At 51.3% G+C, this 461,373-nt stretch carries 439 protein-coding genes, 2 tRNA genes, 8 pseudogenes and 1 other annotated feature (1 of these 450 running past the window's edge); of the genes and pseudogenes, 201 read left to right on the top strand and 248 right to left on the bottom strand.

The annotated features are described in order from the left end of the window. Positions 1–91 precede the first annotated feature (91 nt). Complete coding sequence (locus FOB24_RS12250) at positions 92–979, top strand: LysR family transcriptional regulator (protein ID WP_150344978.1); 888 nt, start codon at positions 92–94, stop codon at positions 977–979. 237 nt (positions 980–1,216) lie between these two features. Here the strand turns inward: FOB24_RS12250 and FOB24_RS12255 are convergent, their stop codons facing one another. Together FOB24_RS12255 and FOB24_RS12260 are read right to left on the bottom strand one after the other, a co-directional pair. After that, positions 1,217–1,813 (bottom strand): hypothetical protein, encoded by a 597-nt coding sequence (locus FOB24_RS12255; protein ID WP_085049441.1) that lies wholly within the window; start codon positions 1,811–1,813, stop codon positions 1,217–1,219. Positions 1,814–1,818: 5 nt separating this feature from the next. Continuing rightward, positions 1,819–2,439 carry a helix-turn-helix domain-containing protein gene (locus FOB24_RS12260; protein WP_161668284.1) on the bottom strand — a complete coding sequence of 207 codons (621 nt, stop codon included), beginning with the start codon at positions 2,437–2,439 and terminating at the stop codon, positions 1,819–1,821. Between the two features lie 955 nt (positions 2,440–3,394). Here FOB24_RS12260 and FOB24_RS12265 point away from each other — a divergent pair. The 8 genes from FOB24_RS12265 (at position 3,395) to ldtE (ending at position 13,962) form a co-directional block, all read left to right on the top strand. Next, a complete protein-coding gene (locus FOB24_RS12265; protein ID WP_150344979.1) occupies positions 3,395–6,913 on the top strand; it encodes an autotransporter outer membrane beta-barrel domain-containing protein in 3,519 nt (1,172 codons plus the stop codon). 401 nt (positions 6,914–7,314) lie between these two features. Beyond that, the gene (gene sufA, locus FOB24_RS12270) at positions 7,315–7,683 is read left to right on the top strand and encodes a Fe-S cluster assembly scaffold SufA (RefSeq protein ID WP_150344980.1); all 369 of its coding nucleotides are present in this window, start codon (positions 7,315–7,317) and stop codon (positions 7,681–7,683) included. Between the two features lie 8 nt (positions 7,684–7,691). Beyond that, the gene (gene sufB, locus FOB24_RS12275) at positions 7,692–9,179 is read left to right on the top strand and encodes a Fe-S cluster assembly protein SufB (protein WP_087856313.1); all 1,488 of its coding nucleotides are present in this window, start codon (positions 7,692–7,694) and stop codon (positions 9,177–9,179) included. 16 nt (positions 9,180–9,195) lie between these two features. Further along, positions 9,196–9,942, top strand: a complete 747-nt coding sequence (gene sufC / locus FOB24_RS12280) for a Fe-S cluster assembly ATPase SufC (protein ID WP_038640264.1) — start codon at positions 9,196–9,198, stop codon at positions 9,940–9,942. Next, positions 9,917–11,188 carry a Fe-S cluster assembly protein SufD gene (sufD, locus tag FOB24_RS12285; RefSeq protein ID WP_150344981.1) on the top strand — a complete coding sequence of 424 codons (1,272 nt, stop codon included), beginning with the start codon at positions 9,917–9,919 and terminating at the stop codon, positions 11,186–11,188. The genes sufC and sufD overlap by 26 nt, the downstream gene beginning before the upstream one ends. After that, positions 11,185–12,405 (top strand): cysteine desulfurase SufS, encoded by a 1,221-nt coding sequence (gene sufS / locus FOB24_RS12290; RefSeq protein WP_150344982.1) that lies wholly within the window; start codon positions 11,185–11,187, stop codon positions 12,403–12,405. The genes sufD and sufS overlap by 4 nt, the downstream gene beginning before the upstream one ends. A gap of 12 nt (positions 12,406–12,417) precedes the next feature. Continuing rightward, complete coding sequence (gene sufE / locus FOB24_RS12295) at positions 12,418–12,834, top strand: cysteine desulfuration protein SufE (protein ID WP_038640268.1); 417 nt, start codon at positions 12,418–12,420, stop codon at positions 12,832–12,834. Between the two features lie 123 nt (positions 12,835–12,957). After that, on the top strand, positions 12,958–13,962 hold the full coding sequence (ldtE, locus tag FOB24_RS12300; protein WP_150345573.1) for a L,D-transpeptidase LdtE: 1,005 nt from the start codon (positions 12,958–12,960) through the stop codon (positions 13,960–13,962). Positions 13,963–14,031: 69 nt separating this feature from the next. Here ldtE and lpp read toward each other — a convergent pair whose 3' ends face one another. The 3 genes from lpp to ynhH all read right to left on the bottom strand — a co-directional run bounded on the left by lpp (position 14,032) and on the right by ynhH (position 16,192). After that, complete coding sequence (gene lpp / locus FOB24_RS12305; RefSeq protein WP_003029373.1) at positions 14,032–14,268, bottom strand: murein lipoprotein Lpp; 237 nt, start codon at positions 14,266–14,268, stop codon at positions 14,032–14,034. A gap of 309 nt (positions 14,269–14,577) precedes the next feature. Next, the gene (pykF, locus tag FOB24_RS12310; RefSeq protein WP_006684766.1) at positions 14,578–15,990 is read right to left on the bottom strand and encodes a pyruvate kinase PykF; all 1,413 of its coding nucleotides are present in this window, start codon (positions 15,988–15,990) and stop codon (positions 14,578–14,580) included. A gap of 7 nt (positions 15,991–15,997) precedes the next feature. Continuing rightward, positions 15,998–16,192: a protein YnhH gene (ynhH, locus tag FOB24_RS24530; protein WP_247672768.1), complete on the bottom strand. Its 195-nt coding sequence runs from the start codon at positions 16,190–16,192 to the stop codon at positions 15,998–16,000. A gap of 375 nt (positions 16,193–16,567) precedes the next feature. Between ynhH and FOB24_RS12315 the strand changes: the two genes are divergently transcribed. The 3 genes from FOB24_RS12315 to FOB24_RS12325 are packed head-to-tail and all read left to right on the top strand — an operon-like array spanning position 16,568 to position 19,085. Next, positions 16,568–17,590, top strand: a complete 1,023-nt coding sequence (locus FOB24_RS12315; protein ID WP_121528984.1) for a methionine ABC transporter ATP-binding protein — start codon at positions 16,568–16,570, stop codon at positions 17,588–17,590. Continuing rightward, positions 17,583–18,251: a methionine ABC transporter permease gene (locus FOB24_RS12320; protein ID WP_069324235.1), complete on the top strand. Its 669-nt coding sequence runs from the start codon at positions 17,583–17,585 to the stop codon at positions 18,249–18,251. Before FOB24_RS12315 ends, FOB24_RS12320 begins: the two co-directional genes overlap by 8 nt. 21 nt (positions 18,252–18,272) lie before the next feature. After that, positions 18,273–19,085, top strand: a complete 813-nt coding sequence (locus tag FOB24_RS12325; protein ID WP_003029358.1) for a MetQ/NlpA family ABC transporter substrate-binding protein — start codon at positions 18,273–18,275, stop codon at positions 19,083–19,085. A 78-nt stretch (positions 19,086–19,163) separates the two neighbouring features. Here the strand turns inward: FOB24_RS12325 and ttrA are convergent, their stop codons facing one another. From ttrA to ttrB, 3 genes are read right to left on the bottom strand one after another with little or no spacing between them, the layout of a single operon-like run. Then, a complete protein-coding gene (gene ttrA, locus FOB24_RS12330; RefSeq protein ID WP_150344983.1) occupies positions 19,164–22,229 on the bottom strand; it encodes a tetrathionate reductase subunit TtrA in 3,066 nt (1,021 codons plus the stop codon). Next, a complete protein-coding gene (gene ttrC / locus FOB24_RS12335; RefSeq protein ID WP_121528986.1) occupies positions 22,222–23,244 on the bottom strand; it encodes a tetrathionate reductase subunit TtrC in 1,023 nt (340 codons plus the stop codon). Before ttrC ends, ttrA begins: the two co-directional genes overlap by 8 nt. Beyond that, positions 23,245–23,979 (bottom strand): tetrathionate reductase subunit TtrB, encoded by a 735-nt coding sequence (gene ttrB / locus FOB24_RS12340; RefSeq protein ID WP_038640285.1) that lies wholly within the window; start codon positions 23,977–23,979, stop codon positions 23,245–23,247. 227 nt (positions 23,980–24,206) lie between these two features. On the opposite strand from ttrB, the gene ttrS reads away from it, so the two are divergent. The 9 genes from ttrS to ydhT all read left to right on the top strand — a co-directional run bounded on the left by ttrS (position 24,207) and on the right by ydhT (position 33,129). Then, positions 24,207–25,940, top strand: coding sequence for a tetrathionate respiration histidine kinase TtrS (gene ttrS, locus FOB24_RS12345; RefSeq protein WP_121528987.1), 1,734 nt, complete (start codon positions 24,207–24,209; stop codon positions 25,938–25,940). Beyond that, a complete protein-coding gene (ttrR, locus tag FOB24_RS12350) occupies positions 25,915–26,499 on the top strand; it encodes a tetrathionate respiration response regulator TtrR (RefSeq protein ID WP_038640289.1) in 585 nt (194 codons plus the stop codon). Before ttrS ends, ttrR begins: the two co-directional genes overlap by 26 nt. A gap of 92 nt (positions 26,500–26,591) precedes the next feature. After that, entirely contained in the window at positions 26,592–26,801 is a 210-nt protein-coding gene (gene fumD, locus FOB24_RS12355; protein ID WP_038640291.1) for a fumarate hydratase FumD, read from the top strand. A 478-nt stretch (positions 26,802–27,279) separates the two neighbouring features. Continuing rightward, positions 27,280–27,906 (top strand): ferredoxin-like protein, encoded by a 627-nt coding sequence (locus tag FOB24_RS12360; protein ID WP_038640293.1) that lies wholly within the window; start codon positions 27,280–27,282, stop codon positions 27,904–27,906. Positions 27,907–28,019: 113 nt separating this feature from the next. After that, a complete protein-coding gene (locus tag FOB24_RS12365; RefSeq protein ID WP_038640295.1) occupies positions 28,020–30,122 on the top strand; it encodes an aldehyde ferredoxin oxidoreductase in 2,103 nt (700 codons plus the stop codon). 10 nt (positions 30,123–30,132) lie between these two features. After that, positions 30,133–30,798, top strand: coding sequence for a YdhW family putative oxidoreductase system protein (locus FOB24_RS12370; RefSeq protein WP_085049429.1), 666 nt, complete (start codon positions 30,133–30,135; stop codon positions 30,796–30,798). 64 nt (positions 30,799–30,862) lie between these two features. After that, a complete protein-coding gene (locus FOB24_RS12375) occupies positions 30,863–31,531 on the top strand; it encodes a 4Fe-4S dicluster domain-containing protein (RefSeq protein WP_042308731.1) in 669 nt (222 codons plus the stop codon). Further along, entirely contained in the window at positions 31,528–32,313 is a 786-nt protein-coding gene (gene phsC, locus FOB24_RS12380) for a thiosulfate reductase cytochrome B subunit (protein ID WP_121528988.1), read from the top strand. The genes FOB24_RS12375 and phsC overlap by 4 nt, the downstream gene beginning before the upstream one ends. A gap of 3 nt (positions 32,314–32,316) precedes the next feature. Continuing rightward, entirely contained in the window at positions 32,317–33,129 is an 813-nt protein-coding gene (ydhT, locus tag FOB24_RS12385) for a protein YdhT (RefSeq protein ID WP_121528989.1), read from the top strand. A gap of 9 nt (positions 33,130–33,138) precedes the next feature. On the opposite strand, the gene FOB24_RS12390 is transcribed toward ydhT, so the two are convergent. Genes FOB24_RS12390 through FOB24_RS12405 form a run of 4 tightly spaced genes read right to left on the bottom strand, consistent with a single transcriptional unit; the run spans position 33,139 to position 36,244 of the window. Beyond that, a complete protein-coding gene (locus FOB24_RS12390; RefSeq protein WP_038640304.1) occupies positions 33,139–33,816 on the bottom strand; it encodes an amino acid ABC transporter permease in 678 nt (225 codons plus the stop codon). After that, a complete protein-coding gene (locus FOB24_RS12395; protein WP_121528990.1) occupies positions 33,806–34,591 on the bottom strand; it encodes an amino acid ABC transporter permease in 786 nt (261 codons plus the stop codon). The genes FOB24_RS12390 and FOB24_RS12395 overlap by 11 nt, the downstream gene beginning before the upstream one ends. Next, complete coding sequence (locus FOB24_RS12400; protein WP_069324225.1) at positions 34,591–35,409, bottom strand: amino acid ABC transporter ATP-binding protein; 819 nt, start codon at positions 35,407–35,409, stop codon at positions 34,591–34,593. The genes FOB24_RS12395 and FOB24_RS12400 overlap by 1 nt, the downstream gene beginning before the upstream one ends. 1 nt (position 35,410) lies before the next feature. Beyond that, positions 35,411–36,244, bottom strand: coding sequence for an ABC transporter substrate-binding protein (locus FOB24_RS12405; RefSeq protein WP_085049427.1), 834 nt, complete (start codon positions 36,242–36,244; stop codon positions 35,411–35,413). Positions 36,245–36,456: 212 nt separating this feature from the next. Here FOB24_RS12405 and FOB24_RS12410 point away from each other — a divergent pair, with 212 nt between their 5' ends. After that, positions 36,457–37,350, top strand: a complete 894-nt coding sequence (locus FOB24_RS12410) for a LysR family transcriptional regulator (RefSeq protein WP_087856327.1) — start codon at positions 36,457–36,459, stop codon at positions 37,348–37,350. Positions 37,351–37,403: 53 nt separating this feature from the next. Here FOB24_RS12410 and FOB24_RS12415 read toward each other — a convergent pair whose 3' ends face one another. Further along, positions 37,404–37,544 carry a hypothetical protein gene (locus FOB24_RS12415; protein ID WP_003832695.1) on the bottom strand — a complete coding sequence of 47 codons (141 nt, stop codon included), beginning with the start codon at positions 37,542–37,544 and terminating at the stop codon, positions 37,404–37,406. A 332-nt stretch (positions 37,545–37,876) separates the two neighbouring features. On the opposite strand from FOB24_RS12415, the gene FOB24_RS12420 reads away from it, so the two are divergent. Next, positions 37,877–39,358 (top strand): APC family permease, encoded by a 1,482-nt coding sequence (locus FOB24_RS12420; RefSeq protein WP_042308718.1) that lies wholly within the window; start codon positions 37,877–37,879, stop codon positions 39,356–39,358. A 19-nt stretch (positions 39,359–39,377) separates the two neighbouring features. On the opposite strand, the gene FOB24_RS12425 is transcribed toward FOB24_RS12420, so the two are convergent. Both FOB24_RS12425 and FOB24_RS12430 read right to left on the bottom strand, forming a co-directional pair. After that, positions 39,378–40,076 (bottom strand): cache domain-containing protein, encoded by a 699-nt coding sequence (locus FOB24_RS12425; RefSeq protein ID WP_038640317.1) that lies wholly within the window; start codon positions 40,074–40,076, stop codon positions 39,378–39,380. A gap of 24 nt (positions 40,077–40,100) precedes the next feature. Continuing rightward, positions 40,101–40,826, bottom strand: coding sequence for a FadR/GntR family transcriptional regulator (locus FOB24_RS12430; RefSeq protein ID WP_038640319.1), 726 nt, complete (start codon positions 40,824–40,826; stop codon positions 40,101–40,103). Between the two features lie 313 nt (positions 40,827–41,139). Between FOB24_RS12430 and FOB24_RS12435 the strand changes: the two genes are divergently transcribed. From FOB24_RS12435 to FOB24_RS12450, 4 genes are all read left to right on the top strand, one after another. Beyond that, positions 41,140–42,567, top strand: a complete 1,428-nt coding sequence (locus tag FOB24_RS12435; protein WP_085049426.1) for a gamma-aminobutyraldehyde dehydrogenase — start codon at positions 41,140–41,142, stop codon at positions 42,565–42,567. An 11-nt stretch (positions 42,568–42,578) separates the two neighbouring features. Beyond that, positions 42,579–43,052 (top strand): ester cyclase, encoded by a 474-nt coding sequence (locus FOB24_RS12440; protein WP_038640326.1) that lies wholly within the window; start codon positions 42,579–42,581, stop codon positions 43,050–43,052. A gap of 82 nt (positions 43,053–43,134) precedes the next feature. Continuing rightward, entirely contained in the window at positions 43,135–45,027 is a 1,893-nt protein-coding gene (locus FOB24_RS12445) for a flavin monoamine oxidase family protein (protein ID WP_121528991.1), read from the top strand. Positions 45,028–45,030: 3 nt separating this feature from the next. Continuing rightward, entirely contained in the window at positions 45,031–46,239 is a 1,209-nt protein-coding gene (locus FOB24_RS12450; RefSeq protein ID WP_121528992.1) for a c-type cytochrome, read from the top strand. A gap of 42 nt (positions 46,240–46,281) precedes the next feature. Here FOB24_RS12450 and pdxR read toward each other — a convergent pair whose 3' ends face one another. Then, positions 46,282–47,757: a MocR-like pyridoxine biosynthesis transcription factor PdxR gene (pdxR, locus tag FOB24_RS12455; protein ID WP_121528993.1), complete on the bottom strand. Its 1,476-nt coding sequence runs from the start codon at positions 47,755–47,757 to the stop codon at positions 46,282–46,284. A 106-nt stretch (positions 47,758–47,863) separates the two neighbouring features. Here pdxR and puuE point away from each other — a divergent pair, with 106 nt between their 5' ends. From puuE to FOB24_RS12475, 4 genes are all read left to right on the top strand, one after another. Beyond that, on the top strand, positions 47,864–49,126 hold the full coding sequence (gene puuE / locus FOB24_RS12460; protein ID WP_121528994.1) for a 4-aminobutyrate transaminase: 1,263 nt from the start codon (positions 47,864–47,866) through the stop codon (positions 49,124–49,126). Between the two features lie 176 nt (positions 49,127–49,302). Continuing rightward, entirely contained in the window at positions 49,303–50,358 is a 1,056-nt protein-coding gene (locus FOB24_RS12465) for an ABC transporter substrate-binding protein (RefSeq protein WP_121528995.1), read from the top strand. Further along, positions 50,345–51,349 carry a FecCD family ABC transporter permease gene (locus tag FOB24_RS12470; protein ID WP_121528996.1) on the top strand — a complete coding sequence of 335 codons (1,005 nt, stop codon included), beginning with the start codon at positions 50,345–50,347 and terminating at the stop codon, positions 51,347–51,349. The genes FOB24_RS12465 and FOB24_RS12470 overlap by 14 nt, the downstream gene beginning before the upstream one ends. Then, complete coding sequence (locus FOB24_RS12475) at positions 51,346–52,098, top strand: ABC transporter ATP-binding protein (RefSeq protein ID WP_079224361.1); 753 nt, start codon at positions 51,346–51,348, stop codon at positions 52,096–52,098. Before FOB24_RS12470 ends, FOB24_RS12475 begins: the two co-directional genes overlap by 4 nt. On the opposite strand, the gene FOB24_RS12480 is transcribed toward FOB24_RS12475, so the two are convergent. The 14 genes from FOB24_RS12480 to FOB24_RS12545 all read right to left on the bottom strand — a co-directional run bounded on the left by FOB24_RS12480 (position 52,085) and on the right by FOB24_RS12545 (position 66,028). Continuing rightward, on the bottom strand, positions 52,085–52,807 hold the full coding sequence (locus FOB24_RS12480) for a substrate-binding domain-containing protein (protein WP_121528997.1): 723 nt from the start codon (positions 52,805–52,807) through the stop codon (positions 52,085–52,087). The two genes, FOB24_RS12475 and FOB24_RS12480, sit on opposite strands and share 14 nt — an antisense overlap. Before the next feature lie 4 nt (positions 52,808–52,811). After that, a complete protein-coding gene (locus FOB24_RS12485) occupies positions 52,812–54,419 on the bottom strand; it encodes an FAD-NAD(P)-binding protein (RefSeq protein ID WP_121528998.1) in 1,608 nt (535 codons plus the stop codon). Positions 54,420–54,634: 215 nt separating this feature from the next. Continuing rightward, a tRNA-Val gene (locus FOB24_RS12490) sits at positions 54,635–54,711 on the bottom strand. 4 nt (positions 54,712–54,715) lie between these two features. After that, positions 54,716–54,792 (bottom strand) — tRNA-Val (locus FOB24_RS12495). A 401-nt stretch (positions 54,793–55,193) separates the two neighbouring features. Then, positions 55,194–56,198 (bottom strand): tryptophan--tRNA ligase, encoded by a 1,005-nt coding sequence (trpS, locus tag FOB24_RS12500; protein ID WP_137347227.1) that lies wholly within the window; start codon positions 56,196–56,198, stop codon positions 55,194–55,196. A 218-nt stretch (positions 56,199–56,416) separates the two neighbouring features. Next, complete coding sequence (locus FOB24_RS12505) at positions 56,417–58,201, bottom strand: diguanylate cyclase (RefSeq protein WP_150344984.1); 1,785 nt, start codon at positions 58,199–58,201, stop codon at positions 56,417–56,419. 118 nt (positions 58,202–58,319) lie between these two features. Continuing rightward, positions 58,320–59,429 carry an AI-2E family transporter gene (locus FOB24_RS12510; protein WP_150344985.1) on the bottom strand — a complete coding sequence of 370 codons (1,110 nt, stop codon included), beginning with the start codon at positions 59,427–59,429 and terminating at the stop codon, positions 58,320–58,322. A 236-nt stretch (positions 59,430–59,665) separates the two neighbouring features. Then, positions 59,666–61,594 (bottom strand): putative bifunctional diguanylate cyclase/phosphodiesterase, encoded by a 1,929-nt coding sequence (locus FOB24_RS12515; RefSeq protein ID WP_150344986.1) that lies wholly within the window; start codon positions 61,592–61,594, stop codon positions 59,666–59,668. A gap of 17 nt (positions 61,595–61,611) precedes the next feature. Beyond that, on the bottom strand, positions 61,612–62,106 hold the full coding sequence (locus FOB24_RS12520) for a molybdopterin-dependent oxidoreductase (protein ID WP_150344987.1): 495 nt from the start codon (positions 62,104–62,106) through the stop codon (positions 61,612–61,614). A 399-nt stretch (positions 62,107–62,505) separates the two neighbouring features. Further along, positions 62,506–63,147 carry a helix-turn-helix transcriptional regulator gene (locus tag FOB24_RS12525; protein WP_069324208.1) on the bottom strand — a complete coding sequence of 214 codons (642 nt, stop codon included), beginning with the start codon at positions 63,145–63,147 and terminating at the stop codon, positions 62,506–62,508. Between the two features lie 124 nt (positions 63,148–63,271). Next, positions 63,272–64,240 (bottom strand): threo-3-hydroxy-L-aspartate ammonia-lyase, encoded by a 969-nt coding sequence (locus FOB24_RS12530; protein ID WP_087856341.1) that lies wholly within the window; start codon positions 64,238–64,240, stop codon positions 63,272–63,274. A 27-nt stretch (positions 64,241–64,267) separates the two neighbouring features. Continuing rightward, entirely contained in the window at positions 64,268–64,663 is a 396-nt protein-coding gene (locus FOB24_RS12535) for a RidA family protein (RefSeq protein WP_069324206.1), read from the bottom strand. 225 nt (positions 64,664–64,888) lie between these two features. Further along, positions 64,889–65,197, bottom strand: coding sequence for a monooxygenase (locus tag FOB24_RS12540; protein WP_038640354.1), 309 nt, complete (start codon positions 65,195–65,197; stop codon positions 64,889–64,891). A gap of 39 nt (positions 65,198–65,236) precedes the next feature. After that, a complete protein-coding gene (locus FOB24_RS12545) occupies positions 65,237–66,028 on the bottom strand; it encodes a PhzF family phenazine biosynthesis protein (protein ID WP_087856342.1) in 792 nt (263 codons plus the stop codon). Between the two features lie 134 nt (positions 66,029–66,162). On the opposite strand from FOB24_RS12545, the gene FOB24_RS12550 reads away from it, so the two are divergent. Further along, positions 66,163–66,861 (top strand): RluA family pseudouridine synthase, encoded by a 699-nt coding sequence (locus FOB24_RS12550; RefSeq protein ID WP_150344988.1) that lies wholly within the window; start codon positions 66,163–66,165, stop codon positions 66,859–66,861. An 845-nt stretch (positions 66,862–67,706) separates the two neighbouring features. On the opposite strand, the gene mdtK is transcribed toward FOB24_RS12550, so the two are convergent. Continuing rightward, positions 67,707–69,080 carry a multidrug efflux MATE transporter MdtK gene (mdtK, locus tag FOB24_RS12560; protein ID WP_038640359.1) on the bottom strand — a complete coding sequence of 458 codons (1,374 nt, stop codon included), beginning with the start codon at positions 69,078–69,080 and terminating at the stop codon, positions 67,707–67,709. 217 nt (positions 69,081–69,297) lie between these two features. Between mdtK and FOB24_RS12565 the strand changes: the two genes are divergently transcribed. Further along, the gene (locus FOB24_RS12565; protein ID WP_038640361.1) at positions 69,298–69,939 is read left to right on the top strand and encodes a riboflavin synthase; all 642 of its coding nucleotides are present in this window, start codon (positions 69,298–69,300) and stop codon (positions 69,937–69,939) included. Positions 69,940–69,986: 47 nt separating this feature from the next. Here FOB24_RS12565 and cfa read toward each other — a convergent pair whose 3' ends face one another. Both cfa and punC read right to left on the bottom strand, forming a co-directional pair. Then, complete coding sequence (cfa, locus tag FOB24_RS12570) at positions 69,987–71,135, bottom strand: cyclopropane fatty acyl phospholipid synthase (RefSeq protein ID WP_085049407.1); 1,149 nt, start codon at positions 71,133–71,135, stop codon at positions 69,987–69,989. Between the two features lie 290 nt (positions 71,136–71,425). After that, on the bottom strand, positions 71,426–72,631 hold the full coding sequence (gene punC, locus FOB24_RS12575; protein WP_087856345.1) for a purine nucleoside transporter PunC: 1,206 nt from the start codon (positions 72,629–72,631) through the stop codon (positions 71,426–71,428). Positions 72,632–72,744: 113 nt separating this feature from the next. Between punC and punR the strand changes: the two genes are divergently transcribed. Further along, on the top strand, positions 72,745–73,677 hold the full coding sequence (gene punR, locus FOB24_RS12580) for a DNA-binding transcriptional activator PunR (RefSeq protein WP_038640367.1): 933 nt from the start codon (positions 72,745–72,747) through the stop codon (positions 73,675–73,677). Here the strand turns inward: punR and purR are convergent. Further along, positions 73,674–74,699 (bottom strand): HTH-type transcriptional repressor PurR, encoded by a 1,026-nt coding sequence (purR, locus tag FOB24_RS12585; RefSeq protein WP_038640368.1) that lies wholly within the window; start codon positions 74,697–74,699, stop codon positions 73,674–73,676. The two genes, punR and purR, sit on opposite strands and share 4 nt — an antisense overlap. Before the next feature lie 297 nt (positions 74,700–74,996). Between purR and cydH the strand changes: the two genes are divergently transcribed. Together cydH and FOB24_RS12595 are read left to right on the top strand one after the other, a co-directional pair. Continuing rightward, positions 74,997–75,086: a cytochrome bd-I accessory subunit CydH gene (gene cydH / locus FOB24_RS12590; protein WP_003029209.1), complete on the top strand. Its 90-nt coding sequence runs from the start codon at positions 74,997–74,999 to the stop codon at positions 75,084–75,086. 175 nt (positions 75,087–75,261) lie between these two features. Continuing rightward, positions 75,262–76,431: an MFS transporter gene (locus FOB24_RS12595; protein ID WP_150344990.1), complete on the top strand. Its 1,170-nt coding sequence runs from the start codon at positions 75,262–75,264 to the stop codon at positions 76,429–76,431. A 39-nt stretch (positions 76,432–76,470) separates the two neighbouring features. Here the strand turns inward: FOB24_RS12595 and sodB are convergent, their stop codons facing one another. Together sodB and FOB24_RS12605 are read right to left on the bottom strand one after the other, a co-directional pair. Next, positions 76,471–77,052 carry a superoxide dismutase [Fe] gene (sodB, locus tag FOB24_RS12600; RefSeq protein ID WP_137351554.1) on the bottom strand — a complete coding sequence of 194 codons (582 nt, stop codon included), beginning with the start codon at positions 77,050–77,052 and terminating at the stop codon, positions 76,471–76,473. A 127-nt stretch (positions 77,053–77,179) separates the two neighbouring features. After that, the gene (locus FOB24_RS12605) at positions 77,180–78,010 is read right to left on the bottom strand and encodes a C40 family peptidase (RefSeq protein WP_150344991.1); all 831 of its coding nucleotides are present in this window, start codon (positions 78,008–78,010) and stop codon (positions 77,180–77,182) included. Between the two features lie 334 nt (positions 78,011–78,344). Here FOB24_RS12605 and grxD point away from each other — a divergent pair, with 334 nt between their 5' ends. Then, positions 78,345–78,692, top strand: coding sequence for a monothiol glutaredoxin 4 (gene grxD, locus FOB24_RS12610; RefSeq protein WP_003832760.1), 348 nt, complete (start codon positions 78,345–78,347; stop codon positions 78,690–78,692). Positions 78,693–78,745: 53 nt separating this feature from the next. Here the strand turns inward: grxD and rnt are convergent, their stop codons facing one another. The 4 genes from rnt to FOB24_RS12630 form a co-directional block, all read right to left on the bottom strand. Continuing rightward, entirely contained in the window at positions 78,746–79,393 is a 648-nt protein-coding gene (rnt, locus tag FOB24_RS12615; protein WP_038640374.1) for a ribonuclease T, read from the bottom strand. 95 nt (positions 79,394–79,488) lie between these two features. Next, on the bottom strand, positions 79,489–79,896 hold the full coding sequence (gloA, locus tag FOB24_RS12620) for a lactoylglutathione lyase (protein ID WP_038640376.1): 408 nt from the start codon (positions 79,894–79,896) through the stop codon (positions 79,489–79,491). A 97-nt stretch (positions 79,897–79,993) separates the two neighbouring features. Beyond that, the gene (gene nemA / locus FOB24_RS12625; protein ID WP_038640378.1) at positions 79,994–81,091 is read right to left on the bottom strand and encodes an alkene reductase; all 1,098 of its coding nucleotides are present in this window, start codon (positions 81,089–81,091) and stop codon (positions 79,994–79,996) included. A gap of 54 nt (positions 81,092–81,145) precedes the next feature. Beyond that, on the bottom strand, positions 81,146–81,745 hold the full coding sequence (locus FOB24_RS12630; protein WP_038640379.1) for a TetR/AcrR family transcriptional regulator: 600 nt from the start codon (positions 81,743–81,745) through the stop codon (positions 81,146–81,148). Between the two features lie 100 nt (positions 81,746–81,845). Here FOB24_RS12630 and FOB24_RS12635 point away from each other — a divergent pair, with 100 nt between their 5' ends. From FOB24_RS12635 to sodC, 3 genes are all read left to right on the top strand, one after another. Further along, the gene (locus tag FOB24_RS12635) at positions 81,846–82,085 is read left to right on the top strand and encodes a DUF1289 domain-containing protein (RefSeq protein ID WP_038640381.1); all 240 of its coding nucleotides are present in this window, start codon (positions 81,846–81,848) and stop codon (positions 82,083–82,085) included. 49 nt (positions 82,086–82,134) lie between these two features. After that, positions 82,135–83,031, top strand: a complete 897-nt coding sequence (locus tag FOB24_RS12640; protein WP_069324199.1) for an aldo/keto reductase — start codon at positions 82,135–82,137, stop codon at positions 83,029–83,031. A gap of 81 nt (positions 83,032–83,112) precedes the next feature. Next, positions 83,113–83,637, top strand: coding sequence for a superoxide dismutase [Cu-Zn] SodC (gene sodC, locus FOB24_RS12645; protein ID WP_038640384.1), 525 nt, complete (start codon positions 83,113–83,115; stop codon positions 83,635–83,637). Here the strand turns inward: sodC and FOB24_RS12650 are convergent. The 3 genes and pseudogenes from FOB24_RS12650 to FOB24_RS12660 form a co-directional block, all read right to left on the bottom strand. Beyond that, positions 83,613–85,653, bottom strand: a pseudogene (locus FOB24_RS12650) (FUSC family protein). The gene sodC and the pseudogene FOB24_RS12650 overlap by 25 nt on opposite strands. Next, positions 85,650–86,513 carry an efflux RND transporter periplasmic adaptor subunit gene (locus FOB24_RS12655; protein ID WP_038640386.1) on the bottom strand — a complete coding sequence of 288 codons (864 nt, stop codon included), beginning with the start codon at positions 86,511–86,513 and terminating at the stop codon, positions 85,650–85,652. The pseudogene FOB24_RS12650 and the gene FOB24_RS12655 overlap by 4 nt, the downstream one beginning before the upstream one ends. 2 nt (positions 86,514–86,515) lie before the next feature. Further along, positions 86,516–86,752: a DUF1656 domain-containing protein gene (locus tag FOB24_RS12660; protein WP_038640388.1), complete on the bottom strand. Its 237-nt coding sequence runs from the start codon at positions 86,750–86,752 to the stop codon at positions 86,516–86,518. 192 nt (positions 86,753–86,944) lie between these two features. Here FOB24_RS12660 and slyA point away from each other — a divergent pair, with 192 nt between their 5' ends. Beyond that, positions 86,945–87,385, top strand: coding sequence for a transcriptional regulator SlyA (slyA, locus tag FOB24_RS12665; protein ID WP_019076732.1), 441 nt, complete (start codon positions 86,945–86,947; stop codon positions 87,383–87,385). A gap of 46 nt (positions 87,386–87,431) precedes the next feature. On the opposite strand, the gene slyB is transcribed toward slyA, so the two are convergent. Beyond that, the gene (gene slyB, locus FOB24_RS12670) at positions 87,432–87,899 is read right to left on the bottom strand and encodes an outer membrane lipoprotein SlyB (RefSeq protein WP_003029175.1); all 468 of its coding nucleotides are present in this window, start codon (positions 87,897–87,899) and stop codon (positions 87,432–87,434) included. Between the two features lie 273 nt (positions 87,900–88,172). Here slyB and anmK point away from each other — a divergent pair, with 273 nt between their 5' ends. The 5 genes from anmK (at position 88,173) to pdxY (ending at position 92,753) form a co-directional block, all read left to right on the top strand. Beyond that, positions 88,173–89,294 (top strand): anhydro-N-acetylmuramic acid kinase, encoded by a 1,122-nt coding sequence (gene anmK / locus FOB24_RS12675; RefSeq protein ID WP_121529009.1) that lies wholly within the window; start codon positions 88,173–88,175, stop codon positions 89,292–89,294. A gap of 93 nt (positions 89,295–89,387) precedes the next feature. Further along, positions 89,388–89,711: a C-type lysozyme inhibitor gene (gene mliC, locus FOB24_RS12680; RefSeq protein ID WP_038640393.1), complete on the top strand. Its 324-nt coding sequence runs from the start codon at positions 89,388–89,390 to the stop codon at positions 89,709–89,711. Between the two features lie 59 nt (positions 89,712–89,770). Continuing rightward, positions 89,771–90,427 (top strand): pyridoxamine 5'-phosphate oxidase, encoded by a 657-nt coding sequence (gene pdxH, locus FOB24_RS12685; protein ID WP_038640396.1) that lies wholly within the window; start codon positions 89,771–89,773, stop codon positions 90,425–90,427. A gap of 126 nt (positions 90,428–90,553) precedes the next feature. After that, positions 90,554–91,828 (top strand): tyrosine--tRNA ligase, encoded by a 1,275-nt coding sequence (gene tyrS, locus FOB24_RS12690; RefSeq protein ID WP_038640399.1) that lies wholly within the window; start codon positions 90,554–90,556, stop codon positions 91,826–91,828. Between the two features lie 64 nt (positions 91,829–91,892). Then, the gene (pdxY, locus tag FOB24_RS12695) at positions 91,893–92,753 is read left to right on the top strand and encodes a pyridoxal kinase PdxY (protein WP_038640402.1); all 861 of its coding nucleotides are present in this window, start codon (positions 91,893–91,895) and stop codon (positions 92,751–92,753) included. A 107-nt stretch (positions 92,754–92,860) separates the two neighbouring features. Here pdxY and gstA read toward each other — a convergent pair whose 3' ends face one another. The 12 genes from gstA to blr all read right to left on the bottom strand — a co-directional run bounded on the left by gstA (position 92,861) and on the right by blr (position 103,131). Then, complete coding sequence (gene gstA, locus FOB24_RS12700) at positions 92,861–93,466, bottom strand: glutathione transferase GstA (RefSeq protein ID WP_150344993.1); 606 nt, start codon at positions 93,464–93,466, stop codon at positions 92,861–92,863. Between the two features lie 104 nt (positions 93,467–93,570). After that, positions 93,571–95,076 carry a dipeptide/tripeptide permease DtpA gene (gene dtpA, locus FOB24_RS12705; RefSeq protein ID WP_038640405.1) on the bottom strand — a complete coding sequence of 502 codons (1,506 nt, stop codon included), beginning with the start codon at positions 95,074–95,076 and terminating at the stop codon, positions 93,571–93,573. 613 nt (positions 95,077–95,689) lie between these two features. Further along, on the bottom strand, positions 95,690–96,325 hold the full coding sequence (nth, locus tag FOB24_RS12710) for an endonuclease III (protein WP_150344994.1): 636 nt from the start codon (positions 96,323–96,325) through the stop codon (positions 95,690–95,692). Beyond that, on the bottom strand, positions 96,325–97,017 hold the full coding sequence (locus FOB24_RS12715; RefSeq protein ID WP_038640410.1) for an electron transport complex subunit E: 693 nt from the start codon (positions 97,015–97,017) through the stop codon (positions 96,325–96,327). Before FOB24_RS12715 ends, nth begins: the two co-directional genes overlap by 1 nt. Positions 97,018–97,020: 3 nt before the next feature. Then, a complete protein-coding gene (gene rsxG / locus FOB24_RS12720) occupies positions 97,021–97,641 on the bottom strand; it encodes an electron transport complex subunit RsxG (protein ID WP_150344995.1) in 621 nt (206 codons plus the stop codon). A gap of 9 nt (positions 97,642–97,650) precedes the next feature. Further along, positions 97,651–98,703 (bottom strand): electron transport complex subunit RsxD, encoded by a 1,053-nt coding sequence (gene rsxD / locus FOB24_RS12725; RefSeq protein ID WP_079224331.1) that lies wholly within the window; start codon positions 98,701–98,703, stop codon positions 97,651–97,653. Continuing rightward, positions 98,704–100,728, bottom strand: a complete 2,025-nt coding sequence (rsxC, locus tag FOB24_RS12730; RefSeq protein WP_085049397.1) for an electron transport complex subunit RsxC — start codon at positions 100,726–100,728, stop codon at positions 98,704–98,706. Continuing rightward, positions 100,721–101,299, bottom strand: a complete 579-nt coding sequence (gene rsxB / locus FOB24_RS12735) for an electron transport complex subunit RsxB (protein WP_032943340.1) — start codon at positions 101,297–101,299, stop codon at positions 100,721–100,723. The genes rsxC and rsxB overlap by 8 nt, the downstream gene beginning before the upstream one ends. Beyond that, a complete protein-coding gene (gene rsxA, locus FOB24_RS12740; protein ID WP_003029144.1) occupies positions 101,299–101,880 on the bottom strand; it encodes an electron transport complex subunit RsxA in 582 nt (193 codons plus the stop codon). Before rsxA ends, rsxB begins: the two co-directional genes overlap by 1 nt. Positions 101,881–101,956: 76 nt before the next feature. After that, entirely contained in the window at positions 101,957–102,397 is a 441-nt protein-coding gene (locus FOB24_RS12745; protein ID WP_038640418.1) for a DUF2569 domain-containing protein, read from the bottom strand. A gap of 102 nt (positions 102,398–102,499) precedes the next feature. Then, entirely contained in the window at positions 102,500–102,715 is a 216-nt protein-coding gene (ydgT, locus tag FOB24_RS12750) for a transcription modulator YdgT (RefSeq protein WP_008784684.1), read from the bottom strand. 290 nt (positions 102,716–103,005) lie between these two features. Then, complete coding sequence (gene blr, locus FOB24_RS12755) at positions 103,006–103,131, bottom strand: division septum protein Blr (protein WP_038643149.1); 126 nt, start codon at positions 103,129–103,131, stop codon at positions 103,006–103,008. A gap of 240 nt (positions 103,132–103,371) precedes the next feature. Here blr and FOB24_RS12760 point away from each other — a divergent pair, with 240 nt between their 5' ends. Continuing rightward, positions 103,372–104,412 (top strand): oxidoreductase, encoded by a 1,041-nt coding sequence (locus tag FOB24_RS12760; RefSeq protein ID WP_038640423.1) that lies wholly within the window; start codon positions 103,372–103,374, stop codon positions 104,410–104,412. A 77-nt stretch (positions 104,413–104,489) separates the two neighbouring features. Here FOB24_RS12760 and add read toward each other — a convergent pair whose 3' ends face one another. From add to FOB24_RS12790, 6 genes are all read right to left on the bottom strand, one after another. Then, positions 104,490–105,491: an adenosine deaminase gene (gene add / locus FOB24_RS12765; protein WP_038640426.1), complete on the bottom strand. Its 1,002-nt coding sequence runs from the start codon at positions 105,489–105,491 to the stop codon at positions 104,490–104,492. A gap of 161 nt (positions 105,492–105,652) precedes the next feature. After that, the gene (gene cydB / locus FOB24_RS12770; protein ID WP_150344996.1) at positions 105,653–106,663 is read right to left on the bottom strand and encodes a cytochrome d ubiquinol oxidase subunit II; all 1,011 of its coding nucleotides are present in this window, start codon (positions 106,661–106,663) and stop codon (positions 105,653–105,655) included. After that, a complete protein-coding gene (locus FOB24_RS12775) occupies positions 106,663–108,069 on the bottom strand; it encodes a cytochrome ubiquinol oxidase subunit I (protein ID WP_150344997.1) in 1,407 nt (468 codons plus the stop codon). Before FOB24_RS12775 ends, cydB (FOB24_RS12770) begins: the two co-directional genes overlap by 1 nt. Positions 108,070–108,119: 50 nt before the next feature. Continuing rightward, positions 108,120–108,626 (bottom strand): ferritin-like domain-containing protein, encoded by a 507-nt coding sequence (locus FOB24_RS12780; protein WP_038640433.1) that lies wholly within the window; start codon positions 108,624–108,626, stop codon positions 108,120–108,122. Between the two features lie 24 nt (positions 108,627–108,650). Beyond that, the gene (locus FOB24_RS12785) at positions 108,651–109,148 is read right to left on the bottom strand and encodes a YciE/YciF ferroxidase family protein (protein WP_038640435.1); all 498 of its coding nucleotides are present in this window, start codon (positions 109,146–109,148) and stop codon (positions 108,651–108,653) included. A 92-nt stretch (positions 109,149–109,240) separates the two neighbouring features. Next, positions 109,241–109,426, bottom strand: a complete 186-nt coding sequence (locus FOB24_RS12790; RefSeq protein ID WP_006684659.1) for a con-10 family general stress protein — start codon at positions 109,424–109,426, stop codon at positions 109,241–109,243. Between the two features lie 485 nt (positions 109,427–109,911). On the opposite strand from FOB24_RS12790, the gene FOB24_RS12795 reads away from it, so the two are divergent. Then, positions 109,912–111,111 (top strand): zinc-dependent alcohol dehydrogenase, encoded by a 1,200-nt coding sequence (locus tag FOB24_RS12795; protein WP_150345574.1) that lies wholly within the window; start codon positions 109,912–109,914, stop codon positions 111,109–111,111. A gap of 68 nt (positions 111,112–111,179) precedes the next feature. Here the strand turns inward: FOB24_RS12795 and FOB24_RS12800 are convergent, their stop codons facing one another. After that, positions 111,180–112,352 carry a MalY/PatB family protein gene (locus FOB24_RS12800; protein WP_150344998.1) on the bottom strand — a complete coding sequence of 391 codons (1,173 nt, stop codon included), beginning with the start codon at positions 112,350–112,352 and terminating at the stop codon, positions 111,180–111,182. A 10-nt stretch (positions 112,353–112,362) separates the two neighbouring features. Beyond that, entirely contained in the window at positions 112,363–113,955 is a 1,593-nt protein-coding gene (malX, locus tag FOB24_RS12805; RefSeq protein ID WP_038640441.1) for a maltose/glucose-specific PTS transporter subunit IIBC, read from the bottom strand. 169 nt (positions 113,956–114,124) lie between these two features. Here malX and FOB24_RS12810 point away from each other — a divergent pair, with 169 nt between their 5' ends. Further along, entirely contained in the window at positions 114,125–115,153 is a 1,029-nt protein-coding gene (locus FOB24_RS12810; RefSeq protein WP_038640443.1) for a Mal regulon transcriptional regulator MalI, read from the top strand. A 45-nt stretch (positions 115,154–115,198) separates the two neighbouring features. Here FOB24_RS12810 and FOB24_RS12815 read toward each other — a convergent pair whose 3' ends face one another. Then, positions 115,199–116,707, bottom strand: coding sequence for a YdgA family protein (locus tag FOB24_RS12815; RefSeq protein WP_150344999.1), 1,509 nt, complete (start codon positions 116,705–116,707; stop codon positions 115,199–115,201). Between the two features lie 106 nt (positions 116,708–116,813). Continuing rightward, entirely contained in the window at positions 116,814–117,989 is a 1,176-nt protein-coding gene (manA, locus tag FOB24_RS12820) for a mannose-6-phosphate isomerase (RefSeq protein WP_137347243.1), read from the bottom strand. Between the two features lie 262 nt (positions 117,990–118,251). Between manA and fumB the strand changes: the two genes are divergently transcribed. Both fumB and fumC read left to right on the top strand, forming a co-directional pair. Next, on the top strand, positions 118,252–119,898 hold the full coding sequence (gene fumB, locus FOB24_RS12825) for a class I fumarate hydratase (RefSeq protein ID WP_150345000.1): 1,647 nt from the start codon (positions 118,252–118,254) through the stop codon (positions 119,896–119,898). Between the two features lie 140 nt (positions 119,899–120,038). After that, positions 120,039–121,442 carry a class II fumarate hydratase gene (gene fumC, locus FOB24_RS12830; RefSeq protein WP_150345001.1) on the top strand — a complete coding sequence of 468 codons (1,404 nt, stop codon included), beginning with the start codon at positions 120,039–120,041 and terminating at the stop codon, positions 121,440–121,442. Here fumC and tus read toward each other — a convergent pair. Together tus and rstB are read right to left on the bottom strand one after the other, a co-directional pair. Continuing rightward, positions 121,439–122,368, bottom strand: a complete 930-nt coding sequence (tus, locus tag FOB24_RS12835) for a DNA replication terminus site-binding protein (RefSeq protein ID WP_150345002.1) — start codon at positions 122,366–122,368, stop codon at positions 121,439–121,441. The genes fumC and tus overlap by 4 nt on opposite strands. Before the next feature lie 74 nt (positions 122,369–122,442). Beyond that, positions 122,443–123,744, bottom strand: coding sequence for a two-component system sensor histidine kinase RstB (gene rstB, locus FOB24_RS12840; RefSeq protein WP_137347245.1), 1,302 nt, complete (start codon positions 123,742–123,744; stop codon positions 122,443–122,445). Between the two features lie 65 nt (positions 123,745–123,809). On the opposite strand from rstB, the gene FOB24_RS12845 reads away from it, so the two are divergent. Continuing rightward, a complete protein-coding gene (locus tag FOB24_RS12845; protein ID WP_085049349.1) occupies positions 123,810–124,154 on the top strand; it encodes a DUF1294 domain-containing protein in 345 nt (114 codons plus the stop codon). 25 nt (positions 124,155–124,179) lie between these two features. Here FOB24_RS12845 and FOB24_RS12850 read toward each other — a convergent pair whose 3' ends face one another. Beyond that, complete coding sequence (locus FOB24_RS12850) at positions 124,180–124,971, bottom strand: MBL fold metallo-hydrolase (protein ID WP_085049348.1); 792 nt, start codon at positions 124,969–124,971, stop codon at positions 124,180–124,182. Positions 124,972–125,314: 343 nt separating this feature from the next. On the opposite strand from FOB24_RS12850, the gene FOB24_RS12855 reads away from it, so the two are divergent. Next, positions 125,315–126,343, top strand: coding sequence for a HoxN/HupN/NixA family nickel/cobalt transporter (locus tag FOB24_RS12855; RefSeq protein ID WP_085049347.1), 1,029 nt, complete (start codon positions 125,315–125,317; stop codon positions 126,341–126,343). Positions 126,344–126,397: 54 nt separating this feature from the next. Here FOB24_RS12855 and FOB24_RS12860 read toward each other — a convergent pair whose 3' ends face one another. Together FOB24_RS12860 and rstA are read right to left on the bottom strand one after the other, a co-directional pair. Beyond that, a complete protein-coding gene (locus tag FOB24_RS12860; RefSeq protein WP_069324184.1) occupies positions 126,398–127,738 on the bottom strand; it encodes an L-cystine transporter in 1,341 nt (446 codons plus the stop codon). A gap of 243 nt (positions 127,739–127,981) precedes the next feature. Beyond that, a complete protein-coding gene (rstA, locus tag FOB24_RS12865) occupies positions 127,982–128,716 on the bottom strand; it encodes a two-component system response regulator RstA (protein WP_170973237.1) in 735 nt (244 codons plus the stop codon). 126 nt (positions 128,717–128,842) lie between these two features. Here rstA and FOB24_RS12870 point away from each other — a divergent pair, with 126 nt between their 5' ends. After that, positions 128,843–129,178 (top strand): GlpM family protein, encoded by a 336-nt coding sequence (locus tag FOB24_RS12870; protein WP_032939759.1) that lies wholly within the window; start codon positions 128,843–128,845, stop codon positions 129,176–129,178. On the opposite strand, the gene folM is transcribed toward FOB24_RS12870, so the two are convergent. The 3 genes from folM to ydgH all read right to left on the bottom strand — a co-directional run bounded on the left by folM (position 129,175) and on the right by ydgH (position 132,507). Then, complete coding sequence (folM, locus tag FOB24_RS12875; protein ID WP_150345003.1) at positions 129,175–129,897, bottom strand: dihydromonapterin reductase; 723 nt, start codon at positions 129,895–129,897, stop codon at positions 129,175–129,177. The genes FOB24_RS12870 and folM overlap by 4 nt on opposite strands. A 36-nt stretch (positions 129,898–129,933) precedes the next feature. Further along, positions 129,934–131,316 (bottom strand): amino acid permease, encoded by a 1,383-nt coding sequence (locus FOB24_RS12880; RefSeq protein WP_069324180.1) that lies wholly within the window; start codon positions 131,314–131,316, stop codon positions 129,934–129,936. Positions 131,317–131,562: 246 nt separating this feature from the next. Continuing rightward, positions 131,563–132,507, bottom strand: a complete 945-nt coding sequence (ydgH, locus tag FOB24_RS12885; RefSeq protein ID WP_069324179.1) for a DUF1471 family protein YdgH — start codon at positions 132,505–132,507, stop codon at positions 131,563–131,565. Between the two features lie 525 nt (positions 132,508–133,032). Here ydgH and pntA point away from each other — a divergent pair. After that, on the top strand, positions 133,033–134,562 hold the full coding sequence (gene pntA, locus FOB24_RS12890; protein WP_085049552.1) for a Re/Si-specific NAD(P)(+) transhydrogenase subunit alpha: 1,530 nt from the start codon (positions 133,033–133,035) through the stop codon (positions 134,560–134,562). Positions 134,563–134,572: 10 nt separating this feature from the next. Further along, a complete protein-coding gene (pntB, locus tag FOB24_RS12895; protein ID WP_038640472.1) occupies positions 134,573–135,961 on the top strand; it encodes a Re/Si-specific NAD(P)(+) transhydrogenase subunit beta in 1,389 nt (462 codons plus the stop codon). 42 nt (positions 135,962–136,003) lie between these two features. Here the strand turns inward: pntB and FOB24_RS12900 are convergent, their stop codons facing one another. Then, entirely contained in the window at positions 136,004–136,855 is an 852-nt protein-coding gene (locus tag FOB24_RS12900) for an aldo/keto reductase (protein WP_087856370.1), read from the bottom strand. Between the two features lie 261 nt (positions 136,856–137,116). Between FOB24_RS12900 and FOB24_RS12905 the strand changes: the two genes are divergently transcribed. After that, complete coding sequence (locus FOB24_RS12905) at positions 137,117–138,313, top strand: multidrug effflux MFS transporter (RefSeq protein WP_150345004.1); 1,197 nt, start codon at positions 137,117–137,119, stop codon at positions 138,311–138,313. 31 nt (positions 138,314–138,344) lie between these two features. Here FOB24_RS12905 and FOB24_RS12910 read toward each other — a convergent pair whose 3' ends face one another. After that, the gene (locus FOB24_RS12910; protein WP_087856372.1) at positions 138,345–139,379 is read right to left on the bottom strand and encodes an AI-2E family transporter; all 1,035 of its coding nucleotides are present in this window, start codon (positions 139,377–139,379) and stop codon (positions 138,345–138,347) included. 138 nt (positions 139,380–139,517) lie between these two features. Here FOB24_RS12910 and FOB24_RS24705 point away from each other — a divergent pair, with 138 nt between their 5' ends. The 3 genes from FOB24_RS24705 to mdtI all read left to right on the top strand — a co-directional run bounded on the left by FOB24_RS24705 (position 139,518) and on the right by mdtI (position 140,477). Further along, positions 139,518–139,688, top strand: coding sequence for a protein YdgV (locus FOB24_RS24705; protein ID WP_006684635.1), 171 nt, complete (start codon positions 139,518–139,520; stop codon positions 139,686–139,688). Between the two features lie 107 nt (positions 139,689–139,795). Next, positions 139,796–140,161 (top strand): multidrug/spermidine efflux SMR transporter subunit MdtJ, encoded by a 366-nt coding sequence (mdtJ, locus tag FOB24_RS12920; RefSeq protein ID WP_160956389.1) that lies wholly within the window; start codon positions 139,796–139,798, stop codon positions 140,159–140,161. Beyond that, complete coding sequence (gene mdtI, locus FOB24_RS12925; RefSeq protein WP_038640477.1) at positions 140,148–140,477, top strand: multidrug/spermidine efflux SMR transporter subunit MdtI; 330 nt, start codon at positions 140,148–140,150, stop codon at positions 140,475–140,477. Before mdtJ ends, mdtI begins: the two co-directional genes overlap by 14 nt. A 34-nt stretch (positions 140,478–140,511) precedes the next feature. Here the strand turns inward: mdtI and FOB24_RS12930 are convergent, their stop codons facing one another. The 5 genes from FOB24_RS12930 to msrP all read right to left on the bottom strand — a co-directional run bounded on the left by FOB24_RS12930 (position 140,512) and on the right by msrP (position 145,300). Next, positions 140,512–141,333, bottom strand: coding sequence for a trypsin-like serine peptidase (locus FOB24_RS12930; protein ID WP_038640479.1), 822 nt, complete (start codon positions 141,331–141,333; stop codon positions 140,512–140,514). A 270-nt stretch (positions 141,334–141,603) separates the two neighbouring features. Further along, complete coding sequence (asr, locus tag FOB24_RS12935) at positions 141,604–141,996, bottom strand: acid resistance repetitive basic protein Asr (protein WP_085049341.1); 393 nt, start codon at positions 141,994–141,996, stop codon at positions 141,604–141,606. Between the two features lie 137 nt (positions 141,997–142,133). Beyond that, on the bottom strand, positions 142,134–143,621 hold the full coding sequence (locus FOB24_RS12940; RefSeq protein ID WP_150345005.1) for a carboxypeptidase M32: 1,488 nt from the start codon (positions 143,619–143,621) through the stop codon (positions 142,134–142,136). Positions 143,622–143,668: 47 nt separating this feature from the next. Beyond that, entirely contained in the window at positions 143,669–144,295 is a 627-nt protein-coding gene (gene msrQ / locus FOB24_RS12945; RefSeq protein WP_150345006.1) for a protein-methionine-sulfoxide reductase heme-binding subunit MsrQ, read from the bottom strand. Then, complete coding sequence (gene msrP / locus FOB24_RS12950) at positions 144,296–145,300, bottom strand: protein-methionine-sulfoxide reductase catalytic subunit MsrP (RefSeq protein WP_150345007.1); 1,005 nt, start codon at positions 145,298–145,300, stop codon at positions 144,296–144,298. A 187-nt stretch (positions 145,301–145,487) separates the two neighbouring features. Here msrP and FOB24_RS12955 point away from each other — a divergent pair, with 187 nt between their 5' ends. From FOB24_RS12955 to FOB24_RS12965, 3 genes are all read left to right on the top strand, one after another. After that, positions 145,488–146,210 carry a response regulator transcription factor gene (locus tag FOB24_RS12955; protein WP_069324171.1) on the top strand — a complete coding sequence of 241 codons (723 nt, stop codon included), beginning with the start codon at positions 145,488–145,490 and terminating at the stop codon, positions 146,208–146,210. Then, on the top strand, positions 146,207–147,688 hold the full coding sequence (locus FOB24_RS12960; protein ID WP_150345008.1) for a sensor histidine kinase: 1,482 nt from the start codon (positions 146,207–146,209) through the stop codon (positions 147,686–147,688). The genes FOB24_RS12955 and FOB24_RS12960 overlap by 4 nt, the downstream gene beginning before the upstream one ends. Before the next feature lie 87 nt (positions 147,689–147,775). Then, complete coding sequence (locus FOB24_RS12965; protein ID WP_150345009.1) at positions 147,776–148,450, top strand: CPBP family intramembrane glutamic endopeptidase; 675 nt, start codon at positions 147,776–147,778, stop codon at positions 148,448–148,450. A gap of 30 nt (positions 148,451–148,480) precedes the next feature. Here the strand turns inward: FOB24_RS12965 and FOB24_RS12970 are convergent, their stop codons facing one another. Then, complete coding sequence (locus FOB24_RS12970) at positions 148,481–149,731, bottom strand: MFS transporter (protein WP_038640493.1); 1,251 nt, start codon at positions 149,729–149,731, stop codon at positions 148,481–148,483. A gap of 107 nt (positions 149,732–149,838) precedes the next feature. Between FOB24_RS12970 and FOB24_RS12975 the strand changes: the two genes are divergently transcribed. The 3 genes from FOB24_RS12975 to bioD all read left to right on the top strand — a co-directional run bounded on the left by FOB24_RS12975 (position 149,839) and on the right by bioD (position 152,907). Then, positions 149,839–150,747, top strand: a complete 909-nt coding sequence (locus FOB24_RS12975; protein ID WP_038640495.1) for a LysR family transcriptional regulator — start codon at positions 149,839–149,841, stop codon at positions 150,745–150,747. A 118-nt stretch (positions 150,748–150,865) separates the two neighbouring features. After that, positions 150,866–152,086 carry a sugar metabolism global transcriptional regulator Mlc gene (gene mlc, locus FOB24_RS12980; RefSeq protein WP_085049336.1) on the top strand — a complete coding sequence of 407 codons (1,221 nt, stop codon included), beginning with the start codon at positions 150,866–150,868 and terminating at the stop codon, positions 152,084–152,086. Positions 152,087–152,211: 125 nt separating this feature from the next. After that, the gene (gene bioD, locus FOB24_RS12985) at positions 152,212–152,907 is read left to right on the top strand and encodes a dethiobiotin synthase (RefSeq protein WP_121529033.1); all 696 of its coding nucleotides are present in this window, start codon (positions 152,212–152,214) and stop codon (positions 152,905–152,907) included. Here bioD and clcB read toward each other — a convergent pair. The 6 genes from clcB to FOB24_RS13015 form a co-directional block, all read right to left on the bottom strand. Beyond that, the gene (clcB, locus tag FOB24_RS12990) at positions 152,863–154,152 is read right to left on the bottom strand and encodes a voltage-gated ClC-type chloride channel ClcB (protein ID WP_150345010.1); all 1,290 of its coding nucleotides are present in this window, start codon (positions 154,150–154,152) and stop codon (positions 152,863–152,865) included. The genes bioD and clcB overlap by 45 nt on opposite strands. A gap of 117 nt (positions 154,153–154,269) precedes the next feature. Continuing rightward, positions 154,270–154,884 carry a Tat proofreading chaperone DmsD gene (gene dmsD, locus FOB24_RS12995; RefSeq protein WP_085049335.1) on the bottom strand — a complete coding sequence of 205 codons (615 nt, stop codon included), beginning with the start codon at positions 154,882–154,884 and terminating at the stop codon, positions 154,270–154,272. 42 nt (positions 154,885–154,926) lie between these two features. Beyond that, positions 154,927–155,781, bottom strand: a complete 855-nt coding sequence (locus FOB24_RS13000) for a dimethyl sulfoxide reductase anchor subunit family protein (protein ID WP_085049334.1) — start codon at positions 155,779–155,781, stop codon at positions 154,927–154,929. A gap of 1 nt (position 155,782) precedes the next feature. Then, complete coding sequence (gene dmsB / locus FOB24_RS13005) at positions 155,783–156,400, bottom strand: dimethylsulfoxide reductase iron-sulfur subunit DmsB (protein WP_150345011.1); 618 nt, start codon at positions 156,398–156,400, stop codon at positions 155,783–155,785. 10 nt (positions 156,401–156,410) lie between these two features. Then, positions 156,411–158,849: a selenate/tellurate reductase subunit YnfE gene (gene ynfE / locus FOB24_RS13010; RefSeq protein WP_110498089.1), complete on the bottom strand. Its 2,439-nt coding sequence runs from the start codon at positions 158,847–158,849 to the stop codon at positions 156,411–156,413. A gap of 153 nt (positions 158,850–159,002) precedes the next feature. Further along, a complete protein-coding gene (locus FOB24_RS13015; protein WP_087856380.1) occupies positions 159,003–159,311 on the bottom strand; it encodes a DUF1161 domain-containing protein in 309 nt (102 codons plus the stop codon). A 103-nt stretch (positions 159,312–159,414) separates the two neighbouring features. Here FOB24_RS13015 and FOB24_RS13020 point away from each other — a divergent pair, with 103 nt between their 5' ends. Beyond that, positions 159,415–160,125 carry a YnfC family lipoprotein gene (locus FOB24_RS13020; RefSeq protein WP_038643159.1) on the top strand — a complete coding sequence of 237 codons (711 nt, stop codon included), beginning with the start codon at positions 159,415–159,417 and terminating at the stop codon, positions 160,123–160,125. A gap of 6 nt (positions 160,126–160,131) precedes the next feature. Here the strand turns inward: FOB24_RS13020 and speG are convergent, their stop codons facing one another. After that, positions 160,132–160,692 (bottom strand): spermidine N1-acetyltransferase, encoded by a 561-nt coding sequence (gene speG / locus FOB24_RS13025; protein ID WP_038640513.1) that lies wholly within the window; start codon positions 160,690–160,692, stop codon positions 160,132–160,134. Positions 160,693–160,729: 37 nt separating this feature from the next. Further along, positions 160,730–161,071 (bottom strand): DUF1283 family protein, encoded by a 342-nt coding sequence (locus tag FOB24_RS13030; protein ID WP_038640515.1) that lies wholly within the window; start codon positions 161,069–161,071, stop codon positions 160,730–160,732. A gap of 152 nt (positions 161,072–161,223) precedes the next feature. On the opposite strand from FOB24_RS13030, the gene FOB24_RS13035 reads away from it, so the two are divergent. From FOB24_RS13035 to FOB24_RS13050, 4 genes are all read left to right on the top strand, one after another. Further along, a complete protein-coding gene (locus FOB24_RS13035) occupies positions 161,224–161,550 on the top strand; it encodes a YnfA family protein (RefSeq protein WP_038640517.1) in 327 nt (108 codons plus the stop codon). A gap of 107 nt (positions 161,551–161,657) precedes the next feature. Continuing rightward, on the top strand, positions 161,658–162,872 hold the full coding sequence (gene rspA, locus FOB24_RS13040; RefSeq protein ID WP_003832907.1) for a starvation-sensing protein RspA: 1,215 nt from the start codon (positions 161,658–161,660) through the stop codon (positions 162,870–162,872). A 60-nt stretch (positions 162,873–162,932) separates the two neighbouring features. Next, positions 162,933–164,267, top strand: a complete 1,335-nt coding sequence (locus FOB24_RS13045) for an MFS transporter (RefSeq protein ID WP_150345012.1) — start codon at positions 162,933–162,935, stop codon at positions 164,265–164,267. A gap of 161 nt (positions 164,268–164,428) precedes the next feature. After that, positions 164,429–165,895, top strand: coding sequence for a mannitol dehydrogenase family protein (locus tag FOB24_RS13050; protein WP_150345013.1), 1,467 nt, complete (start codon positions 164,429–164,431; stop codon positions 165,893–165,895). A gap of 75 nt (positions 165,896–165,970) precedes the next feature. On the opposite strand, the gene ydfZ is transcribed toward FOB24_RS13050, so the two are convergent. From ydfZ to ydfG, 3 genes are all read right to left on the bottom strand, one after another. Continuing rightward, positions 165,971–166,174: a putative selenium delivery protein YdfZ gene (gene ydfZ / locus FOB24_RS13055; RefSeq protein ID WP_038640526.1), complete on the bottom strand. Its 204-nt coding sequence runs from the start codon at positions 166,172–166,174 to the stop codon at positions 165,971–165,973. Positions 166,175–166,364: 190 nt separating this feature from the next. Then, positions 166,365–167,051, bottom strand: coding sequence for a GntR family transcriptional regulator (locus FOB24_RS13060; RefSeq protein ID WP_085048244.1), 687 nt, complete (start codon positions 167,049–167,051; stop codon positions 166,365–166,367). Between the two features lie 86 nt (positions 167,052–167,137). Next, the gene (ydfG, locus tag FOB24_RS13065; RefSeq protein ID WP_038640530.1) at positions 167,138–167,884 is read right to left on the bottom strand and encodes a bifunctional NADP-dependent 3-hydroxy acid dehydrogenase/3-hydroxypropionate dehydrogenase YdfG; all 747 of its coding nucleotides are present in this window, start codon (positions 167,882–167,884) and stop codon (positions 167,138–167,140) included. 137 nt (positions 167,885–168,021) lie between these two features. On the opposite strand from ydfG, the gene dcp reads away from it, so the two are divergent. Further along, complete coding sequence (dcp, locus tag FOB24_RS13070; RefSeq protein ID WP_150345014.1) at positions 168,022–170,067, top strand: peptidyl-dipeptidase Dcp; 2,046 nt, start codon at positions 168,022–168,024, stop codon at positions 170,065–170,067. A gap of 167 nt (positions 170,068–170,234) precedes the next feature. Next, on the top strand, positions 170,235–171,161 hold the full coding sequence (locus FOB24_RS13075; protein WP_087856385.1) for a diguanylate cyclase: 927 nt from the start codon (positions 170,235–170,237) through the stop codon (positions 171,159–171,161). 146 nt (positions 171,162–171,307) lie between these two features. Here FOB24_RS13075 and FOB24_RS24710 read toward each other — a convergent pair whose 3' ends face one another. Next, positions 171,308–171,445 carry a hypothetical protein gene (locus FOB24_RS24710; RefSeq protein WP_422679458.1) on the bottom strand — a complete coding sequence of 46 codons (138 nt, stop codon included), beginning with the start codon at positions 171,443–171,445 and terminating at the stop codon, positions 171,308–171,310. Beyond that, positions 171,445–171,540: a protein MgtS gene (gene mgtS / locus FOB24_RS13085; protein WP_003032406.1), complete on the bottom strand. Its 96-nt coding sequence runs from the start codon at positions 171,538–171,540 to the stop codon at positions 171,445–171,447. Before mgtS ends, FOB24_RS24710 begins: the two co-directional genes overlap by 1 nt. Positions 171,541–172,026: 486 nt before the next feature. On the opposite strand from mgtS, the gene urtA reads away from it, so the two are divergent. The 5 genes from urtA to urtE are packed head-to-tail and all read left to right on the top strand — an operon-like array spanning position 172,027 to position 177,494. Further along, on the top strand, positions 172,027–173,298 hold the full coding sequence (urtA, locus tag FOB24_RS13090) for an urea ABC transporter substrate-binding protein (protein WP_038640537.1): 1,272 nt from the start codon (positions 172,027–172,029) through the stop codon (positions 173,296–173,298). Between the two features lie 43 nt (positions 173,299–173,341). Further along, entirely contained in the window at positions 173,342–174,916 is a 1,575-nt protein-coding gene (gene urtB / locus FOB24_RS13095; RefSeq protein ID WP_150345015.1) for an urea ABC transporter permease subunit UrtB, read from the top strand. Then, positions 174,916–175,989, top strand: coding sequence for an urea ABC transporter permease subunit UrtC (gene urtC / locus FOB24_RS13100; protein ID WP_006684597.1), 1,074 nt, complete (start codon positions 174,916–174,918; stop codon positions 175,987–175,989). Before urtB ends, urtC begins: the two co-directional genes overlap by 1 nt. After that, positions 175,989–176,786, top strand: a complete 798-nt coding sequence (urtD, locus tag FOB24_RS13105; RefSeq protein ID WP_150345016.1) for an urea ABC transporter ATP-binding protein UrtD — start codon at positions 175,989–175,991, stop codon at positions 176,784–176,786. The genes urtC and urtD overlap by 1 nt, the downstream gene beginning before the upstream one ends. Positions 176,787–176,795: 9 nt before the next feature. Next, positions 176,796–177,494 (top strand): urea ABC transporter ATP-binding subunit UrtE, encoded by a 699-nt coding sequence (urtE, locus tag FOB24_RS13110; RefSeq protein WP_121529040.1) that lies wholly within the window; start codon positions 176,796–176,798, stop codon positions 177,492–177,494. Positions 177,495–177,534: 40 nt separating this feature from the next. Here urtE and ydeE read toward each other — a convergent pair whose 3' ends face one another. Beyond that, positions 177,535–178,722 (bottom strand): efflux MFS transporter YdeE, encoded by a 1,188-nt coding sequence (gene ydeE, locus FOB24_RS13115; protein WP_137347267.1) that lies wholly within the window; start codon positions 178,720–178,722, stop codon positions 177,535–177,537. A gap of 198 nt (positions 178,723–178,920) precedes the next feature. Between ydeE and eamA the strand changes: the two genes are divergently transcribed. Then, complete coding sequence (gene eamA / locus FOB24_RS13120; RefSeq protein WP_150345017.1) at positions 178,921–179,820, top strand: O-acetylserine/cysteine exporter; 900 nt, start codon at positions 178,921–178,923, stop codon at positions 179,818–179,820. A 739-nt stretch (positions 179,821–180,559) separates the two neighbouring features. Here the strand turns inward: eamA and marB are convergent. From marB to marR, 3 genes are read right to left on the bottom strand one after another with little or no spacing between them, the layout of a single operon-like run. Continuing rightward, entirely contained in the window at positions 180,560–180,778 is a 219-nt protein-coding gene (gene marB / locus FOB24_RS13130; protein ID WP_069325030.1) for a multiple antibiotic resistance protein MarB, read from the bottom strand. A gap of 27 nt (positions 180,779–180,805) precedes the next feature. Beyond that, entirely contained in the window at positions 180,806–181,189 is a 384-nt protein-coding gene (gene marA, locus FOB24_RS13135) for an MDR efflux pump AcrAB transcriptional activator MarA (RefSeq protein ID WP_003032424.1), read from the bottom strand. Between the two features lie 19 nt (positions 181,190–181,208). Then, a complete protein-coding gene (marR, locus tag FOB24_RS13140) occupies positions 181,209–181,643 on the bottom strand; it encodes a multiple antibiotic resistance transcriptional regulator MarR (protein ID WP_042308445.1) in 435 nt (144 codons plus the stop codon). Between the two features lie 257 nt (positions 181,644–181,900). Between marR and FOB24_RS13145 the strand changes: the two genes are divergently transcribed. After that, entirely contained in the window at positions 181,901–182,566 is a 666-nt protein-coding gene (locus tag FOB24_RS13145; RefSeq protein WP_061381352.1) for a MarC family NAAT transporter, read from the top strand. Between the two features lie 37 nt (positions 182,567–182,603). Here FOB24_RS13145 and FOB24_RS13150 read toward each other — a convergent pair whose 3' ends face one another. Both FOB24_RS13150 and ptrR read right to left on the bottom strand, forming a co-directional pair. Then, entirely contained in the window at positions 182,604–183,800 is a 1,197-nt protein-coding gene (locus tag FOB24_RS13150; RefSeq protein WP_150345019.1) for a sugar transporter, read from the bottom strand. Positions 183,801–183,894: 94 nt separating this feature from the next. Next, on the bottom strand, positions 183,895–184,755 hold the full coding sequence (gene ptrR, locus FOB24_RS13155) for a putrescine utilization regulator PtrR (protein ID WP_038640556.1): 861 nt from the start codon (positions 184,753–184,755) through the stop codon (positions 183,895–183,897). Positions 184,756–184,857: 102 nt separating this feature from the next. Here ptrR and sad point away from each other — a divergent pair, with 102 nt between their 5' ends. The 6 genes from sad (at position 184,858) to FOB24_RS13185 (ending at position 190,971) form a co-directional block, all read left to right on the top strand. After that, positions 184,858–186,246: a succinate-semialdehyde dehydrogenase gene (gene sad / locus FOB24_RS13160; protein ID WP_150345020.1), complete on the top strand. Its 1,389-nt coding sequence runs from the start codon at positions 184,858–184,860 to the stop codon at positions 186,244–186,246. A gap of 150 nt (positions 186,247–186,396) precedes the next feature. Beyond that, positions 186,397–187,323, top strand: coding sequence for a glutaminase B (gene glsB / locus FOB24_RS13165; RefSeq protein ID WP_038640560.1), 927 nt, complete (start codon positions 186,397–186,399; stop codon positions 187,321–187,323). After that, positions 187,323–187,682: a DUF4186 domain-containing protein gene (locus FOB24_RS13170; protein WP_038640562.1), complete on the top strand. Its 360-nt coding sequence runs from the start codon at positions 187,323–187,325 to the stop codon at positions 187,680–187,682. Before glsB ends, FOB24_RS13170 begins: the two co-directional genes overlap by 1 nt. 79 nt (positions 187,683–187,761) lie before the next feature. Beyond that, positions 187,762–188,289, top strand: coding sequence for a GNAT family N-acetyltransferase (locus FOB24_RS13175; RefSeq protein WP_150345021.1), 528 nt, complete (start codon positions 187,762–187,764; stop codon positions 188,287–188,289). Between the two features lie 106 nt (positions 188,290–188,395). Then, on the top strand, positions 188,396–189,847 hold the full coding sequence (locus FOB24_RS13180; protein ID WP_069325035.1) for a tagaturonate reductase: 1,452 nt from the start codon (positions 188,396–188,398) through the stop codon (positions 189,845–189,847). Positions 189,848–190,056: 209 nt separating this feature from the next. Next, the gene (locus FOB24_RS13185) at positions 190,057–190,971 is read left to right on the top strand and encodes a bestrophin family protein (RefSeq protein ID WP_150345022.1); all 915 of its coding nucleotides are present in this window, start codon (positions 190,057–190,059) and stop codon (positions 190,969–190,971) included. Here FOB24_RS13185 and FOB24_RS13190 read toward each other — a convergent pair. Then, entirely contained in the window at positions 190,964–191,344 is a 381-nt protein-coding gene (locus FOB24_RS13190; RefSeq protein ID WP_085048228.1) for a GFA family protein, read from the bottom strand. The two genes, FOB24_RS13185 and FOB24_RS13190, sit on opposite strands and share 8 nt — an antisense overlap. Before the next feature lie 130 nt (positions 191,345–191,474). Continuing rightward, on the bottom strand, positions 191,475–192,233 hold the full coding sequence (tam, locus tag FOB24_RS13195; RefSeq protein WP_085048227.1) for a trans-aconitate 2-methyltransferase: 759 nt from the start codon (positions 192,231–192,233) through the stop codon (positions 191,475–191,477). Positions 192,234–192,342: 109 nt separating this feature from the next. On the opposite strand from tam, the gene FOB24_RS13200 reads away from it, so the two are divergent. After that, entirely contained in the window at positions 192,343–192,867 is a 525-nt protein-coding gene (locus tag FOB24_RS13200; RefSeq protein WP_150345023.1) for a GNAT family N-acetyltransferase, read from the top strand. A gap of 59 nt (positions 192,868–192,926) precedes the next feature. On the opposite strand, the pseudogene FOB24_RS13205 reads toward FOB24_RS13200, so the two are convergent. The 3 genes and pseudogenes from FOB24_RS13205 to FOB24_RS13215 all read right to left on the bottom strand — a co-directional run. Continuing rightward, positions 192,927–193,256 (bottom strand): annotated as a pseudogene (locus tag FOB24_RS13205) (helix-turn-helix domain-containing protein); the annotation flags it as partial. 323 nt (positions 193,257–193,579) lie between these two features. Next, positions 193,580–194,086 carry an SRPBCC family protein gene (locus tag FOB24_RS13210; RefSeq protein ID WP_004110859.1) on the bottom strand — a complete coding sequence of 169 codons (507 nt, stop codon included), beginning with the start codon at positions 194,084–194,086 and terminating at the stop codon, positions 193,580–193,582. 133 nt (positions 194,087–194,219) lie between these two features. Next, complete coding sequence (locus FOB24_RS13215) at positions 194,220–195,128, bottom strand: LysR family transcriptional regulator (RefSeq protein WP_023464152.1); 909 nt, start codon at positions 195,126–195,128, stop codon at positions 194,220–194,222. Between the two features lie 955 nt (positions 195,129–196,083). Here FOB24_RS13215 and FOB24_RS13225 point away from each other — a divergent pair. After that, positions 196,084–196,395 (top strand): annotated as a pseudogene (locus FOB24_RS13225) (helix-turn-helix transcriptional regulator); the annotation flags it as partial. A gap of 22 nt (positions 196,396–196,417) precedes the next feature. Here FOB24_RS13225 and FOB24_RS13230 read toward each other — a convergent pair. Then, positions 196,418–196,900 carry a GNAT family N-acetyltransferase gene (locus tag FOB24_RS13230; protein ID WP_085048216.1) on the bottom strand — a complete coding sequence of 161 codons (483 nt, stop codon included), beginning with the start codon at positions 196,898–196,900 and terminating at the stop codon, positions 196,418–196,420. Further along, positions 196,891–197,175, bottom strand: a complete 285-nt coding sequence (locus tag FOB24_RS13235) for a type II toxin-antitoxin system TacA family antitoxin (RefSeq protein WP_150345024.1) — start codon at positions 197,173–197,175, stop codon at positions 196,891–196,893. The genes FOB24_RS13230 and FOB24_RS13235 overlap by 10 nt, the downstream gene beginning before the upstream one ends. Positions 197,176–197,429: 254 nt before the next feature. On the opposite strand from FOB24_RS13235, the gene FOB24_RS13240 reads away from it, so the two are divergent. Both FOB24_RS13240 and FOB24_RS13245 read left to right on the top strand, forming a co-directional pair. Continuing rightward, positions 197,430–197,717 (top strand): VF530 family protein, encoded by a 288-nt coding sequence (locus FOB24_RS13240; RefSeq protein WP_150345025.1) that lies wholly within the window; start codon positions 197,430–197,432, stop codon positions 197,715–197,717. Positions 197,718–197,729: 12 nt separating this feature from the next. After that, the gene (locus tag FOB24_RS13245) at positions 197,730–199,097 is read left to right on the top strand and encodes a glycoside hydrolase family 10 protein (protein ID WP_150345026.1); all 1,368 of its coding nucleotides are present in this window, start codon (positions 197,730–197,732) and stop codon (positions 199,095–199,097) included. Positions 199,098–199,134: 37 nt separating this feature from the next. Here the strand turns inward: FOB24_RS13245 and FOB24_RS13250 are convergent, their stop codons facing one another. From FOB24_RS13250 to FOB24_RS13260, 3 genes are all read right to left on the bottom strand, one after another. After that, a complete protein-coding gene (locus FOB24_RS13250; protein ID WP_150345027.1) occupies positions 199,135–200,406 on the bottom strand; it encodes a type II toxin-antitoxin system HipA family toxin in 1,272 nt (423 codons plus the stop codon). After that, the gene (locus FOB24_RS13255; protein WP_150345028.1) at positions 200,399–200,713 is read right to left on the bottom strand and encodes a helix-turn-helix domain-containing protein; all 315 of its coding nucleotides are present in this window, start codon (positions 200,711–200,713) and stop codon (positions 200,399–200,401) included. Before FOB24_RS13255 ends, FOB24_RS13250 begins: the two co-directional genes overlap by 8 nt. Before the next feature lie 161 nt (positions 200,714–200,874). Further along, positions 200,875–201,513 (bottom strand): helix-turn-helix domain-containing protein, encoded by a 639-nt coding sequence (locus FOB24_RS13260; protein WP_110498069.1) that lies wholly within the window; start codon positions 201,511–201,513, stop codon positions 200,875–200,877. A 211-nt stretch (positions 201,514–201,724) separates the two neighbouring features. On the opposite strand from FOB24_RS13260, the gene FOB24_RS13265 reads away from it, so the two are divergent. Genes FOB24_RS13265 through FOB24_RS13275 form a run of 3 tightly spaced genes read left to right on the top strand, consistent with a single transcriptional unit; the run spans position 201,725 to position 203,648 of the window. Then, the gene (locus FOB24_RS13265; protein WP_085048211.1) at positions 201,725–202,123 is read left to right on the top strand and encodes an ion channel; all 399 of its coding nucleotides are present in this window, start codon (positions 201,725–201,727) and stop codon (positions 202,121–202,123) included. Positions 202,124–202,164: 41 nt separating this feature from the next. Further along, complete coding sequence (locus FOB24_RS13270; protein ID WP_042308402.1) at positions 202,165–202,506, top strand: DUF3302 domain-containing protein; 342 nt, start codon at positions 202,165–202,167, stop codon at positions 202,504–202,506. Positions 202,507–202,508: 2 nt separating this feature from the next. Next, entirely contained in the window at positions 202,509–203,648 is a 1,140-nt protein-coding gene (locus tag FOB24_RS13275) for an HlyD family secretion protein (protein ID WP_085048210.1), read from the top strand. Between the two features lie 45 nt (positions 203,649–203,693). On the opposite strand, the gene FOB24_RS13280 is transcribed toward FOB24_RS13275, so the two are convergent. Together FOB24_RS13280 and hdeB are read right to left on the bottom strand one after the other, a co-directional pair. Continuing rightward, positions 203,694–205,637, bottom strand: coding sequence for a methyl-accepting chemotaxis protein (locus FOB24_RS13280; protein ID WP_150345029.1), 1,944 nt, complete (start codon positions 205,635–205,637; stop codon positions 203,694–203,696). A gap of 155 nt (positions 205,638–205,792) precedes the next feature. After that, on the bottom strand, positions 205,793–206,122 hold the full coding sequence (gene hdeB, locus FOB24_RS13285; RefSeq protein WP_032939734.1) for an acid-activated periplasmic chaperone HdeB: 330 nt from the start codon (positions 206,120–206,122) through the stop codon (positions 205,793–205,795). 398 nt (positions 206,123–206,520) lie between these two features. On the opposite strand from hdeB, the gene FOB24_RS13290 reads away from it, so the two are divergent. Genes FOB24_RS13290 through FOB24_RS13320 form a run of 7 tightly spaced genes read left to right on the top strand, consistent with a single transcriptional unit; the run spans position 206,521 to position 213,444 of the window. Then, positions 206,521–207,387 carry a MurR/RpiR family transcriptional regulator gene (locus FOB24_RS13290; RefSeq protein WP_038640598.1) on the top strand — a complete coding sequence of 289 codons (867 nt, stop codon included), beginning with the start codon at positions 206,521–206,523 and terminating at the stop codon, positions 207,385–207,387. A 14-nt stretch (positions 207,388–207,401) separates the two neighbouring features. Next, a complete protein-coding gene (gene ddpX / locus FOB24_RS13295; RefSeq protein WP_085048207.1) occupies positions 207,402–207,989 on the top strand; it encodes a D-alanyl-D-alanine dipeptidase in 588 nt (195 codons plus the stop codon). Positions 207,990–208,004: 15 nt separating this feature from the next. Continuing rightward, positions 208,005–209,567 carry an ABC transporter substrate-binding protein gene (locus FOB24_RS13300; protein ID WP_085048206.1) on the top strand — a complete coding sequence of 521 codons (1,563 nt, stop codon included), beginning with the start codon at positions 208,005–208,007 and terminating at the stop codon, positions 209,565–209,567. A 44-nt stretch (positions 209,568–209,611) separates the two neighbouring features. Further along, a complete protein-coding gene (locus tag FOB24_RS13305) occupies positions 209,612–210,634 on the top strand; it encodes an ABC transporter permease (protein ID WP_038640603.1) in 1,023 nt (340 codons plus the stop codon). After that, positions 210,631–211,527, top strand: a complete 897-nt coding sequence (gene ddpC / locus FOB24_RS13310; RefSeq protein WP_087856610.1) for a D,D-dipeptide ABC transporter permease — start codon at positions 210,631–210,633, stop codon at positions 211,525–211,527. The genes FOB24_RS13305 and ddpC overlap by 4 nt, the downstream gene beginning before the upstream one ends. Then, positions 211,524–212,510 (top strand): ABC transporter ATP-binding protein, encoded by a 987-nt coding sequence (locus FOB24_RS13315; RefSeq protein ID WP_150345030.1) that lies wholly within the window; start codon positions 211,524–211,526, stop codon positions 212,508–212,510. The genes ddpC and FOB24_RS13315 overlap by 4 nt, the downstream gene beginning before the upstream one ends. Continuing rightward, positions 212,503–213,444: an ABC transporter ATP-binding protein gene (locus FOB24_RS13320; RefSeq protein ID WP_038640609.1), complete on the top strand. Its 942-nt coding sequence runs from the start codon at positions 212,503–212,505 to the stop codon at positions 213,442–213,444. Before FOB24_RS13315 ends, FOB24_RS13320 begins: the two co-directional genes overlap by 8 nt. 13 nt (positions 213,445–213,457) lie before the next feature. Here the strand turns inward: FOB24_RS13320 and FOB24_RS13325 are convergent, their stop codons facing one another. Beyond that, positions 213,458–214,348, bottom strand: a complete 891-nt coding sequence (locus tag FOB24_RS13325; RefSeq protein ID WP_038640611.1) for a LysR family transcriptional regulator — start codon at positions 214,346–214,348, stop codon at positions 213,458–213,460. Positions 214,349–214,490: 142 nt separating this feature from the next. Here FOB24_RS13325 and FOB24_RS13330 point away from each other — a divergent pair, with 142 nt between their 5' ends. The 6 genes from FOB24_RS13330 to FOB24_RS13355 are packed head-to-tail and all read left to right on the top strand — an operon-like array spanning position 214,491 to position 220,203. Then, a complete protein-coding gene (locus FOB24_RS13330) occupies positions 214,491–215,198 on the top strand; it encodes a CoA transferase subunit A (RefSeq protein ID WP_032939731.1) in 708 nt (235 codons plus the stop codon). A gap of 2 nt (positions 215,199–215,200) precedes the next feature. After that, positions 215,201–215,857, top strand: coding sequence for a CoA transferase subunit B (locus tag FOB24_RS13335; protein ID WP_038640615.1), 657 nt, complete (start codon positions 215,201–215,203; stop codon positions 215,855–215,857). Positions 215,858–215,867: 10 nt separating this feature from the next. Further along, positions 215,868–217,070, top strand: coding sequence for an acetyl-CoA C-acetyltransferase (locus FOB24_RS13340; protein WP_150345031.1), 1,203 nt, complete (start codon positions 215,868–215,870; stop codon positions 217,068–217,070). Then, positions 217,060–217,983, top strand: coding sequence for a 3-hydroxyacyl-CoA dehydrogenase family protein (locus FOB24_RS13345; RefSeq protein WP_150345032.1), 924 nt, complete (start codon positions 217,060–217,062; stop codon positions 217,981–217,983). The genes FOB24_RS13340 and FOB24_RS13345 overlap by 11 nt, the downstream gene beginning before the upstream one ends. 43 nt (positions 217,984–218,026) lie before the next feature. Continuing rightward, complete coding sequence (locus FOB24_RS13350; RefSeq protein WP_199951110.1) at positions 218,027–219,421, top strand: GntP family permease; 1,395 nt, start codon at positions 218,027–218,029, stop codon at positions 219,419–219,421. Between the two features lie 11 nt (positions 219,422–219,432). Beyond that, complete coding sequence (locus tag FOB24_RS13355) at positions 219,433–220,203, top strand: 3-hydroxybutyrate dehydrogenase (protein WP_085048200.1); 771 nt, start codon at positions 219,433–219,435, stop codon at positions 220,201–220,203. A gap of 47 nt (positions 220,204–220,250) precedes the next feature. Here the strand turns inward: FOB24_RS13355 and FOB24_RS13360 are convergent, their stop codons facing one another. After that, positions 220,251–220,682, bottom strand: coding sequence for an OsmC family protein (locus FOB24_RS13360; RefSeq protein WP_085048199.1), 432 nt, complete (start codon positions 220,680–220,682; stop codon positions 220,251–220,253). 228 nt (positions 220,683–220,910) lie between these two features. On the opposite strand from FOB24_RS13360, the gene sra reads away from it, so the two are divergent. Both sra and maeA read left to right on the top strand, forming a co-directional pair. Further along, positions 220,911–221,051 carry a stationary-phase-induced ribosome-associated protein gene (gene sra, locus FOB24_RS13365; RefSeq protein WP_038640628.1) on the top strand — a complete coding sequence of 47 codons (141 nt, stop codon included), beginning with the start codon at positions 220,911–220,913 and terminating at the stop codon, positions 221,049–221,051. Positions 221,052–221,230: 179 nt separating this feature from the next. Next, entirely contained in the window at positions 221,231–222,928 is a 1,698-nt protein-coding gene (gene maeA, locus FOB24_RS13370) for a malate dehydrogenase (protein WP_038640630.1), read from the top strand. A 69-nt stretch (positions 222,929–222,997) separates the two neighbouring features. Here the strand turns inward: maeA and FOB24_RS13375 are convergent, their stop codons facing one another. Further along, positions 222,998–223,900, bottom strand: coding sequence for an endonuclease/exonuclease/phosphatase family protein (locus FOB24_RS13375; RefSeq protein ID WP_121529055.1), 903 nt, complete (start codon positions 223,898–223,900; stop codon positions 222,998–223,000). A gap of 418 nt (positions 223,901–224,318) precedes the next feature. On the opposite strand from FOB24_RS13375, the gene FOB24_RS13380 reads away from it, so the two are divergent. Beyond that, a complete protein-coding gene (locus FOB24_RS13380) occupies positions 224,319–226,034 on the top strand; it encodes an ABC-F family ATP-binding cassette domain-containing protein (protein ID WP_150345033.1) in 1,716 nt (571 codons plus the stop codon). A gap of 81 nt (positions 226,035–226,115) precedes the next feature. Here FOB24_RS13380 and FOB24_RS13385 read toward each other — a convergent pair. The 4 genes and pseudogenes from FOB24_RS13385 to fdnG all read right to left on the bottom strand — a co-directional run. Beyond that, positions 226,116–226,716, bottom strand: a pseudogene (locus FOB24_RS13385) (inorganic diphosphatase); the annotation flags it as partial. 129 nt (positions 226,717–226,845) lie between these two features. Beyond that, on the bottom strand, positions 226,846–227,502 hold the full coding sequence (gene fdnI / locus FOB24_RS13390; RefSeq protein WP_038640638.1) for a formate dehydrogenase-N subunit gamma: 657 nt from the start codon (positions 227,500–227,502) through the stop codon (positions 226,846–226,848). Beyond that, positions 227,495–228,379, bottom strand: a complete 885-nt coding sequence (gene fdnH, locus FOB24_RS13395; protein WP_150345034.1) for a formate dehydrogenase N subunit beta — start codon at positions 228,377–228,379, stop codon at positions 227,495–227,497. Before fdnH ends, fdnI begins: the two co-directional genes overlap by 8 nt. A gap of 12 nt (positions 228,380–228,391) precedes the next feature. After that, positions 228,392–231,439 carry a formate dehydrogenase-N subunit alpha gene (gene fdnG, locus FOB24_RS13400; protein WP_121529057.1) on the bottom strand — a complete coding sequence of 1,016 codons (3,048 nt, stop codon included), beginning with the start codon at positions 231,437–231,439 and terminating at the stop codon, positions 228,392–228,394. Positions 231,440–231,725: 286 nt separating this feature from the next. Between fdnG and yddG the strand changes: the two genes are divergently transcribed. The 3 genes from yddG to FOB24_RS13415 all read left to right on the top strand — a co-directional run bounded on the left by yddG (position 231,726) and on the right by FOB24_RS13415 (position 234,671). Continuing rightward, a complete protein-coding gene (gene yddG, locus FOB24_RS13405) occupies positions 231,726–232,607 on the top strand; it encodes an aromatic amino acid efflux DMT transporter YddG (RefSeq protein ID WP_121529058.1) in 882 nt (293 codons plus the stop codon). Between the two features lie 460 nt (positions 232,608–233,067). After that, positions 233,068–234,147 carry a porin OmpD gene (gene ompD / locus FOB24_RS13410; protein ID WP_038640648.1) on the top strand — a complete coding sequence of 360 codons (1,080 nt, stop codon included), beginning with the start codon at positions 233,068–233,070 and terminating at the stop codon, positions 234,145–234,147. A 143-nt stretch (positions 234,148–234,290) separates the two neighbouring features. Then, complete coding sequence (locus FOB24_RS13415) at positions 234,291–234,671, top strand: GFA family protein (RefSeq protein WP_087856632.1); 381 nt, start codon at positions 234,291–234,293, stop codon at positions 234,669–234,671. On the opposite strand, the gene FOB24_RS13420 is transcribed toward FOB24_RS13415, so the two are convergent. Then, entirely contained in the window at positions 234,672–236,141 is a 1,470-nt protein-coding gene (locus FOB24_RS13420; RefSeq protein WP_150345035.1) for an MFS transporter, read from the bottom strand. A 117-nt stretch (positions 236,142–236,258) separates the two neighbouring features. On the opposite strand from FOB24_RS13420, the gene FOB24_RS13425 reads away from it, so the two are divergent. The 7 genes from FOB24_RS13425 (at position 236,259) to FOB24_RS13455 (ending at position 246,165) form a co-directional block, all read left to right on the top strand. After that, a complete protein-coding gene (locus FOB24_RS13425) occupies positions 236,259–236,837 on the top strand; it encodes a TetR family transcriptional regulator (RefSeq protein ID WP_085048192.1) in 579 nt (192 codons plus the stop codon). Between the two features lie 211 nt (positions 236,838–237,048). After that, on the top strand, positions 237,049–238,434 hold the full coding sequence (locus FOB24_RS13430) for a NarK family nitrate/nitrite MFS transporter (RefSeq protein ID WP_085048191.1): 1,386 nt from the start codon (positions 237,049–237,051) through the stop codon (positions 238,432–238,434). Between the two features lie 86 nt (positions 238,435–238,520). Then, positions 238,521–242,261, top strand: coding sequence for a nitrate reductase subunit alpha (locus FOB24_RS13435; protein WP_150345036.1), 3,741 nt, complete (start codon positions 238,521–238,523; stop codon positions 242,259–242,261). Continuing rightward, positions 242,258–243,802, top strand: coding sequence for a nitrate reductase subunit beta (gene narH, locus FOB24_RS13440; protein ID WP_085048189.1), 1,545 nt, complete (start codon positions 242,258–242,260; stop codon positions 243,800–243,802). The genes FOB24_RS13435 and narH overlap by 4 nt, the downstream gene beginning before the upstream one ends. Then, the gene (gene narW, locus FOB24_RS13445) at positions 243,802–244,497 is read left to right on the top strand and encodes a nitrate reductase molybdenum cofactor assembly chaperone (RefSeq protein WP_150345037.1); all 696 of its coding nucleotides are present in this window, start codon (positions 243,802–243,804) and stop codon (positions 244,495–244,497) included. Before narH ends, narW begins: the two co-directional genes overlap by 1 nt. Beyond that, positions 244,494–245,174: a respiratory nitrate reductase subunit gamma gene (narI, locus tag FOB24_RS13450; RefSeq protein ID WP_087856595.1), complete on the top strand. Its 681-nt coding sequence runs from the start codon at positions 244,494–244,496 to the stop codon at positions 245,172–245,174. The genes narW and narI overlap by 4 nt, the downstream gene beginning before the upstream one ends. Before the next feature lie 97 nt (positions 245,175–245,271). Next, entirely contained in the window at positions 245,272–246,165 is an 894-nt protein-coding gene (locus FOB24_RS13455; protein ID WP_150345038.1) for a PhzF family isomerase, read from the top strand. A gap of 59 nt (positions 246,166–246,224) precedes the next feature. Here the strand turns inward: FOB24_RS13455 and nhoA are convergent, their stop codons facing one another. Then, positions 246,225–247,070, bottom strand: coding sequence for an N-hydroxyarylamine O-acetyltransferase (gene nhoA / locus FOB24_RS13460; protein WP_150345039.1), 846 nt, complete (start codon positions 247,068–247,070; stop codon positions 246,225–246,227). Positions 247,071–247,227: 157 nt separating this feature from the next. Here nhoA and FOB24_RS13465 point away from each other — a divergent pair, with 157 nt between their 5' ends. Then, on the top strand, positions 247,228–247,800 hold the full coding sequence (locus FOB24_RS13465) for a flavin reductase family protein (protein WP_038640667.1): 573 nt from the start codon (positions 247,228–247,230) through the stop codon (positions 247,798–247,800). A 213-nt stretch (positions 247,801–248,013) separates the two neighbouring features. Beyond that, positions 248,014–249,990 (top strand): alkyl/aryl-sulfatase, encoded by a 1,977-nt coding sequence (locus tag FOB24_RS13470; RefSeq protein ID WP_150345040.1) that lies wholly within the window; start codon positions 248,014–248,016, stop codon positions 249,988–249,990. Positions 249,991–250,028: 38 nt separating this feature from the next. Here FOB24_RS13470 and pptA read toward each other — a convergent pair whose 3' ends face one another. Continuing rightward, on the bottom strand, positions 250,029–250,256 hold the full coding sequence (pptA, locus tag FOB24_RS13475; protein WP_069324916.1) for a tautomerase PptA: 228 nt from the start codon (positions 250,254–250,256) through the stop codon (positions 250,029–250,031). A 39-nt stretch (positions 250,257–250,295) separates the two neighbouring features. Continuing rightward, a complete protein-coding gene (locus FOB24_RS13480; protein ID WP_150345041.1) occupies positions 250,296–250,913 on the bottom strand; it encodes a glutathione S-transferase family protein in 618 nt (205 codons plus the stop codon). A 111-nt stretch (positions 250,914–251,024) separates the two neighbouring features. Here FOB24_RS13480 and FOB24_RS13485 point away from each other — a divergent pair, with 111 nt between their 5' ends. Further along, entirely contained in the window at positions 251,025–251,954 is a 930-nt protein-coding gene (locus tag FOB24_RS13485; protein ID WP_069324918.1) for a LysR family transcriptional regulator, read from the top strand. An 89-nt stretch (positions 251,955–252,043) separates the two neighbouring features. Beyond that, the gene (locus FOB24_RS13490) at positions 252,044–253,033 is read left to right on the top strand and encodes a zinc-dependent alcohol dehydrogenase family protein (RefSeq protein ID WP_150345042.1); all 990 of its coding nucleotides are present in this window, start codon (positions 252,044–252,046) and stop codon (positions 253,031–253,033) included. Between the two features lie 202 nt (positions 253,034–253,235). Here FOB24_RS13490 and FOB24_RS13495 read toward each other — a convergent pair whose 3' ends face one another. From FOB24_RS13495 to FOB24_RS13540, 9 genes and pseudogenes are all read right to left on the bottom strand, one after another. Beyond that, positions 253,236–253,631, bottom strand: coding sequence for a hypothetical protein (locus FOB24_RS13495; protein ID WP_110498044.1), 396 nt, complete (start codon positions 253,629–253,631; stop codon positions 253,236–253,238). A 1-nt stretch (position 253,632) separates the two neighbouring features. After that, positions 253,633–254,811: a hypothetical protein gene (locus FOB24_RS13500; protein ID WP_150345043.1), complete on the bottom strand. Its 1,179-nt coding sequence runs from the start codon at positions 254,809–254,811 to the stop codon at positions 253,633–253,635. A 2-nt stretch (positions 254,812–254,813) separates the two neighbouring features. Next, positions 254,814–255,335 carry a PAAR domain-containing protein gene (locus tag FOB24_RS13505; RefSeq protein ID WP_137351471.1) on the bottom strand — a complete coding sequence of 174 codons (522 nt, stop codon included), beginning with the start codon at positions 255,333–255,335 and terminating at the stop codon, positions 254,814–254,816. 251 nt (positions 255,336–255,586) lie between these two features. Continuing rightward, the gene (locus FOB24_RS13510) at positions 255,587–256,360 is read right to left on the bottom strand and encodes an amino acid ABC transporter ATP-binding protein (RefSeq protein ID WP_038640679.1); all 774 of its coding nucleotides are present in this window, start codon (positions 256,358–256,360) and stop codon (positions 255,587–255,589) included. After that, positions 256,344–257,270 carry an amino acid ABC transporter permease gene (locus FOB24_RS13515; RefSeq protein ID WP_038640681.1) on the bottom strand — a complete coding sequence of 309 codons (927 nt, stop codon included), beginning with the start codon at positions 257,268–257,270 and terminating at the stop codon, positions 256,344–256,346. The genes FOB24_RS13510 and FOB24_RS13515 overlap by 17 nt, the downstream gene beginning before the upstream one ends. A gap of 9 nt (positions 257,271–257,279) precedes the next feature. Continuing rightward, positions 257,280–257,789 carry a GNAT family N-acetyltransferase gene (locus FOB24_RS13520; RefSeq protein WP_006684497.1) on the bottom strand — a complete coding sequence of 170 codons (510 nt, stop codon included), beginning with the start codon at positions 257,787–257,789 and terminating at the stop codon, positions 257,280–257,282. Positions 257,790–257,799: 10 nt separating this feature from the next. Beyond that, positions 257,800–260,058 (bottom strand): annotated as a pseudogene (locus FOB24_RS24290) (NtaA/DmoA family FMN-dependent monooxygenase). A 25-nt stretch (positions 260,059–260,083) separates the two neighbouring features. Then, the gene (locus tag FOB24_RS13535; RefSeq protein ID WP_150345044.1) at positions 260,084–261,205 is read right to left on the bottom strand and encodes an amidohydrolase; all 1,122 of its coding nucleotides are present in this window, start codon (positions 261,203–261,205) and stop codon (positions 260,084–260,086) included. Then, entirely contained in the window at positions 261,205–262,203 is a 999-nt protein-coding gene (locus tag FOB24_RS13540; RefSeq protein WP_150345045.1) for an MsnO8 family LLM class oxidoreductase, read from the bottom strand. Before FOB24_RS13540 ends, FOB24_RS13535 begins: the two co-directional genes overlap by 1 nt. Before the next feature lie 507 nt (positions 262,204–262,710). Between FOB24_RS13540 and FOB24_RS13545 the strand changes: the two genes are divergently transcribed. Both FOB24_RS13545 and ansP read left to right on the top strand, forming a co-directional pair. Continuing rightward, positions 262,711–264,252 carry a methyl-accepting chemotaxis protein gene (locus FOB24_RS13545; RefSeq protein WP_150345046.1) on the top strand — a complete coding sequence of 514 codons (1,542 nt, stop codon included), beginning with the start codon at positions 262,711–262,713 and terminating at the stop codon, positions 264,250–264,252. Between the two features lie 281 nt (positions 264,253–264,533). After that, a complete protein-coding gene (gene ansP / locus FOB24_RS13550; RefSeq protein ID WP_038640693.1) occupies positions 264,534–265,976 on the top strand; it encodes an L-asparagine permease in 1,443 nt (480 codons plus the stop codon). Between the two features lie 43 nt (positions 265,977–266,019). On the opposite strand, the gene FOB24_RS13555 is transcribed toward ansP, so the two are convergent. Both FOB24_RS13555 and yncE read right to left on the bottom strand, forming a co-directional pair. Further along, positions 266,020–266,241, bottom strand: coding sequence for a YgdI/YgdR family lipoprotein (locus FOB24_RS13555; RefSeq protein ID WP_038640695.1), 222 nt, complete (start codon positions 266,239–266,241; stop codon positions 266,020–266,022). 136 nt (positions 266,242–266,377) lie between these two features. Next, positions 266,378–267,439: a 7-bladed beta-propeller protein YncE gene (yncE, locus tag FOB24_RS13560; RefSeq protein ID WP_038640696.1), complete on the bottom strand. Its 1,062-nt coding sequence runs from the start codon at positions 267,437–267,439 to the stop codon at positions 266,378–266,380. 261 nt (positions 267,440–267,700) lie between these two features. On the opposite strand from yncE, the gene pqqU reads away from it, so the two are divergent. Then, entirely contained in the window at positions 267,701–269,821 is a 2,121-nt protein-coding gene (gene pqqU / locus FOB24_RS13565; RefSeq protein ID WP_150345047.1) for a TonB-dependent receptor PqqU, read from the top strand. Between the two features lie 31 nt (positions 269,822–269,852). Here the strand turns inward: pqqU and FOB24_RS13570 are convergent, their stop codons facing one another. Then, positions 269,853–270,890: an NADP-dependent oxidoreductase gene (locus FOB24_RS13570; RefSeq protein WP_150345048.1), complete on the bottom strand. Its 1,038-nt coding sequence runs from the start codon at positions 270,888–270,890 to the stop codon at positions 269,853–269,855. A gap of 57 nt (positions 270,891–270,947) precedes the next feature. Further along, entirely contained in the window at positions 270,948–271,523 is a 576-nt protein-coding gene (locus FOB24_RS13580; RefSeq protein WP_038640700.1) for a helix-turn-helix domain-containing protein, read from the bottom strand. A gap of 37 nt (positions 271,524–271,560) precedes the next feature. Between FOB24_RS13580 and FOB24_RS13585 the strand changes: the two genes are divergently transcribed. Both FOB24_RS13585 and FOB24_RS13590 read left to right on the top strand, forming a co-directional pair. Further along, on the top strand, positions 271,561–272,079 hold the full coding sequence (locus FOB24_RS13585; protein ID WP_038640702.1) for a GNAT family N-acetyltransferase: 519 nt from the start codon (positions 271,561–271,563) through the stop codon (positions 272,077–272,079). Further along, the gene (locus FOB24_RS13590; RefSeq protein WP_150345049.1) at positions 272,076–272,525 is read left to right on the top strand and encodes a DMT family transporter; all 450 of its coding nucleotides are present in this window, start codon (positions 272,076–272,078) and stop codon (positions 272,523–272,525) included. The genes FOB24_RS13585 and FOB24_RS13590 overlap by 4 nt, the downstream gene beginning before the upstream one ends. Before the next feature lie 80 nt (positions 272,526–272,605). On the opposite strand, the gene FOB24_RS13595 is transcribed toward FOB24_RS13590, so the two are convergent. Both FOB24_RS13595 and FOB24_RS13600 read right to left on the bottom strand, forming a co-directional pair. Beyond that, a complete protein-coding gene (locus FOB24_RS13595) occupies positions 272,606–272,839 on the bottom strand; it encodes a YdcY family protein (RefSeq protein WP_038640708.1) in 234 nt (77 codons plus the stop codon). Between the two features lie 17 nt (positions 272,840–272,856). Further along, positions 272,857–274,455 carry an ABC transporter substrate-binding protein gene (locus tag FOB24_RS13600; protein WP_038640710.1) on the bottom strand — a complete coding sequence of 533 codons (1,599 nt, stop codon included), beginning with the start codon at positions 274,453–274,455 and terminating at the stop codon, positions 272,857–272,859. 282 nt (positions 274,456–274,737) lie between these two features. Between FOB24_RS13600 and FOB24_RS13605 the strand changes: the two genes are divergently transcribed. The 3 genes from FOB24_RS13605 to FOB24_RS13615 are packed head-to-tail and all read left to right on the top strand — an operon-like array spanning position 274,738 to position 281,187. Continuing rightward, complete coding sequence (locus tag FOB24_RS13605; RefSeq protein WP_150345050.1) at positions 274,738–276,045, top strand: SrfA family protein; 1,308 nt, start codon at positions 274,738–274,740, stop codon at positions 276,043–276,045. Between the two features lie 4 nt (positions 276,046–276,049). Beyond that, the gene (locus tag FOB24_RS13610; protein ID WP_150345051.1) at positions 276,050–279,031 is read left to right on the top strand and encodes a virulence factor SrfB; all 2,982 of its coding nucleotides are present in this window, start codon (positions 276,050–276,052) and stop codon (positions 279,029–279,031) included. Then, complete coding sequence (locus tag FOB24_RS13615; protein ID WP_150345052.1) at positions 279,028–281,187, top strand: virulence factor SrfC family protein; 2,160 nt, start codon at positions 279,028–279,030, stop codon at positions 281,185–281,187. Before FOB24_RS13610 ends, FOB24_RS13615 begins: the two co-directional genes overlap by 4 nt. Positions 281,188–281,197: 10 nt before the next feature. Here FOB24_RS13615 and FOB24_RS13620 read toward each other — a convergent pair whose 3' ends face one another. Beyond that, the gene (locus tag FOB24_RS13620; RefSeq protein ID WP_069324931.1) at positions 281,198–281,371 is read right to left on the bottom strand and encodes a GhoT/OrtT family toxin; all 174 of its coding nucleotides are present in this window, start codon (positions 281,369–281,371) and stop codon (positions 281,198–281,200) included. Between the two features lie 192 nt (positions 281,372–281,563). Here FOB24_RS13620 and yncL point away from each other — a divergent pair, with 192 nt between their 5' ends. Next, the gene (yncL, locus tag FOB24_RS13625) at positions 281,564–281,659 is read left to right on the top strand and encodes a stress response membrane protein YncL (RefSeq protein WP_071524268.1); all 96 of its coding nucleotides are present in this window, start codon (positions 281,564–281,566) and stop codon (positions 281,657–281,659) included. Positions 281,660–281,795: 136 nt separating this feature from the next. Here the strand turns inward: yncL and FOB24_RS13630 are convergent, their stop codons facing one another. Next, positions 281,796–282,557 carry an AraC family transcriptional regulator gene (locus tag FOB24_RS13630; protein WP_150345053.1) on the bottom strand — a complete coding sequence of 254 codons (762 nt, stop codon included), beginning with the start codon at positions 282,555–282,557 and terminating at the stop codon, positions 281,796–281,798. Positions 282,558–282,658: 101 nt separating this feature from the next. Here FOB24_RS13630 and FOB24_RS13635 point away from each other — a divergent pair, with 101 nt between their 5' ends. Further along, positions 282,659–283,783, top strand: a complete 1,125-nt coding sequence (locus FOB24_RS13635) for a multidrug effflux MFS transporter (protein ID WP_150345054.1) — start codon at positions 282,659–282,661, stop codon at positions 283,781–283,783. A gap of 195 nt (positions 283,784–283,978) precedes the next feature. Here the strand turns inward: FOB24_RS13635 and patD are convergent, their stop codons facing one another. From patD to FOB24_RS13675, 8 genes are all read right to left on the bottom strand, one after another. Beyond that, the gene (patD, locus tag FOB24_RS13640) at positions 283,979–285,406 is read right to left on the bottom strand and encodes an aminobutyraldehyde dehydrogenase (RefSeq protein ID WP_038640724.1); all 1,428 of its coding nucleotides are present in this window, start codon (positions 285,404–285,406) and stop codon (positions 283,979–283,981) included. 21 nt (positions 285,407–285,427) lie between these two features. Beyond that, positions 285,428–286,234 carry an ABC transporter permease gene (locus FOB24_RS13645; RefSeq protein ID WP_003020204.1) on the bottom strand — a complete coding sequence of 269 codons (807 nt, stop codon included), beginning with the start codon at positions 286,232–286,234 and terminating at the stop codon, positions 285,428–285,430. Next, entirely contained in the window at positions 286,224–287,168 is a 945-nt protein-coding gene (locus tag FOB24_RS13650) for an ABC transporter permease (RefSeq protein ID WP_069324933.1), read from the bottom strand. Before FOB24_RS13650 ends, FOB24_RS13645 begins: the two co-directional genes overlap by 11 nt. Next, positions 287,169–288,185: an ABC transporter ATP-binding protein gene (locus tag FOB24_RS13655; protein WP_150345055.1), complete on the bottom strand. Its 1,017-nt coding sequence runs from the start codon at positions 288,183–288,185 to the stop codon at positions 287,169–287,171. A gap of 16 nt (positions 288,186–288,201) precedes the next feature. After that, on the bottom strand, positions 288,202–289,347 hold the full coding sequence (gene ydcS, locus FOB24_RS13660; protein ID WP_150345056.1) for a putative ABC transporter substrate-binding protein YdcS: 1,146 nt from the start codon (positions 289,345–289,347) through the stop codon (positions 288,202–288,204). 329 nt (positions 289,348–289,676) lie between these two features. After that, a complete protein-coding gene (locus tag FOB24_RS13665; protein WP_069324935.1) occupies positions 289,677–291,086 on the bottom strand; it encodes an aminotransferase-like domain-containing protein in 1,410 nt (469 codons plus the stop codon). Positions 291,087–291,178: 92 nt separating this feature from the next. After that, positions 291,179–291,595, bottom strand: a complete 417-nt coding sequence (locus FOB24_RS13670) for a type II toxin-antitoxin system HicB family antitoxin (protein ID WP_087856629.1) — start codon at positions 291,593–291,595, stop codon at positions 291,179–291,181. A gap of 46 nt (positions 291,596–291,641) precedes the next feature. Further along, positions 291,642–291,818 (bottom strand): type II toxin-antitoxin system HicA family toxin, encoded by a 177-nt coding sequence (locus FOB24_RS13675; RefSeq protein ID WP_150345057.1) that lies wholly within the window; start codon positions 291,816–291,818, stop codon positions 291,642–291,644. A gap of 264 nt (positions 291,819–292,082) precedes the next feature. Here FOB24_RS13675 and FOB24_RS13680 point away from each other — a divergent pair, with 264 nt between their 5' ends. The 4 genes from FOB24_RS13680 (at position 292,083) to FOB24_RS13695 (ending at position 295,041) form a co-directional block, all read left to right on the top strand. Beyond that, positions 292,083–293,486, top strand: a complete 1,404-nt coding sequence (locus tag FOB24_RS13680) for a cytochrome ubiquinol oxidase subunit I (RefSeq protein ID WP_085048164.1) — start codon at positions 292,083–292,085, stop codon at positions 293,484–293,486. Next, positions 293,486–294,496: a cytochrome d ubiquinol oxidase subunit II gene (cydB, locus tag FOB24_RS13685; RefSeq protein ID WP_087856574.1), complete on the top strand. Its 1,011-nt coding sequence runs from the start codon at positions 293,486–293,488 to the stop codon at positions 294,494–294,496. The genes FOB24_RS13680 and cydB (FOB24_RS13685) overlap by 1 nt, the downstream gene beginning before the upstream one ends. Further along, positions 294,496–294,621: a DUF2474 domain-containing protein gene (locus tag FOB24_RS13690; RefSeq protein ID WP_064507023.1), complete on the top strand. Its 126-nt coding sequence runs from the start codon at positions 294,496–294,498 to the stop codon at positions 294,619–294,621. Before cydB (FOB24_RS13685) ends, FOB24_RS13690 begins: the two co-directional genes overlap by 1 nt. 189 nt (positions 294,622–294,810) lie before the next feature. Further along, positions 294,811–295,041 (top strand): DUF2554 family protein, encoded by a 231-nt coding sequence (locus tag FOB24_RS13695; protein ID WP_038640744.1) that lies wholly within the window; start codon positions 294,811–294,813, stop codon positions 295,039–295,041. On the opposite strand, the gene FOB24_RS13700 is transcribed toward FOB24_RS13695, so the two are convergent. Both FOB24_RS13700 and FOB24_RS13705 read right to left on the bottom strand, forming a co-directional pair. Further along, positions 295,038–296,999: a peptidase U32 family protein gene (locus FOB24_RS13700; protein WP_110498016.1), complete on the bottom strand. Its 1,962-nt coding sequence runs from the start codon at positions 296,997–296,999 to the stop codon at positions 295,038–295,040. The two genes, FOB24_RS13695 and FOB24_RS13700, sit on opposite strands and share 4 nt — an antisense overlap. 79 nt (positions 297,000–297,078) lie before the next feature. Next, the gene (locus FOB24_RS13705; protein WP_042308263.1) at positions 297,079–297,615 is read right to left on the bottom strand and encodes a helix-turn-helix domain-containing protein; all 537 of its coding nucleotides are present in this window, start codon (positions 297,613–297,615) and stop codon (positions 297,079–297,081) included. A gap of 105 nt (positions 297,616–297,720) precedes the next feature. Here FOB24_RS13705 and FOB24_RS13710 point away from each other — a divergent pair, with 105 nt between their 5' ends. Beyond that, on the top strand, positions 297,721–298,887 hold the full coding sequence (locus tag FOB24_RS13710) for a benzoate/H(+) symporter BenE family transporter (RefSeq protein ID WP_150345058.1): 1,167 nt from the start codon (positions 297,721–297,723) through the stop codon (positions 298,885–298,887). Here the strand turns inward: FOB24_RS13710 and FOB24_RS13715 are convergent. Next, positions 298,870–299,739 carry an AraC family transcriptional regulator gene (locus FOB24_RS13715; RefSeq protein WP_085048160.1) on the bottom strand — a complete coding sequence of 290 codons (870 nt, stop codon included), beginning with the start codon at positions 299,737–299,739 and terminating at the stop codon, positions 298,870–298,872. The two genes, FOB24_RS13710 and FOB24_RS13715, sit on opposite strands and share 18 nt — an antisense overlap. Before the next feature lie 185 nt (positions 299,740–299,924). Here FOB24_RS13715 and FOB24_RS13720 point away from each other — a divergent pair, with 185 nt between their 5' ends. Next, positions 299,925–300,833, top strand: a complete 909-nt coding sequence (locus tag FOB24_RS13720; RefSeq protein ID WP_085048159.1) for a DMT family transporter — start codon at positions 299,925–299,927, stop codon at positions 300,831–300,833. 38 nt (positions 300,834–300,871) lie between these two features. Here the strand turns inward: FOB24_RS13720 and FOB24_RS13725 are convergent, their stop codons facing one another. The 3 genes from FOB24_RS13725 to tehA form a co-directional block, all read right to left on the bottom strand. After that, on the bottom strand, positions 300,872–301,546 hold the full coding sequence (locus FOB24_RS13725; protein ID WP_085048158.1) for a DUF3313 domain-containing protein: 675 nt from the start codon (positions 301,544–301,546) through the stop codon (positions 300,872–300,874). Positions 301,547–301,701: 155 nt separating this feature from the next. Then, positions 301,702–302,298 (bottom strand): tellurite resistance methyltransferase TehB, encoded by a 597-nt coding sequence (gene tehB, locus FOB24_RS13730; protein ID WP_085048157.1) that lies wholly within the window; start codon positions 302,296–302,298, stop codon positions 301,702–301,704. Then, the gene (gene tehA / locus FOB24_RS13735; RefSeq protein ID WP_085048156.1) at positions 302,298–303,299 is read right to left on the bottom strand and encodes a dicarboxylate transporter/tellurite-resistance protein TehA; all 1,002 of its coding nucleotides are present in this window, start codon (positions 303,297–303,299) and stop codon (positions 302,298–302,300) included. Before tehA ends, tehB begins: the two co-directional genes overlap by 1 nt. A gap of 113 nt (positions 303,300–303,412) precedes the next feature. On the opposite strand from tehA, the gene ydcK reads away from it, so the two are divergent. Further along, a complete protein-coding gene (gene ydcK / locus FOB24_RS13740; protein ID WP_150345059.1) occupies positions 303,413–304,393 on the top strand; it encodes a YdcK family protein in 981 nt (326 codons plus the stop codon). On the opposite strand, the gene rimL is transcribed toward ydcK, so the two are convergent. The 5 genes from rimL to FOB24_RS13765 all read right to left on the bottom strand — a co-directional run bounded on the left by rimL (position 304,385) and on the right by FOB24_RS13765 (position 309,638). Next, positions 304,385–304,930, bottom strand: a complete 546-nt coding sequence (gene rimL / locus FOB24_RS13745) for a 50S ribosomal protein L7/L12-serine acetyltransferase (RefSeq protein ID WP_085048155.1) — start codon at positions 304,928–304,930, stop codon at positions 304,385–304,387. The two genes, ydcK and rimL, sit on opposite strands and share 9 nt — an antisense overlap. Before the next feature lie 100 nt (positions 304,931–305,030). Continuing rightward, positions 305,031–305,255 (bottom strand): YdcH family protein, encoded by a 225-nt coding sequence (locus FOB24_RS13750; RefSeq protein ID WP_038640766.1) that lies wholly within the window; start codon positions 305,253–305,255, stop codon positions 305,031–305,033. Between the two features lie 166 nt (positions 305,256–305,421). Next, complete coding sequence (locus FOB24_RS13755; RefSeq protein ID WP_038640767.1) at positions 305,422–307,077, bottom strand: glucan biosynthesis protein D; 1,656 nt, start codon at positions 307,075–307,077, stop codon at positions 305,422–305,424. Positions 307,078–307,270: 193 nt separating this feature from the next. Continuing rightward, entirely contained in the window at positions 307,271–308,614 is a 1,344-nt protein-coding gene (gene hglS, locus FOB24_RS13760; RefSeq protein WP_069324946.1) for a 2-oxoadipate dioxygenase/decarboxylase HglS, read from the bottom strand. Positions 308,615–308,735: 121 nt separating this feature from the next. Beyond that, a complete protein-coding gene (locus FOB24_RS13765; protein WP_150345060.1) occupies positions 308,736–309,638 on the bottom strand; it encodes a manganese-dependent inorganic pyrophosphatase in 903 nt (300 codons plus the stop codon). A 230-nt stretch (positions 309,639–309,868) separates the two neighbouring features. Here FOB24_RS13765 and FOB24_RS13770 point away from each other — a divergent pair, with 230 nt between their 5' ends. After that, positions 309,869–310,792, top strand: a complete 924-nt coding sequence (locus FOB24_RS13770) for a LysR substrate-binding domain-containing protein (RefSeq protein WP_150345061.1) — start codon at positions 309,869–309,871, stop codon at positions 310,790–310,792. 39 nt (positions 310,793–310,831) lie between these two features. On the opposite strand, the gene FOB24_RS13775 is transcribed toward FOB24_RS13770, so the two are convergent. The 5 genes from FOB24_RS13775 to FOB24_RS13795 form a co-directional block, all read right to left on the bottom strand. Beyond that, positions 310,832–312,520 carry a methyl-accepting chemotaxis protein gene (locus FOB24_RS13775; protein ID WP_150345062.1) on the bottom strand — a complete coding sequence of 563 codons (1,689 nt, stop codon included), beginning with the start codon at positions 312,518–312,520 and terminating at the stop codon, positions 310,832–310,834. Positions 312,521–312,689: 169 nt separating this feature from the next. Beyond that, the gene (locus tag FOB24_RS13780; protein ID WP_038640779.1) at positions 312,690–313,808 is read right to left on the bottom strand and encodes an S-(hydroxymethyl)glutathione dehydrogenase/class III alcohol dehydrogenase; all 1,119 of its coding nucleotides are present in this window, start codon (positions 313,806–313,808) and stop codon (positions 312,690–312,692) included. A 32-nt stretch (positions 313,809–313,840) separates the two neighbouring features. Beyond that, positions 313,841–314,116, bottom strand: coding sequence for a metal/formaldehyde-sensitive transcriptional repressor (locus FOB24_RS13785; RefSeq protein WP_003833178.1), 276 nt, complete (start codon positions 314,114–314,116; stop codon positions 313,841–313,843). A 112-nt stretch (positions 314,117–314,228) separates the two neighbouring features. Next, positions 314,229–315,422 (bottom strand): MFS transporter, encoded by a 1,194-nt coding sequence (locus FOB24_RS13790; protein WP_085048149.1) that lies wholly within the window; start codon positions 315,420–315,422, stop codon positions 314,229–314,231. An 88-nt stretch (positions 315,423–315,510) separates the two neighbouring features. Then, positions 315,511–316,647 (bottom strand): alpha/beta hydrolase, encoded by a 1,137-nt coding sequence (locus tag FOB24_RS13795; RefSeq protein WP_121529088.1) that lies wholly within the window; start codon positions 316,645–316,647, stop codon positions 315,511–315,513. A gap of 175 nt (positions 316,648–316,822) precedes the next feature. Between FOB24_RS13795 and FOB24_RS13800 the strand changes: the two genes are divergently transcribed. Next, the gene (locus FOB24_RS13800) at positions 316,823–317,707 is read left to right on the top strand and encodes a LysR family transcriptional regulator (protein ID WP_087856560.1); all 885 of its coding nucleotides are present in this window, start codon (positions 316,823–316,825) and stop codon (positions 317,705–317,707) included. Between the two features lie 18 nt (positions 317,708–317,725). Here FOB24_RS13800 and FOB24_RS13805 read toward each other — a convergent pair whose 3' ends face one another. The 3 genes from FOB24_RS13805 to cybB form a co-directional block, all read right to left on the bottom strand. After that, positions 317,726–318,991 carry a Y-family DNA polymerase gene (locus tag FOB24_RS13805; RefSeq protein ID WP_150345063.1) on the bottom strand — a complete coding sequence of 422 codons (1,266 nt, stop codon included), beginning with the start codon at positions 318,989–318,991 and terminating at the stop codon, positions 317,726–317,728. 2 nt (positions 318,992–318,993) lie between these two features. After that, positions 318,994–319,413: a translesion error-prone DNA polymerase V autoproteolytic subunit gene (locus tag FOB24_RS13810; protein WP_137351488.1), complete on the bottom strand. Its 420-nt coding sequence runs from the start codon at positions 319,411–319,413 to the stop codon at positions 318,994–318,996. Between the two features lie 880 nt (positions 319,414–320,293). Then, complete coding sequence (gene cybB, locus FOB24_RS13820; RefSeq protein ID WP_137351444.1) at positions 320,294–320,824, bottom strand: cytochrome b561; 531 nt, start codon at positions 320,822–320,824, stop codon at positions 320,294–320,296. A 189-nt stretch (positions 320,825–321,013) separates the two neighbouring features. On the opposite strand from cybB, the gene gap reads away from it, so the two are divergent. Further along, entirely contained in the window at positions 321,014–322,015 is a 1,002-nt protein-coding gene (gene gap, locus FOB24_RS13825; protein WP_150345064.1) for a type I glyceraldehyde-3-phosphate dehydrogenase, read from the top strand. Positions 322,016–322,101: 86 nt separating this feature from the next. Here gap and aldA read toward each other — a convergent pair whose 3' ends face one another. From aldA to hrpA, 3 genes are all read right to left on the bottom strand, one after another. After that, on the bottom strand, positions 322,102–323,541 hold the full coding sequence (aldA, locus tag FOB24_RS13830) for an aldehyde dehydrogenase (RefSeq protein ID WP_137347880.1): 1,440 nt from the start codon (positions 323,539–323,541) through the stop codon (positions 322,102–322,104). Between the two features lie 199 nt (positions 323,542–323,740). After that, positions 323,741–324,538 carry a YdcF family protein gene (locus tag FOB24_RS13835; protein WP_190971835.1) on the bottom strand — a complete coding sequence of 266 codons (798 nt, stop codon included), beginning with the start codon at positions 324,536–324,538 and terminating at the stop codon, positions 323,741–323,743. An 80-nt stretch (positions 324,539–324,618) separates the two neighbouring features. After that, a complete protein-coding gene (hrpA, locus tag FOB24_RS13840) occupies positions 324,619–328,521 on the bottom strand; it encodes an ATP-dependent RNA helicase HrpA (RefSeq protein ID WP_085048141.1) in 3,903 nt (1,300 codons plus the stop codon). A gap of 201 nt (positions 328,522–328,722) precedes the next feature. Between hrpA and azoR the strand changes: the two genes are divergently transcribed. Then, on the top strand, positions 328,723–329,328 hold the full coding sequence (gene azoR, locus FOB24_RS13845) for an FMN-dependent NADH-azoreductase (protein ID WP_006684422.1): 606 nt from the start codon (positions 328,723–328,725) through the stop codon (positions 329,326–329,328). A gap of 42 nt (positions 329,329–329,370) precedes the next feature. Here the strand turns inward: azoR and FOB24_RS13850 are convergent, their stop codons facing one another. Beyond that, positions 329,371–329,562 carry a hypothetical protein gene (locus FOB24_RS13850; protein ID WP_042308220.1) on the bottom strand — a complete coding sequence of 64 codons (192 nt, stop codon included), beginning with the start codon at positions 329,560–329,562 and terminating at the stop codon, positions 329,371–329,373. 64 nt (positions 329,563–329,626) lie between these two features. After that, positions 329,627–329,935, bottom strand: a complete 309-nt coding sequence (locus FOB24_RS24595) for a Tn3 family transposase (RefSeq protein WP_121529094.1) — start codon at positions 329,933–329,935, stop codon at positions 329,627–329,629. A gap of 146 nt (positions 329,936–330,081) precedes the next feature. Between FOB24_RS24595 and FOB24_RS13860 the strand changes: the two are divergent. From FOB24_RS13860 to FOB24_RS13875, 4 genes and pseudogenes are all read left to right on the top strand, one after another. Further along, positions 330,082–330,231 (top strand): annotated as a pseudogene (locus tag FOB24_RS13860) (recombinase family protein); the annotation flags it as partial. A 97-nt stretch (positions 330,232–330,328) separates the two neighbouring features. Beyond that, positions 330,329–331,021, top strand: a complete 693-nt coding sequence (locus FOB24_RS13865) for a hypothetical protein (protein ID WP_150345066.1) — start codon at positions 330,329–330,331, stop codon at positions 331,019–331,021. Positions 331,022–331,023: 2 nt separating this feature from the next. Further along, the gene (locus FOB24_RS24450) at positions 331,024–331,212 is read left to right on the top strand and encodes a hypothetical protein (RefSeq protein WP_121529096.1); all 189 of its coding nucleotides are present in this window, start codon (positions 331,024–331,026) and stop codon (positions 331,210–331,212) included. Positions 331,213–331,258: 46 nt separating this feature from the next. Then, positions 331,259–331,738: an Hcp family type VI secretion system effector gene (locus FOB24_RS13875; protein ID WP_121529097.1), complete on the top strand. Its 480-nt coding sequence runs from the start codon at positions 331,259–331,261 to the stop codon at positions 331,736–331,738. 129 nt (positions 331,739–331,867) lie between these two features. On the opposite strand, the gene FOB24_RS13880 is transcribed toward FOB24_RS13875, so the two are convergent. From FOB24_RS13880 to FOB24_RS13895, 4 genes are all read right to left on the bottom strand, one after another. After that, on the bottom strand, positions 331,868–332,194 hold the full coding sequence (locus tag FOB24_RS13880; protein ID WP_038640808.1) for a YdbL family protein: 327 nt from the start codon (positions 332,192–332,194) through the stop codon (positions 331,868–331,870). A gap of 7 nt (positions 332,195–332,201) precedes the next feature. After that, positions 332,202–332,393 carry a YnbE family lipoprotein gene (locus FOB24_RS13885; protein WP_038640810.1) on the bottom strand — a complete coding sequence of 64 codons (192 nt, stop codon included), beginning with the start codon at positions 332,391–332,393 and terminating at the stop codon, positions 332,202–332,204. Then, the gene (locus FOB24_RS13890; protein WP_150345067.1) at positions 332,390–335,029 is read right to left on the bottom strand and encodes a YdbH family protein; all 2,640 of its coding nucleotides are present in this window, start codon (positions 335,027–335,029) and stop codon (positions 332,390–332,392) included. The genes FOB24_RS13885 and FOB24_RS13890 overlap by 4 nt, the downstream gene beginning before the upstream one ends. A gap of 165 nt (positions 335,030–335,194) precedes the next feature. After that, positions 335,195–335,407: a hypothetical protein gene (locus FOB24_RS13895; protein ID WP_074458538.1), complete on the bottom strand. Its 213-nt coding sequence runs from the start codon at positions 335,405–335,407 to the stop codon at positions 335,195–335,197. A 246-nt stretch (positions 335,408–335,653) separates the two neighbouring features. Between FOB24_RS13895 and FOB24_RS13900 the strand changes: the two genes are divergently transcribed. Then, positions 335,654–336,643 (top strand): 2-hydroxyacid dehydrogenase, encoded by a 990-nt coding sequence (locus FOB24_RS13900; protein WP_038640813.1) that lies wholly within the window; start codon positions 335,654–335,656, stop codon positions 336,641–336,643. Between the two features lie 112 nt (positions 336,644–336,755). Then, positions 336,756–337,175, top strand: coding sequence for a heat shock protein HslJ (gene hslJ, locus FOB24_RS13905; protein ID WP_150345068.1), 420 nt, complete (start codon positions 336,756–336,758; stop codon positions 337,173–337,175). 13 nt (positions 337,176–337,188) lie between these two features. On the opposite strand, the gene FOB24_RS13910 is transcribed toward hslJ, so the two are convergent. Next, the gene (locus FOB24_RS13910; RefSeq protein ID WP_003833199.1) at positions 337,189–337,455 is read right to left on the bottom strand and encodes a putative hemolysin; all 267 of its coding nucleotides are present in this window, start codon (positions 337,453–337,455) and stop codon (positions 337,189–337,191) included. Between the two features lie 274 nt (positions 337,456–337,729). On the opposite strand from FOB24_RS13910, the gene nifJ reads away from it, so the two are divergent. The 5 genes from nifJ to ttcA all read left to right on the top strand — a co-directional run bounded on the left by nifJ (position 337,730) and on the right by ttcA (position 344,782). Then, positions 337,730–341,254, top strand: coding sequence for a pyruvate:ferredoxin (flavodoxin) oxidoreductase (gene nifJ, locus FOB24_RS13920; protein WP_087856161.1), 3,525 nt, complete (start codon positions 337,730–337,732; stop codon positions 341,252–341,254). A 366-nt stretch (positions 341,255–341,620) separates the two neighbouring features. Then, positions 341,621–342,775 (top strand): porin OmpC, encoded by a 1,155-nt coding sequence (gene ompC / locus FOB24_RS13925; protein ID WP_150345069.1) that lies wholly within the window; start codon positions 341,621–341,623, stop codon positions 342,773–342,775. Between the two features lie 146 nt (positions 342,776–342,921). Beyond that, positions 342,922–343,134: a KTSC domain-containing protein gene (locus FOB24_RS13930; protein WP_069324961.1), complete on the top strand. Its 213-nt coding sequence runs from the start codon at positions 342,922–342,924 to the stop codon at positions 343,132–343,134. 81 nt (positions 343,135–343,215) lie between these two features. Further along, the gene (gene uspF / locus FOB24_RS13935) at positions 343,216–343,650 is read left to right on the top strand and encodes a universal stress protein UspF (protein ID WP_085048138.1); all 435 of its coding nucleotides are present in this window, start codon (positions 343,216–343,218) and stop codon (positions 343,648–343,650) included. Positions 343,651–343,846: 196 nt separating this feature from the next. After that, entirely contained in the window at positions 343,847–344,782 is a 936-nt protein-coding gene (gene ttcA, locus FOB24_RS13940; RefSeq protein ID WP_087856159.1) for a tRNA 2-thiocytidine(32) synthetase TtcA, read from the top strand. Between the two features lie 48 nt (positions 344,783–344,830). Here the strand turns inward: ttcA and dbpA are convergent, their stop codons facing one another. From dbpA to FOB24_RS13960, 4 genes are all read right to left on the bottom strand, one after another. After that, positions 344,831–346,204: an ATP-dependent RNA helicase DbpA gene (gene dbpA, locus FOB24_RS13945; RefSeq protein ID WP_150345070.1), complete on the bottom strand. Its 1,374-nt coding sequence runs from the start codon at positions 346,202–346,204 to the stop codon at positions 344,831–344,833. A gap of 28 nt (positions 346,205–346,232) precedes the next feature. Beyond that, complete coding sequence (gene ynaL, locus FOB24_RS13950; protein ID WP_394851895.1) at positions 346,233–346,397, bottom strand: proline-rich small protein YnaL; 165 nt, start codon at positions 346,395–346,397, stop codon at positions 346,233–346,235. A 292-nt stretch (positions 346,398–346,689) separates the two neighbouring features. Then, the gene (gene zntB, locus FOB24_RS13955; RefSeq protein ID WP_038640826.1) at positions 346,690–347,673 is read right to left on the bottom strand and encodes a zinc transporter ZntB; all 984 of its coding nucleotides are present in this window, start codon (positions 347,671–347,673) and stop codon (positions 346,690–346,692) included. A 156-nt stretch (positions 347,674–347,829) separates the two neighbouring features. Further along, positions 347,830–348,939: a methyl-accepting chemotaxis protein gene (locus FOB24_RS13960; RefSeq protein WP_150345576.1), complete on the bottom strand. Its 1,110-nt coding sequence runs from the start codon at positions 348,937–348,939 to the stop codon at positions 347,830–347,832. A gap of 713 nt (positions 348,940–349,652) precedes the next feature. Between FOB24_RS13960 and FOB24_RS13965 the strand changes: the two genes are divergently transcribed. Continuing rightward, positions 349,653–350,885: a sensor domain-containing diguanylate cyclase gene (locus tag FOB24_RS13965; RefSeq protein WP_069324964.1), complete on the top strand. Its 1,233-nt coding sequence runs from the start codon at positions 349,653–349,655 to the stop codon at positions 350,883–350,885. A gap of 12 nt (positions 350,886–350,897) precedes the next feature. Here FOB24_RS13965 and smrA read toward each other — a convergent pair whose 3' ends face one another. Continuing rightward, a complete protein-coding gene (smrA, locus tag FOB24_RS13970) occupies positions 350,898–351,461 on the bottom strand; it encodes a DNA endonuclease SmrA (RefSeq protein WP_038640833.1) in 564 nt (187 codons plus the stop codon). A 213-nt stretch (positions 351,462–351,674) separates the two neighbouring features. Between smrA and ogt the strand changes: the two genes are divergently transcribed. The 3 genes from ogt to uspE all read left to right on the top strand — a co-directional run bounded on the left by ogt (position 351,675) and on the right by uspE (position 354,239). Further along, positions 351,675–352,190 (top strand): methylated-DNA--[protein]-cysteine S-methyltransferase, encoded by a 516-nt coding sequence (ogt, locus tag FOB24_RS13975; RefSeq protein ID WP_137347874.1) that lies wholly within the window; start codon positions 351,675–351,677, stop codon positions 352,188–352,190. A 194-nt stretch (positions 352,191–352,384) separates the two neighbouring features. Continuing rightward, positions 352,385–353,137, top strand: a complete 753-nt coding sequence (fnr, locus tag FOB24_RS13980; protein WP_003020397.1) for a fumarate/nitrate reduction transcriptional regulator Fnr — start codon at positions 352,385–352,387, stop codon at positions 353,135–353,137. Positions 353,138–353,288: 151 nt separating this feature from the next. Further along, positions 353,289–354,239 carry a universal stress protein UspE gene (gene uspE, locus FOB24_RS13985; RefSeq protein ID WP_038640838.1) on the top strand — a complete coding sequence of 317 codons (951 nt, stop codon included), beginning with the start codon at positions 353,289–353,291 and terminating at the stop codon, positions 354,237–354,239. A gap of 47 nt (positions 354,240–354,286) precedes the next feature. Here uspE and FOB24_RS13990 read toward each other — a convergent pair whose 3' ends face one another. Continuing rightward, positions 354,287–354,547 (bottom strand): DUF2534 family protein, encoded by a 261-nt coding sequence (locus tag FOB24_RS13990; protein ID WP_038640840.1) that lies wholly within the window; start codon positions 354,545–354,547, stop codon positions 354,287–354,289. Positions 354,548–354,791: 244 nt separating this feature from the next. On the opposite strand from FOB24_RS13990, the gene FOB24_RS13995 reads away from it, so the two are divergent. Further along, positions 354,792–355,823, top strand: a complete 1,032-nt coding sequence (locus tag FOB24_RS13995) for a mechanosensitive ion channel family protein (protein WP_087856154.1) — start codon at positions 354,792–354,794, stop codon at positions 355,821–355,823. Positions 355,824–355,861: 38 nt separating this feature from the next. Here FOB24_RS13995 and FOB24_RS14000 read toward each other — a convergent pair whose 3' ends face one another. The 3 genes from FOB24_RS14000 to FOB24_RS14010 form a co-directional block, all read right to left on the bottom strand. Further along, positions 355,862–356,914: an NAD(P)-dependent alcohol dehydrogenase gene (locus FOB24_RS14000; protein ID WP_150345071.1), complete on the bottom strand. Its 1,053-nt coding sequence runs from the start codon at positions 356,912–356,914 to the stop codon at positions 355,862–355,864. 29 nt (positions 356,915–356,943) lie between these two features. Beyond that, positions 356,944–357,573 carry a carboxymuconolactone decarboxylase family protein gene (locus FOB24_RS14005; protein ID WP_150345072.1) on the bottom strand — a complete coding sequence of 210 codons (630 nt, stop codon included), beginning with the start codon at positions 357,571–357,573 and terminating at the stop codon, positions 356,944–356,946. 171 nt (positions 357,574–357,744) lie between these two features. Then, a complete protein-coding gene (locus FOB24_RS14010) occupies positions 357,745–358,128 on the bottom strand; it encodes a VOC family protein (protein ID WP_150345073.1) in 384 nt (127 codons plus the stop codon). Between the two features lie 117 nt (positions 358,129–358,245). On the opposite strand from FOB24_RS14010, the gene FOB24_RS14015 reads away from it, so the two are divergent. Continuing rightward, the gene (locus FOB24_RS14015) at positions 358,246–359,016 is read left to right on the top strand and encodes a DeoR/GlpR family DNA-binding transcription regulator (RefSeq protein WP_121529105.1); all 771 of its coding nucleotides are present in this window, start codon (positions 358,246–358,248) and stop codon (positions 359,014–359,016) included. 26 nt (positions 359,017–359,042) lie between these two features. Here FOB24_RS14015 and FOB24_RS14020 read toward each other — a convergent pair whose 3' ends face one another. Together FOB24_RS14020 and FOB24_RS14025 are read right to left on the bottom strand one after the other, a co-directional pair. Further along, a complete protein-coding gene (locus tag FOB24_RS14020) occupies positions 359,043–359,312 on the bottom strand; it encodes a Rho-binding antiterminator (RefSeq protein WP_137347870.1) in 270 nt (89 codons plus the stop codon). Positions 359,313–359,378: 66 nt separating this feature from the next. After that, positions 359,379–359,609, bottom strand: coding sequence for a glutaredoxin family protein (locus tag FOB24_RS14025; protein WP_087856150.1), 231 nt, complete (start codon positions 359,607–359,609; stop codon positions 359,379–359,381). Between the two features lie 116 nt (positions 359,610–359,725). Between FOB24_RS14025 and FOB24_RS14030 the strand changes: the two genes are divergently transcribed. Then, complete coding sequence (locus tag FOB24_RS14030; protein WP_038640857.1) at positions 359,726–360,289, top strand: MarR family winged helix-turn-helix transcriptional regulator; 564 nt, start codon at positions 359,726–359,728, stop codon at positions 360,287–360,289. 85 nt (positions 360,290–360,374) lie between these two features. Here the strand turns inward: FOB24_RS14030 and FOB24_RS14035 are convergent, their stop codons facing one another. From FOB24_RS14035 to FOB24_RS14045, 3 genes are all read right to left on the bottom strand, one after another. Then, on the bottom strand, positions 360,375–361,244 hold the full coding sequence (locus tag FOB24_RS14035; RefSeq protein ID WP_150345074.1) for an aldo/keto reductase: 870 nt from the start codon (positions 361,242–361,244) through the stop codon (positions 360,375–360,377). A 403-nt stretch (positions 361,245–361,647) separates the two neighbouring features. After that, a complete protein-coding gene (locus FOB24_RS14040; protein WP_150345075.1) occupies positions 361,648–363,057 on the bottom strand; it encodes a hypothetical protein in 1,410 nt (469 codons plus the stop codon). A gap of 612 nt (positions 363,058–363,669) precedes the next feature. Next, on the bottom strand, positions 363,670–364,272 hold the full coding sequence (locus tag FOB24_RS14045; protein WP_038640863.1) for a helix-turn-helix domain-containing protein: 603 nt from the start codon (positions 364,270–364,272) through the stop codon (positions 363,670–363,672). 43 nt (positions 364,273–364,315) lie between these two features. Here FOB24_RS14045 and FOB24_RS14050 point away from each other — a divergent pair, with 43 nt between their 5' ends. Beyond that, positions 364,316–365,011, top strand: a complete 696-nt coding sequence (locus FOB24_RS14050) for a B3/B4 domain-containing protein (RefSeq protein ID WP_150345076.1) — start codon at positions 364,316–364,318, stop codon at positions 365,009–365,011. Positions 365,012–365,032: 21 nt separating this feature from the next. Next, entirely contained in the window at positions 365,033–365,926 is an 894-nt protein-coding gene (locus FOB24_RS14055) for a dihydrodipicolinate synthase family protein (RefSeq protein ID WP_150345077.1), read from the top strand. 51 nt (positions 365,927–365,977) lie between these two features. On the opposite strand, the pseudogene FOB24_RS14060 reads toward FOB24_RS14055, so the two are convergent. The 4 genes and pseudogenes from FOB24_RS14060 to dpaL all read right to left on the bottom strand — a co-directional run bounded on the left by FOB24_RS14060 (position 365,978) and on the right by dpaL (position 371,038). Further along, positions 365,978–367,140: pseudogene (locus tag FOB24_RS14060) on the bottom strand (M20 aminoacylase family protein). A gap of 19 nt (positions 367,141–367,159) precedes the next feature. Then, entirely contained in the window at positions 367,160–368,398 is a 1,239-nt protein-coding gene (locus FOB24_RS14065) for a Zn-dependent hydrolase (RefSeq protein WP_087856144.1), read from the bottom strand. 25 nt (positions 368,399–368,423) lie between these two features. Continuing rightward, on the bottom strand, positions 368,424–369,716 hold the full coding sequence (locus FOB24_RS14070; RefSeq protein ID WP_137347863.1) for an aromatic amino acid transport family protein: 1,293 nt from the start codon (positions 369,714–369,716) through the stop codon (positions 368,424–368,426). Between the two features lie 119 nt (positions 369,717–369,835). Next, complete coding sequence (dpaL, locus tag FOB24_RS14075) at positions 369,836–371,038, bottom strand: diaminopropionate ammonia-lyase (protein WP_087856185.1); 1,203 nt, start codon at positions 371,036–371,038, stop codon at positions 369,836–369,838. Positions 371,039–371,372: 334 nt separating this feature from the next. On the opposite strand from dpaL, the gene FOB24_RS14080 reads away from it, so the two are divergent. Further along, on the top strand, positions 371,373–371,834 hold the full coding sequence (locus FOB24_RS14080; RefSeq protein ID WP_038640872.1) for an Lrp/AsnC family transcriptional regulator: 462 nt from the start codon (positions 371,373–371,375) through the stop codon (positions 371,832–371,834). Positions 371,835–372,181: 347 nt separating this feature from the next. On the opposite strand, the gene mppA is transcribed toward FOB24_RS14080, so the two are convergent. Continuing rightward, the gene (gene mppA / locus FOB24_RS14090; RefSeq protein WP_087856142.1) at positions 372,182–373,795 is read right to left on the bottom strand and encodes a murein tripeptide ABC transporter substrate-binding protein MppA; all 1,614 of its coding nucleotides are present in this window, start codon (positions 373,793–373,795) and stop codon (positions 372,182–372,184) included. Between the two features lie 184 nt (positions 373,796–373,979). On the opposite strand from mppA, the gene mpaA reads away from it, so the two are divergent. Beyond that, positions 373,980–374,708 (top strand): murein tripeptide amidase MpaA, encoded by a 729-nt coding sequence (gene mpaA, locus FOB24_RS14095; RefSeq protein ID WP_087856184.1) that lies wholly within the window; start codon positions 373,980–373,982, stop codon positions 374,706–374,708. On the opposite strand, the gene ycjG is transcribed toward mpaA, so the two are convergent. Continuing rightward, positions 374,683–375,648, bottom strand: a complete 966-nt coding sequence (gene ycjG / locus FOB24_RS14100; RefSeq protein ID WP_087856141.1) for an L-Ala-D/L-Glu epimerase — start codon at positions 375,646–375,648, stop codon at positions 374,683–374,685. The genes mpaA and ycjG overlap by 26 nt on opposite strands. A gap of 115 nt (positions 375,649–375,763) precedes the next feature. Here ycjG and tpx point away from each other — a divergent pair, with 115 nt between their 5' ends. Beyond that, positions 375,764–376,270 (top strand): thiol peroxidase, encoded by a 507-nt coding sequence (tpx, locus tag FOB24_RS14105; protein ID WP_085048121.1) that lies wholly within the window; start codon positions 375,764–375,766, stop codon positions 376,268–376,270. 155 nt (positions 376,271–376,425) lie between these two features. Here tpx and FOB24_RS14110 read toward each other — a convergent pair whose 3' ends face one another. The 5 genes from FOB24_RS14110 to pspE all read right to left on the bottom strand — a co-directional run bounded on the left by FOB24_RS14110 (position 376,426) and on the right by pspE (position 383,739). Next, positions 376,426–378,918 carry a lysozyme gene (locus tag FOB24_RS14110; protein ID WP_150345078.1) on the bottom strand — a complete coding sequence of 831 codons (2,493 nt, stop codon included), beginning with the start codon at positions 378,916–378,918 and terminating at the stop codon, positions 376,426–376,428. Between the two features lie 217 nt (positions 378,919–379,135). Beyond that, positions 379,136–380,677, bottom strand: coding sequence for a transcriptional regulator TyrR (tyrR, locus tag FOB24_RS14115; protein ID WP_038640886.1), 1,542 nt, complete (start codon positions 380,675–380,677; stop codon positions 379,136–379,138). 146 nt (positions 380,678–380,823) lie between these two features. Next, positions 380,824–381,885: a YcjF family protein gene (locus tag FOB24_RS14120; protein ID WP_150345079.1), complete on the bottom strand. Its 1,062-nt coding sequence runs from the start codon at positions 381,883–381,885 to the stop codon at positions 380,824–380,826. Further along, positions 381,882–383,279 (bottom strand): YcjX family GTP-binding protein, encoded by a 1,398-nt coding sequence (locus FOB24_RS14125; RefSeq protein ID WP_069324996.1) that lies wholly within the window; start codon positions 383,277–383,279, stop codon positions 381,882–381,884. Before FOB24_RS14125 ends, FOB24_RS14120 begins: the two co-directional genes overlap by 4 nt. Before the next feature lie 142 nt (positions 383,280–383,421). After that, positions 383,422–383,739: a thiosulfate sulfurtransferase PspE gene (gene pspE / locus FOB24_RS14130; protein ID WP_038640891.1), complete on the bottom strand. Its 318-nt coding sequence runs from the start codon at positions 383,737–383,739 to the stop codon at positions 383,422–383,424. Between the two features lie 230 nt (positions 383,740–383,969). On the opposite strand from pspE, the gene FOB24_RS14135 reads away from it, so the two are divergent. Continuing rightward, on the top strand, positions 383,970–384,980 hold the full coding sequence (locus FOB24_RS14135; protein WP_038640893.1) for a LacI family DNA-binding transcriptional regulator: 1,011 nt from the start codon (positions 383,970–383,972) through the stop codon (positions 384,978–384,980). 31 nt (positions 384,981–385,011) lie between these two features. Here the strand turns inward: FOB24_RS14135 and FOB24_RS14140 are convergent, their stop codons facing one another. From FOB24_RS14140 to pspA, 15 genes are all read right to left on the bottom strand, one after another. Beyond that, positions 385,012–385,917, bottom strand: coding sequence for an OmpG family monomeric porin (locus FOB24_RS14140; RefSeq protein WP_121529110.1), 906 nt, complete (start codon positions 385,915–385,917; stop codon positions 385,012–385,014). Positions 385,918–385,982: 65 nt separating this feature from the next. After that, positions 385,983–387,065 carry an ABC transporter ATP-binding protein gene (locus FOB24_RS14145; RefSeq protein ID WP_038640897.1) on the bottom strand — a complete coding sequence of 361 codons (1,083 nt, stop codon included), beginning with the start codon at positions 387,063–387,065 and terminating at the stop codon, positions 385,983–385,985. A gap of 10 nt (positions 387,066–387,075) precedes the next feature. Further along, on the bottom strand, positions 387,076–387,744 hold the full coding sequence (gene pgmB / locus FOB24_RS14150; protein WP_150345080.1) for a beta-phosphoglucomutase: 669 nt from the start codon (positions 387,742–387,744) through the stop codon (positions 387,076–387,078). Further along, positions 387,741–390,017, bottom strand: a complete 2,277-nt coding sequence (locus tag FOB24_RS14155; RefSeq protein WP_150345081.1) for a glycoside hydrolase family 65 protein — start codon at positions 390,015–390,017, stop codon at positions 387,741–387,743. Before FOB24_RS14155 ends, pgmB begins: the two co-directional genes overlap by 4 nt. Continuing rightward, a complete protein-coding gene (locus FOB24_RS14160; protein WP_038640903.1) occupies positions 390,014–391,069 on the bottom strand; it encodes a Gfo/Idh/MocA family protein in 1,056 nt (351 codons plus the stop codon). Before FOB24_RS14160 ends, FOB24_RS14155 begins: the two co-directional genes overlap by 4 nt. Positions 391,070–391,079: 10 nt before the next feature. After that, the gene (locus tag FOB24_RS14165; protein WP_038640905.1) at positions 391,080–391,868 is read right to left on the bottom strand and encodes a sugar phosphate isomerase/epimerase family protein; all 789 of its coding nucleotides are present in this window, start codon (positions 391,866–391,868) and stop codon (positions 391,080–391,082) included. A 16-nt stretch (positions 391,869–391,884) separates the two neighbouring features. Continuing rightward, complete coding sequence (locus tag FOB24_RS14170; RefSeq protein ID WP_069324992.1) at positions 391,885–392,937, bottom strand: zinc-dependent alcohol dehydrogenase; 1,053 nt, start codon at positions 392,935–392,937, stop codon at positions 391,885–391,887. A 27-nt stretch (positions 392,938–392,964) separates the two neighbouring features. Beyond that, positions 392,965–393,807: a carbohydrate ABC transporter permease gene (locus FOB24_RS14175; protein ID WP_038640909.1), complete on the bottom strand. Its 843-nt coding sequence runs from the start codon at positions 393,805–393,807 to the stop codon at positions 392,965–392,967. After that, a complete protein-coding gene (locus tag FOB24_RS14180) occupies positions 393,794–394,675 on the bottom strand; it encodes a carbohydrate ABC transporter permease (RefSeq protein WP_038643191.1) in 882 nt (293 codons plus the stop codon). Before FOB24_RS14180 ends, FOB24_RS14175 begins: the two co-directional genes overlap by 14 nt. A gap of 20 nt (positions 394,676–394,695) precedes the next feature. After that, positions 394,696–395,988 (bottom strand): ABC transporter substrate-binding protein, encoded by a 1,293-nt coding sequence (locus FOB24_RS14185; RefSeq protein ID WP_085048114.1) that lies wholly within the window; start codon positions 395,986–395,988, stop codon positions 394,696–394,698. Between the two features lie 13 nt (positions 395,989–396,001). Beyond that, complete coding sequence (locus tag FOB24_RS14190) at positions 396,002–397,684, bottom strand: sugar phosphorylase (RefSeq protein ID WP_190971836.1); 1,683 nt, start codon at positions 397,682–397,684, stop codon at positions 396,002–396,004. Between the two features lie 191 nt (positions 397,685–397,875). Continuing rightward, positions 397,876–398,106, bottom strand: coding sequence for a phage shock protein PspD (gene pspD, locus FOB24_RS14195; RefSeq protein WP_038640914.1), 231 nt, complete (start codon positions 398,104–398,106; stop codon positions 397,876–397,878). A gap of 8 nt (positions 398,107–398,114) precedes the next feature. Beyond that, positions 398,115–398,474: an envelope stress response membrane protein PspC gene (pspC, locus tag FOB24_RS14200; protein ID WP_004193243.1), complete on the bottom strand. Its 360-nt coding sequence runs from the start codon at positions 398,472–398,474 to the stop codon at positions 398,115–398,117. Next, the gene (gene pspB / locus FOB24_RS14205; RefSeq protein WP_038640917.1) at positions 398,474–398,698 is read right to left on the bottom strand and encodes an envelope stress response membrane protein PspB; all 225 of its coding nucleotides are present in this window, start codon (positions 398,696–398,698) and stop codon (positions 398,474–398,476) included. Before pspB ends, pspC begins: the two co-directional genes overlap by 1 nt. A 54-nt stretch (positions 398,699–398,752) precedes the next feature. Further along, positions 398,753–399,421: a phage shock protein PspA gene (gene pspA, locus FOB24_RS14210; protein WP_137347855.1), complete on the bottom strand. Its 669-nt coding sequence runs from the start codon at positions 399,419–399,421 to the stop codon at positions 398,753–398,755. 155 nt (positions 399,422–399,576) lie between these two features. On the opposite strand from pspA, the gene pspF reads away from it, so the two are divergent. Both pspF and FOB24_RS14220 read left to right on the top strand, forming a co-directional pair. Next, entirely contained in the window at positions 399,577–400,566 is a 990-nt protein-coding gene (gene pspF / locus FOB24_RS14215; protein WP_165353568.1) for a phage shock protein operon transcriptional activator, read from the top strand. Positions 400,567–400,648: 82 nt separating this feature from the next. Further along, positions 400,649–401,293 (top strand): quinolone resistance pentapeptide repeat protein QnrB12, encoded by a 645-nt coding sequence (locus FOB24_RS14220; protein WP_038640920.1) that lies wholly within the window; start codon positions 400,649–400,651, stop codon positions 401,291–401,293. Between the two features lie 95 nt (positions 401,294–401,388). On the opposite strand, the gene FOB24_RS14225 is transcribed toward FOB24_RS14220, so the two are convergent. The 4 genes from FOB24_RS14225 to FOB24_RS14240 form a co-directional block, all read right to left on the bottom strand. Then, positions 401,389–402,297 (bottom strand): SDR family oxidoreductase, encoded by a 909-nt coding sequence (locus tag FOB24_RS14225; RefSeq protein WP_087856133.1) that lies wholly within the window; start codon positions 402,295–402,297, stop codon positions 401,389–401,391. 176 nt (positions 402,298–402,473) lie between these two features. Further along, entirely contained in the window at positions 402,474–402,989 is a 516-nt protein-coding gene (locus tag FOB24_RS14230) for a 2-oxo-tetronate isomerase (protein ID WP_233593107.1), read from the bottom strand. Between the two features lie 10 nt (positions 402,990–402,999). After that, positions 403,000–403,446, bottom strand: coding sequence for a DUF421 domain-containing protein (locus FOB24_RS14235; RefSeq protein ID WP_150345083.1), 447 nt, complete (start codon positions 403,444–403,446; stop codon positions 403,000–403,002). A 9-nt stretch (positions 403,447–403,455) separates the two neighbouring features. Further along, entirely contained in the window at positions 403,456–403,959 is a 504-nt protein-coding gene (locus tag FOB24_RS14240) for a hypothetical protein (RefSeq protein WP_150345084.1), read from the bottom strand. Between the two features lie 131 nt (positions 403,960–404,090). On the opposite strand from FOB24_RS14240, the gene FOB24_RS14245 reads away from it, so the two are divergent. The 6 genes from FOB24_RS14245 to sapF all read left to right on the top strand — a co-directional run bounded on the left by FOB24_RS14245 (position 404,091) and on the right by sapF (position 410,095). After that, positions 404,091–404,483, top strand: coding sequence for a YdeI family stress tolerance OB fold protein (locus FOB24_RS14245; RefSeq protein ID WP_087856130.1), 393 nt, complete (start codon positions 404,091–404,093; stop codon positions 404,481–404,483). A 329-nt stretch (positions 404,484–404,812) separates the two neighbouring features. Further along, positions 404,813–406,456: an ABC transporter substrate-binding protein SapA gene (gene sapA / locus FOB24_RS14250; RefSeq protein WP_038640931.1), complete on the top strand. Its 1,644-nt coding sequence runs from the start codon at positions 404,813–404,815 to the stop codon at positions 406,454–406,456. Beyond that, the gene (sapB, locus tag FOB24_RS14255) at positions 406,453–407,418 is read left to right on the top strand and encodes a peptide ABC transporter permease SapB (protein WP_038640933.1); all 966 of its coding nucleotides are present in this window, start codon (positions 406,453–406,455) and stop codon (positions 407,416–407,418) included. The genes sapA and sapB overlap by 4 nt, the downstream gene beginning before the upstream one ends. After that, the gene (sapC, locus tag FOB24_RS14260) at positions 407,405–408,295 is read left to right on the top strand and encodes a peptide ABC transporter permease SapC (protein ID WP_016156640.1); all 891 of its coding nucleotides are present in this window, start codon (positions 407,405–407,407) and stop codon (positions 408,293–408,295) included. The genes sapB and sapC overlap by 14 nt, the downstream gene beginning before the upstream one ends. Further along, positions 408,295–409,287, top strand: a complete 993-nt coding sequence (gene sapD, locus FOB24_RS14265; RefSeq protein ID WP_003020556.1) for a peptide ABC transporter ATP-binding protein SapD — start codon at positions 408,295–408,297, stop codon at positions 409,285–409,287. The genes sapC and sapD overlap by 1 nt, the downstream gene beginning before the upstream one ends. A gap of 1 nt (position 409,288) precedes the next feature. Further along, positions 409,289–410,095 (top strand): peptide ABC transporter ATP-binding protein SapF, encoded by an 807-nt coding sequence (gene sapF, locus FOB24_RS14270; RefSeq protein WP_038640937.1) that lies wholly within the window; start codon positions 409,289–409,291, stop codon positions 410,093–410,095. Positions 410,096–410,135: 40 nt separating this feature from the next. Here the strand turns inward: sapF and FOB24_RS14275 are convergent, their stop codons facing one another. Beyond that, positions 410,136–410,825, bottom strand: coding sequence for an EAL domain-containing protein (locus FOB24_RS14275; protein WP_150345577.1), 690 nt, complete (start codon positions 410,823–410,825; stop codon positions 410,136–410,138). Positions 410,826–411,268: 443 nt separating this feature from the next. Here FOB24_RS14275 and fabI point away from each other — a divergent pair, with 443 nt between their 5' ends. The 7 genes from fabI (at position 411,269) to osmB (ending at position 419,376) form a co-directional block, all read left to right on the top strand. Then, a complete protein-coding gene (gene fabI, locus FOB24_RS14280) occupies positions 411,269–412,057 on the top strand; it encodes an enoyl-ACP reductase FabI (protein ID WP_038640941.1) in 789 nt (262 codons plus the stop codon). Positions 412,058–412,268: 211 nt separating this feature from the next. Next, positions 412,269–413,411, top strand: coding sequence for a carboxymuconolactone decarboxylase family protein (locus FOB24_RS14285; protein ID WP_150345085.1), 1,143 nt, complete (start codon positions 412,269–412,271; stop codon positions 413,409–413,411). A gap of 89 nt (positions 413,412–413,500) precedes the next feature. After that, entirely contained in the window at positions 413,501–415,435 is a 1,935-nt protein-coding gene (locus FOB24_RS14290) for an exoribonuclease II (protein ID WP_150345086.1), read from the top strand. Positions 415,436–415,698: 263 nt separating this feature from the next. Beyond that, positions 415,699–417,690: a cyclic di-GMP phosphodiesterase gene (pdeR, locus tag FOB24_RS14295; RefSeq protein WP_038640944.1), complete on the top strand. Its 1,992-nt coding sequence runs from the start codon at positions 415,699–415,701 to the stop codon at positions 417,688–417,690. A 182-nt stretch (positions 417,691–417,872) separates the two neighbouring features. Then, positions 417,873–418,055, top strand: a complete 183-nt coding sequence (locus FOB24_RS14305) for a YciZ family protein (RefSeq protein ID WP_042308514.1) — start codon at positions 417,873–417,875, stop codon at positions 418,053–418,055. 81 nt (positions 418,056–418,136) lie between these two features. Further along, entirely contained in the window at positions 418,137–418,889 is a 753-nt protein-coding gene (gene yciT / locus FOB24_RS14310; RefSeq protein ID WP_085048103.1) for a DNA-binding transcriptional regulator YciT, read from the top strand. A 268-nt stretch (positions 418,890–419,157) separates the two neighbouring features. Next, a complete protein-coding gene (osmB, locus tag FOB24_RS14315; protein WP_038640946.1) occupies positions 419,158–419,376 on the top strand; it encodes an osmotically-inducible lipoprotein OsmB in 219 nt (72 codons plus the stop codon). An 89-nt stretch (positions 419,377–419,465) separates the two neighbouring features. Here osmB and yciH read toward each other — a convergent pair whose 3' ends face one another. From yciH to pgpB, 5 genes are all read right to left on the bottom strand, one after another. Next, complete coding sequence (gene yciH, locus FOB24_RS14320) at positions 419,466–419,792, bottom strand: stress response translation initiation inhibitor YciH (protein ID WP_137351422.1); 327 nt, start codon at positions 419,790–419,792, stop codon at positions 419,466–419,468. Next, positions 419,793–420,530: an orotidine-5'-phosphate decarboxylase gene (gene pyrF, locus FOB24_RS14325; protein WP_110497944.1), complete on the bottom strand. Its 738-nt coding sequence runs from the start codon at positions 420,528–420,530 to the stop codon at positions 419,793–419,795. It lies immediately after the preceding gene. Between the two features lie 189 nt (positions 420,531–420,719). After that, a complete protein-coding gene (gene lapB, locus FOB24_RS14330; RefSeq protein WP_150345087.1) occupies positions 420,720–421,889 on the bottom strand; it encodes a lipopolysaccharide assembly protein LapB in 1,170 nt (389 codons plus the stop codon). 6 nt (positions 421,890–421,895) lie between these two features. Beyond that, on the bottom strand, positions 421,896–422,204 hold the full coding sequence (locus FOB24_RS14335) for a LapA family protein (protein ID WP_038640953.1): 309 nt from the start codon (positions 422,202–422,204) through the stop codon (positions 421,896–421,898). 149 nt (positions 422,205–422,353) lie between these two features. Next, a complete protein-coding gene (gene pgpB / locus FOB24_RS14340) occupies positions 422,354–423,118 on the bottom strand; it encodes a phosphatidylglycerophosphatase B (protein WP_038640956.1) in 765 nt (254 codons plus the stop codon). A 201-nt stretch (positions 423,119–423,319) separates the two neighbouring features. On the opposite strand from pgpB, the gene ribA reads away from it, so the two are divergent. Continuing rightward, the gene (ribA, locus tag FOB24_RS14345; RefSeq protein ID WP_038640958.1) at positions 423,320–423,910 is read left to right on the top strand and encodes a GTP cyclohydrolase II; all 591 of its coding nucleotides are present in this window, start codon (positions 423,320–423,322) and stop codon (positions 423,908–423,910) included. Positions 423,911–423,962: 52 nt separating this feature from the next. Here the strand turns inward: ribA and acnA are convergent, their stop codons facing one another. The 5 genes from acnA to topA form a co-directional block, all read right to left on the bottom strand. Further along, positions 423,963–426,638, bottom strand: coding sequence for an aconitate hydratase AcnA (gene acnA / locus FOB24_RS14350; RefSeq protein ID WP_038640960.1), 2,676 nt, complete (start codon positions 426,636–426,638; stop codon positions 423,963–423,965). 307 nt (positions 426,639–426,945) lie between these two features. Next, positions 426,946–427,113: a hypothetical protein gene (locus tag FOB24_RS24295; protein WP_165407704.1), complete on the bottom strand. Its 168-nt coding sequence runs from the start codon at positions 427,111–427,113 to the stop codon at positions 426,946–426,948. Between the two features lie 3 nt (positions 427,114–427,116). Then, entirely contained in the window at positions 427,117–427,257 is a 141-nt protein-coding gene (locus tag FOB24_RS14355; RefSeq protein ID WP_216422382.1) for a YmiA family putative membrane protein, read from the bottom strand. A gap of 314 nt (positions 427,258–427,571) precedes the next feature. After that, on the bottom strand, positions 427,572–428,546 hold the full coding sequence (gene cysB, locus FOB24_RS14360; RefSeq protein ID WP_042308079.1) for an HTH-type transcriptional regulator CysB: 975 nt from the start codon (positions 428,544–428,546) through the stop codon (positions 427,572–427,574). A 208-nt stretch (positions 428,547–428,754) separates the two neighbouring features. Then, the gene (topA, locus tag FOB24_RS14365) at positions 428,755–431,352 is read right to left on the bottom strand and encodes a type I DNA topoisomerase (protein ID WP_038640964.1); all 2,598 of its coding nucleotides are present in this window, start codon (positions 431,350–431,352) and stop codon (positions 428,755–428,757) included. A gap of 398 nt (positions 431,353–431,750) precedes the next feature. On the opposite strand from topA, the gene FOB24_RS14370 reads away from it, so the two are divergent. Further along, complete coding sequence (locus tag FOB24_RS14370; RefSeq protein WP_003020616.1) at positions 431,751–432,002, top strand: YciN family protein; 252 nt, start codon at positions 431,751–431,753, stop codon at positions 432,000–432,002. A 108-nt stretch (positions 432,003–432,110) separates the two neighbouring features. Here FOB24_RS14370 and sohB read toward each other — a convergent pair whose 3' ends face one another. Further along, positions 432,111–433,157, bottom strand: coding sequence for a protease SohB (gene sohB, locus FOB24_RS14375; RefSeq protein WP_069324978.1), 1,047 nt, complete (start codon positions 433,155–433,157; stop codon positions 432,111–432,113). A 222-nt stretch (positions 433,158–433,379) separates the two neighbouring features. Between sohB and FOB24_RS14380 the strand changes: the two genes are divergently transcribed. Together FOB24_RS14380 and cobO are read left to right on the top strand one after the other, a co-directional pair. Then, complete coding sequence (locus FOB24_RS14380; protein ID WP_150345088.1) at positions 433,380–434,141, top strand: YciK family oxidoreductase; 762 nt, start codon at positions 433,380–433,382, stop codon at positions 434,139–434,141. Further along, positions 434,138–434,728 (top strand): cob(I)yrinic acid a,c-diamide adenosyltransferase, encoded by a 591-nt coding sequence (cobO, locus tag FOB24_RS14385; protein ID WP_069324977.1) that lies wholly within the window; start codon positions 434,138–434,140, stop codon positions 434,726–434,728. Before FOB24_RS14380 ends, cobO begins: the two co-directional genes overlap by 4 nt. A gap of 83 nt (positions 434,729–434,811) precedes the next feature. Here cobO and rluB read toward each other — a convergent pair whose 3' ends face one another. The 3 genes from rluB to rnm all read right to left on the bottom strand — a co-directional run bounded on the left by rluB (position 434,812) and on the right by rnm (position 437,283). Beyond that, a complete protein-coding gene (rluB, locus tag FOB24_RS14390) occupies positions 434,812–435,687 on the bottom strand; it encodes a 23S rRNA pseudouridine(2605) synthase RluB (RefSeq protein WP_038640972.1) in 876 nt (291 codons plus the stop codon). A 100-nt stretch (positions 435,688–435,787) separates the two neighbouring features. Then, a complete protein-coding gene (locus FOB24_RS14395) occupies positions 435,788–436,408 on the bottom strand; it encodes an L-threonylcarbamoyladenylate synthase (RefSeq protein ID WP_042308069.1) in 621 nt (206 codons plus the stop codon). Continuing rightward, on the bottom strand, positions 436,405–437,283 hold the full coding sequence (gene rnm, locus FOB24_RS14400; RefSeq protein WP_069324976.1) for an RNase RNM: 879 nt from the start codon (positions 437,281–437,283) through the stop codon (positions 436,405–436,407). The genes FOB24_RS14395 and rnm overlap by 4 nt, the downstream gene beginning before the upstream one ends. Positions 437,284–437,418: 135 nt before the next feature. Between rnm and trpL the strand changes: the two genes are divergently transcribed. The 6 genes from trpL (at position 437,419) to trpA (ending at position 444,087) form a co-directional block, all read left to right on the top strand. Continuing rightward, a complete protein-coding gene (gene trpL / locus FOB24_RS14405; protein WP_012905981.1) occupies positions 437,419–437,463 on the top strand; it encodes a trp operon leader peptide in 45 nt (14 codons plus the stop codon). Next, positions 437,440–437,534 (top strand) — a sequence feature (Trp leader region). (Overlaps the previous gene by 24 nt.) 23 nt (positions 437,535–437,557) lie before the next feature. Continuing rightward, positions 437,558–439,120: an anthranilate synthase component 1 gene (locus FOB24_RS14410; RefSeq protein ID WP_085048097.1), complete on the top strand. Its 1,563-nt coding sequence runs from the start codon at positions 437,558–437,560 to the stop codon at positions 439,118–439,120. After that, positions 439,120–440,715, top strand: a complete 1,596-nt coding sequence (trpD, locus tag FOB24_RS14415) for a bifunctional anthranilate synthase glutamate amidotransferase component TrpG/anthranilate phosphoribosyltransferase TrpD (protein WP_150345089.1) — start codon at positions 439,120–439,122, stop codon at positions 440,713–440,715. Before FOB24_RS14410 ends, trpD begins: the two co-directional genes overlap by 1 nt. 3 nt (positions 440,716–440,718) lie before the next feature. Then, a complete protein-coding gene (gene trpCF, locus FOB24_RS14420; RefSeq protein WP_085048264.1) occupies positions 440,719–442,077 on the top strand; it encodes a bifunctional indole-3-glycerol-phosphate synthase TrpC/phosphoribosylanthranilate isomerase TrpF in 1,359 nt (452 codons plus the stop codon). Between the two features lie 10 nt (positions 442,078–442,087). Further along, positions 442,088–443,281, top strand: coding sequence for a tryptophan synthase subunit beta (trpB, locus tag FOB24_RS14425; protein ID WP_085048096.1), 1,194 nt, complete (start codon positions 442,088–442,090; stop codon positions 443,279–443,281). Further along, on the top strand, positions 443,281–444,087 hold the full coding sequence (gene trpA, locus FOB24_RS14430; protein WP_085048095.1) for a tryptophan synthase subunit alpha: 807 nt from the start codon (positions 443,281–443,283) through the stop codon (positions 444,085–444,087). Before trpB ends, trpA begins: the two co-directional genes overlap by 1 nt. 32 nt (positions 444,088–444,119) lie before the next feature. Here trpA and FOB24_RS14435 read toward each other — a convergent pair whose 3' ends face one another. Both FOB24_RS14435 and FOB24_RS14440 read right to left on the bottom strand, forming a co-directional pair. After that, positions 444,120–445,592 (bottom strand): GGDEF domain-containing protein, encoded by a 1,473-nt coding sequence (locus FOB24_RS14435; RefSeq protein ID WP_137351420.1) that lies wholly within the window; start codon positions 445,590–445,592, stop codon positions 444,120–444,122. A 185-nt stretch (positions 445,593–445,777) separates the two neighbouring features. Further along, positions 445,778–446,050, bottom strand: coding sequence for a hypothetical protein (locus FOB24_RS14440; RefSeq protein ID WP_137351419.1), 273 nt, complete (start codon positions 446,048–446,050; stop codon positions 445,778–445,780). Positions 446,051–446,699: 649 nt separating this feature from the next. On the opposite strand from FOB24_RS14440, the gene FOB24_RS14445 reads away from it, so the two are divergent. Continuing rightward, a complete protein-coding gene (locus FOB24_RS14445; protein ID WP_317889572.1) occupies positions 446,700–448,334 on the top strand; it encodes a phosphoethanolamine transferase in 1,635 nt (544 codons plus the stop codon). 65 nt (positions 448,335–448,399) lie between these two features. On the opposite strand, the gene ompW is transcribed toward FOB24_RS14445, so the two are convergent. Further along, positions 448,400–449,053: an outer membrane protein OmpW gene (gene ompW / locus FOB24_RS14450; RefSeq protein WP_087856121.1), complete on the bottom strand. Its 654-nt coding sequence runs from the start codon at positions 449,051–449,053 to the stop codon at positions 448,400–448,402. Positions 449,054–449,336: 283 nt separating this feature from the next. On the opposite strand from ompW, the pseudogene FOB24_RS24455 reads away from it, so the two are divergent. From FOB24_RS24455 to yciA, 4 genes and pseudogenes are all read left to right on the top strand, one after another. Next, a pseudogene (locus FOB24_RS24455) lies at positions 449,337–449,423 on the top strand (YkgJ family cysteine cluster protein); the annotation flags it as partial. A 28-nt stretch (positions 449,424–449,451) separates the two neighbouring features. Next, positions 449,452–450,195, top strand: coding sequence for a YciC family protein (locus FOB24_RS14455; RefSeq protein ID WP_038640992.1), 744 nt, complete (start codon positions 449,452–449,454; stop codon positions 450,193–450,195). 53 nt (positions 450,196–450,248) lie between these two features. Then, complete coding sequence (locus FOB24_RS14460) at positions 450,249–450,788, top strand: septation protein A (protein ID WP_069324644.1); 540 nt, start codon at positions 450,249–450,251, stop codon at positions 450,786–450,788. Positions 450,789–450,952: 164 nt separating this feature from the next. After that, positions 450,953–451,354 carry an acyl-CoA thioester hydrolase YciA gene (gene yciA / locus FOB24_RS14465; protein ID WP_038640996.1) on the top strand — a complete coding sequence of 134 codons (402 nt, stop codon included), beginning with the start codon at positions 450,953–450,955 and terminating at the stop codon, positions 451,352–451,354. 87 nt (positions 451,355–451,441) lie between these two features. Here the strand turns inward: yciA and tonB are convergent, their stop codons facing one another. Further along, entirely contained in the window at positions 451,442–452,158 is a 717-nt protein-coding gene (gene tonB / locus FOB24_RS14470) for a TonB system transport protein TonB (RefSeq protein ID WP_150345579.1), read from the bottom strand. 224 nt (positions 452,159–452,382) lie between these two features. Here tonB and FOB24_RS14475 point away from each other — a divergent pair, with 224 nt between their 5' ends. Beyond that, the gene (locus tag FOB24_RS14475; protein WP_006684292.1) at positions 452,383–452,679 is read left to right on the top strand and encodes a YciI family protein; all 297 of its coding nucleotides are present in this window, start codon (positions 452,383–452,385) and stop codon (positions 452,677–452,679) included. Positions 452,680–452,729: 50 nt separating this feature from the next. Here FOB24_RS14475 and FOB24_RS14480 read toward each other — a convergent pair whose 3' ends face one another. Then, positions 452,730–452,903 (bottom strand): YciY family protein, encoded by a 174-nt coding sequence (locus FOB24_RS14480; RefSeq protein ID WP_087856120.1) that lies wholly within the window; start codon positions 452,901–452,903, stop codon positions 452,730–452,732. Positions 452,904–453,045: 142 nt separating this feature from the next. Between FOB24_RS14480 and cls the strand changes: the two genes are divergently transcribed. Together cls and FOB24_RS14490 are read left to right on the top strand one after the other, a co-directional pair. Then, positions 453,046–454,506 carry a cardiolipin synthase gene (gene cls / locus FOB24_RS14485; protein WP_038641094.1) on the top strand — a complete coding sequence of 487 codons (1,461 nt, stop codon included), beginning with the start codon at positions 453,046–453,048 and terminating at the stop codon, positions 454,504–454,506. Between the two features lie 34 nt (positions 454,507–454,540). After that, complete coding sequence (locus FOB24_RS14490; RefSeq protein WP_003020691.1) at positions 454,541–454,870, top strand: HI1450 family dsDNA-mimic protein; 330 nt, start codon at positions 454,541–454,543, stop codon at positions 454,868–454,870. A 33-nt stretch (positions 454,871–454,903) separates the two neighbouring features. Here FOB24_RS14490 and FOB24_RS14495 read toward each other — a convergent pair whose 3' ends face one another. From FOB24_RS14495 to oppA, 6 genes are all read right to left on the bottom strand, one after another. Then, the gene (locus tag FOB24_RS14495; RefSeq protein WP_038641095.1) at positions 454,904–455,740 is read right to left on the bottom strand and encodes an ion transporter; all 837 of its coding nucleotides are present in this window, start codon (positions 455,738–455,740) and stop codon (positions 454,904–454,906) included. Between the two features lie 46 nt (positions 455,741–455,786). Beyond that, the gene (gene oppF, locus FOB24_RS14500) at positions 455,787–456,791 is read right to left on the bottom strand and encodes a murein tripeptide/oligopeptide ABC transporter ATP-binding protein OppF (protein WP_150345090.1); all 1,005 of its coding nucleotides are present in this window, start codon (positions 456,789–456,791) and stop codon (positions 455,787–455,789) included. Next, complete coding sequence (gene oppD, locus FOB24_RS14505; protein ID WP_038641097.1) at positions 456,788–457,801, bottom strand: murein tripeptide/oligopeptide ABC transporter ATP-binding protein OppD; 1,014 nt, start codon at positions 457,799–457,801, stop codon at positions 456,788–456,790. The genes oppF and oppD overlap by 4 nt, the downstream gene beginning before the upstream one ends. A gap of 11 nt (positions 457,802–457,812) precedes the next feature. Next, positions 457,813–458,721 (bottom strand): oligopeptide ABC transporter permease OppC, encoded by a 909-nt coding sequence (oppC, locus tag FOB24_RS14510; RefSeq protein WP_008784950.1) that lies wholly within the window; start codon positions 458,719–458,721, stop codon positions 457,813–457,815. 14 nt (positions 458,722–458,735) lie between these two features. Then, positions 458,736–459,656, bottom strand: a complete 921-nt coding sequence (gene oppB, locus FOB24_RS14515; protein ID WP_003020708.1) for an oligopeptide ABC transporter permease OppB — start codon at positions 459,654–459,656, stop codon at positions 458,736–458,738. 234 nt (positions 459,657–459,890) lie between these two features. Then, on the bottom strand, positions 459,891–461,373 hold the 3' portion of the coding sequence (gene oppA, locus FOB24_RS14520) for an oligopeptide ABC transporter substrate-binding protein OppA (RefSeq protein ID WP_150345091.1). Its footprint extends 149 nt past the window's final position; the window shows 1,483 of its 1,632 coding nt (coding positions 150–1,632); the start codon falls outside the window, past its right edge; its stop codon occupies positions 459,891–459,893.

A 461,373-nucleotide genomic window follows, 5' to 3' on the forward strand; every position in this document is an offset into this window, starting at 1 on the left:
TGATAGTTCGCGTATTTTAAGGATATTTGCATCTGTTAGAATTCCTGTATCAGGGTATGCTGAGTTTCTTAAAACGATCGGATGGGATGCAATGGACAGAGTAATGGCGGCAACGGTATTCAACCATATCTGTGATTTGGGCAGCTTAAGTGCCGCCGCGCGAGCGCTGGGGCTTTCCAGACCGATGGTTAGTCGTTACCTCGACGAAATGGAAAAATGGGCGGGGGCAAGGCTTATCCATCGGTCGTCGCGTCGCCTGACGATCACGCCAGCCGGAGAAGAAGCGTTAGTGAAAACGCGTTCTCTGGCGCAACTTTCGCTGGATATTGCTGCCGCCAGTGCCGCGCAAATACCTTCCGGTACGCTACGTGTCGCTTGCGCGCACTATACCGCGATGCATATTCTTGCTCCGGTGCTGCCCACTTTTCTGGTGCGGTATCCGCAACTGCGCATTGAGGTTGAGATTAATAATCAACCGGTAAGTCTGGTCGGGGAACGCATCGATGTGGCGATCCGCATTACGGATACCCCCGAGCCTGGGACCATCGCCCGTCGATTGGGGGACTGTGAATCCGTGCTGTGTGCGTCTGTCGATTATCTGCATCAACATGGCACTCCTGAAACGCTCGACGATCTTACGCAGCATAACTGCCTCTATTACAGCGGCTTTGCCGGAAAATCCTGGCACTTTCTCGATGTACAAGGGCAGACGGTTTCTGTTGCGATCAAAGGGAATTTGAGCGCCGGGATCTCTTCGCTGCTCTGTGAGTCGGCGCTGGCGGGTATGGGCATTGCGCTGGTACCGGAGCCGGAAGCGCGAGAAGGGTTGGCGCAGGGAAAGTTAGTTCGGTTACTGCCAGAGCTACAGCCTAAACGCCTGCCAATATACGGGTTGTATCTTTCTCGTGAGCATCAGCCTGCGGGGTTACGCTTGTTGTTAGACGAAATTAGTGAAACAACGCGCGAATTATGTCATTGACTGCGCTCAAAAAACAATCAAACCGCAATTTGTGTTAAACAAAACTTATCCGGGAGTGAGATTATTCTTATGCCCCTTCAAGAGCTAAGCCATTACGAGTGCCGGAGATAAGCGCCGGATGGGGCCGGAACCCTTAAGCCTGCCAGCAAGCAGACTTAAGGGTTTTTTGTTATTTGCACTGTTCCGCATAATAATGCATTGCTGCTGAGACTGTAAGCGCTTAATTTCTATGTGCCTTTAACGATGATAATTGGACTGTCTGCCACAATGAAAATAGTTTGTTCTTGACTCTAAAATAAAAGTGTAAGCGAGATGGATGTTATTCCTTTCTAAGTTAAATTCACATTTAATTTTACTGAGTCTGGCATAAACTATCTTTGCATTCAAACCACTTAGTTCAGATATTTCAGAAAATGAATAACCCTGACACAAATGCTCAAGAATAAAAAAATCCTTATTTGTCAGAGGCTTTGAAGCGTAATGATGCTCCAGTTCTGGAATGCTGGCTACAGACCACTTAGTATACGCCTTTGCTTTTTTTAGAATATCCACCCAGTTTAATATTGATTCTGTCGGTGTAATGCATAGTATGCTGAATTTACGCAGAAAATCTGCTGTCTGTTTATTGCATATAGCTATTATTTTCTGCGGTTCATCTAATGTAATCCGCATGTAATTTTTTATTTTATTTAATAGTAAGATTGGATGTGGGTTTTCGATGAGATCGAAAATATGAATGACCTCATCGGGTTGTGAAGTTTCAAATATTTCATCAATGAGGCCCAAAACCCCCTGCCGGGTATAGGCACAGTAAGTATGTATATGAAATCCCATAGTGTTTATCCTTTTTCTTTAGGAATCCATTCAATAAGTATTCCATTTTTAATATCTAGTTGGCCATTATCTCTGTAATGGTTTACGACACGCATTATTGTACTTTTTGAATACTTTGTTCTTTCCTGAAGAAATTTATAAACAGAGATTGATTTTCTAAACTCTGGTGGGAGCATACTAAGAACGGTAATCAGCTCTCCGATTGCCACTTTAACTGATGCGCCATTGAGGTTGGCATCTCTGCGCCATATGGCTTGAGATTTATACTTTTCAACTATCCACAATTCTTTGAATAAATTGAACTTTTCCACTAAATTCAATGCGGTTTCTTTTTTAATCCGATATGCTACTGAATGAGCCCGTATCTCACCATAAAAGTACGCTTCACTTTCAGGATGGTCGGTCCCGCTCATAATATAGGGCGCAAGCGCAGTACAGAATACCAGGTCGTCCCTTGTTCTCCTGATATCCATCGCTCCTTCAGTCAGAAAGACGAAGTCAGTATTATTCGGCTTAACGCCTAAAGTACGCTCAATTCCAATTTCGCTTTTTATTATGATACGCGCGGCACCGGATGATAACCATTTGGAGATAATTAACTTCATTTCATCATTTGGCTTCATCATACGCAGGATTCTCATCATAAAAGTGGAATTTTAGTATCAATGTTCAATGAGTACTCACGATGTAAGTATATTCACATGGGGAATACTTTCCTTGCAATATGGGAAAATAATTAATTCCATATTGAAATGGTAACTTAATGAAATTAAATGAAATTATTATGTAATATAAGGTCGTTTTGTGGTTCAAGCATTTGTACTGGCCCGTTTTTTTGATATTTTAATCTTGGTTTTGCGTTTATGTCTGGTCTAATGTTCTGTCCTCTCTCTATTTTGTGAATTATATATCCACAAGGTTCTTATGTGTTCTATTCCTGATTGTGTCATTTGAATCTTCTCTTTACATAAATTTACATAACGAGAGGGGCGAGAGGCAATTCGTTAAGCGAGAAATAATTTATTCCGTTATTAAATCGGGAGTTACGTTGCAATGCGCCGTAATGCCTGCAGAATTTCAAACGTATTACTTATTGACGACGATCCTGTTCGCGACTGCATCGTTATAAACAGGAATATGCGGTTAGCGGTGGGCTGGGGAATTTCATATATATCAAATGGTTAATATATACCTGGTCTGCCGGTCAAAGAAATGTTAGTTACGGTGTCTGTTATGTATGTCAGGACAAGATAAAAACGAAAACAGGACGACAAGGATAAGGATGTAAAGGAAAGTAATAGATATAAAACAACAGGATATTAAATCTGAACCTATTTGCCGCATTAAAAAGTTTAGGATTTTTCATGCTGGTTGGAAATTGATAGCTTTAATAACCAGGGTATACTCGTGGCGTAAAACTGTGTAACTTGATGTTTCTAAATCATGGGGCTATACATAACTTAGTTATGCCATGAGCTATTACTATTCTCCAGGATCGTTCAAGTAATTACACCTCTTAAGAAAATGAACTTCACTGCAAACGTAGTGGGGTTTTAGAGATATGGGAATTAAGGAGCGTCGATGTCTTGCTTAAACACCAGGTTATCAAAAGTATCAATAATGATTGGTCTTCTATTCTCAACATCAACTGAGATCGCTAAGGCGCAAACGATAGCCGATAACACATCAACTAATGTGCCTGCAGGCTATTCATCGTCAAGCAGTACTTCTGATACTCCAGAGTTATTTGCTTTGAATGCAGGAACAATTACTTCGCCTGGGGCATTAAATATTGTCACGACCGGAGGTAACTCTGAGGGCGTTCTTGCTCAATCTGGCGGGACGGTTAATCTCAACGGCGTTTCAACTATTACGACTTCTGGCGGCGATTCATCCGGAATTAAAGTGGATGGTACAGGTTCTTCGGTAACAAGCCAGGGGGACCTTAACATCACAGCAAATGGAAGTTCGTATGGAATATATGCCTTAAACGGCGGCAAAGTTGATGTTTCCGCCGGGACGTTAAACGTAACGGCTAACAACGATGCATCTGCCAATGGCCCATATAGCGCAATAGAAGCTAGCGGAAACGGAACCAGTGTAATTGTTAATGCCGGAGGCTTGATTCAGACATCCTCTCTTTTACCTTCTGGTGGAGGAGTCAATTCGTCTGCAGTGAATGCATCAAATGGGGCCAGTATCGAGCTTAATGGCACCTCATCCTCTAAATTAAATATTAAAACCGTTGGCGATACTGCGCATGGTATCTCAATGGATGCTAACGGAGTGGGGACTTCCGTCCATGGAAGCAACTTAGCTATCTCCACATCGGGTGCAAATGCAAATGGGGTATTTGTTGGGGATGATTTTTTACTTAGTGACTCGACCGTAACGACCTCCGGGACAGATGCCGATGGTATTAAGTTCCTCGGCAGCAATAGTGCAGGTGTGATACAAAATTCATCCATTACGACCAGTGGGGCGACTGCAAACGGTATTTCAGTTATCGCTGGCGGTGATTCACAGCTCAATGGAGTTTCAATCAACACGACAGGCGACGAATCTTTTGGCATCTATGCCACGAGTTCAGGCAACGTTAGCTCACAGGGGCTGTTAAGTGTTAATTCCACCGGAAGTGGTTCTTCAGCGATAGTTGCTCAAGATAATAGTAACGTTGACGTTCGCGATCGGTTCAATATTGTGAGTACTGGCGATGATGCTTCTGCTATATCTGCTACAGACAGCAGTACAATCACATTGTCAGGTACTGGCACCATCGAAAAGAATTCATCATCATCCATCTTCACAACATCTGCGATTTATGCTGCATCCGCAAGCAGTGTCTCAATCCAGGGTACAGATGCCATAAATATCAACACGACAGGTGCAAACATTCATGGCGCCTATGTAGATGGCAGCGGTGATTTGAATAATCCGACAAGCATCTCGCTCACCAATACTAACATTTCAACTGCTGGAGTGGGTGCGCTTGGTGCATACGCGATAAAAGAAGGGGCTACCCTGAACGTTGTTGATAGCAATATAAACACAAAAAATTCATCCGCTGCAGGCGTTATGACGAGGGATGGTGCCATCGCCAATATTAGTAACTCAAATATACTTACCGAGAATCATATTTCAGCGGCGGTACGGGCGGTATCTGGTGGCAAGATTAACGTCACGGATAGTGCGTTAGAGACGAAAGGTAACTATTCGCCAGGTGTTTCTCTTGAGGGTGGGGATGTCGTTCTTACTAATACAACAGTAAATACGACTAATAGCATCCAAAGCCCGGCAATTTTGCAGAATCGCGGCGTGTCGACGCTTTCAATGACTGGCGGTGAATTATCATCTCTTGCCGGTGAGTCTATCTACGCTATAGAAGGCAATGGGACCATCCAGTTAAATGAGGTTAATTCCACCGTTAATAACGGCGTGTTTATTCAAAACACGGGGGCAGCGGCGTTAGAAGTCAATGCCGATGCTAACTCTGTTGTGTCGGGGGATGCAATTAACACCTCATCATCGACGGCTTCGCTTTCGCTTAACAATGGCTCTGTCTGGACAGGTAAAGCTGTTGATATGACAAATCTAAACATTGCCAATGGAAGCCAGTGGAATGTGACGGGCGATTCAAATTCTGCGGCTATTACCTTAAATAGTGCTTTGATTAACTTTCAAAGCAGTGGCGTTAATGATGTTAAGACCATCACGACGAATTCATTCTCCGGAAATAATGGAACGATAACTTTTAATACGGTTCTTAATGAAGGCGACGCTAATACAGTTTCTGACAGAATTGTAGTTAATGGTGATGCTGCCGGTAGCCATACGATTAATATCAATCAGATTGGTGGAGCGGGGGCGCTCACGGTAAACGATGGTATTAAACTTGCTTCTATCAGTGGTCAGGATACGAGCTCGGTAACGCTATCAAAACCTGTTGTCGCAGGCGCTTATGAATATCTGGCGTATAACGGCGGCCAATCCGGAAATGGATGGTATTTGCGCTCGACTTTAGAGCCTACCCCAGAACCGACCGAGGAGCCGACGCCGAATCCAACCCCTGAGCCGACGCCAAATCCGACGCCAAACCCAACCCCGGAGCCGACGCCAAATCCGACTCCGGCCCCGGCCCCAACATCGGAACCATCATATAACCCATCAGTACCTGGTTACGTTATCGCCCCATACTTAAACCGTATGTATGGCTATCAGACCGTTGGTACTTTGCATGAAAGGGTCGGTGAACAGGAAAATATTAAGAAAGAAAGTAATATGCCTCAGGGGGCCTGGGGACGTATTGGCGGCGGTGAAACAAAATCTAATGCAGATCGTTTTAACTATGACGCCGACACCTGGTTTGCTCAGCTTGGCGGCGATCTTTATAACAACTTTGAAGAAGATGGCACCAGAGTACATAGTGGCGTATTTGCTACTTTCGGACAAGTTAGCACGTCTGCTAAAGATTCTGTTCGTGGAATGTATCAAGGCAGATCGACAACGACAGGTAAGATCAATTCCAAAGGTTACGGTGTAGGGGCATATTACACCTCATATTTTTCAAATGACGTATATGTAGATACTGTGGCTCAGTATACTCACTATCGTAATGAATATAATAGTATTTACGGTAATGATGCCACTCAGGATGGTGATGGCATAACTCTATCCGTAGAGGCAGGTAAGCCATTCAAATATGCTAATGGGTTATATCTGGAACCTCAAGTTCAACTTATGTATCAATACCTTCACTTAGATGCGACAAACGATGGCGTTGCCTACGTTAAATCAACGTCTGATAACTCGGGCCTTGCTCGTATCGGAGGACGTCTGGGTTATGATAGTGTTAAAACATCTAAAGCTCATCCATATTTAACTGCAAATGTCCTGACTAATATTGGTCGTTCGCCAGATGTAACGGTGAGCTCGGTGAAATTTAATCAAGATTATTCAGACCAATGGTATGAAGTGGGCGGTGGTTTTACCGGTGATATTACTAAAAATGCTTCACTATATGCAGATATGAAATATCAGCATGATTTTGAAGGTAATATGCATGGTTTTGCTGGCAACCTGGGAATTCGGGTTAACTGGTAATAGTTAAAGGGCGGTAAGGTTATGCTTACCGCTTTTTTATTAACGTAAGTAATATGCCTGTAAATCAATACGTTTTGTAATATGCAAGTATTAAGTCCCTGATTATACAATAATTGCATGATTTTATTCAGATTTTAAAACCAATCCCTTAAATAGGTATTACCTATACATCTTTTGGCGTTTGACCTGCCTGAACGATTGGATTTTCATAATCCATTATTAATCAATGTATTGAAGAAAATAATCCATCTCTGATAACCCGCGCTGCAGGGTCTATGCTTATTAAAAGTAGCCAAAAATGGCGATTAACCCGAATGCCCCTGCTGTTGAGGGGTTGAAGTGATAATCATTATCACTAACATGGTGTTATAGCTTGAAAGCTAATGACTCGAGGTAACCCTATGGAATTGCATTCAGGAACATTTAACCCGGACGATTTCGCATGGCGTGGTTTGACGTTAACGCCAGCAGCTGTGGCGCACATCCGCGAACTGGTGGCAAAACAACCCGGTATGTTGGGCGTGCGTTTAGGTGTGAAACAAACCGGATGCGCGGGATTCGGCTACGTGCTGGACACCGTCCGTGAGCCGGAAAAAGACGATCTGCTGTATGAATCGGATGGCGCCAGACTTTATGTGCCGTTACAGGCGATGCCGTTTATCGACGGGACGGAAGTCGATTTCGTTCGCGAAGGATTAAATCAGTTATTTAAATTTCATAACCCGAAAGCCCAGAACGAATGCGGCTGTGGCGAAAGTTTTGGGGTATAGGCGGTACTATGTCTCGTAATACTGAAGCAACTGATGATGTCAACACCTGGGCTGGCGGGCACCTCAATTATAAAGAGGGCTTCTTCACCCAACTGCAAACCGATGAGCTGGCAAAAGGGATCAATGAAGACGTTGTGCGCGCGATTTCGGCAAAACGTAATGAACCCGACTGGATGCTGGAGTTTCGCCTGAATGCCTTTAACGCATGGCTCACCATGGAAGAGCCGCACTGGCTCAAAGCGCACTACGACAAGCTGAATTATCAGGATTACAGCTATTACTCTGCGCCGTCCTGCGGCAATTGTGATGAAACCTGTGCTTCTGAACCGGGGGCTGTTCAGCAAACAGGGGCGAATGCCTTTTTAAGCAAAGAGGTAGAAGACGCCTTTGCACAGCTAGGGGTGCCGGTCCGTGAAGGAAAAGAGGTGGCGGTCGACGCCATTTTTGACTCGGTGTCGGTAGCCACCACCTACCGTGACAAGCTGGCAGAGCAGGGCATTATTTTCTGTTCGTTCGGTGAGGCGATTCATGACCATCCCGAGCTGGTGAAACAGTATCTGGGAACCGTCGTTCCGGGTAATGATAATTTCTTCGCCGCGCTGAATGCCGCAGTGGCATCTGATGGCACTTTTATTTATGTGCCGAAAGGCGTGCGTTGTCCCATGGAACTCTCGACCTACTTCCGGATTAATGCCGAAAAGACCGGGCAGTTTGAACGCACTATTCTGATTGCGGATGAGGGCAGCTACGTCAGTTATATCGAAGGTTGTTCAGCTCCGGTACGCGACAGCTACCAGCTACATGCGGCGGTGGTGGAAGTTATCATCCATAAAGATGCTGAAGTGAAATACTCGACGGTGCAAAACTGGTTCCCCGGTGATGGTAATACCGGCGGCATTTTGAACTTCGTCACCAAGCGCGCGCTGTGCGAAGGCGAAAACAGCAAAATGTCGTGGACGCAGTCGGAAACCGGCTCGGCCATTACCTGGAAATACCCAAGCTGCATTCTGCGTGGCGATAACTCTATCGGTGAATTCTACTCCGTCGCGCTGACCAGCGGTCACCAGCAGGCCGATACCGGCACCAAGATGATCCACATTGGCAAGAACACCAAATCGACCATCATCTCGAAAGGGATCTCCGCCGGTCAGAGTCAGAACAGCTATCGCGGCCTGGTAAAAATCATGCCGACCGCCACCAACGCGCGTAACTATACCCAATGCGACTCCATGTTGATCGGGGCGGACTGCGGGGCGCATACCTTCCCGTATGTCGAGTGTCGAAACAACAGCGCCCAGCTTGAGCACGAAGCCACGACGTCACGCATCGGTGAAGAGCAGCTGTTTTACTGTCTGCAACGCGGCATCAGCGAAGAGGATGCCATTTCGATGATCGTCAACGGTTTCTGTAAAGACGTGTTCTCTGAACTGCCGCTGGAATTTGCGGTGGAAGCGCAAAAACTTCTCGCCATAAGTCTTGAACACAGCGTCGGTTAAAATTTAAGGAAAGCACATGTTAAGCATTAAAGATTTACAGGTCAGTGTCGAAGATAAGGCGATTCTGCGTGGGCTCAGCCTTGAGATTCGTCCCGGAGAAGTCCATGCCATTATGGGGCCGAACGGTTCCGGGAAAAGTACGCTGTCCGCCACGCTCGCCGGACGTGAAGATTACGAAGTCACTGGCGGGACGGTTGAATTTAACGGTAAGGATTTACTGGAACTGTCGCCGGAAGACCGGGCCGGTGAAGGGATCTTTATGGCATTTCAGTATCCGGTAGAAATTCCCGGCGTCAGTAATCAGTTTTTCCTGCAAACGGCGCTGAATGCGGTGCGCAGTTATCGTGGGGAGGAGTCGCTGGACAGGTTCGACTTCCAGGATCTGATGGAAGAAAAAATCGCGCTGCTGAAGATGCCGGAAGACTTACTGACGCGTTCGGTAAACGTCGGTTTCTCTGGCGGTGAGAAAAAGCGGAATGACATTCTGCAAATGGCGGTGCTGGAGCCTCAGTTGTGCATTCTCGATGAGTCAGACTCCGGGCTGGATATCGATGCGCTGAAAATCGTCGCCGATGGCGTGAACTCGCTGCGCGACGGGAAACGCTCATTCATTATCGTCACTCACTATCAGCGCATCCTGGACTATATCAAACCCGATTATGTTCACGTTCTCTACCAGGGGCGAATTGTGAAGTCCGGCGATTTCACGCTGGTCAAACAACTGGAGGAGCAAGGATATGGCTGGCTTAGCGAACAGCAGTAACGTGCTGCAACAGTGGCACCATCTGTTTGAGACCCAAGGGGAGACCCGTTCGCACTATGCGCAACAGCATCTGCAACAGCTGCTGCGTCTGGGGCTGCCAACGCGTAAGCATGAGGACTGGAAATACACGCCTCTGGAGGGATTAACCAACAGCCGGTTCGTCAGCAATATCTCCGCGCTAACGCCAGCCCAGTTTGAAGCGCTGGCACCAGCGATTGATGCGGTACGGTTGGTGTTTGTCGACGGGAAATTTTGTCCAACGCTCAGCGACAGCGTGGAAGGTAGCGGATTTGATATTACCGTTAATGATGAGCGTCAGATGCTGCCTGCGGCTATCCAGCCGGAAGTATTTCTGCATCTGACCGAAAGCCTGTCCCGGAGCGTAACGCACATTTTGGTCAAGCGTAACCAGCGACCAGCGAAACCGCTGCTGCTGCTACACATTACCCAGGGAGCGACGGGCGATGCGGTGAATACGGCGCATTATCGTCACCATCTGGATCTGGCGGAAGGCGCAGAAGCCACCGTTATTGAGCATTATGTCAGTCTCAGCGAGCTTCGCCATTTTACCGGGGCGCGCTTAACGATGAACGTCGCGGCCAATGCACATTTGCACCACATTAAACTGGCGTTTGAGAATTCGCTCAGCCACCACTTTGCCCATAATGATATTCAGTTGAGTGCAGATGCCTCGGCAGTCAGCCAAAGTTTCTTGCTGGGTGATGCCGTGTTACGCCATAACACCAGTACCCAGCTCAACGGCGAAAATACCACGCTGCGCCTTAACAGCCTGGCGATGCCGGTGAAAAACGAAGTTTGTGACACTCGGACCTGGCTTGCGCACAACAAGGGCTATTGCAACAGCCGCCAGTTGCATAAAACGATTGTCAGCGATAAGGGGCGGGCGGTGTTCAATGGCCTGATCAACGTCGCTCAACACGCCATTAAAACCGACGGTCAGATGACCAATAACAATTTACTGCTCGGAAAACTGGCGGAAGTGGACACCAAGCCTCAGCTCGAAATTTATGCCGACGACGTGAAATGCAGTCACGGGGCGACGGTAGGGCGGATTGACGACGAGCAGATGTTCTATCTGCGTTCGCGCGGGATCGGTCAGCAGGATGCTCAACAGATGATTCTCTATGCGTTTGCCGCTGAGCTGACGGAAGCCCTGCGCGATGAAACGCTTAAACAACTGGTACTGGCGCGGATCGCTCACCGCCTGCCGGGAGGCGTAGCATGACATTTCCCATTGAAAAAGTGCGGGCTGATTTTCCGGTCCTGACGCGTGAAGTGAACGGTTTACCGCTGGCGTATCTGGACAGCGCCGCCAGCGCGCAAAAGCCTAATCAGGTGATCGATGCCGAAGCCGAGTTTTACCGTCACGGCTATGCGGCGGTTCACCGTGGTATCCATACGCTGAGCGCGCAGGCCACGGAAAAAATGGAGAATGTGCGCAAGCTCGCCTCGTTGTTTATTAACGCTCGTTCCGCTGAAGAGCTGGTGTTCGTTCGCGGTACCACGGAAGGCATTAACCTGGTGGCGAACAGTTGGGGCAACAGCAATGTCAGGACTGGCGATAACATCATCATCAGCGAAATGGAGCATCATGCCAACATTGTTCCCTGGCAAATGCTATGCGCCCGCGTGGGCGCAGAACTGCGGGTCATTCCGCTCAATGCCGACGGCACATTGCAACTGGAAGCGTTGCCAGCGCTGTTCGATGAGCGTACGCAACTGCTGGCAATTACCCATGTTTCAAACGTACTGGGCACCGAAAACCCGCTAAGTGAGATGATTGCGCTGGCGCATCAATACGGCGCAAAAGTACTGGTGGATGGCGCACAGGCGGTTATGCATCATCAAGTGGATGTGCAGGCGTTAGATTGCGATTTTTATGTTTTCTCCGGACACAAGCTCTACGGGCCAACCGGTATTGGCGTGCTGTATGCCAGAGAGTCGCTGCTGCAGGAAATGCCGCCATGGGAAGGCGGCGGTTCGATGATTGCGACCGTGAGCCTGAGCCAGGGGACGACGTGGGCCAAAGCGCCGTGGCGTTTTGAAGCCGGTACGCCTAACACAGGAGGAATTATCGGGCTTGGCGCGGCTATTGAGTATGTTTCAGCGCTGGGGCTGACTGAAATTAGCGAATATGAACAGTTCATGATGCGCTATGCGTTGGAACAGCTGGCGGACGTGCCGGATTTGACGCTTTACGGACCGGATAACCGCCTGGGGGTGATTGCCTTTAACCTCGGCAAACATCACGCCTATGACGTCGGGAGTTTTCTCGATAACTATGGGATCGCCGTGCGGACGGGGCATCACTGCGCAATGCCGCTGATGGCCTACTATCACGTTCCCGCCATGTGTCGGGCGTCGATTGCCATGTACAACACCCATGAAGAAGTGGATCGCCTGGTGACAGGTCTCAAGCGTATTCATCACTTACTGGGATAACAGGGAGGCGTTATGGCTGCGCTACCGGATAAAGAAAAATTGTTGCGTAATTTTCTGCGTTGCGCTAATTGGGAAGAGAAATACCTGTACATCATTGAACTGGGTCAGCGTTTGCCGGAATTAAACGCCGACGATCGCTGCCCCGAAAATAGCATTCAGGGATGTCAAAGTCAGGTATGGATTGTTATGCGTCAGAATGCTGAAGGGATTATTGAATTTCAGGGCGACAGCGATGCGGCAATTGTGAAAGGGCTTATCGCCGTGGTCTTCATTCTGTACGACCGCATGACGGCCCAGGATATTGTGAATTTTGATGTGCGTCCGTGGTTTGAAAAAATGGCGCTCGCACAGCATCTCACACCGTCTCGTTCACAGGGGCTGGAGGCAATGATTCGGGCTATCCGCGCCAAAGCCGCAACTCTTAGCTAAACTGATAAAACACGTCAACTTTCAGACCGACTTGAAATCGATCGTGTAAGGCAACGCAGTGACTCGTAAGCCGGATCTGGCGCTCGCCGTCGTCCGGCAGGAACGCCAGGGGGGTGAGTGAGTATGAAACGCGCGTCTGTTATTACCTTAATGCTAATCGGCGCTTACAGCGCTATTCAGGCCGCATGGGCGGTCGATTATCCGTTGCCCCAGGCAAACAGTCGTCTTGTTGGGCAAAATCAAACTTATACCGTGCAGGAAGGGGATAAAAACCTACAGGCGATTGCCCGTAAGTTTGATACCGCCGCAATGTTGATCCTCGAAGCCAATAATACTATTGCCCCTGTTCCCAAACCCGGAACCCTGATTACTATTCCCTCGCAATTACTGCTGCCTGATGCGCCACGCGAAGGCATTATTGTGAATCTGGCGGAGCTACGTCTGTATTACTACCCGCCGGGAGAGAATATCGTTCAGGTATTCCCGATTGGTATCGGTTTGCAGGGGCTGGAAACTCCGGTGATGGAAACCCGGGTAGGGCAGAAAATACCGAATCCTACCTGGACCCCTACAGCAGGCATCCGTAAACGCTCACTGGAACGTGGCATAACATTGCCTCCGGTAGTGCCCGCCGGGCCAAATAACCCGTTAGGACGCTTTGCACTGCGTCTGGCGCATGGAAACGGTGAATACCTGATCCATGGCACCAGCGCGCCGGACAGTGTCGGTCTGCGCGTGAGCTCCGGGTGTATTCGCATGAACGCGCCGGACATCAAGGCATTGTTTGCTCAAGTCCGAACAGGAACGCCGGTCAGGGTGATTAATGAGCCGATCAAATATTCGATTGAGCCGAACGGCATGCGGTATGTCGAGGTGCATCGCCCACTGTCGCCTGAAGAGGAACAAAACGTTCAGACCATGCCGTATGTGCTCCCAGCCGGTTTTACTCAGTTCAAAGACAATAAAGCCGTTGATAACAGCCTGGTGGAGCGCGCGTTGTATCGCCGTGCGGGTTATCCGGTCACAGTGACGGCCAGCCAGGCCTCGGTCGTTAACAATGGTGCGGAAGTGAAGTCTGCGCGAAATGGGGGGCCGGGAGAGAATGCAGAGGTGCGCGCTACGCAATAACAGGGAACGAGAAATTCAGGGCAAAAAAAATGGCGCACAATGTGCGCCATTTTTATTACACAGATACTATTACTTGCGGTATTTAGTAGCTGCGTTGTCCAGACGCTGGTTAGCGCGAGCTGCGTCGTCTTTAGCAGCCTGAACGTCGGAACGCATTGCGTTCACGTCGTTGCTCAGCTGGTCAACTTTAGCGTTCAGAGTCTGAACGTCAGAAGACAGCTGATCGATTTTAGCGTTGCTGGAGCAACCTGCCAGCAGAGTAGAACCCAGGATTACCGCGCCCAGTACCAGTTTAGTACGATTCATTATTAATACCCTCTAGATTGAGTTAATCTCCATGTAGCGTTACAAGTATTACACAAAGTTTTTTATGTTGAGAATATTTTTTTGATGGGAATGCACTTATTTTTGATCGTTCGCTCAAAGAAGCATCGAATTGTGCAAAAACGGCTAAAAAACCGAGTGAAAACAGAAAGCTTCCATCGGATTCATCTTAGATAATCACGGATTAGATAGTGAAATCCGATTTGATTTTTTATTAATTGTGGCTATCGATAAAATAAAAAAAGCGCCACGAGGGCGCTTTTATAAGCAAATTAATTCGCGGCGGAATTATTACAGTACGTGAACGGATGCGGTGTTGGTCGTGCCGCTTGGAACCAGCGCGCCAGAAACCATAACCACAACGTCACCTTTCTGCGCCAGACCGCTCTCCAGAGCAACTTCTTTGCCCAGACGGTAGAAATCATCGGTGGAGCTGATTTCTTTAACAACCTGTGCCACAACGCCTTTGCTCAGTACCAGCTGACGCGCGGTAGTTTCGTTAGTCGTCAGCGCCAGGATGGTGGCATCCGGGAAGTATTTACGCACTGCGCGAGCAGATTTACCGCCCTGGGTTGCAACGACGATCAGCGGAGCGTCCAGTTTTTCCGCAGTTTCAACCGCGCCACGGCAAACGGCTTCGGTGATGCGCAGTTTGCGGCTGTCGTTGTTGAAGTCCAGACGGCTGGTCATCACGCGGTCGGTACGTTCGCAAATGGTCGCCATGATGGTCACGGCTTCCAGCGGGTATTTACCTTTCGCGGATTCGCCAGACAGCATGACTGCGTCGGTGCCGTCGAGGATGGCGTTCGCGACGTCGCCGGCTTCAGCGCGGGTCGGACGCGGGTTTTTGATCATGGAGTCCAGCATCTGGGTCGCAGTGATAACGACTTTGCGCGCGCGGATACATTTCTCGATGATCATCTTCTGCGCGAAGATAACTTCTTCAACCGGGATCTCAACGCCCATGTCGCCACGAGCAACCATGATACCGTCAGACGCTTCGAGGATTTCGTCGAAGTTGTTCAGGCCTTCCTGGTTTTCGATTTTGGAGATGATCTGGATGTTTTCGCCGCCGTGCGCCTTCAGGTGCTCGCGGATTTCAACCACGTCAGAACGTTTACGGATAAAGGATGCCGCAACGAAGTCAACGCCCTGTTCGCAACCGAAGATCAGGTCCTGTTTGTCTTTCTCAGCCAGTGCTGGCAGCGCGATAGAAACGCCTGGCAGGTTAACGCCTTTGTTTTCGCCCAGGTCGCCGTTGTTCAGCACTTTACAGATAACTTTGTTACCTTCGATCGCGGTAACTTCCATGCCGATCAGGCCATCGTCAACCAGTACGGTGTTGCCGACAGACAGATCTTTAGTGAAGCCTTCGTAAGTCACAGCAACGATTTCGCTGTTGCCGACAACAGATTTGTCGGTGGTGAAGGTGAAGGTCTGGCCTGCTTTCAGAGAAACGTCGTTACCGCCTTCCAGCTTAATGGTACGGATTTCCGGACCTTTGGTATCCAGCAGGATAGCGGCTTTCTTACCGGTTTTGCTCATCACGTTGCGCAAATTTTTGATGCGCTGACCGTGTTCTGCGTAATCGCCATGAGAGAAGTTCAGACGCATGACGTTCATGCCCGCGTCCAGCATTTTGGTTAACATCTCTTCGGATTCGGTTTTCGGACCGATGGTGCAAACAATTTTCGTCTTTTTCATGACAGTCTTAGTCTTTAAGTTGAGAAGGATTGGGAAATCTGGCTCCCATCGCGCACGGATGGGAAGCTAAACCTGAGTTACGAAAGTGGTGATGTCTCGCTCTAAGGATAGGTGACATCGAAAGAGCGTGCAGAGGAATGTGTGCTTGCGTTTCAGCCCAACGGGAAGGTGAGTTTTGTAGTCGTTGAGTTTTACAGGTCAATGTGCTGAAACCATTCAAGAGACAATTGGCGCGCATTATACGCTGAATTTTATCTAAAAGGAAAATGGAAACGCTGTTTCAAAACAGTTCTGTGCGGTTTTACAAAAAATATTCATTAATTTGTTCATCGGTATGGATAAAGGCGTTGGGCTCAGCGACAGTTTGTTGCGCAACAACCTGCCCTGGCTATCCAAATAAACAGATTTACGCGAGGGTTTTCAATGTACAGATCATATTCCTAAAAATTATATCAAATTCGTTTTAATTCATTCTAAAAGCCAATTTCACTCATTACACTCGTTTGGACATCCATACTGCTAAACAGCTAAAAGCGCTAGCAGGATTACAAAAAGCAGCAGCGGATACCCAAACGACATGATTGTCCTGAAAAATATTTCAAAAGTGTTTACGCCAGGCAGGCTATCCATTACCGCTGTCGATAACGTCAACCTGACGGTTGAGCAGGGACAGATTTACGGAATTATTGGTTACAGCGGGGCGGGTAAGAGCACCTTAATTCGCTTGCTTAATGGTCTGGAAAAACCGACCTCCGGCAGCGTGACGATTAACGGCCACGATATCTCTGCCGCCCGCGGAGAATCTCTGCGTCAGGCGCGACTGAAAATCAGCATGGTGTTCCAGCACTTCAACTTACTGTGGTCGCGCACGGTTAGCGAAAATATTGCTTTCTCTATGCAAATCGCGGGTGCGCCAAAGGCGTCCATCAAAGCGCGGGTTGCCGAACTGATTACGCTGGTTGGGTTGAGTGGTCGCGAGAATGCTTATCCGTCTCAGCTCAGCGGCGGGCAAAAACAGCGGGTGGGAATTGCCCGCGCGCTGGCGAACAATCCTGACGTACTGCTATGCGACGAAGCCACCTCGGCGTTAGATCCGCAAACTACCGATCAGATCCTTGATTTACTGCTCGATATTAACCGTCGCTTCAAATTAACCATTGTGTTGATCACCCATGAAATGCACGTGGTGCGCAAAATCTGCGACCGCGTGGCGGTGATGGAAAACGGTAAAGTCGTTGAAGAAGGCGATGTGCTCAGCGTCTTTACCCATCCGCAGCAGCCGATCACCCGACAATTCGTGCGTCAGGTGAGCCAGTACGCCGAAGAAGATGAGTTCAACCCACAGCTGGCGAGCGAACTGGGCGGCGTGGTGATCAAGCTAACGTTTACCGGGCAACGCACCCACCGTCCCGTCGTTGGAGAATTGACCCTGCGCTACGGCCTGCCGTTTAACATTTTGCACGGCAAGATGACGCAAACCGCGCACGGAGTGTTTGGTCAGCTATGGGTGCACGTTGTGGCTACCGAGGAGCAACTGAGCAATATTCTGGCCGACCTGCGCGATAGCGACATTGAAGGTGAGGTGATTCAACATGGCTGAAGGACTGTTCCCCCATCTGAAATGGGATCAATTATTAGCAGCAACGCAGGAAACGCTCTATATGACCGCGCTTTCTGGCGTGGCGACCTTTGTCCTTGGGATCGCCCTTGGCCTGGCGTTGTTTCTGACGGCGCGTGGCGGACTGTTCCACAATCGCGCCGTGTATAGCGCGATTTCGCTGGTGGTGAATATCTTCCGTTCGATCCCTTTCATCATTTTGATCGTGCTGCTGATCCCATTTACCAAAGCGATGGTTGGCACCATTCTCGGCGCCAATGCCGCGCTGCCTGCGTTAATTGTGGGAGCCGCGCCGTTTTATGCGCGTCTGGTCGAAATTGCCCTGCGTGAAGTGGATAAAGGCGTTATTGAAGCGACACGTTCGATGGGCGCGCGTCTGAGTACGCTTATTTTTCGGGTTTTACTGCCGGAATCTTCTCCCGCTCTGGTGTCCGGGATCACCGTGACGCTGATTGCGCTGGTCAGCTACAGCGCGATGGCGGGAGTCATTGGTGCCGGGGGTTTAGGGAATCTGGCCTATCTGGAAGGATTCCAGCGCAACCACAGCGACGTCACGCTGGTGGCGACGGTGACGATTCTGCTCATCGTCTTCATCATCCAGCTTTGCGGCGATGTGATCACCTCTCTGTTAGATAAACGCTAATAAAATACGGAAACCATTATCATGAAAAAATCACTGACATTACTCGCCGCAGCAACCTTAAGCGCCCTGAGCTTCGCCTCCTGGGCTGATACGCTGACCGTTGGCGCATCAAACGTACCGCACGCGGAGATCCTTGAGCAGGCCAAACCGATTCTGGCAAAGCAGGGGATCGACCTGGAAATTAAGCCGTTCCAGGATTACATCCTGCCGAATACCGCGCTGGCTGGCCGTGAAATTGACGCTAACTACTTCCAACATATTCCGTATCTGAACAGCGTGATTAAAGATCATGCTGGCGATAAAACCTATGACTTCGTCAGCGCCGGAGCAATTCACATTGAGCCGATCGGCATCTATTCGAAGAAGGTGAAATCGCTTAAAGATCTGCCGGAAGGCGGCAAGGTCATCATGCGCGATGCGGTATCTGAGGAAGGCCGTATTCTGTCGATTTTCGAAAAAGAGGGTGTGATCAAGCTGAAGCCGGGGGTGGACAAAGTCACCGCGCGCATTAGCGACATCGTGGAAAACCCGAAAAAACTGAAGTTCCTGCCTAACGTGGAAGCGGCGCTGTTACCGCAGATGTACAACAACGACGAAGGCGATGCGGTGGTGATTAACGCGAACTACGCTATCGACGCGGGGCTGGATCCGGTGAAAGATCCGATTGCCGTCGAAAGCGGTGAAAACAACCCGTATGCCAACATCATTACCGTACATCGCGGCGATGAGAAGAAAAAGGATATTGTGGCGCTGGTAGACGTGCTGCATTCAAAAGAGATTCAGGACTGGATCCGCACTAAATACAAAGGCGCGGTGATCCCGGTAAATAACTGATCCGCTTTTTGCCTTATCCGGCCTACAGGACGTTGTAGGCCGGATAAAATGCGTTAGCGTTGCCACCGGACGCGCGAGTTACACGCGCTCAATTCTCGCTGGCAGCCCCTGGCGTACCGCCGCACCCGACACCCAGTCAAGCCAGGTATTGGTTACCTGCCGGGTAGGATCCGCAAAGCCCAAATCATTGAGATTAATTCCCGACCTTATCTGCGCGTCAAATGGCATCGGCTCGCCGTCGAGCGTATGCTGCGCCGCGCCCATTTCTTTATGTCCATAGCCATGTTCAATGGCGATAACTCCCGGCATAACACCATGAAGCAGGCTTATTTGCGCCTGTACCTGACCGCCAGGCGTAGTGATACGTACCGTATCGCCATGTGCTAAGCCGTACCGCTTACCATCCTGCGGGTTGAGCGCCACCAGATTAACCGGCTTCAGATGATGCAGGCGCGGGATGACCGCCGTGGCGCTGGACATGGTATTGGATTTAAAGGAGATCAATTTCAGCGGCCATTCTTGTTCCGGGAACAACTCCTCGACCGCCCGTCCATCTGACAGGCGCGAAGGATACCAGGCCGGGCAGCCGCTGTAGCGCTCGCCGGTAATCGCATGGCGGTGCGCGGCGACATTCGCATTCCAGATTTGCAGCGGTTTTTCCCACGCATTGCCGACGCGATCCTCCACCCGGCCACTGCTGGCTGGGGCGAAACGCCCGCCGCGTGAATACACAAATGCCACCCGGCTGGCTTCATCGGCTTTCAGCGTTTGCGTTATCACCGGCATGATCCGTTGCACCCCGGTCAAGGCAATGTCTTCCGGCTGAGCCTCCGGGACCGGTGATTTACCCATAAACGCAATATTGGCGGCGAGGCGCAGATAATAATCTTCCGCACGATTTAACGGATACTGATTGCCCTGTGGGTCGGTAATCGCATTATCACCAAAACCAGGCAAACCAATGCATTTTGCTACCGCAATACAGAAAGATTCCATTGAGGCCGGTTGACCGTCAGCGGTACTGCTGGTTGCGGCTCTGACCACGGGCCAGCGAGCGGTGGTAGCTTTGCTGGCGACGCCCGCCCACGGGGCGCTGAATCCCCAGCTTTCGAAGTTATGAGTATCCGGCACGATGTAATCTGCCAGCGCCGTGGTTTCGTTCATAAAGGCATCAATGGCGATAAATAGCGGCAAACGCGCAGGATCTTTAAGCTTTTCTTCCGCCACGCCGCGCAACCCTGCGATGCCGTAAAACGGGTTGGTCATGTTAGAGATCCAGGCTTTTAGCGGATAAGGGTAGCCTTCGAGTGCCGAGACAAGAAGTTCAGTAAGTTGACCTGCCACAAACGGATACCAGGGGGCTTTTGCCGGGAAGGGCGATTGTCCGGCGGCTACTTTATTGCGGTACTCTTCGGAAGACTCATACGCGGTTTTACTGCGTGCGATGCTTAATCCCTTTGGTTTAATCTTCCCGGTGAAACTGTCCATGTTGTAGCGTGGTCCATCGGTGGCGCCATTGAACTTGCCGCCGCCGACAAACACGCCGCCTTCAAGACTCAGGTTGCCAATCAGCGCATTGAGCATCATTACCGACCAGGCGTTATAAAATCCATTACCTGCCATCATTCCGCCGTGGGCGATCACTGCCGCTTTACGTCCGTGGCGGGTAAACGCGTCGGCCAGTGCGCTAATGTCTGCTTCAGCCACGCCGCACTGCTGGCTGTATTGCGCCAGCGTGAGTTTTTCGGCGGATTCTTTCAGGCACTGGAGGCTGCTTTTTACCGTCACCGTCTGGCCGTCTGCCAGCGTCACCACGCGGGTGACAAACAACTGCGCGCATGGGCAACCGCTGGCGGCGACGATTTCTCCGGCTTCGTTAACGACCACCGGCTCCTGGGCGGCGTTTGCGTTCAGATGCGCGAGGGTTAAATGCTGCCCGGCAAGATTTGGGATCTCATCGGTGATCACCAGATGCGTGGCGTTGCTCCAGCTTTTTTCACCGGCTTGCTGCATGGCCTGTACGCCGGGAATCGCAAGGTAATCGGTGTTATAGCGCTGTTTTTCGATTATCCAGCGGATCATACCCATCGCCAGCGCGGAGTCGCTTCCCGGACGCACGGGCTGCCAGTGGCCGCGATCGTCAGCCAGTACCGTGGTTAATGGCAGGGCTGGCGCCACCACCACATAGCGGAAGTCGTCGCGTAAACGAGCGCTGGCGAGCTGGCGAGCCTGGCGTTTAAACGGGTTGCCGGATTGCGCCGGAGAGGTTCCCATAAACAACGCGAACTCGACATTATCCCAATCGGGCTTCACGTGGGTATTTTTATCCAGATCGCCCATTAGCGCACCAGAACCGGCCCGGTAGGCCAGACCGCAGTAAGCGCCATGCGCGCCGAAGTTTTTACTGCCGAAACTGTTCAGCGCGAAGCGACGTAAAAACGTATCACGTCCTTCATCGCTGGTATTGGTGACCAGCAACTGATTGGATTTTGGCCCAAAGCCGGGATGTCTGGCATCAAGCGGCGTATGGGGATCGTGAATTGCCCGCAGGCCATCAACATGGCCCTCACCAAACAGGTCACCGCCTTCCACCACCTCTGTGATTAATTGTTCGAAGCTGATGCGCTGCCATTTTCCCTCGCCGCGTTTGCCGACGCGTTTCATGGGCTGCAGAATGCGCTGTGGGCTGTACAGACCTTCAAGTAAGGTTGCGCCACGAGCGCAGGCGGTGGAGCGCGCGTCCAGACCCGACTCGCCCGCCAGTTGCGCCATTGCCGTGGCAAAGGGAACCGAGGCGTCAATATGGTGCTCGTGAGATAATGGATGATAAGGGTTACCGGCAATGCGCAGCACTTTGCCTTGCTCACTATCAACGCGTACCCGCACACCGCACTGCGTCCAGCAGCCAAAGCACTGCGTCATTGAGATCACCTGCTGCGGATTTTGCTGCCATTGCGGCCGGGCATTGGCTTCAGGGATGAGCGCATTACCAAAGATGCGGTCGCGGGTAATTTTACCAGAGGTACCGTCCAGCAAACCGTCCAGAGCGCGCTTTGCTACATCCCGATAACTCAGACCAAACGTCACCATGCCACCTACTGCAAGACCGACTTTAAGCCACTGACGACGGGTTAAATTAGCCATGTTGCATTCTCCTTGCGATCGCGTTCAGGGCTTCACGAACAATAATAATCAGTGCTATCCACAGACCGAAGGTGCCCACAATGGCCAGCCAGCCATCGGTGCCGCCGGGCAGGGTGTAAGGATTAAATTGGGCGTTAAATTTCGGTACGGTCTGTACCTGGATGAGTAACGTCCAGCGCATCAGCCAGCACAGCGCCATGGCGCTAAACGCCAGTAATATGCGCAGCAGCCGCGATAATGGAAAACGCAGCACCAGCCCGCAAAGGCCAAGCGAGACAAGCCATAACACAACCCAACCGATGGCGTAGTGTCGTGCCGAAGAGGCGACATCCAGCCACTGGCGAATTGCTGAACCGGAGAGCGTATTGCCGCTCACCCAAATTGCCACCACGATAACCAGCGCGCTCAAGGCGACAATTTGTCCCCATGCCAGTTTGCGCAGCAAAGATCCTTCACTGTTTGTTGCAGCGATGAGCAGGGCGAGGAATGTTTGTAGCGCGCTGAGGAACATTGCAACCGGAAAGGCGTAGCTGAACCAAATGGGACGCGCCTGCACCACCGACACTTCGCGACCGGTGTAAACCAGTAATCCGATGGCGGATAAGGCGCTACCGACGGCCAACCATTTAGTTACACTGTAACTTTTAAGCGTTATCCGCTTAACGTGCTGCGCCAAAAACCACAGGCCCAGGAAGCCGGTGAACAGCGGTAGAAACAGCGCGCCCCATGGCATCCAGGACCATGGCGTTGGATAAGCATAAAAATGCCAGACGCGGGCGGTTTGGTGTAAATCGGCGGTTAGCGCCAACGGGGCGGTTATTGCACAGGTCAGGGCAATTAACAGCGTCAGGTTTTCCAGGTCCGGCGTCTCTTGTTTGCGCCAGTGCAGCACGCAGGCGAACAGCGCGGCGCAGGCGGCAATACCGATGAAAAAGAAATACTGTACGGCCCAGGGTAACCAGCTTACATGTTGCGGATGGGCCAGAACCTCTTCGATAATCAGTGAATGGTTCATTTAAACCTCCTGCCAGAGCGCGGGTTGAGCGCGTCCCATTAACGGGGTGACAAACGCTTCATCCAGACCAAGATAAAACACGTGCGGTGATGTTCCGCTTTCGGGTTTTAGCACTTTGATGGCCTCATGGTGTTCATGCAGCATTTGAGAAATCCGGCTGTGCGGATCTTTGATATCGCCAATGATGCGTGCGCCGCCGACGCAGGATTCCACGCAGGCCGGGAGCAGCCCCGCTTCCAGACGGTGTACGCAAAATGTGCATTTATCGGCGGTTTGCGTTTCATGGTTGATGAACCGCGCATCGTAAGGGCAGGCCTGCACGCAGTAAGCGCAACCCACGCAACGGGTGTTGTCGACGACCACAATACCGTCTTCACGTTGGAAAGTGGCCTGCACCGGACAAACGGGTACGCAAGGGGGATTATCGCAATGGTTGCACAGGCGAGGCAGCAGGACGTTGGTGACGCTTTGCTGGCCTGTAAGCTGCACCTGATACTGGTTAACGAGGGTTCTGAATTCTCCCTGCGGCGTCTGGTTTTCAATAGCGCAACTGACGGTACAGGCCTGGCAGCCGATGCAGCGTCGCAGGTCAATCAACATGGCGTAGCGATGCGCGAGTGAGCCTTCATGGCGTTCAGGCGAGAAGGGGAATTGCGCCTGCGCCAGGGGGACCAGTGAAGCGCCAGCGGTCAGGACGCCCAGTTGCTGGAGAAACTGCCGTTTACTGCTGTCCATATTTTCTCCCGTCACGGTACAACAACGAAACATTGGTCACGCCGTTGATTTGTGTGTGATGAATAAAGAATCTCAATGATTTACAGTGTAAAAATCGTGACGGGGGGTACTCTATTGTGGTTAACCACATACCCGGCTTGTTGTTGATCTAAAACAACATAATTGACAGGGATAATTGAGTGGGACGCAACGTAGTAAGATGCCTGACGGTACTGGCGTCGCTGTGGATGCTAAGCGGCACGGTCGCGGCGCAGACATGGAACATTGGCGTGTTGGCAATGCGTGGGGAGATCTCCACACGTCAGCACTGGCAGCCGTTGGAAACCCTGTTGAATCAGCAAATTCCCGGTGAGCAGTTTCATATACAACCGCTGGACCTGCACCAGATGCAGGAGGCGGTGAATCGTGGCACGGTACAATTTGTGGTCACTAATCCGGCGCAGTTTGTACAGCTAAACAACCGCTCTGCGTTACGCTGGCTGGCGTCGTTACGTTCTACCCGGGGAGGCAAAGCCGCCAGTAACGTGATCGGTAGCGCGATTCTCGTCAGGCGCGATAGTGGAATCACTTCCGCGCATGATCTGATCGGTAAAACGGTTGGCGCCATTGATGCTCAGGCTTTTGGCGGCTATTTGTTGGGGTATAAAGCACTTAGCGATGCCGGTCTGCGACCTGAGCGCGATTTACGCCTGAGGTTTACCGGTTTTCCTGCCGATGCCTTACTCTATTTACTACGCGAAAAAGCTGTGCAGGCGGTGATTGTGCCGGTGTGTCTGCTGGAAAACATGGATGAGGAAGGGCTCATTCATAAAACGGACTTTAGGGCTGTACTCAACCATCCGACCTCGATTCCCTGTTTAACCAGTACGCCGCTCTATCCTGACTGGTCATTTGCGGCACTGCCTGCAGTGAGCGACGAGCTCGCCGATCGGGTTACACGGGTGCTGTTCAATTCTCCGCAGAATGCAACGTTTCGCTGGGGAGCGCCTGCCTCGACACGCGAAGTAGAAGCGTTGCTACGCGATGTCCGCCAGCATCCGCAGCAGCGCCAGCTCTGGCTGGACGTCAAAAGTTGGTTTATCCAGCACCAGCTCGCTATGGGGGCTGTGGCCGTTGTGCTGTTGCTGCTGACGCTCAATTATATCTGGGTGATGCTGCTGGTTCGTCGTCGCGGCAGGCAACTGGAGCGGAACAGCATTCTGCTGCGCAAACAAGAACAGGCGCTGGAAACCGCTCGCCAAATGAGTGTGCTTGGCGAGATGACCTCCGGGTTTGCCCACGAACTTAATCAGCCGCTGTCGGCTATCCGCCATTATGCGCAGGGCTGTTTGATCCGCCTGCGCGGTCAGGATAAGCAGCATCCGTTGTTGCCTGCGCTGGAGAACATTGATGCTCAGGCGCAGCGGGGCGCTGATACGTTGCACAATCTGCGCCAGTGGGTCAGCCAGGCGCAGGGTAATCCGGTGATGACCGATGACTGGCGGGCCGTCAACGTTCATGATGCAATTCATCACGTCTGGCAATTATTGCGCATGCCCCAGCAATTCCCGGCGGTGGCGCTGCAAACGCGTGTCGGCAAGACGTTAACGCTGACTCTGCCAAGCGTTCTGCTTGAGCAGGTGCTGGCCAATCTGGTGCTCAATGCGGCCCAGGCCGGGGCAACCACGGTATGGTTTAGCGCTCAGCGTGAGGAAGGGGATGTGCGTATTCAGGTGCAGGATAACGCTGGCGGTATTGATGAGGCGCAGTTGTATCAGGCTTTTCAGCCGTTTATGACCACCCGTAAAGAAGGCATGGGGCTGGGATTAGCCATTTGTCAGCGGCTGGTGCGTTACGCAAATGGCGACATTGAGATCAAAAATCATCAGGCTCCTGATGAAAAAGCGGGGGCGGTAGTGACATTACATTTTAAGCAAAACCAGGAGGGAGGCCGTAGTGGCATTAATTCATCTGCTGGATGACGACATTGCCGTCACCCAGGCCTGTGCGTTTTTACTGGAAAGTCTGGGATATGAGGTATGTTGCTGGGAGCAGGGTGAAACATTCCTCGCAGGGGCAAATCTGCACCAGGTGGGCGTGCTTTTGCTGGACATGCGTATGCCGGTACTGGATGGGCACGCTGTACATGAAGCGATGCGCCAGCGAGAAAGTACGCTGGCGGTGGTGTTCCTCACCGGGCATGGCGATGTGCCGATGGCGGTTGAGCAAATGAAACGTGGAGCAGTCGATTTTTTGCAAAAGCCGGTGTCCGCCGGGCCTTTGCAGACGGCGTTAGAGCACGCTTTGCAGGTTTCTCGCGCCGCTTTCTCGCGACAAGAGATCGTGGCCTGCTATCAGATGCTCACGCCAAAGGAGCGAGAGTTGGCGCAACTGGTTGCAAAAGGGTTAATGAATCGGGAAATTGCGGACGCTATGAATATTGCCGTGCGCACGGTTGAAGTTCATCGCGCGCGGGTGATGGAAAAAATGCAGGCGCGGAGCCTTGCGGAACTGGTAAATCGACTGCAGCGGATCCGATAGATTTATGACATTTGTTTGATTTTCATTGAATTTTGTCTAATTAGCCAGAGTGATATATGCTGTTGGTTTGAGTTAATGACGAGCGGGCAAATATGGGAAATCAGACCAAAGACGATGAGTTGTACCGGGAAATGTGCAGAATAGTCGGTAAAGTAGTACTGGAAATGCGCGATCTGGGACAAGAGCCAAAGCATATCGTCATTGCGGGTGTGCTGAGAACCACCCTCGCCAACCAGCGTGTAAAGCGCAGTGAGCTAGAAAAACAGGCCATTGAGACCGTTATTAAAGCATTGGCCGGATAATCCATAAAAAGAGGAGGGCAGTCATTTGCGCCATCCTCTTATTCTCGTCACGTTATTCTATCAATATATATAATTTAGGACTGCAATTAGAGAAATATACTCCGCTGTATATTTCGTTGTATATCGATTGATATATAAAAATATATTTGAGAGTGGAGTCACAAATATTTGCAAGCCATATGAAATATTATTTCAACTTATCTTAATGATAATAAATCTCACTCCGCATTAATTACTTTTCTTCCGTTTTTTAATTGATGACGATCAAAACGACGGGCGCTGAATAACCACATTATCATTGTGCCTAACCCTAAAGGATTAGATTCATTTAGTTTAACCACCGTCATTTATACGATCAGGTTAGGGCAAATATTCACGTGTTGTTGGCAACATTAATGGCCGAATTGGCCCGATCTGTGCGTAAAAATTAGCCTTGATGTGTTGCCGCTACTGCGTTTGCGAAGAGGATGCGAAATAAATGAACCAGGTTGATCGTCCATTTTTAGATTGTGGTTTAACGCGGCTTGAATTCCTACGTATATCCGGAAAGGGTCTGGCAGGACTGACCATTGCACCCGCGTTGTTATCACTTTTTGGTTGTAAGCAGGAAGATATCGACAGCGGTACCGTTGGACTTATCAATACGCCGAAAGGGGTGCTGGTAACGCAGCGAGCACGCTGCACTGGTTGTCATCGCTGCGAGATTTCCTGTACCAATTATAACGATGGGGCCGTTGGCACCTTCTTTTCCCGCATCAAAATTCATCGTAATTACTTCTTTGGCGATGATGGCGTCGGGTCCGGTGGCGGACTGTATGGTGATTTAAACTATACCGCGGATACCTGCCGCCAATGCAAAGATCCGCAATGCATGAAGGTCTGCCCGATTGGCGCCATTACCTGGAAGCAGGAAGACGGTTGTATTGCCGTGGACCATAAACGTTGCATTGGCTGTAGCGCTTGTACCACAGCCTGCCCGTGGATGATGGCGACCGTCAACACGGAAACGAAAAAATCCTCAAAATGTGTGTTATGCGGGGAATGCGCCAATGCTTGCCCGACTGGGGCATTAAAAATTATCGAGTGGAAAGATATTACCGTTTGATAGAGGGCAGGCATGCCTGATACGCGTCATTAATTGCCAATAATAGCGCAGTTTTGAATAAAAAAGCTGCCTGACGGGTATATCTATTAAACCTTCTTGCAAAGGAAAACATGATGGCTAACGGTTGGACAGGTAATATTTTACGGATCAATCTCACCACGGGTAATATCACCCATGAAGATTCCAGTAAATTTAAGAAATTTATCGGTGGGATGGGCTTTGGGTATAAAATTATGTACGACGAAGTCCCGCCAGGCACCATGCCGTTTGATGAAGGGAATAAACTGGTTTTCGCCACCGGGCCATTAACGGGCTCGGGCGCACCCTGTAGCTCCCGCGTCAATATCACCTCCTTGTCAACATTTACCAAAGGTAATTTAGTCGTAGATGCCCACATGGGCGGTTTCTTCGCCGCACAGATGAAATTTGCCGGTTACGACGCCATTATTATCGAAGGTAAGTCCGCGTCGCCTGTCTGGATCAACATCAAAGACGATAAAGTCAGCATCGAAAAAGCCGATTTCCTGTGGGGCAAGGGGACGCGCGCCACAACCGAAGAGATTTGCCGCATTACCAGCCCTGAGACTTGCGTCGCCGCGATTGGCCAGGCGGGGGAAAATCTGGTACCGCTCTCTTGCATGATCAACAGCCGCAACCACAGCGGCGGCGCCGGTACTGGCGCGGTGATGGGCTCGAAAAATCTGAAGGCCATTGCGGTAGAAGGGACCAAAGGTGTCAACATTGCCGACCGCAAAGAGATGAAGCGGCTCAATGACTACATGATGACCGAGCTTATCGGCGCCAACAACAACCACGTTGTGCCGAGCACCCCGCAGGCCTGGGCAGAATACTCTTCGCCAAACTCGCGTTGGACGGCCCGCAAGGGACTGTTCTGGGGAGCGGCGGAAGGCGGGCCAATTGAAACGGGTGAAATCCCGCCGGGCAACCAGAATACCGTCGGTTTCCGTACCTATAAATCCGTGTTCGATCTCGGACCTGCCGCTGAGAAATACACGGTAAAAATGAGCGGCTGCCATTCGTGCCCGATTCGTTGTATGTCACAGCTCAATGTCCCGCGGGTGAAAGATTTTGGCGTACCGAGTACCGGTGGCAACACCTGCGTGGCGAACTTTGTGCACACCACCATTTTCCCCAATGGCCCGAAAGATTTTGACGATAAAGACGATGGGCGCGTGGTGGGAAACCTGATTGGTCTGAACCTGTTCGACGATTATGGCATCTGGTGTAACTACGGGCAGTTGCACCGCGATTTTACTTATTGCTACTCGAAAGGCGTTTTTAAGCGCGTACTGCCGGCGGAAGAGTATGCGGAGATCCGCTGGGATCAGCTTGAAGCGGGCGATCCTAATTTTATTAAGGATTTTTACTATCGGCTGGCGCATCGCGTGGGGGAACTCAGCCACCTTGCGGACGGTTCATATGCCATTGCTGAACGCTGGGATTTGGGCGAAGAGTATTGGGGTTATGCCAAGAACAAACTGTGGTCGCCGTTTGGTTTTCCTGTCCACCATGCTAACGAGGCTTCAGCGCAGGTTGGGGCGATCACCAACTGTATGTTTAACCGTGACTGTATGACGCATACCCATATTAACTTCATCGGTTCCGGTTTGCCGCTGAAATTACAGCGCGAAGTGGCGGGCGAATTGTTTGGTTCGCAGGATGCCTACGACGAAACCAAAAACTACACCCCGATCAATGCCGCGAAGATCAAATATGCCAAATGGACGTTGCTGAAAGTCTGTTTGCATAACGCGGTCACGCTATGCAACTGGGTCTGGCCGATGACAGTCTCGCCGCTCAAGAGCCGTAATTATCGCGGAGATTTGGATCTGGAAGCGAAATTTTTCCAGGCGGTTACCGGCGATGAAACCACGCAGGCGAGTCTGGATCTGGCCGCTGAACGTATCTTTACCCTGCATCGTGCCTATACGGTCAAACTGATGCAAACCAAAGATATGCGCAATGAGCACGATCTCATTTGCTCCTGGGTGTTTGATAAAGATCCGAAGATCCCGGTCTTCACCGAGGGGACCGACAAGATGGACCGGGAGGACATGCGCCTGTCACTGACGATGTTCTATCAGGAAATGGGTTGGGATCCGGAGCTGGGCTGCCCTACGCGCGAAACGCTGAATCGACTCGGACTTGAGGATGTGGCAGCCGATCTGGCGGCACAAGATCTGTTGCCAGCGTAAGGAACGCGAGATGACTAACGTGAGCAACGTTCAGGCACCCATTGAGGCGTTTCCTGATGAGGTAGATAGCCAAAAGAGACACTGGCTGCAGGCGCTACAGCCGCCTGCCGAACAGGTGAACGCGCCGCAGGTTCAGGAACCTGCCAGCCCGGAGTCGATAGTGGCGGAATTTATCCGCCAACATTCAGCATCGGGTCAGTTGGTGGCTCGCAGTGTCTTCCTGCAGCCACCGTATTCGGTTCCTGAGACTGACTTAACCGTGCTGCTGGATACCCTGTGTCAGGGCGCGAATGGGGCGGATATTACCTGTGTGCACGGCGCTGAAGAGGCATATTTCTTTTCGACGCAAACCATGACGGCAAACTACGCCAGCATGTGTGTGCAGGTGGTGGAGAACGACATCTGTCGCGCGATTGCCGAGGCGGTACGCTTTGACTGTCAAACGTATCCACGCCCCTATAAGGTCGCCATGTTGACGCAACCGCCGTATAGCTTTGGTGATCAGCAGGTTGCAGCGGCGCTCTCGGCAATGGAAACGCACCCGGATTACGCAGATATACGCACTGTGGAATCGTCAAATGCGGAGCCTTATTTGTTCAGCGAACGTTTTATGAGTTATGGCAAAGCGTACGGCCTGTGCGAATGGTTTGAGGTTGAGCAGTATCAGAACCCCTGAATTCTTCAGGTTGATGTCATGGAATGTGTGGACGACCACTGTCACAGCATTAGAGGATAACCCGATGTCCTTCACCCGACGTAAATTTGTCATTGGCATGGGGACGGTGATTTTTTTTACCGGCCCAGGTCAAAGTTTGTTAGCAAGCCCCAGGAGCACTAAAGGCGTTCGTTATGTCATGATTCACGACGAATCACTGTGTAACGGCTGTAATATTTGCGCCCGCGCATGCAGAAAAACCAATCATGTTCCTGACCAGGGCAGCCGTTTGTCGATAGCGCATATTCCGGTTTCGGATAACGACAACGAAACGCTGTATCACTATTTTCGTCAGTCCTGCCAGCATTGTGATGATGCGCCCTGTATTGAGGTCTGTCCAACCGGCGCCTCCTGGCGAGATGAGAACGGCATTGTCCGGGTCGACACGTCTTCGTGTATCGGCTGCAGTTACTGCATAGGCGCGTGCCCTTATCAGGTCCGCTATCTCAATCCGCGCACCAAAGTGGCTGATAAATGCGACTTTTGCGCTGAATCACGTCTGGCGAAAGGTTTTCCACCGATCTGTGTTAACGCCTGCCCGGAACACGCGCTGATTTTTGGTCGTGAAGATAGCCCGGAGATTCAGACCTGGCTGCGGGAAAACAAGTATTACGAGTATCAACTTGCAGGCGCCGGGAAACCCCATCTGTATCGTCGGTTCGGTCAACATTTGATTAAAAAGGAAAATGTATGAACGCGTCGCAGAATGCCGAACAGTTTCACGCCCAGCTTGCGCAATATGTCCCTATGTTTTCTCCTGACTACTGGCCAGTGTGGCTGGTCATCGCCGGATTAATGCTGGTGGGAATGTGGCTGGTGCTGGCGCTACACGCCATGCTGCGCTTTCGTGCCGCGCATAAAGCGTCGGCAGGGCACGGTGAGAAGATCTACTTATACTCGAAGGCTGTCCGCTTGTGGCACTGGTCGAACGCGCTGTTATTTCTGCTACTTCTGGTCAGTGGACTCGTCAATCACTTCTCGGCCGTTAGCGCGTCGGTGATGAAAAGCCTGCTTACCGTACACGAAGTCTGTGGCTTTTTGCTGCTCGCCTGCTGGATTGGTTTTGTCCTGATCAACCTGATTGGCGATAACGGACATCACTATATCATTCAGCGCCGGGGTTGGATCGGACGCGCGCAAAGACAAACGCGTTTTTACCTGTTTGGCATTATGCAGGGAGAGTCACATCCATTCCCGGCATCAAAGCGTTCGAAATTCAATCCGCTACAGCAGGCGGCCTATGTTGGCGTGATGTATGGTCTGCTGCCGCTGTTGTTGATATCGGGTCTGTTATCGCTCTATCCGGCGGTAGTCGGCGATCTGTTCCCCGGTGTGCGTTACTGGTTGTTACAGGCGCATTTTGCGCTGGCAATAATCAGTTTGTTTTTCATTTTTGGGCATCTTTATCTTTGCACTACGGGCCGCACGCCGGGCGAAACCTTCAAGTGCATGGTGGATGGCTATCACCGGCATTAAGCGATGATGATTACGCGTGATGACTTACGGGCCTGGCGCGTTGGGCCCGTAATGTATCGCTGGTTTCTACGCACTTTTCCCGCCGGGGGAAGTTATGCCGATGTACATCGTGCGCTCCAGCGGGAAGGGTATATCGACTGGGCAAATAGTCTGGTGGAATACGGCTGGTCAAAATGGCGGGAAGAGGAGAGTTTTGTCCGGCAGGATATTCGCGCGATGGGAAATATTTCCCGCGTGAAAACAACGGGGGGGACCAGCAGCCCGCTGGCGAGTGCGGAAGATAATGTCAGCTTTGGCTGCGCGGATGATAACGTTAAAATCGCCAGCGCTGGCTATGCCGCGCAAATTGCCAGTGCAGGTTACAGCGTACGTATAGGCAGCGTAGGCTATAACGCGCATATCGGCAGCTCGGGCGATCGCGGGCGAATTGCGGTCGCGGGAAATTCAGCGCGTATCAGTAGCGTGGGTGACGGTACGCGCATCGCCAGTGCCGGCATGCGTGTACGCATCAGTGCACTGGGCGACAGAAATCGGATTGCCTGCAGCGGTGATTTAACCCGGCTAGCCTGTTTCGGTGCGGAATCGAAAATCGCCAATTGCGCAGACAATATCCATATTATTGCCAGCGGAGAGAACGCCGTTGTTGCCAGTACCGGCACTGTCGATTCGATAATACTCGGTCCTGGCGGATGCGCGGCGCTGGCCTATCATGATGGCGAAAGAATGCGTTTTGCGCTTGCCGTTGAAGGTGAAAAAAATATCCGGGCTGGCGTGAAATATCGGCTCAACGAAGACCACCAGTTCGTGGAATGTTGAGCCTTGAGGTCATTTTAGCGCGAATCGTCGCTGGGTGAATTTTTCCAGGCTAAAGCACAGCAGGTAATAGACCAGTCCGGTAAAGATAAAAATGGCCGCCGGATAGATTTGCACCCGGCTATTAACCTGACCGGCAACCGTCGTGAGTTCTGGCACATTGACGATAAACGCCAGCGACGTGTCCTTCAGTAGTCCAATAAATATCCCGGTCAATGACGGCATAATGTTGCGCAGTACTTGCGGCAATAAAATAAGCCACAGGGCCTGGTACGGGCGAAAACCCTGCACTACTGCCGCTTCATATTGCCCGCCAGGTAAGGCGCTAATTCCTGCATACACCGAGTGCATCACCGAGGCGGCGGTGAACCATGCCAGCGCCAACGTCACGGTAACTGCGCCAGGCAGATCGCTTCCAGTCAGCATGGGGAGTAAATACCACATCCAGAAAATCACAAAGATTAACGGAATGCCGCGAATAAACTCGGCCCAGATAAACAGTCCTTTGCGCATCGCGCCAGGAAAACGCCAGGCGCAGCAGGCAAGAACTATCCCACCGGGAAGTGCCAGCAATGCCGCGCCGATAGCCATCAGCAAAGTAAGCAAAACGCCGCCGGGTTGGCCTTCGGTCACGCGTCCCCACAGAAGATAGTCAAGATTGTCAGTAATGACCGAAATATTAGCGATCATGCGATATGCTCCTGACGCTGAACAGACGGGCTTTTGCCCTGAACGGTTTACCTGACACAGTTTTTGGTCCAAGACGCGTAAGCAGCATACCTGACACGATACCGATGAGCAGATAGAGCACTGTTCCAACGGCAAAGGCTTCCAGTGCATGTGCGTTATAGCTCTCAATTTGCCGCACCTGATAGGTCAACTCTGCAAATCCAATACCGCTGGCAAGCGAGGAGAGCTTCATCAGGTTGAGATATTGCCCAACGATGGGCTGCCATGCGTTCGCCAGTCCCTGGGGAAGGAGAATGTGACGAAAAACCGCCCATGAGGAAAAGCCCTGGGCAATGGCCGCCTCGCGTTGTCCGGCAGAAACCGCCTGCAAACCAGAGGCAATCTCCTCGACCAAAAAGGCTGAAGTAAAAACACCCAGCCCCCAGGCAGAACAAAGAAACTCCGGCGTTAACCACCAGACGTCACCTGGCAGAACTGACCATGGGTGTTCAGCATTAATAAAGGTAATCACGTCACGGGGTAGCCAATTCCATGCGGCGAAATACCAGAACATCAGTTGCACCAGTAAAGGCGTATTGCGAAAAGCGGAGACCCACACGCCGACCACCGCGGTGGCAATGCGATTGCCTGTCAAACGTAAGCCGAGTAGTAGGAGAGCAAAGAGAGTGGCGAGCGTGACGCCTGCCAGCGTCACCCATAGCGTGGTGAGAAAACCGGAAATTATCCATTGCAGAGGTTGCCCGCTCAGCACCCCCTGCCAGTCCATTAGAAGCATTATAACGGTAACTCCTGGTGTAACGGGTCGAGCACTTTTTTCAGGAAACGCTGGGTTCTGGGATGTTGTGGGCGGGTGAAGAAATCCTCCGGCGAGGCGACTTCCAGGATATCGCCGCCATCAATGAATACCACACGATCGGCAATCTCACGAGCGAAGTGCATTTCATGAGTCACGACGATCATCGTGATACCGCTGTGAGCCAGATTTTTCATCACTTGTAACACCTCGCCGATCATTTCTGGATCCAGCGCGGAGGTGGGTTCATCAAACAAAATGATTTGTGGCGATGAAGCCAGCGCGCGGGCAATGGCAACGCGCTGTTGCTGCCCGCCGGATAACTGAGCGGCATAGGCATCGGCTTTCTCGAGCAGTCCCACTTGATCCAGCAATTCGAGTGCCCGGCCTTTTGCTTCCGCTTTGTTCCAGCCGTGAACATATTCCAGCGCCAGCGCAATGTTTTGCAGCGCGGTCAGATGCGAATAGAGATTGAATTGCTGAAATACAAAACCGATACGGCTGCGTAACTGGCGTAATGCAGCGCCGCGCAACTGACTAATCGGTTTACCATCAATGAAAATTTCGCCACCGCTGAGCGACTCAAGCTGGTTGATAAGACGTATAAGAGTGGATTTTCCAGAGCCAGAAGGACCCAAAATGGTCACCACTTCACCAGGTTCAACTGCCAGGCTGACGCCGTTAAGTACGGTATGAGCGTCATACTGTTTAAACACATTGTGCAGTTTGACGCTTGCCTGACCCAATTGGGTAGAATCCGCAGCCGAAGCTGCGGAACGATGAAAAAGAGCTGAGAGCATATTACTGGGCTTCTATTTTAAAGGCGCGGGGCTGCGGGTTTTTAGTTTCAGGGCCGAACCACACATCATAAATTTTTGCTGCCTGACCAGTAGACTCCAGCTTCAAAAGTTCATCGTTGACGGCTTTTAACAAAGCCGGTTCGCCTTTTTTTACCCCCACGCCGATCTCTTCTTTACTCAGCAGGTCCGGCAAAATTTTGAAATCCGCTTTATCCGGCGCACCGCTTAACAAGCCCGCCAGGATTGTACTGTCCTGGGTGATGGCCTGCACATTACCGTTGCGTAAGGCGGTTAATGCCAGGGGGATATCGTCATAGGCCAGTACGCGCGACTGCGGGAAGCGCTGATGTAACGCCTGCTCACCGGTAGTACCTTTTACCGCGCCGATTCGCGCTTTGCTGTATTCATCGAGCTTGTCCGGGGATTTTGCTGGCACAAGGAACTGCTGGCCGGTGACAAAATAGGGCACGGAGAAATCGATCACTTGTGCACGCTCAGGTGTGATCGTGATATCCGCTACGATTAAATCGGCTTTACCGGATTGTAATAGCGGAATACGGTTGGCCGGATTGGTGGCCACCAGCTCCAGTTTTACCCCCAGGGACTTGGCCAGCGCTTCGGCAAAATCGACGTCATAGCCGACAATCTTATGCGTTTTTGCATCAACTGAACCGAACGGCGGATTGGCGTCGAATGTCGCCACTTTAACGACGCCGGCGGCTTTGATATCGGCCAATTGGTCAGCCTGAGCCTGTGAGACGCTAATGCCAGAGGCCAGCAGCACGCTGAGTGCCAGAAGTGTTTTTTTAGCGCTGTGAATTTTCGTTGCCATCATTGTAAGAAATCCCTGTAGTTTTTGGTTTGTGCTTTTTACGCTCCCATAACTTACGATTCAGACAAAATAAGAAAAAATTCTTATCTATATACAAAATGTTATTAGTGAAAGGGGGGAGAACAGGAGTGATGTGCGCGAACGTTGAGAAACGCTACGTGATTACCCTCATGACATGTACCATACGTCAATAAAGTTAATGGCTGGGGACAAGCATGCTGCGTGATAATTTTAACGATCTTTATTATCTCATTATCGTCGCCCGCGAGCGGAGTTTTACGCGGGCTGCGGCAAAGCTCGGGGTCTCGCAGTCAGCGTTAAGCCATGCGATACGTGGACTCGAAGAGCGGCTGGATGTCCGACTCCTGACCCGTACCACGCGCAGCGTCGCGCCGACTGAAGCCGGAGAACGGCTTATCAACAGTATCAGTCCGCGTTTTGATGACATTGAAACGGAGCTGCTGGCATTAACCGACATCCGTCAGCGGGTGGCGGGTAACATTCGCCTTACCTTGGGTGAACATGCGTTGCAATCGACCGTCTGGCCCGCGCTGGCGCCTTTTTTGCAGGCTTATCCTGAAGTGAAAGTGGAAATGACCCTCGACAACAGCCTGACGGATATTGTGGCTGGCCGTTATGACGCGGGTATTCGTCTCGGCGAGCAGGTGGCAAAAGATATGGTTGCTGTCAGAATTGGTCCGGACTGGCGCATGGTGGTGGTCGGTTCACCCGCTTATTTTGCCCGCCATGGTAAACCACTCACCCCACACGATCTGCAAAACCATAACTGCATCAACATGCGCATGCCGACGTTGGGCGGGCTGTATGCCTGGGAATTTAGCAAAGGCGGACAAGATTTGCGCGTGCGGGTTGAAGGGCAGCTTATTTTTAACAATCTCCCCCCGCGGATTAGCGCAGCGATTGCCGGGATGGGGCTGGCATTTGTGCCGGAAGACACTGTCGAACAGGCGGTGGCTGACGGTGCGCTGGAAAAAGTGCTGGAGGACTGGTGCGAACCCTTCCAGGGCTATTATATGTACTACCCCAGCCGCAGGCAGCACACCGCCGCCTTTGCCAAATTGATTGAGGCTTTACGGTATACGGGCTGAAACGGAAAGGGGTAACAGGCGATAAAAAAACCGGCATTGCGCCGGTTCGGAAATCAGATTTTGCAGGCGTCGCCGCAGTCATTATCAGCAATAATTTCCTGCGCTTTCTTATCTGCATCTTCCAGACGTTCAGCATTACGCTCTTGCGCTTCTTCCAGTCCATCAAAGACCAGATTATCGAGATCAATTTCCATCATTCACCTGCTCAGGTTCAGCGTTTAACATCACACTATTATATTGCAAAAATGTTGCTTAACAGCAGCGATTATTGCTACTTAGCCCCAAACTTAAATCAGATGCGCATGTTTTTCCGCCAGCGTAGCCCACGGTTGGCGGCTGCGAAGATCCATTGGTCATAAATACTGCTAAATGCCAGCGCTTTCTACCGTTTTGCTCTCACTTTTTCATTAACGTGACATGCGATCATTTTTAACAACTCTGCGACAAAATCACTATACATATAACTTAATATCTTTTATACATTAATTGTTCAACCCTGCGACTATTCCACAAAAGAGAAAGATATATGGAACAGACACCTGATAAGAAAAACGATAATTTTCAGAAAGATGGCAAAGAACAGTTCAATCGCTCAATCGGTTTAATTTCTAATTTCGCGTTGGGGTTTACCTACCTTTCGCCGCTCACTGCCGTCTATTCGCTGTTTGCGCTGGCCGTAACGCTGGCGGGGCCGCCCGCAGTATGGTGGATTTTAATCGTCGCATGTGGCCAGCTTTTAGTGGCGTTGGTATTTGGCGAGGTCGCTTCCCAGTATCCGATAACCGGTGGACTGTATCCCTGGGCGAGAAGATTATGGGGCAAGAAATATGCCTGGATTGCCGCCTGGATTTACCTGTGGGCGCTGGTGGTCACCATTACGTCAATTGCGGAATATACCTCGACGTTTGTTGAGTCGCTGTTCCACTATGGTCAAACGCCTGCCACCATGTTGCTGACGTCTGTCCTGCTACTGCTGTTGATGATGGCTGTTAACATGTCCGGGACCAAAAACCTGGCCAGAGTCGCCAAAATTGGCTTCTGGTGTGAAATTGTCAGCGTGATTGCGCTGGGAATTTACCTGCTGATCTTTCACCGTTCTCAGCCTTTCTCCGTCATCTTCGACTCGATGGGCGTGCTTGCTCAGGACGGAAGCTACTCCACCGCGTTTATGTCCGCCGCGCTAATGGGGCTGTTTATGTTCTTTGGCTTTGAAGCCTGCGGTAACGTAGCGGAAGAGGTGCAGAACCCGAGCAAAAAGATCCCGGTCGCGATGATTTTAAGCATCGTATTTGGCGCGATTTCCGCCATCATTTCCGTGATGGGTTATCTGCTGGCTTCACCGAATCTGGTCAGTATCGTGAATGGTAAAACGTCCGATCCAATCCCCGCCATTCTCAATGAAGCCCTGGGAGAAACCGGCGCAACTATCTTTATCATCGTCGCGATTGTGGCGATGTTGTCGTGCATTTTGTCTCTACAGGCTGCGTTAAGCCGTCTTATTTTTTCGTTCTCTCGCGACAGAATGCTGCCGGGAAGTGAATGGATGTCCAAAATCTCGAAAAACGGCGTTCCGGATAATGCGATGGTCGTCAGTTGCTTGCTGCCGGTGATCATCTGTGTTTGGGTCTATTTCCAGCCAGACAACCTGTCGCGTATTACCGCGTTTGCCGTAATCGGTATTTATATCTCGTTCCAGATGGTCGTACTTGCTGCGTTACGTCAGCGTCTGAAGGGCTGGAAACCGGCCGGGGAGTGGACCATTGGCGGTTGGGGCGTGATTGTAAACGTACTGGCCTTAGCCTATGGATTATGCGGGATCTGGTTGCTGGCCCAACCAGCAGACAGCAGCGATTTCATTGATCGTTGGACAGTGCTGTTCGGCCTGGCGATTGTCGTTGGATCGGGGCTTATCTATATGTTCCTGACCCGACCGTTTGGGCGCTCTGCGGCGCCGGAAAACGACGCCATTGCTTACGCCAATAAGCTCAATATGGGGCAGGACAACTAAAACAAGGGCCTTCGGGCCCTTAGTTTTGATAGTGATAAAGGATAAAGTAGTCGCTCTGATATACCACGGTGCTGTTGGCGGGCGACAGTAACTCACCCACGCGAAAGCGCGGCCAGCTGGAGAAGATAATCCTGTTTTCCAGATTGGTCAGTATGACATAGTCAGGATGAGCGCAGGAGAGCAGTTCGGCTTCGATTTGGCTGACCAGCAGATCGACGGCGGCGACGCCAAGAAACTGATCGTTGTAGTAGACCGGCACTGCCGAAGTCAGGGTATAGGAGATATTGCAGATATAATCGACGTACGGGCCGTGGATATAAGCTTTGCCTGCCGGTGGCGAATGTTTAAACCACTCGAAGGTTCTGAAATCCAGTCGTTGCTGCGTGGCCTGATCCAAATCGAGGTGCGCCTGGCTCAAACCATTATCTTTCTTATACCACCACTCCAAAAGCCAATACTCTTTGGTGGTGGCGGTGCTCTCTATATGGCTGGCAAATCCGGCTCCAGAGCAGTAATGGTTGTCATTGAGCGTACGCTTAATATGCTGTTGAACGGTGGATCGCACCGAGGGATCGAGGACAACCTCGGCTGAAGCTTTCTGTATCCCGGCAATCGCCTCATGGATGCTCCTCGCCAGCGCCACGGTAGAATCTACCGTAGAGACAGTAATATCATCAATTTTACGGATTAATGCGCTTAAAGATGTCGAAGAGCTCATTGTCTGTCCTGCCTTCACGGATTGTCAGTTCGAGTTATATTTCAGCTTTTTTTCGATAAGGTAATAGGTAAAGGTGTCGATGATCCGCGTGGCAAGCTGTACTGATTCCGCCTCGTTGTGGGCGGCCAGCGCATCGGCCAGCGCTGAATAAAGCGCGATAATTTCGGCATGAATGCTGTCCGTGCGATAGAGGATCGCCACCAGCGATGCCCATTCAGCTTGCACCTGAAGCTCCTGGTTCGCCAGCCGTGCCGAATGTGAACTGGCGGCTATTGCCAGCAGGCATCGCATATCGGCCTGGGTCATCAGCTCAGGTGATTTTGCCTGTCTGAGCACCTCAACAAACTCGCGAAATTTGGCGATATCCGCGCCGGTCATTCGTCTGGAAGCAAGTCTTGCGCTATGGCTAATGATGGCGCAATGCATTTCCCCCAGATCCGAAAGATAATCGGTACTGATCGCTTTGAACGGATGCAGGGGGCTATTTTTGCCATCGATATTTTCGCAAACGAAGCTGCCACCATTACGGCCACGAACAGTATGGATAAGATTATTAGCCCGAAGCGTGTTTAGCGCTTCTCTGATAGTGATATGTGAGACACCCATCATCTTTGCCAAATCAGTTTCGTTGGGAAGCTGTTCTTTCGGCTCCAACAATCCCGTGATAATGGCATTTGAAAGGCGTTGCACTATCTGGTCTGAACGACTGACCTGCCCGATAGGCGCAAATATGACCGCGTGAGTAATCATAATCTTTTCTGCACTCAATTCCCTGAAACAACGACCCTTTCTAACACATGCCTGCTGGGCAAGGAAGGTAAGAATGGCCGCGTTATTTTACATGCCCATGCGCAAAAGCTGCCGCACAGACGGATGTGTGTCCCAATAACCATTGGAGCTGCGCGCGCCGCGTCAGCTAACAATGACAAGCCTTTCTCTGAATAATGTAAAGAACAAGTTAAAAATGAGAGGCTTATCATAGTGTCAATGTTGCGTATTTGAAAAGTTTTTACAATATATATATTACATAAGATTCTTTATGTATTAACGGGTGGAGACAGACATGAAAACCCTGAAGCATTTTATTAATGGGCAATATGTAGCAGGCGGCAGCGAAGAGACCTTCGAACTGGTGAGTCCGGTCGACGGTGAAACGTACGCATTATCTCCTAATGCCAGCGCGGCAGAGGTGGAGCAGGCTTACTCTGCTGCTGAAGCGGCGTTTAGCATCTGGAGAAAATCGACACCGGCCCAGCGACAAATAGCGTTATTGCGCCTGGCGGACGAAATAGAACGCAACGTGGAGCGACTGGTCAATGCCCAGAGCCAGGAGACGGGCCAGCTTCGCCATTTTATTGAGAAGGAAGAGATCGCGGCATCCTGCGATGCCATCCGTTTTTTTGCCGGGGCTGCGCGTTGTCTTGAAGGCAAGGCAGCAGGCGAATATTCCGCTGGATTTACCTCGACTATTCGCCGGGAACCGCTGGGTATTGTCGGGCAAGTTACGCCGTGGAATTACCCGTTTATGATGGCGGTATGGAAGATTGCGCCGGCACTGGCGGCGGGTAACACGGTAGTGTTAAAGCCAAGCGACACCACGCCGGTCAGTACGCTGCTGTTGGCGGAACTGGCGGCACCCTTGTTCCCGAGAGGGGCGTTTAACGTGGTTTTAGGCAAAGCCAGTACCGGTTCTCTGGTGGTCTCAAACCCGAAAGCCTCACTGGTTTCGATTACCGGTTCGGTCCGTGCAGGTCTGCAGGTTGCGGCCTCGGCAGCGGCGAACCTGACCCGGGCGCATCTGGAATTGGGCGGGAAGGCGCCCGCGGTGGTATTTGCTGATGCGGATATGGACAAGGCGATTGCGGCGATTGTCACGGCTGGCTTTTTCAATGCCGGGCAGGACTGCACGGCGGCCACGCGTATTCTGGTCGAACAGTCCATCTACGCTGAATTCCTGGAAAAACTGGTACAAAAAACAAAGAGTATTAAATTTGGGCCGCCAGAAGACCAGGATGCGCTGTATGGTGCATTGAATAGCCGGAATCAACTGGAACAAGTGAAAGGCTTTATTGAGCGTTTACCGGCGCATGCAAAAATTGAGACCGGCGGGCGCGCCGGATCTGGCCCTGGCTTCTATTTTGAGCCGACGATCGTCTCTGGTCTGCAACAGCACGATGAAGCTATCCAGCATGAAGTATTTGGTCCAGTAATGACTATTCAGTCGTTTTCTGGCGATGAAGATGCATTACTTAAGGCCAATGATGTGGAATATGGTCTGGCGGCGAGTGTCTGGACCAGCAATCACAGCCGCGCGCAGCGCTTTTGCATTGACCTCGATTTTGGCACGGTATGGATTAACAGCCATATTCCCCTGTGCGCCGAAATGCCGCATGGCGGCTTCAAAAAATCAGGTTATGGCAAAGATCTCTCATCTTATTCACTCGAGGAATACACACGGGTGAAACATATCATGTGCGACATTTCTGAATAGAGAGGGTAGTGATGAAAACATTAAAAGTGGCGGTGCTTTCATTGGTGATGCTCTCGGGCTATAGCCTGGCAGAAAGTACCTCGCTGAATACCGTGAACGAGTATATGGCGGCGTGGAATGCGCATGATGCTTCGCGAGCGGCTCAATATCTTGCAGATGATGCAGTCTATTATGATGCCGCCGCGGGAGAACCGATTACCGGCCGGGAAAAAGCAGAAAAAGAAGTTATTGGGGCCTTTATTAAGGCGGTCCCGGATCTGACCTGGAAAATGATCGGTAAACCCGTTTATGACGAGGATACCGTGGCTTTTCGTTGGCAGTTCTCAGGAAAAAATAGTGGTGAATGGGCAGGGAGCCCACCGACAAATAATCTGATAAGATTTGAAGGTGTTAGCTATATTCATGTTAAAGCAGGAAAAATCACCTGGCAGGGTGATTATTATGATTCTAAGAAACTGGATGAAGAATTAAAGCCAGTGAAATAGATGGCGATCCCCTTTTTGCTGAGAAGGGGATGCCTCTTATTTGTGTCGTGTTAAGGGCAGTGTAGCAATAAGGAAAAAGTTAATGGCAATTACCAGACGTGATTTTCTCAACGGCGTCGCGGTGACCGTTGCGGCGGGGCTTACCCCGCTGGAATGGGTCAGGGCGGCAGGGAAGGAAAACGCATTTATAGATGGAAGTTATTATCCGCCTGCGCTGACGGGGTTGCGGGGCAATCATCCTGGATCGTTTGAAATGGCGCATGCCGTGGGCCGTGAGCATAAACATTTTGATTTAAACACCTTGCCTATTGAGGAAGAGTACGATCTGGTGATTGTGGGCGGCGGTATTAGCGGCCTGGCTGCCGGTTGTTTCTGGCGTCAACTTGCCGGACAAAATAGCCGGATTTTGATCCTCGATAATCATGACGATTTTGGAGGACATGCCAAACGGAATGAGTTTACCAGCTCGGGCAAGAAACTACTCGGCTATGGCGGCAGCGAAGCATTCCAGTCGCCGGCGCATAATTTCAGTCCCGAAGTGCAAAAGCTGATGGAAACCGTGGGCGTCAGCGTCACGCGGTTGAAAGAGAGTTTTGACGTAAACTTCTATCCCGACTGGCAGCTCAGTCGCGGCGTTTTCTTCGATAAAAAGAATTTTGGCGAAACAAAAATCGTCAGCGGCGATCCGGGACGGGCGGTATCTGATGATATTCCGCCGGACAGACTGAATGGACGCAAGATCGAAGACTTTATCAATGATTTTCCGCTAAGCGAGAACGACAGAAAAGCGTTAACCGATCTGCATGTACGTCCTGCGGACTACCTTCCGGGTATGACGATTGATGAGAAAACTGAATGGCTGGATACTCACAGCTACAGTGAGTTTCTGGCGACAAAAGTCGGTTTGAGCAAAATGGCGCTGCTCTATTTTCAGCAGCGTTCTAACGACTTCTTTGCCATTGGCATTGAAGGGATTTCCTGTAGCGATGCCCGGGCGTGCGCCTTACCGGGTATGGAAGCGCTGGGATTACCCCCGCTGGACGGAGAGTCGCTGGCCGACCTCGAAGAGCCGTATGTTTACCATTTTCCGGATGGAAATGCCGGTCTTGCCCGACTGTTGGTCAGGTATATGCTGCCGGATGCGCTACCGGGTACCACCATGGAGGACTCGGTCCTCGCCAGACTGCATTATGAAAAACTGGATCTGCCGGAAAACACCACGCGTCTACGCCTGAACAGCACGGTGATTAACGCCGCCAACGTACCGGATGGCGTGGTTGTCAGCTATCTGCGCGACGGAAAAATGCATCGCGTTCGTGGTAAGAACACTATTATGGCGGGTTATAACATGCTGATTCCGTATCTGGTGCCAGAGATGCCGGAACAGCAGCAGGCGGATCTCAAACTGAACGTGAAAGCGCCGCTGGTATACACCAACGTGGTGGTTAAAAACTGGCAGGCATTTAAACAGCTTGGCGTGCATGAATTTTACTCTCCGGCAGCACCTTACAGCCGGGTTAAGCTCGACTATCCGGTCAGTATCGGCGGGTATCAACACCCAGCCTCACCGGACGATCCGATGGTGATTCATATGGTCTACGTCCCCACGTATCCTGGCAGTAACCTCTCGGCCAGAGAGCAGTTCCGTCTGGGGCGGGCCTATTTGCTGGGAACGACATTTGCGGCGCATGAAGAGATGATTCGCGCCCAGTTGCAGGAGATGTTTGGCGCAACAGGCTTTGATAATCAACGCGATATTGCCGCCATTACGGTTAACCGCTGGGCGCATGGCTATGCCTATTACCCTAACTCGTTGTTCGACGACATGGACAAAATGCCCGAGATTATCGAGCGGGCGCGCAAGCCAGTTGGTCGTATTGCCATTGCTAACTCCGATTCTGACTGGGGGGCTTATGCTCATACGGCGATCGATCAGGCATGGCGAGCGGTTAATGAACTCAAGGAGATGGGGTGATCTATGCGTAATGTAACCGTTCTTGCTGCCTGTTTATTTACCGCCACGGTTTCTGCGGCTGAAACGCATGGCGAATACATCGCGAGGATTTCTGACTGCGTAGCCTGTCACACGACGGAAGGTGGCGCGGCGATGGCAGGGGGTAAAAAGTTTCCCACTCCGCTTGGGGATATTTATTCGACCAATATAACTCCAGATAAGACACAGGGGATTGGTAGCTACGCATACGAGGATTTTGAAAAGGCGGTACGTCAGGGGATTGCCAAAGATGGTCATCCGCTCTATCCGGCCATGCCTTATCCCTCTTACGCGAAGCTTTCTGACGAGGATGTTCAGGCGCTGTACCGCTATTTTATGCATGACGTCACGCCGTCGGCACAACCCAATAAAGAGAATGCCATTCCGTGGCTACTCTCCGCCCGCTGGCCGCTGCATATCTGGAACTGGTTGTTTACCGACGCGCCAGAGACGGCTGTTGCGAGCGCGAAAACGGATGAAAACGCGGTCCTGCTAAAACGAGGCGCTTATCTGGTGGAAGGCCCGGGCCACTGCGGTTCATGCCATACACCGAGAGGTGTGGCGATGAACGAAAAAGCGTACAGCAATGCCGATCCCGAGTATCTGAGCGGCGCGATGATCGACGGCTGGTATGCGCCGTCGCTGCGGGGCACCGGAATGTCGGAGTCGGAGTTAAAATCGCTGTTGCTGACCGGTAAAAGTAAACATGCCGCGGTTTCTGGTTCGATGGCTGAAGTCGTTACGCAAAGTACACAGTATCTGACGGACGAAGATGCCACGGCAATCGCACAATATCTGCTGAGCCTGAAAAGTACGAAGCCTGAAGCGGGGCGTACCGCAGGGACTACGACATCCTGGTCGAATTCAGCCGAGGCGGGCAAAGTGACCTATAACCGCTACTGCTCAACGTGTCACGGTCTGGAAGGCAAAGGTACGGATGATAATGCACCTTCGTTGATCCGCAATCCGCTGGTGATGGTGGATGACCCGACGCCACTGTACAGAGTGATTGCCTATGGCGCAGAAACCCCGACAACGCAGGGCAGCGTCTCCTTTAAGATGCCAGCCTACGGCGGCATGTTAACCGACAGCGAAATGCGTGACGTAATTAACTACGTGCGTAAAAGTTGGGGGGAAGGGAATGGTGAAGTAAGCCAGGAGGATTTGGCTGGCGTTAAAAAAGCGTCACATTAAACAGCATGCCGGAGAGGTGCGAGCACCGCTATCCGGCAGTGCTTATACGGCGTTTTCCCTGATAATCGTCGCGAGTCGGGTAAACGCCGCCGCCATTTCATGTTCTTCAATACTGGCAAACCCCAACAGCAGGCCGCTGCATTTCTCTTCATTCACGTAGTAACGAGACAGCGGACGCACCAGCAGATCTTGCGCATTCGCTTGCCGGGCTATGGCGACGTCATCACTTCCGGCGGGTAGCTGTAAAATCATATGCAGCCCGGCGTTGCTGCTGAAGGAGCCAAGATATTGCTCACCAAGTTGGCGGGTAATCAGTTCCACCAGCATCTGGCGACGACGACTGTACAACTGGCGCATTTTTCGAATATGCGCCGCGTAGTATCCCTCGCGGATAAACTCCGCCAGCGCGGCCTGAATCAACAAATGTCCGCCGCGATAGAGGTCGTTATGAACCTTTTTAAGCGGCGCGGCTAGCGGTTTGGGCAGTACCACATACCCGAGTCGCAGTGCGGGATAAAGGGTCTTACTGAATGTTCCGATGTAGATAACCGGCGTCTCTTCCTCCAGTCCCTGTAATGACGGAATAGGCTGCCCGGAAAAGCGAAACTCGCTATCGTAATCATCTTCTATTATCCAGCTTCGCGTTTCACGGGCGCGCAAGAGAAGCTGTTGCCGACGGCTCAGACTCATTACCGAACCGAGCGGATACTGATGTGACGGTGTCACAAAAATCAGCTTCGGTGCGGGTTCTGTTGGGCCTGGCGGAATCATACCTTGCTCATCAACCGGGATTGCCGAAAAGTGAACCGCGTTGATGCGTAGAATGTTTTTTATCCCCCAATAGCCTGGCTCTTCAATCCAGGCACTGTCACCCGGATTGCACAACGCACGCGTTACCAGATCCAACGCCTGGTGAATACCTTCAGTAATCAGAATTTGATCAGGCGAACAACGTACACCCCGGGCGGTGCGCAGATAGTCTGCCAGCGCTTCTTTCAATTCACTCACCCCGCCTGCGGCATCGTAAGTGAGAAACGCCGGGCGTAGTCGCCTTGCCAGCCGATCCTGGATTTTTTTGAGCACCCGGTGAGGAAAATGCTGAACATCAGGCACGCCAGGAATAAAGGCTCCCCATTGCCGGGGACTGGCGCTGGCATGCCCCAGCAGTTCAAGGCAGCGGGCAGATAAGCGGGTGTGATCCTCAAGCGCAACAGCCACTGGCTCTTTGTTGGGGCGGAGGTCGAGATTGTCGAGCACGCTGTCGCTAACAAAGGTGCCGCTGCTGGTGCGCGCAGAGATATAGCCTTCGGCCTGCAACTGCTCGTAAACCCGCAAGACGGTGTTTCGCGATAACGTCAGTTCGCCCGCCAGATCCCGCGAGGGAGGCATGCGGGTAGCCGGTTTCAGGCTGCCCTCAAGGATGCAACTACAGATGGCGGCATACAGGCGACGATGTAATTTTTCATCTGTCTGCTGGCTAAATGCTTGCTTGATCACATCTCCGGCAAGTGAACGCATTTGGATCCTTAAAATAAAACGATTTGGCTCTCGATTAAAGTACCAGATGGCGACTAAATTTGAAGGGTAATTCAACTGAAATGTATTTATGGACAAGGTGTAGAGAATGAACAATAAAAACCTGCAACAACGTCGTCTGGATGCCACCCCGCGTGGCGTGGGTGTCATGTGTGATTTTTACGCCCAGTCGGCAGAAAACAGCACGATTACCGATATTGAGGGTAATCAGTATATTGATTTTGCCGCCGGGATTGCCGTGCTGAACACCGGGCACCGTCATCCTCGTCTGGTGCAGGCAGTCGAAGCCCAACTGCAGGCTTTTACCCACACGGCTTATCAGATTGTACCGTACGAAAGCTATGTGTCTCTGGCTGAGAAAATCAACGCCGTTGCGCCGATTGACGGTAAACGCAAAACCACATTCTTCACTACTGGCGCAGAAGCCGTGGAAAATGCGGTGAAAATCGCCCGCGCGCATACCGGTCGTCCCGGTGTTATCGCTTTTGGCGGCGGTTTTCATGGACGTACCTACATGACGATGGCGCTGACCGGCAAAGTAGCGCCCTATAAAAAAGGGTTCGGCCCGTTCCCGGGTTCCGTTTACCATGCGCCATATCCTTCTGAGTTGCAGGGTGTCTCCACGGCGGATTCGCTAAAAGCGATTGAACGCCTGTTTAAAGCCGACATCGATCCAACTCAGGTTGCGGCGATTATCTTCGAACCGGTCCAGGGCGAAGGCGGTTTCGTGGTGGCGCCGTCGGAGTTTGTTGCCGGGATCCGCCGTATCTGTGATGAGCATGGCATCGTGATGATTGCCGATGAGGTGCAAAGTGGTTTTGCGCGTACGGGGAAACTGTTTGCGATGGATCACTACGCCGACAAAGCGGACCTGATGACGATGGCAAAAAGCCTGGCGGGTGGGATGCCGCTGTCTGGCGTGGTAGGCAAGGCAGAAATTATGGATGCGCCTGCGCCGGGTGGTCTGGGTGGTACCTATGCCGGCAACCCGTTGTCGATTGCGGCGGCGCATGCGGTACTGGATATTATTCGTGATGAGCAGTTGTGCCAACGAGCAGCGGCTCTCGGCGAACAACTGCGCGCCACCCTGACTGACGCGCAAGGATGGTGCCCTGAGCTGGCCGAAGTGCGCGGCTTAGGCTCAATGGTTGCTGCTGAATTTTGCGATGCAGCGACGGGGGAGCCCAGCGCTGCCGTCGCGCATCGCGTGCAGAAGAAAGCCCTTGAGCAGGGATTGCTGTTGTTAACCTGTGGCCAGTACGGCAACGTTATTCGTTTCCTTTACCCGCTGACAATTCCGCAGGATCAGTTTGCGAAAGCGCTCGATATCATTAAAGCTGCGACGAAATAGTTTAGCCACTCACTATCAACCAAAGCCGACGGTGGTCATTGCCGTCGGCTTTATTTTTGCCAGCATAAATTGATCTTCCTCGTGTACCGCGTGGTAATCATCGGGAATGGGTTGCCAGTCACTTCGTTATGTAATTTAATATATACCGCTTTTACTTCTCATCCAGATGGTACCCCATGTTAACTCTCCGTTCTTTTGTGCTGGTTTGCGCCAGCTTCCTGGTGGCGTTCTCTGCGCAGGCCGAGCGTACGATTACCGATCAGCTTGGTCGTCAGATCACGATTCCAGACCATGTCGACAAAGTGGTTGTGCTGCAACACCAGACGCTGAATATTCTGGTGCAACTCAACGCCCAGCAAGACATTGTTGGTGTAATGTCGAGCTGGAAAAAACAACTCGGGCCTGAATTCGCGCGTTTTATGCCGAAGATAACGACATTGCCGACGCCGGGCGATCTCACCAGCGTGAATATCGAGAGCCTGCTGGCGATTCACCCACAGGTCGTCTTTGTTGCCAACTATGCGCCTGCGGAGATGATTCAGCAGATTCAGAACGCCGGTATTCCGGTGGTCGCTATCTCATTGCGTCAGGATGCTGATGGTCAGCAGAATAAAATGAATCCGACTATGGCCGATGAAGAGCAGGTCTACAACGAAGGGTTAAAACAGGGGATTCGCCTGATTGCGGATGTTGTGGGGCGCAAAGCGCAGGCAGAAACGTTGATCGATTACGTTTTTGCGGCGCGGGCAAAGTTCAACGCGCCAGTTGCCAACATTCCTGATGCGCAAAAGGTGCGTATTTATATGGCTAACCCTGATCTGATGACTTACGGCTCCGGGAAGTATACGGGACTGATGATGCAGCATGCGGGGGGATTAAACGTGGCGGCGGCCAGTGTGAAAGGCGCCCGTCAGGTCGCGCTTGAGCAGGTATTAGCGTGGAATCCGCAGGTAATTTTTGTTCAGGACCGTTACCCGCAGGTGGTGACTGAGATCCAAAACGATCCCAACTGGCAGGGGATTGATGCGGTGAAAAATCATCGCATCTGGCTGATGCCGGAATACGCCAAAGCCTGGGGGTATCCGATGCCGGAAGCCTTGGCGATAGGTGAACTGTGGATGGCCAAAAAACTGTATCCGGACGCCTATAAAGACGTGGATGTCGATGCGCAGGCGCAAGACTACTATCAGCGTTTTTATCGTGTGAACTGGCAGTCTGATGCAGCTAAGTAACCGCATTTTACCCCAGCAGCCGCTGCTAATGGCGGCGGTCTTATTACTGGGCGTCAGCTCGCTGTGCCTCGGACAATATCCGCTGTCGTTAAGCGAGGTATTTTACCATCTGACGCACTATAGCGACGCCGAAGGGATTGCCAGCCAGATTGTCTGGACGGTCAGGTTACCACGTATTCTGATCGCGTTGCTGGCGGGGGGCGCGTTAGGTTTATGCGGCGCGACGCTGCAAGGGGTATTTCATAATCCACTGGTCGACCCGCATATTATCGGCGTGACGTCGGGGGCTGCCTTTGGCGGTACGCTGGCTATTCTGCTCGGCCTGTCGCCGTGGCTGATGATGGGCTCAACGTTTTTCTTCGGTCTGACGGCGCTGATTCTGGTGTATGCCATCGCTACATTGCAGGGGCTGGAGAATACGCTGGTGCTGATCCTGTCGGGTATCATTCTGAGCGGTTTCTTTGCCGCACTGGTGAGTCTGATTCAGTATCAGGCGGATACCGAAGAGACGTTACCGAACATTGTGTTCTGGCTGCTGGGGAGTTTTGCGACGGCCAACTGGCATAAAGTTCTGCTGTTGGCGATTCCGGTGGGTATCGCCGCGACGGTTTTGTATCAGTTACGCTGGCGGATAAATCTGCTATCGCTCAATGATAAAGATGCCAGAGCGCTGGGCGTGGCGGTGGTTCCTCTGCGACGCAGCGTGCTGGTGTGCTGCGCTTTTTTAGTCGCCGCTCAGGTGGCGGTAAGCGGCAGTATTGCCTGGGTCGGTCTGGTTATTCCGCATCTGGCACGTTTGCTGGTGGGTGTCGATCATCGTCGGTTGCTCCCTTGTGCCTTCTGGCTGGGGGGCGGTTTTATGATTGTGGTGGATGATATTGCGCGCACCCTGATGCCTGCGGAGATCCCGCTGGGGATCATCACTGCATTATTTGGCGCGCCGCTGTTTGCTTTTTTACTCATCCGCAACAGCCGTCGGAGGAAACAATGAAATCTGTCGCACTGCGCGTGAATCGGCTGACTTACGGGTATCGCGCACCGCTATTTGAGCCGCTTACGTTCAGTTGCCGGAAAGGTGAGGTCTGGGCGGTGCTGGGACGTAACGGTCTGGGTAAAAGTACGCTGCTCGATACGCTAACCGGCACGCTGCCTGCTTTGGGCGGCAGTATTGAGAATGCCGGTGGAATTGGGATTGTGGCGCAACATTGTCATCTGCCGTTTCCCTATACGGTCAGCGATGTGGTACTGATGGGGCGGGCACAACACGTGAAGTTATTTGCGCAGCCCAGCCAGCAGGATCAAAAAAGGGCAGCGCAGGCGCTGGAGCAACTTAATATCGCACATCTTGGGGCCTGCTCGTTTGGTTCACTCTCTGGCGGGCAACAACAGTTAGTGATGATAGCCAGGGCATTGGTCACGGAATGCCAGACGTTATTGCTTGATGAACCATGTTCCGCGCTGGATCTCGCTAATCAGCAGGTGGTGCTGCAGCTCATCAGCGATCTGGCTCGCCAACAAGGCTGCAGCGTGCTGTTTTCAACCCACGATCCGCTGCATGCGCTACAGATAGCCACGCATACGCTGCTGCTGCTTCCTGAAGGAAAATGGCGGGCAGGGCCGACGGACAGCATCGTGACGGAAGATAATCTGTCCCAGGCCTATGGATTACCGCTGCGAAAAGTGAACGTTGACCATTACCAGACGCCGTTTATTGCGCCGCTGTTTTCTATTCGTCGGTAAGTGGTATAAAACCGGCGGCGATCAGAAATTCCTGACCGCCGTTGCCGAGCATAAACTCAACCAGCGCCAGCGCATCTTTGGATGCCTCCAGCAGCGCCAACTGGTATTCACATTGAATGTTATATTCAGCCGGAATCGCTACATAACGAACGTTGGGTAGTGTGCGGAGCGTTTTTGCATAATGCGCGTAGCCGATAAACAGATCGGCCAGTCCCTGACGCAGGACCCAGGCGCTGGCCAGTTCTCCCTGCGGGATCCTCACGGTGTCTCGACCACCAACCAGGGGAATGGCCCTTTCGCGAAGCTGCTGCCCAAGGCCCCTCTCCAGCGCATCCATCTTGTCAAAAAATGCCCAGGTATAATCCCCGGAAGGGTCACAGCCGGGCGTAGAGGTACCAATTCGCAGGGTAGGGTTTCGCAGCAAATCCAGCCATTCACCGGTCCGGTTGGTAACCAGACCCAGTTGGTTCCAGCAAAAGGTGTGCGTTGAGAGAGCTTTATGCTGAGCCAGAAGGCGCTGCGGATGCTCCTGACTGGCCGAAGCAAACAGCGCACAGGGTTCGCCTGCTTCAATCCGCTCGCGCAGTAAACCGGCTGGACCATATTCCACTTTCACATCTATTCCACTTATGTGCGTGAAATGGGTTATCAGCGGAGTCAGTGCCGGACGTAAACTGCCGGCTGCAAGCAGAGTGATGGAAGAAGACATCGCGTCACGCCTCGTAATAGGGTAAGCGTCGACGAAGACGCGTGGCTGGCCGGGAAATGGCTTGCGCGACGCACTGGCCAATTTCTGCGCAGGCAGTAAGCCCTTGCACAAACGGTTGATCGTGCATCAGCCAGGGAAGTGCGGCGAGCGCAATGCGGCCCCGGACGATATCAGGCGCCTGTAACGTATAGTCATCGCCGACATCCGGTATTTCCTCACTCGTGGATTGCAGTTGATCCCGCAGCGATGGAAATGGCAGATCTTTAATTTTTAACGCTTTCTGGCCTCTGGCATCGATAAAAACGTCAAACTTATAGGTTTCGCCCTGAGCGCGTATCACCGTCATTTTCTCTTTTTGCTCTAACTGATAATCCTGACCGAGCGCGCGAATATTCAGGATCCCGGCCTCACGCAGCGCCAGTAATCTACGGATCGACTGTGAAGGAATGGCTGCATAGTTATCGATAAAGACGCGAGCAAGTCCATTGTTAAACCGCTCTCTGTCTTTCTCATCCAGCCACGGGACAATTTCCTGTACGGCCTCATGCAGTCGCAGAATAGCGTAACGCCAGGCAACCGTGTGTTTTTCACGTTTATTGCGTTCGACTTCTTCAAGATTGGCTGCGGCCCAGTGAAACGGATCGTGCTTTTTACGGGCAGCGAACCAGACATCTGTAAAGCTGTCGGCGTTCAGGGAAGAGAGGGCGACTTCTTTGCTCCAGACAGGGTCTGCCAGCTCAATTTCTTTGACTATGAGCATAAAGATCCTGTCCAGCAGCCCAGCAGAACCAACTGCAATACATTGTTCCAGTGCCTCAGCAGTCACAATGGAGAGTGGTTCGTAGGGGAGAGGGCAGTAAAAATCGGCTTCCGGTAGAATGCCAGAACGGGACATGAGGAGAATGTTGAGATCCTGACTGCCTTCATTTCTTTCGAAATGAACACCCTGCGCATCATCTAATACAAACCTACCGTGTTGTGCGACGACGGCCATAGCCGCATCAATAGCGCTCAGCGACGTACCCAAAATTCCTACATTACACGCCGGGATTTTTGCCTCCATAAGCCCGGTCCACGGACTCGGGAAGAAAGTGCGTGATGCGCTTTGTGCGTCAGGCCAGACGTGACCCGTGGCGATGACAGCAAGATCAAAGTGCTCCGGGTCGTTATGATCGCTGCAAATAACAACGCCATCCGTTGTGGCTTTGACATCCTTGACCTGACAGGATTCGTGTACGGTGATGTTAAACCCCTGTTTGTCCGCAAGGTCTACAAGGCGTAAAAACTGGTCACGAAAATATTCACCGAGCAGAATTCGCGGCAGAAATTGTCGGTCATGCAGCGAGGCGTGTTTCACGCCATAACGGGCTAAATGTTCAACGCTTTGTTGGCGTAACCAGTCAAGATAAGAAGAGGTAATGGGGGGTATTTCAATACTAGCGATATTTGCCAGCATCAATCGCGAGTTTTCCTCATCGCTATAGGGCATGCCTACCCCAGCTTCATTCGATTGTTCGTAGAGGCTAATTGAAAGCGGGGTTTGATGCTTGAGAAGCGCGAGTAACGTATAGATTCCTGTCGGTCCCGTACCGACGATAGCGATCTTGTTCATCTTATCCACCTGATATTATTTTTATGCCCTGTGATCGATGTTCTGTGTCGGCATTGTGCCGAAAACAAGCGAAGCAGGATAAGTGTGGTCGATAACGGCGCAGGAGACAAACGGGATAGACAGCAAGAATAGCGAAATCGCTCAGGACGGCAACAACAATTAGGGGATTTTATCGAGAATAATATAAGGAGAAAGGCACCACATCAAAAGTGATATGGTGCGTCCGAGTGGACTCGAACCACCGACCCCCACCATGTCAAGGTGGTGCTCTAACCAACTGAGCTACGGACGCAATATGGTGCGTTCAATTGGACTCGAACCAACGACCCCCACCATGTCAAGGTGGTGCTCTAACCAACTGAGCTATGAACGCAACGTTGTAGGTGACAACGGGGACGAATATTAGCGGCACAGACCGAATGAGGCAAGAGGGAAATCGCATTTTTCTTCCGGATCTCACGCGTTTGCAGAGTAATTAAGCAAGTTGATTATATTTTGTTGATTTTGCAGCGTGTTTTTTATTCAGGGGGCGATGGACTGGACATTAGTGGTTGACTGATATCCGAAAAGTTGTTAGTGAAAAAAAAGCCTGCATGGGCACGGACCCTGGCAGGCGTAAAGAAGAGAATTCGAACTTTTTATAATGAGGCGTAATAATAAGATAGTTACATCTCACTCTCTTAATAGCGGTTATGCTATTGAAAAACTTAAGCGTAACCACATTTTTCAAGTTTAGCGGGAGTTATCAGTCATCCTGTATTTTTCTATTCGTGTTCAGAACACCGGTAAACCCAGCCCTTGTTTCACTTCTCTTAATGTCTGCTGTGTGACTTCGTGCGCCTGTTCACTGCCTTTTTTCAGCATCGCCATCAGCATGCCTTTATCCTGAATGTAAGTTGCCCGACGCTCGCGCATCGGCGCGATGAGTTCTTGCAAGCACATCTCCAGCTCATTTTTGCATGCCCTGTCACCTAATCCGCCGCGCTGATAATGCGCTTTCATCTCCGCCACTTTGATTTTATCTGGGTGAAACGCGTCGAGGTAGGTGAATACGATATTGCCGTCAATCTGCCCCGGATCGGACACTTTCAGATGGTTAGGGTCGGTGTACATTGCGCTGACGGCGCGATGAATGGTTTCCTCGCTGGCGGACAACAGAATTGTATTACCTAGTGATTTCGACATCTTGGCGTTACCGTCGATACCGGGCAGACGACTGGTTTCACTCAGCAACGCTTTGCAATGCGACAAGACTGGGGCAGGTAACAAGCTATTCATTTTGTGCACGATTTCATTGGTCTGTTCGATCATCGGCAGTTGATCGTCGCCGACCGGAACCACTTCAGCTTTGAAGGCTGAAATATCTGCCGCCTGACTGATGGGATAAACCAGAAAGCCAACCGGTAACGAGCGGGCGAACCCTTTCTGCGCAATTTCGTTTTTGACCGTAGGATTACGTTCCACGCGCGCCACGGTAACGATGTTCATATAAAGCGCGGTCAGTTCGGCAAGGGCGGGCAAGGCCGATTGCAAACAAATGGTGGTGAGTGAGGGGTCTATGCCCGCGGCGAGATAGTCAGCCAGCACTTCGGGAATGTTGTTTTGGATCTTTTGTGGCGTACTACCGTTATCGGTCAGTCCTTGCAGGTCTGCGACCAATATAAACTGCTGATAATCGTACTGCAGCGTGGCGCGTTGGCGCAACGAGCCAACATAGTGGCCGAGGTGCAGCGGGCCAGTAGGACGATCGCCAGTGAGGATGATGGTTTTGTTGTTCATATAAGACTCCTTGATCGTAAAACCGAAAGGGGTCTTCAAATGCAAATAACCGCCTTTCGGCGGTTATTTAAAATGGGGGAAACACATTCTGACCGCCTTTAAGAAGGCAGCCACCACAGATTATGAGTAAAAGTGTTGATATCGTGTCTGGTGTTCATACGGTCAACTTACCACTACCTGACGTAGAGGTAAAGCAATGCGCCGACAACTGACATAGTTCAGCTTGCTTCCAGCATGCCAAAGCTCACAATGCGCGAGCGCCCCAGTTCTTTTGCGCGATACAGCGCGACGTCTGCGGCACGCAGCAGATTATCGCTTTGGGCATGCTGCGGGTAGCTGGCAACACCGATAGAGACATCCACGTGACCGATATCGGATACGCCAAAGCGCAGTGACAATTCGCGTACGCCGTTGTAAATATCCGTCGCAAAGCTATTGGCCGCCTGTTCATCCGCACCTGCCAGCAGGACCAGAAACTCTTCGCCCCCGTAACGGAAAGCCATGCCGCTGTCGTGGACAACGCGCTGAATAATGGCGGCGATACTTTTTATCACACTATCGCCCGCCTCATGGCCAAAGCGATCATTGATGTTTTTGAAATGGTCGATATCGATCATCAGGCAACTGATCGGTTCTTGGGTACGAACTGCCTGGCTCATCTGGGTACGGAGAGTATCTTCAAGATGATGACGATTGCGCAGACCGGTTAGGGGGTCGTATAGCGCTTTCTCCAGCAGCGCATCGCGCAAGCGTTGGTTGGCTAATGCCAGGCCGAGTGCTTCTGCCATCAGTTCCAGGTAGGCGCGAGATGAGGTGGAATCCTCGCTGAGATTCTGGAATGAGAGCAGGCCGATGGCTTCACCCTGGGCAATCAGCGGCACGCATAAGGTCTGCCGCTGACACGACTCAGGCAGATGGTAACAGGCGATATCCGGTTCGTCTTGTACCGGTGGATGGCTCTGGCCACGGCGTACCGCCCAGCATTCGTCCGGGTGAAAAGCATCGGCTTTACCCTCTGGTGAGAGCCACTGCGCAACGCAGCGCATCTGCCAGGGCTCCCGATCCAGTATGTACAGTCGGCCGGCGATACCTGGAGCAATATTCGGCGCGAACAGTTCCGCCACATTAATAACATCGGCAAAACTTTCGCACCCCTGCAGACGCTGCGTCATGCGCGCCAGCAGTTCGCGGATCCCCCAGTCGGCGTCTCTCTCTTTCTCCAGCCGCTGACGGGCCAGCCCGTTCTCGCGAAAAATCCGGATCGCCTGGGCCATATCGCCAATTTCATCGATCTGGTTAAAGCTGGGTGTCTCGACAGCATAATCTTGCGATGCCAAACGGTTAACTACATCGCTCAAACGCACCACCGGGCGCAACACACGGCGCTTCAATATAAACCCAAGAACGAACAAAAATAGCAGCGCCGTAAGACCGACCATCACTTCAGAGGCTGTGCGCAGTGTACGTGACGCCTGAGTGGCATCTTCAATGGCATTGAGTACACGGTTGTCGAGCAACTGGCGGAAATGGTCAATCCGGTCCTGTGCCCGCTCCAGTTCCTGTTCATAGGTTTTGCTGAAGAGCAGGGCAATCGCTTGTGTGTGCTCTCCCCGCGCGACGCTGGCCAGCGCTGCAGTTTGTTCGTCCTGCAGAGCATCAACAATCTGCAATCCTTCATGCAATAGCGCCAGTTCTTCACCTGTCGCTCCGGCATCTTTCAACGCTGCCAGGCGATGCTCAACGGCTTTCAGTGACGCCTCTTTCTGACGATAGTTGTTCAAAGCATCAGGGTCTTTACTGACCACGTAGAGACGCGCCATATCAGACAGCGACCAGGCATCGAGTTCCACTTCTTCGGTCAGTTGGTCAAATTTATAACGTTGTTCCACCACCTGGCGTTCGGTGTTATCGGCGTTGGACGCCATCAGCATGACAACGCCGGAGGCGATGGTCAGGCATACCGTCGCGCTGTAGGCCCAGTTGGTGATTGTGGCTATTCGCACTGATTAGTTCCTTCTGCGACGATTAATCAATTAGCATGATTGAAATTATAGGAAACGTATGATTTTGCGTGAAAATAAAAAAGGCGGCTCTGGGCCGCCTTCTGTTATCGTCCTGACATCATAAATCTGGAGGATTTTTTCCTTCTTCCATAAAGGCTTCGTCGATACCTTCCACGTTACCGGCATGATCGCGCCCGGAAAACAGGTTCCAGCAGGTAATGAACAGCGCGGCGATCAGGGGGCCAATCACAAACCCGTTAATGCCGTAAATCTCCATCCCGCCGAGGGTGGTTATCAGAATCAGGTAGTCCGGCATTTTGGTGTCTTTTCCTACCAAAAGCGGGCGCAGGATGTTGTCCACCAGACCGACGATAATCACGAAGAACCCGACGATAAACAGCCCTTGCCACAGTTGGTGCGTAGCGAAGAGGAATATGGCTGCGGGTACCCAGACGATTGCCGAGCCGACGGCAGGCACCAGAGAGAGAAACGCCATTAATGCGCCCCACAGAACGCTGCCGTCGATATCCACAATCGCAAACGCGATGCCGCCAAGAATCCCCTGAACTAAAGCCACAACTGCTGTGCCCTTGACGGTTGCGCGCGTTACACCGACAAATTTGGCGAACAAATGCTGTTTGGCAAAATCAGAAAGCGGTAATGAGTCCAGAATCTGGCGTACCAGATAAGGTCCATCTTTTAACAAGAAAAACAGCAGATACAGCATGATGCCAAAGCTGATGGCAAAGCCGAATGTCCCTTTACCGATCAGGAACGCGCTGCCCGCAAGGTACTGGCCGCCTTGCAACACAATGTCGGACAGCTTTTTCTGGATTTCTGCAACATTATCCAGATTGTGTTCTGCGAGGAATCCTCGCGCCCAGCCAGGAAGATACGAAAGAATAGAGGTGACGACTTCGGGAAACTGCGTGTCGTTTTGTTGCAGTTTGTTGTACACCACATTGAGTTCAATGGCCAGCGATGACAGGATCACCATGAGTGGGATAAAGACAATTACACAGATAATGGCGATGGTTATTAACGATGCCAGCCCGTTGCGTTCGCCAAGTGCGCTGCGCAACCTGTTTTTTACCGGGTTAAAAATAGTCGTTAAGATCGCGGCCCACAAAATGGCGGAAAAGTAGGGGGACAGCACGTCGAAGAACGCCCAGGTAACGAGGGCAAGTATGAAAATGAAGAAACCTTTGGTCAGTCCGTTAAATCGCATCGGTGAATCCTGTAATGAGAAGCAGTCCCGACTATAGAACCGTTCTGAGGATTTACCAACTTTTGCTGAAGATCTCTGCTCAATACTTGCGGATACCGACTCACGTAAGCTCAGAGAGGATATCGTCTCATCATTTTTTTTAAACAGGTAATGAAACAGGTCATTTCCGTAAAACCTACATAGTGGGGCAACAGTGTTGTTGCCCCACTTTAGCGGCCAGGGATATCCGTTCTGATTTAGCCGTGTCTGATTTTCCCATCAATTCCCGGTTGAGGTTTACCAAACAGATATCCTTGTGCGAAATCACAGCCCAGTGCCTGAAGTTTTTCCAGTTGTTCCTGTGTTTCAACGCCTTCTGCAACAGCCTTCATATTAAGGGATTTCGCCATGCCTGTAATGAGTTTGATAATATTAAGGGCATCGTCCTGGGTAGATAGTGAATGTACAAAGGACTTATCTATTTTTATTTTATCGAAGGCCAGCCGGCTCAACCGGGAAAGAGAAGAATACCCGGTACCAAAATCATCGATGGAGATTTTCACGCCCAGCGCCCTGAGTTTATTCAGCGTATTCATCGGCGTATTACTCTCAGTAAAGATAGAGGATTCAGTGACCTCCAGTTCAAGGCGTTGAGCGGGGAGTCCTGTTTCTTTCAGAATAGTCAGCACTATTCCGGCAAAGGCTTTGCTGCTTAGCTGTACCGGCGAGACATTGACTGAAATTTTGGCCGGAATCGTCCAGGAAGCCGCTTCCGTACAGGCAATTTCCAGCACAAATTTTCCCATCTCGTTAATCATGCCTGTTTTTTCAGCAACAGGAATAAAGCTATCCGGCGACAGGAGGCCCTTTAGAGGGTGAACCCAACGAATAAGGGCTTCATAGCTGTAAATTTCCCGGCTGAAAGAATCCACAATAGGCTGATAATAAACCACGAATTCTTTATTCACTATGGCCATCGCCATATCATGCTCAAGCGTTCTGCTTTCTTGCAGCTTTTCTAACATCCATTGCCGGAAGACTTTTATCTTACCTGAACCTTCATTTTTGGCTTCATACAGGGCCAGATCTGCAAATTTATAAAGATAATCGGAGCGGCGTTCTGTTTCTGATATAACAATCCCAACACAGGTAGTTATGTTTATAATTGTGTTATAAATCGTGTAGGGTTGGCTGATAAAATCGCATATCTTTTGGGCGCGCGAAACGGCCTGGCTCTCTGTCAGACCACTTGAGAGAAACGCAAACTCATCTCCACCTAAGCGATACAGCGTATCTGAAGTGTGGCTCATTGAAATCAGACGGTCCGATATCTGGCGTAATAAAATATCACCGGCATCATGACCATAGGTATCATTTACCTCTTTGAATCGGTCTAAATCAAACAGCATCACAGTCACGGAATCGTTGTTTTTTTCTGCCATCTCGATTGTTTGATTTAAATTCCCCCAGAAGAATTGGCGGTTATTCATATCAGTAAGCGAGTCATGGTAGACGTCATATTCCAGTTTTGCATTCTGGATTTGCAACTTTTCTTTAGAATTCTGAAGTTCTTCAGCGAGACTCTTTACCTGAAGATGCGCTCGCAGAATATTTCTGTTCTGAAAGAATATCAGTACACCCAGTATCGCACTCAGTATGATCAGCAGAACAGAGGTTGCCGAGTAAATATAGTACAGCGTTTGAATTTTAAGGTTGGCGTTATTGATCGAGTTAACATCCTTATTTAACGCACCGGATGAAAGGCGGCCAAGTTGCGAATCCAGCGCATGCATTTTTTTCAGGTATGCCTGGAGTTCTGAACGGTTCATTTTCTCGAGGTTAACGTCCAGATAGTTAAGCGTATTTTCAAGTTTTAACGCCAGTTCACTGTGCGCCTGATTGCTCGCTATATAGTGCCCTAAATCACCTTCTTTTATCAAATCACTCTGGCTAAGCATAATGTCGAGGCGCAGGCGTACCTCATCGAGGCCCATCGTTTCATCGATAGTGTAAAGACCAAGCAATGATTCGAATCGGTAATATTGCGATACCATTTGCGCAGCGGACCATGAATCGGTGTAATGCGTTAATTTCTGTAACTCTTGCTGCCTTTCATGCACCAGGAAGGAAATATACCCAGTAGATATAAAAAGAAAAAATATGATGCCAGCCAGTATTCTGTTCATGATGTTCCTCTGAACGCTTACTCAATATCCATTCTACTGACCTGCCATGCTGACCTTGAGTAATAAATCTGATTATTCAGTTCAGATATGCTGTCATAGGGATACACAATGAATAACGGCCCTTTATCACGGATTTGCATATATTTTCCGTTGATTTTTAAAGCAAGAATGACATTGTACTTCTTGAAATCATTGAGAGGGATAACGGTGGTGTAGTCATTGAGCGCAGTAACTTTTACAACCGTGCCTTTCGCCCCAACAAAATCCATGAGCTTTTGTAGTGGAATACCCGAAAAAGTCGTGCGTCCATTATACCAGGGAGAAGTGGTCTGAAAACTTACCATGCCCAGTTTCTCGAGGCTGGCGGTATCAAAAGTGGCTTTCCCGTCTTCATTTGTATTTTCTATATTACCGGACACGGTTAAAAGGACTTTGCCCGTAGGTTTGGAAAGTTCACCCGCCCAGAGCTGTGTGGAGACGACCAAGCTTAACAACATGACAAATAACCGCATTCTGACCTCACCTGACTTCCGGATGTAAAAAGATTATAATTTAGATATTATGCTATTTATATATACTGTATGGACATTATTTTACAGTACGCCTTTTTGTTTTTTAACTTAATGAAATCAGTGGGTTAGTGTGGGGCCATTTTATGCATTGATTAAGTAAGGCCGATGCTGTCATTTAAAGTACCGCTAAAATTTACCTCGTCTGTATAAAAATAAGCTATCAATTCAGTCAGCGCAAATAAATACCTACGAATGCCAAGGTTTATTTTTTGCAGTCATAAGGTGACGTTTTTCGTTGGATGATAATTTCTGGCTGTAAAGCAGCCCCGTAAGTGGGCTTGCTGCGTGCCAGCAATGATTGACAGGCAAGTTGAGGCAGTTATGCCTGTCTGAATCAGCTTAATCGCGCATGTGTGCCGACTGGCGCGCATACAGGTAAGCGGTGGCTCGCGACACGCCTAAATGCTGCGCGACGGTATCCATTGATTTTCGTACGTTCAGCAAACCTTCTTTACGGAGTTGTTGAATCAATAACTTACGGTCTTCAGGTTTGAGCGCGCGCGCCGTGGTCGCGCGTTTAGCGGCAAAGTCATCAATACGCTGGCGAATAACTTCATTACTACCGGGATCGATATGTTCTTTTATGGGGGAGTCTTCGGTTTCAGTAAATTGTGCAAGCGCGCTCTGTATACCCCGAAACAACGTCATATCAACATTAAGGCACAGCGCCGCGACGTATTTACCGTCCTCATCCTTGATACCAATGGAAGTGCTTTTTACCGGACGACCATCAGCAAACTGATTGCTGTAGTTGGCGATGATGCTGGGAAAGTCTGGTGATGCTATGCGCGCCAGACCCAGTTCTGTTGCTGGTTGGCCTGGTTTACGTCCGGAAAGATTATTATGGATGGACAAAATGGCATGTTCAGGTTTTTTGAGGTCGTGAACAACCACTTCACAAAAGGGAGAAAAGGTCTCGCTTAACCCTCTGGCGATAGTATCAAGTTGGCTGAGAAGCGAGTTATTGTCGGTTTTTGGCATGCCAGTCTCCTGCAGTGGTGGCTTTTGCCACGATGACGAGCAGTTTACAGTGAGCAGGGCTCGCTTTTCCAGACGGGAATGTACAGACAGGAATAAGGTATCTGCATGGCAGATACCTTGCTTATCATCCAGCCAGCAATTCACCATAGCGGCTGATGTCCACGTTTCCACCGCTGATAATAATGCCGATTTTCTTACCCTGAAGTTCAGATTTCCGTGCTCTGGCGGCGGCAAACCCCAGACAGCCAGTTGGCTCTACGACGATTTTCATTCGTTCTGCGATAAATTTCATCGCGGTGACTAATTCAGTATCTGAGACAGTCAGAATATCGTTCACGTTTTGCTGAATAATCGCAAACGTATATTGCCCAAGGTGTTGAGTCTGAGCGCCATCGGCTATGGTTTTCGGTGTATCAATATGAACAATGTTGCCGCTGCGAAACGACTGCTGACCGTCATTGCCTGCCTCAGGTTCTACGCCATAGACCACACAGTCAGGGGAAAGATGCCTCGCTGCCAGTGCGGAACCGGATAGCAGGCCGCCGCCACCCAGACATACGAAAAGGACGTCTAACGGTCCCACTTCCTCAATCAACTCTTTCGTTGCGGTGCCCTGGCCCGCAATAACGTGCGGATGATCGTAAGGAGGGATCAGCGTCAGCCCTTGTTTCTCAGCCAGGTCCTGACCAATTTTTTCTCTGTCTTCAGTATAGCGATCGTAAATCACTACATTTCCGCCATACCCTTTGGTCGCGGCAACTTTGGCAGCCGGGGCATCATGCGGCATGATAATTGTCGCCGGAATCCCCAATAATTTTGCCGACAAGGCTATGGCTTGCGCATGATTCCCCGAAGAAAAGGTCACGACGCCCGCAGCCCGTTGTTGTGGCGTGAACTGGCGTAGCGCATTCATAGCGCCGCGAAATTTGAACGCGCCCATTCTCTGGAAGTTTTCGCATTTAAAGAAGACTTCAGCGCCAAATTCTTCATTAACCGTGCGGGACGTCATTACCGGCGTTTTGTTGGCATAATCTGCGATGCGCTCTGCCGCAGCGACAATATCGTTATAATCAGGCAGTGTCATATCAGTCATTTTTATTCACCTGTATACAGTTATAAATCAGGCCTGTGGGGCCAAAGCCATCGCTTCGATTTCTACGGCAAAACCGTAATGAAGTTCGGCAACGCCAGCGACAGCACGGGCAGGGCGAAAATCACCGATCCACTCACCATAGATCCTGTTAAATGTCGGCCACTGGTTGATATCCGTCACATAGACACGCACTGAAACCAGATGTTGCCGCGAGACTCCAGCACCAGCCAGACAGGCATCGACATTTTGTAAGGCCAGTCTGGTTTGTTCTTCAAAAGACGCATCGGCTTTTTTTTCGCCATCCAGGGTGACTGGCAGTTGCCCGGAAATGAACACAAAACCACCTGCCGTTGTACTGTGCGAGTAATGACCCGCCGGGGGGAAACTTCCTGGTGAAGCATTGAGCGTAATGTCTGGGGACATAAGCGATCTCCTGTGTTTTTGGTAATTCAATTTGTATAAAATAATACTGTTTGTATTATTTATACGCCTTCATGCTCCGGTCGGCTAGTGATAGTTTTCATGGGCGTTGATTTTGTGAACTAAAACAAACGTGACACACGCTATATAGCGGATGTTGGGATATGAGTGAGGGAAAAACTGGGGGAGGAGGTATCGCCCCAGAACGGGGCGTTTAAGCCAATAACGTTAGCCAATATGACCGTGGTTAATCTTACTCAATGGCTCATTGATATCGAAGATTTTGAAAAACACTTCTTCCACACCCAGATGTTTCAGGCGGGCAGTATGTTTTTTGATATAAGCCTGTGCGGAGTCTTGATCCTGAAACAGATAGATGCCGCCAGCTTCATGATTGGCTTCGTTCTCGGTCCAGATTTTCCAGATAAAGCCCGGCTCCTGATTGATGGATTCGGCCAGTTCGACAAGTTGTTGCGACATCTCGGCGCCAAACGGACCATGAAAATTAAAGTGAATCTGCACCAGTTTGTTCGACATATATCCTCCCTGGATTGGGTTGTGTAACGGATAAGAGGGTTAGCGTAGCAGCACTTTACCCGTCAGGTAAGTTGTTGCCTGCCCGCCAATATAAACGCGAGAGTCCGCCAATTGACAGCGTAAATCTCCCCCGCGTTCAGATACCTGACGCGCCAACATTTCTGTTTTATTCAGTTTTGCGGCCCAGTAAGGAATGAGCATGCTATGCGCCGAACCCGTGACGGGATCTTCTGCAACGGCCTCGCCCGGGCAGAAGAAACGGCTGACAAAATCATATTCCCCGTCGCCAGGCGCGGTAATACAAACCATTTTGCCTAGTGGAACCATGGCGTGGATATTCGGACGTACAGCCTCGACCTGGTGCTGATCCTCCAACACCACCATGTAATCGCGCCCCACGCGAACTTCTTTATATTCTGCGATGCCTAACGCTTCCAGCAGTAAGGCGGGCGGTACGACAGGCTCGCTTTGCCAGGCAGGAAAATCAAGCGTCAGCCATTCACCGCTGCGTGTGACCATCAGCGGACCTACAAATCGGGTGGCAAAATGGATCGTCGTGTCCGGGTAATCCAGATGTTCGAAAATCACATGCGCCGCGGCAAGCGTGGCATGCCCACAGAGATTAATTTCTCCCTGCGTGGTAAACCAACGTAGCTCAAAGCCATTATCATTGGCGACAAAGAAAGCGGTTTCCGACTGGTTATGCTGCTGCGCCATTTTTAATAATGTTTCATCGGGCAGCCAGTCCGTGAGGGGACATACAGCGGCGGCATTACCTGCAAACGTCGTGGTGCTAAAGGCGTCTACCATATAAAAATCGATTTGTTGCACTGTGTAACCCTCTCTTTGCACTCGGGATAACCTCCACTCTACCATGTAATGATTGCCATTAGTTACGCGGGTCGATTCGCCAGTGCAGTGAAAATTCGTTATCATCCGTGCCCACATTCCATCCAGGCCGTCTGATGTCTACAATCCTTGATACCTTTATTGCCCCGCCTTGTCATGACCAGATAGAGATTCTCTATCAGGACGAGCATCTGGTGCTTATCAATAAACCCACAGGGCTACTTAGCTTGTCGGGGAAAAATCCGCAGAATCTCGATTCGGTACATCACCGGCTGGTACAGATTTATCCCGGTTGCACGTTGGTCCATCGGCTTGATTTCGGCACCTCCGGGCTGATGGTGGTGGCACGTAACAAGGGTATTAACGCCGCGCTGTGCCAGCAGTTTAGTCAGCGCATGGTGACGAAGGTATACAGCGCGCTGTTATGCGGGCATTTGGAAAACAATGCAGGGGTTATCGACGCAGCGATTAGCAAAGATCCGGCGCGGTTTCCGCTGATGACGATTTGCGCCGTTAACGGCAAGCCCGCGCGTTCGCGTTATCAGGTTGTTGAGCGTTTTCTCCATCGCCAGAAGGACGGGGGATTACTCCCCTTAACGCGGGTACAACTGACGCCTGAAACCGGGCGTACCCATCAACTCCGGATCCACTGTCAGCAGTTGGGACATCCTATTTTGGGGTGCGATTTGTATGGTGGGCGTTTGCTGCCAGGTACTGAACTCACCCCGCGACTGATGCTGCATGCCAGCGCATTGCGTTTCAGGCATCCTGTCAGCGAACAGTGGGTGAATGCCGAAAACGCCAGTCCCTTTTGAAGGCGTAAAAAAGCCGCCTGACGGCGCAATACCGTTCAATTAAGTATGTATGGTGAACATGTGATTCGTGATCAGGATTCCGTTCACCTCAGCCGTATCACTTCTCTAAAGCACAGATACCCGTGAACGTGCAAGGGAGGCTCACTGCCGCCTCCCTTGCATCCCAGGCTCCCGGCGGGAAAATCGTCGCTGCGCGATTATTCGCCCCATCCCTGGGGCTCACCCCTTTGGGGCCAGCGCAAGCACTGTTCAAAATTGCTCCCGGCAATTTTGTCATTCGCCTTATGCCGTCTGCCTGTCGGGTCGGGGCCGAGCCTGCGTCCATGCAGGCCGTCCCCTCTGTCCGCATCCCTGCGGACAGCCCCGGTCAGCCGTCAACGACTCATCGATTTTCAGCCGGACATGGGTCATCGCTTCAACGCTCTGACTTCCAGTTAAATCTGTTTTGCTGTTTAAACAAAAAACGCAAATGGTCAGGTGTGGGCTGGTCCGGCTGAAAATTGCCGACGTGTTTCCGTAAGGCCGGGAGAGCCAGCATGGATGCTGGCTCAGGGCGCGCTTTGCAGGGACGCTACCTCGGGCCCGGCACGGTAGCCTGGAGGAATGAGCGGAGGGGACCGCGGAGCGGCAATTTTCCCGCCGGGAGCCGGGATTGTAAAGGGCGTGGCGAAGAACGCCCTTTACACGTTCACGGGTATCGATGCTTCAGAGAAACGATGAACATGAGGTGAACGGAATCCTTTCTCTGGGATGGCATATTCATTACTTCCGCCAACACAGGTTGATACTTCCTGAAACTTAAGCGTTAACTGAACGGCATTGGCCTGACGGCGGCTATTGTGAGCTTATCGTGCAGCGCGTTGCAAAATGACGGCAGACGGCTGGCGTTGCAGATAACGCATCCGTAGCATCATTAATACGGCCGCAGAGGTCAGACCGATAATAAAGCCCATCCAGAAACCTGCAGGTCCCATCCTGTCGACCACCAGATCGGTAAGCGCCAGAATATAGCCGCTTGGCAGACCCAGCACCCAGTAGGCTGTAAAGGTGATAAAGAAGATAGAGCGCGTGTCTTTATAACCGCGCAGGACACCGCTGCCAATAACCTGGATAGAGTCCGATATTTGATACACCGCGGCCAGCAACATGAGTTGCGCCGCCAGAGCGACAACTTCCGGATTATCGTTGTAGAGCAGGGCAATGTGCTCACGGAAGGTCACGGTGAAAATCGCCGTTATTACCGCCATGCAGACACCAACGCCCAAACCCGTTCTGGCCGCCGTTTGCGCCTCAAGCGTGGAACCTTGACCCAAACGATAACCGACACGAATAGTGACGGCGGCAGCCAGCGACATCGGCAAAACGAACATTAACGAACTAAAGTTCAGCGCGATTTGGTGCCCGGCCACATCGACGATCCCCAGCGGGGAAACCAGTAGCGCAACCACAGCAAACAACGTCACTTCAAAAAATAACGCCAGCGCGATGGGTAAACCCAGCTGTACCAGACGCTTCATCACTGCAGTGTCTGGCTTCTGGAATCCTCGCTCATTACGGATGTCACGCATTGAACGCGCGTGTTTGACGTAAGACAGCATGGCGGCAAACATCACCCAGTAAACCGCCGCCGTGGCCACGCCACAGCCTACGCCGCCAAGTTCCGGCATACCTAAATGACCATAGATGAAAACATAGTTAACCGGGATGTTCACCAGCAGGCCGATAAACCCCATCACCATCGCCGGTTTAGTCTTGGCCAGGCCTTCGCATTGGTTACGGGCTACCTGGAAAAACAAATATCCCGGCGCGCCCCACAGCAATGCACGCAGATAACCGACGGCTTTATCGGCCAGCGCCGGGTCGATGTTATGCATGGAGCGGATGATATAACCCGCATTCCACAGCACGACCATAATCAAAACGGAGACGCTACCAGCCAGCCAGAATCCCTGGCGTATCTGATGGGCGATACGATCGCGGCGGCCGGAGCCATTGAGTTGGGCGATTACCGGCGTCAACGCCAGCAGGAGTCCGTGGCCAAACAGAATAGCCGGCAGCCAGATCGACGTACCAATGGCGACGGCCGCCATATCCGTCGCGCTGTATCCGCCCGCCATGACGGTATCGACGAACCCCATTGCGGTTTGAGCGATTTGCGCAAGAATCACCGGTATTGCCAGAGCTAATAACTGACGCGCTTCACTTACATACTTTTGCACGTGTACACCACTATATTGTTGTTATTTGAGAGACTAAAAAAGCCGCCTTATATGGCAGCAAGGAGAAAAAGCTGGGGAATTTTCAGTCTATTGTAGCGAGGAATACGTAATTCTCCAGTGAAAAAACAGGCAGCGGTGGCGCACTGCTGGCAACCTGAATTTCCACCTGCTATTGTGCTGGGCAGAGATGTCTTAATTGAGTTCAGGAGTGAGAAGTATGTTTACGGGTATTGTGCAGGGCACCGCAAAATTGGTGTCCATTGATGAAAAACCAAATTTTCGTACGCATGTCGTGGAGTTGCCTGAATATATGCTGGATGCGCTGGAGACCGGCGCATCGGTTGCCCACAATGGCTGTTGTCTGACGGTAACCGAAATCAACGGTAATCACATAAGCTTCGATCTGATGAAAGAGACGCTGCGTATCACCAACCTGGGCGACCTTAAGGTCGGGGATATGGTTAACGTTGAGCGTGCGGCAAAATTCAGCGATGAGATTGGCGGGCATTTAATGTCGGGCCATATTATGACCACCGCCGAGGTGTCGAAAATACTGACTTCGGAAAATAACCGGCAGGTATGGTTTAAAGTTCAGGACCCATCGCTGATGAAATATATCCTGTATAAGGGGTTTATCGGCATTGACGGCATCAGCCTGACGGTCGGCGAAGTCACGCCAACGCGCTTTTGCGTGCATTTGATCCCGGAAACGCTGGAGCGTACGACGCTGGGTAAGAAAAAGCTGGGCGCGCGGGTTAATATCGAAATCGATCCGCAAACGCAAGCGGTTGTTGATACCGTTGAACGTGTGCTGGCTGCGCGTGAAAGCGCCATCAGTAACATAGCGGGCGAGGCCTGAGTCCGGCCTGAAACAAAATGCCCCCGTGAGTACGGGGGCGGCAGCCATTAGCGGGGGACGCGCAGACCGTGTTCGACACCGCGGGAGAAAACCACCTGCCAAAGCTGGATATCGCGAGCACGAAACGCACCGGCGCAGGCGTTCAGGTAATAGCTGAACATCCGTTTAAAACGCTCGGTATAGTTATCGGCGATTTCAGGCCAGGAACGCATGAAGCGTTCGTGCCATGCCATCAGCGTGGTATCGTAATCCGCGCCAAAATTATGCCAGTCTTCCATCACAAAATGCGGCTCGCTGGCGTTGGCAATCTGGCGAACTGACGGTAAACAGCCGTTCGGGAAGATGTATTTATTGATCCACGGATCAACATTATTGTCGGTTTTATTCGAACCGATGCTGTGCAGTAAAAACAGACCGTCCGGCTTTAAATTGCGATCGACAACGTCGAAATAGGTGTTGTAATTTTTCGGGCCGACATGCTCAAACATGCCGACGGAGACAATGCGATCAAATTTGTCGTTCAGGTCGCGGTAATCTTGCAGCAAAATGGTGACGTCCAGTCCCGCGCAACGCGCTTGCGCCATTTTCTGCTGCTCTGCTGAGATGGTCACACCTACCACGCTCACACCGTATTGCGATGCCATAAAATGGGACAAGCCACCCCAGCCGCAACCAATATCGAGCACCCGCATTCCCGGCTTTAACTGCAATTTTTCGGCAATCATTTTTAACTTCGCCTGTTGGGCAGATTCCAGGGTATCGGCATCTTTCCAGTAGGCGCAGGAATACTGCATGTAAGGATCAAGCATGCGGCTAAAGAGGTCGTTGCCCAGATCGTAATGTTCTTTGCCGACAACCCAGGCGCGCTTCTTGGTCTGTAAATTAAACAGTCGTGCCGTGGCGATACGTAAGGTATCTTTGAAGTGGCGGGGGAGTTGATTTTCAAGCCCGGCGCGCAATACCTTGGTGAAAAATATGTCCAGCCGATCGCACTCCCACCAGCCATCCATATAGCTCTCACCCAAACCTAACGATCCTTCCTGCAGTACGCGTTTGAAAAAATCGGGGTTCTTGACACGAATATCCGCCGCAGCCGAACCATTAATGGTAATGCCTGCACGGCTCAATAATTCATTGGTGATGCGGTACCAGTCATCATCCGGTACGCTGACGTCTTCTATACACGATGAACTCATAGCTTCTCCATCACTGGTCGGTGATCAGAACCTTAAAACAGCGTAGACGCTTTTTTGGGCTTTGTGAGAAATCTCACGGAATTAATCCGCGAATCTTTAATCCGACGTAGAACAGAGGAAGGGAGGAACCCTTACCGAAAAGGCCATCCGTGGAAAAACGGGAACGTTCTTGTCCCCGTTAATACCTAAAAATTATCGTTTTTGTAACAACTGGAAATCAGTATAAGCCTGATTTTTTGACGATTCAATAGAAAATTGTTAGCGGGCTAACTATGTGCCCGCGACAATGATTAGTGAGACTCACCGTGGGCAATTTGCGCCCGGTCATCTGTTTGACGGGTGTTATCGGTCTGCGATTGCATTTTGTAACCGAAGGCTGCCAGCAGCACTGTTGTCAGCATCACGCTGGTGGTGGTGAGCAGCGGGGTGGCGATCAGCCACGACACCACAAGACTTGCCAGGAAGCATAAACCCAGTTGCAGCGTATTTTGCAATGCGGCTGCGCGTCCTGTGGCCTGTGGGAAAGGACGTAACGCCTGAGCGACAACGATAGGATAGATTGCGCCGTTGGCAATCGCCATTACGCAGAATGGGATCAGAATTTCAGCCAGCGCAACATGATGAATAAAGCCGGTAGCCCAGGTGGCAACAACGCTGATGGCATAAAGAATCAGTAACCATGGCAGCATCTGACGACCTTGCCATTTTTGCAGCGCCGCACGGCAACCGTAACCACCAATTAAGAAGGCGATAGTTTGCGGAACATAGCTCAGGCCAATCACTGCCGGGCTGTAGCCCATTTCGCTAAGGATAAACGGTGAACCCGTCAGCCATGCGAAAAAGCTTGCGGAGCAGGCGGCATAAATCAGTACGTTTCCACGATAAGCTTTCGAGCGCAACAGTGTGGCGAAAGTCAGTTTATCCTGGCTGTCGTCGCGTGCTTTAACCGTCGGTTTTAAACGCAGGGCCGGAAGCATCAGAATCAGGGTAATAGCAAACAGGGTGGCGAAAATGGCCTGCCAGGATAAATGGACCAGAATCCAGCTGCCCAATAACGGCGCGAGAGCCGGTGATAACCCGACCAGCGGCATAATGGTGGCAAAGATGCGGTTTACTTTTTGTGAAGGGTAATAGTCTGTAACCAGCGCCTGCCAGATAACCGACGCGGCACAGACGCCAACGGCCTGAATAAAGCGTAGCGCCAGCAAACCAGTGGCGTTTTCAACCCACAGCATACCCAGACTACCCAGCGCAAAAATAGATAAACCCAACAGTAAAATCGGTTTACGGCCATAGCGGTCTGAGAGCGGTCCCCACAGTAGTTGTGCGACGGCGAAACCCGCTAAAAATAAACTTAGGCTGGCGCTGACGGCAGATGCAGGTGTTTGCAGATCGGACTGAATCGCGGCAAAGGCGGGCAGATACATATCCGTCGCCAGAAAGCCGAGCACGCTAAGGCCCGCCAACCAGACTAAAAAACCTTTCCCAGGTTGCATCATCATTTCTCTTTTTTTAGCAATAGAACAATGCCGCTGAGTGTAGTGAGTGAAATTCACGCTGTGAAACGCTAATATTTGCTTACTGATTTCAAATTTTTTGTAGGCAGAATATGTGGTCGGAATATTCACTTGAAGTGGTTGATGCGGTTGCGCGCAACGGCAGTTTCAGTTCAGCCGCGCAGGAGTTACACCGCGTACCTTCGGCGGTAAGCTACACCGTGCGCCAACTGGAGGAGTGGCTGGCTGTACCGCTTTTTGAGCGACGCCATCGCGATGTGGAATTAACGCCTGCCGGCGCGTGGTTTTTAAAAGAAGGGCGCTCTGTTATCAAAAAAATGCAGATCACTCGTCAGCAATGTCAACAAATCGCCAACGGCTGGCGAGGACAACTGGCAATCGCGGTAGATAACATTGTCCGTCCCGAACGTACCCGGCAGATGATTGTGGATTTCTATCGCCACTTTGATGATGTGGAACTGCTGGTTTTTCAGGAAGTCTTTAATGGTGTCTGGGATGCGCTTTCCGATGGGCGTGTGGAGCTGGCTATTGGCGCCACACAGGCCATTCCGGTAGGGGGGCGCTATACCTTCCGCGACATGGGCATGCTGAGCTGGAGCTGCGTGGTGGCCAGCCATCATCCGCTGGCGTCAATGTCGGGGCCGCTAAGCGATGATACGTTGCGCAACTGGCCGTCACTGGTGCGCGAAGATACCTCGCGTACATTGCCGAAGCGTATAACCTGGTTACTGGACAACCAAAAGCGCGTTGTGGTGCCTGACTGGGAATCTTCCGCAACCTGTTTATCTGCGGGATTGTGTGTAGGCATGGTACCAACACATTTTGCCAAGCCGTGGATTGATAGCGGTAAATGGGTGTCGCTGCAGTTGGAGAATCCCTTTCCTGATGCCGCGTGTTGTCTGACATGGCAACAGAACGATACCTCGCCAGCACTGAGCTGGTTGCTGGACTATTTAGGTGATAGCGAAACGCTGAATAAAGAATGGTTGCGGGAGCCAGATGAGGCCCCCGCACAACAGGCTTAACGACGATAATCGCGGAATGGACCGTCAGCAACGGAGCGGCGTTCTACCAGGCGCGGATGAACCTCGATAGACTGCGACTCTTCGCGTTTATTCACGATGCGGTCTAACAGCATATTAAAGGCCGTTTCACCCAGTGAATCCTTAGGCTGGTGAATGGTGGTTAGCGCTGGCGTGAAGAAGCGGGCGTTGCGCACGTTATCATAACCGATGAGCGAGACATCCTGCGGTACGCGCAGTCCCATCTCATCAGCGGCGCACAGCGCGCCCATCGCCATGATATCGCCACCGCAGAAGACGGCGGTCGGACGATGCGACTGTGAAAGAATTTGCTGCATGGCGCGATAACCGGATTCAGGTTCAAAATCGCCCTGTACAATCCAGTTTTCGGGAACCTTAATCAGCGCTTCTTCCATCGCTTTCATAAAGCCAGCCAGACGACCGGCCCCGGTATTCCGCTCCATCGGGCCCGGGATCGCGCCAATCTCGCGATGGCCGCGTTCTATCAGATACCGACCCGCCATGTAACCGCCCTCGAAAGCGTTATCAATGACCGTATCGGTAAAATCAGCTTTAGCTTCGCCCCAGTCCATGACAACCATCGGAATATGGCGATACTCTTCGAGCATCGAAAGCAGCGATTCCGGATACTCAGAACACATCACTAACAGACCATCAACGCGCTTTTGCGCCATCATCGACAGATAGGCCTGCTGCTTTTCAAGACTGTTCCATGCGTTGCCCAGAATCAGGGTATAGCCTTTCTGGAAACAGTTTTTCTCAACGGCTTCGATAATTTCGGCGAAATAGGCCGCTTCGCTGCTGGTCGCCAGCAAGCCGATAGACTTGGTGTGATTCACCTTCAGGCTGCGTGCAACTGCGCTTGGAGAATAGTGCAGCTCTTTGATCGCCGCCCAAACCGCATTACGCGTTTCTTCCGCGACAAAGCGCGTCTTGTTAATTACGTGTGATACGGTTGTAGTGGAAACGTTTGCTCGCTTCGCTACATCTTTAATTGTTGCCATTACATCTCACTCCAGACCATATCCTAAGCTCCTGAGAATACTCCAGGTAAACGTTTGCCTTCACACACCCTTAACGCAACGTAGGGGTTGCGGCACGCCGGGAAAACGACACGGAACGTCAGGAAGGGGTCAATGGCCGGTACGCTAATCAAGTAAGCGTGGAATTTTGTCTGATCTTAACGAAAAGGGGAAGAGTTAAAAGCAGTTATCAATATAAATCGTGAGAGATTTTTGCTTTCAAGTGTGTAAAAATGCGCAATATCACTTTTTGTGTGGGAATAAAAAGGAGAAAACTTGATGAGCACCGATCTGAAATTTTCGTTAGTGACTACCATTATTGTTCTGGGTTTGATCGTCGCGGGTGGCCTGACCGCAGCGCTGCATTGATTTCCCCGAGGGAGTTAGCTCTCCCTCATCCTTTCCGCATCTATTCCCCCTCTATTGTTTGCGAATAAGCAAAAGTCTTTTGCAATTTTGTTAACTTTATTAATTTTGCGATCAATGTCATGCTTTTGACTCTTATTTTATGTCGCGCCACGGCTCGACGTTACGGAGTCGATATATGAAAATCAATTATCCCTTACTGGCGCTGGCGATTGGCGCGTTTGGCATTGGCACCACCGAATTTTCGCCAATGGGATTATTGCCCGTGATTGCCAAAGGGGTGGATGTCTCGATTCCCGCGGCCGGGATGCTGATTAGCGCGTATGCGGTTGGCGTGATGGTGGGGGCTCCGCTGATGACACTGCTGCTGTCCCATCGCGCGCGACGTAATGCGCTGATATTCCTGATGGCTATTTTCACGCTGGGCAACGTGCTTTCCGCTATCTCGCCGGATTACACCACGCTGATGCTGTCACGTATTTTGACCAGTCTTAATCACGGCGCCTTTTTTGGTCTCGGCTCTGTGGTCGCCGCAAGCGTGGTACCTAAACATAAGCAAGCCAGTGCCGTGGCAACCATGTTTATGGGGTTAACGATTGCCAATATTGGCGGTGTTCCCGCGGCGACGTGGCTTGGTGAGACAATCGGCTGGCGGATGTCGTTTATGGCGACGGCGGGTCTGGGCGTCATCGCTATGGTCAGCCTGTTCTTCTCATTACCGAAAGGTGGGGCAGGAGCGCGCCCTGATGTCCGCAGCGAACTGGCGGTACTTATGCGCCCACAGGTGCTGTCGGCTCTGCTGACCACTGTGCTGGGCGCAGGCGCGATGTTCACGCTTTATACTTACATCTCGCCGGTGCTGCACAGCATTACCCATGCCACACCGGTGTTTGTGACCGGAATGCTGGTATTAATTGGCGTCGGATTCTCGATCGGAAACTATCTTGGCGGCAAACTGGCGGATCGTTCTGTCAACGGTACGCTTAAAGGCTTTTTGCTGTTGTTGATGGTTATTATGCTGGCCATTCCCTTCCTCGCGCGTAATGAGCTGGGGGCGGCGGTCAGTATGGTCGTCTGGGGCGCGGCGACGTTTGCGGTGGTTCCGCCGTTGCAGATGCGGGTGATGCGCGTTGCCAGCGAAGCGCCAGGGTTATCATCGTCAGTCAACATTGGCGCGTTTAACCTGGGAAATGCGTTAGGTGCGGCAGCCGGTGGGGCGGTGATTTCCGGTGGTCTGGGCTACAGTTTTGTACCCGTGATGGGAGCGATTGTGGCGGGGCTTGCGTTACTGCTGGTCTTTATCTCGGCAAGAAGGCAATCTGAAGAAGTCTGCACTGCCTCCAGCTAAGGCTAAAACGCAGAAGGGGGGCCCTTCTGCGTTATCATTTTATGCTGCGAAGTTCTTCGCAACAAATTCCCAGTTCACCAGCGCCCAGAAGTGCTCCAGGTAGCCAGGACGGGCATTGCGATAATCGATGTAGTAGGCGTGTTCCCATACGTCAACGGTCATCAGCGGCGTCGCGTCGGTCGTCAGCGGAGTTCCTGCGTTGGAAGTAGAAACGATAGCCAGTTTGCCATCCTTTCCTTTAACCAGCCAGGTCCAGCCAGAACCGAAGTTTTTGATAGCGGCATCGGTGAATTGCGCTTTGAAATCCGCAAAGCTGCCAAAGGAGGCGGCAATTGCATCGGCCAGTTTACCGGTCGGCTCGCCACCTGCGTTCGGCGCCAGGCAGTTCCAGTAGAACGTGTGGTTCCATACCTGTGCAGCATTATTGAATACACCGCCTTCAGAGCTACGAACGATCTCTTCCAGTGATTTACCTTCAAACGCCGTGCCTTTGATCAGGTTGTTCAGGTTGGTCACGTAGGTTTGATGGTGTTTGCCATAGTGGTATTCCAGCGTTTCGGCAGAAATGTGCGGTGCCAGAGCATCTTTGGCATACGGTAATGCAGGTAATTCAAACGACATTGCTTCTCTCCTTATTATTTATATTGAGTACACACAATAGCCTCATTGTGAGTAAGGATAGGGTAGCAAATTGAAAGGTTATGCAAAAGAAGAACTTACCCTACAGCATGTTCTGTAGGGTAAGTTTTTAGCGAATTGTTTTTGGTGTCATTACCCGACGCGCGCCGACATAGTGGCGCTGCCAGTAATCTTCGCTCAGAGAAGTGATTTGAATTTCCTGACCGCTGCGCGGTGACTGAATAAATTTACCGTTACCCACGTAAACACCGACGTGATCGGCTGTGCCGCGACCTTGCGTGCGGAAAAAGACCAGGTCACCGTTTTTCAGCTCGCCACGTTCAATCGGTGCGGCGTCACGCAGGTGGTACATTTCATTCGCCGTACGCGGAATGCGGAATTTAACCAGATCTTTATAGGCGTAATAGACCAGACCGCTGCAATCAAAGCCGGTTCTTGGCGAAGAGCCGCCCCAACGGTAAGGTTTGCCGATTTGGTTCATCAGGGTGGACATAGCGGTTTTCGTCGCTTTCTGCACTTTGACTTTATGCGCCTCAGCAAGCGTTGTCGGTGCGGCGGTTTTCACTTTCACACAGCGCGGCTTATGACCTTTGCGCGGCGTGCATTTTTCAGTCCAGGTAACGGCAGCGGTTTGTGCTGCGGCATTTTTACTGCGACGGTTTACCGTTTTAGTCGATTTTACCGGAGTGGCTGTGCGTTTTTTAGAAGAGGAGGCTGTTTTGCTACTGGTTTTGCTGGTGGTTTTTGTCGCCGATTTCTTGTTGGTCCTGGCTGTTTTTTGGCTGGTTGTTGCGCTTTTCTTTTTATCTACCGTTTTGACGGTGTGGGAACTGGTAGGTGTCGTCCTGGCCTGCTTGGAAGCATGCGCCATAGGCGTAAAAGGCAGTGTAGTAAAAAGTAAAGCACAGAGCGTGATCGAGATTCGGTTTATCCGCGCCACTGAGCAGTCCTCTGTTAAGGCAGGTCTATCATACCTGCGTGTGATTTTCAAAACTTGATGATTCTAATCTATCGAAACGGGGAAAGTTAATAGCTTTTTTTGTTTAACGCGGCGTTTCGTTACCGACCGCAAAAAAAAACAGCAAATCAAAGTGTAGCCGGTGAATAAATAATCAAAACCATACACTTCGAGCGGGTAAGTAAGATTAAGAATGCAACTTTTAACGGTAGGCGATAAAATAATAACGCGTAATGAAAATGTTATTTTCCGTTGCCTGCCTGACCCGCTACAATGTCAGACTACTGCCGTAAAAGAAGTTTAAGGAAGCAAGATAATGAGCACCACTATCGAAAAAATCCAGCGCCAGATCGCTGAAAACCCAATTCTCCTGTACATGAAGGGTTCCCCTAAACTGCCAAGCTGCGGTTTCTCCGCTCAGGCCGTACAGGCGCTGTCCGCCTGTGGTGAACGCTTTGCTTATGTTGATATTCTGCAGAACCCGGATATTCGCGCCGAGCTGCCGAAATACGCAAACTGGCCGACCTTCCCACAGCTGTGGGTTGATGGCGAGCTGGTTGGCGGTTGTGACATTCTCATTGAAATGTACCAGCGCGGTGAGTTGCAGCAGCTGATTAAAGAAACAGCGGCGAAATACAAAACCGAAGAGCCGGACGCTGAGTAATATCAGCTGACATAAAAAAGCGACCTGTGAGGGTCGCTTTTTTTATCGGTCCGTTATGCGTCTTCCGGCACGGGGAGAGGCCAGCCGCCGAGGCGTTTCCAGCGGTTAACGATTTCACAAAACAGCACGGCCGTACGTTCGGTATCATACAGCGCCGAGTGCGCCTGAGTGCCATCAAATTCCATTCCTGCCGCCAGGCATGCTTTTGATAACACAGTTTGCCCCAGTGACAGACCGCTTAATGCCGCAGTATCAAAGGTAACGAACGGGTGAAACGGGTTACGTTTCAGTGAGGCGCGTTCTGCAGCGGCCATCATAAAACTGTGGTCGAATGTGGCGTTATGCGCCACCATGATTGCCCGATTGCAGCCGCTGTCTTTAATGCCTTTACGTACCATTTTAAAGATGGCATGCAGAGCGTCGTATTCACTGACTGCGCCACGTAAAGGATTGTTAGGGTCAATACCGTTAAAGGCGAGCGCTTCAGGCTGCAAATTTGCCCCTTCAAACGGCTCTACGTGGAAATGTAACGTCGTGTCCGGCATCAGCCAGCCTTGTTCATCCATTTTCAATGTGATGGCTGCGATCTCAAGCAGCGCATCGGTTTTGGCATTAAACCCTGCGGTTTCGACATCAATGACGACAGGGTAAAAACCACGAAAACGGTCACACAGACCGGAAAGTTGAGCGTTATCGGACATCTGGGTCTCTTAATACGGGAAAATTGCAGCGCGTATTATGGCAAAATGATGATGATAAAACTACGGGCACAGACGATCTGCGCCCGAGGGGGAGGTTAGTCGCCCAGGCCGCGCCCGGCGTCTTTCTCTTCAATTAATTCAATTTTGTAGCCGTCCGGATCTTCAACAAACGCGATCACGGTTGTGCCGCCTTTTACCGGGCCAGCTTCACGCGTCACGTTACCACCGTTCTGACGAATACGTTCGCAGGCTTCAGCCGCGTTGTCTACGCTCAGGGCGATATGACCGTAGGCTGTGCCCAGCTCATAGTTGTCAACGCCCCAGTTATAGGTCAGTTCGATCACGGCTTCACTGGTTTCAGGACCGTAGCCAACAAAGGCCAGAGAGTACTTGTATTCAGGGTTTTCGCTGGTACGCAGCAGCTTCATGCCCAGCACGTTGGTATAAAACTCGATGGAACGCTGCAGGTCACCCACGCGCAGCATGGTATGAAGTAAACGCATCTTTTTCCCCTTCGAAAATGGCTAATACATTCAGTATGTTGTTTTAGTATAGCGGCGTTGTTACGCCGCTATCAATGGCAGAACGGAGATTGTGACGTTAGAGGGTCGGGTAATCGGTGTAACCTTCCGCGCCACCGCCGTAGAAGCTTTCGGCACGCTGTGGGTTCAGTTCCGCTTTATGTTGCAGACGCGCCACCAGATCCGGGTTAGCGATGTAAGCGCGACCAAAAGCAACGGCGTCGATCAGACCTTTCTCGATCAGCGTTTCGGCTTTTTCAGGTGTGTAAGCGCCCGCGCCAATGATCGGACCGTGGAAACGGGCACGCACTTTCTCGCGGAACGCGTCGGAATACGGCTCACCACCGGCCCAGTCTGGCTCAGACATATGCAGATAAGCGATGCCACGCTTGCCCAGTTGTTCAATCAGATACAGCGCGTCGGCTTCTTCATTCGGACCGTTGTCGACGTTCTGGAAAGAGCCAATCGGAGAGACGCGAATACCAATGCGGTCGGCACCCCATTCTTTAATACCGGCATCGACAACTTCCAGCACCAGACGCGCACGATTCTCGACGCTACCGCCGTATTGATCGGTACGCTGGTTAGAGGTTGGCGACAGGAACTGGTGCAGCAGGTAGCCGTGGGCGGAGTGCAGTTCTACCATGTCGAAACCCGCTTCACGCGCGTTAGCAATTGCCTGACGGAAATCATTAACGATACCCGGAATTTCTTCCGTTTCGAGTGCGCGCGGCATAGTCGTATCGGCACGCGTCGCCAGACCGTTTTCATCGCGCAGTGAGGTGCGGGTACCGGCGCTAATCGCGGAAGGTGCTACCGGTGGCTGGCCGTTTGGCTGCAGACTGGCGTGGGAGATGCGCCCGGTGTGCCACAACTGGACAGCAATATGACCTTGCTCAGCATGTACGGCTGCAGTGATTTTCTTCCATGCGGCAATCTGCGCTTCGCTGTGTAGTCCCGGCGCACCGGCATAGCCTTTCGCCTGGGCGGAAATCTGCGTCGCTTCACTGATGATGAGTCCCGCGCTGGCGCGTTGACGGTAATACTCGGCCATCAGCGGAGTAGGGATGTCGCCAGGCTCAATGCTGCGCAGACGCGTCAATGGCGCCATAAAAACGCGGTTTGCTGCCGTAATGGCACCCACTTTCAGTGGGGAAAACAATTTTTCAGATGACATGTGGTACTCCTGAATAGACCGGTCGTCTAGTAATAAAAGAAATAAAAACGCCTGTTAAACGGCAGGCGTTGTAATGATGGTTTTAACGTGCGCCAGCGCATTTTCCAGCGGCGTGGCGCTACGAGAAATCTTGGCCTGAAGATTGGCGCCCAGCCACAGCGCATACAAAACCTGCGCCTGCTGTAATGGCTCGCCAACAAAAGACAGACAATGATTGGCCTGACCTTTCTCCAGCGCCTGCGCCAGCAACGCAATAATGTGTCGCGCGCCTTTATCCATCGCGGTACGCATATCTTCTGACAGATCGCACACTTCGGCAGACAGTTTAACGGTTAAACAACCGCTAATAATGCCGTGCTGGCTAAACTGATTCAGGGTTTCCTGATAGTAAGCCAGAATCCTGTCGCGGTAATTTCCCGCCCCCGTATCAAAATGCGTAGCCAATCGCTGATGATAAGCCGCATAGTGGCGTTCCAGCATCGCGACGCCGAAAGCTTCTTTTGAGCGAAAATAGTGATAAAACGAACCCTTAGGCACTTCAGCGGTTTTCAGTAGCTCACTCAGGCCCATGCCGGTGAAGCCACGCTGCATGCACAGCAGCTCGCCAGTCGCCAGAAGATGTTCGCGTGTATCGTGTTCAGTGACTTTGTTCATGAAAGAAGCATAATAGACCAGTCGGTCTAATGCAATAGCGCTTGCGAGAAATTCAGTTAACGTCTTCAATAGATATATCAATCTTACTACAGGAGGGGATGTGGCCGAACAGCTGGAATTTTTCCCCGTCCAGAGCCCATGCCGTGGTATATGTCAGTCTGACGAGCGCGGCTTTTGCCGTGGCTGTTTTCGTAGCCGGGATGAGCGTTTTAACTGGCAAAAAATGAGCGATGCCGAAAAGCAGGACGTGCTGCGTCTTTGTCGTCAGCGCCTGATGCGTAAATTACGTGCAAACAAACCCAACCCGCCGGAAGAACCGCAACAACCTTCACTCTTTTAAAAGCGTAATTGCGTATACTCGATGCACATTCATTTATAAGGAAGCTGCTATGGTTCAGCGTATTACTATTGCGCCGCAAGGCCCGGAATTTTCTCGCTTTGTGATGGGTTACTGGCGCCTGATGGACTGGAATATGTCCACGCGTCAGTTAGTCAGCTTTATTGAAGAGCATCTTGACCTGGGCGTTACCACCGTCGATCACGCCGATATCTACGGCGGATACCAGTGTGAAGCAGCGTTTGGCGAGGCGATGAAGCTGGCTCCGCATTTACGTGAGAAAATGCAGATTGTCACCAAATGCGGGATCGCCACGACGGCACGCACGGAAAATGCGCTCGGGCACTACATTACCGACAGCGACCATATTATTGCCAGCGCGGAACAATCGTTAAAGCTGTTGGCGACCGATCATATTGATTTGCTGCTGATCCATCGTCCCGATCCACTGATGGATGCAGACGATGTGGCCGACGCATTTAAAAAATTGCACCATAGCGGCAAAGTGCGTCACTTTGGCGTCTCTAATTTCACCCCTGCGCAGTTCTCGCTGCTGCAATCGCGTCTGCCGTTTACTCTGGCGACCAACCAGGTTGAAATTTCACCGGTGCATCAGCCACTCCTGCTGGATGGCACATTAGATCAATTGCAACAGCTGCGTATCCGCCCGATGGCCTGGTCCTGCCTCGGAGGCGGTCGTCTGTTTAATGACGATGCCTTCCAGCCGCTGCGCAATGAACTGGCCGCGATCGCAGAAGAGTTGAACGCACAGTCTATTGAGCAGGTGGTGTACGCCTGGATTTTACGTCTGCCTTCGCAACCGCTGCCGATTATTGGTTCGGGTAAAATCGAGCGTGTTCGTGCCGCCATTGAGTCCGAAGCGCTGAACATGTCTCGCCAACAATGGTTCCGTATCCGTAAAGCCGCGCTCGGTTATGACGTGCCTTAATCGCGTTTTTGGCGCTTCACCGTTCAAATTTGTGTCACTGGTTTACACTTATCAATCAGACACCTTTTAGACGGAGGTCTTATGAAGCGTTTGAGTTTAGCCATTATTACCTTACTGGCCTGTGCAGGTGCGCAGGCTGCCAGTGAAGAAAAAGTGACGATGAATCTGGTGACGTCGCAAGGCGTCGGCCAGGCGATTGGTACTGTCTCAATTACTGAAACCGGAAAGGGGCTGGAATTTACCCCCGATTTGAAAGCGTTGCCGCCGGGTGAACATGGTTTCCATGTGCATGCCAACGGCAGCTGCCAACCGGCGATTAAAGACGGGAAGGCGTCAGCGGCGGAATCAGCGGGAGGGCATTACGACCCTCACCAAACGGGTAAACACGAAGGCCCGGAAGGTGCAGGCCACATGGGTGACCTGCCGCTGCTGGTGGTGAATAACGATGGTAACGCCACAACACCGGTCGTTGCGCCCCGGCTTAAATCCTTGGATGAGGTAAAAGGTAAGGCGCTGATGATTCATGTGGGCGGCGATAATATGTCCGATCAACCGAAACCGCTTGGCGGTGGCGGAGCGCGCTACGCCTGTGGCGTTATCAAATAGTCAGCTGCCTAGCGTACCCGGTGGTGGCGCCTGTTCAAGCTGTGACAGCGAGCAGTGCAGCCGCCAGACGAGGGCCGACAACTCCTGCGCAGCAGGTTGGTGATGGTGGGCGAGCGTATCGCAGATACGCTGTAGCTCGTTTAGCGTGGCATTCAACGGTCGTTGTTGGACGCCGCGCTCACTCATCACGTCGCGAAGCAACGCGATACACACGTCCCTGACGCGAGCCAGCGGATCTGAGCGCGCCTCCCAGGTACGTAGTTGCCACACCACATGCGAGCAGTTCAGCAAGACAACCCCCCAACGTAATAACCAACGCCTCGCCAGCGCATCCTGACTGTTACTCAGCTGGCTGACGTGATGATAGGTCAACGACTCAAATTCATTCTCACTGAGTGCAGGATGTCGGCTGAGCTGATCGACAAAATCCCGACGCAGGGCGCGAATATGACGGCGGCTTTTCCGCGCATCCGATCCGGGGCGTAGAATAGCGAATGCTAGCCATGACAGCGCCACGCCGGTGATTTTCGCCAAATTGTCATTCAGAAAATCAGCAAAATCGTATACCGGGGGATTCGTTACCGCGATGAATGATCCCATAAACACGATAAGCTGCCCCCAAAGCCCCGCCAGCGCAGGCATTTGTAGCTTTAACAACTGCATGGTGGCGAGGAGCGGGAAGAGAAACAGGATGAACTGCCAGAGGTCGGTAATCTGTACCATCAAACCAAACTTGACCACAAAGCTAAACAGCGACAACAGAACCAACGTGCGCATTAACAAGGAAAGTGATTTGAAGGGCGTGGCAACGGCGGAATACAACACGCTGCTGATGGCCGCGAGCGTGAGTGCGCCAGATCCTGATTCCCATTGTGCGCCAATGCTCCATGCGCCGATAAGCATCAAAGTGCAGAACGTGCGCAACCCGCTCCAGATAGCTTCCGCATTATCGGTATGGCGGGCAAGCCCTGGCGTACGAGCAACATTGATACGTTCAGCGGTAACGCCATTTTCCAGCAAATGCAGGTAATGGCTGCTACGTAAGTAGAGGCGGCAAAAATAGCGCAGCCGTTGCCAGAAGGCGACGTGTCGATAATCGCGGGCATCGACGGGCCGCAGTGGGGCGATGATACGCGCGACGGTATAGCTGTCGGTATTGGATTTGACCAGCGCGCCAAGTAATTGCTCAATGATATCGCGGGTATTAGCGGGAGGATTAGGCCAGTTCAGCAGCATTCTGCGCAGGCTGGAAATCACGCTGGTCATACGTAGCTGCTGATGCAACAGCGAATTGAGTAAGGCATTTTGGCGGCGAAAGCGGTAGTGACTCCAGAACGCCTGTATACGCAACAGGTTCATAGTCAGAATCTGGCCGATAACACCTTCATGTGCCGTGCGGATGGCATCCGTTGTCTCCGGTTGCCAGAGCAAACTGGCATGTTCCAGCAAACGCGTATGCATGTTTTTCAGTGCTGTAAGCAACGTGGTGCCATCGGAGGTGCTGGGTAGGATCATCATCATCATACCCCCGCACAAGATGCCGACAATGACCTCGCATACGCGGGCCTGCGCGATATCCCATAACTGCGTGATCTCGACGGTATTGACCATGGGAAACGCGATGATCGCCGCCGTGTAACCCGCCAGTTGAAAGGCGTAGGCGACGTTATTAGTAAAATGCGCGCAGGCCCAGGTACAAAAGCCGATCCAGATTGACATGCTCAGCAGAAAAAGCCACGGTTCATTAAGGGTATGGCCGGCAATAATCAGTGCGGCTGTCGCGCCAAGTAAACTACCGGCTACACGGCCCAGGCTTTTGCTGATCACCCCGCCGACGGTAGGGAAACTCACCACCGCCGCGGAAGTCATCGCCCAATAGGGCTCGTCCAGATTGAGATAATAGGCGAAGGTTAACGCCAGACACATTGCAATGGTGTTACGCAGCGCATAACGCCACTGTGCCGGCGTGGCTTTAAACCATGGCCAATTGCCTGGCGTCAGGGGGGGCATTTTCATTTACGCTGGCCGATGGAGACGCTACAGGTGGTACCAGAAACCAGTGTGACATCCTGCGGTAAAGCGTCAAATTCAATGCGTACAGGGACACGCTGCGCCAGACGTACCCACGGCACGTTAGGTTTGATGTCGGGAATCAGACCGGAATCGCTTTCAACACTTTGGTCATAAATTGCGCGACCGATGCTGGAGACGTGACCCTGTAACTTAACGTTGCCGCTATAGAGTGTAATTAACGCCGGTGCGCCTTCGCGTATGTGACGCAACTTCGTTTCTTCAAAATACCCCATCACATAAAAAGAGTGGCTGTCGACAAGAGCAAACAGCGGCTTACCGGTTGAGGCGTAGTCGCCGGTGCGGGTTGAAAGGTTGGTGACCCAGCCCGCTACGGGCGCTTTGACGACCGTTTGCGACAGTTGCCATTGCGCCTGGCGCAAACTGGCCTCGGCTGCTTCAACGCTTGCCTGCATCGCTTTTACGTTGAGGTTGGCGGTATCCAGATCTTCGGCTGAGATATAATTTTGCGATAAGTGACGACGGCGATTGGCTTCGTTATTCGCTTTTGCCAGATCGGATTGTGCTTTCGCCAGCTGTGCTTGCGCATTCAGTTCAGCAATGTGAAACGGCGTCTTGTCGATAGTAAACAGGACATCACCTTTATTCACGAACTGGTTATCTTTTATATTGAGTTCATTAATGCTGCCCGAAACCTGCGGTGTGATGCTGACCTGTTCTGCGCGCACTTTGCCATCACGTGTCCAGGGCGATTGCATATAGTAATTCCACATCCACCATCCGGCAAAAACTGCGATTGCAGCGACTATAATGGTTGAGAAGTATTTAATGGTTTTGAGCGACATAATCACCACACAATCAGCATAACAAAGGCCAGACCTACGCTAAGCGTAAAGAGAGACAGATCCATCAACAGGGGATGCCAGATCTCACCGGAATAAATCCAGTCGCGCAGCAGGCGATGAACAACCAACCAGAGAATAAACCCTGCGACAAACGCCTTGAAAATGGGAGGGAAGTAGACAGATGCACCGATCATTAAATCTTGTAGGGGCAATCCTGTTGCATTAAACATAAACTTCACGGGCAAAATCCTTGACGGAAGAGAGCATTGCTATAGGTTTAGCAAAAAAGAGACGATGAGTCTCTGTAACACATAATGTCTGAAAAAATGTCAACCGGTAAGCAAATTTGGCAATACATTTGTTTTGAGAATACAAATGCTGCACACTATTCTAAAATCAGTACAATAACTTAGCAAGCTAATTATAAGGAGATGAAATTGGAATCGCCATTAGGTTCTGATCTGGCACGGTTGGTGCGCATTTGGCGTGCTCTGATTGACCATCGCCTGAAACCTCTGGAGTTGACGCAGACGCATTGGGTTACGCTGCACAACATTCATCAGTTGCCACCGGATCAATCGCAGATCCAGTTGGCTAAAGCGATTGGCATCGAACAGCCTTCGCTGGTACGTACGCTTGACCAGTTGGAAGAAAAGGGACTCATTTCACGACAGACTTGCGCCAGCGATCGTCGGGCAAAGAGAATTAAACTGACTGAGAAAGCCGAACCACTGATCGCAGATATGGAAGCGGTTATCAACAAGACACGTGGAGAGATTCTGGAAGGGATTTCAGCTGAGGAAATTGATCTGCTGATAAAACTGGTCGCCAGACTGGAACACAATATTATTGAACTGCAGTCTCAGGGCTGAGACGAGAGATGACGTGTGGCCAGAGCCTGACCACACGTAAATTCGATTAACGTGGAGACACGGTAACCTGGCTACCGTTGTTCGCCATAACAACACGCTGACCCGCAGAGAATTTGGTCGCGCCCTGTTTCTGAACCACCATGATGGTATTACCATCATCCTTACGGATTTCCAGTTCGACACCCTGAGTTTTATTCATCGCGCCTTGCACGCCCTGGCCCGCAACGCCACCGGCAACTGCGCCTGCAGCCGTCGCTAATGAACGACCCGTACCGCCGCCGACGGTGTTACCCAGGAACCCGCCGAGCACCGCACCACCGATAGCGCCAATTACGTTTGCGTCATCGCCACCCTGGATTTGCACCGGACGAACATGAACAATCGTACCGTAGGTAACGTTCTGAACTTGTTTCGCTTCGGATGCGGTATATACGTCGCCTGAAAGGCTATCATTGTTCACGCAGCCCGCTAAAGATACGCCCATTAATGAAACAATCAGCACACGTTTAATCATTTACAAATCTCCTTTGTCACCACGAAACGCTAATAAAGCCCCATCATGGTTAAATTATATGGCATTTGTGAGCCTGAGGTCACATGTTCCACTGGCACAATATGAAAATCTTAACCGAAATCGGATCAACCGAGTATAAACGAATCATTCATATAATTGATGTAATTAAGCGACCGTTGGCATGATTTCCTCTCAAAAATCATTCAGGAAGCATGGCATTAGTCTGCACTTTATGGTTGAGTGTCAAGGCTAATTTGCTTAAAAGGATGACGTATGAAATCGGGCCGTTTTATCGGTGTTATGTCTGGAACCAGCCTTGATGGCGTCGATGTTGTGCTGGCGACAATAGATGAAACGATGGTTGCACAGCAGGCGAGTCTGACCTGGCCTATCCCTGGTCATGTAAAACAGGCGATTCTGGATATCTGCCAGGGGCAGCAGCTTACGCTTTCTCAGTTTGGTCAACTGGATGCGCAACTGGGTTATCTTTTTGCTGAGGCGGTAAATGCGCTACTGGCGAAGGAAAAATTGAAACCGCAGGATATCGTGGCGATTGGCTGCCACGGACAAACCGTGTGGCATGAACCGAACGGCGCCGCGCCGCACACGCTGCAAATTGGTGATAACAACCAGATTGTCGCGCGTACCGGGATAACCGTCGTCGGCGATTTTCGTCGACGTGACATCGCGCTCGGTGGGCAGGGCGCGCCACTTGTTCCTGCGTTTCATCAGGCACTGTTGGCTCATCCTACGGAACGGCGGATGGTGCTGAACATCGGCGGAATTGCCAATTTGTCTCTGCTTATTCCGCAACAACCCGTTCGTGGATACGACACCGGGCCGGGCAATATGCTGATGGATGCCTGGATCTGGCGGCAATGCGGTCAACCTTACGACAAAGATGCGCAGTGGGCCATTTCAGGAACGGTAGTCCTGCCGTTGCTGCAAAATATGCTTAACGACCCTTATTTTTCCACGCCTGCGCCCAAAAGCACTGGTCGTGAGTATTTCAATTACGGCTGGATAGAGCGTCATCTGGCGCAGTTCCCGGGAATCAGCCCACGCGATGTACAGGCGACGCTTGCCGAACTGACGGCCGTCACCATTTCAGAGCAGGTCTTGTTAAGCGGCGGCTGTGATCGCCTCATGGTATGTGGCGGTGGAAGCCGTAATCCGCTGCTGATGATGCGTCTGGCGGCATTATTGTCAGGTACCGAAGTCACCTCTACCGATGAAGCCGGGATCAGCGGCGACGATATGGAAGCGTTAGCCTTTGCCTGGCTGGCGTGGCGAACGCTGGCTGGATTACCGGGAAATTTACCTTCTGTGACCGGGGCGTCAGAGCTGAGCGTGTTAGGGGCGATTTATCCTGCCAATCCGCGAACTCAGAGTTAACTGAAATTATTCAGCGCGGCATACCGGTAAACTAGGGATATTAGGGAGGGTGCCATTACCCTCCGGGACCAGGAAAGTCTTCAGGATAGGGCTATGAAAAAACTGTTGTTAGTATGTCTGCCGGTACTGCTTAGCGGGTGCAGCGTGTACAACCAATTTGTTGAGCGTATGCAAACCGACACGCTTGAATACCGCTGTGATGAAAAACCGCTTACCGTGAAGCTGAACAATACGCGCCAGGAAGTGAACTTTGTTTATGATAATCAGCTATTGAACCTCAAACAGGGCATGTCGGCATCGGGGGCGCGCTATACGGATGGTATCTACGTCTTCTGGTCTAAAGGCGACGAGGCAACGGTCTATAAACGAGACAGAATTGTGCTAAATAACTGTCAGTTACAGAACCCGAAGCGTTGAGATTTTCACCTGGGCGGCGCACAATAGCGTCACCCACTGACAATCCGTAGCCCAACATCATGTCTGATAACGACGAATTGCAGCAAATCGCGCATCTGCGCCGTGAATACACGAAAGGCGGTCTTCGCCGCCACGATCTTCCCGCCGAGCCCCTTGCGCTGTTTGAGCGTTGGCTGGGGCAAGCCTGCGATGCCAAACTGGCAGACCCTACTGCTATGGTTGTTGCGACCGTTGATGAAAACGGTCAGCCGTATCAGCGCATCGTGTTGCTCAAACATTATGATGACAAAGGGCTGGTTTTCTATACCAACCTCGGTAGCCGCAAGGCGCATCAAATCGAGAAGAACCCCCGTATCAGTCTGTTGTTCCCATGGCATACCCTGGAACGGCAGGTGATGGTCATTGGCAAGGCTGAGCGCCTTTCCACGCTTGAGGTGGTGAAGTATTTCCACAGTCGCCCACGCGACAGCCAGATTGGCGCCTGGGTATCTAAACAGTCCAGTCGAATCTCCGCTCGCGGCATTCTTGAAAGCAAATTCCTTGAGCTGAAGCAGAAGTTTCAGCAAGGGGAAGTTCCGTTGCCCAGTTTCTGGGGCGGCTTTCGCGTAAGTATTGAACAAATGGAGTTTTGGCAGGGCGGCGAAAATCGTCTGCACGATCGTTTTTTATACCAACGTGAAGATAACGCGTGGAAAATTGATCGTCTGGCCCCCTAAAGATGCAAAATTCTTGTTTTAAGCGCTGGTGCTGATCAATCCGGCGCTTTATTCTATGTTTCTTTCGCATCAGGCGAAAAGTCGTGTACCGGCAAAGGTGCAGTCGTTTTATACATGGAGATTTTGATGGCAAGCAGTAACTTGATTAAACAATTGCAAGAGCGGGGGCTGGTGGCCCAGGTGACGGACGAGGAAGCGTTAGCAGAGCGACTGGCGCAAGGCCCGATCGCGCTCTATTGCGGCTTCGATCCTACCGCTGACAGCTTGCATTTGGGGCATCTGGTTCCATTGTTATGCCTGAAACGCTTCCAGCAGGCAGGTCATAAGCCTGTTGCACTGGTAGGTGGCGCGACCGGTCTGATTGGTGACCCGAGCTTTAAAGCCGCCGAGCGTAAACTGAATACCGAAGACACCGTGCAGGAGTGGGTGGATAAAATCCGTAAGCAGGTTGCACCGTTCCTCGATTTCGACTGTGGCGACAACTCGGCGATTGCTGCGAACAACTACGACTGGTTTGGCGGTATGAATGTACTGACTTTCCTGCGTGATATCGGCAAACACTTCTCTGTTAACCAGATGATCAACAAAGAAGCGGTTAAGCAACGTCTGAACCGTGACGATCAGGGGATCTCCTTTACCGAGTTTTCTTACAATCTGCTGCAGGGCTATGACTTTGCCTGCCTGAATAAACTGCACGGCGTGACGCTGCAGATTGGTGGTTCTGACCAGTGGGGTAACATTACCTCAGGTATCGACCTGACCCGCCGTCTGCACCAGAATCAGGTATTTGGTTTGACCGTTCCGCTGATCACCAAAGCGGACGGCACCAAATTCGGTAAGACCGAAGGCGGCGCAGTGTGGCTGGATCCGAAGAAAACCAGTCCGTACAAATTCTACCAGTTCTGGATCAACACCGCCGATGCGGACGTTTATCGCTTCCTGAAATTCTTCACGTTCATGGACATTGAAGAGATCAATGCGCTGGAAGAAGAAGATAAGAACAGTGGTAAAGCACCGCGCGCCCAGTATGTTCTGGCTGAGCAGGTCACACGTCTGGTTCACGGTGAAGAAGGTCTGGTTGCGGCAAAACGCATTACCGAAAGCTTGTTCAACGGCAACCTGAGCGATTTGAGCGAAGCGGATTTCGAACAGCTGGCGCAGGATGGCGTGCCGATGATTGAGATGGAGAAAGGTGCGGATCTGATGCAGGCGCTGGTCGATTCCGAACTGCAACCGTCTCGCGGCCAGGCGCGTAAGACCATTGCGTCTAACGCGGTGACCATCAACGGTGAGAAGCAATCCGATCCGGAATATTTCTTCCAGGAGAGTGATATCCTCTTCGGGCGCTACACCTTATTGCGCCGTGGCAAGAAGAACTATTGTCTGATTTGCTGGAAGTAAGATTTAGTTAGCAGGGGCGTGGGAAACTACGCCCCTTTATTTTTTCAGGGTTGTGATAAGTAAAATGAAAAATATCCTCGCCATCCAGTCCCACGTTGTTTTTGGTCATGCGGGCAACAGCGCGGCTGAATTTCCGATGCGTCGTCTTGGCGCAAATGTCTGGCCGTTAAATACCGTGCAGTTCTCTAACCACACGCAGTACGGCAAATGGACCGGTTGCGTTATGCCGCCGACTCATCTGACTGAAATCGTGCAGGGTATTGCCGATATCGATAAACTCCAGACCTGTGACGCAGTACTAAGCGGCTATCTTGGCTCGGCAGAGCAGGGTGAGCATATTCTGGGTATTGTGCGCCAGGTTAAAGCGGCCAATCCGCGGGCAAAATACTTTTGTGACCCCGTGATGGGGCATCCGGAGAAAGGGTGTATCGTCGCGCCGGGCGTGGCGGAATTTCATGTGCGTCATGCGCTTCCCGCCAGCGACATTATTGCCCCGAACCTGGTTGAACTTGAAATTCTGTGCGAACATGCGGTTCACAATGTGACTGAAGCGGTGATGGCTGCCCGTGAACTGATCGCCCAGGGGCCAGAAATTGTGCTGGTGAAGCATCTGGCCCGCGCAGGTATTAGCACCGATCGTTTCGAGATGCTGCTGGTCACTGCGCAACAGGCGTGGCATATCAGCCGCCCATTAGTCGATTTTGGCGCGCGTCAGCCAGTTGGCGTGGGTGACGTTACCAGCGGCTTGCTGCTGGTGAAACTGCTCCAGGGCGCGTCTTTACAGCAGGCGCTTGAGCATGTGACGGCGGCAGTGTACGAAGTGATGATCGCCACCAAAGAAATGCATGAGTATGAACTGCAGGTGGTAGCCGCTCAGGATCGTATCGCGATGCCTGAACACTACTTTAGCGCGACGCAGTTGTAATCAATGCCCGATGGCGCTCACGCTTATCGGGCGTACGTTTGGCCGTCAGCCAGCCAAGTAAGTAGGCCGGATAAAGCGCCTGGCGCCGCCATCCGGCACATTAGTGATTAGCTCAACCCTTCTGCTTTAAGCGCTGCGGCAACCGCCGGGCGTTCAGTCATACGCGCCATATACGCCTCGATATGGCTTAATCCTGCCATATTCAGCTTAACCGCATAAGCCCAACGCAGCACGGTGAACAGATAAGCGTCTGCAATGCTGAAGCGCGGGCCGCAGATCCATTGCTCATCTTTCAGCGATTCATTCACGTACTGCATTTTTTTCTCCAGCTGCGCGCGAACAGTTGGCTTGAAGTCTTCCGGCGTATCGGGACGGAACAGCGGGGTAAAACCTTTATGCAGTTCTGTCGCAATGTAATTAAGCCATTCGATGGTTTTGTAACGGGAGAGGCTGCTGGTAGGGGCGAGGAGGTGGCGGTCTGGCACTGTGTCCGCCAGGTACTGCATGATGGCGACGCCTTCGGTTAGTAATGTACCGTCGTCCAGCAGCAGCGCGGGAACTTGTCCTTTGGGGTTTACCGCGAAAAAATCATCGCCGTTTTCCAGACGTTTCTTCATCAAATCGACACCATCCAGCGTGAAATCTTTACCGCTCTCACGCAGCGTGATGTGGGAAGCGAGAGAACAAGCGCCCGGTTTGTAGAATAGTTTCATCGGTAACTCCTTTTGGCTGAGGTTTATCGTATGGTAGTGCTACCTCAGGTAAAAAAAAAGCCGCTAACAACAGTTAGCGGCCTGAAAATGAGTTTCCCTGAGAATTACGCTGTCGCGGCCTTAGAGGCTTTCTCATTAACGTCATCGTCCTGAGTCATACGATTCAGTTTCGGCGCCGTCAGCAGCATCAGAACAGCGATAACCGCCGTTGCAACACCAATCTGCAGGAACACACGACCGTAGACTTCCAGAGACATCAGCGGGTCAGTCACGTTTTCTGGAACTGCCATCATGTTGGCGACGTAACCGCCGATGATGTTTGCACCGGCAGTGGTCAGGAACCAGCTCCCCATGATGAAGCCCATCAGACGTTGCGGAACCAACTGCGCCACCATGGCCAGACCCAGACCGGAAATCATCAGCTCACCGATGCTTTGCAGGCCATAGCAGATGATCAGCCAGTTAACAGAAACGATGCCCGCATCAGTGGCGAATTTCGCACCCAGCGGCAGGATCAGGAACGCACCGGAACACAGCACCATACCAATCGCGAACTTGGTCGGCATCGGCAGCGTATCACCCATCTTGTTATAGATAGCGGCGAGGATTGGGCTACCAATGATGATCCAGAACGGGTTCAGCGCCTGGTACTGCTCAGGTTCAAAAGCAATACCCAGAATAGAGTGTTCAACGTTACGAATCGCGAAGAAGTTCAGTGAAGTCGGCATCTGGCTGTACAGCACGAAGAAGATAATCGCTTCCAGCATCAGAATGAAGGCGACGATCATTTTACGACGCGCAGCACCGTGCATGGTGAAGGCTTCTTTACCGAAGATAAATACGATACCAATGGCAATCACACCCAGAACCATACGGGCGATTTCCTGGTTGTGCAGCAGCCAGGTCGCAATCGCAATCAGAACCACAACGCCAGCGATGGTCAGCAGCAGGTTACGGAAGTTGATCGGCTCAAAGTCAGGTTTAGAACCGTACTGTTTAACCCAGCGCTGACAAAATGCGAAGTTAACCACGGTGATCAGCATACCTACGACGCTCAGCGCGAACGCGGTGCTCCAGCCGTAACGCGCAGCTAACCATGGCGTTGCCAGCATAGAGAAGAATGAACCGATGTTGACGGACATGTAGTACATGGTAAATGCACCATCAAGACGCGGGTCATCTTTTGCATAGCAGGTAGAGAGCAGGGAGGATGGGTTGGCTTTAAACAGGCCGTTACCGACCGCGATGGCCGCCATGCCCATATAAACAATACCGGCATCGTGACCGGACCATGCAACCAGCGCATAACCGATGGCCAGAACAATGGCGCCCAGCATAATGACACGTTTTGTTCCCAGAACTTTATCACCTAACCAGCCGCCGATGGCAACCAGACCATACACCAGGGCGCTAAAGGACGAGAAAAGGGTGATGGAATCCGCTTCTGACATACCCAGTTGCTTAACCAGGTAGACGGCCATAATCCCTTGCAGGCCGTAATAACCAAAACGTTCCCACAGCTCTATCGAGAAAATGAGATAGAACGCTTTCGGTTGTTTGAAGGCGTTTAAACTAACGCTTTCTGTTGGTTTATTGTTTGCAGTAGACACTTTTACCTCTTTTTTTACATCCCATATCAACGGGGGTGTTCAGGTACGTGATGAATCAAGTTCATCCGTCCGATTGTTATAGTGGGAGGGGAAACGGCAAGTAATGTTCACTATCTTGACCATTCAGACAAGTGGTTTGTAATAATCTGTTACATATATCCTGGGTGGTGAAATCATCGGTACAGAGAAATGTTATCTAGCGTTAAATTTTTTCATTTGAAAAATCGCAGATTTTTACACTGTTTAAGTCACCCAAAAACCGTAATGCGGCGATATGTTCTGCTATTTGCGGTTGAATCCAGTGATATAGGCCATTATCTGAAAAATAGCCAGTGTAATGTTTTGTTTAGAAACTGTTCAGTAAGGTCATCTGATTGTCACTTTAACTAAAAAATAAAAATTATTTAACATTGTGTTGTCTGAGTGATCTGCATCACGTATAGATAGAAATTTCTATTACTAAAAAAACGATTAACCTGCTCAGGTGTTTATACACAAGAATAATGCGTTAGATATGCGCAGTTGAATGGCATCATCGACGGGAAAAGATTGTTTAGGGAGTGCATAACTAATCGTTATGTGTCAAAGGGGCAAAGGGAACGCCCCATCAGTATCAGATATCAACTTTCTCTTTGAATTCGCAGAGATCTTCGATGATGCAAGAACCGCAGCGCGGTTTTCTGGCAATACAGGTGTAGCGGCCATGAAGGATTAACCAGTGATGGCAATCGACTTTAAATTCACTCGGTACGACTTTCAGTAATTTTTCCTCTACCTGCTCGACGTTTTTGCCTGGCGCAAATTGCGTGCGATTACAGACGCGAAAAATATGGGTATCTACCGCAATGGTAGGCCAACCGAAGGCGGTATTTAACACCACGTTGGCTGTTTTTCGCCCAACCCCGGGCAGGGCCTCTAATGCGGCCCGGTCTTCTGGCACTTCGCCATTATGTTTGTCCAGCAGAATGCGGCAGGTCTTAATCACGTTCTCCGCTTTGCTGTTGAACAACCCGATTGTCTTGATGTAGGACTTAAGCCCGTCTACGCCGAGCTCCAGCATAGCGGCAGGGGTATTGGCGACAGGGTACAGCTTAGCCGTGGCTTTATTGACGCTGACATCGGTGGCCTGCGCGGAGAGCAAGACCGAAATCAGCAGTTCGAACGGCGATGTAAAATTCAGCTCAGTGGTTGGATGCGGATTGTTATCACGCAGGCGTGTCAGTATTTCCAGCCGTTTTGCTTTGTTCATTACACATTCCCTGTTTCACCAACCGGACTGTCTGCAACAGCCGCTTCGGCACGACGTTTCTTCATTTTCTCATCGATCAGATATTTCACCGCCAGCATCAGGCCCAGACCAATGAAAGCGCCCGGTGGCAGCATGGCCAGCAGAAACGGCGTATCGGTATGGAAGATCTCTACGCGTAGTACTTTAGCCCAACTGCCTAACAGACCGTCTGCGCCATCAAATAGCGTGCCGTTACCAATTATTTCACGCAGCGAGCCCAGAACAAACATGGCCCCCGTTGCGCCCATACCGATGGAGAACCCATCAAGGGCGGATAATGCCGGCCCTTTTTTAGCCGCGAAGGCTTCAGCACGACCAACAACAATACAGTTGGTCACAATCAGCGGAATAAAGATCCCCAGAGACTGATACAGGCCAAAAGCGTAAGCATTAATCAGCATCTGTACCGCACTCACGACGGAAGCGATGATCATGACATAAATCGGAATACGAATTTCAGACGGTGTCCAGCGACGCAGGGCTGAAATGGTCAGGTTCGTCAGCGTCAGGACGAGCGTAGTCGCCAGTCCCAGACCTAACGCATTGGTGGCGGTAGACGTTACCGCCAACAGCGGGCACATACCAAGTAACTGCACAAGCGCGGAGTTATTTTTCCATAACCCCTGGACAATGACATCTTTAATTTCGCTCATGGTTTATTCTCCACAGACGCTAAGTTGAGGGAGTTGCGCAGGCAGCGTCTGCGCATACAAACCGGCGCGTTTCACCGCATTAACTACCGCACGCGGCGTAATGGTTGCGCCAGTAAACTGGTCGAAGTCGCCGCCATCTTTCTTCACCGCCCAATGGGCATCGTTACCCGCGGCGATCGTTTTGCCGCTAAAGTGGGTGATCCAGTCGGACAGACGCAGCTCAATTTTATCGCCCAGCCCCGGCGTTTCATGGTGTTCAGTCACGCGTGTGCCCAATACGGTACCTGTGAAATCCACACCAACCAACAGCTGAATAGCGCCGGAATAACCATCTGGGGCAGTGGCTTCGAGAATTGCCGCAACAGGTCGATCGTCCTGGCGCGCGATATACACACGGTGAGTCCCTTTACCTAACGCTTGCGCATTCACCAGATAGCAACTCTCAGACAACGCGTTATTGTAGCGATCGCCAGGCAGAACCTGATCAAACAATACTTTTTGCTGCAACGCCGCTTGTTCATCGATAGTGGATTTGGTTAATTGATTGATTGCCGCGGTTAACCCCGTAGATCCGGCGGCAAACAGCGCCAGAGTAATACCGTGTTTACGAATCGTTTTCAGCATATGTTGTCCTTAGCGATGTCCGTACACGCGAGGGCGGGTGTAATAATCAATCAGGGGAACCGTAATATTTGCCAGCAACACGGCAAAGGCCACGCCATCAGGATAGCCACCAAAACTGCGGATTAACCACACTAACAAACCCGCAAGCGCGCCAAAAATCAGGCGACCACGGTTGGTGGTCGATGCCGTAACGGGATCGGTAAGAATAAAGAAAGCGCCGAGCATCGTCGCGCCAGAAAGTAGATGTAACTGAGGCGATGCCAGCGACTCTGGCGAGAAAATCCAGCCTAAAGTAGCGCAAATAGCGAGCGACAGCAGGAAACTAACCGGGATATGCCAGCGAATCGCTTTTTGCCATAACAGCACAATGCCGCCAGCCAACCAGGCAAGGTTAACCCACTGCCATCCGGCGCCCGCGAGCATGCCGCTGTAAATCGGGTACTGCATTACCTGTTCAACCGTTCGTCCCGCATGCAGAGAAGTTTTGAAGGTATCAAGGGGCGTAGCCTGGCTGATGCCGTCGATTCCCATACGGAGCGCGTTCATATCGCTGCCGCCCGCGGTATGTCCGGTAAAGATTACGTTCAGAGCGTCAAAGAATCCGGGTACCGTGGCTGCAATTTCCTGCGGCGGCAGCCAGCTTGTCATCTGCACCGGGAATGAGATAAGCAGTACGACGTAGCCAATCATGGCGGGATTGAACGGGTTTTGTCCGAGGCCGCCATACAGCTGTTTTGCAATGATAACGGCAAATACCGTGCCTAATACCACCATCCACCAGGGGGCCAGCGGAGGAATACTCACGGCCAGCAGCAACCCGGTGAGGAGCGCGGAGTTATCTTTTAAAATCGGCGCAATGGGTTGTTTACGCAGTTTAAGTACGACCGCTTCGGCGCCGATAGCGCTAATGGCGGCCAGAACGATCTGCAACAACGTCCCCCAGCCAAAGAACCACAGCTGCGCGACGATCCCCGGCAATGCAGCAAGTAACACCAACATCATGATGCGTGATGTTTGACGCTGGTTATGGGTATAGGGGGAGCTTGCTATTCTGAATACCATTTATTCCTCGTTTACAACCTGCTGCTGTGCGGCTTTTTTAGCCTGGGCGCGTGCGATAGCGGCCGCGACGGCGGCTTTACGCGGATCCACCGGTTCAGCGGTTTCAGTCACAGACTGCTGCTCCAGCTTACGGGCTTTGGCGCGGGCGATTGCCGCTTCGACGGCGGCTTTACGCGGATCCACCGGTTCAGCGGTTTCAGTCACCGACTGCTGCTCAAGCTTACGGGCTTTGGCGCGGGCGATTGCCGCTTCAACTGCCGCTTTACGTGGGTCAACCGGTTCAGCGATTTCAGTGACCGGCTGCTGCTCAAGTTTACGGGCCTTGGCGCGGGCGATTGCCGCTTCGACTGCCGCTTTACGCGGGTCGGTACCCGCGCTGCTGTCTTCAATTTTGTGTGAATTTTCCGTCCGGGCCGCACGAGCCTGTGCTTTACGCGCCTCGCGAGCGGCAATCACTGCGCTATTGTCAGGTTTTTCGCCAGCCTGAATAACAACCGGTTGCATTGCCTGAGCCTGTTTCTCTTTTACGCGAGCCAGCGCGGCGGCGATGGCATCATGATCTTTAGCCGCAGGCTGTACGGCAGCGCTTTTGTGGCGTTCAAGACGTGCGGCTTTTTCACGCTCAAGTCGCGCCTGTCGGGCTTCAAAACGTGCTTTGGCTTCCGCGGCGCGTTTTTCTTCCTGGCTAATAGCATAAATCTCGGCCTTTTCCTGGCGGAAATACTGCACCAGCGGAATATTGCTTGGGCATACCCATGCGCAAGCGCCGCATTCGATGCAGTCTGCAATATTGTGAGTTGTGGCTTTATCGTGCTGCTGCCCTTTACTGAACCAGTAGAGTTGCTGTGGCAGAAGATCGGCCGGGCAGGCATCGGCGCAGGCGCTACAGCGAATGCAGCCTTTCTCCTCCGGCGTTTCACCCATTTCACTGGCAGAGGGGGCCAGAAGGCAGTTGGTGATCTTCACCACCGGTACATCCAGCCACGGCAGCGTAAACCCCATCAGCGGCCCGCCCATAATCACCATCTGGTCGGCGGAAGGGCAGAAACCCGCGTCGCTGAGCAGATGACGAACCGGCGTACCTAAACGCGCCCAGACGTTGCCCGGACGGCTGACGGCTTCGCCTGTAAGCGTCACAACACGCTCGGTAATAGGTTCTCCGTCAATGACCGCACGTTTAATCGCGTAGGCGGTCCCGACGTTTTGCATCAGCACGCCAATATCTGAGGAGCGTCCGCCATGAGGTACCTGCTTACCGGTCAGAATTTGCGTTAACTGCTTGGCGCCGCCGGACGGGTACTTGGTTGGGATCACGCGTAAGCTGATATCGTGTGAATTGGCCAGCACCGCACGCAGCATGGAAATTGCCTGCGGTTTGTTATCTTCTATTCCCAGCAGGATCTCACGCGGCTGAAGAATGTGCGCGAGGATGCGGATACCCTCGACGACCTGAGCCGCGCAGTCCTGCATCAGACGGTCATCCGCCGTAATGTACGGCTCGCATTCTGCGGCGTTGATGATCAGCGTTTCAATTTTATCGCCGCCGCCCTGTAGCTTAACCCCGGTTGGGAAACCTGCGCCGCCCAGACCGGCGACGCCGTACTGATGAATACGTGCAATAAGCTCTTCCCGACTACGGGAACGGTAATCGGCCCAGCCATCACGCTCAATCCAGCGGTCTTCGCCATCGGCATCAATGATGACGCTTAGCTCGGCTAATGCCGAAGGGTGTGCGGTGGAATGCGGCGCAATAGCAACAATAGTGCCTGACGTTGGCGCATGTACCGGCAGCATTTTGCCACGCCCGATGGTTAACGCCTGGCCACGCAGGACGGTGTCGCCCACGTTGACACACAGTTCACCTTCCGCGCCAATATGTTGTTTCAGGGGAATAACGAAGCGCGGCGCCAGCGGAACCTGCCGCAGCGGCGTACCGTTTGACTGGGTCTTCATTTCTGGTGGATGAATGCCGCCATCAAAGTCCCAGATTTTGTTTTTTCTGAATGCAGAGAATAACTTAAACATGTTGTTCCACAGGAATGATGCGCACAGGGATAGTGTTTAAATCCCATTTCCAGCTATCGGGCGTCTCAGCCACCGGGCGTAATTCGATACATTGCGTTGGACATGGGTCAACGCACAGGTTGCAGCCGGTGCAGAGATCGCTCATCACTGTGTGCATGGCGCGGGTCGCACCCACAATGGCATCGACCGGACAGGCCTGAATGCACTTTGTGCAACCAATACAATTATTTTCATCAATGACCGCCAGCATTCGCACGGGCGTAACATCTTGTTCATCACCATCAATCGGCTGCGGGTCGACGTTCAACAGGGCAGCGATTTTTAACATCACGGCTTCACCACCGGGCGCGCAACGATTGATTTTTTCACCCTGCGAGCCGATCGCTTCAGCATAGGGATGACAGCCTGGATAACCGCACTGTCCACACTGGCTTTGCGGGAGAATTTCATCAATTTTCTCCACGACCGGGTCATCCTCAACGGCAAAGCGTCGCGAGGCGTAACCCAAAATAGCGCCGAACGCCAGACCCAGCAGACTCACTGCGGCAACGGCAATCCAGATAGCATTCATTACAACTTCACCAAACCACTAAAGCCCATAAAGGCCAATGACATTAAACCGGCGGTAATCAGCGCAATCGCATTACCGCGAAACGGAGCAGGGACGTCTGCCACAGCGAGGCGTTCGCGAATGGCGGCAAACAGTACCATTACCAGTGAGAAGCCGACGGCGGCAGAAAAACCGTATAGCGCCGACTGTAAGAAGTTATGGCCGAGGTTAATATTCAGCAACGCCACCCCCAACACCGCACAGTTTGTGGTGATCAGCGGTAAGAAGATCCCCAGCAGGCGGTAAAGCGCAGGGCTGGTTTTACGGACCACCATCTCGGTAAATTGCACGACGACGGCGATGACCAGAATAAAAGCCAGCGTGCGCAGATAGATGAGATTGAGCGGAATGAGGATCCAGGTATCAATCAACCATGCGCAAATAGAGGCCAGCGTCATGACAAACGTCGTGGCCAGGCCCATACCCATTGCGGTTTCCAGTTTTTTGGAAACGCCCATGAACGGACAGAGGCCCAGAAACTTAACCAGTACAAAGTTGTTGACCAGCACAGTTCCGACAAACAGCAGCAGGTAATCAGTCATTTTTCGGCCTGAAATAAAAAAGCCGCCTATTATCTGACAATCTACAACAGGCGACAACAGGTTAACTGTAGGGTTATTACGGGTTCACAAACGTCGACTTAACGCGCTGTGAGCGCTTGAAGTAGGGCACCAGCAGTGCTGCTGCTAACAAAGGGAACAGCAGTTGGCGCACGGCAAAGGCGTCCGGGACGGGTGAAAACGCAAACGCTTTAATCGCCAGTAACACGGAGATCAACAGCCATAAAATATAGTGCTTCGGCACGCAGGTTCTGCGTTTGAAAAACGCAATCGTCAGCCATAACGTGTAATACCACATGGCGATAGCCGTAATAAAAGAGACGCCCCATAACAACAAATTGGTCGTACTTTGCTCACCAAGCGTTTGGAAGGTTTGCGGTGTGGCCAGCGCAGTGACGTAAAGTAACAACGCCAGCGAAGCACTCAACAACGCAACTAACAGCCAGGCCAATGGCCCAAGTAGCCAGCCTCCGATACGTTGTGCCGGTGTGGTAGTCATCTCTTCTCCAGGTTTACGCGCGCGATCAAACATGCCATTCATTTTGGGGCAATTTTGGGGCAATTATTATAAAGCTTTTAACGTTCAGCGCTACTTTCTTCTTTATTGCACGTAATGCCAGACTGATTTAGGCACCTGACCGACGTCAAACAGACGACCTCCGGAGATGAGCTCCGCACGACGGTGGTCTGCTGCACGGTACATATTGATAATGTCGTTATCGTCGGTGAGCGTGTAGTTAAGATGATCGAACAGTTTTTCCAGACTTTCGAGTGAACTAATTTTACGGAATTTTAATAAGTAATCCTGAACAGTCATAAAGAGCAATCCATATATAAAATAATACCAACGGAGTAGAAAATATTAAGAAATAAACAACGTGCACAGGTAAAAGCGGATTTGCGCGCAAATGTAAGAAGAGTATGCATACCTGTAAAAAGCAGGCGCTATTTACGCCTGCGGCAAGGTTAGCGCGCTTCGCGATCCCAGGCAATACGCGCGGGAGCGGGATGCGGCATAATTCGCTTTTTTTGACAGAATTGGATCTTTTACAGCCGGACCCAGCAATGCGTAAAGGTGAATTGCGGGTCGAAAAAAGCTGATGACGCTTATTTTTTCTGCACTGCTGCAATTGGCTCCGGTGGCTGGTAATTGTCAATATGATTGGCAATACCCAGCAGGATCACGGAGACCGCAAGAACAATCCAACCTGCTAACTCAATAAGACGATTCATTACTGATGACATTTGCTTTGATTTATCCATAAACACAGGCTGCAAATGTTACTAATCTCTCCATAATACAGCAAGAAGATTGGGAACGATTTCAGCCACTTTTTCGCGGCAAATTCAGCTTAAGAAGCATATGTTTGACTTAAGTTAATAAATAACCTTTGTAGCGCAAAGGTTATTAAACTATTGAGACGTTGCAATGTATGGTGTGAAATAGGTCAGTCTGAATTGAGAGGCAATAACATGAGTGACAACATCCGCGTTGGGCTAATCGGCTATGGTTACGCCAGTAAAACCTTCCATGCCCCCCTGATTGTGGGCACACCAGGCCTGGAACTGGCCGCGGTGTCCAGTAGCGATGAAGCAAAAGTGAAGGCCGACTGGCCTACAGTGACGGTTGTTGCTGAGCCTAAGCACCTTTTTAACGATCCTAATATTGACCTGATTGTGATCCCTACGCCAAATGACACGCACTTCCCGTTAGCGAAGGCCGCACTGGAAGCGGGTAAACATGTGGTTGTTGATAAACCGTTTACCGTGACACTGTCACAAGCTCGTGAGCTGGATGCTCTCGCGCGTAGTCTGGGGCGCGTACTATCCGTTTTCCATAACCGGCGCTGGGACAGTGATTTTCTGACGTTGAAAGCGTTATTGGCGGATGGCGTTTTGGGCGAAGTTGCCTATTTTGAGTCCCACTTCGATCGTTTCCGCCCGCAGGTTCGGGACCGTTGGCGTGAACAGGGCGGTCCGGGCAGCGGTATTTGGTATGATTTAGCGCCACATCTTTTGGATCAAGCGATTAATCTGTTTGGTTTGCCGGTCAGTATGACGGTGGATCTGGCGCAACTGCGTCCGGGCGCGCAATCGACAGATTACTTCCATGCCATTCTGACGTATCCACAGCGTCGTGTGATTCTGCATGGAACCATGCTGGCTGCCGCAGAATCGGCCCGCTATATCGTGCACGGCTCACGCGGGAGCTACGTCAAGTATGGTCTTGACCCACAGGAAGAACGTCTGAAAAATGGCGAGCGCCTGCCTCAGGAAGACTGGGGTTACGACATGCGCGATGGCGTATTGACGCGAGTTGAAGGCGATGAGCGGGTTGAAGAGACCTGGCTGACCGTGCCAGGTAATTACCCGGCGTACTATGCAGGCATCCGTGATGCGCTGAACGGTAATGGTGAAAACCCGGTCCCGGCGAGACAAGCTATCCAGATTATGGAGCTGATTGAGCTTGGCCTTGAGTCCGCAAAACACCGCTCCACGCTTTGCCTTGCCTGATAAGGCTCATGCCGGATGGCGGATGCCCCGGTATTTGATCCGGCCTACAATGCAACGCCACGTAGGCCGGACAAGCGTTACGCTGCGGCGACCTTCTCGCGCAGCGTACGTTTCTCTTCGTTACTCAGGAATGCCATTTCCAGACCATTGATTTGCGCCTGGCGGATCTGTTCGCGAGTTAAACCTGCGGCAGGAGCGGCAATGGTGTACTCGTGAATAATATCGACACCCTGAACCGCCGGATCGTCCGTATTCAGACTGGCCACAACGCCATGTTCAAGAAATGTTTTCAGCGGATGGGTCGCCAGCGTAGCGACGGTGCTGGTCTGGATGTTCGATGTCAGGCAGGATTCAATGCCGATACGGTGTTCGGCGAGATAATCCATCAATGCGCGATCTTCGACCGCTTTAACACCATGACCAATGCGTTCAGCGCCCAATTCTTTAATGGCCTGCCAGATACTTTCTGGTCCCGCGGCTTCGCCGGCATGGACGGTGATATGCCAGCCTGCATCGCGTGCCTGGTTGAAATGTGACAGGAACAAACTACCCGGGAAGCCCAGTTCGTCACCGGCCAGATCCAGCGCAGTAATATGGTCACGGTGTGCTAACAGCGCATCAAGTTCCTGCAGGCAGGCGGCTTCGCCGAAGGTACGACTCATAATGCCAATTAAACGCGCTTCAACGCCAAAGGCCTTGCAGCCTTCGCGCACGCCTGCAATAACGGCTTCAACGACGCCTGCTACAGGGAGTTGATGGGTCATTGCCATGTAGCCAGGGGAAAAACGTAGTTCAACATAGTGCAGGCCGTTACGTGCGGCATCCTCAATATTTTCAAACGCGACGCGGCGGCAGGCGTCCAGCGAGGCCAGAACCTTTACGCCCCAGTCTAGTTTGGATAAAAAGCTGACCAAATCAGGCTCGGTTGACGTCACTTGCACATGAGGAATCAACGTTTCCAGCGTCTGTGCCGGGAGGGTTAAATTGAACTGGCGACCCAGATCGAGGATCGTTTGGGCACGGATGTTACCATCAAGGTGGCGATGGACGTCGGTTAAGGGGAGAGAAGTATCAATCATGGTCGCACTCGTATTTTTAGGTAAAGTGCACGGCATTATACAACAGAATCATAATTCTCTAATAACTTTGAATAAAGCGCGCCAACACTTTGTAAAAGGGTCACATTGTGGACATTTATTTCAGATTTTCAATGAGTCAGGCGATCGGCGTGCTATCCTGGTCAATGGTAGCCTTCTCCGTCAGATACTTTGCCGCGAAAGACATAGTAGCTCCATGCTGTATACATCAGAATGACCGGAATAATAATAAGCGTGCCAACCAGCATAAACATCTGACTTGCAGGAGGAGCCGCCGCATCCCATAAGGTAATATGCGGCGGAATAATATAGGGCCACAGGCTGATGCCTAAGCCGCTAAAACCCAGAAAGATTAATCCCAGCGTCAGGATAAAAGGTCGTGCATGGCTGGTGTTGTCGCTGCTCAGACGCCAAATCCACAGGCTGAATATCGTCACCAGAATGGGGACCGGCACAAACCAGTAGAAATTAGGTAGCGTGAACCAGCGCTCTGCGATGTATTGCCAGCTAAGGGGGGTCCAGATGCTGACCACGGCAATAACCGCCAGCAGAGCGAGCAAAACATAGCGCGTTAATTTACGCATCCGTTCCTGAAGCGCGCCATCGCTTTTCATTATCAGCCAGGTGGTGCCGAGTAACAGATAGGCGGCAACCAGTCCGAGTCCGCAAAACACATTAAATGGGGTCAACCAATCCAAGGCCGACCCGGCAAAGCGTCGTACTGCTATATCGAAGCCGTTAATCATGGCGCCAACAACGATACCCTGACTCACGGTCGCCAGCAACGAGCCGCCGGCAAAGGCGTAGTCCCAAAATAGCCGATGCGAAGGCGTAGCTTTAAAGCGAAACTCAAATGCCACGCCGCGAAAAATCAACCCAATTAGCATCATCGTGAGTGGAATTGCCAGTGCGTCAGCAATCACAGCATAAGCCAGAGGGAATGCGCCAAAGAGACCGGCCCCACCGAGCACCAGCCAGGTTTCGTTCCCGTCCCAGACGGGGGCCACGCTGTTCACCATCACATCTCGCTCGCTGGGGGCATGTACAATGCTAAACAACATACCAATGCCCAAATCGAAACCGTCCATTACGATGTACATTAGCGTGGCAAAGACAATGATAATAAACCAGATTACGGTGATATCGATGTCCATCAGATTTTCTCCTCTTCATCCGTTACCGGTTCTGCGGCGGAAAGCGGACGCGCAGGGGTGCCATCGGTTTGTGAGGTCAGTTCACTGACCGGCTGAGGTCCTTTTTTAATCAGCCTGAATATGTAGTGATAACCCACGCCAAAGACGGTGCTATAAACGACGATAAATACCAGCAAACTGATGACCATTTGCGTTGTGCTGTGCAATGAAACGGCATCTCTCGTGCGCAAAAAGCCGTATACGACCCAGGGCTGGCGGCCAACTTCCGTGGTCACCCAGCCGGCCAGTAAGGCCAATAGTCCGGCAGGCCCCATCAAAAGCGCAAACCACTGGAATGGGCGGGAATGGTACAGGCGTTTGCGCCAACGTAACCAGACACTGCAGATACCCAGGGCGATCATCAACACGCCCATGCCAACCATGATGCGAAACGACCAAAATACAATTGCGGAGTTGGGGCGATCTTCCTTGGAAAAATCCTTCAGCGCTGGAACTTGCTTGTCCAGGCTATGGGTCAGAATCAGACTGCCCAGCGCAGGGATCGCCAGAGCGTATTTGGTGCGCTCTTCCTCCATGTCAGGCATGCCAAACAGCGTCAACGGCGTCGCCTCTCCGGGGGGATTCTCCCAGTGTCCCTCAATGGCCGCTATTTTCGCAGGCTGATGCTCAAGGGTATTGAGGCCATGCATATCTCCAACAACGGCCTGAATAGGGGCGACAATCAGAGCCATCCACAACGCCATCGAAAACATTTTACGAATGGCAGGGGTATCGTTACCCCGGAGTAAATGCCAGGCGGCAGATGCGCCAACGAACATCGCGCTACTCAGAAAAGCAGCAATCGACATATGCAATAAGCGATACGGAAATGAAGGGTTAAATACGATAGCCAGCCAATCCTGGGGAATGACATGACCATTTTCGAGGCTAAAACCTTGAGGTGTTTGCATCCAACTGTTGGAAGCCAGGATCCAGAAGGTAGAGAGTAACGTGCCCAGCGCCACCATACAGGTGGTGAAGAAATGCAGCGCTGGAGATACTTTGTTCCAGCCGAATAGCATTACGCCAAGGAAGCCCGCTTCGAGGAAAAAGGCGGTCAGGACTTCATAAAGCAACAGTGGTCCGGTAATACTGCCGGCAAATTGCGAAAAACCGCTCCAGTTGGTACCGAACTGATAAGCCATTACCAGGCCGGATACGACGCCCATCCCAAAATTGACGGCGAAGATTTGCAGCCAGAAATTATAGAGCGAGCGCCAGAGATTGTTTCGCGTGCGCAGCCACATCCCCTCCAGCACCACCAGATAGCTGGCCAGTCCAATCGTAATCGCGGGAAAAAGAATATGGAAAGAGACAGTGAAGGCGAACTGAAAACGGGCTAAATAAAAAGCGTCAAGTTCAGGCACGGTACAGACCCCATCCGAGGAAGCTCTGCCTGAAGCAGAGCGTAATGAGATTATTTTTTGGCTACAACGCCGTCAGCGTCAGACCGTAAGAGAAATTGTTCTGTCGTTTGCGGAATATGTTTAATCAGCCAGTCGGCCATCTCACGTTCCTCTGCCAGAATCGTTTCAATAGCGGGGATAGAGGCGGTATCACCGACCTTTTTTGCGGCGGCCAAAAGCGATGTGTAGCAGGCTATTTCAAATTGCTCGAATACATAGCCGCTAATTGCGCCTTTTACAATTTCGTCAGAAGGAAACATGCCGCCAATCGACTGGCCAAAAGCCGCCATTTTACTCATTGAGTCTTTTAATACAGAGCGCGAGATATCGTTTCGATCGAGGATCTCTTCCAACAGAGTAATTTGCCGTTTTGTTTCATTAATATGTTGCTCAATTCTGGCACGCAAATCAGGATAATTATCGATACGACTCGCCATCGATTCCAGCATTGACTCCGCTTGCTTTTCCATCGCGTGCGCATCGCGTAGCCAGTCATGGTAATGTTCTAAGTGATTCATCGTAATTTCCTCGTGTCAGTATGGTTATCGTTTTTCAGCGTCTTTATTAATGTTACCAACCGCAAGATCGGTTAATTTCAGATCGGTTTGTTTTTCTTCTTCAAGCGTTTCTGCGAGGAGTTTTACGGCTTTTTTATATCCAAGTTGTTCTGCCAGGGTTGCCAGTGTGCCGTAGCTGGCAATTTCATAATGTTCCACTTTCTGTGCGGCTGCGATTAATGCCGCATCGCGTACTTCATTTTTCTCGGTGCTTTCAATAACCTCATTAGCCTCTTCAATTAAGCCTTCCATCGCCACACATTTCATGCGTTTAATCTTAATTCCCGGCTCTTGCTCAACGATTTGGTCAATACGTTCAATTTGCCCCTGAGTTTCTTCCAGGTGGGCATTAAAGGCTTTGCTGAGCTTTTCACTTGATGCGGCTCTGGCGAGTTTAGCCAGTCCGCGCGTTAATTGTTTTTCGGCGCTATAGGTATCTGAAAGTAGGTGAATAAATACGTCTTCAATGCTTTTCATATGCATATTAATATCCTGTAGAGGTTAAAAATAACTGCGAGCCTCATACAGACCCGCAGGACACTCTTTTCATTAAAAGATGAAAATAACGCTAACTATCAGGAGTTGTCAGACTTACGGCCACCACCGTGGCTGCTTTGTCCACCTTTTTTGCCTGCTTCAGATGCGCGTTGCGGATCGTTTTTGAAGTTACCACCGCTATGTTGACCGCCTTTACGGCCCGCTTCTGATGCTTTTTCTCGGTCTTCTGCGAAGTTACCGGAACCACCACGATGCTCTGCCATATATCACCTCATATATCGGTTATGTCAGTCAGATACAAAAAAATAATTTCGTATCCGTCGTTGTTCAAGGCTTAAAGTTAGCGGCTATTTGTATTAAGTCAAATTTAATGTTGATAGGCGAATCAGTCCGTATTGATAATTTTCAATGGATTGCGGTAAATACCGCTTCGCTTATTATGGTTGACGTTTAATTAATAAATTGCTGTAACCGTCTGAGATTTAGAAGGAATAAAGACATGATTGCCTGATCAGGATTATCCTTGTAAATTTTCTTAAATTATAAATAGATCGCAATAAAATCGAAGCGTTCCGCTTAGTCTTAAAATGGCATTATTAAATGTCATGGTATTCATTTTGTTCTACGCTTATTAATCTTTTGGGCAAAAACAATACGGAGCGAAAACATGGTTAACCTAAATAATGAAAGAACCAGCCAAAAACGATAATTTTTTACTTTTAAGATGATGACTTAAAGGAGAAAAATGATGAAAGCACTGACTTATCATGGCCCTCATCATGTTAGCGTTGATAATATGCCAGATCCCGGCATAGAAGAGCCGGATGATATTATTCTGCGTGTTACTGCGACTGCTATATGCGGTTCGGACCTGCATCTTTATCGCGGTAAGATCCCTGGAATTCATCATGGCGATATATTTGGTCATGAGTTTATGGGCGAAGTGGTTGAAACGGGATCGCAAGTGACGGCTGTAAGTAAAGGTGATCGCGTGGTGGTACCCTTTGTTATTGCCTGTGGCGAATGTTTTTTCTGTCAACTTCATCAGTATGCCGCGTGTGAAAGCACTAACAGTGGCAACGGCGCAGCGCTGAACCGCAAGAATATCACGCCACCGGCGGCACTGTTTGGCTACAGCGATCTGTACGGCGGTATTCCTGGCGGTCAGGCCGAATATGTTCGGGTGCCAAAAGCGAACACAGGTCCATTCAAAGTGCCGGATACGTTGGCAGATGAAAAGGTTCTTTTTCTGTCGGATATTTTACCGACGGCATGGCAGGCAGTGAAGAATGCCGACATTAAGCCAGGCTCCAGCGTTGCTATCTTTGGCGCTGGACCGGTAGGGTTATTAACAGCTGCCTGTGCTCGTCTCAACGGTGCCGAACAGATATTTATCATTGATCATAACGATTACCGCCTTGAATTTGCACGACAACGTTATGGTGCGATTCCCATTAACTTTGATAAAAACGACGATCCCGCAAAATGGATTATTGATAACACGGCAGGTCATCGTGGCGTGGATGCGGTGATTGATGCCGTCGGTTTTGAGGCAAAAGGGAGCCTCACTGAAACTGTACTCAGCACATTAAAAATTGAAGGCAGTAGCGGAAAAGCGCTCAGGCAATGCATTGCGGCAGTGCGCCGGGGAGGAATTGTCAGCGTCCCTGGCGTTTACGCCGGTTTTATCCACGGATTCATGTTTGGTGATGCCTTTGATAAGGGGCTGACGTTTAAAATGGGGCAGACACATGTGCATGCTTACTTACCTGATCTGCTTAATTTGATCGAGAAGGGATTGCTTACCCCTGAAGAGATTGTGACGCACCATATGCCGTTGGAAGATGCCGCAAGAGGATATGAAATTTTTGAGAAACGGGAAGATGGGTGTCGAAAAGTTATTCTGGTACCGGGAATGAAAGCGGGATTATCCACGGTGAATGATTGACGCTGGCTTAATGGAGGAGGCGTCAGGCTGATAAGGCGCGCAATGAGGTTTTCATTGCGCAAACCTGCTTAACGAATTGTACGGATGGCGTTAATCAATCCCTGAACGCCTTTTTCAAGTTTTGAGCGCGGACATCCGGCATTCAGGCGCACAAAACCGCGTCCTTCTTCGCCGTAGGTGTATCCTGGCATGATGGCAACTTTCTGCTGGTGGATAAGCGCTTCCTGCAATTCGCGATCATCAATGTTGAGCGGACGCAGGTCAATCCACGCCAGATAGGTAGACTGTGGAACCTGCCAGCTCAGTTCGGGGAATGCGGCATTAAGCTCGCGGGCGACGTAATGCAGATTGCTGGCAAGATAATCCCGCAGCGCATCAAGCCAGCTTGCGCCCTGTTGATAGGCGGCAATATGAGCGGTCAGCGCCAGTACCGCCGGCGAGGAAAGACCATCGCGACCTTTTAATGCGCTGAGATAATCGTTACGACTTTGAGCGTCTTCAATCATCCCGTAAGCCCCGGTCAGTGCCGGAATATTAAAACTTTTTGAACCGGAAGTGAGCAGCGCCCAGCTGTCCCGTGCGACGTTACTCCAGGGAATATGTGGGTGATCACCCCATACCATATCCATATGGATCTCATCGGAAATGACTTTTACACCATGGCGCTGACACAGTTCCGCCATGGTTTCCAGCTCATCACGCGTCCACACTTTGCCCGTCGGATTTTGTGGGCTACAGAGCAGAAGAATTTTGCTCTCTGGGCGAGACAGGGCATTCTCCAGTGCGGTCATGTCGCAGTACCAACCGTCAGTACGTTTTTCAAGTTCGACAGCGCGCACCACGCGCTGATTACCCTCAATAGCTTTGTAAAACGCGTCGTAAGCCGGGGTGTGAATAACCACCGCATCACCCGCGGAAGACCACTGGCGAATCAGCTCTGACACCATATAGATGACCGAGGGACCATATACCAGCGACTGAGGATCGATTTTGGTATTGTGACGCGTAAGAAACCAGTGCTGAATGGCCGCCAAAAATTCATCATTTTTCCAACGGCTATAACCCAATACGCCATGGGACAGGCGCTGGGTAAGCGCCTCAAGAATGCAGGGGGCAGTGGCAAAATCCATGTCAGAGATGGTGAACGGTAGCAGATCGGCTGAGCCAAAACGGTCGGCGACGTAATCCCATTGGGTACACCAGGTGCCGTGTCTGTCCACAACCTTTGAAAAATCAAACATAGTGTTGTCCTTAAGCCTGTACGGTATTCATCAGAACCGCGATTTCGTCTTTCACTGACTGGACCTGCGGACCAATAACAACCTGGAGGTTATGCTGATTGAGTTGTACTACGCCAATGGCACGATTGTCCTTCAGAGCTTGTACGTTAACAAGCGACATATCTTTTACTGACAAGCGCAAACGAGTAATGCAGTTATCCAGGCTAACAATGTTTTCCGCGCCGCCCAACGCCGCCAGAATAGCTGGCACGTTGTATCCCGATTTACCTGGCGCTCCAGCCATCACTTTTTCGATAGTGCTGGCCATTTCGACTTCGCGACCCGGTGTCTTCAGATTGAAGCGCGTGATGGCGAAGCGGAAGATAACGTAATACACCGCGAACCAGATAGCTGCGACGACAGGGACCAGATACCACTTGGTAGACAATCCATGCAGGATGCCGAACACCACGAAGTCGATCAGGTTACCGTCAGTGTTACCGATGGTAACGCCAAGCACCGCCATTACGGTGAAGCCGAGGCCGGTAAGCAAAGCGTGGATCACATACAGAACCGGGGCCACGAACAGGAACAAGAACTCAAGAGGTTCGGTCGTACCACCAATTACACAGGCAATCAGACCGGAAATTAATAACCCTTTAATTTTATGACGATTCTCTGGACGTGCGCAGTGATACATCGCTAACGCTGCACCCGGTAACCCGCCGAGGAACGCTGGCATTTTACCCTGGGACAGGAAGCGGGTTGCGCTTTCAGAGAAGCCTTGGGTTGTCGGGCAGCTCAATTGAGCCTGGAAAATAGTCAGTGCGCCGCTCACGCTATGACCACAGACTTCCTGCGTGCCGCCGGCTTCGGTAAAGCGAATCAATGCCACCAGAATATGATGCAGGCCAAAAGGCAGCAACAGACGTTCGCCGGTGCCAAACAGCATAGGACCAAATTCACCTGCACTGTTGATGATGTGACCGAGTCCGGTAATGCCCATGGCGAAAACCGGCCAAATCAGGGGAATGACCAGACCGACCAGGCCCATCACTACCGAGGAGATGATGGGAACGAAGCGAGTGCCGCCGAAGAAGGCGAGAGCATCCGGCAGACGAATGTTATGGAAGCGTTCATGCAGCATCCAGACAATGATCCCGGCGATGACGGCGCCGAGGATCCCGGTGTCGATCGACTGGATCCCCAGAATATTTTGCACGTTGTTGGCTTTCAGGATCGCCGCATCAGTGGTGGGTAAGATACCTTTTGCGGTTAACCAGAAGTTGACGGCAAGGTTCATTACCGCGTAACCGACAAAACCAGCAAACGCCGCCACACCTTTGTTCTCGCGCGCCAGGCCAAGAGGAATGGCAATACAGAACATCACCGGTAGGAAGCTAAACGCAAATGAGCCAACCTTGCTCATCCAGGTAAAGATGGCCTGTAGCACCGGATTTCCTAACGCCGGGATTAACGTTAAGACATCGTGGCTGCTTAACGAACTGCCGATCCCTAACATGATCCCGCAAAATGAGAGCAGAGCCACGGGCAACATAAAAGTTTTGCCCAACTGCTGGAAAAATTCCCATAACGTTATTTTTGGTGTGGTTCTCGTCGTCATTAAACGACTCCTTGTTAAATCAGGCTGGCTAATGATGGCGAGAAGATAAAACGTTTTACCTAATTTTAGTGCGGTATAAATCACATTATCGAACGATAATAGGGGGTATAAATATAAGTGATTGATAAAACGTTTTATCCGTCACGTTATCAGGGAGTTTTCTGTTTTTATGGCTATAGCCAAAAAAATAACGATCCATGATGTTGCGCTGGCTGCGGGTGTTTCGGTCAGTACCGTCTCATTGGTACTCAGTGGCAAAGGACGTATTTCATCAGCAACCGGTGAACGGGTAAATGCTGCCATTGAGCAACTGGGGTTTGTGCGTAATCGACAAGCATCAGCCCTGCGCGGTGGGCAGAGCGGGGTAGTGGGGTTGATCGTGCGCGATCTTTCTACGCCGTTTTACGCTGAGCTAACGGCGGGGCTGACGGAAGCATTAGAAGCTCAGGGGCGCATGGTCTTCTTACTGCATGGCGGTAAAGACGGCGAACAGCTGACACAGCGCTTCACCCTGTTACTTAATCAAGGGGTTGATGGCGTGGTGATCGCCGGGGCCGCGGGCAGCAGTGACGCGCTACAGCAACTGGCCGCTGAGAAAGGGATCCCGGTGGTGTTTGCGTCACGCGCCAGCTATATGGATGACGTTGACACCGTCAGACCTGATAACATGCAGGCCGCGCAACTTCTGGTTGAACAACTGATACGTCATGGGCATCAGCGCATTGCCTGGCTGGGCGGGCAAAGCTCTTCATTAACCAGGGCAGAGCGCGTCGGCGGCTATTGTGCGACATTGTTAAAGTATGGTTTGCCGTTTCATAGCGACTGGGTGCTGGAGTGTTCATCCAGCCAAAAGCAAGCCGCGGAAGAGGTGACGGCGCTGTTACGCCGGAATCCCACAATCAGTGCGGTGGTGTGCTACAACGAAACCATTGCCGTAGGCGCCTGGTTTGGCCTGATGAGAGCAGGGCGACAGAGTGGTGAAACAGGCGTAGATCGCTACTTTGAACAGCAAATATCCTTGGCCGGATTTGCCGATGTGGCGGAAAGCGCGCTGGATGATATTCCCATTATTTGGGCCTGCACGCCTGCCCGTGAAATGGGATACACCCTTGCGGAACGCATGCTACAACGCATTGGCCACGATGAAAGCCATTCGCGCAATCTGACGCTTGCCGCCCGACTGGTCGTCGCGAAATAAAAAAAGCCCGATAAGCAAAGTTATCGGGCCTGTCGTAAGGGATATTTACTGTTGCGGGGCAGCAGGCGCGTCCGGCTCAGCAAAGGTAGGCATACCGAACATGCCAACAAACTCATCCAGCGACATTTTCTGTCCGTTCAGTGTTACCTGACCGTTCGCATATTGCAGGCTGGAACCGATAACGTTGTCCTGCAGCGTCGTAATACGGAACATCTGACCCATCGCCGCGAGGCCATTAACCTGCTGCTTCGCCAGACCCGCCGCTTCTTCCTGCTGATATCCTTCCAGTTTGGCAATCTGCGTCATGAATTCAGTCGCCATGTCGACAGGGATCGTCAGCTTAGCGTCCAGTGATTTGACGGAGCGATCCACTTCCTGGGCCAGCGTTTGCGGCTCCACGGTGTTTGCGGTCGGATCTTTCAGCAGTAGAGACAGATTAAAGGCGGTTTCACCTTTCGCATTTTTCCAGCTCAGTGGCGCAATGGTGATAACCGGTTCGCCTTTCATCAGAATCGGCAGGGCATTAAAGAAGGCTTCGGTGACTTTCTGCTGATATAGCTCCGGGTTTTGCACCACATCTATCTGTGACATCAACGCCTTGGTCTGGGCGCTATACTGCTGACTGAACTGGTGCAGGGCTTCACCATCAATCTGACCCACTTTCAGCGTCAGTTTGCCGCTACCCATATCCTGGCCCTGCAGTTTAAGGCTGTTCAGAGTGTAATCCAGCTGGCTGTTGACGGTTTTACCCTCGTTGATCAGATCGGATTTACCATCGATACCCATGCCTTCCAGAACCGCCAGCTCTTTACCCTCGACTGAAATTGACAGTTTTTCGAGTGACAACTTCTGGTCGCCAATACGCTCACCAAAGCTGGCGATACTGCTGGAACCTTCAGTTTTCAGGTTATTGAAGGTAATTTGTACCTTCTGGTTGTACTCATTGACCGCATTAACCAGACCACTTTGCGCATCGCCAGTCAGCGAAACCGCATTACCGTCTTTGTCAGCCGTAAACTGGAATTCCCCGCCGCTGAAGGCCACTTTTTCATCGCCATTCTCGTAGTTCAGCGGTTTGAGGGAGAGATCGGAGCGGGTATCGCCGCTGTAACCGATACGGGAGTTAATGATGAATGGCGTTTCACCTTTGGCAATGTCGAACAGTGGTTTGGTGACGTCGTTATTCACCAACGTTGTTTTCACCGAGGCCATAGCGGGAACCAGATTCAGCGACTTCAGCTGTGCCAGCGGGAAAGGGCCGTGATCAACCGTTTCATTAAGGACGATGCTCTGCCCCGGCTTCAGCCAGGAATCTTGCTGCCCGGTGATGGGTTTAACCACCAGTTGCAGTTGGCTATTGAACACGCCGCGCTGATAGTTTTGATAACTCAGTTCAATTCCCGCCTCAGGGGAGTAGCGTTTCAACTGATTGTTTGCCTGTGTCACCATCTCGGCGAGATGCGTTTCGAGTTTTTTACCTGTGTACCAGGCACCGCCCGTCCAGACGATACCCAGTGCAACCACTACACCCGCAGCTACCAGCGATTTTTTCATTTTGATATCCATAAAATAAAACCAGGCGTTTGAAGACGCCTGGAGGAGTGACTTGTCTTTAACTCACTACAGCTTAGCAAGAGTTGTTAAAAATATCAGTATCTTGCTACAGCTTGTTATAAACCCGAGCTAAACGGCCCTTGCCGCTGACGTTGACCGGCGATTCATTCGCACTAATAAAGGCCGACTCACCCGGCTGCAGTACCAGACGCTGCTCACCTTTGCTCAACACGGCTTCACCCTCAATGCAGAACAGAATTGCGGCGCTTTGCTGGCCGATCTCTGCGCCAGTGGCCGTTAACTCATGTAGGGAGAAGGCGAAATCGTCGACCGGAATAGGGAAGTCCAGTTCACCATCCGTTTTAACCGGTGTGGTCAGCAACTGGTTTGCAGGCTTAGCGACAAACTTAACGTTGGCGACCAGTTCCGGGATATCAATGTATTTTGGCGTTAGCCCGGCGCGCAGCACGTTATCTGAGTTAGCCATCACCTCCAGCGCCACACCTTGCAGGTAGGCGTGCGGGGTTTCAGCAAACAAGAACATGGCCTCGCCGGGATTGAGTTTAACCACGTTGAGCAGCAGTGGGGAAAAGAGTCCGCTGTCGTTAGGGTAGAAGTCGGCGATCAGGCGGATGGTTTGCCAGGGTTCACCCTGCTGGCTGTTCAGCGCCGATTTCAGGATCGCCAGGGCATGGGATTTCTCCTCATCCTGCATATTCAGCAAACTGGCGAATAGATAGCTCAGACGCTCTGCACTCGGCTCCTGCAGGAAATGCGCAATAGCCGGATGCGCGGCGGAAACGGGTTGTAATAACGCAACAATTTCGGAGAACTCACGAAATGCGTTCATTGCCAGGAAAGGCGTCAAAGCAAAAACCAGTTCTGGTTTGTGGTTAGGATCTTTGTAGTTGCGCTCGGCGGCATCCATTGGGATCCCGGCGGCGTTTTCTTTGGCAAACCCGATTTCAGAATTGTGCTTGTTAGGATGAACCTGAATCGAAAGGGGTTGCGCGGCGCAGAGCACTTTAAACAGGAAGGGCAGTTCACCGAAGCGTTTGGCAACGGCATCACCTAATAGCGCGGATTTATCGCGTTCAATAACGTCGCGCAAAGCAACCGTATGACCGTCAGCGCTCTGAACCTGCGAACTGCTTTTTGGGTGCGCCCCCATCCAAAGTTCAGCCATCGGTTGCTGAGTTGGGTTGGCAATCCCATAAAGTTCCGTTAACGCAGTTTTACTTCCCCAGGCGTAGTTCTGCACTGAGTTGATGAGTTTTTGCATTCTCAAGCCCTGTTTGAATGTGGAATTTTCTCTGGCTATTAAACCAAGAAACCCTGAGGGAAGTAACCTGCGCATGTAAAAAGTCGTACTTGTCTCAGTTTTTGTTAAAAAATTGTGTAGGATATGGTGACTCGCTTTTAATACCCTGAGTATTTCCGGTTGCAGAAAGCCTTGCCTTCTCCAACCCGACTTACGGCAGGGAAGCAGGGCAATGGAACATCTGCCCAGAGAATAACCAGACCTAGCAGTAAGTGAGAGCACAATGTCAAACAAACCCTTTCATTATCAGCATCCTTTCCCGCTTAAAAAGGATGATACCGAATACTATCTGCTGACCAGCGACTATGTCTCCGTTGCCGAATTCGAAGGGCAGGAGGTGATTAAAGTCGCGCCGCAAGCGCTAACTCTGCTGGCTCGTCAGGCTTTTCATGATGCGTCGTTTATGCTGCGTCCTGCGCATCAGCAGCAGGTTGCTGATATCCTGCGTGACCCTGAGGCCAGCGAAAACGACAAATATGTGGCCCTGCAATTCCTGCGTAACTCCGACATCGCGGCGAAAGGTATTTTGCCGACCTGTCAGGATACCGGCACAGCGATAATCGTGGGTAAAAAAGGTCAGCGTGTCTGGACCGGCGGCGGAGATGAAGCGGCACTGGCACGAGGGGTCTATAACACCTACATCGAAGACAACCTGCGCTATTCACAAAACGCCGCGCTGGATATGTATAAAGAAGTGAACACTGGCACTAACCTGCCGGCGCAGATCGATCTGTATACCGTTGACGGCGATGAATACAAATTCTTGTGTATTGCTAAAGGCGGTGGTTCGGCAAACAAAACCTATCTGTACCAGGAAACCAAAGCGCTGCTCACGCCGGGCAAATTAAAAAATTACCTGGTCGAGAAGATGCGTACGCTGGGAACAGCGGCTTGTCCGCCGTATCATATCGCGTTTGTGATTGGTGGAACGTCGGCGGAAGCGACGCTGAAAACCGTCAAGTTGGCTTCGGCGAAATACTACGACGAACTGCCGACCGAAGGTAACGAGCATGGTCAGGCATTCCGCGATGTGGAGCTGGAAAAAGAACTGTTGATAGAAGCGCAGAATTTGGGGCTGGGCGCGCAGTTTGGCGGGAAGTACTTCGCTCATGATATCCGCGTGATCCGTCTGCCGCGTCACGGCGCGTCGTGTCCGGTTGGTATGGGCGTTTCTTGCTCAGCCGATCGAAATATCAAAGCTAAGATCAACCGTGAAGGCATTTGGATCGAAAAACTGGAGCATAATCCGGGTAAATATATCCCAGAAGAGCTGCGCCAGGCGGGCGAAGGCGAAGCGGTGCGCGTTGACCTCAATCGGCCGATGAAAGAGATCCTGGCCCAGTTGTCGCAGTACCCGGTGTCCACGCGTCTGTCGCTCAACGGAACCATTATTGTTGGACGTGATATTGCGCATGCGAAACTGAAAGAACGTCTGGATAACGGTGAAAGTTTGCCGCAATATGTTAAAGATCACCCGATCTATTACGCCGGTCCGGCAAAAACGCCGGAAGACTATGCCTCTGGTTCACTTGGCCCAACTACAGCCGGACGTATGGACTCATATGTCGACCAGCTTCAGGCCGCGGGCGGCAGTATGATCATGCTGGCGAAAGGCAACCGCAGCCAGCAGGTGACCGATGCCTGCCATAAGCACGGCGGCTTCTACTTAGGTAGCATTGGCGGCCCCGCAGCGGTGCTTGCCCAGGGCAGTATCAAGAGTCTGGAATGCGTGGAATATCCTGAACTGGGGATGGAAGCCATCTGGAAAATTGAAGTGGAAGATTTCCCGGCGTTTATCCTGGTGGATGACAAAGGTAATGATTTCTTCAAGCAAATTCAGACGTCGCAGTGCGCACGCTGCGTTAAGTAACGTCAGCCGCCCTTAGGGGCGGTTTTTTTTCCGCACGAACCACCAAACGACAGTTTAATCCTCGTTAATACTGATAAGACCAATGCAAGTGGGCAATGTCGAAACATAACCTAATCAATTCTTAATGTAAGGAGCAGGTAATGGTAACGGTACGCCGCGAGAATGATTCAATGGGCGCAATTGATGTTCCTGCCGATAAGCTTTGGGGGGCGCAAACCCAACGTTCGCTGGAGCATTTTCGTATCTCTACGGAGAAAATGCCGGTCTTGCTGATCCATGCGCTGGCGCTGACGAAACGGGCGGCTGCCAAGGTTAATTTAGATCTCGGGCTGCTGGCGGAAGATAAAGCCACCGCGATTATGCAGGCCGCAGATGAGGTATTGGCGGACAAACATCGGGATGAGTTTCCGTTGGCCATTTGGCAGACGGGGTCCGGCACGCAAAGCAATATGAATATGAATGAGGTGCTGGCAAACCGTGCCAGCGAATTGCTGGGCGGCGTGCGGGGAATGGAGCGAAAAGTTCACCCCAACGATGATGTTAATAAAAGCCAAAGTTCGAATGATGTCTTTCCGACAGCGATGCATGTTGCCGCGCTGCTGGCGCTGCGCAAATCACTGATCCCGCAATTAACGGTGTTGACCAAAACGCTCAGTGATAAATCCCACGCGTTTGCCGATATCGTCAAAATTGGCCGGACGCATCTGCAAGATGCGACCCCGCTTACGCTTGGGCAGGAAATTTCCGGCTGGGTGGCGATGCTCGAACATAACCTCAGACACATTGAAAACAGTTTACCCCATGTGGCGGAACTGGCGTTGGGGGGAACGGCGGTGGGAACTGGACTGAACACCCATCCTGAATATGCTCGTCGGGTCGCGGATGAGTTGAAGGTCATTACCTGCGCGCCGTTTGTTACTGCACCGAATAAATTTGAAGCACTGGCGACCTGCGATGCGTTGGTTCACGCCCACGGAGCGCTCAAGGGGCTGGCGGCATCACTGATGAAAATCGCCAACGATGTGCGTTGGCTGGCATCCGGTCCGCGCTGTGGTATTGGTGAAATTTCAATTCCTGAAAACGAACCGGGTAGCTCCATTATGCCGGGTAAAGTCAATCCGACTCAGTGTGAGGCGCTGACCATGCTTTGTTGCCAGGTGATGGGCAATGATGTTGCCATCAACATGGGCGGGGCGTCAGGTAACTTTGAGCTTAACGTTTATCGACCGATGGTCATCCACAACTTCCTGCAATCAGTGCGTTTGCTGGCGGGCGGGATGGAAAGCTTTAACGAGCATTGCGCGACGGGTATTGCACCCAATCGTGAGCGAATCGACCAGTTACTCAACGAGTCGCTGATGCTGGTTACCGCACTCAATACCCATATCGGTTACGACAAAGCCGCTGAGATAGCCAAAAAAGCGCACAAGGAAGGGCTGACGTTAAAAGCATCTGCCCTGGCGCTGGGATATTTAACCGAAGCGGAGTTCGACAGTTGGGTACGACCGGAACTGATGGTTGGCAGCATGCGACCGGGCAGTTAATCAGCAACGTACAGGTGCAGTCGGGGAATAATCAATCTCAACGGCTGCGCCTGAGGTTTAAAACGATGCTGAACGTTGTCGGCATCGTAATTCAGTAACTCGCCAATATCGGGTACGGTCATTCCGTTGTTGTTGTTGATTAGCGCAATCAGCGGCGTCGGGCAGGCGTATTGCACCTGTTTTTGCTCTCCTTTGTACCAGACGCGGGCGATGGGCTGCACTTTCACCGGTCTTTTAATCTTCAGTTTTGCCTGCTGTGGCAGGGCTGCGATGTCCTGATATTCCCGCTCCAGCTTCGCCTGCCACTCTTCACGCGTCCATGGGTGTACGCTGCGCGGCGACGTCAGACTCTTTTCCAGTTGCTGCAGGACTTCATCGCGCTTCAGGTTTTTAATGATGTGTTTGTTAGCCCAGCCAAAGCGCAGGGTGGCGGGTTCTTTCACCAGCGTGAGGGTACGATAGGCATTCAACGTAATCAGTCCTGGCAGGTGGCGATGCACCCATTCGAAACGTGCGGCCGGCGCCAGTCCCGATTCCACCGTGACAATGCGCTCAAACGTCGTTTTCAACTGGTTAATACGCTGAATTTGTTCTTCCAGAGCGCTCTGCGCCGCGTTATCCACCTGATAGCACAACACGCCAGGAAGACGGACGGCCGCTTTGCTGCTGCGGTTCTCGGATTGCTGCTGAATAAACAGATGGCGATAGTGACGCAGTGCCAGCGATTCAGCCTCTTTGCCTAAATGTTGTTTTACATCGATGCTCTGCAAAGGGGCATGTTCTGCCTCCTTGACGACTTCTGGTAACGAGAACACGCGCGCAATCAGCAGCGTCTGCTGCAACAAATTTTCGCTCAGAAGCGCCAGTTCCTGTTCCATCTGGCGGAAGGTGCTGTTCAGACGGTCAACGAGATCGTAACGGGCCATGTGTTTTACCATTTTAGTTACAACATACTTTTTTATAGCACAACATTTGCCGCCTGACCACCGAGCGGCATGGGTCAGGCAGTGGGAAATTCAGGAATGTTATGCCAGACGGGCCAACTGAAAGAAAAACGGGCGCCGCCCAGTTCACTTTCATCGCAGACGACCGTACCGCCCATAGCCAATGCGATCGAATGGACGATGGCTAACCCAAGTCCGCAACCACCGGTCGCCCGGTCACGACTGGGATCGAGGCGTACAAATGGCTCAAAAACTTGTTCACGCGCCGCAGGTGCGATACCCGGACCGTCGTCTTCCACGATCAGTGTCGCCTGGTTGCCGTCCAGCTGCAGACTGGCTTGTACCGTCGACTGGCAATAGCGCAGGGCGTTATTCAGCAGATTATCCAGCACACGCTCCATCAGGCGCATATCCAATGCACCGTAGTCGCCACTCTGAAGATGGCGTAGCCGCACCTCATGGTCAGGATTGACGCTTTGCACATCCTCAAGATGGGTTGTCAGCCAAAGGGGCAGGTCGGGTACGCTAAGCTTCAATTCATTTTGTGGGCGATCCAACCGGGCGTAGGTCAGTAACTCTTCGATCAACGCTTCCAACTGGCCGATATCACGATTCAGTGCCTGAGATTCTTGCTCGGTGAGGTTCTCACTCATCTCCAGTCGGTAACGTAAGCGTACCAGTGGAGTCCGAAGCTCATGGGCAATACCATCAATAAGCTGTTTTTTACTGGCGATCAGCGCATTGATATTGTCCGCCATCTGGTTAAACGCCACACCAAGACGCTCAAAACTGGAACCGTTATCAAAATGGAGGCGTTCGCCCAGATGCCCCTCACCAAAACGTTGTGCTGCGGCTTCCAGTCGGAGCATTTCCTGCCAGTGGGGGCGCATCCAGATAAACACCGGGAAGGCCAGCGAAATAGCAATGAACGCCATCAGCGCGATGTCCAGCAAGCGCATTTGATGCAGAAAATAGAGATAGGGTACCGGGCCGACGGCCAGCACGTAATGGCTGCGCGGGATTCGTTGAATAAAAGTGTACTGATCGTCAAGCGCGACAATATCGCCTTCGCGCAGGCGCTGCATGGTTGGGGCATCCAGCGTGTATTTATTCAGCGGTTCAACGCGCAGATCAAAAGAGAGGTTCAAATCCATCTCCTTTAGCGTCTTACCCCAGTCACGTGGTGGGATCTCGCGCAGTTCACTGCGCATCAGGTACAACGAGCTTTTCATTAAATCGTCGAGCGACTGTCTGCCCGCGCGTTCTGCGGTGAATTTGTATACAAGGCCGACCAGCAAGGTCATCACCAGAAAGCAGACAAACAGCAGGAGATAAAACTGTACAAACAGCTTCTTCATATAAAATCACCGAATACGCAATATAATGCGTACTGATACTCTCAAAATTGTTGTGATATAAAAATATGAATTTCAATCGTTGTTGTTATTTGCTACTCATTTTCGCAGCAATAGGCTGTATTTTCACCGCACAACCTGTGGTTATGTGGCTAATAGTTGCCAATATACTGACGATGGCGCTATATGGCCTCGACAAAATGGCCGCTCGTAAGGCCTGGCGCAGGGTGCCTGAGTCTACTTTGCTGATGTTTGGTGTTGTTGGCGGGTGGGGGGGCGCGATAGCGGGTCAACAAATTTTCCGCCATAAAACACAAAAGCAGCCATTCAAAACCTATTTTGTTATTAGCGTGATAGTCAGTCTCTCGCTGATGGGGGCGGTTTATCAGTTCTATCCATTTTCATCTTCCTGAGTGAGGGAGAGAGTAAACGGCCCGATTATCTAAGGCAGGAGATATACTTTTCGCCTGAACGGCGTACGATATCATCGGCATTGTCCTTAATATCTTTTCCCTCAAATGCGCCGTAGAGTTGTTTAAATTTTACCGTACTCAGGCGGTGAGTGATGTCGCTGACCGTTGCGGCTGGCAGCGGCAGCATATTGGGGTAACTCCACATAAAGGAGACGGCATGCGTCCCTGGTGTGACCTGAACGATGTCGCCGGAAAGCACCAGGCCTTCATTTCGTGCCCAGTGCAAAACACAGCCGCCGGAAAAGTGTCCCCCCAGTCGTATCACACTGACGTCCTGGGCGAGTTCAAGGGTGTCGCCTTGCCAAAATCTAATCCACGGGCTGTTGCGCATCACCCACTCGCTATCACTGGCATGGAGGTAAATCGGGGCGTTAAATTCTGCAGCCCAGTCCTGCATCGTTGTGTAGTAGTGAGGGTGTGATATCGCAATAGCCTTAAGCCCGCCCAGAGACGCTATTAGCATTTTCGTGGCATCATCGAGCGTAGCAATACAGTCCCACAGAATATTGCCCTCGGGAGTACGTAGAATAAATGCCCGCTGATTAATCGCAAAATCAGGAACGGTGCGGATGCTGAGAAGATCGCCGTTGTGTTGTTGCCACTTATTTGTATGTGAAGCACAAAGGGCGGAAAAATCGATCCATTTCTGCCCTGTCGCGGGGACATACTGGCGTTCATCATTACAGATAGCGCAATGTTGTGGATGAGAATCCGTTTTCTCATAGGATGTCCCGCAGGCTTTGCATAAAACAATCATCGCGTTTCCTCATTTAACAACCACAATCAGCATGGCACACGGAGACATAAGAATGTGCCCATTAGTGCTCTGGCCCATAATCTTCTGCGGAATGCTTCAATGCCTGATTCTTGATTTCGGAGTTAAAGCCGGTTTTTGTAAGAGGGGGACAACGCGACTATATACCCCTGTGCGTAGCGGAGTGAGCGATGGCGGAACTCGCATCAGTGGTAATCAACTTTGATCTATGACACTGGGTTGGTAATTCTTAAGAGTTATCATTAGCCTGGTAAACGTTTTATTAATCAATCAATGAACGGCGGTGTAGTGTGTTGTTTAGCGCAAATTTGACAGGCTGGAAACAATGAACGCATTGTTTTCAATATTAAAAAAACGCCCAAACATTATTTCGTTGATGGTTTTACTCATCGGGGCAAACATTGTGGCGTGGCTGTGGGCTTTCACCGCGTTTAGCAACAACACGTCGTTACTGGCTCTGGGTCTAATCGCGTGGTGCTATGGTTTGCGCCATGCCGTGGATGCCGACCATATTGCTGCTATAGATAGCGCGACGCGCAAACTGATGCAGCAGAAAAAACGCGCCCTGACGACGGGAGCCTGGTTTTCCCTTGGTCACTCCACCATTGTTGTGCTGGCAAGCATTGGCATTGCGCTGACCACCAGCGTTTTTAAGCAGCATATGACATGGTTTCAGAATGTCGGCGGTCTTATCGGTACCACGGTCTCTGCCGCATTTCTGCTGATTCTGGCCACTATCAATCTCATTATCTTCTGCCATGTCTGGAAGGCTTTTCGCCATCTTAAACGCACCGGTACTTACGCTGGCAACACGGAAAATATTACGGTTTCAGGTCCTTTGAACTGGATTTTTCGCTCAGCTTTCCGCCTGGTAGGTAAAGACTGGCATATGTATTTTGTCGGTTTTCTGTTTGGTCTGGGTTTTGATACCGCCACTGAAATTTCTCTGCTGGGTATTTCCGCTTCAAGCGCGTCCAGTGGCATGTCGGTCTGGTCAATATTAGTTTTCCCGGCGCTGTTTACCTGCGGGATGGCGCTGATTGATTGCCTTGACAGCATCCTGATGGTTGAGGCCTATGGATGGGCGTTTAATAAGCCGCAGCGCAAGCTTTATTACAATATGACCATCACCGGAACCTCGGTGATTGTTGCGCTATTTATCGGTGGACTGGAGGCGTTGGGACTTCTCTCTGACGCATTTTCACTCCAGGGAGGATTATGGGATACCGTCAGCAATTTGAGTGAGCATATGGGCAATGTCGGCTTTGTGATTATTGGCGTTTTTATCTGCTGCTGGATTATTTCTGCCGTGAATTACCGTTGGAAAAAATACGACGGACTGACATTCAGTTGACACAAAAGAAAGCCTTCCGTTTACAGGAAGGCTTAGTTCTTACTGGAAGGCTGATTAATTCGCGTTCACGCGTTGCGGTTCTTCTGCTCTTTTTTTCAGGAGCCTGTTAGCCAGTACGCCTGACATCATCGAACCATTCACGTTGAGTGCCGTTCTGGCCATATCAACGACAGGCTCGATAGCAATGAAAATCCCCACCAGCGCGACAGGGAAGTTCAGCGTTGAAAGGACGATCAGCGCAGCAAATGTTCCGCCGCCACCAACGCCCGCCACTCCGATAGAACCCAGCGCAATCGCAGGTAGCATGGCGAGCAAAAAATGCACCGATAGCGGATCAATGCCAATAGTTGGCGCAATCATCGCCACCATAATAGCCGGATAGATCCCGGCGCAGCCGTTTTGACCCATGCTGGAGCCGAATGAGGCCGCAATATTGGCAATGGTGTTTTGCACGCCAAACTTTTCCTGCGCGGTAATAGCCAGTGGAATAGATGCCGCACTGCTGCGTGACACAAAGGCAAAGGTTAATACTGGCCAGACGGTTTTAAAATAGTGAACCGGATTATTGCCACTCAGCACCAGTATTAGCGCGTGGACGATAAACATCATCAGAATGGCAAGGTAACAGGCTGCAATAAAGCCTAACAGACTGGCAAATTGTTCAAGTCGATACGCGGAAAATACGCCTGCCATTAATGCCATCACGCCATAAGGGGTGAGGGCAATAACGATACGTACCATCTTCATCACCCAAATCTGGATGGCGTTAATGCCGGCACTTAATTTTTCACCTTCTTGCGGGGCGTCTTGTTTGACCTTTAATAATGCCACGCCGGCAAGTAGCGTGAAGATAACAATGCCTATGACGGAAACACTTCTGGCACCGGTTAGATCGAGGAAAATGTTCGTGGGGATCAGGGAGGTCATCAGTTTTGGTAGTGAAATGGCGGCAGTTTTACTCACATCATCCGCCGTCAGCGTGGACTGCATATGAACAAATGCGCTGGCGTCCAGACCTAATACATGCGCAGTCAGTAGCCCAATAAATCCGGCAATCATTACCAGGCAGAGCATGCATCCGACGATGGTTAATGACATTTTCCCAATGCCTGCACTATTTTCGAGCTTATTAATGGCTGAGAGAATAGAGATGAAAATCAGCGGAACCGCAACCAGCTTTAGTAAATTCACATAGCCATTGCCGATAACGTTATACCAACCGATCACTGTTTTACTGTCGTCGGCAGCAATGAGATGCAGGGATAAGCCGATAACGGCACCAAGAAAAATAGCGATGAAGACACTTTTTGAAAGAGAGTGACTTTTTTGGTTGATTCTGAAAATTGCCCATGAACAAACCAAAAAGAACGCGATATACGCGAGCGTAACGAACATATTGTAGCCTCTTGCCTCATTCAGCACCTGAAATGCCGGAAAGAGTTTTGTTATTGCGAAATAAACCTGAACCATAAGGTTCAGGACCGCAACGGATTATAGAGAGGGGGGAAGTTAGCAGCCACACAAAAAATGTGGAAACTAGCCGGGTAGCGGTTGTATGCCTGTTCTGTAAACAATTTTTCGTGACGGTGTAACGTATTGTGATAAATCCAGCCGATCTGCGAGACCGGCCTGATGGCACTATTTCTGTGGCTCGTCGTCCCAGGCGTGCGGTGCAAACAGGTAACCTTTGTTGCGTACCGTTTTGATTCGATAGGGCTCAGTGGCGTTATCAAGCAGTTTTTTACGTAATCGGGAAATCGCCACATCAACGCTGCGATCCATACCGTCATAGCTTACACCGCGCAGGTTCTTCAGCAGCGCATCGCGGTCCATAATCTGCCCGGCATGAGTCGCCAGCTCCCACAATAATTCAAAATCGGCGGTGGAAAGAGAGACTTGCTCGCCGCCGAGTAGCACGGAGCGGTTGGTTGGGTCGATAGCGAGTGTACCAAAGCGTAGCGTTGTGTGCGGCGTGATGGTCGCTGCCTGAATACCTTTAGACTGGGCTGAATGTTCGCTCTGACGCAAATGCAGGCGTAGCCGCGCAAGCAGTACGGCCGGAGGGGTTGTTTTAAGGATGTAGTCGCAGGCCCCCATTTCCAGCGCCAGGATATGGTTCATGTCGCTGTCCAGAGAGGTCAGCAGAACAATCGGACCCTGCCAGCGTCCACGTAAATCGCGGCAGATTGTCATCCCGTCTTTGCCCGGCAGCATGATATCTAATAACACCAGATCGGGTTGAACTTGCAGGATTCTCTCCTCGGCCAAATCACCACGAGGTTCAAGAATAACCTCAATGTCATGCCGGGCCAGATAGGCGGCAATCAGCGAGCCAACTTCAGGATCATCTTCAACAAATACAATGGTGTTCATATCATTCATTTTGAATATAAAACGCCAACATACACCGCCCTCGTTTTTCCTTCCATTAATCTTTTCTAAACAAGATTGCTTCCGTTATGCTAGGGACTGATGTTATTGATGTGTTAAGGCAGGGTAATGGGACTCGTTATCAAAGCGGCGCTGGGTGCGCTGGTGGTGGTGTTGATTGGTTTGCTCGCTAAAACAAAGAATTACTATATTGCTGGATTAATCCCGCTGTTCCCGACATTCGCGTTGATTGCCCATTATATCGTGGCCAGTGAGCGTGGAATCGAGGCGTTGCGTACCACCATTGTATTCAGCATGTGGTCGATTATTCCCTATTTTGTCTACCTCGTTTCGCTGTGGTATTTCACCGGCTTTATGCGCTTACCCGTCGCGCTCGGCGGGTCAGTAGTGTGCTGGAGCCTGAGCGCGTGGTTGCTGATTTTTTGTTGGATTAAACTGCATTAACGCAGATGACGCCCGCCATCAAGGGCAAAACTACGTCCTGTGACAAAGCAACTGGTCAATAGATAGTCAATTAAATCAATGACTTCTTTTTCACCGGGCGCCGTTTTCATCAGTGATTTATTCAGAGCCTGATGGCGATATTCAGCATCGTCACTCTCGTTGAACAGGATCAGCGAGGGGGCAATCGCATTCACTTTGACTTCCGGCGCCAGTTTGCGGGCGAACGAGCGAGTCATATTGTCCAGCGCCGCTTTACTGGCAGCATAAGCGATGTGCTTGTCGCTGCCACGCTCCACAACATAATCCGTAAAATGGATAATATCGCTGGCTGCATGTCCGTGACCGCGTAACAACCCTTCCAGGGCGTGGTTGAGTAGGTAGGGCGTATTGACATGAATCTGCATCATGGCCGACAGCACTTCGGTTAGCGGCGTGCCCGGCTTTTCTGCAACCCAGGCACTGGCATTATGCACAATGGCGCGCAAACCGTTCGTCTGCCTTTTAACCTCATCGGCAAAGGCTAACACGCCTTTATCGGTAGAAAAGTCAGCCTGGATACACAACGCACCAGCTTCGCACAAGCCATCAATGGCCGGGTAATGCGTCCGATAGCTGACAATAACTGGCTGTCTTTGATTGAGAAAATGCCATGCGACGGCGAGGCCGATGCGACGACCTCCTCCAGTGATAAGTATCGGCAAAGGGGGCTTTTTACCCATCGTAATCTCCAGGTTTCGCGAACGATGGGGATAGCGTTACCCCACCAACATCCAGGTCGCCGGAACTGCTGCAATAAGCAGCAGGCCGATCAGCGCCATCTCCTGACGTTTTAATACATTTTCATGCGCGTGTGTTTTACGGGCATAAAGGAAAACCAGTAGTCCCGGCGCATATAGCACCACAGACAGCAGCAGGTGCATCGGACCTGACGCATACAATAACCATATGCCATAAATGCTCGCACCGACACCGACGGCTTTATGCAACGGACGGGTAGCGATTTTCAGCAAAAATGCGCCGACCAGCAAATAGGGCACCAGAATCATCTCTGAGGCAATAGTCAGTAGCGTATTGTAGTCGGAACCTGTGAGCCAGATCAGCACCAGACAGATTTGGACGCAGATGTTGGTCAGCCACAGCGACGCGGATGGCGCACCCTGCGCATTCTGACGCGCGAAAATCCGTGGAAACGCTTTGTGGGTAGCGGCGAGGAATGGCACTTCCGCTGCCATAATCGTCCAGCTCAAATAGGCACCGCAAACGGAGACAATCAGACCCGCGGCAATAATAATTTCGCCCCATGGCCCCATCATTTTTACCATCAGACCGGCCATTGATGGGTTGCGGATTTCTGCCAGTTCTGGACGCGCGACAACACCCAGCGACAGCAGGGTGACCAACAGATAAACGCCCAGCGCGGCAAGCACCGCCAGCAGCGTGGCGCGTCCGACATCGCGTTTGTTTCGTGCGCGGGCGGAAACCACCACTGCGCCTTCCACACCGATGAATACCCAAAGGGTAATGAGCATAGTGTTTTTGACCTGCTCCCAGACGGGGACGCCCAACGCGACGCCGGTAAAATCCAGACTGAAGGTATCGAGCTTAAACAGCATGAACGCCAACACGATAAACAGGCCAAGCGGCAGCAATTTGGCCAGGGTCGCGACCAGGTTTATGCTGGCTGCGGTTTGCACCCCACGCAGTATCAGAAAATGGACGATCCACAGCAGCATTGATGCGCCAACAATAGCCTGCCAGGTATTACCATCGCCAAAAAGGCGTAATTCCGGCGTATCGGTAAAGAAGCTGAGCGCAGAGAAGACGATAACCAGATACGAAACGTTAGCGATAACGGCGCATAGCCAGTATCCCCATGCAGAGCAGAAGCCAATCAGTTCCCCGAAACCTTCGCGCGCGTAGGTAAAAATGCCACCGTCCAGTTCAGGTCGGATACGCGTCAGGATCAGCATGGCAAAGGCGAGTAGCAAAATACCCGCACCGGTAATCGCCCAACCAATCAGTAATGCAGCCGGGCTGGCAACCGCCGCCATATTTTGTGGCAGGCTGAAAACACCAGCGCCGAGCATTGAGCTTAGAACCAGCGCGGTCAGTGCGCTCAGACCCAATTTCTTTTCCATTTGTATCCAGTTACTAAAACGAGAGTGAGAGAATAATTATTTTGGCAAACCGCATAAAAATGGTGAAAGCCACTAAGGCGCGGGATTTTACGGAGAGAAGAGAACGCATGCAATGGGGATAGAGAGATTTGTGACTAATAGTGTGAAAAGTTGTCTTAATATTCGTGTTTTTTGTTCGGGCTGAGGGCTTAACAAGGGAAAATTATCAGGCCTACAACCGCTGCAGGCCTGATAAAGCATAGGATATTACTTATACAGATCAGCGCTGATGGTCATGTTGTTACCACGTTCTGACCACTGGCGAGTAATGTGATAATACTTCGCGCCTTTCTTCGCTGCGCGCTTGGCAACCTGATAAGAGACTTCGGTCATATTGCCGTAGTTACCGGTGAACTTGATGCTGTCGAACGGAACCATCATGGCAGCAGTCGCTTTGTTCAGCTCTTCAACTTTCGTACCATCAGGCAGCGTGACGGTGTAACGTCCACCTTTGGTGGATTGCGTTTCGAAGAAGCGGCCAACTTCAGCACTCGGAGATGCGGTAGTCGCAACGCCCGGGATCTCAACTTTCTTCGCGGCTTCACCACCTGCAGCTAATGCGGCGCGACCGGCATCAGAATCAGCCGGGATTGCATCAGGGCTTTGTACTACGCGTTTTTTCGCATCCGCTTTATAGATGAATGCGGTAATACGCTGGTTACCACCCTGGTTGGCATCGACCTGGCGAACGATATAGAAGGAGTAAGCCCCTTTTTCTTTCGCCGCTTTGGTGATGGCATCATTCACTTCAGGCTGGCTGCGGTAGAAGCCCTGTACCGTAACGGTATCGTAAGGTTCTATCAGAACGGCCTGATCTTTAGGTAACTCCATCACACCGTTAATAATACGGTTTTTGGATGCTTCCGCTTTTTCAGCGTCGGCTTTATAGATGTCGGCTACAACGCGCCAGTTACCGCCACTGCCAAAATCTGAGGTATCAACAACATAAAAAGAGGCTGCACCGTCTTTATCTGCACGACGTGATACGGCATCCACCGCGTCACCGATCGCATTAAAACGACCGGTAACCACAATGCGGTCATAGGGTTTCAGGGCAGCAGCTTGCTCCGGCGTCAATTCTGTCGCTGCATTTACAGAAAAAGCAGTCGCAGAAATAAGTGCGGACGCCAGGAGAGTGTTCTTAAGCTTCATAAAAATAATCCTTCGCCTTGCGCAAACCAGGTACTGGTATTGTTATTGACTAGAAACGTCGCTGATTATTGCATTTAAATTGTGTCAGTGTCTGCGTCATTTTTCACTCATCGTGCCACAGGGTGTAACAGTGTCGATAACATTTTGTGATATGTCCAAAAATTCAGCGTTTGGAGGCTAAAACTGATAAAACAGTTGAATTTCATAAGTTAATTTAATGTTAATCAATTGTTCTCTGGTGGCGCTTAATCATGTTTTGCCGCTTCGCTTGAGCGAATTATCAGCCATTGCGGGCTATTTAAAGGGCATTATCCCTGTCTGCTGGCGAATTCATCCCTGTTTTGCGAATTTCATAATAAATACTGTTTTTTGGCGCTAGATCACAGGCTCCATTTTCAGTAGGTTATACAGAGTTTGTTACTGTTTTATTTTATTGAGGTAACACTGACCTCTTTCGAGAGTGCGCGCATGCCTCTTGTAAACATTGATAAACCATCATCAAAAATACAGATGGAAGGGAACATTATGCGAATTGGCATACCAAAAGAACGGTTAACCAATGAAACCCGTGTCGCAGCTACGCCGAAAACGGTTGAGCAGCTGCTAAAGCTGGGTTTTAGCGTCGCGGTTGAAAGCGGCGCAGGTCAACTGGCGAGTTTTGACGATAAGGCGTTTGTGCAGGCAGGCGCAGAAATTGTTGACGGCAATGCTGTCTGGCAGTCAGAGATTATTCTGAAGGTCAATGCACCGGAAGAGGCGGAAATTCCCTTGCTTAATCCGGGCACGACGCTGGTGAGTTTTCTTTGGCCTGCGCAAAACCCGGAACTGCTGCAAAAGCTTGCAGAGCGCAATGTGACAGTGATGGCGATGGACTCCGTCCCGCGTATTTCGCGTGCGCAGTCGCTTGATGCCTTAAGCTCGATGGCGAATATCGCCGGCTATCGCGCCATTGTTGAAGCCGCCCATGAATTTGGCCGCTTCTTTACCGGACAGATCACCGCCGCGGGTAAGGTTCCGCCTGCCAAGGTCATGGTGATTGGTGCGGGTGTGGCAGGGCTTGCGGCGATCGGGGCGGCAAACAGCCTGGGCGCTATCGTCCGTGCTTTTGACACCCGTCCGGAAGTGAAAGAACAAGTTCAGAGTATGGGCGCTGAATTCCTCGAACTGGACTTTAAAGAAGAGGCGGGCAGCGGCGACGGTTACGCTAAGGTGATGTCCGAAGCCTTCATCAAAGCCGAGATGGCGCTTTTCGCCGCTCAGGCAAAAGATGTCGACATTATCGTTACAACGGCATTGATCCCGGGTAAGCCTGCGCCGAAACTGATCACCCGTGAAATGGTTGATTCGATGAAAGCGGGGAGTGTAATTGTCGATCTCGCCGCGCAAAACGGCGGTAACTGTGAATATACCGTGCCTAACCAGGTGACCACCACCGAGAACGGTGTGAAGGTTATCGGTTATACCGATTTGCCTGGTCGTCTGCCGACGCAGTCTTCCCAACTGTACGGTACCAACCTCGTCAACCTGCTCAAACTGTTGTGCAAAGAGAAAGACGGCAACATTACCGTTGATTTTGACGACGTGGTGGTGCGTGGCGTGACGGTGGTTCGCGAGGGTGAAATCACCTGGCCTGCGCCGCCGATCCAGGTTTCAGCTCAGCCGCAGGCTGCGCCAAAAGCGGCTCCCGCGCCGAAAGAAGAGAAAAAACCGGTTTCACCATGGCGTAAATATGCGCTGATGGCGCTGGTAGTCATTTTGTTTGGCTGGCTTGCCGACGTCGCCCCGAAAGAGTTCCTCGGTCACTTTACGGTGTTCGCGCTTTCCTGCGTGGTGGGTTACTACGTGGTCTGGAATGTGTCGCACGCGTTGCATACTCCGCTGATGTCTGTGACCAACGCCATCTCCGGGATTATCGTTGTCGGCGCGTTGTTACAAATTGGCCAGGGTGGCTGGGTGAGTTTCCTGAGCTTTATCGCGGTGCTTATTGCCAGCATTAATATTTTCGGTGGCTTCACCGTGACTCAGCGCATGCTGAAAATGTTCCGGAAAAACTAAGGGGTAACATATGTCTGGAGGATTAGTTACAGCTGCATACATTGTTGCCGCGATCCTGTTTATTTTCAGCCTGGCGGGACTTTCGAAACACGAAACCTCCCAGCAGGGTAACAACTACGGTATCGCCGGGATGGCGATTGCGCTGATTGCGACGATTTTTGGCCCGGATACCGGCAATGTTGCCTGGATCCTGGTAGCGATGATCATCGGCGGCGCGATTGGTATCCGCCTGGCGAAAAAAGTCGAGATGACCGAGATGCCGGAGCTGGTGGCGATTCTGCACAGCTTCGTTGGTCTGGCGGCGGTACTGGTGGGCTTTAACAGCTACCTGTATCACGACACGGGCCTGGAACCGATTCTGGTGAACATTCACCTGACAGAAGTGTTCCTCGGTATCTTTATCGGTGCGGTGACCTTTACCGGTTCCGTGGTGGCCTTTGGCAAACTGCGCGGCAAGATCTCCTCTAAACCGCTGATGCTGCCAAACCGTCACAAAATGAACCTCGCGGCGCTGGTCGTTTCCTTCCTGCTGTTGGTGGTGTTTGTTCGTACTGAAAGCGTTGGCCTGCAGGTTCTGGCGCTGCTGGTGATGACCATTATTGCGCTGGCTTTTGGCTGGCATCTGGTGGCGTCCATCGGTGGTGCAGACATGCCGGTAGTCGTTTCAATGCTCAACTCCTACTCCGGATGGGCGGCGGCGGCGGCGGGCTTTATGCTGAGCAACGATCTGCTGATCGTTACCGGTGCGCTGGTAGGTTCGAGCGGTGCGATCCTGTCTTACATTATGTGTAAAGCAATGAACCGTTCGTTCATCAGCGTTATTGCGGGCGGCTTTGGTTCTGATGGCTCATCTACGGGTTCTGATGAAGAAGTGGGTGAACACCGGGAGATTAATGCAGAAGACACAGCAGAAATGCTGAAGAACTCGCATTCCGTGATCATCACTCCGGGCTACGGTATGGCTGTGGCTCAGGCGCAATATCCGGTGGCGGAAATCACTGAGAAGTTGCGTGCCCGCGGCATCAAAGTGCGTTTCGGGATCCACCCGGTAGCAGGGCGTTTGCCGGGTCATATGAACGTGCTGCTGGCGGAAGCCAAAGTGCCATATGACATTGTGCTGGAAATGGATGAAATCAATGATGATTTCGCCGACACCGATACCGTACTGGTTATTGGCGCCAACGATACGGTAAACCCGGCGGCGCAGGATGACCCACGCAGCCCGATCGCCGGTATGCCAGTGCTGGAAGTGTGGAAAGCGCAGAACGTTATCGTGTTTAAACGTTCAATGAACACCGGCTATGCTGGCGTACAAAACCCGCTGTTCTTTAAAGAAAACACCCATATGCTGTTTGGCGATGCCAAGGCCAGCGTGGATGCGATTCTGAAAGCGCTGTAATCGTTAGCTAAAAGTAAGACGGCCTCTGCGGAGGCCGTTTTTTTAAACGTCCAGCTTCCGCTGGGTGATCCATTCCACTCTAGCCGGATCTCGATGCGAGAAAAACGCGCTGCTTCCGCTATCCATGGCGGCAATTTGCGTCATTTCTTCCGGGGTCAAGCTAAAATCCAACACCTGAATATTTTCGGTCATACGCGTTTTACGCACGGTTTTCGCCAGTGAAATAATTCCGCGCTGATAAATCCAGCGCAGCACGATCTGACCGATGCTTTTGCCATATTTTTCCCCAATAGCCGCTAAAACCGGGTTCTGAAACAGGTCATTACGCCCCTCGGCGAACGGTGCCCAGGCTTGTGGTTGAATGTTTCTGCTCTGCATCCAGGCAACCGCATGTGGCTGTTGATGGAATGGGTTTACCTCAATCTGGTTTACGGCAGGAATCACGCGATTGAAGGCCATTAAATCAGCCAGTCGATCCGGATAAAAATTACTCACGCCAATCGCACGGATTTTTCCTTCCTCATATAACTCCTCCATAGCGCGCCAGGCACCATGTACATCTCCATAGGGCTGATGGATTAAATAAAGATCAATATAATCAAGCTGAAGGCGTTGCAGGGACCGCGTAAATTGCGCCTTTGCGCCGGAATAGCTTGCATCTTGTAACCACAGCTTGGTGGTCACGAAAAGCTCATTACGTGGCACACTGCTTTGCCTGAGTGCGTTCCCTACTTGAGTTTCATTCAGATATGAGGCAGCGGTATCAATCAGGCGATAACCTGAATCAATGGCATCCCGTACGGCTTGCTCGCATTCGGCGGCATCGGTCATTTGATAAACGCCAAAACCAAGCAGGGGCATCTCAACACCGTTATTGAGTACTTTTGTATTCATGGGATTCTCCTGAGCATTCATCTTTGTATTGACCGCAGATTAGCAATTTTCTGTGGGTACTATTAGTCTGTGAATCCCGCATGGACCTATGAGTTAAATTCATTTCTGGATAGCAAATACTGGAGTGGAATCACAGTATCTGCCGCTAACGTTGCCATTATTCATGATTATGGTTCATAAACTTATGCCATTTTAGCCCTCTAATCACCGCAATACGTCGCATATATACTGTGGTCTGTTTCTTCAACATGACAGAGCGCTATGCGTAAAAATGAACTGGCATCGCCGGTGGCTACAGCAAGCCACACCGGCCTTACTTTTATTCTGATCCTCAGTGGCCTGATGGCCTTTACCTCACTTTCTACCGATATTTATCTTCCGGCAATGCCGACAATGGCCACGGATTTACATGGCAATGTAGAACTTACGATCACCGGATTTTTGGTAGGTTTTACTATCGCACAGCTGATTTGGGGACCGATTAGCGATCATCTGGGCAGGCGTAAACCGCTGTTTATTGGCATGGTGCTTTTTATCATCGGGTCTGCAGGATGTGCGATGTCTACAAGCATCACGCAGATTGTTTTCTGGCGGGTATTTCAGGCCCTTGGCGCCTGTACTGGGCCTATGCTGGCCCGGGCAATGATCCGCGATCTCTTTGCGCGTACCCGTGCGGCGCAAATGCTCTCGACGCTGGTGCTGATAATGGCGATTGCGCCGATAGCTGGGCCATTGATTGGCGGGCAAATTATTCGCCTGAGCACCTGGCACGCAGTTTTTTGGCTGCTGGCGCTGATTGGCGCGCTAATGTGTGTCTCTTTATGTTGGCTACCAGAAACACTGCCTGAAGCAAAACGGGTAAAAGCTTCTCTGACGGGCGCATTTCGTAATTACCGTTCCCTGTTATCTAATGGGCGTTTTATGCGCTACACCCTGAGCCTGACGTTTTATTACGTCGGCGCGTATGCGTTTATTACCGGATCGCCATTTGTTTATATTAGCTATTACCATGTTGATCCTCAGCATTATGGCTGGCTGTTTGCGCTAAATATTGTCGGCGTCATGGCGATGAGTGTGGTAAACCGTAGGCTGGTGCAACGGCATCCCCTGGAGCAACTGCTGAAATATGCGACGATGCTGGCGGCGCTGGCTGCGGTTGCGCTTGCCCTGTTGGTTAAGCTGGAGTCCGGGGGAATTGTGGCCATTATCATTACCATATTCCTGTTGTTCTCGATGAACGGCATTATTGCGGCTACCTCAACGGCCGCAGCGCTGGATGCGGTACCGAACATCGCTGGTTCAGCCTCCGCGCTGATTGGCGCATTACAGTACGGTAGCGGGATTATCTCATCATTACTGCTGGCCGCTTTCAGTGACGGCACGCCATGGACCATGGCGTGGATAATTGCGTTATTTACGCTGTTGAGTGCCACCCTGGCGCTACGGGCTAAACGATAAACGAAATGCCCCGCGCAGGCGGGGCGACATTTTACGCTTTGTTGAGATCGCTAAGCAGAACGGCAATGCTTTGCCCGCCGTTGGTTTGCTCAAGCGCAATTTTGACGATGATGGTCAGCGGGACAGAAAGCAGCATACCCACAGGTCCCAGCAACCAGCCCCAGAAGATCAACGACAGAAACACCACCAGCGTGGACAGCCCAAGACCACGTCCCATAATCCGCGGTTCGAGGATATTCCCAAACACCAGGTTAATGATCAGATAACCCGCCAGCACCACCAGGGCGTCGTAAAGACCGCTAAATGCCAGCACCTGAGCAATAGGGGGGATGGCTGCCAGCACGGAACCGATATTAGGAATATAGTTGAGGGCGAAGGCCAGCAATCCCCAGACAAAGGCAAAGCGCACGTCGAGGGCGGCGAGCATGCCCCAGGCGACCAGTCCGGTCACAATGCTGATTGCCGTTTTTAGTACCAGATAGTGCGATACGCTGTCGATGGCGCGTTGAATCGCTGCCATTCCCTCAATAGGCCGGCTCATCATTTGTTTCAGTTTGTTGGGCAGTTGCGGGACTTCCAGCAGCATAAAAACCACCGTCAGCAGCAGTAAAAATATCGATGACATGGCATTAGACAGCTGCGCCAGCAAATTAGTGACCAGCGTCATTGCCGCGTTCGGATCGATGTATTTGACGAGCTCATCCACCGAAACGCCTATCCCTGCGCGCTGTAGCCAAGGCTCGAGATTTTTCAGCGGGATAACCAGTGAAGAACGGTATTGCGGTAGCGTCCGCGCAAGCTCATTTAAGGATGTACCTAAGTAGGCTAATAGCAGCACCATTAGCATTACAATAATTACGATCAGCAATGACACTGCGAATACGCGCGGTATGCGAAGTTTCACCATGCGTTGCACCACAGGGTTCAGCACAACGGCAATAAATAATGCCAGAATAAAGGGCACGATGATATCTGCGGCAAAGCGGATGCCGCTCAGTATGATAACCAGCATGCCCAGCATAATGACTATTTTTAGACCGTTAAGCGTAATGATCGGTTTCGCCATGTGTATTCCTGTGCTTTTACTTTTTGAATCTGAATAATAATGTGATTTGCGTCGAGCCGTTATAACAAAAATCAAACGGGGCTGGTAAAGAAGTGAAAAGGCTTTGAGTTCGTAATGAACCTATGATACAAATCATCTGTGTTTAACTACCGAGGACAATTATCATCCGCGATGATGAGAAGCAACACTGCGGATAATTGTAATATTATGGACAATATGTTCAGGATGTTTTTGCTTTTACCTACACTTCTTCGTACCTCTTCCACTTTCCTGCTTGCGGGTGAGCAACACTGGCGCAACGCGCTTTAGTCCCTTCTTCTGCCTGAGCTGGCGCTGTGCGCTGAGCTAACTGATTTTATTTTTTGGTTTACTGCATGCAGTAGGCCCAAAGGACTATATTCTCAAGCAGGAGAAGCATCATGTTTTACTGGATATTATTAGGTCTGGCCATCGCGGCTGAAATTACCGGTACGCTGTCAATGAAATGGGCGAGCGTGGGCCATGGTAATTCAGGCTTTATTTTAATGCTGGTAATGATCGCCTTATCGTATATTTTTCTCAGTTTTGCCGTTAAAAAAATTGCCCTCGGCGTAGCTTATGCCTTATGGGAAGGTATCGGTATTTTATTTATTACGCTGTTCAGCGTGCTGTTATTTGACGAAACCTTGTCCACGATGAAGGTGGCTGGTCTGGTCTCGCTGGTGGTAGGTATTGTGCTGATTAAATCCGGTACACGAAAGCCTGCCAAAGCGGGCAGAGAGGTGACCCATGCAGCAGTTTGAATGGGTTCATGGCGCCTGGCTTGGCATGGCTATCGTTCTGGAAATCGTGGCTAACGTCTTTTTGAAGTTTTCTGATGGTTTTCGCCGCAAGGCTTATGGCGTGCTGTCGCTGGCTGCAGTTTTAGCGGCTTTTAGTGCGCTGTCGCAGGCGGTAAAAGGCATCGATCTCTCCGTCGCCTATGCCTTATGGGGCGGATTCGGGATTGCCGCGACGTTAGCCGCAGGCTGGGTGCTGTTTGGTCAGCGTCTGAACAATAAAGGCTGGATCGGCGTGGCATTGCTGTTGGCCGGAATGATCATGATAAAACTGGCCTGATAAAAGTGCTGCCCGTTAATACGGGCAGTATGCGTTATCCCTTGGCCAGCGCTTCCAGTTTGTCGCGAAACCCGGTCACGGAAATCGCGCGGTTATCTGCCCGCCAGCGATCTTTCGCCGCCGGAGCGGAGCTTTGTACGCCAATCAATTGCCAGCCGGAATCCGTCTTCAGCATCAATGGCGACCCACTGTCGCCCGGGAGCGTATCGCACTGATGTGACAAAACGGTATTTTGCGCCCAGCCGGTTACCACGCAATCCTGATGCGTGTACAAATCGTCAAGATGATCTTCCGGATAGCCCGACTGCGTGACTTTACGATCCGCGGTTTTCAGCGCCGCGGTTAATGCCGCTTTATCACCTTCAAATAATGGCAGCGGTGTGATACCGGAAGGTGGATAACGCAACACCACCAAACCAAAATCCCATGGGGCGGCGGAGGGGGGCACAATCCAGCCATCACCATCGGCTTTTAAACGTTTGCCGAGCGAAGGATCAACCCGGCCTTCAATTCCGTGGATCTCATAACGCCAGATACCCTTTTTCGACACGAAGCGTAACGCCACGGCTTTATCAGGTTTACCTTTTGGCGGCGTAAGTAAGCAGTGTCCGGCAGTCAGAGCCAGATGGGGTGAAATGAGCGTAGCGGTACACAGGTTACCGCTGGCGGTTTCCAGTTGTCCGATAGCGTCCCATGGTGATTGCGTTGGGTCAGTCACCTTAATGCGATCGTCATGTCCAAAAAACAGCGTTTTTATATTTTCTGCTTCAGCGCTGGACGTTGCTGGCTGTTCCGCATGCGCAACGACAGGAGTTAAACAAATTGAACCCAGTAACACAGCAATGGTTTTATGCATATCACACTCTGGTGGGGAATTATGATTTTTAACAGCAAACCCTCAGTTAATACTATAGACGGGACGGCGGGAAAGTGGGAGTAAAATCAGATAACTACACTCAGGAAAGATAAAAATGCATGGCGATGAGGGCACAAATAATCAGAGCCGTAAGAATGAACTCAAAGCGGTAATGTGACACCATTTTACCCTCCGAAAGGCGGCGCCAAATCTGAATGATTTAGCGCCGTATGCTACGGCGTGGGGGACGCCATAGTAACTACAGGTGTGTTATGCGGCTGGCTGAGCGGCTGGTTTAGCGGAGTCGTGTTTCACAGGTTTTTTGGTGTGTTTTTTAGCGGCCTGAGCTTTTTGCTCTGGTGCTTTCTGTTCTGCGGCAGGCTTGGTGGCTGCTTTTTTGGTGTGTTTTTTAGCGGCCTGAGCTTTCTGTTCTGGCGCTTTCTGTTCTACCGCCGGTTTAGTGGTGGTTTTTTTGGCGTGTTTTTTGGCAGCCTGTGCTTTCTGCGGTGCAGCTTTGTGCTGTTTTTTATGATGGGTGGTTTTCGCCGGGGCCGCTTTTGTTGTTGCAGCAGTTGGCGCGGTGGTAGCAGTTGTTTCAGCAGCAAATGCAGCAGAAGACAGACCCATAGCAGCGGCAACAACCAGAGCTAATACTTTTTTCATTCTCATACCCTCGATTTGGTTTTTCATTCAACCCCACTGCGGGGCCGTTGAAATAACTATATCGCTGTAATCGCTGGGCTTCCGTGAGTCATTGGTATCGGCGTGTAACGATATGTACAATGACTCACGGCATGAGATTACAAATAACGGGCTTCCAGGTGAGCGCGGAAATAGCGGCTGCTGAGCGGCTCTCCGGTGGCCTGGGTAATGAGTTGTTCAGTGGTAAAACGACTGCCATGCTGCCAGATATTTTGGCGTAGCCAGTCAAAGAGGGCGCTAAACTCTCCCTGCGCAATGGACTGGTTCAGATCGGGCAATGCGCGGTGAGCTGCGCTGAACAATTGCGCCGCATACATAGCGCCTAAAGTGTAAGACGGGAAGTAGCCAAAGCCGCCGTCGGTCCAGTGAATATCCTGCATACAGCCATTACGATAATCCCCCACCGTTGACAGTCCAAGCCAGGCCTGCATCTTCTCATTCCACAAGGCCGGAATGTCATCCACTTCAATGTCACCGTTAATTAACGCTCGCTCGATTTCATAACGCAGGATCACGTGAGCAGGGTAGCTCACCTCGTCGGCGTCAACGCGGATAAAACCGGGTTTTACCTGCTGGTTCCAGGCAATGAAATTGCTCTCTTCAAACGCTGCCTGGTTGCCAAAATGACGCGTCACAGCCGGAATGAGTCGCGTCAGGAATGCTTTACTGCGTCCCAATTGCATCTCAAAGAACAGACTTTGCGACTCATGAATGGCTGTTGAGCGTGCCAGAGCGATAGGTTGTCCTGACCAGTTACGCGGCAGATTTTGCTCATAGCGGGCGTGACCCGTTTCATGAATCACGCCAAACAGCGCGCTGAGGAGTTCATTTTCGTCATAGCGGGTCGTAATGCGAACATCTTCCGGCACGCCGCCACAGAAGGGATGCGCGCTGATATCCAGTCGTCCAGCGGTAAAGTCGAATCCTAACTGCGCCATCGTTTCCAGACCCAGCTCTCGCTGTACAGCTGTCGGGAAGGGGCCAATTGGGGCGATAAGCGTTTGTTGAGACTGTTTTGCCACCGCCTTGCTAAGGAGATCGGGCAGCCAGCTTTTCACATCTGCAAACAGGACATCCAGTTGGGCGCTGGTCATCTCTGGTTCAAAGATATCCAGTAGCGCATCATAAGGTGAGCAACCTTTAGCGTCTGCGCGCAGTCGGGCTTCTTCGCGGCTGTATTTCACGACCTCTTTCAGGTTCTCGGAAAAACCCTCCCAGTCATTCGCGGGTCGCTGGCTGCGCCAGGCATGCTCACAGCGGCTGCCTGCCAGCGACTTTGCTTCTACCAGTGATTCAGGCAGCAGAGATGCCTGGTGATGCAGTCGCGACATTTCGCGCAAATTCGCTTGCTCAACATCGTTAAGATCTTCCTGTTTTGCTGCGGCGATCCACATGGCCACCTTAGCGTCGGTTAACAACTGATGCTCAAGTACGCTCAGTTCTGCCAACGCTTCGCCGCGGGCTTTGCTGCCGCCCGGCGGCATCATGGTAAACATGTCCCAACTGGCGATGGCCGAGAGGTGAGAGAACCGAGAGAGCCGCTGGAACGTGCGGGTGAGTTGATGGTAATTATCATTGTTACTCATTTTTTGTTCTCGTTCTGTTTAGGTGTGGTTAAGAAGTTTACCGTGAATCATTCACTTTTCATAAACACACCTTTGTATCCGCTTTTGCGTAACCACTTTTTATAGCGAAATACCAGCAGCACAATAAAACAGGAGGCGTAGATAATAGGGGACGGTGACAACACTTTGACCGACCATAGGTAATGAACCGGGAGTAAAATGGCAGTCAGGTAGACGTAGTTGTGCAACGTTTGCCAGCGTTTGCCCATTTTACGCTGTGCAGCCTGCGTGGAGGTCAGCGTCAGCAGGAGTAAGATAACCCAACCCGTCATGCCCAGCGTGAGCCATGGCCGTGAAACCAGCTCTCGCCCCAACAATCCCAAATTTTGTATACCCAGCTCTAATAGCGCATAGCTGGTCAGATGCAGTGTGGTCCAGGCAAAACACCATAATCCTAACAAGCGTCGGGTACGAAACAGCAAAGGCTGCTTTGCATAGCGTGCGAGCGGTGATACCAGCAGGGTAGCAAGCAAGAATTTTAGCGCAGTAATGCCGGTAAAATGCTGAATGTCTTTCCCGGGATCGGCGCCCAGCGCACCCTGTTGCACTGCCCAGAAGAGCCATAGCAGGGGTAAAAAACCGGCGAGATGCAGTAGCACTTTCAGGCCGGTTATCTGCTTTGCCGTTAATCTCACTTAAAAGTTCTCCCGTAGATCCATACCCCGATATAAAGAAGCCACCTCATTGGCGTAACCGTTAAAAAGCAACGTCGGCTGGCGTTGTACATCGAGAATCCCGCCGGAACCGATAAAACGTTCCGTCGCCTGAGACCACCGGGGATGATCGACTTGCGGATTAACATTGGCGTAAAAACCGTATTCGTTCGGCGCTGACATATTCCAGGTCGTCGGCGGGCGCTCACGTGTCAGCTTGATACTGACGATCGATTTAATACCCTTGAAGCCATATTTCCAGGGGACTGTCAGGCGTATCGGCGCCCCGTTTTGCGGCGGCAATGCTTTGCCATACACGCCCACGGTCAGAAGGGTAAGAGGGTGCATGGCCTCATCCAAACGCAAACCTTCAACATAGGGGTATTTCAACCCACCACCAATGAAGCGATCTTTCTGACCGGGCATTTCATCGGGGGCGTAGCGTGTTTCAAAGGCAACGTATTTGGCGTCGCTGGTGGGTTCAACCTGCGCTAATAATTTATGTAAGGGAAAGCCAATCCACGGCACAACCATCGACCACGCTTCAACGCAACGCATCCGGTAAATACGTTCTTCTAACGAAAAACGTGTGGTCAGCGCATCATGATCCAACGTTAAGGGTTTGTTCACCTCACCGCTGATGGTTAATGTCCAGGGATCGGTTTTCAGGCTACCGGCATTGGCGGCAGGATCGGCCTTATCCAGACCAAATTCATAGAAATTGTTATAGCCCGTTACCTTGTCTTCCGGCGTCAGGGGTAGTGTGCTTTGCCAGGCATCCGGTTTTATGAACTCGAGCGGTTTCCCCGCCGGTGCAGGCGCTCGATCGTTACCCTTAAACCAATTCAGTAGATTCGCCTGCGTCGGGGAGGCGAGAGAAGCGGCTGCAGCGCCTATTCCAAGCGCTTTGAGGACCTGTCGTCTTTGCATAAAAAAAACTGATTCGGCGGTAACATCAGCTTCCCGAAGTGGACGTTTTTTCTGCATAACTGTTCCTTTTTATTTTCATGTTAAGGAAAACAAAGCGACGTTTCCCTGTTGATGCGTGACTTTCTGTAACGACATCCTGGATCCAGGCGTATCCCAGGATCCTCACGAAAAGTTAAAAATTTTGTGATAACTTCCGCCCCTTGCCTGAGGTAAGCTTTCAGTACAACGAGAGGGGATGACACTGATGGCCGGCGCAAAAAAGATATTTTTGGTGGAAGATGACAGCGATATTGCCTCACTTTTGCAGCTTAGCCTGAAGGATGAGGGATATGAAATTATCCATGAGGCGGATGGAACGCGCGCGCTTGAACAACTGGAAAAACATGTCTGGGATGCGGTTATCCTCGATTTAATGCTGCCGGGTGTCGATGGTCTGGAAATATGTCGTCGCATTCGTCAAATGAGTTTCTATTTACCCGTTATCATTATTAGCGCCCGCACCAGTGAAACTCACCGCGTTCTGGGGCTGGAGATGGGAGCCGATGATTATTTAGCCAAACCTTTCTCCGTACTGGAACTGATGGCCCGCGTGAAGGCGCTGTTTCGCCGTCAGGAGGCGATGAGTCAGAATCTACGTTTGGAAGCGGGGATCATTAGCGTCCATGGCGTGGAGATTGATCCCTTAGCCCGAGAAGTCCGCCAGCATGGCAAATCAATCGATTTGACGCCCCGTGAGTTCGATCTGCTCTATTTTTTCGCTCGTCATCCCGGCGAGGTTTTTTCGCGTCAGGCGCTGTTAGATCATGTGTGGGGCTACCAGCACGAAGGGTATGAGCATACGGTGAACAGTCATATTAATCGTCTGCGGACCAAGATTGAAAAAGATGCTGCTGAGCCGGAAATTATTCTCACCGTTTGGGGACGAGGTTATAAGCTTGCGGCGAATAACGCGGAGCATCAGTCATGATTTATCGACTGTCTTTAAGCCAGCGGCTGACCCTGGTATTTACCGCGATTATGTTGATTTGCGCGGTAGCCGTCAGCGTTGTCCAGCTACGTAATAGTCAAAAATATGGCGACGCCATGGTGCAAAGGCTGTCGCTGGAACTGGCGAGCAAGATTGTCAAAAGTGAGTCACTGATTGATACCCGCGGGCAGATCAATCGACAGACGTTAAAAGGACTGTTTAATCACCTGATGACGCTCAATCCAAGCGTCGAACTGTATCTGGTTTCACCAGCAGGTGACATACTCGCCGATGCCGCACCGCCCGGGCATATTCAGCGCCAGAAAATTACCGTGCAGCCGATTCAGGATTTTCTAAATTCGGATGCTTTGCCAGTGTATGGCGATGATCCGCGCAGCAATCAGCAGAAGGTCTTTAGTGCGGCGCCAGTGATGCTTAACGGCCAACTGCATGGTTATCTGTACATTATTCTCCAGGGCGAAAATCTGCATATGCTGGCAAATACTGCCTGGCAGAAAACGCTCTGGAACACGGTGGCAGGAACGTTAATTCTGGTTTTATTAGCCGGCGGAATTGCGGGCTTACTGGTGTGGCGATGGGTGACGCATCCGGTAAAAAGGTTGACCGCGCAGGTGGTCAAAATGGAGCAGGACAGTATTAGCGTCATTAAGCAGTTGGCGCAGAAAAAGCCCGATCCGTCACCGGGGAATGAAATTGCGTTGTTGAACAATGCGTTTATAGAGCTGGCACAGCAAATTGCGCAGCAGTGGGATTTGTTAGCTGACAGCGATCGCCAGCGCAGAGAGTTTGTTGCCAATATATCTCATGATTTACGCACGCCGCTCACCTCGCTGCTGGGCTATCTGGAAATGTTGTCGCTGAAAGCCGACACGATAACGCCAGAGGAAAACAGGCATTATCTTAGTATCGCGTTGCGCCAGGGGCATAAGGTTCGCCATCTGTCACAACAACTGTTTGAGCTGGCGAGGCTGGAGCACGGCGGCATAAAACCTCAGCGCGAACGTTTTGCTTTTGGCGAGTTGATCCAGGATGTGGCGCAGAAGTTTGATCTCCCTGTTGCCACACGCCATTTGCAGTTACACCTTGATATGATGGGGCCGTTACCGCTGGTAAATGCCGATTTATCGATGATGGAAAGGGTGGTGACGAATTTGCTGGATAATGCTATCCGCCATACGCCTGACGGGGGGGATGTATGGCTAAAAATCTGGCGTGATGAAGACCGACTGGTCGCAGAGGTGCAGGACAGCGGCCCAGGCGTGGAAATGGGGGTACGCGAAGTGTTATTTCAGCGCCCAACCGCGTTAACTCCCCGTGAGCAGCGCGGCGGTCTGGGATTGCTGATTGTGCGAAGAATGCTTGAACTGCATGGCGGCGATATCAATCTGGTTAATTCAACGGCAGGCGCGTGCTTCCGCTTTTGGTTGCCGCTGACGGATTCTCCATACATAGGGTAAATGTTGGTAGGTTGTCAGTGATAATGAGAATTTTTATCATATATCGATAATTCATCATCTTATACTCGACAAGTGCAAGGAGATTGTATGTCACAGGATGTCGACAACCAGTATATCGCCCGGACCAAAGCCGTTGCTGGCTGTTTTTCTATGTTTTTGCTGATGTTTGGTCTCACGTTTACCCCGTTGTTTTATCCCGCAAGCCAGGAGCTGCTCGCCAAAGGATTACTCTTCCCGCTGTTGTTTATGCTGGAATTTATCGTATTGGTTCCGCTGTATTATTTCTTCTTCAGGAAAAGAGAAGGGCTGGGCAAAGGGATCTTCAATGCCCGGTGGTTTGGCATTTTATTTGCGGCCCTGCTTTTTATTCAGCTTATCTTGCCGTGGTTGATAGGTCTCAGACAAACTGAAGCGTGGGTAACCAGCCAGATATCCTTAAACAACTACGCGCTGTGGTTATCCACTCTGACCCTGATATTTTTTGCGCCAGTTTATGAAGAAATTGTTTTCAGGGGCTGTTTATTCAACGCATTCCAGTATTGGTTCAATAATAAAACCTGGCTGTCGTCAGTCGTGGTATCGATCATTTTTGCCGTGATGCATACCCAGTATGTGGATCTGCGCACGCTGCTGATGCTGTTTCTTGTGTCGCAGGTTTTAATCCTTGCCAGATTGAAAAGCAACGGACTGCTGATGCCGATGACGCTGCATATCGTGATGAACGGGACGGTTATTGTCCTGCAAATGGCAGTGTCTTCATAAGTGATGATGCCCGAAGCCGGGCATCCTTGATTAAACGTGCAGACGATGGTGCAAACGCGCACCGACCAGCAACGCCAGCACCAGCATCAGGGCGATAAATCCGCCCACGCCGTTCCAGCCGTAGCTATGCCAGAACACACCGCCCAGCGTACCGGCAATACTGGAGCCCAGGTAATAGCTGAACAGATACAGGGAAGAGGCCTGGCCTTTAGCGCGTTTCGCCCGTGGCCCAATCCAACTGCTTGCCACGGAGTGCGCGGCAAAGAACCCGGCAGAAAAGAGCAGCATACCGGCGAAGATCAGCCATAGTGAGGTAAACAGGGTCATCAATAGCCCAAAAAGCATCACGCCGGTTGAAACGATCATCACCGGGCCGCGGCCATAGCGGGTGGTCATGGAGCCTGCTTTCGGTGAACTCCAGGTCCCGGTCAGATATGCCACGGATAACAGGCCGACAACAGCCTGACTGAGTTCCCACGGAGAGAGCATCAGGCGATAGCCGATGTAATTAAACAGTGTGACAAACGACCCCATCAGCAAAAAACCTTCCGCAAACAGTAGCGGTAACCCTCTGTCGCGCCAGTGCAAACGGAAATTGATGAACAATGATTTAGGTCGTAGCGACGTGGGCCTGAAATGACGGGACTCTGGCAAAATTTTCCAGAACATCAGCGCGGAGGCGAGGGCAAAACAGCCGATCGCCGCCAGCGCGATACGCCAGTTGAAAAAGTCGGTGAATACGCCGCTGATCAAGCGACCACTCATACCGCCAATTGAGTTGCCACTGATATACAAACCCATTGAGAAAGCCACGAAGCTGGGATGAATTTCCTCACTCAGATAGGTCATCCCCACCGCCGCCACGCCGCTCAGCGACAGACCGATCAGCGCGCGCATGATTAAAATCCCGTGCCAGCTGGTCATCATTGTTGAAAGCAGCGTACAGCAGGAGGCGAGTAGCAGTGCCGTAACCATTACCGGCTTACGACCTATCGCATCGGAAAGTGGGCCAGTAAACAGTAAACCGATGGCCAGCATTGCCGTAGAGATGGAAAGCGAAATACTGCTGCTGGCAGGGGAAACCCCAAACTCGTGCGAGAGCACCGGCAGTATGGGCTGCACGCAATAGAGCAGGGCAAATGTCGCCAGCCCGGCAGAAAACAGCGCCAGCGTAACGCGCATAAAAGGGGATGTACCGCGTTTGATAAAACCATCCGGCAGGGTAACGCTCTCGTCAATATCGCTTGCCGGCGCGGTATCGACCGTTGTTGTACGACTCACTTGGAATCCTTGCTTAATATTTTGCTACTACAGGACCAGCCTTAAGAGTATGAAAATCCCAATATTCTGTCTAATATATTAATAATCTCAAATAATATTTTAAAAATATGAATATCGAACTTCGTCATTTACGCTACTTCGTGGCGGTTGCGGAAGAGTTGCATTTTGGTCGGGCGGCAGCGCGGCTGAATATTTCGCAACCACCGTTAAGCCAGCAGATCCAAATCCTGGAACAACAGATTGGCGCCCGGTTATTGGCGCGAACTAACCGTAGCGTGGCCCTCACTGCCGCCGGAAAACAGTTTCTGGCGGACAGCCGACAGATCCTTAGCCTGGTTAATGAAGCCGCCGCCCGGGCAGAGCGTTTGCATCTCGGAGAAGCAGGGGAATTGCGTATCGGCTTTACGTCATCAGCGCCGTTTATCAAAGCGGTGTCAGATACGCTCTCCCTGTTTCGCCAGCGCTATCCTGTGGTGCATATGCAAACCCGCGAAATGAATACGCGCGAGCAAATTGCCCCACTTAACGAAGGCACTCTGGATCTGGGGCTTATGCGCAACACGCAACTCCCGGAAACGCTGGCGCGAGAGGTTATTCTGCATGAACCGCTGATGGCGATGATCCCACGAGCGCATCCGTTGGCGCAAAAGCCCGTAGTGACGCTGACTGAGCTGGCTAATGAGCCATTTGTCTTTTTTGACCCGCATGTGGGAACGGGGTTGTATGACGACATTTTGGGCCTGATGCGTCGCTATGACCTCAAACCGACGATTACTCAGGAGGTAGGCGAGGCGATGACCATCATTGGGTTAGTGGCCGCGGGGTTGGGCGTTTCGATCCTGCCCGCTTCCTTTAAACGGGTGCAACTGTATGAAATGTGCTGGATCCCGATAGCAGAGGAAGATGCCGTCTCTGAAATGTGGTTAGTCTGGCCTAAGCATCATGAGCAAAGTCATGCCGCGCAACGTTTTCGTGAACAACTGCTGGCGGCGGTCCAGGCGATTAATTTAGTTTAAATATGGGTGAAAATGTGCAGTAAATCACAAGGCTAAGTAAAAAGTTGACGGAAGCCATTGAAGTGCTTCACCATAGCCCGCAGATTATTTCGGAGCGCGAAAATAAAGGGAGTAAGTGGTGGTTGCTGATAGTCAGCCTGGGCATATCGATCAAATTAAGCAGACCAATGCGGGCGCGGTCTATCGCCTGATTGATCAGCTGGGACCGGTATCGCGTATTGATCTCTCTCGCCTGGCACAATTGGCGCCTGCCAGTATTACCAAAATTGTCCGCGAAATGCTTGAAGCCCACCTGGTACAAGAGCTGGAAATCAAGGAAGCAGGGAGTCGTGGGCGTCCGGCCGTGGGGCTGGTTGTCGAAACCGAAGCCTGGCATTATCTATCCATTCGCATCAGTCGCGGCGAGATTTTTCTGGCGCTGCGCGATCTAAGCAGCAAGCTGGTGGTTGAGGATTGCCTGGAAATGGCGCTGGTCAGTGAAACACCTCTGCTGGCGCGTATCATTACCCAGGTCGATCAGTTTTTCATCCGCCACCAGCAAAAGCTGGAACGCTTGACCTCCATCGCCATCACGCTACCTGGCATAATCGATACCGAAAACGGCATCGTACATCGCATGCCGTTTTACGATGATGTCAAAGAGATGCCGTTGGGCGAAGCGCTCGAAAACCATACCGGCGTGCCGGTCTATATTCAGCATGATATCAGCGCCTGGACCATGGCGGAGGCGCTTTTTGGCGCATCACGTGGCGCACGCGATGTCATCCAGGTCGTTATTGACCATAACGTCGGCGCAGGGGTGATAACCGACGGTCATTTACTGCATGCCGGGAGCAGTAGCCTGGTGGAAATTGGTCATACGCAGGTGGATCCTTACGGTAAACGCTGCTATTGCGGTAATCATGGCTGTCTGGAAACCATCGCCAGCGTCGACAGCGTGCTGGAACTGGCGCAGGTGCGGCTGAAGCAGTCAATGAGCTCTTCACTGCATGGACAACCGTTAACGGTAGACGCACTGTGCCTGGCGGCGATGCAGGGTGATTTATTGGCAAAAGATATCATTAGCGGCGTCGGGACCCACGTCGGACGCATCCTTGCCATCATGGTGAATTTGTTCAACCCGCAAAAGATATTGATTGGTTCTCCGCTCAGCAAAGCGGCGGATATACTGTTTCCCACCATTGCTGACAGCATTCGTCAGCAGGCGCTCCCGGCGTATAGTCAGCATATTGTGGTCGAAAGTACGCAGTTTACCAACCAGGGAACCATGGCGGGGGCTGCGCTCGTTAAGGACGCGATGTATAACGGTTCTTTGTTGATACGTCTATTACAGGGTTAACATTTTTTAACTGTTGTACGAAAAATTGCGCTATCTCAAGCTGATTCCGGTCGTCATACCTTAGACTTTCTCCACTGTTTTATTTTCCTGACTTATATTTTCAAAGCATAACGGTGGAGTTAGTGATGCTGAAGCGTTTCTTTATTACAGGTACAGACACTTCTGTTGGGAAGACCGTGGTTTCCCGCGCATTACTACAAGCGTTGGCGTCAGGGGGTAAAAGTGTCGCGGGCTACAAACCGGTAGCCAAAGGAAGTAAGGAGACACCTGAAGGTTTGCGCAACAAAGATGCGCTGGTGCTGCAAAGTGTTTCATCTATCGAACTGCCGTATGAGGCGGTCAACCCGATTGCGCTGAGCGAGGACGAAAGCAGCGTAGCGCATAGTGGTCCGGTCAATTACACCTTGCTATCCAACGGTCTCGCAAGCCTGAGCGAAAAAGTCGATCACGTTGTCGTGGAAGGTACCGGCGGCTGGCGGAGTCTGATGAACGATCTGCGTCCGCTATCTGAATGGGTGGTACAGGAACAAATGCCGGTGCTGATGGTGGTGGGTATCCAGGAAGGTTGTATTAATCATGCCATTCTTACCGCACAGGCGATCGCCAGCGACGGATTGCCGCTGCTTGGCTGGGTCGCAAACCGAATCAACCCAGGGCTGGCGCATTATGCGGAAATCATTGACGTGCTGAGCAAAAAATTACCTGCGCCGCTAATCGGCGAACTGCCGTATCTGCCTCGCGCAGAGCAGCGAGAGCTGTCACAGTATATCCGTCTGTCAATGCTTGGCAGCGTGCTGTCGGTAGATAGAGTCCTGGCGTAACGTTCTCGACAGCACTGACGCCACCACGCAAGCGATCAGTAATCCGGGGAGCAAGCGATACTCCCCGGTCATTTCACAAACCATCAATGTAGACATAATTGGCGCATGCGTGGTTGCTGCCAGTAGCGTGGCCATCCCCGTTAATCCCAGCAGAATGGCAATTTCATCCGGACCCGGAAGCCATAATCCCCACGTCCGTCCCAGCAGCATGCCGACAGACAGACCGACAAACAGCGTTGGCGTAAACACCCCGCCCGGCGCACCGGAGCCACTGCTGGCAAGCACCGCCAGTAATTTGCAGATAAAGATCCCGCTAACCACGGTCAATAGCGGTGGCGAGAGCAGATATGACTGCACCACGCTGTAGCCATTTCCCCAAACGGCAGGAGTGAGCAGCGACAACAGGCCAACGATCAACCCGCCAAGCGCCAGTTGCCACGGTGGCGAGAGTTTTAAGCGCAAAAAACCGTTATGGCTGGCGGTCATCAACCACATAAACAACGGACCGCAGACGCCGGCAACCAGACCTGTGCTGACTATCATGGCGTATTCCAGCACATGCAGTTCCCGTGTGAAGTGCACGGCATAGAGCAACGCATTGCTGTCGCTCAGTACATTGGTGGTCAGCAAGGCGACGACGGCGGATACCACCACCGGTCCCAGCGAGGCGAGGATCATCGTGCCAAACAGGACTTCAGCAATAAATAAACTGCCCGCCAGCGGGGCATGATACGCGCCGGCCATACCTGCTGCCGCTCCACAGGCGATCCATAATTTCCATTCGGCGCGCGGTGTGAAACGTTGAGCAAAGCTGGACGCGGCCAGCGCCGCCAGCAAAATCATGGCACCTTCACGCCCGATAGCACTGCCGCTGGCGACAACCAGTAACGATGCCACTGACTTTACCAGGCTGGCGCTGACGTCGAATTGACCGTCCGTTTGCAGGGCTTCCATGTAATCTGTGGGAGCCTGTGGTCGTAAACGGTTGAATTTTTGCCAACCCCAGAGCAGTAAGCCTGCTGCCAGGCCGCCCAGCGCGGGCGTCAGCATGCGTCTTAACGGAGAAAGATTTGTCGCCGCATTGACCAGACTGCCCGTGTCGTTACTCAGGAACAACCATTCAAGAAGGAACATGGCATGGCGAAAGCCTGCGACGGCCAACGCGGCAAGGATACCAATCAGCGCGGCGATCAGCAGGCGGCGAAACATAGCGCGCAGGTCAGGATAAGCATGTAAATGGTGCATGAGTGGCCAGACAGGGAAATTCAGAGGCTTTATTTTGCGGCTATTTGGCAACAGAAGCAAAAGCTCAGCGTGCGCAACGGTATTATGCAGGCAGGATACTTCCTGCCTGTGGCGACATTAACGAAACAACGGCTTATCGGCTACTGGAATTAATAATTGCGATCGCCACTTTGCCAGTGTCAGGCGCGCCAGTTCAGCCAGAGCCTGGTAGAACGGGTGGTTCGCATGTTCGATAAACACGTCAAGGAAACGCGTTGACCACGGTAGCAGATGCCAGGCTAACAACTGTTCGCACTCGGTGTGGCGTCCGTTTTCAGCAAGCCAGGCCGTCAGTAACAGCAGCGCGCCAAAGTGATCTTCCGGTTCATTTTGCTGCACGGCAAACTGGATCCCGTTGTCCCGCATCCACTGACGTAATGCCAGCGTGGAATCGCCAAACAAGACATTTTCACGATCCAGCCAGACGGAACCCCAGGGCGGAGAAGGTAGCGCGTAAGGGCCGACAAACAGTCGCTGCCAGGCTTGCGGGAGCGGCTCATCGGCCTCGGTCTGCAGTAGTTCAGCCAGCGCAGAAAGGGCCGTGGGTTCAAGCGGCCACTGCGCCTGCCAGCCATCGGTTTTTAGCGCACTGACCAGCGCAGAAGCTTCTGTACTGTCTGGCGCATAGTAGAACAGCGCACCCAATACGCGCGCCGCGGTAGAGAAGTTGTCACGTTGTGAAAAATGGGTCATGCAAACAATCCTGAAAAGTGCGGGTTGCCCCGCACCCGAGTATTAACCTGCAACAGCCATTCCGACTGTCATATGTAAGCCATAAAACAAACCGCGGCCAATAATTTCACCGGCAAGCACGAAAATTAAACCCAGCGCCAATCCGCCGACAGCCGGTTCTTTGCGACGAATTAGCGGGCATATCCAGCAACCCAGCCCCGCAGCCAGCATCACGATGCGCCAGACCTGTAAGCTTGCGTAGTCGGGAACCAGAGCGCTGGCGTGTTGTACTGAACTGTGAATTTCGCTGAGCGATACGCCCTGCAAAACGATAACGGCCACACTCACCAGCAGGGCAAGTATGCTGATTCCGGCGAATCTGGCGGCGTTAAACGACACGCTCGCAGCACGTAGCAGCAGGGCGGCAAACAGCGGGCCACTCAGCAACATCGTCATGAAAAACGCCAGCGTAGTATAGCCATTATACCAGGTCGGAACGGTGTCTATCTGGTAGACGTTAGTCATCGCCAGAACAAAAACCAGACCAAGCAACATGCTGAGCAGCAGCCAGATTTTACCTGACGTCGCCGGCATTTTACCGAGAAACGCCACCAGCCACCACAGGCCACCAACCGCGAAAAACAGCGAACCGCTGGCGATTTCGTTACTGAGCGCCGATGCGCCGATTCTGTTCAGCGAGTTAAACGCGCGTAGCGGTGAACCTAAATGCATTATTGAGGCGAGAAAGGCGATGCCCATTACCAGCCACAGAAAAAACATACTGCGCACGATACGTTGTTTTGCCACATCGTCTTTGGTGGTTAACCAGCCATACCCACTCACGATCAGCGCCCCGGCCACACATTGACCCAGCACCGTAAACAGGACCAGCGGCCATTCATGCCATCCATTTCCCATTTTACACCTCCTTCGGATTAGCCAGAAAACCCGTGGTATCCCCGGTCGGGCGGCTATTGGCATTGGGTTTAATCACAATACTCGGCCTGGTAAAATGCGCGCCCGGTAACGGGGCAACCGCCGCCAGCTCACCATGTTTTTTGCGCAGCTCATCAAGCGGACCAAAGTCCAGCGCGCGTAGCGGACAGGACTCGACGCAGACAGGCTTTTTGCCCTCGGCGACACGATCATGACAGCCATCGCACTTGGTCATATGACCTTTAGCTGCATTGTACTGCGGCGCGCCGTATGGGCAGGCCATGTGGCAGTAGCGACAGCCTATGCATACGTCTTCATCCACCACGACAAAACCATCTTCACGTTTATGCATGGCGCCACTTGGGCAAACCTTGGTACAGGCTGGATCTTCGCAGTGATTGCAAGAAATGGAGAGGTAATAGGCGAAGACATTCTGATGCCAGACGCCGTTATCCTCCTGCCAGTCACCGCCCGCGTATTCATAAATCCGTCGAAAGCTCACCTCAGGCGTGAGATCTTTGTAGTCTTTGCAGGCCAGTTCGCAGGTTTTGCACCCGGTGCAACGACTGGAATCAATAAAAAATCCATACTGAGTTGTCATGGGCTAGTCCTTAAACCTTCTCGATCTCGACCAGGTTAGTGTGCTGTGGGTTGCCTTTTGCCAGCGGTGAAGGGCGCTGGGTTGTCAGCGTATTGACGCAGGCGCCATGGTCAATTTTATCGCCAGCCATATCGGCATCGTGCCATGCGCCCTGACCCATTGCGCTTACGCCGGGCAGGATCCGCGGCGTCACTTTGGCCGGGATACGCACTTCACCACGATCGTTAAAGACCCGCACCATATCGCCGTTTCTGATTCCCCGCTTTTGGGCATCGACGGGGTTGATCCATATTTCCTGGCGGCAGGATGCCTGGAGAACATCAATATTCCCGTAGCTGGAGTGGGTGCGGGATTTGTAGTGGAAACCAAACAACTGCAACGGGAATGAACTGCGTTTTGGATCGTCCCATCCTTCAAACGTTGAGGCGTAAATGGGAAGTGGGCTTATCACCTCATCCTTTTGCAACTCCCAGGAGTTGGCAATTTTCGCCAGTCGGCTGGAGTAGATTTCAATCTTGCCAGAGGGGGTTTTGAGCGGGTTGGCCTGCGGATCGTCGCGGAATTTTTTGTAAGCGACAAAGTGTCCGTTGGGATCTTTGCGTTTATAGATCCCCATTTTCTTCAGCTCGTCATAAGAAGGGAGCGCGGGGTCTTTAGCCAGCATTTTTGCATACAGATACTGGAGCCACTGTTCCTGGGTACGGCCTTCAGTAAAACGTTGGTAGATATCGTCGCCAAGACGTTTCGCTACTTCGCTCATTATCCAGTAGATCGGTTTACGTTCGAACTTAGGCGACGTCGCGGGTTGAATAAAAATGAGGTACCCCATGTTGCCCGCGTAGTCGTTGGGAATAATATCCTCCTGTTCGACGGTCATTAAATCAGGCAGCAGAATATCGGCATATTTGGCCGAAGATGTCATGAAGTTTTCGATGACCACTATCATTTCGCATTTCGTCTCGTCCTGAAGGATCTCATGCGTTTTATTGATATCTGAGTGCTGGTTGGTGATGGTGTTGCCCGCATAGTTCCAGATAAATTTTATCGGCACGTCGAGCTTATCTTTCCCACGAACGCCATCGCGGGTAGCGGTCATTTCCGGGCCCCGGACGATGGCGTCGGTCCAGCTAAAGCAGGATATCTGAGTCTTGATGGGATTTTCAGGCAGTGGCATGCGCTCAATCGTGATGGTGTAGGTTGATTCTCGTGCGCCGCTATTGCCGCCGTTGATGCCGACGTTGCCGGTCAGAATAGGCAACATCGCGATCGCGCGTGAGGTTAGTTCACCGTTAGCCTGACGTTGAGGACCCCAACCCTGGCAAATATACGCCGGTTTAGTGCTGCCGATTTCCCTTGCCAGTTTGATTATGCGCTCGGCTGGGATCCCGGTGATGTGCGAGGCCCATTGTGGCGTTTTGGCGATACCGTCATCACCGTTGCCAAGAATATAAGCTTTGTAATGCCCGTTAACGGGAGCATCGGCGGGCAGGGTTTTCTCGTCATAACCGACGCAATATTTGTCGAGAAACGCCTGATCGACAAGATCTTCGTTAATCATGACCCAGGCGATTCCCGCTACGAGTGCAGCGTCGGTGCCCGGACGAATAGGGATCCACTCATCCTCTCGACCCGCTGCAGTATCGGTATAGCGGGGGTCAATGACGATCATCCGGGCGTTTGAGCGCTCCCGGGCTTGCTCCAGAAAGTAAGTTATGCCGCCGCCGCTCATGCGCGTTTCGGCAGGGTTATTGCCGAACATCACCACCAGTTTCGTGTTTTCGATGTCTGAGGTACTGTTGCCTTCGTTTGAGCCATAGGTATAAGGCATTGCCGCCGCGATTTGCGCGGTGCTATAGGTACCGTAATGGCTCAGGAATCCGCCATAGCAGTTCATCAGGCGAGCGACCAGTGAGGCATAAGGGGAGGAGCGTGTAATGTTGCCGCCGACAATGCCAGAGGTGTAGTTGATATACACGGCTTCATTACCGTATTTCTGTACGGTATTTTTCAAACTGGCGCTGATAGTATCCAGGGCTTCCTGCCAGGTTATGCGCTCAAATTTACCTTCACCGCGCTTACCCACGCGTTTCATTGGATAGTTGAGGCGATCCGGATGATTAATTCGGCGACGGATAGAACGACCACGCAAACAGGCGCGAACCTGGTGCTGACCATAAATATCATCCCCGGTCGTATCGGATTCTACCCATACGACCTCATCGTCTTTGACATGAAGTTGCAGGGCACAACGGCTTCCGCAGTTCACGGAACAAGCCCCCCAAACGACTTTTTCTTCTGCTGGTTGTAATGCTTGTTGTACCGCAGCCGCTGCGGAGCGCATTCCGAAAGGTAATGAGAGTCCGCCTGCGGCAAGCGCCAGCGAACCAATAGCCGAGGATTTCACTAACGTCCTGCGGCTGATGCCTCCATATTGCTCAGTTTCAGACATAACTCCCTCCATTATAGTTATCGCTATATATTAATTTCTATAACGAAATTAATAGCATGCTAATAATGGAGTGAGTTTACCCACTTATAGGCATGTCGCCTTAATGCATATCAAAGGGGAGCGACCCTCCGCGAGCGGAGGGCACTATTTATTTTATTGCGGCTCGGCAGCATGCCCGTCCTGGGCAGGGGTGCTATTGGCGGGGGCATTGCCACTGTTGGTCCGGGTATAGAGAATCTTATGCGTATCGTTTGCACAATGTCCCACTACCAGGGAATCAGGTTGATCGGCCTGATCGTTGGGGACGATACTCAGCGTAAAGCTGGATTCCGCTACGCCATTATTTATGATGCGCTGTTCAATATCGCTCTTAACGCGTTCGCAGGACGCTGGCGCCGCCAGAACTTGCGGGGAAGCAGCTGCCAGTAAGATTGCGGCAATTCCTGTTATGTATTTCATCATCAGCTCCTTTTATGTTCGACATGAACTAAGAGTAGCATTTCTGGTGTAAATAACTGTATTTGCTAATATGATTGAGAATTATCTTCTTATCCAGGTGAAAAATGTGAAGAAACAGACCCTGTTAGTTTTCCTGTGCGCCGTACTGGTCGGGTGTGATAACGCCAAAGGGCTGGTTTCTTTTACGCCGGAAATGGCCAGTTTTTCCAATGAATTTGATTTCGATCCGCTGCGTGGACCAGTGAAAGATTTCAGTCAGACGCTTCTTAATGATAAAGGTGAAGTTTCCAAGCGCGTTGTCGGTACGCTCTCGCAGGAAGGGTGTTTCGATACGCTTGAACTGCACGATATCGAAAACAATACCGGCATGGCGCTGGTTCTGGATGCCAACTACTATCGCGATGCCGAAACGCTGGAAAAAAAGATCCGCTTGCAGGGTAAATGCCAGCTAGCGGAACTGCCTGCTGCCGGTGTGGTGTGGGATACCGACGATAATGGCTTTGTCGTTTCCGCCACAGGAAAAGAGATGAAAGTCCAGTACCGCTATGACGCGGAAGGCTACCCGCTGGGTAAAACTACTGTCAGTAAAGACAATACCTTACAGGTTGATGCCAAACCGTCGGTTGATCCGCTGAAGAAGCTGGATTACACGGCGGTGAGTATGCTGAACAATCATCCATTGGGTAATGTCAGGCAAACGTGTAAGTACGATAACTACGCCAACCCGGTCAACTGCCAGCTGGTTATCGTCGATGAAAGCGTGAAGCCAGCAGTTGAACATCATTACTCGATTGAAAACACCATCGATTACTACTAGTCGCCTTTACTGAGCGGTAGGTTGTAGCAGGTTAGGACCTGACGTTTTGTGTTCCGCCAAATACTGCTGCTGGAAAATACACATACGGATGGTGTTGCGGTACTGGCCGTTGATAAAGAATTCATGAATCAGTTCACCTTCCACCATAAAGCCGAGTTTACGGTAGATGTGGATGGCTTTTTCGTTCTCTTTATCGACGATCAGATACAGCTTATATAAGTTGAGGACGGTAAAACCATAATCCATCGCCAGCTTTGCCGCCCGCGAAGCCAGACCTTTACCCTGATATTCAGGCGAAATAATAATCTGGAATTCAGCCCGGCGGTGGACGTGGTTAATCTCTACCAGCTCCACCAGCCCGGCTTTTTCACCTTCGCATTCCACCACGAAGCGACGTTCGCTTTGGTCGTGAATATGCTTGTCGTACAGGTCTGACAGCTCAACAAACGCTTCGTAAGGCTCTTCGAACCAGTAACGCATAACGCTGGCGTTGTTATCAAGCTGGTGGACAAAACGTAAATCTTCACGCTCCAGCGGGCGCAGCTTAACACTGAGGGCGCTAGTCATATTGTATCCTTGCAATATCCTTTAAGGTGCATAGTCATTATGGTGCAACGGTACGGCCAGTACGACGGTCGAGGCAGCGCAGGGTGTTAGGTTCCCAGTAGGCGTTAATATTGGCGCTCTGTTCGCACTTATCACGGCTATCAAAGGCCGCGTCGGCTTTGTCCCACTCTTTCTCAGTACGCTTGTTCACTTTCTGACGTAACTGGCGTGTATCGTTCCATTGTTCCTTTTCCATGGCGGCCTGTTGACGGCTTTGCGCACTGTCCCCGGATTCAATGACCAGTTTACTGGTTTCAGCAAATGCTGAAGAGGTGTACACAGCCGCCGCAAGCGTCAGCATAGCCGTCAGACACAGACGTTTGGTCAGTGTAATATTCATGGCGAATTCCTTTTATGAGAAAGGGAAAAACGATAAAACAGGGTTAAATTCTACACTATTCCTGCTTCAGGGCATACCCACTGAGCGGATATGGATACGTTGGCGATATTCTGTCGTATCATGGTTAAACCGAAGATAACTGAATAACGTCAATGCTGAAGACTACCTTTCTCTTTTTCGTCACTGCTTTATGCGAAATCATCGGCTGTTTTTTACCCTGGCTGTGGCTTAAACGAGGCGCGACGGCGTGGTTGTTGGTACCCGCCGGAGTGTCTCTGGCCTTATTCGTCTGGCTGTTGACGCTGCATCCGGCCGCGAGTGGGCGAGTTTACGCGGCCTATGGCGGCGTTTATGTTGTCACTGCGCTGCTATGGCTGCGCTTTGTCGATGGCGTAAAACTCAGCCTGTATGACTGGTCTGGTGCGCTGGTGGCCTTGTGCGGGATGCTGATTATTGTGGCTGGATGGGGGCGCGCATAGCGCCTTTTTTGTGATCAACGAGGGCTTTTTCGATCTTTATACTTGTATGGTAGTAGCTCAGTTGAGTAAATTTCCTGCATCACAAGAACAGATGTAAGGAATAAAAAATGAAGATTGTCGGGGCTGAAGTTTTTGTCACCTGCCCGGGGCGTAATTTTGTTACGTTAAAAATAACGACAGAAGACGGGATCACCGGGCTGGGAGATGCCACCTTAAATGGCCGCGAGTTATCCGTGGCGTCCTATCTGAAAGATCATGTCTGTCCGCAACTTATCGGACGCGACGCGCATCGAATCGAAGACATCTGGCAGTTTTTCTATAAAGGCGCGTACTGGCGTCGGGGGCCGGTCACCATGTCGGCGATTTCCGCAGTGGATATGGCATTGTGGGATATCAAAGCGAAAGCGGCGAACATGCCGTTGTATCAGTTGCTCGGCGGCGCATCGCGTGAAGGGGTCATGGTTTACTGCCACACCACAGGGCATACCGTAGATGATGTGCTGGAGGATTACGCGCGACATAAAGAGATGGGCTTTAAAGCGATTCGCGTACAGTGCGGCGTACCGGGCATGAAAACCACTTACGGTATGTCTAAAGGCAAAGGTTTGGCCTACGAACCCGCGACCAAAGGGCAGTGGCCGGAAGAGCAGCTGTGGTCTACAGAGAAATACCTCGATTTCACGCCGAAACTGTTTGCCGCCGTTCGCGATAAATTTGGTTTTAACGAACATCTGCTACATGACATGCACCATCGCCTGACGCCGATTGAAGCTGCCCGGTTTGGCAAAAGCATTGAACAATATCGTCTGTTCTGGATGGAAGATCCCACACCAGCCGAAAACCAGGAGTGTTTCCGCCTGATCCGCCAGCATACGGTCACGCCGATTGCAGTAGGGGAAGTCTTCAATAGCATCTGGGATTGCAAACAACTGATCGAAGAACAGTTGATCGACTATATCCGCACCACCATTACCCATGCGGGCGGTATTACCGGTATGCGCCGTATTGCCGATTTTGCCTCGTTGTATCAGGTACGCACGGGGTCACATGGACCTTCCGATCTGTCACCCGTATGCATGGCCGCAGCACTGCATTTTGATCTGTGGGTGCCGAACTTCGGCGTTCAGGAATATATGGGGTATTCCGAGCAAATGCTGGAAGTGTTCCCGCATAACTGGACTTTTGATAACGGCTACATGCACCCGGGCGATAAGCCAGGCCTTGGTATCGAGTTTGACGAAAAACTGGCCGCGAAATATCCGTATGACCCGGCATATCTGCCTGTCGCTCGCCTGGAAGATGGCACGCTGTGGAACTGGTAAATATAAATTTTACGTACGAAAGATGTTGATTAACCCAATACCCTACAGAAGGTTAAACTTATGGTTAGTTCAGTCGATATTAAAAATAACGTAGATAATAAGCCCATTATTCGCCGAGTGGCTTCAGCATCCGCAATTGGTACTGCCGCTGAGTATTATGATTTTTTTGCATACGGGACAGCAGCTGTACTCTTTTTTGGTCATCTATTTTTCCCTAGTGATGATCCGTTAATAAGTACTCTCGCTGCTTTTGCAACCTATGCTGTTGGTTTCCTCGCAAGACCATTAGGAGGAATTGTATTTGGCCATATTGGTGATAAGGTAGGGCGTAAAAAAGCACTGGTTATTACCATATTAATCGTTGGTTTAGGGACTTTCTGTATCGGGTTATTACCTACATATGAAAAAATAGGGGTATGGGCTCCAGCTTTACTTATTTTTATTCGTGTGTTGCAGGGCTTTGGAGTTGGAGGAGAACAAGCCGGTGCAGTACTGATGACTGCTGAATATTCTGAACCCAAACATCGTGGATTTTTTTCCAGTTGGGTTCAAATCGGTGCCCCGGTTGGTTTCCTTCTGCCGTTAGCACTGTTTGCATTGTTAAACGCCACACTTTCTCCAGAGGCCATGATGGATTATGGGTGGCGTATTCCATTCCTATTGAGTCTGTTACTGGTTATTGTTGGGCTGTTTATCCGCTTAAAAATTGATGAGTCACCGGTCTTTGCTCAGATTAGGGAGACAAAAGCAGAAGAATCACGTCCATTAGTTGAAGTTATCCGTGATTTTCCTGGTATTGTTGTCAAGGGGGTGTGTGCAAAACTGATTGAAGCTTGCACATTTGCAATGTTCACCGTGATTGTTTTGGCTTACGGTAAGGCGAACAATCTTGATGCAAATATTTTGATGGAGACAATGATCGTTGCGGTGATAATAGAAATCATTGCAATACCGTTGATGGGATCGCTATGTGATAAGATTGGACGTAAACCAGTCTATATTATCGGCGCATTGCTGCAGGTCGTTATGATTATTCCTTTCTTCCTTGCTATTAATCAGGATAATTTTTGGCTTACACAAATAGTAATGATCCTGGTGCTGAGTATTGGGCATAGTATGTGTTATGCACCTCAGGCTTCTTATTTCCCGGAGCTTTTCCCAACTCATATTCGCTGTAGCGGGATAGCATTAATTTGGCAACTTGGGTCACTAATAGGTAGTGGGATTCTTGGCTTAGTAGCAGTAAAAATTCTGCAAGTAACAGGTGGGCATTACTACGGACTAGCCACTTATGTGATTGTACTTGGAGTTATCTCAATTATTGGTTTGTTGATGATGCCGGAAACGGCTCCGCAAAGACTTAAGCGTGAATACCAGCAGTGGCAGAAACATTAATATCTTTTGGCGGCAGTATGCCGCCACATTCACCGCGCTTGGTATATAACTCAATAAATGATGTCATACCAATCATAAAAAGCTTAATGCAAATCAAAACATACAACCCTGCAGGCGTTACTCTGAGACAGTCCTGATTTCATTGATAAGTAGGTCATACCATGCAAAACAAGCTGTTAGCGGCAAAGGCTGCGCTTCCTGACTACGATCGTACTACTCTGATCCCGCGTATTGTTCATCTGGGATTTGGCGCGTTTCATCGCGCACATCAGGGTGTTTATGCTGACATCCTGGCTGCAGAACACGGCAGTGACTGGGGCTATTGCGAAGTGAATCTGATTGGTGGTGAGCAGCAGATTGCCGATCTGAAACAGCAAGATAATTTGTATACCGTTGCGGAGATGTCTGCGGATGCGTGGACTGCCAGAGTCGTTGGTGTGGTGAAAAACGCGCTGCATGCGCAGGTAGATGGTCTGGAAAGCGTACTGGCTGCGATGTGTGAACCGCAGGTGGCGATCGTTTCTCTCACCATCACCGAGAAAGGATATTGCCACTCTCCGGCGACGGGTCAACTGATGTTAGACAACCCCATGATTGCCGCCGATCTGCAAAATCCAAAACAACCAAAAACTGCGCCAGGCGTGGTGGTTGAAGCCCTGGCGCGTCGCAAAGCTGCGGGATTAGCCGCATTTACCGTGATGTCCTGCGACAACATGCCTGAAAACGGCCACGTTATGCGCAATGTCGTCACCGCGTATGCCCGGGCGGTAGATGCTGAACTGGCTACGTGGATCGAACAGCATGTGACGTTCCCCTCTACAATGGTAGACCGCATTGTTCCTGCGGTTACTCCGGATACGCTGGACAAAATTGAACACATCACCGGGGTACGCGACCCGGCAGGCGTAGCCTGTGAACCGTTCCGTCAGTGGGTAATTGAAGATAACTTTGTCGCCGGTCGTCCGGCATGGGAAAAGGCCGGGGCGGAGCTGGTATCGGATGTGATTCCGTTTGAAGAGATGAAACTGCGTATGCTCAACGGCAGTCACTCTTTCCTTGCCTATCTTGGTTATCTGGCGGGTTATCAGCATATCAACGACTGCATGGAGGATGAAAATTATCGTCTTGCCGCGCGAGCGTTGATGTTGCAGGAACAGGCGCCGACGCTGAAAGTGAAAGGGGTGGATCTGCAACACTATGCCGATCTGCTCATTGAGCGCTACAGCAACCCGGCACTGCGTCACCGTACCTGGCAGATTGCGATGGACGGCAGCCAAAAACTGCCGCAGCGTATGCTCGATTCAATTCGTTGGCACATTGCGCATGGCAGCCATTTTGCGCTGCTGGCACTGGGCGTAGCCGCCTGGATGCGCTATGTCGGCGGTGTGGATGAACACGGTCAGGCGATTGAAATCAGCGATCCGCTGTTGCCAGTGATCCAGACTGCGGTCCGCAGTAGTCACGAGGGGGAAGCGCGCGTTCAGGCGTTACTGGCGATTGATGCCATTTTTGGTCGCGAATTACCGCAGGTAGAACTGTTCAAAAGCCAGGTCACAGAAGCCTATCTTACTTTACTGGCTGAAGGGGCAAAGGCAACGGTTGCGAAGTATGCTGCAAAACTAAAGTAACCAAGGGCATCATTTATGTCGCCATCTGGCTTTAAACGGGCCAGATGGCGCAGTGTTTTCTGGCATTCACACCAATTAGTTCATGCCCAAACGAATCAACTCGAGTGGGGCATATTTGCCTTCACACCCTTCGATTGCCACTGTTTTGCCACGGCGAATTTGCTCAGCGGTCAGGCCATCGGTATCTATCGCTGTAATGCGGCCTGTGAGTCCGGTGTTGCTAATCATGACGCGACTGCCAGTGGTGATTGCGTTACGGTTACGATCGTATGTTTTCATGGTGTTTTCTCCTTTCCAACTCACCGTCAAAGCCCGTGGGCTTTTAGTCCCACGTAACGGGCGCAATATAAATACGCTTCTCGTTAATGATTTTTTTTGTTTTCGATCAAAGTCACAGCTTTTTTTAGGCAGATGTGCAGGAGAGGGGAAAACGTTGAAAAACTCACCCCGCAGAGAGGTGAGCGTCATATTAATCTTCGCTGAACCAGTCGCTATTTTCCTGGCGAATAAGCTGAACAGACTCACCGATTTCCTGAAGGTGCAGCATCATTGCACGCTCGACGCCGTCACCATCATGTTTTTCAAGTGCGGCAAAGATATCGTGATGCTGGCGCAGCAGCATTTCAGGAGGAGAAATGTGATCCAGGCTCATATAGCGAACGCGGTCAATGGTGGCCTTTATATTCTCGACGGTGTCCCAGGCGAGCTGGCACTCGGCGATTAAAGCCAGTTTCTGATGAAACTCATCGTCAAGCTGGAAGAAATCATTAATTTGTTTTCGGTCAATCGCGATACGCTGCTGATGCAGATTCTGTTCGAGCTGATAGCACTGTTTATCGGTGATCAGGGCTGCGGCGCGGCGGACCACGGCACATTCAATCGCCTGGCGAACAAAACAGCCATTTTGCACCTGCGACAGCGAAATTTTGTTCACGTAGCTGCCACGCTGCGGACGGATCTGAATCAGGCCGTTCTCTGCCAGTTTGATGAATGCCTCTCGTACCGGCTGGCGTGACACATTAAAGCGTACAGAAACTTCTTTCTCCGACAGCGGCGTACCAGGCGCAATCAGACAGTGCACGATATCACGACGAAGAATACGGTAAATCTGCTGATTTACAGGCTGTGTAGGGTTGAGCTGCGTTTCTACGGTCATTCATTCTTACTTTTTAGAGAGTTAACCCAGATATTTTATCACTTATTTCAGGCTATCTATACCCGGCGCAAGGCCGGGCAGAGAAATTAGCTCCGATGGATACTCAGCCCGGCAAAAGACTGTGTGACAGGCATCATTTCAAGGGTGTTAATGTTGACATGAGCGGGTAACGAAGCCACCCACCATACCGCTTCTGTAACATCTTGTGGGGTCAGCGCGGTGGTATTTTCGTAAGTTTTTTCAGCCTTGGCATCATCGCCTTTGAAACGCACGTTAGAGAATTCCGTACCGCCAACCAGACCCGGCTCAATGTCGGTAACACGAATCGCTGTCCCGTGTAAGTCAGTACGTAAGTTGAGGCTAAACTGACGGACAAACGCTTTGGTCGCGCCATAAACGTTACCGCCGGCGTATGGCCAGCTACCCGCGGTAGAGCCGATATTGATAATATGTCCGCGATTGCGCTCAACCATACCAGGCAGCACGGCACGGGTCATATAAACCAGGCCTTTGTTGTTGGTATCGATCATGTTTTCCCAGTCTTCAATGCTGGCCTTGTGGGCAGGTTCGAGGCCCAGCGCCAGACCTGCGTTGTTGACCAGAACATCAATATCGCGCCATTCAGCAGGTAAGGACGCCAGCATCTCTTCAATCGATGCGCGATTACGTACGTCCAGTTGCGCGGTATAGAGGCGGTCACCCAGCTCATCTTTGAGTTCCTGCAGGCGCTCCTGGCGGCGTCCGGTGGCAATAACTTTATGCCCATTCTCAATAAAACGACGCGTAATGCACTCACCAAAACCTGCGGTTGCTCCGGTTACTAAAACGATCATCTCACTGTTCCTCAACGCTTTTTATGTAGTACTACCATAGCACGTCATTTCCGGTCAGAGCTATTCCTGGTTAACAGGATTGCGGTCGATTCCCGGGAAGTCTACTCTGGTAAACAAATCGTTTTCAGGAGTGAAAGATGTCGTTAACGAATCCTTTTTTACACCACAGTACATTGCCGTATCAGGCACCGCAGTTTGATCAAATTGACGTGCAGCATTATCGTCCGGCGTTTGATGAGGGCGTGCGGCAAAAACGCGAGGAGATCGCGGCAATTGTACAAAACCCACAGGACCCGGATTTTGCTAACACGTTGCTGGCGCTTGAACAAAGCGGCGCGCTGCTCACGCGCGTAACCAGCGTTTTCTTTGCGATGACGGCGGCGCACACTAACGATGAACTACAACGCCTTGACGAAGCGTTCTCAGCAGAGCTGGCGGGACTTGCCAATGATATCTATCTTGATGGCGCGCTTTTCGCCCGCGTCGATGCAGTCTGGCAACGACGTCATACCTTAGGTTTGGATTGCGAATCAGTGCGTCTGGTGGAGGTTGTCCACCAGCGTTTTGTACTGGCAGGCGCTCGCCTCAATGAGGCCGACAAAGCACGCCTCAAAGCGCTCAACACCGAGTCAGCCACGCTGACCAGTCAGTTTAATCAGCGTCTGCTGGCGGCGAACAAGTCCGGTGCTTTGGTGGTGGATGATGTCCGGCGGCTTGACGGACTTAGCGCCGAAGAAATTGCTGTTGCCGCTGAGGCTGCAAAAGAAAAGGGGCTTGAATCACGTTGGGTTATTCCGTTATTGAATACCACTCAACAACCGGCGCTTGCCGTGTTACGCGATCGCCAGATCCGTGAAGACCTGTTTACCCAGGCATGGACGCGGGCCGAACACGATGACGATAACGATACCCGGGCTATTATTCAGCGTCTGGTCGACATCCGCATGCAACAGGCAAAATTACTCGGTTTTGCCAATTATGCGGCCTGGAAAATCGCCGACCAGATGGCTAAAACGCCTGAGGCGGCACTTTTGTTTATGCGGGCGATCGTTCCGGCCGCGCGCCAGCGTGCGTTGGATGAACAGGCTGAAATCCAGAAAGTCATCGATCAAGAGCAGGGGCAGTTTAGCGTCAGGGCCTGGGACTGGGCATTTTATGCTGAGCAGGTCCGCCGCGAGAAATACGCCCTTGATGAGGCACAGCTTAAACCTTACTTTGCTCTGGATACGGTGTTGAACGAGGGCGTTTTCTGGACGGCCAATCAGCTCTTTGGTGTCAAATTCGTTGAGCGATTCGACATTCCGGTTTATCACCCGGATGTTCGGGTATGGGAAATTTTCGACCACGATGGCGTAGGACTGGCGTTGTTTTATGGTGATTTCTTCGCCCGTGAATCAAAAAGCGGCGGGGCATGGATGGGCAATTTTGTTGAGCAATCGGAGCTTAACGAAACCCGACCCGTTATTTACAATGTCTGTAATTATCAAAAACCCGTAACGGGTAAGCCGGCGTTACTGCTGTGGGATGATGTCATTACGTTATTTCATGAGTTTGGCCACACGTTACACGGTCTGTTTGCCACTCAGCGTTATGCCACGCTTTCAGGCACTAACACTCCGCGTGATTTTGTCGAGTTTCCTTCGCAGATTAACGAACACTGGGCGAGCCATCCGCAGGTTTTTGCCCGATTTGCCCGTCATGTCGAAACCGGGGAGCCAATGCCGCAGACGTTGCGGGATAAAATGCAGCGGGCCAGCTTGTTTAATAAAGGCTACGATATGACCGAACTGCTCAGTGCCGCATTGTTGGACATGCGTTGGCACAGTCTGGAGACGAAGGCGTCATCTTATTCAGTTGATCAATTCGAGCAGCAGGCGCTGGCGGCAGAAGATCTGGATCTTCAGGCCGTGCCGCCACGTTATCGTAGCAGTTATTTTGCCCATATCTTCGGCGGCGGCTATGCTGCGGGTTATTACGCTTATTTATGGACGCAAATGTTGGCTGATGACGGCTATCAGTGGTTTGTAGATCAGGGTGGATTAACCCGCGAAAACGGGCAGAAATTCCGCGAAGCGATTTTGTCCCGCGGGAACAGCACTGATTTAGCTGAACTTTATCGCCAGTGGAGCGGGCGCGATCCCCGCATGGAGCCGATGCTGGAACATCGTGGTTTGAGCGCGTAAGGCACTGTCAGTAAAAAAATTGAGCCGGGCGTGATGCCCGGTCTTATCTTACTGTTCATTATTGCACCTGATAAGATTTATTCTCAAAATAAAAAAATTACATAAATTTTCTTTTTTATCGTTAAGATGATTGCATCAGAAACGTTCGAACAGGGAGGAAGATCGTGATGATGAGAAATACGATGGAAATAGATGCAATTTTGATCGAGTTGAACAAGTCAATTGATGCCCACTATAAATGGCTGGTGAATATGTTCCGTTGCGCAGTAACCTCGAATGCTACGCAACCAGATATCATGGGTGACAACGCGCATTTTGTTTGCCAATTTGGACAGTGGCTTAATAATCAATCGCTGCGCAATGAAGATGATTGTAGCTATGTGAATAAGATAAATACTGTTCATGAAAAAATGCATTTATCAGGCAAGGATTTGCTATTGGCAATACTGGAGAAACGGAGTTATCCATGGCATTTCACCAAATTCGAGGACGCGTTACTGGCATTTACGTCTGCTGTAATGGACTATAAAATATATTTGCTGAGTATCCGGAGCAATATCGACATATTAACAGGCTTACCGGGCAGAAGAATGCTCGATGAGTCTTTTGACCAACAGTTAATCGATGCCGAACCGCTTAACCTTTATATATTGCTGCTGGATATCGACCGTTTTAAACACGTTAATGATACGTATGGCCATCTTGTGGGGGACGTAGTATTACGCGCTCTGGCAGCAAATTTTCTGGCATGGACGCGATATGATGAACAAGCTTACCGCTACGGTGGCGAAGAGTTCATTATCATCATCCGAACGAAAACTGATGAGCAGGCCCGCCAGGCTGGGTTGCGATTGTGTCAGCTTGTTGGCCAGCAAAAAATCCCTTACGCAGATGGAGAGATCGCTATCACCGTAACGGGCGGTATCACCAGAGCTCAGCGGGATGAGAAATTAGATACCGCTCTTGGACGGGCTGACAGAGCGATGTACCAGGGAAAACAGAGCGGCAGAAATCGCTGTATGTTTATGGATGAACGCGAGCAGATCACCCTGGTTAACGCCAGTGATGGACTTTCGTTCCACCTCAGCGCGTGAGATTCACCTAAGCTGTTTTGCGTTAGTTACGTTTCGTTTAGCTTTCATTGGGGTTGCCGATGATAGGTTAGCCAGATATCCGTTATCTTCGCAGGGAATTGCCAGATAGCGTATAAAGCAAAACACAAATCTATCCATGCAAGCATTTACCGCTGGTTTATCCGGCGGTTTTTTTTATTGCTGGCCAGGGAAAAGGTGCAGGAAAGGCGATTCTGGTAAAAAAATGGCCCCTTGTGCAGTGACGCTACAAGGGGCCGGTTCGGTGCAGGACTATCGTCGTTCATCAATCATCCCATCTGTGGCTAAAATACGCGGCCAGGAAACCGGAAAATAAAATAATTCCCAGAACAGCCATAAAAATATTCATATTACCCAGCATAGTAAATGCTCCTTTATCTGTGAGTTTCCTCTCTTACCTTAAGTTCACCTCGCTTATGACTATAGTAGCAATTGCAACTTAAACAAAGGCTGAACTGTATGATTATTTCGTCTGAAATGTAAAAAATTGACGCGATTTTGTCGGGAAAAATAAATAATAGTGACAAGGCGCGCTTATCCTGGGGGAATTAATCACGATTTTATGCTGAGTGCCAAAGTCATTGTTATACGAACCCCATGCAAATTGTTGCACGGTTATAATGCAACGCTGTCTCATGGTGGTTCAATTTTCCTGGCGATCCGCCTTATTGGCGAAATATTTTCATCCAGCCACTGAACTGTACTACTCTAATGCTTTGATTTTATATGGTGTTTTAATATCTGGCATCGTTTTTGCCTTATCACTTCTGAATCCCCTTAATTTGCACCGTTTTGTCTGCCCGGCTGCACCGGAGCTTTCAGCGAATCTAATTTCAGGAGTGAAACTATGCAGCGTCGTACAATTTTAAAAGCTTTTGCGTTATCGGCCTCCGTTATGGCAATGGGCATGAGTTTTAGCGTCCAGGCGGCTGACACTATTAAAGTGGGCATCATGCATTCGTTATCCGGAACGATGGCGATTTCCGAAACGCCGTTGAAAGATGTGGCGTTGATGACTATTGATGAAATCAATGCGCAGGGCGGCGTGTTGGGCAAAAAGCTGGAGCCGGTGGTGGTTGATCCAGCCTCGAACTGGCCTTTATTTGCTGAAAAAGCTCGACAGTTGCTGAGTCAGGACAAAGTAGCGGCGGTGTTCGGGTGCTGGACATCGGTTTCGCGTAAATCGGTGTTACCGGTATTCGAGGAATTAAATGGTTTACTGTTTTATCCGGTGCAGTATGAAGGCGAGGAAATGTCGCCTAACGTCTTTTATACCGGCGCGGCGCCTAATCAGCAGGCGATCCCGGCTGTTGAGTATCTGATGAGTGAGGACGGCGGCAGTGCGAAACGCTTCTTCCTGCTGGGGACTGATTATGTTTATCCGCGCACGACTAATAAAATTCTCCGTGCCTTTTTGCATTCGAAAGGTGTTGCCGATAAAGACATCGAAGAGGTGTATACCCCGTTTGGACACAGTGATTATCAGACCATTGTCGCCAGCATTAAAAAATTCGCCGCAGGGGGAAAAACGGCGGTGGTCTCAACCATCAACGGTGATTCTAATGTTCCATTCTATAAAGAGTTAGCGAACCAGGGGCTGAAAGCCACCGATGTTCCGGTGGTGGCCTTCTCCGTAGGTGAGGAAGAATTGCGCGGTATTGATACGAAACCGTTGGTAGGTAACCTTGCCGCCTGGAACTACTTTGAGTCCGTGGATAATGCGGCTAACAAGAAGTTTGTCGCGGATTACCGGGCGTATGCCAAAGCGCACAAATTACCGAATGCGGATTCGGTTGTGACAAACGACCCAATGGAAGCCACATGGGTTGGTCTGCATATGTGGGCACAGGCAGTAGAAAAAGCCGGAACTACCGATGTGGATAAAGTCCGTGCTGCAATGGCAGGGCAATCATTCGCCGCACCATCTGGCTTTACCCTCACGATGGATGCCACCAACCATCATCTGCACAAACCCGTCATGATTGGCGAGATTGAAAGCAACGGTCAGTTTAACGTGGTGTGGCAAACCGATGAGCCGGTCCGCGCCCAGCCGTGGAGCCCGTATATCGCCGGCAATGATAAAAAATCTGAACAACCCGTAAAAACCGCCAGCAACTGATCTTATGCCCTCCTGCGGGAGGGCAACGCTTAGGAGAATGCTCATGAAAGTCATGCGCTTTATTCGTGGTGTGATGTTGCTGACGTGGTTTTTGCCGTGGATAGCGCAGGCATCAGATGCCGATACTTTTACCGCTGCCAACCGGGGGCAGCAGGCCACCTTGCTTGAACAATGGGCGATGAATCCCGACCTTCAGCGCTTACCCGTGCTTAAGGCGCTGCGAGATGAAAACCTGCTGACCGATAATGCGAAAAATGCGTTTTTCATGGATGGTTCGCGAGTACAACCGCTGGGGACGGCGGCAGCGCCAGACGGCGAGCTAAAAAAAGTCCGTCTGACTAACCGACTGCGCAATCTGGTCGCCGGAACGCTGTCTTCGCATCAGCTTTTAAGTGACAGTGTCACAGTTAGGGCTGATGCCGCACGCATATTACAGCGTGAGGCGATGCCTGGCATGCTGCCATTTTTACAACAACGACTGGCGCAGGAATCGGATGCTGACGTGAAATCTGCACTGGTTATTGCGCTGGCTAACCTGCAACTGACCAGTGCATCACCAGAGGTCAGGCGGCAGGCAATTGAATTGTTGGGGGCGTCAAACGACCCTGAAACCCAGGCGAAATTACAACCTTTCACCCGTGCAGAGCATGAACCTGATGCCCGCGTTCGCGCTGCCGCCGACGAAAGTCTGAATTCCATCGCACACCGCATGAAGGTTGGCGAGCTTCTTGGACAGGCCTTTATGGGACTGTCTCTGGGCTCGATTTTGCTACTGGCGGCACTGGGTCTGGCGATTACTTACGGGTTACTCGGCGTCATCAATATGGCGCATGGCGAGATGTTAATGCTCGGCGCTTACTGTACCTGGATGGTGCAACAGTTGATGGGGCAGTTTCTCCCGCAATGGTTAGCCTGGTATCCGGTCATTGCGCTTCCGGTCGCCTTTTTACTTACCGCGGCAGTAGGAATGTTGCTGGAGCGCGGCGTGATCCGCCATTTATATGGCCGTCCGCTTGAAACACTGCTGGCGACATGGGGGATCAGTCTGATGCTAATCCAGTTGGTGCGAATGACCTTTGGCGCGCAGAACCTCGAAGTCGCCAATCCGACATGGCTTTCCGGGGGAATTCAGGTCTATGCCAATCTGATTTTGCCGTGGAACCGAATTGTGGTGCTTGGCTTTGCCATGCTGGTGCTGTTCTTCACCTGGCTATTGTTGAATAAAACCCGTCTGGGGCTGCGTGTGCGCGCGGTGACGCAAAACCGCAATATGGCGGCCTGCTGCGGCGTGCCTACCGGGCGAGTCGATATGCTGGCCTTTGGACTGGGTTCAGGCATTGCCGGGCTGGGTGGCGTGGCGCTGTCGCAGCTGGGTAACGTGGGGCCGGAGCTGGGGCAAAGTTACATTATTGATTCGTTTCTGGTGGTGGTGCTTGGCGGCGTTGGACAACTCGCCGGGAGTGTGGCAGCGGCTTTTGGTCTCGGGATCTTCAATAAAATTCTTGAGCCTCAGGTGGGGGCTGTTCTCGGCAAAATTATGATCCTCGTGCTGATCATTCTGTTTATCCAGAAACGACCTCAGGGACTTTTCGCATTGAAAGGGAGGGTTATTGACTAATGACTATGCCAATGACATTAACGCTGGCACGAAAAGCGCCGCGCGTGACGCGCATCCTGGGGCTTTTTTTGCTGCTGGCGCTCATTATTCTGCCATTTCTGGCGCTACTCCCCGCGGATCATCCGCTGGCAATCTCCGTCTGGACGCTGACGCTGGCCGGGAAAATCCTGTGTTATGCCATTGTGGCGGTGGCACTGGATCTGGTGTGGGGCTATGCCGGAATGCTTTCACTGGGTCATGGCATTTTCTTTGCGCTGGGGGGATATGCGATGGGGATGTACCTGATGCGTCAGGCCTCCGGCGAAGGACTACCGGCTTTTATGTCGTTTCTGTCGTGGACCGAACTGCCCTGGTTTTGGTGGGGAACGCAACATTTTATCTGGGCTATGCTGCTGGTTGTGCTGGTGCCCGGCCTGCTGGCGCTGGTGTTTGGCTGGTTTGCCTTTCGCTCAAAAATCAAGGGCGTCTATTTCTCTATCATGACTCAGGCCCTGACTTTCGCAGGCATGTTGCTGTTTTTCCGTAACGAAACCGGGTTTGGTGGAAATAACGGTTTCACCGGATTTACCACTATTCTGGGGTTCCCCGTGACCGCGACCTCAACCCGTATCGCGCTGTTTCTGGCGACGGTGATGCTACTGGTGCTGGCGTTGTGGCTGGGACTGGCGCTGGCGCGCAGTAAGTTTGGTCGTATCCTGACCGCCGTGCGCGATGCCGAGAATCGGCTGATGTTCTGTGGCTATGATCCGAAAGGTTTCAAGCTGCTGGTGTGGACGCTTTCCGCTGTGTTGTGCGGGCTGGCTGGTGCGCTGTATGTTCCGCAGGTGGGCATCATTAACCCCAGCGAAATGTCACCGACCAACTCGATTGAAGCGGCGATTTGGGTCGCCCTCGGCGGTCGCGGAACCCTGATTGGCCCGGTTTTTGGCGCTGTGTTGGTGAACGGCGCTAAAAGTCTGTTTACGGTGATCATGCCCGAATACTGGCAACTGTTTCTTGGCCTGATTTTTATTGGCGTTACGCTGTTTTTACCCCGTGGCGTGATTGGTCTGTTTCGCAAAGGAGACAAATAATGCAGCCAGATGAAGGTCTTTTTACCCGACAGTTGCCAGGGGACAGATTTCGCAATCAAACCGACCCGGTGTTACAACTGGAAAAAATCAACGTGAACTTTGATGGGTTTCAGGCGCTAACGGATCTCACGCTCAATATTGGCGTAGGGGAACTGCGCTGCATTATTGGTCCTAATGGCGCCGGAAAAACGACGTTGATGGATGTCATTACCGGCAAAACCAGACCGCAAAGCGGTCGTGCGATTTACGATCAGTCTATTGATTTAATGACGTTTGATTCTATTGCCATTGCGCGCCAGGGGATTGGACGAAAATTTCAGAAGCCCACGGTATTTGAAGCGCTAACGGTGGCGGAGAATCTGGAGCTGGCACTGAAAAATGATAAATCCGTTTGGGGTTCTTTACGGGCTCGCCTTTCGGGTGAACAACGGGATCGCATTGATGAAATGCTGGCGCTGTTACGTCTGGGCAACGATCGCGAACGCCGTGCCGGGCTGCTTTCGCACGGACAAAAACAGTTTCTTGAGATCGGCATGCTGCTGGTCCAGGAGCCGCATTTACTACTGATTGATGAGCCGGCTGCAGGGATGACCGATGCGGAGACGGAATACACCGCGGAGCTGTTTCGCCAGCTTGCCGGAAAGCACTCGCTGATGGTTGTTGAGCATGACATGGGATTTGTCGAGACGATTGCTGACCATGTCACGGTGCTGCATCAGGGGCGAGTACTGGCCGAAGGGAGCCTGCGCGATGTGCAGGCCAATGAGCAGGTTATTGAAGTTTATCTTGGACGGTAAGGAGGGCTGATGCTACAGGTTAATGAACTGAATCAATATTATGGCGGCAGCCATATTCTGCGTGGCGTGAGCTTTGAAGCGCGTATCGGCGAAGTGACGTGTCTGCTGGGGCGTAACGGCGTAGGAAAAACAACGCTACTAAAATGCCTGATGGGACTTATTCCTGCCCGCAGTGGAAGCGTGCTCTGGCAGGAAAAAAATGTCACGCACTGGAAGCCACATCAACGGGTCAGAGCCGGTGTGGCGTACGTGCCGCAGGGCCGCGATATTTTTCCGCGTCTGACAGTGGAAGAGAACCTGTTGCTGGGCCTTTCCCGCTTTTCAGCACAGGACGCCCGGCGCGTGCCGGATGATATTTACGCGCTATTTCCAGTGCTACAGGAGATGAAGTATCGACGGGGCGGAGATTTGTCCGGCGGACAGCAGCAGCAACTGGCTATTGGACGGGCGCTGGCCAGTCGCCCGCAGTTGTTGATCCTTGATGAGCCGACCGAGGGGATCCAGCCGTCAGTAATTAAAGAGATTGGTCAGGTTATTTCTCAACTGGCGCACCGGGGCGATATGGCCATTTTGCTGGTGGAACAGTTCTATGATTTTGCGCAGCAGTTGGCTGACAAATACCTGCTTATGTCGCGCGGAAGTATTATTCAAAGCGGTTTCGGCGAGAATATGGAATCCGAGGGAGTACGAGGGCTGGTGGCCATTTGAGATACGCGACAGAACCACTCTGGCTCTGTCGCGATGACAATCAGCAGACTACCGTCTGATCCCAGGGTTTGGCGCGCATACCCTTTATCATTAACGCCCAGGCAAGGACAATCGCCACGATCAGCGCCACAAACAGCGACCACGGCGGTAATGTGGTCAAAATAACGCCACTGACCAATGGGTTTACCGCGGCGCCAAGCCAGCCCAGCGACTGGGCGGAAAAATAGCTGGCTTTCATTCCAGCCGGGGCGATGTTATCGATCAGCATGTATTCGCCTGGGGCGTAAATGACCTCGCCGATCGTGAAAAGGGCAGCAGAAATACCCCAGAACCACAGGCTGTTGCCGGAAAACATGAAGCCAACCAGACCGAGCACAAAGAAGATTGTGCCTACTGTCATCAGCGGTCGAATATTAGCTGCAGTGATCCTGCGTCCGAGGGCATATTGCAGCGATACCACAATGGCGGCATTGACGGGCAGAACGACCGCTACCACTTTTTCGGCAAAATCACCGTTGGCGACCACCATCACGTATTGCGAAATACAGGAAGCAAATGCGCCGCCAACAAATGACGCCAGAAATGCCGACAACGTGAACCAACACAATGCTCTGTCGCGCAGGAGCACCGAGGGTGACCAAACCGCGGCGTTTGAACTTTCTGATGCTGCATTGGAACGTTTTACCCACGTCTGGATAAACACCAGTGGTAAAGCCGAGCAGGCGGCCGCCAGCCAGAACGGTAAGTTAATACTTTGCATCACCAGTAGCGTGCCCAGCGGGGGGCCAACGGTCCAGCCGATGTTCAGCACGGTATAGTTAAGCGAGAAAATTTTCGTTTTGTTGGTGGCAGAGAGATTATCGGCAAACCAGGCTTTCAGCACCGTTGCGAAGACGGAGTAGGCGCAGTTGATCAGGGCGAAGAGCAGTACCACCACCACCACGTTATGCACCAGTGGGATCGCAATAAAACCAGAGGCAAAACCGCAGATAGCCAGCAGCATGTAGCGTTTTTTATCGAACTTGTCGGCCAGAATACCAAAGCCAAGGCTGAAAACGACGCCAATAGTCAGGGCGACCGTCATCGCATAACCGATCAGATCGACGCTCAGGTTATACTGCCGACTGAGGTAAATCGTCATAAATGGCAGCGTAGCGCCACGCCCAATGGTTAATAACAAAGATGATGCAAGTAACGCGAGAGTGGACCGTCTCAGAGAGATATTCATTTTCCTGCCCGACAATGCATGTTGTTATGTTTTTTTTAGATATCAGAAACAAATAGCATGGTAAAAGTGTGATGTACACTCAATAAGTTGTCGGAAAATGCCCTCAACAGCCTACCTGAATTAATGATCTGTTCCGGTACAACGATTTCCGTTACCTTAACTTGTTTACAAAAATTTAATATTTGCAAGGGCGGTGGTATGTCACGTAAAGACGGGTTGTTAGCGTTGCTGGTCGTCGTCGTTTGGGGCCTGAACTTTGTCGTCATTAAAGTGGGTCTGCACAATATGCCGCCATTGATGCTGGCAGGATTGCGTTTTTTACTGGTGGCGTTTCCGGCGATGTTCTTTATTGCCCGCCCGAAAATCCCGCTTTCGCTGTTACTTGGTTATGGCCTGACTATCAGTTTTGGGCAGTTCGCGTTTCTCTTTAGCGCCATCAAATTCGGTATGCCTGCCGGATTAGCTTCTCTGGTATTACAGGCTCAGGCATTTTTCACCATCATCCTGGGGGCATTCGCTTTTGGCGAGCGTTTGCACGGGAAACAGCTGGTAGGGATTGCGCTGGCCGTGTTTGGCGTACTGGTACTGATTGAAGCCAGTCTGAACGGACAGCATGTCGGCATGCTCGGTTTTATGCTGACGCTGGCGGCAGCGCTAAGCTGGGCCTGCGGCAATATCTTTAACAAAAAAATAATGCAGCATACGGCGCGTCCGGCGGTGATGTCGCTGGTCGTGTGGAGCGCCTTAATTCCCATTATTCCGTTCTTTTTGGCATCCGCACTGCTTGATGGTCCGACACAAATTGTGCAGAGTCTGGTGGCGATAGATATGACCACCATTTTGTCACTGGTTTATCTGGCGTTTGTGGCGACCATTGTGGGTTACGGCATCTGGGGGTCTTTGCTCGGACGTTATGAAACCTGGCGGGTAGCGCCGCTGTCGCTGTTAGTGCCCGTTGTCGGTCTGGCAAGTGCGGTGGTGCTGCTGGATGAAACGCTCACGGGTTTGCAACTGCTGGGTGCGCTGCTGATTATGGCTGGGCTGTATATTAATGTGTTTGGCTTTCGTTTGCGCAAGATAGCGCAGGTGAGAGGGTAATAAAAAGCCCCGCGCAAAGGCGCAATACCGTTCAGTTAAGAATGTATGGTGAACATGTGATTCTTAATCAGGGTTCCGTTCACCTTATGTTCATCTTTTCTCTGAAACACCGATTCCTGTGAACGTGTAAAGGGCGTTCTCCGCCACGCCCTTTACCATCCCGGCTCCCGGCGGGAAAATTGTTGCTGTGCAATACCCTCCGCTTATTCCTTCAGGCTATCGGGCCGGGCGCGAGGTAGCGTCCCTGCAAAGCGCGCCCTGAGCCAGCATCCATGCTGGCTCTCCCGGCCTTACGGAAACACGTCGGCAATTTTCAGCCGGACCTGCCCACACCTGACCTCCTGCACTTTTATTTGAATATATTTGAACAGCAAAAAAGATTTAGCTGGAAGTCAGAGCGTTGAAGCGATGGCCCCGACCCGACAGGCAGACGGCATAAGACGAATGACAAAATTGCCGGGAGCAATTTTGAACAGCGCTTGCGCTGGCCCCGAAGGGGTGAGCCCCAGGGATGGGGCGAATAATCGCGAAGCGACGATTTTCCCGCCGGGAGCCTGGGATGCAAGGGAGGTGGCGGTGAGCCTCCCTTGCACGTTCACGGGTATCAGCGCTTCAGAGCAATGACATCAGTGAGGTGAACGGAATCCTTTCTCTGGGATGGCGCCAACACAGGTTGATACTTCCTGAAACTTAAGCGTTAACTGAACGGCCTTGCGCGCAAAGGCGGGGCAAAAACGAATTACAGGTTGCGCGTATTGTAATAAGGCACACCCAATTCGTCGGACTTATCGCTGCCGGCACCCATATGATTAAAATCGAACGGGGACTGATCGTGCGCAGGGGGCATAATCATCGCGTCACGGCTGTTCTGGGTGGCTGGTTGCGCGGTCTGTTCCGCCATGCTCTGGCCCGAAACAATCAACAGCAGGGCCAGCATCGCATAAGACAGAATTTTCATCATTTCCTCGGTTACGTCGTTTGGCGATTAGCAATTACACTGATTGAGCGGAAGCAAATAGCGTGACTCGCCGTGCATATTGGTCATACGGTATTTATGCGGCGGAACATCAAAATAGTTTTTGAACGTTCTGGTCAGGGTTTGCTGAGACTCAAAGCCGTAACGTTCCGCCAGGTAAAGAATCGGCTCGTTACTTTCTTTTAATTTTTGCGCTATTTCAGTCATTTTACGGCTGCGGATGTATTGACCCAGTGAATGACCGGTTTCTTTTTTAAACATCCGTTGCAGGTGCCATTTGGAGTAACCTGAACGCTCAGACACTTTTTCCAGCGAGAGCGGCGATTCAAGGTTATTTTCGATCCAGTCCAAAATGCTATGAATAGTGATTGTGTCAGTATTGCGTCTGGACATCGTCATACCTCTTTTCTGTTTACGGCAGAATTCTCTTAAGCAAATGCTCAAGCGTGGCTACTTCATCCGCCGTTAAGTTTTTTGTTAGTTCCTGGTGCAGGTCTTGCCCGACTAATTGGTGACACTGCTCGCAAATTGCTGCGCCATGCTCGGTGAGTTTCACCAGCACGCCACGCTTATCGTGTGGATTCGGAAGCCTTTCTATCCAGCCTTTACAGGCCAGTCTGTCCAGCATCCGCGTCAGGGCGCCAAGATCGACAGACAGCACTTTTTTCAATTCGACAGGGGTGATGCACACCGCGCAACGGATGGAGCAGAGCACTTTGAACTGTGATGCCGTGATATCCAGCGGTGACAGATAGTCGTTTAGCAAACGATCTTTTTTCTGATTAACCATGTAGATCAAACGCCCCAGTGGGATGATTTCGTTAAACAGATCACTGGTGCTTTTCACAATGGTTGCCCTGGCAAGTAGTTAGTCACGGCTGATATTATTGCTTAGGCAAATATAAGTCAAATAAATGGGGCGGAAAATGCCACGTTTTGCTAAATCAGCAGGCTCCTCAACAGACGTATATAATTTTAACAGTTTGATAATTATGGTTTATAGGTGCAGGTGAAAAATGAATCCTTACACCGTGAAAATGGCTTATCTCTCGGGTTTCACCTTATACTTGCCGTTGACGATTAACGCACAGGAAAGATGACATTATGATGGACTTGTTTAAAGCAATAGGACTGGGGCTGGTAGTCCTGTTACCGTTGGCAAACCCGTTAACCACCGTGGCGTTGTTCCTTGGCCTTGCCGGTAACATGAATAGCGCGGAGCGTAACCGTCAGTCTCTGATGGCGTCTGTGTATGTGTTTGCCATCATGATGGTGGCGTACTATGCCGGACAACTGGTGATGAATACCTTCGGGATTTCAATCCCCGGATTACGAATTGCGGGTGGGTTAATCGTTGCGTTTATCGGTTTTCGGATGTTGTTTCCACAACAAAAGGCGCATGAGTCTCCTGAGGCGAAAAGCAAGTCAGAGGAGCTGGAAGATGAACCGACTGCCAATATTGCATTTGTACCGCTGGCAATGCCAAGCACCGCCGGTCCGGGCACGATAGCAATGATCATCAGCTCGGCGTCAACCGTCCGTCATGGCTCCGAATTTCCTGATTGGGTAATTATGGTTGCGCCGCCGATAATTTTTGCAGTTGTCGGCGTTATCCTGTGGGGGTGTTTACGCAGTTCTGGTGGGATTATGCGCCTGGTAGGCAAAGGCGGCATAGAAGCTATTTCGCGTCTGATGGGCTTCCTGCTGGTGTGTATGGGCGTGCAGTTTATTATTAACGGCGTGCTGGAAATTATTAAAACTTACGCTTAAAAAAACGGGCCCGGTATTGTTTTACCAGGCCCGTTTTTTATGAATGTTGAGGCCGCTCTTCGAACGATACTGGCCATTTACGAAAGATAATCACCGACCATACCAACGCGACAACGGCAGGCACTGCGCCTGTATAACCAATCGTTGACATCGACCAGTGCAAACTCACCTGATTTCCCACCAGCGCGCCAGCGCCAATGCCGATATTAAAGATACCGGAGAACAGCGCCATTGCGACATCGGTGGCATCCGGGGCCAGCGCCAGCACTTTTACCTGCATGCCAAGGCCGATCAACATAATCGCGATGCCCCAGAAAATACTCAGGATGGCGAGGTGCATTTCGCTGTCAGCGGCTGGTAACAGCAGCACCAGACACAGCGTCAGCAGGGCAATGGCGCTACTGATAAGCATGGACGCATGAAGGTTACCCAGTTTGCCAAATATCACACTACCAATAATACCCGCGCCGCCCAGAATCAGTAGCAGCACGGTAGCAAAGTTGGCACTCAGTCCGGCGACGGTCTGTACAAACGGTTCAATGTAGCTATAAGCCGTGTAGTGGGCGGTGACCACAATCACCGTCAGCACATACAGACTCATCAATGCCGGACGGTGGAATAACACCGGCAAACTTTTAAGTGAACCGGAGTGTTCGCTGGGCAATTTAGGCAGTAACTTAATCAGGCAGAGCAGGGTGACTAACGCCCCCATGCCGATGGCAAAGAACGTGGTGCGCCAGCCAAAATACTGACCGACGATACGCCCGATAGGCAGACCCAGCACCATTGCCAGCGCGGTGCCGGTAGCAATCAGGCTAAGCGCCTGCGCGCGTTTTCCTGCCGGGGCCAGACGAATTGCCAGCGATGCAGTAATGGACCAGAAAATAGCGTGCGCAAAGGCGATACCAATGCGGCTAATCACCAGCACGGTGAAATTCCAGGCCAGGAAAGAGAGTACATGGCTGGCGATGAACACGACAAACAGACAGATCAGGAGCTTGCGTCGTTCCACCTGGCTGGTGAGCAGCATGAAGGGAAGCGACATTAAGGCAACAACCCAGGCGTAGATCGTCAGCATGATCCCGACCTGAGCGGTCTGCATATTAAAACTTTGTGCAATGTCGGACAGCAAACCGACAGGGACAAACTCTGTGGTATTGAAAATAAAACCGGCAATGGCGAGCGTAACTACACGTAGCCACGCCACTTTGCGGGAAACAGTGTCTGTTGTCATAGTGAATCAGTGGATTAGCTGCGAAAAGGTAAGATCGCGATCTTAAAACGTTTGCTGGTGAAAATACAATCATTTCGTGATGCGGATCTCATTTTTACAGCTGCGGGTTCAATACCTCAATAAAGGCTTCCAGTTGCCTCGTCATCGCCCCCCTTCGCCAGACCAGCCACGTATTCAGCCAGCGCCAGTTTTCGCTCAATGGCCAGGCGTTGACCTGATGGTGTCCGGGCATACTCTCCAGCATCGAACGTGGAATCAGCGCGATACCCGCACCGGCAATAACGCAGGCCAGCATCCCATGGTATGACTCCATTTCATGAATGGTACCCGGCATGGCGCGATCGGCATGAAACCAGCTTTCAAAATGTCGGCGGTAGGAACAGTTGGCGCGAAACGCATAAATACTGCAGCCGTTGACGTCGCTGGCCCGCTGGATGGGAGGGTGACCGTGCGGGGTGACAATCATCATCTCTTCACGATAGACCGGAATACCCTCAAGTCCGGGGTGGGTAATAGGGCCATCGGCAAAGGCAGCGTTCAGCGTGCCGTCGAGCACGCCGTCCAGCATGGTGCCAGAGGGACCTGTCGCCAGTGCAAACTGAATTTTCGGGTACCGTTGGTTATATTCAGCCAGCGTTGCAGGAATACGCACCGCGGCGGTGCTTTCCAGCGATCCGAGCGAAAACAAGCCCTGCGGTTCATCCCCGGCGACCACCATTCTCGCTTCCTCAACCAGCGCCAGGATCCGCTGACTGTAGCGTAAAAAGTTGTGCCCGGAGGGGGAAAGCCGCAGGCGCTGGTTTTCACGAATAAACAGATCGACGCCAAGATCGGCCTCAAGTTGGCGTATACGGGTAGTGAGATTGGACGGCACGCGGTGCACCTTCGCTGCGGCCTGCGTAATGCTGCCGGTCTCCGCGACGGCATTGAACATTTCCAGTTGCGTCAGATCCATAATATTCTCTAATCGTGAATGGTGTGGTTAATATTATTCATTTTTCAGAAAGAGTAAATATGCTCATGATATAACCATACCCTGCGATAAAGAGAGGCATCTATGACTATCACAGCAGCAACACATGCTATTTCGGTTGATCCTACCAGCGGTGAAAGACTGACGGCGATGCCGTGGGCCAGCACTGAAGAGATTGCTCAGGCACTGAGTCTTGCAGCAAGTGGCTACAGTGAATGGAAACAGACTACCGTCGCGCACCGCGCGCATACGCTGCGTCATATCGGCCAGGCCCTGCGTAATCGCGCGGAAGAGATGGCGCAGTGTATTTCACGTGAAATGGGTAAACCCATCAAACAGGCCCGGGGTGAAGTCGCCAAGTCAGCCGCGTTGTGTGACTGGTACGCCGAACATGGACCCGCGATGCTGAACCCGGAGCCCACGCTGGTGGAAAATAACCAGGCGGTGATTGAGTATCGCCCGCTTGGAACTATTCTGGCGATCATGCCGTGGAATTTCCCGCTGTGGCAGGTACTGCGTGGCGCCATTCCGATTCTGCTGGCCGGAAATGGCTATTTGTTAAAGCATGCGCCTAACGTAACCGGCTGTGCTGCGATTATCGCACAGGTTTTTGCTGATGCAGGCGTACCAGCCGGTGTTTACGGTTGGGTCAATGCCGATAACGCCGGAGTCAGTCAGATGATTAACGACCCGCGCATCGCGGCAGTCACGGTAACGGGGAGCGTACGCGCCGGTGCGGCGATTGGTGCTCAGGCGGGGGCGGCGCTGAAAAAATGCGTACTTGAACTGGGTGGTTCCGATCCGTTTATTGTCCTGAATGATGCCGATCTCGATCTGGCCGTTAAAGCGGCAGTCGCCGGACGTTATCAGAATACCGGGCAGGTTTGTGCGGCAGCAAAACGCTTTATTATCGAAGAAGGGATTGCAGAAGAATTTACTGCGCGTTTTGTGGCGGCCGCGAGCACGCTCAAAATGGGCGATCCGTTAAACGAAGAAAACGACCTTGGACCGATGGCGCGATTTGATCTGCGTGATGAGTTACATCAGCAGGTTGAAGCATCCCTGGCCGAAGGGGCGAAGTTACTTCTTGGCGGTGAAAAAATAGCAGGTCAGGGCAATTACTATGCCGTGACGGTACTGGGCGGCGTAACGCCAGAAATGACGGCTTTCCGTCAGGAGCTGTTTGGTCCGGTTGCGGCGATCACCGTTGCCAGGAATGCGGAACATGCTCTGGCGCTGGCGAATGACAGTGATTTTGGATTATCCGCCACGGTGTTCACTGCGGATGACGCGCTGGCCCAGAAGATGGCCTCTCGTCTGGAGTGTGGAGGCGTATTCATCAATGGTTACAGCGCCAGCGATGCCCGTGTAGCGTTTGGCGGCGTGAAGAAAAGTGGTTTTGGTCGCGAGCTTTCGCATTTTGGCCTGCATGAATTTTGTAATGTGCAGACCGTCTGGAAAAACCGCCTCTGAAGGTGAGGGTGCCTCCGTCGGGGGCACCTGTCTGGTCTCGGCATATTTTTGTCATTGACTCTTCGTCCGCTGACACCTAATGGTCTGACGCAGCGTATTGAGCTCTGTTATACTCGCAGGCCTTTCATACCTGCGAGCAAGGAGCATGTTGTGGCCAGGGCCATGGACAATTCAATTTTAGAGACCATTGTACAGCAGGTTCGTCCGCTGATTGGTCAGGGTAAGGTCGCTGATTATATTCCTGCGTTAGCCTCTGTCGACGGTTCAAAACTGGGCATCGCCATCTGTACCGTCGATGGGCAGCACTATCAGGCAGGGGATGCACAAGAACGCTTTTCTATTCAGTCGATTTCGAAGGTATTAAGCCTGGTCGTGGCGATGCGTCACTATCAGGAAGAGGAGATCTGGCAACGCGTTGGCAAAGATCCGTCCGGTCATCCTTTTAATTCCCTGGTGCAGTTGGAACTGGAGCAGGGTATCCCGCGTAATCCCTTTATTAACGCCGGGGCGCTGGTGGTTTGCGACATGCTGCAAGGGCGTCTGAGCGCACCACGTCAACGGATGCTGGAAGTGGTCCGGGCATTAAGCGGCGTCCCGGATATCGCCTACGATGCGACGGTGGCGCGATCAGAGTTTGAGCATTCCGCACGTAACGCGGCTATTGCCTGGTTGATGAAATCGTTCGGCAATTTTAACCATGACGTGACCACTGTTTTGCAAAACTATTTTCACTACTGCGCATTGAAAATGAGCTGTGTGGAACTGGCGCGAACCTTCGTATTTCTGGCGAATCAGGGCCATGCCTTCCATCTTGAGGAGCCCGTAGTGACGCCGATGCAGGCCCGACAAATCAACGCGCTGATGGCGACCAGTGGGATGTATCAGAACGCAGGGGAATTTGCCTGGCGGGTTGGGTTGCCGGCAAAATCTGGTGTGGGTGGCGGTATCGTGGCCATCGTTCCGCACGAGATGGCGATTGCTGTCTGGAGTCCGGAACTGGACCCAGCGGGAAATTCACTGGCGGGTATCGCCGCGCTGGAGCAACTAACGCAACAAATGGGGCGTTCGGTTTACTGATGAATACGCTCGATCCTCTTTTTGCCCGGCTGGCAAAATCGACGTTTCGCTCGCGGTTTCGCCTCGGCCAGAAAGAAAGGCAGTATTGTCTGGATAAAGGCGCGCCGGTTATTGAACAACATGCAGCCGATTTTATTGCCAAACGGCTGGCTCCCGCTTTTCCCGCTAATGATGGGAAACAGACGCCAATGCGTGGTCACCCGGTATTCATCGCGCAGCACGCGACGGCGACCTGCTGTCGGGGGTGCCTGGCAAAATGGCATGACATTCCTCAGGGTGTGGCACTAAACGAACAACAGCAACGTTACGTTGTCACGGTTATATATCACTGGTTAGTGATTCAAATGAACAAGCCATAGATAATATTATCCTATGATACAACCCTTGTGTTATGTAATTGTTAAAAGCATGCTGAGGGGGTCAATCTAAGGAGAAAAAATGGCTTCCTGCAAATCCTGCTTCGTGCTGAATGCGGCCCAGATTCTGTCGAGAATCGACGAGCTCAGCGATGTCCTTGAACAGTGCGTCAATGATGGCGCCTCCGTCAGCTTTATGCTGCCTTTTAATCGTGAGAAATCACGGCCTTTCTGGATGAACGTCGCGCAAAGCGTTGCCCGTGGTGAAAGACTCGTTCTTGGCGCCCAGAATGCCCAGGGAACGCTTGTCGGTACCGTCCAGCTCATTATCGATCAACCTGAAAACCAACCTCATCGCGCCGATGTCGCTAAGCTGCTGGTTCATACTTCTGCGCGGCGGAGCGGGATTGCCCGGAAACTGATGAACGAGCTGGAAAGTTGTGCGCGTCAAAGGGGCAAAACGTTGCTGGTGCTCGATACGGCGACGGGCAGTGGCGCGGAGTTGTTCTACCACAAGTGTGGGTGGCAAAAAGCAGGAGTGATACCTGACTATGCCAAAATGCCTGACGGGACGCTGACCGGGACCACACTTTTTTATAAAACTCTCTAATTTGTCGCTGGGGATTGATCAAAACAGGGTTTCAGTGTATTAAAGTTTGCTAACCTATTGGACCAATTCAATCAGGTTGTATGACTAATTAAAAAGGGAACCCATTGTGCAAACTTTAAATCGTCGCGATTTCCCCGGTGCTCAGTATCCTGAACGCATTATTCAGTTTGGTGAAGGAAACTTTCTGCGCGCCTTCGTTGACTGGCAAGTCGATCTGCTGAATGAGCATACCGATCTTAACTCTGGTGTGGTCATTGTCCGACCTATCGAAAGTACTTTCCCTCCATCACTGAGTACACAGGACGGCCTTTATACCACCATCATTCGTGGTTTGAATGAGAAGGGCGAGGCCGTGAGCGACGCCCGTTTAATTCGTTCGGTTAACCGCGAGATCAGCGTCTATAGTGAGTACGATGAGTTCCTGAAGCTGGCGCATAACCCTGATATGCGTTTTGTTTTCTCCAATACCACCGAAGCCGGCATCAGCTATCATGCTGGTGATAAGTTTGAGGATGCGCCAGCGGTGAGTTATCCGGCCAAACTGACCCGACTGCTGTTCGAGCGTTTCAGCCATTTTAATGGCGCGTCGGATAAAGGCTGGATAATCATTCCTTGTGAACTGATTGATTACAATGGTGATGCGCTGCGTGAACTGGTTCTGCGCTATGCCCAGGAGTGGGCATTGCCGGAAGCATTTATCCAATGGCTGGATCAGGCCAACGCCTTTTGCTCCACGCTGGTGGACCGTATTGTCACCGGCTATCCACGTGATGAAGTCGCGAAGCTTGAAGCGGAACTGGGTTATCACGATGCGTTTCTGGACACCGCAGAACACTTCTATCTGTTTGTTATCCAGGGGCCGAAGTCATTAGCCGCTGAGTTGCGTCTGGATAAATATCCGCTGAATGTCCTGATTGTTGATGACATCAAACCGTATAAAGAACGGAAAGTGGCGATTCTCAACGGCGCACATACCGCATTGGTTCCCGTTGCCTGGCAGGCTGGGTTGGATACCGTGGGGGAGGCCATGAATGACGCGGAGATTCGCGCCTTCGTGGAAAAAGCGATCTATGAAGAAATTATTCCAGTGCTGGATTTACCACGCGATGAGCTGGCGTCTTTTGCCAGCGCAGTGACAGGTCGATTCTGCAACCCGTATATCAAACATCAGTTGTTGTCGATTGCCCTGAACGGCATGACTAAATTCCGCACTCGCATCTTGCCGCAACTGCTGGCGGGGCAACAGGCCAGCGGTAAACTGCCTGCGCGTCTGACTTTTGCGCTTGCCGCGTTGATTGCGTTCTACCGTGGTGAGCGTAACGGTGAGTCTTACCCGGTTCAGGATGATGCGCACTGGATGACGCGTTTTCAACAGCTATGGTCCCAGCATCATGACCGGCAGATAAGTACCGAAGAGCTGGTTAAAGCTGTGCTGGCCGTTACAGAACACTGGGAACAGGATCTGACGGAAGTTTCCGGACTGGTAGAACAGGTTACTGCCGATCTGGATAGCATTTTGCTAAAAGGCATGCGCGAAGCCGTTAAACCACTGTGCTAATACGCAGACCCGGCTCAGGCCGGGTTTTTTACAGATCTTACTTAGTTACAACATACTATAATTTTCTACTTTTATGGTAACAGTCTGCCACTTCAGCGCATCGTCCGTTCAGCAGGAGGAAAGATGTTTAGATAGTGTTGCGATTAGCTTGCAACATTGATCATGTTCGCGTCTAATGTGATGGATTTCACATTTTCCTGAAGATAACCATGATCGTTCGCCCCCAACAACACTGGCTACGCCTGATATTCGTCTGGCATGGGTCGGTATTATCTAAAATTTTTTCACGTCTGCTGCTGAACTTCCTGCTCTCCATCGCCGTTATTATCATGCTGCCGTGGTATACGATGCTGGGCATCAAATTTACCCTGGCGCCGTTCAGCATTCTCGGCGTGGCGATTGCTATCTTTTTAGGTTTTCGTAATAACGCCTGTTATTCACGTTATGTTGAGGCTCGACACCTGTGGGGGCAGTTGATGATTGCTTCCCGGTCGCTGCTACGTGAAGTAAAAACTACCTTGCCGGACGACAGCGAACTGGGACAGTTTGTTCGTCTGCAAATCGCCTTTGCCCACTGTTTACGCATGACTTTACGCCGTCAGCCACAGGCTGAACCATTGGCGAAATACCTTAGTGAGGAGGATCTGCGAATAGTATTTGCCTCACAATCACCGGCAAATCGCATTCTGTTGCTGATGGGGGAATGGTTGGCTGTATGTCGGCGCAATGGTCAACTGTCAGACATATTATTCCATAGTTTAAACAATAGGTTAAATGATATGTCTGCGGTGCTGGCAGGATGTGAACGGATCGCGAATACCCCCGTCCCGTTTGCTTATACCTTAATCCTTCATCGCACGGTCTATCTGTTTTGCATCATGTTGCCATTCGCGTTGGTGGTAGATCTACATTACATGACGCCGTTTATCTCAGTGCTGATTTCCTATACTTTTATTTCGCTCGATACGCTTGCAGAAGAGCTGGAAGATCCGTTTGGTACAGAGAACAATGACCTCCCGCTGGATGCGATTTGCAATGCCATTGAAATCGATTTGTTACAGATGAATGATGAAACAAACGTGCCAGCAAAACACATTCCGGATAAGCATTACCAACTCACTTAGTTACATTCTTTTGCCACCATGTAGGCTGCATATCTGAAAAAGAGTGAAATTCCGGCGCCAGGTCTTCATCGTCAGGATCGTCAAAAGCGCCAGCTAACAGCGCAATAACCGGGGCGTCATCAATGGCGCCTACGGAACTGCCACACTGAGGGCAAAATGCCCGACTTGACGTCTCAGAAGAGCGCCAGGTTGTCGGTTTTCCGGCTTTACCCGTCCACGTTACATTTTCTGCATTAAACTCAATCCAGACGACGGTTGGTGCGCCCGTATGTTTCCGACATATATCGCAGGAGCAGGTATGGGAATTATTAGGACTGCTTGCCGCGAAGCGAATCGAACCACACAGACAGCCACCAATGTAGACTTTAGACATGACAACTCCTGTCAGAAACACGTTGCCAGACACTAGCAGATGACAGGCTTTGCCACTAGATCCTCATGATAAAAAGGCGAGGGCGCGCATGGCAGATAGTCAGCTCCTGTGATGCACTTATAATAAACGCTTAATCATTACGTCTGGCTACGATAAATAACCGCGGAAAGGCCAGCAAAATTTTACCGTTTTCCTGCAGAGGATATTGTTCCTGAAGCAGTTCATGATAACGTGCGAGGTAAAGATGTTGCTCATTTTCGCTCAAATCACGCAACCAGGGCCGCAGGCCCGTTGAGCTTACCCAGTCGATAATCGATTGATGTGAATCCATAACGTGATAATACGTTGTGCGCCAGATATCCACCTCACAGCCCGCTTCAGTCAAAATATCATAGTAGGCGTGAACGCCAGGAAGCGGCGAGCGGCCCCGGTCAGGGTAACCTTGTTCATAAGCCACTTCACGCATCAAAACATGTGTTGGCTCTAGCCAGTTATCCGGCATTTGTACCGCCAGCACGCCATTGCGAGCCAGTAGCGATACCAGATGCGGGAACAATTCATAGTGATCGGGAACCCACTGCAATGAGGCATTGGCATACAGCAGGTCCAGAGGCTGCTCTGTCTGGAATGAACGAATGTCCGCTTCAATAAAACGGCATGTCGGTAATGCATTGCGCGCCTCATTAAGCATGGCGGGTGAGGTATCTACCCCGGTAATTACAGCCGAGGGCCAGCGCTGATGCAGTAATGCCGTACTGTTTCCCGGACCACAGCCAAGATCGACCACTGAATGGACATTCTCTAACGCCACTCTGCTGAGTAATTCCGCAGCGGGTCTTGATCGTTCAGTTTCATATTGCAGATAAAGCGCAGGATTCCAGTCGGCCATGAATGAATCTCCAGTATGAGAGAAGAAGGCGGAAAGGGGCACATAAGTCCTTGCCGATGAGCCATTTCTTTTAGAAGATTATATGAAAATACAGGAGAAGGGCAGAAATATGCTGGAAACATCAAGACTGATTTTACGCCCGTGGGAAGACAAAGACAAAGCCCCGTTTGCCGCATTAAATGCCGATCCGGACGTGATGCGTTTTTTTCCGGCTCCGCTGCAACGAACGGAAAGCGACAACCTGGCTGCCAGATTCCAGGAAGGCATTACAGAGCGCGGCTGGGGATTCTGGGCCGTTGAACTTAAAGAAACACAGCAGTTTGTGGGGTGTGTAGGTTTACATCCACAACCTGATAAATTTCACTTTTCACCCTGTACCGAAATAGGCTGGCGTCTTGCTAAATCCTTCTGGCACCAGGGGCTGGCATTGGAGGCCGCCGAGGCGTGCCTGACGTTTGCTTTCGAGGACCTGGCGTTAAGTGAGGTGGTTTCATTTACGTCGGTGCTGAATAAACCGTCAGAGCGTCTGATGATACGGTTAGGCATGAATAAAACTGAAGAGTTCGTGCATCCCGCGTTGCCCTCTGATCACCGGTTAGCACAACACATCCTGTATCGGAGGGGGGGAATTTGATTACCGTTTTTCGGAAAGTTAGCGATGTCTCATGGAGCAGTATATAACGATTACCTACTTTTGGTCAGATACAGCCCATGAACCTCGGCGAGCTTCTCACAGGCTAAAGTCGGGCCAAAATCAGCGTAGCGTTCGCGGATAATTCGTAGTGCTCGTTCAGCTAGGCCCGGCATCAGTTGCCGGTTGCCAGGCTGGCCACGACGACGGTTAACAAGTGAAAGCGGCCCATGTTCACGATAGCGCTCCAGCAACCGTCGGCAGTGTCTGTCAGATATCTCAAGCCGGGTTGCTGCAAGACGTGTGGTAAGACGGCGGTCGATAACGTCCTGAAGGATCCTGAGTCGGTTTACATCGTTCATTGAGAAAAACTCCGTTCCGTATGCCGTCATGAGTCTCATCCTTTGAAAGCAGTGATCGCTGTGGTGAGACTGTAGCGCGGACATGTCTATTTGGTCAGAGACGGACATCTCAATTTAGCTACTACATCACTTGTCAAAGCTCACTGAAATTGTCTAATCACTGGCTCGTTAAAATGTCCGTGTGTTGAAAAGTCCGCTTAGTGCCAGGAGGGGACATTACAGATATGGCCGCGCGGTGTCACTTGCGGGGGTTACATGATTTACCTGTAATCAAGTGCAATAGCAAACGGGCAAATATTCTTGAGGCTGCGGGGAAGTGCAGCCTCAGTGATATGACTGTGGAAAGCGGTTTATTATTTCTTTGCTGCTCGAATCAGGCCGTCAAGCCATTCCTGATGACCATTAAGCATTGGGTTCGGGCGGGTATTTGCCAGATCTTTTGCCGGGACTCCGTTTTGTGTTTCCTGCGTTAGGATACGGACCCTGTGACCGGAAAGATCCTCCAGTAGCCACGCATGATGGACATCGAGTCGTTGAGCGGTATCTTTTTCACCGGCCCATCCGTGCCATGCCAGGCGAGCAGGTTTACCTTCAGCAGGTGGAACAAACTCCACAACCTGAGCTTCAACTGGGAAACCAAACGTGCTGAAGTAGAAGCGAACCCCATTTTCCAATTCTGGACCTTTGTTGTCATAAAAGCGCACATCGGCGGAATTTTTATAGTATTCCGGCCATAGCAATGGCTGACTCAGGAGCGGCCAGACATCATTGACGTTCAGACCTGAGATGATCATTTCATTAGAAACAAAGTTATCGGTAAAACCCGGAATAAAGCCTTCAGGCCAGTTAATCGCGTTCATAAATTTCTCCAATTGCTATAGTTGAGTGTACTGCGTGTGTCATTACGGCAGTAACGTGATGACAGTGATTATTGGTGCAATGGAGTTATAAGGCGAATTGTCATTACTTATATTCTTAATAAAATAAATTATATCAGGGCGCGGGATGTTGGCTTACTTCTGCGCATAAAGCACGAATCCACTGATGACTTGGGTCACGATGGGTTCGCTCATGCCAGGCCATGCTCTTGGTAAAGCCGGGTACTTTCAGGGGCAAAGGGAGAATGATGAGATCGTTGTTAGTCAGGACCATGCGGTGAGGTACAACTGCAATCATATCAGTCACCTGCAATATATCAGGTATCACCTGAAAACTATTAACTGACATGCCTACTCGTCGTGTCAGACTGAGCTTAGCCAGTGCTTCATCTGTAACACCGGTGAAGTTACCTTCTGATGACACCAGAATATGTTCCTGTTTGCAAAATTGTTCGAGCGTCATTTCTGAACTCGCTGCCAGAGGATGATGACGTCGTGCTACGCAGACATAATCTTCTTCATAGAGCGCTCTTCCATGCAGGTCTTCGGGGGTTGTTTGCGGTGTTATCAAAGCCAGATCAACTTCACCCCGAGACAACTGCTGATACATTCGCTCATTGTCCACGGGCCGCACGGCGATTTTAATATTCGGTGCACGTTGTTTTAGCTCAGCCATCAACGGAACTACAACAGCCTTAAGTGCATAGTCCGTTGCGACGATGGTATAAGTCAGTTCCACCGTCACGGGATCAAATTTCTTTGGTTTCAGCAGGATAGCGATATCGGTGAGGATTTGTTTTACCGGCGTAGAAAGTTCGTTGGCCCGCATTGTGGGGACCATACCGTGGCTGGTGCGAACAAAGAGTGGATCGTCAAAGTAATCACGCAAGCGAATAAGCATACCACTGACGGCAGGCTGCGTCAGGGAGAGGCGCTGTGCAGCCCGAGTCACGCTTCCCTCATCCAGTAATGCATCAAGGGCCTTAAGAAGGTTAAGGTCGAGGGTTCTGATATCATTTTTCATAATGAACTAGCCTGACAGATATTAAAATTTTAATTCAGGCTAAATGCTCGGGAAAAGGTTGTCTAGAAGGTTTGCGAGTGTTTTCCTTTTGGGGGAACTTCCATTTCTGGATGGTAAGCCTTGTACGGATAAGTCCGCTTCGCTCAAAGCGGACCTTAAGCTCTCTTGCATTGCAGCTCTATGAAGATGGGATTATGTCTGCCATCATTGTTCTCTGTCCATATGTCTCGGGAGTGTAGGGGATATAGGTACGATACGGTCCAATTCCGATATAGCCAACACCATGAATAACAGGACGCATTAACGCTTCTCGTCGTTCTTCTTCATTGCCGAAGTCATATGAACGGTCGGCAACCTTTCCAGATTTGATAGCTGAGCAATAAGCTTTGGTTGTGTGCCCAGTTTCTTCAAACTGAACGACATAATAACCACGGCAATTATGATTGAGAAGCTTGCCAAGAATGCGATAACGACCATAACGATTAGAGGTAAAGATATTGCCTGAATACACAACTGACGCATCAGAAGAATTCCAAAATCAACTAATGCCGAAGTGGGCACATAGCCGAAACAAAGAAGACGTGTTCCAGTTTGCAGTAACCAGAATCACATCCAGCTAATGTCGAGGCTTGCACAAGCTAAAAGACGAAACAGGTTTTGATGATGTCGGTCAGGTGAATGAAGAAATCACAACGAGCACAATCCCTCGAACGCAGTGAGAGCTTAGCCATAGAAGTCCACAATCTGAACCAGAGGGCGCAAGACAATCCAACTGTTATGCGAACTAACGACTGCACCAATCTGGCTACAAATCTCGTTACCTGACGTTAGTGCGCATAATGTATATTATGTTAAATCGCGTGATGTGCACAAAGTCATAGAGTTAAGTCCCCATTAATCTTTCGTTTGCTGGCATTTGGACATTGGTTGACACCACTACTAACTCATCGCTTCTAAGACGAATATAGCATCACCTTTACGTGTCGAGGAGCTGGCAGCTCGCGTGCAAATGAGCACGCCCTCTTTCCACCAACACTTCAGGCAGCTTGCGGGAATGACCCCGCTTCGGTATCAGAAATGGCTGCGCCTCAATGAAGCCAGGCGACTGATGCTGAATGAACATTACGATGTTACCACATCAGCCTATGCTGTCGGTTATGAAAGCCTGTCCCATTTCAGCTGGGAATATTCGAGAATGTTCGGGGAGTCACCTAAAAGGGATATAACTGTTCTGAGAAAATCTGTCGGTAAAAATGATATTAAATGAGCTGTGCTTTTTCCCGCACTACCTAAATTTTGTAGAACAACGTATTTGCTGCTATCGGAGACTGAACGAAGCCGAAATACTCATAGAATGCCCGAGCTTTGCCATCAATAGCATGTACCATGATGGCTTTGATGCCCACTTGATCGGCTAAGTTGGAAATTCGCAGTACCGCATCATTAAGTAGCCATTTTCCGAAACTATGCCCCTGAGTACAGACATCAACAGCAAGACGTCCCAGCAGAACGACCGGAACCGGATCGGGCATATTCTGACGTAAACTACGGCCTAAATCAGCATGGCTCACGGACCCGGTTGCAATGGAATAGTAACCCACAACACGCTGAGTAGATTCAAGACAAATGACGAATGTGCGCGATGCGTTGAGGTACTGATTTTTAATCGCCCGCCGACGTAGCCAATCATTTAACACGTCATTACCACAATCAAATGGCTGGAGATCATGTCCTTCGGTCAGCAAGACCGGTGTCGTGACGTTTATTTCCATTTGGGCTTCACATTCATCAGGCGTTGACGCCCTTCAACGTTCTGAACAGGTGCTTCAAGCTGTTCAATGAAAGACTGATAACGGGCATCGTCCAGGACGAATACTCGTTGATCCAAAATGATATTCTGGGCCTCATGCACGGCCTTCTCAATGATGAAGTCAGTACGGTTTTTATTGACCAAACTTGCGGCGTAGTCAATTACCGCACGTTCCTCATCAGTAGCCCGGATATTAATTTGCTTATCACGAGTCGGTTTACGGGCGCTGCTTTGCATGGTTATCTCCTGTTGGTAACAAATTGCTATACACTACTTTAGCTAAATTGGTAACGGATTGCTATACGAGAAAGAGTTCTTCCATCGCGATTAGCCTGAAGTGTCAGGTCTGTCCGCCCTCTTCTTTTTACTGTTTCAGCGAATGTTCCTTGGAAGATCAGTGTCGATTTGGGCCATTGCTGGTCGTTCCGCTTTCTTGTAATCTGTCTCGTTGCACGACTGACAAAATCTGGAAATACCGAACTGGACTTCATATGAATGCTCATACTTCAAAAGACCCTTTACATGGCGTAACGCTAGAAATGCAGGTCAATGCACTGGTCGATCGTTTTGGTTGGGCCGAGCTTGCTCAACGCATTAACATCAACTGCTTTAAAAATGAACCGAGCGTTAAATCCAGTTTAAAATTTCTGCGCCGTACGCCGTGGGCGCGTGCTGAAGTTGAAGCGCTCTATCTTGATTCGCTGCATGACGTGACCCCGTTCAACAACACTATACCTGCTATTGATCCCTGGGCTAACAGCCGCAACAAGAAAAAATAAGAGCAAAGTCTGATGCCAGCATCCGGTTTCTTTTCAGGAAAATATCAGAAAAAACTGGCGAATATCTTCGTCCGTTGCCACGCCAGATTACCGCGAACCAATCTGAAATGGTTCGCGGTACTTGTGGGCAGTATGTTGTTACTTGGCAGTTGCTCTTCACAGCCGCCCGGTCCCAAAGTCGCCCCACTACCTCCGGTGAGTAAACCGCAACAGAATAAGGAGCCGGTGCGCGGAATCTGGCTGGCGACGGTTTCCCGTCTGGACTGGCCGCCGATCTCATCAGTGAATGTCAGTTCCCCTGCCATCCGTATCAGCCTGCAGCAGAAAGCGTTGACGGATAAGCTGGATAACCTGAAACGTCTTGGCATCAACACCGTTTTTTTCCAGGTCAAACCCGATGGCACCGCATTGTGGCAATCTAAAATCTTGCCGTGGTCAGATACGCTAACCGGCACGATTGGTCAGGATCCGGGTTACGATCCGCTACAGTTTATGCTCGATGAAGCGCATAAACGCGGCATGAAAGTTCATGCCTGGTTTAACCCTTACCGCGTATCCGTTAATCTCAAACCATCAACGATCACCGAATTAAACAGCACGCTGTCGCAGACGCCCTCCAGCGTTTATGTCCTGCACCGGGACTGGATCCGCACCTCGGGCGAGCGTTTTGTGTTAGATCCCGGTATTCCCGAAGTACGCGACTGGATCACCAGCATCGTGGCGGAAGTGGTGGAAAATTATCCGGTCGACGGCGTGCAGTTTGATGACTACTTCTATACCGAGTCTCCCGGTTCAGCGCTTAACGACAGCCAGACCTTCAGAAAATATGGTCAGGGATTTGATTCCAAAGCTGACTGGCGGCGCGATAACACGCAACGATTGATCGCCCAGGTTTCGCGGACCATCAAGAAACTTAAGCCTGAGGTGGAATTTGGCGTCAGCCCCGCCGGTGTATGGCGCAATCGTTCTCACGATCCTGCGGGTTCCGACACCCGTGGCGCAGCAGCGTATGATGAATCTTATGCCGATACTCGTCGCTGGGTACAATTAGGCTTGCTGGACTACATCGCCCCTCAGTTGTACTGGCCTTTTGCCCGTGATGCGGCGCGATACGATGTGCTGGCGAAGTGGTGGGCAGATGTTGTGAAATCAACCAACACTCGCCTTTACATTGGAGTGGCGCTGTATAAAGTCGGCGAACCTTCACGAAAAGAGCCGGACTGGACAGTCAAAGGTGGCGTGCCAGAGCTGAAAAAGCAGCTCGATCTGAACGAGTCCGAACCACACATCAACGGCACCATCCTGTTTCGCGAAGATTATCTCAATCAGCCGCAAACGCAGGAGGCCGTAACCTATATTCGCAGCCGTTGGGGGCGTTAATGGTTATCTTTAGGTCAGTGTAACGACGGTATCTGCATCACTTGGACAGTAACCGGCGGACATTATCATTAATTTGTTTTTGGATCGTATCCAGCGTGGTTTGCGTTATCTGCTCGGGATATTTGTCTCTGGCCATAGCGCTCAGCCCTGACGCAGAGTGGCAGATCTTTTCGATTATGGCGTTCACCTGGTCAGCAGAGAGCTCAGCTTCCTGAACGCCAAGCAACTGAAGGTGCTTTCTTTCGATATCCAGCGCCTCCCTCAGCACGTCCATTTGGTGGTACCCGCCGGGTCCTTCACACCAGGTGACGTCGTAAGCCGGAGCCAGAGTCCAGTTTCCATCGGCTGACATTAAATAAGCAAAGTTCTTCGGATGATCGTCTCGATTGTTGAATGCCACGTTGAAAACCACGCGTTCGAACGCTTTCGCCTTTTCTCTGACATCATTGGTACAGATCTGCGTGGCGCGCAGAAAATCCCGGTAATCTAAAGCGCCGGGTAACTGGTAATTTGCGCCGGTTAGAGCCGCCAGACTCTGCATTGGAATACGTATTGACTGGTCACGGTCGAAACGGCGGGTGGCAAAGGCCGCCTGCCCACCAGGCAGATCAAAATATGCCGTATCGGGCGTGCTAATCCCACATTGACGCAAGCATTCAGCATAAACCGCTTCGATGGCGCATACTTCAGCATGCTCATGCCTGGCGGGAAATTTAATCAACCAGCTTTCGCTCCCGGGTAGTGGCGCAGTAGTAAATTTTGACGTGACACTGTCACGATAAAGTAGCGCTTTTGGCCTTGCCCCTTGTGGCGAACCGCCCATCTGAAGCAATTTTTGCAAGAATTCCCCACCGTCTCCACTCAGGACTTCCTGCACCTCAGCGGCCAGTTGTTCGAGAGGCACATCCTCTTTTGAAATCTTCTCGACATCTGACTGAACGGGCTGGAAAGTCATGGCGCCCATCGCGTTGTTGCCGACCCAGGTTAAGCGCTCCAAAGGACCTATGCGCGCTGCGTTTAGTCCGCGGCGTTTAAATAATCGGTCCATCAACAGCATACCCCAGCCATCAGGTAACGAATCATAGACTGGTCCAGGTAATCCCAATTGATGAGCCGGGAAATCCCTGCGTAAACGTGGGCCGTTCAGCGGTAACATCAGCCGGGACAGTTCCAGTCCCTTACGTATGGCGTCTTCACTGTATTCAAAGGCGATCAACGGGCGTCCGGTCAGGGCTGTGGAAGACACCAGTTTTCCCCACAGCCATTTTTCACCCCAACCTTCATAAAAGACATCAACTTGTTCAGGCATCAGAACTTTTCCTTTTCACCCGCTGGCGTGCCGCGCTCTTCTCGTAACGCAAAATATCATCCAGACTGTCTATCCTGGGTTTGAATAAACCCTCCAGCGCATCGCCATAGCCTAACACCATTGCGACTTTGACCAGATTCTCAAATCCCACATTCTTACCTGTTTCCAGATTCGAAACGGTATTCACACCGACACCTGAACGCGCGGCAACCTCAGCCTGCGTCATTTGCCGCGCGAGTCGTTCTTTACGCAATCTGTCACAGAGTAGTTTGACGATATCAGCAGCCGTATTGAGTGTTAAATCCATAATATTGGCCCTTATTTGGATAAATGCCAGTTTACACACAATATTATAGAGTTAAAGTGAGATTGATACAAAGCAGATAACATATGTTTTGATGGATTTAACGTCATAAATCCGTCATAAGACCCATCATACTATATTTAAATCATGGACGGATGCGGTGGTTAATCTGCCGAAATGCAGATTAAATGCCCGCGATGCAACTGGATCGCCCCCTGTCGTTTTAACCTGGCAAGCGTATCCATAATGGTGCTGCGGGAAAGCCCGGTTCGCTCCCTGATATACTGTACCGCCGGGATTCTTTTTCTGACGTCATCCGGCTCTTGCTGTAAAAGTTCAAGATGTCCCCAAACCATATCAGTTGCGGTTCGACTGGTGATCAGGCGATCGCGCTGGCTCATTACCTGAATAATATACGCTTCAACTATTGCCACAGATTCCCAGAGTCGATCGCGATTAACGATAGTCATGAAATCCGTTTTCTTCACTACGTGAGTAGTACATGGGCTGACTGCTTCGATATCATAAAAGTTATGCCCAGTGGGAAGAAAGAACTCGGCCATTCCCAGCATCATTGGCGCCTGCTGACTGGCCAGGATGAGCCCATCAGTGCGCCGGCGAATGACTATTCTACCTTCGGTCAACAACCAGATCCCATTCTCACCCTGAGAGTCCATAATAAAAGAACCGCTACGATATAGCGATTGGGCTTCAGAAAGTGGCAGTAATGCGTTGAAAAGTTTGGTTATATTAGTCGCAAGGAGTTCTTCGCTGCTACCGGTTTGTTCAGTATTGCTGGTCATAGAAGGCTCAGTCTAATTCACTAAATAATCTTATTAATGATTATCGGTAATAGAGAAAAAATCAAACCTGAAAAGTCCATTTTTGGATTTTATTATTAACATTAGCCTTACAAGAAAGTCTGATTTTATACTTGCAATACATTAATACTTTTTGTCAAAAAAAACACAGTGATAATATCAATGAACAAAATGGTTCTTGTGGGCTTTTTCAATGTTAATTAAAAATATCTTGTGGTCGCTATTTATTACTGGGTTATGTGTGGGGGTCCATTATATTTTAACGCGATGGGTAACCAGACGCCTGCAATGTGCAACATTGAGAAAGCCGAGAGCAGGATTATTATGCTCTTTATTACTGCTTGCTCATTTATTGGAATGTGGCGTTTATGCAACATTTTATTATATTCATCATTGCTTTAGTTCATTTTACGACTCGCTTTATTTTTCAATTACAAGTTTTGCCACCGTCGGTTATGGCGATTTGCTGTTACCACGATTCTGGGAGATCTCCGGTTCACTTGAAGGCATGACAGGCGCACTGCTAACTGGTTGGTCGGTCGCTTTACTGGTAGCAGTAGTGGTGCTCGAATCCGGCGAAAAACAACGTTAGAGATACCCTCTAATTAAGTTATAAATTCTGTTGGAGTTACTATGTTGCTCAATTATTTATCATTAGCAATACTCATCCTGGTGTTCTTAATTATTTTTTATGGCGTATTAATCTTGCATGACATCCCGTACGAGATCGCTAAGAAACGCAACCACCCTCACCTCGATGCCATACATGTCGCGGGTTGGGTCAGTTTATTTACATTACATGCGATTTGGCCATTTCTCTGGATTTGGGCAACATTATACAGTGATAAGCATGGCTGGCATGGAAATACCTCAGGACATAATATCGCTGAGCTAAGCGCGCGGATTGCGATACTGGAAAAAACACATGAACAAACTAATAGCGCATACAGCCCGCAGGATCCAAAGGTAAATTAATCGTGGAAATATTATTAACATTAACCTACGCCGCTATCGTTTACGTCATTTTTAAAGTATTTAAGGTTCCGTTGAATAAGTGGACATTACCCTCAGCGGTATTGGGGGGCGTGGTCATGCTTGGGGCGCTGATCCTTACCATGAATTATAATCATCCCTATACAGAAGATGCACAAAAATTGGTTGTGGGCATTCCCGTTGTTCCGCAAGTTACCGGGGTGGTTTCAGAAGTAACGGATAAAATTAACACACCAATAAAAAAAGGAGATGTCCTGTTTAAAATCGATCCTGCCCGTTATAAAGCTAAACTGGAAAAGCTTGAAGCGGACATTGTTACGGCAAAACATGACGTTCTGGCCCTTGAGGAGAAACGCAATAGCGCGCGACTGCAGCTAGAACAGGCCAGGGCTGAACGTGATAAATATTACAAAAACTATCAGCGCTACCAGAAAGGCAGTCAGGCAAAAGTGAACCCATTTACTGCCAATGATATTGATACAGCGCGCCAGGATTATCTGGCTCAGGACGCGGCGATGAACGCCGCCAATGCTGAACTGAACAGTATTCAGAAAGAACTCGACAGCACTATTCATGGACAAAACTCGCAGATCGCCAGTCTGCAAGCTCAGATTGATGAGGCTCGATTTAATTATGAGCAAACCATTGTTCGCGCCCCCAGCGACGGTTATGTCAGCCAATTACTGGTTCGTCCGGGAACCTATGCGTCGAGACTGCCTTTTAAGCCAGTTATGGTGTTTATTCCTGCGCACAAAAACCAAATTGTTGCGGCGTTTCGTCAAAACTCGATCTTACGTCTTAATGTGGGTGATGAAGCTGAAATTGTCTTCAATGGCTTGCCGGGACAAGTAGTACAAGGAAAAGTCGTCAGTGTTGCCCCCGTGATCCCGACCGGGGCTTATTATGCCCAGGGAACATTGCAATCCTTAAACGTCACACCGGGCAGCAACAAAGTGCTGGTCAGTATCGAAGTTGATAATAATCAGGCTGAACAGCAACTCCCAGACGGTGTTGCCGCTCAGGTTGCGGTCTATTCAGCTCAGCATTTTGAAGCATTATCATTGCTACGGAAAATACTCTTGCGTATGACCAGTTGGATGCACTACCTGTACCTTGATCATTAATCGACTGTCCGGGTGCAGTGATTGCGCCCGGACCTCACTCGACGCTCAGGCGGTAGCAGGTTCTGGTAATCTGAAGGAAGAGACCAGCAACGCCAGTTGTTCCGCCTCTTCTTTCAGGGCCTGGGTACGTGCTGCGGCATCATCAATTAACGAGGCATTCTGCTGAACGGTGCTGTCCATTTCGGTAACGGCCAGCGTGACTTCGGAAACGCCTTTACGCTGTTCTTCGCCTGCAACGCGTATTTCCCCCATCAACTGACGCACCTGCCGTACGTTATTGACCAGTTCTCCCAGCCGTTCGCCTGCATTGTGAATTTGCTGACTTCCGCTACCAACATGAGATACGGATTCATCAATTAATGCTTTAATTTCCTGCGCGGCGGTGGCGCTACGCTGGGCCAGCGTACGTACTTCAGAGGCGACAACGGCGAACCCTCTACCCGCATCGCCCGCTCTGGCGGCTTCAACGGCGGCGTTCAGGGCCAGAATATTGGTCTGGAACGCAATGCTGTCAATCACCGCGACAATTTCCACCATTCTGCCGGATGACGCGCTGACGTTATCCATTGTTGAGATCACGCCCTGCATAACATCGCCACAGCGGTTGGCCGTTTGCGCGGTGCTATCGGATAGCTCATCCGCCAGTTGCGTATTACTGGCATTTTGATGAACGGTCGCATTTAACTGTTCCATCGCCGCCGAACTCTCTTCCAGCGCAGCGGCCTGCTGCGTGACGCGAGATGAAAGTTCCATATTGCTGTCTGCCAGGCTGACGGCATTATTCGCCACCACCACGCTACTGCTTCTGACGGTGATCAGAATGGCTGAGATTTTATCGACGAACAGATTAAACGCCTCGGCGATAGCCGAAATCTCATCTTTGCCGCGCACATCCAGGCGACGGGTAAGATCGCCTTCGCCCTGCGCAATATCATCGAGCGCCTGGCGGGTATCATCGAGACGCGAAATCAGTCGGCGAACCACCAGCCAGGATCCCACCAGCAATAGCGTCATAATTGGGATCAACACTTCCAGCACGTCCTGCATCATCACTTTGGCGAGACCGACGATGCGTGATTCAGGCGTCACCAGCCCCACGACCCAGCCGGTATCCGCCATCGGGAATAGCATTACCCGGGTCGGCGTATTCAACACATAGTCGTTGGCAAGCGTAATCGTCTTAACCCCATCTGCCGGACGTAAAGATTTAAGACCGTTTTCCACCGGGATAAGCCATTGCGCGCTTTGCGCCAGATCGTTAATGGTTTTGTGTTTTGTCAGATCAGCCTGCGGGAAATAGAGCATTTGTCCGTGTTTATCCACCACGAACGCGTAACCACCGGTGCTGTTTCCCTGTTGTTGCATAAAGGTGGCAACGTTATCGAGACGAATATCGGTAGTGGCGACGCCGGCAAACTTACCGGCCAGTTGATAAGGAACGCTGCAGGTTACCATGTTGACCCCGGAACTGGCATCCTGGTAAACATCAGACCATAAGCAGCTGTTTTGTGAATGTCCCTTGGCATGCTGATACCAGCTTTCATTGTGGTATCCGCTTGATCCTTCGACGTTATAGTCGTTGGAGTACATCAGCTTTCCTTCAGCGTTACGCGCCCAGAAAAAGCTGCGTTTTTCTACGCCTGCGGTGAAGGCGTCTGGTTCTGGCCAAATGCCGCCGCCGGTAATGATCGATTCTTTATCTTCACCTATCAAATGTGGAACAACGCTTTGATATAGAGATTCATCGTTGGGCAGCACTTCGGCCAGTCGCGACAAACCGACGGTCTCACCTTCAATTCGCGACAACACGGTACTTAACTGGCGGGTTAAACCTTGCCCCGTTTCTTCGATCAGGGCGGTATTGATTTCAACGACGCGCGGCTGCCCTCGCCAGAGCATAATTGCAACAATAACAAGTGTAGTGACTGCAAGCAGCAGAATGCCGCCAATGGTTAAACGCGTTGAAATACGAGTAGGATACCAGGCCATACAAACTCCTTCTGCAAAAGGCTAACTTTTACCCAGTATCGGCACCGGCGTTTTTATCTTTATAAAGTTTCCTTAAGTATTGCAAAATAAATAAGTGACGGCGTCACAAATAGCAAAACCCAGCACTTTGGCCGGGTTTTAATAACGCTTTAATTTTATTTTGATAATTCTTTTTTGATTTCGTCTTTTATTTTACTTAATTCGCTCTGCGGATGTTTTTTACAAAGTTCTACGGTCAGAGGTACTGCGGTCGTGACGGTTTCGTTATAGTCGACGTAATCACCACCTTTGAAATCTTCGTCTTCATTAAGCACCCAGAAAGCCACCGGAGCCATGGTCTGCGGGTTCAGATCAATGAATTCCTGGCAGCTCATGCCTTTCGGCGTCACTTCAGTTTTCGCGCTATCAGTGGCTGCATTGACGCTAACACTGGTTAACAGAGCTGCGACCAGAATACCTGCTGTAGAAAGGGAGAATTTATTCATTGTAGTACTCCATTTATAATATAGATAATATCTACACTCGCGCTTCAAACCGTTAATGTAGTTCGCAAAAATAATACCCCTACCGTTATAAGAATAAGGATTGCCATTATTGATTTGGCTGAAATTGATATTTCCCATTACCGATTCTGATGTTTGAGGGGAAATGTTGCCGACAATGTGATCGTTCCGACGAAATCAGCAGATTCATACCCCGCTCTCCTGTCGCTGCACCAAAACTGAACTACGCTGCACAAATGTTGATCATTAGTTAATGAATATGGTTTGCGTTTTAACAAAAACAGCCAGCGTATCGCTGTTAGCGACCTGGCACGCGTCCTGCATTGTTAATTCACTAACAGTGAGCCGTCATCTGACAGACAATTAACAGCGAGAAGGTAATGACAGCGAAACCTGAATTATTTACCCGCATAGAACAGACCTTCAGCCAGCTTACGCCGAGCGAAAAGCGCGTAGCCGGGTGGCTGTTAGCCCACGGTGTACAGATCCCTTTTGAAACCGCGGATGGCATCGCTAAAGCGGCAGGAACCAGCGGCATTACCGTAGGACGCTATCTGCGTAAGCTGGGCTTTCGTAATCTGGAGGATGCAAAAGCCAGCCTGCGTGAGCTGCCGGTTGTCCCCTATCAACCCTGGGGAATGAACGAGCGGCTGGATTCCTGGCACCAGCAGCAAAGCCTGCCGGATCGTGCGCAGCAGTCGCTGTTACTGGAAATCGACGCCATTACCCATGTCTATCAACTCGCGCAAAGCGAAACATTTTTACGCATTGCGCAGCAGCTGGCGCATGCGGAAGCGGTTTACATCCTCGGGATCCAGTCTACACGTGGGATTGCCAACGCCTTTTTTAGTCATCTTGAATACCTGCGGCCTAAAGTCAGCTACTCCGAAGGGCTTTCCGGCAGTTGGGTCGAGTCGCTGAATTCGGGATTTAACCAGCCATACGTGGTGATCACCGACATGCGCGCCTACTCCGCTATCTCCCGACAATATTGCCGTGTCGCGACAGAACGCCATATTCCACTGGCGCTGATCACCGATGTGTGGTGTCCGTGGGCCAGAGATTATGCCCTTGATTTACTCCAGGTAAAAACTGACACCGGACATTTCTGGGATTCTCTGGCTCCCGTGAGCTGTCTGTTCAACTTATTACTCTCTGCGGTGGTGGAGCAACTTGGTGATTCCCTCGCAGGACGCCTGCAAACCAATCGCCAGTTACAACAACAGTTTGGTCAATTCGAACAATAAACAGGAAATGTGCTATGTCAGAAACCCCAGAACTGGTCGATCTGTCGGTGATATTCCCGTCACTGCATATCGATCTCAAATACGCCACGGCCGACAACATTACCGGCGCGCCTATCTACCGGGAAGCGCGCTGCCTGTTACACCGCGAGGCGGTAACCGCGCTGGCTAAAAGCATCAGTATCGCGCAACTGGCGGGCCTGAAGCTTGTAGTGTTTGACGCGTATCGCCCCCAGCAGGCGCAGGCGGTGCTGTGGAATGCGTGCCCGGATCCCCAGTACGTCGTCGATGTGGCGATTGGATCCAATCACAGCCGCGGGACGGCCATCGACGTTACGCTGATGGACGATCGTGGCAATGTTCTTGATATGGGCGCTGATTTTGATGAGATGCACGACCGTTCTCATGCCTGGCACCCTTCTGTTCCACCAGCCGCGCAGCGTAACCGGTTGTTACTCAACGCCATTATGTTCGGTGGCGGTTTTGTCGGCATTAACAGCGAGTGGTGGCATTTTGAATTACCTGATGCCGCGCGTTATCCACTGCTTGACGACCAGATAGCCTGTTTCCCTGTTCCCCCCATAACAACACAACATCCTTTTTAATTCTGGAGCCTGGTTATGAAGACTACACCTGCGTTAAATGCGTTTTTTCGCCCCGCTCTGATCGCCATTGCGCTGGCATTTGCCCTCCCTGCCGCGCAGGCCGCCGTGCCGAAAGATATGTTGGTCATCGGTAAAGCCGCCGACCCGCAGACGCTCGACCCCGCCGTGACAATCGATAACAACGACTGGACGGTCACCTATCCCTCTTATCAGCGTTTGGTTCAGTACAAAACCGAAGGCGGTAAAGGCTCAACGGAAGTTGAAGGTGATTTAGCCAGCGGCTGGAAAGCCTCTGACGATCAGAAAGAGTGGACGTTCACCCTGAAAAACGATGCCAAATTCGCCGACGGTACGCCGGTGACGGCAGATGCAGTAAAACAATCCTTTGAGCGCCTGCTCAAAATTGGCCAGGGACCCGCTGAAGCATTCCCGAAAGATCTGAAGGTTGAGGCCATTGATGACAATACGGTGAAATTTACCCTCAGCCAGCCGTTCGCGCCATTCCTGTATACGCTGGCAAATGACGGGGCCTCAATTATCAACCCGGCAATCTTAAAAGAGCATGCCGCAGACGATGCCCGCGGATTCCTGGCGCAGAACACGGCAGGCTCCGGTCCTTTCATGCTGAAAAGCTGGCAAAAAGGACAACAACTGGTACTGGTGCCAAACCCGCATTATTCCGGGGCCAAACCAACGTTTAAGCGGGTTTCGGTAAAAATCATTGGTGAAAGCGCCTCCCGTCGCCTGCAGTTGTCGCGTGGCGATATCGACATTGCCGACGCGCTTCCAGTCGACCAGTTGGCCGCTTTAAAACAGGAAGGCAAAGTTAACGTAGTGGATTATCCCTCGCTGCGCGTGACCTATCTGTATCTGAACAACAGTAAAGCGCCGCTCAATCAGGTGGATTTACGCCGCGCCATCTCATGGGCCACCGATTATAAAGGCATGGTGAATGGGATCCTCAGTGGCAATGGTAAACAGATGCGCGGTCCGATCCCTGAAGGTATGTGGGGTTTTGATGACAAGGCTATGCAGTACAGTTTTGATGAAGCCAAAGCGAAAGCCGCATGGGACAAGGTCGCGAACAAACCCGAGAGCCTGAGTTTCTTGTATTCAGATAATGACCCTAACTGGGAGCCGATTGCCCTCTCTACCCAGGCCAGTCTCAACAAACTGGGTATTAAGGTGAAGCTGGAGAAACTGGCGAATGCCACCATGCGTGACCGCGTGGGTAAAGGGGATTACGACATTGCTATCGGCAACTGGAGTCCGGATTTCGCCGACCCGTACATGTTCATGAACTACTGGTTTGAGTCAGATAAAAAAGGTCTGCCGGGTAACCGTTCATTCTATGAAAATAGTGAGGTCGATAAGCTGCTGCGTAGCGCATTAGCCACCACCGATCCGGTCGCCAGAACCAATGATTACCAGCAGGCGCAAACCATCGTGATTGATGAAGCGGCCTACGTCTATTTATTCCAGAAAAACTATCAACTGGCGATGAACAAAGACGTCAAAGGATTTGTATTTAACCCCATGCTGGAACAGGTCTTCAATATCTCCACCATGAGTAAATAAGCCACGTTGATGCGGAGCCACTCAGGCTCCGCAAGGGGAAGCTAATGACGTTCTGGAGCATTTTACGCCAGCGATGCTGGGGACTTATTCTGGTGGTTATCGGTGTTTGCGTGATCACCTTTATTATTTCGCACCTGATCCCAGGCGACCCCGCGCGGTTGCTGGCGGGCGATCGCGCCAGCGATGAAATTGTTGAAAATATTCGCCAACAGCTGGGGCTGAACCAACCGCTGTATGTGCAGTTCTTTCGCTATGTGAGCGATATCTTTCAGGGCGACTTAGGCACCTCTATTCGCACCGGACGCCCGGTACTGGATGAACTGCGTATCTTCTTTCCCGCCACCCTGGAGCTGGCTTTCTGCTCTTTGTTGCTGGCGCTGGTGATCGGTATTCCGTTAGGTATTTTATCTGCAGTCTGGCGCAACCGTTGGCTTGATCACCTCGTTCGCCTGATGGCGATTACCGGCATCTCCACGCCTGCATTCTGGCTGGGGCTGGGGGTTATCGTGCTGTTTTACGGTCATCTGCAAATTTTGCCCGGCGGTGGACGGTTAGACGACTGGCTGGATCCACCGGCTCATGTCACCGGATTCTACCTGATTGATGCCCTGCTGGAAGGCAATGGCGAAGTCTTTTTCAATGCGCTCCAGCACCTGATCCTGCCGTCACTGACGCTGGCTTTTGTGCACTTAGGGATCGTTGCCCGCCAGATTCGCTCCGCCATGCTGGAGCAACTGAGTGAAGATTACATTCGTACCGCGCGCGCCAGCGGACTGCCGGGCTGGTACATCGTGTTATGTTACGCGTTGCCGAATGCGCTTATTCCATCAATAACCGTGCTCGGCCTGGCATTGGGCGATCTGCTCTACGGTGCGGTACTGACCGAAACGGTCTTCGCCTGGCCGGGAATGGGCGCCTGGGTGGTAACGTCGATTCAGGCGCTCGACTTCCCGGCGGTGATGGGATTTGCCGTAGTGGTCTCTTTCGCTTATGTGCTGGTCAACCTTGCGGTTGATTTACTCTACCTGTGGATTGACCCACGTATTGGACGCGGAGGTGCTGAATGATGCTCACTCAAGAAACGCCGACCGCCCCACAGACTGCTCGTCGTCGTACGGACTGGGCGAAATTGTTGTGGATGATGAAAAGCAGCCCGCTGACGCTGATAGGCGGGGTCATCATTGTACTGATACTGTTGCTGATGGTGCTGTCACCGTGGATTACGCCTTACGATCCTAATGCCATCGATTTAAGTGCGCGCCTGCTGCCACCGTCTGCGGCCCATTGGTTTGGTACCGATGAAGTGGGCCGCGATCTGTTCAGCCGTGTTCTGGTCGGAAGCCAGCAGTCGGTCGTCGCTGGTCTGGTGGTGGTGGGAATTGCCGGCGGATTGGGTTCGCTGCTGGGTTGTCTGTCTGGCGTCATGGGGGGACGCGCCGATGCAATTATCATGCGAATAATGGACATCATGCTGTCCATCCCTTCGCTGGTACTGACAATGGCACTGGCCGCTGCGCTGGGACCCAGCCTGTTTAACGCCATGCTGGCGATTGCCATCGTACGTATTCCTTTTTATGTGCGCCTCGCCCGCGGCCAAACGTTAGTGGTGCGTCAGTTTACCTATGTCCAGGCTGCGCGGACCTACGGCGCTTCTCGCTGGCACCTGATTAGCTGGCACATTTTACGTAACTCTTTACCGCCGCTGATTGTGCAGGCGTCGCTGGATATCGGCAGCGCGATCCTGATGGCCGCCACGCTCGGGTTTATTGGTCTGGGCGCACAGCAGCCCAGCGCGGAATGGGGAGCGATGGTGGCGATAGGCCGCAACTACGTGCTTGATCAGTGGTGGTATTGCGCTTTTCCCGGCGCCGCAATTCTGATTACCGCCGTGGGCTTTAATCTTTTTGGCGATGGTATTCGCGACCTGCTGGATCCGAAAGCCGGAGGAAAACAGTCATGACACAACCCGTACTGGAAATTGAGGATTTGCATCTGAGTTTCCCCGGCTATAAAGCTGACGTGCATGCGCTGAACCATGTTTCGCTGCATATCAACCGCGGAGAAATTGTCGGCGTGGTCGGTGAATCCGGTTCCGGCAAGTCCGTGACGGCGATGCTTACCATGCGGCTGCTGCCGGAGGGCAGCTATCATATTCACCAGGGACGCGTTTCGCTACTGGGTGAAGATGTGCTTAACGCCAGCGAAAAGCAAATGCGCCAATGGCGCGGCGCACGCGTTGCGATGATCTTTCAGGAGCCCATGACCGCGCTTAATCCCACGCGACGTATCGGCCAGCAGATGGTGGAAGTTATCCGCCATCACCAGGCGCTAAGCCGCACGGATGCTCGCCAGAAAGCCATCGCTTTACTGGAAGAGATGCAAATTCCGGACGCGGCGGAAGTGATGAAACGTTTCCCGTTTGAGCTTTCCGGCGGTATGCGCCAGCGGGTGATGATTGCGCTGGCCTTTTCCTGCGAGCCGGAACTGATCATTGCCGATGAACCGACCACTGCACTTGACGTCACGGTACAGCTGCAGGTGTTGCGTTTGCTGAAGCTAAAAGCGCGCGCCAGCGGGACAGCCGTGCTATTTATCAGCCATGATATGGCGGTGGTTTCACAATTGTGCGACCGGTTATACGTCATGTATGCCGGAAGCGTGATTGAGAGCGGCCCAACACAAACCGTTATTCAGCATCCCACGCATCCCTATTCCATCGGCTTGCTGAAATGTGCGCCGGAACACGGTGAACCGCGCGCATTGCTGCCTGCCATTCCCGGCACCGTACCGAATTTAACCCGCTTACCGAGCGGATGCGCATTTCGTGAGCGCTGTTTTGCGGCTGGCCCTCGCTGTGACGAGACGCCTGCGTTGAGCCGTCAGGGTGGCGTGGATCAACAATCGGCCTGCTGGTATCCGCAACTGGAGACAACACATGTCTGAATTTTTACTGGCCTTGCAGGATGTTCATGTCAGCTTTCCCGCGCGTAAAAACTGGCTCGGCAAGGTTACCGAACGGGTGCATGCGCTCAACGGTCTGGATTTACAGATTCGACAGGGAGAAACGCTGGGGATTGTCGGTGAATCCGGCTGCGGAAAAAGTACGCTGGCGCAACTGCTGATGGGGATGCTGCAACCCAGTCAGGGAAACTACTCTCGCCGCGATGGCAAGCAGCACAATGGTATGCAGATGGTCTTTCAGGACCCGCTTTCATCGCTTGATCCGCGCTTACCGGTGTGGCGAATTATCACCGAACCGGTGTGGATCCAGAAGCGAAGCTCCGAGCGTGAACGCCGCATTCTTGCCGAAGATTTGGCGCAACAGGTAGGGATCCGCCCTGAATATCTCGACCGTCTGCCGCATGCGTTCTCCGGCGGGCAGCGTCAGCGTATTGCCATTGCCCGGGCGTTGTCGTCAGAGCCGGACGTGATTGTACTGGATGAACCCACTTCGGCGCTGGATATCTCCGTGCAGGCGCAAATTCTTAACCTGCTGGTGTCATTGCAGGCACGCAGAAATCTGACCTATGTGCTGATATCGCATAACGTGTCGGTGGTTCGCCATATGAGCGATCGCGTGGCGGTGATGTACCTTGGGCAAATTGTTGAACTGGGAGAAACGCAGCAGGTTCTTACTCATCCTGCCCATCCCTACACGCGATTATTACTCGACTCCGTCCCTAAAACGGGAGCACCGCTGGCGGAGGATTTAGTGTTACGGAAAACCGAACTACCGGGGAACCGAACGCTGCCTGAGGGCTGTTTTTTTCGTGACAGATGTCCGTTGGCGATCCGTGGCTGTGAGAATAAACAGATCTTGCTGTCCAGCGAATCAGGATGTGAGGTTCGCTGCTGGCGGGCGGTTAACGTGAGCTGAACGCGGCGGAAAATCAGGCGCAATACGCCTTTTTCAGGGTATCCACCAGCACTTCTGAGGCAGTAGATAACTTATGATGTGCCGAACGCAGAACGCCGATCCGACGCTGGATCACCGGCGTGTCCAGATCGATACAGGTTGCGCCTAATTCAGTCATTTGCGTACGGCACAGCGCGGGTACCGCGCTGCCGCCCAGGCCCTTAGCCACCAGCCGGCCAATGGTCACCAGTTGATGGCTCTCCAGCGCCACCTCCAGCGAATGCCCGCTTTGCACCAACTGTTCTTCCAGCATCAGACGCACAGCGGAAGGTCGTTGCAGAGTGATGAAATCCAGCGTCAGCAGTTCACGCCACGCAATACGATCCCGCCCTGCCAGTCGGCATGTTGGCGGGACAATCGCGATAAAACGATCCACACCAAGCGGGGTGAAATGCAGATGCCCGGAATAGTCCGGTTCGAAGGCAATGCCCATCTCCACCCGCCCTTCACTCACCATCTCAATGACTTGTTCGTTAATCACATCGTGAACCGTTACGTTGATACCGGAATAGGAATCACGAAACGTCTTCAGTACTGACGGCAGGACGTTAGCAGCAAATGAAGGCATGGCGGCAATAGAGATTTTACCGCGTTGCAGCGTGAATCGCTGGCGCATTGCCTCTTCCGTGTTCTCCCAGTCCGCGAGCAACTGTCGCCCCATGTTCAGCAACGTTTCCCCTTCCTGCGTCAGGGTCACCTTGCGGGTGGTTCTCAACAGTAAAGCCCCACCCAACGAATCCTCCAGTCCTTTAATCGCCAGACTTAATGCGGGTTGCGACATATTCAGTCTTTCACTGGCATGAGCAAAATTCAGAGTGTGAGCTACCGCTAAAAACGCGCGTAACTGTTTGATGCTCATTCCCATTTCGCATTCCTTTAACCTGTTGAATACCTTTAATTAACATTAAATTGATAAAAAAACCCAATGAGTGAGTCACAAATTTAAAATTAACAAATCATTTTTCTCCCCCAATGATGTCGGCAAGGACAACTGGAGGGGCAAGTATATGGCTGGACTGGATAAACGGGTCGCCACGTATCAAGAGGCGCTGGAAGGACTGACCGACAACATGACGCTGCTGGCGGGCGGTTTTGGCTTATGTGGCATCCCTGAAAATCTGATTGCCGAAGTACGTCGTCGGGAGGTTCAGGGTCTTACCGTGGTGTCAAACAACTGCGGCGTGGACGGTTTTGGCCTCGGCGTACTGCTGGAAACGCGTCAGGTGCGCAAAGTGGTTGCATCCTATGTGGGTGAAAACGCGCTGTTTGAAAAGCAGGTGCTTAGCGGCGAACTGGAAGCCATCCTGACGCCGCAAGGCACGCTGGCGGAGCAGTTGCGCGCTGGCGGCGCGGGGATCCCCGCTTTCTTCACCGCGACCGGATACGGGACCCCCGTGGCCGAAGGAAAAGAGGTGCGCGAGTTTGCCGGACGTCCGTACATTTTAGAACAGGCCATAACCGGGGACTTTGCGCTGGTCAAAGGCTGGAAAGCCGACTGGTACGGCAATGTTATCTATCGCCATACCGCACAGAATTTTAATCCGCTGATGGCCGCTGCCGGGCGCATTACCGTGGTGGAAGTTGAAGAGATTGTCCCCCCTGGCGAGTTGGATCCCGCTGCGATTCATACTCCCGGAATTTTTGTTAACCGCATTATTCAGGGGCAATTTGAAAAACGTATTGAACAACGCACCCTGCGCCAGAAAGGAGCCTGACCATGTTAACGCGTGAACAAATGGCAATGCGTGTCGCCCGTGAGCTGCGCGACGGTTATTACGTCAACCTTGGGATTGGTATTCCCACTCTGGTAGCGAACTACATCCCCGATGGTATGGACGTGATGCTGCAATCGGAAAACGGTTTGCTGGGTATGGGGCCGTTTCCCACAGAAGACGAAATTGATGCGGACATGATCAACGCCGGAAAACAGACCGTGACGGCGCGCAAAGGCGCAGCGATTTTCGACTCGGCGCAATCCTTCGCGATGATCCGCGGCGGCCACGTTGACCTGACGGTGCTCGGCGCGTTTGAGGTCGATGTTAACGGCAATATCGCCTCGTGGATGATCCCCGGAAAAATGGTGAAAGGCATGGGCGGCGCAATGGACCTGGTGGCCGGAGCCGACAACATCATCGTGGTGATGACCCATGCCTCCAAAAACGGTGAGTCAAAATTACTTCCCGCCTGCACCCTGCCGCTGACCGGCGTGGCCTGCATCAAACGCGTACTTACCGATCTGGCGCTGCTGGAGATTGCCGACGGGGCGTTCATTCTTCGCGAACGCGCCCCGGGTATCAGCGTGGATGACATCGTCGCCAGAACCGCCGGCAAGCTGATCGTTCCTGAAAATGTCCCCGAGATGCAATTTAACTGAGGAGCTGACCATGCAGGATGTTGTTATTGTCGCGGCAACGCGCACCCCGATTGGCAGTTTTCATGGCGCGCTGGCGCCGCTTTCGGCGGTTGAACTCGGTTCGGTGGTCATCCGTTCCCTGCTGGAAAAAACGGCCGTGGCGCCTGAGCAAATTGATGAAGTGATTTTGGGTCAGGTGCTCACGACGGGCAGTGGTCAAAATCCGGCCAGACAGACGGCGTTACGCGCGGGCTTACCGGTCACTACGCCAGCGCTAACCATTAATCTGGTGTGCGGCTCGGGCCTGAAGGCGGTGCATCAGGCGGTACAGGCGATTCGCTGCGGTGATGCGCAAATTGTGATTGCCGGTGGGCAGGAGAGCATGAGCAATGCGCCCTATTTCCTCGACGGCGCGCGGGCCGGTCTGCGCCTGGGTCATGCCAGCCTGAAAGACAGCGTAGTGCATGACGGTTTATGGGACGCCTTCAACGACTATCACATGGGCATTACCGCGGAGAATCTGGCGGATAAGTTCGCTATCAGTCGTGAGCAACAGGACGCATTTGCTCTGCACTCCCAACAAAAAGCAGCTGCCGCGATTGAAGCCGGTCGTTTTAGTGCGGAGATTACCCCGGTCAGCGTTCCGCAGGGGAAAAAACCGCCGCGTGTAGTGGACCGTGACGAACAACCGCGCCCGGATACTCAGGCTGATAAGCTGGCGCAGCTGAAGCCAGCGTTTCGGCCTGGAAACGGCACGGTGACCGCCGGGAATGCTTCTTCAATCAATGATGGCGCCGCGGCGGTGATGCTAATGAGCGCCGCCAAAGCCGCAGAACTCAATTTGCCGGTTCTGGGACGGGTTGCGGGCTATGCGGTCTCCGGCGTCGATCCGGCCATTATGGGTATTGGGCCAGTAGAAGCGTCACTTCAGTGTCTGCAACGGGCTGGCTGGGCGCTGAACGATGTTGATCTCATTGAAGCCAACGAAGCGTTTGCCGCACAAGCGCTGGCGGTTGGCGAATCACTGAACTGGGATAGCAGCAAAGTTAACGTCAATGGCGGCGCGATCGCGCTGGGTCATCCGATTGGTGCCTCCGGGTGCCGGGTTCTGGTGACCCTGCTGCATGAAATGGCCCGCAGCAACGCCGCCAAAGGGTTGGCCACGCTGTGCGTAGGCGGTGGTCAGGGTGTCGCGCTGGCAGTAGAGCGTCCGGGGGGATCTCATGAAAAATAAGCAAATTTGCGTACTGGGCGCGGGTTTAATGGGCGTCGGCATCGCCACCCACTTTGCCCGCTTTGGTCACGATATCTGGTTGTACGACACCGATAGCAGCCGAATTGCGGAAATTAGCCATATTGCCAGCGGTATTGTGGATGAGCTTATTGCTACTGAACAATTTGCTCTAAGCGAAAAAACATCGGTTATGAACCGTCTACACGGTACGACGTCGCTACAGGATATTGCCGCGTGCGGATTGCTGATTGAAGCCATCCCGGAACGCCTCGAACTTAAACATGCGCTGTATGCGCAACTGGAAGAGCTGATCGCACCGGAGGCGGTGATCGCCAGTAATACCAGCGGACTGCCACCCGATGCCCTTGCAGAAAAGCTTGCCTATCCTGAGCGGTTGCTGATTGCCCATTTCTGGAACCCGCCGCACTTTATTCCGCTGGTTGAAATTGTGCCGGGGACGGCAACGAAGGCGGAATATCTCCATGAATTACAACAACTACTGCTGTCGATGCAGCTGGAAGCGGTCGTACTCGATCGCGCCGCGCCAGGGTTTGTCGGCAACCGTCTGCAATTCGCCCTGCTGCGTGAAGCGTTGCATATCGTTAAAAGCGGTATCGCCAGCGCGGAGGTAGTGGATCAGGTAATGCGTGCCTCGCTCGGACGACGCTATGCCATGGTTGGTCCGCTGGAGGCGGCTGATATGACCGGTCTTTCTACGGTACAGGACATTTGTCGGCATCTGTTACCGGAGCTGGCAACAGGTAGCGACATGATGTCGCTGGTCGCTGACAAGGTCGCCAACGGTGATACCGGTTTGCGCAGCGGCCAGGGATTTTATCGCTGGGATGATTCGCGCAAGGAGTACATCCAGCAACGCAGAGAGCACCAGCTGCGCTTTGCCCTGAAACCGTAACTTCTCTTTCTGTACCCCACTATAACAATGATATTGAGGAGTCATGATGAGTGTATTAATCGCCCTGGCAGCGCTGGGCCTGCTGATGCTTGCAGCCTATCGCGGATACAGCGTCATCCTGTTTGCCCCCATCGCGGCATTAGGTGCTGTATTGCTTACCGAACCCAGCGCTGTCGGCCCTGCCTTCACCGGCCTGTTTATGGAAAAAATGGTCGGTTTTGTGAAGCTTTACTTCCCGGTATTTTTGCTGGGTGCGGTGTTTGGCAAGTTAATCGAGTTGTCTGGTTTTTCCCGCTCTATTGTTGCCGCCGCCATCAATATTCTCGGGCGGCGTCACGCCATCCCGGTGATCGTGCTGGTGTGCGCGCTGTTAACCTACGGCGGGGTGTCACTGTTCGTCGTGGCGTTTGCGGTGTATCCCTTTGCGGCGGAGCTGTTCCGCCAGAGTAATATTCCTAAGCGCCTGATCCCGGCCACCGTTGCGCTGGGCGCGTTTTCCTTCACGATGGACGCCTTGCCGGGCACGCCGCAGATCCAGAATATTATTCCGACCAGCTTCTTTGGGACTAACGCCTGGGCCGCGCCGTGGCTGGGGCTGATAGGCTCGCTGTTTATTATTTTCGTCGGTCTGGTTTATCTCGAACGTCAGCGTCGTAAAGCGCAGGCAAAGAATGAAGGCTATGGCACTGAACTGTTAAACGAGCCGGAAACGCCGGATAACATTAACCTGCCGAACCCGATAATCGCTATCTCTCCGCTGATTCTGGTTGGGGTATTTAACCTGCTGTTTACCCGCTGGATCCCACAGTGGTATGGCGCAACACATCAACTGGAACTGCCAGGCCTTGCCAAACCGATTACCACCGAAGTCGGTAAAATTACCGCTATCTGGGCGGTGGAAGCGGCGCTGATTTCAGGGATCCTGCTGGTGGTGCTGTTCGGCTATCGCAACATTAAAGGTCGCCTGGCGGAAGGCAGTAGAACGGCGGTTGGCGGCGCGATCCTCGCGGCGATGAACACCGCGTCGGAGTATGGTTTTGGTGCGGTGATCGCTGCCTTGCCGGGTTTCCTTGTGTTGTCAAAAGCGCTGGCGGCGATCCCCGACCCGCTTCTTAACGAAGCCATCAGCATCACCACGCTGGCCGGGATCACCGGCTCGGCGTCTGGCGGAATGAGTATTGCCCTCGCCGCCATGTCTGACACTTTTATTGCCGCTGCCCATGCCGCCAATATTCCACTCGAAGTCTTCCACCGCGTGGCGTCAATGGCCAGTGGCGGCATGGATACCCTGCCGCACAACGGCGCGGTCATTACCCTGCTGGCTATTACCGGCCTCAGCCATCGTCAGGCGTACGGCGGGATTTTCGCCATCACCGTGATCAAAAGCCTGGCCGTGCTGTTTGTTATCGGCGTCTTCTACACCACCGGAATTGTTTAAGGAGAATCATCATGAACTTAACGGGAAAAACCGCCCTGGTTACCGGCTCGACCAGCGGTATTGGATTAGGCATCGCTCAGGTGCTGGCACAAGCGGGCGCTTCGTTGATCCTCAACGGATTTGGTGATGTCGAAGCCGCCAAAGACGCCGTGGCGCAGTATGGCAAAACGCCAGGCTACCACGGCGCGGACCTGAGCGATGAAGCGCAAATTGCTGACATGATGCGCTATGCTGCAAGCGAATTTGGCGGTGTGGATATCCTGGTCAACAACGCCGGGATCCAGCATGTGTCTCCGGTAGAAACCTTCCCGGTTGAAAAATGGAATGCGATTATTGCTATTAACCTCTCATCCGTTTTTCACACTACGCGACTGGCGCTGCCAGGCATGCGCGCACGGAACTGGGGACGCATCATTAATATCGCCTCGGTTCACGGCCTGGTGGCTTCTAAAGAGAAATCCGCGTACGTGGCAGCCAAGCACGGCGTGGTGGGATTAACCAAGACCATTGCGCTGGAAACCGCGCAGACCGGCATCACCTGCAATGCGCTATGCCCCGGTTGGGTGCTCACACCGTTGGTCCAGCAGCAGATTGATAAACGTATTGCCGAAGGCGCTGCGCCTGACGTCGCACGTGACGCCCTGCTGGCGGAAAAGCAACCGTCGCGCGAATTCGTCACGCCGGAGCAGTTAGGGGAACTCGCGTTGTTTTTATGTTCAGACGGTGCGGCGCAGGTACGAGGCGTTGCGTGGAATATGGATGGCGGCTGGGTGGCGCAATAACATCATCGGGTGCCGGATAAGACGTAGTCACATCCGGCACGCCACGATTAAGACTTCAGCTGATAATCCAGTGTAATTTCCGCGTTCAGTACCTGCGAAACTGGGCAGCCGGCCTTCGCTTTCTGGATGATGCCGTCAAACGTGGCGGCGTCTATCCCCGGAACGCTTACCTCACTGTGCAGCGCTACTTTGGTTATCGCAAATCCCGCATCCACCTTATCCAGAGAAACATCGGCAGTGGTATCAATGGCGTCTGGCGTAAAGCCCGCATCGCCCAGCATTAACGAAAGCGCCATTGAGAAGCAGGCGGCATGGGCCGCGCCAATCAACTCTTCAGGGTTGGTGCCTTTTACCCCTTCGAACCGCGTATTAAACCCATACGGTTGCTGATTCAGCACGCCACTTTCGGTCGATACGGTACCTTTACCGCGTTTAATGTCGCCTTCCCAGTGTGCCTGACCCTTCTTATGGATAGTCATTACCGTTCTCCTGTGTTGTCGTTGAAGTTACAAGTATAGGACGCCTGAGAAAATGCATGATCCATCCGGGATAGTTCTGCATTTACCGCTTAAGCATTGACCTTTCAGACAAAATGACCGACCATCCTGAAAGCCGTTATTTTAAACATCGGCTTTCTATCAGGTTGTATTTCGTCCGTTGTTATACGGGCTCGCCCTTGAAACCAGAAACAGGATTAAGGAGTTAGAATGAAATCGAACCGTCAGGCCCGTCATATTCTTGGACTGGACCACAAAATCTCAAACCAACGTAAAGTCGTGACCGAAGGTGACAAAACCAGTGTGGTCAACAATCCTACCGGAAGAAAACGCCGCGCTGACGGCAAATAGTCTTTCGCAGGTCTGACTGAATAACGAGATAAACACCATTGCAACCGCAGTGGTGTTTTTGCTTATAAAACCCCATACCCCATTCACAATGCTTTATACTTCGCCCGTTTCCCTGGCGGACAGGCCACATACGATCATAAAGAACGCCAGGGACGGTTATTCAAAAAAGAGTGAGTGACATGGAAAACGAAACTAAAAAACTGCGTTCCCTTTACATCCCCTACGCTGGCCCGGTACTGCTGGAATTCCCTTTACTGAATAAAGGGAGCGCTTTCAGTGTGGAAGAACGCCGTAACTTCAACCTGCTGGGGTTACTGCCGGAAGTGGTCGAGACGATTGAAGAACAGGCTGAACGCGCCTGGATCCAATATCAGGGATTCAAAACCGAAATCGACAAGCATATTTACCTGCGTAACATTCAGGACACCAACGAAACCCTGTTTTACCGACTGGTGCATAATCACCTTGATGAGATGATGCCGGTTATCTATACCCCAACGGTAGGTGCTGCCTGTGAGCGTTTCTCTGAGATCTACCGTCGCGCGCGCGGTGTGTTTATCTCTTATCAGAACCGCCACAATATGGACGATATCCTGCAGAACGTACCTAACCACAATATCAAAGTCATCGTCGTCACCGACGGTGAACGTATTCTGGGCCTTGGCGACCAGGGGATCGGCGGGATGGGTATTCCGATCGGTAAGCTGTCGCTGTATACCGCGTGTGGCGGAATTAGTCCGGCCTACACCCTGCCGGTCGTCCTGGACGTCGGTACCAACAATCAGCAACTGCTGAACGATCCGCTGTATATGGGCTGGCGTAATCCGCGTATCACTGATGATGAATACTACGAATTTGTCGATGAATTCATCCAGGCTGTGAAGCATCGTTGGCCGGACGTGCTGCTGCAATTCGAAGACTTCGCGCAGAAAAATGCGATGCCGTTGCTGAACCGCTATCGCGATGAAATTTGCTCGTTTAACGACGATATTCAGGGCACCGCAGCGGTTACCGTTGGTACGCTCATTGCCGCCAGCCGCGCGGCGGGTAGCCAGTTAAGTGAACAGAATATCGTGTTCCTTGGAGCGGGCTCAGCCGGTTGCGGGATTGCCGAGCAGATCATCGCGCAAATCCAGCGTGAAGGTTTAAGCGAGGAAGCGGCGCGTCAGCGCGTGTTTATGGTCGATCGCTTCGGCCTGTTAACCGACAAAATGCCGAACCTGCTCTCCTTCCAGACCAAGCTGGTGCAAAAACGCGAAAATCTGCAGCACTGGGATACGCAAGAGGATGTGCTGTCGTTACTCGACGTGGTGCGTAACGTTAAGCCGGATATCCTGATTGGTGTTTCCGGACAGACCGGCCTGTTTACCGAAGAGATCATCCGCGAAATGCACAAGCATTGTTCGCGTCCCATCGTCATGCCGCTGTCTAACCCAACTTCACGCGTGGAAGCTACGCCACAGGATATTATCGCCTGGACCGAAGGTAACGCGCTGGTTGCGACCGGTAGTCCGTTCGCGCCGGTAGTGTGGAAGGAAAAAGTCTTCCCGATTGCTCAGTGTAATAACGCCTATATTTTCCCGGGTATCGGGCTGGGTGTTATTGCTTCCGGCGCATCGCGCATTACCGATGAAATGCTGATGTCGGCCAGTGAAACACTGGCGCAGTATTCACCGCTGGTGCTGAACGGCGAAGGACTGGTGTTACCGGAACTGAAAGACATTCAGACAGTTTCCCGTGCGATTGCTTTTGCCGTGGGTAAAATGGCCCAGCAGCAAGGCGTGGCTGTGAAAACGTCCGCCGAAGCGCTGCAACAGGCGATTGACGATAATTTCTGGCAGGCGGAATATCGCGACTACCGTCGAACGTCTATTTGACGGTTTGCCCGGCAGACTCTGCTGCCGGGCAATTTTAAGCCGTTCGATGAACGAAATACAGTATGTAGATTACTGTTCTGAAAGTTCCAGCTCAGCGATAACCGGCAGGTGATCGCTCGCCGTAGACCACGTAAATTCGGGTGAGTTATGTGGAATTTCCAGATTTTTGACGTTCCACTTCTGCCCTTTAAACGTGAAAATATGGTCTATATCGATCGCAGGGTTAACGGCTGGCCAACTGCGGGTATCAACCCCTTCTTTCGTCACTTCGTTGAAAAAGTAACGTATTTCTTTCAGCGGCTGCTCGTCCCGGGTCGAATTAAAGTCCCCTGCAAGGATTTTAATTGAGGAGGCGATATCCGGGAAATCTGATGTCGCGTCGCCAATGCTGATATCTAAAAGATAGCGGGCTTGTTCCGTACGCATGGTAGGATCTTTTTGCCAGTCGAGATGGGTCACCATAATGATGGGGGCAGAATCAAACCCAGGCACGTCAACCTGCGCCAGTAACGCCACGCGTTGTTCAGCATTACCCGACGGTAATTTTACCACCTGCGTGTGCAATATTTTATATTTGGAAAGCAGTCCTAACCCGTACTCACCGCCATCAAAATCGAGTGCTTTACCAAAGGCGTAATACAGTTTATTGGCATCAGCGATTTTTTTGAGTTGATCGATCTTTTGACTGCGCCCTGTTTTATTATCAACCTCTGGCACTGCTATAATATCTGCATCTATTCTTTTAATAGCTGAATTAAGTGCCGTAAAATCCGCCACATCAGCAGATGCTTCATTTTTACCAATGTTATAGGTGGCAATCTTTAAATGCGGGTTATTCTGCGTGTAAATTTTGTCAGGAACACCACCCTTTTGCACTTTAAGTATCTCATTACCAGCGAGTTTTTCGCTTGCTTGTGCATTTGCAAATAAACATCCCAGCGCAATCATCGTCAATGTCATTGTTTTTTTCATGTCATCTATTCTCCAAATAATAAAATAGTGAGCGACAGCGTACCGGAGAACAGCGATCGTTATTGTGATCCTTAACTCATGCTTTCGACGCGACGAAAATTAAGTTTTGCCTGATTTATTTGTCTTGTGATCTGCTGGGTGTTCAAAGCTTGCGCTACCTCGTATGTTGCGATTACACTTTCATCACCGATTAACATTCTGAAAAACAAAAGGAGGATACTTATGCTGTACTGTGAACGTTTTATCGTTTCACATGCTTTTGGCGATCGCCAGTGCTCAAGCGTTATCGGTATCGTGCTGCGATAACTTCTGCTTGAGCGAAGCTAACTTCTCAATCCCCTTCTCTCGGGCTTACCGGGTTATCGTCAGCGATGTTTGACGAGGCGTTTTTACGCCTGTAACTCTTGAGTAAGCAACAATGAGCACATTACTAACCGCACAATCCTTACACGTTGATACGGCATTTGGCACGCTATTCGACGATCTTTCCTTCACCCTGAAAAAAGGTGACCGCATCGGGCTTATCGGTTACAACGGCTGCGGCAAAAGTACGCTGTTAAAACTGCTTGATGGCACGATTTCACCCACCAGCGGGTCTATCGCGCAGGCGAATCACTGTCATCTCGCACGTGTGGAGCAACATTTACCTGACGATATACTGCCGCTTACGTTGCAAGAGGCGGTGCTTGCTCAACTTCCCGAGCATGAACGCGCGAGCCAGCAATGGCGAGTTGAAGCGTTGCTGGCCGAAATGGGTTTCACGCCGGAGAATTTATCTCTGACAGCACAAACGCTGAGCGGCGGACAACACACGCGCCTGTTATTAGCGCGGGCGCTGATGCGAAATCCTGACCTGCTACTGCTGGATGAACCGGGTAACCACCTGGATTTGCCCACATTACTGTGGCTGGAACAGTTCTTACAGAACTGGTCTGGTAGTTTTGTAGTGGTTTCCCACGATCCGCAGTTACTGGATGCCGTGACTCACGGGACCTGGATCCTGCGCGATCGCACCCTGCATGCCTTCGATCTGCCCTGTAGCGCGGCGCGTCAGGCTCTGGTAGACAGAGACGCCAGCGATGCTTTGCGCCATAAGGCTGAACAAAAGGAGATCGACCGTGTCACCGCCAGCGCCAAACGGCTGGCGACCTGGGGGCGGGTCTACGACAACGAAGACCTTTCCCGTAAAGCCAAGCAGATGGAAAAACAGGTGCTGCGCCTGAAAGAGGTACAGACCGAAGTAACCTCGGGAAGTCAGTGGACACTAACATTGCAGGGTGATGCCCTGCGTGCGGATCGTTTGCTGGAGATGACTCATCTGTCCGTGGCCCCTGCTCCTGGCGCAGATTCGCTGTTTTCGATAGCCGGTATCCGCGTAAAAAGCGGCGATCGCGTGGCGATTGTCGGGCGCAATGGTTGTGGGAAATCATCGCTGTTAAGGCTTATCTGGCAACAGTTTCACTCACAGCTGGCATCGCCTTCATTGGTGTTACACCCGCGCGTTACGCTGGGGTATTACGATCAAACGCTGCACCAACTCGCTGATGACGACTCGCTGTTTGACGCGCTGGAAGCGTTTGCTCCTCAGCCTGATATTCGCAAAATGGCCTTGATTAGCGCGGGCTTTCCATGGGTTCGGCACGCACAGCGGGTCAGTACATTAAGTGGTGGCGAGCGTTCCCGGTTATTGTTTGTGGGACTGACGCTTGCGCGTTATAGCCTGCTGATGCTCGATGAACCGACCAACCATCTGGATATGGAAGGCAAAGAGGCGCTGGCAGAAACGCTGCAAAGCTATCACGGCGGCGTGCTGCTGGTCAGTCATGATCGCCAGCTTATCAGCAAAAGCTGTAACCGGTTCTGGTTTATTGATAACGTCGAACTCAGCGAATGGCACGATCTGGACGCGATCAACGCGCGAATTCGGGAAACATCTACTGAGATACCTGTCCCGAAAACGGTGGTTGAAGCGAGAAATGAAATAAGCCGCGACAGTGATGCGTTACTGGAACAACTTCTCGAACTGGAGCAGCGGCTGGCCGACGATCTCGCTCGTAAGCCGAAACATCAAAAACCGTTGTTACAAGCGCAATGGCGTCAGGAGATTGCGCGTCTGAACTCACTACTGGAGTAAACCGCATTGCCGGATGGCGCAAGCTTATCCGGCCTACATCAGCAAAATGCGCCTGTAGGCCCGTCATCCGGCATGCCATGTATTACTGCGGTTTTTTCTCTTTCCAGGCATCCCAGGCCTGTTTGATCTCTTGCTTTGCCGTAGCGGCGTCGTTGAAACCGTTTAATTCTACCTTTTTGCGCCCTTCCGGCAGATCTTTGTACACGCGGAAGAAAGATTCCAGGCGTTGCACTTCAATCTTGGGCAGATCGCTCAACTCTTTGATGTCATCATAAGTCGGGTCAATTTTACTGGCCGGAACGGCGACAATTTTGTCGTCCTTTTCTCCGCCGTCGATCATCTTCAGCACGCCAATCGCGCGCAGCTTAATCAATGTTCCTGGGGCCAGTGGCGCACGGGTATAAAAAATGACGTCCAGCGGGTCGCCGTCACCGGCTAAAGATTGAGTCAACGAGCCGTAGTTGGCGGGATAGGCAACCGGCATTGACTGGAAGCGATCGGCAACGATAAAACCGGTTTTGGCGTCGGTTTCATATTTAATCATTCCACCTGCCGGGATTTCAGTTACGGCATAAAACTCTTCCGGGTTATTTTCCGGCTGAGGAAATTCGAGGATGTTCTGCGCCTGAGCGGACGCACAAAGAAACACGCTGACTGCGAGTAATTTTTTTACCAGATGCATTGTCTTTTAACTCTTCTATTATTGAAAAGACAACACCTTACGTTGAGCAGATGACAGAAACATGACGTTTTTTTGGCAAAAAAATGGCGCTACTGATGTAGCGCCATTACGTGGAGGTAACGTCAGGGATTAGTTAACCCCTTCCTCGCTCTCTTTTTTCGCTTCTTGTCTTTCGACTTCGCGATACCAGCGCGGGTGATGTTTCTTCGCCCAGCGACGGCTCACTTTCCCTTCGATCATGCCTTTAATAGAGCCTTTCACCCAGAATGCCATATACATATGGATGAGGATGGCGTGCATCAGGATAATGCCTGCCGCCGCATGGATCAGCAGGCTATAACGCACGACCTGCATCGGGAAGAACTGTGCAAAGTACGGACGCCAGATAATAATGCCGGTAATCAGCAGCACGAAAATCATGCTCATGATCGACCAGAACATCATTTTCTGTCCGGCGTTGTACTTGCCCACATCCGCCACTTTATGTTCATTGCCTTTCAGCACTTCCACAATGTTTTTCAGCCACGGAATATCTTTTTTATCCGGGATGTTGTGGTGAACAAAGCGTACAAACATGAACATTAACGCCACGAAGATCAGCAGCCCAAAGAACGGGTGCAAAATACGCCCCATCTGCGGCGTACCGAAAGTCTGCGTCAGCCATTGCAGAGTCGGGAAGAAAAATGAAATCCCCGACAGCGCCACCAGGAAGAAGCAGATCACCACCGTCCAGTGACAGGCGCGGTCGATAAACTTCGTGCGCACAATCATTTTCGACTTACTCATGATGATCCTCCTCGTCGTCGTCCACTTCCTTATTCGGACCAATACCAACGTAGTGGTAAATAAGTCCGGCGAAGGTGGCGATAAATCCGGCTGCGGCCAGCGGTTTCAGCGCCCCTTTCCACAGATTGATAGAGGTATCAATCTGCGGATCTTTCGGCAGGCCGTGGTACAGCTCCGGCTGGTTGGCATGATGCAGAACGTACATCACATGCGTCCCCCCCACACCTTCCGGGTTGTAGAGTCCGGCGTGTTCGAAACCGCGAGCTTTCAGTTTGGCCACCCGCTGTTCGCCCATTTCCAGCATTTTCTGCTTGGTGCCGAAATGTATTGCCCCTGTTGGACAGGTCTTGACGCAGGCAGGCTCCTGCCCGACGCTGACGCGGTCCACACACAGCGTACATTTATACACGCGGTTATCCTCTTTATTGAGGCGCGGAATATTAAATGGACACCCGGCAATACAGTAGCCGCAGCCAATGCAGTGCTCTGACTGGAAATCGACAATCCCGTTGGCGTACTGAATAATCGCCCCGGCAGACGGGCATGCCTTCAGGCAGCCCGGATCTTCACAGTGCATACAGCCGTCTTTACGAATTAGCCACTCAAGCTTGCCGTTCTGTTCGGTTTCGCTAAATCGCATCACCGTCCAGGATTTGGCGCTGAGATCGGCGGGGTTGTCATACACCCCGACGCAATGACCGACTTCATCGCGGATATCGTTCCACTCTGAACATGCCACCTGGCAGGCCTTACAGCCTATACAGGTGGACACATCGATCAGTTTCGCGACCTCTGCTTTGTAATCACGGGCCTGAGGCGGCGGCGTGATGGAGTTTGTTGCGGACCGTTTGATGATGTCCTGCGTTTCCATAGACATATATTCGCCCCCTTACGCCTTCTCGATGTTTACTAAAAACGCTTTGTATTCCGGCGTTTGCGAGTTTGCATCACCGACATTCGGCGTCAGGGTGTTGGCGATATAGCCTTTACGCGCGACTCCTTCAAAGCCCCAGTGGATCGGGATCCCAACCGTTTCGACCTGCTGACCATTGACGTTCAGGGTACGCAGACGACGCGTAACCACCGCAACTGCGCGAATAAATCCACGCTTGCTGCTGACTTTCACGCGATCGCCGTTATTGATACCTTTCGCTGCCGCCAGCGTTTCGCTGATTTCCACAAACTGTTCTGGTTGAGCAATCGCATTCAGCAATGCGTGCTTGGTCCAGGTATGGAAGTGTTCGGTCAGACGATAAGTCGTCCCAACGTACGGGAAGTCCTGTTTGGTTCCCATGCGTAGCTTATCCGCCTCGTACAGACGGGCTGCCGGGTTGGAGATTACGTTCGGGTGCAGCGGGTTGGTACCCAGCGGCGTTTCCATTGGCTCGTAGTGTTCCGGGAACGGCCCTTCCGCCATCTTATCAATGGCGAACAGACGACCCAGACCTTCCGGCTGCATGATAAACGGATTGGTGCCGCTGCCAGGCGCCGCGGTGTTGAAGTCCGGGATGTCGTTCCCCGTCCACTTCGTACCGTTCCACTGGATCAGCATGCGTTTTGGATCCCACGGTTTACCCTGCGGATCCGCCGACGCGCGGTTATACAGAACGCGACGGTTCAGTGGCCATGCCCATGCCCAACCCAGCGTATTACCCAGCCCTGACGGGTCGGCGTTATCGCGGTTGGCCATCTGGTTGCCCTGCTCGGTCCAGCTACCGGTATAAATCCAGCAGGAAGATGAGGTTGTGCCATCATCACGCAGCAGCGCAAAGCTATTGAGCAACTGGCCTTTCTTCGCAATCAGCACACCGTTGGCATCATAGAGATCTTCCAGCGCATAGCCGTTGTTCTCTTTCGCCACTTCCTCTGAATGCGGTTCGTCCGGCTGCTTATAGTTCCAACTCATTTTCAGCACGGGTTCAACTGCTTTACCGCCTTCAGTGCGGTACATGTCGCGCAGACGGTGGTAAATGCCGGCCAGAATTTCGCCATCGTTACGGGCTTCGCCCGGCGCGTCCTGACCTTTCCAGTGCCACTGCAACCAGCGACCGGAGTTGGCAATTGAACCGTCCTCTTCCGCAAAGCAGGTTGACGGCAAACGGAAGACTTCGGTCTGGATAGATGCCGGATCAACGTCGTTTGATTCGCCGTGGTTTTGCCAGAACGTTGAGGTTTCTGTCACCAGCGGATCGATAACGACCAGATACTTCAGTTTGCTCAGGGACTGCACCACTTTGTTTTTGTCCGGGAAGGACGCAACCGGGTTAAAGCCCTGACAGATGTAGCCGGTGACTTTTCCGCTATCCATCATATTGAAGTATTTGATGACGTCGTAGGACTGATCCCACTTCGGCAACCACTCAAAGCCCCAGTCATTCTCTTTCTGCGCCGCATTGCCGTAGAAAGATTTCATCAGGCTAACGAAAAACTTCGGATAGTTGCCCCAGTAGTTAACCTGATCGGCCAACGTCGCTTTTGGCGTGTTCGCAGCCAGATAGGTTTGCAGATCTGTCTGTTTCTCTGACGGCAGCGTCAGGTAGCCCGGCAGGCTGGTAGAGAGCAGACCTAAGTCGGTTAACCCCTGAATGTTGGAGTGACCGCGCAAGGCGTTGACACCACCACCGGCCATCCCCATATTGCCGAGCAGCAACTGGATCATCGCCATGGTGCGGATGTTTTGCGCCCCGACGGTATGCTGCGTCCAGCCCAGCGCATACAGGAACGTGGTTGTACGATCGGCTGCGCTGGTGGAAGCCAGCACTTCGCAGACTTTCAGGAAGTCTTCTTTTGGCGTACCGCAGATATTTTCCACCACATCTGGCGTGTAACGGGATACATGCTGTTTCAGCAGGTTCCACACGCAGCGCGGATGGCTTAATGTTTCATCGCGTTTGGCGTAGCCGTTTTCATCGAACTGATAGTTCCAGGACGATTTATCATACTGACGTTTTTTCGCGTCATACCCGCTGAACAGACCCTCTTCGAAAGCAAAGTCATCACGCACCAGCAGGCTGGCGTTGGTGTAATGCTTAACGTATTCAGCGTTGATTTTGTTATTTTCAATCAGGTACAGCAAAACGCCGGACAGGAACGTAATATCCGTGCCGGAACGAATCGGTGCGTAAATATCCGCCACCGAGGCTGTACGAGTAAAACGTGGGTCAACAACAATCAGCGTGGCGTCATTGTTGTTTTTAGCTTCCATCGCCCAGCGGAATCCCACCGGATGTGCTTCAGCGGCGTTACCGCCCATCACCATCACGACGTTAGCATTTTTAATATCAACCCAGTGGTTGGTCATCGCACCGCGACCAAATGTTGGAGCAAGACTTGCTACCGTTGGTCCGTGTCAGACGCGCGCCTGGTTGTCTACTGCCAGCATGCCGAGTGAGCGCACAAATTTTTGCGTCAGCATGCCGGTTTCATTACTTGCTGCAGATGCGCACAGCATCCCGGTTGAAAGCCAGCGGTTAACCGTTACGCCCTGCTCATTTTTCTCAATAAAGTTGGCGTCACGGTCAGTTTTCATCAGCTTCGCGATGCGGGAGAAAGCTTCATCCCAGCTGATACGCTGCCATTTGTCGGAACCAGGAGCGCGATATTCCGGGTAACGCAGACGGTTTTCACTGTGTACGTAATCCAGTAATCCTGCGCCCTTAGGACATAATGCCCCCCGGCTCACCGGATGATCCGGATCCCCTTCAATATGGTAAATCGACTCTTTGGCGTTTTTTGCTCCATCACCCAGGCTATACATTAATAGCCCGCAACCTACGGAACAGTATGTGCAGGTGTTTCGGATCTCTTTGGCGCGTAATAACTTATAGTTTCGTGCCTGAGCCAGTGCCATTTTGGGTGCAAAACCCAGAGCGGCTACTGTTGTTCCCGCCATACCGCCCGCGCAGATTTTAAAAAATTGTCTGCGGCTGACGTCCATTGCTTTCCTCTTTTTTGCAGGGATTCGTACAAGAAATCTCTCAAAGTGCGTAATCGAGGCAGCCTGAAAGATGACATGTACAACTTCGCGACGAAACTATCAGCTATATCCATATTTTTTTTGCGTCAAATCAAAAACGAAACGGTTCCGCTACTAAATAGTGCACTTTGTTTAACCCTTGTACCCATAAGGAGGTATGCAAAAGGTAATTAATTAGCGTGCTATGGTGTAAAAGTGCTATAAATTTCAGCTTATTTTTTGCCAGTGGTATGGACAGAGAAACAGAATGACAAAACAAAAAGCAACGTTAATTGGTCTGATTGCCATCGTACTCTGGAGCACGATGGTTGGACTTATTCGGGGAGTGAGTGAGGGACTGGGACCTGCTGGCGGCGCAGCGATGATTTTTTCATTAAGCGGCCTGTTGCTCATATTTACTGTCGGATTTCCAAATATCAGAAAAATTCCTGTTCGCTATTTAATCGCCGGTAGCGTGCTTTTTGTTAGCTATGAAATTTGTTTAGCACTGGCCCTGGGTTATGCCGCTACCCGTCATCAGGCTATTGAAGTCGGGATGGTAAATTATCTCTGGCCAAGCCTGACGATATTGTTCGCCATATTATTTAATGGTCAAAAATCAACCTGGCTGGTCATTCCTGGATTAATTATCGCATTGACCGGTGTTTGTTGGGTATTAGGTGGTGAAAATGGCCTCAATCCTGGCGAAATTATCAGCAATGTTGCCAGTAGTCCGCTCAGTTATTTTCTCGCCTTTCTGGGGGCTTTTATCTGGGCCACATATTGCACAGTGACCAATAAATATGCAAAAGGCTTTAACGGCATCACGGTGTTCGTCTTACTGACAGCCGCAAGTCTGTGGGTTTACTATTTTGTCACCCCTCAGCCGGAAATGGTTTTCAGCACTCCGGTGACGATTAAAATGTTCACTGCAGCATTAACGTTAGGATTTGCCTATGCTGCGTGGAATATTGGTATTTTGCACGGTAATGTCACCATTATGGCGGTGGGTTCTTATTTTACGCCCGTACTGTCCTCCGCGCTTGCCGCCGTGCTACTCAGCGCCCCGCTATCACTTTCTTTCTGGCAAGGCGCGCTGATGGTTTGCGCTGGCTCGCTACTTTGCTGGTTGGCAACGCGCCGCGCCTGAAAAAAAACCGGGTTTTATCACAAATAAATAAAATCCGGCTATACTTTAGCCAGGCTGATGGATAATTATTGCGCATTGCACTTGTGTTTTTTGTTTATATTTGTTTAATTAAATGTTAAATATATGATTATTAGTTAACGCGTGAAAGTATTTCATGTTTATCTATAACCCTCCGCATGTATATATTATACAAGCGAAACTAACGCCATTTAAACCATAGCTACCATAATAGTCCCCTGCGTAAATATATCTCATCAGATTTGTCACATATTAAGATTAATACAATCAGCTGTATTATGTAGATCTGGATCACACAACTTCAAATATTTCGCAATATTATGAAACTTATTATTGAACTTATACCACTGCGTCATTTAAAAATGGTTTGCCATTGACGAACCCCTTCGTTTAGCAATGGTTTAGGAAACACACCAAGAAAAAATTATAAGGATTATTTAGAATGAAACTTAAATTAGTTGCAGTGGCAGTGACTAGCCTGTTGGCGGCAGGTGCAGTAAACGCGGCTGAGGTATATAACAAAGACGCAAACAAACTGGATATCTACGGTAAAGTTCACGCTCAGCATTATTTCTCTGATGACACCAGCAGCGATGGCGACAAAACCTACGCACGTCTGGGCTTCAAAGGCGAAACTCAGATCAATGACCAACTGGTTGGTTTTGGTCAGTGGGAATATGAATTCAAAGGCAACCGTTCTGAAGATCAGGGTTCCGAAGCAGACAAAACCCGTCTGGCATTCGCTGGCCTGAAATTCGCTGAATACGGTTCTTTCGACTACGGTCGTAACTACGGCGTAGCTTACGACATCGGCGCATGGACCGACGTTCTGCCAGAGTTCGGTGGCGATACCTGGACCCAGACTGACGTATTCATGACTCAGCGTGCTACCGGCGTTGCAACCTACCGTAACACCGATTTCTTCGGTCTGGTTGAAGGTCTGAACTTTGCTGCTCAGTATCAGGGCAAAAACGATCGTAACAATGAAGTAGAAGCAAACGGCGACGGTTTCGGTCTGTCTACTACTTATGAGTACGAAGGTTTTGGCGTTGGTGCGACCTACGCGAAATCTGACCGTACCGACCGTCAGGTTCGTAACGGTAACAACGGTCTGTACGCATCCGGTCAGAATGCGGAAGTATGGGCTGCTGGTCTGAAATATGATGCGAATAACATCTACCTGGCGACCACCTACTCCGAAACCCGCAACATGACTACGTTCGGTAAAATCGACGGTATTGCTAACAAAGCTCAGAACTTTGAAGCTGTTGCTCAGTACCAGTTCGACTTCGGCCTGCGTCCGTCCGTTGCTTACCTGAAATCCAAAGGTAAAGATCTGGGTTATTTCGGCGACCAGGATCTGGTTGAATACGTAGACCTGGGTGCTACCTACTACTTCAACAAAAACATGTCTACCTTCGTTGATTACAAAATCAACCTGCTGGATGACAACAACTTCACCCGCTATGCAGGTGTAAGCACTGACAACATCGTGGCTGTTGGTCTGAACTACCAGTTCTAATTTTGTTGTAGTCTGAATACAAAGCCAGTCCTTTCGGGGCTGGCTTTTTCTCTTGATGTAGTCTCGGTCATAAGGAGTATGCCGTGCAGACGTTCACTGGTCGTTGTCTTTGCGGACAGAGTCATTTTACCGTTGACGTCGAAATGCTGGATGTCTATGCCTGCCACTGTACGTTGTGTCAGAAATGGTCGGGTGGCATCGCTATGTATCTGGAGGCCAGCGCTCATCCGCAGATGTCGCCGGATTCAGCCCAACCCTCACACTTTCCTTCTTCAAATCGTGGTGAACGTTTCTTCTGTTCCGGCTGTGGGTGCCCGCTGTGGTTTACCCTGACGGGTAGCGAACGCTATTTTGTGCCGTGGACGCTACTGGAACTTAACGAGGTAGATCGCCGCCGCCTGGTGTTAGCGGCAGAAATCTATACGGAAACTCAACCTGCATTCTGGAGACTGACGGGGCAATACGCTCGCTTGAGTGGAAAAGAAGTCGAAGAGATGGATTACCCCTGTCATTTAGCCCACTAGTTATTGACGCTGTAGCTTTGCCAGACTGAACCACATCCCTATCGCTAATACGATAAGCATACTGCCAGCGCTGCTTAAGGCCACGCTATGTGACCAGGTAAAGGCTTCTCTGGCAGCCGCCAGCAATGCCTCACTCAACGACGACGGGAGCGAATGCGCCAGTTGCACCGCTTCGCCCATTGATGATGAGGCGCGCTCTATCTCCTGCGGATTGAGTCCGGCAGGTGGCAGAATCGAGGCAGAAAAGCTACGGCTCAACAGTAAGCCAAAGATAGCGATGCCAAGCCCGGCGCCAAGTTCATAAGCCATCGTCTCAATGGCGCCAGCCGCTGCCGCTTTTTCTGCCGGGGCTGCTGCCATGATTGCCGCAGTTGAGGCCAAAAGCGCACTTGCCGCGCTGAATCCGAGCAAGGCCATCAATATCCACGCCTGTATTTGCTGCGTACTGAAATCCGTCATCGCCAGACCGTAAAAACTGACGGCGCTAAGCGCCATACCCGCCGTTGCCACACAACGTAATCCCAGACGTGACACCAACATGCCGGCAATGGGGCCGCTGAAACCACTTGCCAGCATCACCGGTAGCATAAACAGACCGGCCTGATACGGCGTCAAACCGTGCACAAACTGGAGCTCCTGAGCCATCAGCAATTCGAAACCAACCAGCGTAATCATCGCGGTCATCGCCATTACTACGCCGCTTAAGATAATGCGATGCGTAAACAGCCGCATATCAATCATTGGCCGCGAAGCTGCAAGCTGGATACGGACAAACTGCCCCAACAGCAACGCTCCGGTTAACAATGTCAGCACGATGGCAGTGGTCGCCATATGACCTTTCAGTGCGGTTTTGGCGCTATAGACCAGCAGCAGAATAGCGACAATCAGCATTATCGCATGACCGAAATTTAACGATTGATCGCGACGTCCAGCCTGGCGTGGCACGAAACGAGCCGTCAATGCCATTACCACCACAACAATAGGCACATTGATTAAGAACACGGATCCCCAATAGAAGTGCTCCAGCAGTATGCCGCCTACTAATGGCCCAAACGCCGCGCCGCCGGAACCGACAGCGGCCCAGACGCCGAGCGCCATATTGCGATGACGCTGTTCGGCAAAGGTGGCGCGAATACCCGCGAGCGTAGCCGGAACAATCATCGCCGCCCGCGTGGCAATCAGCCAACTGGCGCTGTGGGCAAACGCAGCGGCCAGCGATGCCAGGCCAAATAACCCCCCGCCCAACAGCAGCAGACGTTTAAAACCGATGCGATCGCCCAATGCCCCCATTGGCAACACCATGCCAGCCATGACCAGCGAATAAATATCAATAATCCACAGCAGCTCGTTACCACTGGCACCCAGCGTCATACTCAGCGTGGGCGCGGCAACGTGCAGCACCGTTGCATCAATCGCAACAGGGATGTAGACCAGTACAATAATGACTAACGTTAACCACTGACGAAACATAAAACTCCCTAACGAAACCGAAACTGGACACATGTCCAGCTTTAGCGATCCTACGGAAAATTGAACGTATGTCCAACTTTTTGTTAGACTGCGTGCTATTGAGATACAGGAGGAATGATGAGCTATCTGAACCGGGATGAACGTCGGGAAGTGATTCTGCAAGCGGCGATGCGCGTTGCGCTGGAAGAAGGGTTTACTGCCATGACCGTACGACGTATAGCGGCGGAAGCCCATGTGGCGACGGGTCAGGTGCATCATCACTTTTCCTCTGCCGGTGAACTCAAGTCTCAGGCTTTTGTGCGCCTGATCCGTACCCTGCTTGATGCTGAACTGGTCAGCGAAAACGCCAGTTTTCGGGAACGGCTGCATGCCATGCTGGGCAGCGAAGATGGCGGGTTCGAACCCCATATCAGGCTGTGGCGTGAAGCACAGGTGCTGGCAGATAAAGATCCTGAGATCAAAAGCGCCTATCTGCTGACCATGCGGATGTGGCATGAGGAAACGGCTAACATCATCACTCAGGGACAGAAAGCCGGTGAGTTTTTATCCACCCCAGATGCCGCCGATGTCGCATGGCGTTTAATCGCAGTGGTCTGCGGCCTGGATGGTATGTATGTGTTGGGCATAGAGGAAATGGCCGATCCCGCTTTCGAGCACCACCTGGATCGTATGATTACGCTGGAGTTATTTAGTTGATGTTATAGATGAACAAACAATACATCATTTAAGTTTACAATTAGTAACACTTAACCAACCTGTAATTCTCCCCTTATCCCGCGTTATTGCGCTTTTTTATCTATTCTTTCAGTCAATATTCCCAAAACCTTTCAATAGTTTCTAAAAAGAAGCCGCGCGGCCTGTATGCGTTTATTTCTTTTTCATGAACGGCATGTGCATGGAGAATAATATGTCATCATCAAATGAGAAAAATAATCGTTATCTTTTGACTGACTGGAAACCAGAAAACCCTGCCTTTTGGGAAAACAAAGGCAAGCACATTGCTCGTAGAAATCTTTGGATATCAGTAAGTTGCCTTTTGCTTGCCTTCTGCGTCTGGATGCTGTTTAGCGCCGTAGCCGTCAATCTGAATAAAATTGGTTTTAATTTCACCACCGATCAACTGTTTTTATTAACGGCATTACCCTCCCTTTCTGGTGCAATATTGCGCGTTCCCTACTCCTTTATGGTACCTATATTTGGCGGTCGCCGTTGGACCATTTTTAGCACGATTATTCTGGTTATTCCCTGCGTCTGGCTGGGATTTGCCGTGCAAAATACCGCTACTCCGTTTGGAGTATTTATTATTATTGCGCTGATGTGCGGTTTTGCTGGCGCTAACTTTGCCTCCAGCATGGGCAATATTAGTTTTTTCTTCCCCAAAGCAAAGCAAGGCAGCGCGCTGGGCGTTAACGGCGGTCTTGGCAACCTCGGCGTCAGCGTGATGCAGTTGATCGCGCCGCTCGTGATTTTTCTGCCCATATTTACCTTTTTGGGCGTCCAGGGCGTACCGCAAGCTGATGGCTCGTTATTGTCGCTGGCTAATGCCGCATGGATTTGGGTTCCACTTCTGCTAATAGCCACCCTGGCGGCAGGTATGGGAATGAATGATATTGCCAGTTCGAAGGCTTCTATTGCTTCCCAGTTACCGGTCCTCAAGCGTTTTCACTTGTGGCTGTTAAGCCTGCTGTATCTTGCAACTTTCGGGTCATTTATCGGCTTTTCGGCGGGCTTTGCCATGCTGGCGAAAACGCAATTTCCTGACGTGGATATTCTGCAACTGGCGTTCTTCGGCCCCTTCATCGGCGCGCTTGCGCGATCGGCGGGCGGCGTCATCTCTGACAAGTTCGGCGGTGTACGCGTCACGTTAATTAACTTCATCTTTATGGCACTGTTCAGCGCCCTGCTGTTTCTTACTCTGCCGGGGTCCGGTGAAGGAAACTTTGTCGCCTTCTATCTGGTGTTTATGGGGCTGTTCCTGACTGCGGGTCTGGGAAGCGGGTCGACCTTCCAGATGATTGCGGTGATCTTTCGCAAAATCACGATTTACCGGGTGAAACTGCGCGGTGGTACAGAGGAACAGGCCCAGCGTGAAGCGGTAACCGACACCGCCGCCGCGCTTGGATTCATCTCAGCCATTGGCGCTGTGGGCGGCTTCTTCATTCCTAAAGCGTTTGGTTCATCCCTGGCGCTAACCGGCTCTCCGGTGGGGGCTATGAAAATATTTTTGGTGTTTTACATCGTCTGTGTGCTGGTGACCTGGCTGGTCTATGGCCGTAAATCACAAAAAAAATAACGAAATGGATACCGTTGGATCGGACATTCAGGCAGGCCTGGTGTGCGATTCATCGTCGGCAATATTATCGAAGCAGGAGTTATGTCATGAGTAAACTGTTAGATCGCTTTCGCTACTTTAAACAAAAGGGCGATACGTTTGCCGAGGGGAATGGGCAAGTGATGCACACCAATCGGGACTGGGAAGACAGTTATCGTCAGCGCTGGCAGTTCGATAAAATTGTGCGCTCTACCCACGGCGTGAACTGTACCGGCTCATGTAGCTGGAAAATCTACGTCAAAAACGGACTGGTGACCTGGGAAACGCAGCAAACTGACTACCCGCGCACCCGCCCTGACCTGCCAAATCATGAACCCCGCGGCTGTCCGCGCGGCGCCAGCTACTCCTGGTATCTTTACAGCGCCAACCGCCTGAAATATCCGTTAGTGCGTAAACGTTTGATCGAACTGTGGCGCGACGCCCTGACCCGCCAGTCCGACCCGGTGCTGGCCTGGGAATCGATTATGAACGACCCGCAAAAATGCCAGAGCTACAAGCAGGTACGCGGTCGCGGTGGTTTTATCCGTTCTAGCTGGAAAGAACTTAATCAGTTGATTGCCGCCGCCAACGTCTGGACGGTAAAGACCTACGGCCCGGATCGCGTGGCCGGATTTTCACCTATTCCGGCAATGTCGATGGTCTCCTATGCCGCAGGCACGCGTTATCTTTCCCTTCTTGGCGGCACCTGCCTGAGCTTTTATGACTGGTATTGCGACTTACCGCCTGCGTCGCCAATGACCTGGGGCGAGCAGACCGACGTTCCAGAATCCGCCGACTGGTATAACTCCAGTTATATTATTGCCTGGGGTTCTAACGTCCCACAGACCCGTACGCCTGACGCGCATTTTTTTACCGAAGTGCGCTACAAAGGCACTAAAACCATTGCCATTACGCCAGACTACTCGGAAGTCGCCAAACTGTGCGACCAGTGGCTGGCACCAAAACAAGGCACCGACAGCGCGCTGGCGATGGCAATGGGCCATGTGATTTTAAAAGAATTTCACCTCGACAGGCCCAGCGACTACTTTCTCAATTACTGCCGCCGCTATACCGATATGCCAATGCTGGTTCTGCTGGATGCGCGTGAAGACGGCAGCTACGTTCCTGGCAGAATGATGCGCGCTTCAGACCTTGTTGACGGTCTGGGCGAAAGCAATAATCCGGAGTGGAAAACCGTGGCCTTTAACAGCGACGGTGAGCTGGTCGTGCCGAACGGCTCCATCGGCTTTCGCTGGGGTGAGACGGGAAAATGGAACCTCGAGTCGTTGGCCGCAGGGGTAGAAACAGAACTTTCCCTCTCGTTGCTGGGTCAGCATGATGACGTGGCTGGGGTAGCATTCCCCTACTTTGGCGGCAACGAAAATCCGCATTTTCGCAGCGTAAAACAACAGCCGGTGCTGGTGCGTCAGCTTCCGGTAAAACGCCTCACCCTCGCCGATGGACGCAGTTGCCCGGTAGTGAGCGTTTATGATCTGGTGCTGGCGAATTATGGCCTCGATCGTGGTCTGGATGACGTTCATAGCGCGCAAGATTACAGCGAAGTGAAAGCCTACACCCCGGCCTGGGGCGAGCAAATTACCGGTGTGCCACGCCGTCATATCGAACAAATCGCCAGGGAGTTTGCCGATACGGCACACAAAACTCATGGCCGGTCGATGATCATCCTCGGGGCTGGCGTTAACCACTGGTATCACATGGATATGAACTACCGTGGCATGATTAACATGCTGGTGTTCTGTGGCTGCGTGGGGCAAAGCGGCGGTGGCTGGGCGCACTATGTGGGTCAGGAGAAACTGCGTCCGCAAACCGGCTGGTTACCGCTGGCGTTTGCGCTGGACTGGAACCGCCCGCCGCGTCAGATGAACAGCACTTCTTTTTTCTACAACCACTCCAGCCAGTGGCGTTATGAAAAACTTACCGCGCAGGAGCTCCTCTCTCCGCTGGCCGACGCGTCGAAATTTAGCGGACATTTAATCGACTTTAACGTCCGCGCCGAAAGAATGGGCTGGCTGCCGTCCGCCCCGCAGCTTAACCTCAACCCATTGACCGTGAAAGCGAAGGCTGAACAGGCTGGCTTGTCTCCTGTTGAATACACCGCACAAGCGCTGAAATCGGGTGATATCCGTTTTGCCTGCGAGCAGCCGGACAGCGGCCACAACCATCCGCGCAACCTCTTTGTCTGGCGCTCTAACCTGCTCGGCTCCTCCGGTAAAGGGCATGAATACATGCTCAAATATTTGCTGGGTACCGAAAGCGGGATCCAGGGAGAAGCGCTCGGTTCAAGCGAGGGGATTAAACCTGAAGAGGTGGAATGGCAGGCTGCGGCGATTGAAGGCAAGCTTGATCTGCTGGTCACGCTCGATTTCCGTATGTCCAGTACCTGTCTGTTCTCCGATATCGTTCTGCCGACCGCCACCTGGTATGAAAAAGATGATATGAACACCTCGGATATGCATCCGTTTATTCACCCGCTGTCGGCGGCGGTCGATCCGGCGTGGGAATCGAAGAGCGACTGGGAAATCTATAAAGGCATCGCCAAAGTGTTCTCGGAGATCTGTGTCGGGCACCTTGGGCAAGAAACCGATGTCGTCCTGCAACCGCTGCAACACGACTCACCAGCAGAACTGGCGCAGCCGTTTGACATCCTCGACTGGCGTAAAGGCGAATGCGATCTTGTTCCAGGAAAAACTGCGCCTAATATCGCCGTCGTGGAGCGTGACTACCCTGCCACCTACGAACGTTTTACCTCGCTCGGCCCGCTAATGGACAAACTCGGAAATGGTGGCAAAGGTATCTCCTGGAATACCCAGACCGAGGTCGATTTCCTCGGCAAGCTGAACTACACCAAACGCGAAGGTCCGGCGAAAGGTCGACCGCTGATCGACACCGCACTGGATGCGTCGGAGGTGATCCTCGCCCTGGCGCCGGAAACCAACGGTCAGGTGGCGGTCAAAGCCTGGGAAGCGCTGGGCGCCATGACCGGACGCGACCATACGCATCTGGCGTTGAACAAAGAAGATGAGAAGATCCGTTTTCGCGATATTCAGGCGCAGCCGCGCAAAATTATCTCCAGCCCTACCTGGTCCGGTCTTGAAAGCGAACATGTCTCCTATAACGCAGGCTATACCAACGTCCACGAGCTGATCCCATGGCGCACCCTGTCCGGTCGCCAGCAGTTGTATCAGGATCACGCGTGGATGCGTGCATTTGGTGAAAGCCTGGTGGCCTACCGTCCGCCTATCGACACCCGCAGCGTTAGCGAAATGCGCGACGTTCCGCCTAACGGTTTCCCGGAAAAAGCGCTCAATTTCCTGACGCCGCATCAGAAATGGGGGATCCACTCCACCTACAGCGAAAACCTGCTGATGCTGACGCTGTCGCGCGGCGGCCCCATCGTCTGGATCAGCGAGACCGATGCCAAAGAGTTGGGTATTGAAGATAACGACTGGATCGAAGCCTTTAACGCCAATGGCGCGCTTACCGCCCGTGCGGTAGTGAGTCAGCGCGTGCCACCGGGAATGACCATGATGTATCACGCTCAGGAACGAATCATGAACATTCCCGGCTCAGAAGTCACCGGGATGCGTGGCGGGATCCATAACTCGGTCACCCGCGTCTGCCCGAAACCGACGCATATGATCGGTGGCTATGCGCAGTTGGCGTACAGCTTTAACTATTACGGTACGGTCGGCTCTAACCGCGATGAGTTCATCATGATTAGAAAAATGAAAAATATTAACTGGCTGGATGATGAAGGTCGCGATCAGGTACAGGAGGCGAAAAAATGAAAATACGCTCACAGGTAGGCATGGTTCTTAATCTTGACAAGTGTATCGGCTGCCACACCTGCTCCGTCACCTGTAAAAACGTCTGGACCGGGCGCGAAGGGATGGAATATGCATGGTTTAACAACGTCGAGACCAAACCAGGCATTGGTTATCCGAAAAACTGGGAAGATCAGGAAGAGTGGCAAGGCGGCTGGGTTCGCGATGTCAACGGCAAGATAAGACCGCGTCTGGGCGGCAAGATGGGGGTGATTACCAAAATATTCGCCAACCCGGTGATCCCGCAAATCGATGATTACTATGAACCGTTTACCTACGATTATCAGCATCTGCATAGCGCACCGGAAGGCAAAAACCAGCCCACTGCGCGTCCACGTTCGTTGATCGACGGTAAACGGATGGACAAGATTATCTGGGGCCCCAACTGGGAAGAGCTGCTCGGCGGCGAGTTCTCAAAACGCGCCCGTGACCGAAACTTCGAGAAAATGCAGAAGGAGATGTACGGTCAGTTCGAAAACACCTTCATGATGTATTTACCGCGACTCTGTGAACACTGTCTGAACCCAAGCTGTGTCGCCACCTGCCCGAGTGGTGCCATCTATAAGCGTGAGGAAGACGGCATTGTGCTGATCGACCAGGACAAATGCCGCGGTTGGCGTTTGTGTATCAGCGGTTGTCCATACAAGAAAATCTATTTTAACTGGAAGAGCGGTAAGTCAGAGAAGTGCATTTTCTGTTACCCGCGTATTGAGTCCGGCCAGCCGACGGTATGTTCAGAAACCTGCGTTGGGCGTATCCGTTATCTCGGTGTATTGCTGTACGACGCCGACCGCATCGAGGAAGCGGCCAGTACTGAGCATGAGACCGACCTGTATGAGCGTCAGTGCGATGTGTTCCTCAATCCGCACGATCCGGCGGTCATCGAAGAGGCGTTAAAACAAGGCATTCCACAGAATGTTATCGACGCCGCCCAACGTTCGCCGGTCTACAAAATGGCAATGGACTGGAAGCTGGCGCTGCCGTTACATCCTGAGTATCGCACTCTGCCGATGGTCTGGTATGTGCCGCCGTTGTCACCGATTCAGTCGGTCGCTGATGCCGGTGGCCTGCCGCGCAATGGCAATATTTTACCGGCGGTGGAATCACTGCGTATCCCGGTACAGTACCTCGCCAATATGCTAAGCGCTGGCGATACCGCCCCGGTACTACGCGCGCTCAAGCGCATGATGGCGATGCGCCACTATATGCGCTCACAAACCGTCGAAGGCGTGACGGATACCCGCGCCATTGAGGAAGTCGGTCTGACCGTTGAGCAGGTGGAGGAGATGTATCGCTATCTGGCTATCGCCAACTATGAAGACCGCTTCGTGATCCCGACCAGCCACCGTGAAATGGCGCGCGACGCTTTCCCGGAGAAAAACGGTTGTGGTTTCACCTTTGGCGACGGCTGTCACGGTTCGGATACCAAGTTCAACCTGTTTAACAGCAGCCGTATTGATGCCATCGACATTACCGAAGTGCGCGATAAAGCGGAGGGTGAATAATGCAAATCCTCAAGGTTATCGGACTGCTGATGGAATATCCGGACGAACTACTGTGGGAGTGTAAAGACGACGCGCTGGCGCTGGTGTCCAGCGATGCCCCAATGCTTATCGAATTTAGCCAGGCACTGCTCAATGCGCCATTACTGGATAAGCAAGCCGAATGGTGCGAGGTGTTTGATCGGGGGCGCGCCACCTCACTGCTGTTGTTCGAACATGTCCATGCCGAGTCGCGTGATCGCGGCCAGGCGATGGTTGATCTGCTGGCGCAGTACGAAAAGGTCGGGCTCCAGCTAAACTGCCGCGAGCTGCCGGATCATCTACCGTTGTATCTGGAGTATTTAAGCGTGCTGCCGGAGGCCCAGGCCAAAGAAGGTTTACAGAATGTCGCCCCCATTCTGGCACTGCTTGGCGGTCGCTTAAAACAGCGCGATACGCCGTGGTATCAGTTGTTTGACGCCCTGCTGCTGCTTGCCGGTAGTCCTCTTTCAAGTGACAGTGTCACCAGGCAGGTTGCCGCAGAAACACGTGACGATACCCGTCAGGCCCTGGATGCGGTCTGGGAAGAGGAACAGGTGAAGTTTATCGAAGATAACGCCACCGCTTGTGACAGTTCACCGTTACAAAACTATCAACGACGCTTTAGCCAGGACGTGGCGCCGCAGTATGTCGACGTCAGCGCGGGAGGTCCGAAATGATACAGTATCTGAACGTCTTCTTTTACGATATCTACCCGTATCTGTGCGGCACGGTGTTTATCCTCGGCAGTTGGTTGCGTTACGACTACGGGCAATACACCTGGCGCGCCTCTTCCAGTCAAATGCTGGACAAACGCGGTATGGTGTTATGGTCAAACTTGTTCCATATCGGCATTCTGGGGATTTTTTTCGGTCACCTGTTTGGCATGCTGACCCCGCACTGGATGTATGCCTGGTTCCTGCCGATTGCGGTGAAACAGCAAATGGCAATGATTCTCGGCGGTTTTTGCGGCGTGTTAACGTTGGTTGGGGGCGCGGGTTTGCTGGTGCGCCGTCTGACGAATCCACGCATTCGCGCAACATCATCCACCGCCGATATTCTGATCCTGTGCATTCTGCTGGTTCAATGCATTCTCGGCTTAACCACTATTCCGTTCTCCGCACAACACCCTGACGGTAGTGAAATGCTGAAACTGGTCGGTTGGGCGCAGTCGGTGGTGACTTTCCAGGGGGGCGCATCTGCGCATCTGGATGGCGTGGCGCCGATATTCCGTGCCCATCTGGTGTTAGGCATGACGATATTCCTACTGTTCCCGTTCACTCGTCTGGTACACGTGTGGAGTGCGCCGTTTGAGTACTTCACCCGCCGCTATCAAATTGTGCGCTCGCGCCGCTAATTGCCTCTGATGCCTGGTGGCCTAAGCGCCACCAGGTCTGCATCGCTATCCCGCTTTTTGTACGCTATGATGCTTCTCCATTCCAGGGAGAACGCTAATGAAACCACAGGTTTACCACGTCGATGCCTTTACCTCGGTCCCCTTTCGCGGCAATTCAGCGGGCGTGGTGCTGCATGCTGACGGACTGAGCGAAGCGCAGATGCAACTGATTGCCCGCGAGCTGCGTCATTCGGAAACTGCATTCCTGCTGACCAGCAACGACAGCGATGTACACATCCGCTATTTCACGCCGACGGTCGAAGTCCCCATCTGTGGACATGCTACCGTCGCCGCGCACTACGTGCGGGCCAAGGTACTGGGTCTGAGCAACACGACTGTCTGGCAAACCTCGCTGGCCGGGCGCCATCGGGTGGATGTTGAAGCTATAGGGAATGACTATCGCATTAGCCTTGAGCAAGGAACACCTGGATTTGAACCTCCGCTGCAAGGCGCGGTTCGCGCTGCAATTATCCACGCCATGCATCTGAGCGAAGACGATATGCTGCCAGGGCTGCCGATCCAGGTTGCCACCACCGGCCATTCGAAAGTGATGATTCCGCTAAAGCCTGAGGTAGATCTGGACGCCCTTTCCCCAGATTTGCAGGCTCTGGCGACCATCAGCCAACAAATTGGCTGTAACGGTTTCTTCCCTTTTCAAATCCGTAAGGGCGAAAACGCCACCGATGGACGCATGTTTTCACCCGCAATTGGTATTGTGGAAGATCCAGTCACCGGCAATGCCAACGGGCCGATGGGCGCGTGGCTGGTTCACCACCGACTGATGGCGCATGATGGCAAAACGTTACGTGTTCAGGGGCATCAGGGCCGCGCGCTGGGTCGTGACGGTATAGTTGATGTGACGGTCGCTATTCGTGATAACCAGCCGGAAAAAGTCACCATTACCGGTTCGGCGGTGATCCTGTTTCATGCCGAATGGGCAATAGATTTTTAATCTATTCCTGAGGGCCGGATATGGCGATTACACCGCATCCGGCACTATTCCCGATGGTGTTATTTTCCCGCTTCCGGGTGCGTATCAAACGCCGCCATTACCGTCGCCAGTTCTTCTTCAGTAAATCCATGCTTCACATCATCCACGCCCAATCCAAACCGCGCCTGCAATAAGGCATACAGGCTGGCGACGTCAGGTAGATTAATCTGCTCTACCGCATGGCCATCCTGATAATGGGTAAAATGAAAATTGGTTAACGTAAATTTACCGCCGTCTGGCAGATGACGGCACATCAGCAGATGGTGACGAAAATGCGACTGCGGCCAATGCGCCGACCAGAAGTTGCCCATCAGATAATCGCTCTGATGCTGCATAACCAGGTCAAAACGGTACATTGATTGCCAGTGTTCGTGATGAAGGAACTGCAAAATCCAGTCTTCACCTTCCTGAATCAGACGATACTCTCCGTGTGGTGTGTGCTGTGCAACATCTGCCTGCAGACGAATCGGCGCTGTCAGCGTTTGCCCACCGAATCCGACGTCAGCGATCCACTGCTCTCCCCGTAGCTCAACCAGCAGCAGACGATGCGTGCGTGGCGGTAGGCTTGACGGATTCGCCAGTACCACACGTCCAAGTAAACTGCGAACGGTAAAACCGATTTCGCGGAGCGCCCGCTCAAATAACCCATTTTGCTCAAAACAATAACCGCCGCGACGCGCCGTCACCAGTTTCTCTTCCAACGATGTGTCGTCGAGTTGCATTTCGCGTGGCAGCAGCACATCGAGATTTTCAAAAGGAATGGCGCTGTTGTGCAGTAAATGCAGCGCTCGCAGGGTTTCAATGTTGACGTTGGCCGAACCTGACCAGCCAATACGGGCAAAATAAGCGTTTAAAAAAGGCGTCATACCAGCTTCCTGTTTGTGTAATGTTGTACTTATAACGCATTTTTAATTTTACGCTGTCGATTTTGTGCGTTGTTCTTCCTCACGAGGCGACAAAATCGCTAATACCGTTAATATCTAAGTTAATTGTGGTGTGTTATCTCTCAGCCAAGGAGCATCCATGAGCCATTTTCGTCCTCTCGAACTAAAACATGCCAGTCGACTGCTAAATCACGGCCCTACCATTTTAATCACCAGTCGGGACGATCATACAGAGCGGCGGAATGTGATGGCCGCTGCGTGGTCAATGCCCGTTGAGTTTGAACCACCGCGTATCGCAATTGTGGTTGATAAAACCGCCTGGTCGCGGGAACTGATTGAACGCAGCGGCATGTTTGGCATCGTTATTCCGGGGGTTGCCGCCGCCAACTGGACCTGGGCCGTTGGCAGCGTTTCCGGTCGCGTGGAAGATAAATTCAACTGCTACGGCATTCCTGTGGTGCAAGGACCGGTGTTGGGTTTACCGCTGATAGAAGCAAAATGCCTGGCCTGGATGGAATGCCGTCTACTGCCTGCAACGGCGGCGCAGGAAAAGTATGACACCCTGTTTGGGGAAGTGGTCTCGGCGGCCGCTGATGAGAGAGCCTTCGTGGAAGGACGATGGCAGTTTGATGATGACAAGCTCACTACCCTGCATCACCTTGGGGCCGGAACGTTTGTCTCCAGCGGGAGACGCATTACCGCAGGTGAATAATTGTCTGCTAACGAATGGCGGCTCATGCTTTTCATCCCTCACCGTCTTCTTAAAACTTCTGAAAAACCAGTCGGATGAATCGCTGTCCTTCCTTGCTGAATCATTTGCGTGAATTATAGTTAAACTTGCTCTAACTCAAATATCTATTCCAAACCCAATCAGTCAAAGCAGCATCCCCCAACTGTACTTATAAAGTGTCAGAGAGGTTTTACGATGCAACTGAATAGAATCGCACAAAGTTTTATCCTTGCCGGGTTACTCACCTCTGCCTCTGCTCCCCTGATTGCCGCTGAAGCGCCAAAGGACGCAACCGCTTCCACGCAACAAGCGAACAATGCGCTTTTCAATCAACTGCCCTTCTCCGATAACACCGACTTTACCGATGCTCATAAAGGCTTCATCGCCCCAATTCCTCAGGATGTGATCAAAGGTGAGCAAGGAAATGTCATCTGGAATCCGCAACAATATGCGTTCATTAAAGAAGGCGATAAAGCCCCGGATACGGTAAATCCGAGCCTGTGGCGTCAGTCCCAGTTGATCAACATCAGCGGACTGTTTGAAGTGACGGAAGGCGTTTACCAGATCCGTAACCTCGATCTGTCCAACATGACGATCATTGAAGGTAAAGAAGGCGTCACCGTTGTTGACCCGCTGGTATCAGCAGAAACGGCCAAAGTCGGGATGGATCTTTACTTTAAAAACCGCGGTCAAAAACCCGTTGTCGCGGTGATTTATACGCACAGCCACGTTGACCATTACGGCGGCGTACGCGGCGTTGTTGATGAAGCAGACGTTAAAGCGGGCAAAGTGAAGATTTATGCACCTGCCGGCTTTATGGAAGCGGCGGTGGCTGAGAATATCATGGCCGGTAACGTCATGAGCCGTCGCGCGAGCTATATGTACGGCAATCTACTAAAACCTGATGCCAAAGGTCAGGTTGGTGCCGGACTGGGAACCACGACCTCCGCGGGAACCGTCACCCTGATTGCGCCAACCAATATAATTGAAAAAGATGGGCAAAAAGAGGTCATTGATGGCCTGACCTATGACTTCATGTTGGCCCCAGGCTCCGAAGCGCCGTCAGAAATGTTGTGGTATATCGAAGAGAAGAAACTGATTGAGTCTGCTGAAGACGTCACCCACACCCTGCACAACACCTACTCCCTGCGCGGGGCCAAAATTCGTGAGCCGTTGCCATGGTCCAAATACATCAACGAAGCGATTGTACGCTGGGGAGATAAAGCAGAAATCCTGATGGCGCAGCACCACTGGCCAACCTGGGGTAATGACAAAGTCGTGAACCTGTTGAAAAGCCAACGAGATCTGTATCGTTACATCAACGACCAGACGCTGCGTATGGCTAACGAAGGTCTGACCCGCGATGAAATCGCCGCGAACTTTAAACTGCCGGACTCACTGGCGCATACCTGGGCTAATCGCGGTTACTATGGTTCCGTCAGTCATGATGTGAAAGCGACCTATGTGCTCTATCTCGGCTGGTTTGATGGCAACCCGGCAACGCTGGATGAACTGCCGCCGGAAGAAGCGGCGAAGAAATTCGTCGACTATATGGGCGGAGCGGACGCCATTCTGCAGAAAGCGAAAGCCGACTATGACCACGGTAACTATCGCTGGGTGGCCCAGGTGGTGAGCAAAGTGGTGTTTGCCGATCCCAATAACCAGGCCGCGCGCAACCTGGAAGCTGATGCGCTGGAACAGCTAGGATACCAGGCTGAATCCGGTCCGTGGCGCAACTTCTACCTGACCGGCGCGCAAGAGCTGCGTAATGGTGTGGTTAAAGGCCCAACCCCGAACACTGCCAGCCCGGATACCGTACGCGCCATGACGCCGGAAATGTTCTTCGACTATCTGGCGGTACATATTAACGGGCAGAAAGCGGGTGATGCCAAATCGGTGTTTAACATCGACCTTGGCAGCGACGGTGGTAAATATAAGCTTGAACTGGAAAATGGCGTACTAAACCATACCGCCAATGCCGAAGCAAAAGAGGCTGACGCCACGATCACATTGAATCGCGACACGCTCAATAAAATCATCCTCAAGGAAGTGACGCTGAAACAGGCGCAAGACAGCGGCGATGTGAAGATAACCGGCGACGGCGCTAAACTTGACGCTATGCTCGGCTATATAGATAAGTTCGAATTCTGGTTTAACATCGTTACACCGTAAACCTGTTGAAAACGGGCGGAAAATTCGCCCGTTTTATCTCACATGCTGTAGCCAGGTTTTTTAATTAACGTTGCCATCTGCGGCTTAATCTCCGCATCCCACACGCCCTGCCACGCCTCTGGCTCAACTTGATTCAGCGCCACGCTTACCGAGCTGTCTTTGCTTTGCAAATGACGAATAATGACGTCGGTAATATCCGCCGCCAGCGCGGATTTTTGCTCGTCGCTCAGATCGCGGGGAAAACATTTAATATCAACGTGCGGCATAGCAGGTTCCTTATTGTTTTGGTCAGAAAGTGTGTTTTCTCAAATAATCTTATTGTTTTTCAGCACGGAACGTAGCCGTGGGTGCTGGCAAACCGCATCAGCGATAGCGCTAATATTCGGCGTGTTGTCCTGGAACCAGTCATGTCCCGGCCCCCAGCTACGCATCACACAAATATAGACGTCCAGCAAGGTTAGCTGCTCTCCGAAAGCGTACGGCTCGGCGCTTAGCTGGTCATTCAACCACATATAGAGAGATTTTTGGTACTCAATACAATTTTTTTTCAACTGCGTCGGAGCATCCGGCACCCAGCGTTCAGGATAATCGGCATAGGTAAATGTGGGATAGACATTTGCCACCAGCCATATCAACAGACGCTGGAACTGCTGACGCTCGCTGCGCCCAACGGAGGGCGAAAGCTCGGGACAACGATCGAGGATCATCAGGGCGATCGCCGCTGTTTCCGTCATGACTTCGCCATTTTCCAGTACCAGTGTGGGCACCTGGCATAGCGGATTCATTGTCTTAAGCAACTCCCGCGAAGGACCATCGCTGTCAAAACCGTCGACATTAATAAAACTGTAAGGGATCTCCGCCAGTGTGAGCATCACTTCACTGATGGCCGATCCCCAGCCCGGCACCCCATAGACCTTAATCATGCTGTAACCCTCAACGTTAAAACACTAAGTGTAGAGCAGCATTCAATAACCTATGCAGGCATGATTATTACTCTCATAATAACAATGATCGGATATCGGGAGAAATAAGCGATGCGTTCCAGTATGTTTGAATATATGACCATTTTTATACAGGTTGTTGAGCAAGGTGGATTTGCCAGAGCTGCAGACGTATTACACCTGCATCGCCCCGCAGTGACCAAAGCCATCCAGCATCTTGAAGACGAACTGGGGGCAAAGTTACTTAACCGCACAACCCGTAAAGTGACGCTGACCGATGAAGGTGACGCTTTTTACCAACGCACAAAAATACTGCTTGGCGACGTTGATGACATCATGGCCTCTTTCTCGCCAACCCGCCCGCCACGCGGAAAACTCAGGGTTAATGCCCCTCTGTCGCTGGCGCATTCCGTGTTAGTTCCTGCGCTGAAAGATTTCCAGTCGCGATATCCTGACATCGAGATGGTACTCACCTCCACCGACCGTAAAATCGATATGCTTGCCGAAGGTATCGACTGCATGATCCGTATCGGCGAATTACAAGACTCTTCCCTGATATCCAGGCGACTTGGTGAAGTAAAGATGGTGACCTGCGCGTCACCGGATTATTTGCAACAACATGGCGTACCGCAGACGCCAGAGGATTTATCCCGACACCAGGCGCTTAACTTTTTTAGCGAGCGTCACCGGGAAGCGCTGGAGTGGTCCTTCATTAGCGGAGGTAAAACTTTATCGTTCACGCCCACCGGGCGGATAAGCGTTGATAACTCCGATATATTGCTGACCGGCTGTTTATCTGGACTCGGCATCATACGTGGTGTTCATGCCGTGCTGGCCCCCTACCTCCAGTCGGGTCAGCTCGTTGAGGTGCTGGCCGATTACGCCGGAGAATCAAAACCGGTTTCTGTGCTTTACCCCGACAGGCGTCACCTCACCCCTCGCGTGCGGGTATTCATTGACTGGCTGTGCGAACTTTTTAGCCAACAAAAACCGCGGCTTCAGGGATTGTTACGAAATGAGTAATAGTGAAGTTCCACAACTGCGGTTTTTCACTCTCATCTGAATCGTTAAATTGTGCGGACCCAATACAGAACAATTTACTGAGGTCTGCTATGTCTAAGGTCGTAGTTTTTAATCAAATTGGTGACGCTGACGTCTTGAAGATTCAGGACATGCAGGTTCCCGCGCCTGATGCAAATGAGGTTCAGATCCGCGTACGGGCAATTGGTATCAACCGTGCGGAGATTATGTACCGCACAGGCCAGTATATTTATCAACCTAATTTCCCGGCACGGTTGGGTTATGAAGCTGCCGGAGTCGTTGAATCCGTAGGAGACAACGTACGTGAGTTTGCACCTGGGGATTACGTTAGCGTCATTCCGGCTTTCAGCTTTCATCAATATGGTATGTATGGAGAACTCGTTAATGCCCCGGCGCACGCGGTCGTAAAACATCCGCAAAACCTCAGCTTTGCCGAAGCCGCCGCCAGTTGGATGATGTATGTGACCGCATTCGGTGCACTGGTTGAATATGCGGATATTAAACCTGGAGATAATGTGCTGATCAATGCTGCTTCCAGTAGCGTCGGACTGGCAGCAATTCAGATTGCTAATATGCTCGGCGCAAAGCCTATTGCGATGACGCGAACCAGCGAGAAGCGAAGCCAGCTTTTGCAGCTTGGGGCAGCAGATGTTATCGCCAGTCATGAGCAAGATCTTGTCACTGAGATCTCACGCATTACTGATGGCAAAGGAACCCGTGTGGTCTTCGATCCGGTCGGTGGCCCGGGAGTGGCAAAAATTGCCCAGGTGATGCCGGCCGGTGGGATCTTTTTCCAATATGGCTCGCTTGATGCACGAGACCTTTCTATACCGGTCATTGAGATCCTCGGTCGCCATTTGACTTTCCGTGGTTATGAAATTTTTGAAATCACCTCGGACGCAGAAAAACTTTCGCGAGCGAAACGGTTTATCTTTGAAGGATTGCAGTCCGGGCAGCTCAAGCCGCTGATTGATAAAACCTTCGCCTTTGATAATATCGTCGAGGCACATCAATACATGGAAGCCAACGGTCAGGTAGGCAAAATCGTCGTCACTGTATAACCCCTGTGCGGCACACCCTTGTGCCGCAATGTGTCTCAAAGCACTTTCGACAAAAACTGCTGGGTGCGCGTGTTGCGTGGATGATTCAGCACCTAATATTGTACGTTAATGCTGTTTTTAACCATCAAGAAATGAGAAAACTTGTCTCTGAGCGGGTTCTCGTATCTTGATGGGCTATGCTGAGAGCGCCTCTCAAACGATCTTAAGAAGATCCTTCTGAATCTTTGACCGTAATAGTATAGGTTTTATCGAACTCTCCTGATTTTGAAAGCATTCCGCCACCTAAGCCCCCATGTACTCGCACTTTAGCTATGCCTGCTTTTGTTGGTGTCCCTCTAATCTGGATACAATTATTGAATTCATTATCATCACAATACTGTAAGTGAAGCCCTAAATTATCTGGATGAATATCTCCAGCAATGACTTGTTTACCATAAAGATCATAAGAAAGAACTACTCCACCAAATATATTTATTTGGTTATAATAGGGAATGCCAACAGTTGCATCATTAAGCACCTCCCCTTCTGGAGTGAATTCTGCCTGCAACGAACAGGCAGACAGTAAAAATAAAGGCAGAACCAAAAAAAATTTTCCCATTTTATTTCAATGATTTGAAAACCATCCCTCCAAAAAACCTGTTGATAAAAAATTGCAAATCTTTGTTTGGTTTTATCCAGTTTTTTTCCTTTCCCCAAGAAAACAATTCTAAACTAATATATCCATTAGGATCTTGCATGACTGAACCATTCCAAACAACCCAGTGTGTAGGTAATGTTGTTTTATTTGTACTATTTACAAGAAGTCCATCATTTATCAATGTTACGACTTTATAATCTTGCTCAATATATTTATTTAAATCTCTGATTCCCTGAACACCCGCCTGAGTAATACCGACATTACTGAAAACCATTTTATAGCCGACTTTTTCAAACCATTCTGCCAAAATTTGCCAAATGGTGATACCAGCAACTGGAGAATCAAGAGCATCAAAGCTCAGCATTGTATTCTCTGAATCTCTGAGTCCAGCAAGTGTCATCCAGTCTGTACCGGCTATCTTCGGTCTGCCGTCATCATAGTAAAATGCACCTGTAGGATGCCGACAGCCTTTACCTGGCGAAATGATTAAATTACCTATTTTAGTTTTTCCGTATCGCCAAAGTTCACGGGCAGCTTGCGCATACACATCAGGGCGATCCTTTTGCAGGCAGTAAAAAAATGCTGCAGGTCCACATACACTTGCAGCTATTTGATTAGGGAAATCAAATCCGTTAAATCTTTCTTCTATTTGACGTTCTACTAATTTTTTATCAAAAGGATCCCTGGAATTACCAATGGGATATTCTTTTGCTATAAATGGTCTCTCCTCGCGGGTTATGGTAATTATTTTCGTTTCACCGCCCTGACTTTCAGGTTTAGGTGTACCTGCCGATTCAAAATAACAGAGATTTTCACGTTTAGCCTCAGACCATGCTTTACCTGTACTAAATTCTGCAAGCGTATACATCTTTGTGAAAGGCTTTGGAGTAACACTGTGAGTATGCAGCATCGTCTTACGATAAAGCGTCATTTCCATAATGTAGATAGTTGATAGAGGCTCATTTATATCTTCAGAAATATGTATCTGAGTTTGGTAGTTATCCTTAAATTTCTGCTGTCTCACATCTATCAGATAATATTTATTTCTGTCAGCATTCATACGATAAATAGATAGATCATATAATAAAGAGTTTGCAGGAACATTAGAGCGAATACGGGTGCTGAGCGGATAAACAGCCATAATTAATCCATTAATATGTGCAGGTTAATATTTTCAGCGGATTCAGCATAATGCCACTCTGTCATCCCTTGGCTATCTGTATTCCCCGTTTCTGTATGGCCGTCCGGGAGTATGAGAAGATACCGGCAATCCACCATCAGTCTGCCGTTATCATCTGCACACTTAAAACGAATACAGTTTCTGCTGCTGACATCCTGTGAGTTCTGCATCATTATCGATAATTGACTGGTGTCGCGGGTGGTTAAAGTACCCGCGCCACTGCTGGTATATTGTGTGGCTGTACCAAAAACATAGTGATTGGAGCAGCCACACAACACCCTGTCGCCAGTAGCTACATATGCTTTACCATTTTCCATCCAGTCCACTGCAGAAGCGAAAATTGGAAAATGTCCATTGCATTTCCGACAAATTGCCCTGTCACCGGTTTGGGCAATAGCTCTATCACCATCATACCAGGATGCAGAAGCAGTAATAATTTTTCCATAACTTGTTTTATCGCCGAGACAGGCCAGTGCTCTTACCATTTTCAATTCCTTAGTTAAAAAGTGGTAATACTCAATGGCATGATACATAACACATGATTTAAGCAAAATTTTACTATGCTTGCTCACAACTTCACTAAGGGTGATATATTCCAGATCCAAGTCATTATTCACATGATAATAAAGTGATTTTTTGATAATTAGTCACTAAGTTTGTTACTTAAAAGGAAGACTAATTTAGGATTAACGGACGTTCATATTTTCTTGATAATTTCACTCTTTGGACGCAGTACTCAAAGCACTTTCGACAAAAACTGCTGGGTGCGCGTGTGGCGTGGATGATTCAGCACCTGCTCGCTGCTGCCCTGCTCGACAATTTTGCCATCGACCATAAACACCACCTGATCCGCCACTTCCCGGGCGAAGCCAATCTCGTGCGTTACTACAACCAGCGTGGTTCCCGACTGCGCCAGCGCTTTGATAACATCCAGCACTTCGCCCACCAGTTCGGGATCAAGCGCTGACGTGGGTTCATCAAACAGCATGACGCGCGGATTTAATGCCAGTGCACGGGCAATGGCGATACGTTGTTGCTGTCCGCCGGATAAGTGACGCGACCAGGCATCGGCTTTATTACGCAGTCCTACCGCATCAAGCAGGGTTAATGCCCGCTCGGTAGCGGCTTTACGTGTTGCCAGACCGTGCGCAATGGGCGCTTCAATCAAATTCTCCAGCACCGTTAAGTGCGGGAACAGGTTAAAGTTCTGGAACACATAGCCGACGTTAACGCGCTGGCGCAAAATTTCCGCCTCTTTCAGCTCATACAGCTTGTCTCCCTGCCGACGATAGCCAATGTAATCGCCATCAATTTGAATAAAACCTTCATCGACGCGCTCCAGATGGTTGATAGTCCGCAAAAGCGTGGATTTCCCGGAGCCGGATGGGCCAAGAATAACGGTTACCGTACCGGGCGGGATCTCCAGCGACACATTATCCAGCGCTTTGTGGCGACCAAAGTATTTGCTGACGCCGGTAATAGAAATATGGCCTTCAGGCGAGTGGGACATGGGCGGTCTCCTGCTGTGGACGTTGACGACTGCGTTTTTCTGCACGACTCACCCGGGCGGTATTGATCGCTGAACGTCGTTCGCTACGTGCCAGCGCGCGTTCGACCAGGTGCTGAATTAGCGACAGGACGCTGGTGATCACCAGATACCACACCGCGCCGACCATCAGCAGCGGGATCACCTCCTGCGTGCGGTTGTAGATCATCTGGATGGTGTAGAACAACTCAGGCATGGCCAGCACGTATACCATCGCCGTCCCTTTCGCCAGACTGATGATTTCATTGAACCCGGCAGGCAAAATAGTGCGCAGCGCCTGCGGCAGGATAATTCGCAGCGTACGTCGCCATGCCGGTAAGCCCAGCGCCGCAGCAGCCTCGTACTGACCGTGATCAACCCCCAAAAATCCACCACGAATAATTTCAGCGGTATAGGCGCTTTGCACCAGCGTCAGGCCGACTACCGCAGTGGAAAACTGGCCGAGTACATTGATGGTCTCAAAACTGCCCCACTGAATGGGAGTAAACGGAATACCAATCGTCAACGTGTCGTACAGATAGGAGAAGTTGTACAGAACGATTAGCACTACAATCAGCGGTAACGAGCGAAACAGCCAGATGTATCCCCATGCCAGACCGTTCAGCAGCCAGGAAGATGAAAGTCGCGCCAGCGCCAGCAGACCGCCGATGAGAATACTCAACAGCGTACCGATAAGCGTCAGCAACAATGTTTGCCCAAGACCGGACAAGATAACCGGATCGAAGAACCAGCGGGCAAACACGCCCCATTCCCAGCGCGGGTTAAACGCCACGGACTGGATAATCACCGCCAGAACAAACAAAGCAATGATCGCTCCGACGGTACGCATGGGATAGCGCGCCGGTACGACTTTAATGCTATCAGTCGTTTTCATTTTATCTCCTCAGGCTATTCTGGCCTGACCGGCGATGGTCAACAGTTTGGTAAAGCGCAGTCGTCCATCAAACGGCGGCTGGCTGTACTCTTCGGGATCGCGCGCCGTATCAAACTGCGGATCGTAGCCCTGACTTAAATACAGCCGGACGGCCTCCGGCTGGCGAAATCCTGTGGTCAGATAAATCCGGCTGTAGCCCGCGAGTAGCGCCCTACGCTCCAGCTCCTGCACTACGCGCGCCGCCAGCCCCTGCTGTCGCAGGCTACTTTTCGTCCAGATACGCTTAATCTCGGCGGTATCTTTGTCGTAAGGTTTGTAGGCCCCGGTGGCGATGATCTCACCGTTACGTTCCAGTACTACGAACAGCCCCTGCGGCGCCAGATACCATTCGGTCAGTTCCACCTCTGCGTCGCGAGAAAAATAATCGCCATAGCGGGCGGCATATTCACCAAACAGACCGTTCAAAATGGGTTGCAGCTCGCTGGCTTCAGGTGAGACCACGCGAAATTGATCGCTCACGATAACCTCCTTAGTCGCCTAACCCGGCTGGGTTGATCTCAGATTGCGGAATGCGTTCCACCCCTTCCCCCCAACGGTTCAGTACCTTGTCGTAGTCGCCGTTGCCAATCACGCCGTTGAGGGCGGTTTGCACAGGCAGAACCAAACCGCTGTCCTTTTTCAGCGTCACGGCGATATGTGCCGCTTTTGGCCAACCGCCATCAACGCTACCCACCAATTGTGTTTTACCGTTGAGCGCGGCTTTCCACGCGCCAATAACGTTAGGACCGAAGTAGGCATCAGCGCGACCTGACTGCAGGGCCAGAGTCTGGGCGGCATCGTCTTTGGTATACACTGGCGTAAACGGCTGTAACCCTTTCTTCACGTTTTCATCGTTCCAGGCCAGCAGGATGGCTTCCTGGTTCGTCCCCGAACCGACGATAATGCGCAGACCGGCGATATCTTCCGCCTGCTCGATTTTCTTCAGCTTGCTGCCGGTTTTGACATAAAAGCCCAGGGAGTCCTTACGATAGGTCGCGAAATCGAATTTCTCTTTCCGCGCTTTTGTGACGGTAATATTGCTGATCGCGGCATCGTATTTGCCGGAGGTGACGCCCAGCGGCCAGTCTTCCCATGATGTGGGCACAACGTTGAGTTCCAGCCCCAGACTGTCTGCCACCAGACGGGCAATGTCCGCCTCGCTGCCGATCAGTGTTTTATTGTCATCGGCAAACACGGTCAGCGGCGGCTGACTGAGCCCGGCAATCGCCACGGTGAATTTGCCCGGTACGGCCAGGTGCAGGTTCGCAGGTAATTGCGCAATCGCCTGCGGATTTTTTGCCGTATTAATCGGCGTTTTATTGGCTTCCAGGCTTACGCCCGTGCCGTTAATAGTCACGTCATTTGCCCAGACGGTCGCGCTGAAAGCCAGCGACAGCGCGAGGAAGACTGATTTTTTCTGCATAGCGTTTTTCTCTTATTGTGTGAATTGATTTGCAGGTGTCGCTAATCCCAGGCTTGCACGCAGGGTCGTACCGGGATATTCATGGCGGAACAGGCCACGGGCCTGAAGCACGGGGATAACCTGTTCGACAAAACGTGGGAAGGTATCCGGCGTTCCTCCCTGAATGATAAAACCGTCAGCTGCTTTCTCGTCGAACCACTGCTGAAGGCCGTCGGCTACCTGCTGCGGCGTGCCACTAAAACGCGGACGCGGGCTGGCGGCTTCCAGGGCAACCTGACGTAGCGTTAACCCCCGTTCGCGCGCATTACGCTTGATCTCATCGGTCGTGCTGCGAAAGCTATTTTGTCCGAGGGAACCCAGATCCGGGAACGGTGCGTCCAGCGGATATTGGGCAAAATCATGATGTTCGAAGTAGCGGCCAAGGTAGTTCAGTGCGTCAGTAATGGAAACCAGCGCAGCGGTAGTCTGATACTGCTGCTCTACGTCCTCTGCACTGTCGCCAACAATTACGCTGACGCCCTGGAATATATGCAGTTGTTCGGGACCGCGCCCGGTGGTTGCTAATTGGCTTTTAACATCCTGATAGAACGCTTTAGCCTCCGCCAGCGACTCCTGATGAGTAAAAATGGCATCAGCATGCTGCGCTGCTAATTTCTTGCCATCGGAAGAAGCCCCAGCCTGAAATATAATTGGACGGCCTTGTGGTGTTCGCCCGATATTTAACGGCCCGGCAACCTGAAAATAATCCCCATGATGGTTAAGCGTGTGCAATTTTTGCGGATTAAAAAATTCTCCGCTTGCCTTATTACGGGTAAAAGCATCATCTTCCCAGGAATCCCACAGTCCTTTCACTACTTGTAAATATTCATCGGCAATACGATAACGCTGGGCATGCTCTGGATGCTGGGCGCGGGAATAGTTTTTTGCCGACCCTTCCAGAGGCGACGTCACCACGTTCCATCCGGCACGGCCCTGGCTGAGATGGTCGAGGCTGGCAAACTGCCGGGCGGTGGTAAAGGGCTCGCTGTATGACGTGGAGACAGTGCCAACCAGTCCCAGATTGCGGGTGATGCTGGCCAACGCAGATAATACCGTCAGCGGCTCAAAGCGATTTAAAAAATGTGGAATTGATTTTTCATTAATATACAGACCATCGGCGACAAAAATAAAATCCAACTTCCCTTTTTCCGCAATAAGCGCTGTTTCTTTAACAAAGTCAAAACTAATACTGGCATCGGCCTGCGCCGCCGGATGACGCCATGCAGACATATTTCCCGATGCGCCATGCAGAATAGTGCCGAGCCGTAGTTGCCGATTTTCAGCCATAATAACCCCTACCCAACAGGTAAAATTAAATGTGTGCGAATGCCGTTTTTGCTAAATGAGCAAAGTAGTGCGCGGCGGGTTCTATTAAGCGTTCATCCGGATTAAATCCCGGATGATGTAATCCGTATTCGCTGGCGCTACCAAGACTGACGAACGCTCCAGGCGTATTTTGCAGGTAGACGGCAAAATCCTCCCCGCCCATATGCAGGTCGGCATAGTGGGTGGCGTAGCCTGATTGTTTCGCCACGGCGGTGGCGATATCCGCCCAACGATCATCGTTCACCAGCGCGGTCGGTCCCGCATGCCAGATAACATCAATTTGTGCGCCAAAAGCGTGGGCAAATCCGGCGGCGATGTCATTTACCCGGGCTTTGACCTGCTGCTGCACCTCAATGCGATGCGTTCTGAGCGTCCCTTCCAGCTCTACGGACTCTGGCAGCACGTTCCATGTGTTTCCTCCCTGAATACGGGTCACGCTGAGCACCACTGAATCGAGGGTGTTAACATCGCGACTGGCAACGCTTTGCAAAACTGTTACCAGTTGGCTGGCGAGCAGGATGGCGTCTTTGCCTTCATGCGGACGCGCCGCATGTGCGCCTTTGCCATTGATACGTAACACAAAGCGATCAACATTGGCATAGAATGCACCGCCGCGCGTGGCGAACTCCCCTACCGGCAAACCCGGTTCATTGTGCATGCCAAAAATAGCCGCGACGTTTTGCAGTGCACCAGCGCGAATCAGTGTTTTGGCGCCGCCAAAACTCTCTTCCGCGGGTTGAAACAAAATACGTACTCGCCCCGGTAAGTCTGCTTCCTGCTGCTTAAGCAGCAGCGCGGCGCCAAGCATGACGCTGGTGTGAATATCGTGCCCGCAGGCGTGCATCACCCCCGGCGTGAGTGAGCGAAACGGAACATCGGCGCTTTCTTCTATCGGGAGGGCATCAATGTCCGCCCGCAAGGCGATGATCTCTTCTCCCTGACCAATTTCCGCGACCAGACCGGTTTTCAGGTTGAATGGCAGAATCTGGACATCAGCACTGCGCAACCAGTCGCGAATACGCGCCGTCGTCGCCACTTCCTGCAGGGAAAGTTCCGGGTGTTGATGCAATTCACGACGCCAGTTGATAAGCGTTGTCGCCAGTGTCATCAGACCACCTCCACGGCGTTATGGGCTTGTGCCAACAACCGTAGCGACGTCAGACGCGCGTGCCCCTCTGCCACTGGCGTGTCGATAATGAACTCATTAATGCCAAATTGCGTATGCAGGACGTTCAGTTTTGCCAACACGTCGTGGGCAGTACCGTGTAACAAGGCCTGTTCACGACGCGCGATTTTGCGGGGCGGACTGCCAGCCTGCGCAGCGAATGCCAGCGCTTGCTCTTCGCTGGCAACCGTGACGCGTTGGCCATTTTCGAGTTCCACGCCCCAGATCTGCACGTTTTCCGCAAGCTGCGCGGCGGTGTCGTTACTGTCAGCCACAATTACCTGGACGGCGACTATCGTCGGGCGTGTGCTGTGGGTCTGCCAGAAGGACAAAACGTCACGCAATAACGCTCTGTCACCGTTGAGGTGTGCCGCGAAGATGAAATTCCAGTCGGATTGCGCTGCCAGCTGAGCGCTTTGTACACTGGCTCCCAGCACAAACCCTTCTGGCGGTCGCGGTGGGATTGGCGTCGGGAAAACCGTTTCCCCGCTTTCCGTGCCGTTCAGCGCCAGCCAACCGTTAAGCTGAGAAAGCTGGTCAGCAAAACTGCCTTTTTCATCCTGATGAAGTCCCAGCTGTAACGCCTGAGTCGACAGGGGTAAGCCGCCAGGCGCTTTTCCGACGCCAAGATCGACACGTCCGGGGGCCAACGATGCCAAAAGATTAAAGTTTTCCGCCACTTTGTACGGGCTGTAATGCTGCAGCATCACGCCGCCGGAACCGACGCGGATACGCTGGGTTTGCCCAAGGATCCAGGCGATCACCAGCTCCGGCGACGGGCTCGCCAGCTGTGGTGTATTATGGTGTTCCGCGATCCAGAAACGATGGTATCCCCACTCTTCTGCCAGTTGCGCCAGACGCAAGGTCCGGGCAAGCGCCATCACGGCAGTTTCTCCTTCCCCAACGGGGCTTTTATCCAGAATACTCAGGCGATATGACATGTTACAGGCCCATATTTGTTAACATGTCTTTATTATTAAATTATCAAATAACCATAATGAAACACTTAATTCACATTTGCTCAGCAAAAAAGTAGATAACCAGCCCTGTTGCTGTCAGGGATAAGATTCGGCTTATCTCTCACGGGCGAAACACGCCGCAAAAACAGCCTGCACGTATTACCTACAAAATATAATAGGGTTGTTGTTACTACAGTAAAACCCTCTTTATCCTTTCTGCCAGTGTGCTTTTTATGGTGATTTTTTTAGCGTGATTTACATTAAGTCAGATTAAATAGCTTACCACGTTATATATTTGTATTAGATGTTTCACTTTCATGACAATTAACAACTTTTATACGTCAGGATTTTTATTATAACTACTTCCACCGAAATCATGATTAGTAGAGAATACAGCGTTTCTTATTAAAATGGTTTAAACAGTTTTTAATATCCCCTGGCTTTATTGCGGGGATTTTTTATGGCTTATACATACCACCTGGGGCCTCTATGAAAAGTAACATGCCTGTTACACAAATTGAGTACGCACTTAACGATAAAGCGACGCTGCTTTCGACAACAGATAAAGAAAGTCATATTACCTACGCCAACTCTGCTTTTATTGACGCCAGCGGATTCAGCGAACACCAGTTAATGGGCGAGCCGCATAATATTATTCGCCACCCTGATATGCCCCCTGCCGCTTTCGCCGATATGTGGTACACGCTACAACAGGGGGACAGTTGGACGGGAATGGTGAAAAACCGGCGGCAGAATGGCGATCATTACTGGGTGCGGGCCAACGTGACGCCGGTCTGGCACAATGAAAAACTCACTGGTTACATCTCGGTACGCACTGTTCCTTCGCGCGATGAAATAACCCAAAGTGAAAACTTATATCAAAAAATAAATAGTCAGCAGCTTAAAGGCTTTCGTCTGTTTAAAGGTATTATCATTCGTCGCGGCATAATGGCATGGGTTTCAATGTTTAAATGGCTGAGTATTAGCCAACGCGTCAATTATAGTTTAGGGGTAACTGCCCTGCTGGCGTTGTTATTTATCTTATCCCCTGTGAATTCTATTATTCAGGCGGGTGGGCTGTTGATGCTGTTTCTGGCACTGGCTATTTACCTTAAGTATCAAATTTGTCAGCCAGTTAATACGCTACTGACGCAAATGAAGAAAGTGGTGTCTGGTCGTAAAGCCGATAACTGTCATTTAAACAGGGTCGATGAAATAGGAATGTTGATGCGTCTGGTTAATCAATCCGGGCTTAATCTGAATTCACTGGTCGATGACGTCAGTACGCAACTATCCGGTATTCGCGCCATCAGTCAGCGGGTATCAAAAGAAGGTACTGCGTTGCACAAGCGTTCAGAAGAAACCTCCGCTGACCTGCAACAAACGGCTGCCGCCATCGAAGAAATTGGCAGTGCGGTACAGCAAACCGCTGAAACGGCGGCGCAGACCATGACCATGGCAGATAAAACCAGCGCCAACGCGGCAGCAGGCGGCGATATCATGAAACAAACCATTGCCATGATGCAGGCAATCTCGCGTGATAACGGACAGATAGTCGACATCATTGGCGTTATCGATAGTATTGCCTTTCAGACCAATATCCTGGCGCTCAATGCCGCGGTTGAGGCCGCGCGAGCCGGAGAGTCCGGGCGCGGCTTCGCCGTTGTCGCAGCAGAAGTTCGCAATCTGGCGCAGCACTCAGCGTCGGCGGCAAAAGAGATCAAACAGTTGATCGAGAAGAACGTCGCCAACGTTAACAGCGGCGTCAAAATGGTGGAGCGAACGGAAACGCATCTCACCGGGATGATTGGTGATGTCCTGCAGATGTCGATGATGATCAAAGAGATTAGTCTGGCCACGCGAGAGCAAACCCAGGCGCTGGATCTGATTAACGATTCAATTTCACGCGTGGGCGCCATGACACACAATAACGCCGAAATGGTGGAACGTGTTACTGATGCTACCGCCGATCTTACCCAGCGATCATCACGCTTACAGCAGGCCGTTCAGGTCTTTGGCGTATCAGCATAACGTTACGGCGCTTATCGGGCGAATGTCTTAATAAGCGCACTCCTCTCCCTGGTTAAAACGCCCCTTTCTTTTATTGGCTGAATCGAGGCCACACCGCGCCAGTTCCGGCTGCACAAAAATGCTGAATTCTTGTTATCGGGGCTTTGCGCAAGTGAACAATTGAATGTAGGATGCTCGGCCGGCAGTTTTCCCCCGTAACACAATGAAGGGTAACGCTGTTTTCGCCGCAGCAGGTGCGGCAAAAAGGATTTTGTAAATCAGTCAGGTCAACAGGAAACGTAATGAACACACACAACACGCAAGCCGCGGAACAACATGCGGCGAAACGACGCTGGTTGAATGCTCACGAAGAGGGGTATCACAAGGCGATGGGCAATCGACAGGTACAAATGATCGCCATTGGCGGCGCGATTGGTACCGGATTGTTTTTAGGGGCAGGCGCACGTTTGCAGATGGCTGGCCCCGCTTTGGCGCTGGTCTATCTGGTGTGCGGTATTTTTTCGTTCTTTATTCTTCGCGCGCTCGGCGAACTGGTTTTGCACCGCCCTTCCAGCGGTAGCTTTGTCTCCTACGCCCGCGAATTTTTAGGTGAGAAAGCCGCCTATGTGGCGGGCTGGATGTATTTCATCAACTGGGCGATGACCGGTATTGTCGATATCACCGCAGTTGCGCTGTATATGCATTACTGGGGCGCATTTGGCGACGTGCCGCAGTGGGTGTTCGCCCTCGGGGCGCTGGCCATTGTCGGCACCATGAACATGATCGGCGTGAAGTGGTTCGCAGAGATGGAGTTTTGGTTTGCGCTGGTCAAAGTGCTGGCGATTGTGATTTTCCTGGTTGTGGGTACCGTTTTCTTAGGTAGCGGAAAACCGCTGGATGGCAACGCCACGGGTTTTCACCTGATAACCGACAACGGCGGATTTTTCCCGCATGGCCTGCTGCCAGCGCTGGTACTGGTTCAGGGGGTCGTCTTCGCGTTTGCCTCCATCGAACTGGTCGGCACTGCCGCGGGTGAGTGCAAAGATCCGCAAACGATGGTGCCGAAAGCGATCAATAGCGTTATCTGGCGTATCGGTCTGTTTTACGTGGGTTCGGTGGTCCTGCTGGTTCTGCTTCTGCCCTGGAACGCCTACCAGGCGGGGCAAAGCCCGTTTGTCACCTTCTTCTCCAAACTTGGCGTGCCGTATATCGGCAGCATCATGAATATTGTGGTGCTCACCGCGGCGCTTTCCAGTCTGAACTCCGGCCTGTACTGCACCGGGCGTATTTTACGTTCCATGTCGATGGGCGGTTCCGCGCCAAAATTCATGGCTAAAATGAGCCGCCAACAGGTGCCATGGGCCGGGATCCTCGCCACACTGGTCGTGTATGTCGTAGGGGTATTCCTGAACTATCTGGTGCCGTCGCAGGTGTTTGAGATCGTGCTTAATTTCGCCTCGCTGGGCATCATTGCGTCGTGGGGATTTATCATGGTTTGTCAGATGCGTCTGCGCCGGGCGATTAAAGAAGGTAAAACCGCAGACGTCAGTTTTAAACTGCCGGGTGCGCCGTTTACCTCCTGGCTCACGTTGCTGTTCCTGCTGAGCGTGCTGGTGCTGATGGCGTTTGATTATCCAAACGGCACTTATACCATCGCATCATTACCGTTAATCGCCATCCTGCTGGTTGCGGGCTGGTTCGGCGTGCGTAAACGCGTAGCGGAAATCCACCGCACCGCGCCGTAAGGATAAAAAGGCCTGATACCTTACCCCTTCAGGCCTTCTTTTTTTAGTCTGCTTCAATGAGCTGCGCAACATCGTTGCTATTAATTTCCCGCGCATTCCCATCCTGATCGGTATAGCTGGTCATTCCCGTGTCTTTATCCAGCTTTGGCTTGCCTTGGGTGGTAATCGTTTGTCCGCTTTTGGTCGTCATAACGTAATTGGTTGTGCAACCTGCCAGCGTAAACAGCATGACGCCTGCACAAAGACACATAAATGGCTTTTTCATGGTATTCCCGTGTTATTCAGTTAGCCGTTGAGGGCGTAGTGTAAGTCCCTGAAGTTAGTCAGGCTACTGGCGGGGTGTAACGAGGCGTATCGTGAGGTTTAGAGAAATGACAGGAGGGGTTTCCCCCTCCGGTTAATTACAGCGCAATACGAATCACATCGTCCGGCTGAGTAGCTTCCTGCTCGCGGGTAGATTTCTGTTTCACGCTAACGTACAGCGTTTTACCGTCGGCGGAGAGCGCCAGGCTGTTCGGGAATGTTGGGGTCTCGAACGTTTTGACAACTTTGTAGCTTTTCGCGTCGATCACGCTTACTTTACCGGCCTGACGATGAGTCACATAGGCCTCGTTGCGCGCCGGGTTGAACAGCACGGCCAGGGATTCCGGCGCGGCGACTTTCGCCAGTACATTGCCGTTGCGGGTGTCAATAACCAGCACTTCCGCAGCCTTAGAGTCGGTAACAAATGCGCGGTTACCCGCCGTGTCCAGACTCAGGTTGATAAAGAAGTGCTCTTTTCCATCATCCAACAGCTTTTTACGGCTGAGAATTTTGTTATTGGTGGTATCGATAGTGATAAATTCGCCGTCCGCATTGGCGGTGTACAGGCGTTTAGCCTTGCTGTCGACAGCCAGAGCGGTGCTCATTTTGCCAGTATTTTGGATTGTGTCCTGAAGTTTGATCGTCTCACCGTCCACGACCCAAATTACGCTCTCTTTACCAATACCGCTAATGTAGACCGTGTTGGTCGCATCATCGGCGACCAGCTCACGCGGCTGCAGCGGGCGCACATCTTCAGAACGCTTACGCGCATCCAGCACCAGGCGCCCTTTCACCGCGCCTGTTTTGGCATCCATCGCCGTCACCGCGCTGTTTACCGTATTACCAAACCACAGCGTTTGCGTGGTGTTATTGATGGTGGCGCCAAACGGTTTGAGATCGTTATGGATAACCTGAGTCACTTCGAGCGTCACCGGGTCAAGACGGTAAACCACGCCCCCTGTATCCAGTTTGCGGCTCTGTGAGGTCGCCAGCCACAGCGCGTTCTCTTGCTGGCTGTACGCCATTTCATAGGCACCTTTGCCCACAGCTTTGCGCAGCAATTCTTCCGCAGCCTGTGTCGTAAAAGATGATGCCACGAGCAGTGAACCTAACAGTAAAGAACCACGCAGGCGCGGCGAAAACAGATGACGTAAAGACATGACGACTCCCTTTGATAAATTCGTTTGTTACTGCTTCACATAGCTTCAATGAGCAAAATCATGGTTTTGCCTTTTTAAGAATGAGAATAGTAATCATTATTCATCGCAAAGTGGAGCACTTCTTCACATATTGACTACACTCGTTTTCATTGCCCGAAAAATTACCGCAATTCAGTAGCGCTAAAATTCATCTTTTTTATAAAAAAATTCACATGCTTACCGTCCGTTTTCCGGCGTCAGCATCATAAACTGGCCTTATTCATGACGATTTTTTCAGCCCGCTATACTGTCTTTCCTGTTTCATTACTGCCTGTCTTTCTCTCGACTTTTGCCGCGGCAGACAGTGAGATAAACGAGCAAACGCTGATCGTTAGCGCGACGCCACAATCCGTTTCAGAGCTGGATACGCCTGCCGCCGTCAGCGTTGTTGCCGGTGAAGATATGCGTCTGGCAACACCGCGCATTAACCTGTCCGAATCGCTGACCAGCGTCCCTGGGCTACAGGTGCAAAATCGGCAGAACTACGCGCAGGACCTCCAGTTGTCGATTCGTGGTTTTGGTTCACGCACCACGTATGGTATCCGTGGCATTCGTATGTATGTAGACGGAATCCCAGCCACCATGCCGGATGGGCAAGGCCAAACATCCAATATCGATATCAGCAGCGTACAAAATATTGAAGTCCTGCGGGGTCCCTTCTCTGCGCTGTATGGCAATGCTTCCGGCGGTGTGATTAATGTCAGTACTGAAACAGGGCGTGAGCCGCCCACCATTGAAGCCAGCGGCTATTACGGTAGTTTTGGCACCTGGCGCTACGGTTTAAAAGCCACCGGAGCGCTGGGCGACGGTACTCAGCCAGGCGATGTGGATTACACCGTTTCAACGACCCGATTTACTACCCATGGGTATCGCGATTACAGCAGCGCGCAAAAAAATCTGGCTAATGCCAAACTGGGCGTACGTATTGATGACGCGAGTAAACTGACGCTGATTTTCAACAGCGTGGATATTAAGGCCGACGATCCCGGTGGCCTGACGAAGTCAGAGTGGAATGCCAATCCGCAGCAATCGCCCCGCGCCGAGCAATTCAATACGCGAAAAACCATCAAGCAGACCCAGGCGGGATTGCGCTATGAACGCCAGCTTAGCGCGCAGGATGATCTCAGCATCATGACCTATGCGGGGGAGCGCGAAACCACCCAGTATCAGTCGATCCCAATGGCCCCACAGTTAAGACCCTCCCATGCCGGAGGCGTTATCACTCTACAACGTCATTATCAGGGGATAGATAACCGTTGGACTCACCGTGGCGAATTGGGGATCCCGGTGACCTTCACCACCGGTATAAACTATGAAAACATGAGTGAAAACCGTAAAGGCTATAACAACTATCTGCTTGATAATGGTGTGCCTGAGTATGGTCAGAAAGGCGACGTGCGACGCAATGAACGTAACCTGATGTGGAACGTCGATCCCTATCTGCAAACCCAGTGGCAATTGACGGAGAAGCTTTCGCTGGATGCTGGCGTTCGTTACAGTTCCGTGTGGTTTGATTCCAACGATCGCTACATTACGCCGGGTAACGGCGATGACAGCGGGGACGCCAGCTATCACCAATGGCTCCCTGCCGGATCGTTGAAATATGCGATGACGGACGCCTGGAACGTCTATTTGGCTGCGGGGAGAGGATTTGAAACGCCGACAATTAACGAACTCTCCTACCGTTCCGATGGCCAAAGCGGGATGAATTTTGGTTTACAGCCGTCCACAAATGACACCATTGAAATCGGCAGCAAAACGCGCATCGGCGATGGGCTGTTTACCGCGGCCCTGTTCCAGACCAACACGGATGACGAAATCGTCGTTGATAGTAACAATGGCGGTCGTACGACCTATAAAAACGCCGGGAAAACCCGCCGTCAGGGAGGCGAGCTATCCTGGGACCAACGCTTTGCCACAAACTGGCGCGTAAAAGCGGCATGGACCTGGCTGGATGCAACCTATCGCAGCAATGTCTGCGGCGATCAAAACTGCAACGGCAACCGACTGCCCGGCATAGCGCAAAACATGGGATTTGCTTCACTGGGCTACGTGCCTGATGAAGGCTGGTATGCGGAAGCAGATGTGCGTTATATGGGTGACATTATGGCTAATGATGAAAATACGGCGAAAGCCCCGTCATATAGCGTAGTCGGCCTGAATACCGGCTATAAATTTTATTACAGCAACCTTATGATCGACCTGTTTGGCCGGGTGGATAACCTGTTTGATAAAACCTACGTCGGTTCGGTGATTGTGAATGAATCAAATGGCCGATACTACGAACCGGCGCCAGGACGAAACTATGGCGTGGGTATTAATCTGGCCTGGCGTTTTGAATGATACTGGCGGGAATCGCTCCCGCCAGCACTCTTTACGCATCGTCTGCTACGCGAATAACCACCTTGCCGAAGTTTTTACCGGTCAGCAAACCGATAAAGGTCTGCGGCGCATTCTCCAGACCGTCAGTGACCTGCTCACGGTAGTGGATTTTACCCTCTTTAATCCAGCGCCCCATCTCCCGCTGAAACTCATGAATGCGGTGACCATAATCCTGACCAATGATAAAACCCTGCATCCGAATACGCTTTTTCAGTAAGGTTGCCATCAGCAACGGTAATCGGTCAGGGCCGGTCGGAAGCGATGTCGCATTATAACCGCTGACCAGTCCGCAAAGCGGAATGCGCGCCGAGGTATTGAGTAACGGCAGCACAGCGTCAAATACCTTACCGCCAACGTTCTCATAGTAAATATCAATCCCCTGCGGACTCGCTTTTGCCAGTTGTTGTGCAAAATCGTGCGCATGGTGATCGAGACAAACATCAAAGCCCAACACTTCGGTGGCATGCCGGCATTTCTCTGCCCCGCCCGCTACACCGATCACCCGACACCCTTTGAGCTTACCAATCTGTCCAACCGTTGCGCCCACCGGGCCAGTTGCAGCGGCAACAACCAGCGTTTCCCCTGCTTTCGGCTGGCCAATGTCCAGCAAGCCCATATAGGCGGTAAATCCCGGCATCCCCAAAACACCCAGCGCCCAGGAGGGATGTTCAGGATTATCGCCAAGCTTCACCAGCCCATTGCCGTCCGAAATGTCATAGTCCTGCCAGCCACTGTAGCTCAGCACCCATTCGCCAGGCTGGTAATCAGGATGGTTGGAGGACACGACGCGGCTCACAGTGCCGCCGACCATCACACCGCCAATCTCAACGGGAGGCGAGTAAGACGGTTCATCGCTCATGCGCCCACGCATGTAAGGATCGAGAGAAAGGAAAACGGTGCGCAGCAAAACCTGACCTTCTCCCGGCGTTGCGACTTCATCTTCTTCAAGACGGAAGTTATCCGGGATTGGTGCGCCATGTGGGCGGGAAGCCAGTACCCAACGGCGGTTACGATTAGTCTGTTGACCCATGATGTGCTCCTCTGCTTTTGGCATGAATCCATCAATAGTAGCAGCCTGCGCCAGCATTTAGCTCACGACATGGTTTAATCGCACAACCAGATAAACGCAGGTTTGCGTGGTTTCATTGATAAACCGACAGTCATTCGGCGGCCCCAGTTCCAGACAATCGCCCGCTTTCATTTCATGACGCACATCGCCTTCCACAAAGACTAACTCCCCCTGCTGTAGCCAGATAAGCTGTCTGGCCTGCACGTAGGAGGATGCTGGCATTGGGATATCGCTTCCGGCGGGCAATTCGATTTGTACCAGGTCGATGGGGAGATCGCTGCGCGGTGAGACATGGCGTCGCAGATAGTGGCTCTGCGGATCGTGCCAGACGGGCTGGTCAGCGAGGCGCAGCAGCTTGCCCTCCTGCATTTCGGCTCGCGCAATCAGCATCGACATGCTGATGCCAAACGCCCCGGAGAGCCTGCCCAGCAGCGTGGCCGTGGGGCTACTCTCACCACGCTCTATTTTATGGATCATTGCCCGCGACACGCCTGCACGCTCGGCGAGTTCCGTCAGAGACCAGCCGCGAGATTCTCGTTCAAGGCGAATTCTTGCACCGATCCGTTGATTTATGCTGTCTTCAATAGTATTCATATTGTAATACTATAGTGAACAACCCCTGAGGTTCAACATGTCAATTCGATTTGCCAGCAAAGCAGACTGCGCCGCTATTGCTGAAATTTATAACCACGCGGTACTGCATACGGCGGCTATCTGGAACGATCAAACGGTCGATGCCGAAAACCGTATCGCCTGGTTCGAAGCCCGCCAGTTGATGGGCTATCCCGTGCTGGTAAGTGAAGAAAACGGCGTAGTCACTGGATATGCTTCGTTCGGCGACTGGCGTAACTTTGACGGATTTCGTCATACCGTTGAGCATTCGGTGTATGTCCATCCTGAGCATCAGGGCAAGGGCCTGGGACGAGCGCTGCTCAGCCGACTGATAGAAGAAGCGCGCACGTGCGGAAAACATGTAATGGTGGCGGGGATTGAGTCTCAGAATCAGGCGTCGCTGCATCTGCACAGTACGCTGGGATTTAACATCACGGCACAAATGCCGCAGGTTGGCACCAAATTTGGTCGCTGGTTGGATCTGACCTTTATGCAACTGCAGTTAGACGATCGTCGCGATCCGGATGCCGGCAGATGAACCAGACGCTGACCCTCTCCTTTCTGATTGCCGCAGGTATTGGTCTGGTGGTGCAAAACACCTTAATGGTGCGTATCACGCAGACCTCCTCGACGATCCTGATTGCCATGCTGCTGAACTCACTGGTTGGGATTGTACTGTTTGTCAGCATTCTGTGGTTCAAGCAAGGCGCCGCGGGGTTTGGCGAACTGATCACCAGCGTGCGCTGGTGGACGCTGATCCCCGGTTTGCTGGGGTCTTTTTTTGTTTTTGCCAGTATCAGCGGCTATCAAAATGTGGGGGCTGCCACCACGATTGCGGTACTGGTCGCCAGCCAGTTAATTGGCGGACTGGTGCTGGATATTCTGCGCAGTCATGGTGTACCGCTCCGTGTGCTGGTGGGGCCTGTTTGCGGCGCGGTGCTGCTGGTCGTCGGGGCCTGGTTGGTCGCGAGGCGCTCATTTTAACTGCCGGATGGCGCTTCGCTTATCAGACTTACGGAATTTATCCAGCCTGAACATACAGGCCGGATAACAGTAATAACGAATTAAAGGATTGTGCCGCCTTTAGTCAACTGCTCGCGACGGGCTTCCATATCCTCTTTATGCTGACGACCATGATGTGCAATAGCCGTACGCAAACGCTGTTGCTGGGTGTAACGATCTTCCCGGCTCAGCGCGGCATCATCGCTGAGTTCAATCAGCAATTCATTCATATGCGTAATGACGCTCTCTTCAATGGCGGCATCAACTCGTGCGCTGACCTCATCCAGATGCGACATAACCTCTCCTTAACTCTTTAATTTAATTTTGCTTTTGAAAAATCACTGCCCATCAGGCTGACGCTGTATCCGCTGACGTTGCTACGCGTGGCATAGAACGTTTTGCCATTTGCCAGGGCTATCCACGGAGCCTGCTGGTAGAAAATCTCTTGCGACTGCTGGTACAGCGCGGCGCGTTCTTCAGGTTTGCTCACCAGTTTCGCCTTTTGAACCAGAGAATTATACTCTTTATCGCACCAACGCGCGGCGTTAGATCCGGTTTTAATGCTGTCGCAGCCCAACAGTACATCAGCGAAATTATCCGGATCGCCGTTGTCTGACATCCAGCCGAACAGCGCGGTGTCATGCTCGCCTTTGCGCATTCCGGAGAGATATTCGCCCCACTCGTATGACACTATTTTTGCCTTTACGCCGACTTTTGCCCAATCGCTCTGGATCATCTCGGCAATACGCCGGGAGTTCGGGTTGTATGGACGCTGAACCGGCATTGACCACAGCGTCGCTTCAAATCCGTTTTCCAGCCCAGCCTGTTTCAGCAGATCTTTCGCTTTTTGCGGGTCGTAAGCGTAATCTTTTAGATCGTTATTGAACCCCATCATATTCGGTGGAATCGGCGATTTTGCCACCGTACCGGAACCTAAAAAGACGGCGTTAATAATGGCTTTTTTATCGGTCGCGTAGTTCAACGCCTGACGCACCAGCACGTTATCAAACGGTTTTTTCTCGGTATTAAACGCCAGATACCCGACGTTCAGCGCTTCAACCGAATGCAGCGTCAAATCTTTATTCTTGTTGATCTCGTCAAACTGGATTGGCGCAGGCGCAGGGATAATCTGGCATTCGTTAGTTTGCAGTTTTGCCAGTCTGGTCTGTACATTTGGAGTGATCGAGAATATCAGGTGCTTCGTCGGGACGGCGCCATCCCAGTAGTTCGGGTTGGCCAGATAACGGATTTGGGAATCCTGTTTGTACTGCTGCAACACATATGGCCCGGTGCCAATCGGCCAATTATCAACGTTTTCCGGGGTGCCTTTTTTCAGCATCGCGTCAGCATATTCCGCAGAAAGAATGGAAGCGAAATCCATCCCCCAGTCGGCAAGAAACGCGGCGTTAGGTTCATTCAGCACAAACTGAACGTGATAATCATCCACCTTCTTCACTTCTTTGATCAGTTTATCCAGACCGACATCGTTAAAGTATTCGTAGCTGCCCTGAGAAACCTTGTGGTACGGATGATCGGCATCTTTCTGGCGTAATACCGAGAAAACCACGTCATCGGCGTTGAAGTCGCGGGTAGGTTTAAAGAATTTATTACTGTTGAATTTCACCCCCTGGCGCAGGGTAAACGTGTAAGTCTTCCCATCGGGAGAAATTGTCCAGTCCGTTGCCAAAGACGGTATTGGGGTATTCTTTACCGGATCAAAGTTAATGAGTCGGTTGTAGAGCACCTGTGAACTTGCCACAAACGACGGACCGGAACTGGCGATTTGCGGGTTAAATGACTCCGGCGACGCTTCTGAGCAGTAGATGATGGTGTCAGTGCTGGCCGCGAACGCAGCGCCTGAGGGTAAGGCGGCGCTGAGCGCCAGCGCGAGTAACGTTTTCCTTGCAATCATGGTTATAAGCCTTCTTATTTTATTATTAACCGGAATATCAGAGCATAGCTGACAAAAACTGACCAATAACAAATCACTATCAGGTTATTCTAATCCGGTGGTTTTCGCTGAATTATTCATCACCACAAGCGAATTAATTTCCCTTAAGTCTTTTTCAAAACGTCAAGATTTTTCCCGGCACTCTATGCCATGAAAATTCGCCCCTTTTTGCCTCTCTTCCGTCGTTTGCTCGTTCTTATAAACCGTAAAGTAGATGTGTGAAGAAGTCTAAGGGGTAACAACGTGGCAAAAACTCTCTTGCGCAGCGGCAATTTGGATGACTATCAGGCCGTAGGTGGCGGTGGTCAGGCCGTGTTTGATTCAGCACTGCAAATTCGTGAAACGCTTCGCTTGCGTAAACAGCAGGCGATGGTGGATTGTCTGGCGATCCCACAAATTAACGACAACGGCGATCGGGTTGACTGGTATTCTCCGGTTGAAGGAAAAGTCGTTGCGTGGAAAGCCGCTGATGAAGAGGCACGTTTTCGTGCGCTGCGCTATCTGGAGAGCACGCTGGAAAATGCGGCGGCCCTGAGCCGTAAAAGCCTGCAATCGGGGAAAACCGCCCTCCAACTGTTTGGTTCATTGCTCGAAAAAGCCATCCAGTTTCCTGGCGAGAATCACGTGTTTCTGGTTGATGGTAAACCCGTTCTTACGTTCTGGGGCTTCGTCAATCTGAATGAAAATCCCCGCGACGATGTGCTCGATTGCCTGCGTCTTGCCGATATACCACCGGTTGTCACTGTGACAGAGCCTGACCCGGAAGAAGAGACTTCACCTGAAATCACCTTCACTGAGGCCGATGCCCCTTTACTGACGCCGGTCATTGAACCGCCAAAACCGGTTGAACCTGAATCACAACCGCTGGCCATGATCAGCGAACCGGAAGTCACACCGCCACCGGTACAGGTGAAGCCCGCACGTCGCCTGCCGCTGTGGAGTCTACCCGTTGCCGCCGTCATTATCGCAGCCATTGTCGGACCGTTGCTATGGAAACAACAAGCCGTTATCCCTACCCCCTTAGTTGCCCCCATTGCAGTGGCTAAAGCAGACATGACGCCGTTGCCGGAACTGACCTCTGCACTACCTTTGCATCGGGCTGAAGTCATTCCGGTAGCGAAAAAAGAGAAACCTGACGCAGGACCGGTAGTGATTGCCGCTATTCCCAAAGATGCGCTGGTCATGGATGCCAGCCAGATGAAGGCAGGAACGACGCGTTTCCTCAACGGTAACTGGCGCGTCATGGTCGACGTGAAAGATCCGGTCAGCGGCAAAGCGCCGTCGCTGCGTTATCAGATCCAGACGAATAAAGGCACTGCACGCGTCGTTCATGGCGACAATATTGTTTGTCGTGCCGAGATTTTCTCTGGTTTGCATCAGACTGGCGAATTAATGATTAAGAGTCGCGGCAATGCCCGTTGCACGGACGGATCACGTTATCCGATGCCTGAAATTACCTGCAAAGCGGGAACCAATGACGTCGCCACCTGCACCGCCCGATATGACGATCACGCGGAAATCCCTCTGACGATCAAAAAGATAGGTGCCTGATTTTATGTTGGTGAATCTGTGTGACTACAAACAAAGCGTGACGCTCATTGCCAATAGCGGTGTGCAATTTCTGGATTTTGGCCTGACGCCGCAGGAATCTGCACATCATGGCCGCTTTGTGCGCAAAACGGCCAACGGTCCCCTGCTACGGCTGGACTTCGATCTGACAACGGGACGCTATACCTTGCCGGGCAGCACCGGCGGTCAGCCCGAAGTGGTGAAGCCGGAAAGCACCCAGACGCTGCATTATTCTCTGGACGTGCTCGACGGCATCTGGCTACCGCTGCCGTTCCTGCGCTTTAATCCGCCGCGTACGTTTGTTGAAGGCCCGGATAACTGGGCGCGTGTACAGGTGCGAAAACTGGCGCAACCAGACAGCGCGGGCAACACTCACCGCGTTACCCTGGCGCTGGACAGCCAGCTCACTGAAAATGCTCCGGCAGCGTTAACCCCCAACGAAAATGACCTGCTTAACGGTACGCGATTTGCACTGGCCTGGCATGATAACGAAATTGCCGATTTCCTCGACCAGACCTGGATTGACGGCTGGCTGCGCGAATCCTTTATGCATCATGTCACGCAGCATGAGAATCGCTCAGAACATGAGATCCAGCAGGCGCTGCGTAATTTTGAATATCAGGCGCACTGGTTAAATTTGTTAACCCTGTTAGGCGAACAGCTTTCTATTCCGGAAGTCAAGCTGGTCACACATACGCTCAGCACACCGGCGATTCCCGTCGATCTGATCCTGGACATTGGTAATACCCATACCTGCGGCGTCCTGATTGAGGATCACGGCGATGCCAATGATGGACTGCGCCAGACCGCTGAATTACAGGTGCGGTCATTAAGCGAGCCGCAGTTTCTTAACGATCCGCTATTCACCAGCCGACTGGAGTTTTCCGAAGCGCGGTTCGGTAAACAGCACTTTTCCGTTGAGAGCGGTCGTGATGACGCCTTTATCTGGCCGTCGATTGTTCGCGTGGGCGATGAAGCCCGAAAGCTGGCGATGCAACGTATGGGTACGGAAGGCAGCAGCGGGATCTCCAGCCCGCGCCGTTATCTGTGGGATGAAACGCCGGTGCTCCATGACTGGCGCTTTAGCCAGATGAATGGCAAAACCCAGCGCGAACCGCTGGCTACCGCCTTCCCGCTGATGAATCTCATGAATGATGACGGACAACCGCTGTTCAGCCTGCCGCAGGATGACCGTCTGCCGGTGTTCTCACCGCAATACAGCCGCAGCACGTTGATGACGCATATGCTGTGTGAGATCCTGGCTCAGGCGCTGGGTCAAATTAACAGCGTGGCGACGCGTTTGCGCCTTGGTTTCCCGGCCTCTCCTCGCCAGTTGCGCACATTGATCCTGACCCTACCCTCAGCGATGCCAAAACAGGAGCGCGAGATTTTCCGCCTGCGTATGTTTGAAGCCATTGCACTGGTCTGGAAAGCAATGGGCTGGCACCCGCAGGATGAAGACTTCACCACCCGTAAGCAGCAGGAAAAGAGCGTGGTTCCCGTCCCTGAGATCCAGATGGAGTGGGATGAAGCCAGCTGCGGTCAGTTGGTGTGGCTGTATAACGAGGCGATTTCCCACTACGATGGTCACACGGAATCGTTTTTTAATGCCCTTGCCCGTCCGGACCGTCTGCCTGAACCTGGTGAGATAAAAGGCCGTGCGCTGCGCGTGGCATCCATCGATATTGGCGGTGGGACCACGGATATGGCCGTCGTCCATTACCAACTTGATGACGGCGTTGGTGCGAACGTCAAGATCACCCCGCATTTGCTGTTTCGCGAAGGCTTTAAGGTCGCAGGCGATGACATGCTGCTGGACGTGATTCAGCGTTGCGTACTACCTGCCCTGCAAACCCGCTTGCAGCAGGCTGGCGTGACCGACGCCGCCGCATTACTGGCTACGCTGTTTGGCGATTCCGGGCGCATCGATACTCAGGCGATCCTTCGTCAGCAAACGGCATTACAACTCTTTATGCCGCTCGGTCATGCGGTACTCTCCGCCTGGGAACAAAGCGATATTAACGATCCGGTAGCCGGACTGCATGCCACCTTTGGCGAGCTGCTCAGCCAGCAACCCACGCGTAACGTGATGAACTATATCCAACAGGCTATCGATCATGCGTTGCCGTCTGGTTCGCCAGCGTTTGATGTTTTGAGCGTGCCGTTACAGGTGCAGTTCAGGCAGTTACAAGAAGCGTTACTGGCGGGGCAATTTACCCTGACCTCGCCGCTGCACGCGGTTTGTGAGGCTATTTCACATTATCGTTGCGATATTTTATTAGTGACCGGCAGACCCGCTTGTTTACCGGGCGTACAGGCGTTGATCCGCCATCTTCAACCCGTTCCGGTTAATCGTATGATCTGGATGGATAACTATCGGGTGCACGAGTGGTATCCGTTCAGTCAGCAAGGGCGGATTGGCGACCCCAAATCCACCGCAGCAGTCGGTGCAATGCTATGCAGCCTGGCGCTGGATCTGCGTTTACCGCGCTTCAATTTTAAAGCTGCCGATATCGGCGCTTACTCGACCGTACGTTATCTTGGCGTGCTGGATAATACGGTCAACACGCTACGCGATGAGAACATCTGGTATCACGATATCGATCTGGATAAACCCGGCGCGAAGCTGGATACCCGTTTGCACTTCCCGCTGCGCGGCAATGTAACGTTAGGCTTCCGCCAATTGGCAAACAGCCGCTGGCCTGCCACGCCGCTGTATACGCTGAGCATAAATTCTGCCGAACTGGCAAAAAGTATCGCCGGAGATGGCGTGTTAAATGTACGGCTGCAGTTACGCGGCGGCAGCAAAGAGAGCGGCCCGGAATGCTTCGTCCTCAGCGATGCCTGGTTACAGGATGGCACCCCCGTTGCCGCCAATGCCTTAACGTTAAAATTGAATACCCTGGCGGATCGTCGCCATAGCGGTAGCCATTACTGGATTGATAGCGGGAGCGTGTACCTGAAATGAGTAAGATGTTAAACACCGCGCAGGCCGTCATCGAGTGGGTAACAGAGACCCGCCAGCGTTCCGTACGTCTTGATGATGAGGCGGATGCCCTGCTGACACAACTTACGTTAGCCGCGGTTAATGAATCTGCGCTGACAGCGACCTTTTCAGCACGAGGCTGTGTTGGGTTATATGGGCACTCACAATCAGCGAAAGCGCATCTGCTCGCGGCATTGTGCAGCAATGCCAATGGCAAAGTGAACATCGTGACACCGGATCGCAGTTTTGATTATTTTTCGCATATTAATCCGGGGCATGCACCGACCAATATGGCGATTCGCTTTACACGTGAAGATAATCCGCTCAATAGCGAATGGCCGCTGCGCTTACGCTTACTCAGTGAAGCCGAACTGGTACAGCTGTTTATCACACAGTTCTGTGCGCTTCCGGACAACCGCCAGGTTGAGAAATCGATTATTGAGGCGCGCCTGGAAAAATGGCAAACCCTGCGTCAGCGTCATCCGGTGCAAGGCATCACGGCTCAGGATGTCGCGGCAATCGGTCGTTTCTGGCGCTCCTGCGTACCGGCTAATCAGCAGCAAATTGACGATGCGCTATGGCATCAGTTTGCTACGCTTCTCCCCGCTCTGGATCTGACGACCCGGGCAAACGCCTGGGCATTATTGTGGGGAGAACAACCAGAGCTAACGCAGCAGTGGCTGGCGCTGGCGCATACGCTGCAACAAACCGGGAACGCGCAAGAACTGGCGGCTCCGCTGAGCCTGTTGGTTGACCATTTTGGTTTACCTGCTGAGAGTTTTCTCACTCAGGTGGCATTGCACGCGAGTGAGGCGCAAAGTGATGTGGTTGTTCATCCAATTGAAAACCATCAGTTGCTCAATGCGGTCAGTCTCTCACAGGCATCACTAGCGCTGTTGACGCGCGAGCTGATCCTGACGGTGGAAGATGCTGTGCTGGAGAATGTCGATCTGCTCGATATCCCTCTCGCCCCGGATGCTCATCCCCATCCGCTGTGGCAGGCAAAATTAGGCTGGATGCTGGAGCATTATCGCCAGCAACTGCAACCGGATGTGCTCTTAATCTGCAATGCGGTATCTACCCGCGCCCAGACGCCAGCCATTACCCGCAAGCTGCTGGGCTGGGTCAACGATACGCAACCCGTACATGACGCCGCATTACCGGGCGTAGTCTGGGCCATCACCCCACAGGATGCGCGTTTTAGCACCCAGCAAAACCTGGATGAGTCCGTACAGCAATTAATGGGCAAACCGGGACTGCACTGGGGTACGCTGCAGGCGCTGGATAACCACAGCTTACAACGCCTTGTCGAATGGCTGACTCAGGCGACTTCACCACAACAGCGTCAGGCCAGGCTGACCTCTCTGCGCGAACAACACCAACAGCGCATCCGCGAAACGCTGATGAGTTGGATTAACACCCGCGATGATGAGTCAGGTAGCAGCGAGTCGGTGATCCGCCAGTTACAATCCCAGGCGGCAAAACATGGCGAGCTACTGGAGGGGTTACTGCCGCCAATGCGCCTCTTTGAGTCGCTGCTGCGTGTTCATCAGCCGCGCGAGGAACAGGTGAACGGGCTATTTAATGAAGAGATCGACCTGTTTGCTGAAGTACGTGACATACCGCACTCGCCGGAAAGCAAAGAAACTGGTTATCTGGCACACAAAATGTGGGTTAATCACGTACGTCAGTGGTGTCGCGATGAAAATAATGCGCGCCGTTTAGGTCTCGATCCTCGTACGCTAAGGCAGGTGGCTGACATTCTTGTGACCACCAGTTATCGCCTGGAGATGCCGCAACGCTTACAGCGCATGATGCAGCACGAAAACGTCTGTGCGGCGCAGCTACATGCCGATATTGGGGATTTTATTACCTGGCTTGGATTTACCAACGTTGCTGAGGAACAGCGCCCTGCCAGCAGGATCCAAAAAGGCGCGGCTATTTTTAGCGCGCCAAAGCAACAACCGATGTCGCGCCTGGCCAAACTGGAAGAACAGCCCTCGCACGGCGCAAGCCGCTATGTTTACGACTGGCTGGTTGCTTTGTATACCCGCGCGAATGAGAACGTGGGATATCAGCACCCACAGGATGTTAATGAAGTCGACAAAAAACGTTTAGATGCCCTGCTTTCCTGCTGAAACGGCCTCATCAGAAAAGTGAAAACATCAGCGCGACAGGAAAGCTCATTGGCCAGGTCGCCCCGACTAATACCGCGCTGAGAAAACGAATCCGCTTTTTCTCGCGTGACAGAAACCAGGTGATGATTGCCGTGATAGCGGCCATCACCGCATAAAAGACCAACATTTTTTGGTACAGAGACATGTAAGGCATCCTGGCCGGAAGGTAAAATCGCGCGCAATATGCTCTTTTTCATGACTCACATCAAGTTTTATTAATTATTTTAAGAGAAACGGCGGTAAAACAACCCGTTTTCATTATGTTCAGAATTCGTACTATTGCGGATAGTTATAACCCGTACTATACCCATAGGGGTTAAAACGAAAGGTGGCACAAATGAATGTTTCCAGTAAAACTGTGGTGCTGATAAATATATTTGCTGCTGTAGGACTTTTCAGTCTGATTTCCGCAAGGTTCGGCTGGTTTGCTTGATGTGACTCTTCTGAATTAATTGCAGCGTCCACTGGCAGAGAGGGTTTTCTCTCTGCCATTAGCCAACGATCTTCCCACTCTGCCTTCATCCGGTAAATCATCCTTAGGATGTAATATCCCTAATCCTTCTGCGGCATTATTTGCCTGTAAAGCGGGCTGGCGTGGTGCCGGTATGCTGACGGAAAAATGCAATAAAAGCACTGTCACTGACAAATTCCAGATGTTGCGCCACCTGACTACCAGGACTCCCGTAAGCCAGCATTTCCATGGCTTTTAACAGTCTAAATTGCTGCCGCCAGTGCTGATAATGCATCCCGGTATCTCTGATGAAGATCCGGCTGATGGTCTTCTCACACGCCCCAACCCGTTGGGACAACTGATTCAGTCGCGGTGGCAACGCCCCCATGCGCAATTGCTCAAGCCATACGTCCAGCCGTGGATCTGAGGGAAATTGTAATGTCCAGTTTTCACTACGCGCGGCCCGCAATTCCTCACAAAAAACGGTGATGAGGCTGGCCTGTTGCACCGCAGGCATATCCCATGACCAAAAGGCCATGCGTTCTATGACTTCGAAAAAAAGTGGATTAACCTCGACGATATGCATTGGCAGATCGGATAACGGCAGCGAGGATGAAAAGTACAAAGAACGATAAGCCATTACGCCACGCATGATGGCGCGATGAACCGTACCGGCTGGGATCCAAACCGCACGCCGTGGCGGCAGCAGGCACAGGGCCTGCTCCAGTTCAATCGTGATGCTCCCCGCCGCCGAAAAAAGGAGTTGATGACGAAGGTGGCTATGGCGTCCGGAATCGTGTACGCCCATATCGGCGGCAATCCCAATTACCGGGTTATCAAAGCTATCCGCATCGAAAATTTCATCGGGGGCAATTTTCATTATCTGTCCGATATTTGATATATAAAGTCCTGATAATAGTAATAAGACAGCCCCCATTCAGCAATAATTCCCGCCTGTTTTCGGTCTCTTCGGATATTGCTATGAATATTCTTCGTCGTCCGCCGCTTTGGCTGCTCACTCTGTTGATAATGTTTCCGCAACTGGTGGAAACCATTTACAGCCCGGCATTGCCAGGTATCGCTACCGCTTTTCACATAAGCAGTGAACATGCAGCTCAAACACTCTCCGTTTACTTTGTGGCCTTCGCCGTCGGTGTGGCGATGTGGGGCTGGCTGAGCGACAGTATCGGACGACGGCGGGCGATGCTGGCAGGACTAATCTGCTACGGCACAGGTTGTGCATTGGCCATTGTTGCCACCAATTTCAACGTGTTGCTGCTGGCGCGGATGGTGTCAGCCATCGGAGCGGCTGCCGGGTCAGTCGTGGTACAAACCATATTGAGGGACTGTTATGAATCAACCACGCTATCCCGCGTCTTTTCTGTGATGGGCGCCGCGCTGGCCCTGAGTCCGGTTTTCGGCCTGCTAAGCGGAGGTTGGCTGGTAAGCCTGTATGGTCATATCGGTGTATTCGTTGCTCTTGTTTTGCTGGCGATATTACTGCTCATACTGACAGCAACCCGTTTGCCGGAAACAAGGCCGGAGAATACGATCCGCCCGCGGATGGCTGTGCTCCTGCCCCGCATGGCTCGGGACGATGAGCTGTGGAAAAATGCTATGCTGGTCGCCCTGTTAAATACCATGCTGTTTAGCTATTACAGTCTGGCGCCATTTCTTTTCAGGCAGTTGGGATGGAGTTCCAGAGCCTTTGGCTGGACGGGGGTGTTACTTGCGCTTGCTTCGCTGTCGGGAAGCCTGTTGAATCGGCGTCTGTTAACGACAGGTCTGACGCCGGAACAGCTGGTACGTCATGCCTGTGTGCTGGCCATGTTCTCAGGCCTGGCGGCGTGGTGGCTACAGCATACTGCATGGATCCTGATACCGGTGTTTGGGGTGGTACTGGCCTATGGTATCGCAATTCCCAATGTATTGAGCCAGGCACTGCGTCGCTATCGTGAACAAGCCGGGGCCGCTGGTGCTTTGTTCGGGTTAAGCTATTACCTGTTGCTGGGAATGATGCTGGGATTGGCTGGCATGGTGCAACAACTGGGGCTGGTGCTGAGCGTCTGTGCGCTACTTGCCTGGCTTTGCAGCTACCGCCGCTGATAACTGGACGGTATACCTGAAAGCACAAAGCCCCGGCGTTAAGCTGGGGCTTTGTCGTATCAATTAGCCTGACCTCGCGGATATTTCCAACTTACCGCCGTCCGATGGCGACGAGGCCAGTGGCGCGAATAGTATAGAGACCCGTTTGCTAATTTTTAGCTATCCGTGCCTCATTAGGTGTTCACGTCTAAATTGTTACTCATGCTTGATCATGACATGGCGAACAATCGTGTAATCCTCAAGCCCGTACACCGACATATCTTTGCCATAACCAGACTGTTTTTGCCCACCGTGCGGCATCTCGCTGACCAGCGTGAAGTGGGTATTGACCCAGGTGCAACCATATTGCAGACGAGCACTGAACCGATGCGCGCGGCCGACGTCCCGGGTCCAGACAGAAGATGCCAGTCCGTATTTCGAATCATTCGCCCACGCCAGTACCTGGTCTTCATCATCAAATACGGTCACGCTGACCACCGGACCAAAAACTTCCCGCTGCACGATGGCATCTTCTTGCTTTGCCCCGGCCAGCAGCGTTGGGGCAAAGTAGTAGCCTGCGCCGTCCACTTTTTTACCCCCGGTGATAACCTTGATATGCCCCAGGGCTTTGGCCTCATCGACCGCTTTGGCCACGCGATCAAGATGTGCCTGCGAACTTACCGGTCCCAGCTCCGTCGATTCGTCGTTCGGCGCGCCAATTTTCAGGCTGGCAACCGCCGCGCCAAGTTTCTCAACCAACGCGTCATAAATGCCTTTCTGGGCATAGATTCGACAAGCGGCGGTACAGTCTTGTCCGGCGTTGTAATAACCAAAGGTTCGCACGCCGCTCACTACCGCATCCAGATCCGCATCATCAAAAATGATGACCGGGGCTTTGCCGCCCAGTTCCATATGTGTGCGCTTAATTGAAGACGCGGTATGCTGGATAATGTGTTCGCCGGTGGCAATAGAGCCGGTCAATGAAACCATGCGGACCTTTTCATGTCCGGTCAGCGGATCGCCCACGGTTTTTCCACGGCCAAACAGCACGTTGACAACGCCTGCCGGATAAATATCTTTGGCAAACTCGGCCAGTTTAAGCGCCGTCAATGGGGTAATTTCCGACGGTTTAATCACCACGCAGTTCCCCGCCGCCAGCGCCGGAGCCAGTTTCCACGCCGCCATCATCAGCGGGTAGTTCCACGGCGCAATGGAGGCGACCACGCCCAGCGGATCCCGGCGAATCATTGACGTATGCCCTTCCAGATACTCTCCGGCGGCCTGTCCTTGCAGGGTGCGGGCCGCCCCGGCAAAGAAGCGGAAAACATCGACGATGGCCGGAATTTCATCGTTGAGCACGCAATGCAGCGGCTTACCGCAGTTGAGCGATTCCAGCTCAGCGAAGGTTTGCGCGTTATCCGCGATAGCATCCGCCAGTTTCAGCAGTAACTCGGAACGCACTTTCGGTGTGGTTTGTCCCCAACTGGCAAAGGCACTGTCGGCCGCACGGACCGCGGCATCAACCTGCGTGGCTGAGGCCTCGGCAATCTCCAGAATGCATTCACCAGTTGCAGGGTTATAGACTGGCTGCTTTTCACCTTCACCGTTGACCAGCTCGCCATTAATCAGTAATTGATGTTGCATAGCAATTTCCCATATCGTCGTTTATTTACCGTTTCCGGCGAGAGTGTCGCCTTCACGCGTTAGCCACCAGGCCCCTAAAATTGGCAGTGTAGTCACCAGCATTACCAGCAATGCCACAACGTTGGTGACAGGCACATCCCGTGGACGACCCAGTTGATTGAGCAGCCACAAAGGAAGTGTTCTTTCATGTCCGGCGGTGAACGTTGTCACGATGATTTCATCAAATGACAAGGCAAACGCCAGCATTCCGCCCGCCAGCAGTGCCGATGCCAGGTTCGGCAGCACCACGTAACGAAAGGTTTGCCAGCCGTTGGCGCCAAGATCCATAGACGCTTCAACCAGACTCCATGAGGTACGGCGAAAACGCGCCACAACGTTGTTAAATACCACCACCACGCAAAACGTCGCATGCCCCACCACGATCGTGAGAAAACCCGGTTCCAGGTTGATGGTTTTAAACGCCGTCAACAGCGCCAGACCGGTGATGATCCCCGGTAACGCGATTGGCAACAGCAGCAACAGCGATATTGCACTCTTGCCAAAAAAGTCCCTGCGCCACAGCGCGGCAGCGGCCAGCGTCCCCAGAACGAGAGCAATAGCCGTCGACAACGCAGCGATTTTAAGTGACAACGTCACAGACTCCAGAATATCGCTACGCTGCGCCGCAACGCTAAACCACTTCAGCGTCAACCCCTGCGGTGGAAAACTAAAAGCAGCCTCCTCAGTATTAAAAGCATAGGTGGCGATGATGAGGATGGGAAAGTGCAGGAAAATAACCCCGCCCCATGCCGCCAGTTTGAGTAACCAGGGTGCGCGTTCAGAGTGCATCGAAAGCTCCCAGACGCTTCACGAACGCCAGATACAGCGCGATTAACACAATCGGCACCAGAGTAAATGCCGCCGCCATCGGCATATTGCCGATCGCCCCTTGTTGCGAATACACCATGTTGCCGATGAAATACCCCGGCGGTCCCACCAGTTGCGGCACGATAAAATCGCCCAACGTCAGAGAGAAAGTAAAGATAGATCCCGCCGCGATACCGGGTATTGCCAGCGGAAGAACCACATAGCGGAAGGTTTGACGCGGGCGCGCGCCCAAATCAGCGGAAGCCTGTAACAGTGACGGCGGAAGCCTCTCCAAAGCGGCTTGTACCGGGAGGATCATAAACGGCAACCAGATGTAAACGAACACCAGAAAGCGCCCTAACCCTGAGGTCGACAACGTATTGCCGCCGACAGCTGGTAGCGTCAGGAACGAAAGCAGCAGCGGCTCCAGCCCAAGATGGGTTAAAAACCACTGCGCCACACCGTCTTTCGCCAACAGTAACGTCCACGCGTAGGCTTTAACAATGTAACTGGCCCACATCGGCAGCATCACCGCAATGTAAAAAAAGGCTTTCATTTTGCCGCTGGTATAGCGCGCCATATACCACGCCATCGGAAACGCCAGAATCGCGCTGGCAATGGTGACCGCTATCGCCATCGTCAGAGTACGTAAAATGATGTCGTAGTTGGCGGGATTAAACAGCGCCTGCAGATTCGCCAGCGTCAGGTCCGGCGTGACCGACATGGTGAAATCGTCGAAGGTATAAAAACCTTGCCACAACAGCGTCAGCAGTGAGCCAAAGTAGACGATGCCAAACCACATCAGCGGCCCGAGAAGCAGTAAAAACAGCCCCAGCCCCGGGTTACGCCAGAAGAAACCGGAAATCTTGTTCAGATTTGTCGGTTGCGATGGCGAATGTAAGACGTTCATAGCCATTCACCTCTCCTCAACCAACGGCACCATCACGTCGCGTGACCACGATGCCATCACCTGCTGACCCGGCGACAGCGTTGACGGCAGCATTTCTCCCGTCAGGTTCGCCTGGCTCACCAGTAATTTTTCACCGCCAGCCAGTTTCAGTTCAAACCGTGTCGCCGCGCCCTGGTACTGCACCGCCTGGATGACTCCCGGAGCCTGGACGTCTCCCCCGGCATCATTCAACCGAATGTATTCCGGACGCAGGGAAAACATTCCCTGTAGCCCGCAAACGTTCGCTGACATCGTGGCATCAAAGACATTGGACGTCCCGACGAAGCTCGCCACAAACGGTGTCCGTGGACGCATGTACAGTTCACGCGGAGAATCCACCTGTTCGATACGACCGTTATTAAACACCGCCACACGGTCAGACATCGACAGCGCTTCGCCCTGATCGTGAGTGACAAAAATGAAGGTGATACCGAGAGATTGCTGTAACTTCTTCAGCTCTAATTGCATCTGTTCGCGCAACTTAAGATCCAACGCCCCGAGCGGCTCATCCAACAGCAGAACGCGCGGTTCATTGACCAGCGCCCTGGCAATCGCCACGCGCTGACGTTGTCCGCCGGAAAGCTGTGACGGTTTGCGCTCATGAACAAAACCGAGTGCAACTTTATCAAGCGCCTCACGGGCTTTGGCGTGACGCTGTTTTTTATCAATCCCTTTGACCATCAGCCCGTAAGCGACGTTGTCGAGGATCGACATATGTGGGAATAGCGCGTAGTCCTGAAATACCGTATTGACGTCCCGCTCCCAAGGGGGCAATTCGCTGGCCTGTTTTCCAAAAATGGTGATTGCGCCGCCTGAAAGCTGCTCGAACCCAGCAATCAGGCGCAGACAGGTGGTCTTGCCGGAGCCGGATGGCCCCAGCATTGAGAAAAACTCCCCGTCGTTAATCGCAATACTCACTCCATCAACTGCACGAACATCCCCGTACAGACGCGAGACGTTATGAAACTCTACTGCGTACGTCATAAAACCCCCAGCGGAATTAACGACCGCCCATAATGGCGATGTAATCCTGCGTCCAGCGACTGTAAGGAACGAATTTTCCGCCTTCCGCAATTGGCGTTTTCCAGAAAGCGATTTTGTCAAAGTAGCTATAACCGTTGGTTTCACAGCCCTTTTCACCCAGCAGTGGGCTGGCTTTACATCCTTCAGGCACCACTGGCAGAGAACCAAACCAGGCCGCTACGTCGCCCTGTACTTTCGGGGTTAATGACCAGTTCATCCATTTGTAAGCGCACACCGGGTGTTTCGCTGCACTGTGCAGCATGGTGGTGTCAGCCCAGCCGGTAACTCCTTCTTTTGGGAAAACCGTGGCAACAGGCTGCCCTTCAGCTTTCAGGGCGTTAGCCTGATAAGGCCAGGCGCTGGATGCCACCACGCCTTCGTTTTTGAAGTCACTCATTTGCACAGTGGTATCGTGCCAATAACGATGAATTAGCGCATGTTGATCGCTTAGGACTTTGATAACCGCCTGGTACTGTTGTTCGGTGAGTTGGTAGGGGTCGGTGATGCCTAATTGCGGCTGGGTGGCTTTAACGAATAACGCGGCATCGGCAATATAGATCGGACCATCATAGGCCTGCACACGTCCTTTATTGCTTTTTCCATCCTCGAGTTTTTGCTCAACAAACACCACGCTCCAGCTATCCGGCGGCGTTGGGAAGGTTTTGGTGTTATACATCAGCAAGTTTGGTCCCCACTGATACGGGGTGCCGTACACTTTTCCGCCAACGTTAAACCACTCGCCTTTCACCACGCGTGGATCGATAGTTTTCCAGTTTGGGATCAGCGCGGTGTTAATCGGCTGCACGCGTTTACCCATAATCAGACGCAGTGAAGCGTCGCCGGACGCGGTCACCAGGTCGTAGCCGCCTTTTGCCATCAGGCTGACCATCTCATCCGATGTGGCCGCCGTTTTAACATTGACCGCGCAGCCGGTATCTTTCTCAAACTGCGAGACCCAGTCATATTGTTTATCGGTTTGTCCGCGTTCGATATAACCCGGCCAGGCAATAATATCCAGGCGGCCTTCTGGTTTATCTAATGATGTCGGGGGTTCGGCTGCCTGTGCAGTCATCAGCGTCATACTGAGCGCACACAGGCTACTGAGGGCAAATTGCTTGCTCATAACATCTTACTCCTGTCTAAAAAATATTGAGCGGCAGCCTTGCCGTAAATATATGTCCTTTCCTAAAAATAGTCGGGGTGTGCTAAGCGTTCCTGCTGGCGCAAGGAAATTTAATCAGGTTGTGAGCTAACGCTCATTACGCTACTGATTCAGACTGGGTGTTTTAATCTTCTGGAGTATAGACAAGGAGTTAGCTGCAAAGGTGGCAATAGTTAGAACTATTGATTTTTTGTATGGTAGCACCCGATATAAATAACATCAGGGTTCGGTATTCTCTATTTCGAAAATAAGAACGCACTATTCTTTTATATTGAATAGCGCGTTACATTTTATTTCATCATGTCGCGAATTAATTTTCCAAGCTGTTTCACCGCCAGTTCCTCGCGTTCCCCCCAGTGCCATGCGGTATTAAAGCGAAAGAAACGTGTCCAGCTTCCCGAGGTTGAGAACATTTTTCCCGGCGCAATGCTGATGTGGTGCGCTAGCGCTTGCGTACTGAGCTCTCCCGCATCCAGCGGTTCCGGCAGTTCGAGCCACAGAAAATAGCCGCTGTCGTTGTGGTGAATTTTGACCTCCGCCGGAAGATGGCGCAGTAGCGTTTGCCAGGCCTGCTGTTTGCGTTCCGCAAGCTGACGGCGTAAACGACGCAAATGCGCGTCATAGCGTCGTGTTGACAGATAGTCGACGAGTGCAAGCTGCATGGGAGAACTGGTGGATAAGGTGCTCATTAGCTGGAGTCGCTGAATGCGCCGGGCATGTTTCCCCGCCGCCACCCAGCCAATGCGAAATCCGGGCACCAGGCATTTTGAGAATGATGAGCAATGCAGAACGCTATCGCTGCGATCCCAGGCTTTAGCGGGGAGCGGTTTTTCCCGGCCAAAGTAAAGTTCGCTATAAACATCATCTTCAATCAGCATCACATGATATTTCTCCAGTAATGCAACCAGATGCGCTTTTTTCTCTGCGCTGAGCGTAAACCCCAGCGGATTTTGGCTGTTGGTCATCAACCAGCACGCTTTTACCGGATACTCCTGCAACGCCTGCTCCAGCGCGGCCAGATCGATCCCCTCTTTGACATCAGTGGCAACAGACAGCGCCTTCAGACGTAATCGCTCCAGTGCCTGCAATGCGCCATAAAAACAGGGGTTTTCGACAATCACCCAGTCCCCCGGTTCAGTGACCGCCTGCAGACTCAGGTTGAGAGCTTCAAGCGCACCGGTGGTGATCACAATTTCGTCAGGTGAAATGGTCATTCCCTGTTGGGCATAGCGACGGGCAATGGCATGGCGCAATTCATGATTCCCCGGCGGCAGGTTTTCAATCACGCTCATAGCCGTGGCCGTTTTACTCACCTGCGCCAGCGAGCGGTTTAACTGCTGAAGGGGAAACAAACGCGGGTCAGGGAATGCAGAGGCAAATGGCATTACTGACGCATCCCGGCTGGCCTGCAGCATATCAAAAATGTAGGTGTTGATATCCACCGCTTCGTCGCGCATCACCTGCACCTGAGGTGCTGCAGAATGACGTTCAGGGCGCGCGGCAACATAATAACCCGACTGGGGCCGGGCAATAATCCTCCCCTGGCTTTCCAGCAACTGATATGCGTGGCCAACGGTCATAAAACTCATCCCGCTACTGACCACCTGCTCACGCAATGAAGGCAGACGATCGCCGGGTTGCCATACGCCAGACGCGATTTGATCGCGAATTTGCTCTGCCAGTCGCTGGTACTTTTTCATCTTTCGTCCTGATTACCGGTGTTGGTGACAACCACTATATATATCAGTTTACATAATCAAGATATTTTTTATAACTGTTATGGTTAACAGTTTTACAACATCGTTACCGACAGTTCTTTTCCTAAAGCGCGGGCAGCTATCTGCACAGCATCAATTTTTGTCGCGTGCTTTAAATCGAATAAACGGGTGATTTCCTGCTTAGGCCTGCCGATCCTGTTTGCCAACTCCTGCTGGGTAATATTCGATTCAAGGAAGGCATTTAACAACAGAACCTTAGACGCAACGCTCAGTGGTATTTCCACATAGTCAGCGCCAGCGACAACCGCTGAAGGCAAAGGAATCGGTTCGTTATCGTCGAAATAGAATTCAAAAGCGGTGACCAATGCGGCCTGCGCAGCCTGCAAAGCATCATGGCGAGTTTCTCCCTGAGTCAATGCTTCAGGAATATCCGGAAAAGACACCATGAACCCACCTTCCACGGCGGGTATTAGATTAACGGGATAACGCATAATTTTCTCAAAATTTCTCATATAGTCAGCCTTATAGAGATGATGATTACTGTAAGCCAAGCTGCTTTTGGATCGCTTTTCGCAGGGCCTCTTTTATCTCATCACCAGGATGCCTGGGCACAACGCTACGTCTTCCCTGATACCTCAACTTCAGATGATTTGAGCCGTTTGTAACTTTAACTCCCTGAGATTCAAGCCAGCGTCTGAACTCACTTTGCTTCACTGCGCCTCCCTGTCGTCTATTATATACACAAAGTAAACATTTATGATTACTTTTTTGATTGTGTTGCTATTAATAACGCAAAATCACTAGCGTGGGGAGGACGCTATTTAATAACAGGAATCCAGCTTCCAGATTTCATATCAGCCATGCCAACCTATAACAGAGCGACAACTGTTATGGTTAAAAAGAACTGTTCTGTTTCTGCCCTCCATTGCTTCCCAGGCTTAGAATTGCGCCAAATCAATTTTGCCTGCGGAGTTAAGCATGTTCGGTCTTGACGCGTTTCACCTGGCGAGGATCCAGTTCGCGTTTACGGTATCCTTCCACATTATCTTTCCGGCCATTACCATCGGCCTCGCCAGTTATCTGGCAGTGCTCGAAGGGCTGTGGCTAAAAACGAAAAATCCCACCTGGCGCTCGCTATATCATTTCTGGTCGAAAATATTCGCCGTAAACTTTGGTATGGGCGTGGTTTCCGGGCTGGTGATGGCCTATCAATTCGGCACCAACTGGAGTGGTTTTTCCGAGTTCGCCGGGAGCATCACCGGACCGCTGCTGACCTATGAAGTGTTAACCGCCTTTTTCCTCGAAGCGGGTTTCCTGGGCGTAATGCTGTTCGGCTGGAATCGCGTGGGGCCAGGCCTGCACTTCTTCGCGACCTGTATGGTTGCGTTGGGTACCATTATTTCTACCTTCTGGATCCTCGCCTCCAACAGCTGGATGCAGACGCCGCAAGGCTACGAAATCGTTAATGGTCAGGTTGTTCCCGTCGACTGGTTCGCTGTTATTTTCAATCCTTCATTTCCTTATCGTTTGCTGCATATGTCCGTTGCCGCCTTCCTCAGCAGCGCGTTATTTGTCGCCGCTTCTGCGGCGTGGCATTTGCTGCGCGGAAACAATACGCCGGCTATTCGCGCTATGTTTTCGATGGCGCTGTGGATGACATTAATCGTCGCCCCGCTCCAGGCATTGATTGGTGATATGCACGGTTTGAATACGCTGAAACACCAGCCGGCCAAAATTGCGGCGATTGAAGGGCACTGGGAAAATCCGCCCGGTGAACCCACTCCGCTATTGCTGTTCGGCTGGCCGGATATGGAACAGGAGCGTACCCGCTATGGACTGGAAATCCCGGCGCTGGGCAGTCTGATCCTGACCCACAGTCTGGATAAACAAGTCCCGGCCCTGAAAGAGTTTCCTAAAGAAGACCGGCCCAATTCAACCATGGTGTTCTGGTCGTTTCGCATTATGGCAGGGCTAGGCATGCTGATGATCCTGCTGGGCGCGATCGCCCTGCGGCTACGTTACAAGCAGCGGCTATACACCTCACGTCCTTTCCTGCGTTTTGCATTATGGATGGGTCCCTCCGGTCTGATTGCCATTTTGGCTGGCTGGGTAACCACTGAAGTTGGCCGTCAACCGTGGGTGGTCTACGGTCTGCAACGTACCGCGGATGCCGTTTCCGCGCATGGCGATTTACATATGAGCATCAGCTTGCTGTCATTCTTTGTGGTGTACAGCTCCGTATTTGGCGTCGGTTACAGCTACATGATCCGCCTGATCCGTAAAGGGCCACAGGAACATGAACCGTCAACGCCGCCATCCGGCACGCCTGCACGACCGCTTTCTGCTGCAGTTCTCGATTCTCAACCGGAGGCTCACCGCTAATGGGTATCGATTTATCAGTTATCTGGTTTGTCATTATCGTGTTCGCCACGTTGATGTATATCGTGATGGACGGTTTCGATCTCGGTATCGGCATTTTATTTCCTGCTATTCAGGATGCGGATGACCGTGATGTGATGGTGAATAGCGTCGCCCCCGTGTGGGACGGCAATGAAACGTGGCTGGTACTGGGCGGAGCCGGACTATTCGGCGCTTTCCCCCTGGCCTATGCGGTGATTGTCGATGCGCTGACGATCCCACTCACCCTGATGCTGCTCGGCCTGATTTTTCGCGGCGTCGCTTTTGAGTTTCGCTTCAATGCCACGCCGGCACATCGACCATTCTGGGATAAAGCTTTTCTCGGCGGTTCAATTCTGGCGACATTCACTCAGGGCATCGTAGTAGGTGCAGTACTTAACGGATTTTCTGTCACCGGACGCAGCTACAGCGGCGGCCCTTTCGACTGGCTGACCCCGTTCACGCTGTTCTGCGGTGTTGGCCTGGTCGTAGCTTACGCCCTGCTGGGGGCCACATGGCTGGTGATGAAAAGCGAAAATCCGTTGCAGGATAAAATGCGCCGTGTGGCCAAAAAACTGCTGCTGGCGATGCTGGTTGTTATCGCCATTATCAGCCTATGGACGCCGCTGGCGCACAGTGCGATTGCCGAGCGCTGGTTTAGCCTGCCTAACCTGTGGTTCCTGATGCCGGTTCCGCTGCTGGTGGTGTTGATCAGCATGTGGTTGTGGCGCTCGCTGGACCAACAGCACAGCCATGCACTGCCCTTTGTTTTGACGCTGGGATTGATCTTCCTTGGGTTCAGCGGTCTGGGGATCAGCATATGGCCGCATATCATTCCGCCATCCATTACGCTCTGGCAGGCGGCAGCGCCTGCGCAAAGTCAGGGCTTTATGTTGGTTGGCGCACTACTGATTATCCCGATAATCCTGGTGTATACCTTCTGGAGCTACTACGTTTTCCGCGGCAAAGTTCAACATGGTGAGGGGTATCATTGATGCAACAATCAATCTGGAAACGCCTGATGTGGCTGGTGATCCTCTGGGGCGGCAGCGTGCTGGCCCTGGCCGCCGTCGGTATGTTCTTTCGTTTACTGATGACGGCTGCTGGCTTTAAGTCCTGATACCCTCCCTGAAAACAACCGGGCAGCGCGATGCTACCCGGTTGTAACAAATCCCAACGTTGACCAAACAAAAATGCAAAAAACATCTCATTCGCAAAACAGAGATTGCCATTTCCCCGATTAAAATATTGAATAGTCACCTGGCGAAATTATCGCCACTTTCGCTGCTAACGTACCAGAGGGTTCACGATGTTTAAGAAAGGGTTAACGGTGTTATTGCTGGCCAGCGCGCTTTTTTCGGGTCAACTTCTCGCAACCAATCAGGGACATGAGTATCTTCAGGTGCAGGATGCCGATCACGTATTACGGCACACCGCCGACAGCGATGAACTGCGCGTGACGGCGGAAGAATCCGCCGCCGATCTTCGCGAACATCATTACTGGCAAAAATCACGCAAACCTGATACTCACCAGGGTTAAGGTTTACGCTTTGGCAATGTTTTCATCAGTTCTTCGGGACTGACGGAAGCGACGATGCTGCCCGGCAACGGCATTTTCAGAATATGATGTTTCATCTTGCCGATTACATGCATTTCGCACGGTCGGCAATCAAATTTCAGCGTCAGAACTTCATCGCCGTTTACCAACTGCATCGGTGTCGCTTTCCAGCTCTTGATGTTTCCTTTCGCCTGTTTCGGACACAGGTTAAATGCAAAACGCAGACAATGTTTGGTGATCATCACCGGCACATCGCCCTTTTCTTCATGCGCTTCATAGGCCGCATCAATCAACTGAACGCCATAACGGTGATAAAACTCACGCGCTTTATGGTTGTAGACGTTTGCCAGGAAGCTCAGATGCGTTTGTGGATACACCGGCGCCGGCTGTGACACCGGTTTGCGACTGCCGCGCTGATAGTTTTGCAAACGCGCCGCATCCAGCATGTCGACAGCTTCACGTCGCAGTTGATTGAGTTGACCGTTTGGCACAAACAGCGCCCCCGGGAGATTAACCTGAATATCGCGGGCGTAATAAAGCGTTTGTCCAAGTTTGGCCAGACCATCCTGCAGGTTGCTTAACGCTTTTTCCGCATTGTTCGCTTCGTCAAAGTGGCCGTCCAGCGTATGCGTGATGCTCACCCCCTCTTCACTGGTGAGCGTCAGGATCAACTGCTCCTGCCAGCCGCCCAGTTCAATATCAACCGCGATACGACGTTCGCTGGAGGTTTTGGTTAACGCCTGCTGCCAGTTATGATCGAGATTACGGTTCAGCGGATGATGCGCACGAACTTTGTGCAAATCGGCTGGCATTTCATTCGGCCATACCCGATATCGATTGTGCCCCGTTTTTTCAACGGTATTGGCACGGAAACCTACCACCTCACGCTTGATTAACACGTTCAGACCATCGCCGTTCGCCAGCGGCTCGGTGACCTCAACATCCAGATGATCTTTCGCGACCTTCAGGACTTCACCAACCGGCAGACCAATGAATTTTGGCGAGTCAAACGCGCCGATATCGCCCTTACGCGCATTGACAAAATAATCGGTGCTACCGCGATGGAAGGTTTTTTCCGTGGAGGGGGTAAAGAAATGTTCAGTGCGTCCGGCTGATGAACGGGCAAGGTCGCCGCGCTCTTCAATGATGGCGTCGAGCATTTGACGATAATGCGCGGTAATATTCTTCACATAGCTCATGTCTTTGTAGCGCCCTTCGATTTTGAAAGAGCGCACGCCTGCATCAATCAACGCGCCCAGGTTGGCGGTCTGATCGTTATCTTTCATCGACAGCAGGTGTTTTTCATAGGACACCACGCGCCCCTGATCGTCTTTCAGGGTATACGGCAGACGGCAAGCCTGGGAACAGTCGCCGCGGTTAGCGCTACGTCCGGTTTGCGCATGTGAAATATAACACTGACCTGAATAGGCAACGCACAACGCACCGTGAATGAAAAATTCAATGGTCGCGTCCGTGGCCTGGTGGATGGCGTTAATTTGCTCAAGGCTCAGTTCCCGCGCCAGGACAATCTGGGTAAATCCGACATCAGACAGAAACTTCGCCTTCTCGACGCTGCGAATATCACACTGCGTGCTGGCATGCAGCTCAATGGGGGGAATATCCAGCTCCAGAATCCCCATATCCTGCACAATCAGAGCATCAACACCGGTCTGGTACAGATCGGTAATTAATCGCTGTGCGGGCTCCAGTTCATCATCGTGCAAAATCGTATTCAGCGTCACAAAGATTTTCGCCCCGAAGCGATGAGCGAATGGCACCAGTTCGGCGATATCTTTCAGGCTGTTGCTGGCGTTATGACGCGCGCCAAATCCCGGTCCGCCAATGTAAACGGCGTCTGCGCCGTGCAGAATGGCTTCGCGCGCAATGGCGGTATCCCGAGCCGGGCTTAACAATTCAAGGTGATGAGGTTGCTGGCGCATACAGTTGTTACCATCCACAAGCGGTAAAAATGGCGGCTATTGTAGTCACAAGCGCGGCATTTCGGAATAGTTTTCCCGATCAACTGCGCGGGTAATGGATCAGCGAATGAAAGTGAACCGTTTGTTCACCGCTGTTACGGTAACTATGGGCCGTATCGCCGGCAAAACGGACACCTTCACCGGCTTTAATGGTACGCCATAGACCATCAATGCACATATCCAGCAGTCCACTAATCACCACTACGTGCTCTATAACACCGCTTTCGTGTGGCGTGGATTCACTAAGCGCGCCGGGCGCCAGCAGTATCGAAAAGTGATCGAAACACAACTGAGGATCCCATGGGAACAGCGGCGTGACGACCATCGCCTGGTGTTGGGGATCGAAAGACGGCGTGCCGTCTGACTCAGGAGGCGAAATAAACGTTGAAAATGGGACATTCAGCCCGGTGGCGATTTTCCACAATGTCGCCACTGTAGGGCTGGATTCATTGCGCTCAATCTGCCCCAGCATCGCTTTTGACACGCCGGTTTCCTCCGCCAGACGCGAGAGACTCCATTCCCGCTGGTGGCGCAGCGTTCTGAGCGTCGTCGCCAGATAGTGAGTTAAGTTATCCATATTTCTCCTCCTTCACCCTTCCTTCTCAAGGCTACAGCTTAGCACTTGTACGCTATAACGCACAGTGCTACAGTGACTGACCGTTATAACGCACACGGAGTTGCTATGCGCACATTTTCAATCCCTCTGCCTACCGTGCTATCAGGTTTTGTCGCGGTGCTGGTCGGTTATGCCAGTTCGGCAGCCATTATCTGGCAAGCGGCGCTGGCCGCAGGTGCGACGACAGGGCAAATTGCGGGTTGGATGACCGCGCTGGGAATAGCGATGGGCGTTAGTACGCTGGCGCTGACATTATGGTATCGCGCCCCTGTTCTCACTGCATGGTCAACGCCCGGCGCCGCACTGCTGGTTACGGGCCTGCAAGGGGTAACGATTCAGGACGCGATCGGTATTTTCATCGTGGCTAACGCCTTAATTGTGCTGTGCGGCGTAACCGGACTCTTTGCCCGACTGATGAAAATAATCCCCCACTCGCTGGCGTCAGCCATGCTGGCCGGGATCCTGCTACGCTTTGGCCTGCAGGCGTTCAGTAGCCTTAATAGTGAGCTTATCTTATGCGGTAGCATGCTGGTGGCATGGTTAGCGTTTAAAGTCATTGCCCCACGGTATGCGACAATCGCCGCGATGCTGATAGGTATAATCATCGCGCTGATAAAAGGTGACATTGTCACTAATGAGGTAAGTTTATCTCCAGTGTTACCTGAGTTTATCGCCCCGCATTTCTCATTTGCCCACAGCATTAGCATCGCCCTCCCGCTGTTTCTGGTCACCATGGCCTCGCAAAATGCACCTGGTATCGCCACCATGAAGGCGTCAGGTTATGCGTTACCCGTTTCACCGTTGATTGTCTTTACCGGTCTGCTGGCGCTGCTGTTTTCCCCTTTTGGCGTCTATTCCATTTGCATTGCCGCCATAACCGCGGCAATTTGCCAAAGTTCCGAAGCGCATCCTGATGCAACGCGACGTTGGCTTGCCGCGGCGGCGGCGGGTGTCTTCTATCTTTTGGCAGGGGTTTTTGGCGGTTCGGTCACCGGACTGATGGCGGCCTTGCCCGTAAGCTGGATCCAAATGCTGGCGGGCCTGGCGCTGCTTGGCACGATTAGCGGCAGCTTATACCAGGCATTACATCATGAATCCGAGCGTGATGCGGCTATCATTACTTTTCTGGTCACTGCCAGTGGCCTGACGCTATGGGGGGTTGGGTCTGCATTTTGGGGGCTGATCGCCGGAGGTGTGTGCTACGCGGTGTTTACTTTATTTCGCCGCACGTAACTGCGTTGGCGTTTTACCCGTCACCTGCTTAAACCGGTTGCTGAAATGGCTCGCTGAACTGAACCCGCAAGCCATCGCAATATCCGACAAACTGCGGGAAGAATGACAGACCAGATGCTGGGCTAATACCATACGTCGTTGCATAACGTACTGATGCGGCGCCATATTCATTGACTGGCGAAACATTCTGGCAAAATGGAACTCACTCAGCGCCGCCTCACTTGCCAAATCGCTCAGGGTAATGGGGTACGCCAGATGCGCTTCTATGTAGGCCAGCACATTGCGCAATGTGGCAGGCGCAAGTCCCCCGGTGACAACGGGCAACTGCCATTGGACGTTGCTGTAATGCTGGATCAGATGCGTGAGCAGTAGCGAAGACGCGGCGCTGAGCGTGAGATGGTTGGCCGGTTGTTGCCAGTCATTCCCGAGTAAAAACTGACGATAAACCGCTGTTATCCCCGGATCGCTGCCAAACGTATGCTCATCCAGCGTGAAGCTATAAGGGCTTTTGTCCCAGACTTTTTCACCCACTTCGCGCAAATGGCCGTCCGTACAATAGAGATGAACAAAGGAAAGATCGTCACGAATATCCCAACTGGATTCGCTCTCTTTCGGCATCAGGCAAAAACGGTCCGGCCCACCGCCATTCTTCCAGCCGCCGGCCGTCTTGTGGTAACTCTCGTAACCATCGGCGATGTATAAGCTGAGGGTATGGTGATCGCAATACTGGGTAATGGTATCACGCTTATTTGACCAGGCCGCCAGTTGGATCCCTGAATGTAACGCAACCGACTCGTGCAGCACGGCATTGTGTTTGCGTAAGTTTTCAAAGGCACCGTAGGGCTGAGACATACCATCACATTCAAAATAAGTTAGCAGGCTTTCAGTCTATATCAGCTACATATTGTTAACAGCTTCCTTTTCACATTTGCGCGAAAAAAAGCGCAAGATTTTGCAAGTCCACCGCAATCTGATGAAAGCCCCCTGCTACCCAACGTGACACAGTGTGCGCCTGAAGACCAAAAAGAGAGAGTTGTATGAACGCGCTATTGTATTGCCTGGTGGTTGTGATTTGGGGAACGACATGGATTGCCATTTATCTGCAACAAGGACCGGTTTCAGCGCCGGTTTCTATCTTTTGGCGCTTTGCCGTTGCCAGCTCGGTAATGATAATAATCCTGTTGGTTAGCGGTAAATTACGCAAACTATCTGGTCGTGACCATCTGTTTTGTCTGTTACAAGGCGGATGCGTTTTTTGCTTTAACTTTTGGTGTTTTTATACGGCTGCGGCGTGGATTAACACGGGCCTTGAGTCGGTGATTTTCTCGATGGCCGTCCTGTTCAATGCGGTCAATAGTTTTCTGTTTTTCGGCCAAAAACCGCCGATGCGCTTTTATATTGCCGCCGGTCTCGGTCTGACTGGCATTGTCACCCTGTTCTGGCAGGACTTGCTCAACAGTGGGTTCAACCATTCACTTCTGCTGGGCATCGGCTTAAGCGCTCTGGGAACCTTTGGTTTTTCATTGGGCAACATGATAAGTCTGCGCCATCAGAAAAAAGGGCTGGAAGTATTGACCACCAATAGCTGGGCCATGTTATACGGTACATTGCTGATCGCCGCTATTGCGCTGGTGCGTGGCGATGACTTCACTCCGCAGTGGACTTTCAGCTATCTTAGCGCACTGCTGTACCTGGCTATTTTTGGTTCGGTGATTGCCTTTGGCGCCTATTTCACACTGGTCGGTCGCATTGGTCCCAGTAAGGCTGCATACAGTACGCTGCTTTTCCCTCTGGTCGCACTGACGCTGTCAACATTGTATGAAGGGTATATCTGGCAGGTAAATGCGATTGTGGGATTAGTATTGATTTTGCTGGGGAATCTGGTGATGTTTGCCCGACCAGAAGCGCTGATGGGTAAGCTCGTATATCGTCGCCGAACGGCATAAAAAAAACGCACCATCCTTAGATGGTGCGTTCATCATTATTATTGTGTTTTTTTGTTCACGTCAAACATGGAAGCATCAGTCGCCATGTCATCAACAACTTTCTTCAACGTTTCGAACGCCATCGGCGTGCTTTCGTTGTTCAGATCTTTACCTTCACCCTTACGTACAACTTTAATGACCGGTTTATTGGTCGCCGCATCAATCAACTCACCCTCGAAGTAGAGGTTGGTATCCATGGTACGGTGGCCCGTTGCCATTTGCGTTCCCGCAACCAGCAGCGCAACCGGGATCACTTCGTAGAACTGCAGCCCTTCTTTACTGGTCGCTACACCGGTAATTGCCCCGCGGAAAATCAGGCTACGTGGCCCAGGGGTAGTCACCAGGGGTTTACGTTTACTGATTGCGGATTTCAACTGTGTATTGGTGTAGGTCAGTAGTTGATCAAGAACCTTCTGCCCTACCTGCGTAGTAGGTTTAGGAACCGGATAATACGTTACCGGGTTATATACAATGTTGTCATATTTGGATTCGTTGTAGTTCGGGTCAACCCAACGGAGTACCGTTTGTCCGGTTGCCGATTTTGTTTCCTTCAGATCAGAGTAATTTTTTAAAAACCCAGAATATTTATCCGGTTCGGTCACTTTTGACGCACAGCCGGATAATGCCAACAAGCCAGTAAGCACTGCAACTTTAAATAAAGTATGAGTACGCATGAAACGATCCCTTTAGTTTTCGCAATGATGCCTAAAAAGAATAGCAAAACAGATTCATTTTGGATGCACTAAAAATGGTAAGGACCGCACAATTTTATCTTTGCGCTCAACATAAAAAATGCTGAACGCAGAGAGAGTTAACCCAGACAGGAGCTTCAGACAGTTTTGCGTGCCAGCATAGTGGCAAAGCGCAGTTTAATGCGATTACCATTTTCATCCGTACGATGAAGTTCACCCACGTCTTCGTTGTATTTCAGCAGATCCCACCCGCTGTAATAGTTGCGTAATTCACCCGCTTTAAACGCAAACGGAAAACCAACAGTGCACGGGAAATCATCAGTGTCCATTGCCGCAACGATTAAATTATATCCGCCTGGCTTCGTGCAGCGCTGCATATTATCTATCAGTCCCGGGATAGTTTTAGCCTCAAGGAACATCAGCACAACGGTAGAAAGAATAAAATCATATTCGCCATCAAAGCGTAAGGCGTTAAGATCCGCGACTTGCGCATGCAGGTTGGTCAGTCCTTCCGCCGCTTTAATGCGCTCAAGGTTCGCTATGCTCATGGGGTTTTTATCCCATGCGGTAACGTCATAGCCGTTTGCCGCAAGGTACAGGCTGTTACGACCATTACCGCAGCCCAGATCTAATGTTTTACCTGGCGCGACCACTTTTGCCGCTTCAACAACATCGGAATGCGTACGGGTTAAATCGTATTTCTCAGTAAAGTAGTTTTCGTCGCAATGAGTCATCATTTATCCTCAGATTTCAGTAATGCAGCACGTTCTGTGCGGATAAGCAGCTTTCCCTGCAGCAGCAAAGCAAGCGTACGTATCAGTAATAATGCAATGATAAAATTGGTAAAAATAAACAGAGGGATAGACAGCGTATGAAAAAATCCTGATTCGCTGCCGTGTCCCAGATGCAGGCCCGTCGTCGCCAGGGCCGACACGCCAAACGAGAAGCTCCAGAACGAGGCATTAAATGGTTGCGACAGGTACCATGGCATGAGACGTAGCATAAACAGAAGTTGCAGCAGACCATAGCCGAACAGCATTTTGGCTAACGTATCCCCCTCACCGCCGTTGACGCTAAGCCAGGCGCTGCAAGCAACCAGCGCGGGCGCCAGTTGAATGCCAAGCGAAGTCCGTAAGACCGCTGGCAGTTCCCCGCAGCTACGTAAACGTTGCAGGATCACCGGTTCCAGGCTGAGCCAGGAAAATACGCCAGCCCCCAAAAACACCATTCCGGCATCATTGAAACCAAGCGCACCACAGGCCATTGCGCTGATAAAGTTATTGGCGACGGTCGGCAGATACAGACCCGGCGTGGTGGCTTCCTCTGGATGCGCTCCACGCCATAATCCTGCCGTTTGCCAGGCCGCGTACGCCAGTTGTATCACCACGCCAATGCTGAATAACCCGATCGCCAGCGGTCGATACCAGGGAACAAAGCCAATGGCTACCAGCATGGTTGTGGCCGGAAACAGACTGACAAAGCTACTCATCACCGGGTGACGAATTTCAGCCAGTACGCTGTGCGGGAAGTGCAGCAAGCGATACATAAAAGCCAGCGTCAGCAGCCCCCAAATGGCCATGGCGAGAATCACTAAACCGTCGCCAATCCAGTGGCTCACCGGCCAAATCTGGCTGGCATAGCGCCAGGCGAATCCCATCCCGATAGTACCCAGAACCATGCCAAAATAACCGGCCGGAAGATTGAGGACCCGTTCACTCTGTTTGCTCTTACTCATTTTGTTTATTTTTTAAAGTATATTTGAAATGCATTTTATGGAATTTCAGCGGGTTTAGCCAGTACGGAAAACTTTGCTACGTTTAACTAAGGTGCGCAACATGGAAATGAGCAATGACCAAATATCGACTCAGCGATGAGCTTCGCTCCTTTAGTTACCAGGATAATGGCAATAAAAAAAGCGTATTACTACGCCAAATCATTGCGCTCATTGATTTTAATGATGTTACCGCCGGTACGCCTGGCGGCTGGATTGATGACGAAAGCGTCTTGTCGCAACGCGGTGATTGCTGGATTTACGATGAAAATGCGCTCGCATTTTCCGGCGCATCAATAACCGGAAACGCGCGGGTTACTCAGGCAAGTGTCGTCAGAGATGGCGCGCAAATAGGCGATGCCGTGTGGATTGACCGGGCAGAAATCAGCCATTACGCACAAATACGTGACAACGTCACGATACAGGATTCGGTTATTCGCGGCGAGTGCCTTCTCTGGGGTAATGCACGCGTTGTATGTGGCTCCGAAATCATTGCCGCCAGGGGACTCACTGTTGAAAACGACCAGTTGCTGCAGATTTACGATCGGGCGACCATCAGCAACTCACGCGTAGTGCATCAGGCGCAGATCTATGGCGATGCGAAAATCAACTACGCCTTTATTGAACATCGGGCGGAAGTTTTTGATTTTGCCCAGGTGGAAGGTAATGAAGAGAATAATGTCTGGATTTGCGATTGCGCCAAAGTCTACGGGCATGCGCGCGTCATCGCCGGAACCGATGAAGATGCTATTCCTACCCTGCGCTACAGCTCACAGGTGGCAGAACACGCGGTAGTCGAGGGTAATTGCGTGCTGAAGCACCATGTGTTGGTCGGGGGACATGCTACATTACGCGGCGGACCAATCCAGCTTGACGATCACATCCTGGTTGAAGGTCACGCCTGCGTTCTTGGAGAAGTGTTGGTCGAGAATCACATTGAGATAACCGGCCAGGCGCACATTGAAGCATTTGATGGCGATGCTATTCATCTGCGCGGGCCGAAGGTGATCAATGGTGAGCAGCGCATTACGCGCACACCTATCGCAGGCTTATTCTGAGGGACCATCAATGATGCGGGCATAGAGATTCACATCATAGTAATCGCCATTGAGGAACTCTGCTTGTCGTAAACATCCTTCCAGTTGGAAGCCATTGCGCAATGCCACCCGGTTGCTCTCAACGTTTTCTACGCGGCATTTAATCACAAAGCGGCGAATTTCCTGGCGCTGCGCATAATGATGAATCAATGCCTGTAGCGCCCGGGACATAATGCCCTTACCCTGGTGAGCTTCATCCAGCCAGTAGCCAATATAGGCCGCTTTGTTCAGCGGCTCTATCTGGTTAAACGCGATGACACCCACCAGATTCTGTTGTGCAAAAATCAGGAACATTTTGGCGTAGCCGCGCTGGTGCAACATCATATTTCCCTGCACGTTTTTGCGCGTGTCGTCCTCGGATTCGACAAACTGCGGCCAGTTCAGCGACTGCTGGAGCCAGGTTTTATTTTTCAGCACCAACTGATGCAGAGGGGTGACGTGTTGTTCTTCGACGGCACGCAGTTCCAGCGAATCATTAATGGTTATCACTTCTGGCATTTTCTTTCCGTTACGATCGTTAAGCAGCTAATTCTGCTCATCATAAAACAGGAAGGGCTTCCCTTTTGGAAGCCCTTTTACACAGCAAGCGCTGTTTTACTTAGCTCTCACCGACACTCTCTTTTTGCAAAATTTTGAGCAGATCTTCCTTCAGGTGGAGTTTCTGTTTCTTAAGGCGAACAATGTCCAAACTATACCCCCGACCATCCGCACCTTCCAGTCTGGAGATCTCATGATCAAGGCTGTTGTGTTTTTCGAATAAGGACAGAAAGCGAGGGTTCTCGGTTTTCAGTCGGGAAATAAGGTCTCTGTATTCTGGAAACATACTTTCTCCCTGTTAGTGGACAAGAACGTGTATAAGAAATACACAGTTCCAGAGTACCCATTTCCCATACAGAAAAATGCGAACAGGATCGAGTAAATAGCGTACAGACTATTTTCAGAAAGATTGCAGATACGGCTCCCCCTCAGGAGAGCCGTAAAAGGAGTGATTAACGCATCTCACGGTCGTCAACGTACTGACGTTTATCCGGCGCTGGCGGGAAGTACTGATACAGCCAGGTTTCGCTGATGGCGTCGCCCTGGCAACGCAGGAACATACGCATATCTACCGGGTCGGTTGAGTCAGACGTCGGATACCAGTCAAACTGGATACGGTAGCCGTCGATAGGCTCCACGTAGAGGATCTCAATTTGTTTTGCTTCACCGCTGGAGAGCGTTATCACCGGTTCAATGCCTTTCGGCGCAGCGGCTTTCAGATCGCCACCGACGAAGTCAACGGCAAAACGACGCGCCCATTTCTCCGGGTAGTGCTCGCCCGGCGCCCATCCTTCCGGGAAGCCGCCCATGCCTGTACGGGTCGCCATCACGCGAGCCAACGGTGAACGTACCGGCGGCTGCGCGCTCCAGTACAGACGATATTTAAATTCCAGCTCATCGCCGGCTTTAATCGACTTCTCCGGCTGCCAGAAGCAGACGACGTTATCCAGCGTTTCGCCAGTCGTCGGGATCTCCATCAGGCCGATGGTCCCCTTGCCCCACTGGTTACGCGGTTCGACCCACAGGCTCGGACGCTTGTTATACCAGCCCATGATGTCCTGGTAATGAGAGAAGTCGCGATCGAGCTGCAGTAAACCAAACCCTTTCGGGTTGTTATCGGTATAGGCATTGAACTGCAGTTTTTGCGGGTTATTCAGCGGACGGCAGATCCACTCGCCGTTGCCCCGCCACATCGCCAGACGATCGGAGTCATGAATCTGCGGGTGAATGGTGTCGCACATCCGGCGTTCATTGTTGCCGCAGCTGAACATGCTGGTCATCGGCGCAATGCCTAGTTGCTTGATGTCTTTACGCGCGTAGATATGGTTTTGTACATCCATGATCACCTGCGTTTTCTCGCAGTGGATCACGAACTTAAAGGCACCTGTTACGCTTGGGCTATCGAGTAGCGCATACACGGTAAAGGAGGTCGCGCCCGGTTTAACCGTTTCGAACCAGAAAGCGGTGAAATCAGGAAACTCTTCTTTGCTGTCGGTATAGGTATCTACCGCCAGACCACGCGCCGATAAACCGTACTGGTAGGTGTCATCCACTGCGCGGAAGTAGCTGGCGCCGAGGAAAGAAACCACATCACGACGAGCCAGTTCTGGCGCTTTAAATACGCGGAAACCCGCGAATCCGAGGTCAGTTTGCCCTTCCAGTTGTTTGGTATCCACACCCGCGTCGTTGTATTTAAACAACTCCGGACGGAAGTGGATTTCACGCGCCATATGCGTACTGTCATCGACCGAGAACATGCGAACCCGGCGGCGGAATCCCATTCCCACATGGAAGAACTGCGCATCAAGCTGACGATTTTCAACATTGTTCCACAGAGACTGCTCTGCGTCATATTGAATGCTGTTGTAGGCCTGCGGCGTCAATTTCGCCAGCGTGTCGGGTAACGCACGCGGCTCGCCGCCCCAGGGTTTCTGTGCTAAGTCGTGGGCCATCGATTGCAGAACGGAAAAATCAAAACGTACGGTTTTTCCGTCTGCAATGTCAGACTCTGCCGCAAAGGCGGCGCGGGAAAAGAGTGATGCAATACCACTGGTTCCGCACACGGCGGCCATTGCCATTGAACCTTTAATAAATCGTCTGCGATTCATGCCTGAAAGTGAGTCCTTCTGGTCGTGTAAATGGTCCCGCACCGGTCAAAATCTGCGGCAAGAGAGTGCACATTTCTGACCGCTCACTCTAGACAAAATTCATTAATAATCCAATTGTTGGTCGCCGATTATCTGTACAAAATCGAAAATATTTTATGTCGATGGGAACAGACTGAATCCCGTGTAAATTCTGTTAAAGTAAACCACACCGCCGTTTACTTCGCTCTTCAGCCTCCTGATACAGCATAAATTCGTCATATACCTTGCAACCCAGTGCCTCTTCAAACGCGTCGCGACTGGAATTCCCATGGCTGCGAGCCTGAGTTTCATTACCCAGATTTGACTGGAAAATCCCCGCAGCGCTAACCGGTAAGAAATCTTCGTAGGTGATAGGTTGCGCAACCAGCCAGCCGCGCTCAATGAGCGGTTGCGGATCGTCATCCGGGCGAATGGCCTGGCGATGCGCTTCACCTGACGGCGTCAGTCGATAACGAAACCAGGCGAGCCCCTGTTGGCGCAGCAGAAACTCGCTATCCGGGAATGCCTTGAATACCTCCTGAAGATGCAGCTGGTGCGTCAGATTGTCTTTTCCCGTTCCCGCTTTATTCAACAGTTCGTCATACAAGGCTCTGCCTTTCGGTGTGAGCGCTACGCCGCGCTGTTCAATCTCGCCAAAACGCGCCGTGTGAGTGCCGCGCATTTCACCGGCAAACAGCACCGGTTCTTCCAGCGCTTTGAAACTGGTCTGACGTAATAAAATCGGCACCTCGCGGCGCGGCGGCCCTTCAATCAATATTTTCGGCTCTATGCCGCATTCCGGCATCATGGACTGTACCCGGTCAATATCCAGCGTGCGCGGCGTCAGATGGTTGATGTGACAACCAGGGAAACACACCACATCGGCAATCAGCCGGTGTTCGTTGTGTAATGCGTGATAGGTCGCTTCATCTACCGTGGCGTGCTGATGCCAGCGAAAGGTTTCCAGTGCTTCATGGACAAACTCCTGCGCCTGCTCAGGCGTAAAACTGCCCTGCGCATCAAACTCATCCAGCAGTTCATGACAACGACGAGTGAAAATGTCGCGTTTTGCAAGGATCTCCGCAGCCTTTTGCCGCAGCGCTACGTTCTCGATTAATTCGAGCCGTAATAACGAGGTGAATACCCGAAACGGGTTGCGCGAAAGCGAGGCATCGTCGATGGGCCGAAAAGCCGTGGAATGTACAGGGACGCCGGCCTGAGAGAGGTCGTAGTAACTCACCGGATACATGCCCATAATGGCAAACATCCGGCGCAGCGTAGCAAGCTCCTGCGCAGTGCCCACCCGGATGGCGCCGTGGCGCTCAACGTTTAGCCGGGCCAGTTCATCCGCATTAGCCAGTTTTTCATGCAGCGTCGGATTATTTTCCAGTACCGCCAGATTCACATCAGCGACAAGTTCCAGCAACGTGCCATACTGCGGGACTTCCTGCTGGTACATTGCTGACATTGCCTGCGAAAATTGTTCCCGAATCTCATCTGCCGTGATGGTGTTCGCCATAATGTCATGCCTCCAGTGAATATTACCTGGAGTGTAGAGAACGCTGCAAAGTCCGGTGGGAAGAATTTACAAAGTGTGACCCCGCGTAAGTTTCCCACCCCATACAGACGGCGAACAGAACCTACTGGCGTGGTTTTAAATGTCTTTCCAGCCAGGGGAGCATCTGTTTTTTACGGCTGAGCATACCTTCCACCTTGCAGGGCTGCGGGATGTCAGAAAGCTCAGAACCGGCAAACCACAGACTGGTGTCGCCCAGATTAATATCGGTGAGCATGAGCACAACCACTGCGGCATTCTTTTCCTGCGCATAGCGCGTCATTTCCTGGCGTAATTCATCCAGCACTGTATCAACCTGTTGCAGCGCGTACAGTTCAAGCTGCGCCACACAGACCTGATGCCCATGGATAGTGAAGGTTTTAATGTCTTTCTGCAGGAGTTCGCGGGCGCTCATCCCTTCCACGCTCGTTTTGGCAGACAGCAGGTCGCGACTGAAGGCGTCCAGGTCTACACCAGCCTTTTGAACCAGCGCATCGACCGCCAAACGATCATCAGCGGTGGTCGTGGGTGAACGAAGCGTGACAGTGTCACTCAGCACGGCACCCAGCAACAAAACGGCCTCCGCGGGTGATAACTGGCTACGCTCATCTTCCGACATCAGTTGCCATAACAGCGTCGCGCTACTGCCGACAGGCTTCACCCACACTTCTGGCGGCAGACGGGTGACTAATCCACCGAGTCGGTGGTGATCGATAATCCCCACGACGTTACTATCTGCCAGCGATTGCGGCCCTTGGGCAGGTTCGGTGAAATCAACCAACCAGACGTCACGATCGGTCAACTCAAACGTCAGCCGTTCAGGAAGTGCCAGCCCCGCTTGCGCAAAGATAAACTGCGTTTCGCGGTTAGGTTCACCCAGACGCCATGCCGTGGCCTGCTTACCGCGCAAGGTAAGCCAACGCGCCGTCATTGCGGCAGTGCAAATAGCATCGCTATCGGGATTAAGGTGTCCTACTACATGTATCATTAATCAGTGCCTTGTGAGAGAAAGGGTGCAAAAGCAAACAATATTCAAAGTATAACGACTGGGTGCATTCCCTTCCATGATCCCACCACCCTGCCTGGCTGTACAAAACATGAGCAAAATAAATAAGTTGTAAGTAAAACATGATAAATGTTAATAATATTTTGCTATCAAGTTATCAAAAACGAACAACTTCACTTGTCACCGACACGGCTCTGTTTTTAACATCGCTTATGGAAAAAAATGTTCTGTTCAATCAGCGCATTCGCTTGCGCCACCTGCATACTTTTGTCGCCGTTGCACAACAGGGAACGTTGGGGCGCGCGGCTGAAACCCTTAATCTGAGCCAGCCGGCCCTCTCCAAAACACTGAATGAACTGGAGCAGTTGACCGGTACCCGGCTCTTTGAACGCGGTCGCCTTGGCGCGCAGTTAACATTGCCCGGCGAGCAGTTTCTTACCCATGCGGTGAGAGTACTGGACGCGCTCAATACGGCCGGACAGGCGTTAAACCAGCGCGAAGAGTCGCAGACCGACGTCGTACGGATTGGGGCCTTACCCACCGCTGCGCTGGGTATTCTTCCGGCGGTAATCGGTCCGTTCCATAAGCAGCACATGGAGACGACGCTGCAAGTTGCCACCATGAGTAATCCCATGATTCTGGCCGGTTTAAAATCGGGAGAAATCGATCTCGGTATCGGTCGGATGGCCGATCCGGAATTAATGGTCGGTCTGAATTACGAGCTGTTGTTTCTTGAGTCGCTCAAACTGGTAGTGCGGCCTAACCACCCGTTGTTGCAGGAAACCATCACGCTGAGTCGGGTGATGGAATGGCCCGTTGTGGTGTCACCAAAAGGAACCGCTCCTCGTCAGCACGCGGAGACGCTGCTGCAAAGCCAGGGTTGCAAAATGCCGCCGGGCTGCATCGAAACGCTGTCAGCATCGCTTTCCCGCCAGCTGACGGTTGACTACGACTATGTATGGTTTGTGCCGTCAGGCGCGGTCCGGGAAGATTTACGTCAGGCGACGTTGGTATCATTGCCGATTCCCACCCACGGGGCGGGTGAACCTATTGGCATTCTTACCCGTGTAGACGTGCAGCTTTCCTCTGCCGCGCAAATCCTCATTGGCGCGATACGCAAAACCATACCGTTTTGATACCCAAAATTAAGGGACCATCTGGTCCCTTATAGCGTGTTAAAACGTTTCCCAGTTATCATCACTGACCGTTGCTGCCTGCGGGCTTGAATGGCCCGATATTTTGGTACCAGCAGCGCGCTTTATTGCGCTTCCCCCATTTAAGCGGAATGTACCGACGGCTTCAGTTAAACGTGCCGCCTGTTCTTCCAGCGATGCCGCTGCGGCCGACGCTTCTTCAACCAGAGAGGCGTTTTGCTGCGTCACCTTATCCATCTCCGAAATCGCCTGGCTCACCTGCACAATGCCCCGGCTCTGCTCATCAGAGGCCGCCGCAATTTCCAGCATGATATCGGTCACGCGTTTTACCGCATCGACAATATCCGTCATGGTATTACCCGCCGCGACCACTTCATCGGAGCCCTGGTCAATGAGTCGTACCGATTCGCTAATCAAACCCTCAATCTCTTTTGCCGCCTGCGCGCTTCGGCTCGCCAGCGTGCGTACCTCACTGGCGACCACGGCAAACCCGCGTCCCTGCTCTCCCGCCCGCGCCGCTTCTACCGCCGCGTTCAACGCCAGGATATTCGTCTGGAAAGCAATGCTGTTTATAACGGCTGTGATTTCAGAGATTTTCTTCGAACTACCTGAGATATTGCCCATGGTTTTCACCACGCCAGAAACCATCTGACCGCCACGACTGGCCTTGCCGGAAGCATCTTCCGCCAGCTTGCTCGCATGGTGCGCGTTGTCAGCGTTTTGCTTCACCGTAGCCGTTAGCTCTTCCATACTGGCCGCCGTTTCTTCAATCGCCGCGGCCTGTTGCTCTGTACGTGAGGACAAATCGGTATTCCCTGCAGAAATCTCACTGGTACCGCGATAAATTTCCTCTGCCCCCTGGCGCACCGTGCCCACGGTTTTCACCAGCGAATGCTGCATAGTTTGCAGATGACGACTCAGGCGACCAATTTCACTGCGCCCGGTCGGTTCCTCTGGCATGGTCAGGTCGCCTGCCGAAATTTGCTCGATGCGCAGGGCTGCACGTAACAGAGGATGGATAACGGTGCGGCGCAGAACGATAAACGTCATCACGGTGAGCACCAACGCGAGGGCAAATGCGCCGAGCATAAACGCCATACCAAGTTGTGTACGTTGGTGCGCCTGCTCGCTAAGGTTATTCGCCCTGGCAGTACGAATCTCAATGGCTTTCAGCAGCACCTTGTTGTAAGCGGAATCCAGCGGTCTGGCCTGTTCATTTTCATGGTTGATAATCGCTTCAAACATGCCGTTTTTAGCGTATTTCAGCATCGGCTGTAAACCGTCTGTATAGGCTTTGAAACTGGCGCTTAATTCGGCGTCTAACGCTTCATCAGCAGACGTTTTCACCGTACGCGCCATATAAGCATTGAAGCCGTCCTGCGATTGCTTAATCCGTTTTTCTGCCTCGGCGATATTGGCCTTCATGTCATCCATTTCGGCAATACGGCTCGCCGCGCCGGCATGGATCATGTTGATACGTGCGGTGCGTAAGTGGTTAGAGCTGTTAGATAACCCCATCCTGACCTGAATCTCATCGGTCACGTCGCGCTGATCGCGATCGGCCTGCATAAGAAAATAGCTTGCCAGCCCTGAACTTAAGGCGAACAACAGAAGGATGCCACCGAGAATGGAGGAAAACAGCGGAACCAGTCGGATTTGATGCAGAAATCCCAGTTTATGCTGGGCCTGCATCGATGTTGTGTTGTCCATGACCGTCGACTCTCTTGTAGGGTTTATGCGTGAAAACACGCCCGTTAGATAGTCATCGGCAATCCGTGAGGTTTACTTACCGTAAAAAGCGCCGGATTCGTCACACTTTCACAACATAATTCTAAAAAATTCAGGAAAGTGCCAGCGGATAAATCCGCTGGCCAATGAATCAGTTATCGCCAAAGTGGATAACGGTACGGATGGACTTACCCTGATGCATTAAATCGAATGCTTCGTTAATCTGCTCCAGCGGTAAGCGATGGGTGATAAACGGATCCAACTGGATTTTTCCGCTCATCGCTTCTTCGACCATTCCCGGGAGTTGAGTGCGCCCTTTCACGCCGCCAAACGCCGAACCGCGCCAGACTCGCCCGGTAACCAGTTGGAACGGACGCGTTTTGATTTCTTGTCCAGCGCCTGCCACGCCGATAATGATGCTCTCGCCCCACCCTTTATGGCAGCATTCCAACGCCGCACGCATTACGTTAACGTTGCCGATACATTCAAAGCTGAAGTCCACACCGCCATCGGTAAGCTCAACAATCACATCCTGAATCGGTTTATCGTAATCATTCGGGTTGATGAAATCCGTCGCGCCCATTTCACCCGCCAGTTTGAATTTCTCCGGGTTGGTATCAACGGCCAGAATACGTCCGGCTTTCGCCTGCACCGCGCCCTGAATCACCGCCAGGCCGATGCCGCCAAGACCAAATACGGCCACGGTATCGCCTTCTTTCACTTTCGCGGTGTTATGTACTGCCCCGATCCCGGTAGTGACGCCACAGCCCAGCAGGCACACTTTGTCCAGCGGAGCCTGCGGGTTAACCTTCGCCAGTGAGATCTCCGCGCAAACGGTATATTCACTGAAGGTACTGGTGCCCATATAGTGATAAATCGGCTCGCCGTTATAGGAGAAGCGAGTCGTGCCATCCGGCATCAACCCCTTGCCCTGGGTGGCGCGTACAGCCTGACACAGGTTGGTTTTCCCTGATTTACAGAACTTACACTCACCGCATTCTGCCGTGTACAGGGGGATGACATGGTCGCCCGCTTTCAGGCTGGTGACGCCTTCACCCACTTCAACCACAATACCGCCGCCTTCATGGCCAAGCACCGCCGGGAACACCCCTTCCGGATCGTCGCCTGAGAGCGTAAAAGCGTCAGTATGACACACGCCAGTGTGGGTAATTTTAACCAGAACTTCACCTTTCTTTGGCGGTGCGACGTCGATTTCGACAATTTTTAGCGGTTGGCCGGGGCCAAATGCAACTGCTGCACGTGATTTCATTGGTCTCTTCCCATTATTGCGAGGTGATGGTGTTATTTTAGATAAGCGCGAAGAAGATGGCCGATTTCAGCCATACGCACGGCTCGCTGGTCTGGCGTTGTCTCGCCGCTGACCAGTTCGTCTTTCAGGTGGATCTCAACCATTTCGCCCATCAGGCCATTGGATGCGCCGCGTACAGCGGCAATTTGTTGCAGGATCGCAAGGCACGGTTCGCCGGACTCCAGCGCCCGCTCAAGCGCGTCAACCTGACCGCGAATACGGCGAACACGGGTGAGGATACGTTTTTTATCTTCAGGTGAATGTGGCATACGCCCTCCAGATACTATAGGGGGGTATACTATCAGAATTTTTACATAATTGTAAAATTGAAGGGTTATTTATTCTCCGTCACTTAATCCATACAGATTTGCTGATGGTGTATTAGTGACTCTGGCGTATTTGGCGGAACGTAAGAAACGTTACGGCTAGCGCACCAACAAGTAGTAGAGCGCTGAGTCCAAAAGAACTTTGCCATCCCAGACGGTCGAACATTAGCCCCCCAGCCGTTGAACCAAGCGCAATCGAAAGCTGGATGACGGCGACCATCAGACCACCGCCCGCCTCAGCATCCTCGGGCAGCGTCCGCGCCAGCCATGTCCACCACCCCGTTGGCGCAGCAGTAGCGAGCATTCCCCACAGGCTTAATAGCCCAGTAACAGCCCAGGTGCAATGCCCGACCAGGAGTAACATTCCGGCAATGATAGCCATCAGTAATGGTATAGCCATGAGTGTTTGATAAAATCTGGCGTTCAGGAATGTCGTCACTATAAGCGTACCAGCCAACCCCGCGATGCCAATTGCGAGCAAAATCAAAGATAGACCAGAAGCATTCACCCTGGTCACCGTCTCCAGAAACGGACGGACGTAGGTAAATAATGCAAACTGCCCCATAAAGAAGAGTCCGCAGGCCAGCAGACCGGTTGATACAATGGAGACACGAAGCAGACGAAGTACCGACCCACGCGGCTTGTGCACCGTATCCTTTTTCATTTCGGGCAAACTGATGCTTTGCCAGATGAACGCCGTTATCGCAAGAGGCACAAGGCATAAAAAAGCCCCACGCCAGCCGACGGTTGCCCCCAGGTAACTGCCCAGCGGGGCCGCCACTACGGTTGCCAGCGCATTCCCACCATTAAAAATAGCCAGCGCCCGGGGAACCTGGTGCTGCGGAACCAGCCGTATTGCCGTTGCTGCCGACAATGACCAAAAGCCGCCAATGACAATACCAATTGTGGCTCTTCCCAACATATAAAGCGGATAACTGGGAGCTAATCCGATCATTATTGCCGACACAGCCATTAAAATGGTCAACCCCAGCAGAAGATATTTACGATTCAGATCCCCGGCAACATTTGAAATGGTCAGGCTGGTTAGTACTGCCAGCACGCCGGAAATCGCTATTCCCTGACCAGCCAGTCCCTCTGAAACGTGCAAATCTCTGGCAATCGGCGTCAATAAACTGACCGGCATAAATTCTGAGGCAATAAGAATAAAGACGCAGAGCGTCATGGCAAATACGCCGCCCCAGTGTGCGTGCGTTTTATTACACAAGGTATTATGGCTCAGTGTGGACATTATTATTTTCTCTGTATATTGCCGGGGCAAAACAAGGGCAAAGCCACCTGCCAAACAGGTAGCTTTGTTAAGTTTTCCGGCCAGGAATTTATCTTAAGGAGGTTTTGAAAAACTGCTCAAATTTGCTGAATGGTATTTTACCGGCCACATTGTCATATAAATCAACATGGTTAGCCCCCGGAACGACCACCAGCTCTTTATCTTTACTACCAACGGCCTTAAAGGCGTCTTCGGCAAAATAACGTGAGTGCGCTTTTTCACCCGTTACGATCAGCACAGGAACAGTAATTTCATTGGCGTAGCTTAGCAGCGGCATATTCATAAACGACAGGGGCATTGTTGCGTTCCATGCGCCTGTTGAATTGACAGAACGCGCATGGAAACCACGTGGCATCCGGTAATAATCGTAAAACTCTTTCAGTACCGGATGCGGATTTGCAGGTAAGGTTTCCGGCAGAATACGATCCCCTGCACTGACATTACCTTTTTCGTCAACATTAATGTCATGTCCACCCGGGGCAAAAGTGCCCTTTTCCGCATCTTTCCAGCGCTGCGTATTCAGATACTGCAATACCGCGCGACGGTCTGCGGTGGTATACCGGTCTTTGCCATCACCGACGCCATGGCCCATTGCGCGACTCATATCATACATTACGCTGGTCGCAACGGCCTTAACACGTGTATCCATTGCTGCGTCATTTAACGCCATCCCGCCCCAACCGCAGATACCAAGTAAGCCGATGCGATTGCGATCCACTTCTTTTTGTAGGCCAAGGAAATCAACCGCCGCGCTGAAATCCTCGGTGTTGATATCAGGAGAGGCAACATTACGTGGAATACCGCCGCTTTCGCCGGTATATGAAGGATCGAAGGCCAGGGTCACAAAACCCTGTTCAGCCAGCGTCTGCGCGTACAGTCCACTGGACTGCTCTTTTACTGCGCCAAAAGGACCGCTAACCGCAATTGCCGCCAGTTTGCGTTCGCCTCGATCTTTTGGAATATAGAGATCTCCAACTAACGTGATCCCATAGCGGTTCTGAAAAGTTACCTTGCGATGATTGACTTTCGTACTCTCGGCGAAGGTTTTATCCCATTTTTCGACCATCGAAACGGGCGCGTTTGGGTTGGTTGTATCAGCATAACTCATCGTTGTGACTCCATTTAATGATGCGCATAGCAGCATGGCAGGTAGGGTGGTCGACAGTTTTCTGGTGAAAGCTTTCATCACTTGTTCCCCTAAAAATAGGTTGTGGGTACAGGTCTTATACGGACAACATTGCTGTGCCTGGTTGCAATGCGCTCATTATAGGTAGCAGTATTCGTTCTGATTAGAGGGTGTAAAATGCTAGAATTAATATCATATTGTTATAAATGGCGGCATATCAGGCGAGGACTGAAGAATGGCAAAACGGGAAAACTATAACGATCTCTACCTGTTTATGCAGGTAGTGCGGGAAGGCAGTTTTACCGCGGCCGCACAACGACTTGGGTTGGCGCAATCAGGCATCAGCCGTTCAGTGCGTGAGCTGGAGCAGCGTCTGGGGGTTCAGTTGCTGGCCCGTACTACGCGTAAATTGTCGTTGACGCATGCCGGCGAACAGCTCTACCGGACTGTAGAATCGGGGTTTGATGCTTTGAATTCAGGACTTTCCACTCTGGCGTACTATCGTAATACTCCCTCAGGTACGGTACGTATCAATGCCAGCCAGCACGCCATTGATAAAGTACTCCTGCCGAAGCTGGCGGTATTTAAACAACGCTACCCCGATATCCGACTTGAACTTATTAGCGAAAGTCGGTTCGTCGATATTATTGCTGAACGATTTGATGCGGGCGTCCGCTTGGGTTCAGAAGTAGGTAGTGGCATGGTCGCGGTGCGCATTTCACCCGATATGGAGATGGCGGTAGTTGGCACGCCGGAGCATTTTCGTCGCTACGGCTTTCCCCAAACACCAGCAGATTTAGTGATCCACCCCTGCATCGCATATCAGTTTGGTGATGGAAGCCTGTATGCCTGGGAGCTCAACGATGGTGGTAAAAAAATCACCCACCGGCCGCAGGGACAGTGGGCCTTTGCTGACAGTTACATGGAAGCAAAAGCAGCCAGACTGGGCCTGGGGCTGGGTTATGTCCCCGAAGAGTTGATTGCCGATGATTTAGAACGAGGCACGCTTATCCGGGTTCTGCAACGTTACAGTCAGCGTCTGGATGGTTCATTTCTGTATTACCCGCACCGTAACGTGTCACCTGCCTTGCGAGCCGTCATCGATACATTAAGAATTTGAATCAGCAGGTATTAAGACTCACCTGACGCGCAGTAAATCAGTAAAACGCGTCGTATAGCGGGGTGAGAGCATTTCTCGTTTCATTTGCCACGGCTGTTCAATCCCCTGCCCGGCAAACCAGATTGTCCCACGTCCCTTTTTATTCAACCGATCAATCACCATCATTAATTCCGCGCTGTGGCTCCGGGGGGCGTTGCCATCAAACAGATTCAGTTGCGCCACGCCAGAACTGAAAAAATCGCCCAACATCACACCCGCTTTTTGATAATGTTGCCCCTCTCGCCAGATAGCGTCCAGGCTGCGCGTTGCCGCACTCATGATTTCCCGTGTGTCCTGGGTCGGGATCAGCAGTTTTACCGACGCGCTGTTAGCGTAATACGGTTCCTTCAGGGCAAATGGACTGGTTTTGATAAACACAGAGATAAACCGACAGAACTGATGCTCCCCGCGCAGCTTTTCCGCCGCACGTGAGGCATAGGTGCAAATCGCTTCACGCATCGCGTTGTAATCCGTGAGTTTTTCACCAAACGATCGTGAACAGACGATTTCCTGTTTAACCGGCGAAAACTCTTCCAGCGCCAGGCACGACTCACCGCGCAATTCCCGTACGGTTCGTTCAAGAACAACGTTGAAGTGTTTGCGAATAAAGCGAATGTCGGTATCAGCCAGGTCACAGACGGTTTTAATCCCCATCGCGTCCAGTTTTTTACTGATACGGCGGCCCACGCCCCACACTTCACCGACAGGGAGTGCGGCCATCAGCTTACGTTGGTGGTCAATATTTGATAAATCCACCACTCCGCGAGTCTGTTGCGGCCATCTTTTGGCGGCGTAATTCGCGAGCTTTGCCAGCGTTTTGGTCTGAGCGATGCCAACGCCAACCTGAAGGCGTGTTTTCTGTAGAATTGTGGCCCTGATTTCGAGACCAAAATCCGTCAGATCCCTACAGTTTCTTACTCCCGTCAAATCGCAGAATGCTTCATCAATACTGTACCTTTCCACATGTGGAGAGAGGTCTTCCAGGATAGACATGACCCGACTGCTCATATCCGCATACAGTTCATAGTTGGAACTAAAACACACCACGCCGTAGCGCCGAAACAGATCTTTCTGTTTGAAGTACGGAGCGCCCATTGTGACGCCAAGCGCCCGAGCCTTCGCGCTACAGGCGATAACACAACCGTCGTTATTGGAAAGAACGACAACCGGTTTGTCTTTCAGATCGGGCCGGAATGCCATCTCACAACTGGCGTAAAACGAATTAACATCCACCAGGGCAAACATAATCAGCCAGCCGCCTTAACGATAAAGGTCACCACGCCAAAGATATCCAGCGAGTCCTCGCTGCCGATGATAATGGGCGCGTAGGTTCTGTTCTCTGGCTTGAGCATCACAATTGGATGCAATTGCAGACGTTTAACGGTGAATTCTCCCTCAATGGCGGCAATCACGATGTCTCCATGAGCCGGGTTTCTGGCGCTGTCGACAATCAGCAAATCACCCTCACCGATCCCCGCCCCGACCATAGAATCACCCGATGATTTTACAAAATAGGTTGCGCTGGGATGCTGTACCAGCAGGTCATTGAGATCGATACCTTTCTCAACGTAATCCTGCGCCGGAGAAGGAAAACCACAGGGCACAAGGTCGCTGAACAGGGGAAAATTTTTCGTTTGTCGACGTTTTGCAGGCTGGAAAAACAACATAATAATCGGCCTCTCACTTAACTGTATTTATATACAGTAGTTTTAATGAGGACGGCGATCAAGTGACGAGAGTAGCGAACTGGGTATTGTTTAATCATCTCGTCGGTAAGCTTTTATCGTGTCTGGAAAAATAATTTTTTGTTTTATTCCGCAGAGGAAGATGTTCATTTAACCGGAACGATAAGGACGGTATTGGCGTAGGTAATAAACATGCTATTTCAGGGAAAGGGTTCCGTTCACCTCATGTTCATCGATTCTCTGTACACTGAACGCCAGTGAACGTGTTAAGGGTACTATCGCCGTACCCTTAACAATCCCGGCTCCCGGCGGGAAAATTGCCGCTCCGCGGTCCCCTCCGTTTATTCCTCCAGGCGACCGGGCCGGGCGCGAGGTAGCGTCCCTGCAAAGCGCGCCCTGAGCCAGCATCCATGCTGGCTCTCCCGGCCTTACGGAAACACGTCGGCAATTTTCAGCCGGACCAGCCACACCTGACCTCCTGTGTTTTTATTTGAATATGTTGAACAGCAAAAAAGATTTTACTGAAAGTCAGAGCGTTGAAGCGATGACCCCGGTCCGGCTGAAAATCGATGAGGCGTTGACGGCTGACCGGGTCTGTCCGCAGGGATGCGGACAGAGGGGACGGCCTGCAGGGACGCAGGCTCGGCCCCGACCCGACAGGCAGACGGCATAAGACGAATAGCTCGCGCAGCGACGATTTTCCCGCCGGGAGCCTGGGATGCAAGGGAGGCGGCGGTGAGCCTCCCTTGCACGTTCACGGGTATCTGTGCTTTAGAAAAGTGATACGGCTGAGGTGAACGGAACGCTGATCAAGAATCACATGTTCAACCTGAACGACATTGCGCGCTTGCGGGGCTTTACGTCAGGAACGCTTACGCGGCATCATGCGCAGCAGCGTATTATCCTTCCAGAAGTAGTGATGCATCAGGGCGGCTGCGGCATGCAAACCAATAACAAAATAGCCCAGGTTTGCCAGCGTCACGTGCCAGGACTTCAGCATCTCCACAAGATCAACGTTGGCTTTTGCCGCATATGGCATGACGATGCCAAATGCCATCCACGGATTGCCCCGGTTGTACATCATCACCAGACCAATAATCGGCAACGCAATAAACAACAGATAGATGACCAGATGCCCCAGATGCGCCATTCCGGTCATCATCGGTTTCGGTTTTGGCACAATCGGCGGCGCCGGATATTTCAGCCTGACCAGCAGACGCGCCACCATCAGCGTTAAAATCGTGATGCCACAGGATACGTGCACCATGTTGAACAAGGGACGATAGCTACGCGGGAAAAATCCGCGAAACTCCATGGCGCTGTAGGCCACAATGACCAACAAAAAAACCAGCCAGTGAATACCAATTTGCAGGCCAGAATACTTATTCCCCATAACACTTCCTGAATAAAAACAATAATGCGTCAACATAACGGGCTTTTGTTAAAAATTCATTAATTTTTGTTCATCCATTATCAGTCAGTTACGTTTAAGCGCAAAAACAGCTATTGCCCCGGATGCCTGACTGGACTATGCCTGGTAGGGAAAATATGTCGTACCGCCTCATCCTGACAGGAGAAAACCATGAGTAAAATTGGCATTAACGGCTTTGGTCGTATCGGTCGTCTGGTATTGCGTCGACTACTGGAGGTCAAAAGCAGCGTGGAGGTCGTCGCCATTAATGACCTGACCTCGCCCAAAATTCTCGCCTATCTGTTAAAACACGACTCAAATTACGGTCCATTTCCCTGGAGTATCGACTTTACCGAAGACGCGCTGATTGTCGACGGTAAAAGAATCGCTGTTTATGCAGAAAAAGAGGCCAAAAATATTCCGTGGAAAGCCACTGGCGCAGAGATCATCATCGAATGCACCGGTTTTTACACCTCAACAGAAAAAGCCAACGCGCATCTGGACGCAGGTGCCAAAAAAGTCCTGATATCCGCCCCTGCCGGGGATATGAAAACCATTGTTTTTAACGTGAACGACGACACGATGGATGCGAACGATCGAATTATCTCTGTCGCATCGTGCACCACTAACTGCCTGGCGCCGATGGCGAAAGCCCTGCATGACAACTTCGGTATTCAACTGGGCACTATGACAACCATCCATGCCTACACGGGGACACAATCGCTGGTAGATGGCCCTCGCGGAAAAGATCTGCGCGCCTCGCGGGCGGCGGCGGAGAACATCATTCCCCATACCACCGGTGCGGCGAAAGCGATTGGCCTGGTGATTCCGGCATTGAGCGGAAAATTAAAAGGCCACGCCCAGCGCGTACCGGTGAAAACCGGATCCGTCACGGAACTGGTGTCGGTATTGGGTAAAAAGGTCACCGCTGAAGAGGTTAATAACGCGCTGAAAAAAGCCACGCTGAATAATGAGTCATTTGGCTATACCGACGAGGAGATTGTCTCGTCAGATGTGATTGGCTCACATTTCGGTTCAGTATTTGATGCGACACAAACCGAGATTACCGAAGTGGGCGATCTGCAACTGGTAAAAACCGTCGCCTGGTACGATAACGAGTACGGCTTTGTGACCCAACTTATTCGCACGCTGGATAAATTTATCAAGCTCTGACGTTGTGGTGGAGGTCGAATGAACGGGATAGCCGACAAAGTGTAAAAATTACGCCGGGTGACGTACAAACTCACCCGGCTAAAAGCTTAGGACTGCAGATAAACCACCTGCGTTTGCAGATATTCATTCAGGCCGTGTTTACCGTCTGCCCCACCAATCCCGGACTTGCGCCACCCCGCGTGGAAACCCTGCATTGCCTCGAAGTTTTCACGATTAATATAGGTTTCACCAAACTTCAGCCCCTTAATCGCCTTCATCGCGGTGTTCAGATTTTGCGTGTAAATTGATGAAGTCAGCCCGTAGTCGCTGTCGTTGGCCATCGTCAGTGCCTCTTCCAGCGTATTAAACGCCACCACCGGCAGCACCGGACCAAAGGTCTCCTCGTGCATAATCGCCATCTCCTGACGCACATCCAACAGTAATGTCGGCGGATAGTAATAGCCTTTGCCTTCTACCGCCTTACCGCCCAGCACTACTCTGGCCCCCTCCTGCACCGCTCGCGCAACTTTCTGCTCCACTCGTTCCAGCGCAGCGGCGTTAATCAACGGTCCCATCGCAATGTCATTGCGCTCAGCCGGATTGCCGAACTGTACGGCTTTCATCGCTTCACCCAGACGATTAACGAACTGGTCATAAATACCTTTCTGGACGTACACGCGTTCGGCGCAGTTGCATACCTGCCCGGTATTGATCACCCGTGAGTCAACAATTGCCTTCACGGCCAGCTCAAGGTCAGCATCATCCATCACGATAGCTGGGGCTTTGCCCCCCAGTTCCAGGCAGACTTTAGTGATGTTTTTGGCCGCTGCAGCCATAATTTTCTCGCCCGCTCCGACGCTACCGGTCATGCTGACCATTGCCACTTTCGGGTTTCCGGCCAGTTCCTGGCCGACCGTTTCACCGCGTCCCAGGACCAGATTAAATACCCCGCGAGGCAAGCCGATATCATCAACAATTTTGGCAAAGGCGATGGCGTTGTTGGGCGTAAACTCACTCGGTTTAATGACAATGGTATTGCCCGTCAGCAGCGCGGGGGCCAGTTTGCGAGCAATCAGGAAGAACGGAAAATTCCACGGCAGAATGCCCGTTGTCACGCCCAGAGCGCGCTTAAACAGCAGGATATTCTCGCCCGGGCGATCGCTTTGCAGGATCTCGCCTTCATAACGGCGTGCCCACTCGGCCATGTAATCGATATAATCGGCGGTAAATGCGACTTCAACGTCGGCCAGTTGCTGTATTTTCCCGCCTTCAGCCACTATCAATGCGCTGATTTCGCTGGCGCGTTGACGGATACCCGCAGATATTTTGCGTAGCCAGTTCGCCCGTTCAATGGCAGGCAGCGCTTCCCATTCAGGCTGAGCGCGCTCGGCGGCGTCTATCGCTTTACGCGCATCTTCGGCACGTCCATCCGGAATACGTGAGATAACCTCTTCCGTGGCCGGATTGACGACATCAATCCAGGCGTCATCGTGCCAGGTCACAAACTGCCCATCGATATACATAGGATGTTGTACGGGTACTGACATGCGCTTCTCCTGTGATTGATTTGTTTTTAACAAGTAAAACTATTGTTAATTAATATCAATCATGCCTGACGAATTATCACTACAGTGACTGTTCTGTGAGCGGCTTCATAAAAGCGTCTGGCAAAGCGCTGATGAAAGGAAAAAACGGGCGGGATTTATGCCCGTTTGCAGCAAAACGCTTACAAACGGGCAGCGGGGATCACAGAGAGCGGCTCTCCAGTAAGTCTGACAACGCGGTATCGCTTTTCAGTTGCTGCCAGGCTGCCTCAACGTTACCGGGAATATCCACATGCACGATAAAATCGCGGCCACAGGGACCATAGCCATTAACATCGTCCCGCAGACGCGGCAACTCTCCGGTAATGAGCGAAAGATAGCGATCCACTGACCATAGCCCTTCGGCCGTCGGCGCAAAGTCCACGCCGTCGCGCTGTTGGACCAACTCCGGGACGAATCCCGGGAAACCCAACCAGCGCGGCGCATGCGGCTCATCGCGGGTTATGCGCTGAAAGGTGGCCATCGTTCGGCGTTGCATGGTCGGATCCTGTACCACAATGACGGTATGCATGCTTTCTGTCGCCTGGCTCAGTAACGCACAGCTAAATCGGGCATTCTCACCGCAGTTTGTTGACTGGTCTTCCACCCAAATCTTCTCCCCCGGAATGTGCCAGAACTGGTGAGCGATATCGGCAAGGATCGCCGCTTCCGCACGTCCGGTGGTTCGAATGATATTGTAGCGAGGATGTCGGGCAATCGCGTCATACAGAAAGCGCGTGGAATGGCCGATGCCCCCACTAATCAATAAGGGAACCTGTTGGTCTTTCGCGATCCGACAGGCAGCATCGATGGTCGGGATCACCGCGTTCCCCGCCAGAATTACGCAATCTGACTGAACCGTGATGTCCCCCGTAAAATCGCTCTGCGCCAGCCATTGCCCTACAGTATTGATCGCCGCCAGCGTGGTCGCGGAGAGCGTCGGAAACTGACTCATATTCATGACTCCTGGTGTTTATTCTTTACCGGGTACAGAGGCCGGATGGCGGTTACGCCTTGTCCGGCCGGTGGTTCAGCGCGGCGTTATCCCGTGATCTGATCCATCGCCTGCAGAATACGTTTATCTGAAATAGGGTACGGCGTACCAAGCTGCTGGGCAAAGTAGCTGACGCGCAGCTCTTCTATCATCCAGCGGATCTCTTTGACGTCGTCATCTTCACGGCGCGCAGGCGGTAGTTTATTGAACCATTGCTGCCAGGCCTGCTGCACACTATCCACTTTCAGCATCTGTGCACGGTCACGGTGCGGATCGATGGCCAGTTTTTCCAGACGCTTTTCAATAGCCTGCAAATAACGCAACGTATCGCCCAGGCGTTTGAAACCATTACCAGTGACAAATCCGCGGTACACCAGCCCGCTCATTTGCGCTTTGATATCTGAAAGCCCTAACGCCATGGTCATATCCACACGCCCTTTCAGACGCTTATTGATATTAAACACCGCGGTGAGGATCTGTTCGACCTGCTTCGCGATATCCACCACCGTATCGTTCAGTTCAGCCCGCACCTTCTCATGCAACGCCGCAAAGCCCTCTTCCGTCCACACGGGACCACCATGGGCGTCGATCAACCGATCCACACCGCAGGAGATACAGTCGTCAATCAACTCCAACACTTTGCCATACGGGTTAAAATACAGCCCCAGCTTGGCTTTGTTAGGCAACTTCTCGTGTAAATATTTGATCGGTGAAGGAATGTTCAACAGCAACAGGCGGCGTAAGCCGCACCACATAGCCTGTTGCTGCTCCAGCGGATTATCAAACAATTTGATGGCGACGCTGTCACGCTCATCGACCAGCGCTGGCCACGCTTTTACCTTATAGTTACCGCGTTTTTGCTCGTAACTTTCCGGAAGCTGTCCGAAGCTCCAGATATGCAATCCGCTCTGTTCGATACCGTCATCCGCCACCGCGGACAGCGTTTCCTGAACCTTACCCTTCAAGGCGTCTTTCAGATCCTGTAGCGAACGCCCTTCCTGTAGCTTCTTGTTCTTGTCATCCACCACCCGGAAGGTGATTTTTAGGTGATCGGGTACCTGATCCCAATGCCAGTCATCGCGGTCAACGGTAACGCCGGTCATCCGTCGCAGTTCACGTTCCAGCGCGTCCAGCAGCGGCAGTTCCAGCGGCGTCACGCGGCCTAAAAATGCCTCAGCATAGTTCGGAGCAGGAACAAAGTTACGTCGTACCGGTTTCGGCAACGACTTAATCAGGGCGATCACCAGCTCGCGGCGCAGGCCAGGAATCTGCCATTCAAAACCGCTCTCTTCGATCTGATTGAGCAGTGGGAGCGGAATATGCACGGTCACACCATCCGCATCGGCTCCCGGTTCGAACTGGTAGCTCAAACGCAGTTTGAGATTGCCCTGGTGCCAGAAGTTCGGATAATCCAGCTTACTGATTTTTTCCGCGCCCTCTTTGATAAGCATGCTCTTTTCAAAGTTGAGCAGGTCCGGGGTCTCGCGGGAAACTTTCTTCCACCAGCTATCAAAGTGGCGAGCAGAAATCACATCATGGCTAATACGCTGGTCGTAAAACTCAAACAGCGTTTCATCATCAACCAGGATGTCGCGACGGCGCGATTTATGTTCTAACTCTTCCACCTCCGCCCGCAGCTTCAGGTTGTCACGGAAGAAAGCATGGCGCGTTTGCCAGTCGCCCTCCACCAGCGCATGACGAATGAACAGTTCACGTGACAGCGCCGGATCGATCTGGCTGTAGTTCACCTTACGGGCAGCAACAATCGGTAAGCCGTAGACGGTGACCTTTTCTGTCGCCATGACCGCGCCCTGCGCGCGTTCCCAGTGCGGTTCGCTGTATGAACGTTTGATCAGATGCTGCGCAACTGGCTCCACCCACTCGGGATCGATACGCGCGGCAATACGTCCCCACAGGCGGCTGGTTTCCACCAGCTCCGCCACCATCGTCCATTTCGGCGGTTTTTTGAATAAACCGGAACCCGGGAAGATCGAGAAACGGGCGTTACGCGCACCGGTAAATTCCTGCTTATCGGCATCTTTCATCCCAATATGGGACAGTAAACCGGTCAACAATGCGACGTGGATCTCCCGATATTCAGCGGGTTCGCTGTTGACCGGAATGCCCAACTCTTTTACCACCTGGCGCAGTTGTGTGTAGATATCCTGCCATTCACGTACGCGCAGATAATTAAGAAAGTCGACTTTACACTGACGGCGGAACTGGTTTGACGACAACGCTTTTTGCTGCTCGCCGAGGTAATTCCATAAGTTCACAAACGCCAGGAAATCAGACTCCTTGTCATGGAAGCGGCGATGCTTCTCGTCGGAAGCTTGCTGCTTGTCCATTGGACGCTCGCGCGGATCCTGAATGGACAGCGCCGAGGTGATGATCATCGCCTCACGCACACAGCCATGTTTTTGCGCTTCCAGCACCATACGCGCCAGACGCGGATCCACCGGAAGTTGCGACAGCTGGCGGCCCAACGGCGTTAATTTGTAAGCGGTTGCCTGTTCATCGGTGGTTATCGCACCCAGCTCTTCGAGCAGGCGCACCCCGTCCTGAATATTGCGTTTATCCGGCGCTTCAACAAACGGGAACGCCGCGATATCCCCCAGCCCCAGCGCGGTCATCTGCAAAATAACGGACGCCAGGTTGGTACGCAGGATCTCCGGATCGGTAAACTCCGGACGCGACAGGAAATCGTCCTCAGAATACAGACGAATACAGATCCCTTCCGAAACGCGACCGCATCGGCCTTTACGCTGGTTGGCAGAGGCCTGCGACACCGGTTCAATCGGCAAACGCTGGACTTTCGTGCGATAGCTGTAGCGACTGATACGCGCGGTGCCAGGATCAATGACATACTTGATGCCCGGTACGGTCAGCGAGGTTTCCGCCACGTTGGTGGCCAGCACAATACGACGACCGCTGTGCGACTGGAACACACGGTTCTGCTCGCTATTGGAGAGACGTGCATACAGTGGCAGCACTTCGGTGTGACGCAAATCCAGCTTATTCAGGGCATCAGCGGTATCGCGGATTTCGCGCTCGCCGCTCATGAAGATCAGTATGTCGCCCTGACTTTCACGGCCTAACTCATCTACGGCATCAAAAATTGCCTGCAACTGGTCACGCTCGGTGTCATCTGCGTCTTCAACAATCGGGCGATAGCGAACTTCCACCGGATAGGTGCGACCAGAGACTTCGATAATCGGCGCATTGTTGAAATGCTTAGAAAAGCGTTCCGGGTCAATGGTCGCCGAAGTGATGATAATTTTTAGATCCGGACGACGCGGCAGGAGTTCTTTCAGGTAGCCAAGCAGAAAATCAATATTCAGGCTGCGTTCATGCGCTTCATCGATGATGATGGTGTCGTACTGCATTAGCAGCCGATCCTGCTGGATTTCCGCCAGCAGGATACCGTCCGTCATCAGCTTAACCATGGTGTTGTCACTAACATGATCGCTAAAACGGACCTTATAGCCGATACAGCCGCCCGGCTCGGTTTGCAGCTCTTCCGCAATACGATTCGCCACGGTACGCGCCGCCAGACGACGCGGCTGAGTATGGCCGATCAGCCCTTTCACCCCGCGCCCTAGCTCCATACAGATTTTCGGCAACTGGGTGGTTTTACCTGAACCGGTCTCACCAGCCACAATCACCACCTGATGGTCGCGAATGGCTTCCAGAATATCCTGTTTTTTCTGGCTGACAGGCAGGTTTTCCGGATAGCTGATGACCGGACGCGCCGCTTCACGCAGCACAACTTTACCGGCTGCCTGGTCGATCTCTTTTGCCATCTCCTGGTAAATGGCCTGTTGTGCATCAGGATTTTTAACCTTCTTCACGCCGTGCAAACGGCGGGTAAAACGCTGTCTGTCACGCAGCATCAGCGAGTCCAGCTGTTGCTGCAACATGTTGAAGGTTAATTTTGGTTGTTCTGTCATAGCGTTAAAAGGCAGCCTTCTGCCGGGTTAAATCTCTTTTAGATGATAGATATAGAGTACCACATCGGGGCTTTTCATGTGTTGTTCAATAATTTCGAACATAGGATTCGATATATTGCGCTATCACTGCGACAGGATTGTGAATAAAGTGTCAACAAGCAACGGGGCACTACCCCTTCAAACACATAAAAGGAAACACCCATGAGCAAGGTATTAGTTCTTAAATCCAGTATTCTGGCAGGGTACTCTCAGTCTGGTCAGTTGTCTGATTATTTTGTTGAACAGTGGCGTGAAAAGCACTCTGCTGATGAAATCACCGTCCGCGACCTGGCTGCAAACCCTGTTCCGGTACTGGATGGCGAACTGGTGGGTGCGCTGCGCCCAAGCGATGCGCCACTGACGCCGCGTCAGCAAGAAGCGCTGGCGCTGTCTGACGAATTGATCGCTGAACTGAAAGCGCATGATGTAATTGTTATCGCCGCGCCGATGTATAACTTCAACATTCCGACGCAGTTGAAAAACTACTTTGACCTGATTGCCCGTGCCGGCGTGACCTTCCGCTACACCGAGAAAGGTCCGGAAGGTCTGGTGACCGGTAAACGCGCAGTGGTGCTGACCAGCCGCGGTGGTATTCATAAAGATACGCCGACTGACCTGATCACACCATATCTGAACGTGTTCCTGGGCTTTATCGGTATCACCGACGTGAACGTGGTCTTTGCTGAAGGTATCGCTTACGGCCCGGAAGTGGCATCTAAAGCCCAGTCCGATGCGAAAGCCGCTATCGACAGCGTGGTTGCTGCCTGATAATTCACCCTCTCACCATCCGGTGGGAGGGATTCTCGGTATTTACTTCTTTGCCCGCACATGTACCTGCTTGCCGTGAATGCGATTAATATCACGCCAGATGGTGGCATACTCCCTGCACTTCGCCAGATTTTCTTCCCAGCAATGAAGTAAAAATTGTTCCGGCTCCGCGACATCCCGGCTTAACAGCTTGAATACCCAACGATTCCAGACATACCATTTGAGAAGCCACATGATTCCACTCCACGACGCGACCGGTGTTGAACTATATCAACATCCGTTTGATGCCGTGTGGCAACTATTGCGATGTCGATGAATAATCCGGGGTTCTACGCCGGAACCGCCGAAATTTCAGTTGCCTCAGTTTCAGCCCGGCAACCAGTTCATCCAGGTCAATAATTTCACTACTGCTCTGGAAGGTATAATGCCCGTTCAGCAAGATATGCTGCCAGGCCACTGGCGATATCCGGGTCAGAGCCTCAATGCCCTTGTCGTTGCCTTCTGCTTCCAGCCGTTGTGCATCATCGAAATCAGGGAGACCATACAGCGCTTCCTGTTCTGCATTATTTAAAACAGCTAGTCGTTCACTTTTACCTGTCGTAATCATCCTGACCCCGATTAATTATGTCGTAAGAGGATCGTTCTGCGAACAGTAAAAATTTAAATTTGTGCTTAAGAGAAAATCACTGCTGTCGTTGTTCATATCACTGTACGATATCAAGCTCTTTGATAGCCCCTTATACGTACATATTTATGACAAAAATACGCATTGGCTATGCCCGATGTTCAACTGACCGACAGGATCTGGTCGCACAGCAGGAAGCTCTCATCAGTCTGGACGTTTCCCCGGACTGGATTTATACCGATAAGGGGTTGACCGGTTCAAATCGTCAGCGATCTGGCTGAATTATTCTCCGTCTCCCGCCCCACGGTCTATCGGATGCTTTCCCATGGGAAATAATGGAAAACTGGATTTAGTGAAAATAATCAAGGAGCGGTTATGTACTACAGCAATGAAGTTATCAGCTATTTGCAGGCTAATAAGATTCTTGCGTTAAAACTCGACCACGCATTAACGGGTGTAGTAAAAGCAGTATCAAATCAGATTGAGACGATCGGTGCAGGTGCAACGCGTGTGCTGTATTATACATCCTGCTTTACTGATGAATATCAGGATGTCTGCCAGAAACAAAAGACCGAAGATATCCGGTTTGTCAAAGGCGTGTACTATATTTTGAGGCGCGAAGATGTGGTGTATGAAATGCTCAAAATCTACTTTGAAGAAATATTTCGGTACAAAACGTCCGATCAACTAGAGCACATCAAACAACTGTTAATGGCAGTAAATATTCATATCGCCGCAAGTTCACTCACAAACACCGGATTCGCTTTAGCGGCAGCAGCATCCGTTGCTGTTGGAATGAATTTAAGTCTTGAAGTAAGCGCACTAGTAGGTGGCAGGGCATCGAGAGGAGTTGCATCAGTTGGTATATATGGCGTCGTTCAGAAAGCGGCTGATAGCGCTCATCGCCTTAGCTTTACGTATCCAGCTTATTACGCTGCGCTATACGCTCAAGAGCTGGAAATGATGTATTTCTTGACAGAGCCATTATTTGAGAGGACTGAGGCATTTAAAGCACAATGGGCATCAGATGATGGTATTGCAGACATCATTACCAGGATGATTCGATAATCATGATGAATCTTATTAAAAGATTTTTCAGGCGGCTATTCAGGTCGTTATTTTCGATGTACGGCCCTGCATTACTAACTATTTTGTTCGCAGTCGTCTTGGTACAAATTTTCCCTGATGGGCCAATATGGCCTGTGCCCATCTTTCTTGTATTCATGCTGGTTATTTTTGGCCGTTACGTGAAATGGTAACCTCTTGAAACGAACACACACTAAAGTTTATTTATAAGGAAATTACATGTCTACACCCGCACATTTATGGCTTGAAGATGAAAATGGTTCTCCTATTGTTGGCAGCTGTTTAATGCCACTTCGCTTGGGTTCTATCGAGTTAAAATCATTCTCTCACGGTGTCACTATTCCGGTTGACCCGAGCTGGGGAAAACTTACAGGTACGCGCATTCATCGTCCTATCACGATAGTGAAAGAATTTGATCAGACAACACCACTTCTGTATCGCGCTGTCTGCGAAGGCCGGACCATGAAGAAAGCGACAATCAAGATGTACCGTATTCTGGAATCGGGCATTGAGGCTGAGTATTTCAATATCATTCTGGAACACGTTAAGTTCACTACAGTTGCACCATACCTGTCACCTAACGGTATGAGTAGTACTCACCTTGAAACGCTCGAATTGCGTTATGAGGCGATTACCTGGAAGTATACGGAAGGAAATATTATCTATCGTGATTCATGGAACGATCGTTGTTGTGCCTGATAACGAAGGTAATCAGAGGAGGATCACTAAAAACCTCGCGCCGTAAATTTCGGCGGTTCCGGCGTAGACCCCCAATCCGGAAGGATCCTCCACTTGTAATACCATTCCCCCAGTGGCGTTCAGAAATGATTATTCTTTCCTCAACCACTTACCATTAATACCTTGCACGTACTCCCCCGGTTTAGCGCGAGCGACTAACTTTTGTCCGGCCATTTTTGCCACTTCCTCTGGCGGAATATTATTGCTCTCAGCCAGTTGCTGATAACTGGCGCTTCGCGCCTTATTAATCTCACTCACCAGCGCCTGCGTTTCAGCATCGGTTTGTAATGCCACCAGATAACCATTGAGTGTTTCCCCCACTCGCCCCTGAGTTCTGGCTTCATTCAGGGTCAACGCCCATGCATTGCTGGTGATAAAACTCAGCGCCACCAGGATCGCTGCAAGCTGTTTTTTCATCATTACCTCAGAACAGATCGCTGCGCGATTTCAATAAGCTCTCGACGTCTTTATCAACTTTGATATGAATCTCATGTTCGATTTTGACGTTCATATTAATCGTGATCGGCTCTTTTGGCGCAGCCACTTCGATTCTCGGGGTACAACCTACCACCAGAGATGAAGCCAGCAACCCCAGCATGGCGGCTATCGTTTTCATTGTTGTTCCTCACATTCCTTGCCTTCCAGGCAATGGGTTTCCGGCAGCGTTGCATTTTGCTCAAGCCATGCCTGTAAATTGTCGCCAAAACGCAAACTGCGCCATAGCGTAAAGACGTTTTCTTCGTGGGTGTAATTCAAATTAACCGTCCCCACTTTGCCATCTACCCGGCTATTGCCAGTAACGGTTGCCTGCATCGTTAAGACACCCAGGTTATCCAGGTTTATTTTCGTCCAGGAATGGGTTATTTCCATATAGCGCAGCCAGTTAATTGCCGCGCCAGCCGCCATATTATCTTTAACGACGGCATCCGCCGTGTCTTTATCAATACGCAGCGTCATCGGACCTGGGTTGGTTAACCAGCCGTCTTTGATGATCCACTTTTCGTTATCCAACCATAATGGCAACGCGCCGCTGACCGGACCCGACATAGCGAACTGCTTGGGGTTAACCGCGCTAATAAGCTCGCTGGAGGAGATATTCTGCACCCGTAATAAGGCCGGGTCGTGCTGTGGCATCCGCAGTTGCCGCATGATGACTTTGCCTCCCAGCAGTTCGGCGCTGACATCGCTCAGCAGTAACGGATTGCCTTCACTCCAGGGGTACGCTCCCTGTAGATCGGCAGTAATATTTTTCGCCGTCACCTGATTCACGACTTCCGCAATACGCAGTGAAACAGGCCCACGCGTACCCAACTGCCATGCGCCTTCGCTAAACCGAAACGGTAAGATAAAATCGACGCCATTAATTTGGTTATCAGGCATCCAGGCGCTACCGCCTTTTAATACCCCATGACCGCCCGCTTCAAAGCCCTGTTCCGGTGCGGCCGAGAATGCGACCTGCGCATAGAGATCACCTTCACGCAGTTTCATTTTCCAGTCAGGCGGGAGCAGCGGCTGGAACACGGTGAGTGATTGTTTTGGCCACCAGGCCTGTCCGCGCAGACGGATCCCGTCCCAACGGCCATTTAGCTGTACGGGGCCAATCGCCCCTGCGTGAAGCTGGCCCTTGAACTGGAAAATCGTCGGGTCGCTGCCTTCCACGCTGAACTTTAGCGTTGAGGGAGGTAAGACGCTTCCGCCGGTGAAGACGGTTTTTCCTGCGTCCAGTGACAGTGCGCCGCTAAACGTCGGTTTGGTCGCGTCCCGTACCCATACGATCGGTTCGTCCATTACCAGGCGTGGGTTTTCCACCGTCATGGTGCCGTATTGCAAGTGGTCAAATCCGGTGGAGAGATCAAAGAGCTTCAGCGTGTTGTCATGCCACTCTCCCTTACCCGCCACGTCCCAGCGGGCATGCATCGGCGTAAAGCTGCCTTCGCCCCAGTAGCGCCATTGCCAACGACCAGCATCAGGAAGAAAATCATTTGCCAGACCATCCAGGTGCAGTTCAAAGCCCCCCATCTGGTTTTCATGCGCACGCAAAATAGCCTGTAGACGACCATCCACACCGCGTTGTGTTACCTTTACGCCCGCCAGCGGCCAACGAATCTCATCAATATCCAGCGAATCAATTACCCGCCCCCGCGAACGCAACAGCGCCCCTGGTTCAAACGCCAGTTGCGGATCGTTCAGGCTACCGGTGAGTTTGGCGGGTAATTTCGCGTAGAAGATCAGATCGCCCTGTTTCGCTTCGCCGATCAGCTGTAACGGCATCTCGTTGTTATCGATACCCAACTTACCCGGCCCCAGCGTTAAAACAGCGTTTCCTTTACCGGCATCGCCTTGCGTCAGAATGTTCAGACGCCCGCTCACCACCGCGTTTTCCAGCCCGGCCTGCCAGTTTTCAACTTTCATGCCCAGCCGCCCGCTTAGCGGGAATCCCTGATAAGGCCAGTTCCAGCGACCATCGCTGATAGTCAGTTGTTGACGGGTTATTTCCCACGGAAGATCGAGCAGCGGATCGGCACTATCACGCGCCATGACGATCAGTTGTCCGCTGTTTTCTTGCCACTCCAGTTCGGCGTCCACAAGCGTAGGCTCCTGCGGCAAGTTCAGCGTCGCAACGGCATGACCGCTCACCGGTAACCCATCAGGAACCAGCGGCATGGTAAATTCACCGACCAGTTTTACCGGCGGTTGCCCTTCAAATGCAGCGATATCCAGCTCATTTACCGTGAGATTTTGCCCGTGCAGCCGCCCCTGGAATTTAACCTTTTCCCCCTGGTAGCGCAGTTGCTGAGTAGAGGGCGTTAGCGAAAGCGACAGTTTCCCCTGCCATTCCTGCCAGGGAGAGAGAATAAGTTTGTCGATGTTAATCCAGGTATTGGGCAGCATCGATTGCCATTCAGCCAGCGTTTTGGGTGCTACCGGAGACGCTTCTGTCTGCGGTAATTTGGCCAGGCAAGCGGAATCCAGCTCAATTGTCCCGACATTGAGCAACCAGCGGCTGGGATGGGACAGGTCCGCCTGAGTAATGCGCGCCAGCGGGCAATCATCGACCAGATAGCGGAGTTCAGGGATATGCAGCCCATGCCGTGTCAGCCGTGGACTCTCATCCAGCGCGATACGTGTCCCCACAGGTAACCAGACGCCCACCAGGGTCGGGACCCACAGCCCAAGCGTCATCACCAGCGTCAGCGGCACGAGAATCAATAATAAGAGGAGTGCCAGAACGGCTTTATATTTACCCTTCATGGGTAGTTAATATCCTGAATTAGCAAAATTTAAGCCGGTTTAGGCCTGTATTGTGGCATGTTTAACTGCATATTCCCACATTAAGGACAGATAACAGCGCTATGTGGCACGCTGTTACACGTGCCGTCAGGAATGATTCCAACACAGTAGCGCGTGGATTCGGACTCAATGATGGTTCAGTTGTCCATCGCTATGTTTAGGTCCTATCCGACCAGCCTCTATCAGTATTTCTTCTATAAGTTCTTCAAGACACTCCTTGCCATGATGATCACAGACTAAATGCACCTGGCGGGAAATTTCTTCAGGTTTCATTCCATCGCATAAAGCCGCCTTAAGCATTAAGGTGGCCCATCGTTTTGCTTCAGAGTGAGTTAGCATAACTCCTCCCGATATCTGCTACCTGTATAAGCGTAGCTGTCTGGATGTGAATCACCTGGCTTTTTGCCCACACTACCTGCTCAGCGAATGGAAAATATCCAGTTGTTGAAATCGCGTAACCTGCCCACACTAACAAAAGATACGCTTTAAACATTCATTACTTCTATGACTATCAATAACTTTTTAGATTTTGTAAAATAATTTTAATTGGATTAATGTGACGTCAAAATCACTGGAGAAAGTCTTATGAAACTCGCCATCTATAGTACAAAACAGTACGACAAAAAGTATCTGCAGCAGGTTAACGAGGCTTTTGGTTTTGAACTTGAATTTTTTGACTTTCTGTTGACGGAGAAAACAGCTAAAACAGCCCATGGTTGCGAAGCTGTATGCATCTTCGTCAACGACGATGGCAGCCGACCGGTTCTGGAAGAACTCAAAAAGCTGGGTGTGAAATATATTGCCCTGCGCTGCGCCGGGTTCAATAACGTCGATCTCGACGCGGCAAAAGAGCTGGGTCTGCAGGTGGTACGCGTCCCGGCCTATTCTCCTGAAGCCGTCGCTGAGCATGCGATTGGCATGATGATGACCCTGAACCGCCGTATTCATCGCGCGTATCAACGTACCCGTGATGCCAACTTCTCTCTTGAAGGGCTGACCGGCTTTACCATGTATGGCAAAACGGCCGGGGTGATTGGTACCGGTAAAATCGGTATTGCTGCGCTGCGGATCCTGAAAGGTTTTGGTATGCGCCTGCTGGCGTTCGATCCCTACCCAAGCGCCGCTGCTCTGGAATTAGGCGTGGAATATGTCGATCTTAAAACGCTGTTTGCTGAGTCCGACGTTATCTCCCTGCACTGCCCGTTAACGCCGGAAAATTATCATCTGCTCAATCAGGAAGCCTTTGAGCAAATGAAAAACGGCGTGATGATTATTAACACCAGTCGCGGAGCGCTGATCGATTCACAGGCGGCTATCGATGCCCTGAAAAACCAGAAAATTGGTTCTCTGGGTATGGATGTGTATGAAAACGAACGCGACCTGTTCTTTGAAGATAAATCCAATGATGTGATTCAGGATGATGTGTTCCGTCGCCTGTCAGCCTGCCATAACGTGCTGTTTACCGGGCATCAGGCGTTTCTGACCGCCGAAGCGTTGACCAGCATTTCTGAAACGACACTGCAAAATCTGGAACAAATCTCCAAAGGCGAAACCTGTCCAAACGCCCTCTTTTAATCCCTGTGCTCCCCTGATTTAAGGGGGGCATTTTCAGACAATTGCCGATGATAAAACAGTCAGTATCATTATCATATTGAATGTATTCCGGTCACGAAATTAGAGAATGTTAATGAAAAAAGTTGTCACGTTGATTGCCCTCAGCACGCTGATGGCTGGCTGTGTGAGCAGTGGAAACGTTTCCGTCAATCGCGACCAGTTACAGCATCACCGTTTCGTTTTGCAGAGCGTGAATGGTAAAGCCGTTACCGTCGCCAACAACCCACCCGAATTAAGTTTTGGCGAAAACATGACGGTATCGGGAAAGATGTGTAATCAATTCCACGGTCAGGGCAAGTTGTCCGACGGCGAGTTGAAGGTGAAAGATATGGCGATGACCCGCATGATGTGCGCCGATCCACAGCTTAACGCGCTCGACGGTATCGTCAGCGAAATGTTTAAGCAAGGCGCACAGGTAGATTTGACTGCTGACCAGTTGACACTGGCGACAGCAGAACAAACGCTGACGTATAAACTTGCGGATTTAATGTAATGAACGCGGAGGCTCAATAGCTCCCACAGCTTCCGGCGGCAAGCGACTGCTCACTACAGCGTTTGCCGTTGGGTAGCGCGCACATCCCGATGGCTGAGCCATCCAGCTGACGGGCAACGGAGAGCGAACCACCAATCATGGCGCAATTTGCTTCTCCAGAACTTGACATTGCTGCCTTCATGCCCGGTGCGACATGTGCTGCCGTTGCCTGCTGAACAGGTTCACTGCTACACGCCGATAATAATAACGCGGCACACCCTACCCAAAACGCTGCGCGCATCTTACTCCCCTCTGAAGATTAACCAAACGACACAGCCATAAATAATAGGCAGCAGAGACACCGCCGTCGAGAGGCAAACCACGCATTTATGCGCGCTGTTTACATTTTCTGGCAATTTTTTGGCTGCTCCTTTGATCAAACCATACATTCTCTTTATTCCAGGGACACAAAAGCGAAAATGCGCCTGAATGGCTTTTGCTAAAATAGAAGGATAATTACAGGACTCGCAACGCTTTCGCGTGTCCCTCTTTTTGCGCAATGTAAGGGTGTCAGTATGATCACAATTGACGGTAATGGTGCGGTTGCTTCGGTCGCATTTCGTACCAGCGAGGTTATCGCCATCTACCCGATTACGCCCAGTTCGACGATGGCGGAACAGGCCGATGCCTGGGCCGGAAACGGGCTTAAAAACGTGTGGGGAGATATCCCTCGCGTCGTAGAAATGCAGTCGGAAGGCGGTGCGATTGCGACCGTTCACGGCGCGTTGCAGACCGGTGCGCTCTCTACGTCGTTTACCTCATCACAGGGTTTGCTGTTGATGATCCCAACGCTGTACAAACTGGCCGGTCAGTTGACCCCGTTTGTACTGCACGTTGCAGCGCGAACTATTGCCACGCACGCGTTATCGATCTTTGGCGATCATTCCGACGTGATGGCTGTACGCCAAACCGGATGCGCGATGCTGTGCGCCAGTAGCGTTCAGGAAGCGCAGGATTTTGCGCTAATTTCGCAAATGGCCACCCTGAAAAGCCGGGTTCCGTTTATTCATTTCTTTGATGGATTCCGTACATCACATGAAATCAATAAAATTGTGCCGCTGGCTGATAACACCATCCTCGGGCTGATGCCTCAGGCGGAGATCGATGCTCACCGCGCTCGGGCACTAAATCCAGAGCATCCGGTTATCCGCGGTACATCAGCGAATCCGGACACCTACTTCCAGTCACGCGAAGCGACAAACCCATGGTACAACGCGGTTTACGATCACGTAGAACAGGCGATGAACGACTTCGCCGCAGCCACGGGCCGCCAGTACCAGCCATTTGAATATTACGGTCATCCTCAGGCAGAACGCGTCATTATTTTAATGGGCTCGGCGATTGGCACCAGTGAAGAAGTTGTCGAAGAGCTGATGGCGCACGGCGAGAAAGTGGGTGTGCTGAAAGTCCGTCTGTTCCGCCCCTTCTCCGCCAAACATTTACTGCGCGCGCTGCCGGAAAGCGCGCGCAGCATCGCCGTTCTGGATCGCACCAAAGAACCCGGCGCGCAGGCAGAACCATTATATCTGGATGTCATGACCGCGCTGGCGGAAGCGTTTAACTGTGGCGAACGAGAAACCTTACCGCGTGTGATTGGCGGACGCTATGGTCTTTCGTCCAAAGAGTTTGGCCCCGACTGCGTCATGGCGGTCTTTAATGAGTTGAATAGCACGAAACCTAAACCACGCTTCACGGTCGGTATCTATGATGATGTCACCAATCTGTCATTGCCGTTGCCGGAAAACACCCTGCCCGGCACCGCTAAGCTCGAAGCGCTGTTTTATGGCCTGGGTAGCGATGGCAGCGTGTCGGCCACTAAAAACAATATCAAGATTATCGGTAACTCTACGCCATGGTATGCGCAGGGTTATTTCGTGTATGACTCGAAAAAAGCAGGCGGCCTGACCGTCTCCCACCTGCGCGTCAGTGAGCACCCCATTCGTTCAGCGTATCTGGTTTCACAAGCCGATTTTGTCGGCTGCCACCAGTTGCAATTTATCGATAAGTACCAGATGGCCGAACGCCTGAAACCTGGCGGTATATTCCTGCTTAATACCCCATACAGTGTGGATGAAGTCTGGGCGCGTCTGCCACAGGAAGTTCAGGCGGTGCTGAATCAGAAGAAAGCCCGTTTCTACGTGATTAATGCGGCTAAAATCGCCCGTGAGTGTGGTCTGGCGGCGCGTATAAACACCGTGATGCAAATGGCGTTCTTCCACCTGACGCAAATTTTACCAGGCGACAGCGCGCTGGCAGAGTTGCAGGGGGCGATTGCGAAAAGCTACAGCAGTAAAGGCCAGGATCTGGTCGAACGTAACTGGCAGGCGCTGGCTCTGGCGCGTGAATCCGTCGCCGAAGTGGCCCTACAGCCTGTTGATCCGCATAGCGCCAACCGCCCACCGGTGGTTTCTGATGCCGCACCAGATTTCGTGAAAACCGTCACCGCAGCAATGCTCGCCGGTCTGGGCGATGCGCTGCCCGTTTCCGCGCTGCCGCCGGACGGTACCTGGCCAATGGGGACTACGCGTTGGGAAAAACGCAATATCGCCGAAGAGATCCCAATCTGGAAAGAAGAGCTGTGTACGCAATGTAACCACTGCGTTGCCGCCTGCCCGCACTCGGCTATCCGCGCCAAGGTGGTTTCCCCAGAAGCGATGGAAAACGCCCCTGCCAGCCTGCATTCTCTGGATGTGAAATCACGCGACATGCGCGGCCAGAAATATGTCCTGCAGGTTGCGCCTGAAGATTGCACAGGTTGTAATCTGTGCGTCGAAGTGTGCCCGGCGAAAGATCGCCAAAATCCTGAGATCAAAGCCATCAATATGATGTCGCGCCTTGAGCATGTCGAAGAAGAAAAAGTTAACTATGACTTCTTCCTCGATCTGCCGGAGATTGATCGCACCAAACTGGAACGTATTGATATTCGCACCTCGCAGTTGATTACACCGCTATTTGAATATTCCGGCGCCTGCTCAGGCTGTGGTGAAACGCCGTATATCAAACTGCTTACGCAGTTGTACGGTGACCGCATGTTGATTGCGAATGCCACCGGGTGTTCATCAATTTATGGCGGTAACCTGCCCTCAACGCCATACACCACCGATGCCAATGGGCGTGGGCCAGCATGGGCAAACTCGCTGTTTGAAGATAACGCCGAGTTTGGTCTGGGCTTCCGTCTGACGGTGGATCAACACCGGGCGCGCGTTATGCGTCTGCTGGAGCAGTTTGCCGATAACATCCCGGCTGAACTCAATGACGCTTTGCACGCAGAAGCCACGCCGGAGGTCCGTCGTGAGCAAGTCGCAGCCCTGCGCGAGCACCTGAAAGATGTCGAAGGCGCACAGCAGTTGTTAACCGATGCCGACGCGCTGGTTGAGAAATCCATCTGGCTGATTGGCGGCGATGGCTGGGCCTACGATATTGGCTTCGGCGGGCTGGATCACGTTCTTAGCCTGACCGAGAACGTCAATATTCTGGTGCTGGATACCCAGTGTTACTCCAACACGGGTGGGCAAGCGTCAAAAGCCACGCCTCTTGGGGCCGTCACTAAATTTGGGGAGCACGGCAAACGTAAGGCTCGTAAAGATCTTGGCGTCAGTATGATGATGTACGGGCATGTTTATGTCGCGCAGATTTCCCTGGGCGCCCAGTTGAACCAGACGGTGAAAGCTATCCAGGAAGCGGAATCCTATCCGGGGCCGTCGCTGATTATCGCGTATAGCCCTTGTGAGGAGCATGGTTATGATCTCGCGTTGAGCCACGATCAGATGCGTCAGCTCACGGCAACCGGGTTCTGGCCGCTGTATCGCTTTGATCCGCGTCGTGCTGACGAAGGTAAACTGCCGCTGGCGCTGGATTCTCGCCCGCCGTCAGATGCTTTGGCTGAAACTTTACTTAACGAGCAACGCTTCCGCCGCTTAAATGCCCAACAGCCTGAAGTCGCTGAACAGCTGTGGAAAGACGCAACAGCCGATCTGCAAAAACGCTACGATTTCCTGGCGCAACTGGCAGGTAAAGCGGAAAAGAGCGGAACCGAGTAATACGTTTAGATCACTATTAAAGTGGAACGAAAAAAAAGCCCGAACAGTTGTTCGGGCTTGTCAATTTATTCGCTGGCTAATTAATATTGGCTATCAATACGACAACGAAAAAATAAAACGTGACAATAAAGGCATATAACACGCGCAGAATAGCTCAACAAAATTCACTTGTATAATTTTTATTTTATATATATTAAACCCATACATTCATAATAATTATCACTGTTTCTGTAGAATTATTTATTTAAGGTTTTACTTAAGACGTAACAATTCATATTTATCTGTTTACGGAACTTCTCCTTTAGCATGCTTTTACTCCCTACATGGGTAGTCACAGGTTAATAAAAAAACTAAAGGATTATTTCAATGAACAGAAAAGTACTGGCTCTCGTAATTCCTGCCCTGCTGGCTGCAGGCGCGGCTCACGCTGCTGAAGTTTATAATAAAGACGGCAACAAATTAGATCTCTATGGCAAAGTAGACGGCCTGCATTACTTCTCTGACGACGCGAACAGCGATGGCGATCAGACTTATATGCGTATGGGCTTCAAAGGCGAAACCCAGGTTAACGATATGATCACCGGCTATGGCCAGTGGGAATATCAGGTTCAGGCTAACACTACCGAAAACGATAAAGGTAACTCCTGGACTCGTCTGGCGTTCGCGGGTATTAAAGTTGGTGACTACGGCTCATTCGACTACGGTCGTAACTACGGCGTACTGTACGATGTGGAAGCCTGGACCGATATGCTGCCAGAATTCGGTGGTGACTCCTACACCAAAGCGGATAACTTCATGACCGGTCGTGCTAACGGCGTAGCGACCTACCGTAACACCGACTTCTTCGGTCTGGTTGACGGTCTGAACGTTGCGCTGCAGTACCAGGGTGCCAACGAAAACCAGGTTACCAACGAGCAGGAAGGCACCAATAACGGTGGCGACCGTAATGTGAAGAATTCCAACGGTGACGGTTTCGGTATCTCCTCTACCTACGATCTGGGTATGGGCGTAAGCTTCGGTGCTGCCTATACCTCTTCTGACCGTACCAACGAGCAGGTGAACCATTCTACCGCAGGCGGCGATAAAGCTGACGCGTGGACTGCTGGCCTGAAATACGATGCGAATAACATCTACCTGGCAACCATGTACTCCGAAACCCGTAATATGACCCCGTACGGCGGCTCTGACGGTAGTGATTACACTATTGCCAACAAAACTCAGAACTTTGAAGTTACTGCGCAATACCAATTCGATTTCGGTCTGCGTCCGGAAGTGTCTTTCCTGATGTCTAAGGGTAAAGATCTGAATATGCCTGGTAATGCTGCAAGCCCTGCAGGAACTACTGGCGATAAAGATCTGGTTAAATATGCTTCTGTAGGTGCGACTTACTTCTTCAACAAAAACTTCTCCACCTACGTTGATTACAAAATCAACCTGCTGGACGAAGACGACAGCTTCTATGCTGGCAATGACATCTCTACCGATGACACTGTAGCTCTGGGTATGGTTTACCAGTTCTAATTTTGTCAGCCCGCCGGCAACGGCGGGTTTTCTTTCTGTTATCGCAATTCTGTTTTATCCAGATCAAAACATTATATCTGTTGCTTCAAAACACATCCCTGATAGATGATATATTGCATAAAGACCTGTAGTAGAGGATACCTGCAATGAATCATCACCCTGTAAAATCATCCCGTATTGCATCCGTCGGTTATGACGAATCCTCCTGCACGCTTGAAATTCGCTTTCATCAATTGTCTACGCTGCAATACCAGCATGTGCCTGCCCGTATTTTTCGTGATTTCCTGAGCGTAGTCTCTAAAGGTCGATTTTATGATGGGGTAATAAAAGGAAAATTCCCTGAAATCAAAATAAAGTGATGCCAAAATGTGATCTTTGTCATTGTACATAAAGTGCCATTACGCGGTAAGCTTTAGATGGATACTTAAACAGGAGGTTTTATGAACAGAACGATTCTTGTACCCATCGATATTTCAGACTCAGAATTAACTCAACGCGTTATTGCCCATGTTGAAGCAGAAGCAAAAATTGACGATGCGCAGGTCCATTTTTTGACCGTTATTCCGTCACTGCCCTATTACGCTTCCCTGGGACTGGCCTACTCGGCAGAGTTGCCGGCCATGGACGATCTGAAAGCCGAAGCGAAATCTCAACTGGAAGAGATTATCAAGAAGTTCAATATCCCAACGGACAGAGTGCACGTTCATGTCGCGGAAGGTGCGCCGAAAGATAAAATTCTGGAGATGGCTAAAAAATTACCGGCTGATATGGTCGTTATCGCTTCTCACCGACCTGACATCACCACTTACCTGCTGGGTTCTAACGCCGCGGCCGTGGTGCGTCATGCTGAGTGTTCAGTTCTGGTTGTCCGCTAAGCTGTTTGGCCCGCACATCGTGGCGGGCTTTTTGTTTTCCCCTTCATACCCCCGATTCCTGTCCTAAATGTGCTGACATTTTTCCCGCTTATCCGTACCATACACGCCACGGTTTTTATATCAGACTTCTTTTGCCGGACTATCCGGCGTGATGCATACTCTTCTGATGCCACACTATGAATTGAGCCTCTATTAAATGTCGCAAAATCAAGATATTAGTAAGAAAGAACAATACAACCTGAACAAATTGCAAAAACGTCTGCGTCGCAACGTGGGCGAAGCGATTGCCGACTTCAATATGATCGAAGACGGCGATCGCATTATGGTGTGCCTTTCCGGAGGGAAAGACAGCTATACCATGCTGGAGATCCTGCGTAATTTGCAGCAAAGCGCCCCGATCAGTTTTTCCTTAGTTGCGGTTAACCTCGATCAGAAACAACCCGGCTTCCCCGAGCATATTCTGCCGGAGTATCTGGAACAGTTGGGTGTTGAGTATAAAATCGTCGAAGAAAACACCTACGGGATCGTCAAAGATAAAATTCCTGAAGGCAAAACGACCTGCTCGCTCTGCTCTCGCCTGCGTCGCGGCATTCTGTACCGCACGGCAACCGAGTTAGGCGCCACCAAGATTGCGCTCGGCCACCATCGTGATGACATCCTGCAAACGCTGTTTTTAAACATGTTCTACGGCGGGAAAATGAAAGGTATGCCGCCGAAGCTGATGAGCGATGACGGTAAGCACATCGTGATCCGTCCACTGGCCTACTGCCGTGAGAAAGATATTGAACGTTTCTCCGAAGCGAAAGGTTTCCCGATTATTCCGTGTAACCTGTGCGGCTCCCAGCCTAATCTGCAACGTCAGGTCATCGCTGATATGCTGCGCGACTGGGACAAACGCTATCCGGGCCGCATTGAAACCATGTTCAGCGCAATGCAGAACGTTGTGCCTTCTCATTTGAGTGATATCAATCTGTTCGATTTTAAAGGCATTAAACACGGTTCAGAGGTGGTGGACGGTGGTGATTTAGCGTTTGACCGCGAAGAGATCCCGCTGCAACCCGCGGGCTGGCAGCCAGAAGAGGATGATACCCAACTGGATGCGCTGCGCCTGAACGTGGTGGAAGTGAAGTAACTTATCATGCCGGATAAACGGAGCGCCATCAGGCGCTCCGACGCGCATTTATTTCAATAAACGAACGCGGCAGGTCTTGCCTTTAATCTTACCGTTTTGCAATTGTTTCCATGCCTTATGCGCCACAGTCTGGCGAACAGCGACGTAAACATGCGCCGGATGGACGGCGATTTTGCCGATATCAGCGCCAGCCAGACCAATATCACCGGTCAGAGCGCCCAGAACATCGCCGGGACGCATTTTAGCCTTTTTACCGCCATCTATGCATAACGTGGCCATCTCAGCTTCCAGCGGCAGAATTGAACCATTGCCCGGCGCAGGCAACCAGTTCAGTTTTAGCTGCAGCATTTCAGCCAGGATATTGGCACGTTGCGCTTCTTCCGGGGCGCAGAAGCTAATCGCCAGACCGCTGTTGCCAGCGCGAGCGGTACGGCCAATACGATGGACATGAACTTCCGGATCCCACGCCAGCTCGAAATTAACCACCAGTTCCAGCGACTTGATATCCAGGCCACGCGCGGCCACATCGGTAGCGACCAGTACACGTGCGCTACCGTTGGCAAAACGTACCAGCGTCTGATCGCGATCGCGCTGTTCAAGATCGCCATGCAATGAGAGTGCGCTTTGCCCCGCCGCATTCAGTGCATCGCATACGGCCTGACAATCTTTTTTGGTATTACAAAAAACCACACAGGATGCAGGCTGGTGCTGGCTGAGCAATTTTTGCAGCAACGGAATTTTGCCGTGGCTGGACGTTTCAAAAAACTGCTGTTCAATAGCTGGCAGCGCATCAACCGTATCAATTTCGATCGTTAGCGGATCTTTCTGTACCCGGCCGCTGATGGCGGCAATCGCCTCCGGCCAGGTCGCAGAAAAAAGCAAGGTCTGACGTGATGCAGGCGCAAAGCGGGTCACCTCATCAATCGCGTCGCTAAAACCCATATCCAGCATACGGTCGGCTTCATCCATCACCAGCGTATTCAGGGCATCCAGAGAAACGGTGCCTTTTTGCAGGTGGTCAAGTAAACGCCCCGGCGTGGCGACAATAATATGTGGCGCATGTTGTAGGGAGTCACGCTGTGCGCCAAAGGGCTGGCCGCCGCACAGGGTTAAGATCTTAGTATTTGGCAGAAAGCGCGCTAAACGACGCAGTTCCCCTGCCACCTGGTCGGCAAGTTCACGCGTTGGGCACAACACGAGAGACTGCGTCTGAAACAGCGCGGCATCAATATGCTGCAACAACCCCAGACCAAAAGCAGCCGTTTTGCCACTGCCGGTTTTAGCCTGCACGCGAACATCCCTCCCCGCCAGGATTGCCGGTAACGCAGCAGCCTGAACAGGCGTCATTTCAAGGTAACCCAGCTCGTTGAGGTTCTCGAGTTGGGCGGCAGGTAAAACATTCAGGGTTGAAAAAGCGGTCACAATTTAATCTCGCGGTAAAAACTCACATTCAGCAGGCGCGTATCCTCGCAGATCTGCGCCCGCGATGCGACAATTTAATCGGCTCCTCATCCGGTGGCGGATCCGGCATCGGCTGCGGACGAGGTAGCGGATCGGGAACAGGAACCGGGTCGGTGGGTAGCGAATCAGCGTTTGATACTTGCCACTGTAGCATTGCAATCAGACAGGTCATATAGCCCTCCAGTCATCAGGTTGACTCTTTTAGGGTAGACGCTGATTTCCTGCAGGCAAAAAAAAGCCGACTAATCTAAGTCGGCGTCGTACGAATCAATTGTGCTATGCAGTAATTCAAAAAAGGAAGTAAGACAATATGGAGCGCAACGCCCATCGCTTGACGTTGCATTCACCTGCGAGTGAGATATTGCCCCGAATAGGTAGATGGTTTATTGACTTCGCTCAAAAACCTGGCCGTTTTCATGCGCAAAAGCCACTAAAAAATGTTGTTGTTACAACCATTTACTACGATGCAACCATAAAGTAACACCACCAATCAGGACCACTAACAGAATACAGAAAAATGAGAAACCAAACTGCCAGCCGCCGCCGGGGATACCACCGAGGTTCACGCCAAACAGTCCGGTTAAAAATGTACTGGGTAGGAAAACCATCGCCATCAAGGACATTGTATAGGTTCGGCGCGCCAGAGACTCCTGCATAACCTGCGCAATTTCGTCCGCCATGATACCGGTCCGGGCGATACAGGCGTCTATCTCATCCAGCCCTCTTCCCAACCTGTCGGCGATATCCTGCATCCGTCGCCGATGATCGTCGGTCATCCAGGCTAAACGCTCACTCGCCAGGCGCGCATAGACATCGCGCTGAGGCGCCATATAGCGGCGCATCACAATCAGTTGCTTGCGCAGTAATGCCAGGAATCCGCGCGGGGGGATTTGCTGATCGAGCAGGTTATCTTCCAGGTCTATAATCTTGTCGTGCAGTTGCTCGATAAACTCGCTGGCATGATCGGTTAACGCATCGCAGACATCCACCAGCCAGCTACCGCAGTCAGCCGGCCCTGTCCCTTCCTGGAGATCGCTGACCACATCATCCAGTGCGAGTACTTTGCGCTGGCGCGTTGAGACAATCAGACGTTCATCCATATATAAGCGCATAGCGACCAGCTGATCAGGTCGCTCGTCGGTGCTGCCATTAATACAACGCAGCGTGATCAACGTACCTTCCCCGACTCTGCTTACGCGTGGACGCGTACTTTCACCCGCCAACGCATCACGCACATTATTAGGAAGCAGAGGCGTGGTCGCCAGCCATTGCGCACTTTCAGAATGGGTATAATTAAGATGCAGCCAGCAGGGATGCTGAGCGTCGATAACATCGTTATTTTCCAGCGTTTTCACCCCACCACGGCCATCCAGCAGCCAGGCAAACACGGCATCCGGCACATTAACATCCGTTCCCTTAATGGCTTCCACAGCGCCTCCACAAACATTCAGCTTTTTTCGATAGTCTAGCCGTCAGAATGGGTTAAGCAATATCTCATTGTCCCATTGCGCTGAAATGATTCATAAAAGTATCTGATAACAGAAAAAGCGCCGACGAATGCGACGCTTGTGGTGAGAGAGAGCCTGTTATGCTCGCTGGCGTATTGCAGGCTCAAGATTTTTACTTAAGCGAAATTGATGGGTTCGGGACTGGAGATCAATCACCTGGTTTTTCAGGATGCCCGAGGAATCAGAAAGCTCATCCACCATGGCGGCATTACTTTGGGTTACGTTCTCCAGTTCGGCCAGAGCATGAGTGATCCTGATAATCCCTTTCTCCTGCTCCTGGGTAGTCGTTAATATCTCGGCCATCAACTGGTTTAATTGTCCGGCGCCCCCGACGATATCCTGCATATTTTTTTCTGCTTCGCGTACGATAGCTGCGCCTTGCTGAACATTTTGATGGGTTTGGGCAATCAGCTGTTTAATATTTTTAGCTGCATCTGCGCTGCGGTGCGCCAGCTTCCTTACTTCACCAGCCACAACGGAAAACCCTTTTCCATGCTCCCCGGCCCTCGCCGCTTCCACCGCAGCATTCAATGCCAGAATATTTGTCTGGAATGCGATACCATCTATCAGCGTAATAATTTCGGTCATCTGCTCCGCACATTCGGTGATTGAACGCATATTTGCCGCTACCTGCACCATTAATTCGCCTCCCTGTCGGGCGCACTGCGTAGCAATTGTCGCCTGAGCGCTGGCTATTTGCGTGTTATCAGCATTATTTCGCGTATTCACCGCGATCTCATCCATGTTGGCAGCCGTCTGCATTAATGCTCCGGATTGCTGTTCTGTTTTCACTGAAAGCTCAGCGCTGCGTTCTGCAAGCTGTTCTGAGAGCGCCATCGCCGTTTGTGAGGATATCCTGATCTCATTCACAAGTGTTGAAATATTACTTGATAAGCTATTGATGCCTGGTATAAGTCTACCCGCGCAGTTATTACCAAATTCTGGAATGCTGATCGCCAGATTTCCGGACGTAACCTCTTCAATACTTCTTTTAACCGTATTAATCGGCATCACCAGATATTTGGTCATATACCACCACAGACATAATAGAGAAATGAAACTTACCAAATTGCTGCCAATAATAACATCAATACCGGCTGCAAGTATTATCTCCACCACATTAAGAGCCACTGCTGTTATTACCAGAAATAAAACAATAAAAGTCCTGACGCTAATATTATTTAACATTTTAGCCCTGTTTACCAAGAAAATGAGGTGAATATTATTTTTTATAGCACCTGCCATGCAAATTGCCATTACCCTGATACGAAAGGCGAATATTCAATAAGAGTCAGCAGCCCTTTCACTTAAATCATAGAATGATGCTGATTATTTGTCTTAATCTGGTGATTTGCTCTACCAAAAATGATTGCCAGGCTTGTTATCAGATTATTGTGATGGTGAGCACGCAGAGAATACAAAATGTACAGAACTATAATTAGCATGAATACTTATATAAGCATTACCGCATTAATATCAATATTTTCATGTTCTAACTAATACACATTGTAAAAGCATGAGTACAGCAAGGTGGCGATCTCTGGCCGACGTTGATCTACCTTCTGGCGGGTATCTGGTGGCGCGACAGTGTGTATGGGGATCACCATTTTTGTTGATGATTCCAGCGCCATTCATTCAAATATACTGATGATTAAATCACGTCCGGCACTGACATTAAAAATTGGAAGTCTATTTGCCAAAGATTTTAGCGATAACAGTAAAAATACCAAAATAGTGTCTACTATTATTGGCATAGCCTGTAGCATGAATTGATAACAACATCAGACTAAAGCCAGTTGTACCCCCTTGTCTCACCGACAATCAATAACATTATGAGACGGTAATATAAAAACATTCGCCATTAAATGGGCAACACAGCAGATAAGATAACGGGATTATCGATGAGTATAACCGCGCTGCACTCACTGGACTTATTAACTCTTCCGGTGTGGATTGTTTCACCACATACCGAAGAACTTGTGTTCGCTAATACCGTTGCACGGGAGCTAATGCAGGATTCCTGTTTTGCTACACTGCGAAAAGGCATATTCTCGACATATGCCCAAAATGATTTAACCATGTATCTCAGTGACTTGAAAAATCATCACCCTATTGTGGAAATTCTCACGGTTTATCGCAACGGTGAAGAAATCGCGATGGCCAGCCGCCTGTCCATTAAGTCGCTCCCGGATATGGGGGACATCATTATTTTCGAAGGCATTGAAACACCGACCGCGCAGGGATTGAAAGCCAGTCGTTCTGCGAACTATCAGCGAAACAAGCAGGGATTTTACGCGCGCTTCTTCCAGACCAATGCGGCGCCGATGTTACTTATCGATCCGTCCCGCGATGGTTTGATCGTCGATGCGAATCTCAGCGCACTGAATTTTTATGGTTACAGCCATGATGTGATGTGCCAGAAACATACATGGGAAATCAACATGTTGGGCCGTCATATCCTACCGGTGATGCATGAAATCGCCCACCTGCCCGGCGGTCATAAGCCCTTGCATTTTGTCCATAAGCTTGCAGATGGCTCCTTACGTCACGTACAAACTTATGCCGGACCGATCGAAATCTATGGCAATAAGCTCATGCTGTGCATCATTCATGACATTACCGAACAAAAAAGACTGGAGCAGGAACTTGAACAAGCGGCCCTGCGTGACGCCCTGACCGGATTACTGAACCGCCGACATTTTTATCAGGTAACCGAACCACAACAGACGCACGCGATGTCATTGACGCAGGACTACAGCCTGTTGTTAATCGACACCGATCGCTTTAAAAGCATTAACGATCTCTTCGGTCATTTAAGAGGTGACGATGTGCTTTGCGCTCTGGCGCGAACGCTGGAGTCCTGCGCGAGAAAGGACGACCTGATTTTTCGCTGGGGAGGGGAAGAGTTTGTACTCCTTCTGCCGCGAACCTCTCTGGAGGTTGCCCTTAATCTCGCAGAAGTAATACGCGCGGCGGTGGCCAAGGTGACGCTCCCTGGCCTTCCCCGCTTTACCGTCAGCATTGGCGTTGCGCGGCACGAAACGAATGAAAGCATTGATGAGCTATTCAAACGCGTTGACGACGCGCTGTACAAAGCCAAAAACGAAGGGCGGAACCGGGTGCTGGCCGCCTGATGTTTATGTCGGTCAGCGACTGCGCTTAGCGTGACGCTCCCAGTTCTCCTGTTTTGCCTGCGCGGTTTTACGTAATGCCACATAGCATGCTCCGCTGCCGCCGTGATGCGGCAGTGCGGCGCAGTAGGCTTGTACATCTTCAAATTCCGTCAGCCAACGCGCTACATAGCTGCGAACAATGTTGGCATGAGAATTATCGTCGCGCCCCTTGCCGTGTATCACCAACACGTTACGCAATCCTTCTTGCTGCGCCTGCAGAATAAAACTGAAGAGCATCTGACGACAGGTTTCAACGGGCTGACGGACGAGATTGAGACTCGCCTGCTGCGGATATTTACCGGTTCGTAGTTTGTCAGTCACACCGTGCTGCAAACCTTCGCGGCGAAACTCCAATGGTACGCTCAACGGGACAATATCGAGAAAACCCGTTGAGAGAAAATTATCCAATTGCAGCGTATCAATACGAGCCGGAGCGCGGAGATTGCGCGTGGGCTGCCAGTGCACCTCGGTGCGGCTTTTCAGCGGTTGAACATCCCCCATCGCGTCAAGAAACAACGATGCGTCATCAAGGTTCATGTTTCATCCTCCAGCGTATTGCGACGGGTCTTATCATAACCGTGCACTATTATACCGACAACGGTTTACGATTATTTCCAATAATTCACCAGGTTCACGCAGTGGAAGCGATCTACTTCCAACAAACGGATATCCATTTTAGAGGTATAGCTGCGACGATAACTGGCGTGATAATGTGTCATCTTGCCTGTAATGTTGCAATGAGAGAAACGGATGCTGAACTTACTGGAAGACACCATCGCCACGCCGCTGGGCCCGCTGTGGATCATTTGCGATGAGCAATTTCGTCTGCGCGCGGTCGAATGGGATCAACACAGCGATCGTATGGTGCAGTTGCTGGACATTCATTACCGCACTGAAGGTTATCAGCGTATCGCTGCCAAAAACCCCGGTGGATTGAGTGATAAGCTGGCTGAATATTTTGCCGGAAACCTTAGTATTATTGACACGCTGGAAACCGCCACCGCGGGTACCCCCTTCCAGCGTGAAGTCTGGCAAGCGTTACGTACCATTCCCTGTGGACAAGTCATGCATTATGGTCAACTGGCCGAACAACTGGGACGCCCTGGCGCTGCCAGAGCCGTCGGAGCGGCGAATGGGTCAAACCCGGTAAGTATTGTAGTGCCTTGTCATCGCGTCATTGGGCGTAACGGTACTATGACTGGATATGCCGGCGGTGTGCAGCGAAAAGAGTGGCTATTGCGTCATGAAGGCTATTTACTACTCTAGAATCCAGGCAATTAATGCCTTATTCATCACACTTCCACATAATACAGCCTTAAATAAAGTACGGTTAATCAGGTAGATACAAACATTCAACCCAGTTATGCCTGAATTATTCTCTATTGGGAGTAGCTCAGGCTTACGTGCTCACCAAAAAGATGTTAAAATTGACAAATATCAATTACGGCTTGAGCAGACCTATGATCCCGGAAAAGCGAATTATACGGCGCATTCAGTCTGGCGGTTGTGCTATCCATTGCCAGGATTGCAGCATCAGCCAGCTTTGCATCCCGTTCACACTTAACGAGCATGAGCTTGACCAGCTCGATAACATCATCGAGCGCAAAAAGCCTATCCAAAAGGGGCAGACGCTCTTTAAAGCAGGTGATGAACTTAAATCACTCTATGCTATCCGCTCCGGAACGATTAAAAGCTATACCATTACCGAGCAAGGCGATGAGCAAATCACCGGTTTCCATCTGGCAGGTGACCTGGTAGGTTTTGACGCGATTGGCAGCGGTCATCACCCGAGCTTTGCCCAGGCTCTGGAAACCTCAATGGTATGTGAGATTCCTTTCGAAACTCTGGATGACCTGTCCGGCAAAATGCCGAATCTGCGTCAACAGATGATGCGTCTGATGAGTGGCGAAATCAAAGGCGACCAGGACATGATCCTGCTGTTGTCGAAGAAAAACGCTGAAGAGCGCCTGGCGGCCTTTATTTACAATTTGTCCCGCCGCTTCGCCCAGCGTGGATTCTCACCTCGTGAATTCCGTCTGACCATGACTCGTGGCGACATTGGTAACTACCTCGGTCTGACGGTTGAAACTATTAGCCGCCTGCTGGGGCGTTTCCAGAAAAGCGGTATGCTGGCGGTAAAAGGCAAATACATCACTATTGAGAATAGCGATGCGCTGGCAGTTCTTGCTGGCCACACGCGTAACGTTGCATAATCGTTCTGCAAGTATCTCTGTTATCCTTCTGTCAAATCACTAAATTTTCCCGATTTATTGATCTGGCAGGAGGTTCTCCCCTGTTTCAATCCACATTATTGGGTTACTCTTTTAATTACAAACTGCGATGACAGTTGTAAGGAGACCCTGTATGGCTATGTATAAAAATATGCTGGTCGTCATCGACCCTAACCAGGACGATCAACCCGCATTACGGCGAGCTGTTTATTTGCATCAACGGATTGGTGGCAAAATTAAAGCCTTTTTGCCGATCTATGACTTTTCCTATGAGATGACTACCCTGCTGTCGCCCGATGAGCGTACAGCAATGCGTCAGGGTGTCATCAGCCAGCGAACAGCGTGGATTCGTGAACAAGCGAAATACTACATCGAAGCAGGGATCCCTATTGAGATCAAAGTGGTCTGGCACAACCGTCCCTTTGAAGCCATCATCCAGGAAGTCATTAGCGCCAGGCATGACCTGGTGCTGAAAATGGCGCACCAACACGACCGTCTGGAAGCCGTGATTTTCACTCCGACCGACTGGCATTTATTGCGTAAATGTCCAAGCCCGGTGTGGATGGTTAAAGACCAGCCGTGGCCTGAAGGCGGTAAAGCCCTGGTTGCGGTGAACCTCGCCAGTGAAGAGGCCTATCACAACGCGCTCAATGAAAAACTGGTCAAAGAAACGCTGCAACTGGCGGAACAGGTTAACCATACCGAAGTGCATCTGGTTGGCGCCTACCCTGTTACCCCCATAAACATTGCGATTGAGCTCCCTGAATTTGATCCCAGCGTATATAACGATGCGATCCGTGGACAGCATCTGCTGGCAATGAAGGCATTACGCCAGAAATTCAGTATCGATGAGAAAGTAACGCACGTTGAAAAAGGATTGCCTGAAGAGGTTATTCCTGATTTAGCCGAACACTTACAGGCGGGCATCGTGGTCCTGGGTACCGTCGGACGTACCGGTATCTCTGCTGCATTCCTCGGTAATACTGCTGAGCAGGTTATCGATCATCTACGCTGTGACCTGCTGGTTATCAAGCCGGATCAGTATCAGACGCCAGTTGAACTGGATGACGACGAAGACGACTAACCGCACCATACAATGCCGGATGGATGCTCATCCGGCATGACAAACACTTAGTGTTTCTCGTCGCCACCAAGGAAATAGATGCCCAGCGGAATGGCCAGCAGAATGGTAAACACCATGCTGTAGACACAAATCATTGCAGATTGAATGGCATACATTGAGGCGGTCCAGTCGGATAGCGGAATGTCATACTGTTCAATAACGCCGCCGATCGTCGCTCGCGTGACTACCGACGCTGCGATAATAAACACTCCAAGCAGGCACAACAAAAACTTTCGTCCCTTCGCTGTCTTCAGCTTAGCCATGATCATAGTACTGTCCTTTTGCAGATGAAAATCTTGTTACTTTGCGCTAACAATACCATGACATCAGCTTACTGTCTGCTACATAACGCCCCTTCATCAGTGACGCCTGCGTGATTGCGCTGAAAATAGCGCTGATTGCATTATTTCTCTCGCCCTTTGATTAATGATCTGAGCGCCAAAACTGCGTAAAATATCCGATGAGCGGGATGTCAGATGATATTTAGCAACCACGGAGCTGCCAGGAAGGATCATGATCGCTGAACTGTTTATGAATAATGCGTTTAATTTGACGGTAATTCTCAGTTGCTTTACCGCACTGGTGCTGATGAGCGTTTGGTTTCACCGTGGTGAAAGACGTTGCAAAGGGTTCATATTTCATGCGGCACAATTTTTCGTCTATGCCATTATCATTGGAACCTTCGGCAGTATTGCCAATAACGTGATCGAGAGTTACGACCTGAAATTTATCTCTCCCAGCGTAGTCGATTTTATCTGCACCTCGTTAATTGCGCTGATTCTGACAATCAAACTTTTTCTGGTGATTAATCAGTTTGAAAAGACGCAGATTAATAAAGGCAGAGATATTACCAGCGCGAGGATCCTGTCGCGGATCATTAAGATTACCATCGTGGTCGCCATCATTTTGCTGTATGGCGAACATTTCGGCATGAGCTTATCGGGTCTGCTAACCTTTGGCGGCATCGGTGGTATCGCTGTAGGTATGGCAGGTAAAGACATTCTGAGCAATTTTTTCTCCGGCATTATGCTCTATTTCGACAGACCGTTTAGCATCGGTGACTGGATCCGTTCCCCGGACCGTAATATTGAAGGCACAGTGACAGAAATTGGCTGGCGAATGACCAAAATAAACACCTTCGATCATCGCCCCTTGTACGTCCCAAACTCGATTTTCTCCTCAATCAGCGTAGAAAATCCAGGGCGTATGACCAACAGAAGAATCAAAACGGTGATCGGATTGCGATATGAAGATGCTGATAAAATTGGGGCTGTTGTCGAGGCGGTCAGACAAATGCTGCAAAATCATCCGGGGATAGACCAGAAACAAACTCTACTGGTCTATTTCAATGAATTTGCTGATTCATCGTTAAATATCATGGTGTACTGCTTCACGAAAACTACCGTATGGCAGGAATGGCTTGCGGTACAACAGGACGTTTATTTGAAAATTATTTCGATAGTCCAGACAAACGGCGCCGACTTCGCCTTCCCCAGCCAGACGCTGTATATGGATAATCCTGAAGTATCGCCATCGACACACTAACAAACGTAAAGACGCGGAAATCCGCGTCTTTTTTAGCGTTATTTCAGCGAGGCAATATCAATCACAAAGCGGTATTTCACATCGCTTTTCAACATCCGCTGCCAGGCGCTATTAATATCCTGAATATTAATCACTTCGACATCGGCTGTAATACCGTGCTGGCCGCAAAAATCTAACATTTCCTGCGTTTCTGCAATCCCGCCGATAACCGAACCCGCGACGGATTTCCGCCCGAGAATCAGTGGAACCGTATTCAGGAACGGATCCAACGCGCCCAGATAGCCAACCAGCACCAGCGTACCGCTTAGCGCCAACGTTGGGATATAGGGATTCAGGTCATGGACATACGGGACAGTATCAATAATCAGATCAAACTGATTACCGGCGGCCTTCATCTGCTCAGGGTCAGTGGAAAGCACAACGTGACTGGCACCCAGACGTCTGGCATCTGCTTCTTTATCTGGCGAACGCGTGAACAGCGTAACTTCAGCCCCCAATGCGTTAGCGAGTTTGATGGCCATATGCCCGAGGCCGCCCAACCCAACAACCGCGACTTTACTGCCCTCTCCAACCTGCCAGTGACGCAGCGGCGACCATGTGGTGATCCCGGCACAAAGCAGCGGCGCGGCGCCGCGTAAATCTATCCCTTCCGGGACCTTCACAACAAACTTTTCGGTAACGACAATCTTGTCGGAATAGCCCCCGAAGGTAGGCAGGTCATCATGACGATCGATATCGTTATACGTGAGCGTGTTACCCTCTTCGCAATATTGCTCTAGCCCCTGTTCGCAGGCGCTACAGTGCTGGCATGAGTCAACCATGCAGCCAACCCCGGCGAGATCGCCTACGGCAAATTTGGTCACCGACTTCCCGACATGCACCACACGGCCAATGATTTCGTGTCCCGGCACCATCGGATACTTAGCCCCGCCCCAGTCATTATAGGCATTGTGGATATCTGAGTGACATACACCGCTGTATAAGATATCAATCACCACGTCATCTTCGCGCGGATCGCGACGAACAAAGCTGTGTGGAACCAGATCTTCTTTCACCGCCAGAGCGGCATAACCCTTCACGTTCATGACCATTAAGATTTCCTCAGGGATTAGGTATTACCTTAACCGCGACATTCATCAACCACCGCGCGGGCATTAGTGGCTATCTCAGTACCACAATGCTGCTCAAGTATTTCAATAAATTCAATGAGTTGGTCAGTGGTAATGCCGATATTCAGACAGATAGCAAAATGGCTCTTCAGTTGACTGTCCGCACCGCCTAATACCGCTAACGCAGAAATCGTCGCCAGCTCCCGCATCTTCCAGTTGAGGACATCACGCTGAAAAATATCGCCAAATAAATGTGCCTTTAGCCAGACATCAATAGCAGGCGCAAAATCGAACAGCGGCCCACTGACCGGATGTCCGACGAGCTGGGTCTGGGTGCAACTCCCCGCCAGGAAACTGTCCCAGCCCTCCGTCGGCGGCGTGGCCGGATTTCCCTCTGGGTCGGTAATTCCTCTTTCTCTACGGTTTTTAACCACGGACATTAAACAAGCAAGTCCGTTCAGGCTGCGGGGGAAACCGCAGTAAGCATAGAGCTGTTGCAGAATTTCCTTCGCTTCATTGAGGGTGACTCCCGCATCCAGCCCGGCATTTAATGCTGCATCCAGTTTTTCACTCTGACCTGTAGCGGTGAACGCGGCAATAGGTATGATTGCCTGCTGTCTGGCATCCAGATGATGTTGCATGTTTGATTCTCCAAAATAACGCCAGCGTACTGCCGGTTGGTACTGAAACAGTAAAATTATAGAGACCCAACGCACCGATGATTAGAGGGTTAAATAAGAACGAACCTATGAACAATACTCATCAATAATCAGCCACCGATGCCATTTATCAGCAGGGAAATTTGTACACCTTTAGGCGACAATCTCAATGAAATTACCATCAGGATCTCGTATTACCGCTTCGTAATAGCCATCACCGGTAGTTCGTGGAGCAGAAGTTAAAATCCCCTGTTCCTGCGCGCGTTTCGCGATGGCATCAACTTTTGCCGCGCAGCCGACAGAGAGTGCAAGGTGCACCCATCCGCAGGTGTTATTGTCTGGCTGCCATCTTGTCAGGCCCGGTTTGGTCATGATTTCAATCGCAATCTCATCACCAATACGAACAAAATAAGATTCAAATCCAGGGTTGGTTTGACTGCAGTATTTTTCGTTAATCTTGCCGTCAAAGAACGTGACCCAGAAACGCGCTTGCTGCTCGAGATCCTGTGTCCATAAAGCCATATGCGCAATCTTCATCGCGAACCTCTTCTCGTTGTATTCCGAACAGTATGTTCTCAAGAATGTTGACATCGTTAATCATAATGCACGATCATGCGTGATGCTGCTCGATATTTTTATTTAACTGGAGTATTTATGCTCGATTATGCTGCTTTCCCGGAACAGCGCCAGGCGCTTATCTATCAGATCTTGCAGGAAAACGGCAGAGTTATTTGTTCCGAGCTCGCCAGTCGGTTAGGCGTTTCTGAACATACGATCCGCCGCGACCTGCATGAGCTGAGTAAAGATGGCGTGTGTAAAAAGGTTTATGGCGGCGCGGTCATTACCCTTCCTGAATCCGAAGACATTGCCGTACGCAAGAGCATTAATGTGGCGAAAAAAAGCAGTATCGCGCAGAGGTGTGCCCGGTTGGTCAAATCCGGAAGCTGCATTTTTATCGACACGGGCAGCACAAATTTAGCGATGGCTGAAGCCCTGCCGGCCGAACTGGCATTAACCGTAGTGACCAACTCACCAGAGATTGCCGCCGTTTTGCTGGAAAAACCGCTGTTTGAGGTCATCATGTTGGGCGGCGCGGTGCAGAGATCCTCGGGAGGATGTGTGGGGTCCACCGCTACCGCACAAGTGCAGAACATCTTATTCGATCAGGGATTTATTGGCGGCTGCGCGATGTCGCCAGAATCCGGCTTAACCGGATTTGATTATGCGGATTGCGAGTTCAAAAAGGCGGTAATCAAACAGTGCAATGAAACTATCGTCGCACTGACGGCGGAAAAGATCCCGGCCGTCGCCCGTTATGTCGTCACCGAAAGCAGCAATATTGACGTGATTGTCGTGGAGGAAAATATCAGCAAAGAGTATGCCACGGCTTTCCAGGCGCATGACATTCGTATTTATACCGTATAGCAGCAGCGAATTTGTTGCGACGTTACTCAACGAAAGCTCACGACGCTAAACGTCGCCCCGGCCGTCAGCGTAGCGATCGCAGACAAACGATCCAGACGAATTTTTTGTTGGTTGTTATGGCATTCCACCAGCAGAAATTCTTCTTTATCTCTGGTGGTGCAGGTGGTCAACGCTCTGGCATCCATACACGTGCCATCGGTTAGCTCAATACGCAACCAATAATGGTACAGGCAGGCGACCTCCAGATAATCATGAAGATCGCAATCTATCGGATGGTATTTTCCCGTCGCATTCATAACGTCCCTTCCTTACAGCTCCGTATGTTCGGGAAATTGCTGATGCCACTTCCCGAACGCACCGGGTTATTTCAGCGCTTCAATGGGGGCGCCAAAATTGATATGCAGCACATTGCCGTCGATCACCAGCGCCGGAACGGACTTCACGCCAGCCAGTTCGGCTTCCGCAACCCGGCCAGGTTGTTCTCCCAGATGAATAACATCGATTGCAACATCAGAGGACAGATGCTGAAGCAGCGCCTGTTCTGCGGAAACGCAAACCGGGCAACCGGCATGATAAAAACGGGCTTTCGTCATGATGGATCTCCTTTTAAATTATAGTATCGAATCGATACTATAAGTTATGCTACGCCACTTTTATGCTTTGTCAATATAGTTTTTAATCGATACTATATGTCGAGGAGGAAGTTGTTATGCACGATATGTCACTTTTCGATGTCCTGGACAGGCTTTCCAGCCTCACACGGATGTGGTTTCGCCAACATCCATTACTGGCGGATCTGCAGCCGGTACAACTCAGCGCGTTAATGTATCTGGCCCGTTGCAACCGTTATTCCAATACGCCGCTTGGCGTAACGGACTACCTCGGTCTCACCAAAGGCACCGTATCGCAATCGCTGAAGCTCTTGGAAAGCAAAGGACTGATTGTTCGCAAGCAGGATGCCCGCGATAAACGCAGCGTACATTTACAGTTAACTGAATCAGCCGGTACGTTACTGGATGCCCTGCTCCCGCCGACGTTTTTAGTGGCAGGTGAAACGGCGATGGGTGAACGCGCGACGGTACTTAAAGAGCTACTATTTGAACTGTTACGTGGGATCCAGCGGACCAACAATGTGCCTGGCTTTGGTCTTTGCCATAGCTGTCGATTCCACCAAAAAACGGGTGGTCAGGGATTTTGTAATCTGACGAAAGAGGTGTTAAGTGAAGAGGATTCGTTGCTGATTTGCCGGGAACACCAGCCCCCGGAAACCTAAAATGGTTGGCGGAAAATCACACCAGCCATTTTAACGCAGGCAAAAAAGTTGTCCGTTTTACGAGCTCGCGACATTTTCAACACGGTCAGTCGTGGATTTTAACGCCAAGGCAGCCGCGAACGAATTCAGGATTAAAATGCTTCACCGCCTCACCCACATAGCCTAGATCCAGCGCGCTGATTTGCGCCATTTCACTATCCGTGAGTGAGAAATCCCAGATGGCAAAATTCTCTGCAATACGCTCTTGCCGGGTGGATTTAGGAATCACCGTCACGCCGCGCTGCACGTTCCAGCGCAGAACAACCTGAGCAACGGTTTTTTGGTGGGCATCCGCAATCCCCTGAAGCATTTCATCTTCATATGGTTTATGCCTCCCACCGCCTAACGGCGCCCAGGCTTCAGGCTGAACGTTGTAGCGCTTCATCGTTTCAATGGCTACAGGTTGCGCAAAGTAAGGATGCAATTCGACCTGGTTCACCATCGGCTGAATTCTGACGGTTTCACAGAAGTTAGCTAACACATGCGCATAGAAGTTGGAGACGCCAATGGCCTTCAGTTTACCGGCTTCATAAGCCTCTTCCAGAGCGCGCCAGGCGCTGAAATAATCGCCCATGGCCTGATGCAATAAATAAAGATCAAAATATTCCAGGCCCGATTTTTTCAGCGACGCCTCAATACCGGCTTTAGCCATATCGTAGTTGGCCATATCCTGGACCCACAGCTTAGAAGTGATAAATAACTCCTCGCGAGTACACAAACCTTCAGCGATGGCTTCACGAACGGCCCCACCCACGGCATCTTCATTGCTGTATACGGCTGCGGTATCGATGAGGCGGTAACCGGTGCGAATGGCGCTTAAAACCGACTGCTTACACTCTTCCTTATCGGTGACCTTAAAAACGCCAAAACCAACCATCGGCATTCTGCAGTTGTTACTTAGTACTGAGTATTCCACGGCCTAGCCCCTGTCATGTTAAAACACTATTTTAGGCCAGAAACCCCGCCGTGATTACCCAGTCATCTCTGATTTGACCTATGCATGGCATTCATTAGTACAGATGAGGTTGTTCTGTTAAAGATGAGGGTAAGAAAGGATAAAGGCTGCGATATCAGACTCTATAACGCATCAGGACAGACTGCTCTACGGAACCAACATGGCATATGAACCTAATTCATGGTTCCGGACATAGCTCCTTCAGGTCGACACTATAAATTCTGAGTAATGTTGTAGTCTGCATAACAAACTACAACATTCAGATGAGATCAAACTAATGATGCCACCTTAATGGTGGCACCTGATCTGTAATACGTAACCAACAGCCATCGTCTGTATCCGTTTAAAGGATCCAGATGATGGTTTACGGATTAAATCTTTCTTTAATGTGATTATCGCTTTTAACAAAAAAGTAGCACATCCCCATTACAACAAATATGAAACCGGAGCCGACGACCCAGTAACCGGGACCAAAGGCCTGGGGGTTCAGTATCATGTATATCAGGGATCCAATAGAGCAAAGCAAGACGCCTGTGCGTAAAACCCATTGGATAAGTTTTGTCTGTTCATCCTTCAGTAAATGCTGGGCAAACAACATAACAACCATAATAGCCGGAAATAATATCAAACTGACATCAAGATGCAGCATGCGGAATGCAAAACCATACTCCCCTAGTGGCACAGGGTTAGCTGAGTTATAAAGATCGGCTCGATACTCTTCCAGGAACCCCATACCTGCTACGGTAATCACTATGCTACACCATGTAAGGAAGATCCCCATAAGAGTGTACTTGCTGGATTTGTTTAGTTTGACGCCATTTTTCCCTTTTCCGAAAAGTATTGCGCCAATCAGAAGTAAACCGCCACATAAAATAAAGGTACCGATTGTAAAATCACCTAAATCAATACCAGCCACACTATGGCCTCTGGGTTCAAAGAATCCTTTTTCTGTAAAAATATGAGGGATCTGTAAATGAGAACCACCGAAACCTGATACCACTAAAATAATAACAACAGCAACCAGCCCCAAAATAACCAGCCATTCACCAGTTGCTTTTATCTTTGCAGCATATCCGGATAAATATCTCCCGTATCTCCAGGTCACTGCCGACAGTATAAGACCAATGACAGCCACTACCATCATGTCAGAGTGAGAGCGTAGTAAATTGTCCTGCCATTCCGGTAGGGTATAACCAATCTTACCAGCATACCAACCTAATATTCCCAGCCAATCGCCAAAATCAAGAATGAACCCGGCTAAATCGCCAATCAGTGCTGCAATGACAGCTGTGCAGGATGCGGCTATAACCAGATAATATGTTCGTGATGATTTTAATTCTTTATTTTTTGACAGAATAAGTCCTGATAACATTGTTATCAGTATCACATCAAGCGATAAAAAAGAAAGAATTTGGTACCACAATGCAAGCTTGCTGTATTCCATAGAACGATTGATCGCACCACCACTTACACCAATTAAAATTGTGGCGATTGTGCAATAGAAAATAATTTTTTTGAATTTTCCGTCAAGACCATAAATCTGACTAACCAGTAGAGCAGTCAGACCAGCAAGACCTACAGACAAGCCATGAAAATACATTATTCTTGAGTAATCTACGGGAGTTACTCTGTCCACAAAAATAGAAAAAGGATTTGAAATAAAAACACTGCATACTGCATAAATGACCAGAATGATGAGTAGCCATTTGATTACCTGTGGCCAGCTATGTTTCCCCAGACCTGGTTCAGGTTCATAGTCCGTTGGTTTTATCATGTATGTTATCTCTGTTATGGCTTTTGCTGAGATTTTTGAACACGTGCCAGCGAGTCAAACTGACAGAGCAGTAAGGCCAGTGGCCGCGTTTTCTTCTTCAAATTGCCTTATTAGTCCAAATATCTTTGTATAAAGTACCTTGATCCTGGGGTTCAGCCAGTGTGATCGTCAGGAACTGCCGGTCATATTATTGGCATAATAAGGTCATTATATTGACCAAGATCTATAAATCTTTTGAAAGGTGAACCCAAAAAACGCAGATTATGTATGTATGACTCAGCAAGTCAGAGACGCTAATGACAGAATAGGTATAACGATGAAAATCTATAAAATCAGATGGTTATATTCATCATCACAGCTATAAGGGAGGTACTGTTGTCTGAGGATAGTCAAAACAAAGCAGGTCAGTGATTGAACAGCATCGCTATGCGATGAAAATGCCCGAGAGGCTGGTATCCTTCACCAGCCTTCAGTTTCCGGAGATAACAAAGCACGGGATCTGACAGACAGGTATACGGGAACAAAGCTAGCCCGTAGTTATCTCTGAGAAATAGATCTTGAGCGTATGTCCGGACGATTTTTATCCCTACACATCTCACTTTTACGAGTTACTCAGGATGCTTTCTCATTCACTGTCATGATAAATATCAGTGGGCTCTCACCCCGGTTTTCATAGAAATGAGGGACATCCGTTCTGGCCGTTGCAGAACAACCGGAATTAACCAGATACAGATGCTCTTGTACGCCAAGCGTGAGCGTCCCCGTTTGTACATAAAACAATTCAAGTGTTCCCGTAGAGTGACCGGGAGAAGCAAACTTTTCTCCTGGCTGCATTTCCCACATCCAGAGCTCTGTCATATCCGGCCCCCCGGAACCAGCAAGAAGCCTTGCTCTTCCTCCTTTGTCGCCTTTCCAGAGTTCAGGGATCTCACCTTCAGCAATAAGATGGACGGTTGGTTTTGTCCCTACATCGACAAAATCAGCCACCGATACCCCCATTGCGGCTGCCAGACGGCATAACAGCGCAATACTGGGATTGGCCTTACATCCTTCAATCTCGACCAGCGCTCCCTTACTGACATTTGCCTGCCTGGACAGCTCATCAAGCGACATTTTTTTTTGTTTACGGTACTGCTTAATTCGCTGCGAAACAGCTTCATTGACGGTGCTGACATCCGCACCCGCATCGGTCATTAAGTTGACTTTTTTGGTCATTGGTCGATATCATAAAATAAATTGGTCATTACAGGATTATCCCGTGTTAACACATTCTCCGTCAATTGCCCCGGAAGTTTATCGTACTGCTCCCGGTTTTCGAGCGCTTAGTATTTACGTAAAAGCCGCGCCGGTACTGAATCCTGACGTTGGCAGGGCCGCCTTACTGGAAGCTTGTGAGGCGGTTCTGGCAGGCAGACCGGAATGGGCGGAGTCTCATCTGGCCGCATGGGCTGGCGTTTTTCAATCATTTGGCGCCAAACCAAAGCGCACGCCTTGTTCAGCTGATGCGCTACGTAAGCGCGTGCTTCGTGATGGCATGATGCCAGCACTGGATCCTGTTGTTGATCTTTATAACGCCGTCAGCCTCCGTTATGCCGTTCCGGTTGGTGGCGAGAATATTTCCGCTTACCAGGGCGCTCCGCGTCTGACCATTGCGGAAGGTACCGAGCCCTTTGACACGATGAAAGAAGGCACACCTGTTATCGAGTATCCCTCTCCCGGAGAGGTTATCTGGCGTGACAATGCTGGCGTCACCTGCCGTCGCTGGAACTGGAGGCAAGGGATAAGGACACGTTTAAGTGTTGAAGCGCAGCAAATGTGGTTTATTCTGGAAAGTCTGCCACAGATGCCGCTGGAAAAGCTTCATGAAGCAGGAAGAATGCTGACTGACGGTCTGGAAGAAATGATGCCGGGTCTGTGGTTTGAAAATACTCTCATCGAAGATCAGCACCAGTAATCTTATTCAGGACAAACACCTATGTTTACTGGCTTGTCTGCGTTTCCCTTAACTCCAGTCACCACCAGCGGCGTGGATGAAAAGGGCTTCAGTCATATTCTTTCTCGCCTAACAGAAGCCCGGGTTGATTCTATGGGTATCCTGGGGTCAACCGGAAGCTACGCTTATCTGACCCGGGAGCAACGCAAGCGCATCGCGACTCTGGCAACACAGCACGCCGGAGAGATCCCTGTCATGGTGTGTGTGGGAGCTGTCAGCACGGAAGCCATCCTGCATCTGTCAGACGATGCGCAAGCCGCGGGCGCAAGTGCCCTGCTGCTCCCGGCTGTCAGCTACCAGCCGCTCCGTGACGAAGAAGTCTTCGCACTATTTGAGACCGTTACCCGACACGCGTCTGTGCCGGTGTGCATCTATGATAACCCGGGCACCACACATTTTACCTTTACGGATGAACTGCACGGGCGTCTATCCTCACTGGATGGGGTTCGCTCAGTCAAGCTCCCTGGTGTCCCGGATAGCCCGACTGCAGCGAGAGAGCGGGTAGAGGGATTGCGTCAACACCTGCGCCCTGACGTAACCATCGGTATCAGTGGGGATGCTTATGCCGGGCTGGGATTAAACGCCGGCTGCGAAGTGTGGTACTCCGTTAGCGGTGGTTTGTTTCCGGTGATGGCGAAACAAATTACTGACGCAGCGGCGGCGAACGATCATGAACGCGTTACTGCCCTGACAACGCGCCTTGAGCCATTGTGGGCGCTGTTCCGTAAACATGGCGGAAGCATCCGCGTTATTGCTGCTGCCGCAGGCGTGCTTGGACTTACCGATACGGACTGCCTCCCTCGCCCTCTGCAGCCTTTGTCAGCAGGTGATATCGCGGATATTGCCCGTGTGATAACCACACTGGAGCTGAAATAACCGCCCTTGAGGACCGGCTGTCTGCCGGTCCTTCTGAAACCTGACCGGGCATTACTGCGACAGGCGGATTCTGAAGATCTCGGCAAAATATTCCGCGCCGGTTAGTAAAATTTCATCGTTAAAGTCATAACAGGCATTGTGCAGCGGCGTATTGCCCTGCGGGTCTGACGCATCGCCGTTACCTAAAAAGACAAAGCAGCCTGGAATTTTCTGCAGGAAAGCGCCGAAGTCTTCCGAGATCATCATCTGCGCGACATTGCCATCGACGTTCTTCTCCCCCACAACGTTCTCTGCCGCGTTCACCGCCACGTCCACGCAATGTTGCCAATTCACCGTTGGCGCGAACTCGTGCGTATAAATAAACTCGCACTGCGCCCCATGCATCGCGCAAATGGCTTCGCTGATAGTTCGCATCCGTTCTTCCAGCAAGGTCTGCACCTCAGGGGAGTAGCTGCGGGTATCGCCCTTAATTTCAACATGGGTGGGAATGGCATTGCGGATGCCATCGGTGTGCAGTTCCGTACATGAAATAACCGCCGGCACGTTAGGATCGACGTTGCGCGAAACGATGGTTTGCAGCGCCAGAATAATCTCCGCCGCAATCACCAACGGATCTTTACTCATATGCGGACGTGCGGCATGTGCCCCCTGACCGGTAATGCGAATAATAAAGTTATCTTCACTGGCCATGATCCCCCCACCCGCGTAGCGATGGTTCCAGCCTTCATGCCTGGCATATTGTGCAGACCATAAATCTCTTCAATGGCAAAACGCTCGATAACGCCGTCCGCCATCATCGCATTCGCACCGTAACCCGGCTCTTCAGCTGGCTGAAAAACAAAACAGACGGTGCCATTGAAGTTCTGACGCTGCAACAGCAACTGCGCAGCACCCAGCGCAATGCAGGTATGGCCGTCATGTCCACAACCGTGCATACGTTCAGCGGTGCCCGATCGATAAGACCGCTCGCCCTGTTCTGTCAACTGGATAGCGTCAATATCGGCGCGAATAGCGATAACGCCCTTTCCGTCACCGCATTTCAGCACACCCACCAGCCCGGTTTTACCAATGTTACGATGCACTTCGATCCCCATCGCCTCGAGTTTTTCGGCGATGAATTGCGCAGTTTTTACCTCTTCAAAGGCACTTTCCGGGTTGGCATGCAGATGACGACGCCATGCAATAAGCTGCTGCTTTAACTGTTCCTGATTCATATTATTCTCCTGTAAAACGCTATTCCGCGCGCTGGGCGCGTTGTAATACCACCTGCAGCAGCACGTTGGCACCGGCAATCAGGTCTTTGGCTTCGCTATGCTCTTTGACGTTGTGACTAATGCCATCAACGCAGGGGACGAAGATCATCCCGGCCGGGCAAACCGAGGCCATAAACTGCGCATCATGACCTGCACCGCTCGGCAGACGCCTACAACTCAGCGCCTGACGCTTTGCCTCGTCTTCTACGGCATTGACAATTTCATCGGCAAAAATAACCGGGTTAAAACGCACCAGCGAACGACTGGTTATTTCGACGCCCTCTTCTTGTGCCGTTCTGGCGACAAACTCGGCAAGCCGTTGTTCCGCCAGTTTTAAGGTCTCATTATCGGTATTGCGCAAATCCACCGTCATCACGACATGGTTGGGAATCACGTTAATCAGGTTCGGTTTAAAGACCATATGTCCGACAGTAGACACCTGATCGCCACCAAGAGTAAGCGCCAGTTCACGGGCGTATACGGCGATCTTCGCCGCCGCCAGTCCGGCATCGTGGCGCATATTCATCGGCGTGGTGCCCGCATGGTTGGAGACACCGGTCAACGTAAATTCCTGCCACGAAATCCCCTGCACGCCGGTTACCACTCCGATATCAATTCTCTCTTTGTCGAGGATCGGTCCCTGTTCGATATGCAGTTCAACGTAGCTATCCACCGACAGGTCGCCCGGTCGACAAGCGCCTTTGTAACCAATCTCGCATAACGCCTCATCAAGAGTTACCCCATCAAGATCCTTCGCTGCCAACGCTGCATCAAGAGGATATTCACCAGCAAACACCACGCTGCCCATCATATCGGGCTGAAAACGTACGCCTTCTTCGTTGGTAAAGAAGGTGACCGCCAGCGGACGACGGGGACGAATGCCCGCCTCTAAAAGAGTGGCAATCACCTCCAGACCCGCCATCACGCCGTAATTGCCGTCGTACAAACCGCCAGTGCCGACGGTGTCAATATGCGAGCCCATCATGACCATCGGTAACGCCTCTTCACCGGCATAGACGCCAGTAACATTGCCAATAGCATCGATATAGATTGCCAGACCCAGCGCTTTCATTCTGGCAACGACAAAGTCCCTGCCCGCTTTATCCTCCGCGGTCGCCGCGAGGCGACAGACGCCCCCGCCCTCCAGCGCGCCACATTCGCCGAGCGCGAACAAAGAATCGATAAGCCGCTGGCCGTTAATCTGCAGATAATGACTCATAAAAACATCTCGCTATTCATCGTGGTTACTGGAACATGCCGTAAAAAATGGCAGATACGGTAATCAACCCAATCAGGGTGACAAAAATGTTGCTGGCTTTGCCGCGATACGGTGCCAGCACCGGTAATTTATGGATGGCATACATCGGTAACAGCAGTAGGATTGCCGCCCCAGTAGGGCCGCTGATGCACTCAATAATGCCGAGAATACTTGGGTTTTTATAGGCAGCGAACCAGCAGGTCAGAACCATAAAAACCAGGATAACAGCGTCAACCGCGCGAATACCTGGCTTTTTCCCCCGAGAGGCGGCAGCCTCAAGAATCAGGTCTCGCAGTGATTCATACGCGCCGATATAGTGGCCCAGAAATGATTTGGTAATGGCGACAAATGCGATAATCGGCGACAGCCAGGCAATAATTGGCGTGTCAAACTGGTTCGCAAGATACGAAAGTATTGAGAGGTTTTGCGCCTTCGCTTCCGCCAGTTGCTGTGGTGACAGACTTAACACGCAACTGAGGACGAAAAACAGCACGACCACTATCATCAACAGGATGCCATAGCGCTGAATCTGTGCGCATTTGCGCTCGGCAAGCTCCAGGCCGTAGCGCTGTTTCTGGCGCACGACCATCGGCGAAATAATCGGATAGTGGTTAAACGACATCACCAATACCGGAAACGTCATCCACAGCGTCAAGAAAATGCTGCGCCCATCCCCCATCGCGCTAATGCTTACGGTGTGAAAAATCGCGCCGTTCCAGTGCGGAATCAGAAACAGCGACATAAATATCAGCGAGATAATAAAGGGATAAACCAGGGTGCTCATCACTCGCATGATCAGCCGCTGCCCCAGGCGGACAATAAGCATCAGCCCGAGAATCAACACGATAGCCACCAGCGCCCGTGGCGGCTCCGCCAAGCCGAGCTGGTGGCGGATAAAACTCTGCGCAGTATTGGTGATCGCCACTGCATACATAATCAAAATGGTATAGACGGCGAAAAAATAGATAACGGTAAACACCTTCCCCGCCAGCGCGCCGAAATGTTCGCCGATAACATCGGTAATGGTGCTTTCCGGCGTATTCGAAGAGTAAATGAAGCGCGCCAGTCCGCGATGCGCCAGATAGGTAATCGGAAAAGCAAGAACGAAAACAATCAATAGCGGCCAAAAGCCGCCGATCCCGGCATTTATTGGTAGAAACAGCACCCCAGCGCCAATCGCCGTTCCGAACAGGCCAAGCACCCAAACGGTATCTTCGCCATGCCATTTTGTGGAATTACAATATCCTCTTTCTTCTGTAACAGCAGTTTCAGTATTCATCGGTCATGTTCTCTCAGCATTACGCGAAATCGCGTATGTTTTATTTATTGTCAGAACGCATGTCATACCGAGGGCATGTAGGGTAGGTAAGATGGCCCTCTTATTATTGCCGTTGGCGGTTAGCCATTGCGGCCAAACCAGACGATGTCTTCATAGACATCCGGGGAAGTGTCCCCTTCGGTACTGATTAACAGGACGTGCGCATCGGCATTGAGCCGCAGCGATTCGGCGAGATGGCGAAACTCCGGCTGGGTCATCAGCGCATACAGCACCCCCGCGCCGATAGCGCCGGATTCGCCGGAAATAAAGGGTTCATCGGTGCCGGGGCGCGGCGCAGCCAGCAAACGCATACCGTTGGCGGCAAGATGATCGTCAGCGGAGATAAAGCAGCGGGCATGGTCGCGCAGCATCGGCCAACTGGTGATGTTCGGCTCGCCGCAGGCAAGTCCGGCCATCAGGGTCGCCATATCGCCGCCGACGCTGTGCGGCTGACCATCATTAATGGTCGCCGAGCGGTATAGACAATTTGCTTTATGCGGTTCGACAATGACGATTGTCGGCGCTTGCTGCTGCATTTTTTCGACGAAATAGCCCATGATGCTGCCCGCGAAGGAGCCAACCCCAGCCTGCAAAAAGAGATGTGTCGGCAGCGGCGCCCCGCTTTGCATCAGTTGATCCCAGGCTTCAACGGCGAGCGTCATATAACCTTGCATGATCCAGGTTGGAATCTGTTCGTAACCTTGCCAGGCAGTATCCTGCAACAGTACCCACCCGCGCTCTTTAGCGGTTTTATCAGCCAGCCTCACGGTATCGTCGTAGTTAAGATCGGTAATGGTGCATTCGGCGCCATGTCGACGAATATTTTGCGCCCGCACCAGCGATGAACCTTTCGGCATGTAGACCACCGCCCGTAACCCAAGCTGCTCCGCCGCCCACGCCACGCCGCGCCCGTGATTGCCGTCGGTGGCCGTCACAAACACAATATCTTTAATGCGGGCTTTAATTTCCGGCGAATTAAGATCGGCGAAGCTCAGGGTATTAATGTCACGCCCGAGTCGTTCGGCGAGATATTTCCCCATAGCATAAGATCCACCCAGCCCTTTAAACGCATTAAGACCAAATCGCTGCGCCTCATCTTTAATATGCAGCGACCCCAGCCCCAGACGCTGGCTTAAATAGCCCAGCTTGCGTAGCGGCGTTACCCGGTAGTCAGGAAATTTCTGGTGAAAAGCCAGCACGTCTGCGCCGACACGGTCATTGAGCAGGCTGAGATCGACGCCCTGACCATAAACTTTTTGGCGAGAATTGAATTGGTATTTCATTATGTCCGTCATAAATACACCTTTTTTATTCATACCGTCATGCCGCGATGAATTAATTCCCCCCACTAAACAACAGGCGTAGAGCTCCACGCGGCCAAATTAAGCGCAGGCCGAATAACGGAATGAACGGGTTGTGAAATAATGTGGGTTGTGTCGTTATCGGCTAAAAAACACGATTTATCGTCTTCCCACTGATTGAGATGGTACACTGCCCCCAACGGTAAAATGGCGCAAAATTGCCCTAAGAGGCGCAATTTTCAATCTGATTTACCTATCTGGCGCAACAAAGTTGCATTAGTGAGGCGTATCACACTTTTATAAGGCCGTTGAAACGATGAAACTGGACACTTGGGATAAAAAAATACTCACACTGTTGCAGCGCAATAATCGCCTGTCGCAGCGAGAGATCGCCGATCTCGTCAGCCTTTCCCCCTCGGCAGTCAATCGGCGGATCGCTGCACTGGAAGAAGCCGGTATTATTAGAGGCAGCGTCAGCCTGATCGACGCCACTAAAGTTGGTCGCCCTATCACTATCATGGCGCAGGTCACCATTGAAAATGAGCGTCTCGATCTGCTGGAAGAAGACAAGCAGCGGTTCGTGAGTTGTCCGCAGGTGCAACAGGTTTATTACGTTACCGGCGATTTTGATTTCCTGCTGGTAATGAACGTCCGCGATATGGCGGAGTACGAGGCCCTGACCCGCGATCTCTTTTTCGCATCAGGGAATATCAAATCCTTCCGCACCCTCGTTTCGATGCAAAATGCCAAGCAGGAAATGACAGTGGTTATCGAGTAAAACGCCCGGCGGATGATGGCGGCAGGTCAGAAATTGGCCCATGTCTAATTTATTTCCGAAATCCGCCCTTCCATATGCGAATTCTACTTGTCTGCCAGAAGATGACAGATAACATGACTATCCCCCCGAGTAACGGGGAAAACGATTTTTTATTGGGCTACAAACAGAGAGACTACAGAAAGGACACCGAATCCGCTGGCGTAACCAGAACATACAGGCCATCACGGTCTGCAATCTTGCAGTTTTTCTCTCTGGCTTTCAGATGCTAAAGAGAAACTAGCGCGGTAAACTGCGCCAGCTCTGGGTTTATCCGTGGTTACCTTGCGTTAACATGAGGCCAGTACTGATTAGTGCCTCACAATATACATTGTGCGGCTGTATGCGACATCTTCAGGGTTAGTAATCGGGTACCCTTTCAGCCACGGTTTAATTAACCGCCCGTTGGTATACTGATAAATTGGTGCAATAGGTGCCTGTTCCATCAGAATTTTCTCTGCCGTATTATAATCCGCATTCCGCGCCTTCTCGGTATTTTCCAACGTAGCCTGAGTTAATACTTTATCGTATGCCGGATTATTAAAGCGGGAGATATTGCCCGTATGGGTCGATGTTAATAACGACAGGAACGTAGAAGGCTCATTGTAGTCCCCCACCCAGGAAGCGCGGATCACATCAAAATTGCCGGTATTACGGCTGTCGATATAGGTTTTCCACTCCTGATTCTGCAGTTTTACGTCGACACCGAGGTTTTTCTTCCACATAGAAGCCACTGCGATAGCAATCTTTTGGTGGTTTTCAGAGGTATTGTACAGCAGCGTCAGTTTAAGCGGTTTCTGTGGACCATAGCCAGCTGCACGCAGCAGGGTTTTCGCCTGAGCATTCAACTCTTCCTGACTCATTTGCTCAAACGGCGAAGGTTCAGGTACAAATCCTGCCGTAACATCCGGCGTGAAATGCCAGGCGGGCTTCTCGCCGGTACCTAATACTTTCTCCGCCATCAAACGACGATCGATCGTCATACTCAGCGCCAGGCGCACGCGGGAATCGGCAGTCGGTCCCTTCTGGGTATTAAAGGCATAATAGTAAGTGCCAAGCTGAGGCGGGGTATAAACCTGGCCCGGAATATCCTTCAACAGTTTCTGATACATGTTTTTCGGGAAGGATTCCGTGATATCAATATCACCCGCAAGGTAGCGCTTAGTGGCTGCCGATTCCTGATTAATGGGCAGGAAGGTGACTTTTTGCAGAACCGTTTTGCCGTTGTCCCAGTAATGCGTATTCGGTACAACGACCAGTTTTTCATTTACGACGCGATCTTTGAGCACGTAGGCGCCGTTACCAATCAGATTACCCGGTTTGGTCCACTCTTTGCCGCTCTCAACATTGGCTTTTTGTACCGGATAAAATGCAAAACTTGCCGTCAGATTGGCAAACCAGGGGAGCGGTTTATCCAGTTGAACTTTTAATGTACGCGCATCGACCGCGCTAACGCCAAGCTTATCAGGCGCTGCTTTGCCATCGATGATCGCCTGAGCATTGCTAATACCCGCCAGCGCAGCAAACCACGCAAACGGTGATAGTGTTTTGGGATCAACCAGACGCTGCCAGCTGTAGACAAAATCCTGCGCCGTTACCGGTGTACCATCGGACCATTGCGCATTGTCACGTAGCGTAAACGTCCAGATGCGGTTATCGTTACTTTTCCACTGGGTGGCGACGCCAGGAACAATTTCTCCCTTCTCATTCTGATTGACCAGCCCTTCAAATAAATCACGAATGACCTGAATTTCAGGAAGTCCGACGGCCTTTGCCGGATCAAGCGACGCCGGTTCATCTTTTATATGCCGCACCAGTTCTTGTTTCTCTGCCAGTACCGTTCCGCTGGGAACATCAGCAGCCCATGATAAGGAAATGCTACTAACCAACAGCGCACAACAGGTTACTGAAACAGAATGCTGCATAAAATACCCTCAATTCCGGCTACTAAGTGAATGTGTAATTATTTGTATCGCCAGCAGGAAATGCAATTAACTTCCGACAAGAAAGTGATATTACACCTGAAAAGATAAGTGTGTGAAAACGATTTGATTATCCATACATTTTGCACAACACTGCGAGTAACTATTCGAGCATTTAGAGATGACTATGACCGCTACCCGTCCCCGTGCCGAGCGCGGCGCATTTCCGCCAGGAACCGAACATTACGGACGTTCATCGTTAGGCGCACCGCTAATCTGGTTTCCTGCGCTGGCAGCCGATCATGAAAGCGGCCTGATACTGGCAGGTACGCACGGCGACGAAAACTCATCTGTCGTCACCCTTTCCTGCGCATTGCGTACGCTTAACCCTTCCCTGCGTCGTCACCATGTGGTGCTGGCGGTGAACCCCGACGGTTGCCAGCTTGGGCTGCGCGCAAATGCGAACGGCGTAGATCTTAACCGTAATTTTCCTGCCGCAAACTGGAAAGCGGGTGAAACGGTATATCGCTGGAACAGTAGCGCCGAAGAACGCGACGTGGTTTTGCTGACCGGCGAGCATCCGGGGTCAGAACCAGAAACCCAGGCGCTGTGTCATCTTATTCACCGGATTCATCCCGCCTGGGTGGTTTCTTTTCACGATCCGCTGGCCTGTATTGAAGATCCCAGACGCAGCGAGTTAGGCGCATGGCTGGCGCAGTCATTTGAATTGCCGCTTGTCACCAGCGTAGGTTACGAAACGCCTGGCTCTTTTGGTAGCTGGTGCGCCGACCTGAACTTGCACTGTATCACCGCCGAATTTCCGCCCATTTCATCCGATGAAGCGAGCGAGAAATACCTGCTGGCCATGTCCAATCTCCTGCGTTGGCACCCTAGAGATGAAGCTGTCCGGTCGTAAAATGCAGGGATGGCTCCGCGTCGCTGGCAAGCCAGGTAGGTCCATCGAGATCGGCAAAACTGACCTGCGGCGTGAGGGGTAACGCCGCGCTAATCGCCCGGGATGTACACAGCATGCAGCCCAGCATCAGCGCAAATCCCTGCTCGCGCGCATCGACGGCCAGCGCCAGCGCTTCGGTCAGGCCCCCTGTTTTATCCAGTTTGATATTGACCATTTCATAGCGCCCGTGCAGCGCTTTCAGGCTGCTGCGGGTGTGGCAACTTTCATCTGCGCAGATCGGTAGCGGATGCACAAAATTCTCCAGCGCGGCATCATCCTGCGCCGGGAGCGGTTGTTCCAGCATCGCAACCCCTAAATCAGCCAGAAGCTGACAGCGCGCGGCCAGGCCCTCTGCCCGCCAGGATTCGTTAGCGTCGACGATGATCGTGGCCTCAGGAACAGCCGCACGAATGGCAACCATCCGTTCGCTGATTAAACGGGCATCCAGTTTGACTTTCAGCAGTCTCGCCCCATTCTCCCACAGTGCCGCCGCGCTCGCCGCCATCTGTTCGGGCGTTCCAATCACCACCGTTTGCGCTGTCGTCACCACCTCAGCCAGTTCGCAACCCACCAGCTCAGCCAGAGACAACTGCTGTTGTCGCGCATTCAGATCCCACAACGCACAGTCCACCGCGTTACGCGCCGCTCCCGCTGGCAGCAGCTTTTGCAGTTCTTCACGCGTCAGTCCATTTTCCAGTTGTGGCGCAATGCTCATAATTTGCGCCAGCACTGAGGCATCGCTTTCACCGTAGCGCGGATAAGGCGTACACTCTCCGACGCCTGTGACACCATTTTCTTCCACTTCGACCACCACCACATGCGCTTCGGTTCTGCTCCCACGGGCAATAACAAAGGGAGTGTGCAGCGGCCAGGCTTCCTCATATACCTTTACTGTTCTCATTCGTTTTCCTTAGTGCAGTCCCTGAAGCGGATATCCGCAAATAGCGTTTGCCGTGTTAACTGCTGATGGCATAAACTAGCCTCGACGTTAACTATATGTAAACAGGAAGATAACCATGTCACAAACCGTTCATTTCCAGGGCAACCCGGTTGCAGTCGCTGGCTCCATTCCTCAGGCAGGAAGCAAAGCTCAGGCTTTTACCCTTGTGGCTAAAGATCTGTCTGACGTTACGCTGGGCCAGTTCGCCGGCAAGCGCAAAGTGCTGAATATTTTCCCAAGCATCGATACCGGCGTTTGCGCGGCATCGGTACGTAAGTTTAACCAACTGGCGACAGAAATCGACAATACCGTCGTACTGTGCGTTTCGGCCGACCTGCCCTTTGCACATTCTCGTTTTTGCGGTGCGGAAGGTCTGAGCAACGTTATCACGCTGTCCACCCTGCGCAATGCAGAATTCCTGAAAAACTACGGTGTTGAAATCACTGAAGGCCCATTAAAAGGGCTGGCCGCGCGCGCCGTGGTGGTTATCGACGAGAATGACAACGTTATTTTCAGCCAACTGGTCAATGAAATTACCAACGAGCCGGATTACACTGCCGCTCTGGACGTGCTGAAAGCGTAATAAACACTTAGCCTTCTATACAACACATTCTCAACCTCGCTACGGCGGGGTTTTTTATTGTGCACAGCCCCTCCAGCCAGGCTGGGGGTTTTCCATAGACAACAAGTAAGCCGTAACATTGCTGTTACGGCTTTGAAGGTGAGGACTTTTTTAACTTACCTGGACGCTTTTAACATCTCATCCGTTAAGGTAATCGAATCCAGCACGGTAAATATTTTTGCACTTTCACTACTGCCGTCGGCGGTAGCCGCATAAACTTTATCACCCGCTTTCAGTTTATTCACAGAGATAGTCTCAGAAGGCGACCAGTAACCCCGCTGCGAATTCAACACCGTGGAACAACCTTTACCGGACTTCTTGACCCCCCCATGGAACCATGAGCCACAAAAATTGGTGGTCGTTTTTCCTTTCGCGTCGGTTGAATCGTAATAAAAGTTAACGTACTGATACGTAATCATCATCGACGTACTTGCATTAATCGTATACGTCAACGAACCATTTTTAACCGACGTCTCTGACGATGCAATTTGCGAAGGGCTGCCCGTACTCACATCTTCAAGTGTGTACTGATAAGTTAACACAACGTTACCTTTCGCATCGGTAACTGTAACGTTATGCCCTTCGGTAATGAATCCAGACATTATGGATAACTTAACCGTGGAATAACCATTACCTGAATCGGTTATCGTTACCTGGTCGTTCCCTTTGTTGCCGTATTTACCGAAATAGTACGGCTCACCAACGGCATCAATATTCCAGCCATCGTGTTGCAATGTAACGGTATACTCCCCACTCTCAATACTGGCAGTATTTTGCGTCCATTTTAATTCCGGGTTAGATTTCGATTTGTCAACATTGATGTCTTTGATTTCCGTCTCTGCCGGTGTCTCATCGCTATGGGTAAACGGTGCAAACACTTCGCTGAAGGCGTATTGCGGTGCCTGAGATTCCGTTAACCCACTGTGTTCCGGCGAGACCTGACCGGCAACACCCGGCTGATCACGCATCATCGACCACATACCAATCATGCCCATATCGCGATCTTTGGCATCGTCCATCACCAGGTTAGCATCCGACAGATAGAACACTTCGCCCTGCACGTCGTTGTAGCCGTTCATCGGCGTAACGCCCATCATGGCGTTGATCTCGTCATCGCTCTTATCGGTGAATATCTGTTTTAACTGGCTGGACAGGTTTTCTATAGCTGAGGTTGCACATTTGCCATGAATATTCTGCCCTTCCGTACCGTCGGACTGACAGATACTGCTGCCGTAGTCCATCGCCATCACGTTTACGCCCGCCAGATTTACACCTTTGGCCTTCGCATCGTTCAGTACATACAGACCGTCATCGGTCAGACCGGTAGGCAGAATAGGCAACGTGTACCAGATCCCTACGCTACGACCTTCTGCTTTCCATTGATCCTGCGCAGCCTTAACGGCTTCGTTACGGCGGTTAATGGAGTCATGGTCGGCAACCCAGGTCCCTTCGATATCGAAGTCCAGCACGTTCAGGTTGAGGTTTTCAACGATGTCATAATAGTGTTGCTGCAGTTGTGATACGTCGGTACAGGCTGCCGCCAACGGCGAGTTGTTGGCGCCACCGATGGAGACCATGATATCTCCGCCTGCTTCACGCAGCGCTTTAATTTTACTGTACTGCGTGTAGTCATTAATGTTGTAGGCCGTGCCCCAGGTTGGCAGACAGGTATCAGCATCCTTCGCCACCACAAAGGCCATGGTGAAGTGGGTCACATTCTGGTTTTTGGCAAGACTGGCAAGGTCTGGCAGCGAGTTCAGGGTATAGTCGACATACGGCGCGTAGACATGAGCAGGCCATGCAGATGAAGGTGTCCCGACCATTGCTTTAGTGCCGGACCAGTCAATATAAATTTTCCACGGATTGGTATCGGCTGGCGTGACTTTCTGGACTTTAGCCTGGGAAACATAGTTTTCGCCGTTATATCGAATGAGTGTCCCGCTTTCATACAGCGTTGAAGAATTAAATTCAGGCGCATTATTGAGTTGATCCGTCGTATAAGTTACGACAGCACCCAGCGGTTTCCACGGGCGACCATTGGTGCCAGACGGGTTCTGGTTTGCCTCCAGGGAAGGATCATCGCCAATGGTATAAAAGAGCGCCTCATATTCCTGGCCATCTTTCTGAACTTTATCGCCTTTATTGTACGTCGTGGTTGCCGACCACTGCGCGACTTCCGCATACACTTCCCATGGATTGGCTGCGCCCGGCGTGAAACCGTATGCGCTCTGTGCGGTAGAAGTCTGCCAGGTCGCACCGTTGTAGGTAACAATATCATTGGCACTGTAGGCATTTGCGCTACTGTAGTCCGGATAGGTTACCGTACCGCCGCCAGTGTCGCAGGTTGTCGGGTTACCGTATTCTGCGATTTCTGCAGCGGTTGCATCACGTTCAAAACGCCAGGGATTATTAGCTTCGTCATCTGAGGCATTTCCCGGACAATCTGAAGCGCCAACCCACCAGGCATTGGTATAGACGCCGCTGTCATAAATAACTTCGTAAGGGCCGGTTCCTTCTTGTCCACTCCAGGCTTCAAGAGCCAATACGGGTGCTGCGACGCATAATGCGCCCATTCCAATTATTGTTTTGGTAAATATATTAAGTTTCATAATCATCCCTTATTAATAATCGCATTATTCAAAATGCGGTTAATTGTAAGAGGAATGCGGAATGAGTGAAATGAATAGCAACTACAGGGATAATTAATTAAGAATGAGGGATACTGGTCACATGAGTATTAATATTCAATATAAATACATTAAAATAAATTAATAATATGAACAAATAAAAAATGCCAACCCCATAATCAGGATTGGCAATAATACTTTATTCTTCACTTTTCTTTTGATTCAAACCATACTCGCGTAACTTGTTAGCGATCGCAGTATGTGAAACACCAAGCCGTTTGGCCAGTTTGCGCGTACTGGGGTAATTCATATACAACTGCGTCAGCACAGAGCGTTCAAAGCGGCTGGTAATTTCATCCAGCGAGCCTTCCATCACCTCTTCTCCGACCGCAACCGTTGCCGCATCGTAATCTGGCAATAATATATCCTGTGGTCGCAACTCATATCCCTCTAACTGGGTCAACGCCCGATAGATGGCATTTTTAAGCTGGCGCACGTTACCTGGCCAACCGTAGCGGGTTAATACCGTACTGAGATCGGCGGACAGTTTTGGACGCGGTACGCCCTGTTCGTCGGCAAAACGCGCCACAAACAGTTCGGTGAGCGGCATGATATCTTGCGGACAATCGCGCAGCGGCGGCAGGTTGAGGGTCAGCACGTTCAGACGATAATACAGATCTTCGCGGAACAAACCTTTCTGCACCAGCTCCACCAGGTTCTTTTGCGTGGCGCAAATCACACGTACATCGACATGGACTTCATGATCTTCGCCAACCCGGCGGAAGGTCCCGTCATTGAGGAAACGCAACAATTTGGTCTGCATGCTCGGCGACATTTCGCCAATCTCATCCAGCAGCACCGAGCCGCCGTTAGCCTGCTCGAAGAACCCTTTTTTACCTTCCCCTGCGTGACCAAACAGCTCGCTTTCGACCGCGTCTTCAGGGATCGACGCACAGTTCAGCGCCAGATACGGCTTCGCCGCACGCGGGCTCGCCAGATGACAGGCATGGGCAAAGAGATCCTTACCCGTACCGGTATTACCGGTGATCAGCAACGGTGCGCTCAGCGTCGCCAGCTTACGGGCCTGTTCTACGACATGCTTCATTTTGGCGCTGACGGCAATAATCTGGCTAAACGCGCTCAGATCCTGCGTGGTCATATTTTGCAACTGACGCCCCATCCGGATGGTGGAACGCAGCATGACGACGGCTCCCGTCAGCATTTGCTCCTGATTTTCACCCTGCAAATGAACTGGCGTAATTTCCATCAGGAAATTCTGTCCGTTAATCACGACATGCTCGCTATGTGAATCCTGCGGATTGCTTTCGAGCCAGCGCTGGAAGTTAAAACCATTGATTAACTGGGCGGCAGTATGATTACGCATCCGCTCCTGAGAGTGAGCAAAAAGCTGACAGCTCGCAGGGTTCGCCATCTCAATTTTGCTTTTCATATCCAGAGAAAGAACGGGTTCAGGCAATGCCTCGAGCAGCGCACTCAGCGCCAGATGTTCCCGTTCGGAAGGCATCCAGGGGACGGTACGTACATCCGTAACTCCTGAAATACGGCGGATTTCAGCCATCAGACTACTGAAGTTGGTGAACTCCAGCTCCGCAAAATTAAGGTAAATTCGCCCGATGGGGTCAATCTCGATACCGCGTAAATCAATGCTTCTTAGCACCAGTAAATCGAGCAATTCGCGGGTCAGACCAAGTCGGTCTTCACAAAAGACTTCCAAACGCATAGGAACCTTCACCTGGACAAGGGATTATGTGTTAAATGATAAGACAGTATTTGGTTTGCAGGAAGAACTCTGTCAACAAATATTGACAGCACGCTGGAAAATTGGGCGCCGCGGCGTAAAGTTATACCATCGACGCCCTGTTCCAGTTAACTTTCACGCGGAGATTTGTTCTTTTGTAAGGTCTCTTTGACCTGACCAATCAACTGGCGGCGAAAATCCCCAAGTCGTGGTTTATCGTCATCGATCCACGGGAGCGGACGGCAGAGTTCCATCGCTTTAATACCCAGACGCGCCGTTAACAGCCCGGCACCAATACCCTGCGCAGCACGTGTGGATAAGCGCGCCGCCAGATCTTGCGACATCCAGTCCATACCAACCTCGCGGACCAATTCGCTGGCGCCGGCAAAGGCGATATTCAGCAGCACCAGCCGGAACAGACGCAGACGACTGTAATACCCGAGCTCAATGCCATACAGCGAGGCAATACGATTAATCAGCCGCAGATTGCGCCAGGCGATAAATGCCATATCCACCAGCGCCAGCGGGCTGACGGCAATCATCAGTGTGGACTCCGCCGCAGAACGACTGATCTCACGTCGCGCCTGCGCGTCCAGCACCGGTTGCACAAGATGGGCATACAGGCTGACGATTTCACGATCGTTTTGCGTTTCGTGGATAGAGGCATACCAGCGCTGTAACGCCGGATGGGACTGATCAATACCCGCCTGCTGCGCCAGCTTTTCACAAAATGCGCGACCTTTTCCTGTTCCGTGGCTATGAAGCAGGTCTCGCGCTTCATCACGTTCATGCGCTCGCTGGCGCAAACGCCACAACCTGCGCCACTCGGTCGCCACTGAACCCACGCCTGCGCCGACAATTAGCGCACCCGCGGCGCCCCCTCCCAGCGCGACCCAGTCCTGAGTCTGCCAGGCATTCATGGTCCACTGTACGCCCTGTGCGACAACACTCACACCAAACAGCGCCAGCCCGCCCATCACCATTTTGCGCCACAAACTGCGTTTAGGACGCAAGGCAGCATCAATCACCGCTTCTGCCTGACCTTCGTCTTCCAGAGGCTCATCCAGTGTCGCCGGAGCAAAGGTCTGCGCTTCCGTTTCATTGAACATTTGCTGCGCTTTAAACGCCGTGTTTTGTTCCACGTCCAGCGGACCTGAGAAATCGATACGCGGTTTTAACGGCTCGCTCATCGCAATTTATCTCCTATTAAAAACTCCAGCGCGGCATCAAGACGGATATGCGGTAAGGGTTTATCAACATCCATCACCTGCGGGCGAAATGCTTCAAACTGAAATCCCTGGCTGTCCCAGAATGCCTGTCCTGGCAGTCGTGCGGGCACTTCACCAGGATAGACGGTCAGCGGTTCGCCATCGCTCAGGCGATTGCCACGCAGCGCCGGGATCTTTTCGCCTTTCACATCAATCAGGCCACTGGTGGTTGCCTGTACCGATGCCAGGCCCAGACAATCCATGCTAATACCTTCGAACGCGGCGTTTTGCCAGGCATCCTGAATCAGTTGCTGGAGCAACGACACCATATTGGCATGCTGATCGACCGTGACATGGTCAGCTTTGGTGGCGGCAAATAACAGTTTGTCGATCACCGGAGAGAACAGCCGACGAAACAGCGTACGCTGCCCGTAATGGAAGCTTTGCATCAATTGGGTCAGCGCCAGACGCATATCATTGAACGCCTGTGGCCCGCTGTTGAGCGGTTGCAGACAATCCACCAGTACAATCTGGCGATCAAAACGCAGGAAGTGATTCTTATAAAAGCCCTTCACAACCTTTTCGCAATAGTAATTAAACCGCTCGCGCAACATGCCTGCGTTGGTGTGTTTGTCCGCCTGCGCCAGCTTAGATTCGCCGTATTCTTCCACATCCGGCCACGGGAAGAATTGCAGCGCGGGCGCACCCGCCATATCTCCCGGCAGGACAAAGCGTCCTGGTTGAATAAAATGCAGTCCCTGCTGTTTGCACTGATGCAAATACTCCGTCCACGCCGCGGCAATTTCCGCCAGACGGTTTTCATCAGCAGGGGCCAGCGGATCCAGCCCCTGGCATAGCTGTCGCCATCTGGCCGACCATTCGCCCCGCTGACCTTGCAATAATCCGGTCATTTGCCGCGACCAGCTCAGGTAATCCTGCGCCAGCATCGGTAGATCGAGCAGCCACTCGCCCGGATAATCGACGATTTCCAGGTATAGCGTGGAGGTGTCTTTGAAGTGGCGCAGCAAAGAGTCATTGGACTTGTAGCGCAGCGCCAGGCGAATTTCGCTCACCCCGCGCGTCGGTGTCGGCCAGGCTGGCGGAGAGCCATACAGCTGAGCCAGTCCCTCATCATAGGTAAAACGCGGAATGCCAAAATCACGTTGAGGAACCCGTTTAACGCCGAGCAGACGTTCTTCGCGCACGCAGCTGAGCAACGGCAGACGCGCACCGGCATGAATATTGAGTAACTGGTTTACCATCGCGGTGATGAACGCCGTCTTACCGCTACGGCTAAGCCCGGTGACAGCCAGGCGCAAATGCCGATCTACGCCGCGATTAACCAGCGAATTGAGTTCATTTTTAAGTCGCTTCATCGCCATCCCGTTATGCTGAAGGAACCGAAGAAATTATAACAAACAGGAAGTAAAGATAGGGGTCAATTCTTATTTATCAACTACCTGAGCGGTGTCAGACGGCATTATTCCTGCCGCCTGTTACAGAAGATATACGGATGGTTTAGTTATTCTCTACTTTTGGCAGCGCGATCTGGTTGATTCCACCTTCATTCGTCACCTGCGTGTAGCCCATTTCAACGAGCATATCCTTCGCCTGCCCCGACTGACGCCCGGAGTTGCAATACAACTTCACGGTGTCGGTCTTATCAGGCACTTCTGTTGCGATACGCGCCTTCATCTCTTTTAACGGAATATTGACGGCCCCCTGAATATGCTGCTGTTGGTATTGCTCAGGAACACGAACATCAATCCAGTGTTCGGCAGCATAAACCGGCATGCCAATGACCAGTGCCAACGCTAATACGCCTTTTTTAAACATAATATCTTCCTGATCGATAGTTGGATTTCACTACAACACTATACGCCAGTTCTTAAGAAAATATTGCGACTGCATTATCATCGTACACACCAGCAGATCGCATTGTTCTTGAGGTAACACATTGTGCGGTGTGTCTTTTGATTTTTCTGTCAGCATTCTGTGATTGTTGTCATTCGGCATTGAACTCCATAATATGTCCGCCATTGACTCTCGGACGGAGCTTGGGATCTATGTCTCCTACCATTTATGATATTGCACGAGCCGCTGGCGTATCAAAATCCACGGTATCGCGCGTGCTGAATAAGCAAACCAACATCTCGCCGGAAGCGCTGGAAAAAGTGCTGCGCGCTATTGATGAGTTACAGTATCAGCCCAATAAACTGGCTCGGGCGCTCACCTCTTCCGGCTTTGACGCAATAATGGTGATATCAACCCGTTCTGCCAAAACAACCGCCGGTAATCCCTTTTTCTCTGAAGTGCTGCATGCTATTACGGCCAAAGCCGAAGAAGTCGGTTTTGATGTCATATTACAGACGTCGCGAAGCACCGAAGATGATTTACAAAAATGTGAGAGTAAAATTAAGCAAAAATTGATCAAAGGCATCATTATGCTGAGTTCTCCCGCCGATGAATCTTTTTTTGCAAGACTGGATAAATATAACGTCCCGGTCGTGGTTATTGGTAAAGTGGAAGGAGAGTATGCCAATGTGTATTCTGTAGACACTGATAACTATCGTGACAGCATCACACTGACAAATGCGCTTATTGAGAGCGGCCACAGTAATATTGCCTGTTTACATGCCCCGCTTGACGTTCATGTTTCCATCGATCGCGTCAACGGGTATAAAGCCAGTCTTCAGGCACATAATATTCAAATACGCGATGAGTGGATTATTGATGGGGGTTATACTCATGAGACCGCCCTGCTCGCCTCGCGGAAATTACTGAGTCAACAGCCGTTACCCGACGCAGTATTTGCCACCGACAGTTTAAAGTTAATGAGTTTATATCGCGTGGCGGCTGAGAAAAATATCGCCATTCCGCAACAGCTTGCCGTTGTAGGCTACAGTAATGAACTGCTGTCATTTATGCTGACACCCGTGCCGGGAGGCATTGATGTCCCAACCCAGCAACTCGGCGAACAAAGCTGTAATTTATTATTTAATCTGATTGCCGGTGAGAAAGGATTGCAGAACATCACCGTGGGTACGCAAATATCGTTGGCCGACTCACTGGTGTAAAAACAGGGGCATAACAATGCCCCTGCACATTTTAGAATGCGTAATTCACACCGATACCCGCATAATGGAATCTGTCGCTTTCACCTTCGTCGTGATCTTCCCATTCATAGGCATATTCCAGTGACATTGATAAACCATTTTGGAAATCATAAGCATACAGTAAACCAAGCCGATTGAAATCATGCCCTTCACGTTCCGGATCATCCTGCCAGTCCCAGTTTGACCAACGATCAAGGCCAATACGGGTGTACGGCGTCAGGGTGGTATTGCCGAAAGACAACGGTAAGTAAGCACGGATTTCCTGGGTCGAGAACTCGCCATTATTACGCGAATCCGCCAGATTAAAACCGCGTTCGAGATAATAGTTGACCGTTAAGCCCACCGTTTCGTTGAAGGTATAATTCAGACCGGTTTCGCTTTCAACGCGGCTATCGGAGTAACCTGTGGTACTCAAGTCATTGACGAATTGATACATTGCCAGCCAGCCGCTAAAACGCAAATCGTCGCTAAGTTTAATATCCCAGTCCGGCTGAACTTTCCAGCGCTGCATATTGGCAGTGTCTTTTCCTGGTTCATTAACATAGTGATAGCCGTAATTACGGAAACCACCGGTCAGGCCGAAATTAACATCCTCGCTTTCGAGGAATTGATAGCGAACTTCCAGTTCCGGGCGATCAAACCAGGTACCGCGTTTCCCCTCGCTGTAATCAACCGGACCTTCCTGATAATAGGCCACAGATATTTTCCATGGTCCATTGGACGCATTAAAATAGACTGACGGCTCAGCCAGTCCATCCATATCTTCGCCCTGACCTTCAACGTTTTCTATTTCGTACATGGCACCGATATTAAAGCGCCAGTCATTTTTTTCAGCGGCCTGCGCACAGGCCACTCCTGCGCTCATAATCAGCGCAGTAGCGGACAGTAGGGTTTTCATTATTATTCCTTGTTAAAATACTCTAAAAAAAACACCAAGATTCGGGGGGTTATCCCCCCGGAATTTTATTGAATAGCCACTTCAGTTTCAGCATCAAAGAAATGGCATTTCGCCATATCAAAATGAATAGTGATATTTTCTCCTGCGTGATAATCATTCACTGCCCCAGCACGGACCACTAACTCATGCCCCCCAACGATGGTATAAAGCATAAACTCAGCGCCTGTTAATTCTGCGACGCTAATTTTTGCTGATACATTATTTTCATTATTAGGCTGCGGATGTATGTCTTCAGGACGAATACCCAGCGTAACGGCCTGATGCTCATAACCCTGCGCTTTTAGCTGTGCTAATTTATTTTCGGGAATGGTTAACTTCAGCGTTTCGGTAACGAATTTATTACCATCAATCGCGCCACGAATAAAATTCATGGCCGGCGACCCAATAAATCCGGCGACGAACATATTTGCCGGGTGGTTATACACCGTTTTCGGTGCGCCAACCTGTTGAACAATGCCATCCTTCATAATCACAATACGCGTCGCCATCGTCATGGCTTCGGTTTGATCATGGGTAACATATATCATGGTGGTATTCAGTTTCTGATGCAGTTTGCTAATTTCTGCCCGCATCTGCACGCGAAGTTTGGCATCGAGATTCGATAAAGGCTCATCCATCAGGAAGACCCCCGCCTCACGAACAATCGCACGTCCCAGCGCCACGCGCTGACGCTGACCGCCGGATAACGCGCCAGGTTTACGCTGCAGATAATCGCGCAGGCCAAGGATTTGCGCCGCCCAGTTAACGCGCTCCTCGATCACCGCCGGAGCAATTTTCTGCATCTTCAGGCCAAACGCCATATTGTCATAGACGGTCATGTGCGGGTACAACGCATAGTTCTGAAAAACCATCGCAATATTGCGCGATTTCGCCGGCACATCATTCATCCGTTTACCGTCAATCAGCAGATCGCCGCCGCTGATCTCTTCCAGGCCGGCGATCATGCGCAACGTCGTAGACTTCCCGCAACCGGAAGGCCCAACAAAAACAATAAACTCTTTGTCTTCGATTTCCAGATTGAAGTCTTTAACGACGTGCACCTGGTTGTCGTAAATTTTTTGAATATGTTGCAACGAAAGCTGTGCCATGTTGAATCCTTTACTTGTCGTGTTGCCAGAAAGCCGATAAGCACGGCCACGTCAGAAATTCGGTTGAAGGGAGCTGCAAGTTTGCCCCGTTCAGCCCCGTACCGATGCCAACAGAGCGCATGCCGCAGGCGTTGATCGCATCCACGCCTGCTTGAGCATCTTCTATGCCAATGCACTGCTGCGGGTCAACGCCAAGACCCGCACAGGCAGCCAGAAAAATCTCCGGATCCGGTTTCGAACGGGTAATCAGCGCCGCATCCGCACAAAAGTCAAAACAAGTGCTAAGATCAAGCGCCTGTAAAATAGTGGGCGCATTGAGCGACACGGAGGCCAGCCCTACCGGAATCCGCTCTTCCCGTAACGTCATTAACAGCTCGCGAATCCCAGGCAATACTGAGTCGACCGTTAACTGACGCAGAGAATGGACATACAGACGATTTTTTCTCTCAGCCAATTGTGCGCAAGTCTCGGGAGTAAACTCCCCCGCCTTTCCGCCGTGGTGCAAAATACGCTGCAGTGACTCGCCACGACTAATCCCTTTCAGGCTGTCATTAAATGCTTCGTCGATCGCAATCCCTATTTCGTCGGCTACCTGCCGCCACGCCAGGAAATGCAGATGCGCGGTATCGGTAATCACGCCATCCAAATCAAAAATGATGGCCTGTGGTTTGAGTATCATTCATCGTCCTTTTTTGTGGTAGCGGTCCCATAAATAGACGTAATAATACCGTCATAGGTAATCGCTGACGTCCCCTGGACGGCGATCTTTTCGCCATTAACCCACAAGGTAATACGCTCAGTGCTGCTAATGCGGATCTCTGCTTTATTGATAGTGACCTGCATATCAACGCCCTGCCAACGCAGTGGGAAAGAGAGAGTTTGCCAATGGTCAGGCAATGCAGGGGCAAGATGTAACTCCCCGTGGCGAACATTCACGCCAGCAAATCCCTGAATTGCGCCCAGCCAGATGGCCCCCGTCGCCGCTGCGTGAATACCGTCATCACAGCTATGTGGATCGTCTCCGAGATCGATAAGCGATCCTTCACGCCAGAAGCGATACCCCTGCTCTGAATCCCCACAACGCGCAGCCACAATCCCATGGATAGCCTTACTCAAAGACGAGTCATGAATGGTGCGCGGCTCGTAAAAGCGCAAGTTCGCCAGACAGGTTTGCGGGTTGAATTGCTCCGGCAGCATATAGGTCAGCATCACCACATCGGCCTGTTTGAGAATTTGCATCTCATTGACCTCTGCGCGGGAGTAATCGAGCAAAATCGTCTGCTTGCCCGCTTTCGCTTTGTAACTGGACAGATCGATAACCGGTTTGCTCAGGAAGGTGTCGTCCTGAGGTAACACGCCATCAGACAACGCTTCCGGTCGCCACAGATGGCGTAAAAAATGCTCAGCACGGTGAATAAAGGTCTCATCGCTACAGCCCAGGCGACGCGCAAAACCGAGCGCCTGCTCCACGTTGTACCAGGCCATGTAGTTGGTGAACGCATTGTTGTTCACATGCTCTGTGTATTCATCCGGGCCAATTACATTGTGGATCTCTAAACGGTCATTAACCATAACGGCTCTGCTGATCCAGAACTTCGCTGTTTCCAGAAGCAGCGTTATACCTTCACGGGACATAAAGTTCATATCCCCGGTGGCATGCCAGTAATTAATCACCGCCCAGGCTATATCCGCCACGAGATGATGCTCAGCCTGTGCGGAGGCCACTTTCTGCCGCAGCCCGGTACGGATGTTGATCGCCGCGAATTCAGGCGTCTCCTCCTCACCGCTGCGCGCGCTCTCCCAGGGAAACAGCGCCCCCTGCCAACCGTTGCGGCGGGCTTTCTCACGCGCGCCCGACAAATTATGCCAGCGGTAACGTAATAAACTTCTTGCTGTTTTCGGCTCGGTGAAGAGATGGAACGGTAACAGAAAGACCTCGGTATCCCAGAAAACGTGACCTTTATACCCTTCGCCTGTCAGACCTTTCGCCGCAATACTGCTGCGCTCATCGTGATCTGGCGTCATTACACGCAAATGATAGAGCGCATAATCCAGCGCTCGCTGATCGCTCATATCATTACTGGTGACCTGAACGCGACGGCTTTGCCACCAGGCATGCCAGTTAGCGGTCGACTCCGCCAGCAGCGCATCGTATCCCTGCTGGGCGCACGCTTCCAGATTACGTAGCGACTGGCGTGCCCAGGTTTCCAGCGACAGGCTGCGCTCGCTCGCCCAGTCTATCCAGCTAATTTTCGTCAGCGTAACGCGTTGTCCGGTTTTCGCCTGCACGCTATTGTGTTGTAACAACCGACGTTCTTTGGCGGTGAAGCAGCGCTGCGCCGCACCGTCTACGTCGCAAAACGTCGCGATCGCGATATCGTTGCGATTGTCCTGGGTGGTGTAAATGCCTTGCAGCAGATGCTGACCAAATACCCGGACCTGCGTTTCATCCAGATGCTGACGTCCATGATTGGTGATCGTGGCATCAATCCCGGTTGAGATGCCAATGCTCGCATCACCATCCAGCGGGGTAACGGCAACTTCCATAGCAAACAGCGGCAGTTTTTGCGCCGAGACAAACCGCCGGCTCTCAATAGCGAAACGTGCGCCGCCGGGCGCTCGCCAGACCAGGGTACGGCGTAATTCTCCGCTGGCAAAATCCAGTTCACGATGCCAGCGCTCAATCACACCGCTGGTTAGCGAGAAAATCTCACCATTAAGCGCGATCTCCACGCCCACCACATCAGGCAGATTAACCAGTTCATTAATTTCACCTTTCCCCGCCCGGTGATACAGTCCCGCCAGATACATGCCGCGAGTTTGTAAGGTGTAGGCTTCTTCGTGGCTGGCGCGAATCCCCATATAGCCGTTGCCAAGCGTCATCAGCGACGCATATTTGTTGAGGCTGTGTGGGCAAAAAGCCGGTTCGGTTAGCATTACTGGCTTCGTCATAAGTCTACATATGTTCCTGTTTCAGCCGATTCATACAGTGCGGCAACCAGTTGTTGAATAACGACGCCCTGCTCTGCGTCCGCAATAGCGACAGGCTCGCCCTGAACGTGATTCACGAAGGCCTCCATGCTGCGAAAATGACGATTGTCATCGGCTATTTCGCGCTGGAACAGCACGTCCAGCGTCCCGTCACGATCGGTATAGACCCGCGCCGGAAATAAGGTCGCCCCGGCAAGATCGCCGCAGAAATTGACGTTCATAATCGATTGTTCAGGAATATTCAGCGCGAAAGAGGTCTCAAGACGCAGGATCCCGCCGTTATGAAATTCGATCGTGCCGAACAGAGAATCCTCAACGGTGTACGTCGCGGGATCCCATGCCCCGAACTGGCCGCTGCTCTTACGTGTGCCAATACGCTGATAGCTGTGCGCGTTAACACGCTTTACCGCCGGGAAGCCCAACACATACATCGCGGCATCAAGCATATGGATACCGATATCAATCAGCGGCCCACCGCCCTGCAGTTCCTTGTTGGTAAAAACACCCCAGCCGGGTACGCCGCAGCGACGCAAAGCGCGGACATTAGTGACATAGATTTCGCCCAGCGCGCCTGCCATCACCTGTTCGCGAAGCAACTGGGTATCCAGTGCGAAACGATGGTGAAAATCATATGCCAGTACTTTTCCCATCCGCCGCGCCGTTTTACACATCTCCAGCGCCTCGTCTGGCGTCATGGCCGGGGGCTTTTCGCACATCACATGACAGCCAGCGTTCAGCGCCAACATGGTGTGTTCATAATGAAAACGATTGGGCGAACAGATGCTGACGATATCTGGCTTTGCTTCGCGTAACATCGTCTGCGGATCGTCCCAAACCTGCGGATTACCGTATTTCTCTGCCAGCACCTGCGCCTGTGACAGGCGGCTGTCACAGACAGCCACCAGTTCCAGATCGTTGCGGGTGCAGTAGTACGAAGCATGAACTTTATCCGCTACCTGCCCGGCGCCGATAATGGCGACACGTAGCGGAGCGCTTGTCAGTGCACTTTTCACGGAAATCCTCTTAGCAGGTACGCAGCCAGGCCAGCGACTGACGGTATGCTTCCGGCAGGTTCTCCGCCCGTACCCGTCCTTCATACACTACGTAACCCTGATAATTATCTTCCCGCAGTTGGTCAAACAGCGCAGAGAAATCCAGCGTACCGCTCCCCGGCTGATAACGATGGTTATCCGCAATATGCACGTGACCCAGCAGATCGCGATTATCGTGCAGCGCCTGCGCCATATCGTCTTCTTCGATATTCATGTGGTAAAAATCACCAATGATTTGCACATGCTTCAGGTTGTTTTCCACGATATAGCGGCGAGCATCCGCCAGGGTGTTGATCATATGATCCTGATAGCGATTGAGCGGCTCGAGATACACCACCGTGCCCGTACGTTCAGCGACTTTATCGAGATAAATCAATGAATCACTGACGGCTTTGCGATCGCCTTCCAGGCTACGCGGAGAGGTCATCGGCGGTAGGCGGAAGGTAAACATGCCCCAGGCGGCAGGGACAATAATCCCTTGCCCGCCGACTTCGGCCAGCGCTTCAAGAATGCGGGTGATCTGCTGTAAACCATTCAAACGACGTTCTTCGATAAAATCACCGATCCAACCGTCATAGCCCCCGCAGGCGGTGGTCACGGGCAGACCTGTTTCTTTGATCGCCGCTTTCACTTCCTCAAGATTGTTGACCAGCAATTTGCCGTCAATTTCAAAACCATCAAAACCCATCTCTTTGATGTAACGGAATTTCTCGAGAATATTTTCCGGGAAAAAAGCCTGATTCTGTGTTCCGATTTTCATTTTCTGCATTCCTTAATTAAAACGTCACGCCCATTTTGATGCTTTGTTCCGGATGGCGATCGACATACTGCATATAGCTTTCCGGGCTGCTGGCGAAGGTAACTACCGGGTCGATAAGCTCTTCACAGTTCAGATAACCGTTCATCAACAGTTCCCAGCAGGTCTCCTCAATGCGCTTGCGATTCCAGCGTGGATAATCTGGATTTGGTTCACTGCAGGCGCGGGAGAAGACAATTTTGGCGTTGTTGAAATGCGCTTCACGGCCCAGGTTGAACCCTTCTGCAAAAGGTTTTGCGAAGGCGACATAGGAGATGGTGCCCCCGTAGGCCAGACCGCGTAACGCTGATTGCAGCGCATCCGCATAGCCGCTGGTTTCGATGATCACATCCGCGCCCTGTTTGCCGGTCAGCTTTTTAATTTCCATGCCCACGTCAGTGCCAATCGGGTCCAGACAGAAATCAGCCCCATGGCGACGCGCGATATCACAACGATGGGCAATCGGATCCACGCCAATCACCACTGACGCTCCCGCTTTCTTAGCCAGTTGCACGGCGATCTGGCCAATTGCCCCTAACCCGACGATGACCACAAAGTCACCGACGCGCACATTGGCATCACGCACACCGCTCATAGCGAACTGTGCAGGGTCATAGCACACGGCATTTTTCCACGAACTGCCTTCCGGCATTTTGCGCAGTTTGTAGTTGTTCACGGCATTAAAGATGACCGTTTCTGCCAGTGGACCATATCCGCAGACAGAGTCGCCGACAGCGTAATCGGTCACATCGCTACCACACTCAATGACATCGCCCACAACCATGTTGCCAAGCTGGAACTTACCGAACTCGATTCCGCGCGGCGCCCCTTCCGGACGCGGCATAAACATTTGCCATTCGCCGTTAAAATCTTCATCAATAAACGGACTGGCAGCGCGGAAATCGACTACTTCAGTGCCATGTTTGGGTGCGCCAAAACGTACGCGGACTTTCACTTCATTGGCGGATACCGCTCTGTCTTCATATTCCACCAGCGCTGCAACACGCGGTTCGGTGGCAACTAACTTCTTCATTTACAACTCCTTAATTAAACTGGCCGCTTAGCCTTTCACGCCGCCTGCGGTCAAACCACTCTTAATAAAACGTTCGGAAAGCGCATACATAATGACCACCGGCAATGCGGTGACCAACGATGCGGCCATCATGCGTCCCCAGATATAGTCAGGCGTACTGAACAGCGCGTTCAGACCGACCGGTAAGGTAAAATTGCTGGCGCTGGAGAGGAAAATCGAGGCAAACAGATAGTCATTCCACGCGACCATAAAGCAGTACACAAAGACCGAAACCAGACCAGACATGGCCAACGGCACGGTGATGCGAAAGATAATTTGCAGACGATTTAATCCATCCATCATCGCGGCTTCTTCTATCTCATCCGGAATGGTGTCGAAGTAGCTTTTCAACATGAACACGGCTGTCGGCAGCGTTTGGGTCACCATGGTGATAATCAACGCCATTTCGGTGTCATAAATGCCGAGGGCCGTAATGATTTTGAACAACGGCACCACCAGCAAAATCCCCGAGAACATGTACACCGTGTAAAAGCTGGCGTTGATGGTCATCCGTCCCTTAAAACGCAGGCGGGACAGCGCATACGCTCCGAGGACGCCGAGAAACACCGCCACCACAGATGACGAGACCGATACCACCAGGCTATTACGGAAGTAGTCAACAAACGGGAAGATCATCGGGTTGAAAATGTCGATGTAATGTTCCAGCGTCCATTGCTGAGGTAACAGCGTGGGATGCAGTGAAATCGCCTCTTTTGCGCTTTTAAATGAGGTCATCAGCATCACAAAAAACGGAAATAACGTGATACCGAGGAAGACAATTAATCCACAGTAAAAGCCGATGCGGCCAAGCGTGCGCTTATTTGTTGCCATTGAGGTTCACCCGTTTTCTGGTCAGCAGGATAACAGCGAAAATGATGACGAAAAGAACGACAGAAATTGCGGCCGCTTTACCCAGGTCATTGAATGCAAAAGCCGTTTTATAGAGATAGACCCCGAGAATATCGACTTTGGTGGTCAGCAGATAAACATCGGCGAACATATAGAACATCCAGATCGTACGCAGCGTGACTACGGTCGCCAGCACCGGCATGATCGCTGGCAGCGTGACGATACGAAACCGTTGCCAGGCGTTCGCGCCATCCATTTCCGCCGCCTCATACAACGATTTATCAATAGTCTGCAAAATCGCCAGAAATGAGATAAAGGCATACGGGAAGTAGCGCCAGATGGCGAAAAGTACAACCAGTGCGAAGCTGCTGCCGGGATTGTCGAACCACAGCGGCGCCTGATCGTACAGATGCAGCAGATCCACGCCGAGGTAGTTCACAATGCCGTAGCCGTTGTTGAACATGTATTTCCAGGCAAACACCAGCGAAATTGATGGCGTTACGTAAGAGAGGATCACCAGCGAGCGCGCCGTTTTTCGCAGACGAAACTCACGGTTAAAAAACATCGCCACTCCCAGCCCCAGCACCGTGCTCCCGGCAACAACCAGCGCGGTATACCAGACCGTCATCCACAGCGAATGCCAGAATCCGGGATCGGTTAAGATACGGATATAGTTGCTCAAGCCGACAAATGTTGACTCAATTTGTGGATTAAGCGGCAGACGCATAAAGCTGATTTCGATGTTAGATATCATCGGCCATGCGACTAAACCACCCAGCAAGAGCAAGCTGGGCGCCAGCAGCAGCATGGCAAATGGCATATCCGATCGACCTGAGAAGAACTTATTCATCACGGCTTTCCATTTCCCCATTAGCGCTGTTCAACAAGGTCATCCAGTTTGGTCTGGCTTGCCTTCATCGTCGTTGAAAGATCGGCTTTTCCTACCGTGACGTTGTGCACCATGGTGCTTATGACACCGGAACCCGTAACGTCGCCCATGCGGGTAAAGTTCTTATCGCCGACTGCGCCAAACACCTGAATATTCGGCAGTTCGGCAATCAGTTGATCGGGTAATTCACCCAGTGCTTTAATAACGGGGTTATCTTTCCACGTTGCGGTATTCACCACTGCTTTATTGACCGGGAGCGCAGCGCCAGGGGACATCATCACCCAGTCAGCAATGTTGTCGGCCTGCTCCATAAAGGTGACAAATTTTTCTGCGGCTTCTGTCTCTTCGGTTTTTTGACCTGCGGTTATGGTCAGCGATGTCAACATGCCGTAGACGGCAGACGTTTTTTCCGTCGGAACCATAAAACCAACATTTTTAGGATCCCCCTCCTTAATCACCGCCGGGAGGATATAGGTGGAATAAATAGCCATCGGCGCAGTGCCGTTCATGAAAGCGTCTTTGACCTCCATGATGTCGTTAGATCCCGGCATGGTATTCATCGCAAGCTGGCGGTAATACTGCAACGCCTGGGCCATCTCCGGCGTGTCGAGCGTGATCTTTCCCTGCGCATCGAAAACGTTAGCCTGGTTAGAGAGCGCGAACTGAGAGAAGGACTGTTCGGTCAATACGCTTTCCGCCGTAGGTAGCGCAATACCATATTTTTTACTGCCCGGATCGTTTAACTTCTGCGCCACTTCGAGCAGTTGCTGCCAGTCTTTCGGCTCTTCCAGCCCTGCTTTTGCCAGTGCATCTTTGCGATACCAGACCCCGCCAATCCAGGCGCTAACCGGTACCCCGGTCCATGCAGAGCCATCTTCGGTACGCACAATACGCAGTACGCCATCATAAAACGCGTCTTCACCCACACCGTTGATGACCTGCGCCACCGCTTTGCGATCGATAAGCGATTCTTTGTCCATGACTTTCGCGTAGTCATGGCTGGTTTCAATGACTTCAGGAAGTGAACCGCTACGTGCGAGGGTAATCACTTTGGTGTTGTAAGCATCCTCTTCAACAGGAACCTGTTTGACGCTGATACCGGGGTTCTCTTTTTCAAAGCGCTCAATCAGTTTGGCAATAACCGCCTGCCGCTCCTGTTCTACAGAAGAGTGCATAAATTCAATCGCGACAGAGGATTTTTTATCATCCTTACACCCGGTAACCAGGGCGCAGGACACCAGTGCTGAAATCAGCACAATTTTAGCTTTAAGCATGGAATGTTCCTTTTTATTTCTTAATCCACATAACCTGCCAGGCGTGTAACGTTAATTCCTTACCCGAAATACTTTCTTCGCTAATCAAATCAAATCCATTTTCAATATCAATATTAATGGTTTGTGTCTGAGCGCTGACATTAAATAAACCAGTAATTTCTTCGCCTGTTTCTGCCGTACGTTTAATTTGCATAACGGCCGGTGTAACACTGTTAATCTTAAAATCACTATCAGGATGAAATGCTTTGTTATTACGCCGCAGAACAATTAATCGGGATAACTCATGGTAAATGGCGTGACGCAAACAAGTTTCATCGGCCAGTTCCGTTTCTATTTGTCTTATATGATATTTTTTACGGTTGATCGCCCGGTTATAACCCAGTTTTTCCACACCTTCATAGTCATTGCGCGATCCGAGGATACTTTGAATATAAATCGCTGGCACACCAGGAAAACTCAGCAAAATGGCATGGGCAAGTATAAAGCGGGAAAATCTTTCAGCATCACTGCTATTACCCGGCGTTAACGCATCCATATAGGTTACGTTAATTTCATACGGGCTTCGGCTACCATCAGGATTATTCTTCCAGTTAACCAGGGCGCCTTCCTGTTGTAATTCCGTCACCAGTCGCATGATTTCATCTTCAGGTAACAGGCCCCGTAACGGGTTGAGGCCAATTCCGTCATGCGATGCGAGGAAATTAAACCATGTGGTCTCAGTCGATGGCAGTTCCAGTGATTGCGCCCACTGACACAATGTCGTTGTATCCTGGCGTTGCACCGCATGCAGCACCAGCGGCGGCAGCGAGAACTGGTACACCATGTGCGCCTCATCGCGGCCATTTCCGTAATAGGAAATGTTATCCTTATGCGGAACGTTCGTTTCAGTAATAATCGCCGTACCAGGTGCCGCGCAGTCAGCAATAGCGCGGAACAGTTTGATAAGCTGATGCGTTTTTTCCAGGTGAATACAGGTTGTCCCTGGCTCTTTCCACATAAAACCAACCGCATCCAGGCGGACATAATCAGCGCCCTGCTCCAGGTAACTCAGCAGTACATCGACCATCGCCAGTAATACCAATGGATTGGCATAGTTGAGATCGATCTGGTCGTCGCTGAACGTCGTCCAGAGATGACGCACAGTATTATCTTTCAGCGTAAACGGGGTCAGTAACGGTAATGCACGTGGGCGCGTGACGTTGCTCAGGTCCGTATCAGGATCCATCGCAATAAAGAATTCTTCATAACCGTCAAGCTGTTGCAAATAGTTATTAAACCATTCGCTTTTAGCTGACATATGGTTACAAACAAAATCAAACATCAGTCGACTGGATTCAGCTAATTGCTTAATATCATTCCAGTCACCGGTTTCTTCGGCAACCTGATAGTAATTAATTACTGAAAAACCATCATCCGATGACCACGGATAAAATGGCAACAGATGCACATGAGAAAATGTCGACTTAAGCCATTCATTATAAAACTGATTAAACGTTGGCAGCGGTTTTTTATCTTCCGCGTAAAATTGATCGGCGTAGGTGATCAGAACGACATCACCCTCATCCCAATGCGCTTTACGGTTTTTTTTAATTAATTTTTGTGATTTTTCTAAACGCGCAACCAGCGCTTCATAGTGAAGTGAAGAAAATGTGTCGCCATAGACTTCACTCAGACATTTTTGGATTTTTTGGTTCACCTTCATTTCTCGTGGTAGCGGTCCCATGACGCAAGAGACTACTCTGCCGGAAATAAGCTGTCAATCAGCTGAGGTGGCCTGGAGGGGGGTTAGAAAAGAATTTTGGCAGCCAAAAAATCGTATTTGTGAGCTGCCGCAAATTAACTGAGGGAATGTTGATTAATTGTTGCTTGCTTTTGTTGTTTCGGATATCAGGGTTGATTACCTGAATAGCGTTTCGACAATTTTGTCGCTGCCCGGCTCAACAAAGGTTCAAGTACTAACGCCAGCAACATTTTTAGCGGACGTCGGGCCACGGACTTCACGGCCCACCCTGCTACTCCAGCCGGGCCATAGCGCAGCGCAGTCAGCAGCACCAGCTTACCTGCTATTTTAAAGCCCGGCTTTACCTTTTGCCCGGCACGTTGCCAGCGATTATTCATTTTTAACCTCACAATTGGCGGAAGCGGCTGCGTAATGTGAAGGTATCAGATGTCACATAACGCTCCATCTCACGCAAACGCTTTTCACTTGCAGCCAGCTCACGATCGACAGCATCCAACAGCTCACCGCTTGATGGCTGCTGTTCTCCGGAAACCACGTTGTCCGGCATCGGATCCAACACAAACGTCAGTACGATGTAGGCGACAAAGGTGAAAAAGGCCAGACCAAAAAAGATGGACAGCACCACCAGGATCCGCACCAGTTTCACAGGAACATCGAGATAATGCGCAATACCCGCGCAAACCCCTTTCACCATGCCTTGCTGCGGTATACGCCACAGTTTTTTGTTCAGATTAACGCCCCCCATTAGCGGTCCCTCCAGTTTGGATGTTCAGCATCAAGGATGTCTTCCAGCGCTTGAATGCGCTCACGCATCCGCTGTGCGTCCTGGTTAAGTTCAGCCAGACGCTGTTGTTCACTTTGCGCCAGCTCGCCGCGACTGGAACGATTGCTGTAATGCAGCCAGAGCCAAATCGGTAAGACGAACAGCACAAAGATGGTTAACGGAATGGCCAGAAATAGCGCGCTCATGAGTACTCCTTACAGGTGATGAGCGGCGGCGCGTTCGGGCACCGCCAGATATTATTATTGCTTGTCTTGCTGCATTTTGGCTTTCAATTGCGCCAACTGCTCGCTGATTTCATCATCTGCTTTCAGGTCAGCAAATTGCTGATCCAAAGACTTCTGCTTACCGAAGTTATGGCTTTCAGCTTCAGCTTCCATTTGATCGATTCGGCGCTCAAAAGATTCAAAGCGCGCCATCGCTTCATCCAGTTTGCCGCTGTCCAGTTGACGACGAACATCACGGGAAGAGTTTGCCGCCTGATGGCGCAGCATCAACGCCTGCTGACGAGCACGGGTTTCACTAAGTTTGTTTTCCAGTTCACCAATCTCTTTTTTCATGCGCGCCAGCGTATCGTCAACCAGCGTTACCTCATGCTCCAGGGAGGCAATCAGGTCAGTCAGTTTCTGTTTTTCGATTAACGCAGAACGCGCCAAATCTTCTTTCTCTTTGCGCAGCGCCAGCTCTGCTTTTTCCTGCCACTCTGCCTGTTGGGCGCTGGCCTGTTCGATACGACGCGATAACTGTTTCTTTTCTGCCAGCGCGCGTGCGGAGTTTGAGCGCACTTCAACCAGCGTGTCTTCCATTTCCTGGATCATCAACCGCACCAGCTTCTGCGGATCTTCAGCCTTTTCCAGCAACGCATTAATGTTGGCGTTCACGATGTCGGCAAAACGAGAAAAAATACCCATAATGTAATCCTCACTTACTGTTCTGATATCGGGCAATGCCCTGCTACTGTTCTAATGCACTTCGCATGCCAACTTTTTAATCTCTTGAATTACTTGAAAATATCCAATTTTACCTGCCGGGATAAATAGGGTAAATTGGTGAATAACACTAACAAATGGTGAATTTCATCATGGCAGGATACAAAGATAATCTTCTGGGCGAAGCGAACAGCTTTATTGAAGTTCTGGAGCAGGTTTCTCATCTCGCGCCGCTGGATAAACCTGTGCTGGTCATTGGGGAACGCGGTACGGGGAAAGAGCTTATCGCCAACCGCCTGCACTATCTCTCCACCCGCTGGCAAGGCCCGTTTATTTCACTTAACTGCGCGGCGCTAAACGAAAATTTACTCGATTCCGAACTTTTTGGTCACGAAGCTGGCGCCTTTACTGGCGCGCAGAAACGTCATCCGGGTCGTTTCGAGCGCGCCGATGGCGGCACGCTATTTCTTGATGAACTGGCGACCGCCCCGATGCTGGTACAGGAAAAACTGCTGCGCGTTATTGAGTACGGAGAACTGGAACGCGTCGGCGGTAGCCAGCCGTTGCAGGTCAACGTACGACTGGTTTGCGCAACCAATGCCGACCTGCCGCGCATGGTAAGTGAAGGCACGTTCCGCGCGGACCTGCTGGATCGTCTGGCTTTTGATGTGGTGCAACTCCCACCGTTACGCGAACGTCAAAGCGATATCATGCTAATGGCTGAACATTTTGCCATTCAGATGTGCCGTGAGATCGGGTTACCGTTGTTTCCAGGGTTCACCGACGAGGCCAAAGAAACGCTCCTCCACTACCGTTGGCCGGGCAATATTCGTGAGCTGAAAAACGTCGTGGAGCGTTCGGTTTACCGACACGGGACCAGCGATTACCCGCTGAATGAGATTGTGATTGACCCGTTCAGGCGTCACACCACACCGCCGCAGGCGCAGGAAACCAGACCTGCATCCGTAACCTTACCGCTGGATCTGCGTGAATTCCAACAGCAGCAGGAGAAGGAATTTTTGCAAAGCAGCTTACAGCAGGCGAAATTTAATCAGAAAAAAGCCGCTGAATTATTAGGTCTGACCTACCATCAGCTCCGTGCGTTACTCAAGAAACACCAAATTTAGCGTACAGGGGCAGACGTTGGACGCGAGGGTTAAAACAGTTTACCATGATGCAATCACTGTATAAAAAAACAGGTTAATCATGATGACTCTGGCGTTAGTTGGCGAAAAAATTGACAGAAACAGATTCACTGGTGCGAAAGTTGAAAATAGTACGTTTTTCAACTGTGATTTTTCGGGTGCCGACCTCAGCGGCACTGAGTTTATTGGCTGCCAGTTCTATGACCGAGAAAGCCAGAAAGGGTGTAATTTTAGTCGCGCTATCCTGAAAGATGCCATTTTCAAAAGTTGTGATCTCTCCATGGCGGATTTCAGGAATGTGAGCGCGCTGGGAATCGAAATTCGCCACTGCCGCGCACAAGGTTCAGATTTTCGCGGCGCAAGCTTTATGAATATGATTACCACACGCACCTGGTTTTGTAGCGCCTATATCACCAATACCAACTTAAGCTACGCCAACTTTTCAAAAGTCGTACTGGAAAAGTGCGAGCTGTGGGAAAACCGTTGGATGGGTACTCAGGTACTGGGGGCGACGTTCAGTGGTTCAGATCTTTCCGGCGGTGAGTTTTCGTCGTTCGACTGGCGGGCCGCAAACTTTACGCACTGTGATTTGACCAATTCAGAACTGGGCGATCTCGATGTCCGGGGTGTTGATTTGCAAGGCGTCAAACTGGACAGCTACCAGGCATCGTTGATCCTGGAACGTCTTGGCATCGCTGTCATTGGTTAATATTCAGAGAGCGGTGCCTGCCGCCCCCTGCCCTTAAACAGTATTGTCCGCGCTGGCTTTCCCCCGCGGACGTTTCGACTCAGCGAACATAGACGTCAGAGAGTTCCGGTCCCCCCGTCAGAACACCATACCTGACCGGATGTATAGCTGTTCTCTTCAGCCGCTAAAGTGACATACAGAGGGGCAATTTCTACCGGTTGGCCTGGCCGACCGAGCGGCGCATTTGCGCCAAATTTCTCAATTTTTTCCTGTGGTTGGCCGCCGCAACACTGCAATACCGTCCAGTACGGTCCAGGCGCGACAGCATTCACACGGATCCCTTTGGGTGCCAGTTGCTTTGCCAGCGATTTAGTAAATGCCACTATCGCCGCCTTGGTCTGAGCATAATCAAGCAGGATCTCACTTGGCTCATAAGCCTGTACCGACGAGGTGTTAATAATCACGCTGTCTCGTGAAAAATGAGGAACAGCCGCTTTGGTGATCCAAAACATGGCGTAGACATTGGTCTTGAATGTCGCATCAAACTCTTCTGTGGTGAGGTCTTCGATCGATTCGCAAAATTGCTGACGACCGGCGTTATTCACCAGAATATCCAACCCTCCCAGCGCTTCTACCGCCTGTTTTACCAGATGGTTACAGAAAGTTTCGTCACGAATATCACCGGGAATCGCCGCGACTTTTCTCCCTGCTTTTTTTATCAATTCGACAACCTCACGCGCATCGTCCTCTTCTTCAGGTAAATAATTAATCGCGACATCGGCGCCTTCGCGGGCATAAGCAATGGCAACAGCACGCCCAATACCTGAGTCACCTCCGGTAATTAATACCTTGCGACCATTTAACCTGCCGCTTCCCTGATAGCTTTCTTCGCCATGATCGGGACGCGGTTGCATTTTTCCAGCCAGACCCGGAAAAGGTTGTTTTTGATGTGGAAAAGGCGGCTGCGGAAAACGTTCTGAATTAGTTTTATTGGTGGTCTGTTTTCCTTTATTTAGGTCAGTCATTCAATCACCTCTCATGAGTCATCATTCATCGCAAAGACTAATAAGCGTAGAACAAAATGAATGACATGACCTTTATAATTTACCCACAACTTAATTTTTGCCAAATATTAACCTGGTCCTTACGATGATAACTTCACATTGCGTTGAGATATTTACTCGGATAAGTCCTGGTTTATTTATTTGTTCTTCCAGGCTGAAACTTCTTCAACCAATACCGCCAGGCTAAAACGTACCGCCTTTTCTATAACGTCCTGGCAATCCCCGGAAAAATATTCCCGTTTTGTTATTATCCGCCCGCGGAAATTCCACGCAAACCACACCGTTCCTGCGGGAGTACCATCCTCCCCACCCTCCGGCCCCGCATATCCGCTAATGGCTATGCTGATGTCGGTTTCGGCTTGCTCACGTATTCCTACAGACATCTCACTGACCGTTTGCTCACTAACGGCGCTATATTTCTCCAGCGTACTGGCCCGCACGCCGAGCATTTTCTGCTTGGCGCGATCGCTAAAGGTTATAACGCCGATATCATAAAATTCTGCGGTATCCGCCTGTGCACAAAGCGCGGCGGCCAAGTTTCCTCCTGTACAAGATTCTGCGGTAGTCAACGTTAAACCGCGATCAATAAGCGTTTTTGCAACCCGTTTCGTCAGTTCATTGCGTGTTTTTGCGTCATTGTACTCCGTGTTCATTACCGCCTCGCTAATTCTCTTCAGGAATGACAGAAATATGTCCGTTACGTTCCAGAATGGCATATTTGATTTTACTGGATTCGGTAATCCCCTGATTTTGTCGTGCTGCGACTAATATATCGTCAAGAGAAACATCCACTTTCTTCATTTTATCCAATAAAGGGATCCCATGATCAAGCAGGATAACCGGAGAGCCATCCAGTACAGATTCTGCCCCAACTACCTTTTTCTTAATAAAACCAAACAGAATATCAATAGTAACCAGTGTGACAATCGTGATCATGGCGCCGGTTAACGAAAAATCATTACCCAATAAGGCTTGCTGAGTTGCTTCACTGATAATCAGTAATAAAATCAGATCGAAGCTGGTCATTTGTAACAATGCCCGGCGACCGGCTATTTTGAAAACCACCAGCAAAATAAGGTAAATGGCTAATGCCCGGAAGACCATCTCCATACCCACCTCCTAGGGATAAATAAATTGTCTGAAGCGGATTTCAGGTTCGCCATTTAGCTGGAGAAAACTCATTACACTTCCTGGCTTCACGGGCGTAACCTGCAGCCAGACAGTAAAATCCTGCGTTGCTTCAGAATCATTGTAGACAAGGTAAAGATCGTTACCCTTGCTGTACATGCTGTCTGGCTGTGGCCAAATATTTTCCATCTCATAAAATTTGTTGAAATCGCCGCCAATGCGCAACGTCATGTTCACAGAATCATGCTTCTGTCCGGAGATTTTAAATTGAAATTCCGTTTGCAAACGACCAAATTTTTCGAATTGTAACTCTGTTGTCTTTAAGCTATTTTTTCTCGTTTCCTCACTTAAATATCCGCCGGAAAACGCTCCCGCCGTAGCAAGTAAAACAATGCAGAGCAAACAGATAAAACCAATCTTGTGAAAGCCTGATTCAAAATTCAGAAAATGCTGACTCTCTTTCACTCCTTGCAAATGGGCTTTCTCTCTGTTCATTTCACCGCCTCGCTTATATCACACCAATCCTTTGTTTTATTGGAAAATTATCATTTGAGACTTATCCCACTCGCCAGATTAATAAATAGCAACCAAACTTAATAAGTCAAATCAATTTATATGGAGGCTCTATGAAAATATCTTTCGCCCCCTTACTGTGTTGTTTTTTATTGCCATCAGCGTTTGCCGATGATAATGGTGGATTGAAAAAGGATACCGCCCCGCCACCTGCCCACGCACTGGATGAAGGATATCGCGGCACTGAAGATGCAAGAATCATGACCGTCCAACAAGCTAAAACTATGCATGACGGAGCGACTATCTCTTTACGGGGTAATCTCATTGAGGATCAAGGAGGAGATAAGTTTATCTTCCGTGACAAAACCGGCACGATCAATACGCTTATTCCGCTTGCCGTCTTTGATGGCCGAACGGTAAAACCCGATCAAATGATCAGGATTAACGGTAGCCTTGACGCTAAAATGCAACCGCCGGTGGTACGCGTTAATAAAATCCAGAAGTAATTCGACATACGGGAAGATATTCACTCTTCCCGCCTCATTCTTGTTTATTTTCCTCTGATTCTGCAGACATTCCTCCCACACAACAGACTCATTTTTCCCGTCAGACACCTCCCGCCATTGAATCCGGCGTTTAAGCGAGTCAGAGGTGCCATGAAAATGCTAAGATAGCTAATAGAGGATATGCAAAGTGGATAGCAGGTATGAATTTTGACCAACTGGCGATGTTGAATTCGCGGTTATCAACCCTGCAGCCCCCAAACACAAACGGTAATGGCAAATGTCATTAAGTATTAGTAAGATAGCTTCTTTATATATAACCCTTTAAAATTATGCGCCTGGTTTTATCATCTCTGATCGTGATGGCTGGACTTCTGAGTGGTCAGGCTGCAGCTGCGCCTGAGCAGGCCTCGTACGCTGATATTCGTGACAGTGGCTTTGTCTATTGCGTCAGCGGGCAGGTCAATACGTTCAATCCACAAAAAGCGAGCAGCGGTCTCATCGTAGACACATTAGCGGCCCAATTGTATGACCGACTGCTTGATGTCGATCCCTATACTTATCGTCTGGTGCCAGAACTGGCTGAAAGCTGGGAAGTATTGGATAACGGCGCAACCTACCGCTTCCATTTACGTCGTGATGTTCCGTTTCAAAAGACAGCCTGGTTCACGCCCACCCGCAAACTGAATGCGGACGATGTGGTATTTACCTTCGAGCGCATCTTTGATCGCCAACATCCGTGGCACAATATCAATGGCAGCAGTTTTCCCTATTTTGACAGCCTGCAGTTCGCCGATAACGTCCAAAGCGTGCGCAAGCTGGACAACAACACCGTTGAATTTCGCTTAAATCAACCCGACGCCTCCTTCTTGTGGCACCTTGCCACACATTATGCCTCGGTGATGTCGGCAGAATATGCTGCCAAATTAGCCAAACAGGATCGCCAGGAATTACTTGACCGACAGCCCGTCGGCACAGGTCCGTACCAACTTTCAGAAAATCGTGCAGGCCAATATATTCGCCTGCAACGGCATGAAAAATTCTGGCGAGGTACCCCCTTGATGCCCCAAGTCGTGGTGGATCTCGGCTCTGGCGGAACCGGCCGTTTATCGAAATTACTGACCGGCGAGTGCGACGTGCTGGCCTGGCCGGCTGCCAGCCAGCTCAGCATATTGCGTGATGATCCTCGACTGCGTTTGACGTTGCGTCCTGGGATGAATATCGCCTATCTGGCGTTCAACACGGATAAACCGCCGTTGAACAACCCTGCCGTACGACATGCGCTAGCGCTGGCCATTAACAACCAACGGTTAATGCAATCTATTTACTACGGTACGGCGGAAACCGCGGCATCTATTTTGCCTCGCGCCTCGTGGGCTTATGACAACGAAGCTAAAATTACTGAGTACAACCCGGCAAAATCGCGCGAGCAGTTAAAAGCGCTGGGGCTGGAAAATCTGACGTTACAACTTTGGGTCCCCACCAGTTCTCAGGCCTGGAACCCCAGTCCGCTGAAAACCGCAGAGCTGATTCAGGCTGATATGGCTCAGGTGGGTGTGAAAGTGAAGATTATCCCGGTAGAAGGTCGTTTTCAGGAGGCGCGATTAATGGATATGAACCATGATCTGACGTTGTCCGGCTGGGCAACTGACAGTAACGATCCTGACAGCTTTTTCCGACCGATGCTCAGTTGTGCCGCCATTAACTCACAGACCAACTTTGCCCACTGGTGCAATCCGGAGTTTGACAGCATTTTGCGCAAAGCCCTCTCTTCGCAACAACTCTCCTCGCGAATTGATGCCTACGACGAAGCGCAAAATATTCTTGCGCGCGAGTTGCCGATCCTGCCGCTGGCCTCTTCGCTTCGTTTGCAGGCTTATCGCTATGACATCAAAGGGTTGGTGCTCAGTCCGTTCGGCAACGCTTCTTTTGCCGGGGTTTCCAGGGAAAAGGCTGACGAGGTGAAAAAACCATGATTATCTTCACCCTGCGCCGTTTTTTATTACTGCTGGTCACCCTGTTCTTCCTGACTTTTATTGGGTTCAGCCTGAGCTACTTCACACCTCATGCACCGTTACAGGGCGCATCGCTGTGGAACGCCTGGGTATTCTGGTTCAATGGCCTGATTCACTGGGATTTTGGTGTGTCCAGTATTAACGGCCAGTTGATCTCAGAACAACTCAAAGAGGTGTTTCCGGCAACAATGGAGCTGTGCATTCTGGCCTTTGGTTTTGCACTGATGGTCGGGATCCCGATAGGCATGTTGGCGGGCATAACACGTAATAAATGGCAGGACCGTTGCATCAGCGCATTGGCTCTGATGGGCTTTTCTATTCCGGTTTTTTGGCTGGCGCTGCTGCTGACGTTGCTCTTCTCACTGACCCTCGGCTGGCTGCCCGTCTCCGGGCGTTTTGATCTGCTCTACGAAGTTAAGCCCGTTACCGGATTTGCCATTATTGACGCCTGGATCGCCGACTCGCCCTGGCGCGATGAAATGCTGGTCAGTGCGATCCGCCATATGGTGCTTCCGGTGTTAACGCTCTCCGTTGCACCGACGACGGAAGTTATTCGTTTGATGCGTATCAGTACCATTGAGGTCTTTGATCAAAACTATGTTAAAGCGGCGGCTACTCGTGGTTTGTCACGGTTAACGATTTTACGTCGTCACGTACTGCACAACGCTCTCCCACCGGTTATCCCGCGCCTGGGGTTACAGTTTTCCACCATGCTGACGCTGGCGATGATCACCGAGATGGTCTTTAGCTGGCCAGGTCTTGGCCGTTGGCTGATTAACGCGATTCGCCAGCAGGATTACGCGGCGATTTCGGCGGGTGTGATGGTGATAGGCTCACTGGTTATCATCGTTAACGTCATCTCTGATATTTTGGGTGCTATGGCTAACCCTCTGAAACATAAGGAATGGTATGCCTTACGATAGCGTCTACAGCGAAAAGCGCCCGCCTGGTACGCTGCGCACCGCATGGCGCAATTTTTACGGCGATGCAACCGCAATGATCGGCCTGTATGGCTGTGCGGGACTGGCGATTCTGTGTATTTTTGGTGGTTGGTTCGCGCCTTACGGCATCGACCAGCAGTTTCTCGGCTATCAGCTTTTACCGCCGTCATGGTCGCGCTATGGCGAAGTCTCTTTCTTCCTCGGGACTGATGACCTGGGGCGTGATGTTTTAAGTCGCCTGCTCAGCGGTGCGGCCCCAACCGTGGGCGGTGCGTTTGTCGTAACTCTCGCCGCCACGCTGTGTGGCTTGTTACTGGGGGTGGTTGCCGGAGCAACGCACGGTTTGCGTTCCGCGGTGCTCAATCACATTCTGGACACCCTGCTGTCGATCCCTTCACTGTTGCTGGCGATTATTGTGGTGGCTTTTGCCGGTCCGCATCTGACTCACGCGATGTTTGCCGTCTGGTTGGCGCTGCTGCCGCGGATGGTTCGCTCCGTCTACAGCATGGTGCATGACGAGCTGGAAAAAGAGTATGTTATTGCCGCTCGCCTTGATGGCGCAACCACGCTCAATATTCTGTGGTTCGCCGTTCTGCCCAATATTACCGCCGGGCTTATCACTGAAATCACCCGTGCGCTGTCGATGGCGATTCTGGATATCGCCGCGCTGGGTTTTCTTGACCTTGGCGCGCAGTTGCCATCACCGGAATGGGGAGCCATGCTCGGCGACGCGCTGGAGCTGATTTATGTCGCACCGTGGACAGTGATGCTGCCAGGCGCGGCGATCATGATAAGCGTGCTGCTGGTTAACCTGCTGGGTGATGGCGTGCGCCGCGCAATTATTGCGGGGGTGGAATAATGCCATTACTCGATATCCGCAACCTGACCATTGAATTCAGAACCGGCGACGACTGGGTAAAAGCGGTTGACCGTGTCAGCATGACCCTCAATGAGGGGGAAATCCGCGGACTGGTCGGCGAGTCCGGCTCCGGCAAGAGCCTGATCGCCAAGGCTATTTGCGGCGTCGCCAAGGATAACTGGCGCGTAACCGCAGACCGTATGCGCTTTGATGACATCGATCTCCTGCGCCTTTCCGCGCGTGAACGACGCAAGCTGGTCGGTCATAACGTTTCCATGATCTTTCAGGAACCGCAATCGTGTCTTGACCCGTCCGAGCGTATTGGACGACAGCTGATGCAAAATATTCCAGCCTGGACCTATAAGGGGCGCTGGTGGCAGCGCATCGGCTGGCGCAAACGCCGGGCGATTGAGCTTTTGCACCGCGTCGGGATAAAAGATCATAAAGATGCCATGCGCAGCTTCCCGTATGAACTGACCGACGGCGAGTGTCAGAAGGTAATGATCGCTATTGCACTGGCGAATCAGCCGCGCTTGCTGATTGCCGATGAACCGACGAACGCGATGGAGCCAACGACCCAGGCGCAAATATTTCGCCTGCTGACCCGGCTGAACCAAAACAGCAATACTACCATTTTGTTGATCAGCCATGACCTGCAAATGCTCAGCCAGTGGGCGGACAAAATCAACGTAATGTATTGCGGACAAACGGTGGAAACCGCGCCCAGTAAAGATCTGGTGACGATTCCACATCATCCTTATACGCAAGCGTTGATCCGCGCCATTCCTGATTTTGGTAGCGCGATGCCGCATAAAAGTCGTCTGAATACCATGCCAGGAGCGATTCCATTGCTGGAACAATTACCCATCGGCTGCCGTCTGGGGCCGCGCTGCCCTTATGCTCAGCGTGAATGTATTGAAACCCCACGACTGACCGGAGCAAAGAATCATCTCTACGCCTGTCATTTCCCGCTGAACATGGAGAGAGAGTGAGATGGTAGAAACCCTGCTCGAAGTTCGCAATCTGAGCAAAACCTTTCGCTACCGGACGGGTTTATTTCGCCGCCAGACCGTTGAGGCCGTTAAGCCACTCAGCTTTACCCTGCGCGAACGTCAGACACTCGCGGTCATTGGTGAGAATGGTTCCGGTAAGTCCACGCTGGCAAAGATGTTAGCTGGCATGATTGAACCCACCAGCGGTGAACTGCTGATTGACGATCATCCGCTCCAGTATGGTGATTATTCATTCCGTAGTCAGCGTATCCGTATGATTTTTCAGGATCCGTCAACATCGCTTAACCCTCGCCAGCGTATTTCACAAATCCTTGATTTCCCGCTGCGTCTGAACACCGACCTGGAACCTGAACAGCGTCGCAAACAGATTATAGAAACGATGCGCATGGTTGGACTATTACCTGACCATGTGAGCTATTACCCGCATATGTTGGCGCCGGGGCAAAAACAGCGTCTGGGGCTTGCCCGCGCGCTTATTTTACGACCTAAAGTGATTATCGCCGACGAAGCCCTTGCCTCTCTGGACATGTCGATGCGTTCGCAGCTCATCAATTTGATGCTGGAATTACAGGAAAAACAGGGGATTTCGTATATCTATGTGACTCAACATATCGGCATGATGAAGCACATTAGCGATCAAGTATTAGTCATGCATCAGGGTGAAGTTGTTGAGCGTGGCAGTACCGCGGATGTTCTGGCCTCCCCGCTGCATGAGCTGACTCGTCGTCTGATTGCAGGGCATTTTGGCGAGGCGCTCACCGCCGACGCCTGGCGGAAAGATCGCTAACAAAGCCGCTGCCCTCCGAAACCGGAGGGCAAGTGCGCCATCAGTGACCAACACCGGGTAAGAGCAGTGTCTCAACCTCGTGAAAAACGACTGACGGAAAAACGCTCCCCTGTATCGCCCAGACACCTGCCGCGCTGACGTCATCGATAAGTCGTGATGTTTCGACCCCCTCCACCGCAACGCGATCGCAATATTCCCGGATGTTTTTGATAAGCACCGGGAACATCGGCTTTTCTACCTGTTCAAGGAAGAAACCGCGATCCAATTTAACCACGTCAAAATGACCGCAAACCAGCGGACTTGCCCCGACGTTACCGGAGCCGAGATCGCCCAGCCATAGCGCGTTTGGGCCGTCACAGAGTGAATTAATCAGCAGATTATTCAGGCAAATCGTACTCGACAGAAAACGCTCTGACAGTTCCAGTGCAATAAAGGGCATTGCGTGTAGGGCCGACTTGATGACCGGATCACCAATCGCCAGAAGCGCCATTTCATCAATGAGATGAAGGGTACAGAGCAGATTGTTGCTCTCAAACCAATCACGCTTTTCGGCAATTAACTGAATTTGCTTGAGCATAAAATTACGCTTTTGTTCGCTATTCCACGCTGAAACGACGAAATCTGCATGCAATGGGCGAACCGTATCTGCAGCAAACCGGGCGATCATCTCCACGCCCAGCAACTTATTTGTTGTGTCTCTCATCGGTTCCGCGATGAAATGATAGTGCATAAGACCACTCCAATTGATCATAACTTCCTGATAATGCACTTTTAATCACAATCAATCAATAATATCGATCAATGTATCGATATTGATCGATAAAAACAATATATCATAACAATCTGAATATATGCATATTTTTTGTTTTAAGAAAGTTCCTACCTTGCTATGTTTATTAACATCAGCTAGCGCCTTAATAATACCATTTTAGCGCCTTTAAAGCCTTGTATTTTCTCATTGTCTTCAATGCAATACGGGTCGGGCAAAGCACAACCAGGGGAAGTAATATCCTCGCCATTTGCAATGAATGGTAAGGGGCATTTAGGGGTGATAACCATTCTAAAAGGAACAATGAGTAGGATATAATTTCAGCCCAATTTCGCGCGTTTTTGACATGGCAATCATCACGCATTGATTGCTACGAAGAAGCAATGACCATAAGGATTAAAGCTATGGGTTTTCTTTCCGGTAAGCGTCTTCTGGTGACGGGTCTTGCCAGTAAATTGTCCATTGCCTGGGGAATCGCTCAGGCAATGCATCGTGAAGGCGCTGAACTGGCGTTCACCTACCAGAACGACAAACTAAAAGGCCGAGTGGAGGAATTTGCCGCTCAACTGGGGTCCAGCATCGTACTACAATGTGATGTTGCCGAAGATGCCAGCATCGATGCGATGTTCGCTGAACTGAGCCACTCTTGGCCGAAATTCGACGGATTCGTGCATTCCATCGGTTTCGCGCCTGCTGACCAGTTGGATGGCGACTATGTGAATGCGGTCACCCGCGAAGGTTTTAAAATTGCTCATGACATCAGCGCTTACAGCTTTGTTGCGATGGCAAAAGCTTGCCGCTCTATGCTTAACCCTGGCTCTGCGCTACTGACGCTATCCTACCTGGGTGCAGAGCGCGCAATCCCTAACTACAACGTGATGGGGCTGGCGAAAGCGTCTCTGGAAGCCAACGTCCGTTACATGGCTAACGCAATGGGTCCTGAAGGTGTACGAGTGAACGCCATCTCCGCAGGTCCAATCCGCACTCTTGCCGCTTCCGGCATCAAAGATTTCCGTAAAATGCTGGCGCATTGTGAAGCGGTGACGCCGATTCGCCGCACCGTGACGATTGAAGATGTAGGCAATTCCGCAGCATTCCTGTGCTCCGATCTTTCTGCCGGCATCTCTGGTGAAGTCGTTCACGTGGATGGTGGCTTCAGCATTGCAGCGATGAACGAGCTGGATCTGAAATAATCGTTTAGTCCTCTGTGGGCGGCCTGCCGTCGCCCATGATTTCACCTCCTCCTCCACTGCCCTGTGCCATATATACTTTTCCGATATTTATTATCACGTAACAATCTTTCATCCCCCCTTCGGCTTACGTCAGGATATTGCAGCGCAAACGATCCGGCGTAGGTGTATGACGACGTGTCCGGGTCGCCACTTTTTAGACCAAGGAACGCCCATGGAACAACGCCGCATTGTAGGCAAAAGCCACTGGTATCATGAGACGCAATCCAGCACGTATCCGCAAGATGTTCTGCCGCTGGTGCCGGAGGCCGCTCATGTTGACGACAGCTTTTTACTGGACCTGGCGATACCTCATGACGTGCTTTTACCCTTTCAATCCTGGTTAACCCCTGCCCGTAAACTTGCCCAGCTTCTTTTCCCTGCTCACGTCGTACTGGATCGGATGCATACGTTCAGCGCCTATGAACGGATGAGTACAGCCCTGACCGTCGCTCAGGTGTATGGCGTGCAGCGATTGTGTAATCACTATGCCGCGCGCTTAACGCCGCTGCCCGGTCCTGATTCGTCTCGCGAAAGTAATCATCGACTGGCGCAAATCACCCAATATGCGCGCCAGCTCGCCAGTTCACCGGCTGTGATCGGCGAGCGGGACCGTCAGCACCTGGATGCGGTCGGGCTGACCAGCTGCGATAGCATATTGATGAATCAAATCATCGGCTTCGTCGGTTTTCAGGCCCGGGTAGTCGCATTACTTCAGGCCTGCAGCGCTCACCCGGTACGTCGAATACCGGGCCTCGATATACAGCAATTCGCTCACGCTTCGCCATTTAGCGCCACCAACGCCAGCTGGCACGCTGCGCCATTAGAACCCGAGCAGCTGCATACCCGCGCGAAACTGCGCGCGGATTATCCCAACGAACTGCACGCGCTGCTCCCTCTGCTAGCACATTCACCTGCCGTTTTAGATTTACTTGGGTCACTGATTTCCAGCACGCTACGCAGCGATATGCCGACGCGGGCATTTTCTCTGACGACCCTGATGACATCACGCATCAACGGCAGCGTGTCCTGCTTTAATGAACATGCGCATACGGCATATGAATTAACTGACATCATCACTGTCCTTCGTCAGGATGAACGTGAATTGCAGCGCTGGGAACAACGACATCCGGTTGAGCGCGTCACCCTGCAGGCGGTACAATGGCTCACCCGAGCGCCCGACCGCTTTAGCGCCGCACTGTTAACACCGTTGTTCGATCAGGGTATCTCTTCAGAACAGGCGATTAACCTGCTGGCCTGGAGTGGATTATGCGGATGGTTAAATCGCTTGAAAATCGCGCTGGGCGAGACGTATTAACCGATCCACTTACTTAAAGAGCGCTTGCTGCAACTGACAGAATCGCGTAAAACTGTCAGCCGCTCTTTTAGCCACGAAAATAGACAATTATGCTTCAGGACAACCCGCTGCTAGCGCAGCTTAAACAGCAACTACATTCCCAGACGCCGCGTGCTGAAGGGGTGGTAAAAGCCACGGAAAAAGGCTTTGGCTTCCTGGAAGTCGATGCACAAAAAAGCTATTTCATTCCACCGCCGCAGATGAAAAAAGTGATGCATGGCGACCGTATTGTTGCGGTGATCCATACGGAAAAAGATCGTGAGTCTGCTGAACCGGAAGAGCTAATCGAACCCTTCCTGACGCGCTTCGTGGGTAAAGTTCAGGGCAAAAATGACCGTCTGTCTATTGTGCCGGATCATCCGTTACTGAAAGAGGCGATCCCTTGTCGCGCCACCCGTGGCGTTGAGCATGAATTTAAAGAAGGTGACTGGGCCGTGGCAGAAATGCGCCGCCATCCGCTGAAAGGCGATCGCACCTTCTACGCTGAACTAACCCAATTTATCACCTTTGCGGACGATCACTTTGTCCCGTGGTGGGTCACGCTGGCGCGCCATAATCTCGAAAAAGAAGCACCGGACGGCGTTGCGACCGAAATGCTGGACGAAGGTCTGGTGCGTCAGGACCTGACCGCCCTCAATTTCGTCACCATCGACAGCGCCAGCACCGAAGATATGGACGATGCGCTGTATGCTGAAGAACTGGCCGATGGCAAGCTACAGTTAACTGTTGCTATAGCCGATCCTACCGCCTGGATTGCAGAAGGCAGCAAACTGGATAAAACGGCGAAGATTCGTGCGTTCACCAACTATCTGCCGGGATTCAATATCCCGATGCTGCCACGTGAACTGTCTGACGATCTCTGTTCTCTGCGCGCGAACGAAGTACGCCCGGTTCTGGCTTGCCGCATGATCATTACCGCCGACGGTACGATTGAAGACAACATCACCTTCTTCGCTGCGACTATCGAGTCTAAAGCGAAGTTGGCCTATGACAACGTCTCCGACTGGCTGGAAGGCACCGGCGACTGGCAGCCTGAAAACGACGCGATTGCTGAACAAATCCGTCTGCTGCATCGTATTTGTCTGAGCCGTGGTGAATGGCGTCACAACCACGCGTTAGTATTTAAAGATCGTCCGGATTACCGTTTTGTCCTCGGTGAAAAAGGCGAAGTGCTGGATATTGTGGCGGAACCGCGTCGCATCGCTAACCGTATCGTGGAAGAGTCAATGATTGCGGCAAATATTTGTGCTGCACGCGTTCTTCGCGACACGCTGGGCTTTGGAATTTATAACGTCCATATGGGATTTGATCCGGCAAACGCTGACGCACTGGCCGCGCTACTGAAAACCCATGGTATGCATGTAGATGCCGAAGAGGTCCTGACGCTGGAAGGCTTCTGCAAACTGCGCCGCGAACTGGATGCGCAGCCTTCCGGTTTCCTCGATAGCCGTATCCGCCGGTTCCAGTCGTATGCTGAAATCAGCACCGAACCAGGTCCGCACTTTGGGCTGGGTCTGGAAGCATATGCCACCTGGACCTCTCCTATTCGTAAGTATGGCGACATGATCAACCACCGTCTGCTTAAGGCCGTCATCAAAGGCGAAACGATTGCCCGTCCGCAGGATGATACGACCCTGCAAATGGCCGAACGTCGTCGTCTGAACCGCATGGCTGAACGCGATGTGGGTGACTGGTTATACGCCCGCTTCTTGAGCGACAAAGCCGGCACCGACGTCCGCTTCGCGGCCGAGATCATTGACGTCAGCCGCGGCGGTATGCGAGTACGTTTAGTGGATAATGGCGCAGTCGCATTTATTCCGGCCCCGTTCCTGCATGCTGTTCGTGACGAACTGGTATGCAGCCAGGAAAGCGGCACCGTACAAATCAAAGGTGAAGTGGTTTACAAAGTCACGGATGTGATTGATGTAACCATTGCCGAAGTGCGGATGGAAACCCGCAGCGTTATCGCACGTCCAGCCGTGTAATACTGATAAAGCTAACGGCCTTTCTCTTTCTGTGAAAGGTCGTTTTCTTTTCCCTCCCAAATCTCCACCACGCACTACACTTCTTTCATCCGGTCTAATTTATTTTTTACTATTTTCAGTTCCGCTAGCTTTGCTTTTTTTAGATTCTGCATTACATATAAATACATAAATAAAACAATACGTTCAGCCATAATCACCCTGTATGAATCATGGCTAACTATACTTTTGAGGCTCTATGCGCTTTAAACGGGATAGTACACATCATGAAAGACGTCCGGGAGCGGGTTACGTTGTATAGCTATGTGGGCACTCATAACCCCTACTGGCGTTTGTCAGAGGATTGCAACATCCTGCATTTCTCTATCGACGAAGCGTCAGCAGTCGATCAGACCATCGAATTGTCAGCTGAGCAAGCCGACCGCATTCGCGAAATGACGGTGATTACATCGAGTCTGTTGATGACGCTTCCCATTGAAGATGACGACATACCCGTGCATCTGGTCGGCAGGAAAATCAATAAGCGCGAATGGGCGGGAAGCGCATCCGCCTGGGATGACACCCCTTCCGTCGCGCGCGACCTGGCTCACGGCCTCTCTTTCGCTGAGCAGGTCGTTTCTGAAGCTAACTCCGTCATTGTCATTCTTGACCGCATGGGCAACATTCAACGCTTTAATCGCCTGTGCGAAGAGTACACCGGTCTCAAAGAGCGCGAAGTGATTGGCCAAAGCGTTTTCACGCTGTTTATGAGCCGGCGCGAGGCCGCAGCCTCACGGCGCAACATTGAGGTGTTTTTTCGCGAAGGTAACTCTTATGAGGTCGAACGTTGGGTAAAAACCTGCAAAGGCCAGCGTCTGTTTCTGTTCCGCAATAAGTTTGTGCATAACGGTAGCGGCAAGAACGAAATATTTCTGATCTGTTCCGGTACCGATATTACTGAAGAGCGCCGCGCGCAGGAACGCCTACGGGTATTGGCCAATACCGACTCCATCACTGGTTTACCGAACCGCAACGCAATTCACGAGCTGATCAGCAACGCCATTGAAAACGCTGGCGATACGCAGGTTGGGATTGTCTATCTCGATTTGGATAACTTTAAAAAGGTGAACGACGCCTACGGTCATATGTTTGGCGATCAGTTGTTACAAAGCGTGTCGCTGGCTATCCTCAGTTGCCTCGACGACAACCAGCTACTGGCCAGGTTTGGCGGTGATGAATTCATTGTCCTTGCCACCGAAACGTCCCAGGGCGCGCTGGAGGCTACGGCATCGCGTATCCTGACGCGCCTGCGTCAACCTTTTCGCATTGGACTGATAGAAGTCTATACCGGATGTTCAATCGGTATTTCTCTCGCGCCACAGCATGGACAGGACGGCGAGAGCGTCATCCGTAACGCGGATACGGCCATGTACACAGCAAAAGAAGGCGGTCGTGGTCAGTTTTGCGTCTTCTCACCGGAAATGAATCAACGAGTTTTTGAATATTTGTGGTTGGATACCAATCTGCGTAAGGCGCTGGAAAACGATCAACTGGTTATCCACTATCAGCCAAAAATAACCTGGCGCGGAGAAGTTCGTAGTCTGGAGGCTCTGGTTCGTTGGCAGTCCCCGGAACGTGGTCTCATACCGCCATTGGAGTTTATCTCCTACGCCGAAGAATCAGGGCTCATCGTTCCGCTCGGTCGATGGGTTATTCTGGACGTCGTGCGCCAGGTGGCAAAATGGCGTGCCAAGGGGATAAATCTACGCGTGGCGGTAAACGTGTCTGCGCGCCAGCTCGCCGACCAGACGCTATTTACCGCTCTCAAGCAGGTGCTTCACGATCTCAACTTTGAATACTGCCCGATCGATGTTGAATTAACGGAAAGCAGTTTGATTGAAAATGAGCAGTTGGCGCTATCCGTCATTCAGCAATTTAGCCAGTTGGGGGCACAAATCCATTTGGATGATTTTGGCACCGGTTATTCGTCGCTATCTCAACTGGCCCGCTTCCCGCTTGATGCGATAAAACTGGATCAAACCTTTGTCAGAGATGTGCACAAGCAACCTATTTCACAGTCGCTGGTGCGGGCCATTGTCGCGGTCGCGCAAGCGCTCAACCTGCAGGTCATCGCCGAAGGCGTTGAAAGTGCAAAAGAGGATGCGTTTTTGACCAAGAACGGCGTCAATGAGCGTCAGGGATTTTTATTCGCCAAGCCGATGCCTGCAGCTGCGTTTGAACGATGGTATCGACGACACCTGAATAAAAAAACGCGATAATGCAGAAAGATTCCTCGGAGAAAATAGCCATAAATGGACAATACGTGATGATTCTATCTGTATGTAATCACAGAATATATAATATTCTTCAATCATTCAGGTTAATACTATTTTTCCCTTCTCTTTTGCCATGAAATTCTGCATCATGAAATTCAAACTCTATTGCCCTTTGGATGATGACCATGTCTGATATCGACGCTCAGCGTCTGGCCGAACGCATTGATACCGTGCTGGATATCCTCGTTGCAGGTGATTACCACTCAGCCATCCACAATCTCGAAATTCTGAAGGCTGAACTGTTAAACACGGTCAAAGAAGATACTCAATCTTTGTCAACTAAACAGAAAGCTCCGTGGGAGATCTGATGACATCGCTCTCTTGATGTTACTGCTATCAGCAGACTTCCGTTTATTTTCCGATACGATATTGCTATAAAAATTAATACTATGAATTCCCGACAACAATCCATTTTGCAGATGGTGACCGATAAAGGTCAGATGAGCGTCGCCGATCTGGCAAAAATCACCGGCGTTTCAGAAGTGACGATTCGACAGGATCTGAATACGCTGGAAAAACAGAGTTATTTACGCCGTGCGCACGGATTTGCTGTTTCATTGAACAGCGATGATGTGGAAACACGCATGATGACCAATTTCACGCTAAAACGTGAGCTGGCCGAATTCGCTGCATCACTGGTCAGCCCCGGCGAGTCAGTTTTCATTGAGAATGGCAGCAGCAATGCGCTCCTGGCAAGAACCCTGGCGGAGCAAAAAGATGTCACTATCATTACGGTGAGCAGCTACATCGCTCACCTGCTCAAAGAAACACCCTGTGAAGTGATTCTCCTCGGCGGGATTTATCAGAAGAAAAGTGAGAGCATGGTCGGCCCCCTGACTCGCCAGTTTATCCAGCAGGTACACTTCAGTAAGGCCTTCATCGGCATTGATGGCTGGCAGGCAGAAACCGGCTTCACCGGACGCGATATGATGCGTTCTGATGTGGTTAATGCGGTACTAGAAAAAGGCGCAGAGGTTATTGTGCTTACCGACAGCTCAAAATTTGACGCCATTCATCCTTATACCCTGGGGCCTTTAGCACGATTCAGTCGCGTCGTGACGGACTCTAAGCTCAGCGCCAGTGTACAAATGCAGCTTGAACATTCAGGATTAACCGTCAATATCATTGATACCAACGCATAATGGCTGCGCAAGATGATTTGTCGGCAGGCAAATCATCTCCTCTCTGAGAGTTATCTGACAACCCAATTAAGACTTTTTACCTGTTGTTAACAGGATAAACTCGTAGAATTAATATTAGCGATATAACAGGAGCGAACATCCAACTGCAGGATATTGGTTGTCATGCCTTCGCTAAACGGTTTCACGGAAATATCTTTGATAGTCGCGATTTAACGCTATCCTTAAAGAACACTGGATTCCGTGAATCAATAATTCAGGAGAAAGTATTATGTTAGTAACGAGCAAAAAAATGACCGCAGCCATTCTGGCGCTTACTCTGGCAATGTCTCTGAGCGCCTGCTCTAACTGGTCCAAACGCGATCGCAATACCGCTATCGGTGCTGGTGCGGGTGCTGTAGGTGGTGCAGTCCTGACCGATGGCAGCGCGCTGGGTACGCTGGGTGGTGCTGCTGTTGGTGGTATTATTGGCCATCAGGTAGGTAAATAATTTACGGTTGACCGGCTCGATATAATTAAACGTTTACTTTTTCAGCTCTGTATTTTAAAAAGCCACGGATTATCTCCGTGGCTTTTTTATTAACCGCCAGCCAGTTTGACTTTCATGCCTTTGGCCTCCAGCAATGATTTTATCAGGTCACGTTTATCGCCCTGAATTTCAATCACGCCATCTTTTACCGCCCCACCGCAACCACATTTTTTCTTCAGTTCCGCGGCTAATTTAGCCAGTTCCGCATCATCCTGATCAATACCGGTGATCAGGCACACGCCCTTGCCTTTACGACCGCTGGTCTGGCGTTGAATGCGGACAATACCATCACCCTTTGGGCGTTCAGGGGCGACCTTCGGTCCATCAATGCGTCCGGAGTCGGTTGAATAGACCAGGCGAGAGTTTGAATCGCTCATTTACACACCTCGTTTCAGAGAGGCATTGATCATCTTCAGCGTCTGCGCCGGGTCGGCAGACTGCGTGACCGGACGACCAATCACCATGTAATCCACACCGGCTAACTGCGCCTGCTCTGGCGTCATAATACGACGCTGATCGCCCGCCTCGCTGCCTTCAGGACGAATACCCGGGGTCACTAACTTAAATGCCTGTCCAAACGCCTGTTTGAAACGTACCGCTTCCTGGGCAGAGCATACGACTCCGTCCAGCCCGCAATGTTGGGTTAAACGCGCCAGTCTTTCAGCATGCTCCGCAGGTGACAACGTCACACCGAGATCGGCAAGATCGCTGGCTTCCATGCTGGTCAGCACCGTCACAGCAATCAGCAATGGCGCATCGTTACCAAAAGGCACCAGGGCCTCACGGGCTGCCGTCATCATGCGCGCCCCGCCAGAGGCGTGTACGTTAACCATCCACACGCCAAGGTCGGCAGCCGCAGCTACGGCATGTGCAGTTGTATTGGGAATATCATGAAATTTCAAATCCAGAAAGACGTCAAAACCGCGCTGTTGTAGTTCGCGAACCAACTGAGGTCCAAAAAGCGTGAACATTTCTTTGCCCACTTTCAAACGGCAATCACGAGGATCAATTCTGTCGACAAAAGCTAATGCTTTATCACGATTTGCGTAATCAAGAGCGACAACGACAGGAGAATCAGTAACAGCACGAGAAGAAGATGAAGCAGTAAACGTCATGACCAGACCTTCCTGAGGATGGGCGCCACCGGTGGCGCAAAATGGGTAAACGGCGTGCATTCTACCTGCGGCAATAGAAAATTAACAGGCGCGATTACATTTCTGCCAGGCGAACCGGCTGTGGAGGTTGATGATGGGACGATTACACCCTATAAGGATGTTGTAACTAAGTTGAAGCTTTTTTAAAAATTACAGCCCATCAAGCCCACGAATAGGTTTAATGGTTGACCATGAACGGCAGGATGGACAATGCCAGTACAGCGTATAAGCGGTAAACCCGCATTTTTGACAGCGATAGCGCGGCTTACTACGTACCTGCTCCCCGACCATATCGCGCAGCACCATCAGGCTCTCTTTGGCGCGTCCTTCTTCTGCTTCATTAAGATGATAATCCATCAGCTTGTGGAATACACGCATCGTAGGATGGCGCTGCAGCTGACGAGTAATATAAACCTGAGCGGTATCAGTTCCCTCACGCGCCTCAAGGATATCTGCAAGCATCAGTTCAGCGGCGGCACCGGTATTTTCCTCAACCGCACGGCGTAAAAACTCTGCCCACTCATCGTTTTTGCCCAGATGCTGGTAGCAGCTTTGCAGCATTTCCAGCGTTTCACTGACCAGCTCTTTATCCTGAGAAATCACCCGTTGCAGACTTTCAACCGCCCTGGAGTAATCGCCGTTCAGCATATATACGCGCCCCATCATAATGGAAACGCGGGCGCTGTTTTTGTCTGCTGCCGCCCCTTTTTTCAACAGCGTCATGGCACGATCCATATCGTCGTTGCCCATTTGCTGTAACGCCAGTTCGCAATAGAAATGCGCTATCTCAATGCGTTGTTTGTCTTTGCCAAGCTTTACCAGACGCTCTGCAACGTCAATGGCTTTTTGCCATTCGCTGGTTGCCTGATGAATTTGCAGCAACTGTTGTAATGCCCCAACGCGAAAATCTGTTTCATCAGTAAGCTGATTGAACATGTCTTCCGCACGGTCATACAGGCCTGCGGCCATGTAGTCGCGGCCCAGTTGTTGCACTGCCAGCAAGCGCTGTTCGTATGTCAGCGAGGCACTTTCCATAAGCGTTTGGTGGATGCGGATTGCACGATCGACTTCACCGCGCGAACGGAACAGGTTTCCGAGGGTGAGATGAGCCTCAACGGTGCCCGTGTCCTCTTTCAGCATATCAAGGAACAGATCCACCGCTTTATCTTGTTGGTTGCTCAGGAGGAAGTTAACCCCGGCGACATAGTCACGGGAAAGTCGGTTGGCTTCATCCTGCTTTGTTTGTTGCGCACTTCTGCGACCCATATACCACCCATAGGCAGCGGCTACAGGTAAAAGCAGAAACAACAACTCCAACATAAATAATTATTCCTTTACAACCGACGAATCGGCGGGTACCGCAACGTCGGTCGCAGGCGCAAGCTGGTTTTCCAGTCGTTTGATTTTACGTTCGGCGCGCGCAAGAGACACTCGAACCTTCAGCCAGAAAAGGCCGCAAATTAGCCAACCAATCGCAAAACCTGCGGCAAACAATACAGCAAGCAGCGTAGAGATACGATACTCACCCTGAGCCAGCAGGTAATTAAACGTAACCTGTTGATCGTTTTGCGCACCTAATGTCACCGAAATAACAAAAATCGCCAACACCAGTAAGAAAATGAGTAAATATTTCACATTACTTCCCGTTATGTGGTTTAAGCGAATAAATCGTGTCCAACTTACCGCGTTGAGCCCTTTAAATTACCATTTTCACACCGAGTGCGAAATGGAAAAGCGCTTTATGCCTTCTGATTTAAGGGCAAAATTCGAAAAATCAATCATAGCTAACTTTCTTGCTCACGCTGCGCGATTTCTTTCGTCTCCTGCACTGGCGGTGTTAAGGGTCCGCATATCCGCTGCGCAAGCCAGGTTGCCAGGGTCACCAACAGCCAGGAAATCAGCGTTGCGACCACCAAATCACGGGGCCAGTGCATTCCCAGCAGCAAGCGGCTCCCCATCACCCCCGTCGCCCAGATAAGTAAGAATGCTATAGTCAGCGTACGTCTGCGCGGCCACAGCAATCCTACCGCCAGCAAAGCCCAACTGGCAGCAAACATTGTATGCCCGGAGGGAAAAGCAAATCCTGTTTCTTTTTGCCAGTGCTTACGTAGAAACGTTGGCACGTCCCGCTGTTCGGCTAATTGTTCTTTGACTAAGTTCCCGCGATCTTTCCGTTTTAAAGTGTAGAACTCATCCACCGGAATATGGTGCGTTTTTTCCAGCCATACAACAAATGGCCGCGGTTCCTGCACCTTGTCTTTAACCCATGACTTCACGCCCTGCCCAACTAAAATCGCCACCGCCAGGATCGCAAACAGCATTACCGCCGCTTTCAGACGAAAACGCAGACACCATAAAAACCATGCACAGAGCGCTACATGAGTGATAATCCCCCATGGCTGTGTCACCGTTTCCGTTACCCAGAACAGGGATTTTAACCACCAGACATTATGCCCAGGTTGCCAGTTCCAACCTGATACCCATACAGCAACCGGCATGATAAGCAGCAGTCCGGCGCCGACTGCGGTGCGCTTTGCGATTGAAAGCATTGCCTCTCCTTTCGTTGATAAGTCTCACAATCATAACTGAAAAATGCGCACGCCGGGAAAATTGACAATTTTGTGCCATTCCAAAAGCGAATCCGTTGTCGCAATTAGGTGAACATCGCTGGCTTATGGCAAAATAGTGCAATACAGAACAGAAGCCAACAGGCGACGGCACGACAGTGCCAGCATAATCTGGAGAATTACATGCAGCTTAAACGTGTGGCAGAAGCCAAACTGCCAACCCCCTGGGGTGATTTCCTGATGGTGGGATTTGAAGAACTGGCAACCGGACACGATCATGTCGCACTGATTTTTGGTGATATTACAGGCCAAACGCCTGTCCTGGCGCGTGTCCACTCTGAGTGTCTGACTGGCGATGCGCTGTTTAGCCTGCGTTGCGATTGCGGTTTCCAGCTCGAAGCAGCCCTGTCGCATATTGCCGAAGAAGGGCGTGGCATTCTGCTCTATCATCGTCAGGAAGGGCGCAACATTGGACTGTTAAATAAAATCCGCGCCTATGCGCTGCAGGACCAGGGTTATGATACCGTTGAAGCCAATCATCAGTTAGGCTTTGCAGCAGACGAGCGTGATTTCACACTGTGTGCGGACATGTTCAAACTGCTGGGCGTTGACGAGGTACGTTTGTTGACCAATAACCCGAAGAAAGTGGAAATTCTGACCGAGGCAGGTATCAATATCGTTGAACGCGTGCCGTTAATTGTGGGTCGTAACCCGAATAATGAACATTATCTGGATACCAAAGCCGCGAAAATGGGTCATTTGTTAAATAAATAATTTCCATTTAACCGGTACAGAAAAAAGCCTGCTCACGCAGGCTTTTTACATGTCAGTTCAACATATTACGAATGACGTAGTGCAGAATGCCGTCGTTCTGGTAATACGTTAACTCCGTCGCGGTATCGATGCGGCAACGGCATAAAATCACCTCTTTATGCCCATCCGCACGGGTCAAACTTACCGGAACTGTCGCCCCCGGTTTAATGTTTTGCAGATCCGTAATATCAATCGCTTCCTCACCGGTTAATCCCAGCGTTTTACGCGTAACTCCCTGTGGGAATTCAAGCGGTAAAATCCCCATACCGATCAGGTTAGAACGGTGAATTCGCTCAAAGGACTCAGCAATCACCACGCGCACACCCAGCAAGCGTGGGCCTTTCGCAGCCCAGTCACGACTGGAGCCAGAACCATATTCCTTACCGGCAATGACCGCCAGCGGAACATTCTCCTGTTGGTATTGCATGGCCGCATCATAGATAGCTACTACTTCCGTCCCCGGTAAATGCCGCGTCATTCCGCCTTCCACGCCAGGCACCATCTCATTGCGGATACGTATATTGGCAAAAGTACCGCGCATCATCACTTCATGGTTTCCGCGTCGGGAACCGTAGGAGTTAAAGTCTTTGCGCTCAACGCCGTGGCTTTGTAGATACCGACCGGCCGGGCTATCCGCTTTAATGCTACCGGCAGGAGAAATGTGATCGGTGGTCACCGAGTCGCCTAACATCGCCAAAATGCGTGCGCCATGAATGTCCTGTACCGGATCCGGCGTAGCCTGCATACCATCAAAGAACGGCGACAAACGGATATAGGTCGAGTCAGACTGCCAGCCATAGGTGTCAGCCCGATCAACTTGAATCGCTTTCCATTCCGGCGTGCCTTCAAATACTTCGGCATACTCTTTATGGAACATCGCGGTAGAGACCTGCTCAACGGCCCGGGCGATTTCCTGGGCAGTTGGCCAGATATCTTTCAGGTAAACGGGATCGCCTTTTCTGTCATGACCTAACGGGTCTTTCGTCAGGTTAATATTCATATTCCCCGCCAGCGCGTAAGCGACTACCAGCGGCGGTGACGCCAACCAGTTCGTCTTGACGAGCGGATGGATGCGGCCTTCAAAATTACGGTTGCCGGAAAGCACTGCGCCGACCGTGAGGTCGCCTTTTTTTATAGCCGTCTCAATAGGATCGGGCAACGGTCCGGAATTACCTATACAGGTGGTACAGCCATAACCCACGAGGTTAAAGCCCAACTCGTCAAGATACGGTGTGAACCCGGCCTGCGCCAGATAGTCAGAAACGACTTTAGAGCCAGGCGCCAGCGAGGCTTTAACCCAGGGTTGACGTTTCAGACCGAGCGTAACCGCTTTCTTCGCCAGCAGCCCCGCCGCCATCAATACGCTTGGGTTAGAGGTGTTGGTACAGGAGGTGATCGCCGCAATCACCACCGCGCCATCCGGCAACAGGTATTGATGCCCGTTCATTGTATAATCCACAGGCTGACGATCTTTTAGCGAGCTATTCACCTCAAGCTCGTTACTCGCCGAGAACGCTTTCGGGACATCTGCGAGTGCCACTCGATCCTGGGGACGCTTCGGTCCGGCAAGGCTCGCTTCCACACTGCCCATATCCAGCTCCAGCGAACTGGTAAATACAGGTTCATCGCCTGGGTTACGCCACATCCCCTGCGCTTTAGCATAAGCGCCGACCAGGTCGACCTGCTCCTCACTGCGTCCGCTCAGGCGCATATATTCAAGCGTGATGTCATCAATCGGGAAGAAACCACAGGTTGCGCCATATTCCGGCGACATGTTCGCAATGGTTGCCCGATCGGCCAGCGGTAAGGTATCCAGGCCATCACCATAGAATTCAACAAATTTCCCAACCACACCATGCTTACGCAGCATTTGGGTGACGGTCAGCACCAGATCGGTCGCGGTGATACCTTCCCGCAGTTTACCTACCAGCTTGAAGCCCACCACGTCAGGGATAAGCATAGAGACCGGCTGGCCCAGCATCGCGGCTTCGGCTTCAATGCCGCCGACGCCCCAGCCCAGCACACCGAGACCATTTATCATCGTAGTATGGGAGTCGGTACCGACCAGCGTATCCGGATAAGCCACCCATTCACCGTTTTGTAATTCGCTCCAGACGGCTTTACCCAAATACTCAAGGTTAACCTGGTGGCAAATCCCCGTTCCCGGCGGCACAACGCTGAAGCGACTGAATGCTTGCTGTCCCCATTTCAGGAACACATAGCGCTCATGGTTACGTTCCATTTCCAGACGGACGTTCTCTTCGAAAGCGTCATCATCACCGAAACGATCCACCGTTACGGAGTGGTCAATGACAAGATCCACTGGCGAAAGCGGATTCACTTTTGCCGTATCCCCGCCCAAACGTTTTACCGCTTCGCGCATAGCGGCCAGATCGACCACTGCGGGTACGCCAGTAAAGTCCTGCATCAAAACGCGAGCGGGTCGATAGGCAATCTCACGGTCGGCATGCGCGGTTTTCAGCCAACGCGCCAGCGCATGAATATCGTCTTCGGTAACGGTATTTCCGTCCTGCCAGCGAAGCAGGTTCTCCAGCAAAACTTTTAGCGATTTGGGCAGGCGGGTGATATCACCCAGAGTTTGTGCGGCCAGAGGCAAGCTGTAGTAACGGTAGGTTTTATCATTAACCTGCAATGTGTCCATACTGGCTTCGCGTAGGGTCGACGACATAGCTCCTCCTTAAATGACAGGGTTAGATCCCCTGATTTTCTTCAGGGTTAGTATTAAAGATAACACAAACAAAATGTAACGCTTTGATAACAACTCAAATTGATAAAAGTGTAAACATCGGAAGATCGGAGTGCGGTGTGAAATACGCGGGGAAGATTCGAGAGCGGAAGTTGATAGCGTTAATGTGTAACAGGCATGTTGGTAGTCGATAATATGCTGATTAGAGTGGACATCGCGATTGTACGCAATAAGTCATACGAGATATCAGACAGAGGACGAATAATAATGACGATAAAATTCGTATTAATTACTGTTTCTGTTCATCATCAGTAAACAGATCAATAAACGCGCGTTGTTCAGGGGAAAGCGTCCAGGAGGTGGGGATTTCCGGCCCATTCTCTGCGCCGGTATTGCTATCTGGTTCATTTTCATGGGGAGCTGGCGTCACGGTGGTGTGTTGTTCCGGTGCGGACATGACCTACCCCCACACTTGCCAGGCCACGAGCGCGACGACAATCCAGAACACTGCGGAGCCGAGAAAAACAGCAAACCAGGCTTTACGTTTCATCACGGGATCCCTGCGTGCTGGCTGGTTTCCTGAAGGCATCGCTAACCTCATACTATCGAAATCACTTATCATTTAGGCACCAAACAATCGGTACAATTAATCATCAGATAGGAGGAATCCTAATAAAAAAGGCAAAAAAAAGCCAGTTAATTTTCAGACTCGTCCTGATAAATAAATCGATTGTTTGATCGGTTATCAATATTTGAAAGGAATTTTTAGCAAGCTGGCTAATTTGAAACTACTTTAGAGAACCTTTTCCATAAACTATATATGGTTAATTTATTCACTGTAAATTATCGATTAATTCAGCGTCTCCCGTCGGTATCGCTTTATGCAGAAGGATACCGACGAGGTAACTGCCGGTATTATTTCTCAGGCAATTTAATATCTTTAAACATGGCTTCTATATCATCGTTAGAACGCAGCGCTACCGCAGTATCCACCACATCTCGCGTCAGGTGCGGCGCGAAACGTTGAATAAAATCATACATGTAACTGCGTAAAAACGTGCTGCGACGAAAACCAATTTTGGTGGTGCTATGACTGAAGATATCGTGCGCGTCAACACGTACAAGATCAGGGTCGGAGACGGGATCAACCGCCATGCTGGCAATCACCCCCACCCCAAGCCCCAGACGCACATAGGTTTTAATGACATCGGCATCAGTCGCGGTAAATACTATACGCGGTTCCAGACCCGCACGGTTAAACGCGGTATCCAGTTCCGAACGCCCGGTAAAACCGAAGGTGTAGGTGACCAGCGGATACTGCGCTAACTCTTCAATAGAAACGGACGCTTTTCCCGCCAGCGGATGATCCGGCGTCACGACGATCGAGCGGTTCCAGTGATAGCAAGGCAGCATCACCAAATCGTCATACAGATGCAGGGCTTCTGTCGCAATGGCAAAGTCTGCATTCCCTTTCGATACCGCTTCGGCGATTTGCGTCGGCGATCCCTGGTGCATGTGCAAAGAGACGCGAGGGTAACGCTCAATAAAACCTTTAATCACGTTTGGCAGTGCGTAACGTGCTTGCGTGTGGGTCGTCGCGATGTATAACGAGCCTTTGTCCGGCCAGGTATGTTCGCCAGCCACCGACTTAATGGCATCCACCTTCGACAGAACCTCACGCGCAATACGGATGACTTCCTGCCCCGCTGGCGTAACCTGCGTCAGGTGCTTGCCGCTACGGGCAAAAATCTGGATGCCAAGTTCATCTTCAAGCATACGAACTTGCTTACTGATGCCTGGCTGGGAGGTATAAAGCCCTTCCGCCGTTGAGGAGACATTAAGGTTGTGGTTCACCACCTCAACAATGTAGCGAAGCTGCTGTAATTTCATGTCAAGCCATCCCGATTTATGCCATCAGATCATCGTTTCAGAGCAGGCTCGTTAGCGCTGCTAATACGATTTAATAATAAAAAACGTGTTAACTATAACCACTATATCATTTCTATGTAAGCTGTATAGGCATGACAAAAAATAATACGTCTGAAACAAAAAGGGCCGCTTACGCGACCCTTTAAGGAAGAATTCAGGCGGAATGCCGTTATTTCTTCCCTTCTACCCATTTACCGTCAACAAAGAACGCTGACCAACCGGTCGCCTTACCGTCTTTCTCAGCGGCAACGTATTGCTGCTTGGTTTTACGGCTGAAACGAACCATGGACTTGTTGCCATCCGGGTCAGTCTGCGGCGCGTCTGCCAGATAACGCAGTTTTTCCGGCAGACGATCGCGGAAGCGGTACAGCTCTTCCACTAACGGCGCGCGGGTCTCACGTGATTTCGGGAACGTATTTGCCGCCAGGAAGATACCTGCCGCGCCATCACGTAACACAAAATACGCGTCAGATTTTTCACACGGCAGTTCCGGCAGCGGAACCGGATCTTCTTTCGGCGGAGCGACTTCACCGTTACGCAGGATCTTACGAGTGTTTTTGCACTCGTCGTTGGTACACGCCATGTACTTACCGAAACGCCCCATTTTCAGGTGCATTTCAGAACCACATTTTTCGCACTCAACGATAGGACCGTCATAACCCTTGATGCGGAATTCACCCTCTTCGATCTCGTAGCCGTCACAGGTCGGGTTATTACCACATACATGCAGCTTACGCTTAGGATCGATAAGGTAGCTGTCCATCGCCGTACCGCACTTCTGGCAGCGACGTTTGGCGCGCAGAGCGTTCGTTTCCGCGTCGTCGCCTTCCAGCACGTTCAGCACTTCGTTTTCCGGCACCAGGTTAATGGTGGTTTTGCAACGCTCTTTCGGCGACAGCGCATAGCCGGAACAGCCGAGGAAAACGCCGGTGCTGGCGGTACGAATACCCATCTTGCGTCCGCAGGTCGGGCAATCAATACTGGTCAGCACCATCTGGTTCGGACGCATACCGCCCTCTTCAGGATCTTTTTCGGCTTTATCCAGTTGCTGAGTAAAATCGGTGAAGAAGTTGTCGAGTACGCCTTTCCATTCGGCTTCGTGATTCGCCACCTGATCGAGGCTGTCTTCCATCTGCGCGGTAAAATCGTAGTTCATCAATTCGCGGAAGTTTTCTTCCAGACGATCGGTGACGATTTCACCCATTTTTTCAGCATAGAAGCGACGGTTCTCAACACGAACATAGCCGCGATCCTGAATCGTGGAAATAATCGACGCATACGTTGATGGACGACCAATACCCCGCTTTTCAAGCTCTTTAACCAGCGAGGCTTCACTGAAACGTGCAGGCGGTTTGGTAAAGTGTTGCGCTGGCGTCAGTTCGACAAGCGTCAACGTATCGCCTTTATCCACGGCCGGTAAGATGCGATCTTCATCGCCCTTACGCAATGCAGGCATCACTTTGGTCCAGCCATCGAAACGCAGAATACGACCACGCGCTTTCAGGCGGAAATCACCCGCGCCCACGGTTAAGGTGGTGGAGTCGTATTTCGCCGGCGTCATCTGACAGGCAACAAACTGACGCCAGATCAGCTGGTACAGTTTTTGCGCATCAGCTTCCATGTCTTTCAGCGATTCCGCCTGTACGGCGACATCGGAAGGACGGATAGCTTCGTGCGCTTCCTGAGAGTTCTCTTTGCTGGCGTACTGGTTCGCGCTCTCCGGCAGATATTTTTTGCCAAAATTATCGCTGATGTACTCGCGAACCATGTTCACCGCATCCTGGCTCAGGTTGGTTGAGTCAGTACGCATATAGGTGATGTAGCCCGCTTCATACAAGCGCTGCGCCATCATCATGGTTTTCTTCACGCCAAAGCCCAGTCGCGTGCTCGCAGCCTGCTGTAGCGTGGAGGTAATAAACGGCGCGCCCGGCTTGCTGCTGGTCGGTTTATCTTCACGTTCCAGGACGCTATAGCGCGCTTTTTCCAACAGGCTGACAGCGGCAAGCGTTTGTTCCCGATTGACCGGGCGGAACGGTTTATCATTCTGGTGCGTCACCTCAAGCGGCAACGCATCGCCTCCAGGCGTGGTCGTGTCAGCACCAATTTCCCAGAACTCTTCTGGAACAAATGCTTTGATTTCGCGTTCGCGCTCAACCACCAGACGCACGGCAACCGACTGTACGCGGCCTGCTGACAGACCACGCGCAATTTTTTTCCACAGCAGCGGCGACACCATATAGCCCACCACGCGGTCCATAAAGCGGCGCGCCTGTTGCGCGTTAACCCGGTCGATGTTCAGTTCGCCCGGTTTTTCAAACGCCTGACGAATAGCGTTTTTAGTAATTTCGTTAAACACCACACGGCTGTAGCGTGCGTCATCGCCGCCGATCACTTCCCGCAGGTGCCATGCAATGGCTTCCCCTTCGCGGTCAAGGTCGGTTGCGAGATAGATGTGGTCGGCTTTTTCAGCCAGTTGCTTCAGTTCAGAAACAACTTTCTCTTTACCAGGCAGCACTTCATAGCGCGCATCCCAGTTGTGCCACGGGTCAACACCCATGCGGTTGACGAGAGCGCCACGTTCATCCTTTTTGGGCTTTTTAGCCGTTTTGGTGGAGGTTGAGTCGGCGCTCTTTTTAGTTGCTGAGCCACTGGTCGGCAAATCACGGATATGACCAACGCTGGATTTCACCACGTAGTCATTACCCAGATACTTGTTGATCGTTTTGGCTTTTGCCGGGGACTCAACGATGACAAGAGCTTTACCCATATTCACCTTTACCTAATTTGATTCTTCCAGAATGCGTCGCACGTTGATTCACCTTCCACTGGCGACGAGACATTGATATGGTCTCTGCGTCGGCGGATATCAACCCCTTAAACTTTTTCGCGCTTGTAATGTAACTCTCATGTAACTGAGTTAACAGGCTTTTTTGCTCACAAACGCTATAGCACGACGAAGTATTGGTCGAATGTCAAGCAAATCTGTTGCCAGATTGACGAAAGCGTCACACTGTACCTGATAAAATGCGTTACGCAACTTTATTAGCATGCAAAAACAAATCCCGCCAGTTGCAACCCCGACGTAAGACCTTCATTTATGTCAGGGAATATTTGCCCATAAGCCGGGCTCGGCGTAGACTAATGTCCTTGTTTAAGGAGTAAATAATGCATAAAGACACGCAACCTATCGATCGCGAAACGCTGCTGATTGAAGCCAACAAAATCATTCGTGAGCATGAGGACACGCTGGCGGGGATTGTCGCCACCGGCGTTACGCAGCGAAATGGCGTGCTGGTTTTCAGCGGAGATTACTTTTTAGACGAACAAGGGCTTCCGACGCCCAAGAGTACGGCGGTGTTTAATATGTTTAAGCACCTGGCGCACGTACTTTCTGAAAAGTATCACTTGATCGATTAATACAAGAAATGATTTGCCGGATGGCGGCTCCGCCTTATCCGGCCCGGGATGTTACGATCCTCAAGGCCGGATAAGATGCTTTAGCATCACCATCCGGCAATGACAATTTTACATCAGCGGTTTCTGTCCTCGCTGCCACCAGCGCAGCAGCAAACGATCGGCGCTCTCGGCCGCACTCCCGGTAAAGCGATCCATCAGTTTTTTGCGCTGCATATAGCGAACGCTTAACACTTCGCGACCTTCCATTAGCCCGAGAATCACTTCGTCGCTGGTATTGATTTCATCCACCAGCCCGTTTGCCAGCGCCTGTTGCCCAAACCAGTGTTCGCCGGTGGCCACCTGTTCAATGTCCAGAGTCGGACGCATGCGCTGCACAAAATCTTTAAACAGGTGATGGGTTTCATTCAGATCTTCGCGGAATTTTTGCCGCCCTTCTTCCGTGTTTTCACCCAGCAGCGTCAGCGTACGCTTATACTGCCCGGCGGTGTGCAGTTCGATATCAATATCCTTCCCCTTCAGAAAGCGGTTAAAGTTCGGGATCTGCGCCACGACGCCAATAGAGCCGACAATAGCAAACGGCGCTGAGACAATTTTATCGGCTACGCAGGCCATCATATATCCACCGCTCGCGGCGACTTTATCCACCGTTACGGTCAACGGAATCTGCTTATCGCGCAAACGCTGTAACTGCGACGCAGCCAGACCATAACCATGGACCACACCGCCCGGGCTTTCCAGGCGAACCACCACTTGATCCTGCGGTTTAACGACCGCCAACACCGCCGTCACTTCCTCACGTAACGCGCTGACCTCATGGGCGTCCATGCTGCCTTTAAAATCCAGCACCCATACACGTGGTTTATCAGATGATGTACTGTCTCCCAGCTTCGCTTTTGCCTTGGCTGCCTTTGCTTCCAGTTTCTGTTTCTTTTTCTGCGCCTTATGCCAGAATTTTTGCTGATGCCCGTCCAGTAGCGCCAGCGACAGATCATCCTTCATCTCTTTATATTGCTCGCTGAGGTTAATAACCCGCAGCTCCCCGCGCTGACGCTTGCGTTGTGTCGCGTTCACAATCAGCATCACAACTACCGCAATAGCCACCACGACAGTGACAATTTTTGCCAAAAACAGCCCATATTCAGACAACAATTCCACGAGACCCACCTTGGTTAAACAACGCTATTTCCGCTCAGTGTACAACAGGCTGCTTAACCCGTCTTGCTTCATCCATCCTGGCGCAGAATCAGCAAAAAGCATGACAAAGCGTTCATTTTGCGGTGTTATTGCCTTTGGCTGATTGAAAAAGAACAGGGTTTAAGGCATAAAGCCGAAACGTTATCGCGAACGAGAAGGCCAGAGCGTTGCCGAGGAGTAGCCGTGCATTACCAACCTAAACAAGACCTTTTACAGGACCGCATTATTCTGATTACCGGTGCCAGTGATGGTATCGGACGTGAAGCCGCACAGACCTATGCGCGATACGGCGCGACCGTGATTCTGCTTGGGCGTAACGAAGAAAAACTGCGCCAGGTTGCCCGCACTATTGCCGATGAAAACGGTACGCAGCCACACTGGTTCACGTTGGATCTGCTCACTTGTACGTCTGAAGAATGCCACCAGCTTGCACAGCGCATTGCCGCACATTTTCCACGTCTGGATGGTGTTCTCCATAATGTCGGATTACTGGGTGATATTTGTCCGATGAGCGAACAAAATCCGCAGGTCTGGCAAGATGTCATGCAGGTAAATGTGAATGCCACCTTTATGCTGACCCAGGCATTGCTGCCGCTATTGCTGAAATCCGATGCCGGATCGCTGGTCTTTACCTCTTCCAGCGTTGGTCGCCAGGGACGCGCCAATTGGGGAGCGTATGCCACTTCCAAATTCGCTACCGAAGGCATGATGCAGGTTCTGGCAGATGAATATCAGAACCGTCACCTGCGCGTAAACTGTATCAATCCAGGCGGTACGCGTACCAGCATGCGAGCCAGCGCATTTCCAACTGAAGATCCGCAAAAATTGAAAACTCCCGCCGATATTATGCCGCTCTATCTGTGGCTGATGGGCGATGACAGCCGCCGTAAAACCGGTATGACTTTCGATGCCCAACCGGGCCGTAAACCAGGAATAGCTCAATGAGTGAAGAACGCTACCAGCAACGCCAGCAGCGCGTTAAAGAGCGGGTTGATGCCCGCGTTGCCGCTGCAAAGGATGAGCGCGGGATCATTATCGTGTTCACCGGAAACGGTAAGGGTAAAACCACCGCAGCGTTCGGGACCGCCACGCGCGCGGTGGGCCATGGTAAAAAAGTCGGCGTGGTGCAATTTATTAAAGGTACCTGGCCAAACGGTGAACGAAACTTACTCGAACCCCATGGCGTAGAGTTTCAGGTTATGGCGACAGGATTTACCTGGGACACGCAAAACCGCGAGTCGGATACCGCAGCCTGTATGGCCGTATGGGAACATGGAAAGCGAATGCTGGCTGACGCTCAACTGGATATGGTTATCCTGGACGAACTGACCTATATGGTGGCGTACGACTATCTGCCGCTTGAAGAGGTTATCAATGCCTTAAATGCGCGCCCAGCCCATCAAACGGTGATCATCACCGGTCGGGGATGTCATCGCGATATTCTTGAGTTAGCAGATACGGTCAGCGAGCTACGCCCGGTTAAGCACGCGTTTGAAGCGGGCGTGAAAGCTCAGATGGGAATTGATTACTGACAGCAGGCCGGATAAGGCGCTTGCGCCGCATCCGGCTCCACGCTAACGCCTGATGGCGCTTTGCTTATCAGGCCTGGTCATGATTAACCGTTGTTGCTGCGACCGCCCGGACGACGGCTGCTGCCGACCTGTGAGTGGCGCTTCACCGCACGACGGATCTGGTTCGCTTTCATCCGACGACGATCTTTCTCGACGGCAACTTTAGAGGTCGTTTCCGGCTTCAGCTCCACCAGTTCACGCAAATAGTTGGTCTGCGCAAGATCAAGCTCCGTCCAGCCGCCACGCGGCAGGCCTTTCGGCAGCGGGATATCGCCGTAACGGACACGGATAAGACGGCTTACCTGCACGCCTACAGCTTCCCACAGGCGACGTACTTCGCGGTTACGTCCTTCGGTCAGCGTGACGTTGTACCACTGGTTGATCCCTTCACCACCGCTGAACTTGATTGTTTTAAACGCCGCCGGACCATCTTCCAGCTGTACGCCACGACTCAGATCGCGCAGTTTCGCGTCATCAACCTGACCAAACACACGCACCGCATATTCACGCTCAACTTCACGGCTTGGATGCATCAGACGGTTTGCCAGTTCACCGTCGGTAGTGAACAACAGTAAACCGCAGGTATTCACATCCAGACGCCCAACGGCAATCCAGCGCGCATCGCGCAGTTTTGGCAGACGATCAAACACGGTCGGACGACCTTCCGGATCGTTACGGGTACACAGTTCACCTTCTGGTTTGTAATAGGCCAGAACGCGACAGATTTGTTCCGCAGACTCTTTAACCGAAATCAGATGACCGTCGATACGGATTTTCAGACCCGGCGTCACTTCAACGCGATCGCCAAGCGTGGCAATTTTACCATCAACGCTCACACGGCCCGCGGCAATAATGGTTTCAATTTCACGGCGAGAACCGTGGCCGGCGCGCGCCAGCACTTTTTGTAACTTTTCGCTCATAGAGCTTCCTTTAGATGTCGCCTTCACAGGCGTCGAACAGGAGAATCAACGGCGCCAGTCAGCGCCATTTTAAGGCCGCGTAGTATAGCGGTTCGCGCCCTTATAAGAAAGGTTTAACGTCGCCGACGCCTTCACGCAAGACCACCGGAGAATCGTCAGTTAAATCGATGACCGTGGTCGGCTGCTGGCCGAGATAGCCGCCGTGGATAATCAACTCCACCTGCTTCTCCAGACGATCCTTAATCTCTTCCGGGTCAGATTCGGTAAATTCACTGCCCGGCAGCATCAGCGACGTGGAAAGCATCGGTTCGCCCAGCGCTTCCAGCAGCGCCAGCGCAATCGGATTCGACGGCACACGCAGGCCGATGGTCTTACGTTTTTCCTGCAACAATCGGCGCGGCACTTCTTTCGTCCCTTTCAGGATAAAGGTGTAGTTGCCCGGCGTGTTATTTTTAATCAAACGAAAAGCCACGTTATCGACAAACGAATAGGTCGACAGTTCGGACAGGTCACGGCACATCAGCGTAAAGTTGTGTCCGTCCGGCAGGTGGCGAATGCGACAAATGCGCTCCATTGCGCCTTTATCTTCAATTTTGCAGCCCAACGCATAGCCGGAATCGGTTGGATAGACAATCACCCCGCCCTTACGCACGATTTCAACGGCCTGATTGATCAGCCGCTGCTGCGGGTTTTCGGGATGAATATAAAAAAACTGGCTCATACTTTCCTCTCTGTAATCTCAGGCTGTTCCCAAAGTTGCCAGACGCCTTCTACGCCTGCGGGCAACCAGAGTTTACGACCCAGTTCAATCCACGGGCAGGGCTGATGAAAATCAGATCCTTGCGATGCCCACAATTGATGCTGGCGCGCAAGCGTCGCCAGATGGGTGCGTTCATTGGGAGACTGTTGGCACTGCGCCACTTCCATCGCGTCACCGCGGTGTTCAGCGAAGTATGCAACCAGTCTTTTCAGCCACTTAGCGCTAAGATCGTACCGCCCCGGATGAGCCAGAACTGCCTTACCGCCAGAATGATGAATGACATCAATAGCTTGTTCTATTGTACACCACTGCGGCGGAACGTAACCGGTTTTCCCACGGGCAAGGTATTTTTTAAAAACATCTGCAATAGTCGTGGCTTTTCCGCATTCCACCAGAAAACGCGCAAAATGTCCCCGCGTGACCGCCCCGCCATCTGCCAGACGCAACGCGCCTTCCCATGCGCCGGGGATATGCGCTTTGTCGAGTCGTTCAGCAATCAAGCGCGCGCGCTGCTGACGGCGCTCCGTTTGTTGCGCCAAAAACTCGCACATCAATGGATGAGAAATATCTATATTCAGACCCACAATATGGATCTCATGATTTTCCCACACCGTTGAAATCTCGACGCCCGAGATCAGATTTAACGCTAAACCCGAACGTGAAATTTCTTCTCTTGCCGCCGCAATACCGCCCGTGGTGTCATGATCGGTGATCGCCAGTGTGCCGACTCGCATCTCTACCGCACGGTGTACTAAGGCTTCAGGGGTTAATCGCCCATCGGAGGCTGTAGTATGACTGTGCAGGTCATAAATCACTGCGTAATTCGTGTCGCTCAAGGCGGCTCCCATTTCAATAAATGTCGTAACACGCCCATCATAGCGGTTTCGACAAATTTACTGAAATCAGGTGTTGACTTTACCCTACCGAACTAGTTAACTAGTACGCAAGTTCACATGAAGAAGGTATCTGAGATGAAAGCAACATTTGTTCTGCACGGTTGGTGGCGCACTTCCTGATTTCGGGCAGTGTCTTACGTCTGCAATATGCAACCAGATACCCGGCCCGCCAACTGAGCGGGCTTTTTTTTGAACAAAATTAATGAGAACAACGATGCAAACACCAAAACCGACACTCGAACTGCTTACCTGCGATGCCGCCTACCGTGAGAATCCGACGGCGCTGTTTCATCAGGTATGTGGCGCTCGTCCAGCGACACTGCTGCTTGAATCTGCAGATATCAACAGCAAAGATGATCTGAAGAGCCTGTTGCTGGTCGACAGCGCGTTACGCATCACCGCCCTGGGTGACACTGTCACTATTAAGGCGCTCTCCGCGAACGGCGCATCGCTGCTGCCCCTGCTGGATGCAGCGCTGCCTGCTGGCGTTGAAAACGAACAACAGCCGAACATACGCCATTTGAAATTTCCCAATGTAAGCCCGTTGCTGGATGAAGACGCCCGCTTATGTTCCCTTTCCGTATTTGATGCTTTCCGTTTATTGCAGGAACTGGTCAACGTCCCTGCGCAAGAACGTGAAGCGATGTTCTTCGGCGGTCTGTTTTCCTATGACCTGGTCGCCGGTTTTGAAGATTTACCTCAGCTTGAAGCAGGTAACCGTTGCCCGGACTACTGCTTCTATCTGGCTGAAACGCTGATGGTCATCGACCACCAAAAGAAAAGTACCCGCATTCAGGCCAGCGTATTTACCCCCAGCGATGGCGAAAAACAGCGTCTGAACGCTCGTCTGGCGCAACTGAGCCAGCAGCTTACCGAGCCCGCTCCGCCACTGCCCGTGACAGAAATTCCGCAGATGCGCTGCGAATGTAACCAGAGCGATGAAGAATTTGGCGCTGTGGTGCGCGGGATGCAAAAAGCTATTCGCGCAGGCGAGATTTTCCAGGTGGTTCCGTCCCGCCGATTCTCACTGCCCTGCCCGTCACCGCTGGCGGCCTACTATGTGCTGAAGAAAAGTAATCCCAGCCCGTATATGTTTTTCATGCAGGACAACGATTTCACGCTGTTCGGCGCCTCCCCGGAAAGCTCGCTGAAATATGATGCCACCAGCCGGCAGATTGAAATCTACCCGATTGCCGGGACGCGTCCGCGTGGTCGCCGTGCGGATGGCTCGCTGGACCGCGATCTCGACAGCCGTATCGAGCTGGAGATGCGTACCGATCATAAAGAGCTTTCCGAGCACCTGATGCTGGTTGACCTTGCGCGTAACGACCTGGCGCGCATCTGCACGCCGGGCAGCCGCTACGTTGCTGACCTGACCAAAGTGGATCGCTACTCCTTCGTGATGCACCTGGTTTCCCGCGTGGTCGGCGAACTGCGTAGCGATCTGGATGTGCTGCATGCGTACCGCGCCTGTATGAATATGGGCACGCTAAGCGGCGCGCCGAAAGTTCGCGCCATGCAGCTTATCGCCGAGGCAGAAGGTCGTCGCCGTGGCAGCTATGGCGGCGCGGTAGGCTACTTTACCGCCCATGGCGATCTGGATACCTGTATTGTGATTCGTTCCGCACTCGTGGAAGACGGTATTGCCACCGTACAAGCCGGTGCCGGGATTGTTCTGGATTCTGTACCGCAGTCTGAAGCCGATGAAACCCGTAATAAAGCGCGTGCGGTTTTACGTGCTATCGCCACCGCGCACCACGCACAGGAGACCTTCTAATGGCTGACATTCTGCTGCTCGATAACATCGACTCATTTACCTATAACCTGGCGGATCAGCTACGTACTAATGGTCACAACGTGGTGATTTACCGCAACCATATTCCGGCCCAGACGTTAATTGACCGCTTAGCAACCATGAAAAACCCGGTGCTGATGCTCTCTCCGGGACCCGGTGCGCCAAACGAAGCGGGCTGCATGCCGGAGCTGTTAACCCGCCTGCGCGGTAAGCTGCCGATTATTGGTATTTGTCTGGGGCATCAGGCGATTGTTGAAGCCTACGGCGGCTATGTCGGTCAGGCCGGAGAGATCCTGCACGGTAAAGCATCCAGTATTGAACATGACGGTCAGGCAATGTTCAGCGGTCTGGCAAATCCATTGCCGGTAGCGCGTTACCACTCGCTTGTTGGCAGCAACGTTCCAGCCGGTTTGACCATCAACGCCCACTTTAACGGCATGGTGATGGCGGTCCGTCACGATACCGACCGCGTGTGTGGCTTCCAGTTCCATCCGGAATCGATCCTCACCACCCAGGGCGCGCTTCTGCTGGAGCAAACGCTGGCATGGGCGCAACAGAAACTCGAACAGACCAATACGCTGCAACCTATTCTGGAGAAACTGTATCAGGCTCAGACGCTGTCCCAACAGGAAAGCCACCAACTGTTCTCGGCCGTAGTACGCGGTGAACTGAAGCCGGAACAGCTCGCTGCGGCCCTGGTGAGCATGAAAATTCGTGGCGAACACCCGCATGAAATTGCCGGCGCGGCAACCGCGCTGCTGGAAAACGCTGCCCCGTTCCCGCGTCCTGATTATCTGTTTGCCGATATTGTCGGTACCGGCGGTGACGGTAGCAACAGTATCAATATCTCCACGGCCAGCGCCTTTGTTGCGGCGGCCTGTGGACTGAAAGTGGCCAAACACGGCAACCGCAGCGTCTCCAGTAAATCGGGCTCTTCAGATCTGTTGGCGGCATTTGGCATTAATCTGGACATGAACGCCGATAAATCCCGTCAGGCGCTTGACGATCTCGGCGTGTGCTTCCTGTTTGCACCGAAATACCACACCGGTTTTCGCCACGCCATGCCGGTACGCCAACAGTTAAAAACCCGCACGCTGTTTAACGTGCTCGGTCCGTTGATTAACCCGGCGCATCCGCCGCTGGCGCTGATCGGCGTTTACAGCCCGGAACTGGTGCTGCCGATTGCCGAAACGCTGCGCGTATTGGGGTATCAGCGTGCCGCGGTCGTACACAGCGGCGGCATGGATGAAGTTTCGCTGCATGCGCCGACTATTGTGGCAGAGCTGCATGATGGCGAAATCAAGAGTTATCAACTGACGGCGGAAGACTTTGGCCTGACGCCGTACCATCAGGAACAGCTGGCGGGCGGTACGCCGGAAGAAAACCGTGACATTCTTAGTCGCTTGTTACAAGGTAAAGGTGAAGCCGCTCATGAAGCAGCCGTTGCCGCGAATGTCGCCATGTTAATGCGCCTGCACGGTGAAGAAGATTTAAAAACTAATGCGCAAACCGTGATTAATGTGCTGCGTAGCGGCGCGGCCTACGACCGTGTTACTGCGCTGGCAGCAAGAGGGTAAATGATGCAAACCGTTTTAGCGAAAATTGTCGCTGACAAGGCGATTTGGGTAGAAGCCCGTAAACAACAACAACCGCTGGCCAGCTTTCAGAATGACGTACAACCCAGCGCTCGTGATTTCTACGATGCGCTGCAAGGCGCACGTACCGCCTTTATTCTGGAGTGCAAAAAAGCCTCGCCATCGAAAGGTGTGATCCGTGATGACTTCGACCCGGCACAGATTGCGGACGTGTATAAACATTATGCTTCAGCGATTTCCGTACTGACCGATGAAAAATATTTCCAGGGCAGCTTTGATTTCCTGCCCATCGTCAGCCGTATCGCGTCGCAACCCATCCTGTGTAAGGACTTTATTATCGATCCTTACCAGATATACCTGGCGCGTTTCTACCAGGCGGACGCCTGCCTGCTGATGCTGTCAGTACTGGAGGATGAGCAATATCGACAACTCGCCGCCGTGGCCCATAGCCTGAAAATGGGTGTTCTGACCGAGGTCAGCAACGAAGAAGAGCTGGAACGCGCGATTGCGCTTGGCGCAAAAGTCGTCGGTATTAACAACCGCGATTTACGTGACCTGTCGATTGATCTGAATCGCACCCGCCAACTGGCGCCACGTCTGGGCCATGGCGTAATCGTCATCAGCGAGTCCGGTATTAATACCTACGGCCAGGTACGCGAACTCAGCCACTTCGCCAACGGTTTTCTGATTGGCTCTGCGCTGATGTCGCATGATGACCTGCACGCCGCTGTGCGTCGGGTTCTGCTTGGCGAGAACAAAGTCTGCGGTTTGACCCGGGCTCAGGATGCAAACGCGGCATATGAAGCGGGCGCAATATATGGCGGGTTGATTTTTGTGCCCTCATCTCCGCGCGTAGTTAGCGTTGAGCAGGCGCGGGAAGTGATGAGCGGCGCGCCATTACAGTATGTCGGCGTGTTCCGCAACACCGAGATTACCGAGGTGCGCGATAAAGCGTTGGCCCTGGGACTGACTGCGGTGCAACTGCATGGGAGCGAAGATCAGACCTATGTTGACGCGCTGCGCGATGCGCTGCCCAAACAGGTGCAAATCTGGAAAGCGCTGAGTGTTGGCGAAACGTTGCCAGACCGGGATTATCAGCATGTCGATAAATACGTGTTCGACAACGGCCAGGGTGGTAGCGGTCAACGCTTCGACTGGTCGCTTTTAGGCGGGCAATCGCTGGAAAACGTTTTACTGGCTGGCGGACTTGGCGCTGATAACTGTGTCAACGCGGCAAAAACCGGCTGTGCCGGGCTCGATTTTAATTCTGGCGTAGAGTCACAGCCGGGCATCAAAGATGCACGACTTCTGGCTTCGGTCTTTCAGACGCTGCGCGCATATTAAGGAAAAGGACATGACAACATTACTCAATCCGTACTTTGGTGAATTTGGCGGTATGTATGTGCCACAAATTCTGATGCCTGCTCTGCGTCAACTGGAAGAAGCTTTCGTCAGCGCGCAAAAAGATCCTGAGTTTCAGGCGCAGTTTACCGATCTGCTGAAAAACTATGCTGGTCGTCCAACCGCGCTGACAAAATGCCAGAACATTACTCACGGGACCAACACCACGCTGTATCTTAAGCGTGAAGATTTACTGCACGGCGGCGCGCACAAAACTAACCAGGTGTTGGGTCAGGCGTTACTGGCGAAGCGTATGGGGAAAACGGAAATCATCGCCGAAACCGGCGCAGGTCAGCACGGCGTCGCATCGGCGATAGCCAGTGCGCTGCTGGGTCTGAAGTGCCGTATTTATATGGGCGCGAAAGACGTTGAGCGTCAGTCGCCTAACGTTTTCCGTATGCGTCTGATGGGGGCAGAAGTCATTCCTGTTCATAGCGGTTCTGCAACGCTGAAGGATGCCTGTAACGAAGCCCTGCGCGACTGGTCTGGCAGCTACGATACCGCGCACTATATGCTCGGGACGGCGGCAGGACCGCATCCCTTCCCGACCATTGTACGTGAATTCCAGCGCATGATCGGCGAAGAAACAAAAGCGCAGATCCTGGAAAAAGAAGGTCGTTTGCCGGACGCTGTTATCGCCTGCGTGGGCGGTGGTTCTAACGCCATTGGTATGTTTGCCGATTTTATTAATGAAACCAGCGTCGGTCTGATTGGCGTAGAGCCAGGCGGTCACGGGATCGAATCCGGTGAACACGGCGCACCGTTAAAACACGGTCGTGTCGGGATTTACTTTGGCATGAAATCCCCGATGATGCAGACCGAAGAAGGACAGATTGAAGAGTCTTACTCTATTTCCGCAGGTCTGGATTTCCCGTCTGTCGGGCCGCAGCATGCATACCTGAACAGCATCGGTCGCGCCGATTATGTTTCAATCACCGACGATGAAGCGCTGGAAGCCTTCAAAACGCTGTGTTTACATGAGGGGATTATCCCGGCGCTGGAGTCCTCCCATGCCCTGGCACACGCCCTGAAAATGATGCGTGAAAATCCGGAAAAAGAGCAGTTACTGGTGGTAAATCTCTCCGGTCGCGGCGACAAAGACATTTTCACCGTACACGATATTCTGAAAGCGCGAGGGGAAATCTGATGGAACGTTACGAAAATCTTTTTGCACAGTTGAAGGACCGCAAAGAAGGTGCTTTTGTCCCCTTCGTAACCCTGGGCGATCCGTCGGTTGAGCAGTCACTGAAAATCATTGATACGCTGATTGAAGCCGGTGCTGATGCGCTTGAGCTAGGCATTCCATTCTCCGATCCGCTGGCGGACGGTCCGACCATACAGGAAGCCACACTGCGGGCATTCGCCGCGGGCGTGACACCGTCACAATGCTTTGAGATGCTGGCATTGATTCGTCAGAAACACCCTACCATTCCAATTGGTCTGCTGATGTATGCCAACCTGGTATTCAGCAAGGGTATTGACGAATTCTACGCTCAGTGTGAGAAAGTCGGTGTGGATTCTGTTTTGGTGGCAGATGTGCCTGTTGAGGAGTCTGGACCATTCAGAACTGCGGCACTCCGCCACAACATTGCACCTATTTTCATCTGCCCCCCTAACGCTGATGAAGAACTGCTCCGCCAGATTGCCTCTTACGGTCGCGGCTATACCTATCTGCTTTCACGTGCTGGCGTGACCGGTGCTGAAAATCGTGCGGCGTTACCGCTCCATCATCTGGTGGAAAAACTGAAAGAATACGGTGCTCCTCCGTCATTACAGGGATTTGGTATCTCAGCGCCTGACCAGGTCACCGGCGCGATTGAAGCCGGTGCTGCCGGGGCAATTTCCGGCTCAGCGATTGTGAAAATCATTGAGAAGAATGTTGCCGCACCTGAGCAGATGCTGGCTGAGCTGAAAGCCTTTGTCAGCGCAATGAAAGCGGCCACGCCTTACTAAGCTAAATCAACCGCCAGAGACTTCTGGCGGTTTTACCCTTCTTTGGTGTTCTTCATTTTGTACATGGCGTTATCCGCATTCTGAATTGCCACATCCAGCTCGCCGTTCACTTCCGCAATCCCCCACGACACTGACAATGGCACGGTATGACCGTCCACCACAAACACATGGCTGGTCACCTGCCCGCTAATGCGTTGCGCAATTGCCTTAGCGTCACTTGCCTGCGAGCGAAACAGCAGGATCATAAACTCATCCCCGCCGGTACGAATCACAATATCGTGGCTGGTTCGGGTGTTAGACAGCATTCGGTTAGCGATAATTTGCAGCGCCCGGTCACCTGCCGCATGGCCCCAGGTATCATTGACAGCCTTGAACTTATTGCAATCCAGTAACACCACCGAGCAGTGCGATAAATCACGACGCTTGATGATGTCGAGAATTCGGCGGTTAAAACAACCGGTCAGCGTGTCGATATAAACCTTGAGGTCGCTTTCATTCAGCCAGGATTTTAGTGAGAAACTGATGATGACGAAGAAGAACGGCGCCAGCAGGATCACAATTCCGGCATGCGAATCACGCACCATAAAACGGCCTAATGACAGCGAATAGTGCAGCGCATATTTCTCCGAAAAATTGCGCACCATATAGCGGGACTGGCCTGTACATCTGCCGGATAAACAAAGGCTCTCATTGTTGGTCAAATTCACCAACTCCACATTCAGCTCAGGTGGAAGGTGGTAGTCAAAGGCTTGAGCCAACGCTTCCTGCAATTCCGGCTTTGAATGGTCATAGACCAGATAGGCCACGATTTGGTCTGATATCTCTTTACCCGACAGATCGTAGATATAGCTCACCACGCTGTAAGCTTTTTCACCGGTAATTTTATCGGTATAGAAGTTCGTTGAACTAAGGGCTTTGTTTTTGACGTTTTTTTGCAACAGTCGGGTATAGAAATCGACAGGTGGATAGAAAAAGTTGGTGATATCCCGCGCCATTTCAGAATTGGAGAAGCTGAAATTGCGCGAATCGGAAGCCATAAACCAGTAAAAATAATCTGAGTTTTTGGCGATAATGTAACGATGCGCATCGAAGCTCCCCGGGTTTAGCTCATTGACCATCCCGCGAATAAACTCCGCCGCCGTATACATACACAACGCATTATGACTGGTTCGCTGGGCAATAATTGTCCCCGTCGCCGAATGCAGCCGCTTTGGGTCGGCGTTAATGCCCCATTCATCATCATTGCGGGGAACAAATTGTGAAATTTCGCCACATTGCTCGCCCGTTTTGATATGGTGATAGCGCTCGCCAATCGCGTCGGCGATCAGTTCGTTATCGTTAAAAATGTCCATCATGCGCGCTTGCAGGCGATTAACACCTTCACTGGCTGCCGCTATCCGCTGCTCATAGATAATAAACAGAAATAACGAAGTAAATATCAACGTAATGAGCCCTGATACCAGCAATGCCTGCCTGTTTCTGAGCTTATCCTGCACAATCTTCACGAGTCCACCCTGCTAGTTAACATATTGCCAAACCGGTTACCCGTTTATGTTGTTGCATAACTGCGCTGTACGTTGATTGAGAATATTTACCGCCCCTTCGCTGATGAGTCAAAAGCCCGCCGTTGCGCGCGCTGAAGTTACCGATTTATACAACAAAAGCACATATTTGTTAACATAAATGCAAACTAAGCATCGCCTTCAATGGGATACCCTGCCCGACGGACAGCCTCACGGCAGTCGTTTACACCGGCGGCGTACCCCGCTTCAATCTCACAAACCGGGCTGGCGCTGCAATAAGGCAGTTTAACCGGAGTGGCCATAAGTTTCTCCAGAATCTCCATTTTATCCATGTAATTCAGCAGCTCACGAGCCACGCTTACGGCAAACTCGGCCGTATCATCGCCGGTGAACGGTTCCAGAAGCGTGATTTTTTGTTGTAGTTGATGGCGGGTTAGCATCGTCAATACCCTCAAAGCCAGTTTGCTTAAAGAGTAGCATTACATCGAAGAAGAGAAATACGCCACTGACGATTCAGGGGGCAAATCTTAATCACAGCCTTCACAGTTATGGCTGAAACCGGGCACGGTATCCTCGTATTTTTACAGAACATATTCATAGGTAGCGAATAGCTCTGCCCATCCCACATTCGATCTGAGATGTTGCCGTTGTTTGCAATGTTTAAGAGATGAGCAGCGAAACGCTGAATGCATCAATATCATAAAGTTTTAGTAATGATTTACATAGATATCATATTAAATGTGAATATTACATTGGCTCATCAAGACTAAAATCATTATAGTGTCAGAGCAATAGCGTTATTTTTGCAAGGTCATAATAATTTCACTTAGGTCATGTTATTAACGTGTGAATTAATTGTTTATAAATGCAGGATGCTCCAGGATTATTTGCACTTAACTCAAATTCACCTTTTAAAAATATTCAGAAAGCCAAAGGGATCAAACCACAGGATAACGACTAAATAGCATTGAATAAAACGACATAACGGCGATCACACCTGAGACAGGTCTGTGAGGTTGCTACATGTAACTTATTCACCCTCAATAATTGCATAAGTAAACAATAAAAGCACATAAGAAGAAAATTCTTATGTTTAAAACATATTTTGTTTGTCAGGATATCTGGGTCCATAAATTAAAAATCATGTCTATCCAATTTAACCTTCAAATGGTCAGAAGTGGTTTACGCCCACTTAAAATTATTCCGCTAATTATTTCTGTGTTAATTATTGCCAGTGTTAATATATTAACTGCAAAATATAACACTGTAATTAATCGGACGCTTGTGTTTTTCATGATCATGCTTTCATTACGATGCCTACAGTATGTCTTTTTCAGAAATATTCTGGCTGTTTTAATTTTAATACCCGTCGCAGCTGATATCACTCTTCAATTGCATGCCTGGAATAATTACAACTCAGAATTCAGTTATGGATTTGCGTTAAGTGTTTTGAACACAACTCCCAGTGAAGCAATAGCGATGCTGAGATTATATTGGCGCGACTGTGTTACGTTCTTTATACTTGTAATGTTTTTTATTTACTCTATAAACACTGGCGCGAGACCTGTACCCTATCGATTTCGTCACTACCCAATAGTTATTTTGGGCTTGATAATTTTCTTTTTGTTTTCGCAAGCTTATCTCCACCAGATAAGGAAAAGTAATGTTGAAAGTCTGGTGCAACGAGTCATCCGCTCTACTCCAGTAAGTACCGGAAAAGAGTTCATGCAGGCTATGCAAGATAACGCCATAATTTCTGATATCGGTACAAACATTCCCAATTATAAGATAACAGTAACTGATACAGGGATCGAAAACTATATACTGATCGTCGGGGAATCTGCGCGTGCGTTAAATATGGGGATATATGGATACACAAGGGATACCACCCCTGAACTTATCAAACAAAAGCAGCAACTTTTACTGTTTAATAACGCGATTGCGCCTGCACCGGTAACAATCATGGCCGTCCCCCTGGCACTTACTGCTGACTCAGTGCAAGCCCGTCATCCGCGTAATTACAGCGATAATATTATTAATATCACCAACCAGGCTGGCTATGATACATACTGGTACAGTCGCCAGGGAAATGGAGGGGCGCATAACAATATAATTACCGGGATTGCCATGAATGCACATCAGCATGAATGGATAGAATATGGCTATGATGAGGCGTTGTTGCCGTTATTACATAAGGCATTGCAGAAGCCAGGTAAGAAACTTATTGTCCTGCATTTATATGGCAGTCATGAACCTTCCTGTCAACGTTTTCCAGAAAGTCATACTGTCTTATTTGGCCAGAGTAAAGCTGACGATTGTTATGATAACTCAATTCGCTATACTGATGAACTGATGGGTAATATATTCAATGCACTGGAAAACACTCGCTCATCAGTAATGTATTTTTCCGATCATGCGCTGATCCGTGATCCTGCTCGCTCGGTGGTTTATTCTCATGGTGGTGTTAGACCGCCGAAAGAGGCATTACAAATCCCGATGTATATTTGGTACAGCCATTTAGTCGATGAGAAAACAAAGTTCACTGGAGATTATAATACGCCGTGGTCTGCCGATGATCTTAACTCTCTTGCAGAATTGTGGCTTGGCATCCATCGTCAGGGCAACGCGAAAAAGTCTATGAAATCCTGGTTAATAAACTACCAAAAGGAGATTTTCATCATGGACACAACGGGTAAAAAATACCATTGGAATGATGTTCGTTAATGCTGAAGAGTTGGCAAAACTGGTCATCAAATGACCAGTTTTGCCGAAAGGTTTTGCAAAAAAATTTAAAAACGATAACCCGCAGAGAACATAAACACCCACGGATCGAGACGTACGCTGTCGCTATAACGGGCTTGAGGAAGAACTGCGCCATTAGATTTGTACTTCGCTGTCGTATCGATATCCATGTACCAGACCGACATGTTAATCAGCCAGTCGCGGTTAATCAGATAGTCCATACCGACTTGCCCTGCCGCACCCCAGGAATCTTTCAGGCTCAGGTCCGATAATCCGGCTTCCTTACCGTTGTTGTTAAAGCCTTCGTCGAAGAAGGTGGTGTAGTTCACACCAACACCAACATAAGGACGCAGTTTGCTGCTGGAGTCACCGAAGTACCACTGCGCCATTAACGTCGGTGGCAAGTGGTGAACAGTGGCAATATCGCCCGTCGCGGCAGTCCCAATTTTGTGACGGAACGGTGTGGCTGCCAGTAATTCAACACCGATATTGTCGGTTGCCATGTAGGTGAATGTCAGACCCAACTGGGTGTTATTACTGACATCAAAGCCACCTAAGCTTCCCAGCGTCCCCCCCGCGCCTTCCGTCGGTCTGACGGTGGCAGAACCCGCACGAATGAAGAATTCTCCAGCCTCATGCGCAAATGCGTTACCAGAGAGAAGAGTTGTTAAAGCCACTGCTGCAACTGTTAATTTTTTCATGTCCGCTCCATCGTTATGGTTATAAAAGCGGAACAAATATACCCACATTGGAGTAATAAGTGATCTTACCTGGATCACATTGACTTTGATAATTTAACATTTATTGATCCAGATTAAGTTAGAACTTGCATTCAAAATCCTGGTTAAATTAATTCAGATCAATTTTGATATATTTTCGCCATGCAAGTATCCGATACCTGCTGATGGCAAACGTTGCTTATTTGCCCATGATGCGCAGAGAACAATCAGCGTTCCTGCATAACGCTGAAGTGATAGCCAAAAATTACCGGAGCTTTACAAAGATATGCCTTTCCATACATCCCGTGATGCTGCCACTGTAGAGTTATCCAGGGTACAATTGCCCGCAAATGAACACCTGCAAAACTCAAGGAGAGTGCATGTCTATCACGGCGAAATCCGTTTACCGTGACACGGGAAACTTTTTCCGTAATCAATTCATTACCATCTTGCTGGTATCGTTGTTGTGCGCGTTTATCACAGTGGTGTTAGGGCATGCCTTTTCTCCCAGTGACGCACAAATTGCGCAGCTCAGTGAAGGGGATCAGTTAACCAGTAGCGTGGGTCTGTTCGATCTGGTACAAAATATGACCCCGGAGCAACAGCAAATTCTGCTACGCGCTTCCGCGGCGTCGACATTTTCAGGCCTGATTGGTAATGCCATCCTCGCGGGAGGTATCATCCTGATGATTCAGCTGATTTCAGCAGGTCATCGGGTCAGCGCGTTACGCGCCATCGGCGCCAGTGCGCCAGTATTGCCCAAGCTGTTTATTCTGATTTTTCTGACTACTCTGCTGGTGCAAATCGGTATTATGCTGGTGGTCGTACCCGGTATTCTGCTGGCTATCCTGTTAGCTCTCGCACCGGTGATGTTGGTACAGGATAAAATGGGTGTCTTTGCCGCAATGCGCAACAGTATGCGTCTGGCATGGTCTAATATGCGACTGGTCGCGCCGGCAGTGATCGGTTGGCTGCTGGCTAAAACGCTGCTGTTGCTTTTTGCGCCAAGTTTTGCGGTACTTACGCCGAACGTAGGCGCGGTATTGGCGAATACGCTGAGCAATATGATCTCCGCCGTGTTGCTGATCTATTTGTTCCGCCTGTACATGCTGATTCGCCAATAAACCCTGAACGCATACCAGGCGCAGGCCTGGTGCTTTTGATGACGGAATGAAGAATGAAGCAGTTTCTTGATTTTTTACCGCTGGTTGTCTTTTTTGCCTTTTATAAGCTTTACGACATCTACGCGGCGACCTCGGCACTGATTGTCGCGACGGCTGTGGTTTTGATTTACAGCTGGGTTCGCTACCGCAAGGTCGAGAAGATGGCGTTAATCACCTTTGTTTTGGTTGCCGTGTTCGGTGGCCTGACTATCTTCTTCCACAACGATGAATTCATTAAGTGGAAAGTTACGGTGATTTACGGACTGTTTGCCGGTGCGCTGCTGGTTAGCCAGTGGGTGATGAAAAAGCCACTGATTCAGCGCATGTTAGGCAAAGAGCTGACCCTGCCGCAGCAGGTCTGGTCGAAGCTTAATTTAGCCTGGGCCGTCTTTTTCATTCTCTGTGGCCTGGCGAATATCTATATCGCTTTTTGGCTGCCGCAGAATATTTGGGTCAACTTTAAAGTATTCGGCCTGACAGCCCTGACCTTATTCTTTACGCTGCTGAGCGGTGTCTATATTTACCGCCATCTGCCGCAGGAAGATAAATCGTAATACATGTCCGCCAGATCAGCCGATCTGGCGAATTTTTATCCCCTCACGTTCCTCATTACCGCTAACCCGGCTTACTTCCACTTCCCACGCCGCATCCCTCTGTTCTCAACGCGCAAATTCTAGTAGCATCGCGCCTGTAATCTTTCTCTATAGTCGGTTCAACAATGACAACAACGAATAATACTCCCCAGGGTGAACTGGTTTTACGCACTCTGGCTATGCCTGCCGATACCAATGCGAACGGTGATATTTTTGGCGGCTGGCTGATGTCACAAATGGATATAGGTGGCGCTATTCAGGCCAAAGAGATCGCACATGGTCGTGTGGTAACGGTGCGCGTTGAAGGAATGAGCTTTTTACGCCCGGTTGCCGTAGGCGATGTGGTTTGTTGCTATGCGCGCTGCGTGAAGCGCGGGACGACCTCGATCAGCATTAATATTGAAGTCTGGGTGAAGAAAGTTGCTTCAGAACCTATCGGCCAGCGCTATAAAGCTACCGAAGCCCTGTTTATCTATGTTGCCGTTGATAAAGACGGTAAGCCACGTCCGATCCCTACCCTGGGCTGATAAGTCACGATAGCATCGCCCTCCGGCAATCACTCAATTCATTGCTTATTGCCGGATGGCGGCGAACCGCCAAATCCGGCCTGCGTATTATTCAATCTGCGTTGCGCCGTTCAGACGGAACACAATATTCACTACCAGTCCGGAACCTGGTTTCCCGGCCTCATAGCGCCATCTGCGCATCGCATTTTTCACTTCACGCTCAAACATATTCGCCGGCTGCGCGGACAGAATTTCCACGTTTTCAACACGGCCATCCGGCGTCACATCAAATTTAACTTTAACACGACCTTCTATGCGCAGCGCTTGCGCTCGCGCAGGATACTGCGGCTGATTACGGCTTAAGGCGCGAGGACCTGCTGGCGCACTTACTGCTGCTTTACTGGTTGCCGGCGCGCTACTGGTCGTTGGGCGCGCAGGCGCCGTATTTTCAAATGGGGATGCCGGGCGCGGCTCTGCGGGTTTAGCATCAGGTTTGGGCTGCTCTACCACTTTTTTCACCGGTTTTGGCTTCGGTTTAGGCTTGGGCTTCGGTTTCTCAATCACTACCGGCGCCTCTTTTGGCGGCTCCGGGATTGGCTCTGGTTCCGGTTCTGGCTCGACTACGGGTTCCGGCGGCGGCTGAACGGCCTGAGGCGGTTCGAGATCGGCAGGCGCGACCATGGTAACGGAGATCGGCTGCGCTGGCGCAGGCAGTTCAATAACCTGATGTACCGAGGTATACAATAGACCCGCCACTACAGCACCATGGATGCCGACGGAAAGTAACGTTGGCCAGGGAAAGCGACGAGGTAAATCAAGGGTCATTGAAGTCATAATCGTTTCAGTTAAAAAACCAGGCCCTGATTTTAAATGCAAATAGCAATCATATTCAATAAGACCTGGGCAGTAAGCCGCATTTAAAACACGATTTTATGTAAAAAAACCTTCATCACAATGTGGTCTTAACAAATCCGTTATCTTTACGTTGCAGTTGGCATGCCTTTCCAATAACGTAATTAACGACTTTTACCGATTAAGGAGCTCTACCCGTGCTGTACGTTATTTATGCTCAAGATATCGCAGACTCTCTCGACAAACGCCTTTCCGTGCGCCCTGCTCATCTGGCCCGTCTGCAACTCCTGCATGACGAAGGACGACTGCTCACGGCAGGACCGATGCCAGCAGTTGACAGTAACGATCCGGGTGTCGCGGGGTTTACCGGCTCGACGGTGATTGCAGAATTTGAATCTTTAGAAGCAGCGCAGGCGTGGGCAGAAGCCGACCCCTATGTCGCAGCAGGCGTTTACGCGCAGGTTTCAGTAAAACCGTACAAGAAAGTATTTTAAAAACAGAACGAAAGCAGACATTGGGCACCACCAGCGGTGCCCTTTTGAGATCAGATACTGTGGATTGCAAACAGCAACGAGTTACGTTGATGATTCAGAATACACTTTCTGATGCTATGGATACGCATGTTACGACGCGATTGTCCTTCAAGCCAACGTGCTTTACGGCGGCTAGCCTGACGCTGCATCCGCCAGCGTCCCACTTCCGTTCTACTACGCTTCATGTTAACTACTCTTCCAGTCACTGAGCGGCCATTATAACGCCACACCGAATGCAGGCCAGTGGTTTTCCCGTGTTTTTATTTGCCAGATTTATCCTGATGCGTAAACTCTTAACAATACGCTTTCAAAAGGATTTTTAAATTTATGACAACCTTCTACACCGTGGTGAGTTGGCTGGTCATTCTGGGTTACTGGGTACTCATTGCTGGCGTCACATTACGCATTCTAATGAAGCGACGCGCAGTGCCCTCCGCAATGGCATGGCTGTTGATCATCTATATACTGCCATTGGTAGGGATCATAGCTTATCTGTCCTTCGGTGAACTCCACCTGGGTAAACGCCGCGCCGAACGCGCCCGGGCAATGTGGCCTTCCACGGCCAAATGGCTGAACGACCTCAAAGCCTGTGAACATATTTTCGCACAGGAAAACAGCAGCGTTGCTTCTTCATTATTTAAGCTGTGCGAGCGTCGTCAGGGAATCGCCGGCGTTAAGGGGAATCAACTGCAGCTGCTCACCAGTTCCGATGACGTGATGCAGGCGCTGATCCGTGATATTCAACTGGCGCGTCATAATATCGAGATGGTGTTCTACATCTGGCAACCGGGAGGTATGGCCGATCAGGTTGCCGAGTCGTTAATGGCGGCCGCCAGAAGAGGCGTTCACTGCCGCCTGATGCTGGACTCTGCGGGCAGCGTGGCATTCTTCCGCAGCCCGTGGGCGGCGATGATGCGTAACGCGGGTATTGAAGTCGTCGAAGCCCTCAAGGTTAACCTGATGCGTGTGTTTTTGCGCCGGATGGACCTGCGCCAACACCGTAAGATGGTGATGATCGACAACTATATTGCTTATACTGGCAGCATGAACATGGTCGACCCGCGCTTCTTTAAGCAGGATGCGGGCGTGGGTCAATGGGTCGATTTAATGGCGAGAATGGAAGGACCTGTTGCCACCGCGATGGGCATCGTCTATTCCTGCGACTGGGAAATTGAAACCGGGAAACGCATTTTACCCCCGCCGCCGGACGTCAATATCATGCCGTTTGAGCAGGCCAGCGGTCACACCATTCACACTATCGCGTCGGGACCAGGTTTCCCTGAAGATTTGATCCATCAGGCGCTATTAACCGCTGCTTATTCGGCGCGTGAATATTTAATTATGACCACGCCCTATTTCGTCCCCAGCGATGATTTACTGCATGCGATCTGTACGGCCGCACAGCGTGGGGTCGACGTCAGTATCATTCTTCCGCGTAAGAATGATTCCCTGCTGGTTGGCTGGGCAAGCCGGGCATTTTTCACCGAACTGCTGGCTGCGGGCGTCAAAATATATCAGTTCGAAGGCGGCTTGCTGCACACCAAGAGCGTACTGGTTGATGGCGAACTGAGCCTGGTCGGTACCGTTAACCTGGATATGCGCAGTTTGTGGCTGAATTTTGAAATCACGCTGGTTATTGATGACGCAGGATTCGGGGGCGACCTCGCCGCAGTGCAGGATGATTATATTTCTCGTTCACGCCTTCTTGACGCTCGTTTGTGGGTAAAACGACCACTCTGGCAGCGGATTGCCGAGCGACTGTTTTACTTCTTTAGCCCGTTGCTGTAAAACGTGCCAATCAGACAGTAAACAGGTAGTCATTATGGATATGGATTTGAACAACCGCCTGACCGAAGACGAAACGCTTGAGCAGGCTTACGATATTTTTCTCGAACTGGCTGCGGACAACCTCGATCCGGCAGATATCATTCTGTTCAATTTGCAGTTTGAAGAGCGCGGCGGTGCAGAATTATTTGACCCGGCGGAAGACTGGCAGGAACACGTCGATTTTGACCTGAATCCTGACTTCTTTGCCGAAGTGGTGATTGGTCTGGCAGATACAGAAGACGGCGAGATTAACGATATTTTTGCCCGCGTTCTGTTGTGTCGCGAAAAAGATCACAAGCTCTGCCACATTCTCTGGCGCGAATAATTAAAAAAAGCTGCTCTCGCAGCTTTTTTACTTTTAGCCCGGTAATTTGCTTCCGCACCGGTTACAAAACTGCGCGCTGTGCTCATGCTGACTTTGCTGACACTGCGGACATTTACGCTGATTCTGCCGATGCTGGAACGCACTGCTCATATGCGTCGTTATCAAACCTGTCGGGATCGCAATCACGGAATAACCGATCAAAATCAGCACTGACGCTACCATGCGCCCGAGCGGCGTGTGGGGCGTGATATCGCCATAGCCGACGGTGGTTACCGTGACGATGGCCCAATACACTGATGCATTCAGCGTACTAAAACCATATTTGGGTCCTTCAATCAGATACATTAGCGCGCCGAATACAATCATCAGAATGGCAATAAATGAATAGAACAAGATTAGCTGATGACGCGCGCTTTTTATTGCGCTCCAGAATATACGCAGAGAAGGCATAAAGCGCAGCAGTTTGAGAATTCGCAGTACACGCAGGACACGCATCGCCCGCCAGGCGAAAACATAACTCAGACTGATTTCCGGCCATAACCACATCACATACAGTGGCAGAATGGTGGCAAGATCAATAATCCCCCAGAAGCTAAATACATATTTAGCGGGATTAGCCCAGCAGCATAATCGCAACAGATATTCGAGAGTAAAGACCAGAGTGATAAAGACTTCCAGCCAGACAAATACGCGCCACTCCTCAAAGGTCAAATGGTATTGCGTCCCGACCCCGGACTCAACGAAGATAACAATCACGCTGAGCAGCGCGAACAGTGCGCACATACCTTCAAAACGGCGCCCCGAGCGTGTGTCTAAATCAAATAATGTACGATAAAGCGTACGGCGAACAGAAGAAACTAAGCCAGACACAAATACCTCACCAAAAAGAAGGGCTGACCTTTGTCAGCCCTCACGATTATAGCGGGTCTACTTTCAGGCAGGAAACGGCGTGTCGAAAACTGCCTTCGAGTACCGGGCGTGTTTTTGCACACTCTGGTCCGGCAATCGGGCAGCGCGTACGGAACACACAGCCCGAAGGAGGATTAATCGGCGACGGCAACTCGCCTTCCAGCAACTGGATAACTTTGTTCCTTTCCATATCCGGATCGGGGATGGGCACAGCAGACATTAGCGCTTTGGTATAAGGGTGCAGCGGATTATGGTACACCTCGTCATAGGTGCCTAATTCCACTGCGTGTCCGAGATACATCACCAGTACACGATCGGAGATATGCTTAACCACCGCCAGGTCGTGGGCAATGAAAATTAATGACAACCCCATTTCACGCTGTAGCTGCTGCAGGAGGTTGACGACCTGAGCCTGAATGGATACGTCCAGCGCAGAAACCGGTTCATCACAGATAATCAGTTTCGGTTCGAGAATCAGCGCGCGGGCAATACCGATACGCTGACATTGGCCGCCGGAAAACTCATGCGGGTAACGGTTAATCAGGTTTGGCAGCAACCCAACCTTCATCATCATTGCCTTCACGCGGTCACGGACTTCCTGCCCCGACAGTTTCGGATGATAAGTCCGCAGCGGCTCGGCAATAATTTCACCAATGGTCATACGCGGGTTTAATGACGCCAGCGGATCCTGGAAAATCATCTGGATATCACTGCGCATCTCCCGCCATTCATCAGGTTTCATACCCAACAAATCTTTCCCCAGCCAGGCGACCTTTCCATCAGTGGCTTTCACCAGACCGATAATCGCCCGGGCAAAGGTCGATTTTCCGCAGCCGGATTCCCCCACCACGCCAAGGGTTTCACCTTCATACAATCGCAGGGTGACGCCATCAACCGCTTTCAGGGATTTCGACGGTTGCCAGAACCACTGCTTACCATCCTTAATGTCGAAATGGACTTTGAGATCGGCAATTTCAAGGAGTACTTTTCGTTGTTCGGTGACCGTATTCATACCAGTTCCTCCACCGGTTTAAAGCAGGCGCGCAGACGGCCCGGACTAAATTCCTCCAGTGGTGGGGCACTGCTACAGATTTCCATCGCATGCGGGCAACGCGGCTGGAACGGACAGCCTTTTGGCAGACGCAGCAGGTTCGGCGGGTTGCCCGGGATAGTCAACATCTCTTCCCCTTCGGCGTCCAGACGCGGTACGGCATTCAGCAAACCAATTGAATACGGATGAACGGGCTTATAAAAGACATCCCGTGCACTGCCATATTCCATGGTTCGTCCGGCGTACATCACCAGCACTTTGTCACAAATACCGGCGACAACCCCCAGATCGTGGGTGATCATGATAATTGCGGTGTTAAATTCACTTTTCAGTTCATTCAGCAGCGTCATAATTTGCGCCTGTACCGTAACATCGAGCGCGGTAGTCGGCTCATCGGCGATCAATAATTTTGGTCTGCACAGCAGCGCCATGGCGATCATTACGCGCTGACGCATTCCGCCAGAGAATTCATGCGGATACATTTTCATGCGCTTGCGCGCTTCCGGCATTTTCACCGCATCCAGCATTTTTACTGACTCTTCAAACGCTTCTGCTTTACTCATGCCTTTGTGCAGCATGAGAACTTCCATCAGTTGCTCTCCGACCCGCATGTACGGATTCAGAGAGGTCATCGGATCCTGAAAAATCATTGAGATTTGCTCGGCGCGCAGTTTGTTCAGCTCGTGCTCCGGTAAATTCAATATTTCACGCCCGTTAAACGTAGCGGAACCTCCGATACGGCCATTCGCCGCCAGCAGCCCCATCAGGGCAAACGCGGTTTGCGATTTGCCCGAACCGGACTCACCCACAATACCCAACGTTTCTCCGGCTCGCAGGGAAAAGTTTAAATCGTTTACTGCAGTAACATCGCCATCGGGGGTGGCAAACGTCACGCGCAAATCCTTAACGTTCAGCAGTGCGTTAGCCTGTTGTTGCGCGAGCGGCGCGGTTGCGGTCTCAATTACGCTCATGGCGGCGCTCCTTAACGGTCTTTCGGGTCGAGGGCATCACGCAGGCCATCGCCAATAAAGTTAAAACAGAACAAAGTAACCACCAGGAAACCGGCCGGGAACAGCAACAGCCATGGCGATACTTCCATTGAGTTGGCGCCATCACTCAGCAATGCGCCCCAGCTACTTAACGGCTCCTGCGTCCCTAATCCCAGAAAACTCAGGAAAGACTCAAACAGGATCATGCTGGGCACCAGCAACGAGGCGTAGACCACCACAACCCCCAATACGTTTGGCACAATATGACGGATAACGATGCGCACGGTAGACACCCCGCCGACTTGCGCCGCCTCAATAAACTCTTTGCGCTTCAGACTCAGCGTTTGTCCACGCACGATACGCGCCATATCCAGCCAGGAAACCATTCCGATAGCGACAAAAATCAGCAGGATGTTTTGTCCAAAGAAGGTCACCAGCAGGATCACGAAGAACATGAACGGGAAGGAGTTGAGGATTTCCAGCAGGCGCATCATTACCGAGTCGATTTTACCGCCGAGATAACCCGACAAAGAACCATACAGCGTGCCAACCACGACCGCCACCAACGCGGCGGCAATGCCAACCATCAGCGAGATGCGCCCGCCAATCGCCACACGCACCAGCAGGTCGCGACCCGATGAGTCGGTGCCAAAGTAGTGCCCGGACTCCATATCCGGCGCGCTGGACATCATTCCCCAGTCGGTATCAAAGTAGGTAAACTGCGACAGCATCGGCGCCAGCGTCACAAACAGCGCAATAATCACCAGCACCACCAGGCTTGCCACCGCCGCGCGGTTATGCATAAAACGGCGACGCGCGTCCTGCCACAGGCTGCGACCTTCGACCTCCAGCTTTTCACTGAAATTCTCCAGCGCCTCGCTGTTTTTCTTACTTAACATCATAGCGAGCTCCAGTATCAGTAACGAATCTTCGGATCGATAACGGCATACAGCACATCGACAATCGCGTTAAACACGATAGTCAGCGTACCGACCAGAATGGTCAGACTCAGGACCAGCGAATAATCGCGATTTAAGGCGCCATTGACGAACAGTTGCCCAATGCCCGGCAAACCATAGATGGTTTCAATGACCATTGAACCAGTGATTATGCCGACAAATGCCGGTCCCATATAAGACAGCACGGGTAGCAGCGCAGGTTTTAACGCATGGCGGAAAATAATCCGCCGCATCGGCAGCCCTTTGGCGCGCGCGGTACGAATAAAGTTTGAGTGCAGCACTTCAATCATTGAGCCGCGGGTAATACGGGCGATACTGGCGATATAGGCGAGCGATAACGCCACCATCGGCAGGATCATAAATTTCAACGCCCCGCCGTTCCAGCCACCGCCGGGCAGCCATTTCAACGTTATGGCAAATATCATGACCAATAAGGGAGCAACGACGAAACTGGGGATAACCACCCCGGTCATCGCGACCCCCATTACCGTGTAGTCCCAGCGCGTATTTTGCTTCAGCGCGGCGATCACCCCTGCGCTAACGCCGACGAGCACCGCCAGAATAAAGGCCGCTGCGCCAAGCTTCGCTGACACCGGAAAACTTGAAGCGACAAGGTCGTTAACCGTGTAATCTTTATATTTAAAAGATGGCCCAAAATCGCCATGCGCCAGTTGTTTCAGGTAGCTGAAATACTGTGTGGAGATGGGATCGTTGAGATGATATTTCGCTTCTATATTAGCCAGCACTTCTGGCGGCAATGCGCGTTCCCCGGTGAATGGGCTTCCCGGCGCAAGGCGCATCATAAAGAATGAAATCGTAATAAGAATAAACAGCGTCGGAATCGCTTCCAGACAGCGACGTAATATAAATTTCAACATAACCCGTACCTTCCGGCGTGTGCCTTTATACCCGTCATACTTCCAGTCGCAGGTGCGTTGGCTTTCTCACTCACCCCGGTCACTTACTACTCGTAAGCTCCCGGGGATTCGTTGCGTCGCCGCCTTCCTGCAGCTCGAATTATTTAGGGTATCCCCCTTTTCATTCGAAGAGGTGTGAATAGTGCGATGAAAAAAGACACTGTGGGGCAAAATTGATTGCCCCACGTCTTGCCATTAATGCTTGATAATATACAAGTCTTTTACATGGATATTATCCATCGGGTCTTTACCGGAGTATCCGCCAACCCATGGTTTCACCAGGCGGGCGTTAACATAGTAATAAACCGGTACAATCGCAGAATCTTTATCCAGTTGCTGCTCCGCTTTCGAATACAGCTCACTGCGCTGCGCTTCATCTGTCACTTTCAGGGTATCTGCAATCAGCTTGTCAAATGCAGGGCTCTTATAGTGAACCGTGTTGTTGGAGCTGTCGGACAGCACCATATTCAGGAAGGAAGTTGGTTCGTTGTAATCCGCGCACCAGCCCGCACGTGAAACATCATAGTTGCCCTGATGACGCGTATCGAGGAATGTTTTCCACTCCTGGTTTTCCAGCTTGACGTTAGCGCCCAGATTTTTCTTCCAGATAGATGCCGCGGCGATAGCCAGTTTCTTGTGCAGGTCTGAGGTGTTATACAGCAGGTCAAAGGTCAACGGTTTTTCAGCGGTATAACCGGCTTCAGCCAGCAGTTTCTTCGCTTCTTCATTACGTTTTTCCTGTGACCATTTGAACCACTCTGGCTCGACCAGTTTCGCGCCATCGGTGTAAGGAGGGGTAAAGCTATAGGCAGGCAGGTCGCCCTGGTTTTTCACTTTGTTGACGATGATGTCACGATCCATCGCCAGCTTCAGAGCGGTACGAACACGAACATCGTTGAACGGTGCTTTCTGGTTGTTGATTTCGTAATAATAGGTGCACAGATACGGGTCAACGTGAACTTCGCTCGGGATCTCTTTTTTCAGTTTCTGGAATAACTCGATCGGCATGTTGTTATAGGTCATGTCGATTTCACCGCTGCGATAGCGGTTAACGTCAGTCACTTCAGAAGAAATTGGCAGGTAGGTCACCTGGTTAATAACGGTTTTGGCGTTGTCCCAGTAGTTGGTATTACGCTCAAGCACAATGCGCTCGTTAACCACCCAGTCCTTCAGTTTATACGCACCGTTAGTGACAATGTTGGCGGGCTGAGTCCACTTATCGCCGTATTTTTCAACGGCGGCTTTAGGAACAGGTGAAACGGAAGAGTGCACGAGCAGTTTGTAGAAATAAGGAACAGGTTCGCTCAGGGTTACTTCAAAAGTATGATCATCAATCGCTTTCACACCGAGATCGGTGACCGGCTTTTTACCGGCGATGATGTCATCAATATTGACGATATGACCGTACTGCAAATAACTGGCGTACGGTGAGGCAGTATTTGGGTTAGCCAAACGTTGCCAGCTGTACACAAAATCTTGCGCGGTAACAGGTGTACCGTCAGACCATTTAGCATCTTTACGCAGATGGAACGTCCAGACTTTAAAATCTTTATTGTCCCATTTCTCAGCCACGCCCGGCGATGGTTTGCCATCGACATCGCTGATTAATAAACCTTCAAACAGGTCCCGGTTAATGTTGGATTCCGGCACCCCTTCGATTTTATGTGGATCGAGAGAC

Source organism: Citrobacter werkmanii (genome assembly GCF_008693645.1).
Classification (GTDB): domain Bacteria; phylum Pseudomonadota; class Gammaproteobacteria; order Enterobacterales; family Enterobacteriaceae; genus Citrobacter; species Citrobacter werkmanii.

Bases quoted from the DNA above. Each gene is read 5' to 3' on its own strand.
- cydH (WP_003029209.1), top strand. From the start codon at position 74,997: ATGAGCACCGATCTGAAATTTTCGTTAGTGACTACCATTATTGTTCTG.
- FOB24_RS12535 (WP_069324206.1), bottom strand. From the start codon at position 64,663: ATGTCCCCAGACATTACGCTCAATGCTTCACCAGGAAGTTTCCCCCCG.
- FOB24_RS13690 (WP_064507023.1), top strand. From the start codon at position 294,496: ATGCAACAATCAATCTGGAAACGCCTGATGTGGCTGGTGATCCTCTGG.
- hglS (WP_069324946.1), bottom strand. From the start codon at position 308,614: ATGGCGAACACCATCACGGCAGATGAGATTCGGGAACAATTTTCGCAG.
- FOB24_RS14225 (WP_087856133.1), bottom strand. From the start codon at position 402,297: ATGACTGACCTAAATAAAGGAAAACAGACCACCAATAAAACTAATTCA.
- FOB24_RS12795 (WP_150345574.1), top strand. From the start codon at position 109,912: ATGAAAGCACTGACTTATCATGGCCCTCATCATGTTAGCGTTGATAAT.
- FOB24_RS14000 (WP_150345071.1), bottom strand. From the start codon at position 356,914: ATGGTCATGAACGTGAAGGGTTATGCCGCTCTGGCGGTGAAAGAAGAT.
- FOB24_RS12860 (WP_069324184.1), bottom strand. From the start codon at position 127,738: ATGTTCGTTACGCTCGCGTATATCGCGTTCTTTTTGGTTTGTTCATGG.
- FOB24_RS13535 (WP_150345044.1), bottom strand. From the start codon at position 261,205: ATGACACTGGCGACAACGCTTATCAACTGGCGTCGTGAATTGCATCAA.
- folM (WP_150345003.1), bottom strand. From the start codon at position 129,897: ATGGGTAAAAAGCCCCCTTTGCCGATACTTATCACTGGAGGAGGTCGT.
- fnr (WP_003020397.1), top strand. From the start codon at position 352,385: ATGATCCCGGAAAAGCGAATTATACGGCGCATTCAGTCTGGCGGTTGT.
- FOB24_RS14220 (WP_038640920.1), top strand. From the start codon at position 400,649: ATGACTCTGGCGTTAGTTGGCGAAAAAATTGACAGAAACAGATTCACT.
- pgpB (WP_038640956.1), bottom strand. From the start codon at position 423,118: ATGCTTTCAATCGCAAAGCGCACCGCAGTCGGCGCCGGACTGCTGCTT.
- FOB24_RS13645 (WP_003020204.1), bottom strand. From the start codon at position 286,234: ATGCACTCTGAACGCGCACCCTGGTTACTCAAACTGGCGGCATGGGGC.
- add (WP_038640426.1), bottom strand. From the start codon at position 105,491: ATGATTGATACTTCTCTCCCCTTAACCGACGTCCATCGCCACCTTGAT.
- dcp (WP_150345014.1), top strand. From the start codon at position 168,022: ATGTCGTTAACGAATCCTTTTTTACACCACAGTACATTGCCGTATCAG.
- FOB24_RS13240 (WP_150345025.1), top strand. From the start codon at position 197,430: ATGAATGCTCATACTTCAAAAGACCCTTTACATGGCGTAACGCTAGAA.
- FOB24_RS13495 (WP_110498044.1), bottom strand. From the start codon at position 253,631: ATGGGAAAATTTTTTTTGGTTCTGCCTTTATTTTTACTGTCTGCCTGT.
- FOB24_RS13430 (WP_085048191.1), top strand. From the start codon at position 237,049: ATGTCATCATCAAATGAGAAAAATAATCGTTATCTTTTGACTGACTGG.
- FOB24_RS13480 (WP_150345041.1), bottom strand. From the start codon at position 250,913: ATGATTAAGGTCTATGGGGTGCCGGGCTGGGGATCGGCCATCAGTGAA.
- ydgH (WP_069324179.1), bottom strand. From the start codon at position 132,507: ATGAAGCTTAAGAACACTCTCCTGGCGTCCGCACTTATTTCTGCGACT.
- cysB (WP_042308079.1), bottom strand. From the start codon at position 428,546: ATGAAATTACAGCAGCTTCGCTACATTGTTGAGGTGGTGAACCACAAC.
- FOB24_RS14285 (WP_150345085.1), top strand. From the start codon at position 412,269: ATGGAACAACGCCGCATTGTAGGCAAAAGCCACTGGTATCATGAGACG.
- FOB24_RS12435 (WP_085049426.1), top strand. From the start codon at position 41,140: ATGAAAACCCTGAAGCATTTTATTAATGGGCAATATGTAGCAGGCGGC.
- FOB24_RS13655 (WP_150345055.1), bottom strand. From the start codon at position 288,185: ATGACGTACGCAGTAGAGTTTCATAACGTCTCGCGTCTGTACGGGGAT.
- FOB24_RS12595 (WP_150344990.1), top strand. From the start codon at position 75,262: ATGAAAATCAATTATCCCTTACTGGCGCTGGCGATTGGCGCGTTTGGC.
- rnt (WP_038640374.1), bottom strand. From the start codon at position 79,393: ATGTCCGATAACGCTCAACTTTCCGGTCTGTGTGACCGTTTTCGTGGT.
- sodB (WP_137351554.1), bottom strand. From the start codon at position 77,052: ATGTCGTTTGAATTACCTGCATTACCGTATGCCAAAGATGCTCTGGCA.
- FOB24_RS13620 (WP_069324931.1), bottom strand. From the start codon at position 281,371: ATGTCTCTGTACCAAAAAATGTTGGTCTTTTATGCGGTGATGGCCGCT.
- FOB24_RS13470 (WP_150345040.1), top strand. From the start codon at position 248,014: ATGCAACTGAATAGAATCGCACAAAGTTTTATCCTTGCCGGGTTACTC.
- dpaL (WP_087856185.1), bottom strand. From the start codon at position 371,038: ATGAAATACCAATTCAATTCTCGCCAAAAAGTTTATGGTCAGGGCGTC.
- FOB24_RS14245 (WP_087856130.1), top strand. From the start codon at position 404,091: ATGAAAATATCTTTCGCCCCCTTACTGTGTTGTTTTTTATTGCCATCA.
- FOB24_RS13355 (WP_085048200.1), top strand. From the start codon at position 219,433: ATGAACTTAACGGGAAAAACCGCCCTGGTTACCGGCTCGACCAGCGGT.
- lpp (WP_003029373.1), bottom strand. From the start codon at position 14,268: ATGAATCGTACTAAACTGGTACTGGGCGCGGTAATCCTGGGTTCTACT.
- FOB24_RS12520 (WP_150344987.1), bottom strand. From the start codon at position 62,106: ATGCGGTTATTTGTCATGTTGTTAAGCTTGGTCGTCTCCACACAGCTC.
- FOB24_RS12850 (WP_085049348.1), bottom strand. From the start codon at position 124,971: ATGATTGTTTTATGCAAAGCCTGCGGGACATCCTATGAGAAAACGGAT.
- FOB24_RS12780 (WP_038640433.1), bottom strand. From the start codon at position 108,626: ATGAATCACTTAGAACATTACCATGACTGGCTACGCGATGCGCACGCG.
- FOB24_RS12250 (WP_150344978.1), top strand. From the start codon at position 92: ATGGACAGAGTAATGGCGGCAACGGTATTCAACCATATCTGTGATTTG.
- sapB (WP_038640933.1), top strand. From the start codon at position 406,453: ATGATTATCTTCACCCTGCGCCGTTTTTTATTACTGCTGGTCACCCTG.
- FOB24_RS12405 (WP_085049427.1), bottom strand. From the start codon at position 36,244: ATGATGGCAACGAAAATTCACAGCGCTAAAAAAACACTTCTGGCACTC.
- pntB (WP_038640472.1), top strand. From the start codon at position 134,573: ATGTCTGGAGGATTAGTTACAGCTGCATACATTGTTGCCGCGATCCTG.
- nifJ (WP_087856161.1), top strand. From the start codon at position 337,730: ATGATCACAATTGACGGTAATGGTGCGGTTGCTTCGGTCGCATTTCGT.
- FOB24_RS12880 (WP_069324180.1), bottom strand. From the start codon at position 131,316: ATGGAAAAGAAATTGGGTCTGAGCGCACTGACCGCGCTGGTTCTAAGC.
- pspD (WP_038640914.1), bottom strand. From the start codon at position 398,106: ATGAATAATCGCTGGCAACGTGCCGGGCAAAAGGTAAAGCCGGGCTTT.
- tehA (WP_085048156.1), bottom strand. From the start codon at position 303,299: ATGAGTAAGAGCAAACAGAGTGAACGGGTCCTCAATCTTCCGGCCGGT.
- FOB24_RS12905 (WP_150345004.1), top strand. From the start codon at position 137,117: ATGCGTAAAAATGAACTGGCATCGCCGGTGGCTACAGCAAGCCACACC.
- FOB24_RS14355 (WP_216422382.1), bottom strand. From the start codon at position 427,257: ATGAGGTTAGCGATGCCTTCAGGAAACCAGCCAGCACGCAGGGATCCC.
- FOB24_RS13330 (WP_032939731.1), top strand. From the start codon at position 214,491: ATGGCTGGACTGGATAAACGGGTCGCCACGTATCAAGAGGCGCTGGAA.
- tpx (WP_085048121.1), top strand. From the start codon at position 375,764: ATGTCACAAACCGTTCATTTCCAGGGCAACCCGGTTGCAGTCGCTGGC.
- marA (WP_003032424.1), bottom strand. From the start codon at position 181,189: ATGTCCAGACGCAATACTGACACAATCACTATTCATAGCATTTTGGAC.
- FOB24_RS12715 (WP_038640410.1), bottom strand. From the start codon at position 97,017: ATGAGCGAAATTAAAGATGTCATTGTCCAGGGGTTATGGAAAAATAAC.
- FOB24_RS13230 (WP_085048216.1), bottom strand. From the start codon at position 196,900: ATGGAAATAAACGTCACGACACCGGTCTTGCTGACCGAAGGACATGAT.
- FOB24_RS14135 (WP_038640893.1), top strand. From the start codon at position 383,970: ATGTCTCCTACCATTTATGATATTGCACGAGCCGCTGGCGTATCAAAA.
- fumC (WP_150345001.1), top strand. From the start codon at position 120,039: ATGGTAACGGTACGCCGCGAGAATGATTCAATGGGCGCAATTGATGTT.
- FOB24_RS13175 (WP_150345021.1), top strand. From the start codon at position 187,762: ATGGCTTCCTGCAAATCCTGCTTCGTGCTGAATGCGGCCCAGATTCTG.
- FOB24_RS13715 (WP_085048160.1), bottom strand. From the start codon at position 299,739: ATGTCTCAGCCCTACGGTGCCTTTGAAAACTTACGCAAACACAATGCC.
- slyB (WP_003029175.1), bottom strand. From the start codon at position 87,899: ATGATTAAACGTGTGCTGATTGTTTCATTAATGGGCGTATCTTTAGCG.
- rluB (WP_038640972.1), bottom strand. From the start codon at position 435,687: ATGAGCGAAAAGTTACAAAAAGTGCTGGCGCGCGCCGGCCACGGTTCT.
- FOB24_RS13375 (WP_121529055.1), bottom strand. From the start codon at position 223,900: ATGAAAAAAACAATGACATTGACGATGATTGCGCTGGGATGTTTATTT.
- mgtS (WP_003032406.1), bottom strand. From the start codon at position 171,540: ATGCTGGGTAATATGAATATTTTTATGGCTGTTCTGGGAATTATTTTA.
- FOB24_RS12255 (WP_085049441.1), bottom strand. From the start codon at position 1,813: ATGGGATTTCATATACATACTTACTGTGCCTATACCCGGCAGGGGGTT.
- FOB24_RS13490 (WP_150345042.1), top strand. From the start codon at position 252,044: ATGTCTAAGGTCGTAGTTTTTAATCAAATTGGTGACGCTGACGTCTTG.
- FOB24_RS14055 (WP_150345077.1), top strand. From the start codon at position 365,033: ATGTTTACTGGCTTGTCTGCGTTTCCCTTAACTCCAGTCACCACCAGC.
- dmsD (WP_085049335.1), bottom strand. From the start codon at position 154,884: ATGACCCATTTTTCACAACGTGACAACTTCTCTACCGCGGCGCGCGTA.
- anmK (WP_121529009.1), top strand. From the start codon at position 88,173: ATGAAATCGGGCCGTTTTATCGGTGTTATGTCTGGAACCAGCCTTGAT.
- sapD (WP_003020556.1), top strand. From the start codon at position 408,295: ATGCCATTACTCGATATCCGCAACCTGACCATTGAATTCAGAACCGGC.
- FOB24_RS13210 (WP_004110859.1), bottom strand. From the start codon at position 194,086: ATGAACGCGATTAACTGGCCTGAAGGCTTTATTCCGGGTTTTACCGAT.
- FOB24_RS13235 (WP_150345024.1), bottom strand. From the start codon at position 197,175: ATGCAAAGCAGCGCCCGTAAACCGACTCGTGATAAGCAAATTAATATC.
- rsxA (WP_003029144.1), bottom strand. From the start codon at position 101,880: ATGACTGATTACCTGCTGCTGTTTGTCGGAACTGTGCTGGTCAACAAC.
- FOB24_RS12375 (WP_042308731.1), top strand. From the start codon at position 30,863: ATGTCCTTCACCCGACGTAAATTTGTCATTGGCATGGGGACGGTGATT.
- sad (WP_150345020.1), top strand. From the start codon at position 184,858: ATGACTATCACAGCAGCAACACATGCTATTTCGGTTGATCCTACCAGC.
- FOB24_RS12445 (WP_121528991.1), top strand. From the start codon at position 43,135: ATGGCAATTACCAGACGTGATTTTCTCAACGGCGTCGCGGTGACCGTT.
- FOB24_RS13665 (WP_069324935.1), bottom strand. From the start codon at position 291,086: ATGAAAAAGTACCAGCGACTGGCAGAGCAAATTCGCGATCAAATCGCG.
- speG (WP_038640513.1), bottom strand. From the start codon at position 160,692: ATGACTAGCGCCCTCAGTGTTAAGCTGCGCCCGCTGGAGCGTGAAGAT.
- fdnH (WP_150345034.1), bottom strand. From the start codon at position 228,379: ATGTCTATGGAAACGCAGGACATCATCAAACGGTCCGCAACAAACTCC.
- FOB24_RS14275 (WP_150345577.1), bottom strand. From the start codon at position 410,825: ATGCACTATCATTTCATCGCGGAACCGATGAGAGACACAACAAATAAG.
- FOB24_RS12430 (WP_038640319.1), bottom strand. From the start codon at position 40,826: ATGATTACTCACGCGGTCATATTTGCGCCTATCGGGCAGGTCAGTCGT.
- FOB24_RS12325 (WP_003029358.1), top strand. From the start codon at position 18,273: ATGAAAAAATCACTGACATTACTCGCCGCAGCAACCTTAAGCGCCCTG.
- FOB24_RS13345 (WP_150345032.1), top strand. From the start codon at position 217,060: ATGAAAAATAAGCAAATTTGCGTACTGGGCGCGGGTTTAATGGGCGTC.
- FOB24_RS12265 (WP_150344979.1), top strand. From the start codon at position 3,395: ATGTCTTGCTTAAACACCAGGTTATCAAAAGTATCAATAATGATTGGT.
- FOB24_RS12315 (WP_121528984.1), top strand. From the start codon at position 16,568: ATGATTGTCCTGAAAAATATTTCAAAAGTGTTTACGCCAGGCAGGCTA.
- FOB24_RS14370 (WP_003020616.1), top strand. From the start codon at position 431,751: ATGCATAAAGACACGCAACCTATCGATCGCGAAACGCTGCTGATTGAA.
- yncL (WP_071524268.1), top strand. From the start codon at position 281,564: ATGAATGTTTCCAGTAAAACTGTGGTGCTGATAAATATATTTGCTGCT.
- FOB24_RS13035 (WP_038640517.1), top strand. From the start codon at position 161,224: ATGCTGAAGACTACCTTTCTCTTTTTCGTCACTGCTTTATGCGAAATC.
- FOB24_RS12800 (WP_150344998.1), bottom strand. From the start codon at position 112,352: ATGTTTGATTTTTCAAAGGTTGTGGACAGACACGGCACCTGGTGTACC.
- pyrF (WP_110497944.1), bottom strand. From the start codon at position 420,530: ATGACGTTTACTGCTTCATCTTCTTCTCGTGCTGTTACTGATTCTCCT.
- azoR (WP_006684422.1), top strand. From the start codon at position 328,723: ATGAGCAAGGTATTAGTTCTTAAATCCAGTATTCTGGCAGGGTACTCT.
- narI (WP_087856595.1), top strand. From the start codon at position 244,494: ATGATACAGTATCTGAACGTCTTCTTTTACGATATCTACCCGTATCTG.
- marB (WP_069325030.1), bottom strand. From the start codon at position 180,778: ATGAAAATTCTGTCTTATGCGATGCTGGCCCTGCTGTTGATTGTTTCG.
- FOB24_RS12745 (WP_038640418.1), bottom strand. From the start codon at position 102,397: ATGACTACCACACCGGCACAACGTATCGGAGGCTGGCTACTTGGGCCA.
- FOB24_RS14045 (WP_038640863.1), bottom strand. From the start codon at position 364,272: ATGACCAAAAAAGTCAACTTAATGACCGATGCGGGTGCGGATGTCAGC.
- FOB24_RS14080 (WP_038640872.1), top strand. From the start codon at position 371,373: ATGAAACTGGACACTTGGGATAAAAAAATACTCACACTGTTGCAGCGC.
- trpB (WP_085048096.1), top strand. From the start codon at position 442,088: ATGACAACATTACTCAATCCGTACTTTGGTGAATTTGGCGGTATGTAT.
- FOB24_RS14480 (WP_087856120.1), bottom strand. From the start codon at position 452,903: ATGAAGCGTAGTAGAACGGAAGTGGGACGCTGGCGGATGCAGCGTCAG.
- FOB24_RS13290 (WP_038640598.1), top strand. From the start codon at position 206,521: ATGACAGCGAAACCTGAATTATTTACCCGCATAGAACAGACCTTCAGC.
- FOB24_RS13755 (WP_038640767.1), bottom strand. From the start codon at position 307,077: ATGAATCGCAGACGATTTATTAAAGGTTCAATGGCAATGGCCGCCGTG.
- FOB24_RS13635 (WP_150345054.1), top strand. From the start codon at position 282,659: ATGAATATTCTTCGTCGTCCGCCGCTTTGGCTGCTCACTCTGTTGATA.
- FOB24_RS13850 (WP_042308220.1), bottom strand. From the start codon at position 329,562: ATGTGGCTTCTCAAATGGTATGTCTGGAATCGTTGGGTATTCAAGCTG.
- FOB24_RS13800 (WP_087856560.1), top strand. From the start codon at position 316,823: ATGGCAAAACGGGAAAACTATAACGATCTCTACCTGTTTATGCAGGTA.
- FOB24_RS13555 (WP_038640695.1), bottom strand. From the start codon at position 266,241: ATGAAAAAGCCATTTATGTGTCTTTGTGCAGGCGTCATGCTGTTTACG.
- ttrB (WP_038640285.1), bottom strand. From the start codon at position 23,979: ATGGACAGCAGTAAACGGCAGTTTCTCCAGCAACTGGGCGTCCTGACC.
- FOB24_RS14070 (WP_137347863.1), bottom strand. From the start codon at position 369,716: ATGAATACTGAAACTGCTGTTACAGAAGAAAGAGGATATTGTAATTCC.
- malX (WP_038640441.1), bottom strand. From the start codon at position 113,955: ATGACGACGAGAACCACACCAAAAATAACGTTATGGGAATTTTTCCAG.
- fumD (WP_038640291.1), top strand. From the start codon at position 26,592: ATGGGAAATCAGACCAAAGACGATGAGTTGTACCGGGAAATGTGCAGA.
- dmsB (WP_150345011.1), bottom strand. From the start codon at position 156,400: ATGACAACTCAGTATGGATTTTTTATTGATTCCAGTCGTTGCACCGGG.
- FOB24_RS13835 (WP_190971835.1), bottom strand. From the start codon at position 324,538: ATGAATATGAGTCAGTTTCCGACGCTCTCCGCGACCACGCTGGCGGCG.
- gap (WP_150345064.1), top strand. From the start codon at position 321,014: ATGAGTAAAATTGGCATTAACGGCTTTGGTCGTATCGGTCGTCTGGTA.
- pspA (WP_137347855.1), bottom strand. From the start codon at position 399,421: ATGGGTATTTTTTCTCGTTTTGCCGACATCGTGAACGCCAACATTAAT.
- FOB24_RS12360 (WP_038640293.1), top strand. From the start codon at position 27,280: ATGAACCAGGTTGATCGTCCATTTTTAGATTGTGGTTTAACGCGGCTT.
- FOB24_RS12440 (WP_038640326.1), top strand. From the start codon at position 42,579: ATGAAAACATTAAAAGTGGCGGTGCTTTCATTGGTGATGCTCTCGGGC.
- sapC (WP_016156640.1), top strand. From the start codon at position 407,405: ATGCCTTACGATAGCGTCTACAGCGAAAAGCGCCCGCCTGGTACGCTG.
- FOB24_RS12940 (WP_150345005.1), bottom strand. From the start codon at position 143,621: ATGAGTAACAATGATAATTACCATCAACTCACCCGCACGTTCCAGCGG.
- FOB24_RS13075 (WP_087856385.1), top strand. From the start codon at position 170,235: ATGATGAGAAATACGATGGAAATAGATGCAATTTTGATCGAGTTGAAC.
- FOB24_RS13415 (WP_087856632.1), top strand. From the start codon at position 234,291: ATGCTGGATGTCTATGCCTGCCACTGTACGTTGTGTCAGAAATGGTCG.
- clcB (WP_150345010.1), bottom strand. From the start codon at position 154,152: ATGCACCATTTACATGCTTATCCTGACCTGCGCGCTATGTTTCGCCGC.
- FOB24_RS14235 (WP_150345083.1), bottom strand. From the start codon at position 403,446: ATGGAGATGGTCTTCCGGGCATTAGCCATTTACCTTATTTTGCTGGTG.
- punC (WP_087856345.1), bottom strand. From the start codon at position 72,631: ATGCAACCTGGGAAAGGTTTTTTAGTCTGGTTGGCGGGCCTTAGCGTG.
- tyrS (WP_038640399.1), top strand. From the start codon at position 90,554: ATGGCAAGCAGTAACTTGATTAAACAATTGCAAGAGCGGGGGCTGGTG.
- gstA (WP_150344993.1), bottom strand. From the start codon at position 93,466: ATGAAACTATTCTACAAACCGGGCGCTTGTTCTCTCGCTTCCCACATC.
- FOB24_RS13200 (WP_150345023.1), top strand. From the start codon at position 192,343: ATGCTGGAAACATCAAGACTGATTTTACGCCCGTGGGAAGACAAAGAC.
- FOB24_RS13720 (WP_085048159.1), top strand. From the start codon at position 299,925: ATGAACGCGCTATTGTATTGCCTGGTGGTTGTGATTTGGGGAACGACA.
- FOB24_RS12870 (WP_032939759.1), top strand. From the start codon at position 128,843: ATGGGACTCGTTATCAAAGCGGCGCTGGGTGCGCTGGTGGTGGTGTTG.
- FOB24_RS13615 (WP_150345052.1), top strand. From the start codon at position 279,028: ATGAGTAAGATGTTAAACACCGCGCAGGCCGTCATCGAGTGGGTAACA.
- FOB24_RS13990 (WP_038640840.1), bottom strand. From the start codon at position 354,547: ATGATCATGGCTAAGCTGAAGACAGCGAAGGGACGAAAGTTTTTGTTG.
- tus (WP_150345002.1), bottom strand. From the start codon at position 122,368: ATGGCCCGTTACGATCTCGTTGACCGTCTGAACAGCACCTTCCGCCAG.
- FOB24_RS14020 (WP_137347870.1), bottom strand. From the start codon at position 359,312: ATGAATGCGACGGGAAAATACCATCCGATAGATTGCGATCTTCATGAT.
- FOB24_RS13965 (WP_069324964.1), top strand. From the start codon at position 349,653: ATGAGTATAACCGCGCTGCACTCACTGGACTTATTAACTCTTCCGGTG.
- sodC (WP_038640384.1), top strand. From the start codon at position 83,113: ATGAAGCGTTTGAGTTTAGCCATTATTACCTTACTGGCCTGTGCAGGT.
- FOB24_RS13250 (WP_150345027.1), bottom strand. From the start codon at position 200,406: ATGCCTGAACAAGTTGATGTCTTTTATGAAGGTTGGGGTGAAAAATGG.
- pdeR (WP_038640944.1), top strand. From the start codon at position 415,699: ATGAAAGACGTCCGGGAGCGGGTTACGTTGTATAGCTATGTGGGCACT.
- FOB24_RS13810 (WP_137351488.1), bottom strand. From the start codon at position 319,413: ATGTTGTTTTTCCAGCCTGCAAAACGTCGACAAACGAAAAATTTTCCC.
- tyrR (WP_038640886.1), bottom strand. From the start codon at position 380,677: ATGCGTTTGGAAGTCTTTTGTGAAGACCGACTTGGTCTGACCCGCGAA.
- ydgT (WP_008784684.1), bottom strand. From the start codon at position 102,715: ATGACTGTTCAGGATTACTTATTAAAATTCCGTAAAATTAGTTCACTC.
- FOB24_RS13315 (WP_150345030.1), top strand. From the start codon at position 211,524: ATGACACAACCCGTACTGGAAATTGAGGATTTGCATCTGAGTTTCCCC.
- sapF (WP_038640937.1), top strand. From the start codon at position 409,289: ATGGTAGAAACCCTGCTCGAAGTTCGCAATCTGAGCAAAACCTTTCGC.
- FOB24_RS12845 (WP_085049349.1), top strand. From the start codon at position 123,810: ATGAATTTCAATCGTTGTTGTTATTTGCTACTCATTTTCGCAGCAATA.
- pntA (WP_085049552.1), top strand. From the start codon at position 133,033: ATGCGAATTGGCATACCAAAAGAACGGTTAACCAATGAAACCCGTGTC.
- FOB24_RS24595 (WP_121529094.1), bottom strand. From the start codon at position 329,935: ATGATTACGACAGGTAAAAGTGAACGACTAGCTGTTTTAAATAATGCA.
- slyA (WP_019076732.1), top strand. From the start codon at position 86,945: ATGAAATTGGAATCGCCATTAGGTTCTGATCTGGCACGGTTGGTGCGC.
- FOB24_RS13680 (WP_085048164.1), top strand. From the start codon at position 292,083: ATGTTCGGTCTTGACGCGTTTCACCTGGCGAGGATCCAGTTCGCGTTT.
- FOB24_RS13705 (WP_042308263.1), bottom strand. From the start codon at position 297,615: ATGGATAACTTAACTCACTATCTGGCGACGACGCTCAGAACGCTGCGC.
- FOB24_RS12420 (WP_042308718.1), top strand. From the start codon at position 37,877: ATGGAACAGACACCTGATAAGAAAAACGATAATTTTCAGAAAGATGGC.
- cydB (WP_087856574.1), top strand. From the start codon at position 293,486: ATGGGTATCGATTTATCAGTTATCTGGTTTGTCATTATCGTGTTCGCC.
- FOB24_RS14110 (WP_150345078.1), bottom strand. From the start codon at position 378,918: ATGAAACTTAATATATTTACCAAAACAATAATTGGAATGGGCGCATTA.
- FOB24_RS13325 (WP_038640611.1), bottom strand. From the start codon at position 214,348: ATGGGAATGAGCATCAAACAGTTACGCGCGTTTTTAGCGGTAGCTCAC.
- mppA (WP_087856142.1), bottom strand. From the start codon at position 373,795: ATGCAGCATTCTGTTTCAGTAACCTGTTGTGCGCTGTTGGTTAGTAGC.
- ogt (WP_137347874.1), top strand. From the start codon at position 351,675: ATGCTGAACTTACTGGAAGACACCATCGCCACGCCGCTGGGCCCGCTG.
- FOB24_RS12785 (WP_038640435.1), bottom strand. From the start codon at position 109,148: ATGCATATGAAAAGCATTGAAGACGTATTTATTCACCTACTTTCAGAT.
- FOB24_RS24710 (WP_422679458.1), bottom strand. From the start codon at position 171,445: ATGAACGACGATAGTCCTGCACCGAACCGGCCCCTTGTAGCGTCACTG.
- hslJ (WP_150345068.1), top strand. From the start codon at position 336,756: ATGAAAAAAGTTGTCACGTTGATTGCCCTCAGCACGCTGATGGCTGGC.
- FOB24_RS13150 (WP_150345019.1), bottom strand. From the start codon at position 183,800: ATGACAACAGACACTGTTTCCCGCAAAGTGGCGTGGCTACGTGTAGTT.
- ydhT (WP_121528989.1), top strand. From the start codon at position 32,317: ATGATGATTACGCGTGATGACTTACGGGCCTGGCGCGTTGGGCCCGTA.
- ompC (WP_150345069.1), top strand. From the start codon at position 341,621: ATGAACAGAAAAGTACTGGCTCTCGTAATTCCTGCCCTGCTGGCTGCA.
- FOB24_RS13700 (WP_110498016.1), bottom strand. From the start codon at position 296,999: ATGCGCCAGCAACCTCATCACCTTGAATTGTTAAGCCCGGCTCGGGAT.
- sra (WP_038640628.1), top strand. From the start codon at position 220,911: ATGAAATCGAACCGTCAGGCCCGTCATATTCTTGGACTGGACCACAAA.
- FOB24_RS13895 (WP_074458538.1), bottom strand. From the start codon at position 335,407: ATGCTAACTCACTCTGAAGCAAAACGATGGGCCACCTTAATGCTTAAG.
- ydfG (WP_038640530.1), bottom strand. From the start codon at position 167,884: ATGATCGTTTTAGTAACCGGAGCAACCGCAGGTTTTGGTGAGTGCATT.
- FOB24_RS13795 (WP_121529088.1), bottom strand. From the start codon at position 316,647: ATGAAAGCTTTCACCAGAAAACTGTCGACCACCCTACCTGCCATGCTG.
- pdxH (WP_038640396.1), top strand. From the start codon at position 89,771: ATGTCTGATAACGACGAATTGCAGCAAATCGCGCATCTGCGCCGTGAA.
- FOB24_RS13585 (WP_038640702.1), top strand. From the start codon at position 271,561: ATGTCAATTCGATTTGCCAGCAAAGCAGACTGCGCCGCTATTGCTGAA.
- manA (WP_137347243.1), bottom strand. From the start codon at position 117,989: ATGCAAAAACTCATCAACTCAGTGCAGAACTACGCCTGGGGAAGTAAA.
- FOB24_RS13260 (WP_110498069.1), bottom strand. From the start codon at position 201,513: ATGACCAGCAATACTGAACAAACCGGTAGCAGCGAAGAACTCCTTGCG.
- FOB24_RS12470 (WP_121528996.1), top strand. From the start codon at position 50,345: ATGCAGCTAAGTAACCGCATTTTACCCCAGCAGCCGCTGCTAATGGCG.
- narH (WP_085048189.1), top strand. From the start codon at position 242,258: ATGAAAATACGCTCACAGGTAGGCATGGTTCTTAATCTTGACAAGTGT.
- FOB24_RS13045 (WP_150345012.1), top strand. From the start codon at position 162,933: ATGGTTAGTTCAGTCGATATTAAAAATAACGTAGATAATAAGCCCATT.
- FOB24_RS13360 (WP_085048199.1), bottom strand. From the start codon at position 220,682: ATGACTATCCATAAGAAGGGTCAGGCACACTGGGAAGGCGACATTAAA.
- acnA (WP_038640960.1), bottom strand. From the start codon at position 426,638: ATGTCGTCGACCCTACGCGAAGCCAGTATGGACACATTGCAGGTTAAT.
- narW (WP_150345037.1), top strand. From the start codon at position 243,802: ATGCAAATCCTCAAGGTTATCGGACTGCTGATGGAATATCCGGACGAA.
- ldtE (WP_150345573.1), top strand. From the start codon at position 12,958: ATGAAACGCGCGTCTGTTATTACCTTAATGCTAATCGGCGCTTACAGC.
- FOB24_RS12425 (WP_038640317.1), bottom strand. From the start codon at position 40,076: ATGAGCTCTTCGACATCTTTAAGCGCATTAATCCGTAAAATTGATGAT.
- FOB24_RS14140 (WP_121529110.1), bottom strand. From the start codon at position 385,917: ATGAAAACCCTACTGTCCGCTACTGCGCTGATTATGAGCGCAGGAGTG.
- FOB24_RS12565 (WP_038640361.1), top strand. From the start codon at position 69,298: ATGTTTACGGGTATTGTGCAGGGCACCGCAAAATTGGTGTCCATTGAT.
- oppC (WP_008784950.1), bottom strand. From the start codon at position 458,721: ATGATGTTAAGTAAGAAAAACAGCGAGGCGCTGGAGAATTTCAGTGAA.
- FOB24_RS14065 (WP_087856144.1), bottom strand. From the start codon at position 368,398: ATGAGTCATTATCTGCAGATTAACGGCCAGCGGCTTATCGATTCTTTG.
- FOB24_RS12900 (WP_087856370.1), bottom strand. From the start codon at position 136,855: ATGAATACAAAAGTACTCAATAACGGTGTTGAGATGCCCCTGCTTGGT.
- FOB24_RS14240 (WP_150345084.1), bottom strand. From the start codon at position 403,959: ATGAACAGAGAGAAAGCCCATTTGCAAGGAGTGAAAGAGAGTCAGCAT.
- uspF (WP_085048138.1), top strand. From the start codon at position 343,216: ATGAACAGAACGATTCTTGTACCCATCGATATTTCAGACTCAGAATTA.
- ddpX (WP_085048207.1), top strand. From the start codon at position 207,402: ATGTCAGAAACCCCAGAACTGGTCGATCTGTCGGTGATATTCCCGTCA.
- FOB24_RS14290 (WP_150345086.1), top strand. From the start codon at position 413,501: ATGCTTCAGGACAACCCGCTGCTAGCGCAGCTTAAACAGCAACTACAT.
- urtC (WP_006684597.1), top strand. From the start codon at position 174,916: ATGACTATGCCAATGACATTAACGCTGGCACGAAAAGCGCCGCGCGTG.
- FOB24_RS12640 (WP_069324199.1), top strand. From the start codon at position 82,135: ATGGTTCAGCGTATTACTATTGCGCCGCAAGGCCCGGAATTTTCTCGC.
- FOB24_RS14120 (WP_150345079.1), bottom strand. From the start codon at position 381,885: ATGAGCGAGCCGTTAAAACCGCGTATCGATTTCTCAGGTCCGCTGGAC.
- rimL (WP_085048155.1), bottom strand. From the start codon at position 304,930: ATGCCAGAAGTGATAACCATTAATGATTCGCTGGAACTGCGTGCCGTC.
- urtB (WP_150345015.1), top strand. From the start codon at position 173,342: ATGAAAGTCATGCGCTTTATTCGTGGTGTGATGTTGCTGACGTGGTTT.
- FOB24_RS24450 (WP_121529096.1), top strand. From the start codon at position 331,024: ATGATGAATCTTATTAAAAGATTTTTCAGGCGGCTATTCAGGTCGTTA.
- FOB24_RS13775 (WP_150345062.1), bottom strand. From the start codon at position 312,520: ATGGACAACACAACATCGATGCAGGCCCAGCATAAACTGGGATTTCTG.
- FOB24_RS13570 (WP_150345048.1), bottom strand. From the start codon at position 270,890: ATGGGTCAACAGACTAATCGTAACCGCCGTTGGGTACTGGCTTCCCGC.
- smrA (WP_038640833.1), bottom strand. From the start codon at position 351,461: ATGAACCTTGATGACGCATCGTTGTTTCTTGACGCGATGGGGGATGTT.
- grxD (WP_003832760.1), top strand. From the start codon at position 78,345: ATGAGCACCACTATCGAAAAAATCCAGCGCCAGATCGCTGAAAACCCA.
- ttrS (WP_121528987.1), top strand. From the start codon at position 24,207: ATGCTAAGCGGCACGGTCGCGGCGCAGACATGGAACATTGGCGTGTTG.
- mliC (WP_038640393.1), top strand. From the start codon at position 89,388: ATGAAAAAACTGTTGTTAGTATGTCTGCCGGTACTGCTTAGCGGGTGC.
- FOB24_RS13875 (WP_121529097.1), top strand. From the start codon at position 331,259: ATGTCTACACCCGCACATTTATGGCTTGAAGATGAAAATGGTTCTCCT.
- FOB24_RS13595 (WP_038640708.1), bottom strand. From the start codon at position 272,839: ATGTCGCATCTGGATGAGGTCAGCGCACGAGTTGATGCCGCCATTGAA.
- rsxG (WP_150344995.1), bottom strand. From the start codon at position 97,641: ATGCTGAAAACGATTCGTAAACACGGTATTACTCTGGCGCTGTTTGCC.
- trpD (WP_150345089.1), top strand. From the start codon at position 439,120: ATGGCTGACATTCTGCTGCTCGATAACATCGACTCATTTACCTATAAC.
- osmB (WP_038640946.1), top strand. From the start codon at position 419,158: ATGTTAGTAACGAGCAAAAAAATGACCGCAGCCATTCTGGCGCTTACT.
- cobO (WP_069324977.1), top strand. From the start codon at position 434,138: ATGAGTGAAGAACGCTACCAGCAACGCCAGCAGCGCGTTAAAGAGCGG.
- rstB (WP_137347245.1), bottom strand. From the start codon at position 123,744: ATGAAGAAGCTGTTTGTACAGTTTTATCTCCTGCTGTTTGTCTGCTTT.
- pdxR (WP_121528993.1), bottom strand. From the start codon at position 47,757: ATGCGTTCACTTGCCGGAGATGTGATCAAGCAAGCATTTAGCCAGCAG.
- ydfZ (WP_038640526.1), bottom strand. From the start codon at position 166,174: ATGAAAACATACGATCGTAACCGTAACGCAATCACCACTGGCAGTCGC.
- FOB24_RS13930 (WP_069324961.1), top strand. From the start codon at position 342,922: ATGAATCATCACCCTGTAAAATCATCCCGTATTGCATCCGTCGGTTAT.
- topA (WP_038640964.1), bottom strand. From the start codon at position 431,352: ATGGGTAAAGCTCTTGTCATCGTTGAGTCCCCGGCAAAAGCCAAAACG.
- rstA (WP_170973237.1), bottom strand. From the start codon at position 128,716: ATGAACACCATTGTATTTGTTGAAGATGATCCTGAAGTTGGCTCGCTG.
- FOB24_RS13670 (WP_087856629.1), bottom strand. From the start codon at position 291,595: ATGCGTTATCCCGTTAATCTAATACCCGCCGTGGAAGGTGGGTTCATG.
- yciA (WP_038640996.1), top strand. From the start codon at position 450,953: ATGACAACAACGAATAATACTCCCCAGGGTGAACTGGTTTTACGCACT.
- FOB24_RS13785 (WP_003833178.1), bottom strand. From the start codon at position 314,116: ATGCCACATTCACCTGAAGATAAAAAACGTATCCTCACCCGTGTTCGC.
- FOB24_RS12475 (WP_079224361.1), top strand. From the start codon at position 51,346: ATGAAATCTGTCGCACTGCGCGTGAATCGGCTGACTTACGGGTATCGC.
- FOB24_RS12320 (WP_069324235.1), top strand. From the start codon at position 17,583: ATGGCTGAAGGACTGTTCCCCCATCTGAAATGGGATCAATTATTAGCA.
- FOB24_RS13485 (WP_069324918.1), top strand. From the start codon at position 251,025: ATGCGTTCCAGTATGTTTGAATATATGACCATTTTTATACAGGTTGTT.
- uspE (WP_038640838.1), top strand. From the start codon at position 353,289: ATGGCTATGTATAAAAATATGCTGGTCGTCATCGACCCTAACCAGGAC.
- hrpA (WP_085048141.1), bottom strand. From the start codon at position 328,521: ATGACAGAACAACCAAAATTAACCTTCAACATGTTGCAGCAACAGCTG.
- FOB24_RS13050 (WP_150345013.1), top strand. From the start codon at position 164,429: ATGCAAAACAAGCTGTTAGCGGCAAAGGCTGCGCTTCCTGACTACGAT.
- trpA (WP_085048095.1), top strand. From the start codon at position 443,281: ATGGAACGTTACGAAAATCTTTTTGCACAGTTGAAGGACCGCAAAGAA.
- sufC (WP_038640264.1), top strand. From the start codon at position 9,196: ATGTTAAGCATTAAAGATTTACAGGTCAGTGTCGAAGATAAGGCGATT.
- FOB24_RS12815 (WP_150344999.1), bottom strand. From the start codon at position 116,707: ATGAAAAAATCGCTGGTAGCTGCGGGTGTAGTGGTTGCACTGGGTATC.
- sapA (WP_038640931.1), top strand. From the start codon at position 404,813: ATGCGCCTGGTTTTATCATCTCTGATCGTGATGGCTGGACTTCTGAGT.
- FOB24_RS13340 (WP_150345031.1), top strand. From the start codon at position 215,868: ATGCAGGATGTTGTTATTGTCGCGGCAACGCGCACCCCGATTGGCAGT.
- pspB (WP_038640917.1), bottom strand. From the start codon at position 398,698: ATGAGCGCGCTATTTCTGGCCATTCCGTTAACCATCTTTGTGCTGTTC.
- rsxC (WP_085049397.1), bottom strand. From the start codon at position 100,728: ATGTTTAAGTTATTCTCTGCATTCAGAAAAAACAAAATCTGGGACTTT.
- FOB24_RS13350 (WP_199951110.1), top strand. From the start codon at position 218,027: ATGATGAGTGTATTAATCGCCCTGGCAGCGCTGGGCCTGCTGATGCTT.
- FOB24_RS13170 (WP_038640562.1), top strand. From the start codon at position 187,323: ATGAATACGCTCGATCCTCTTTTTGCCCGGCTGGCAAAATCGACGTTT.
- ompD (WP_038640648.1), top strand. From the start codon at position 233,068: ATGAAACTTAAATTAGTTGCAGTGGCAGTGACTAGCCTGTTGGCGGCA.
- eamA (WP_150345017.1), top strand. From the start codon at position 178,921: ATGTCACGTAAAGACGGGTTGTTAGCGTTGCTGGTCGTCGTCGTTTGG.
- asr (WP_085049341.1), bottom strand. From the start codon at position 141,996: ATGAAAAAAGTATTAGCTCTGGTTGTTGCCGCTGCTATGGGTCTGTCT.
- FOB24_RS12450 (WP_121528992.1), top strand. From the start codon at position 45,031: ATGCGTAATGTAACCGTTCTTGCTGCCTGTTTATTTACCGCCACGGTT.
- ansP (WP_038640693.1), top strand. From the start codon at position 264,534: ATGAACACACACAACACGCAAGCCGCGGAACAACATGCGGCGAAACGA.
- purR (WP_038640368.1), bottom strand. From the start codon at position 74,699: ATGGCAACAATTAAAGATGTAGCGAAGCGAGCAAACGTTTCCACTACA.
- FOB24_RS13710 (WP_150345058.1), top strand. From the start codon at position 297,721: ATGCGCACATTTTCAATCCCTCTGCCTACCGTGCTATCAGGTTTTGTC.
- puuE (WP_121528994.1), top strand. From the start codon at position 47,864: ATGAACAATAAAAACCTGCAACAACGTCGTCTGGATGCCACCCCGCGT.
- FOB24_RS12630 (WP_038640379.1), bottom strand. From the start codon at position 81,745: ATGAACAAAGTCACTGAACACGATACACGCGAACATCTTCTGGCGACT.
- aldA (WP_137347880.1), bottom strand. From the start codon at position 323,541: ATGTCAGTACCCGTACAACATCCTATGTATATCGATGGGCAGTTTGTG.
- ydeE (WP_137347267.1), bottom strand. From the start codon at position 178,722: ATGAATATCTCTCTGAGACGGTCCACTCTCGCGTTACTTGCATCATCT.
- FOB24_RS13515 (WP_038640681.1), bottom strand. From the start codon at position 257,270: ATGAAAACGACTGATAGCATTAAAGTCGTACCGGCGCGCTATCCCATG.
- FOB24_RS12855 (WP_085049347.1), top strand. From the start codon at position 125,315: ATGAACGCATTGTTTTCAATATTAAAAAAACGCCCAAACATTATTTCG.
- FOB24_RS13880 (WP_038640808.1), bottom strand. From the start codon at position 332,194: ATGAAAAAACAGCTTGCAGCGATCCTGGTGGCGCTGAGTTTTATCACC.
- cydB (WP_150344996.1), bottom strand. From the start codon at position 106,663: ATGGACATCGATATCACCGTAATCTGGTTTATTATCATTGTCTTTGCC.
- FOB24_RS12910 (WP_087856372.1), bottom strand. From the start codon at position 139,379: ATGGCGAAACCGATCATTACGCTTAACGGTCTAAAAATAGTCATTATG.
- FOB24_RS12465 (WP_121528995.1), top strand. From the start codon at position 49,303: ATGTTAACTCTCCGTTCTTTTGTGCTGGTTTGCGCCAGCTTCCTGGTG.
- oppF (WP_150345090.1), bottom strand. From the start codon at position 456,791: ATGAATACGGTCACCGAACAACGAAAAGTACTCCTTGAAATTGCCGAT.
- FOB24_RS13265 (WP_085048211.1), top strand. From the start codon at position 201,725: ATGTTAATTAAAAATATCTTGTGGTCGCTATTTATTACTGGGTTATGT.
- pqqU (WP_150345047.1), top strand. From the start codon at position 267,701: ATGACGATTTTTTCAGCCCGCTATACTGTCTTTCCTGTTTCATTACTG.
- ribA (WP_038640958.1), top strand. From the start codon at position 423,320: ATGCAGCTTAAACGTGTGGCAGAAGCCAAACTGCCAACCCCCTGGGGT.
- hdeB (WP_032939734.1), bottom strand. From the start codon at position 206,122: ATGAATAAATTCTCCCTTTCTACAGCAGGTATTCTGGTCGCAGCTCTG.
- ttcA (WP_087856159.1), top strand. From the start codon at position 343,847: ATGTCGCAAAATCAAGATATTAGTAAGAAAGAACAATACAACCTGAAC.
- FOB24_RS13900 (WP_038640813.1), top strand. From the start codon at position 335,654: ATGAAACTCGCCATCTATAGTACAAAACAGTACGACAAAAAGTATCTG.
- FOB24_RS13320 (WP_038640609.1), top strand. From the start codon at position 212,503: ATGTCTGAATTTTTACTGGCCTTGCAGGATGTTCATGTCAGCTTTCCC.
- ydcK (WP_150345059.1), top strand. From the start codon at position 303,413: ATGACCAAATATCGACTCAGCGATGAGCTTCGCTCCTTTAGTTACCAG.
- FOB24_RS12395 (WP_121528990.1), bottom strand. From the start codon at position 34,591: ATGCTTCTAATGGACTGGCAGGGGGTGCTGAGCGGGCAACCTCTGCAA.
- tam (WP_085048227.1), bottom strand. From the start codon at position 192,233: ATGGCCGACTGGAATCCTGCGCTTTATCTGCAATATGAAACTGAACGA.
- oppB (WP_003020708.1), bottom strand. From the start codon at position 459,656: ATGTTGAAATTTATATTACGTCGCTGTCTGGAAGCGATTCCGACGCTG.
- yddG (WP_121529058.1), top strand. From the start codon at position 231,726: ATGACAAAACAAAAAGCAACGTTAATTGGTCTGATTGCCATCGTACTC.
- FOB24_RS14180 (WP_038643191.1), bottom strand. From the start codon at position 394,675: ATGAATAAGTTCTTCTCAGGTCGATCGGATATGCCATTTGCCATGCTG.
- FOB24_RS13145 (WP_061381352.1), top strand. From the start codon at position 181,901: ATGATGGACTTGTTTAAAGCAATAGGACTGGGGCTGGTAGTCCTGTTA.
- ompW (WP_087856121.1), bottom strand. From the start codon at position 449,053: ATGAAAAAATTAACAGTTGCAGCAGTGGCTTTAACAACTCTTCTCTCT.
- ycjG (WP_087856141.1), bottom strand. From the start codon at position 375,648: ATGAGAACAGTAAAGGTATATGAGGAAGCCTGGCCGCTGCACACTCCC.
- FOB24_RS24295 (WP_165407704.1), bottom strand. From the start codon at position 427,113: ATGTCCGCACCGGAACAACACACCACCGTGACGCCAGCTCCCCATGAA.
- FOB24_RS12810 (WP_038640443.1), top strand. From the start codon at position 114,125: ATGGCTATAGCCAAAAAAATAACGATCCATGATGTTGCGCTGGCTGCG.
- FOB24_RS13500 (WP_150345043.1), bottom strand. From the start codon at position 254,811: ATGGCTGTTTATCCGCTCAGCACCCGTATTCGCTCTAATGTTCCTGCA.
- FOB24_RS14490 (WP_003020691.1), top strand. From the start codon at position 454,541: ATGGATATGGATTTGAACAACCGCCTGACCGAAGACGAAACGCTTGAG.
- FOB24_RS14395 (WP_042308069.1), bottom strand. From the start codon at position 436,408: ATGAGCCAGTTTTTTTATATTCATCCCGAAAACCCGCAGCAGCGGCTG.
- FOB24_RS14010 (WP_150345073.1), bottom strand. From the start codon at position 358,128: ATGAAGATTGCGCATATGGCTTTATGGACACAGGATCTCGAGCAGCAA.
- FOB24_RS14165 (WP_038640905.1), bottom strand. From the start codon at position 391,868: ATGAAAATCGGAACACAGAATCAGGCTTTTTTCCCGGAAAATATTCTC.
- FOB24_RS13190 (WP_085048228.1), bottom strand. From the start codon at position 191,344: ATGTCTAAAGTCTACATTGGTGGCTGTCTGTGTGGTTCGATTCGCTTC.
- FOB24_RS12965 (WP_150345009.1), top strand. From the start codon at position 147,776: ATGTCACAGGATGTCGACAACCAGTATATCGCCCGGACCAAAGCCGTT.
- FOB24_RS12485 (WP_121528998.1), bottom strand. From the start codon at position 54,419: ATGAACAAGATCGCTATCGTCGGTACGGGACCGACAGGAATCTATACG.
- trpCF (WP_085048264.1), top strand. From the start codon at position 440,719: ATGCAAACCGTTTTAGCGAAAATTGTCGCTGACAAGGCGATTTGGGTA.
- ydcS (WP_150345056.1), bottom strand. From the start codon at position 289,347: ATGAGCAAGCAATTTGCCCTCAGTAGCCTGTGTGCGCTCAGTATGACG.
- FOB24_RS13305 (WP_038640603.1), top strand. From the start codon at position 209,612: ATGACGTTCTGGAGCATTTTACGCCAGCGATGCTGGGGACTTATTCTG.
- FOB24_RS13610 (WP_150345051.1), top strand. From the start codon at position 276,050: ATGTTGGTGAATCTGTGTGACTACAAACAAAGCGTGACGCTCATTGCC.
- FOB24_RS13215 (WP_023464152.1), bottom strand. From the start codon at position 195,128: ATGAAAAATGATATCAGAACCCTCGACCTTAACCTTCTTAAGGCCCTT.
- FOB24_RS13790 (WP_085048149.1), bottom strand. From the start codon at position 315,422: ATGTCCACACTGAGCCATAATACCTTGTGTAATAAAACGCACGCACAC.
- FOB24_RS13435 (WP_150345036.1), top strand. From the start codon at position 238,521: ATGAGTAAACTGTTAGATCGCTTTCGCTACTTTAAACAAAAGGGCGAT.
- FOB24_RS14410 (WP_085048097.1), top strand. From the start codon at position 437,558: ATGCAAACACCAAAACCGACACTCGAACTGCTTACCTGCGATGCCGCC.
- FOB24_RS12550 (WP_150344988.1), top strand. From the start codon at position 66,163: ATGTCTACAATCCTTGATACCTTTATTGCCCCGCCTTGTCATGACCAG.
- FOB24_RS12655 (WP_038640386.1), bottom strand. From the start codon at position 86,513: ATGTCGCTCAAAACCATTAAATACTTCTCAACCATTATAGTCGCTGCA.
- nth (WP_150344994.1), bottom strand. From the start codon at position 96,325: ATGAACAAAGCAAAACGGCTGGAAATACTGACACGCCTGCGTGATAAC.
- bioD (WP_121529033.1), top strand. From the start codon at position 152,212: ATGCTGAAGCGTTTCTTTATTACAGGTACAGACACTTCTGTTGGGAAG.
- cfa (WP_085049407.1), bottom strand. From the start codon at position 71,135: ATGAGTTCATCGTGTATAGAAGACGTCAGCGTACCGGATGATGACTGG.
- FOB24_RS14005 (WP_150345072.1), bottom strand. From the start codon at position 357,573: ATGCAACATCATCTGGATGCCAGACAGCAGGCAATCATACCTATTGCC.
- FOB24_RS13255 (WP_150345028.1), bottom strand. From the start codon at position 200,713: ATGGATTTAACACTCAATACGGCTGCTGATATCGTCAAACTACTCTGT.
- FOB24_RS12930 (WP_038640479.1), bottom strand. From the start codon at position 141,333: ATGCATAAAACCATTGCTGTGTTACTGGGTTCAATTTGTTTAACTCCT.
- FOB24_RS13780 (WP_038640779.1), bottom strand. From the start codon at position 313,808: ATGAAATCACGTGCAGCAGTTGCATTTGGCCCCGGCCAACCGCTAAAA.
- FOB24_RS12370 (WP_085049429.1), top strand. From the start codon at position 30,133: ATGACTAACGTGAGCAACGTTCAGGCACCCATTGAGGCGTTTCCTGAT.
- urtA (WP_038640537.1), top strand. From the start codon at position 172,027: ATGCAGCGTCGTACAATTTTAAAAGCTTTTGCGTTATCGGCCTCCGTT.
- lapB (WP_150345087.1), bottom strand. From the start codon at position 421,889: ATGTTGGAGTTGTTGTTTCTGCTTTTACCTGTAGCCGCTGCCTATGGG.
- FOB24_RS13725 (WP_085048158.1), bottom strand. From the start codon at position 301,546: ATGCGTACTCATACTTTATTTAAAGTTGCAGTGCTTACTGGCTTGTTG.
- ttrC (WP_121528986.1), bottom strand. From the start codon at position 23,244: ATGAACCATTCACTGATTATCGAAGAGGTTCTGGCCCATCCGCAACAT.
- yciT (WP_085048103.1), top strand. From the start codon at position 418,137: ATGAATTCCCGACAACAATCCATTTTGCAGATGGTGACCGATAAAGGT.
- yncE (WP_038640696.1), bottom strand. From the start codon at position 267,439: ATGTCTTTACGTCATCTGTTTTCGCCGCGCCTGCGTGGTTCTTTACTG.
- FOB24_RS13765 (WP_150345060.1), bottom strand. From the start codon at position 309,638: ATGATACATGTAGTAGGACACCTTAATCCCGATAGCGATGCTATTTGC.
- pspE (WP_038640891.1), bottom strand. From the start codon at position 383,739: ATGTTTAAAAAAGGCGTATTAGCGTTGGCACTGGTCATTGGCATGCCG.
- rsxB (WP_032943340.1), bottom strand. From the start codon at position 101,299: ATGAATGCTATCTGGATTGCCGTTGCCGCAGTGAGTCTGCTGGGTCTG.
- pykF (WP_006684766.1), bottom strand. From the start codon at position 15,990: ATGAAAAAGACGAAAATTGTTTGCACCATCGGTCCGAAAACCGAATCC.
- FOB24_RS13695 (WP_038640744.1), top strand. From the start codon at position 294,811: ATGTTTAAGAAAGGGTTAACGGTGTTATTGCTGGCCAGCGCGCTTTTT.
- FOB24_RS12955 (WP_069324171.1), top strand. From the start codon at position 145,488: ATGGCCGGCGCAAAAAAGATATTTTTGGTGGAAGATGACAGCGATATT.
- FOB24_RS13335 (WP_038640615.1), top strand. From the start codon at position 215,201: ATGTTAACGCGTGAACAAATGGCAATGCGTGTCGCCCGTGAGCTGCGC.
- FOB24_RS13465 (WP_038640667.1), top strand. From the start codon at position 247,228: ATGAGCCATTTTCGTCCTCTCGAACTAAAACATGCCAGTCGACTGCTA.
- FOB24_RS12540 (WP_038640354.1), bottom strand. From the start codon at position 65,197: ATGTCGAACAAACTGGTGCAGATTCACTTTAATTTTCATGGTCCGTTT.
- FOB24_RS14145 (WP_038640897.1), bottom strand. From the start codon at position 387,065: ATGGCACAGCTTTCGTTGCAACATATTCAAAAAATTTACGACAACCAG.
- FOB24_RS12530 (WP_087856341.1), bottom strand. From the start codon at position 64,240: ATGACTGATATGACACTGCCTGATTATAACGATATTGTCGCTGCGGCA.
- FOB24_RS14460 (WP_069324644.1), top strand. From the start codon at position 450,249: ATGAAGCAGTTTCTTGATTTTTTACCGCTGGTTGTCTTTTTTGCCTTT.
- phsC (WP_121528988.1), top strand. From the start codon at position 31,528: ATGAACGCGTCGCAGAATGCCGAACAGTTTCACGCCCAGCTTGCGCAA.
- FOB24_RS13185 (WP_150345022.1), top strand. From the start codon at position 190,057: ATGATCGTTCGCCCCCAACAACACTGGCTACGCCTGATATTCGTCTGG.
- pptA (WP_069324916.1), bottom strand. From the start codon at position 250,256: ATGCCGCACGTTGATATTAAATGTTTTCCCCGCGATCTGAGCGACGAG.
- FOB24_RS14455 (WP_038640992.1), top strand. From the start codon at position 449,452: ATGTCTATCACGGCGAAATCCGTTTACCGTGACACGGGAAACTTTTTC.
- ptrR (WP_038640556.1), bottom strand. From the start codon at position 184,755: ATGGATCTGACGCAACTGGAAATGTTCAATGCCGTCGCGGAGACCGGC.
- FOB24_RS13995 (WP_087856154.1), top strand. From the start codon at position 354,792: ATGATCGCTGAACTGTTTATGAATAATGCGTTTAATTTGACGGTAATT.
- FOB24_RS13960 (WP_150345576.1), bottom strand. From the start codon at position 348,939: ATGTTAAATAATATTAGCGTCAGGACTTTTATTGTTTTATTTCTGGTA.
- FOB24_RS14445 (WP_317889572.1), top strand. From the start codon at position 446,700: ATGTTTAAAACATATTTTGTTTGTCAGGATATCTGGGTCCATAAATTA.
- FOB24_RS13505 (WP_137351471.1), bottom strand. From the start codon at position 255,335: ATGGTAAGAGCACTGGCCTGTCTCGGCGATAAAACAAGTTATGGAAAA.
- FOB24_RS13280 (WP_150345029.1), bottom strand. From the start codon at position 205,637: ATGGCCTGGTATCCTACTCGTATTTCAACGCGTTTAACCATTGGCGGC.
- FOB24_RS12260 (WP_161668284.1), bottom strand. From the start codon at position 2,439: ATGATGAAGCCAAATGATGAAATGAAGTTAATTATCTCCAAATGGTTA.
- FOB24_RS13030 (WP_038640515.1), bottom strand. From the start codon at position 161,071: ATGAATATTACACTGACCAAACGTCTGTGTCTGACGGCTATGCTGACG.
- yciH (WP_137351422.1), bottom strand. From the start codon at position 419,792: ATGAGCGATTCAAACTCTCGCCTGGTCTATTCAACCGACTCCGGACGC.
- FOB24_RS12400 (WP_069324225.1), bottom strand. From the start codon at position 35,409: ATGCTCTCAGCTCTTTTTCATCGTTCCGCAGCTTCGGCTGCGGATTCT.
- sufS (WP_150344982.1), top strand. From the start codon at position 11,185: ATGACATTTCCCATTGAAAAAGTGCGGGCTGATTTTCCGGTCCTGACG.
- maeA (WP_038640630.1), top strand. From the start codon at position 221,231: ATGGAAAACGAAACTAAAAAACTGCGTTCCCTTTACATCCCCTACGCT.
- FOB24_RS14025 (WP_087856150.1), bottom strand. From the start codon at position 359,609: ATGACGAAAGCCCGTTTTTATCATGCCGGTTGCCCGGTTTGCGTTTCC.
- FOB24_RS13770 (WP_150345061.1), top strand. From the start codon at position 309,869: ATGGAAAAAAATGTTCTGTTCAATCAGCGCATTCGCTTGCGCCACCTG.
- FOB24_RS14040 (WP_150345075.1), bottom strand. From the start codon at position 363,057: ATGATAAAACCAACGGACTATGAACCTGAACCAGGTCTGGGGAAACAT.
- FOB24_RS12510 (WP_150344985.1), bottom strand. From the start codon at position 59,429: ATGCGATTTAACGGACTGACCAAAGGTTTCTTCATTTTCATACTTGCC.
- FOB24_RS13245 (WP_150345026.1), top strand. From the start codon at position 197,730: ATGCCAGCATCCGGTTTCTTTTCAGGAAAATATCAGAAAAAACTGGCG.
- FOB24_RS12975 (WP_038640495.1), top strand. From the start codon at position 149,839: ATGAATATCGAACTTCGTCATTTACGCTACTTCGTGGCGGTTGCGGAA.
- FOB24_RS14185 (WP_085048114.1), bottom strand. From the start codon at position 395,988: ATGCTTAAAGCTAAAATTGTGCTGATTTCAGCACTGGTGTCCTGCGCC.
- FOB24_RS12390 (WP_038640304.1), bottom strand. From the start codon at position 33,816: ATGATCGCTAATATTTCGGTCATTACTGACAATCTTGACTATCTTCTG.
- FOB24_RS13650 (WP_069324933.1), bottom strand. From the start codon at position 287,168: ATGGCTATGAACGTCTTACATTCGCCATCGCAACCGACAAATCTGAAC.
- FOB24_RS12515 (WP_150344986.1), bottom strand. From the start codon at position 61,594: ATGAACAGAATACTGGCTGGCATCATATTTTTTCTTTTTATATCTACT.
- cybB (WP_137351444.1), bottom strand. From the start codon at position 320,824: ATGGGGAATAAGTATTCTGGCCTGCAAATTGGTATTCACTGGCTGGTT.
- cls (WP_038641094.1), top strand. From the start codon at position 453,046: ATGACAACCTTCTACACCGTGGTGAGTTGGCTGGTCATTCTGGGTTAC.
- patD (WP_038640724.1), bottom strand. From the start codon at position 285,406: ATGCAACATCAATTACTGATTAATGGCGAGCTGGTCAACGGTGAAGGT.
- FOB24_RS12960 (WP_150345008.1), top strand. From the start codon at position 146,207: ATGATTTATCGACTGTCTTTAAGCCAGCGGCTGACCCTGGTATTTACC.
- FOB24_RS14230 (WP_233593107.1), bottom strand. From the start codon at position 402,989: ATGAACACGGAGTACAATGACGCAAAAACACGCAATGAACTGACGAAA.
- FOB24_RS13420 (WP_150345035.1), bottom strand. From the start codon at position 236,141: ATGTTTCGTCAGTGGTTAACGTTAGTCATTATTGTACTGGTCTACATC.
- FOB24_RS13590 (WP_150345049.1), top strand. From the start codon at position 272,076: ATGAACCAGACGCTGACCCTCTCCTTTCTGATTGCCGCAGGTATTGGT.
- sufB (WP_087856313.1), top strand. From the start codon at position 7,692: ATGTCTCGTAATACTGAAGCAACTGATGATGTCAACACCTGGGCTGGC.
- FOB24_RS14125 (WP_069324996.1), bottom strand. From the start codon at position 383,279: ATGAAGCGACTTAAAAATGAACTCAATTCGCTGGTTAATCGCGGCGTA.
- fabI (WP_038640941.1), top strand. From the start codon at position 411,269: ATGGGTTTTCTTTCCGGTAAGCGTCTTCTGGTGACGGGTCTTGCCAGT.
- FOB24_RS14155 (WP_150345081.1), bottom strand. From the start codon at position 390,017: ATGACGAAGCCAGTAATGCTAACCGAACCGGCTTTTTGCCCACACAGC.
- ynaL (WP_394851895.1), bottom strand. From the start codon at position 346,397: ATGCTACAGTGGCAAGTATCAAACGCTGATTCGCTACCCACCGACCCG.
- pspC (WP_004193243.1), bottom strand. From the start codon at position 398,474: ATGGGGGGCGTTAATCTGAACAAAAAACTGTGGCGTATACCGCAGCAA.
- nemA (WP_038640378.1), bottom strand. From the start codon at position 81,091: ATGTCATCTGAAAAATTGTTTTCCCCACTGAAAGTGGGTGCCATTACG.
- FOB24_RS14170 (WP_069324992.1), bottom strand. From the start codon at position 392,937: ATGAAGAAGTTAGTTGCCACCGAACCGCGTGTTGCAGCGCTGGTGGAA.
- pspF (WP_165353568.1), top strand. From the start codon at position 399,577: ATGGTGAATTTCATCATGGCAGGATACAAAGATAATCTTCTGGGCGAA.
- ttrA (WP_150344983.1), bottom strand. From the start codon at position 22,229: ATGGCTAATTTAACCCGTCGTCAGTGGCTTAAAGTCGGTCTTGCAGTA.
- urtE (WP_121529040.1), top strand. From the start codon at position 176,796: ATGCTACAGGTTAATGAACTGAATCAATATTATGGCGGCAGCCATATT.
- nhoA (WP_150345039.1), bottom strand. From the start codon at position 247,070: ATGACGCCTTTTTTAAACGCTTATTTTGCCCGTATTGGCTGGTCAGGT.
- trpS (WP_137347227.1), bottom strand. From the start codon at position 56,198: ATGAACAACAAAACCATCATCCTCACTGGCGATCGTCCTACTGGCCCG.
- mdtI (WP_038640477.1), top strand. From the start codon at position 140,148: ATGCAGCAGTTTGAATGGGTTCATGGCGCCTGGCTTGGCATGGCTATC.
- FOB24_RS13060 (WP_085048244.1), bottom strand. From the start codon at position 167,051: ATGACCGTAGAAACGCAGCTCAACCCTACACAGCCTGTAAATCAGCAG.
- msrP (WP_150345007.1), bottom strand. From the start codon at position 145,300: ATGCAGAAAAAACGTCCACTTCGGGAAGCTGATGTTACCGCCGAATCA.
- FOB24_RS13910 (WP_003833199.1), bottom strand. From the start codon at position 337,455: ATGCGCGCAGCGTTTTGGGTAGGGTGTGCCGCGTTATTATTATCGGCG.
- FOB24_RS12415 (WP_003832695.1), bottom strand. From the start codon at position 37,544: ATGGAAATTGATCTCGATAATCTGGTCTTTGATGGACTGGAAGAAGCG.
- fdnI (WP_038640638.1), bottom strand. From the start codon at position 227,502: ATGAGTAAGTCGAAAATGATTGTGCGCACGAAGTTTATCGACCGCGCC.
- FOB24_RS12760 (WP_038640423.1), top strand. From the start codon at position 103,372: ATGAGTGACAACATCCGCGTTGGGCTAATCGGCTATGGTTACGCCAGT.
- FOB24_RS13000 (WP_085049334.1), bottom strand. From the start codon at position 155,781: ATGGGAAATGGATGGCATGAATGGCCGCTGGTCCTGTTTACGGTGCTG.
- ynfE (WP_110498089.1), bottom strand. From the start codon at position 158,849: ATGTCTGAAACTGAGCAATATGGAGGCATCAGCCGCAGGACGTTAGTG.
- sufE (WP_038640268.1), top strand. From the start codon at position 12,418: ATGGCTGCGCTACCGGATAAAGAAAAATTGTTGCGTAATTTTCTGCGT.
- fumB (WP_150345000.1), top strand. From the start codon at position 118,252: ATGTCAAACAAACCCTTTCATTATCAGCATCCTTTCCCGCTTAAAAAG.
- FOB24_RS13510 (WP_038640679.1), bottom strand. From the start codon at position 256,360: ATGTCCCACTCGCCTGAAGGCCATATTTCTATTACCGGCGTCAGCAAA.
- FOB24_RS13270 (WP_042308402.1), top strand. From the start codon at position 202,165: ATGTTGCTCAATTATTTATCATTAGCAATACTCATCCTGGTGTTCTTA.
- FOB24_RS13545 (WP_150345046.1), top strand. From the start codon at position 262,711: ATGAAAAGTAACATGCCTGTTACACAAATTGAGTACGCACTTAACGAT.
- FOB24_RS12365 (WP_038640295.1), top strand. From the start codon at position 28,020: ATGGCTAACGGTTGGACAGGTAATATTTTACGGATCAATCTCACCACG.
- FOB24_RS13600 (WP_038640710.1), bottom strand. From the start codon at position 274,455: ATGATTGCAAGGAAAACGTTACTCGCGCTGGCGCTCAGCGCCGCCTTA.
- ddpC (WP_087856610.1), top strand. From the start codon at position 210,631: ATGATGCTCACTCAAGAAACGCCGACCGCCCCACAGACTGCTCGTCGT.
- FOB24_RS12525 (WP_069324208.1), bottom strand. From the start codon at position 63,147: ATGCCAAAAACCGACAATAACTCGCTTCTCAGCCAACTTGATACTATC.
- FOB24_RS13425 (WP_085048192.1), top strand. From the start codon at position 236,259: ATGAGCTATCTGAACCGGGATGAACGTCGGGAAGTGATTCTGCAAGCG.
- pdxY (WP_038640402.1), top strand. From the start codon at position 91,893: ATGAAAAATATCCTCGCCATCCAGTCCCACGTTGTTTTTGGTCATGCG.
- FOB24_RS13805 (WP_150345063.1), bottom strand. From the start codon at position 318,991: ATGTTTGCCCTGGTGGATGTTAATTCGTTTTACGCCAGTTGTGAGATG.
- FOB24_RS13890 (WP_150345067.1), bottom strand. From the start codon at position 335,029: ATGAAGGGTAAATATAAAGCCGTTCTGGCACTCCTCTTATTATTGATT.
- sufD (WP_150344981.1), top strand. From the start codon at position 9,917: ATGGCTGGCTTAGCGAACAGCAGTAACGTGCTGCAACAGTGGCACCAT.
- FOB24_RS13750 (WP_038640766.1), bottom strand. From the start codon at position 305,255: ATGTTTCCAGAATACAGAGACCTTATTTCCCGACTGAAAACCGAGAAC.
- tonB (WP_150345579.1), bottom strand. From the start codon at position 452,158: ATGACCCTTGATTTACCTCGTCGCTTTCCCTGGCCAACGTTACTTTCC.
- rspA (WP_003832907.1), top strand. From the start codon at position 161,658: ATGAAGATTGTCGGGGCTGAAGTTTTTGTCACCTGCCCGGGGCGTAAT.
- FOB24_RS14440 (WP_137351419.1), bottom strand. From the start codon at position 446,050: ATGCTAACCCGCCATCAACTACAACAAAAAATCACGCTTCTGGAACCG.
- urtD (WP_150345016.1), top strand. From the start codon at position 175,989: ATGCAGCCAGATGAAGGTCTTTTTACCCGACAGTTGCCAGGGGACAGA.
- blr (WP_038643149.1), bottom strand. From the start codon at position 103,131: ATGAATCGTCTTATTGAGTTAGCAGGTTGGATTGTTCTTGCGGTCTCC.
- tehB (WP_085048157.1), bottom strand. From the start codon at position 302,298: ATGACTCATTGCGACGAAAACTACTTTACTGAGAAATACGATTTAACC.
- FOB24_RS12410 (WP_087856327.1), top strand. From the start codon at position 36,457: ATGCTGCGTGATAATTTTAACGATCTTTATTATCTCATTATCGTCGCC.
- gloA (WP_038640376.1), bottom strand. From the start codon at position 79,896: ATGCGTTTACTTCATACCATGCTGCGCGTGGGTGACCTGCAGCGTTCC.
- mpaA (WP_087856184.1), top strand. From the start codon at position 373,980: ATGACCGCTACCCGTCCCCGTGCCGAGCGCGGCGCATTTCCGCCAGGA.
- sufA (WP_150344980.1), top strand. From the start codon at position 7,315: ATGGAATTGCATTCAGGAACATTTAACCCGGACGATTTCGCATGGCGT.
- punR (WP_038640367.1), top strand. From the start codon at position 72,745: ATGTGGTCGGAATATTCACTTGAAGTGGTTGATGCGGTTGCGCGCAAC.
- FOB24_RS14305 (WP_042308514.1), top strand. From the start codon at position 417,873: ATGTCTGATATCGACGCTCAGCGTCTGGCCGAACGCATTGATACCGTG.
- FOB24_RS13885 (WP_038640810.1), bottom strand. From the start codon at position 332,393: ATGAAAACGATAGCCGCCATGCTGGGGTTGCTGGCTTCATCTCTGGTG.
- FOB24_RS12480 (WP_121528997.1), bottom strand. From the start codon at position 52,807: ATGTCTTCTTCCATCACTCTGCTTGCAGCCGGCAGTTTACGTCCGGCA.
- FOB24_RS13630 (WP_150345053.1), bottom strand. From the start codon at position 282,557: ATGAAAATTGCCCCCGATGAAATTTTCGATGCGGATAGCTTTGATAAC.
- oppD (WP_038641097.1), bottom strand. From the start codon at position 457,801: ATGAGCGTAATTGAGACCGCAACCGCGCCGCTCGCGCAACAACAGGCT.
- FOB24_RS13580 (WP_038640700.1), bottom strand. From the start codon at position 271,523: ATGAATACTATTGAAGACAGCATAAATCAACGGATCGGTGCAAGAATT.
- rsxD (WP_079224331.1), bottom strand. From the start codon at position 98,703: ATGGTATTCAGAATAGCAAGCTCCCCCTATACCCATAACCAGCGTCAA.
- FOB24_RS13300 (WP_085048206.1), top strand. From the start codon at position 208,005: ATGAAGACTACACCTGCGTTAAATGCGTTTTTTCGCCCCGCTCTGATC.
- FOB24_RS14030 (WP_038640857.1), top strand. From the start codon at position 359,726: ATGCACGATATGTCACTTTTCGATGTCCTGGACAGGCTTTCCAGCCTC.
- FOB24_RS13455 (WP_150345038.1), top strand. From the start codon at position 245,272: ATGAAACCACAGGTTTACCACGTCGATGCCTTTACCTCGGTCCCCTTT.
- FOB24_RS13865 (WP_150345066.1), top strand. From the start codon at position 330,329: ATGTACTACAGCAATGAAGTTATCAGCTATTTGCAGGCTAATAAGATT.
- FOB24_RS13380 (WP_150345033.1), top strand. From the start codon at position 224,319: ATGAGCACATTACTAACCGCACAATCCTTACACGTTGATACGGCATTT.
- FOB24_RS14015 (WP_121529105.1), top strand. From the start codon at position 358,246: ATGCTCGATTATGCTGCTTTCCCGGAACAGCGCCAGGCGCTTATCTAT.
- FOB24_RS13015 (WP_087856380.1), bottom strand. From the start codon at position 159,311: ATGATGAAATACATAACAGGAATTGCCGCAATCTTACTGGCAGCTGCT.
- FOB24_RS12790 (WP_006684659.1), bottom strand. From the start codon at position 109,426: ATGGCAGAGCATCGTGGTGGTTCCGGTAACTTCGCAGAAGACCGAGAA.
- FOB24_RS13540 (WP_150345045.1), bottom strand. From the start codon at position 262,203: ATGTCATATCGCCTGAGTATTCTGGATAAAAGCCCCGTTGGGGAAGGA.
- pgmB (WP_150345080.1), bottom strand. From the start codon at position 387,744: ATGATACTCAAACCACAGGCCATCATTTTTGATTTGGATGGCGTGATT.
- FOB24_RS14175 (WP_038640909.1), bottom strand. From the start codon at position 393,807: ATGGCAACAAATAAGCGCACGCTTGGCCGCATCGGCTTTTACTGTGGA.